We start from the raw sequence: 334,205 nt of genomic DNA, 5'->3' as shown, positions 1-334,205 counted from the left end.
ATTGGAAATCTATTCACATCGTTTTTTTGCATCTTACTGACGTTCCTTGTAACAAAATATTGGATTGATCATAAAAAGTGGAAACATGAATAAATAGAGCATATTAGAGATGAACGCTATTAACAGAAAAATGAAGAAAAGTTAAAGAGAAAATAGTGTTATTGATCTATTTGCGAATTATTGTACTTAAAGTAACGGGATCTTTTATTCCAACCAGCCTGAAACATGTTTATACAAGTAGGGGGTGAATAGTTTAGCTAACGGAATCTGGTCCTATGGGGGCGACGGTCTACCCCGATTACCGTTATCATAAGACCATATAAAAATAGATCAACCAGTAAAATCTGGCTAATCTTATATTACGAATAGGGGGCATTGATTCTAGAGGATTAATGCCTTTTGTTATAGAATCTCTTATTGTGAGCAGTAATGCACAATAAGTTACCTCCGCCTTTACATAAGTAAAGACCGCAGAGCAGCTATGGTGTTATACGTTAGTTTATTAGAATTGTGTGCTGTTTAATCATTAACCACAAAACGTCAATTGTAATATTGTCTTATTAAATGAAGTTTAAAAGACTAAAGCCATACACTGATCCCAGAGCAAATATAATAGTCCAAACGGCTAAACTAACGGTCATCCATCCTACCACGCGGATTTTAGAACTTCCAAATGAGAGTGCTATTATTGCTGCAATGTCAGTACCAACAAAAATTGGTGCTAATAAAGCCAAACCTGGGATTCCATACTTCTCCCAAATTTCTTGAGTGCGTTTTTTTTTTTTTGTTGGATTCTTTAGTCCTTTTTTCTGTTTTCTATTTTTCCTCCATTTGTCAATTTGCTTAAAAAAGACACCAAGTACAAGGATTAACAAAAAGTTTCCACTGAATGCTACTATGCTAACCCCTATAGGCGGTAGTCCCCATACAATTCCTAGGGGTACTATTATTGAAACGTCCATCCACGGAGCTGCCGCAAACAAAAATAAAACAATATACTGGATAAATATATTTGCGTCCTGAGCCCATTCAACCAACAGCATACCCCTCCTTTTTACGTATTTGTAAGCAAACTTAATATTTCCTATTGTAAGAAAATATGAGGCGGCGTTACCATCGATTCATATTACATTAAACCTTTCTATCTTACATTTTTGTCACATTAACTAATTGAAAATGATTTTAAGTCTGTGAAGAAATGTACATAAAGAAAAGGGTTTATGTAATAAGGGATTGACAATTGACAACAAATGCAAAGTAAAGAAAGGATGTAAATAAGTAAAAAAGCTCTCAAATTGAGAGCTCAAATTAAATTAAAATAAGCCTGCTTCTTTAGCAGCCTCAAAACTATCTCTAGCAAAATCAAAAGGATTATCAATTTTTTCCCAGTGTATATACATTAGTCTTGGTTCATCGAATAACCAATGGTTGTGTAGAGCTGTAACTAATATACCTCTTTCTCGAAGAGCTGATATAAAAGGATTAATTTCCTTTTGAAGAATTACTGTTTCACCTAGATTAAGTGTTGTCCCATTTTGTTGATTCTCAAATGATAATGCAAAAGGTAGAGCTAATGGGGATCTTGTTCTTCTATTTAGGATCGAGGCTTCAATGTTTCTTAGTCTTGAAACTACACATACTCCATTTGAGACTTGCGCAGTACCACCTATAATTCTTGCTAATCTTTCACAACTTGATGTCATTATTGTCACCTCCTTACAATATCAAGATATGTAAGAAGGTACAAGCTTGTATAGGTATCCATATATTAAATAAAAAATGGTTAAATCTATTTTTTATTAATACGTAGTACGATTTTACTGAACACTATTCAGCTAAGGATATGTTTAAGAAGGGGTAATTTCTTTTGTATAGAATATATATCTATATATAAGTTAAAGATTGGAGAAATTATGAGAATCATATTTTAGCTTTTTATTAAGACTGTTTTCGTATAGATTGTTGCTCTTGGACTCATACTGTATAATAGATTAATTGATTATACAGGAGGACGTTTCTACAATGTGGTTAGATATTTACAGAGACTTTTCAGACCTTTCGCCAAAAGAACAATTAAAGCTCTTTAACGCAATTAGAGAAGACCTATTTCCAGAACCCAAAGCTGACATTTCCAAGTTTATTGGAGAGGTTCGTGAAACACGCTTTTCAGAAGGTTTAGCGTGTATTCATTGCGGTAGTATGTCTGTTAAGCGAAATGGTAAATATCGGTCACGTCAACGCTATCTCTGTAAGGACTGCGGTAAATCCTTCAATGATATGACAGGCAGCCCTTTGGCGGGAACTAAATACCCCCACAAGTGGCTCAAATACTATGAGTTAATGGTCGAAGGATACACATTGCCTAAAATAGCGGAAGCCCTTGATATACACATTTCAACCGCATTCTACTGGAGGCACAAAATCTTATATGCTATTCGTTCTCTTGGTCATCAAACTTTAAAAGGTATCATTGAAAGCGATGAAACCTTCTTCTTAGAAAGCGAGAAAGGCAAGAAAAACATTACTCATAGGAAGCCTCGTAAAAGCGGCGGAGTGGCGAAAAAACGAGGTATCTCCAAAGAACAAATTTGTGTTGTAGTTGCACACGATAGAAATGGTCAAATCCTATCGCAGATGGCAGGTAAAGGGCGTGTTACAGCCGTTGAGTTGGATAAGGTGTTAGGGAGTCATATCGACACCTCTGCTTTGCTATGCACTGATACAGCTACAAATTATAAGAAATTTGCCCTTATGAAAGGGCTTCAGTACGAACCTATTAACGTCAGTAAAAAAGTCTATGTAAGAAAAGGTATTTATCATATCCAGCACGTTAACGGCTACCATAAACGTTTAAAAAAGCGGATGGACCGTTTTCAAGGGGTCGCAACTAAGTACCTCGACAATTACCTTTTCTGGCACCAATTCCTTGAGTTAAATAAAAAGTTGCCGATACAAGAACGCATTAAGGATTTGCTTCTCGGCTCTTGTCAACGTGTTAACTTTACGACAGTAGAACAAATGCGAAGTGCTTAATGCCTATCTTTCTGACCAATCTTCATTAAAAATGCCAAAGCCTTCTGCAAAACCGATACATTCTTCAATTGAGTCAAGAAGATAATCATTTTGCACTTCCCAATCCTGGTCACAAAGAAATAGATAGTATCTGTCGTCTTTATCGTATTGTGCAATTGCTAATGCGGTTATTGGCACTTCATTTGTTGAACCATCTTCCTCTTCAAAAACCATTAAACTTAGTTGTTTAGTAGTGTCGTTTTTCGTGTATTTTAATACCTTTGCACCATCTAATTCAAGTGGAATACTCATAACAACCTCCTAAAATAACTGTTTAAAGGTATCATATCATAGAGCAACAATATTTACGAAAAGAGCCTTTATTAAAGACTATCCAGATAAATACCAATTTATATTTAGCCCAGGATTAACTCCCTTTTTTTGAACTAAGGGGCAGTAAGAGATGGTAGGCTTTTTACTTTTACAATAGGTGAGGCGAGGAGGAATTATTTTTGGGAACAGTTTATTCTTCAATACTTCCAAAACATGAAGAATTTATAAGAAAACAACGAATTTTTTTCGTTGGATCAGCACCACTATCAGCAGACGGACATGTTAACATTTCCCCTAAAGGTCATGATGTACTAAGGATATTATCTCCAAATGAAGTCGCTTATTTAGATTTAACTGGTAGCGGAAATGAAACAAGTGCCCATTTAATAGATAACGGTAGAATAACATTTATGTTCTTAGCTTTTGAAGGTCCCCCGATGATCTTACGTCTATACGGAAAAGGTAAGGTTATATTACCAGACTCACCAGAATGGAATGACATGGCTAAGCACTTTGATATCCTTCCTGGATATCGTCAAATAATCCATGCAAAGATTGAAACGGTAAAAACGTCCTGTGGATTTAGTGTACCCTTTTATTCATACAATGGTGAACGAGATACTCTACAACAGTGGGCTATCAATAAAAGCGAACAAGGCTTAGAAGAATATCGAAAAGAGAAAAATACTATAAGTATGGACGGAATAGTGACACCATTGGGAAAAAGTTTATCCGACTTTAATAACGATTAAATAGAAATAGTCCTTGTTGAGATAACTGGCCTTCAAATAGGAGAACTGAAATTATTAGGTGTTTTTCAGGAAAAGAATATTATTATAAGGTTGCTAATGGGGATGAATTATATTCTGTAACAGGTCTGTTTTCTCGATTATATTTTACAATATCAATTGTAGATGATAATTGTTCATTACTTTGAATAGGAAACAACGTCCAATCCCCAAATTTTGCTCCATTCGTTGCTAAAAAGAGTGGTATTTCATCAAGGGACCAAAATAGAGCCTTAAAAATGAACACTATTGACAGTATATTGTGCGAGTAATATATTTGTTTAAGATAAAACTAAATAAAAAAGCCGAATCATTTTTGAGCGGGGGAACCAATCTTTTGGGGTGTATCTACAATTTGTAGAAGGAGACTCTCAACTCCTAATCCGTCAGCTAACCTCGTAGGTGTTATTGAGGTGGATGTATTTTTACATACGGGCCATTCTATTCTTTAGAATGGTCTTTTTTATTGAGAAAGGAAGGAAGTATAAATGAAACAAATAGCTGTGCTTGGTTTAGGTAGATTTGGAGGAAGTTTAGTAAAGGAATTTAATGAATTGGGAATCGATACGATGGCGGTGGATAAGAGTATCGATAAGGTAAACGAATTCTCTCTATATGCTACTCATACTATTCAAGCCAATACACTGGATGAGCCGACCTTGAAGTATCTAGGGATACGGAACTTTGATTTAGTGGTTGTGTCATTTGGTGACGATATAGAAGCTAGTATATTAACAACGCTCCACTTGAAAGAATTAGGAGTCAAACAAGTTTGGGCTAAAGCACAGAATGATTACCATCATAAAGTTCTAGAGAAGATAGGTGCCGACCGAATTATTCATCCGGAGAGGGACATGGCTAAACGAGTAGCTCATCATATTGCATCGGAGAAGATTATTGATTTTATTGAGCTGTCAAAAGAACATAGTATTGTTGAAATTGTCGCTTCAGAAAAACTTCATAATCAGACTTTGTTAGAGCTTGATATTCGTGCAAAATATGGATGTAGCATTGTAGGAATTCAGCGTAATGAGGATGTGATTGTGGCTCCATTAGCAGAAGAAGTCCTCCATAAAGGTGATGTGTTAATTGTCATTGGTCACAATTTGGATTTGAATCGGTTTGAAGAAAAAGGTGTATAAGGATGAAAAACAAGATTATAAGCATTAATCCTTCTCAATTATTAGTATTGGTGTTTACTACCTTTATTATATTAGGAACAATTTTTCTCAAACTTCCATGGGCAACCACTACACCGGTTAGTTGGTTGGATGCGTTTTTTACCGCAACTTCAGCCATGACGGTTACAGGCTTGGTAGTGGTTGATACGGGAACCGCATACACCTTATTTGGTGAGATCGTAATTGCCTCATTAATCCAATTAGGCGGATTAGGAATTATGTCATTTGCAGTTTTAATTTATATGGTACTGGGTAAAAAAATTGGTTTTAAGGAACGAATTCTTATACAGCAATCATTAAATCAAACTTCGCTTGGTGGAGTTGTTCAATTAGTTCGGAACCTTTTCATCTTTTCGGTAGGTATTGAATTCATTGCTATGGTTTTGTTGTCATTACGTTGGGTTCCAGAAATGGGGTTGTCGAAGGGGATTTATTATAGCTTTTTTCATTCTATATCTGCATTCAATAACGCTGGTTTTGCCTTATGGCCGGATGGGCTCAGTAGGTACGTAGGTGACCCCGTTACGAATATTGTCATCACTTTATTGTTTATCATTGGAGGTCTTGGATTTACAGTTTTAGCAGACTTAAAAAGAAATAATACGTTTCGAAAACTTAGTCTACATTCGAAAATTATGATTATCGGTACCTTTTCCATTAATATGGTTGCTATGCTTTTAATTTTCTTTTTAGAATATGGAAATCCCAATACACTGGGCTCCTTATCGTTAGTTGAAAAATGGTGGGCATCTTATTTTCAAGCAGTTACTCCTAGAACAGCTGGATTTAACACCCTTGATATAGGGAGTTTGAGTGATCCTACCATTCATTTAATGATATTACTCATGTTTGTAGGTGCGGGAAGTGCATCTACTGGTGGAGGAATCAAACTTACAACATTCATTGTGATCGTATTAGCTGTTGTTACATATCTAAAAGGAAAAAAAGAGATTGTAGTTGCAAGAAGATCTGTTACTGAAACCATCATATTCCGCTCATTAGCCATTACTATGATTGCATTAACTTTAATTTTCTTGGCTATCTTTGTATTAACCATCACTGAAGATGCTGCCTTTCTACCCATTCTGTTTGAAGTAGTTTCTGCCTTTGGGACAGTAGGGTTATCCATGGGTATCACGGGCACGCTCTCAATAATCGGTAAGATGGTCATTATTATTGTCATGTTTACTGGCAAGTTAGGTCCTTTAACGTTAGCTTTCTCACTTGCACGTCAAGAAAAATCGAAAATTCGTTACCCACAGGAAGACGTTTTAACAGGTTGAACAATTTACACAAGCTGCCTATTTAGGCAGTTTTTTTATCTTTTAATGCACCCCTTATATTGATAGCTTAGCGAAATAAAGCCCCTATCAGCGGATGAACTGGTAAGGGGCTTTTAATGTTTAGTAACTAACCTTTGAAGTAGGCGCTTTACTCAAGGCCAAAAATACAATCATGAAAAGGATGCAACTGGCGCCTATCCATTGGAACATTCCAAACGGTTCTTTTAACCAAAAGACGGTGGTTAAAACAGCCGCAAGTGGTTCAATACTTCCGAGAAGGCTAGATTCTTTAGGTAAAAGACTTTGCAGACTTTCAATATAAAACCAAAAGGCAATCATCGTTCCAAAAATGATAACGAAGACGAGGTATAGATAAGCTTCTAAAGGTAAAGCACTCAAATCTATTTGCCAAGGTGGATGGATAAAACTTAATGCAAAGCCACCGATGATCATCGCCCAACCAACAATAACAAGGGAATCGTATTGTTTTAGTAAGGGAATGGCGTATAACGTATAAAAGGCAAGAGCTACTCCAGATAACACCCCCCAAACGACTGCTGGGGTTGGTACAGATAATTGAGAGATGGATCCGTTAGTTAATAAGAAAAAGCTCCCGACTAAAGCTAGCGAAACGGTGATCAGATCTCTTGTTGTAAGAACTGCTTGATGGCGCAAAATCAAGTAAACGATAATCATGACAGGTGCTAAATATTGTAATAGTGTGGCCACCGCAGCATTCCCATGTTGAATGGAGGCCATATAGGTATATTGAACAGCAAGCATTCCAAGTAACCCAAAAATAATCAATGAAATAGCGTTGCTTTTGGTTTTCCAAACTCCAAGAATTTGGGAACGATCTTTTCTGAAAAATTGGATGGTTAAGAGTAAGACTCCGGCGATCAGCAATCGGGTCGTTACCAGCCAATTAATATCTATTCCATACTGCTCAAAAAGCTTTTTTGCAACGGTTCCGCCAATCCCCCAGAATGTTGCTCCTGTTATCACTAGAAAAATCCCTTTGTTTCTACTCATTTGGTTTCTCCTTTAAATATAAAAATAGTGCTATAATATCTACTATCTTACCTAGGGAAACCATGAAATAATATCTAAATTGAATACAAAAATATAAGAATATTGAGGTGCTACCATGCAAATAAAAAACTTTAAGGTTGATCATCATAGTTTAAAAGAATTAACAGATCATCGAACCATGGTGTTGCCTATTGCATGTTACGAAACGACCATTAATCAAAATATAAATGGATATATCCCGCTTCATTGGCATGATGAATTTCAATTTGTTATGGTGATCAAAGGAGAAGCACTTTTTCAAATCAATGAGGAAACAATTACCGTTCGAGAAGGGGAAGGATTATTTATTAATGCTGGCTGCTTACACATGGCAAAAGACATGAATGACTCGGGCTGTGTCTATATATGTTTAAATGTTTTACCAAGCTTTGTCCTTTCACAAGAACTGTATTCCACCTTCGTATACCCCTATATTCAGGCGACGAATATTCCTTATTTACTTCTGGATTCAAAGGAGCATTGGGCGAGTACGATTCTAGATTCGATGATAAAAATCAGTCAGTTGATAAAAGAAAAACTTCCTTACTATGAAATCGATATCAGTGTACATCTAACGTTCATTTGGAAGAATCTTATCATGAATGGTGTTCCATTAGAGGTCGAGCAGTCGGAAATTGTAAAAAGTCAACGTATGAAGCAAATGCTCCATTGGGTCCATCAACATTACGCGGAGAAAATCCTTTTAGACGACATTGCACGAGCTGGTCAATTAAGCCGTTCCGAATGTTGTCGCTATTTCAAACGAATGTTGAAGAAAACACCCTTGAATTACGTCACCGATTACCGAATCCAAAAAAGCTTAATTTTATTGCAACAATCCGATTCCAATGTCACAGATGTTTCCTATCAAGTAGGATTTAACAGTACCAGCTATTTCATTGATAAATTCCGAAATACGATGGGCATGACACCGTTAGCCTACAAAAAGTATAAAAGGAATAGAACGAATACACTTGAACAATAAGCGGCGTTTTGCTGGAAAGGGTAAAACTTTTAAACAAAAGAGGGAGTTTAATTGTAAAATGGAAATGTATTTATTTTCCTTTAATTAGAAGGGATTAGGTCAACTTCGCCGTATAAGTAACAAGTAAATAAAAAATAGTAGGAGTTGTTACGAATGGCAAGTGGTGAGGAAGACTTTTATTGTGACGAAGTGTTAAGTGGTAAGACGGTGGTAGAAACAGTTTTGGAGACTGAACATACTATAGCCTTTTATCATACTCGTCCATTTTATGATGTACATATCGTTGTAATTCCCAAAAGGCACATAACCTCATTGGTTGAAGTTCGAATAGATGATAAAGATACCTTTCATGATTTATTTTTAGTAATTCAGGAAGTAGCAAAACTGGTAAATGATCAATATGGTGCGTGTACTGTATCAACTAATATCGGGCAATATCAGAGCAATAAACATTTACATTGGCACGTTCATTATGGAAATCGGATTAAATATTTAGATGGTACTTGGTGTTGAAGTAATCTTCTCAATACTGTGATCGAAGCTGTCATTTGGCAGCTTTTTTCTTGTTTCTCTAAAAGGTGAAATAAAAGCAGATGAGACAACACTTGCTATGGGTTTAGAAATAGAAAGTAATGAACTTAGAGACATTACTCCAACGTCCTGTAACTTCTATTAACACTAATCGGCCCTCGTAAACATCCTTATGGAACAAACGAGGCAGTTTTATGGAAGAAGAAAAAAGGGAATTTAAGGGGTTGTGTGGAATTATTTTCATTAATCGACCTAATCCGAGGTGTGCATTTTATGGAATTTAAAAAATCTTTAATAAAGATATTTCAGATGTCAGTAAAGTTGTATCAACAAAAACACCTATACCAATTTTGACTGATATTAGAATAATTAAACAATTTACAAGGCCAAAGAATATATCCGAAAGAGTTAAGGAAATACATAATAATGAAATTCCCCTGTATTTTAGGAGATATAAACAAAAGAAGGGCAATTCTTCCATAAAGAAGTTCTCCTTTTTATTCGACTCTAGGGAAGTATTCCATAATTTAAGATGATATAGTGCAAGTTTCTGAATAAATACCATGTAACTTAAAAAGGAAGGAAAAAATGAAAAGGATAATAACTCTACTTATTACATTAATTGTTTTTGTTATACTTTGGTATCTCGGGGATTTAAGTCAACAAACTAAAGTACAAGAAGAATCTGCAACGATGGAAGGAATAATAGTTATAAGTAACAGTGATGTCTATCTTGTTGAAGATAGTGACTTTACTAGACACGAGGCTGACAATCTATCGATCAATGAAATTATCGGTACGTATCCATCAGTGAACAGGTTGAGTGATGTAAGTTCTTCTTTAAAAAATATTAAAAACGGCGATAAGGTGATAATTTGGTATACTGAAATCCAAGAATCTATGCCTGCCAATATAAAGGTGTTGAAAATTCAAAAAAAATAATATTTTATACCTTAGTACTCCATCTTCTCTTGGAATTTGCTATAATTAAGTAGAAAATTACCAAATAGGAGGAAAATGTGAGAAAATTTTACTTTGTTTCCCTAGTAATATTTGGTTTTCTATTGATCCCGTTGACAGCATTTGCGAATGAGGATGGCAACAACAAGAACGACTTTCACCCATATGATATGGTGAATTCAAAGGGGGAAGTTATCAATTATGAAGATTATGTACAGGAAATAGATGATACACTAACTTCAATGAATGATGCGAGTTACACTGGTACAGGAGAAATACTTCCGGAAAGAAAACTACCAAACTATAAGAAAAAGAAGCAATATAAAAGTTTAGATCCTTCAGGTGATGCAATACAAAAGTTAATTACTCCTTATGTAGTAATTGGAGCGGATAATCGTACTGTAGTACAAGATACTTCTGTTTCTCCTTTTAAACAAATCTCCTACATAGAGATAGAGTGGGCAAATTCATGGGGGTGGTGTACAGGGACATTAATTGGGCAGGATACAGTACTAACTAATGGTCATTGTGTGGTTAATCCCTATACACAACAGGGAATAAGAGGGGCATATGTCATCCCAGGGTTAAATAACAATCATTATAGTTACGGCGCTTATCAAGTGGTAGATTACTTTGTGCCTAGTGGATGGATTAATACAGGAGACACAGCTCAAGACTTTGCTGTACTTAAATTAGCACCGTATTTAGGTAAAAACGCTGGAGAAGTCGCTGGTTATCGCCCAGTTAGACAAGTTAGTAATATCTTAAACCAAAATATTAGAGTATATGGGTATCCAGGGGATATAATTGAAAGAACAGGCGTATATTCTCAATGGGGAATGTCTGGTACGATAGGTAGAGAGGATAATAGTTTGGCCTTTTATCAATTAGATACTTTTAATGGTCAATCTGGTTCCGCAATCCTAAATGGCTCAAATGAAATTATTGGTGTTCATAGAGGTGGATATACCTTTATGGATGGACAGACCTTCAACGGTGGACCGAAAATGATTAAACCAGTTTATGATTTTATAAAAGCGGCTCAGTAAAAAGCTTACATTTCAAAATATACAGTAAAATACAAGGCAAGCTAGACTGGAACTTTTATATTACTGTTTAGGTTTTGTATATATACAAAAAGATATGCTAAATCTCAAAAATAAAAAGGTGAGGTAAATTATAAACCTCGCCTTTTTAATGTCCTCTCGTTTAATCCTAATCTAGTCACTGTGGGTGTTTACTGACAATAAAAACGGTAAAGTAGTGAAGGAATTCACTTAAAGTAAAGGGGGCTAGAGTTCTAGTCTTCCATTCATAGATAGAAGAGGAATCTCTCGTTGGAGAAGTCCTCACACGTCATTGATATTATATTTTTTCAACAGTTCTTTAGACTTCTCAATTCCTTTGTCTGTAAGAAAAACTGATTTTGACCGCTTACTGTCTCGAATTAATTCACTATCTGACAATTCATTAAGTGACTCAAAAGGGTATCCTTTCCAGCTCCTCTTAGCTACACCCAAACAATAATCATCATTAAAAGAAGTCAAATACAACAATAATAACGTTAACTCATCGATTTGATCATTCATAAGTAAGGTCCCTTCCTATCTTATTGAAATTTATATATCCAAATTAGACATTAGATAAAATGAGCTATATAAACAACTTATTTAACTATAGAGGCGGGTTACTTTAATAAGGGTAAAAATTAATAGGGCTGTAAATCACCTTATGGAATATAATGTAAGAGAGAGGGGTATTTTAATCTGACTGCAATTTAGTTTTTTATTATTTTTATTCTAGGCATTTGGGGATTTGCTTTAATAATTGACTTGAAACGAAAAAAAAACAATAATAACCCTCATATACCAATCAATCCCAATGCTAAGCCTGGGGACAGTTCAAACTATAAGATGGGAGATAATAAATACACTGGTGGAGGGCATCAGGTTACTGTACGGACAGGTCTAGCTATTTTAAAAAAATTGAACTCTTCCTATTTAAATTATAGCATACAAAAAATGGTAAATATAGACTTTTTGTCCTCGTTTATTACTACTAAAATTCAATAGATCTTTAATGATATTTGATGGTTAGGAGAGATGTAGCATGAGTCCTTTGGTTCTCGGTTTTCAGGAGATTGAAAAAACACAGCTTTTTCTCGTTGGCGGAAAAGGGTTAAATTTAGGGGAATTATCAAAAAATCAAGGAATACAAGTACCAGAAGGATTTTGTGTTACAACAGTGGGATATCAAAAAGCCATCGAACAAAACGAAACGTATCATGCTTTGTTGGATCGACTAACCATGCTAAAAGTAGAAGATCGAGATCATATTGGTGAAATCAGCAGGAAGATTCGTCAAATCATTATAGAAGCAGAAATTCCTTCCGATGTTGTGAAAGCAGTAACTCACTATCTCTCCCGGCTTGGTGATGAACATGCTTATGCAGTGCGTTCTAGTGCGACTGCTGAAGATTTACCACATGCCTCTTTTGCTGGTCAACAAGACACCTATTTAAATATCATCGGCAAAGAAGCTATCATGCAGCATATCAGCAAATGTTGGGCTTCCCTATTTACGGATCGCGCGGTAATCTACCGTATGCAAAATGGATTTGATCACAGTCAAGTTTATTTATCTGTTATCGTTCAAAGGATGGTTTTCCCACAGGCTTCAGGGATTTTATTTACCGCTGATCCGATTACTTCTAACCGCAAGCTGCTATCAATCGATGCCAGTTTTGGACTTGGAGAAGCACTGGTCTCTGGCTTGGTCTCTGCCGATTGTTATAAAGTACAGGAAGAGGAAATCGTCGATAAGATGATAGCAACCAAAAAATTGGCTATCTATGGACTAAAAGAAGGCGGAACAGAGACCCAGCAGATCGATCCCGATCAGCAAAAGACTCAAACACTTACTGACCAACAAATTTTACAACTAGCACGCATAGGAAGACAGATCGAAGCATATTTTGGCTGCCCGCAAGATATCGAATGGTGTTTGGTTGATGATACATTTTATATTGTCCAGAGTCGGCCCATCACTACTTTATACCCGATCCCTGAAGCGAATGATCAAGAAAATCACGTCTATGTATCTGTCGGTCATCAACAAATGATGACCGATCCCTTGAAACCATTGGGAATGTCTTTATTCCAGTTAACATCTTTTGGACCAAGGTTTAAAGCTGGTGGAAGGTTGTTTGTTGATGTCACACATAATCTAGCTGCACCTGTTAGCAGAAAAATGTTATTAGATGCCATGGGACAACACGATCCGCTCATAAAAGACGCACTTATGACCATAATAGAGCGAGGAGATTTCATAAAATCTTTACCAAATGATAAGCAAGAACAGAGTTCCGGTAAAAGCAATAAAAGTGTGTCGTCTTCGGATTCTAGGGCACAAATCGAAAACGACCCGACAATCGTTTCTGATTTGATTATGAGTAGTCAAACATCGATAGAAGAGTTAAAACAAAACATCCAAACGAAATTAGGATCGGATTTATTTGATTTTATTCTGGAAGATATCCAGATATTAAAGAAGGTTTTATTTGACCCACAAAGTTCAGCTGTGTTTATGGCTGCTATAGATGCTTCATCATGGATCAATGAAAATATGAACGAGTGGTTAGGTGAAAAAAACGTAGCAGATACGCTTTCTCAATCTGTACCAAACAATATTACTTCGGAAATGGGTCTGGCGCTATTGGATGTCGCAGATGTGATTCGTCCTTACCCAGAAATAATTGATTATTTACAACATGTAAAAGATGATAACTTTTTGCATGAACTGGTTAAGTTTGATGGTGGACAGGAAACCCAAGACGCTATCTATGATTATCTCAGCAAATACGGTATGCGATGTGTCGGAGAAATCGATATTACTAAAACCCGTTGGAGTGAACAACCAACTACACTTGTTCCTATGATTCTTAGTAATATCAAAAACTTTGAGCCTAATGCTAGCTATCGAAAATTCGAGCAAGGGCGACAGGAAGCTTTGAAAAAAGAACAAGAGTTATTAGATCGATTGAAGCAATTACCGGATGGTGAACAAAAAGCCAAAGAAACAAAACGAATGATCGACCTAATCCGGAATTTCATCGGTTATCGTGAATATCCCAAATACGGCATGATTAATCGCTACTTCGTTTATAAGCAGGCTTTACTGAAAGAAGCCGAACAACTCGTACAAGCCAACGTTATTCATGAAAAAGAAGATATACACTATCTCACTTTTGAAGAACTTCACGAAGTCGTACGCACAAATAAACTGGATCACCAGATCATCAGCAAACGAAAAGACGAGTACAGATTATATGAAAAACTAACTCCACCACGTGTTATCACGTCTGATGGTGAAATCATTGTAGGTGAGTACAAACGAGAAAATCTCCCAGCCAAAGCTATTGTAGGTCTACCTGTTTCTTCCGGAGTTATAGAGGGCCGAGCACGTGTCATCTTAAACATGGAAGATGCTGATCTAGAAGATGGAGATATATTAGTCACCTCCTTTACTGATCCTAGCTGGACACCATCGTTTGTATCTATCAAAGGCCTAGTCACCGAAGTTGGTGGACTGATGACCCATGGAGCAGTTATCGCACGGGAATATGGCTTACCAGCAGTTGTTGGGGTGGAAAATGCTACCAAACTGATAAGAGACGGGCAACGAATTCGCGTGCATGGAACCGAAGGATATATCGAAATATTGTAATTGCTGAATACTTTACAGTATGAAAGAGGTTATATTGAAATTCTTATCTTTTGTTATAGAATAATCATTTTTATGTTTTAAGGTTTTTTGTTCAACTAATGGGGGGCTTTCCTTTAAGAAGGAGTAGCACCCTTTTTTATTGAACAAACAAGCAGTTTTCTCCAAGAAAAATTGTAATAATATGTAAATCAAATTAAAGGATAGATTGTGAACCAATACACTTAAACAATAGGGGGCTTTAGTTTAACAACAATCACTATTTTTGTTTACTAAATCGGGTTATTGGTTATAAAAAAAGGATAGATGCATACAGGTATTATTCCTGGTCATCTATCCTTTTTCATCTATGTGTTAACAATTTATTTTTTTGACTCAGCTAAGTTATATTCTATTTAACTATTCGCTTTTTGTACATCAGTTGTCCTCATGTATCCTTTTAACGCTACTTGATGAATCAATCTAAAACATCTCAACCCGTTGGTATTATTGGGTTGAGGCGTTTTTTATTCGTTTAGGTACTACGTAAAACTTCTATTAACACTAATCGCCCTTCGTAAACCATCTTATTAAACAAACGGAGCAGTTTTCTTCAAGAAACTATTTGCTCCTCTGGATATAAAAGGGGAAGTTGAAAAACCTATTATGAATTCTATAAGGAGAGATAAGGTTGAAAGACAAAGAGCAGGAAACAAGCGAAGGACTGAATCAGATATTTGAAATAATAAATCAAAGGCGATGTTGGGGAAATCAATGAGATTCTGAAAAGTAGAAGTTCTGATTCTGGAACTGAAAACTCCACTCCTAATTCCTAATACAAAGAAAAACTCGTTAAAAAAGGACCGGCCACGGCAAGGGTTTTTGAGAATTCCGTAGAAAAATGTAATGCTGTGAAGCTACTACTCAGCTTTTCTTTGTCTTTAACGACTTTGTGAAAACTTGTACTTAAGCTAACGGTGGCATTGATCCATCTGGATTAATGCCTCCATTTGTTTAATTGTATTCCTTCACAAGGTCGCATGTTTATTGATGTACTATTTGTTAATAACAATGGATAATTTGTAGTTCACCAAATTGCTCAAACCTGTCAAGAATTCATCTAATATTTCATTGCCTGGGAATTTGCATTCGAGAAGATAACAACTTTCTCCACTGATTTTGTAGTTGTTTATGACGAATTGATCTTGTTCTTTTATAAACGACAGATAAGGTTGATGATTCGTGCTTTGCGTATAAATATGTATAATTGCGTGAACAAGATATCCCATTTTTACTTGATTCACTTTAATGGTGTACCCCTCAATAATCCCATTGTCCTCTAATTTCGCCACCCTAGCTGAAGTAGCCGGTCCAGTCAAATGGACTTTTTCTCCCAATTCTTTCATTGTAATCCGACTGTTCTTAGTTAGTTCCTTCAAAATATGCATATCTGTGTTATCTATCATTTATTTAACTCCTTTCATAAATAAAGTCAAACCACCAAAAGACTTTACTTAATCTATGTATCCGTCAGTGTTAATAGTATAGACTATACATTGTTCAAAGGAAATTTCCAAAGATAAAGGAGTTAATAAATATGAATATACATCAAATTCGTAACGCAACCATTGTCGTTGAATATGCGGGAAAGAAGTTTTTAATCGACCCAATGTTATCGGAAAAAGGGACTTACCCACCGTTCCCTTCATTAAAACAAAACAACTCAAATAATCCTTTAGTTAGTCTACCAATATCCATTGACGATATTATTCATAATGTTGATGCTGTTATTGTCACTCATTTACATTATGACCACTGGGATGATGCAGCTAAAGAAGCGCTGCCAAAAGATATAAAACTGTTTAGTCAAAACGAAGAAGATGCTGCAGAAATAAGAAACGCTGGTTTTCAAAATGTAGAAGTCTTAAAAGAAGATACAGTCTTTAACGGTATTCAATTAATTAAGACAAAAGGAGAACATGGAAGAGGAGAAGTCTTAAAAATTGCTGGTCTAGTATGTGGCGTAGTATTCAAACACACAACGGAGAAAACATTATATATTGCTGGAGATACTGTTTGGAATAAGTATGTTCAAGAAGCTATTGAAACACATAAACCAGAAATCATTGTTGTCAATGGCGGGGATAATCAACTCCCTGAAGGCGGTTCTCTAGTAATGGGGAAAGATGACATTTATGAAGTATATAATGCTGCGACTAACGCAAAAATCATTTCTGTCCATATGGAAGCTGTCAATCATTGGACATTATCAAAAGGAGAATTAAAAAGCTTTATAAATGAAAAAGGAATCTCCTCGAATGTTTTAGTACCTGAAGATGGAGAATCATATTCATTTTAAAGAATCAGAGCAGACTAGAAATTTTAGTTTTAATTTTATATGAGTGGAAAGACAATCATGTCAGTTGAAACCAATTAAAAATTAGTTCATCGTTTTTGAAGCACTTTTCCAAACAATCAATGTGTCTTCCTCTCTTAAAAAATCAAAAGCATCGTCTAGTCCGGTTCTTGATGATTTGCCTCCATTAACATTATCAGTGAAGATTTGTTGGCATCCGATTTGTGGTAAAGCATCCTTTTGTTGGATAAAGTTCTGATCTTGAATAGAAACTCAGGTTAATTGTGAATCTTAAATTTATTTTGTGCAGTTTCTAAGCATTTATTCGTTCTGTAGTGATACAAGGAGCTCATGATTATTCAGTTGATAATCATGAGCTCCTTAATTATTTATTGAACAAAACCTTCTAAATGAGGATGGGCAAGAAAGTGCAAAAAAAATATTTTGTTAGGAAGTGGAGTTTTATGGTAACTAAAACATGGGATACAAGTAGGTCAAAACAGCATCCTGTTTGGTTGCAAGGTTATATTGATTCAACAGACAAACAAAAACAGCTCTATAAAAAAACATTAAGAATTTTGATCCTATCACAAATCTTTGGAGGGGCAGGACTTGCTGCTGGTATAACGGTAGGCGCACTTCTCGCACAAGATATGCTAGGGACGGAAAGTGCAGCAGGGATTCCAGTTGCCTTACTCACTTTAGGATCTGCAGGGGCAGCACTGCTTGTAGGCCGACTTTCACAGCGTTTTGGCCGCGGACCAGGACTTGCAGCCGGTTTTCTTGCTGGTGGACTGGGTGCGGTCGGCGTTATAATCGCTGCCTTAATCAACAGCGTCGTGCTTTTATTCACTTCCCTGCTTATTTATGGCGCTGGTACCGCTGCAAATATGCAAGCGCGATATGCCGGTACAGATCTGGCGACAGCTAAACAGCGGGCAACTGCTGTGAGCATGGCCATGGTTTCTACCACCTTTGGTGCTGTAGCAGGTCCTAACCTGGTCGGTGTGATGGGAAAATTTGCGGATTCTATTGGTGTTCCAACTTTGGCTGGCCCCTTTATCTTAGCGGCTGCTGCTTTTATCCTTGCCGGATTGGTTCTCTTCATTTTTCTTCGTCCAGACCCTTTGATTGTATCTACAGCCATAGCCAATGCCCAGGAGGAAAACCGCACTGTGCAGGCAGAACCAAATTCCGAAAGCTCTACAATAAACAAGAGAGGAATTGTCGTGGGCGTTACAGTAATGGTTTTGACTCAATTTGTCATGGCGGCCATTATGACCATGACACCGGTCCATATGGGACATTATGGTCATCGTTTGGGAGAAGTGGGGTTGGTCATTGGTTTTCATATAGGCGCCATGTACTTGCCTTCGCCTCTTACAGGGATGCTTGTAGATAAAGTTGGTCGTACTTCAATGGCTGTTGCTTCTGGTGCCACGCTTCTGGCCTCTGGTATGATGGCAGCTTTTGCCCCTGCAGATTCAATGGTTCTACTTATCTGTGCGTTAGTACTACTTGGTGTTGGCTGGAACTTTGGCTTAATAAGTGGAACGGCTCTCATTGTAGATGCAACACATCCATCTATTCGTGCAAAAACACAGGGATCTGCTGATGTCTTGCTTGCATTATCAGGTGCCACCGGCGGTGCGTTATCAGGATTGGTAGTCGCTCATTATAGTTATACGATACTATCGCTTTCTGGAGCAATACTGTCACTGTTGCTTATTCCTGTAGTTGTTTGGTCTCGTAAGACTCCATGCAAAGATTTGATATAAATTTTTTCTACTTGCAAGAGCTTTTGATTAGTTAGACCTCTTGGACATTATTGCGGAGAGGTATTTCACATCAATGATTATACAGAAAGAGGTGATTATATATGAAGAAAACAATTAAAGAACAAAAGTTGGTATTAATTATTCTTTTAAGCAATCTATTCATTGCATATCTAGGTATAGGTCTTATCGTCCCCGTTATGCCGTCTTTTATGAATATCATGCATTTATCGGGAAAAACGATGGGCTATCTTGTCGCCTTACATGTGTTGCACAATTACTTATATCACCGCTCGCAGGACGTTGGGTTGACCATTATGGCAGAAAGAAAATCATCATAATCGGCTTGTTTCTTTTTGGTGTTTCAGAACTTTTCTTTAGTTTAGGTACGAATGTATCAGTGCTTTATCTATCAAGGATTCTAGGGGGAATTAGTGCCGCCTTTATTATGCCAGGTGTTACTGCATATGTTGCAGATATTACATCTGTTCAGGAACGGTCAAAAGCGATAGGCTATATTTCTGCCGCCATTAGTACTGGCTATATTATCGGACCTTCCATTGGTGGCTTTATTGCAGAATACGGTATACGTATGCCTTTCTTCTTTGCGGCAGGCATTGCCTTTTTAGCATGCATTTCATCAATATTTATTTTAAAAGAGCCGCTAACAAAGGAACAGCTTGCAGAAATTTCTGCTAATACAAAGCAAACAAACTTTATAGACGATTTCAAAAGATCATTTAATCCACGTTACTTTACTGCCTTTATCATTGTATTTGTACTTGCTTTCGGTTTATCAGCATATGAAACTGTTTTCAGCCTATTTTCTGATCATAAATTTGGCTTCACGCCGAAGGAGATTGCAGCTATTATTACAATCAGCTCAATCTTCGGAGTTGTAATCCAAGTATTTATGTTTGGAAGAATGGTAGATATACTTGGTGAAAAGAAACTGATCCAATTATGTTTAATTATAGGTGCAATATTGGCAGTGGCGTCTACTGTAATCTCTAGCTTTTTGGCTGTGCTGGCAGTAACTTGCTTCATCTTCCTCGCATTTGACTTGCTTCGCCCGGCATTGACGACTTTTTTATCAAAAGCTGCCGAGAAAGAGCAAGGATTTGTTGCTGGTATGAACTCAACCTATACGAGCTTAGGTAATATCGGTGGGCCAGCGATGGGTGGAATATTATTTGACGTAAACATCGACTATCCTTATCTTTTCGCTGCTGTTATTATGGTCATTGGCTTCGGTATTACAATTATGTGGAAGGGAAACCAATTGGGAGAAAGCTTAGCAAAAAATTAGTAAAGCATGATGCCCCTTTGGAACAATAAAAGGCCTAGATTGTACCTGTGATGATCATCAAAGTAGCTTTCATTGTGGAGTTAGAAAACTATCTAACTCGAAAAGCTATACTCTTATCTTTAAACATTTGAACAAAAACCCCTTTTCCATATGGGAAAGAATTGAACCCATGGAGTGGGACAACTAAAAACACCTTTTAGTTGAAAAAGTGGGTATGTAATTAGCTAAAAAGACAACTTGGAGGTGTTTTTCTTTATGGGGACGAGAGTGATTTATGCAGCAGAAATAAAAAGATGTAGTTGTCGAAATTGTCGCAAATGCTTACGTATGTGTTGTGGAATTAGTGGCTAAAAAATGGCATGCATTATCCACGAAGGAAATGGAAAAAAAAGTGGGGGATTTATTAGAGAGTATTTGATTTATCGCAAAAAAAATCACTCTGATTTATTAAAAGAATGAGGAGGATAATGTGTCCTCCCCTCTTCAAAAAAAATATTGTATGTGAAGGGTTATATTAAACTAAAAATAAAAAAGGATAGAAGTACAGGGATAATCGCCTGTTCATCTATCCTTTTTCTATTATATATAATTGTTATGACTCACCTATAGTTATATTCTCTTTAACTATTCGCTTTTTGTACTTCGGTTGATCGCATGTATCCTTTTAACACTACTTGGTGATTTAATGGAAAATGCCTAAACCCCTTGGTATCATTGGGTTTAGGCGTTTTCTTTATTGTTTAAATACTACGTAAAACTACTATTAACACTAACCGCCTTTGTAAACATCATTATGAACAAAAGGTGCAGGTTTACTCAATAAGAAGATATGCTTGAGTTGAGCTGTTCTAGAGTAATAGGTATTTTAACCCCAAATACTACTAAGTTTTTTACAAAAATTGAGGCTTGAGGAGAGTTCCCCAAGCCCTTAGATTGATTTTAAATATAATATAATTTATTTTTCAACTCTAAGATTGAAGTTAGCATTTGCTATAGCAAAAACTCGCACCTACAATGATTAGCAAAATAAACAATACTACAATTAAGATAAAATCGTTTCGATTATCATGACAGACAGGATATGCACATCCATAATCATAAGCAGGAGCTGTATAGGTAGGCATTGGGGCAACATTTGGAGGAATATTAGCACCAAGAGTCGGTGGTGCGTTAAGGTTTGAATACATTATCACACTTCCCTTCATATAAGGAATTTCTCTATATAATACTCTCGATGGTGAGTTTTGAGCCCGTCTATAAAAAAATGGGTAAATGTCAGGGATTGTGAAATGAACAGATATTACATTGAATAATAAAGATAGTGAGCATATGAAATGGAACTTTTGTTATGGTGCACGATTGGACGTTGCATCTTGTCTGCTCTAACGTTTCTACTCCAGCTTGCCGCTCTGAATAAATACTTAAAAGAAGGCCTTGTCACCAATTTTGTTATATATGCTGATTGATGACTACCCGTTTTTCTTTTTTCATTAAGAATTTGAATCATTTCTTTTGATGTCCTTATATTAAATCCATGTCCAAACAATCTACCATCATTAAGGAGAACAGCATTAACACCTCTGAAATGTGGTGTTTTTCGATCAAAGTCAGGATTATTAACGTACAGGACATCTCCAGGTAAAAAAAGATTGGAATAAAAGGTATTGATACCTAGGTCTGTATCAGTATGCCAGCTGTAAAGATATAGATTTCGAAACAGTGAATTAAATAAATTACTCCCAATACTGTTCAATATGGCAAGGTAATAGATGATTGGGATAGCTGTTGCACATTCAAACGCATAGAGTGAACTATTCCGATAAATATCCCGAATCGCATCAGCCGGTCGCACATCGGGTCTTAAAAGGAACCCGCCTGCCCTTGTTAATTGCCAGTACATAGGATTGCAGCGGGCATATACAAAGGTTGTAAACACTGCTTGACTATTGTTCATTTCTTTCGCACTTTGGATAATGTTTTTTCTCACTTTAAGTTCAAATAATAATTCATTCTCGGAATAATAAGAAAAAAAGACGGGAGCATTCTGCATCTGTTGAATAATTGTTTTCTCCGTACTCCCAAGCTGCCAACTTTCATTTGGTTGAAACGGGACCCCTGATATTTGGATCATACAAATCCCCCATTCCTTTACTGCTTTTCATCTGCATTCATATCTATCGTATTCTCATTTTTATTAATCATGTTAAATGAAGAGCCAATAATTAGGTGTGCAAATCAAATATGATTATTTGCAGAGAATGAGGATCTACCTTGGTTTAAAATATGACGCAAACCATTCTGTAAACTCCTGCTGAGTCGATTGTGCATCACCCACACGATGAATGACACTTTATTACTGTAAAATTACAGTTCTATAACAAATCGCAGGAAAAGACAGAATTTCCAAGCTGGTGGCGAATTTTATAGGTATAGAGAAAAATAGGGGACAATATCTGAAGCTAATTTGGGGGGACTATATATTGCTAGAATTTGAAACTAATATTGATCAATTTGCCACTATAAAGGTAATTGGGGTTGGCGGCGGGGGAAATAATGCCGTGAACCGGATGATTGAGGATGGCGTGCAGGGAGTGGAGTTCATTGCCGTGAATACAGATGCGCAGGCTCTCAACATGTCAAAAGCGGAGGTCACGATGCAGATCGGTGGTTCACTGACCAGGGGCCTGGGGGCCGGTGCCAATCCTGAAATCGGCAAAAAGGCTGTCGAGGAAAGCAGGCAGCAGATCAGGGATGCCCTGCAAGGTGCGGACATGGTGTTCGTAACGGCCGGAATGGGCGGCGGAACCGGGACAGGAGCTGCACCGGAGATTGCCCATATCGCGCGCGAACTTGGCGCACTTACAATTGGAGTGGTAACTCGTCCGTTTACTTTTGAAGGCCGAAAGCGGGCTCAAAATGCTGCAGCCGGAATTGAAGAGATGAAGAAAGCCGTTAATACCTTAATCATCATTCCAAACGAGCGATTGCTGCAAATCGTCGACAAGAAAACGCCGATGATTGAAGCCTTCCGTGAGGCGGACAATGTCCTCAGGCAGGGTGTCCAGGGCATTTCCGACTTGATCGCCGTGCCAGGCTTGATTAACCTGGACTTTGCAGACGTGAAAACGATCATGTCCAACAAAGGAACGGCGCTTATGGGCATCGGAGTGGCTTCAGGCGAAGATCGTGCTGCCGAAGCTGCCAAAAAGGCCATCTCTTCGCCGCTGCTTGAAACAAGCATCAATGGCGCAAAAGGAGTGCTGATGAACATCACAGGTGGCATGAACCTCAGTTTGTATGAAGTCCAGGAAGCGGCCGATATTGTGGCGGCTGCAACGGATGACCAGCTTAACATGATTTTTGGATCGGTCATCAATGAAAACCTGAAAGAAGAAATCATGGTGACCGTGATTGCGACCGGCTTCGATCATGATGAGGAGGAAGCTCCGCCGTCGAACACATCGCGCCGTCCTGGAGACATTATGGCGAATTCCCGTGAGCAATACCAGGGTCAGTTGAGACAGCGAGAGCCTGTTGCCCATGCAGAATCGGGGAATTACGGCCAAGCCCAAAACTTCAGTCAATCCAGCAGCTACGGTCAGTCGGGTAACTACAGCCAGACCGGCAGCTACGGTCAATCCGGAAACAACAGCCAATCCGGCGGTTACGACCAATCCAGAAACTACAGCCAATCCGGCTATCAAAGCCAGCCGCCTTCCTACGGAGAGCCCGCGAATTACGAACGGGGTACCCAGCAGCAAGACGACTCGCTTGATATTCCATCGTTCTTGCGGAAGCGAAGCAGAAGGCGGTAAACCAACGAACAAAAAGGCCAAATCATTTGCGATTTGGTCTTTTAAAATAGATAAAAACAAACGTTAGAAAACTTCTTCAACAAGCGGGTGCTTACGTTGAGGATTGAAGCTGCCATTGTACTGGAAGCTTTTCTTAGTGAAGTAATGATCAGGAAAAAAGCTGAGACCTGCCATTTTACAATCGCTGATGCGCAACATTTCTCTACACATTATATCCCTGCCAATCATCCAATGATTAAAACACTACAATCGGCTTATCAATCGATTACAGGGGAAGAACCCACACTTTTAACATCAGGCGGGGGAACATATGCAGCGTTAATGAAAAATGCAGTGGCTTACGGTGCGCTTTTCCCTGGTAAGGTAGATAGCTCTCACCAAATTGATGAATTTATAGAAATCGATGATTTAATCAAAGCGACAGCCATCTATGCGAAAGCATTATATGAATTAAGCCACTTATAAAATCAAAGGCCAGGTATGTCGTTTAGCCAACAGGTCAACCAGAAAAATAAATTGTACCCTATAGAGTAGACACTTAAAAAGGTCTGCCCTATAGGGTACTTTATTTGTCATGATGAAGGAATAAAAGCTGGATGAGCCGAATAAGTCATAGTGATCAAGGTTTTGTTGTATTCTCAAAATAAAAGAATGGAGTATTTCATTGAGAATATTTTTTCGTTATATGGCTGACAGTCGAAAATGAAGGTTATTTTATGCGTATGAATGGCTTTTTTCGAAATTGATTGAGGATTATTGTTATCGTCACCCGGAAATTTCGGATTACCCTGCCATGTTGGAGAGAATTAGAAGCTGGAGAGAAAGGTATGTCCAATATGGAAGGGACCACTTGGATTTGGTTTTTACCTTTTTAGGACCGATTAATTTATACTATAGTCAGATTTTTTCTTGTCTTTTAACTTTGAAAGATTACACTAAACAGTGAGGAGATTGGTTGTATGCAAGTTGTAACCAAAATGTTTTTAGAACAACTCGACATGCATTGCCATGAGAATGATTGGTTTGCATCCATGGATCAGGCGCTTCATGGAGTCATCGCAGCTGAGGCAGCATGGACAAGTTCGGGAATCAGCAATTCGATTTGGCAGATTGTCAACCACTTGATATTTTGGAATGAAGACGTAATCCATCGAATTAAGGGCACAGAGAATCCGCATAAGGCAGAAGACAATGAAGAAACCTTTGGAAATCCGGGGGATCCAGAAGACGAAATTGGGTGGGCCCAGACAGTGCAGCGCCTTAATGAAGTCATGAATAAATTAAAAACGGTCATTGCGGATCTTGACGATGAAAAGTTAAAAGCTCCGTATGCAGCTAACAGGTACTCTATTGAGCGTTTACTCAGCAATATCATGATGCACGATACGTATCATCTCGGCCAAATTGTTCTGTTGCGAAAGTTGCAATCCTCTTGGGGCGGCGTTGATTGGTCCTAAAGCACAATAATTCAGCTACCTTCCTTGCCCAGCAGTAGAAGCAGTATTGACGGTGTGAAGCCCTTTTCATTCTCTATGGTGAAGCGGGTGATTTTCCTGCTTTATGGATGGCTAAGCGGGTGTGTTAGTCAAATAAATTAGAACGTATTTGCAGAGCGATCTTTCGCATATTTCATTGTTCAACAGTCGGGCGCTTTTCTTAAATAAGAAGGCGTCTTTTTGCATGTACAACACATTTAGGGATTGAGTTTAATGAGGTGTAAAAAAAGATTGTGAAGTCCTGCACTTAAAGTAAAGGGGGCGATTCTTCCATAATGAAGATCGCTTTTTCTTATTGTAGTAAAGAGGCAGTATTGTTGAAGAAGGATTCGGTTGGCAAATGTCACATTTAACACAAACTGCGCAGAAAAAAAGGTGCATCACTTTTGTGATAACACCTTTGAGTTAATTAATCCCATACACGGATTCTTGGAATCCCGGCTGTTCTTAAGTAATCCAATAACTGACCAGTATGAACAGATTCATGATATGCAATACGTAGTAGCATATCTCCTAAATCTCTTATGTACCCTAACTCAGAACGGTCAATTTTTATATTTTTTAAGTCTTCTTCAGTAAATGACTTAATCGTGTCTAGGAACTGATTTCGAAAAGGCTCTGCAAAATATAATTCTTCATTTACAGAGGTAAAATCTCGATTTTCGAAAGGGGAATCGAAAACGGATAAACTCCCTCTATTCTTAATGGCTAGGTGATAATAATGTTCGCTTTCTAGTACATGCCTTATCATTTCTAGGCAAGTCATTGCTTCATTATCTGGTTTCCATTGGAGCTTATCATGAGGAATAGATGTCCAGACCTTAATACTTCTTCTTCTAACTTCATTAAAGTTTAAAATAATTAATTCAATTGAGTTCATAATTTCCTCCTTTGAGTAGAATATCTTAAATATACACGAACGAATGTTTGTGTAAAAGGGAAATTACTCGTAATTTAACGAACAATTCGATGATGATAAACAGCATTGGTGACACATGATGAGCATTAAAAATTCTCATGATGTAAGTTCAAATATTAAATTTCCGATCCAAACTGCTAGCAAAATCCAAATTAAAATAAAGAGAATGCCAACTAACCAATTTTTTGGTTTTCCATTCTTCTTCATCTCTTCAGCCATTGTCCGATTTTCCTCTATTATATGAGGTGGTATCAATTTTAGGGCAAGGGAGATTCCTAAAGGAACGAGAATTAGGTCATCCAGATACCCTAAAACGGGGATAAAATCAGGGATTAAATCAATTGGACTAAAGGCGTATGCTACAACACAGATTGCTACAGCTTTCGCGTACCAAGGAGTTCTATTGTCTTTGTAAGATAGGTAAAGAACGAATAAATCTTGTTTTAATTTTCTTGCATAGTTTTTAAATTTAGTTAATTTATTGTCATTTTTCATTATTAAATAGACCCCCATCCACAACAATTATAAATTATTTAATGGTTAGGTAAACTGATGAATTAAAATGAACAGTTCGAAAAGATAGTGACATAATTAGTTATGTTATATTCCAAACTATTGAACCCTCTTAAACAAAAGGGGCAGGTTTACGAAACAATGAAACATTCAATTACTAAAAACCGTATATATTTTATAAAGTCCTAAAGGGGAAGGGGAATTGGATGAAGTTTGTATTCTTTTTGATGATTATACTTATTTTAATATCCTTAATAGAAAAAACAATAAATAAGTTACTTGGAGTACAAACGGGAAAAATATAAGAAACCCCTGGTAAAAATATAGATCGATGGGTTAGGAGTATAATTGTTGTGTTATTCCTTATTTCCTTATCTCCTCTGAATACTTTTGATTCAAGATTTGTTATTATGTTGTATTGGTTAACCTTATTGGGTTTCCAGGGAATTATGGAGTATATTTATATAAAAAATTCAAAGCAATATATCAGTACAACCATCCTTCTAATATTAGGTCTCATTATTATCTATACAATATCAATATTTTATAGTTTAGATTTTTTGTAAGCATTTCACGTAAAGTATCGGGGCATTTATCCAAAAAGGATTATTGCATTTCTTTGTTGAAGTTATTGTACAAACGGGGAGTAATGTTGAATAGGGCAGGTATTTAGGGCTGTGCTAGTAAAATTCTTTTTCAGAATGGGAAGGTGTCAAAATGAATATTGCAGAGGAAATCATAATTTCTCCATTAAAGGATGAATTAATTGAGGACATCAATAAAACAAGTGATTATTTTAAAGTGTTTGGTAAGGTTGTACCCAGTTTTCAATCAGGAAAATGGTCTTTTGAAGAGAATCTATTTGATGAAACTAAAGAAATTCGTTTCCCAGATGATAAACTTGATTGGAGCCGATATATAAACCGTGAAGATAAAGCTCTATTTTTAGCTTATAAGTATAATAATTGCATTGGGCAAATTAGAATAATTAAGGATTGGAATCGCTTCTGTTATATTGAAAATATCGCTACAAAAAAAGAATTTAGAGGATATGGAATCGGGAAGTTGCTCTTAACTAAAGCGGAAGAGTGGGCAAAACAAAGAAAACTTATCGGAATGTCTCTAGAGGCTCAAGATGATAATCTTGGAGCGTGCAGGTTTTATGTGAAACAAGGATTCATACTAGGTGGAGTTGACACATTGAAACAGTCATATAATCCAAATATAGAAACCACTTTGTATTGGTATAAGTTATTCAAGTAAAGGGGGCGTTTATTGAATAGCGTACTTCCCAAAAGGAACTCCAAATGTTCCTGCAAGTGAGTATTAGTCCTAAGAGGGTTAGTACTTTTTTTATATCTAGAAGGTTTACTTTTGAAAATACTAATACAGACTATTAGGGGCTATCGTAATGAGGTGGTAATGATGAAAGAGGAACCCACAAGAAATAACTCCAGTCAGAAAAAAGGAACAGTATAGTAATAGAAATAGCCTCTCAACTATTCGTATAATACCTGTTAACGCTAGTTGTTGGTTGGATCCGAAACGTCTAAATCCGTTGATATCAATGGGTTAAGACGTTTTTTTTATTTGTTTAAAAGCACGTGAAACTGATATTAACACTATTCGCATCATGATTCACTGTGCCTATATTTTCTTATGTAACACAAGAAGCTGTTTGTGAAGGAAAGAATAAGTATTTTTCATAACGAATGATAAATTAGTAGTTGTAGACTCGATAAGTGAATTAATGGCCTCATTCAGATATTTCAAATTAAATCCTCAGAGGTACACGGGCACATCTTTTTATGGTTGACAAATTTTTAAAATATTAATAAAGTTTAATTGTTAACTTAATTTAAAAGTAGTTTACATATAAAAGGAGAGAAACAAATGAAAAATCAACAATTGAAATTAAGAATGATGATTGTGACAGCACTTTTTGCGGCAATCATTGGCGTAATGGCTCAAATTACAATTCCACTTCCGCTCGTTCCAATTACAGGACAAACCCTTGCCATTGGCTTAGCAGCAACGATCCTAGGTTCTCGTTATGGAACCTTATCAGTCATTTTATATTTAATTATTGGTTCTGCTGGAGTACCAGTATTCGCTGAATTTTCAGGTGGAGTTTCTAAACTTATCGGACCTACTGGAGGCTATTTAGTCGGCTTCATTCCAACTGCCTTCCTCATCGGGTGGTTTATGGAAAAAAGAGACTTCAATTTCAAGAATGCTGTGATTGCCAATAGTATTGGAACGCTCGTTACTTTGGCATTAGGCACTGCTTGGCTAAAGATTGCTGCCGAGCTTTCTTGGTCAGCTGCTTTGGCAGGAGGATTTACTCCATTTATTATTGTTGGGTTTATCAAGGCTGTCCTAGCTTCGTGGATTGGCATCTTAGTTCGTAACCGATTAATTTCTGCTAGGCTATTATTTTCAGAAATAAAAGACCAAACAAAATCAGCCTAAAAAATATTAATGATTTGTAGTTTATGCTTTAGCTCCATCCAAGGAAAAGCTATGATTCCATTTAAAATAGAGGAATTTAAAGATACGTAGAGGAGAGTTACAGAAACTTACTAATAGCAAACACATATATCCCGATAAATGCCCCTTCCAGCGGACTGGAAAGGGGCATTTAATGTTTAGTAACAGATGCTTATTAAATTCCAAAATTATAATCATAAATATGATGTCAGTGGTGCCTACCCATTGAAATAAAGTAACATTTAAAGGGTTTGACTCGTCTAATTAGAAAGATGTTATTAACAAACGTTGGAGGTAATATGATTTGAGATAAGTTATTTTTAAGGTATGATCCTTAATTTTTATATCATTAAAAGCGTCAGCATTTCAAAACGAAAAGGCATCAATGAGGTCATCTTTGATGATAAAGAATCCCAAAAAGCTTTTTAGAACATCTTTTCAATTGCAGTAAAAGAACCAGGAATAGTTGATAAAAGAAAATCACCAAAGTTTGTATGTATGGATAGGTGAAAAAGGACAAAAAAGTACATTTATGAAAACGGAAGATACGCACACCATTTATACGGTTTCAGAAGAGAAACCTGATCATTTGATTGAGTTAGTTGAATCACTTTTATTTAATAATAGGTTAGTTGACAAATGAAACTTATGGGGAATTATAGAATCTTAGATACAGTTCATTATATCCGTTCAACCTTTGTGAGGAGTGACTAAAAATGAATAACCCAAATGAAAAGCTATTTCCTGAGTGCTCTTTTATATCCAGAACAGTAGAGGCTGGCGGCCATACGAAATGGGAACTTATCGAGAAATTGCAACAATCCTCTATCTTGATCAATGAGTATGGAGAGAGACTGTTGATTGATGACAAGTTTAAGGCTTCTGAAACTAAGTACATCCTGCAGACTGTTGAACTAACCGTTGGGAATCTTGGCTTTCCTGAGGGAGCTAATACGGATGAGATCTTTAAAAAAGCAAACGAACTTGGGTTGGAATTGTGTCCAATTGAGCTAGGACCTTACCTAAGACTACAGTATCTGGACCAGCCTGAAGGGTCTTCAGGGAATTCATTACAGAAACATCAAGCTCCATCAGGCTCCATCACAATCGCATCTGAGATACTAACTGAAGATGATGATTTTCCGAAAGGCTTTTATCTTAGACGAATAAACGGTGAATTGTGGCTACGTGGATACCGTGCAGACCATCTGCATGTTTGGAATCCTGATGACCATTTTATCTTTTGCCAAAAGAAGAGAGAAATCCTCAGGAATTTAAGGTGGGGTGAGTGAACTGAGGAAGATTCTAAGTATATGCTTTTTCTTGTTATTGGTTTCCTGTCAATCGGTAAGTGATAGTTCTCATATTACGGAAGAAGACGTTGTACAGGTACTACAAGAAAATGGTGTTCAATTAGTTGAAACAGATTTCCCACGAGGGAACTCTTACGGGTCTGAATTAAGAAATGTTACGCCAGGCTCATATCTGTTAAATGGGAAACCCTTTTTTATTTATGAATTCGAAAATGAAAAGGACATCGAGAAAGGAATAAGAGAATTTGCTAAGAAAACCGAAACAATGGAATTGGTTTCTTCTAGTATATTTGAAAAGAGAAATATCTTAATCTTTTATGTTCATGAGAAAGATTTTGATTCGGAAATTATCCCCTTTGAAAAAGAAATACAAGACGCATTGGATCGAATAAGTGAGGGGTAAAAAGATTTAAAGATTGTCTCTAATGAAGAAATTTTTAGTGGGAGGCTAACCATGAAGATACTAAAGAGGTTGGTCATAATTACATTATTTACTATCCTTCTCAGCTCTTGTAGTAATGTACAGTCAAATCAAGGATGTCCTGATGGTGAAATTGAGTGGGTTGATATGATCATGATTCAAGATATAAAATATCAACATCATTTCCCGGAGCCTGCTGACGAGGATACTTCTATTACCATTGAAAAGGGGAAAAAACTTGGTGAAGTGACCTATACAATGGCTGATCGTGCTTGTAGTAATCATCAGATGGTAAATGGAGATGCCACTTATCTAGAAGAAGGTACAGCCATTTATGAAATGAAAGGATATCCATCTACACTTGCTATTACTGCAAATGATAAGGTATATATAGTTGATACAAACAAGAAGGCAAAAACAGCTGGCGAACTTTACCCATTGGAAAAATTAGTGAAAAATATATACTTTGAAAGTACTGAAGATGGAAGTCGCATCCATACTTTCTCCCAATCTTCTAAGGATAACTTCCTCAATGAATGGGCTAATTTAAAATTAGAAGATATTGAAACACTCAACCTAACCGGACAACAGGATGGAAGTCGTGTTTTTATAGAAATTGAACTTAACAATGGGGTTACTTTTAGAGAAGTCTATTGGCCAGAATCCAACACATTTCGTTCTGGTGTAGTAGGAAATAAACAGATTAGGGATATTATCGAATATGAGTTATAAATGGGTCTAAATAGGTCATGGGGACAGGTGAACTGTCCTATTTTTGTTTGATCAGCCCTTTGTTTCAATTATGTTAAAATATTCCTATCACGATACTTTGGACGATTTTATAATAATAGAGAGAAGCTATGATAATAAAAAATGGAGAATATAAGCAAAACATTAATGGAGTAGATCACTGGATTAGAATCGACGGGGCAGTACACCATACAACTCCTTTGGTGATTATACACGGAGGTCCTGGAGGGAATGTTTATTCTTTTGAACGTACAATAGGGCCACAATTATCCAAAAATAGAACGGTCATTTATTATGAGCAACGTGGCTGCGGTAGAAGCGGCAGTCCTGATTCCGAAGATGCCTTTACCTTTAATGATTTAATACATGATTTTAAGGAAATCCATCACTGGCTCGGTGTTGAGAAGGTGGACTTATTGGGTTATTCATTTGGAGGAGAGCTAGCACTAGAAATAACTCATGCATTACCAAACAAAATAAATAAAGTGATTCTTTCTGGTCCTAGTTTAATAGGATTGAAAACTCAATACCTTATTCAAATGTCAGGTTTTATGTCCATTGCGGATTCTTCATTTATTTCAGATATCGAACGCACCCTGGGAGAACCGGGTACGCTAGAAGAAAAATATGTACGACTTTGGAAGGCAGCTGATACAGCCACGGTTGACCGTTTGCTTTTTGAGGATCAATCACTCGCCAAAGAATACAGACGCTTAACAAAGGATAGTAACTTGACCAATACGGGTCATATGTTAAAGGTCCTTCAGAATAACCCGCCTACTATTCCTTTATATGAGAGATTAATAGAAATTAAGCATGAGATTTTAATCATCACTGGGGTTCACGATAGAAATTCTGGAATGCCCATTTCTACCCTAATACATAGGCAGCTCAACAACAGCAAGTTCGTACTCTTTAGCAAAAGTGCTCATTTTCCTTATATGGAAGAGCCAGAACTATTTATTGAACAGGTTCATTCATTCCTTTAGGTTCTATCACAATATAAGGAGGAATTTTATTTTGAAAAAAATTTATGTTATTAGACATTGTGAAGCAAAAGGGCAGCCTTCTGGGTCTTCATTAACAGATAAAGGATTCGAACAGGCAAAGTATTTAGTTGATTTCTTTAGACACACGAAGATAGACCGGATGATTGTTAGTCCATTTTTACGAGCCGTTCAATCCGTACAACCTCTAAGTGAAGAAAGAGAGATAAAAATAGAGATGGATGAACGTCTATCAGAACGCATCCTAAGCACGAAGGATTTACCAGACTGGTATGAAAAACTCCGGGAAACATTTAATAACTTAGATGTAAAGTTTGAAGGAGGAGAGTCAAGCCAAGAAGCGATGAATCGAATCGTAAGTGTGGCAGAAGAAGTGAATGAGTCAGAAAACACGATAATTGTTAGTCATGGAAATATTATAACGTTACTTTTAAAATATTATCATAATGAATTTGGTTTTGAGGATTGGAAAAATCTTAGTAATCCTGATGTTTTTCAAATAAATTGGACTGAGAATGGTGTGGAGATTAAACGAGTATGGAAAGAAGATAAACCATCTAATTAGTCAAATCTTATCCAGAATCTGTTGCCTTAAGAAGATCAATTAAGTTCATTAAAGTACGGAAATCTTTTTTAGTATTAGCTTTATATCATTTAGATATCAATCCCCCTGAATATTAATGAATTAAATGACACAAATTATGGATAATGTAATGAGTTCAGGAGGGAATGGCATGTTAAATATAATAGAAACCATCATGGATACTATGAAATCACAATTAGACCAAGACAAAGACCAACCTCTTCATGTGGGAGAAGTGATGGCATGTTGGATTTACTTATCTGGCCTTGAATTAGCCAAAGTAACTGTTCAAGCAGGGATCAATACGACATCCGATGCGGAACTAAAAGCAATTCTTGAAGAAGATATGAAATTAGGGAACAGTCAAAGGCAAAGACTCCATGATTTTCTGAATAAAGAAGGGGTTCCGTTACCTCCTGCTCCGGAAGATATGCCAAAATCAGATCCTAATAGTATTCCTCTTGGTGTTAAATTAACAGATGATGTACTTGCAAACGAATTATCCTTAAAAATTGTTAGTTTAATTTTGCAAGCTGCAACTGCTGCTACCGAATCCATACGTTCAGATGTTGGTTTAATGTTTATTCAGTTTCAAGCTGAAAAATTTGCATTTGCTACTAGACTGAAACATTTAATGCGTAAGCGCGGTTGGATTAGAGTACCACCGTTTTACCTTCCACCTGGTTCCCTGAATTAATACCTATCCTAAGTTCATTTAAATGTTTTTACAAAGAAATAAATGACTTGAAGCCTGTTCTGTTAAAGAACGGGTTTTTGTGTTTCCTACTATTTATTAGAATGGGAAAAGGTCAAAAAAAGAGGGAAGGTAGTCAATAAATTATTATAAACATCCAACCCACCTATGAAATAATGAAAACGCTAACATTTCGATAAATAAAAAAAGATTACGGCCAAACACGGTTAGACCTAATGAGGCACACCTCATCTAGCTAACATAACATTCAGTGAAAAGGAGGGAACCAGTACTTAGTGATTTGCACCTGATGACATCTTCTTAGAACGACCTTTAGGCAACTTAATTTTTTGTACGAAGGGAAGGGAAGAGTATAAACATGACCAGAAAAAGAAAAACGTTTAAAAAAATCATCGGAAGTATCTGCGTATCTTCCATGCTGTTTGGGTCTGTTACGTTTGTGGATACCATTGAAACTAAAGCGGAAGTGACGACAAAAACCATCACGATTGACGGTGACAATGTAGATAAATACAATCGGTTTAAAGGGTTTGGGACCGTAACGGCCAATAATACCTCACGTCTCATGCTCGACTACAAGGAAGAGCATCCAGAGGAATACTGGGAAATGATGCATAAGCTTTTTAATAAAGATACCGGGGCGGGACTCACACATGTCAAAGTGGAGTTGGGGGCAGATGTGAATTCCTCATCTGGAACGGAACCAGCCACGATGCGTTATGCGGATGAACCAGCGAATGTTCTTAGAGGAGCGGGCTTCCAATTTGCAGCCGATGCCAAATCGATTAACCCTGATATTACGGTCGAAATTTTACGATGGGGGGAACCACGCTGGACGTGGAATGGGGCAGCAAATAAGGAATACGAGAATCGCTACCAGTGGTATAAACAAACGATTGATGCGGTGTATAAGGAATATGGTTTTAAACTAGATTATGTCGGGATTTCTCAAAATGAGCGAGCCCAAAATAATAATGGAAAAAATGAGGTTGAATGGCTAAAATATTTTACTACCAAAATTAAAGAAGAGCCAAATTATGACTCAGACTATAAAGATATCAAAATAGTAGCCGCTGACGGATACCGAGACACATCAACCATTAGCCGGACACTTCTTAATAATCCCGATTTAATCGATGAAATTGATGTAATCAGTTCTCATTATGGACTCACAGGCTCGAATGAATTAACTCAGTTACAAAACAAATTAATTGCTGAAGGCAAGCATCCAAAAGAAAATTGGGTGTCTGAAGGGATTGCCCCGATGATCAATGCGCGTTACCGCGACAATATGGAGCCGCAGTATAAAGGACTAGGAGGCAAGGCAGGAATTATCGATGTCACGTCACGTATTATTTCGGTGTATTCCTGGACAGGAGCAGGAAGTAACCCACTTAACGCGGTTTCCTTTGATTTCCAACCATCCGTTGCTGCCTTTTATGAAGGGTCCGCCTATAATCCGAAGCATTTAATCAGTGCGTATGACCCGTGGTCTGGTTTTTACGAGGTGGATGGTGGATTACAAGGCGTTCGTCATGTCATGAATTTTGTTGGCTATGATGATCACACCACACCTGAGAACGAGCGCTGGCAGTATATAAAAGGTGCCACCTATAGCGATGGAGCATTTTTTGATGGCGGAGTAGATGTGGATTCGAGTACTCATAACTATTTAACCTTAAAAAATCCTGAGACCGATGACTACAGCACCGTTTTTGCCAACAACACAAAAGAGACTCGAAAATATAAGATCACCACGAAAAATTTAGATGGGAAAGAGAACGCACCTGTCTACGTTTGGGAAACGCGTGGACCAGATGAGGGAGAAGCAATTGATGCGAACTGGTTCAAGAAGGTGAAGGTCATTCAACCGGAAAATGGAGAATATGAGGTGGAAGTGAAACCTTACTCCATTGTGACCATCTCCACATTAGATAAGGAATCAGAAATTGAAGGCTTTGAATACGAATCAGATCCAGTAGATGTATCAAAGGATACCATCCTTCCATTGCCGTATACGGATGATTTTGAATACAAAAATTATCCAAAAGATGAAAAAGGCAGAGACTATGTGGATCGTCGAGGAGGAACCCCACGATATACGACCGATCAGCTGGCTGCTTTTGAAGTGGTGAAAACAGCAACCCAACCAGTCACAAGTGGCAGTGTCGAACGTGCAAATCTTGGTATTCCAGATGCAAAGGCTCACGGAAATATGCTACAGCAGAAAATGACTCATGACATTATCGGGGCCGATTGGGCCGTTTGGGGAGGAACAGATGGATCCGCCTCTAACAGCAACCCTAACACGACTCTAGGTGATCATCGCTGGGTCAATTACAAAGCATCGTATGACTTTTTACTAGATACCCATACACCTGAGGTTGCTGGAAGAAGCAATTACGCGTTAATTGGCGTTCGACAAATGAAGGCGGGCGGAACAGATTCCTACGCACCGTACAATGCACGTGTTTTTTCCAATGGAAATTACGAAATCTTGAAGCTTGGAAAAGTGGTGAAAAGCGGAACACTCGAAGGCTTTGATAACAAGCTCTGGCATAATCTAGCCTTTGAAGCGAAGGAAAATGAGTTTACACTTTATGTGGACGGGGTAGAAATTGCTTCGTATACAGACGAGGATTCCACTGTGATGTCCGGAAGAGTCGTTATCGGATCTGGTTATTATGAAACTCTATATGATAATCTTCGTGTAGACCCGATTAAAGGGTATACTTATGAATCTCTGAAAATCGACAGTGCCCAAGGAAAGAAATACAGCTCAGAGGAAGAGGCCTTACAAACTTTAGATTCCTTGAACCCGATTGGATTTGTTGGAAAGTGGGACTACACTCAAGCTGGTTACGCTCATTTTAACCGTACACAAATGACCGCCAAAACGGATGTTCCGGTTTGGAACGGCGTAACGGTTGGTCACAGAGATACTACCACTGTACAAGGAACGCTCAATAAAGTCTTTTACTCAAGCGGCTGGTCATCCAACAGCTCGAACGCTTGGGGAGGAGTAGGGACTTCGTTTGAAATTCCATTTAAAGGAACGGAGATCAGATTATTTGGAGAAACCAATCCATCTAACGGTAAGGCGGATGTGTATTTGGATGGTGTGTTAGTTGGTGAGGCCAACTACGTGAATAATAGCAGCATCACTCAGATGGTATGGTCTGCTAAGGACCTAGAGGATAAGGCTCATACTCTGAAAGTCGTATCAAAAGAAAAGTATATTAGTCTCACCAAGGCTGAGATCGAAACGAGCGACCCTGTCTTAGCTGTGAAGAAGTTAGGACCGAGTGAGATCGTTAAAATATCTGATGAATCACTAATTGGCAACGAAGAAAATACCGTGTATGCCTTTAGAAAGAATACGTCCTGGGGCTCCAATTCTACGAATGCGTGGGCCAGCTTTGCGGATGATCCGTATATTGTTATTAACTTTACGGGAAGCGGGATCGATTACTTAGCAGGGACAGGAGAGAAATCTCTTTATAATTTTGAACTGGACGGTACCGATATGGGTAACTTTGCGGTTGATTCTGGCACGGGCATCCGTTATTCGGTAAGAGGGTTGGAAGAAAAGCCTCACACGTTGAAGGTGTCCCTAAAAGATAACGAAAGAAAAGAAAGCTTTATGGATTACAGAGGGGCCAATATCTACCATACTCCTACCTTTGTTCCAAACAGCAGTATGATTTTCAATTTTGAAGGATCAGGCTTTAACTTATTTGGTGCCACTCCGGATGCATTGATTGATGTGTATGTAAACGACCAATTAATCGATGAAAATGTAAGAATCTATTCAAAAGGAGATCGACAAACATCGTATAACCTCCGAGGACTGAAAGATACGAATCACACGGCAAAAATCGTGGTTAAAGGTGGCACGTTTGTTCTAGACGGGATCGATGTGATCATAGGCAGAAATAAAGTAGAAGTCAATAAAACAAAATTAGAAGAGTTATATAACGCCAATACAGATCTAGAACAAAAGAAATACACCGAAGACAGTTGGAAAACATTCCACAAATCCCTTCAAAGTGCAAAAGAAGTATTGAAAAATCCACAGAGCACGTTAGATGAAGTGGTGGGTGCTAGAAGTTCTTTGCAGGAAGCGGTTGGGGGATTAATGGAAATACAATAGATTAGGTTGAGGTTGGGTCATGGGTACAGGTACACTGTCCCCATTTTTTTGTTTTATTTGTAAGGTTGCGGAGGAATTTGTTTGTATTCTCAAAAACTCACCACTAGCTGCCCAATATTTTTAGACAACAAAAAACCAGCTTCCAAGGGAAACTGGTGTGTTTTTACTATATGTATCTGCCGCATTTGCCGTATAAAGATATAAGAAAGTTTTAAACCACCACTCCTCAAAGTGGGTGTTCGCAAAAACATTCCTGCCTGTCCTCCTTGTCCTATAGACGGAGACTTGTCATTCGTGTTTCGATGTTAAACTCCCTATTACAGCTTAAAGGTTAAAACTTTATTATGAATACGAACAATGCAGCTGATGTACTTATATTACTATTAATGGTCTCCTTAATCAATGGTAATCCTTCCCCATACATCCTCAAACTTTCTCTTGAAATTGCGTGAAAGATCATCCTAAAGTCCCGTAATCAGAGTTTAACTGGATACATTCTTTCAACAGGATTATAAAAAGTTACGCCTTTTATGATTCTTTTGTGCTACATTATAGGGAAAATACTTTTCTAAGAGGTACACTAGTGAATTCGGAATTAACGGCTTATATCACTCTTATTGCTACATCCAGTGTATTAAATTTGTTTCTATTTTTTTATGTGTTTTTTAATCGTCATAAATATACGGAAATTGCCAAATTGTTTCTATTTTATACAGCAGCCACTACGATCTATTGTTTAGGTGCTGCCTTTGGCATGATGGGTACGACTGTTGAACAATTAAAGTTTTGGACGACGATTCAATATGTGGGCATGCCATTTTCTCCACCTTTGAGCTTATTGTTTACGATGCAGTTTTTGGGCATGAAAATCACTAAAAAAAGGATCATCGCTTTTCTGATCATTCCTTTTATTACCTTAGTAATGGTCGCTACGAATGATTGGCATCATCTTCATTATCGCGTGTTCGAAATCGATCTAACGCTCGGAGCGCCTTATATTCATTTGGAGATCGGCCGATGGTATGTGGTTCATGGCATTTTCACCTTCTCTTGCTTGTTTGCGGGATTTGTCCTCATACTTGCTCATTGGAAGGAAACAGATAAAACGTATCGGCCCCAATTGATCGCTCTAATGTGTGGGCAATTAGTTCCGATGATCACTGCTTTTGTTTATCTGATTGGATTAACACCTCCAGGGGTGGACCCCGTACCAATGGTCAGATGGCTTGCGACGCTCTTTTATTTATGGGCCATAAGCTCCTCACGACTATTTACGATTATGCCCATTGCAAAAGATGAGATCTTTAATAGCATTAATGATGGGGTTATGGTGTTGGATGATTCCAATAGATTAATAGAGTTCAACACAGCCTGTAAAAAGATGTTTCCTTCATTGAATCAATCCATGTTTGGGAACGATCTTGAACAGGTTTGGCAGGGCCTGTCGGGAACATTGATTCCTTTTAAACTAGACACGACCGAGCTTCATCAGGAAATCGAGGTACCTTCTGCCGAGAATTCCAAGCGAATCTATCAGGTACGTACCTCCTTGTTGCAGAATTCGAAAAATCAAAACGGATTATTGATTATTTTTACCGATATAACTGAGGTCAAAAGACTGCAGGTTCAGTTGGAGCACCAAGCGTATTATGATGAACTCACACAAATATATAATCGACGTGCGTTTTTCCAAAAAAGCGAACTGGACTTTGCAACAGCCATGAAAGAATCGGTTGATTTTACCGTAATCTTAATGGATATTGACTATTTTAAAAAAGTAAATGACACCTATGGACATCATGTGGGTGATCAATTACTGATTCATGTCGCAAAGGCTTGCCAAACCCAATTACAGGAAGGAGACATCTGTGCCCGATATGGCGGGGAGGAGTTTGTCTTTGCACTCAAGGGGCGGACAAGCTTAGAAGGGGAAGTGTTCGCGAATAAAATCCGGGGCTATATAGAAGCTCACCCGCTAAAATGGAACGAAGGAGACATTCCTGTTACGATCAGCATGGGAGTGGCTGAAGCAACGAATGAGACGGGACAGACGCTATATCAGCTACTGAATCAAGCGGACAAAGCCTTGTATTTGGCGAAAGAGAACGGACGGAATCAGGTTCAGGTGTATGTAGAACACTCGCTTGTGCGAAATTGAGCATTAGGAAGAAGAATCTATTTGAAGCCATATAGCTATTAGAGGAATGCTAAGTGATTATATTCACTTGGCATTTTTCTTTTATGTTAAAATATTCCTATAAACCCTATAAACCCTATAAACCCTATAAACCCTATAAACCCTATAAACCAAAGTTATCCTTATATTGAAAAGAGGTGAGGGGATGAACAACATTATTTTGTTCGATGGAGAATGTAACTTTTGTGATCATAGCGTTCAATTCATCATCAAAAGAGATAAAAATGCCGTATACAAATTCACCTCGCTACAAAGTGAAATAGGGCAAGAGATAAAAAGAAAGTACCAAGTGCCTGATCATATTGACAGCCTGATCTTAGTTAGTGACGATAAGTGTTCCTTTAAGTCTGCAGCAGCTCTTCAAATCAGCAAGCACTTATCAGGTAGTTGGAATCTCTTATACGTACTTTCGATCATACCAAAACCCATACGTGACTATTTTTACGATATCCTTGCCAAGAACAGATACAAATGGTTCGGAAAAAAGGATCATTGCATGCTACCGTCACCAGAAATAAGAAAACGCTTTTTATAGAAAGGGAGAGTCCTATGAAAAAAGTGGTTATAGCCGGGGGTACTGGTTTTATTGGCGAATACTTTCAAAAGAAATTCAAAGACCAAGGATACGAAGTGAAAATTATCTCGAGACAAAAACAGAATATTTCATGGGAAGACAAGGAAGACATTGTTGAAGCTCTAGAGGATGCTGAACTCTTAATTAACCTTGCAGGTAAATCAGTAAATTGCCGATACAACGAGGTAAACAGGAATGAGATCATGAACTCTAGGGTGAAGACTACAACGATTCTTGGAGAATCTCTTCAAGTGTGTACCAATCCACCTAAGACATGGATAAACTCCAGTACAGCAACGATTTATCGACACGCAGAAGACCGTCCGATGACGGAAGAAAATGGAGAAATTGGTTCGGGTTTCTCGGTAATGTTGCAACCACTTGGGAGAAAACTTTCTTCTCCTTTGACCTTCAGAACACGAGACAAGTTGCACTACGTATAGCCATCATTTAGGGAAAGACGGTGGAGTCATTACTCCTTATAGAAATTTAGTTAAGTTCGGTCTAGGAGGGAACCAGGGGAACGGAAAGCAAAAGTTCAGTTGGATTCACGTTGAAGACTTATTCCAAATTGTCCTATTTTTAAAAGATAGAAAAGATCTAAGCGGGGTGTTCAACTGTTCATCTCCAGCCCCTGTTAGCAATGACGAGTTCATGAATACCCTCAGAAAGACCATGGGAGTCCCGTTTGGATTACCTAGTCCGAAATGGATGTTAGAAATCGGTTCTATCCTCATCAAAACCGAAACGGAATTAGTGTTAAAAAGCCGTTGGGTGCTACCAGAGCGATTACAATGCGAAGGCTATAATTTTGTCTACCCAACCCTTGATAAGACCTTACAGGATATTCTGAACTAAGGAGAATGATTAAAGAGGAGTCCATTTCATGCATAAAGGTTCTTTTGTATGTCTATTGTTCATAAGGAAAACTACGACGGTGTAACCATTGTTATGTATACGACATTTACCGATCAAAAGGAACTTCCTCTGGCAGACTATGAGGCCCTATCTGTTGCATTCGTTATAGGTAGCGACAAAGTAGGTTGGGAAAGCATTGACCAACATGGATGGAGTCACCATGAGAACGACAATGACACTTTATAGTGAAGCTCTTTGATTTGCGGGACCGATACGCATGAGCAATTGTTCCATAAGAACAGTAGATTTTTTTACAAACGCGGCAGCTTTGTTAAATAGTAGTATGGTATTATTTGTAATTATAGGTAATTTATAGCGATAGTTATTGATTTCTACTAGTTAAATAGAGAGTGCAAAAGATGGGGTTACCTCTGAAGAATTAATGGAGTTTTATCATCCAATCGTTCGGATATGAAAGCAAATTGAATCTGGAGTTGAAAAAGATATGTTTCCTTATTATAAGATTGTCAGATATTTGTGGAATGTAATTTTTGTAACTACTTTCTTATCTCTATTGTCTTACTCGGCTATGGAGTTTTATCATCCACAGTTTGAAAATTGGCCTCCTTTGGAATCTGTTTTATCCGGAATGTTCCTGGTAGCCGTCGGATTTGGAGTGGCGGAAATTCTTTATGAAGCCGTTATCTCTGAATACAAGTCAAAGTGGCTGACAAATCCATGGTCTTTTTTTCTGATACCATCACTTTTTATAGGGATATTTATGTCGTATTCACTACTGAAAACCCCTGATCAATACCAAAATGGCCTGTGGCTGGATGTATATGTGATTCCAATCTCTGTCATTGCATATCTACTTGGCAGACAGTTATTTTCATCCCTTTTTTTGCGAAGAAGAGCAAAAAATACTAAGTAAACAAAGGAGATAGAATGAGAAAAAAACGAGCGTTAGTAAGTTTAATCGCCATTGCTGCAATTTTATTTATATCGACTCTAGTAATTACCTTTTTAAATCAGAAGGATCCTTATAGGTTCTTCGTTGGACTTGGAACTAATTTTGATATCGCGCCGGATGACGGGAAGGTACTTATTTCCTATTATTCAAACGGAGATGAAGCTATATATGAGGCTGATGTTACTGGGGAAAATGTACGGAAACTGGTTGATTCAGAGGAGGGTAGGCTTCATAGCCCAAAATATTCTCCAGATGGGGAAAGAATTTTATTTCTCTCCTCAGATTCGGATGGCATAAATTCACTCATGATTGCACACCGCGACGGCAGCAATCAAAAAAGGTTGAGTGAGAATAATATGCATGTATCCGAAGCGGTATACTCTGCTTCAGGGGACACTATTTTTTATACTGCCATCGCTGAGGAGGATTTTAAGAAAGCAGAAGGCGAGACAAAGGAAGGCCTAGATTTATACTCTGTGAGCATCACGGGTGAAGACAATAAGCAATTAACCGATAAGAACTACTTTTCGATGAACGCGCTATCCATCTCGCCGGACGGGGATCAAGTGTATTACAGTTTATATAATGGGAGTAGGGAACAATTAACTTCTTATTCGCTTGAGACTGGGGCAGAGGGTCCTGCTGATGGTTCAAGCCTTCTGCCGGTTGAGATTTATTCGACTGTGATTTCTCCGGATGGAACAAAGCTTGCCTATACATCCATCGCAGAAGAGTCACGAAACAGCTCATTATTTGAATATGATTTATTTATAATGGATGCTGCGTCCGGAAAAAAGGAAAGAATGACAAATTTGAATACATCCGTTATAGCTCCAGTGTTTTTTCACAAAGAGAACCGAATCGCTTTCCTAGAATATACGAACTGGGCGGGTTCTCCTGAAAAATATGAATTTATGATCCAAGACGTACAAAGTAAGAAATTAGACCATGTTACGTTCTACATGCCGCCTGAATCAAAGTTTAACCGTTCCCTATCCGTTATATCAAATGTAGCGAATGGTCAAACTGCAATAGGGCTCTATATCCTGCTTATGATTCTATTAATTAGCTATCTTTCATATTTCCACACTTCCAGAAGGTATTTGCCTGCAAAAGTGAATCTTGCACTTGTTGGTGTAGGGGTAGTAATAACTATTGCTTTAACTTTTGGTATGAATCCATGGGTGGGAATGGCCTTCGGTGGTTTAACAGCAATTTTCTTAGGGACGTCAATTGTGGCATTTATATTTGCATTTATACTTGGCCGTTTAGGAAAAAAATAGACTAATGTAAATCCCCTTTCAGGAATAGAGAAAGGGGGCTCTTTTTGTTCATCATTATTTGAAGAAAGTGATTTCCTTGTTATTAACGGTTTCTATTACCAGTTCGTTGATAATGAACACTTGTTGAACTTACCGATAGTTTTTTGAAAGAAGGAGTTATCTCTTATCATATAGAAGTATATACAAAAAATGGTAGATGGATTTTAAATTATGGAGTATACGGTTGGTGATAAGAGGGTATGAAATTAAACAAAAAATCTATGAATAGAAAAATACAAGGAAAGTATAGAAAAGACAAACTGAAAAATAAAATCCCTTCTAAAATAGAAGTTTTACTAATCGCTGCAATCATAAGTTTATTGACTATATTAATTGTTTATTTTGATTACTAATATCTTTATTCTTTTAATTGATAGATTGTGGTGAGTTTTTTTCTTAATTGTACAATGGGTGGTCTAATTTATGAAGATAATTTGCCAAAGATGTAATGTAGAAATCTCTAAACAAGTGACGAAATTGAATAATTTATCATTAATTAACGAAAATGATGGTGAAGCATAGCTCACCATTTTTTAAATAGCAAATAAGTATGCAGAAAATTAATAAGAAGACAATTATTTTAAAGCAAACATCTTTCCAATACTAGTAAGGTGTTTTTTTATTCTTTTGATCCTTTTTTTGTAAAAATTTCCAAAGGGTGTTCACAAATTTGACATGATATCTTAAGTTTTTTTCATTGAGATTCGACAAGATCAGAGAGGGTTTTTGAATTATTTATGATAGCAATTGCTTATGAGGAAAAATATACAAAGAATGTTGTCGAATGAGTCTTAATTAGTCGTTTTTTCTTGATGTAGTCCACTCCCACAGTTTGTTAGAATGAGGAACATAATTGTTAACAAGCTTTTAATTCGATCATCTTCCCGAAGCTTGTAATATCCTTCTTCTAATTCCAACTCATCTTTTTCATCCACTAGCAGGAAGTCTTACAGATTTATAAAAAAACCAGGGGGGTAAATATGAATAGTAAAAAATGTATCGCTATGTTATTAGCAGGTGGCAGAGGTTCCAGATTAAAAGAATTAACCCAATCTATTGCAAAACCTGCCGTTCCTTACGGGGGGAAATATCGGATCATTGATTTTGTGTTAAGCAACTGCCGCAATTCTGGTATAAGTACTGTGGGTGTATTGACTCAATATCAACCTCATATTTTACAAAATTACATAGGTGATGGCAAACACTGGGATTTAAATCGAAGAGACGATGGAATTACCATTCTTCCACCTTATCAGTGTGATGTAACAGAAAGATGGTATGAAGGGACGGCTCATGCCATTTATCAAAATATACAATATATCGAGAGTCATAACCCAGAATTTGTTTTGATCGTTTCTGGGGATCACATATATAAAATGGATTACAACAAAATGTTGGAACAACATAAAGCTACAGGAGCAGATGCAACCATCTCGGTGATCAACGTTCCATGGAACGAGGCCAATCGCTTTGGCATTATGAATATAGACTCGAAAACCATGAAGATAGTAGAATTTCAAGAAAAACCAAAGCAACCAAAATCGAACCTCGCCTCCATGGGCATCTATATTTTTAATTGGAAAATATTAAAAGAATATTTAGTAAAAGAAGAAACCAACCCATACTCATCAAAGGATTTTGGAAAAGATATCATACCAGCCATGATTAATGACAACTGTCAGCTGTATAGCTATCGGTTCGATGGGTACTGGAAGGATGTGGGGACGATTGAAAGTTACTGGGAAGCAAATATGGATTTACTATCTTCAGAAACCAATCCATTATTACTAGATGAAGATTTGAAGATTTATACACATGAATCCACCCAGCCACCTTTGTATATGGATGCGACTGCTTCTATCACCCAATCTTTAGTGAGTGAAGGGTGTAAAGTGTTCGGAAAGATAGAAAATTCTGTAGTCTTTAGCGGGGTGAAAATTGGGAAGGGAGCCATCATTAAAGACTCTGTCATTATGCCAAATGCCATAATTGAAGAAAATGCCGTGGTTAACCGAGCGGTAATTGGAAGCAATACGGTGATTGAAAAAAATGCAATGGTTGGGGAAGCGAAAGCATACAGTGATATTACATTAATTGGAGAGAACCAAATCATTGAAAAGGATGAAAAAATCAAAGAAAAAGCCATCTAACGAACCTTTAAATACATAGTTCAATAAAAAGCTTTACTTGAGAAGAGGTAAATGCATATCAACAGTTACTTAGCAAACCAAGCTGGAAAGGAGTATTCACCCTCAGAAGGGAATACTCCTTTTTTCTAGAAAATAAACGAAGTATGAGGAATCACCTTACATAAATATATATAAGTAGAAACTGGTAAATGGAGGGGTTGTTTATGGCCTATGTGTCGATCTATACCGTTGGCAGGTTGCAGCACCCGTATGAACACCCGGACTCTCGTGACTTTTTTGATGTGGGAACTCATATCTTTCGGCAGGCAACAAGATCAGGAATGATAGAGGCGTTTCCATCGGATGGAGTCGCCATTCCTGATGAAGTAATAAAGGGAGAGGGATATCCGGTTCTTACCCTAACCGTATGGAGAAACCTCCAAGCTTTGTATCGTTTTACATACTCCGGTCGCCATCACCAAGCCTTACGGGATAGGAGCAAGTGGATGGAGCCTTATCAAGAGCAACATCTATCCTATGTCGTGTGGTGGACAAAAGAGCTGAAGGATGTCTCTTGGGAAGAGGCTTTTAAGAGATACAAACATTATATAAAAAATGGACCCACTCCTTTTGCGTTTGATTTTAAACAGTTATTTGATGAAAAAGGAGAGACTTGCTCGGTTAAGTAGGAAGTTTTTATAAGAAAAAAGGATAGATCGAGCATAGGAGTACCTGCTTATCCATCCTTTTTTTTATGGTCTAAAAAAATGGTTAGCCTTCGTGATTCGAGAACCGTCCCCGTGGACCTTTGTGGAACTTGGAACATACCATGTGATTTGCTAAAATGATTTAATAAATAAACAGTTTGATTTATTTCTGGTATAGTAAAGGAAAAGATTGTTTAATAATGCAACAGAAGGTGATGTTAAGTGAAGGTTTTGGCGATTGCCCCCTATGAGGGGTTAAAAGAATTAATCATAGATTTAGGACGTAATCAAGATTTTGAAATGCATGTAGAGGTTGGAGATTTAGAAAAAGGAGTTGAGCTCGCCAGTCGTGCAGCAGATCAGGGGTTTGATATTATTATTAGCCGTGGGGGAACGGCAGAACTCATCCAAAAGAAAGTATCCATTCCTGTTATTGAAATTGAAGTTTCCGGATATGATATGCTCCGAGTGTTAACCCTTGTAAGAGACTATCCTGGTAAGGCCGCGATTGTCGGTTTTCCACCAATATCGGAAGGAGCATCAACCGTTAGTCAACTACTTGAAATGGATATTTCCCACTATGTTATTTCAAAGGAGGAGGAAGTAAAACCAACTTTAAAGCAGTTGCTTGAAGAGGGATATGAAGTCATTATTGGTGATGTAATTACCGTGAAGGAAGCAGAAAACCTTGGATTGAATGGAATATTAATTACTTCGGGAAAAGAAAGCATCCTAAAGGCATTTCAAAATGCTAAAAAAATGCACAATTATTTTTCCATACTTAGAAGAAAATTATCGATTGCGCAACAAATTCTTCAAGAAGAAGAAGACGGCTTTGTGGTGTTTGACACAACATTCAATCATGTCTACTCCAATACATATTTCATTGAACAATTAAATAAAACCTTTAAGGCTTCAATCAAAATCGAAGAGGCAGTAACAGAAGTGATTTCAAAAGGGGAATATACAACTTTAATTGAAAACAACAACGTCTTTTGGAAGGTAAAGGGGACCAAATTACAAGGATTTGAAAGATCACTAGTTTTGTTTCGATTACAAAGAGTGGAATCCAATCAAAAAAGGCTTTCCGATGGTATAAACATTATTTCTTCACTGATGAATTCCAGTCCGATCAAATCTTCTTTTATAAAAAGTAACCAGATGAAAATGGTGATACAATCAGCCGATAAATATAGTGAAAAAGAAGAATCGATCTGGATCAGCGGCGAAAAAGGAACAGGGAAGGAAAAATTAGCTCATTATATCCATTATCACAGTTCCAAACGTTCCTTTCCCCTAATGACCATTAATTGTTCTCTTTTAACGGAAGAACAGTGGGAATTGTTGTTGAGTGAAGAAGAAGGCCTGCTTGCCTCTAATGATCATGGAACGATTTTTCTCAAAAATATCGATTCCATTGCTTTAGCCAATCAGAAGGAATTGATGTCCTATCTCATAAAGAATAATCCAAAGTCCCGCATGATTGCCTCATCAAGTGAAAATATTTTGACCATGATTGAAAGCGGTGCCTTTATATATGATTTGTATTATCTGCTGGCCCAATTCACCTTAAGTATTCCTGCGTTATCAAAGCGAAAAGAAGATATTGATCATATCGCTCGTATTTTTATTAATGAATTCAATACAAAATACGGGAAACAAATTGCCGGGATTCGGAATGAAGCCATTGGGGAGTTAGAGAATTATAGCTGGCCGGGAAACATAACCCAATTGAAACAAGTGATAAATGAAACGGTGCTGTTAGCAAATGGACCTTTTATTGAAAAAGAAGATATCAATTATAATTTAAAAAACAAGGTAAAGGAAACGGAAATGGCTCAGCTGGATCTAACAGGTACTCTAGAGGAAATCGAACATAGAATCATCAGGCAGGTTTGGCTGGAAGAAGGGATGAATCAAACCAAAACGGCTGAAAGGCTGGGGATTAACCGAACCACTTTATGGAGAAAATTAAAGGAACTGTAGATAAAAAACACCAAAACTGTTTTAAAATTAAACAGTTTTGGTGTTTTTATAATTTTACCAAATTAAATAGTTGTAAAAATAAACATAGTATTCTATAATTCTAAATGTAAGCGATATTATAACTGTTAAAAAAAATAAACTGTTTAAAAAATAAACAATTAAATAAGAAGGTGTAAGGATATGGAACTAAAAGGAATCATTCCAGCTATGTTGACTCCATTAACGATGGAACAAAAAGTCAACGAATTGGTTACAAGACAATTAACAAACCATCTGCTTGATTCAGGTGTACATGGACTCTTCATTCTTGGAACAAACGGGGAATTTCAATCATTGAGTACCGAGGAAAAATTAAAAGTTGCTAAGATTGTCATCGAGGAAGCAAAAGGAAGAGTACCTGTAATCGTTGGTACGGGTGGTATAAGCACAGAGGAAACGATTGATTTATCACAAAAAATGGAGCAGCTGGGCGCGGATGCTTTATCCTTGATTACTCCGTTCTTTATATCACCATCACAGGAGGAAATGGCCGTTCATTTCGAAAAGGTCGCTGAAAGTACTTCCCTGCCGATTCTTCTATACAATATCCCGGCTAGAACAGGGGTAAATCTTGAGCCCGAAACCGTTGCACGACTAGCTAAAGTGCCAAATATTGTGGGAATCAAAGATAGCAGCGGCAACTTTGCCAACATCGAGAATTACATCCATGCAACAAAGGATGAAGATTTTTCCGTTTTTGCCGGTACAGATTCTTTGATTCTCCAAACCTTACAGGCAGGTGGAAAAGGAGCAGTTGCTGCGACAGCCAATATGGTTCCGGATGTGGTGGTTGCAATTTACAACAACTGGTTAGAGGGAAATATAGAAGCGGCGGAGGAAAATCAGGAAAAATTACAGCCTCTTCGTGACACCTTTAAATACGGTACCTTGCCTTCTGTATTAAAGAAAGCGGTAGAACTTTATAGTGTTCCAGTAGGACCGCCAAAAATGCCTGTATCTGAAGTTTCAGGAGATACGCTAGTAAAGGTCGCTGAAATGGTGGAATGGTATAAACAACAAAACGTATCGATGGTTAAATAACGATAGGTAAACGACAACATAACGGAATTAGAAAGGTGGATGGAAATGCAAACGATTTATCAATTTCAAACCGCACAGAATATTGTAGCAGGACCAAACTCGCTCCAGTTGCTTGGAGAAAAATTGAATTTACTAGGAGTGGAACTGACATCCGCATTGATCATTACACAGCCGACGATGGTGGATTTGGGCTTTGTCGAACAAATCGTTAGTCAATTGGCAGCAAAAGGAATTTCGGCTGATACGAATACGAACATACTGCCAGAACCAACATTAGAGAACATTGAACAAGTATTTGAAGAAACGTCAAATAAGAATTACGATGTATTGATTGGTATTGGCGGGGGAAGTGTTCTTGATACGACAAAAATTCTCTCCGTGTTAAAAACAAACGATGCTTCAGTTGAGCAACTTTTGGGAACTGACCTTGTGGCGAAAGCAGGGGTCCCAACGATTTTGATTCCAACCACTTCCGGAACCGGTGCAGAGGTTACTCCAAATGCGATTGTCACCCTGCCGGACCAAGAATTAAAGGTTGGTATTGTCAGTAAGTATTTACTTCCAACCCTTGTGATTCTTGATCCAGTTCTCACATTAAAATTACCTAAGCCTATCACGGCTGCAACAGGGATGGATGCTTTCACTCATTCTTTAGAATCCTTTATTTCAACAAAGGCAAATCCAATCAGTGATATGTTTGCGTTAGAGTCGATCCGGTTAATCTCTTCAAGCATTGTGGAAGCGTATCAAAATGGAGAATCGATCGAGGCAAGAGAAAAAATGTTGGTAGGGTCTATGTATGGTGGGATGGCATTAACAAGTGCAGGAACCGCAGCCGTACATGCTCTGGCTTATCCTTTAGGAGGAAAATATAAAATTCCTCATGGTGTGGCAAATTCTATGCTCCTTCCACATGTCATGAAATACAATATGGATGCGATAACGGACCGATTGGCTTTAGTTGCTGAACCTATGGGAATCAGCGTTCAAGGTCTTTCCAATAGCCAATTGGCAGAAAAAGTGGTGGAAAAAATCATTGAGTGGACCAATGTATTGGAAATCCCTCAAGATCTTAAAAACTATGGTGTTAAAGAAGAAGAAGTGCCGGAAATTTCTGTGTCAGCCTCCCAAGTCACCCGTTTATTAAATAATAATCCGAAAATATTAAGTTTAGCAGATATAGAAGCGATTTATCGCCAGCTGCTATAATTCCAGATTATGAGAATATCAGTCATTTCGGATGATTTAACGGGGGCAAGTGATTGTGGAGGGCAGCTAGTCCGTTTTGGTTTAAAGGTGTCAGTTGTTGTTCAGGAACATTCTGAAAAAATGAATGACTATGACGCAGTTATTTACAATACAGACAGTCGCTCCGTTTCCGGGTTTGAGGCTTACGAAAGAGTGAAAAAGGTATGTGACACGATAAAATCAGGACCAGTTGACTTGGTTTATAAAAAGATTGATTCGACCATGAGAGGAAATATTGGGGAGGAAATCAACGCTATCTATGATTCTTTTTCCCCGGATTTCGTGATTATTGCCCCTGCCTTTCCGGTGAATGGACGGAAAGTCATCAATGGGGTTCATTATCTGAATTCCGTTAAATTGGAGAATACCGAGGTGGCAAAAGATCCCAAGACACCTGTCAGGGATTCAGAGATTAAAAGATTAATAGAGAATCAATCGAAGCGGAAGGTTGAGCATATTACATTCCAAGAGATTCATCAAGGATATGACACGATCATGGACAAACTGGTTACCTGTAAGAACAATCAGATCTCTTACATTACGGTTGATTCTGCTCAAGAGTCCGATTTGGAAAAGTTAGTAGAGTTGATTCACCAGACCGATTTCTCCGTCGTTTGGGTCGGTTCTGCCGGTTTAATGAATTATTTACCGGAGATTTACGGGATGAAACAAGTCCAAAGAACGTTTCCTCTGTCTATTCATTGTGAACCTGTTCTCTTGGTAGTTGGCAGTGTTAGTGCAACAGGGAGGTCCCAGTTGCAGCATCTTTTGAACTATTCGGATACGGTTGGACTGGAAATGGATTCGGCAAAAGTTTTGCAGGACGAAGATGTAAAGGCGATGGAATTAACGCGAATCCTGTCTGGAGCTAAAGAGTCCTTTTTGCAAGGGAAAAATGTAGTGTTATACTCTTCGAATAATGTGAATGAAACCCGTAAAATTGGAGAGCAACTGGGGTATGATGCGGTAAAAATCAGTAATATCATTTCAATGGTATTAGGTGAATTTGCGGCAGAAATGATCCGTGTTCATGATTTAAAGTATTTATTTTTAACTGGAGGAGATACCGCTCAGCAAGTTTTCCTTCAATTACATGCGAATGAATTTATTTTAATAGACGAAGTAGAATCTGGTATCCCGCTTGGTCGGGTATCCACTGACAAAGAGTTATTTATTGTCACTAAGGCTGGGAACTTTGGCTCAAAGGAAGTCATGTTGAAAGCCGTTTATAAACTTCTTGGGAGGGAATATGATGAAGCCAATTATAGGGATTACCATGGGGGACGCCGCAGGAGTGGGTCCTGAAATCATCGTGAAAGCCTTGGGCCATCCAGCTGTTTACGAAATATGCAGACCAGTTGTGATCGGTGATGCGAAAATGATCGAAAGAGCCATTCGTATCACTCAATCACCATTAACCGTTACAGCGGTTGCATCTGTAACTGAAAGCAAATTTGAATATGGTAGAATTGATTGTATCGATCTGGATTTACTACCTGCTGACCTTCCTTTTGGAGAATTATCACCACAAGCGGGAGATGCTGCCTTTCAATATTTGAAGACGGCTGTTGAACTGGCGAAGAATAGGGAGATTCAATCGATCTGTACCGCACCATTAAATAAAGAAGCCCTTCACAAGGGAGGACATCTATATCCAGGACATACCGAAATCCTTGCCGAATTAACGGAAACGGTGGATTATTCGATGATGTTATCTTCACCCAAATTAAAGGTCATCCATTTGACCACACATGTGGGCCTGATTAAAGCGGTTCAGTCTATTACGCCAGAACGGACGTATAAAGTGGTGAAGCTTGCCCACGAAACCTTAACACGTGCGGGCTATACAAATCCAAGAATCGCGGTTTGTGGAATTAATCCACATGCGGGTGAAAATGGCTTGTTTGGAGAAGGAGAAGAAGAAGAAAAACTAGTTCCAGGAATTGAGCAAGCAATGGCTGAAGGAATAAATGTAAGCGGTCCACACCCTGCAGACACTGTGTTTTTCCGAGCGGTTCGTGGTGATTTTGATCTGGTCGTTGCCTGTTATCATGATCAAGGCCATGTGCCAATAAAGGTATTAGGTTTGGAAGAGGGTGTGAATATCACGGTTGGTTTAAATGGTGGTGTGATTCGTACCTCTGTAGACCATGGTACGGCATTTGATATTGCCGGGAAAAATATAGCGGATGAAAGAAGTATGCTTGCAGCCATCCAATCTGCTGCTGATTTGTCTCCAAAAGAAGTGTTCAAATAAGAATTACGATATCCATTAGGTAAAAAGAGTTTTAAGGGGGCTTAAAGGAAAATTTTCTCGTGTCAATGTGGATTGATCATTCGGACATTTCGCACGTAGGAATCATTTTAAGTTCCCTGAGAACACACAGACCATGGGTATCGGACCTAAAATCTTAATCAAAGCTTTTCAAAAGAAAAGTTTATACGAAAATGTAACCCCTTACTAATTGTAGAGAGCTATTTAGAGAATTTCTCCGAGAGGTTAATATAGTAATTTAGATAGAATTTAGATAGAAAGATAAGGTGATTACGGTGATTAGTATGAGTAATAATAAATTAGTCGTTAACCAGTCCATTCCAAACGGTAAATTATATCATGATGAGTATACAAATATTGATTTTTCTTTAATTCCATCTGGTCCTTTTCCAACCGCACATGCACCAACCATTACTAAATTAGACGATGGAGATTTATTATGTGCATGGTTTGCAGGGTCATTTGAAGGTAGCCCCGATATTTCTATTGTATTATCAAAATTTAATCATGAATCAGGGGAGTGGAATGAACCGAAAATTATCTCACAGGATGATACACGTAGTGAGCAAAACCCATCATTTTTCCACGCACCTGATAAATCAGTATGGTTAATTTATACTTCTCAGGAAGGTCGCCGACCAGATAAAGATAATATGCAGTATACGTCCATTATTAAATATCAGAAAACATACGACAACGGTGACAATTGGACGGAACCAGAAGTATTATTTAGCCAGCCTGGTACATTTGTTCGACAAACCATTCAAGTATTAAGTAATGGTAGATGGATATTTAGCACGTGGGTATGTGAAGATTCAGAATTAGGTCTTACAAACGATCCTACTGTATTTCAAGTATCAGATGATGAAGGAAAAACATGGAAAGAAGTACGCATGCCTGACAGTAATGGACGAGTACATGCCAATGTGATCGAATTAGAAGATGGTCATTTAGTGGCATTTATGAGAAGTAGATTTGCGGATTATATTTATAGAAGTGAGTCAACGGATTATGGAGATTCTTGGACAGTGCCTGAGCCAACCATCTTACCAAATAATAATGCAAGTATAAGTGCAATCAAACTGGATAACGGTGCAATTGCTATTGCATATAATGCAAGCTCTGCTAATAATCCTGAAAAAGGTAAAGTAGCATGGCCTGGATTAAGAAATCCGGTAGTCGTTTCAGTGTCTGAAGATGGCGGAAATACTTGGCCAATCGGTCGAATTATTGAACACGCAGAAGGTTTCATTGGAGCAGAGAATAAAACGAATAATTCACAATTTGAATATCCTACTATTTATCAAGATGCACAAGGACGTTTGCATTTAGTATACGCATATAAGAATAGAATCTGTGTGAAATATAATAGTTTTTCAGTTGAAGATATATATGGTGAAAAACGCGAAAATGAAGGGGTTTACAATCCTACATCTGGAGAAATAAGTTAGAGATTAAGTGATCACATAATGATAGTCTCATTTAGTGTATGGGGTCAGTTCATAAAGATAATGGTCATCTGGTTGCTTGTAAGCGTAACCGTGAGGATGATCGTATTCACCGAAGGAAATCCTTTGACTAGGACGAGACTTGGTGGCTGACTCCATTGCCAAACTATAACTCTAGCATCCGTGTGCTGCGTCTACAGAGAGTTTGTAGTGCGATCGCTTACAATCCTACTTACATACCAGATCCACATCCAGGCAATGATGCGTGGGGAAGAATAGAGAGTAGGAATGATAACTCAACAGCTGCTCAGGCTCTTTAAGAGACCTTGACAGTCTAAAATATGAAAGCAATGAGTCATCCCTTAAGAGAGAGGAGAAACATAAAATGACAATCGAAATGATTCTTGCCCTTGGTATCTTGATCCTGATGATTGGATTGATCATGTCAGACAAAATGGCATTCGGCGCACCACCAATCCTTGCCTGCCTTATGCTAGTCGTCGTCGGTCTGTCCACTGTTCAGGAGGCTTTCGCAGGCTTCGTGAACCCAAGCGTTATCATGATCGCTGGCTTTATGGTTGTTATGGCAGGACTAATGAAGACTAGATTGATTGGAAAGGTTCAGTCCTCTATGCTCGCTTTGGTAAATAAGGGCGGTTATAAGAGTTATGCTCTTTTGCTCGTGGTAGTTATGCTTGGTGCCAGTTTAGTAGGTTCTGGATCCACTGGTTACTATGTACTGATTCTATCTTTAATATCTACTATCCCTTACAATAAAAAAATGCCTACGTCCAAACTGATGATGCCTTTGGGGTTTGCTACTAACCACCCTTTGATTCCTTTCAATGTAGCACTCTTCTATGGTGTTACTGTTAGCGTACTGGAAACGGCAGGTTATACCGGCGGACTTTCAATGTCAAAATTTGCTGTAGTGAATTTCATCCTGGCTCTTGGTTTCTTGGTATGGAGTTTGGTTGCTTATCGTCTTCTACCGGATCATCCAATTACGGAAGCTTCTGAATATGATGAGGTGGCGGCTACAGCTGAAATTGAGGTTTTGCCTGCGTGGAAAGAATACTCTACCATCGCTGTATTTATTATCAGTGTAGTAGGTATGATGCTTATGAGCGTGATAGGCAATGCTGCATATGTAATCCCAGGCCTTGCTGGTGCATTCTTACTAATCATCAATGTACTTGACTTCAAGGAAGTTCGAGATAATATGGGTGCACCTGTAATCCTTATGATGGCTGGTGTGATCGGCGTTGCTGACGCTCTAGCTAATTCTGGATTCACAGTGATGATCGGAGACGTTGTGGCGAATTCATTAGGTAATAATGTAAGCCCATTCATTCTTATCTTCATCTTCGCACTTCTAACTAGTACCTGTGCTACTTTTACTGGTTCTAATATGGGTTCTGTATTCATCTTTGCGCCAATCGCTATTGCAACCAGCATGAGTTTGGGACTTAATCCTGTTGCTGCCGCAACTGCAGTTGTAATATCTGGATGGAACGGCGGGTACATGCCAGTCGATGGTATGCCTGCAATGATTTTAGGCATGGGTAAATATAAGCTTCCGCAGTTCTGGTTGTTCTCAGTACCTATGTATCTATTCCGTATTCTTGCGCTATGTATAGGTGCTATGCTTATGTTCCCTGTAAGCTAATAAAGTGATAGAAGGAAACAGTTCGCTTAGCTAGTCAGTCCGGTTTCCCAGCGTGTATCCATGACTGCAGGGGAGTAGTGTAGTTTATGAAAGCGAATTCAGAGAAAAATCCTATCGATCCCGAACGGATTGGAGTGTTGGGGAACTCTGCTGGTGGACACAATGGGAGTGGTGGCGTTTGCCGCAGGAGTTCCCCTCATCGTTACAATCGTATTAAATGCGATGACTTTGATTGTATATCGCAATAGATCAGCGGTGTAGGATAACGATTCCCAGTATAAGGGGTAAAACGATTATGTGTACAAAAAAGGATTGATAGAGCATGTGTTATCCTGCTCATCAATCCTTTTTATATGTTACGGGGGATCTAATATCAAAAAGTCTACGATTCTTGATTCTCTTCATCACATCTGTATTCCAAAATATCTCCAGGCTGACAATCCAAAGCCCTACAAATCGCTTCTAACGTGGATAATCGAATCGCCTTAGCCTTTCCATTTTTCAAGATAGAAAGGTTAGCCATCGTGATTCCAACTCTCTCCGAAAGTTCGGTTACGCTCATTTTCCGTTTCGCCAACATCACATCAATATTGATTATAATCGCCATTGTTTTCACCTCAGACCGTTAAGTCATTTTCTGATTTGATATCAATTGCTTCTTGTAAAAGTCGTTGCAGAACCGCAGCAAAGACGGCGATAACCAGTGAAGCAAAAACAGGAACCATTCCGACGATAACGAGACCTGGGGCATCGTCTAGTTCGGCAACGAAAAAGACAAATGGCAGAACGACCACATACAACCCACTGAAGGTCATGGCACAGAATTTGATCTTCTGAAGAGCCTTCACAGACAACTCAGAGAAAGCTTCGTTCTTGTCAATATAGTTCAAAAGCTTAAACGCCTGATACAATGCACCGAAAAACGGTAGGGCAGATACATACATACCTATCACAATGGGATACAGGATGTGGTCATAACTTGGATTGAAGGGATGCTGTGGTAACCAAGTTAACCCAAAGATACCTAATGCTAGAACTGGAATTGAAATAAGAACAAGTGCCATTCGTAAAAATAGTGTTGACCCTCGCTTCATAAAAAACACCTCGCTAATTTATTTATATATTGATTCTAATGTATTATTTATCGTTTTACAATAAGTAATTATTGTTTGTTTAAAAAATAATTTTTATCTCTTTGCATTAAAAGCATTTTAACACCAAAGAATACGCATCCAATGAGCCATGTGAAAAGTCAAAAACATTCAAAGGGCGTATCAATGAGAGCAGCGTTAATACATTAATTAATGATTTAAACCTAAGCATTATTTGATACCGATTAATTATATAAGCTAATACAAACATATTTATTAAGCTCGATATTTTTCCATAAGAATAGAACTCTAAAGGTAGAAAAATGAATTGAATAAAAATTTTTAAGAAGTAAAAGGAAAATGAAACCAATTTGTAGAAGCATCGAATGGTTACTATTCTTCCTGTATCTAATCCTCTATTTAAAAGTTAAGAGTTGATACTCTGTCTTTACTAACCTCAAAGAATTTAGCATCATAAAAACATCAAGTATAGAACCTTACAACATATAAATATCTTAGTTACTACAAACTTTATAATGTTTCTTTAGGAGGGGATAGAATGATAATTTGTAGAGGGCTAGATAAAATTGATCAAATTAATTCGTTAGAAGAATGGAAGGAAAAATGTCCACCAGAAAAACCTAAAATACAATGGGTAGAAGGTAGAAGTGCTCATTCACTGGCTTCATATTGGCTAGGAGGTAAAGGGGAAGTGCCTAATGAACTTGATACGTTATTAAACTCTCACCCCGACTTAGGAGGGACACGATTAATTTATGGTTCGCCTGAATATGAATCAAGGTTTGATAGTTATGGCAAAGGGAGACAACACGATTTCCTGTCAATTGGAAGTTGTAATAATGAAAAAATCCTTTTATCTGTAGAAGCTAAAGTTGATGAAAGCTTTGGCAATGAGACCATTGAGAGTTATTACATAAAAGCAAAGATAAAACAGTTGAATGGTGAGAACACAAAAGTTACAAATCGAATTGAAGAATTATTGTTAGGAGTATTTAAAAAGCCATTATCAAACTCAATTTCTACCCTTAGATATCAACTAATACATGCTATTGCTGGAACACTTGCTGAATCAAAAAAACAAGAAGCAACTAAGGCTATATTCATCATACAAGCTTTTACAACAGATAAAGCATGTGTGGAAAAAGTAATAGAAAATAATAAGGAATTAGATAAATTGATTAAAGCTTTATCAGGAGGGAGGAATTCTGAAATAGCAAACGGAGAATTATTGGGTCCATTTAATGTTCCTGGTAACTCATATATCCCCTCTGAAATACCTTTGTATATAGGAAAAATAGTAACAAAAATTTAATTCTAACCACTAGTGGATATAAAAGTAAAAGGATAGACATGAATTAATCTAGAGGTGAGATTGTGGTTACTCAATATCAGGAGGTTCTTGAAGCATTTAAACATTTAGGAGGAGTTCAAAGTAAAAAAGAAATAGATGAATGGATATATAAAAAACTATCAAATAAAATACAAAGACACAGGGACAGTAATGACAGACATGGTACCTGTTACACATGGAGGCAGCAATAATAGCTCGACAGTACCAACAAGGTTCCGTATGTTACTAAGAATATCAAGGGGATGTTACTGTATCATTCCCGAAAAGAATAATAGCTTCTAATAATAAGAGAAAAAGCGTTCTTCCACCAAAGTGAGAAACGCTTTTTTCATGTTATCAGTAGGGACACCGATTAAACACATAAAGATTACTAAACTGCGACCCATTCTTCCGGACAGTTTCATATACAGTTATAATGCCAAATTTAATCGCCTTTTGAAGCATCCGTTTAAAGGATGATCGTGAAATCATACCAAGTTCTCCCCGTTCCTCATAGATACTCTTAAGTATGGTACCTATTTTTGCATTACAAACACCTGGCACCTTTTCAGCGAAAAGTATCAGTCGTTGCAATCCAATCTGCTCATTTCTTGTAAAATAATTCTTATACTCTACCATCCATAAGGTCACATGCTCACGAAACTCTTCCACATGATTAAACTGCGAATAACCCACATAAGCCTCGATCGTACTAGCCTTGATTGACACATGCTTTCACCACCTTTTAATTACTATATATAAGGAAGAAGCGCAATTGGACAGGCTACATGACAATAATTTGAACATTCCTATATTCTGTAAGAAGTTGCAACTTTTGTTGTATAATGGGGAAAAAGTAAGAAATTAGTCCCGTAAGAAACTTTATGTTGTTGGAATAGGAGAAACCAATGCCCGTATACAATAAATTAGTCCGTGATCAGATACCTGAGATTATCGCTTTGACTCGAAAGCAATTTTCTACAAGGATATTAGAAAATCAAGAATACATAAGTGAACTGAAAAAGAAGAGTAGAGAAGAACTAGAGGAATACATGAACACTGACAGTAATAAGGAGGCTATTGAGGAATTGGCAGATTTGTTAGAGGTTATTAAATCCTTAGCAAAGGTTCATGGTTCTTCGATTGAGGAAGTGGAAAAAGTAAGAAATGAAAAGTTTAAGGAACGTGGTGGATTTGATAAAAAAATTCTTCTTATAGAAGTGGAAGATTAATTACGTACGGAGTGATTACATTTGTTAGATAACATCATAATTGAGTTAGTAAAAAGGGTAAAAACGATTCATACATTAACCTCAAAGAAAGAGAACGTAATTACAAAGGTCGATGAAAAAGGGATCTATGTAGAAACAGAATCCTCTAAATCAAAGTATCAAAGTGGTAACAAAACAGAACCTGATGAATTCATCCCGTTTCGCTTTCTAATTGATGGATGGTATGAATTTATCGATATTCGGAATGCTGAAGCTAATGATTTTAAAAAGGTAAGAGGACGGACTTCCTTCCTAATGTCATTATTTTCACATTTACCGTTTGTGGAAGTATCAAAGGGAAGAAGTATTTCTATTCATTTACGAGAATTCCAGACTGACGAGCTACCAAATGTGTCTTATAAAAGTGTAAAAGAATTCTTAGATGAAATTATTTCTGGTACCTATAATCCAACACAGCTAAATGAGCAGTTCGAAGGGAATCTATACAGAATCAAATCAAGAAGCAGACAGGATGCCCGTTTGCTGGGTTTTATCAATGAGTTTAATGAGTCTAATCACTTTCAACTAAGAGAGTATGTGGAGTCGGAACACGAGGATCAATACATAAAGAGAATTCTATTGAATCTGGGATATTTCCGTGTGGTGTTGATTTGCTTGGACCTTCTTCGTCATTACAGCAAGTCAGACAAGAAGGCAGCCATCGAGGAACTAGGAATGCTAGTCGTCCGAAATTCACGTGGGGATAACCTAATGGTAGAGTCTGTGGCAAAGGAAAGAACGAACTTACTTCTTCAATGGTTGGAGAACACAAGATTAATCGATAACGAATGGTCTCCAACTGAACCCTTCTTTGATACCCTAAGCGTAAAGGAGCAGAAAATGGCTAGTGATATAAGAAGCAATGTACTAAGAGTAATGAACACCTACTTAGAGGCAAAAAGAGAATCCTTTGGAGGGAACCTGCTAGGGGCTTTTGTTCGTAATGATATCCCATTAGGTTTTTATCAACTGGATTTTATTGATTCCTCAGAGTACGTCGTGACGGGATCCGTCGGTCAAGGGAACTGGGCGTCTGTTCCTTGGATTGCAATCATGAATCGAAAGATTACTGTTTCTACCCAACGAGGGTACTACATCGTATATCTGTTTAGCGAGGATATGCAGAGCGTTTATCTAACTCTTGCACAGGGAGTAACGGAGACATCAAAGGATGAAATGCTAAAAATTAAAGACGACATTCGTCAATCCATATCAAGCTCAAGTAAGGCGAAAAGAGATGACTTAATTAATCTTGGGACAAGTCAAAAAGCAAAGCAATATGCTCTTTCTACTGCAGCTTATATCAGATATAAAATTGACGAGATGCCAAGTGAAAGTGTCCTCGTAGCAGACCTTCATGAAATGGTGAACATTTACGAGAACTATATTGCTAGTAAAAATGGACTTACATACGAGACTCCTTCGGAAACACATAACGAGGTACACGAGGATGAAACAGTTACACTTAATGATAAAGATTTAATTGAGCATATCTACTCTTATATTCGAAGCAAAGGCTTCTACTATAAAAAAGAAGAAGTAATCAATCTATTCCTATCCTTAAAAACAAAACCATTTGTCATTCTCTCCGGAATTTCAGGAACTGGAAAGACCAAGATGGTTCAATGGTTTGCGGAAAGTGTAGGAGCGTCAGAAGAAAATGGACAATTTGCTTTGATACCGATTCGTCCGGATTGGAATGATGGATCGGACCTACTAGGCTATGTAGACATCAAAGGAGAGTTTAAAGAAGGTCCACTAACAAAAGTAATTAAAAGAGCTGAGAATCATCCTGATTTACCATACTTTGTTCTATTAGATGAAATGAACCTAGCACGTGTAGAGTACTATTTCAGTGATATCCTTAGTGTCATGGAAAGCCGTAAATGGAAGGACGGAGATATTGTGTCTTCAAATTTACTTTCCGAGGAAATAGCAGGATTCGACTTAAAACTACCGAATAACCTTTATATCATTGGAACAGTCAACATGGACGAAACGACCCATCCATTCAGTAAGAAGGTTTTAGATAGAGCCAATACCATTGAGTTTAATCGTATTGAGCTAGGTAACCTGACATTTTTACACGAGCAAGAGCATGTGGATCTAATCGTAAGTGATCAAGAATCATTTGCTTCGACTTACCTGCATCTAAAAGACGTATTTGTAAAAAATAAAAGTATCGTAGAGCAGGTAACAATGGAGTTAGAACGAATCAATGGCGCTCTTCAGCTAACCAATGCACATGTTGGGTATCGTGTACGTGATGAAATTTGCTTCTACATGGCATACAACCAAGAGGCAAGGCTGATGGAATTCTCCGAGGCACTAGACCATTGTATCTTACAAAAGATATTACCTAGAATTGCTGGAAGTGATATGAGGGTAGATCAACTCCTTAAAAAGCTTTATGTCCAATTTACGAACAAGCAGTATGATGAAGATATTGAATTGGCTGAACAGGAATTACAAAGTGCCAAATACCCGAAAAGTGCTGCAAAGGTTGTGGAAATGTTAGGGAGGTTAAGATACGATGGCTTCACTTCCTTCTGGATCTCGTGAGGATGTTGAATTAGTTAAGGTGGAAACAGATGACTTAACCTTAGTGTTAAAAGGAAAACCGTATCATGAGCGGTATGAAGGGCTAAAGCAATATCGAAGCATGGATTACCACGATGTCATGGAATTCAATGTCGAAGGAGTAAATATCCAGGAGATTAAAGTATATGACATTAACGAACAACAGATGGTCAATCCAGTAAATCTACGGCCGATCTTTTTCGAAAATGGAGTGTACCAGCTAGTAGTATGGTCGAAAACAGGCCAGGAACTAAGCTTCTACCATGAGCATCCCTTATTACGGCAAGCTGTATCAGAAATGGAATTTGGATCTCAGTCCGTGCTTATGGGGAACCTACAATTCCAGAATGAAGTGGGATTTACAACCTTTCAGATTCTACAGGATCAGAAAAAGCTATTAGAAGTAACACTAGAGATTTTTCCATCAAAGCTTGATTATAAAAATGACTATAAGAAGCTATTAGAAGAAGTAAATGATGAGATTTATAATCTGGCCTATCATTTCATTCGAAAGACTTATTTAGGAGCTTCAGTTAAACTGGAGGGAAAACCATCAAGGGCGGAGTTTTACCGATTAATTTCTGAACATTTCCGTCAGTTTACACAAGCCATTGCTCGTATTGAACATCAACCCCATCACACTTTACAAAAAACCTATGAAAAGGCTAGAGGGGATCAACTAAAGAAAATTGATAGTACGAGTAGGGCATACCTGCGAAAGAGATCCAACTTGTTTGTTGAAGTTGAAAAAGGAATCATGATTAATAGTAAAAACTTGATGCCTCATGAGGGATTAAAAAGTAAGAAAGAGTTAACTTATGACACACTGGAAAACCGGTACGTCAAGTGGATGATGGAGAGATTGGTACATAAACTCGTTGATCTTTTAGAGACTGTCCAAAATTTGAACAACCATATGGTAGAACCCGATCCTGATTTAATAGAGAAAATCACAAAAATGATTACTCAACTGCAAACCAAAATGAAAAATCATTTCTGGTCAAGAATCGGAAAGATGGAGCGATCTGTCATGAGTCTCGTGTTACAAATGGCGCCAGGATATAGAGATGCCTTTCAAATTTTCTTAACGGTGTCAAAGGGACTAGCCCTTCAAGGAAAGCTATACCAGATGTCAGTGAAAGACGTAGCTACTCTTTATGAGTATTGGACTTTCCTCAAGCTTGGACAGATCCTGGGACGAAAATATACTCTCGTAAGTCAGGACATTATCCAGGTGAACAGAGAAGGGTTATTCGTGAATCTGGAAGCAAATCGAATGGCCAAGCGTGTATTTAAGCATCAACTTACTAATGAAGAAATCGTTTTAACCTATCAAAAGTATGAGGGGAAACTGCCTACCATTCCACAAAAGCCTGACACGATGTTGAGTATCGAGAAAAAGGGAAAAGACTATACATTTAATTACATCTTTGATGCCAAGTACCGTATCGACTATGCACAAGAGGGTACCTACTATAAAAATCGGTACAAAACCCCTGGTCCTATGGAAGACGATATTAACACGATGCATCGTTATCGAGATTCGATAGTTGCTGAGAATAATGGTCCGTATGAAAGAACGGCATTTGGAGCGTATGTTCTATTTCCATGGTTTGATGAACAGACCTATCAAAATCATCATTTTTATCAAAGTATTAATAAGGTTAACATTGGTGGTCTTCCTTTTTTGCCAAACGCTACATATTTAGTAGAGCAATTTGTAGAATGGTTAATAAATAAAAGTTCTGAGGAAATTCAAAAGGAAGGGATTTTGCCAAGAGGTACACTAGAGGATTGGAAATCCAGTCTAGATGAAATGGTTTTAGTTGGTCTTGTTTCAAATGGTGAGGAGTATCTCAGTTTTATTAAAGAAGGATACTATTATATCCCGGTTAGCAAATTGAAAAAGGGCTGGCAGGTAGCGAAATACGTGGCTTTATATGTTAAGAGCGGAATTGAGCAGCAGGAAAATGGAATCAAATACTTTGGGAAAATAAAAGAAGTTACAACAGTTAAATTTGAGGGCGTGGAATGTATAAGTTTTCATGTTTCAAATTGGGTTACTTTAAAAAATATGATTAAACCAGTTGGTTATGGGATTTCTAGTTATATGTTAACTACCTTACATAGTTTAAACGAATCGACTGAGTTACCGGAATTATTTATGAAGTCTAGTGAGGAAATGATTATTTGGCGAATGTTGAGAAGGGTGTCTGACAAAATAGTTCTGAATTTAGATAATGATAATGTGGATCATGCAAAGCAGGTAACTAACTTTAAAATAAATAATATAAAGGTACGTTTTAATAGGATAGAACAGAGTATTAATTTTACCAGCAATCATAAAGGGTTTGAAGTTGCTACACATGAATTAATTCAGAATCCTAGCGGAGTTTTTAAATTGCTAAGTACTTTATATTAAAGCATGTTTGTTTAAAACTAATTGAAGTTTCCAATCAAAATCTTATTCCATCTAGATTGTCGTTTCGATCCTGACCACCGGGATAAAAAGTAAATTAAAGCAAAGTAACAAAAATCTTTTTATTTGATAATGTAACTCTGGTTTTCTAAAAAAATTGAATTTTAGCTGGTTTTTATTTATATCCCTAAGATAATTAATAAAATAGCTTCGCAATACACCTTCATTACTAATATAACCTTGGATATTAAAATGATATAAACATTTTCACAATAATTTCACAAGGACTCATCTTTAAAATGTCTAATTTATATTAAGACATAGGAGGCTGGGTCATGAAACATAAAACATTATTGTATGTAAACAGACTAGGGATCAAAGCGGTTGAAAGTATGGAGGTAGATGTAAATAAAATTATTAACACTATGAAGTTGAACAAGGAGAAAAATGAAAAACGAACGTTATGAACGATAAAACGTGATTTTTAAGGAAAGACAATTCAAAAAGTAGGAGATTGTTGGTTAATAAGTTAGTTTACTAACTCTAATTATTCTAAAAAAGTTAGAGAGCTATGAATGCAATTCTTGCTTCTAAAAAAGTGGTTATAGCTTTGTAGTATAAATTTGGTGTCCAGTACTGGGCACTTTTTTTGTTTTTGAATAAGAAATGGGAGGATTAAACCGTTCTTTTGGTACTTAGCAAGTCTATTAGCTACCTAGAAATTGTATCGCCATAAAATAGACAAAAGTTTTCTAAAAACCACCTAACCTTTCTCTCCATTAGTTTATATATCATCTATGAAAGCAATTTTTATAGATGAAAGGATGAAGTGTCAAATGGCAAAATACCGTATCGTTCGTACTGATTTTTGGAAGAACCCAGTTATTAATGAGCAGTTGAATGGGGATGAAAAATACTTTTACCTTTATCTACTTACCAATCCAAACACGACACAAATTGGCATCTATAAAATTATGAAAAAGCAAATGGCCTATGATATGTGCTATTCCCTCGAAAATATTCATTCCTTAGTGGAACGATTCTCTGAGGATTATCAGTTGATTCGTTATAATCCTGAAACTAGAGAACTTGCCATTAGAGACTGGTGGAAGCATAACCTACAAAAAGGTGGGAAACCAGTGATGGATTGTATATATAGCGAATTAAAACAGGTTCAGGACCTCTCGCTCATCCGATATGTATCAGAAACCATAACTAAGCCAGACATCTATAGCCTCTATGAATTCTTTTTTAATCAAGCTGACAGAGATGCTATAGATGCAGTAAGTATAGTAAATGAAACAAATACATATGTAGAACTGGTGTGTAAAGAAGCTGCCGATACGTTTACGTGTCGTGATACGCTTCGTGAGCAAAATAAAAAAAATAAAAAAGAAAAAGAAAAACAACAACAACAAAAAGCTTTTACTCCTGATATAGAGAAGAATACTCCGTTAGAGACGCCACATGTAACTCAAGAGTCAGGAGATGTGAAAGAAATTATTGAGTTTTGGGACTCTAACGGATTTGGTTTGACGAACGTAAACGGAAAAGAGCAGCTGTTAGCTTGGTTAGATGATTCTCGTTTTTTACAGCCGAAAGAGATTATCCTAAAAGCCATGACGATTGCCTGTGCCAATAATAAACGGAAGCTGAATTATGTGATGGGCATTCTGAAAAACTGGGAGAATGAATCTTTACTAACCGTAGAAGAAATAGATTCGTATGTTGAAGACCAAAAGCCCGTAACAAAGCAAAAGCAAGCATCTGGACCACTACCAAGTGGAAGAGATATTCCAAGTGGATTTGTGCTTGATCTTACGGCTGGTGAAAAGTGATGAGTATTCCTGAAAAAGCATTTTTAGGCAGCTTGATGAAAGCAGAGTACTTACTCAAGGACACCGTGATTCAACCGGAACAGCTCGAACTCTCACGTCACAAAGAACTCATGAGAAGAATGCTAGAGTTCAATCAAGCTGGAAAGAATATTGACTTGATCACCTTAACGACCTTACCTGACCTAGAATCATTCGGGGGAATGTCCTACCTCTCGGAGTTGTTATCACATGCAGATGTGGAGAAATTTGACGGGTTGGAACAGCTCATTCTGGATTCCTGGAAAGAAAGGGAAAAGAGGAACATCTTAACGATCGCAACCATGAATGATTGGGAGGTTGCTAAAGTCATAAGTGAATTAGATAAAATCAACCAAGCGAAGATGGATGATCACACGCCTTTAAAACAAGCCTTGTCTTCCATTTATGAGGCTCCTTGGGAAGATCAAATAGGGTTACAAACGGCAACAACCGGTATAAAAAAGCTCAACGAAGTAACGGGAGGCTTTCAAGGTGGGGAGGTTACTATTCTAGCGGCTAGGCCATCGATGGGAAAAACGGACGTGATGCTTCATTTTGCCAAAATGTCAGGCTGGGCAGGGTTTCTGCCACTTGTCTTTTCTCTGGAAATGCCTGAAAAGTTAATCACTTCTCGTTTAGTTGCTTCCACAGGAGGCTTTAACCGTAGAAAAATGAAAGATCCGAAACATAGCCTAAGTGAAAGTCAAAAGAATAAATGGTTTGACGTGATTGGTGAACTCAATGAAACCAATATCCAAATATTTGATGGATCTGGACAAACCATTAGTGAAATGAGAGCAAAAACACGGAAATTGATCAACCAATTTCCCTACAAGAAACCCATCCTCTTTATTGATTACTTAACGTTAATCCGGTCAGGTCAATTTTATGGAGGCAATGCCCATCAACAAGTAACGGAAATATCTAAATCTCTAAAAACGATGGCGAAGGATTTTGATTGCCCTGTGATTTGTTTGGCACAGCTCAATCGATCGGTCGAATCAAGAGCTAATAAGAAGCCGATGATGTCTGATATTCGGGAATCGGGGAGTGTGGAGCAGGATGCGGATGTTATTTTGTTCTTGTATCGAGAAGCTTACTACGACAAAGAAACAGAGGATCATTCCCTTGAAATCATTATCTCAAAAAATCGAAACGGTCCAGTTGGAAGTATCAAGGTGGATTACAACGAGCATACAGGAGAGGTTGAGGAACAAAAGGAATCAGCTATTTCTTGATAGACCAAATAGAGCCCATTGAACGGATAAAAATATCAAATGCCGAGGTGTTTTAACATGGTTGTGAAAGAGGTTTACCGAGATTGTATCCTTTATGAAGAATCCGCATTGGCCCACTACATCCACCATTTACTAGCATAGAAGAAACTGTCATTAGATGACGATATGTCCAAAATAGACTTACAACAAGCCGATCATAAGAAGGTAAGGGAAATGATTGAAAAGAATGTGTTAGGTTTTCGTAAGGTGGGCATCTACTCTCTGAAGATGAACCAGGAGGAGTTTATTTTTATCTTTGCTCATAACCGGGAAGAGGCCATCCAATTCTTTCTGAAAACATTCCATCGAAACCCATTGAACTGTCACGAATATTCACTAGATTTTGAACTTTCTAGAGGGAATGATGTGATTTCGTTTCGGGATATGAGGAAGGAGTTTAAGAGTTTTCCAGCTATTGCGGGATGTTATAAGAGATTACGATGAGCGTGGAGAGAGGTGAGTGTTTATGATCAAACGAATCGGTGGAGTTGCCATTGCAACAGCTACTACTTTTCTATATTTTTCTATACTTTTCCACTCCGTTACAGAAAGAGAATATAACAACACAGTCCCACCTTCAGCTAATTGAGAATAAAGTCAATCTGTTTGATTCTCTAACAACCCAGATACCTGTTACTTTAATTGAACCCGTCGATGGTGATACCATTAAAGTACTTGTTAACGGGAATATCGAAACAGTTCGTTATTTATTAATTGATACACCAGAATCGAAGAATCCAAACATGTGTGTCCAACTCTATGCAAAGGAAGCGTATTTACGCAATAGCCAGTTAGTAAAGAGTGGCAAGTTAACTTTGGAATTTGAACAGGGGAACACAAGAGATTCCTACGGACGACTATTAGCCTATGTTTTTGTCAATGGTGAATCTATTCAGGGGACTTTGCTAAAGGAAGGATACGCACGAGTGGCTTATGTCCTCCATCCTCCCTATAAGTATCTTGAATTATTTAGAGAGGATGAAAGATTAGCAAAAAGGGAAAAAGTAAATATCTGGAGCAGGTTCGATTTTGTGACTTACTGGGGATATAATGGTTGTTTGCCTTAACCGATAATTTATTTTTTGATGTATGTATAAAAGGGGGGGATGAATTATTTATGTTTCTAGGCATTGAATATTTCTAACACAGACCACACACGTTGAAGCTGTTGCAAACCTAATATTGAAATAGATAGAAAAGGGTACCCCAGTAAAATTTTACTGAGGTACCCCTTCATCTTTATTTAAAACACTTTCGTAGTCCAATCCTCACAATTCCAAATATCAGTCGCAATTTCACGATAGAAATCAGGTTCGTGTGATACCATCAAGATACTTCCGCGATATGCCTTTAAAGCACGCTTCAATTCCTCTTTTGCATCCACATCTAAGTGATTGGTAGGTTCGTCTAGAATTAATAAATTCGTTTCTGTGTTTAGAATTTTACACAATCGAACCTTGGCTTTTTCGCCACCAGAAAGGACTTCGATTTTACTTTCAATATGTTTCGTTGTTAATCCACATTTTGCAAGAGCAGCACGGACTTCAGCCTGATTCATACTTGGGAACTCGCTCCAAATCTCTTCAATACAAGTGTTGTAGTTGGACTGTTTAACCTCCTGCTCGAAGTACCCGATGTATTGATACTCACCACGTTCCACTTTACCCGAAATCGGATTAATCAACCCAAGAATACTTTTTAAAAGAGTAGACTTCCCAATACCGTTTGCACCAACGAATGCAATTTTTTGTCCGCGTTCCATTTTCAAATTCAGCGGGCGAGAAAGTGGTTCGTTGTATCCAATAACAAGATCTTCAGTCTCGAAAATCCAACGACTAGCTGTGCGAGCTTCTTTGAATTTAAACTCTGGTTTTGGCTTCTCTTTCCCCAATTCAATAACTTCCATTTTGTCGAGCTTCTTTTGACGAGACATTGCCATATTACGAGTCGCAACACTTGCCTTGTTACGAGCAACGAAATCTTTCAAATCAGCAATTTCTTGTTGTTGACGCTTGTAAGCAGACTCTAGCTGTTGCTTCTTCATTTCATATATTTTTAAGAAGTTATCATAGTCACCAACATAGCGGTTCAACTCTTGGTTTTCCATGTGATAGATCAAGTTAACCACATTGTTCAAGAATGGAATATCATGTGAAATCAAGATAAATGCATTCTCATATTCCTGTAAATAGCGCTTCAACCATTCGATATGCTGTTCATCCAAATAGTTCGTAGGCTCGTCTAGTAATAGAATTTCAGGTTTTTCTAGCAAAAGCTTAGCTAGCAAAACTTTCGTACGTTGCCCACCGCTAAGATCATCTACATCTCGATCGAGTCCAACAGCGTCTAATCCTAGACCACGAGCCACTTCCTCAACTTTTGAATTAATTTGATAGAAATCATTACTATCTAACGTTTCTTGGAGCTCTCCAACTTCTGCAAGTAATCCATCGATATCCGCACCTTCATCACCCATTTTTGCATAAAGTTCATTGATCTCTGCTTCAGCATCAAAAAGATATTGAAAAGCAGTACTCAAAGCGTCACGCATCGTAGTACCTTTTTGAAGTACAGCATGCTGATCTAGATAACCAACACGAACTTTTCGTGACCACTCCACTTTCCCTTCGTCGGGTTGCAACTTCCCAGTAACAATATTCATGAAAGTAGACTTACCCTCACCATTTGCTCCAACTAGTCCAACATGTTCGCCTTTTAATAGTCGAAAAGACACATCATTAAAAATTGCACGATCACCGAAACCATGACTTAAATTTTGTACGTTTAATACGCTCATTTTTTTTACCCCTTATCTAATGTCACATGTGGATATCTTACTAGATTTAGACTAGATTTTCTATCTTGAATTTATTTTATTTGCAAAATGTAATCCAATTATTGGGCTGAATTGAGTCTGCCCCAACTGGATTGGTCTAGTTATTTCGATTTTTTTTGCGTACAAAAATACCCTTTGGGCTGGGATATTTATGGGTTTTTTCTACGGTAATGCAGCAGTCGGTCTTTACGCATCTTTAAAAACCCGAATAAATGCTTTTAGAAATACAGCAAAATAGAGGGACCAAAAGACCATCAAACGTATAAAGCGTTTGATGGTCTTTTATCTTTATTGCTGTAAATGATATTTTTTAATTTTAAGATAAAGTGTATTTCGACTTATCTTTAGGATCGTAGCTGCCTTACTAATATTCCAGCTAACATAATCCAACGTTCTTCGAATCACCTCTTTCTCTGAATGAACTAGAGAGGTAAGGGGATCCTTTTCTTCCTGTAGAGATGGTTTATCTTGCTCGTATTCGATTTCAAAATCCAAGTCCTCTGCTTTAATCTCATTTCCATCAGCTAGAAACGAGGCCTGCATGAGAACACTGTTCAGCTCTCTCACATTTCCAGGCCAATGATACGAAAGTAGCTTATCTTTTGCCTCTCTTGAAAGAGGTAAAGAAGGGTAATCTAAATTCTTCATTAAGTAATTGGATAATTCTATAAGGTCTGAACGCTCCCGGAGAGGAGGGAGTGTCAGAACCACACCTTTCAGTCGGTAATACAAGTCTTCTCGAAAACGTCCGGCTTCAATTTCTCTTCTCAGGTTTTTATGTGTGGCCGCAATCACTCGGGTGTTTATTGGTATGGGTTTAGTTCCACCTACACGGGTGACTGATTTTTCCTGTAAGACTCTTAATAAAATGGCTTGTGCCTTTAGTGTCATATCACCAATTTCGTCGAGAAAGATGGTACCACCATTCGCTGCTTCAAATTTGCCAATCCCTCCTTCACGATTGGCACCGGTGAAGGCTCCCTTTTCGTAACCAAACAATTCACTTTCAATGAGGTTTTCCGGTATGGCGCTACAATTAACCGCAATAAAAGGCTGATCTCCTCTTGGTCCAGACGTATGTAAAGACTGTGCAACTAACTCTTTTCCTGTCCCGCTTTCTCCATATACAATGATTGGGAAATCGGTTAGTGCCGCTTTTTTAACGATCCTTCTTATTTCATTCATCTTTGGGCATGAACCGACAATATCCTTAATGTTATATAGATAATGTGGAGTCAATTTCTTATTCGTAGGTGTATTTAAAGCTAATATGGATCGATATTGTTTACGTGATGTGTCAGATACCACTTTTGTCGGATATCCCTTTGTATTGTGAAATTCTTTTCCCAAACAGTCATCACCTAGTAATTTACGTGCTGACTGATTTGCACGGATAATCCTTTGGTCATCATCTAGTGAAAGAAGGGGAACATTTGCAAAGCTAGCAGTTGCTTCAAGCTCTTTGATGGTCAAAACCTTTTCATTTTTCGACATGTCTAAAAGCAATCCATTTTGAATAAAAGTCGCCATGATGTTTGTTAAGGAGAAAATAAATGGATGATACATTTCCTTTTTTGCACTTATATTAACGGCACCAATTAGCTCACCCGTTGGGGAATAAACAGGGCTGGCCGCACAGGTAAGGAATTGATTTTTCACATAGAAGTGGTGATCCGCATGAGTGATAATGGGTTCTTTTGTATAGATGGCAAGTCCCATGGCATTGGTTCCTTTGTTTTCTTCGGACCAATTCGAACCTATGGATAAAACATCAACAGAACTGGGTACATCCAATTGCCCTACTTTATGTATGATGGTTCCGTGTCGATCCACAAGGGTGATTACTAGACCAGAATAGTAGTTGGGAAAGAGCGTGTTAATAGCTGAAGAGGCATGGTTGATTAACGGTTCATTTTCTTTAATCAGATCACACAAAGCCTTACCAGTCAAAATAGAGTCCTCAAAAGGATCGGTTGGTGAGAGGCCAAATTCATGACAACGCTTCCAAGATTGACTAATGAGATTGTACTTATCGAAAAGAACTTCTGTAACCATATGACGATTATTACCTCCTTTTTCACATTAAGGCCATTCATTCTTGTCCATATTATACTATTGTTTCAATATTCAGGAAAAGGTTAAAAGTAGTTTGTCTTAAAATAGGACACCTTTTGCTCATTTATTGAACACGCTTTTACCATGGGGCAGATAGAATCGCTTACATGATAGCTTTTTAGAGTTGGCATAAAAATTGCAATGATATGGTTGTAAATAAAACTTCATAGCAAAAGGGGAGGATTTTCACATGAGGGGAAATAGAGCAGTAGCTTACATGGGTCCAGGTAAAGTAGAGGTAATCGATATTGGTTTTCCAGATTTAGTTTTAAGAGATGGACCTGGAGTAAATCCTTTAAACGTAGGACGTAAATGTGAACACGGTGTTATCTTGAAGGTAGTTACAACGAATATTTGTGGAAGTGACCAGCACATGGTGAGAGGGAGAACGACTGCTCCCGAAGGACTTGTGCTTGGGCATGAAATAACTGGAGAAGTAATTGAAGTTGGTCGTGATGTGGAATTTATCAAAAAAGGGGATCTTGTGTCTGTCCCGTTTAATATTGCGTGTGGACGATGCAGAAGCTGTAAAGAGCGCAACACACATATATGTGAAAATGTAAATCCTGATCGTCCTGGTTCAGCGTATGGTTATGTAGATATGGGAGGCTGGGTAGGAGGTCAGTCTGAATATGTAATGGTACCCTATGCCGATTTCCAATTATTGAAATTTCCAGATAAAGATCAAGCGATGGAAAAAATTAGAGATTTAACAATGCTATCTGATATTTTTCCAACAGGTTATCATGGGGCAGTAAGCGCAGGTGTTAAGCCAGGATCTACTGTTTATATTGCGGGAGCGGGTCCTGTTGGGCTAGCAGCTGCACATTCAGCACAACTATTAGGGGCTGCTGTCGTTATTGTAGGGGATTTAAATGAAGAAAGGCTTGCCCAAGCAAGAAGCTTTGGTTGTGAAACAGTCAATCTACGTAATCACCCTGATTTGGGAGAGCAAATTGATCAAATTCTAGGCAGTCCTGAGGTTGACTGTGCAGTAGATTGCGTAGGCTTTGAAGCATCTGCACATGGTGCAAATGCGACAGAAGCGCCGGCAACTGTTTTAAATTCAATTATGCAGGTCACTCGTGCTGGGGGACGACTTGGGATTCCAGGTCTATATGTAACAGGAGATCCAGGTGGAGTTGATGAGGATGCAAAAATCGGTACATTGAGAGTTCGTTTAGGATTAGGGTGGGCGAAAGCACATACGTTCGTTACAGGTCAAACACCAGTCATGCAATACCACCGTGACTTAATGCAAGCGATCTTAAGTGGAAAAGCACAGATTGCAAAAGCTGTTAATGCAACAGTTATATCCTTAGATGAAGCGCCAAGGGGCTATGCAGAGTTTGATAAAGGGGCTTCAAGAAAATATGTAATTGATCCTCATGGACTTGTGAAATAATGGTGGCTGCTAATGGAGACACCCAGCCTGTTCAAACGATGTTTTGGTGAAGGTATCGGTACTGCTTTATTAGTTCTTATTGGTCCAGGTACAGCCGCTTTCAATGGAATGATTACGGCTAATAACAACGAGTCTACAACATTGGCTGATATTGGAGTTATAAGCTTTGCCTTCGCGATTATTGTTATGGCAATGATCTATTCAATAGGAAGATTAACGGGTTGTCACATTAACCCAGCTGTTACAATCGCACTAGCTTCAACAGGTCATTTTCCATGGAAAGAGGTAGGACCCTATCTACTTGCACAATGTGTGGGTGGTACCATTGGGGCGTTTGGAATTGTAAGCGTTTTAGGCATGGAAGGAGTCTTGTTAGGTAATTTAGGAGCTACTGTACTTGCACCATCTACCGGATATATTCAGGGGATATTTATCGAAGCCATTGCAGCGTTTATCCTTATGTTCGTCATTATGGCAGTTGCAGTAGACTCCAGGGCCCCAAAGGATTGGGGTGGGCTTGTTATTGGTTTAACGGTTGGAGGGATCATCATGATGACCGCCGGTTCTACGGGAGCATCATTTAATCCCGCAAGAACCTTCGGACCATATGTTGTAGATAGTTTACTCGGCGGTAATATCAACTGGATTCAATTCCCTGTTTATGTAATTGGTCCAATCATGGGTGCTGTTGCAGCGGCGGTACTTTATAAGTATATGAGTAGTTCGGAAAAGCTACCGTTAATAAAGGAAAACTCTCATAAAGAAATAGTAAAATAGCGTATGGATGAAAACTAGGAGATTACTCCCTAGTTTTTTTCTTTTTATTTTGTATGTCTAACTGCTGTAAGTTTAATAGTGTTTCAATCTTAAAGATCACAACTTTTTTCGATTGCTGTGTCTTAGAAAAAGCAAGTGATCTTTGATTTTCTCCCTACAAATTTGACAATCAAGTGAAATATGTCTTAACTGTGAGCTATATCACACCTACTTTTTCTTATCGTTGTTAAAGTGAAATCATTATTGAATGAAAATGTAAGATCACCTAATGATTAGAGGGTAGGGGGAAATATAAATGAGTATGTTTTGTTATCAATGTCAAGAAACAGCAAATGGAACAGGCTGTACGATTGCCGGTATTTGTGGAAAAAAAGATGATTTAGCGAATATGCAAGATTTATTAGTTTATGTAGTAAAGGGTCTGGGGATTGTTCATACAGAAGCTAGAGAACTAGGATTGAAGCATAGTAAAGTAGATGAGTTTATTGTAAATAGTCTTTTTATGACGATTACAAATGCCAACTGGGATAAGAATGATTTTTACAATAAGGTTAGAGAAGGTTTGAACATTCGTGAAGAAATCAAGTCCTCGATTGAAAAGGCTGGCTCACAATTAGCTAATACAAGTGATTTTGTTACCTGGTATGGTGAGACTAGTCTTGAATTTGAAAACAAGGCCGCTTCACAAGAGGTAAGCATTCTTGCCACAAGAGATGAAGATATTCGTTCGTTAAGAGAATTAATTACATATGGTCTAAAAGGATTGGCTGCATACCTTCAGCATGCGGCACATTTAGGCTATAAAGAGGACTCTCTGTATGCTTTTATGCAAAAGACATTGTCTCAGATAACAGATGATACGTTAACATTAGACGAATTGATTGCCCTTTCTATGGAAGTTGGAAAGTATGGGGTTCATGGAATGGAATTACTAGATACTGCAAATACATCCACTTATGGACACCCGGAGGTAACAAAAGTAAACATCGGTGTTGGTAAAAACCCAGGAATTTTAATAAGCGGACATGACTTGAAAGATATTGAACAATTATTAAAGCAAACCGAGGGCACTGGTGTTGATGTTTATACACATAGTGAAATGCTCGTCGCCAATTATTATCCAGCATTTAAAAAATATGATCACTTTGTAGGTAACTACGGAAATGCTTGGTGGGAACAAACACGTGAATTTGAAAGCTTTAATGGTCCGATTCTAATGACAACAAACTGTATTGTGCCACCGAAAGCTACCTACAAGGATAGAATGTATACAACTGGAGCAACGGGAGTAGAAGGTGTTACTTATATACCGGAGAAAGAAGATGGAACAAAAGACTTCTCAGTGATTATTGAGCATGCGAAACAATGTGAGCCTCCTATTGAAATTGAGACGGGTGAAATTATTGGAGGATTTGCACATAATCAAGTCGCTCAAGTGGCTGATCAAGTAGTCGATGCAATAAAGAATGGAGATATTAAACGATTCTTTGTTATGGCAGGCTGTGATGGACGCCATAAAAGTAGAACGTATTATAAAGAGTTTGCTGAAGAGCTTTCTAACGATACCATCATCCTAACAGCTGGTTGTGCTAAATATAGATATAATAAGCTTGATTTGGGTGATATCAATGGTATTCCAAGAGTACTTGATGCCGGTCAATGTAATGATTCTTATTCACTTGTCATGACCGCATTAAAACTAAAGGATGCCCTTGGCTTGGAAAGTATTAATGACCTTCCATTGTCTTATAATATCGCATGGTATGAGCAAAAGGCAGTCATCGTATTCTTATCACTTCTATACCTAGGTGTGAAGAACATTCATGTTGGTCCTACATTACCAGCATTCCTTTCACCAAATGTAACAAACTTCTTGGTAGAAAACTTTGGTGTAGGAAGCATTACGAATACAACGGATGATATTGATATGTTTATGAATGTGGTAGCAATCTAAATTACAGTCGTTTCATTAAAATGATAAAAATAAAAGTGGGAAAACATGAATGATTTATGTTTTCCCACTTTTCCTATCTTCTATTTAAGTTACATATAATCATAAACTGAATCATCAAAATAGAGCCAGTGGTAATATTCAATCTGTGAATCTGTCATTTTGGAAATTTCTTTCTCATTAAATTTTTGTAGCTCAACTAATTTCTGCACTTTTGTATTTCTTTCAACTTGGCTCATTTTATATCCTCCCTATAATATGAGAAGTAACTATGTATTTGAATGTTGTTGAAAACGTTTTCTTTTCTTGGTTTTATTATATATCTAAATATTAGATTAAACCAATATCAAATTTAGATTGTTTTTTAGAAAATAATATAGAAATATTATTTATCTACTTACTTTGAAGATGAAAAAAGGGTATGGGTTGCCATGCTGTGTATTGTTAAGGGGGTTGGAGTAATGTCAATAAGATCAACTAGAGAAAAATTAGGGCAAAGGAAGTTGTCAGGAAGTAGGCTGTTTCCATTCATTCATTTGGTTTATCCTTATGTCGTTTGAATGGCCCATGTTGAAACAAGCCCTTATATAATTTTTAAAGTATCAAAAAAACCACTCAAATGAGTTGACAAAAAGTACGTACATATAATAGAATTATCTCAAGTTAAAGATATTTGGTTTCGAAATAAAATGAAAATATTATTTTTTTGATTATAAATCTCGAAATCAAGATAATTGAAATAGAGGAATAATTACTGTGCCTATTAAAAGTTCTACATCATGTCACAGCAAGGATCCGTATTTCAGAACTTATAAGGAGGTGAAAGTAGGAAATGGGATTTTTAGATAAATTATTTGGAAAAAAACAAGAGGAGGAAGAAACAATGACAAAATTAAACATTGGGATCATTTTAGGTTCTACTCGAGAAGGTCGTGTAAGTCCACAAGTAGCTGCATGGGTAAAAGAAATTGCTGACAAACGTGGTGACGCTAACTATACCATTATTGATATTGCTGATTACAAATTACCATTACTTGGTGAAGCTGGTGCAGATGCTTCAGGAGCTGCTGCTTGGTCAGAAATAATCACTAATCAAGATGGATTCGTATTTATTGTTCAAGAATACAATCACTCTATTACTGGAGCACTTAAAAATGCATTAGACTATCTACGTGTAGAGTGGAACAATAAAGCAGCAGGAATCGTTTCTTACGGTTCAGTAGGTGGAGCTCGTGCGGCTGAACATTTACGAGGCATTTTAGGTGAATTATTAGTGGCTGACGTTCGTGTACATCCAGCCCTATCGTTATTCACTGATTTCGAGAATGGAACGGTCTTTAAACCACAGGCAGTTCAAGAGGATTCTGTAAATCAAATGCTAGACCAATTAATTCCTTGGTCAAAAGCATTATTCACCATCCGATAATTTACTTGAAAATCTAACAGAAGTGTAAAATATGTACATGAGTATTTTTTTATACCCATGTACATATTTCCAATCATAAAAGGAGTATGAAGGTTGAGCAGGTCATATTAAGCAATATTGATAGATGTGCTCAGTAGTTATGCTAAGGAGATCCTAATTGTAGGGACTACACATAAGGTAATCATCAATTAAACCAAGCTTACTATTAAATCTGAATTTTCTAGGAGGAAAATATAATGAACCAACTAAAAGGAATTCACCACGTAACAGCTATTACCAGTAGTGCAGAAAAGAACTATGAATTTTTCACCTATGTATTAGGGATGCGTTTAGTTAAAAAAACAGTCAATCAAGATGATATTCAAACCTATCACTTATTCTTTGCTGATGATAAAGGCAGTGCTGGCACAGACATGACATTCTTTGACTTCCCAGGCATTCCAAAAGGTATACATGGTACAAACGAGATTTCTAAGACATCTTTCCGTGTACTAAGTGATACAGCATTGGATTATTGGGTAAAACGGTTTGATCGTTTAGACGTTAAGCATACTGGAATTAAAGACCAATTTGGCAAGAAAACTCTCTCTTTCGTTGATTTCGATGATCAACAATATCAATTAATTTCAGATGAATTAAATAGAGGCGTAGAATCTGGTACACCTTGGCAAAAGGGTCCTATACCATTGGAGCATGCCATTACGGGTTTAGGTCCTGTCTTTGTTCGTATTGCGAACTTTGATTCCTTTAAAGAAATGTTGGAAAAAGCACTATTATTTAAAGAAACTGCTCAGGAAGGATCATTCCATTTATTCGAAGTAGGGGAAGGCGGTAATGGAGCATCTGTTATTGCAGAGCACAATACTATTCTCCCTCAAGCTCGACAAGGTTATGGCACAGTACATCATGCTGCATTCCGCGTAGAGGATCGCTCCGTATTGGATGAATGGACAGAGCGATTGAGTAGTTTGGGATTCTCCACATCCGGTTATGTCAATCGTCACTTTTTTGAGTCTTTATACGCAAGAGTTGCTCCACAAATTTTATTTGAGTTTGCTACAGATGGCCCTGGTTTTATGGGGGATGAACCTTACGAAACCCTTGGGGAAAAACTATCTTTACCTCCGTTCTTAGAACCTAAACGTGCACAAATTGAAAAATTAGTACGCCCCATTGATACAGTGAGAAGTACAAAGGAAATCATCAAAGAATAGTAACCGTTTCATCATTCAATCCCTCCGATAAATAGGAAAGTGTTCTGTGTTGAACAGGATGCTTTCCTTGTTTGTTTTTGAGAGCGAGACATCTTCCATTTGAAATTACTCAAAAGGGAGTAGAGTGCTGGCTTTGCTGTATGAAAGAAATATTTGTTGAAGTTGGCCTAGATTCAATATTACCTACTCCCCTGGGGAAAGAGATTTCGAATAAATTATTTTAACAGTATTATTTGTGAAAGGAAGTTTATAAAGGTAAACCATAATAAAAGCTGACATTAGGGTAATTGATATGCCATTGCTGGATACACACAACACAAGGATACTTTGGGGACATTTGTTTCTGATTTAGTATTGCAGGTTCTTTCGTTTGCTGCTGAAAAAGAAAGAGAGGATATTAATAGGAGGCAACGAGAAGGAATTGAAACGGCCAAAGCAAAAGGAAAATATCTAGGCAGACCGAAAATAAGCCTAGAATCATTAAATGAGAAACAGAAAGCACTTTTAAAAATTAAATAAATCATGGAAAAAGAATGAAAAAACGTCAGTTGAATTTATGAATATAATGGATTTAAAGAAAAATACATTTTATAAAATCATAAAGGAATATGAAATAAGAAGTGCATAAGTCTGTAGCACGGTACATTTCACGGAATGAGGACTATGCAAATAGTATTTTGAGTTGTTTCAAGGGTACTTGATAGAAAAATCTAAGCAGTACGTACATGTTATTTTATGGTTATGGGGTCAGTCTCTCGCTAAAAATACAGGGGTGGGGGACTGTCTTCATTTTGGCGAATGAACGACTGTCACCACCTAATAAATTTATTTGGTGGTGACAGAAACCTATTATGATATTCATTTTTTCTTAGCTTGAATCCTATACGAAAAGCATTTTTACAGGTGAATGATATCCATATAAACGATACGTTGATAAGTTTCCGTTGGTTGTGCACCGTAAAATACATCCATTTCTTTAACAACCAGTCGGAATGGATATCCTCGATTTTCCTCTGTGATAGCTACTTGGCCTTCCCATATAACCACACCATTTGCATCAGGGGTGCCTGGATGGAGCACGATTTCATCAAAGTTCGGCACGTCCTCCCACCCGAGGGTCTCATCTACCATCTCCGCCAGTTGTCGTTGCAGTTGGATATTCATCAAACTAGTAGCAGATTCAACCGTGTTGTTTGGCACGTTTTGGTTCTTTTTCGAATAGGTTACACCGCTTACGGAGACATTGTAGACGCCGGGATGATTTGGATCCCGTGTTACGGTTAAAGAACGATCCGGTGACGTTTGAACGATGTCGGCAAGCACTACGGGTGAGATGCGTAAATCTTCAGGAACTGGATTTGTTAAGATCAATGATTTTGGCTGGAATCGGACAAGGGCTAGGCGGATAAATGGGTAGTAGGCATTGCCGGTATCAAGTTCTAGGTCACAATACCACATCTTGCGTTCACGATCCCAATCGACGTCGAAGCAAACGACCTTTACAGCTTGATTTGGGAGTTCAAACAAAGGAGCATCATAAACCCCTTTATAATTCTTAAAATCTGCTATGGTCGGCAGTGGAAGTCCGGGTGATTCACGGATTGGGTCCTGCCCCCAAAAAGTCAAATAACTGTAAATTTCTTCCGTGCGATTGGGTGCTTTATTTTCAACTAACACAACCCCCAGCATCTCACCGTCTCCGGAAGACCACCAAGTGCGGTCAAGATAAATCCGAACCCCTCCTTTTCGCACACTTGTCACTTTGCCATCATTTTCATTCATTTGCTGCCAAGAAAAAGTAGGCAAGACGTATTTAACTAAAGGCTTAGAAGGTCTAGCGGTGCTAAGGATGTCTATTTCAATCTCTTTAGTGTCGCGGACAAGGCTCTCGTTTGGCATGCTTGGTGAGAAGTACTCACGGAAGCGTGTTGTCGTCCTGACTTTGTAACGGACACGCCTGTACTTCGTATCGCCAAATCCATGTTTCTCTACTTTGCTTGCCAAATTGATTTGTTCCTGTATTTCCGGAGTTGCTGTGTCTTTTAGCAAGGTCTCATAGATCGTTTTCGCTTCATAACTGTTGAAGACCAAGCGTGATTCATTAGGTTCCAAACGTAAGGCATTCGGGTTCCTTTTCACAATTACCTCTTTACCGTGGTCCAGCCAAATCGGTAATTCCATCACATGATCACGGAAAGGGACGGGTTCTAAGTCTGGTTCCGGTTTTGTTAGGTCATCCACTCTTTCTGACCATTCGGCAAGAATATCCACCTTGGAAGTGCTGGGGATATGAACATAGATATTTCCATAAAGATAGGCTTCGGTGCTATTCTTCTCACGTGGTCTTATTTGCAGTATAGGCTGTGAAGGAAAATCTAGCGGCTGCTGAACAGCGTGAACAAGACTAATCTCCCGAAAAGGGGTGAACAACCAGTTGCGGCCGGCATAGATTTCTTTTTCCAGTTTCACCAGTTCTTCATTGGTCCAATTGGCTTTGTCTTCTTTCACCCACTGCAAAAGCCCCATATCTGGAAGATTTCCTCCAAATGTAGAGCTGACGCGAATATTGGTTGTGATACTTGCCTTCGGCAGATAGATTGTCAGAACGCGGTTTCTTTCATCCCACAGAGGTGCATTAGAGCCTTCAACGATACGAATGCGGAATGATTTTGCTTCATACCAAGTTTTTCCTTTTACCTCTACGAAAAAGAAATCTTCGGGATTACCACCGGGAAGCCCTTGAAACATAACCCCCGAAATCCATGGTTCCGGCAAGTAAGGAAGAATCAGTTGCTCCTCGGTATGAACAGCATAGCCATCGGTCGATGAAGGATCAGAACTGGTGCGAATAAAGCGAATGGACGGTGATGATACATCATTGAACGATCCGGACTCACGTGCAGCCAAGTAATAGTAATTCTGGATGACATGGCGAATCTGAGCCGGAGCCATGCCGCTATACTTAGCATCAATGGCTTCATCGAGCAGTCCATGCTCCTCTATCAGTTGAAGTGAGGCTTTCGGCGGTGCAACATGCCTCTCGTTAAAAGGCAAATAGACAGGGTGGGCTGCGACATATTCTTCTGCGGTTTGGTTATAGTTGCTTCGAATCACGAGCCTCTCTAATGATTCACCTTCCGCATAGGCGGTCGTATCCGGATTATTCAAATTGCCACTTGGGCTATATAGCTGTCTCGGAACAAGCTCCGGAGGATTGACGGGATCAAAACGGTGGTACTTAAGGGTACCGATCGCTGTCTGATTAAGCCCTAATGCTGCTTCTATCTTTTGTGATTCGTCCATCGCTGGTCCATTTCCTGCTAAATCAACGGTTCTGACACGGAATGTATATTCATTTCCAAACCTGAGACGAGGCAAGGTACCAGGCACGACGGAAAAGTTTGTCTCTAGTCCAAGCTTTGTCATCGCTGTGTTATTCACCTTCTGCGGCATGGTATCAGGTTCGCTCGGATTAGGCGCACTAGCCGTACTGCTAATGCTTTTGCCGGGGCGGGGAGCTGATAAACTCCAGCCTTGCCAAGTGAAAAGGGACTCGTGAATATAAAGTTCACTAACGGGACCTGTATTTGGAGTACTTGTGACGCTAGGCTGAATAAAACCCTCATCCGTAAACTCCAAGTAATTTGCTACATTCAACAGCTTATATTGACCAAAACGCCGGTGCAAAGAATTTCGATTATTATATTGATCAATCACATCTAGTCGATACCCGCGTAAAAGATCTTCTGCATAGAGGGGGGGATCTTCCAGTTTAGGCGGGCCGGCCTTTAGCATCCCATTCAAATTGTTCGAGCGGTTAAAAATATCGTTTAAATTGTTGGCATTCTTATTCCGTACAACCGAGATACCGCCGGTACGAAGAGGCGAGACACCTGCCTTTTCTTCTGTATCAATGGGTTTGTCGTTTATCCCTTTAGGCTTTTGAGCCGCAACGGTTGCGGCAAGGTTCAAGGTCTTGAGTGCAGCACCATCCACATCGACTTGAACCAATTCAATCTCCTCTTTTTTTGGAATCCAGATTCCTCCGTCTAGTTCATTTGTTTGAGAGTAGGCCGTAAATAGGGTGAGACCATTTTTCTCCTGATAATTATATGCCGTCCATGGACAATAATCTTCCGACGAGGATGTTGGACGGTTTTGAAAAGAAGACTGGTCCCCATTCCCGGAAGATGAACCGTTTTGAAAAGAAGACTGGCCTCCATTATAAGAAGACTGCCCGTTATTTTGCTGAGTATTGAACTGAGAGAACCATTTGGGTACGATACGCAGTTTAAATGTGCCGGTATTGTTATTTGTTTTTGGTATCGCATCAGCCGGAATATAAAAGTCTATCACCAGACCTAAGCGGCGCAAAATCTCAGGATAATCACCTAAGGCTGAGAGCATTTGATGAAAGTCAATTTCTTTCTCAAAGTGAGCTTTGGCTTCTGGGCCATCAGGCATGGCAGCAGGCTGAGCTTCGGCTGGTCGATAGTGATAGAGCATCGTACGGTAATACGCATCTTGAACCTCTCTAACATCCTGATTACGAGGGTCGCCGGGAAGTGGACCTGCCGGAGGCTGTGAGCCGTTTGGACCCGGCGGAGGTTCCGGCGGAAAAGGAAACCTAGGTATAATGGCATCTCCAGTCTTCCCTGAGATTCGGCGTCTGCTGGCTATGACTCTGGCTTCTTCAAGAGAATTGTTCAACAGGTTGCTTAAGTCCTTTTCCGTGTTGATCCCACGAGCACGAAAGCGGTTGTGCAGTTCAACCAGTTCATTGATTAATCGATCTATACTCACACCGACTCCATTTGAACCTCTAGGAGGAATCATAGGTGGCAGGTCATAGCGTGATTCTTTCATAAGCTTTTGATAAAAACTCTTCGTATACTCCAATACTTTTTTCACCGGATAACTCACAATCGGCCGATTGGAATAGTCATCAAATTCATGCGGGTGAACAGGAATATCCGGCCGGAAAAGGGACTGCCATAGCGGTTGACTAGGAGGAGATGTCACTCTCTGTGTCTGGATCACTTTCGTCTGTGTTCCGTCATGCACCTCAACTGAAAATGTCGACCGTTCTGGCTGCATATGGTAGGCCCAATTGAGAAAATCCGGAAAAGATGCCAATGTTGTTTCTTGTTCCGAATATAAACGCGGATTTACGTAAGCAGACAGTCGCAAATAGCGGTTGTTACCATCCATTGTCATTCCATTTGGGAGAGCAATCCAAAGAAGCCTTTGATTGACCATACAAAACTCCTTTATCGTTAGTTTTATCGTAAAAAAAATGAACTGTTTAGGCAAATGCCATGCAATATTTTTCCCATTCAACGGGATAGCCGCCTGGGTGGTCAGGTCCCATGATTTGGGCAAAAGTAGGATCTCCTGCTGCTCCGGCGAATCTGCGCTCCACCTTGAGGCTCACGCTTTTACTAAAAAATGCGATCTTAACGCCAACTGTTAGAGAGGCCTGCCCCCAAACTTCCACTTTGCCATTTCCTTTATCTCGGATAGTGAGACCCATGTAGAATTCAACAGTCACTGAAACCAAACCTAGTACACTCACATTGCCGCCACACCGCAGGTAACCTGTTAGCTTTACTTCGTTCCCGGTCATTCCGAAATAAATCCCGGCCATCACATACACACCGCCACTGGCGACTCCGAGATTAATACTGATATTCCCGCCGAATTCGATGGATGCCTCAATTGCTTCGATTCCCTTGGCACTGAGGGCAAGAGCAAAGAAACCTCCTCCAGCAAAACCGCTTACCGAGACTTTGAATGGCTTCTGACGTTCAGAGAAGGCAAACCTTACACCGGCAGGCTGATCGACAAAGGGGAGAGACAGAGCTGCCGAAAGATTGATATTCTCTATGCTGAAGATACCGACGCCGAAAGACGGGATCCCAAGTGTAAAGCCTGCTATCACACCGGATGCTGTTACATCGACGAATGGCGGGTCGGAAAAGCCATTAGGCGGTATAATGTTTTTAAGGGTTTCGACGAACTTCAGCGGCCCATTGAATACGAGATCAAGACCTTCCGCACTGATATCCATTTTCTTTCCGTTCTCAGCCGTAAACCTTAACGTTGATAATCTAAGCATCATGGCTTTGGCAAAATCTAAAGCAAACTCTCGTAGAGTACCAATTATGATATAGGTGGGAGGGCTGCCATTGGGTGCCGTAACCATTTGTACATTAATGCTTAGCTGAGCATCGTTCGGAAAATTTGTTTTCCCTTTTAGTGTGAGAAAACTAAAGATTCCTAGTGTAAAGTCTTTAATTTCCGGCTTCCATAATAAGCGGGTTTCGATTGCATTATTTGGCAGGCGGCGATTCGTTAGCATAGGGGCTTCCAGTTTGAAATTAGGATCATTAAGTTTTTGGATTAATTGGTCGGGTGTTAATGTTGATTCTATCTCCTTTATTTTTAATGGATCAAAGCTTACTTCCTTTAGAATGTCCTTTAGTTTGATTCCTCCTAGGAAACGAGCATTTTCTAATAGGCCTGCTGGATTGTATTTGCCTTTACTAATCTCTTCTGGGTTAGCGACAGGGCCGAGAGCTCTCGACAACCCCCCAATCGATGTATTGGGTGTAACAAGACCTCCGGCTTTCTCTGTAGGTAAGGATAGGTCAAGCTTTTTAACAAGCTGTACAAAAACTTCACCTTTATTAAATTCTTGATTAAAACCATGTTTTAAATAACTATCCCTATCAAATTCAACAATTGTTTTATCAAATTTCCGACCGGTTAACTGTTCAGCAGCAGGAATGTAGACTCCTGCTGACTCAATTTGTGGAAGAAACCTAGGGTTATAGTAAGCCAATTGATTTAACACATCTTCTTTTACACCTTCAACAAGCTGTGCCCTAAATGTCACTGTTTCTGTTTCAAGTGTGGTCTTACCCTTACTGTCATTCTCGGTTTTAGCATAGGCGATAGACTGGTGGTTTAATTGCGCACGTCGTAAATCCGAAGGTGTGATATTATAGTCAATTACTACGTTTTTCCAAGATATTCTCTTGTCCTTATTGATTGGAATACACATAAGAGGTCTTTCAAAGGAAACGATGTTCCCATCCCAATCTTCTGCGACCATTTTGAAGCGAAATAACTCCTCTCTATCTTGCACCTTGACTTTAGGCCAGAAAGATTCGATTAGGCTTGCATTTTCAATGTGTGGAGTTGTAGTAGTGGTGATTTTTATCCATTTAAAAGGCATTTCACGCCGGTCGTGGAGATACGCTGGTGCTAGAATTTCGTAATTTTTCTCAGGCTCTCGGACTTCAATGAATGAATATTTTCGTAGGACCGCATTTGCCCCTTTCACGTTTTGCCCGTTTGGAATAACATAAGGTTCAAATCGCCGTTCAGTAATGGTTATAATCGATACTGCATGCCCCGTATCACATAGAAAGGCCTTAGTAACGGTTTTAACAAATTGGTCTCTGCCTTGCGTTATAATGTGATGCCATCCTTCTAAGCCAAATAATGGATAACCAAGAGTTGTATCAAAAACTGTAGGGTAATTCCATATACCCTCAAAGTTTGCCCATGCTCCTGCAGAAGAGAGCATCAGACGTCTTATATTTATGGGACTCGGAATGTATTTAAGTGGAATATGAAGACTCTTCAATTTATCCTTCCATGCATCTTCACTCATGCCTCCGGGAAAATTTGGCAATGTAAAATCTGTTGTCAAGCGTACAATTTCGCTAAGATGATTCTCGGTTAGGGAACGATTTTCATCTGCGAATGGGATAGAGCGATTAGACTTAGTAATGATGTGTGTAGTGCCGCCTTCACGGTAAGAGTTTTCATTTTCTTTTTTCTTATCTCCGAGTTGTGTATGCCATAGCACAAATCGCCCATCATGTCCCTCAGGTCGAATGACATTATACCAGACTCCAGATTCGTCAGGAGAAAGATAGAGCCCTGTCGGGATTTCCAGTGCAGTCTTCCCTTCAAAAATCTTCGGGTCAGGGAGGGAATCTGGCAATGGGGAATCTGGTAATTTTGGCACAACAGGTTTGTAATTCTTCCAGTTTAGCAGGGTTTCCATTGTGAGCGGCCAGTTGTTTTCATCATTCGGAAGCTCGAAGACGAGCCGGCTTGGTCCGGAAAGCATGGCTTTGACTGGAATTACATAAGGGTCTCCTTCTTTAAAGACTTCTTCTACAATATGTTGCGCCGGAAAGTGAACGATTAATAATACTGGTTCACCTGCATTACGCCTGACAAGGTGGAGAGGGTATCCATTGGTGCGTATATTGACGATTTCAAAGATCAAGTCTAGGAAGTCTTCTTTCCGTAAAACCCGGATAAAAAGATTATCATTAGACACAAAATTCTCTCCTTTCTTTTTTAAGAAGGAATAACATGAAGATGCTGAGTTAACTAAAAAATCAATTCATATCAAAATATGTATAGGGAAATGGTGGTAGACCAGAAATGAGATGTTGGGCTTGGATTAATTTGGATGTTTTTTCTAAAACTGCTTTACCGTTAACGAACAACGGTGTGTATTATTTTGTGAGTTTTTGCCTCGAAGGTACGGTTTCCCATGGGAGAGGGCCCAAATGATATCGTTCTAAGCCGAAAACATATCCTTTCTGGTGTAAAATAAAGCTTGCGCCGGCTTGGTACTGATTATATTGATCTCTATCAGGTTCACGCCTGGGATCCTCGTACACCTCTGGAAGAATCAGGTATCCACCTTTTGCTGAAAGTATGAAGAAAACGGCAAAAGAGATCGGCCGGTTTTTAAACAATGTCTTAGCTGCATCGGTTTAAACGTTGTCATTTTTGAAAGATAAACGAGTAGTAATTTTAAGATCTACCACAGTTCTTTGAGCTGTGGTTTTTTATTGATAGTGGAGTAATTTTCTTTCTCATTTATCAAAAGCGACCCAAATATATGGTTGTTTTTATGTAGCAAACCAAAAAATGCAATGGCGGCAAAATATCATTTTATTAATAGTGAACTCTATAAAATACAAAGGGTTCAAAATGGAACGAACTACCCACAAAGTGAATAAGATTATACGGCGAATAATTAAATTGCTACATGGTGGTTTTTCGATGAAAATGATGTTTACAATTATTGTGGCCTCCATGCTTGCGATTTGTGAGGGGATTTGATATGTCTGCAATCGATGATAAACACGCGGAGTTGCTTCAAAGCGGGACACTGAATCTTGGTTCTCCGGTCGGTAATGAAGTCAGTTTCGAGGATGGAGGCAGCAAGAGGGTCTACCAGTTCGGCACAATCTACTTTCATCCAAGGGTAGGGGCATTTGAAGTCCACGGTTTGATCCTTGAGAAATATATCGAGCTGGGTGAGAACCAGAGTGGTCTGGGATATCCCATGTCCGACGAAGGCGATAACCCGCATGTACTAATTGGAAGGATGAATCAATTCGAAGCGGGAACACTTAACTACGATCCTGCGATTGGTGTGACGCCCAATTACACGGACCTGCCACTAATACCAGAGGTTGTCGTCAAGATTTCCGATGGATTTCGACTTGGTGTTGATCAAGGAATTTCTCTGGGGCTAGATGACTTCGTTGGCCTCGTTGGCCTTTCTTCTGGAAATCCACTTGTTGAAGCTGTGAAAGCGCTAGTTCCCAATCTGTTCTTCACACGACTTTTTGATGGAGTCGGTTCAGCCGAAATGTCTCGTTTTGTCGCTATCGCCCAGAATTATGAGCAGGATTATAATCCTCCTGTATTCGACAATTTTCTTTTGGTTGCATGTCCTGAAGGTATTAATCCGGAAACCATTGCTAATGTGCTCGGCAAATGGATTGGAGTGGTTGATTACGCCTACGTAATGCCTGAAGCATCCGATCCCACCGTGGTTGGTACATCAAATCCGTTCTTCGTCGGTCAAGGCTATTTGGGAACGGCACCGGTAGGCATAGGTGTTCAATCTGCTTGGGCAAGGGGTGCTGATGGTTCTAGAACACGGTTTGTGGATCTACAGCAGGGATGGCTCTTTAACCATGAGGACTTGCCTAAACCTATTCCGCTTCTCAACGGAGTAAATAGAAGAGAGAGTTTCGCACATGGTGCTGCGGTTCTTGGGATAATGGTTGCGAGGGATGACAATCGTGGAATAGTTGGAATTGCGCCAGAGGCGAAGGCACGTACGATTTCTTACTTTTCGCCAGGAGATGTTTTTAATAGCAGGCGCTCGCGCCAAAGGATTGCCAGCCGCGTGGTAGAAGCCGTCCGTTCGCTAGCATATGGCGATATCCTCCAGCTCGAGGTCCAGCTCGAAGGAACAGTGGCCGGAGTAAGAACATTATTGCCAGTCGAAATTGATCCTGCTGTCTTTGAAGCTATCAGACTAGTCGTTCGTATGGGCATTGTGGTCGTCGAGGCAGCTGGAAACGGAAATGTCAATCTTGATGGGTTTGTCGACGTCAAGGGCAAGCATGTACTTGATAGTGGCAATACTTTGGAGTTTCAGGATTCGCGAGCAATCATGGTGGGGGGCTGTACGTCCGCGGTGCCTCATGCCAAGTTTAGTGACTCAAACTTCGGAAGCCGGATTGATTGTTGGGCATGGGGTGAAAATATCATTACAACAGGTAATCAGAACCAGCCAACTCAGGTCAACGCCTATTGGACCAGTCCATTTTTTCACGGGACCTCCGCCGCTACCCCAATTATCAGCGGGATTTGCATGCTTATCCAGGATCTCCAGATCTTGCTCAACCCGCGACCAGGCCAACTCGGTAAGCTCGGCCCCTTCACTCTGAGGGAAATCTTACGTCGAAGTACCAATGGCACTATAGTTAGTGGGAGCACGCGGGTTATGCCCGATATGGCGAAGATTATGGCTAATGAATATGTGCATTAGCGCCCGAGCCTAAATGTCGAACAAATAATGGCGAGGAAAGCCCCATTACGGCATTATCATAACAGTTTCCTTTACGTGACATACTCTGGGTAAGGTTATGTTCTTTTAATGCCTTTTGGTATTGGGGCATTCTGTAATGCCATCCTTGATCTGAGTGGATAAGCGGCTTTTCTCCACCTGCTAGTCGCTCTAATGCCTTATCCAGCATTGTTTTAACAAGGGAATATCTAGGTCTCGATGCAAGAGTATAAGTAATTATTTCACCATTATATAAATCTAAAATAGGGGATAAATAAAGCTTTTCCCCAAACAATTTAAGCTCTGTAATATCGGTTACCCACTTCTCATTTGGGTTATCTGCCTCGAAGTTGCGGTTCATGATATTCGGTGCAGTTTTCCCGACTTCCCCCTTATATGAACGATATTTTTTCTTACGAACGATACATTTTTGGCTCAACTCTTTCATCAATCGCTGGACTTTTTTATGATTTATTTTATGCCCCTGATTCTTCAATTCAGCCGTAATACGACGATAACCATAGCGACCTTTATGTTTATGATAAATAGCCTGAATCAATGTTTTTAATTCGGCGTCTTTATCTGGACGATCAAATGTTTTAATCCAGTAATAATATGTACTTCTTCGAATGTCAGTAAGTTTAAGTAATGCACCAACAGGAAATTCTAGCCTTAGTTCAAACACTACATTCGCTTTGTCTTGCTTTGTAATTTTTCCTTGCTTTGAACTAAGGCATTCAACTTTTTTAAATAAGCATTCTCCATACGTAAACGTTCCAATTCCACTTGTAATGCTTCAACTGAACCTTAAGCAGATTTTTTCTGGTTTCCTTCCTACATGGCTATCCGCCCCTTTTTCTTAGGTTCTAGGGCGTCTATTCCAAGCGTTTCAAATTGAATTCTCCATTTTCGAATCAAGGCAGGAGAGGTTATATTAAATATTGCCGCTGTTTCATTCGCAGACGTCCCGTAATCATTCATATAATTAAGTACGTCTAGTTTAAACTGTGCGGAATAACTTGTATAGGATTTTTTGAATTCCTCTTCTCCATGATGCTGGTACTGCAATACCCAATTTTCAATCATTGCTTTAACTGTACCGATAGAATCTGCAATACGATCATAACTCTCTTCTCCTATCAAATAACGTTCCACTGCAGCGAGTTTGTCATTTAAATTAAATTTAACCATAGAAAAACTGCACCATATAGTTAGAATGTGTGTCTAACAAATGGGGTGCAGCTCAGTAAGATGGCCGTTTTTAATTGCGCACACCGATTAAATTCATCTTGAAATGTAAGGGTGAATCATTTTTAACGGAGGCTTCCATAAGATACCATTTACATCATAATCGTAATATATATCGACATTTGATCCTTTCAGGACCACCTGATACGGTTCTGGGGACTGCCTAAGGACGATTTCTTGTTCGAATTCTGCAGTGGATTTCACGACGTTATTATTTGGATTTAGTCCTATGGACAGTAGGAGATTATTGGATTGTCGCCCTGGTATTCCTATGAGGTTAGGTACCCTGACATTTTCGAACTGCACAGGCTGGTTAACTCGCGTGTGCGGTTGAAAACGACTCTTGAGGAAAAGTTCTATTGTGCGCTCCACGATGAATTGGAGCCCTGTTATTGCTTCGTCATTATCTAAACTATTCTGAAAGACGACGATGAATTTCTTTTGGGTCTTAAGATCTTCTACGATTGTTCCCTCAGAAGCCACGAATATCCCTGTCTTCAACTTTCCATATCCAATTTTCGTATGTGTTACTCCGTAATTTCTTGGAGGGAAGTTTTTTCTTCGTGTATAGTCTAAAAAAGAAGGGTCATTTCCTGTAGCTGCCGACTCCCATAGCAAGTTTAACATTTCATCTGAGTCACTAGGACTAACTAACGACCCCTGGACTAAGTGTGCATAAAGATTGGCCATGTGAGAACATGTGGATACCTGGGCGGCGTTTGCATCGTTCCTGGTAGGAATATTGATGATGGGTAAAGCGCCCGTAAAGGTTCCGCCAACCCAAATACCTTTCTGCTGGTCTAGGTCAAAGAAACCTGCCGCGTGCAAGGCCCCGTTTATCCAGCTGTAAGATAATGCTTTGATGCAAGCCCCAGCACTCTCATTATAACCTTCGATGATCATTTTTCTAAGATTGGTATTAAACTGGTCACTGAATGTAAACGAGAGGTTCCCCGTGTTCAGAGGGTTCACTTTGAAGATATCTTGATATTTTGGCGCAGTAATGGTACTTCCGAAATCACCTTTTATCTCAGGTTTCAGTTTAGTTAGGATGTTACGAAAATTTTCCATAATTTCTTTATCAAAGTCTGATTTTAACCGTTCAATTAGTGTATTCAATGTTGTGATCCCTAACACCGTTGCTAAGTTATTGACGCTTTTACGCAGTTCATAGGCAGCATATAGAACCCCTACCTTTACGAGACTTGCGGTAAAGAAATTTACTTCGTTAGTAGGGAACGTCCCTGCATGCTTGAATTCTTTAGACGAGTCTGTCTCGTTAATTGCAACAAATGATATGGCGTTTCCCATTACAGGAAATTGAACGAGCGCTTCACCGATAGCAGTAGTTAAAGACGTTTGCAGCATAAAGTCAAAGTTAAGCAGATTTGGGAGAGGGGATGGAAATGGAGTTGTCATTTAGTAATCTCCTTTCTCATTGTAAATCCAAAAAAAACGTTCATTCTCAATTATTCATCATTATTTTTCCCGGTATTTTATACAAACCAATAACTATCTCTCAACAAAACATTTACAGCTATTCATTATTTAGAGTTTGAAAATTGAAAAGGAGGGAGCTAAATTGTCTTATCTTCCATCTCTTATCTATTAAGTGAAGACTATATAAAGACATTATTCTTTCAGGTTCCTACGAATCCATTCTGCAACCTGTGCTCCAGTTGTGAATCTGCCTTGCAAAATGGCTTTCCCCAAATACCAACCCACTAGACTGAGACGCAAATCCTGGTAGCTATTACCACGCTCTTGAACACGGATTTTGAGGAAAATAGGGAGCAGTGCAATCTCAGCTAGATCCATATTTAGAAGTGGATTCGTACCAAGCGCATTTAATGCAATTACGAAAGCAGCTATATCTTCTGGCTTTACACTAAAAAATTGATTACGATAAGAGTTCCATATTTCATAATATAGGGCAGCAGAAGCACCTCCCAGGGGAAGACCCGGCGGAAAGGCAGCCCCTAAAATACCCGCTAGCAAAACATTAGGATCTGGTGATAATTCGTGACCGATGGTTAACCGAAGGGCAACATCATCGTCACTGAGTTCTTTAGGAATTCCGATATGATCACGCATCCGAATTCCTAATACATGACGTGAGACGGTCTCGGGTCGGAATGCAAGACCAACAGCCGTAAGAAAATGTCCAACCTGGTTTCGACTAGAGGGATGAGGGTCTTTAAATCCCTTACCTCCATGGTTCCTATCGCCTTTGAACCCTACATCTTGAAACTCTATGCCTGTTTGCAGGCCGGGGACTATTTTGGATTCGGTCGCATCAAGTATAGCTTTCAGGCGTCCCGGCAGTGTTCTATCGTCCGCAATTTCTTTATCTTCGAACATAAGAGCAAGTGCCTCTGCATCATTGAAACCAGTTGAACTCCTCAAAGTTATGATGCGTTCTTGGTTTTTCGTTATAAATAATCTTCCTTCCCGTCCAACAGGTGGATACAATGTATTTGGAGTATGACCAGCACAATATGTGCTATCCAGTAATTTACCGTTATTACTCTTCCACATTCTTTCAAAACGACAAGGGGAAGAAGATGAAAAAGGATAGGAATATGGTAGTGTGGATATCGTTCTTGGATAGGGATATAGATAATAGATATGCGGTAGGAATGAAGGTGGATGTAAATACAAAATGGGGACCTCCTCATTAAAAGTCCTGATAGTATATTTATTTATGTTCGTTTTAGTTGATTGTCTGTTAAGAAATGGTTATTTTGCCTAACAAGGATTCGTAAATACCCTTTAATATGTCAACAAAGCTACATCTTCATAATATCATTTTTATATAATCAACACAGCCGTCATTTGGTAGAGGGGACAAGAGGGGGTGAATTGGTGGCAAATCAAACATCCTGCCACCAACTACATCTGTTTGAATGATACAAAGGTAAAAGAAAATATTATTATATTAACATTATCAATATGAATCTGTTATAAGTCATATTGACTACAACCTTGGGATTGAACGAGGGTTTTCTATAACATAATTATGATTTCTTTGTCATTCTTAAAAGAATCGTCTTATACCAATATTGTAAGAGAACTTCGTCACCCCCTCCGCCTTTATCGCTTTCCGTAGGTGAATTATACGTTGAGGAGTTCATTGTAGCTGTACGAGAAACTGAAGCAGCATATCCACAAGACAGTCCCGAGCAAATTCTAACTCGAATACGTCAGCTGTACTACCCAGGGACGATGGCTAATATTATCACGGAAACTGCGTCTGACCAGTTGATGCTTAACGCTCCTGTAAGGGAGGCCGATGGCATTACACGACATTTAGTCCGACCTAACAAAGTGTCGGGAACAATGTATAAGCGCCTAACCTCAGTGTCTTACGAGAATTCTGTCCCACCGCAACCTCCGGATAATCCATCACCATATATTGTTGATCCCGAAGGTAACCGTGTAGATATAGGCCACGTCCTGCTCACAATCGATGCTCTTACTCATACAACGACAGGGGAACCATATAAGGGCTTTGGCATACCATCGATCGATCCCGCCTCGTGTGTGGTCGATATTGGGATTGCTGCCGTGTGGGCTGAGCACGACGGTCCACATGCTCCGCGAATTCTTCCCAAGCTTGCTTCCGGAGAACCTGACTTGCCTGGATACTTTGCCATGTCGGCACCAGTATCTGATCTTCTCGGAGATATCGATGGATTTAACATTCTTAACCTTTGGATTGGAATAGGTGGACCACTGTCGGAGGTACTGACATTATATTACCTCGGGGGTGCAAATCAAGAAGCGGCCTATCACCGCCGGTTTCGGACATTCGCAGACAATAATTTCGGTGCCGTTTCAACTTCTGGTACCGAACCTTATGCGGAAGCACTACGGCCATTTTGGTTAAAACGAATTAACCGTTTCTGTGACCTTTATTTCGATGATGGGAAATCATTTTTTTCTTTATCTTATCCTCCGCCAGCAACATGGAGGTATGCCCTTCAAGTACTAGAACGGTTCTTATCCTGGCTATTTACTGGTTATACGATTGAACAGTCAAAACATCCATAAAATTAGGTACCAGTTTATTTTGATTTTCCTATGAATAGTCCCCTTTGTAGCACAGGATAGTATCGGAAGTGTTGCGTCAGTAGGAAAATTGGAACTAAAACCTGGAAGTAGTAATGTCATTCCTGTGAGTGTGGATTTTACATTTGATGTTCGGGATACATCTAATGAACGGCCAAAAAGTACGGTCTAGAGAGGTACTGTAGTTCATATTAGGTCCTGTTTTATGGCAAGACAAACATCATTGAAATTCCAGTAAATTTATTTAAGAAATCAATTCTTTTACGATTTGGAAAATTTTCATCTTAAGTAAAAACACTTTGTTAGGTTTCCTTCGGAAGTAGAGGTTCAACCCCGACCATCGGTATCAAATCATCATGTAAATTCAATAAAATCAACGTTTCGTACATATTGTATGGAACGATTTTGTGCGACGGGCAGTCGCACTTATACTATAAATTAAAGAGCATATAAAATACGGTTTTAAGGTGACGTGTTTTAGCGCAAAAATTATTGATATAGTGAAAAAGCACTCGTTTGTATTCTTTAGATATTAACTGATAGAAGGGAGGTTATATAATCCTCCCCGATGTACTTGTTTAACTCTAACCATATTCAAGAATAATGGTCACAACTTGGTCACGGATTAGATGTTTTTATATTTAATTAGATAAAATTAAATGATATATGTCTGGTTAAAAAGTGCATTAAATCAAGACTCTACGCTATTATATAGGACCAGATAGAAACAAAAGAGATTGTGCCCCTCTAACTTCAAAACTGCTTGAGACCACCGTGTGTGGTCTGGTGGGTTCGATTCCCACGCAGTCCCGCCAAAAAAAACTAAACATATTAAGGGTTTAAGCTGTTTTTGGATGTGTTTTGCCCACAGTTTAAACTGTGATTTAAGAGTGAAAAGTCACCAGTATTTTTTCTAAAAATTACATAGTACTAGTGCGACTGATTTTGTGTGTACAAGTGTGTCAAATCCACCAAATTCATAAATGAGAGGTGGATTTTTTTATGCAAAAGGTTAGGAAAACTCAGCGAAAAGGTTCAAGAAGGGAACAAAATATCAAACTATTCAAACAAAGTGAACAAAAGAGGATTCTGTTTGAAATGTTTGAGCGATTTATTACCTTCAAACAAACTGAGGGTTTAGTAAAGCCTACGATACAAGGCTATCACAGCCCTCATCATATCACCAAGTGTGGGCTATTTGACGCTCTAAAGACTGTCAAATAAGATTTTTCTAAAAATATTAAACAAAAAGAGTAAAATTTTATATATAGTTGTCTGAAATTTCTAATTATAATAAACTTGCAAACATAGTTCTTAACCATCTTGTTCAATTTCCTTAACATGCTAGAAAGTATAAAACTCCTTTGCTTTCTTTCGCTTTTCATCGGTAAATGCACATCTATTTCTCAAAAGGAGAAGCTGTTTATCAAAGTATTTCAACATACGGATTATTAAAAGAGGTACTCAGTTTAGATGCGTTGCGTTATCTCTTTCTAATAATAAAGATTTTCGTTGTAGGGGGTGAAAAGGGGACGTTGCAGAATTATATAGTTACTGCATAAAACCAGAAGTAAAATGGAAGCGGTTACAAATTGTTTAGGACAAATTGACTGGGGAGGAACAGATGGTTGTAAAAAAAGTAATAAGAATTATTTTTATGTATGTTCTTGTACTATCTATAGTAGTAAGCGGATTCGGAGGATTCGCAAACACTACGGTTCATGCTGCTAGCCTTTCAATAACGAACGGTGGAGGTTGGTTTGAAACGGCATATGTAGAATGGTCGCCTGTAAGTGACGCGGCAGGGTATAACGTATATGTTAAATCTGCGAGTGCACCAGATTCTCAATATAAACAAATTGATACTGAATTAATTCGAAGCTACGGATCGTATTGGAGAGCTGACGCTGTAGGCCTTGCAGCTGGAGATTATGTCATGAAAGTTGAAGCAGTACTGTCAGATAGTTCAACAGTAAGTACGGTTTCCAATACGCTGTCCGTAGCCGCACATGACAGATCTGGATTTGCTTTCGCATCAAACTCAACATATGGCACGGGTTCAGGTGCTTATAATAATGATGGAACACTTAAGGCTGAGGCTCAAGTTGTTTATGTAACATCTGAGAATGCACAAACCGTAACTCATGATGTGACAACCAGCAGCTCAGGAGCTGTAACAACAGGTGTGGGTATAGGTAATATTCTGTACCTGAGACAAAAAGGCTATGATAAAACACCGCTTGCCATCCGATTTATTGGAAACATTACAGATGCTGACATGAATGGACAACTTACCAGCAGCGGATATCTTCAAGTGAAAGGTAAATCCAATTATTCGGAAATGAATATTACATTAGAAGGTATCGGGGAAGATACTTACGCTTATGGATGGGGAATCCTGCTTAGGTATGCCGGTAATGTTGAAGTAAGAAACTTAGGTGTTGCGTTATTCCCTGACGATGGTATTTCAATGGATACTGGCAATGTTAACGTTTGGATTCATCATAATGATCTTTTCTATGGAACGGCAGGAGGAGATGCTGACCAGGCAAAAGGTGACGGTTCCACTGACCTGAAAAGTGGATCCACCTATATTACTCTTTCTTACAATCACTACTGGGATGCAGGAAAAGCTTCTCTAGTCGGCTTGAATGAATCAGCAGAATTCTTTGTAACCTTTCACCATAACTGGTTTGATCATTCAGACTCTCGTCATCCACGTATAAGAACAGGAACTGTTCATGTATACAATAACTTCTTTGACGGCATCTCTAAATATGGTGTTGGTGTAACAACAGGAAGTTCATCCTTTGTAGAATCAAACTACTTTAGAAATGCGAAATATCCAATGATGAGTTCCTTGCAAGGTACGGATGCTTTAGGGGAAGGTACATTCTCGGGCGAAGATGGAGGAATGATTAAAGCATACAACAATAGGATTGTTGATGCTGCAAGTCTTATCTATGCCAATTCCGATGCAGGAACAACTCCAGCTCATGAAACATCATTTGATGCTTACTTAGCTTCGTCAAGAAGTGAAACCGTTCCAAGCTCATACAAAACCCTAGTAGGCGGAACAACTTATAATAACTTTGATACTCTCATCGATTTGGGCGTAACTGCAACTGACATTGATGACGTAAGCCTTGTTGAACAAATAGTTACAGCAGAAGCTGGACGACTAAATAATGGAGACTTTACATGGGAATTTGATGATGCCGTTGATGATCGATCGGCTATCCTTAATACAGAACTGATGTCTAAAATAAAAAATTACAAAACCCAACTTGTATCTGTAGGAGGGCATTCAACTCCATCAGATCCAACAGAACCAACAGAACCAACAGAACCAACCGCCCGAAAAATTGACGTATGGGATTTTGGAGGAATCCAAACATCGGGAGATTTATACAACAATAATATTACAGCGGAGGTTCTTAACAGTAAAACGACAATTAAATCCGGTACGTTTGTAACCACTGCATTTGGAGATTTAATCATTGCCAATCCGGTTACAAGTGATAGGTCCTACTATTATGAGTCAGATGGCACTACCGTAGGTGTAAATTCCTCTGGTTTCTGGGGGACTCAAAAGTACAGTTATGATGACGGATATAACGCAAACGGAGTTTATTACGCAAATGGTACGGGAGGTACCGGAAAAAGGTTTTTGACTCTTGATAATGTCATTGCAGGAGATAAAATTACGGTTTATGGTGGAACAAGCAATGGCAATGAAAGCATTCACTTCGTTCACGCAGCAGTAAATGTAAACGGTACCACAGTAACCGTAACACCGGATACTACCGAGGTTCAGGATAGTTCCGCTCCTTTTACTACAACAGCACAAAAGGTTGATTTTACAGCAAAATATTCCGGATCCTATCAAATTTATGTTACGGCAGGTGCAGGTGGAAAACCTTATTTCCAAAGAGTAGTGAGAACTCCTGGAGTTAAGGTAAGTGGTACTGTCAATTTAAACGGCAGTGATATTAACACAGGTTATGCACTTAATTTTACGAATCAGAAATCAGGTGATATAACAACCGTTAATGTTAATGCTGACAATACCTTTGATGCAGTTCTCGGTACGGGCTATGAATATATTGCCACTTTAAAGGATATTGCTAGTTACAGAATTTCCGACGAAACCAAAGTTGTAACCACATCGACATCTGATATTACGACAGGAAAACGTGTTAGTTTGGATGTTATAGCTAACAAGCTTGTCTCTATAAGTGGTAATATGAAGGGCTTTGACAGCAGTTATGATGTGAGTAAATTACAAATTAAATTTACTCCTCCAGACGGAAGCCTTGCCTCACCGATTACAGCAATCGTTAATACAACGGATAAAACATTTAAAGCAGATGTTCAGGATGGAGTGCCGTATACAGCCGTTATTTCGGGTGTTAATGATTATGAAATTGTGGCTGGTGGTAGTATAAATTTAAGCACTGACACCGTTCAGGATATTACAGTTGCTAAAAAATCGGTATATACGGCAACAGGTTCATTCCAGGGATTACCATCAACAGCTGGAATTTCAAGTATTAAATTTACAAATGTTGATGATGGATACACTTATGACGGGACCGTTTCTGATGGTGGATACACAGTAAGCCTTAGAGATGGTGCGTATAACGTTACAGCTGTTAGTTCCGAGAATTATAGTACGAGTTCTCACGTAGTGATTAATGGACAGGATACCACAAAGGATATTTTGTTTGTTAACAATACTAAACCAGAGCCTCTTGCCTGGGTTTCGGATTTGTATGTGGGTGACAGCTCGAAGACCCATAATTACAGTACAGTTAAGGATGCACTTGATGCAGCAGCCCGAATGAACCCAACTGATGAAGCACATAGAATAACCATTCATATCGCACCGGGTGTATACAGGACACAGCTGGTCATAAAAACACCATTTATTTCACTTGTAAATTCTCATCCAAATCCAACGAGTGATCCAAGTACGCAGGTTAAAATTACTTGGTATTACGGAATTGGGTATAAATATTACAGCGCGGGGTCTGATGGCTTCTATGATGGAGAAAATGCATTTGATAAGTATTCTAAGAATATTGTCAGTAAATGGGGAGGTACCGTGTATCTTACCAGTACCGCTACCGACTTCAAAGCTGAAAACATCGTATTTGAAAATTCCTTCAATAAATACATGACAGAAGAGGAATTAGCAGATGGTGTGGAGCTTGCTAATATACCATCCGCAAGCCCAATAAAAGAAGAAAGAAAGTCTTTTACAGATGTTACGTCAAAAGCAGCTACAGAAAGAGCTGCAGCTATGATTATCGAGGGAAACCGAGCAGAGTTTGTTCATTGTAGTTTCCTTGGAAGCCAGGACACACTTTTCACCGGTAACAGCGGTACGAATAGCAGTTATTTTAAAAACTCTTTTATAGAAGGTAACACAGACTATATATTTGGTGATGGAAATGTGGTATTTGATAATGTTACATTGAATTTCGCCGGTTACAGTGATATGGCTGTAGGTGGTTATATAACGGCAGCCAGGGATACGGCATCCTATGGATACCTATTTAGAAACAGTACTGTAACAGCCAGCGGTAAAAATATGCATGCTTCAGGTTTCTTCGGAAGACCTTGGGGAGCAGGAGCTAGAGTTAGCTTTTTAAATACCAAGCTTCAGAGCGATTCTATGATAAACCCCAAAGGTTGGACAGATATGAGTGGCCCACCTGAAAAGGCGAATTTTGCAGAATACAATACGACTTATAATCATTTGGCAGTAGATACATCTCAAAGAAGAGCACCCGTTTTAACTAAAGCACAAGCTGCAGAAATCAATGTTGCTGATTATCTTAGAGGTTGGATACCATCATCTTATATAGCTGACAGTGATACAGCGCCAACATTTAAGGTTGCTCCTTACTTCACAACAGATGATGATATCAATATACCTTACGTCGGTAATACCATTAGCTTGGGTTATGAATTTACTAATCCAAATGATAACGTAAACGACAGTTCTTTAATTCAGTGGTACAGAGTAAGTCCGGATGGAACCGAGACGTTGATCCGTGCAACAACAGCGTATATTTCCAAAACTTACAAGATTACTAGTGCCGATGCAGGCTATTATATCAAGGTTGTTGTTACGCCGGAAACCGTTAATGGTTTGAAGGGCAAACAGATGTCTATTAAACTTGACAACCTGGTTAAGGTTGGCACATCCGGTGGCGGAGGAAATGAGATTCCGGATGGTCAGCGTGTAAATATTTATGTAGCAGGTGATTCAACCGTTAAGACATACGGACCAACCTCAGATACAGGTGGCTGGGGAGAATATTTACAGAAATTTTTCAATTCGGATAAGGTAAACGTTGTTAACTATGCAAACGGAGGCAGAAGCTCAAGAAGCTTTATAAATGAGGGAAGTCTTGATAAAATCGCTTCTACCATTAAAGCTGGAGACTATTTGCTGGTTCAGTTTGGACATAATGATGAAGCAAATCAATCAGGATATCTCTTAGACCGATTTGTTTCTATGGGAGAACCGGATGCAAATGGTATTTATCCTTCCATTCCGGGTGTTGAAGAGGCAACACCGGCAAGTCTTTCACAACAGTATGGCGCAACATTTTATCCATATACTAGCGGTACCTTCAAGTGGTATCTGCAGCAGTATATTGATGTAGCAAAAAATGCAGGTGCAACACCAATTTTAGTTACTCCTGTTTCAAGACAGTATTTTAACACGGATGGCACCATAAGAACTCATCATGATGCTACGGACACCACAACTGGAACGATTACAACTGCCAATAATGCTTATGTAAGAGCTGTTGAACAGTTAGGTGCAGAGCAGGGTGTTAAAGTTATTGATATGTTTGATTTAACAAAAGAGTCCTTTGAAAAAGCATACAAGAATGACCCTGCAGCCACTAATGGAAGCTCGCCTTCAGCAAAGGCATTAATGGTTCCTGCAGATTCCACTCACAATAATAAAATTGGAGGTTTTTACAACGGTGCTTTAATGGCCAAAGAAATACAGGGTCTTGGATATAACATCTCTAACTACGTTATTCCACCTGTAAGAGTAGGCGGTGTAGCCGGTAAGAACAGCGTACAATTTGAAGTGGATTCAAACAGTAAAGTAAGTGTATATATCCCTGATGTAAGCGGTGTTTATACAAGTCAGCTAAATACTTATTGGACTGGTGAGACACAGGCTCTTATTGATCGTCTTTCTGCAGCACCTGTGGATCAAACCGCTCCAGTCACAACCTCCAATGCTCCAACAGATTGGTCGAAAGACGACGTCACCGTCAAACTTGATGTTTACGATAACGAGAGTGGTGTTGCCGAAACCTTTTATTCAATCGATGGGTCTGATTATGTGAATGGTACATCCTTTACAATGGGTTCCGAGGGAGATCATATAGTATCCTTCTATTCTATTGATAAAGCAGGAAATATTGAACAGGCTCATAATCTACATGTTCTGATTGATAAGACGACACCTGTTACAACGGCTGCTGTCACACCAGCTCAACCGGACGGGCTGAACGGGTGGTATATAAATGATATAAAGTTGAGTCTTAACGCTTCTGACATACTATCGGGTGTGGCCAAAACGGAGTATAGCTTGGATGGTGGAAACACTTGGAAAACATACACTGAGCCGATCACCATCAATAAGGATGGAAAATACGATGTAAGCTATCGTTCATTGGATCATGCCGGAAATATGGAAGAGAAGCAAAACATTTCTATTAATCTAGATGCTACTGCTCCTACTATCGATATGACTGGCATTGCAAATGATATTTACAATAATTCCATGGATATCAATCCGCTCATAGAACTCAAAGATAATTTGGCCGGAAATGATAACACAAAAACAACAATAGTATTGGATGGAAACACCGTAGAAAATGGGAAGACAATTCCTCTTTATACTCTGCCACTTGGTCAGCACGAGTATAGCGTAACAGCATACGATTTGGCTGGGAATATGGTAACCCAAGTTGTTAAGTTCCAAACTACTACGAGCATCCAATCATTAAAGGAATTAATTAAACGCTTTACGGAAGCCGGATGGATAGATAGTAAAGGCACAGCAAATAGTTTGGAGAGCAAGCTGGACGCGGAAAATTTGGCTGCATTTTTGAATGAAGTTCAGGCTCAAAGAGGCAAGCATATTTCTGTACAATATGCAGATTATCTCATCCGAGATGCTGAATACTTGTTGTCCAGTAAATAAATTATTATTGAAAGGTCTAGCTCAAAAGACATATTTTGCTCCCCCTTTTTTATGAAGGGGGAGCTTACACATGCGAAAGAAAGAAATAACGCAGCCATTTTTAACAATGGTTTCATTCGTGTATTTCTTTTAGAGAGCCATGCGTTGGAGTAATTTAATTTATTCATGTATTGATGATAAGCTTCTATTGTTGGGAGGGGTTCAAGAATGAAAATTAAGTCAAAGAATACGATTAGAATATTACTGACTTCTTTCATCATGTTTTTCACAGTAGCATTTAACAACGTTGTTGCAATTGCCAATGATACATCTATCGACCTGACAATGACAGCAAAAACTACTGCTGGTACTCCAACGATTTGGATTGTTGGGGATTCGACCGTAAGCTCATTTACGGATAATTACTATTATCCAAGGTATGGATGGGGCACTCAAATTGGAAATTATCTCGATGGCTCCTTCAACATACAAAATCTTGCCTTGTCAGGAAGAAGTTCAAAAAGCTATACAGCTGATCCTGAATATCAGACGTTGCTCAGCGGTATGAAGAGTGGAGATTATTTATTAATCGGTTTTGGCCATAATGATGAAAAACTAGAGCCGGAAAGATATACAAATCCGAATGGAACTTATTTGGATTCAGGTTCATTTGCGAATTCCTTGTATGAAAATTTTATTAAACCGGCTCAAGGAGCGGGAACTCAAGTAATCCTTTCTACTCCTATTGTCAGAAGAACGATATCGGGTGTATGGAGCAATTCCAATCTTCATATTACTGATACTGTCGGAGAGTATTCAGGCGGAGATTATCCGCAAGCTATTAGGGAATTGGGGAAAGCGCTTGATGTACCGGTAGTTGATATGACTACTTTAACTAAAACTCTATATGATGAACTGGGACCAAGTGAAACTATGAATCTCCATGCGTGGAGCTCTTCAAACCCGACAAGTGTGGATAATACACATACCAATATCTGGGGCGGAAGGTATAATGCATACCTTCTAACAAAGGCAATTAAAGAATTAGGCGTAAGCGGACTTGCAGAACATGTGATAAATGCTGAAGCGCCAACGAAAGCTGATACGTTAGTTCAAAATCCTAATTACCAAGAAACGCCGTATACCGGTGAATTGCCGCAAAGTACTTTATGGGCAGATTATGGTATTTGGAAAGGCACGATATTTGGTGATGTTGGCGGTGATCCAAGCACTGTCAATCAAACCCTGGAAACAGATAGTGATGGAAATATGCATATTGCAGTAGCCAATAATAAGGGGAAAATAGCCAGTACAGCTGATGGCATTGGCATGTACTACTATAAAGTACCTGCAAACAGTACATTTACTCTAACAGCAAAAGCTAAAATTAATCGTTTTGATCTAAATGATCAAGTATCATTTGGTTTGATGGCTAGGGATGAAATGTATATTGATAAGAATACAAAATCCGCTCTGGGTGATTATGTTGCAGCAGCACCTTTAAAACTCTCTAAGGCAGCCACTGGAGGATTTTGGAATAGTTTCGCTAGAAAGAGTGGAGTTCTTACCCAAGGTGGAACAGCTAAAAACCCAATTGCAGTAGGAGACACCGTAAATCTTTCTATTACAAGCAATTCAGACGGTTATGCAACTAAATTTGGAATGGAAGAAACTATCACTGGAGGGTTTGATTTTAAACTTACAAGCATTGATTCAGATTACGTTTACGTAGGTATGTTTGTAGCACGTAATGCGGATATAACCTTTAGCGATATTAAACTGGTAGTTGACGGTTTTGAAGTGACATCAGCTGATACTACAGCACCTGTTACAGCGGCCGCTGTAACACCAGCTCAACCGGACGGGCTGAACAGGTGGTATATACAGGATGTAAAGTTGAGTCTTAACGGTTCTGACATACTATCGGGTGTGGCCAAAACGGAGTATAGCTTGGATGGTGGAAACACTTGGAAAACATACACTGAGCCGATCACAATCAATGAGGATGGAAAATATGAAGTAAGCTATCGTTCATTGGATAATGCGGGAAATATGGAAGAAAAGCAAAGCGTTTCTATTAATCTAGATTCCACTGCTCCTACTATCGATATGACTGGCATTGCGAATGATATTTACAACAATTCCGTGGATATCAATCCGCTCATAGAGTTCAAAGATAATTTGGCCGGAATTGACAACACAAAAACCACAATCGCATTGGATGGAAACACCGTAGAAAATGGGAAGACAATTCCTCTTTATACTCTGCCACTTGGTCAGCACGAGTTTAGCGTAACAGCATACGATTTGGCTGGGAATATGGTAAACCAAGTTGTTAAGTTCCAAACTTCTACAAGCATCCAATCTTTGCAGAAATTGATTACACGCTTTACGGAAGCCCGATGGATAGGTAGTAACGGCATAGCTAATAGCTTGCAGGGCAAGCTGGACGCAGAAAATTTGGCTTCATTTTTGAATGAAGTTAAGGCTCAAAGGGGCAAACATATTTCTGTACAATATGCAGATTTTCTCATTCGCGATGCTGAATACTTGTTGTCCAATAAATAAATAAATAAATAAATAAATAAATAATTATTGAAAAGTTTAGCTCAACAGAAATATATTTCTCCCCCTTCTTTATGAAGGGGGAGCTTTTCTTGAAGGTGTAGTGGGATATAATTCTGATTCAACTTTAGCTACCCTACGTATTTTTAATCAATCTTTCTGATTTACATGCTGGTAATCTAAAAAAAATTAGACAAACATTAAACTATACGAAGGAATTTGGTTTTGAAAGTTTAGGAATGTAACATGAACAATTAGCCTTTTATTATCACGCTAGTCCCGCTCCATTAATGGGGAAGTCTTGTAAAACAGTCTAAGCAACGAATTGCAAATCCTAAAACATAACTGTTTTTTCAGCGTAAAAGTCTGAATTCTATATTGTTCCCTAGCTATATTTGTGACACCTTTATATACAAAGGCTTTAACGTAAACTCGGGGTGAAACAATAAGGGGGAAGGTATGATGGAGAAGTCGGGATTGTCTAATCAAGAAATGATGGAAAGGACCAAAACAGCTTTGGAAATTCCTAATGCCCACGACATCAGAGGTAATATCACATTACCAGTAACCACTGATCAAGGAGCAACGATATCCTGGGAAACGGATAGACCAGATATCGTAAATATAAATGACGAGAAAAATGAACATTATGATGATACTCCAGCTGGTGTTGTAATAAGACCAGAAAAGGATACAACCGTTAAGCTAACTGCCACAATAACTGTTGGTAAGATAACGGATAAAAAACAATTTTCCCTTTTAGTAAGGGCTAAGGCCGCAGAAAAATCTTTCGCTTCGTATTTAATGGCTCATTTTGCAGGTGATCATGATAGGGGAGAACAGATCTATTTTGCCATTAGTACCGATGGTTTACATTGGAAAGACCTAAATAGTAGCCAACCAGTCATCACTTCTGATATTGGTGAAAAGGGAGTAAGAGATCCTTTTATCCTTCGATCATCAGAAGGGGATACCTTTTATATGATTGCTACCGATTTACGTATTGCCAATCGTAAAGGGTGGGAGGTTGCCCAGACGGCTGGAAGTAAATCGATTATTGTTTGGGAATCCAATGATTTAGTAAACTGGTCTGAACCAAGAATGATTGAAGTCGCTCCACGGAATGCTGGGGATGCCTGGGCTCCAGAAGCCTTTTATGATGAAAAGACGGGAGAATATATCGTCTATTGGGCGTCAAGGGTGGCTGATGAAAACGGAAATTATGGACCACATCGTATTTACTATACAAAGACAAGGGATTTCCGTATGTTTACAAAACCAAATCTTTTTATTGAGCGTTCAGATGACACGCATATTATTGATACAACCATCATTAAAGATCAATTATTCTATTATCGATACTCAGGGGATGAACAAATCACCATAGAAAAAAGTGAACACTTACTCGGTAGATGGTCAAAGATTGGAACCATAGAAGCGTCAACTGGTTTAACTGGACATGATGTGGAGGGCCCTTTGATTTTTAAATTTAATGATAGAGAAGAATGGTGTTTAATGGTTGATCAGTATGCTACAGGCAAGGGTTATCTCCCTTTACGAACCCAAAATTTATTAAGCGGAGAATTTACTAAATTACCAACTTCTGAGTATTCTTTAGGTTCGACCAAAAAGAGGCATGGTTCTGTTATTGCTATCACAAGAGAAGAATACGAAGCAGTAAGAGCAAAATGGGATGATATTTGAGAAAAATATATTTATCAACTTCCGAGGTGGAGAGTCTATTACTTTTTGATATGCTCCCCTTTAGGAAGACAGATTAAAAAATAAAATCTGTCTTCCTAAAGGGGAGTATTTTTTTAAAAGAAATAAGAAGTTAAACGTAGCGCAGGTCAGTAAAATTCGATGATAGCAGCAGCACCTGCTACTGACAAAATCAAAAATCGATACGTAACTGGTACGTAAACATATAAAATCACCACTACTATCGAACACCATCTTCCGGTACGCCAATAACAGCTTAAAAGAGTTCCCCGATAAAATGACGTACGCCAGTCCCTTTATGCCTTTTTTAAAGTATATCTTTGTGAGCCTTACAAATTTTCAATTATCTTTTTACTGAAATGAAAATGCTCATGATTAGTCAGAAATATTTCTAACTGACGAACTATTCAATAGGAATATTACTAAATAATTTACTAGATGAAAATTGATCATTCATAAGAAAATCGTACTATATCAGTATTTATACAACAAATAAACTGTGTAAATTTTTAGAAAAGTTAGTTTTTATACTTGTAAGCCCTTCCATAAGATGTTATTATTCGAATATACCTAGTAAATATTTTAGTTATTGTTAAGTAAAAATTTACGGTGTTGAAAAGAACATGAAGAGGGTTATGAGATGGCTACTATAAAGGATATTGCGGACAAGTCAAATGTATCTGCATCTACGGTTTCACGGGTCTTAAATAACGATGATACGATTTCCGTTCAGTCTGAAACGAGGGAACGTATTTTCCAGGTCGCTAAGGAGCTTGGATACGAAACGATTTTAGAAAGACGGTTGAAACAAAAACAGCAGACTTCGAAACATGTAGGGATTGTCGTTACCCAATCATTGGACGAGGAGATCAATGATCCATATTTTTTATCCATCCGCCAAGGAATTGAAATGGAACTTGCGAGTCATGGGATCAGAACAGTTACGTTCCGTTTACATGAAACGGAGACCAATCAAATGATTGACGGCCTTGATGGACTCATTGTCGTCGGCAGGGTAAAAGAGATGGCGCTAAAGTCCATCAGTAAAGTGGAAAATGTTGTGTACATTAACCATTCGCCTAACGAGGATTTGTATGATGCGGTTGTGATTGATTTTGAAAAGGCCACAGAGAAAGCGATCAAGCATCTATTAGCAACCGGCTATAAGAGAATCGGGTATATCGGAGGAAGGGAGAAGGAGCATAGTAAAAATCAAAAGTTCAACTCTGAAGATAAACGTCTCACCACCTTTGAACGCTTGATGAAAGAACAAAAAATGTTCGACCCGGAGACCGTTTTTATCGGTGAGTATTCAATGGCACAGGGTTATGAATTAATGAAAAAAGCCATTTATATGAGGAATTTTCCCGAGGCGTTTTTTATTGCCAGTGATCCGATGGCGATTGGGGCGTTAAGAGCATTACAAGAAGCCAAACTCAAAGTTCCTGATGATGTAGCCATTATCGGCTTTGACGATATTGAAGCTGCATCATTCGCAAGTACACCTTTGACGACAATCAGAGTGCATACGAAGGAGATGGGGAAAACAGGAGTAAAACTTTTACTAGATAGCCTGAATGGAAGAGAACTTCCATTAACCGTGACCCTGCCGACCAAATTGGTGATCCGGGAGAGCTGCAAGAAAAATAAATAACTTTTTAGGAGGTGATTTTCGGAAAATACAACCATGTATATCTTGTTCCACGATTTAATGCCCCCCTGCACAGCATGAAAGCTTGCAGGGTGCAAAGTGACTGCCATCACACGCAATGGGCAAAAACTAACAAACTACTCCACCAATGAACGGGAGCTAATTCTATTATATAGTTGCTCCCAAACGTCAGCAAGAAAACGAACTCATTATAAGAGGTAATTTTAGTTATTGTTATTTCAAAAATGACTGAGGGGGCGTTTATTTTGAAAAAGCTTTTAAAAACGGTGGCGTTTGCTGCCGCGTTGACAACGATTGTAACTGGATGCAATAAAGCTTCCGGGGGTAGTGAAGCAAGCAGTGATAAGACGGTTGTAAACTTGTATTCGACAGTAACGAATGAAGCAGATAAAATTACTCTGCAAAATGTGGTAAAAAAGTTTGAAACGGAAAATCCTGATATCGATATTAAAGAAAATTATCCTGCTGACGGGTATGAAGGAATGCTGCGAGTCAAAATGGCGGCAAATGATATGCCTGACTTATTTGATACCCACGGCTGGGCGATTCACCGTTACGGGGAATATGTACAAGATTTAAAAGATATGGACTGGGTGAAGGATCTTGATCCGGCACTAGAGCAAATTTTAAAAGATGAATCTGGAAAAGTCTATGCGTACCCTCTAAATCAGGCAAAAGACGGACTTACATATAACGCAACATTGCTAGAGGAATATGGAATTGAACCGCCGACAACCTTTGATGAGTTCATGACAGCACTTGAAACCATCAAGAAAAAAGGAAAGGGCGAAGTGACTCCACTTTGGTTTGCTGGTTCTGATAAGTCAGCATTCGGACAGTATTTTGATCAGTTTTCCACACCACTATTAATTACTGGAGAACAAAACTTCCAAAAAGAATTGCTAGATGGGACGTTTGATTGGTCAAATTATACGTTTTTAGCGGAAAAACTAAAGGAAATGCACGATAAGAAGCTACTTAATGAAGATATATTGACGGCCAAGAATCATCAGATGGTCGACTTAATGGCGCAGAACAAAATTGGATTTATTGTTGGTGGCGGAATGCTTGGTCCCTCTGTTGAAGAGTTAAACCCAGAGGTCAAGCTTGGGGTCATTCCCATGCCTGTGATCGAGGAAGGTGACGAGCCAAGCTGGATTGGTGGGGAGCGTCATACATTAGCGGTTTGGAAAGATTCTGAAGTCAAAGAAGAAGCGAAAAAGTTCTTAGAATTCATTTCGCAGCCGGAGATTGTGAAAGAGATTGCGGAGGGGACTTCTCTTCCAAGTGGTCTGACTAATACTGAATCGAAAAACTATTATTCTGAATACTACGAAAAGTACAAGGATGTTAAAGTGGAACCTTACTTCGACAGAATTTACCTTCCAAGCGGTATGTGGGACCCAATGGGTGCTACTGGTCAAGAATTATTATCCGGAACAATGAAACCGGACGAAGTTTCGAAAAAGATGGAAGAGGAATATAAGAGATTGCTAGCGCAGAAGAAATAGTTTTGTGATGGAGGAAGGTGATCGCCTCTCCTCCTAATCTAACATTCTAGGAGTTGGTGACGTTGATAGGAGTGGAGACAAGAAGCAAGTCGATGGCCGGCTCTTCTGTAGAAGTGAAAAGGAACCTTAAAAGGCGGAAGGAATCCTCGCTTTGGTGGATGTATCTTCCAGCTCTAGCTGCTGTCTGCTTTTTCATCCTTTATCCTTTTTTAAACGGGATTAAAATTTCTTTTACAAACTGGAACGGATTTTCACAAACGTACGACTACGTGGGGTTCAGTCAATATACGAGGATGCTGAAGGACCCGGATACGTGGCTGGTAGTAAAAAACACTCTGCTGTATGGTGTCGGCAGTACCATTTTGCAGAATGTGATTGGTCTTGGGTACGCACTTTTATTAAATCAAAGAATCTACATGAGAAATTTTACGAGGACGATTGTGTACCTTCCGGTTATTATCAGCCCGCTGATCATGGGATATATCTTCTACTTTTTCTTTGCTTTCCAAGGCGGGGCACTGAATGATCTGCTTGTATTTTTCGGATTGGATAAAATTAATGCATTAGGCGATCCAAAAATTAATATTTGGTTGATCGTTTTCGTTAATACCTTCCAGTTTGTCGGGATTGCGATGATTATTTACCTGGCTGGGTTGCAAAGTATTTCAAAGGATTATTACGAAGCGGCACAAATTGACGGAGCGTCTAGTTTTCAGCAATTTAAAAATATCACCCTGCCGATGTTAATGCCTTCAATCACCATCAACATGGTTATTAACATTATTGGGGGATTGAAATTGTTCGATGTGATCGTCTCGCTGACAGGTGGCGGACCGGGCTATGCTTCGCAATCCATGTCTACGTTTATGTATGACCTTTATTTTAATAGACAAGATGCGGGATATGCAGCGACGCAAGGTGTATTTATGGCCATCATCATTTTGATTCTTAGTCTGGCAGCGCTTGTGTACTTCAAACGGAAGGAGATTGAGGCGTAATGGACTATATGGGTAAAAAGAAAAAGTGGTTACTCTCTGGAGTCGCGCTTTTGATCTCAGCCTTTCACCTAATTCCTTTTTATATTTTGATTACGACAGCGTTAAAGGAAAGGGGAGATTTTAGTTCGAAATGGGTGTTTCCCAAGGTTCTGGCGTTTGAGAACTTTGCGGAGGCGTGGGAAACGGCGACTCTTGGCAATGCGCTTTCGAATACCACGATTATTACCTTTGTAAGTGCTTTATTATTGATTGTTTTTGGCTCGATGGCCGCCTATCCCTTGGCCAGAAGGCAGACGAAACTAAATAAATTTGTTTTCATGATATTTATTGCGGTAATGGTGATCCCGCCTTTAACCGCTTTAGTTCCATTATATAAGCTCGTAGTCGACATCGGAATGATGAATACTCTCGAAATTGCCATCTTGAATAACGTGGCGTCCTTCCTTCCATTAACCATTTTCTTGTATTCAGGCTTTATTCGCTCGACGATCCCAAAGGAATTGGAAGAAGCCGCAAAAATTGATGGTGCTAGTACACTGGGAATCTTTTTCCGGATTGTATTCCCTTTGTTGAAGCCAGTTACGGCATCCATTTTAATCATTTCATGTGTATTCATTTGGAACGATTACCAATTCGCCATCTTCTTCCTTCAAGCAGAGGAAGTTAAGACCAGTACAGTTGCACTGGCACGATTCTTTGGGGAAAATGCCAACCAAATGAATCTTGTCGCTGCCGCAGCCATCATGGCTGTACTTCCAATGGTCGTTTTGTTCCTACTATTGCAGAAGCACTTTGTTAAAGGGTTGGCATCTGGATCGGTTAAAGGATAATTTACGAGAAAAAGCATCATATATTTAAACTAACTTAAAAAATTGGAGGTTCACTTATGTCTAAAATTACTTTTCTTGGCGCAGGTAGTACAGTATTTGCAAAAAATGTGTTAGGAGATTGCATGTTTGTTGACGCGTTGGACGGCTTCGAATTTGCCTTATTTGATATTGATGAACAGCGTTTGCGTGATTCCGAACAAATGCTGAACAATTTAAAGGAAACTCTCGGGAAAAACCTTACGATTAAAGCGTATACGGATCGGAAGGAGTCTTTAAGAGGCGCGAAATATGTAATCAATGCGATCCAGGTAGGCGGCTATAAGCCGAGTACCGTGATCGATTTTGAAATTCCGAAAAAATATGGCTTACGGCAGACAATTGCCGATACAGTTGGAATCGGAGGGATATTCCGTAACCTAAGGACGATTCCGGTTATGCTTGATTTTGCAAAGGATATGGAAGAAGTTTGTCCGGATGCCTTATTTATGAATTATACCAACCCGATGGCTGTTTTGACTGGGGTCATGAATCGTTTTACAAATATTAAAACGGTTGGCCTATGTCACAGTGTGCAGGTTTGTACAAAAGATTTATTTGAGGCATTGGGCATGGACCGTACAGGTGTGAAGGAGAAAATTGCCGGGATCAATCACATGGCGTGGCTGCTTGAGGTTAGCAAGGATGGCGTTAACTTGTATCCTGAAATTAAGAGAAGAGCCCGTGAATTGCAAAAAACAAAGCATGGCGATATGGTTCGATTTGAGCTAATGGATAAATTCGGGTTTTATGTGACTGAGTCATCTGAACACAATGCTGAATATCACCCGTACTTTATCAAATCTCGTTACCCTGAGTTAATTGAGCGTTTCAATATTCCGCTTGATGAATATCCACGTCGCTGTGAAAGGCAAATTAATGACTGGGTAGCTATGAGAGAGGATCTGGTTAACAATAAATCTTTGAATCATGTTCGTTCCCGTGAATATGGATCGCGCATTATTGAAGCAATTGAGACAGATGTTCCGTTTAAATTTGGTGGTAATGTCTTAAATACCGGAAGACTGATTAGCAATCTTCCAGAGAAAGCTTGTGTCGAGGTGCCTTGTATCGCGGACCGTAGCGGAATCACCCCAACTTATGTGGGAGACCTTCCAGAGCAGCTCGCAGCATTAAACCGTACGAATATCAACACGCAATTGCTGACAATCGAAGCAGCAGTCACGTTGAAAAAGGAATATATTTATCAGGCTGCTTTGCTTGACCCACATACCGCTGCTGAGTTATCCATGGACGACATTATTTCTCTATGTGACGACTTAATTGAAGCACATGGTGAATGGCTGCCAAAATTTAAAAGTGAGACTGGCGTAGCCATTACATTATAGGTCCTAGTCGAAGTTTGTCCATCGTAAAGGAGACCGGATTCTGAATGAATCCGGTCTCTGTTTTTATTACTTATGCGAATCTGCTGCAAACGAGTTTTAAGATGGAACATATTAGTATAATACCAATACCTTTACGAAATGGAATTATTAGATTATTATAATGCTTAATTGAATAAATAACTTCTACTAGGGGTGCCCTATCTTCGGGCTGAGAGAAAAACGCAAAGTTTTTTAACCCTTTGGACCTGATCTGGATTATACCAGCGTAGGAAAGTAGCCAACCAGTGAATGAATGTAACCATTCTAAAACTAACAAGGCCAGGTCCAATTATTATTGGAGCTGGCTTTTTTGTGTTACATAGAGAAACCATTTCAGAGTATTCCCTTGTAAAGTTCATCACGCGTTTGTACATAATTTATAATTTGGTTATTCAGGTGCTACATGGTTGAAGACTGTTATTGCCTTAAAAGAACCATTAAGTGCTTTATTAATAAATAGGAGGATATTGTAAATGAGAAAAACACACAAACTTACATTAACAGCCATGATGATTGCCATTGGGACACTATCGAGTAATCTCCTTTATATTCCAATCGGATTTACAAAGGTATTTCCCATTCAGCATTTTATCAATGTGTTGTCAGCGGTCCTATTAGGTCCATATTATGCAGTTGCTCAAGCACTATGTGTTTCCATATTGAGAAACATCATGGGAACCGGCTCAGTTTTTGCTTTTCCTGGAAGTATGGTTGGAGCATTTTTGGCTTCTCTTTTCTTTTTAAAAACAAGTAAGATTTATATGGCTTTTTTAGGTGAGGTAATTGGTACGGGAATCATTGGGGCCATTCTTGCCTACCCGATTGCCATATTACTGCTGGGGCAAAAAGCGACCTTGTTTGGATTTATCCCTTTATTTATTTTTAGTTCTCTTGTGGGCGCATTTTTTGCTGCTATCATTCTATCAATCTTATTAAAGAAAAAAATAGCTGTTTTTATTACAAAATGAATTTAAAGGAAAATATTATCATCTAACTTTGCAAGTAGGGAACTTTCGATGAAAAACTTATTTTATTACAGATGTCGATTCAGTTACAAAAACCATTGAGAACTATGAAGCCTCTCAAAAGCTAGCCGTGTTACCCGGGGATATTAATTATACATATTACCAACAAACTCAAAGCTTTGTATCATTACTTGATAAGTAGCTGGCTAATATGAATCTAAAATAAGATATAATGATTATGTAACCTTTTAACGATTATTTAAATGGTTAGAATATAATAGAGAAATTGGGAGGTAAACTTAATGACTGAAGCAAACAAATTTCCACTTATATCAGGTTATCTTTCTCTTGATTTAGTGAACACGGAAATAGTAAGACGTGGTCAACGTCAGGATTTATTGCTCTCGGAAGAGGATTTGATGGACTGGCTTCATGTAATAAAAGAGGAAAACTCTTATTGGGATGATCAGCTATTCTTAAAGGTCAAAGAGAGGATTGGACAAGTATTATTATGTATTCTAGAAATGCGGACTGTTTTAAGAGACTATTTTGAATTAATAACAGATGGACAGTCATTTCCTGATCAATTTATTGTTTTTTTAGAAAAAATTGTCGAAAAAGCACCATTCACTTATAAATTAATGCATAAAAAATTGATTCCCATTCCTGTTGGTGAGGTAGAGAATGCCCTTTTATCGTTGATTGCCTTTGATGTATTAACTTTAATTGATACAAAAAAGCTGTCCTCCCTCAAACGATGCTCCAATCCGGATTGTGTACTTTTATTTATTGATGAAAGTGGAAGACGCAAGTGGTGTTCAATGAAAATATGCGGAAACAGAAAAAAAGCAGCACGGTTTCAACAACGTAAATCCGATAATTAATGAAGAACCGACTTATTTCAAGAGTTGGTTTTTTTTTTGCATACAATATAACTAACCCTTAAAATATGTTTTGACAGGTTAGTTATATTGATGTATAGTAAAAAATAAGTAGAAGGAGGGGAAATAATGGATCGCGCTACAACAGTAAAGCGAAAAGCAGCACATTTATTTCACGTACGTTATTTATCTAAAATGAAAGGGAAAGGGAGAAGTCCATTAAAGGTAAATGTAAAGGACATAATAACCGGGTTAATCGGTGGATTTTTAACCATTTTTGCGTTAGTACTTTTAACAAACATGACAGCAGCCGTATGGTTAATGGCTCCCTTTGGTGCTAGCTGTGTGTTGGCATTTGGTGCATGGAACGCGCCTTTATCACAGCCGAGAAATATTATTGGGGGACATTTTGTTTCAACATTCGTTGGATTAACCATATATCAGTTATTGGGTAATGAACCTTGGATGATTGGTTTAGCTGTCGGTTTAGCGATTGCGTTTATGATGATTACAAAAACGACTCACCCACCAGCAGGGGCAGACCCACTTGTTGTTATGCTGGGCGCGTACAGTTGGAGTTACTTAATTACACCGGTATTAATCGGCTCGGTGATAATTGTTTTCTTTGCGTTGATTATTAATAATTTGCGAAGTAACCGGGAATATCCTACATTTTGGATATGATTAAGAATGTTCAGGAGGGAATAAAGTGGAAAACTATATCTTTAAACAATTAAGATTTGTTCGGGATAATACGATTGGTCATGTGGCAGAAATGAATGATGAGTCATCACTTTCCATTCCAGAAGGATTCAATAACAATATTAAATGGAATCTCGGGCATATATATGTCGTGCAAGAAAAGTTCGCCTTTCATTTCACTGGAGAAGAAATGAAGATACCTGATCAATTTACAGAATTATTCAGTCCAGGCACTAAACCAAGAGATTGGGGAGAAGAGGTGCCACCAATTCATGAATTAATCTTATTACTCGAAAATCAAGTCCGTAGGATTGAGCAAGTATTGAAATTTAGGATCAAAGAAGCTGTAGAACAACCTTATACAACATCCACAGGTCTTACATTATCAACAGTAGAAGAATTTCTTAGCTTTTGCTTATACCATGAAGGCATGCACTTTGATACGATTAAATCAATCAAACGAATTATTCAAAGTGGGAGAAAGAGTGAAGTATTTAGTGAGAAATAAAAGTAATAGTTTAAAGTCTTATTTTTTTAAATAAATTTATTGTCACACTCCATTAAACTTTCAATGATTCAAATCAATCTAGTTGCAGGTTAAACAAAGGTAATCATAAACAGTTACATGGGTTATATCTTTTGTTTCAATTATGTAAAAAGTAAAGATTAAATTAACAGGGATATATTAAAATAGTTAATCATAAAAAATCTAACATCTTTAATACTTGTTCAACAAAATGCACTCCTTTATTTCACTATGCCTTCACGAAGCCAAAGTGGTCTGAAATCATCCCATTTAACTGTTAAAACTATTTAAAAGGGTATGAAATCCTGCGAATAAGCGAGCATTCGTGAGAAAATCGTATTAAACTGAGGGAGTTCAAGAATGAAAAAAATTTTTATCGCTTGAGGGCTAATCTGTGAGGTTAACTTAATAGGTATAAGTCTCACCAGATTATCAAAACTTATAATTCATCGCTTGACAATAAACGAACGTTCATTTAATATAATACCCATGAGACATAAAGATGAAAATAAAAACCAAGCCATTTTTGATTCTACAATCCAATTGATTAACGAAGTTGGATTTGCGGATATTTCGATGTCCAAAATAGCCAAGAGAGCTAAAATTTCTGCAGCAACTATTTATGTTTATTATGACAGTAAGGAGGATTTATTAGTCAAGCTGTATCTCGATGTAAAGGAAAAGTTGAGTAGAAGTATGATGTATAATATTCATGAAGGTATGGATTCTAAAGAAGTCTGCTATATCTTTATGAAGAACACGTTAGAATTCATGATTGAAAACAAAGACTGGTTCCTTTTCTTGGAACAATTCTCAGCATCACCTTTTATGAATAGGCTGTGTACGGATGATACTGTTCCTTTGTTTAAACCCTTGTTACATTACTTTGAACTAGGAATTAGTAAGGGTGATTTAAAACAGGTGAAAGCTGAGTTACTAATTTCATATTGCTATTTTCCAATTATCCAACTCGCTAAGGGGTATCATGAAAATATGTTTACTGCACTTGAAGATGAATTTGAAACCACTTTGTTACTGAGTTGGAATGCCATTAGTCAATAATGGCATTCATCTTACACTTAAATTAAATGAACGTTCATTTAATTTAAGTATATTGAAAGGAGAAAAATATTAGAAAATGATTAAAGCACAATGGATTGAAACTCGATATCTCCATGTTCAAAGTATGGTGGGACAATCACCTCCAAGTTCCTCCGACTGAAGTGGATATTGTGATTTCTGAAGCCACTAGAATCAGACGTTATTCGGAGGTGTTGGTCTTTCATCAATATCTAAGTATTGAAACAAGCAAGTGACAAAAAATTTTATTATTAAAGGAGATCATACAAAATGACAAAAACATTTCAAAGCAAAGTAGCTTTAATTACAGGTGCAACCGGAGGAATTGGAAAAGCGACAGCTTTAACACTCGCAGAACGTGGTGCAAAGGTTGTTATTAGCGGTCGTCGTCAAGAATTAGGGAACCAAGTAGTTGACGAAATTGTAGCGAAAGGCGGAGAGGCGTTGTTTGTGACTTCTGACATTGGAAATGAACAAAAGGTACAAGAACTTATCAAGAAAACTGTTTCTCACTTTGGAAAGTTAGATATTCTTGTTAATAATGCAGGAATCTCTTTAGAAACGTTACCAGTAGCTCGAGCAGATGGAGAGCTTTTCCGAAAAATGTTACAAACAAATGTGATGGGTGTTTTCTATGCAATGAAATATGCAATTCAGCAAATGCAAGAACAAGGACATGGTGGTTCAATTGTTAACTTAGCATCTATTGCTGGTTTAAACGGTATTCCTTACGCAGGACCTTATGCTGCGACGAAACATGCTGTTGTAGGTTTAACAAAATCAGCTGCAATCGAATATGCACAAGAAAATATACGTGTAAATGCAGTAGCTCCAGGAGCCATTAAGACGGATATTATTGCACAATCAATTGAACAAGGTACCTATGATGAAAATATGATTATTCAAATGCACCCAATGATGCGTATGGGTCGTCCTCAAGAAATTGCAGATGCTATTGTTTGGTTAAGTTCAGATGAGGCATCTTTTGCCACAGGAACGATTTTAAACGTTGACGGCGGATTCACCGCTAAATAATATCTAGGTTAACTAAGGAAGTGGACAGAATCTTATAGGAAGAGAAAGGCTAGATTGTACAATTAGTAGTTAGTACAGAGGATTTTTGGCGGTGGGCTGGTAAGGGGAAATTCACTTTTCGAAAATCAAATCCCCCTACCTGCCCTTCCTATTGAACCGGAATGGGTATGCAGAATTTGAAAAAGAAATGGAAGAAATGGTAAAAGGTATTACTGTTGGTGATCCAATGAATATGGAAAATTTTATTGGACCAATGATTCATAAAGCACAACAAGAGAAAGTAAAATCATATATCAAACTTGGTCTTGAAGAAGGTGCCCGCTTAGGAGTAGGTGGATTAGAAACACCGGAAGGTTTAGAACAAGGAAATTATGTGCAAGCGACATTATTCTCAGACGTGGACAACTCAATGAGTATCGCTCAAGAAGAAATCTTTGGTCCAGTAATGGTCATGATTCCTTACGAAGATGTAGAAGATGCAATCCGTATTGCGAACGATACAAACTACGGTTTATCAGGTGGTGTATGGTCAGCTTCGAAAGAAAAAGGATTAGAAGTGGCACGCCGTATCCGTACAGGTACGGTAACTGTAAATGGTGCTGCAAGTACATTTGATACACCATTTGGTGGCTATAAAGAAAGTGGTATTGGTCGTGAATTCGGTGGTATCGGATTAGGTCAATATGTAGAATACAAAACAATTAACATATAATCGTGATAAATAAGCCGATTCTCTTTAACGAGAGTCGGCTTTCCAAAGAAAGGATGGCAGTAATGAAAGTGATTTTATATGGTGTAACAGGTATGGTAGGTCAGTTAGCATTAAGAGAAAGTTTACTCGATCCAGAGGTGGAACAAGTATTAGCGATTGTTCGGAGACCCACAACAAATCAACATGCCAAGTATCAAGAAATCGTGTTACCAGACATTTCAGAGCTTTCTTCTATTCAGGAAAAAGTGACAGGATTTGATGCGTGCTTTTATTTAATTGGTGTTTCATCAACTGGTATGTTAGAGGCTGACTATATCCATATCACCTATGAAATGACGATAAAGGCTGCCGAACAATTAGTGAGACTCAATCCGAATATGAAAATAATTTATATTTCGGGAATGGGAGCAGATAGTACAGAGCAAGGAAAAGAAATGTGGGCTCGTATAGAAGGAAAAACAGAAAACACCTTACTTCGCATGCCTTGTAAAGCAGCATATATGTTACGCCCGGCAGCAATTTTACCAATGCATGGCGTTCGTTCAAAAACAACACAATATCGTATGCTATACAATATAATAAAACCTTTAAATCCGTTGTTAAAACGACTGAAGTCGGTTATAACATCTGAACAATTAGGTCAGGTTATTTTGCATCTAGCAAAAACAGGAAAGACAAAAGAAGTGCTAGAGAAAGAAACGTTAAAAGAAATAGCATTATCGATTCAGAGATAATAAGTGTTAGAAGGTTACTTTTATTTTTCAATTAAATTGTATTTAGTGAAGAAATGTATTTAAACAAACTAAATAAGTACGAACTAGCTGCAACAGCCTTTTATCTTCAACAATCGGGCGCATTTCTGGAGAAAGAAATGCGCTCTTCTTAATGAATTGGGCCATATAATTGAACAGCGCCTTTAAAGAAAATTGGATATTTATGTTAAAGTAACAATGTCGCTTTGTGTGAATAGGTAAATGTTAAATATAGTAGAGGATAAAGATATCAAATTGCTGTTTGAATATGCGATTCACTTAGGGGAACAGCATAAAAAAAGCATTGAGTCATTTTTATCTGAAGAACAATTTCCTATCCCTTTTGGCTTTAAAGAAGAAGATGTTAATTTGATGCTCCACGTTTATTCTCTGATGAATTCTGTTTGTTTTATCTAAATCAAATGACAACTCACGGTTTAAGTGGTTATAGTGTATCGTTACCAGTTTCCACACGAAAGGATATTAGAAACTATTATGTAGAATGTAATACATCAGCTATGGAGGTTTATAATCGCAGAATTGATATATTACTTGAAAAAGGTTTGTATACAAGACCACCCAATATATCTACTCCCCATGGTGTTGACTATGTTAAAAATCAAAATTTTATGAAAAGCTGGTTAGGTGAAAGAAGACCATTAAATGTTATTGAAATTAGTCAGATTCATTTTAATTTGGAAAAGACAATTTTAGCTAAAGCAGTTGTCCTGGCTTTTTCTCAAGTAGTTAAATCCAAAAAATCAAAAAAGTTTTTATCAGATACAGTAATGCTTGCAAATAAACATATTGATGAATTTAATGCGAAATTTCAAGAAGATAACTTACCTGTTCCTTCATCTTGGGAAGACCAAATTACAAATTCAACCGATTCTCCATTTTCTGACCGACTAATTATGTTCCACTGTGGCTTTTTATATCAATCTGCATTAGCATATTACGGTTCGGGTATGGCAGTTTCAATGAGACCTGATTTAACAGCACAATTTGAAAAGATAATAATGGAGGTACTTAAATCAGCAGGAAAATGGGCTGATATGATTAAAAATGGATGGCTTGAACAGACTCCACAAACAGATGATAGAGGGGCATTGGTTCATCAAAAAGAATTAGAGAAATAATTCATTTCGTTTTTATTCAACTATCGGGCTCTATTGTTTAAGATCCAAGGTAGAAAAAGATCAAACTTCCTATGTTAGAGAAGAATCCATTTTGATCAATCTTTTTTTCCAAAAATGAATAGTAAAAAAAACAGAGGAAAATCTAAAAAAAAAGGAGTTTAAATTTAAACATGTCATTGAAAAATCAGTGGTTAATCAATATTGCAATGATTTTACTTCTATGGTTATCCTTACCTTTTTTTGGTAGACGCAATATAAAAAGATTTCTTCCTGCATCGGCACTTATTGTGCTTTTAGAAATATTTCATGGTCAAGTTGGAAAGAAACGAAAATGGTGGATTTTTTATAATAAGCCAAACTCATATATTTCTGGTGAATTTCCTTTTGATATTGGTCCATTTTTTATAGCTTCCATGTGGATATTAAAGTGGACTTATGGGAATTTCAAAAGATTTATACTACTTAATGCCACTGTAAATGCCTTCTTTGCTTTCATTGGAACAAGGTTACTATTAAAATTAAAGGTTTCTCAATTAGTCCGAATAAATGAATTTCAATTTTTTCTGTTTTTCTTTTACAAAGCTTTTATCTTATATGGGTTACAATATATTTTTGAAAGTAAAAGGAAATTTACATAATCAATTAAAAGGATCTTCAAATCGAAGATCCTTCAGTTTGTTGTTGATTTAAAATTAAGTTTGATAAACCCTGTTTAATATAGGATTTTTCTTTTGACCCTTAAACTTCACGTGTCTTGTTCAATTAACGGTGTTGTATTAATTGTGCCGTGTAAGTTTTTTTTATTTGTTTTATTTTCCAAAAAAAGTTGGATGCTTTGAGATGGAGAGTTCTGTAAAATTATAAATATGGTAGACAATGAAGTGAAAACACGGGGATGATGTTAGATCTTTAGCAATCGGGCGCAATTCTGCAGCAAGAATTGTACTCGTTCTTTATGTATTGGGCGCAATTGTTGAATAATTAAATCCCAATTTTCTCATTTATATCACTGAGAGATTGGGATTTTTTAATACTGGAATATCCTTAACGTTGTAAATCCGCGTTTTGCGGCCGGTAGTTAACTATGCCTAATCCTCCGAACGTTACCAACCACTTTAGTTTTGCAATGCATCAATGGTGTAAAATTCGAAACCAAAAAGGTAGAGTGATATGGTATAGTATATAAAAAATTACCGTACCAGAAAAATAGATAGGGGAACCTATATGAATAGTCATGAATTACGAACGTTTCTCTTAGAAAATAACACGAACGAAGCACCGGATTGGAATGTAATAAAAAACATCTATCATCCTGAATGTATCGAAGTGAATGGTCAGCAGGTATACATTTTTAATCTGAGTTTTGATTCCTCGACTACACCCGTTGAAGATAACATTGTGATCTGGCAGCAGTTTCCTACCGCATACGTCCCTATACATATTCATCATTACATCGAAATGATTTATGTCTATCAGGGAACATGTACAGTTGTTATTGATAAGGGTGAAATGAGCCTAACTGAGGGAGCCATTATTATCATTGATAAGAACACTCCTCATACGGTAAAGGATATTTCACCATCAGATATTATTATAGATATCAAACTAAAGCATGACTTCCTGTCAACAGGGTTTCTCAGTCAGTTTACAAATAAGAGCATTATCTCTCAATTTTTAATTGATTCTCTCATTAACAAGCGAAGAGAGAATAATTTTCTTTATTTTCCTTTAGAAAACGGTTCCAAGATTGTTGGAATTATGGAGCAAATCATGTGCGAGTATTTCGATAAGGACTTTGTTTCGGCGGATATGATCAATGCGTATCTGTTCATTCTCTTAACCGAATTAATTCGTCACACGAATAGTACGACAGATAAAAAGAAGGACCAGATGACACAGAATGATGCGATTGTGCTCGATTTTCTCAAATTTATTGAAGACCATTATAAGGAATGCACGTTAACCGAAATCGCTGCTTATTTTAGGTACCACCCAAACTATATATCAGCTGTCCTTAAAAAAGCCACGGGAAAATCGTTTAAAGAACTTCTTCAAAATCAACGCTTAAATAAGGCAGCACTGTATCTATCAAACTCTGACTTGCCTATTCCTGATATTGCGGAAGAGGTTGGTTACTCGAGTGTTTCTTTCTTTTACAAAAAATTTAATGAGGTGTTTGGTCAAACACCTAAAGAATATAGGGAAAACCACCGCTAAACATCATGGCTTAGTTCGATAGGAACTAAGCTATTTCTATTAACATTCTCATTCTCCAGTACATATTAATCGAAATTTCCCATCTTACATCCAATCTTTATCTGTAAATCGAGTACTATTGTTGAAATCTTTGATTCGAGCAATCATTATCTTTGTTTTTACCATTAAATTATCTGAAAACGCTTGCTACAATAAAATCAGAAAGTAAGTTGTAGCAGCGAGGAGTGTTAGAAATGGATTTTCAATTTCCACCCAATTTTCTTTGGGGATCAACAACAGCAGCGTATCAGGTGGAAGGAAACAATGTAAACAGTGATTTTTGGGCAGAAGAGCATGCGGAGGGCTCACCGTATAAAGATAAATCCGGTGATACGATCGACCATTATCGTCTGTATCGAGAAGACATTGCTCTCATGGCCAGACTGGGATTGAAGACTTATCGGTTCTCGATTGAATGGTCTAGAGTCGAACCAGAACCAGGACAATACTCACGATCGGCCATTGAACATTACCGGGATGTACTAGAGACTTGCTACAAACACGGGATCACACCGATGGTAGCGATGCACCATTTTTCTTCCCCAAAGTGGCTGATGAGATTAGGCGGATGGGCGAGCCCAGAGGTACCTGATCGCTTTGCCAAATATTGTGAAGTGGTTTTCAGTGAAATTGGTCATCTAATCCCGTATGTACTGACCATGAATGAAATCAATCTGCCAGTCATGTTACGTGAGATATTTTCAAGAATCGGATTCATCCCACCTGTTGGAATGAATAGAGATGCGTGGACAGCTCCTAAATGGAGAGAATCAGCTGCTCGATTGTGCGGAACGACCACCCAGAATTACTTTACCTTTCATATGATTTCAGATGAGTCTTCCATCCATAATTTAAAAGAAACTCATCGTAAGGCACGTGAGGCGATCAAGCGGATTCATCCAAATACGAAAGTAGGATTTTCAATGGCTCTTTCTGATATTCAGTCGATTCCTGGAGGGGAAGAAGAGGCCGATCGAAAGTGGAACAGCTATTTTCGACAATATCTAGATATGTTGGAAGGAGATGACTTCTTCGGACTTCAAAATTATACAAGGGAAGTTTACGGCCCAGAAGGTCAAGTAAAGCCAGCTGAAGGTGCGGAACTGACCCAAATGGGATATGAGTATTATCCAAAGGCACTTAGTAATGTAATCCGAAAGGTAGCCAAAGACATATCGATACCGATTATCATTACTGAACATGGGATCGCAACGGATGAGGACGAGCGTCGGGTAGAATTTATCCGAGAAGCATTAGAGGGTGTAAAGGCCTGTTTGAAGGAAGGCTTAGACGTTCGAGGGTATCTTCACTGGACCACCTTTGATAATTTTGAATGGCAATCCGGCTATGCTTTGAAGTTCGGTTTGATAGAAGTGGACCGATCGACACAGGAAAGAAAGGTAAAGGAAAGTGGCCGCTTCTTAGGACAAATTGCTCGACAGGAGAGTCTAGTAACAAAATAATTTTCATGGCTCCCTGTGTTCTTGATCAGGGGCTATGAAAAAATCTTTGAAACACGCAAAATAATTCTTTGCTTTTTATAAAATCCAAAATGAAAACGCTTGCTTTAATATTAAAAATGGAATATTACTAGGGAGGTTATGAAAATGGAACATGCTTTACTAAATAAAACGCCTTTTAAAAGATTGGTAGTAGCAGCCATGCTGGGTGTTGGTACGTCGATTGCTCCTTTGGTTTTACTATCATTTGGACTTTCTACTTTTATTGTGATCCGAATTGTTGGTCAAGAACATGCAACGGCTGCCTTTGCTACTGCCACTGGAATATCCGGAATAGCCGTCGTACTTTTTGGGCTTTTAAGTGGAGTGATAGCGGATAAGACGAAAGTAAAGATGGGGAGAAGGCGGTTTTGGATGATTGTGGGCAGTATTGGCGGAGCCCTTTCAATGTTATCCCTTACGTATGCTTCCTCCATTCCAATGTTTATTCTTTCCATGTGTTTGGTTAACTTCTTTTACGGTATGGTTTCTCTCGCATGCTACGCCATTGTACCTGAACAAGTAGAACCGGAAAAGTATGGTCGAGTAGCCGGATTAATTGGTGCATCTGCACCTGCATTCGTTATGACGGGACAAATGATTATGGGAGCTTTTGCCGATTCTACTCTTGAACAGAAAATGATTACGATTATTATTGTCCAACTGATCGGTGGATTTTTAGCTGCTAGCCTTATTAAAGATAATTCTTTTGCCGGGACGACAACGAGTGAAAAGAAATCATTGGGTCTTCGTGGCTTTTACCCAAGTTTTAAACAACATCCTTCTTATACATGGGCTTTATTAACCAAGTTATTTATTAACTTCTCTAATGCAGGGATGGGGATGTTAGTACTATTCTATATTACAAGATTTCACCTAGGGGAAGCAGATATATTCAAGATCATGGGACTTACCGCTCCTGCTATTATGTTAATGGTTGTAGCTGGAATTCTTGGAGGTTTCTTATCTGACAAGGTGAAGAAACAAAAGCCTTTTGTAATGGGAGCAGCACTTATTACAGGACTCTGTTTAATTGCCTTTGCCTTTTCAACAAACGTTACATGGGTCATCGTCGGAAACTTTATTTTTAACTTTGGATTCGGGATGTACAATGCAGTAGATAATGCCCTTGTTAACCGGATTCTCCCTTCAAAAGAACAGGCAGCAAAAGATATCTCGATCATGAACACAACGACAAGCTTGTCTTCTACATTAGTTAATTTTGCTGCACCAAGTATCATTGCTTTAGGAGTCAGCATGTTTGGTGGAGATGGATATACGTTATTTTTCCTAGTGCTTGCGGCATTCTCCATTCTTTCGGCAGTGGTTGTCATCCCGATTCCTGAGATGGAACCGAAGGCAAAGGATGGTAAAGCTCCTGATAATGAAGTAGTAGCTTAACTTAGATAAATATGACAGGGGGTGAAGTATACTTAAGTGTATATTCATCCCTATTGTCTTTTGACAATTTGTGTGGAAAGGAATCTAGAAAGATGACAAACCTAACAGTAGAAGCAGTAACATGTGAGTATAGAAAAAATCCTCAAGGAATGGATATAAAAAGACCACGTATTAGCTGGAAAATACGATCAGACTTACGGGGAACGATGCAAAAGGCGTATCGAATTCAAGTAGCGGACCATCAAGAAGATTTTCAAGAGACGATATGGGACACAGGGATTGTCCAATCAGACGACTCGATTCAAATTGAATATGATGGTCCCCATCTTGAATCCCGTACAAGATATTTTTACCGCATCAAGATTTGGGATAACTATGACCGTGAATCCGATTGGAGTGAAACAGCTTGGTGGGAAACGGCGCTGTTTTCACCAGAAGAATGGGAGGCCGAGTGGATCACACCAGACCCTAACCAAATGGATTCTCTTTCAGAAGCGGCTTTTCTTTTACGAAAAGAATTTGCCCTTAAGACAGATATTTCTTCGGCTCGGGTGTATGGAACCGGTGTGGGTTTATATGAATTATTCCTTAATGGCGGGCGGGTTGGAGAGGATCTTCTTGCTCCAGGCTGGACTAGCTATCACAAACGTCTTCAATATCAAACGTATGATGTCACCGACCAGCTTCAGGTTGGTGCAAATGCATTAGGGATTGTATTAGCGGACGGATGGTATAAAGGGAACCTGGTAAGGGAGGATCATCGAAATATTTATGGTGATACACGTGCAGCAAAATTGCAACTTCATGTCACTTATCACGACGGGACAGAAGAGCTAATTGTGACGGATCCTACATGGAAGGCGGCAACTGGCCCCATTTTATTCTCAGAAATTTATCATGGGGAAACGTACGATGCCAGACTGGAACAAGAGGGATGGAGCCAATCCCATTTTCAAGATACGGATTGGGTGAATACCATCACTCCAGAAATGCCTATTACTCAATTGGTAGCACAGGAAAATGTCCCGGTTCGTGTAACAGAAGTTCTAAAACCAATCGAATCCTTTGTTACACCAGCGGGGGATACCGTTCTAGATATGGGCCAAAACATGGTTGGTCGGATTCGATTCCAAGTCCGTGCTCCAGAAGGAACTCGAATCGTCTTAACACATGCCGAGGTACTGGATAAGGAAGGGAATATCTACTTTGGCAATCTCAAATTTGCCAAGCAGAAGATTGAGTATATTACAAAAGGGGAAGGGATGGAAACCTTTGCTCCACATTTCACCTTCCAAGGCTTTCGATATGTGAAAATTGAAGGATATCCTGGACAGGAAAACGGGCTGCCACTTGATCACTTTATAGGGGAAGTCATCCATTCCGATATGGAGCCAGCTGGAACATTCGAATGCTCTGATCCACTCGTAAACCGGCTGCAGCAAAATATTGTTTGGGGGCAAAGAGGGAATTTCCTAGATGTGCCGACCGATTGCCCGCAGCGAAGTGAGAGACTGGGATGGACCGCAGATGCACAGGTCTTTGTTCAGACGGCATTGTTTAATTACCATGGAGGTCTATTTTTTACCAAGTGGCTACGGGATTTACAAGCCGATCAGCTTCCGGACGGCAATGTGCCATTTGTCATTCCAAATGTGGAGGGTGGAAAGGGCTCTGCCGCCTGGGGTGACGCAGCGACAATTATTCCTTGGACAGTCTATCAGACATACGGGGATAAGCGTTTGCTTGCCGATCAATACGACAGCATGAGAGCTTGGGTGGAATATATTCGCAGGCAAGGAAGAAATGAATTCCTATGGAACACAGGCTTTCATTTCGGAGATTGGTTAGCCCTGGATGCCAAAGAAAATAGCTTTGTTGGCGCCACACCAAAGGATTTGATTGCGACGGTGTTTTATGCGTATTCCACAAGAATACTGAGAGATGCAGCAAAGATCCTCGAGAAAGCTGATGACTTTGAAGAATATAGCACACTATTAAATAATATTATTGAACAATTTAATCAGGAATTTGTTTCCCCAGCAGGAAGATTGGTGTCTCCAACCCAAACGGCTCATATCATTGCTTTAATGTTTGATATGGTCGATGGGAAAGCAAAGGAGAGAACCGCCTATGAGCTGAACGAATTAATTATTCAAAATGACTATCATTTAAATACAGGATTTGTTGGAACTCCGTATATTTGTTTTGCTCTTTCCAAAGGCGGTTATCACGAAACCGCTATTAAATTATTAATGAAGGATGATTATCCATCCTGGCTTTACCAAATTAAAAAAGGTGCGACGACCGTTTGGGAACATTGGGATAGCATTAAGCGGGATGGCTCGTTCTGGAGTGACCAAATGAATTCTTTTAACCATTATGCCTATGGCTCAATTGGCAATTGGATGTACAAAGTCGTAGCGGGACTGGATATGGATGCAACAAGTCCTGCCTATAAGAAGATCAAAATTGAACCGAAATTTGCTGGAATTTCGTTCACTTCTGCAAAAGCCGTCCATGAATCGATGTATGGAAAAATACTCTCCTCATGGCAGCTAACACAGGATAAGGTAGAGCTTGATGTAGAGGTTCCTCCGAACACAACAGCAGACATTCTTTTACCAAAAGCAAAACTGGCTGATGTTTTTGAAGGCGGGCAACCATTAGTATCGAGTGAAATCCATTCGTCTATTGAAACAGCAGACGGTGTAAGGGTGACAGTCGGTTCTGGCTCCTATCAGTTTATCTATCCAAACGAACAGGGACTAAGACCAAGTTTTACGGAGAATACGAAAATCATCGACTACCTTGATCACAAAGAGGCAGTAGCCGTCCTTGAGAAAGTAGCACCAGGCATTACAAAACCACCTGCTCTATTTACAACAAAAGCAAGAAGCTTGAAAGAGTTAGTTGAAATGGGAGAAGCAAACCTTACAGAGGAGAAAGTGAAAGAGATAATTGAAGTAATCAATCAGCTTGAATGGGAAGCTGTATTGGTTTAAATATTGAAGGGGCGGATCTCATGCTTCATCGTAAGAACCGTCCCTTTGCTTTTCATCATTGTTAGATCCTTTTATGAAATAGGTTAAATAAGGGGAGTGAAGTAAAAAAAAAGTCATTACTAGTGAAGAGACAATATCGGGTCTTTATTTGAACAAATATCGGATAGTCTGAAAGTTTTAATGACCCTATAATAAGGAAATTAGAAAGCGTTTCGTTGGATGAACAATGAAGTTCAATTTACTTGGTGCGATTCCGTTTGGTTTATTGGCGGTTCTTGCTTTTTATGTTCCGGATTTAGGGCCTGTGGGAACTCTTGTTTACGCATATATCACGTATATTGGTTTATCAATGGCTTATACAATGGTAAATATTCCGTTAGCTTCTATTCTTCCAAGCTTAACTAGTGATTCACAAGAGAGAACGGTTTTAGCAACAACAAGGATTCTTTTTGGTTTTGTAGGTGCAACTATTGTAAGTGTTACGACGTTGCCGCTTGTTAGCATGCTTGGTGGTAGTTCCCAAGCAACTAGATTTTTCTATACGATGATCATATTTGCGATAATAGCAACTTTGTTATTCTTTGTTAGTTTCAAGAACGTTGAAGAGAAAGTAAGGTTGAGACTGGAAAAGGTAAGCACTTAGACATGCTACACCAAATGCAAATAATGAAGAGGGGCAAAAAGCTTTTGTTACTAATTTTAGCGTAGAACAAGGAGCATTTGGAGCCTTTCTAACAGTAATCTTTGATGAATGGGTTCGAAATGATGTTGGTTCCATACACGTTATGAACTTCGAGTGGGCACTTGAGTCTTGGTTAGGGCTGCCATCAACCGTATGCATTTTTTCGGAAACATGCGGCAATGCATTGGCAATCGAGCATAATGGGGATATATATTCCTGCGATCATTATGTTTATCCGGATTATCATTTAGGAAATATTTTGGAACAGGATCTAAAAGGGATGGTGGAGTCGAATAAACAGAAATCATTCGGGCAAAACAAGAAAAGTTCACTGCCAAAGCAATGTATGGAATGTGAGGTCAAATTTGCCTGCCATGTGGAATGCCCTAGACATCGTTTTGTGAGAACATCTGATAATGAACCAGGACTTAGTTATCTTTGTTCTGATTATAAGCACTACTTTCATCATATTCATCGTTACATGAAGGTCATGGTCGAGTTGATTGAAAATGGACTTCCTGCTTCAAAAGTGATGGATGTGATTAAAGCTCCGATTGTTATTACGAATCACCAAAGCACTACAGTCTAGCCTAATTATAGTCATAATTACACACCCCAAGGACATTAGCGTTTCCTTATAAAAGGCTATGTTTTATAATTCGATTTAAACTGTAGTTTTTTATATATTCGCTCAAATCTAAATGTAAGCGTTGACAACCTCTATAAGATTTAGTAGTTTTAAATAGAAATCAATATCATTCAAAGGAATGTTACCTCTTTTGGGCATAACCTGAACAGTTTTGAATCACATTCGTGTTTCATTCTGTTCGGGTTTTTTGTTTTTTTAAAAGAATGGAAGAGAGGTGTTGATAGTACATAGACCTTGAAATAGGTAACTTATCTTTGAGTGATTAAGATTTTAGTATGATTCATTTTAAATGTTTTTTGAAGGAGTGAGGGAATAGTGAGAAGAGTATTTAAATACTTATTGGCTGTAGTGCTCGCTTTAGGTTTTGTCGGTGGTAATGTATCAGCTGCATCTTTAACATCTACTAATGTAAAGGCAGAGGTGTCATCCTCTCAAACGTATAAAAAAGGAATTACTCAAGAAACAAATTATGGAAATGTAAAAGGGTATGTGAATGTAGAAGAAAATGCGCTGGTATGGAAAGGACTTCCTTACGCAAAAGCTCCAGTTGGGGAGTTGAGATGGAAAGCTCCAGAAGACCCTGCACCATTTGGAGGCACCTTTGATGCAACAAAGTCTGGAAATATTGCCATTCAGTCTTCTGCTCAAGGGATTATAGGGAGCGAAGATAGTCTGAATCTAGACATCTATCGACCGAATACAAATAAAAAGAATCTCCCTGTGTTACTTTTCATTCATGGAGGTAATAATCAAACGGGGAAATCCGAAGAAATAACAGGTGAATCCTTTGTTAATGACTTAGACGCTATTTTTGTTTCGGTCAATTACCGACTTGGACCATTAGGATTTAATCCTCTACCAGCCCTAAATACAGGTAACGGATTAGAGGACTCAGGAAACTATGCGCTACTTGATATTGCAAAATCTCTGGATTGGGTCAAGGAAAATATTAAAAGCTTTGGAGGAGATCCAAACAACGTAACCATCTCTGGATTCTCTGCTGGAGGCAGAGATGTAATGGCTGCCTTAGCTTCTCCCATCTTTGAAGGGAAATTCCAAAAAGCGATTGCCTTCAGTGGTGGAATGACGATGGCCGATCAAGATGATAGTGTGAAAGTTTTTGCCAAAGCCATCGCTCCATTAGTCGTGCAGGATGGTGTCAAATCAACAGAAGAAGAAGCATATCAATGGCTTCAGACTGAGGATGAGGCAGTAAAGGATTATCTTTATTCATTATCTGCTGATCGATTAAGTGGATTAATGAGTAATGCAGCAATAAGAATGAGTGTATTCCCTCATCTATATAATGATGGTGTGGTTCTTCCAAAAGAAAAGTTTGATACAAAGAACTATAATTCGGTTCCTTTAATCATGCTGACTGGAACATCGGAATTCTCTTTCTTTGCATGGGGAGACCCTTACTTTGCAAGTAGTGTACAAGATGGCAGTTTATTAAAAGACGAAACGAAATATGCTGAATTCACTTTTGCTAAGAAATATGGAAGTGATCTCTACAGATTGTTTAACACTCAGGAATCAGCTGAAAAAATGTATGTTAGCTATAAGGCACCTATTTACACCGTTGAAATACCTTTTGGGGAAGAACCTACGGGAACCACGGATATGATGTCTGTTTTCGGATCATTCCATGGTGTCTTTGTCCCTCTATTAGACAGTAATAATAAAAGCTATTTATCTATGATGAGAGAATCGTATAGTCTAGATGGAGCGAAGGAACTGAGCGTTCAGTTCAAAGAATACCTGGCTAACTTCCTTCATGATCCAAAGGGTAACCCTAATGGAAAAAAATTAGCAGACTGGGAAGCCTGGACGAAAAAGAAGCCAGCTAACCTAGTATTGACTGCGAATGAAACAAATGCCTTTGCAGAAATGTCTGTTGATACTACTAGCAAATTAGATGTGATAAATGAGATAGAAAAAGATACTTCTATTTCTTCAGATGCCAAGAAAAAAATAATTAGTGAAGTATTGAATGGCCGTTGGTTCAGTGCAGAGCTTGATGAATTCTTTGGAAACAAAAGCTTGTGGGTTGAATAACTTCTATAAATAATAAAGTTAAAAGTAGCACAGGCCAGTATAATGATCTGTGCTATTTTATTCTACCCTTATAAACGATAAAGGATGAAATATTGTTTTACCATTTATATCTAATTGATTTAGTTGATACCTAAGTTTATAAATCTGGGTTTAACATAATATACTTCCGACAATTCTGTGACAAGACGCATACGACTTTTCCCTGATTACATAATAAGACCATTCTACAAAGGAAAGAAGGGTGGTTTATTATGCCAAAAAAGATGAGCTTAATTATGTTTAGTGGCGAGTATGATAAGGCGATGGCCGCGTTGATTTTAGCGAATACGGCTCGTGAAATGGATGTGGAAGTGACGGTTTTTTGTACGTTTTGGGGGTTATTTATGCTACGCGAACCAGAGAAAATGACCATGGAAGATAAGACAGCATTTGAAAAAATGTTTGATTTTATAACACCAAAAGGAGTGGAGGAACTTCCGTTATCGAAAATGAATGTTGCTGGGCTAGGAAAAAAGATGATGGGTCATATGATGGAAGACGATGATGCACCCCCTCTAATTGCGTTTTTAAAAGGAGCACGGAAAAAACAGGTGAGATTCTGTGCCTGTAAGCTATCAGTAGATATTCTTGGGTTTAAACAGGAGGAGTTTTTTCCAGAAGTAGAGATTGTCGATGCAAAAGCCTATATGGAGGATGCCTTGCAATCGGATATTCAATTATTTATATAATAAGTTTGCCAATCCTGTGACAGTTTTTCTAGACAAATGCCCAATTTCCTCCACTTTACATACGTTATAAAAGCCCTTTGTTTGAGGAGGATCTCCACATGTTGTATGTAAAGATTGGTAGCTACGAAAGGTCTTTTAACGGTAAACTCGAGTCCTATTTTACCCAATTTCGAACGGAAACGATAGGAACAAATCATATGATTACTACCCCTTTTGGTGTCAAACGAATGATTTATGCAGATTGGACAGCAAGTGGCCGGCTCTATCGCCCCATTGAGGAAAAGATCATCGATGAGCTCGGGCCGAATGTGGCTAATACGCATACCGATGTGAATTACAGTGGTTTGTTTATAACAGAGAGCTATAAGGAAGCTAAAAAAATCATTAAAAAGCATGTGAACCCAGGACCAAAGGATGTACTACTTTCAAGTGGAACCGGAATGACAGATGTCGTCAATAAGCTACAAAGGATAATGGGATTACGAATTCCTGAGAATGTTAAAGAGAATCTCAAGATCGAAGAAAAAGACCGTCCTGTTATTTTTATCACCCATATGGAGCATCATTCGAACCACATTTCATGGGAAGAAACCATTGCGGATGTGGTCGTATTGAAACCCACAAAAGATGGGATGATTGATGTTGATTACTTAAAAGCGATGCTAAAAAAATATGAGAACCGTAAGCTGAAAATTGGGTCTTTTACAGCCTGCTCGAATGTCACAGGCGTTCAGACTCCCTATCATAAACTAGCAGCCATTATGCATAACCATGGAGGACTATGCTTTGTTGATTTTGCAGCATCTGCCCCTTATGTCCCAATTAATATGCATCCAGTGAATCAAGAGGAAAGACTCGATGCAATTTTCTTTTCTCCGCATAAGTTTTTAGGTGGACCTGGTTCGTCTGGCATTTTACTCTTTGATTCGGACCTTTACCAAAATACGATACCAGACCATCCGGGTGGAGGAACGGTTCATTACACGAACCCCTGGGGAGGTCGCCTCTATTTGAAAGACTTGGAAGAGAGAGAGGATGGGGGGACACCTGGATTTTTACAGACCATTCGCGCAGCTTTAGCTATTAGACTGAAAGAAAAGATGGGAACGGAACAAATCTTAGCTAGAGAAAAGGAACAGCTAGATATCCTGTTACCTGCGTTAGATAAAATAAATCATTTACATGTATTTGAATCCGGCCAATTGGAACGACTTGGTATCATTTCTTTTCATGTAGAAGGGATTCATTACAATCTTTTTACCAAACTATTAAACGATCGGTTTGGTATTCAAGTCCGTGGCGGCTGTTCTTGCGCGGGAACGTACGGTCATTATTTATTGAAAATTGATAAGGAGACTTCTAAGCAAATTGGTCATACGATTGCCAAAGGGGATCTGTCTTCAAAACCAGGTTGGGTAAGACTTTCGATTCATCCAATTATGACAAACGAGGAAATGTATGCCATCATTTATGCGATTGAGCAAACCGTAGCGAATATTGATGATTGGGCGAAAGATTATATGTATGATCCTAAGAAAAATACTTTTTATCATATAATAGAAAAGAATGGAAATGGAATGAGAGGATTGAACTTTTAAACCAGATATAAAGCTGTAGTCATTGGAGCAGAGGACGAACCTCTGCTCTTTCCATTTAATCTTACATGGATCCTGTCCTTTTGTTTCGGGAGACTACCAGTTTCCTTATTAACACCGATAATGGTCGTACTGATGATGTCGGTTGGTTTTATTTGGGCAGCCATTGGTGGTGTCTTGTTATGATAGTGAAGAAAGATTTCTCAAATACAAAAAGTTTACCTTATTAAGAGAACATGGGTGCTGTTCGTAGAGGAACGGTCCCTTTTTTGTTTGTTTCAAAATCATTGTTCAATAGTGAGCAAGTAAATGTAATCCGAGATAAAATAAAAACATTGTTAGATAATACGACATAAATATTTAATATTATGAAAATTCATTATAGGATAGCAATCATAGAATAAATGCTGGAAAATATTTATTCAATTGTTCCAACTATTTAATACAAGCTGAAAGAGGCTATATTTTTTTACCTCAAAAAATTGTATACAAAAATACAAGTATTCATTATTGATTAAAAAACGAATTATTGGAGGGGGAACATGAATAAACAGAGTCGTTTGTTAACGAAGGATATTGCTTATTCGAATATAAAACAAAAAATCATTTTTGGTGAGCTGAAGTCTGATCAAATTGTAAGAGAAGAAAAACTGGCTAGTATGTTAGATATTAGTCGTACCCCGCTAAGACAAGCCATTCAGATGCTAGAGATGGAGGAATTTTTAATTCGTCAACCGAATGGAAGGCTCAAGGTTGCATCTATTACGAAAGAGGAGGTAGAAGAGATTTTTATGATTCGTAGCATGTTAGAAGGAAAGATTGCTAGACATGCTGCAGGGAACGCGACAAAAGATGATGAGGTTGTCCTTTCTGAGATATTGGATAAGCTGAAATATTCATTTCGGTTAGGATACAATCAAGATTTTGTCACCTATGGAAATGAATTTCATGATTATATTGCTGAAATAAGCGGACTTAAGTCTACTATAAAACTTCTAAATATGGTTAAAGATCATGCAAACAGGTACTGTCATTTGGTTACTATGTATGGAAAATGGAATGAGAAAGCGGACGAGGAGCACGATTTAATTTTTCAGAGTATTAAGAAAAAAGATGGTGATGGTGCAGAAATGGCCATGAAAGACCACATCATGAGTAGTTTGAAAGATGTTCTTAATAGAATCGAAGAAAAAGAGCAATTAGGCGAGTTGGTGTAAGCATGGATACGAATTGGAGTATGGATACCCAAGTCATTCATTCGAATCACCAAGTATTCGAAAAGCCAAAGGCAATCTCACATAGCATTGTTCCAGCAGTTGCCTACGCTTTTCCAAATGTTGAATCGGCTGCTGATGTTGTATCAGGGAATGTTGAGGGTTTCTATTATGGTCGATACGGCAATCCAACCTTACAAGTTCTAGAGACTAAAATAGCTGATTTAGAAAAAGGAGAAGCTGCATTAGGTGTAGCAAGTGGAATGGCTGCTATTTCGATCGCGTTATTAGCTTATTTAGAAAAAGGTGACCATGCATTAGTGACAAAAGATGTGTATGGTGGAACGTATCATTTTTTAACATCATTAGCACCTAGATTCGGAATCGAATTTGATTTTGTGGACTGTACGGATGTAGAAGCAATCATCACTGCGATCAAACCAAATACAAAAGTAATCTATATTGAAACACCATCGAATCCCACTTTAACCATCCTTGATATTCCTTTAATCGCAGAAATATGTCAACGGAACGAGCTTGCTTTAATTGTTGATAACACATTTATGAGTCCATATTTGCAAAATCCTTTATCACTTGGAGCGAATGTAGTTGTACATAGTGCCACGAAATATATTAACGGTCATGGAGATGTACTTGCTGGTTTAATTGTGGGGAAAAAGGCTGACATTCAGTTTATGCGAAAGAAAATTATGGGAGATTTAGGTCAAAACTTAAATGCATGGGAATCATCCTTAATACTAAGAGGATTAAAAACAATGGTACTGCGAGTTCAACGGCACTGTGAAAATGCTCAACAAGTTGCTGAGTTTTTGCAGGGCCACCCCTCTATTGCTAAAGTTTATTACCCGGGGTTATCATCTCATCCCCAGTTCGAGCTTGCTCAACGTCAAATGAAAGGGATGGGTGGAATTGTTTCGTTTGAAGTAAATGGCGGAATAGAGGCCGGAAAAAAATTGATAAATAGCTTAAAGCTGGCGATGATTTCCTTTAGTTTAGGGGATCCTGAAACCCTTGTTCAGCATCCAGCATCGATGACACATGCTTCCATACCTAGAGAAGAACGAGCAAAGTATGGAATTACTGATGGATTAATACGAATGTCAGTTGGATTAGAGGCTGCCAAAGATATTATAGCTGATTTAAGCCAAGCATTATCAACTGTGGAAGCAGTGGTAAAAATGAGGGGTGGAGCAGAATGACCATGATTGAAATGAAAGGCGTTTATAAAACCTATCAACGAAAAAACGTGACGACAGATGCTCTTAAAGGTATTGATTTACAAATACAAGAGGGAGATATCTTTGGTGTTATTGGTTACAGTGGTGCCGGAAAAAGTACTTTGGTTCGCCTCGTCAATTATTTAGAGCATCCAACGAAAGGGGATGTAATTGTTGATGGCCAAGTGCTCGCTCATTTATCAAATGAGCAGCTTAGGGCAATGAAGAAACAAATAGGAATGATCTTTCAACACTTTAACCTACTAGAATCGAAGACTATATTTGATAACGTAGCCATTCCACTCGTGCTATCTAAAAAGCCAAAGCAAGAAATAAAAGCGCGTGTGATGGAGTTATTAGAGTTCGTCGGATTAAGTGAAAAGGCAAAAAGTTATCCGAAGGAGCTGTCAGGTGGTCAAAAGCAACGGGTTGGGATTGCTAGAGCATTAGCATCCAATCCGAAAATATTGCTTTGTGATGAAGCCACATCTGCGCTTGATCCACAAACGACTCAATCGATCTTACAGCTGCTAAAAAAGATTAATACAGATTACAAAATTACTATTATGATCATCACCCATGAGATGTCGGTTATCCAGGAGGTGTGTAATCGGGTTGCTGTCATGGAAGATGGAAAGATTATTGAGCAAGGGTCTGTCCTAGATGTGTTTGGTCACCCGAAACATTCAACCTCCAAAAATTTTGTTAAAACGGTTATTCACAATAGTATTCCGAATAGTGTGAAGCGTAAGTTAATCCGATCAGAAAATAGCCGAGTGTTTAGACTGGAAGTGAAAGGTGATACAGCATCTGAGCCAATAATCTATCAATTATTGAAAGATTATGATGTAAAAGTGAATATTCTGTTTGCTAATATGACAGAAATTCAGGAGACCACACTTGTTATTATGTACTTGCAATTCGAAGGAGAGACAGCTGAAATCGATAAAGCCTTAGAGTTTGTGAGAGGAAAAGTTACTGGGGTTGAGGAGGTCGTTGAACATTGATAGAAACAACCATTACGCTAGAACAGTTTATCCAAGCAAGTATTGATACTTTTTATATGGTAGGGGCTTCTTTACTAATAGGCTCATTAATAGGCATCCCATTAGGTATAGCTTTGGTCATCACAAGGCCAGGGGGGATTGTACAAAGTAAGGTATTCTATTCCATCTTGAATCCGATTATTAATATTGTTCGTTCCTTGCCATTTATCATCTTAATGGTAGCGATCATTCCGTTTACACGGATGGTAGTTGGTACATCAATTGGAACCAATGCGGCGATTGTTCCACTCATTATTTTTATATCTCCCTTTATTGCTAGATTGGTAGAAAATTCTTTATTAGAAGTAAACCCAGGTATCATCGAAGCGGCGGAATCAATGGGTGCAACCCCCTTTCAAATGATTTGGTATTTTTTACTGCCGGAAGCATTTGGTTCATTAATTCTATCGATTACTACAGCAACCATTGGATTAATCGGTGCAACTGCGATGGCAGGAACCGTTGGTGGCGGTGGTGTTGGTGATTTGGCAATTGTATATGGGTATCAGCGCTTTGATACATTTGCGATGGTTTCTACCGTTATCATTCTTATCATTTTCGTACAAGGAATTCAATCATCCGGAAATGTGCTAGCACGCAAAGCGAGAAAAGAATAGAGAAAAGGGGAGTAAAAGAATGACGAATTTAACGAAAATGCAACGATTTGAACAGCTTTTATCTGGAGAAAAAGCCGACCGACCCATTGTAAGTGGATGGCATCATTTTCTCGAAAAAGAACAAACAGCAACAGACCTAGCCGAAGCAACGATTACGTTTGCTAAACAATATGACTGGGATTGGATAAAAATTAATCCGCGAGCTACTTATTTAGCTGAAGCCTTTGGTAATATTTATGATTTTAACGATTACAGATGGGTTTTTCCAAGGCAAAGTAAGCAAGTGATTCAAAATTCCTCCGATGTTTGGGATGTGAATGAGGTCGATGTAGCAACATCGGCAGCACTACAAGAACAAATAGAGGCTGTAGGGTTGATTCGAGATGGTTTACCAGAAGTTCCAATTATTCAGACGATTTTTTCACCACTAACGATTTTGATGTTTTTAACAGGAAATTCATCATATGTTGACCAAACGATGTATGGGAGTGAAACACCCGTAGATTTTAAGGAATTGTTAAAGACAGAACGGGCTGGTGTTCATCGAGCATTACATGCGATAGCCATGACTATAGCTAACTATGTGAAGGAATTAGAAAAAGTAGAGGTCAATGGGCTATTTTATGCAGTTACAGGAACTGCTCATCCTGAATTGTTTGATGAGGCAACATTTAATGAATTTTCAAGGCCATATGATTCCATCGTCCTGCATGCGATGAAGAAAGGGAAACGAATCTTACATACATGTGGCTCTTGCTCACAGCCGGATCGTTTTATCGATTATCCAATTGAGGGTATCAGCTGGGACACAGAAGCAGAAGGAAATCCTGGATTAGAAATCAAGTTAGATAAAACAGTAGTAGCAGGAGTTGACCATCGTATTTTTGAAGGAAGAGATGACTCCCTTATTGATCAGCAAGCAAAACAAGCAATCGATGTGATGAAAAATCAACCATTTTTATTGGTTCCCAACTGTGCAGTTTCTGTAAAGGCCACTGAGGGAGCATTAAATACATTACGAAAAAGTGTTTTATAGTATTCATGGGGTTTTATATATGACCAATAAATTAAAAAAGAAAGAGGGGGCAATAAGAATGAAGAAAGTAATTTCATTTTTGTCTATTATGCTGGTGTTGTTTTTAGCTGCGTGTGGAAGTGAGGAGTCTGCAGGTCAAGAAGAGAAAAAGGACCTTATTTTTGGGTTTGGAGTGGGGACATATGAAGAACAGTTTCGTAAAGGAATTTTACCAATTCTAGAAGAAAAGGGCTACAAAGTTGAAATTAAAGTTTTCTCACAAAACATGCAGGTTAACCCAGCGATGGCAGAGGGCGCAATTGATGCGAGCGTGTTCCAAAGTACCTCATATATGGAAGGAATTAATGAGGAACTAAATGTTGAAATGGTTCGTCTTGCATTTTCCCCAGGTGCACCGCAAAGCTTACGTTCTGTAAAACATGATTCACTTGATGCTGTAAAGGACGGCTCAACGGTTGCTTTACCGAATGACCCGGTCAACCAAGAACGTGCTGTTCGTATTTTAGAAGATTTAGGATGGGTTACTGTAGAAAAGGATGCGGGGACAACAGATTTTAATTTAAATAGTGTGAAACCTGCTGCTTATGATCTTGATTTCAAGGTACTAGATCCTGCACAAATATTAGTGTCTTTAGAGGATGTGGATTTCGGAGTTGTAAACGGAAACTACATTGCTAGTTCCGGATTAAAAATTTCAGATGCTTTACAAATTGAAAATACTCCAGAAGAACATCGTATCATTGTATCCATTTTGAAAGAGGACTTAGATACACAATGGGCAAAGGATGTAAAGGAAGCCTTTGAATCACCTGAATTCGAAGAATATATTCTAGCAGAAGAAAAGTTTGATGGCTTTATTTTACCTGAGGCTTGGGAAAGTAATTAGAATTAATTATGGAATAAGTAGAGGGAATACCGCTACTTATTCCAGATATTATTTTACGTAAGGAGGTTGTTTCGATGATTCATTTTGTTGGTGGTGGACAAATGGTTGAAGCGATCATTCGCGCTATTTTAAGGAATGGAGCGCTAACAAAAGATCAAATTACCGTAACGGATGTTTCGGAAGAACGTAATACATATTTAAATACAACTTATCAGGTAAAAGCGAGTAAGGAACTAGAATCTTCTGTACAACAAGCGAATATGATCGTGATTGGAGTACGTCCACAGGATGACCTCGCATCAATTGGCGAAGCAATAAGAAAGTATAGTAACAAGGATACGGTAATTGTATCCATTATTGCGGGTGTGACGATAAAAAGACTGGAGTCATTTGTGGGAAAGGAGCGACCGATTGTACGCGTCATTCCAAATACATTGACAGATACGGGGTTTGGATATAGTGGAGTAGCATTAAATGAACAAGCTTCTATAGAGCAGGTCGATGATTTTTTAACTGGATTTGGAAAAGTCATGTATATCGAAGAACGATTAATTGATATTTTTACAGGTTTCGGAGTGGCTGGGCCAAACTATGTCTATTATTTTATCGAATCATTTGCAGATGCTGGGGTGTTAGCTGGTTTATCGCGGGAACACGCATGGAAAATCACTTTAGAAAATATAGTAGGTGCTGTAGAGATGTTAAAGCAAACTGGAAAGCATCCACGTCAATTATTGGATATTAATAATTCTGCTGGTGGAGTCGGAATTAACGCATTACATGAGCTAAATGGGTCAGACTTTACTGCTGGTTTGCAACGAAGTGTATTAAAGGCGGTCAAACGGACGACGGAGTTAGGGTCGTAAATTTGGAGGTGGTAAGATGGCAAACCTAGAATGGGATCATACTGTTCATTATGTTAACAGCTTAGAGTCAGCGATTAAGAAGTTCCACGAGAATGGGTTAATCGCCTTTCAAGGTGGTTCTCACAAGCAATGGGGTACATACAATGCATTAAGTTATTTTGACCTCTGTTATATAGAATTTCTAGGAGTGGAAAATCGAGAATTAGCCGAAAGCGTTGTAGAACCAAATGAGGTGGTACGAGATTCTGTAAAGTTATTACCTAGTCAGGAAGTTTTAAGCAGAGTCGCTTTGCGAACGGATGATATAGAGGAAGTAGCAAGGCATTTAACCAAGCTAAATTTAGATGTTTCGCTAATTATGGATGGAAAGCGATTAGACGCACAAGGCAATTTGATTGAATGGCGTATGATGACCATTGCTGGAGATTATCAAGGATTGCCATATCCATTTGTTATTCAATGGAACGGGACTGATGAAGTACGGAGAGAAAGATTAATAGACTCAGGAATTATTCAGGAACATCCTTCAGGTAAAGTGACGATAACGAGTGCTGTATTCCAAGTGAGTAATCCTTCTGCATTAGCGATTCACTGGCATCGGTTATTTGGATTTGAAATTTTGGATCAAAATGTTACTTCTGATTTGGATAAATTGATTTTGGTGGTAGGGAATCAAACCTTTATATTTATTAAAGGTGATGAAAACCGAATGCAACAACTAGTTTTTAATACGTCTGCACCTGACTTAAAAGGTAAAACGATTACAATCGGAGAAGGGGAATATCTATTCGGGGGATGAAGTACTATCCTAAGAGCCATCGTATTTGAAAGCAGGGAACTATCAGCTGTTTCTAACCAATTTATTTTGATAAAGTAAAAATTAGCGATTTATTGATCATTTTCTAAATGTAAATGAGGTGATTCAAGTGTGTTTTTCTATTAACTACATTGAAGAGCCAGCAAGTAGAATGACAGACGAGATACGAAACCATTCCGTTTATAAATTTGATGGACTAGACTATTTTGGGCCAGACAGTAATATTTCTCTTCAACCTTAATATGCCAATAGTGAGAATGCATCATTAAAGAAGATGGGATTAATTTCTAAGGTTTTTCTTGAAGATAAAGATGGCACCCTCTAAAGTGTTGAACTCAACATGAATGGATTTAGATTTGCAAAAGGGGAAATTAGTTACAATAAATATAGAAAATTGCAGAGAAAAAATGAGACAACAATTTTCATAAGTTTTCTTGGAATTATAGGGATTATTTGTATATCCATGTTTTTTTTGAGTAAATTCATATAGATAAAGAAACCTAATTTAAAAAATAAAACCGCATTTTATTAAAATGCGGTTTTGCTTTATAACCTGGACAATTTATGGCTGTGATGAACTATTCTACTTGTATTGCATAAGCCAACCATGGTGTGTCATCCCTATATTAGGAATGCCTAAAGTTATACGAGTGTTTGAATGGATTGTTATTTCGCAGAAAGCTCACTTTCTGTTACCCATTGATGATTGGTTACTTTTTCTCCACCTGACGTCGGAGTGTAATCCACCATGTATACAGTTGTTTGTTGAGCTGAATCAATCACTGCAGTTGCACCTTCCATACCTTCCATATGGTCAGCGTTTACGGTAACCTCATCACCAGGCTGATAAGGTTGATCACCAGCATCTTTAATTTCTTCGTGAATAATCCATTTGTGATTCGTCACTTTTTCTCCACCAGTTGTAGGTGTATAAGATATAGTATAGACGGTTGTATTATAAGCACCAACAATGGTTGCTTCAGCTCCATCCATACCTTCCATATGATCTGCATTTATAATAGCTTGACTACCAACTGCAAACGTTGGATTTTCAGCATCTTGTAGGCCTTCAGGAATTTCCCCTGATCCAGAATGATCCATTCCTTCATGACCTCCGTGACCTTCACTGCTAGTATCCTGTTCTTGTCCTGTTTCCTCACTGCTGTTATTCGAATTGTCTTGTTCATTCTCCTGATTATTGGAACATGCTGCTAAAAAAACTGCGATAATCAAGGAAAATAGAAATAAAGTAGTACGTTTAATACTCACTATTGCAACCTCCTTTATATTATTTACAATCATACTACTATTAAAATTTGCAGAAATTATGGAGAATGCCTACCGGTTTTTGGGAAATCTTTTTAATTTTTAAGAAGTTACATTTTATTTACTTACCTTATAAAATTCACAAAGCTGTCATACTCCTAGTCGGATTCTGCAAATTTTCTCCACAAGTATTTACTATAGTGAAGTTACCAAAGATAAGGAGTGTTTAAAGATGAAAAAAACCATTTTCATAAGCTTGTTATTATTATTTAGTATTACTCTAGCTGCATGTGGTAATACAGAAAATAATGTGGTGGAGGAGAAGAATACCGACACTTTAGAAAATAATGAATCCAATCAGGATGGAAAAGAGCAAGAAAAAGCTTCGTTCTACTATACCGCGGAAAATGGGGGCATCACAAAAATCGACGCTACAACTAACAAGTCAGTGAAATCAATCGAAATTGAGGGTTCGGTTCATAATGTTCAACTATCACCTAACGGAAAAATAATAGGAGCTACTGTTGTTCCTGAAACAGGTGAACATGGGGGACATGATAGTGGACATGAAGAAAAAACAGCTGGACTGGCGCAGTTTTATGATGCGGAAACAGACGAATTAATCAGTCAAGTGGAAGTCGGATCTCATCCTGCTCATATTGTGTTTACTGAGAATATGAAATATGCATTAGTAACAAACAATGAAGATAATCATGTATCTGTAATAGATGTAGCAACATATAAAGTGATTCAAAATATTTCAACAGGAAATAGACCACATGGTTTTAGAGTAGCAGCCGATAGTCAAACAGCATACATCGCAAATATGGGCGAGAACACGGTAAGTGTAATAGATTTAGAGAGTATGAAAGAAACCAAAAAGATTGTAGTAGGGAATACGCCTGTTACAACAGGGGTAACTCCAGATGGGAAAACACTTGTGGCAACGTTAAATGCTGAAAACTCCCTAGCCGTTATTAATCTCGATTCTGAAAAGGTTGAAAAGATTCAAGTGGGAGAAGGCCCTGCTCAAGTGTATATTCAATCGGATGGTAAATATGCATTCGTTGCAAATCAAGGAACGCCTGAAAATCCATCGAATAGTGTATCTAAGATCGAGCTAGAAACCAGAAAAGTGGTGGCAACCATTGAAGTGGGCGAAGGTGCCCATGGGATTGTGACGAGTAAAGACAACCAGTTCGTTTATGTAACCAATATGTATGATTATACAGTAAGCGTAATTAAAAATGATGATAACCAAGTAATCGCAACGTTAGAAGTTGGCGAGGAACCAAATGGGATCACCATAAAATGATGATTCAAAAGAAGAGGAACGGGGTCAGTTCAGACACGTCTTTTTCTAATAAGCAATACTACATTGGTATTGATTGGAAGAAATATATTAGTCTATTATTATTCCTACTTCATATATTCAAATTAAGAGAGTTAAAACGCTAGACTTAAGGAGGAGTATATGAGGAATAAAAATAGCCAAATGGTTTTTATAGATATTAAAATTATTTTCTTTATCCTTTTCTTTATGATATTCTTACTTATTTTTATGATTAATTTTATTGATATTAAAGACAAATTTACGTCAGAACTATTATATCGAACCAGTAATAGATTACCTACAGAGTTTTTTCTTGAATTAACGTCTAATGAAATCGCTCTTTTAGGTGAATCGGATATAGGTGATGTAAGTAACGAATTACCATCTATATCTGAATTTATTACCAGGTCTGTATTCGATATAAGGCACAAAGATATAACAACGTTGTTTGGTAACGAAATTCCTAATTTTCGTACGTTTAATACAGAAATAGCAGTTGCAGGTATGGGAACAGATCTTTCAAATCTCCCAACAGAATCATCCCCACCAGTAGACATCTTGCTGAAAGAAAGAGAACTGGCAGGTCAAGAATTGGAAGAATCAAATAGTAATCAGGCGAAAACATTACCGCCAAAAGAAACAGGAGAAGAAGAAGTTTTTATTTATCATTCACATAGTTGGGAAGCGTTCTTACCGGAATTAAACGGGGTTACGGACCCAGATTCAGCTGTTAGCTTTAATGAAAATAAAAACATCATTGATGTTGGAAAAAGCTTGCAAGAAGAATTGGAAAAGGAAGGAATAGGTTCAAAACATAGTACAACCAATGCGACGGAGGAGTTAAAAAAGAAGGATTGGAATTATTACCAGTCTTATACTCTTTCTAGAGAAATTGTTCAACAAGTTATGGCACAGGAAAAGACCATCCAATATTTAATAGATATACACAGGGACTCGCAACCGAGGAGTGTCACAACAATGGATATCAACGGGAAACCATTTGCTAGATTATTCTTTGTTGTTGGGAAGGAAAATGCTAATTATGATAAAAATCTAAGTTTAGCCAAAGAACTGAATCATAAACTGGAAGAAAAATATCCAGGCATTAGTAGGGGAGTTTTTGTAAAAACAAAAGATGATGGAAACGGAGTTTACAACCAAGACCTATCCAGCAAATCGATGCTGCTTGAGTTTGGCGGTGTTGAAAATACAAAGGAAGAACTCGACAATGCAATAAAAGCATTTGCAGAGGTTTTTAGTGAGTATTATTTGGATGCAGAACAAGTAAATGGGGGTTCAGAAGTGGATGGGGTTTAATTAACATAAGTATCTTTGGATAGTAATTTATTTGAACAAGAACCTTCTTTAGTAAAGGAGGTTTTTTGTGTTCTTTAATTGAAAAAGTAATTCGTTCATAATTTCTGCAAATTCATTTCCTATAACAAAAAAAGAGTGATTGAATTGAAAAAAGAAAATTGCAATTGTTACGTCATTAGCGTTAGGCTCATTATTAATTCTTGGCCAAATCTGTTTTTTTTTAATTTGCTAGAGGAACAGACCATTTTCGAGACCCCCTTTATGGTATAATTTGTATCATAATAGAGTAAGGATTGACAGTTTACCAGTTTTTGAGGAGAGAGAACATTGAGCAGAAAAGGGGAAGAAAATGACAAGATTCACCCTATGAGGAAAGATTGGTTAAAGGTATCTCTTATTGTGTTATACGTCCTGGGTATCACTTTTATTATTGGTCTTTTTATAAACGACGTGTTCTTTACTGATCATTCATCAAAAAATACAACTAATAATAATGTACCAGCAGTTGAAACTCAACCAAAGAATACAAACACACAAGCACCCACACTGACCACACTGGTGGTAGAACCGATTGTTACGGATCCAACCATTATCAGTATAGTAAAACATGTTTTTTATTTTTTGGTTTGGATTCTGTTGTTTTTACTATTCCCAATTGGATTTACCAGGTTAAAGAGGTTAAAGCTTTTTAATTTTGAGTTAGAAGTTGAAAAGCAGACGGAGAATTTGATTGATGTCATCAATGTCACAACCCAAAAAATAAATTTTCTATCCAAATGGGCTACCGAAGAATACGCAAATGGTTTTGCTAGTATAGCAAAGGATTTTACGAAAATTGATGATGGCATGGGGATTGTTTTGAAATCTCTAACCGACTATTATTCTGAAAATTGGCAAGGAAACGTGGAGTATAAGATTTATCCCGCAAAGACTTTTGAATCAACGAGAAGAATACCCAAGGTAGTTCGTGATTCATATAAAGCTTCCTTAGTAAGAGCGCAAGCCATACCTATTAACAAAGAAAATAAGGACCAGGCTTACATAAAAAACTATCTTCTATTAGCGATTTCCTATGAAAATACAGAATATGCGATTACTTTATCGAGTTATTCTTTGGAGTTCGACGAATATGATGCCGTATTACTATATGGACTTATATCATTGGCTATCCAATACTATGAACGGACCGAAATGTTGGGGTTACTGGAACGGATTGATATCGAACAAGCTTGAACAATATTTTCAAATACAGTAAAATAATGATAAGAGGTGATGGAGATGACTAAAAACACTACCGTTACAGTTATTGTAGAAGAAAACGATCCAGCACTAAAAGATTTTCAGAAATACACGAACAAGGCTAAAACCATCCTTAATGGTAAACATTCTTCGAACAACATCGTCCCTAACATTAAGATTACGAAGGATAGCATTATTGTTAAAAAACTCGTTCACCAATAAAAGGTGGTAGAATCGTTGATGATTCTACCATTTTATTTTTTTATGCGGTAATATTTTGCTATCACATGCTGAACACGTTCATTATTTCCAAACCAATTAGTCGCTCTTTTTATATTCTTCATTTCCCAAGGCTTAACCTGCAAATCAGGATTGACACCTGTATGTAGGATGTTTTTAGCCTTATTAATTAGTCTATTTTTATTACTAATGTCCACATCCATCATCCTCCTCTTTATAGTGTATTAAGAACCTTTTTAAATATCCCTTTTAGGTATTTAAATCGAATATTTACTTGCTTTAGGAGTAGGGTACAGTATGTTTAAGATGGGAAATCTCTCGATTATTGAAAAGAACCAGAGTTGAATAAAGATGGAAAAACCATTATTCACCACGAATTTGAAATTCCAAAAGGAGTGACCGAAGATCAAGCAGTTGAGTTTTGGGAAACCCATAGAACGAGCTAAGAACTCCTAGAACCTCCAAAAACGGTGGTTTTCTCTACCATAAATAAACTACAAAACCATCCTATTGGATGGTTTTGTCATATCTATGTTTTTCCTTGTAACTATAAGGCGTCTCATGAAACAATTCTTTAAATTTTTTATAAAAAAACGTCACACTTGAATACCCTACTTCCTCTGCTATTTGTGGGATAGGAAGATCCGAATGAGATAAGAACAAGGCTGCCTGATTTAACCGTTGAATTTGGAGAAGTTCTTTGAATGATTTTCCTGTTCCTTTTTTAAGCAAGGTGGAAAGGTAACTTGGATGGAAGCCAAAAGTTTGACCCATATCAACTAGGGAACAATCCTTATAATGCTCTTCAATATATCTCAAAAATTCTAATAGAGAAGCATCCTTATTTTCTTTCGAGTACTCATTTCTAGTAGGGTAGTTGTTATAACGAAGGAGTGTGGAAAATAAAACAATCATGTAAGAATCTATAATTTCTTCAGAACAGAAGTCTCGGTCAAAAAATTCACACATCATATTCTCCATGACTTCTATGATCTTCGTCTGTTCACCAGGACGGAAAATCAGGCAATGATTTTGTTTCCGTTTGCTGACTAGCGATTCAATCATGAATTGAGAGATAATGCTTTTTTGCGACAATCTTCTTAGAAAACTTGGAGAAAGATAGTCCTGTTTCATGATTATATTTATAATGATATCCTTCTTGGTCGTTGCACCCACACTATGAGGTGTTTCTTTGTTAATGAAAATCAGTTCTCCTTTTTTCAAAACCACCTTATTTCCTTTTACTGTAACGGTACAACTGCCTCGATAGACAAACATCATTTCAATATAATCATGCATATGGAGCGGAATCACCGAGTGATATGGCTGTTGTGAAATAGAGATGTTCTCTTCAATAGGTGAATCATTAATATCAAATCCTTTGCTAAAGAGAAACACTTCCTCTTCATCTACTGTCACTATGGAGGGTTTATACTCCTTTAAGACTTTTTCCTCATTGACCTCAAAATGTACTGATTTCAAATAGCTTTCCAGTTCTAATCGTTCCATCGTTCCGCACCTTTTTCGATTCGAGTAATCATTTTACTAATTGTAATACAAATAAAACATGGTGTTAACCCTGAAACTATTTATTATTATTGAAAGTTTACTATAAAAATAAATCTATGATTCGAGCAATCAAGTCCTTGTATTTTAACATTATCTGAACGGAAAGCGTTTGCTAATATCAAAGTATAGCTTTGTAAAATATCGTTCGGAGGTAACTTACTATGAAATATACATTTCCTGAATCTTTCCTATGGGGAACGGCGACATCTGCCTACCAGGTAGAAGGAAACAATAAAAAATCAGATATGTGGGCGGAAGAGTATTCTGAGGGATCACCGTACAGAGATTTTTCCGGTGATGCGGTCGATCACTACAATAGATACAAACAGGATATTGAACTGATGGCAAGCCTAGGGTTAAATAGTTACCGTTTTTCAATCGAGTGGTCAAGAATTGAACCGGAGCCAGGTGTTTTTTCCAAAGAAGAAATGGACCATTATCGAGATGTTATCAAAGTTTGTTATGACAATAACCTCACGCCTGTTGTGACCATGATGCATTTTACTTCTCCACAGTGGCTAATGCAGATGGGCGGGTGGAGAAATCCAAAAACGGCAGACCTTTTTGCAAAATATTGCGAGGTAGTGTTTAAGGAGCTGGGGCAGGATATTCCTTATGTCTTGACCATGAATGAAGTCAATTTACCGGTCATGCTAAAAGAACTGTTCATTAATCTAGACTTTATGCCGCCTGTTGGTATGGATGCTAAATCATGGACAGCACCCGGCTGGCGTGAATCAGCTGCCCAAAAATGCGGAACAACGGTAGATCAATATTTCACTTTCCACATGGCTTCTGATGAGGTGTCTTTAGAAATTGTGAAAGAAGCCCATTGTAAAGCCCGAGAGGTTATGAAGAAAATAAACCCACTAACCAAAGTAGGATTATCTTTGGCACTACCAGAAATTCAAGCAGTTGAAGGCGGGGAAGAGCAGGCGGCAAAGGTTTGGCATGATTACTTTGGACAATTCAAATCTACCATTGAAGGAGATGATTTCATTGGTGTACAAAATTACACACGAGAAATCTACGGACCTCAAGGACAAGTTCCGGTTGCGGAAGGAACGGAAGTGACAGCGATGGGGTATGAGTTCTATCCGGAAGCTTTGGCCGGTACGATTCGGAATGTTGCTAAAGACCTGGATCTCCCTGTGATGGTGACAGAACACGGCATTGCCACTAACGATGACAACCGCCGGGTCGAATTTATCCAACGCGGCCTTAAAGGACTTCATTCGTGCATCGAGGACGGTATTGAAGTATTAGGTTACCTTTATTGGTCCACATTTGATAACTATGAATGGACGTTTGGGTATGAACCGAAATTTGGGATTATCGGGGTGAATCGAGATACTCAAGAGAGACAGGTGAAAGAAAGCGGACATGTGTTAGGTGAAATTTCAAGAAACAATGCAGTACGCGGGTAGATTGACGCAAACTTTTAACATAGAAGGAGATTTATCATGAAGTATACTAATCCTGTTATTTCTGGCTTTCATCCGGATCCAAGTATTTGCAAAATGGGAGAAGATTTTTATCTAGTGACTAGTTCATTTGAATATTTCCCAGGTGTCCCGATTTTTCAATCGAAGGACCTCGTGAATTGGAAACAAATAGGACACTGTTTAACACACGAGAGCCAGTTATCGCTTCATCAAGCCAAAAGTTCCTTGGGAATATTTGCCCCGACGATTCGATACAACCATGGGCGGTTTTATATGATTACGACTAATTTGACCATCGGAAAGAACTTTTTTGTTTGGACTAAACATCCAGAAGGTCCTTGGTCTGAACCGATTTTTCTGGATTGGCCTGGCATTGATCCTTCGCTATTGTTTGATGATGATGGAAAGGTATATATAACCGGAACACAAGATATTTTTAGCGGAGAACCAATGGGGATTTATCAAGCAGAAATCGATATGGAGACGGGGAAACTGCTTTCTGAACGACGATTGATTTGGGAAGGAACGGGCGGTGCTCATCCGGAAGGACCGCATCTTTACAAAATGAACGGAACCTACTACTTACTGATTGCCGAGGGAGGAACCGAATACGGGCATATGGTGACCATGGCTAGAAGCCAACAACCATTTGGACCTTCTGAGAGTCATCCGAACAATCCGGTTCTAACTCACCGGAGCAGTGCAAGCCCCATTCAAGCTACAGGACATGCTGATTTCATTCAATATACCGATGGCAGCTGGTGGACGGTATTTTTAGGAATACGACCAGCTCCTATTCCTTTTAGTGGAAAGCACCATCATCTTGGGCGGGAAACCTTCTTGGCACCTGTTGAATGGAACGATGATGGCTGGCCAACCATTGGTGGACCAGTTGAATTAGAAATGGACGGAAAATCACTCCCGATAGAGGAAAGGGAACAGTGGAAAGAACAGTACGATTTTGATGGGAATACCTTAGATTTCTCCTGGAGTTTTTTGAGAAATCCTAAAAAAGATAGTTGGTCATTATCTGACCGACCAGGTTATCTAACGTTATATGGCTCTTCTATTTGTTTAGATGACGTGGATTCCCCGTCATTTGTAGGCAGAAGACAACAGCATTTTGATTGCAAAATCTCAACACTTCTTGAGTTCTCTCCAACCGTGGAAGGGGAAGAGGCTGGATTGACCGTCTTCATGAATGAAAGATTTCACTATGAAATTGCGGTGGGAATCCGTGATGGGGTGAAAAAGGTCTTTGTCAAACGAAGAATTGGTTCACTTTGGAAAGTAGAGTCGGAGTATGAGTATGCACAAGATGCTATTATTCTATCGGTTCATTCAGATGCCAAAAACTATACTTTCTGCTATCAACAGCAAGACGGAGAGTCGATTCCTTTAGGGACGGGAGAATGTTCTCTTTTATCGACGGAAGTAGCGGGTGGATTTACAGGAGTTTTCTTTGGACTTTATGCCACAGGAAACGGACATCCTTCTACAAGCCCTGCGTATTTTGATTGGTTTGAGTATCGATTGTAATAGTTAAGGGTTCACAGATAGAAGTCCAATTCATGGTGAATTGGACTTTTTTATTTTGTTTTTTCAAGTTCCCAATGTTTAAATCTTTGATTCGATAACAGCAGCCGCACCTGCTACTGCCAAAATCAAAAATACCGGGTACGTAACAGGTACGTAAACTTATAACAGGACCACCACTATCGAACTCCAGATACCGGTACACAATAACAGCTCAACGTAAATATAGTGTCAATTGACCTTACATGAATAATGAATTTCTTAAAAATTCAGATTAATATTTTATTACATTATAGTCGACAGTCGACCAAAAGAGGACATCATTTTTAGGGAGGTGTTAGAATGAACAATGAGTTAATCAATAATAACGCTTTATCAAACTTGATTAAAGAAACGATTATGAGAGATATCCTTTTGGGAAAATTGCTTCCAGGTGACAAGTTAGTGGAAGCGCAATATGCTGAAGCGTTTGGTACCAGCAGGGCTCCTGTACGCGAAGCATTCTATCTTCTAACTCTTGAAGGAATGGTGAAGAGAATTCCTAGAAAAGGGACCGTAGTACGAGGCTTTTCTTCAGAGGAAACAAAGGACATCATTGAGATTAGATGTTTTCTAGAGAATATGGCGCTTGAAAAATTAAGGAATAAAAAATATGATAGCTATCTCCAAAATATGGAGGAGATTATCAAAAAAACAAAGTCAATCAAAAATCAAAGTAATGAGTATACTGAACTCAATTACCAATTTCATGAACAACTGATTCTAGCGAGTGAAAGTGAAGTAATAAAAACGAATTATGCACGATTAGGAAATATCCTTCTAACTATTCAAAACGTCGCATTTATGAAAGAGGAGGATGTTAACAATTCGATTTCAGAGCATGAGCAATTAGTTAAGTACATATACGAGAATAACATAGATGAAGCGAAAAAGTTACTTGATGATCATAATCGTAGTGTATTGGCGAGAGTTGAAAGAAATCTTCAGGGATACAAAGAATCTACTAAATAATTAGGAGAGAAAAATGGATAATACCTTATTGGTTTTCATTGGAATGTTTGCAGCTATTTGTGGATCACTCGTTGGGCTTGGCGGGGGATTTATTATCGTTCCTAGTTTAGCAATTCTATATAACTTTCCCGTTTCTAACATTGTTGGAACATCCATGGCCGTATTAGTGTTTAGCTCGATCTCGAGTACGCTAGTATTTGCTAAACAGAAAAGAATCGATTATAAAAGCGGTGCCCTATTTGCCCTCGCAATGATTCCTGGTTCCATATTGGGAGCTTGGATAGCTGATTTTATTACAAGTAAGGCATTCTTTATATCCTTTGGTTTATTCATGTTACTGATGGCCATTAGTTTACTTTTAAAACCTAGTAAGTCATTCTCGATAAAGCCGACCACCACTCGGACAATAGTAGACTCAACAGGTAAGGAATACTCCTATTCTTTTCATTTACAGGTGGGTACTTTTATTGCCTTCTTGGTGGGGTTCTTATCAAGTTTGTTTGGAATCGGTGGGGGTTCGGTTATGGTTCCTACAATGGTTTTATTACTTACCTTTCCTGTGCATATAGCCACTGCAACCTCCTCATTTTTTATTTTGATTACAGCCGTCATTGGGTCTATTTCTCATATGGTCTTTGACCATATTTTATGGGAAAAAGTCATATTTCTAGCTCTTGGTTCAATCATTGGGGGGCACTTAGGAGCGAAACTGGCAGCCAAAGTTCCAGAAAAAACTATACTTGGTGTTTTATCGACTTGCTTAATCGTTGTCGCCATTCGATTGATGTTTAACTAATTTCGGTAGAAAATATGACAAGGTCGCCGTTAGATTTACCAGGAAAGATGTATTTATTGAAAAATCTGTAATTTAATCTTACAACTGTGTGGAAGGTGAAAAATTTATTTGATAGTCTAGTATCAACTTAAAGGTAAGACAAATCTAACGCTACAATCAGGGGAGTGAAAAACTCATAAGCTGATTCGTCCAATCGAAAAAGTCGACAATCGACATAGTGGAACTAAAGTCTGAGTTAAAAAAAGAGATAGGGGTTGATCATGTGACAAAGGAGATTTGCTTTGAAAGTGCCCGAAGTCTTGCGAAGAAGATTCGTGAGCGAAAACTATCAGCTCAGGAAGTGGTCGAAGCTCATTTGAGGCAAATTAAACAGACAAACCCTATAGTTAACGCGATAGTTTCTCTTGATGAAGAGAGTGCTTTACAGGCAGCAATGTCTGCAGATGAAAAGCTAGCTTCTGGAGGAGAAATTGGTCCTTTACACGGACTACCGATTGCTATTAAAGATACCCACAATGCAAAAGGATTCCTTACTACATATGGCTCTCCTATTTTCAGGGAAAACATTGCAACTACAGATGATCTAATTGTCGAACGATTACGTGCAACAGGGGCCATTGTAATCGGGAAGACAAATGTCCCCGAATTTGCTGCAGGATCGCATACGTTCAATAACGTTTTTGGTGTTACAAGAAATCCCTACAATCCTACTAAAACAGCAGGTGGCAGCAGTGGTGGAGCAGCTGTAGCTGTAGCATGCGGAATGATCCCGTTAGCAGATGGAAGCGATATGGGAGGATCGTTACGATACCCGGCTTGTTTTAATAATGTCGTAGGCCTTCGCACCTCTGCTGGTCGCATACCATATCCAAAAGCCGCGATGTACTCACCGTTAGGAGTTCAAGGTCCGATGGCACGAAATGTAGACGATGCTGCTTTTATGCTGTCAGTCATGGCTGGCCCTGATATTCGTTCACCGTTATCCATTGAGGAACCGGGAAGCGTCTTTTCAACCAACTTGAATCTTGACCTAAAGGGATTACGAATTGCTTGGTCAGCCGATTTAGGTGGTATTCTCCCTGTTGAGTCAGAGGTGAAAAGAAATCTTGAACAGCAAATAAGTATTTTTACAGACATGGGGTGTGACGTTGAAGAAGCCTGTCCGGATTTAACAGATGCGGAAGAAATCTTCCAAGTGTTACGAGCGTATGAATTTGAACTTACCTATTCCGATTTATTTGACCGGTTTAAAGAATTGATGAAACCAAGCTTTATTTGGAATTTGGAAAAAGGACGAAGTTTGAACGTGACAAAGATTGGCCGTGCCGAAAACCTTCGCTTCCAACTATACAATAACATGCGTACTTTCTTTGAAAAATACGATGCATTAGTATTACCTGTCAGTCAAGTTCCAGCCTTTGATGTAGACCTGGAGTACCCGGTTAGTATTGATGGCGTTCAAATGGAAAACTATATTGATTGGATGCGGTCTTGCTACTATATTTCTGCTGCGGGAAATCCTTCTTTGTCCGTTCCTAGTGGTTTTACCTCAGAGGGACTCCCTCTTGGTATCCAAATTGTTGGCCCGTATAGAGAGGATTACCAAGTATTGAGAATTGGGGCTGCTTTTGAACAGGCAACTGGATACGGGAAAAAGCGTCCCGCATTAGCTTTGAGCCAGGATATTCAAATATGTTAAAGAAATCATAGGACACTGTGTATTTAGCTTTGATGTATTCTGATAAATCAAAATTTTTAGTTTATATAAGGAGGCTAAAAGGATTAAGGGCTTGGAACCAAAAAACTTAACTAGTGAAAGGAGATTTCAAATGTTAGATAACCTTTTTCTCAGATTACAAGAATTATATCCAGAGATGGTGGATTTTCGCAGAGACCTTCATATGTATCCGGAGCTATCACATCATGAAGTAAACACACCTAAAAAAGTGGCTAATTACCTGACTAAATTAGGAATAGAAGTCAGAACCGAGGTTGGCGGAATAGGGGTAGTTGGGTTATTAAAAGGAGGAAAGCCGGGGAAAACCGTTGCGTTACGTGCTGATTTTGATGCTCTTCCAATTCAAGAGGAAACAGATGTGGAATTTAAATCCCGTGTCCCTGGAGTTATGCATGCATGTGGACATGATATACATACCGCTGCATTACTAGGGGTTGCCACCGTGTTAAGTGAAATCAAAGAACAAATTCCAGGAAATATCGTATTTCTCCATCAGTTTGCTGAGGAAGTAATTCCTGGCGGAGCGAAGGCCATGATTGAAGATGGCTGTCTGGATGGTGTGGACGTGGTATATGGTGCTCACGTTTCTTCCATCCAATCTCTTGGACAGGTCGGAGTCAAAGAAGGGGACGCAATGGCTGCTGGAGATACATTCGAAATTGATATTTTCGGTCGAGGGGGCCATGCGGCAACTCCACATTTAACGGTAGATCCTATCACAGTTGGCAGCCAACTAATCGTGAATCTACAACAAGTAGTTAGTAGAAAAGTAGACCCTGTCAAACCAGCTGTGGTATCTGTTGCTGCTTTTAATGCCGGTACAGGATTTAACGTTATCCCTGATAAAGCAAAGATAACAGGAACGGTTCGAACCTTTGATGAGGATGTTCGTGACATGATTGAACAATTGCTTGGAGATATCGTCGAAACAACTTGTAAAGGCATGGGAGCAACAGCATCATACCAATATGTAAGGGGCTACCCAGCTGTAAAAAATGATCTGGCTGAAACAAAAAGGCTGGAAGGATTGGCAAAAAATTTATTTGGTGAAGAGAATGTCCATTCGATCTCCCCACAAATGGGTATGGAGGATTTCGCGTATTATTTACAAGAAAGACCAGGGACCTTTGTTTATGTCGGTGGCGCCACCGAATTGATTGAGGTGTACCCGCATCATCATCCGAAGTTTAATGTTGATGAGCGTTCGATGCTGGATATTGGAAAACTATTTATCTCTGCCGTTTTTGATTATTTAACAGAAGGAGAAATCAGCCAATCAGAGCTGATCGAAATCACAGCAAAGTAGTACGTCATAATTACGTGAGTACCGTTTCAAGGTAATTGGGTGAGTGTCTAATTACCTTGAAGATTACAAAAACTTTATCGAAAGATGGAGCTCAATAAAAGGAGGTCACAAGATGGAACAAGTGTTAAACTTAGCAAACAGTACCCCGGTATGGATTATAGCTAGTTTTTTTGTATTCATAGTTATTTTTCAGGCGTTGATCTTTATGCGCATTGCTACAAAAACAGCACCTAGCATTGGTATGACCTCAGTTGAAACAAAAAGAGCGATAAGGACTGGGTTTATTAGCAGTCTTGGTCCATCTTTTGGGATTGTCGTAGTCATTATTTCTCTAATTGCTGTCCTCGGCGGTCCCATGACTTTAGCCCGTATTGGAATTATTGGATCAGCGGCAACGGAGTTAACAGCTGCAGGGATTGGGGCAAATGCCTATGGGGTCGAATTAAACTCATCTGAATTTGGCTTAGTAGCATTTACGAATGCTGTTTGGACGATGTGCCTAGGGGGAACTGGATGGCTGATTTTCACAGCTTTATTTACAAAATCCTTAGGAAAAGCGCAGAAAAAGGTTGAGAAAACAAATGGGGCCATGTTGACAATCGTTTCAACTGCTGCGATGCTTGGAGCGTTTGGTTATCTTGCCAGCCAACAAATGGCAAATGGATTTAGTGAAACAGTAACTGTTATTTTGTCGGCGATCATGATGATATTACTTTTAACTTTAGCTAAGAGAATGAATATTCGTTGGCTTTCTGAGTGGGCGTTAGGCATCTCACTTGTGGTCGGCTTAACGATTGGTTATTTATCTACACTTATTTAATCATAGGAGGGATGTTGTAATGGCAATTTCAAGGTTTGTCGAAGTGGCAAGTAGAAGCGTTGAACGTGGTTCAGAAGTAATTGATATGGATACCTTTCATAAGCAGTCTGACTTTTGGGGACGGTTAACGTTATGGACACTTATTCTCCTATCGTTTGTTCCTCCTTTATATTTTTCCTTCGTTCTCGGTTATCATCCGGGTTGGTCGGCTATTCTGGGTGGTTTAGTGGGATATGCAGCTTTTGTGGGGGTGATGTGGTTTTTAGAACCGATCACTTACTATCCTATTCTAGGAAAGTCCGGCACGTATATCGCATTTCTTACGGGGAACATTGCTAATATGTGTCTTCCGTGCTCCGCATCGGCACAAGAAGCAGTTGGTGCTGAACCAGGAACGAAAAAGGCAGAAATTGCCGGTACATTAGGTATCGCGACGGCATCACTGACCAATATTATCGTGGTTATCCTATCCGTTTTAGGAGGAACATTCCTCCTTTCCATTATTCCGCAACCCGTTGAGGATGCACTTAAGTTCATCCTTCCGGCCATCTTTGGTGGCGTACTTGGCCAGTTCGCCATGAAAAAACCATTATACGGACTGATTGCATTTGCAATTGGGATGGCTGTCTTCTTTTCACCAATCACCGCCTTAATTAAGCTGGTCTTATGTGTTGCTTTAACAGTATCCGTTGTGCTTTTTATGGAAAAATTAAAAGGCGCTAAAAGCGCTTAAGAGAATTTCGGGAGATCTGTCAATTTGGCAGGTCTCTTTTTTATGCTAATCGTGAGTAGTTATTTTCGTACTTCAATAGTAAGTTGTTGAGTTAATGAAAATTCACATGCAAGTTTTAAATACTCTAATGAACTAAAATGTAAGTGCTGTTAAAGTAAACAAGATTTTAGTAGTTTTATATAGAAATTTGCCCTATTTATGATCCTTTTTATGTGCTAACTGCCGACAAACTTAAACACATAAGTTTGTCGACAGCCTTAAGCAGCCAAGGCTGCTATTTTTTTCTCAATCTTAATAACGGTTTTGAAATAATTGGCGTCAACACACCTGAAAGAATAGCTTCAGTAATTCCATTAGTGGCTACAATGGTCAGCAGTGCAGGCAAGAGCTGCTCCATGTCCAACTTTAAAAAGTTCGCATATGGCTCCCGATAAAATAAATAAATGAATCCAAGCACTAAAAAAGTATTTGTTAAAGATCCCAGCACACCGGCAACACTCATTCTTGCTGTTTCATTGAGCTTGCCACTGAGTAACCGATGGAACACATATGCAGCAACCACACCAATTAAAATCCGAGGCAAAACGGATACAAGCGGATTCGTGAAAACAATTGGTGCAATTAGGCTTGTCGGGGCGACAAATGCCCTGATGAACGTGATGATTCCCCATATGCCGCCTACAATGGCTCCTTCTTTCGTTCCGAGGACGATTGCTGCGATAATGACCGTTACCTGAATAATCGTCAAGCTAAGCGGTCCCATCGGGATATATCCTAAAAACGGGATTGTCGTTTGAATAATGATGATGGCAGAAAGCATCCCTAATAGGACCATTCGGAATGTCTTATTTTTTTTGTTCATGAATAGCCTCCTTTTAAACTAATAATATATTCTTTGTTATCATTCTACAAATACAAAAGAGACAATAGGGGGAAAGAAAAAGAGCGTTATTTCTAGATATTCCTATTCTTTTGTCGGTTTCAAAAAGGTATCAAGAACATTAAATCGAATATCTTTACAAAGGAAGCAGTTGTTAGGAAGATAGGGATGAAATTTATAGTAGGTTAGAAAAAATATCCAAATTACCCTTGTATTACAAGGTATAAACCATTATCCTAACTATATACCTTGCAATACAAGACATTGAAGAATGGTGGAACACGAATGTCACAAACACAAATGATGAAGGGGATATTAGATGGTTGTCTCTTAGCCATTATAAATGGGAAGGAATGCTACGGGTATGAGATGGCCGAGCGTTTAAGTGAGTATGGTTTTGATACGGTTAGTGAGGGTACAATTTATCCACTATTAATGAGGATGCAGCGAGAAGGATTAGTCACTTCTGTCCTTAGAGAATCAACAGCTGGTCCAAAGAGAAAGTACTATACCTTAACTGAAGAAGGGCAAAAGGCATTAGAGAGTTTTTTAACTAGATGGAGCCAACTCGAGAAGTGTGTGAATACCATTATTTCAAAAGAAATTAAGAGTTGAGGTGATACATGTGGCACAATATCAATTATCAGATAAAAGTATGAAATTTATTGAGGATTTGACACTTTATTTGTTTTCAAGCGGAAAAAACAACGAAGAGATTAATGAAATTACCGACGAGCTTAAAGATCATCTTTATCAAGCAGAACAAAATGGGAAATCCATTGAACAAATCGTCGGTGCTTCCCCAAAAGAGTATATGAAGGGTATTTCTAGTGAAATGAAAACGGACTATAAAGCATGGGCGAAATATGTTCCTCTAATCATTCTCGGCTCCATGTCCTATTCTATTTTTGGTGATCTCCTAAAGGGGACACTAAATTATAGTTTGTTAAAAATCATAGGATCAATCGTATATAGTCTCTTGTTCCTTGGTGGAGTTTTCTTTGCTTTTCGATACACCGCTAGAAACCAGTTATCTAGAAAGATGGAGTTCGTTATTTTATTATTGCCCATTATGATAAGTATGCTCTTTTTTGGGGCAACAATTATAGCCGACGCTATATATCAGACACCAGTCATTCATTTTGGAGTGTTAGGTAGTTTGTTCATTGGACTCCTCTTTCTTTGTTTTGTTATTTATTTTTCTTTTTGGGCTAAGACAGCCATTTTACCAGTAACCTTACTAGCACTCCACCTCCCAACATTTATTCTATCGATTACTTTATCTAGTAAAGAATTACAATTAATCATTGGGATGATCGTATCGTATTTGATAATTGGGCTATATTTACTTTACCTATTAAAGAAAGAGAAGAAGAAAGAAACGAGTCAATAAAATCACTTCCACATACAGAGCGTTGATCCAAATGGATTAAGGCTTTTTTTGTGTAGAAAATCTATCTACTTTATGGATATGACAGACATTTATTATAAAGGTATTGATTTGATTATTGATATTGTAAAGTGGCACTAAAAAAAACATAATCAGGATGCTCTTTAAAATTGAAGTGAATACAAAGTGAATTGAGAGGGTTGGGACCGTACAAATTCTCAAGTAAAAAAGGGCTAAAGAAGGGTTTGTTCTTATGTGTGAAAATTGTTTGAATATACGTACAACTTATATTAATATAAATGAAAGTACACTTACGTACAAGAAAGAAACTACAATGTAAGCGATTTCTGTTATTTCGACAAAATCATTTTACAAGACGAGGTGCTCTTATGAAAACGAAATATGACATTGTGAAACAAGAAATTAAATCGAGAATTTTAGATGGAACCTTTCAACCTCACCAAAAAATACCTTCTGAGAGTGAATTAATGAAGCAATTTGAGGTAAGCCGTCATACTGTTCGAATTGCAATTGGGGAGCTTGTTAATAAAGGATGGCTTTATAGAGAACAAGGTGCAGGTACTTTTTGTACAGACCGCATACATAATAATAATGGGCTATCAAGTGTAGGAAATCAAAAAAACATTGCCATTGTCACTACTTTTATTTCAGATTATATTTTTCCTTCAATTATTAGAGGTGCAGAATCCGCTTTGAGCGAACACGGTTACAATGTAAGTCTATTTAGTACAAATAATGATCATAACAATGAAAGAAGGGTCCTTGAAAAGATTTTATCAGAGCCTTTTGAAGGAATCATTGTCGAACCGACAAAAAGTGCAACATCAAACCCCAATATTAATTACTACCTAAATCTCGAACGTTTAAACATTCCATATATTATGGTTAATGCACTTTATGATGAATTGGAGCCAATAAGCATAACGATTAATGACCAAAAAGGTGGATATATTCAAGCTGAACATCTCATTCAATTAGGACACCGAAACATATTGGGCTTCTTTAAAACGGATGACCTTCAAGGAGTAAAAAGAATGAAGGGCTTTATTCAAGCTCATCGTAATCATGGTGTCACGATTAATCCAAATGGGATCATAACTTATAATACAAGTGAAAAGTTAACCAAACCAAAAGAGGTACTTACAAAACTATTAGACCTAGACAAAGATTCTAGACCTACAGCCATTGTTTGTTATAATGACGAACTAGCTATTACCTTGCTAGATGTACTGCGAGAAAAAAACCTACGTGTTCCGGATGATATATCTCTTGTTGGCTTTGACAATTCGTTTATGGGAAATTTAACGGAAGTAAAATTAACAACGATTACTCACCCTCAGAGTAAGTTAGGTGAAACAGCGGCAAATATGATTGTAGATCTTGTAAAAGAAAAAAATGGTCAACAGAAAAAATCTGTTGAAAAGGTACAATCGGTTGTTTTTGAGCCAAGTTTAATTGTACGGAGTTCTACAGCGGAGTTAAATCATTGTAAAAAGGTTACTTAATGAAAAGAATAACCCTTCATTACCAAAAGATAGAAAATATTATTTTTTAAATTTTCTAAAAGTTCTTGAAAAAATATTAACAGTTTAATATAATCGTTTGTAGATACATATACGTACGAGTTTGATTAAATGAGGCCTTTTTGTAATGGTGGTTCGTATAATAAAGGAGAGATTTTAAGCAATAACTCATTAACTGATTCTGCATTTTTGTAAGCGTAATCATAATAATGGGAGATATTTCATCGAAACTTATTTTTCATATAACTTTAAAGGAGGTAAGATAAGAAAATATTTTTTTTAAAATTGTATGTAAGCGCGCTGACAAGAGAGTAGAACGCTTAGTTAAGTTTTCAATAACCAGTAAATTGGATGTGTCTAACTAAATAAAATTTTTTATTACGAAATGAACACATACTCTTTCATCCTCATAATCATTTCACCCCTAACTTTCTTTGACCAAACACCTGTGATAACAAATAAAATGACTCAACTCTTGAATATGATTAGTGTTTAAATGGTATTTATGAAGAATCTTTTAAGCTAATGATGTATTTAAAAGGGAGGGTTTTCTAATGTTACCTACGTCAAAGAGTACATCCCAAGAACTTGTTTTGCCGGTAAAAAGACAAAATAAATTAGTAAAAATATTAAATTCAAAAAAAGTAGTACCTTATATTTTTGTCTCTCCATTTATTCTTTCTTTTCTGGTGTTTTCTTTATATCCGTCTATCAAAGCAATAATCATGAGTTTTCAACAAGTACTGCCTGGACAAACGACATTTATAGGTCTATCTAACTATTCAAGAGTTTTTAATCCAACATTTTTTAAAGCGCTATCAAATACATCAATCTATGTTATATTGACTGTTTTCATTTTAGTCATTACACCTATTATTTTAGCCGTGTTGTTAGATTCTAAGATTGTAAAATTTAAGACGTTTTTCCGTGCATCTTTGTTTTTACCTGCTTTAGCATCAACCATCGTATCTGGTATGGTTTTTAGATTAATGTTTGGTGAAACGGACACAGCAGCTGCCAACCAAATTCTTAACTGGATAGGATTAGAGTCTGTTGACTGGAGATATAATGCGTGGTCTGGAATGTTTTTGATGGTCTTACTTTGCTCTTGGAGATGGATGGGTGTTAATATCCTTTATTTCTTAGCAGCACTTCAAAATGTGCCTAAGGAATTATATGAAGCAGCAGAAATAGATGGAGCTTCAACGTTTAAGAAATTCATCTATGTTACTTTACCATTCCTAAAGCCTGTTACGATCTTTGTTACGACCATTTCAGTTATCAATGGATTTAGAATGTTTGAGGAAAGCTTCGTGTTCTGGGAAGCGGGGTCACCAGGAAACATCGGGTTAACCGTTGTTGGTTATTTATATCAGCAAGGTATTCAACAAAATGATATGGGATTTGGTGCAGCAATCGGAGTGGTTTTAATGCTTATCATATTTGTTGTCAGCTTCATTCAACTCATTTTAACTGGAGCATTTAAAAAGGAGGATGCGTAAATGAAAAAGAAAAATCATTCTCTTTTAGTTTGGGTTGCGAACATTAGTTTTATCATCATTTCATTTATTGCATTATTCCCCATATTGAACCTATTAATCTCATCATTTAGACCTTCATCGGAAATCATGCGGAATGGAATTAGTTTAACATTCGACCCTAGTAAACTAAGCCTTACTAACTATACGTTCATCATTACTGAAGCTGGAAATTACTGGACTTGGTATATAAACAGCTTATCCATTTCAGCGATTACAATTATCTTATCGTTATTGTTTTCTTCGATGGTAGGGTATGCACTGGCTTTATATGATTTTAAAGGAAGGAATCTTATCTTTGGCTTTGTTCTCTTTATCTTAATGGTTCCATTTGAAATACTCATGCTGCCTTTGTTTCAATTAATGATCAGTATGAACTTAATTAACACCTATACAGCTGTTATTCTACCAGCAGTCGTAGCGCCAGTTGCTGTGTTCTTTTTCCGACAATATGCGATTGGTCTTCCTAAGGAATTAATGGATGCAGCTAGAATTGATGGAGCTACTGAATACGGAATTTTCTTTAGGATTATGTTGCCACTCATGGCACCTTCGATGGCAGCTATGGCCATTCTTCAAGGGTTGGGAAGCTGGAATAACTTCTTATGGCCATTAATTGTTCTAAGGTCCAACGATATGTTTACACTACCAATTGGTTTAGCTACTTTATTAACACCATATGGGAATAACTACGATATTTTAATTGCTGGGTCTGTAATGACAATCGTACCAATCATCATTCTATTTATCTTATTCCAACGTTATTTTGTAGCGGGACTTACCGTTGGTGGAGTGAAAGGTTAATAAAAGCACCAGAGTAAAGAGGTGGAAAGTAACATGAATGGAAAACAACTAGTAACAAAACTAGATACTATACTTCAATGGATTTCACGCCTTGTCCTTTTAAATGTATGTTGGATTTTGTTTTCAGTCCTAGGTTTATTTGTGGCTGGTCTATTTCCAGCTACGGCTGCCTTACTCGGAGTAGCTCGGAAGTGGATCATGGGAGATCATGAGGTAAAAATCTGGAATACATTCAAGCAAATATATCGGCAGGAATTCGCTGCTGCTAATATCATTGGATGGATTTTATCACTCGCTGGAGCAATCCTTTTCATTAATTATCAATTGATAAGCACTGCGACAGGTGAACTGGGTTTTGTTTTACCATTTGCGTTTTACTTTCTTGTTTTTTTCTACTCCATTCTCTTAATCTGGGCTTTTCCATTACTTGTCCATTATAAGGCAACGTGGAGACAACATATTAGAAATGCGATGATTATCGGATTATCTAAAATTCATTATACGATTATGTGTGGGTTGGTGTTGTTTTCTATCATCTATTTTTCCCTTAGTTATCCAGGTCTGATCCCATTTTTTACATTTAGTGTGATTGGGTTTGGTTCTATGTGGTTTTCCATGCGAATTTTCAACAAAATGGATCAAGGGCTAAAGAGTCAGCTAGCAGATCATTGATAAATAGTAGTATAAATAACCTTTGAATCTTTTATGAGTTATCTCCTACAGTGAAATAGAATACTAGCTAATGATGTAGGTTTAATCAGCTTTTGTGAGCGCTCACTAAGTTTAATAGTTTTCCTAACTTAGGGGAGGTGAGTATTCCAACTTTAAACTTTTTATTAAGTACTCCAGTTTTTTAAAATTAGAATTAGGGGGATGAATATGAAAATGAAAAGTTTGTTATCTATACTATTGGGATTATCCTTGTGTTTCCTGTTGGTAGCCTGTAAAGGTGGAAGCTCAACTTCTGGGGAAGCAACTGAATCAGAGGTAATAGGTGGAGACGTTGAAAACGCTACCGAATTAAAGTATTGGACTTTTGTTGAATTACACATGGATTTCTTCAAAGACGCAGTACCTCGTTGGAATGAACTTCATCCAGATAAACCGATTAAACTTGTTGCTGAAACTTTCCCTTATGATCAAATGCACAACAATTTGCTTCTCGCTTTACAATCTGGGAAAGGTGCACCTGACATTTCTGATATTGAAGTAGGTCGTTTTCCAAACTTCTTACAAGGTGAACCGCAGTTGTTACCTATGAATGAATATGTTGAACCTGAAATGGATAATTTCATTAAATCCCGTCTAGATATCTATTCAAAAGATGGAAATTATTACGGTATGCCTACTCACGTGGGGGCAACTGTTATGTATTACAATAAAGAAATTATGGACCAAGCTGGAGTTGATATCGATTCAATTAAAACATGGGATGATTATGTTGAAGCAGGTAAAAAGGTTGTTGCAAACACAGATGCTGTTATGACAACAGTACATACTGGTGACGCAACCACTTTCCAACAAATGATAAGCCAACAAGAGTCTGATTTATTTGATGCAGAGGGCAATTTAACGGTAGATAGTGAAAAGAATGTAAAGACACTTTCTTTATTAAATGACATGCTTCATACGCATAAAATTGCAGAGTTAACTCCAGGTGGGGAACCACATGCTGAAGAGTTTTATGCTTTTATGAATGACGGAAAAGCAGCTTCCATTTCAATGCCAATGTGGTATATGGGACGTTTTACAGACTATATGCCTGATCTAAAAGGTAAGATGGTGATTCGTCCAATGCCTGCATGGGAAGAAGGCGGAGATCGTTCCGTTGGTATTGGTGGAACAGGTACAGTTGTAACAAATCAAACAGAGCATGCAGAACTTGCAAAAGAGTTCTTAGCATTTGCGAAGCTTTCTAAGGAAGCAAATATTAAGCTATGGACCGTTTTAGGGTTTGATCCTCCACGTTGGGATGTTTGGGAAGACCCTGCCGTTCGGGAAGATAACAAGTTCTATCAATACTTTGGTACCGATATATTTGATACGTTACTAGAAATTAAAGATGAAATTAATGGTATTAAAATAACGGAACATTATCCAGACGTTTTAACGGAGTTAAATACAAACACATTAAATAATGTCCTCAGACAGAAATCACAGTCACCTGAAGAAGCATTAAAACAAGCACAAGAAACTGTCGAGGCGAACATGCAATAACCACATTGAATAAGGGGTTGGAATCCTTTTATAAAGGGGATCCAACCCTTTTTTCTGATAATGCAGAGGTTAATATGGCTGGCAGATTATATTAAAGCGAAAAAGCGTGGTAAGAAGAATATTAATCTTTCCTTTGATGAGTGGAATGTTTGGTACCATTGTAGAGAGCAGGATAAGCTTATTGAACCATGGAGTGTCGCACCACCACTGCTTGAAGATATTTATAATTTTGAATTTGAATCCGGAAAAGTGGATCGACTAGGTATCATTTCTTTTACTGTAGAAGGGAATGGAAATGGAATGAGAGGGTTGAACTTTTAAACCAGATATAAAGCTGTAGTCATTGGAGCAGAGGACGAATCTCTGCTCTTTCCATTTAATCTTGCATGTATAGAATTTCTAGGAGTGGAAAGAGAATTAGCCGAAAGCGTTGTAGAACCAAATGAGGTGGTACGAGATTCGGTAAAGTTATTACCTAGACAGGAAATTTTAAGCAGAGTCGCTTTGCGTACGGATGATATAGAGGAAGTAGCAAGGCATTTAACCAAGCTTAATTTGGAGTGGTGCGTTTTTGTGATATCGTTTGTACATAAACAAATCTTTTACTACTGTACTTAGTTGAATTATCAAATGGGTTAACATGAAATTGGAAATAGGAGATTGGTTAGCAAAATAGTGAGATTTATAGTATATATAGATAAACAAAGTATTAGTTAGATATTATAGGAGGGTATATGAAGCGATTTCTTTCTATCAGTTCCACTCTTATCATTCTCTTGTTAGCCGGTTGTACAGGAAATGAATTAGATCAATCTCTCAATAAAGAAAATCAGATTGAACTTGAATTTTTTTCACCGAAACCTGAAACAGAAGTGATCTTTAATGAACTCATTCAAGAGTATGAAGGGTTGCATCCTAACGTTACGATTAAGCAGGTCATTGTACCTGAACCGATGACCGTTTTAAAAGCAAGAATTGCAAGAGGTGATATTCCAGATCTATTTATTACTTATCCGATCGAACAAGATTATAAAGTAAGAGCTGAAAAAGGATATCTGCTTGATTTATCATATGAACCCTTCATTAAAAATATCCAACCCACTATCCAAAATCGTTATCTTATAAACGGAAAGATGTACGGTGCTGCGTTAACCCAAAATGCAGTAGGAGTTCTATATAATAAGGATCATTTCGAAGAATTAAATTTATCGGTTCCTAACAGTTGGAATTCGTTTGTGCAAGTTTTGGAAGAGTTAGAGTCTAATGGGAAAACAGCTTTACTCATGCCAAACAAAGATGCAAACCAGGCGAGTATTTTTAATCTAAACTTAGTCGCAAATGAATTCGAAACGAGTTATTGGGAAAAGGATGAGTTTTCAATTGTTTCTGATCCGAGGTGGAGAGAAATATCAGAAAAAACCCTTACGGTGCTGTCATATGTGCAGCCAAATTCTTTTGAAGACAGCTATTATGATGTAAATAAAAAATTTGCAAACGGTGAAGGTTCTATGTACATTATGGGAACTTGGGCGTTAACGATGATCGAAAAGTCGAATCCATATTTAAATTATGGCATTTTTCCATTTCCAGCATCGAATCAAATGGATCATAACGTATTGGGAGGAGTTGATATCGGCTTTGCCATTTCAGCTGATACGGAACATCCTGAAGAAGCGAAAGCGTTTTTAGCGTTTTTAATAAAAAAGGAAAACGCTCAAAGAATTTCCGATTTTGAAGGTTCGATCAGTGCTGTTAAAGGAGTTACAAACACCCATAAAGAAGGTCATTTCATAAGAGAAAAAATTGCAAGCGGGCAAGTAGTTAATTGGCCCAATCATTACTGGGCAGGAGGAACTGCTGCAGAATCCGAGTTTCGAAAATATACGGCACAGTTTTACTATGATCAAAATATGGATGTGTATCTTACGAATCTAGAAAAGATGTTTAACCGCTATTCGAATGCTAATTAAAGGCTCTTTTCTTAAACTTTGTTGCTTTTTGGAACATAATTTTATTGATTATGCTAAGTTTCAGCAGAAAATAGCATAAATTTAATAAGAAAAGAGCCAGCAAACTAAATTCATAAGCGCAAAATAGCTAATACTACGTTAAAATCGGCTTTAAGATTTTAACAACAATCTTTACGAAAACAGTTTAATTAAAAGAATTAGGTGCCGATATGATAAAATTTCAGCATAAGTTAATTATAGCCTTTATCTGTTTTGTATTAATTCCTATTATTATACTAGGGATTGTTTCTTACAAAATTTCATCCACCACGTTACAAAAAAATATTAGTGAGCAAATGATCCAAACTTTAAAGGCGGTTGATCGAAACTTATTAGCCGCTGTTTCTGAAGTGAATTCCTTTTCTGACTATGTGGTTTCATCAAGTGCCATTCAGGACTATTTAAATACACAAAATACGTCCTCGATCTATGAATTTTACAGCGATCAGCAGGAAATCGCCGGAAAGATGTATGGAAATTCACAGATTGATAATCTTGTTCTTTATACGAATGATGGGAATGTGATTACTTATACCGAGGATATGGTTACGAGCTTAGATGCGCTTCGCTCAAGTTTGTTTTTGGATCAGGTTTTACAGCAGAAAGGTCGTCCGGTTTGGTTAACTCCCTATGAAAATCAAAATCTATTCTTTAGTCAGAACTATATTCTAACTCAATCAAGAGTAATAAAGGATCTTAACACGCTTGATAATTTAGGGTATTTAATACTACATGTAAAACTAGATTTATTTGATCCGATTTTTAAAGATATATATGGAGGTCCCAGCCATGAATTGATTGTAAATAAAGCGGGGACCGTGCTTTATTCATTAAATCGAAATTTCATTGGTAAAACTCTTGACATTCAAAGTTTTTCTGAATTTCCAACAAATAAAAGTGGTTACCTCACTGATGAGTGGGACGGTGAAAAAAGTCTGATTACTTTTATGCCGTCTAGTTTTGAAACGGGAGGTAACTCACAGCTCATCCTAGTATCAATAAAGCCTTTGAAAACGATTTCCAGTGAAATCGTTAATATCCGAAACACCATGTTACTCGTTGTAGGGTTTACGGTGTTAACCGCCATTTTATTTAATTTATTGTATTTAAAAAGAATTTCTCGTTTTATTCACGAACTGTTAAATGGCATGAAACAAGTTGAAAGCGGTAGGCTGAGCAAACGAATGGGTAGTTTTAAATTTCAAGAATTACAAAACATTTCGCAGGGCTTTAATAACATGATCGGAAAACTTCAACAATTGATGAGCGACATTGAGACAGAACAGGAACGCAAGCGTGAGGCTCAGTTTAAAGTGCTACAGCAGCAGATCAATCCTCATTTTTTATACAATACACTTGAATCAATTAATGCACTCGCCGCTTTAAACGGGCAAAGGGAAATTAGTAAAATGACGATTAACCTCGGTAAACTGCTGCGCATCAGCATTAATGGAGGTTATGAAGTGAAAGTAAAGGATGAGATCCGTCATGTGATTAGCTATCTGGAAATACAGAAAATAAGATTTAATAATCGATTTTCTTTTGAAGTAGATGTAGTGGAAGAGCTGAATCATTATCCCGTCCTTAAACTAATTCTACAGCCGCTCGTAGAAAATATTTTAATCCATGAGTTTTCAAAAAGAGATGATGAAGAAGGGCTGATTAAGATTAGAGGTACGGTTTCAAACGGCCAAGGCGAGTTTTGGATTGAAGACAATGGGAAGGGTATTGATGAACGTGTCCTAATGGAATTAAATAAGTGGAGACTTGAAAATCATCATACTCAGGCAAGTAATGGTCACGGTGTACGCAATGTTGATGAGCGGCTCAGACTTTTTTATGGAGAGAAATATGGTCTTATCATTTGTTCGACGAAAAATAAGGGTACGGTAATTAAAATTTCATTTCCGATTAAAGGTGATTAAATGGGATATAAAGTAGTAATTGCGGATGACGAAAAGTTAATCTTAAAAAATCTTGCACAAATCATCGATTGGCAGGGATTAGACTGTGAAATCATTGGGACAGCTGAAAATGGACAAGAAGTCATGGAGATCATCGAAAATCAACAAGCTGATCTTCTATTAACAGATATTTCAATGCCTGAAATGAACGGGATTGAACTGTTAAAGACAGTAAATCAGATCGATAATAAGCCAATGGTTATATTAATAAGCGGTTATGATGATTTTGAATATGCAAAAGAAGGAATTAAAAATAACGCGTTCGACTATATTTTAAAGCCAATTGATTATGACGAATTGGAAGATTGCGTTAAAAGAGCGCTTAACCAGATAAAAGAGAAAAAAGTAAATGTGTATGAGCATGAGAAATATGCGATTTATGAGCTAATTACATCAGGGAAAGTGGACGCACAAATCAACAACAAACAAGCTCTTTATTTCTCAGTGATTGTAAAAAACTATAAGGAAGACATCGAATTCATTTTTACAAAAATTAAAGCCTTTCTTTGTAAGTGGAATGCGAACCTATTTGTTTTCAAGCTGTCAGATAGAGAAGTGATGGTAGTCGTCGAAATGGCAAAACACTTCATCAATCAAGCAGGGGAGATTACGGATGCATTTTCACAGCAGCTTCTTTATGCAGGCTCTGATCAATGCATCATCTCGGTTGGTAAAGTCGTTGAGCAGTTATTCGAAATAAAGCATTCCGTTGATGTTGCCAAGGAATTACTAAAATATGAAAACTATATAAGTGGCAATGTTCTGACAGAAGAGCGGTTAAAGAAAGAATATAAGCCCAGCCAATCAGCTGCAGATATGATGGAAGAGGCGCTCGACTATATCCGAAATCACTTTCAAACCGATCTTGGTGTGGAACAGACAGCCGAACATGTAGGATTAAGTGTTAGCTATTTCAGCCTGCTTTTTAAACAAAAAACCGGTCTTACATTTCTCGATTATGTAACAAATGTCAGAATGGAATATGCCTGCCTTTTCCTGCAAAATACAGATCTTAAAACATATGAAATTGCCGAAAAAGTCGGCTATACCGACCAGCGCTACTTCAGCCAAGTATTTAAAAGGAAAATGAAAAAAACACCAAGTGAATTTCGTAAACTAGTAAAAAATAAGTAAGCCTCTCCCTACTAGGTTAAAGGGTTCCGTTTTGAAGTGCTTTTCTTAAAATACGTGCCGAAATGACAGTCGTATTGGCATCGTTATTGGTATATAAAAAAGTAAAACTCGCCATAATTGGCGAGTTTCTTTATTATGAATACAAAAACGTTATTTATATAAAACCTCACTTACTTGTAATACGGTTCACCGTAATGCATCAAAATGAGGTTCTCTTGGATTTTTGAGATAAAACTCAGATGTTTTGTCCTTAATCGAGTAACCAGCAAAAGTAAAATAAGCGGAGAATTTCCGGTTAGATGCTGAATGGAGCCTCGTTTCGGGGTAAATAAGGGGACGTTTTCCGCTTATGCAAAGCAAAATCTCCCATTTTCGAATTTTTCGAGCAAATAGGCGGAATCTCTCCGTTTATTTAACCTTTTTTTAAAATAATTACTAAGTTAAGCGGAATTTCTCCGTCTATTTATCAGGTCAGGTGCTTAAGCTGATTTCAATAATAAGAATTTAAACATTTTTTAGAGAAATGTCGCATTTTGAAAGCGCTTTAAGTACTTTATTATTAACTTATGAAAGCGCTAAACTAACTCGCACCTCAATAATGAAAGCGCTTGATTAGATATTAAGAGAACGAGGGGGAGAAGTATGAAAAAGTTAATATTGTTTGTTTCAATACTGTCTTTAGTCTTTTCGTTAGTAGCTTGTAGTTCAGACAAAACTAGCGGCAGTGACAAAATTGTAGTTTGGACACAAGCCGCAGCAGATCATCCAGAAGGAAAGATGTTTGCTGACCGAGTAAAGAGCTACAATGAGGCTCATCCAGACGGACCTAAAGTCGAAATACAAAACATCACACGTGCAGGAGCTGGTTCAGGATACATAGATAAGCTGAATGCAGCAATTACAGCAAATGACATGCCTGATATTTTTACATTAGACGGACCTGATATTGGGGCTTACGTTGATTCAGGATTACTTGGTGAACTAGATGAATACATGAGCGAAGGATTCAAAGATGGATTCACGCAAGCGATCATCGACCAAGGAACAGTGGACGGGAAATTCTACGGAATGGGTTACTCAGACTCAGGCGTAGCCATCATGTATAACGAAGACATGATCAATGCACTACCTGAAGATATAAAAGCATTAGTTCCTTCACTTGATCAAGACTGGACATGGGATCAATTTATTGAGTTATCAAGAAAAGTGGACGAGTTTGCAAAAACGTCGGATGATCCAGTGTTTGCAAATTATGAAGCGGCTGTAAGTTTATTACTAACAGATATTACTGCAGGTGCCTATGAATTAGGAACATACTACTTCACACCACTTCTTTGGGGAAATGATGCAAACATCGTCGCTGAAGATGGTGTCACAGTTGATGGCGTCTTAAACAGTGACAAAAGTGTAGAAGCACTAACAAAGTATGCGCAATTATTTGCTGAACCAGCACTTGCTAGTGCGACAGAATCTGAAAAAACATTCCATACAGGAAAATCAGCACTATCAGTTAGCGGATTCTGGTATGTAAATGAACTGATCAATAATTATCCTGACTTAAAATTCAAAACCGTTCGTTATCCGAAAATGAGTAAAGACTTCGAAGGGTTATACACACCATCAGGTTCTTGGGCATTTGTACGTAACGGACAAGAAGAAGACGAAGAACGCATTAAGCAAATCGTTGAAGTCATGGAATGGTTAACTAACGACGAAGCATCAAAAGAATATTTCGCTAAAAACGGTTCTATTCCAACAAGAATCAATTCCGTTGACGCGATTGATACAAATACAGACAACCCATCTCACAACGATGCTTGGACCGTATTAAAGTATCAAGTGGAAAACACAAACAAATCTCGTCCGGTATCACCTGGATATCCTTATCTTTCTGAAACCTTTGCAAAAGACGTTATTCTAAAAATCGCTCAAAACAAAGCGACAGATGAAGCAACAATCAAGAAATATTTAGACGATGCATCGAAGAAAATTGAATTGGAATTTGCGAAGTACAAAAAATAATCGTTTGTAAAAAGTAAGAGGTGAGGTGATGACCTCACCTCTTACTTTTTTTATAAAAGGGGTGTGAACCATGAAGAAATTGATCAAACGTATTGTAAAAGTGAGAAATACAACCGAACACCTCAGACAAAGTGAACATTATAAAACAAGAGATATCGTGTCCGCTTACGGATTTTTAACACCTGCTTTAATTCTTGCGATTCTCTTCATTGTATTACCAATTATTCTAGCGTTTACGTACGGGTTTACGGATTACTATTTATTAAAACCAAACGACAAAGAATTTATTGGACTTGAAAATTTTAAGCGAATGATGACCGATGAAGTGTTGATCCAAAGTTTTAAAAACACGATTAAGTTTGTGGTGTTTGTTGTTCCTCTGCAACTGTCGATGGCACTTGGACTTGCACTCATTGTCAACAAAAAAATCAGAGGCGTAGGTTTCTTCCGTACCGCGTATTTTTCACCAGCTGTTTTATCTCTTGTTGTCATCTCAATCCTATGGACGGTTATGTTAAACCCAACATCTGGATTAATAAATGAACTCCTTGCGAATGTTGGGATTTCAAAGCAGCCTTTCCTCTCAAGTGCGTCTCAAGCAATGTATACGATCATTGCGATCTCTGCATGGTCAGGGTGTGGGTATCAAATGATGATCTTTTTAGCAGGACTTAAAAATATTGATGGAAGTCTTTATGAAGCAGCGGATATTGACGGAGCCAATGCGTTCCAAAAGTTTTTATTTATTACCATTCCGTCGTTAAAACCCATTCTGATGTTTTTAGTGATTACCACCACGATTCAGGCGTTTAAACTCATTGTTCAACCGATGGTTATGACAGGTGGAGGTCCAGATTACTCAACGATTACCATTTTGCAATACATTTATGAGTATGGATTCCGTCACCGAAACATTGGATATGCAAGTGCCATTACATTAGTATTCACAATTTTCTTAGTCGTTATCTCAATCATTATTAAAAAGCTATTTAGAGAGGAGAAAGCAGCATGAAAATTGTAAAGAAAACCTTGTTTTATATCTTGGCGTCTCTTGTGGCATTACAATTTTTACTTCCTCTTATTTGGATGATTCTTTCTTCATTTAAAATCGATGAAGTGATTTACAAAGATATGGGTACAATCTTTGCCTTTGTTCCAAGATTTTCTGATCTTTCGTTTGATTCCTATGTGGAGTTATTAGGTTTTTATAACATCTTTAAGAACGTTGGAAATAGTTTGATTTATGCATCTGTTACAGTGGTTGTAGGATTAACCATCAATTCATTGGCAGGATATGCTCTAGCAAGATTTAAATTTCCATTTAAGGATTGGATTTTAATTTTTATTATCGCACTTATGATTGTGCCAATTGAAGCGACCATTCTACCATTGTTTTTAGTGGTAAATGAGATGGGATTAATCAACACGATTCCAGGTTATTTGCTGCCATTTATCATCAATGTGATGAACATATTCTTATTCAGACAACATTTCTTATCCTTCCCTGGTGAATTGATTGAATCAGGAAAAATCGATGGACTAAGTGAAGTAGGATGTTTCTTCCGAATCGTCATGCCGTCAAGCTTAAATATGTATATTACAGTTGGAATTTTAACGTTCTTAGCATCATGGAATGATTTTTTATGGCCGGTTATGGCGTTATCAAACGCAGATTTGATGCCAATTCAAGTTGCCCTTAATGCGGTTTTTGCAGACACGTATAACATTTTCACAAGTCACATGATGGCAGCACTAACAATCGTAACGATTCCAATTGTTATTCTTTATATCATTTTCCAAAAATACATTGTGGAAGGTTCCATGCAAAGTGGAATTAAATAGAAGAGGTGCCCTATGAATCGACTACAAAAAGCAAACGAATATATCAAAGAAAACAAACATAAAACAAATAACCGCCCCCTTTATCACTTTTCACCAGAAATCGGATGGCTCAATGACCCAAATGGTTTTTCCTTTTACAAAGGGAAATACCAGCTCTTTTATCAGTATTACCCGTATGACATTGTATGGAATGACATGCATTGGGGTCATGCAACAACAAATGATTTTGTCAATTGGGAGTACCTTCCCGTAGCGATGGCCAATGATAAAGCGTATGATGCAAACGGATGTTTTTCTGGAAGTGCGATTGAAAAGGATGGGAAGCTCTATCTCATTTATACAGGTCATATTGATCCTAACTTAGGGTTTGATAAAGATGAATCACAAATTGCTGAACGTCAGTGTGTTGCAGTATCAGAGGATGGTATCCATTTCGAAAAATCCAAATTAAATCCCGTGATTGGCGAAAAAGAATTGCCAGAAGGGTATCTCATTTGTGATTTCAGAGACCCTAAAGTGTTAGAGCGTGACGGGGTATACTACTGTGTATTAGCGGTAAGAAACGCGAAACGTCGTGGTGAAATCATCATGTTCCAATCAAAAGATTTACTTCAGTGGAGCTTTCATTCTTCAATATTCCAAATGTCATTTGAAGAAAATACGTTACTAGAATGTCCAGATCTCTTCCACTTAGACGGAAAAGATGTGCTAATTTTCTCAGAAATGCCATGCGACCCTGAATTTGACGGAAAAGTAGAGAAAAAGACGTCTTATGTGATTGGACACATGGATTTTGAAAACGGAGCATTCACTCCTGAGGCAAAGGGCTTGCTAGATTATGCAACGTTTTACGCACCACAAACAACGGACGATCAAAACGGAGAGAGACTTTTAATTGGATGGATGCATCGTTGGACAAAAGCAACACCACCAAAAGAGTACGGCTATAACGGCATGATGAGTTTACCAAGAAAGTTACACATCAAAAACAACACATTGATTCAACAAGCTTATATTAACCATGACGATTATTTCACACCCGTTGCTGTTCATGAACAGGTTTCATTAAATGAGGACTTGCACATTGAAAGCGGAAGAACAGGATATTTATCCCTATCACTATTATCTAAGAGTGAATCGTTTGTTGTTGAATTAAACAAGGAAGATAAAACAGCAACACGCGTGAGTGTGGATCCATCTTCCAATTCTGTTGTGATTACTTCTGATTATGGAGATAGTGAACCAATTACCGTACATGACTGTTTTAACAATGAAGAAAACACACTAGAAATTTATGTGGATCTTCATTCAGTTGAAATCTTTGTGAATAAGGGAGAAAAAGTCGTAACATTTACGGCATATGAAAAAGAAAAAGGAACAAGCATTGTCCTTTCAGGAAAAGGAGCCCAATTAAAAGAAGTTCGTTATGAGGCGTTTAGTTCTTAATAAACGAAATAAAACAGCTCTGTTTAACAACAGGGCTGTGTTTTAACTTTAATACTATCTTCTTTTCCCTGTACGTGATAGATTCTATTTAAAAAGGATTTTTAAATAAGATGAAAAAATATTTATCCTATATTGAAGAAATAGTCCCTTTGTACTTCCCAAATGAAAAATGGGAGATTGTTCCCGGGCCAAGTGGGGAAAACAATACAACCCTATTTATTCTGGCAAACAATGAGAGATACGTACTGAGAATTTACGAAACCCATCAAGATGAAGAGAAGGTAAACTTTGAACATGCTGTGTTACTAGCATTAAAAGAACGGCCCCTTTCCTTATCCATACCAGTACCGATGAGAACAAAAGTTGGGCAAACCATTGTCAAAACTCCATCCGGATTTCTTGCAGGATTGTTTCATTTTATCGATGGGACGAATCCTGCCCTAGAGGACTTTGAACAAATATACTCATTTGGTAAGGCGGCTGGTCAACTTACTGCAGAACTTGCCGAGGCCAGTGTAAATCAATTGCCAGTATATAGACCGTATTATGATATGGATCATACGCACCCAAGATGTTCTTTGGATCAGATTAAAGATTTTTCCCTAAATCCACCTGAGGACTTTGTGGAATTAGCTCAAGAATTATTAATTATCTACAAACAACTAGTTTCATTTCAATACAGAGTCCCATTTTTAAAAAGACTTCCCCACCAGCTCGTCCATGGAGATTTAAATGCTTCCAACATTCTTTCGGCTGGGAATGGGAAGATTTCCGCCATTCTTGATTTTGAATTTGTTACCCATGATTTACGAGTAATGGAAGTTGCGGTTTCTATTTCCGATTTTATAGATGATGAAGAAGATGAGACAATTATTTTGAAAAAGATTACTGCCTTCCTAACGGGATATGGCAGTAGAATTAAGCTGACAGAAGAAGAAATTCATGCCCTTCCTCTTCTCATCCAGCTTCGAAGTTTAGATGTGTTTATCCATTTTCTCGGCCGTTATTGGGACGGGGTGGACTCTATTGATACGGTCAAAAAATATATTCGTAAGGCTGCACGAAGAGTTTCATGGATTTTAAACCATCAAGAAAAGTTCATCAAATTCAGTGAAAAATAGTTAAGGTGTCCGCAATAAAAGGTTAGCCAGATTTTCTGGTTAACCTTTTACTATAGCTCCACTGTAAAATTTAGTATATTTAGGAATTTATTTGAAACTATTAACCTAGGTATCCGTATTTAAAACCATCTACAGATTTAAGGTTTTAAAATCTATTTAAGAATCATGGGGGTACCGAGTGAATAAGAAAAAAACATTGTGGGCAAGTATAGGAGCTATTACTATCCTTTTAATTTCAAAGTTAAAATGGATTTTTGTCTTTTTAAAGTTCTTTAAGTTAACGACTGTTATTACTCTGTTAGTTTCGTTGTTAGCGTATGGACTAACGTATGGATGGTTATTTGGGATAGCACTAATATATATTCTAATGATACATGAAATGGGCCATGTTTGGGCTATGAGGAGGCTGAATATACCAACAAATGCAACTTTATTTATTCCTTTTATAGGAGCTTTAGCAAGGGGAAAAGAACACGCGAAAAATGCCTACGACGATGCATATATTTCTTATATGGGACCTGCCTTTGGATTTTTATCTGTGATCCCAGCGATTTTCCTTTTTATATTAACAGAGACAGAATTCTGGATGGTTATTGTATTATTTGGTTCTATTGTCAATCTATTTAACTTAATTCCAATAACACCTTTTGATGGAGGACATATAGTAAAAATTATTAACTTCAAAATTGTGATAGTGGGCTTTGTGTTTGCTGTATCAGCTATGTTTTTTACAAGTTCTTACACGTTTATTTTCTTTGTGTTTTTAGGGCTAATATATGTCATCGTTTTTTATATGGAAAGAAGAAATTTATCTGAAAAAATACGTAAATTAAATGAGCTAAATGAATTTACTCAAAGCATTCGAAACGCTGAAGCTAATAAACTGTCTCTAGTGGAAATTCTGAAACAAGAGCGTGAAAATTACTCAAGGCTATTTGAAAAAATACCTTTTGATGAGGCAATGAAAGTAGTGAAAAAAGAGGAAAGTGAGAATTTACAAGAAGAGGTAGTAGAGATTTTTAGCAAATATGTTTTAGAAAAAAGGAAATATTTTAATTACCTAGAGAGTTTTTCAACCATTACAAAGAGAGAAAAATGGAAAATCACTCTGGTTTATATAGCATTAATTCTTTTGCTAGTGACCACAAGTTATTATGGGTTTATTTCCATTGGACATGAAATAAAAGACATACAATTTTAATTAGAGAATGAAACATGGAAATAGCAATTAAATTTAAGAAGTTAATCCTACAAAATGGTGCACAAATTGTCGGGAGGATACCATCATTTCCTGCTAATCTATTGCTAAAGGAGGGGGAGAGTGGAATTGCTTAAGAACATGAACGATGCGATGAAGTATATTGAGGAAAACCTTACTAACGAAATTGACTTCAAAGTGGTGGCAAGGTTAGCTCATTGTTCCGAATATCAATTTAAAAGAATGTTTTCTTTTCTTGCAGGTATTACCTTATCAGAATATATCCGTCGTAGACGACTTAGTTTAGCAGCATTTGAGCTTATTAATAGTAATATAAAAATAATTGATGTTGCGATTAAATATGGTTATAATTCGCCGGACTCTTTTACTAGAGCTTTTCAGAATCTACATGGTGTAACACCATCAGAAGCAAGGAATAATGGTCAGCAACTAAAAGTCTATCCACTCATGTCCTTCCAATTATCAATTAGAGGAGGAAATGAAATGAATTATCGAATTGAACAAAAAGAAGCATTTAACATTGTTGGAATTATGAAAAGAGTACCAATTATTTTTGAAGGGGAAAATCCAGAAATCACACAGATGTGGAAGTCCTTGTCAATGGAGAAAATAGTTCAATTAAAAAAACTCTCTAACGTTGAACCAAAAGGGATGATTCAAGCATCTATAAACTTTTCAGAAGGACGTATGGAAGAAAAAGGAGAGCTTGATCAGTATATCGGAGTGGCAACAACACAAGAATGCCCTGAAAACTATTCAAAACTTGAGATTCCTGCATTAACCTGGGCGATATTTGAATCAACAGGTGCCTTTCCTAGTACGCTACAGGAAACTTGGGGAAGAATCTATTCTGAATGGTTTCCATCTTCCAACTATCAGTTAACAGAAGGACCCGAAATCTTGTCGATTAAAAGTAGAGATTTAACTTCACCATCAGTGAAAAGCGAAATTTGGATACCAGTAATGAAAAAGTAATCCTTCATTTGAGCTGTTTTGGCAGCTCTTTTTTTTATATGTATTAGACATAAAAAAAGCTTTATACTCCGCTGTTTGTCTGAATGCTCATGCAAATCAGGTTTCTTTAAGGTGGATACATGGAGGAAGGTATGATACACAAGATAGAAAATGGTAAACCGCATGGTAGAAAGGCTCCCTTCTACTCGATTTTTAAATTATCATGTAAGGGAAAATAGTACAAGTAGTGAGTTTTACTAACTAGAATAAGGACAAATACACAAACATATTATTGGGTGAAGTCTGTATAAGGGGTGGGTACAGTGGCGAATCCAATTGTGGTTAGGTCGTTGGACGAAATACAGTTTTGGTCAAGGATCATGAAGGAACATGCTTTGTTTTTAAGTCTGGGATTTACTTATGAACAGCAACAATTGATAGCAGAAGCTCAACAATTTATTACTCTTTTTGAACGAATTGAGGAAAAGTTGGCAAGGTTTACTGTAAACACGGATGTACGTCAAATTCAAGCTTTTAACAATGAGGTTTATCAGGCAGCAGTTGCCATTTGGAGTTACAAGAGAAAAGTATTAGGGTTAACTTTACGCTGTGAAATAAGGACAAATAACTTTCCATTATTGGTGGACCATGTGAGTAGAGAAGCTGCTTATTTTGCAAACAGACTTAAAGAACTTAACCAAGGAAAACTTGCCCCCCAACCTGATACGATTATCCAAGAAAATCTATTCTTTTTGAAAATAATGGCTGACCATGCCAAATTTATCGGACATCTTTTAGATCCTTCCGAAAGAAAACTAGTAGAACAAGCTAATGAGTTTAGCCATGATTTTGATCAATTGGTATTCCAGGCAGTTGATTTAGACTCTATGCGCCCACAGTCTGAAACAGTTCCTATTTTGGATCAATTCTTAGATCAAAACAAAGTTTCCGTCACTTCATTAAGAGATTTTAAGAAAACAGCAAGAGACTTAATAGAGGCCTGCCGTATTAAGAGTAATATTCATCCACTTCTCGCTGATCATACATTTAGAGAAGCTGAAAGATTTTTGGAGATTATAGATTTATTCGAGGCACATCTAACTGGACCCAAGCAATAAATTCGCTCAGCCAAAACAAGGTAGAATTCAAAAAGGGTTTCCTAAATACCAACCATAAATGCACTTAAAGAATAGGGCATTCCTTTAAAAAGGGATGCTTTTTGTTTATTTTACATAAGGTTTCGTTTTTATCCATGTAGCAATTGTTCGTTATAAATAAAAACAGCTTATTCAGGAGAAAATAAAAGAAGAACGACTGAAGGAATATCATTCTTTGGTAACTTAGAATGGATTAACTAGAACGATTAAAGGGATAGAAAGATGTGAATCCGATTGAAAAATTAATCTGGAGTATTGCACTCCCTGGATTTGGTCAGCTATTAAATGGTCATTATGTTAAAGGAATCGTATTTATAATCTTAGAAGTTATGATAAATGTCCAAGGGAATTTCAATGAACTAATCTACTTTAGTTTTAATGGAGAAATAGAAAGAGCATTTGAGTATACTGAGTATGGCTGGCTTATGTTTTATCCATGTGTCTATTTTTTTGCTATGTGGGATGCTTATAAATGTGCAGGTGGTGGGACAGAGAAATATTCTTTCCTCCCATTTGCTTTTTCTGCATACTTTGTCACAGTAGGTCTTATGCTTTCTGCTAAAGTAAAATTATTTGGAGTGAACCTTGGTCCCGTATGGTTCCCCATGTTGTGTGTGATTCCAGGAGTTCTTACTGGACTGGTTTTAAAAGGTATTTTAAATAGGTTGACTTTGCCTCTTCGTTAACGGTTGCTATTTTTTTAACGTAAATATAAGAAAATCTAACTCCTGAGGTAAGACGGAGATAGTTGGTGGCTATGTCTTTAGCCTTAATAAAAAATACCCCGTCATTCTCATTTGCCCTATTCTTCTAACTAGCAAGTAATAGTATAAAAGTAAATTTTAATGCACATCCTAAACAAAAACGTGTATTAAGGGGATTGTTTATGGAACTAAACCCAATGGATATTATAAAACCAATCAATTTAAGTACAGATGAGTTGGATGAAACTCAACCTTTAAGCTCCGTAGAAATGGGGAAACTTTGGGCTACTTATACTGGAAGTAGCATGTCTATTCAAATTCTCAGATATTTTATTCACCATTGTGAAGAGGAATATACTAAGACACTATTGGAAAATGGTATAGCTTTATGTCAAGATTTTATACAGAAGATAGAAGTATTTTTTAACAAAGATAATTTCCCCATACCTATAGGATTCACTAAAGATGATGTAAATGTCGGTGCCCCACGCTTGTTTGATGATACATTTTATGTTCATTATTTGAAGTATGCTGCTAAAGCAGGGCTTAGTATTTACGCTGTAGCCATCCCATTAGCTATGAGGGAAGATATAAGAGCATTTTTTGTATATTGCAATCAATGCACAACGATCTTTTTGGGACAGATAAATAATGTTTTGATGGAAAAGAAATTAATTGCAAAACCTCCCATTATTCCTACACCTGAAGGGTCGGGTTATATTAGAAATGAAAATTACCTAAATGGTTTTTTGGGAGATGTTCGATCGTTGCATGCATTAGAAATTACTCATCTTTACGATAATATTGAGAATAACATTACGAGTAAGGCCTTATTATTGGGATTTTATCAGACAGTAAAAGATGAAAAGATAAAGGCATTGTTTAAAAGAGGTTTAGATATGACAGATAAGTCCGTAAAGCAATATATAGAAAAACTTCATATCGAAAACCTACCAACGCCTTCATTTATAGACCATTTAGTTACAACGTCTACCTATCCACCTTTTTCAGATAAAATCATGTTGTTTCATAAAGTGAACATGTTTTCCATGAAGATAAGAGCGTTTGGGAATTCACTTTCGGTAAATGGTAGAAGGGATATTTCTGCTTTATACGCAAGGACACTTATTAATATTGGATTATTTGTTGATGATGGGGCGAATATCCTAATCGAAAAAGGATGGTTTGAATCACCTCCAAAAGCCTATGAACGAACTTAATGATCATCCAATTTGTATGTATGATGTTAGTTCATTTATTAGTATCGATGGTTTATACAAGCCAATCGATTTTTGATTACCAAATATAAATTGTACATTATTGTACTAAGTTAAAGAGGACATTCCTTTATAAGGGATGTTTTTCTATTGACCAAAAAGGTAGTATAGTCAAAGAAGAAACTATATATTTTTTTAAGTAATACCTTGTATTATAGAGTAATGTGTTATATAAATATTATAAGAGAGGTGGACAAATTTGGAAGTGAATAAAGAAGTGCTAAAAGGTCATATTGATACGTTGATCTTGTCACTTTTACATAAAAGGGACATGTACGGATATGAGTTAGCGAAATTTGTTCGTGAAAAAAGCGAAGAACAATTTGAATTAAAAGAAGGTACACTGTACTTATCATTAAAACGATTAGAAAAAAACAAGTGGATTTCTTCATACTGGGGTGATGAACAAGGGCCAGGGGGAAGAAGAAAATATTATAAATTGTTGCCTTTAGGAATGGAGGGCTTTGAAGAAAAGCGTTCGGAATGGCGCTTTGTTAAAAAAATCATTGATTCATTTGTAGAAGGGGGAGATTAAATATGAAACAGATAGAAGCATTTGTAAATTCGGTTTATCAAAATGTTGGTGGAAACAGAAACGAAATTCAGGAATTAAAAGCAGAAATGAAGAGTCACCTTTTGGAAGCTGTACACGAATTGAAATCACAAGGAAAATCGGAACAACAAGCGATTGAACTTGCCATTGAGCGTTTCGGTGGAGAACAAGAGATGCGTTCGGTTGTATCCCAACTGTTTCAGGCACAAAGAACATTTGCTAAATGGGTACTTTATCTTGCAATAGTTGTACTATTATTCACTGCAACTGCATTTGGGGTTGTATGGTCAATTGAAGAAGAAAATGCTAATGAAAACTCTATTGTAGCCACACAGATTTTAGATATTTTACATAATAGAAATCATATTTCCGAAGAAATGAAAATAGAAATAAATCGTTTAATAAAAGGTACTGACCAAATCTCGAAGGTTGAAATGTATAATATAAGCAATGTTGATAACCCCAATTTGGTATTTGATTTTGTAAGAGATGCGAAGCCAGAATACAGATATGAACAAAAAGTGTGGAATCCTAATTGGCTTCAAGCTAATTTTTTTCCTTATGGAAACGGAGATTCGGAATGGTATGTCAATATGGAAACAAGACATATTAGTAGTTTGTTGACTATTATATTGTTTGCTGGAATGGCAACGTATTGGACTTTGTTTACCATTTGGGCAACGATCAATGCTTACCATAAAAAAAGAATAAATATCGGTTGGATTCTTGTATTTGCCTTTTTCAATTGGGTTGGTTATTTAGCTTATTATTTGGTGGGAAAAAGAACTAAAGAAATTGAAGTATAAACGAGCTTGTTGTTAACAAGTTCGTTTTTTTTTAGATCGATAGTTGGAAGTGTTGCAACTTTTAAATTTCATAGGAGCTTTTATTCCTCCGTCCGTTCTTATTTGTCTGTACGTTTCGAATCTAACCTTTACTTCCAGGGAAGAAGGATCGATGCCTTTTTATGTTAGAATTTACTATTAAACAGTAGGAGCAGCATTCCTGTAATGAACGTTCTTACCGGTAATCTACAAATTGATAAGAGGTGGATACAAATTGAGACATAAGCAAATGATTAAATACTTTATCTTTTCATTACTGATAGTGCTTTTCTTAAGTGGATGTAATTCAAATAAAACAAATAATGATATATTTAATTTCAAAGGTTCGTATGTAGGTGATAACAGCGCAGTAGGAAACATCGTTAATCAATTACAGGGGGGAGAACACTTAAGAGGTTTTGAACTTAAAACAAATGAAGAACCATATGGAGTAATATTGAAATATCAATGGTTAGATACAGAACAAAAGCACAAAGAAACAGCGATTTACAATTCCATATATTTATTTACATTAGTTCAGAATGTGGATTGGATAACGTTTATTTTTGATAGTCGCGAATATACCATTACCAAAGAAGATCTACAGGAAGCGTCTGGAATAAAATTTAGTGAAATCCAAAACGACGATATGCTAATAGACCTAACACAAAAATACTTAGAAGATGAAAGTAGTTTAAATCAATTATTTGAGTAGGTGAGAATATGGTGATTCATAATGAAAATAGTGATCATAAGGGACTTTGTATTATTGGAGATAAAGATAGTTGTTTCATTGTGGAACGCTTTGAAAGATTAAAAAATAATCCTAATCTTTTATTAAAAGTAGTTAATGGGGGAAATCACAGTTTAGAGCTTGATGAAGAACCGATAAAGTCTATTGACCTATTGAAGAGTGTAATGATTGATATTAGTGAATTTTAAAAACTATCGGGCAATCCTTTAAGAAGGGAATGCCTTTTTGAATATTGAAGGTTTGTTGAAGAAATTATGAAGATCTGTGAAAGGTGGGAGAGTAATATTGTCTTATCACATTAGAGTTAGAGCAGGTGCAGTAATAATACAAGATGGTTCGGTTCTCTTAATTGAATTTAATGACGAAAACGGTCTGCACTATAATTTACCAGCAGGTGGAGTTGAACCGAACGAAACGATTATGGAGGCTGTTCGAAGAGAAGCACAGGAAGAAGCGTCAATTGATGTAGAAGTTGGTCCATTAGCATTTGTTTATGAGTATGCACCACACCTCAACTCTAATAGGTATGGAGAAACGCACTCAGTAGGCCTAATGTTTGAATGTAAAATAAAAGAAGGTTCAAGTCCGAGATTTCCGATTACCCCTGACCCAAATCAGACTGGTGTAAGATGGGTTAAGCTAACTGATTTAAAGAATGTTATTTTGTATCCAAACATCAGAGAACATATAATTAACTACATTGAAAGTAAAAGAAATATAGACCTAATTGAAGAGCATTGTTTAGAAGAATACGTTTGATCTATTTGTACTTACGGCTGCTTAATGCAGCCTTTTTTTTGGACTAAAGTGGCAGCATTCCTGTGATGTAAGAAAAGGATATCTAAAGCTTGTGGATGAATTTAATTTTGTACAAAAGGAGGTCTAATTAGATATATTTATACTTCCCTCCTAGATAGAGTATAAATCTAGTGCTATTCAAAATAATAATTAAAAAGGACGGTGCATTGGTGAAAAGTGAACAATTAGATTTGCTTGATAAAATCATGAAAGCCGAGATAAAACAAAACACTAGATGGATAGAATATTGGGAGACTTATTCTCATTTTGTTACATGGCAATTTTGGGTTGTCCTCGCTTTGTTTATCATCCCTTTGATCTTAGTCATCTTATTTATTGACCGAAGAAAAATATTTCAGATTGGATTTTATGGATATAGCGTCCATGTATTTTTTACCTATACGGATTTAATAGGAACGAATTATGGGCAATGGATATATCCATATAAACTTCACCCTTTCATTCCAGCAAGTTTGACATTTGATGCTTCATTAGTACCAGTAATCTACATGATGTTTTATCAGTATACATTAAATACAGGGAAAAATTATTACATATGAGGAACAGCCCTATGCCTTACTTTAGCGTTTATATTAAAACCACTTTTGGTGGGAATTGGTCTATTCCATTTTGGTAAGAAAGAAAATTTCTTTATTCTGTTTGTAGGATATGCTGTTGTCGCTCTTATTTCAAAATGGATTACAGACCTATTTATCTATTTGAAGAAAACTTCAAAATTTAGTTTGTACCGAGGGTAGTAAAACAATAGGTATTATTGTTTGTCCTAGCGTACATGTGATTTCCAGAAATTAGCAGAAATAGTGAACTAAACGATCATTTACAACAAACCCCATTAAAAAATCACGTCAGTTATAGCTAAAAGTTATAACAAGAGATAGAAATATAGTGTTACGTTATAATGATTTTCCTATGCTACACTTACCTTAGATCAGAAGAGTAAGAGTATTTAAAAGAAAGAGGGAGATCGATTATGACAAAAACACTAGTTAAAGCACCATTTCGAGCAGATCATGTAGGTAGTTTATTACGACCAGAGAGAATACATCAGGCAAGAAGGGATTTCCAAGCAGGGCATCTTACTGCACAAGAACTACACGCGATTGAAACGAAAGAAATTAAAAACATCGTTGACAAGCAAATCGAAGTCGGACTACAAGCTGTGACTGATGGTGAATTTCGTCGTAGATTTTGGCATACCGATTTTCTCGAACATTTACATGGAGTTGAGGGCTACGTTCCAGATCATGGTTTTGCCTTTAAAGGGGAGGAAACGGAAAGATACGATGTGCGTGTGACCGGGAAAATCTCATTTAACCAAGATCACCCACATATCAAAGAATTTATCGAATTTAAAGAAATCGTTGGGGACCGTGCGGTAGCCAAACAAACAATCCCAAGTCCAAACCAATTATTTAATGCGGGTATTCGGAATCTAGACATTTATCCAGACCTTGAAGAATATACAAATGATATTATTCAAGCCTACCGTGACGCCATCAAAGCGTTTTATGAGGCAGGCTGCCGTTACTTACAACTAGATGATGTATACATTGCTGGTCTAAATGCACCGAACATTCCATTTAATGATAGTGGGTATTCCCGTGAAGAATTAATTGATTTAGCTCTTCGTGTGATAAATGGAGTATTGGAAGATAAACCGGAAGATCTCATTGTAACCACTCACCTTTGCCGTGGGAACTACCGGTCTAAATGGGCATTTGAAGGTAGTTACGCGAAAATTGCTCCAACACTATTTGCCAAAGAAAAAGTCAATGGATTTTTCTTAGAATATGATGACGATCGTTCTGGTGATTTCGGTCCATTGGAATACATACAAAATGGTGGACCACAGGTCGTATTAGGTGTATTCACATCAAAACATGGGGAATTAGAAGATAAGGAAAATATTAAAGCGCGTGTCGAAGAGGCATCAAAATATGTGCCACTTGAGCAATTATGTATCAGTCCTCAATGCGGATTTGCTTCTACGCATCACGGAAATATTTTAACTGAGGAAGAGCAATGGGCGAAGTTGAAATATATTGTAGATATTTCTAAAGAGATCTGGGGATAAGATGTAAGCGAACACCTTTATACGGGTGTTCGCGTTTTTTGATAAATTATCCTAGTACTGAACAAGAAAAACTGCTGCTAAACAGCTAGGAACATAAATCCAGAGACTGGCAGCTAGAGTTGATTGATAGGGCATGGCATAACTAGTAGAACTGGAGCCTCTTCATTTTATCTATTAAATGTGTCCACCGAATTAGAAAGATTTTTTGCAGTTAAGTGCAGAAAAAAATAAGGTTAGTGCCAAAAAATTTGGCATAATTTGTTCGCAAAAAGTTCACAAATAAGCGTTTTTAATATTGGCACAGAAATTGCATGTCTATATGTTAAATAGTAAAAATTTCAAAATGTCTGTAAAGTTACCTTTAACGGTTATCTTCCAAATGTGAAGGCTTTCGTTTTGTAAATTTTATTACTATTTTTTGGAGAGAAATGAAAGCGTATACTTTTAAGGAGGGGCTTAACAATGAAAACAGGTACGGATCGTGTAAAAAGAGGCATGGCTGAAATGCAAAAGGGCGGCGTCATTATGGATGTTGTGAATGCTGAGCAAGCAAAAATAGCAGAGGAAGCAGGAGCGGTAGCCGTAATGGCATTAGAGCGCGTTCCTTCTGATATCCGTGCAGCTGGCGGAGTAGCAAGAATGGCAGATCCACGTATTACTGAAGAAGTTATGAATGCGGTTTCCATTCCAGTTATGGCAAAAGCACGTATCGGACATATCGTAGAAGCCCGAGTTCTTGAAGCAATGGGCGTTGATTATATTGATGAGAGTGAAGTTTTAACACCAGCAGATGAAGAATACCATCTTAATAAAAATGCTTACACGGTTCCTTTTGTTTGTGGTTGCCGAGATCTTGGCGAAGCAGCACGCCGTATAGGTGAAGGTGCATCCATGCTTCGTACAAAAGGAGAGCCGGGAACTGGTAATATTGTAGAAGCTGTTCGTCATATCCGTAAGGTGAATGCACAAGTACGTAAAGTCGCTACAATGAGTGAAGATGAATTGATGACAGAGGCTAAGCTACTTGGAGCTCCATATGAACTTCTTCTAGAAATTAAGCGTCTTGGACGACTACCTGTCGTAAACTTTGCAGCTGGTGGAGTAGCAACGCCTACTGATGCTGCACTTATGATGCAATTAGGTGCCGATGGAGTATTTGTTGGTTCAGGAATCTTCAAATCTGATAACCCAGCAAAATTCGCTAGAGCAATCGTTGAAGCAACCACCCACTACCAGGATTATAAACTAATTGCAGAGATTTCAAAAAATCTTGGAGTTGCAATGAAAGGTATTGAAATTTCAACTCTGTCTCCTGAAGCACGTATGCAGGATCGTGGTTGGTAAGGGAGTTTTCTATGCTTAAGGTTGGATACTAGCATGACATACTATGTCCAATTACTTATTAATGAAAACGCTTTTACATTTTTGAAAATTTAAAATATTTGCATTGACATTCATTTTTCTGACTTATATACTCGTGTTAGAAAAAGAAAATGATCCGTTGGTTTTTGAAAGGTGGTTTAGGGCATGCAAACACTGGAAACAGTGATTGTTACAGGATATGCAAAAGCTCCACAGGGAACTTCCATGTATGAAATGTATAAGCATGCAGGAATTGTACTAGAAGTGGATCTTAAAGATCATAAGATCGTCGGAGCTGAATTCACATTCGTAACAGAACTAACGAAAAATTATTTTCAAAAACTGCTGATAGGCTACTGTCTTCAAGACGGTGTTGAGCACCTGATTAAACGAATTCAAGGCTTTTATTTTGCTCCATCCCAGCAAGCGATCATTGTGGCTCTTCAAGCTGCAGTTCAACGTTACTGGGATAACGTGAAGCAAATGAATATATAACGTTTGGTTATAATAAAGTGGGAAGATGACCTCTTCCCATGGTCTTATTAAAACCGGGCAGACATGAACTCTGTGTAAGGAATGTTCGTTGTAACGACATTCTTTATAGAGGATTTATGTTGGCTCGGTTTTTTATATTTCCCAAATGTTAAACCCACAAAAGTCGAAGGGAGGAAGGGGAAAAAGATGAGCAAGTTGATTACATGTGAAGAAGCTGTAAAAAAGGTTAAAAACGGCTCCCGAATTATGGTAGGTGGATTTGGACTTGTAGGAAGTCCGCTTAGTTTAATAGCCGCTTTGGCACAGTCGGAAGTGAAAGACTTAGAGATTATTAGTAATAACCTTGGTGAACCAGGTAGAGGTCTTGGAGTTTTAGTACGGCAAAAACAAGTAAAAAAAGCGATAGGTTCTTATTTTACAAGCAACCCGGAGGTGGTTAAAGCCTATCAGGATAAGGAGATGGAAGTGGAGCTTCTCCCTCAAGGAACGATGTCTGAAGCTATTCGAGCGGGTGGTGCGGGACTAGGAGGATTTTATACACCAGTCAGCGTAGGAACAAAAATCGCCGAAAACAAAGAAGAGCGTACCCTTAACGGTAAAAAATATGTGTTCCAAGAGCCACTTAAAGCGAATGTTGCTTTAATTAAAGCGAAAAAAGCGGATCAATTAGGAAATCTCATATACAACCAATCGGCAAGAAACTTCAATCCGATGATGGCAACAGCTGCCGATGTGGTTATTGCAGAGGTGGATGAGATTGTGGAGGTAGGCCAAATTTCTTCTGAAGAAATTGTAACCCCTCATTTATACGTTGATTTTATCGTTGTGAAGGGCGGGAACTAGCTTGAACGTGAAACAATACATTGCTGCAAGAGCGGCGAAGGAATTAAAGCATGGAGATATCGTCAATTTAGGTATAGGGATTCCAACACTGGTGGCTGATTACATTCCATCAGATGTTCAAGTTTTTTTACACTCGGAAAACGGCATCCTTGGAGTAGGTCCTAGCCCTGATCCAGAGCATATTGACCAAAATCTTGTTAATGCAGGGAAACTGCCTGTCACCGTTTTGGAAGGGTCATCCTTTTTTGATAGCGCATCCTCTTTTGCGATGATTCGCGGAGGACATGTAAGCGTTTCGATTCTAGGTGTACTGCAAATCGATGCAATGGGGCGGATCGCCAACTGGGCCGTACCAGGAAAAAGTGTTCTTGGTGTAGGCGGCGCGATGGATTTATTGGAAGGCTCCAAAAAGATAATCGTAACAACGCTGCATACGTCTAATCAGGGAGAGTCAAAAATCGTTAAGGAATTAACCTATCCGATCACATCGGAACGAAAAGTGGATTTAATTATTACCGATTTGGCGGTATTCGCTGTAAAGGAAGATGGACTTCATCTTATTGAGCTGTCCCCTGGAGTTTCCCTTGAAGAAGTTCAACAGAAAACGGACGCCCCGTTCCGTATTGCAGAATCTTTCAATATTGGCAAAGAGGTGACTGCACAGTGGTTGTAATCGTAAATGCATTTCGAACACCTATCGGAAACCTAGGCGGATCACTGGCTGATACGCGCCCGGAAGAGCTCGTATCTCTCATCATGAAAAATAACCTCTCCGCTTCTGGTTACGGTAGCAATATTGTCGATGAAGTCATCGTCGGCCAAACAAAGCAGAGTGCGCATGCTCCGAATATTGCAAGAGTCGCGGCATTACAGGCCCATTTTCCAGAATCGATTCCTGCTTACACAGTCCATCGTCAGTGCGGTTCGGGTTTGCAGGCCGTCATTAATGGGGCCATGTCCATTTTGACTGGTCAGGCGAACGTCGTTTTAGCCGGTGGTGTCGAAAGCATGTCACAAGCCCCTCATTATACGGTTGATATTCGATTTGGTCTTAAGATGGGAAATATGACGCTGTATGATTCAAATACGGAGAGTCAGCCAAAATCCCAGCCGGAGGAGATATATGGGCGTTTCACGATGGGGCAAACAGCTGAGTGGCTGGCTGAAAAATATAACATTAGCCGACGTGAACAAGACGAATTTTCCTTCACGAGTCAGCAGAAAGCGAAACGTGCCATTGAAATGGGCCATTTTGAGGAAGAAATCATTCCTGTTCCGGTAAAGGAAGGAAAAAAGGGGATCAGACATTTTGCGATAGATGAGTACCCAAGATTAACGGACATTGAAAAGTTAGGAGCATTAAGTTCTGTGTTTCAAAAGGATGGTACGGTAACAGCCGGAAACTCATCCGGCAGAAATGATGGAGCCTCGATGCTGTTGTTGATGTCGGAAGAAAAAGCGAAACAACTTGGAGTGGTCCCGATGGCAAGGATTCGTTCCTTTGCTGCAACGGGTGTATCACCAAAAGAAATGGGAATCGGTCCGGTTCCTGCATCACAAATCGCGTTAAAAAAGGCAGGTCTTCGCTTAGAAGATATCGATTTGATTGAATTAAATGAAGCATTCGCTGCTCAAAGTATTGCTTGTTTAAAAGAATGGGGTCTGAATGGGAATAACGTGAATGTTAACGGAGGGGCGATTGCCTTAGGTCATCCACTTGGGTGCTCCGGTGCAAGAATCGTCACCACATTATGTCATGAGCTTGAAAAACAAAAGCGGCAATACGGCCTTGCGACGATTTGTGTAGCGGGGGGATTAGGATTGGCAATGGTGGTGGAAAGATGGATGGAGTAAAAAAAGACTTCGTGTTTCATCGTGATTTAAAAAAGGAGTACCCGATTATTACTCACGGTGTAGGAGTCTATCTCATAGATGAGAACGGGAAAAAATATTTGGATGCTTGCTCGGGAGCGGTTGCAGCCAACTTGGGACATGGAATTACTTCTATAGGAGAGGCAATGGCAGAACAAGCAAAAAAAGCAGCTTTCGTTCATACCATGCGCTTCGAGACAAAAGCGTTGCATGAACTGGCAGAAACAATCGGCAAAATGGCTCCAGACCATTTAAATAAAGTGTATTTTACAACCGGTGGCTCAGAAGCAAATGAAAGTGCTTTGAAGTTGGCGAGGCAATATCATAGGGATGGCGGCAGACCTCAAAAGCACATTGTCATCGGGCGATGGCAGTCGTATCACGGTAACACCATCGGTTCTTTATCCGCAGGAGGAGACGTTAAAAGAAGACATGCATACACTCCTAATCTTTTAAACTATGCCCATGTTTATTCGCCGTACTGCCACCGATGTCCATACGATCGCCAAAAAGATGATTGTCTCTCTAACCAAAACTGGACGTGTGTAGCGGATATTGAAAGAACTATTTTAGAGCTTGGTCCTGAGAACGTGTCGGCATTTATTGCCGAACCGATTGTCGGAAGCCAGCAAGGTGCTGTTCCACCGCCGCCGGGGTATTTTGAGAAAGTTCGAGAGCTGTGTGATCGTTACGAAATCGTCCTAATTATCGATGAAGTGATGACTGGATTCGGCCGTACTGGTACCAACTTCGCGGCAGAACAGATTGGAATTGAGCCTGATATAATCACATTCGGAAAAGGGGTTTCAGCGGGATATGCTCCGCTCGCCGGAATGATCGTTCATGATCGGTTAATCGATGGGCTCATTCAAAACAGCGACGGGAAATTCATTCACGGTTACACATATAGTGGGCATCCTGTGTCTGTTGCAGCCGGTATTGCTGCATTAGACGTATATGAGCGAGATATGGTGCTGGAAAACGTCAAAAAACAAGGTCCCTACCTTGTCAAATGTCTTATGAAGCTGAAGCAAAAACATTCTTATATTTCTGATGTTCGAGGCAGAGGGCTTTTGATCGGTATGGAGCTTGTGAAGGATTCTAGGCAGGATCAGCTGTTCGAACCGTCTGAAAAAGCTGCTGAAAGATTGAATGGTATTGCGATGGAACTCGGTGCGGTTTTTTATCCCGGATCCGGTGCAGTTGACGGTACAAAGGGAGAGCACCTCATCATCAGCCCTCCTTTAAATGTTACCAGAACAGAAATTGATGAGATTGTGAGAATTTTAGATGAAGCATTCATGATATTCAAAGATCAATTAAGAAAGGATGAGATTTATGAAATTGCAAAATAAAACAGATGAGATTAAAGAAAAAGCACAAAAACATTTATCACCGGTTATGACAAGGGTAACGGAGCTTGTCATTGAAAAAGCGCATGGCGCCAAATTTTGGACGACAGATGGTAAAGAGTATATCGATTTCGTTTCAGGAGTAGCTGTCAACGCAGTCGGGCATACAAACAGAAAAATGGTTGAGGCCATTAAAAAGCAAGCTGAAGCATTGATTCATCTTGGATTGAACTATGGTTATTATGAAACGGCAGCGAATTTGGCGGAAAAGCTTGCAAATATCACGCCAGGAAATCTAGACACTGTCTTTTTCTCAAATTCGGGAGCTGAAGCTATTGACGGTGCTATTAAACTAGCAAAGGCGGCCACAGGCAGACCCGCCATCATTGCTTTTGAAGGATCGTTTCATGGCCGTACATTAGGAGCAACAGCCATTACGGCATCAAGCTCTAAATACCGTCGATATTATGAACCGATTTTAGGCGAGGTATATCACGTTCCATATCCGTATCCCAGCCAGCTGAAAAACATTAGGGAAGAAGAAGCTGAAGAGTATTGCTTGAATCAGCTACAAAAATTGTTCGATTTACGCGTCGATCCTTCACGTGTAGCGGCCATCATCATTGAACCTGTAATGGGTGAAGGCGGCTATTATCCTGCACCGCCAAGCTTTTTGCAGGAATTAAGAAAGATTTCAGAGGAACACGGCATTTTGCTTATCTTTGACGAAGTACAAACAGGATTTGGCCGTACAGGCAAAATGTTCGCGGCAGAGCATGCGAATGTGACTCCTGATATTTTAGTACTGGCAAAAGCCCTTTCAGGCGGCATGCCTCTTGGCGCGATTGTTGCAAGTCGTGAGCTTCATGAAAAATGGCCGACAGCCGGTCATGGTTCGACATTTGGAGGAAATCCAGTTTCTTGTGCTGCGGCATTGGCAAACATTGAGGTCATTGAGGAAGAGAAGTTAGTAGAACGAAGTGCTAAACTCGGTGCCAAGATTGTCGGCAGACTTCATAACTCGCTAGGACATTTACCGGGCATTGTTGAAGTCCGAGGAGTCGGCATGATGATCGGTATTGAATTCGATTCGCAATCTGCTGCTTTGTTTGTACCGAAAATCAAATCGAAAGCTCTGGAAAATGGCTTACTCATTATGAACTGCGGTGTAATAGGGCAAACGATCCGATTAATGCTGCCTCTTAATATTCAAGAAGATGTGCTTGATAGCGGATTATCGATTTTAGAAGATGTGATAACAGAAACCATTTCAGGAAACTAATTTTCAGGTTCCTTGGAATACCACGAAAAAGGAGGTCAGGTTTATGTCTAGTCAAATCAAAACAGATATTCTTCAGGGAGATCTTTATATAAATGGAAAATGGGTAAGTGCCCCCGATCAGTCCTACTTTGAAAGCTTAAATCCGGCAACGGGAGAACTTGTCGGCATATGTGCGGCCGCCACAAAGGAGCAAGTGGATGAGGCTGTTACAAAAGCGAATGAAGCGTATTTACAATGGAAGAACATCCCCATTCCAGAACGAGCGGCTTATTTAACGAAAGCTGCCCAATTGTTTGAAATACGAAAACAGGAACTTGCTAGTGTCATGACAATGGAGATGGGAAAAGTGCTGACTGAGTCTTTAGGCGAAGTTGGAGTGGTCATTGCGACTGCTCAATATATGGCAGGCGAGGGACGACGCCTCTTTGGCGAAACGGTCCCTGCGGGCTTCCCAGACCGGAACGTAAGAATGGTCCGTGAACCTCTCGGTGTTGTGACGTGCATTACCCCCTGGAACTTCCCAGTTGCACTTGCTTCCTACAAAATCTTTTCAGCCCTGATTGCTGGTAATTCCGTCGTATGGAAGCCTGCTTCAGAGGTTGCGCTATCGGCAAAGATTTTTGTCGAAGTGTTAGATGAAGTCGGGTTGCCAGCAGGGGTTGTGAACTTAATTACCGGTTCAGGAAGAACAGTCGGTCAAACACTCGCAGAGCATTCAGATGTTAAAGTTATTTCATTTACGGGCTCAACAGAAGTCGGACAAAAGCTGGCTGAAATGGGCAGTAAAACGTTGAAACGTATTTCATTGGAATTGGGTGGGAAAAATGCAGTGATCGTCTTGAAGGATGCGGACTTGGACAAAGCAGCAGACGGAATCGTAAAATCAGCTTTTACGACAACTGGTCAGCGCTGTACAGCCGCAAGCCGAGTAATTGTCGAACACCCAGTAAAGGAACTGCTCGTACAAAAAGTAGTAGACCTAACACAGTCTATGAAAATAGGAAATGGACTTGAAGAAGGGATACAAGTGGGCCCTCTCGTAAATGAAGACCAGCTTCATACCGTCGAGAAATATGTAAAAACAGCGATTGAAGAAGGCGGAAAAATGGTGTCAGGTGGGCAGCGTGTGAAAGAATTGGGTGGCTATTATTATGAGCCGACAATCATTGAGAATGTGAAACCGAAAGATACGATCGCGCAGGAAGAAATATTTGGTCCGGTTCTTGCCATCATTGAAGTTGATTCATATGAGGAAGCCATGGAGGTAAATAACGGAACGATTTATGGGCTATCTACTTCTATTTATACAGAGAGCCTTCATTATGCGAACCGTGCTGCAAAGGAAGCGGTAAGCGGACTTGTCTATATTAATAACGGAACGTCTAATGCTGAGATGGGTGTGGCGTTTGGGGGAATGAAAATGTCCGGAAATGGTCACCGTGAAGTTTCCCATCATGCATTCGATGTCATGACAGAGTGGAAGTCCATCTATACGAACTATTGATGAACGCCAATGTCTAATAGGTATGTCAAAAGTTCTATGAAAACTCAATAGGCGGTCAGCCTATCCCATTTATTTGCAGCATATCAAAGTTTATACAATACGGTCTATTACGAAGGGGGAGCACATGAAAAAATATCGTATCGGTATTGCATTCTTTTACCATGAGTCCCACAGTTTCAGCCCGATGAAAACTGAAATCGAACAGTTTCGTAATGAAGGCTACTTTATCGGCGATGAAATTTATGATGCCTATATGGGTACCAAAACGGAAGTGGGCGGGTTTTTGGATGTATTGAAACAAGAAAGGGATGTAGAAATCGTACCGCTGCTTTGTGCGGCAGCGGTCCCATCGGGCGTAGTATCAACAGAAGCGTATTCCATCATCGAAGAGCAAATGCTCCAGTCAATTCGTGAGGCTGGACGGCTGGACGGATTATTGCTTGCATTGCATGGAGCGATGGTCGTGGAGCACCTCCTTGATCCCGAAGAGTATTTACTGGGAAAAATTCGCGGGCTTATCGGACCGAATGTCCCGATTGCGACAACACTGGACATGCACGCCAATTTAAGTGGAAAAATGATTGATTACACACCGCTTCATTTTGGATTTAAAACATACCCCCATATTGATATGTATGAACAAGGTATGAATGCGGCAATCGCTTTATTAAAGCAATTAAAAGAAGAGGTCACTTATTACGCATCCTTTGAAAAATTGCCGATGATGCCGCCCTCTATCAATATGAGAACGGCAGTAGGGCCGATGCACAAAATGATAGAGTGGGCGAAACAAGCCGAAGAGGAAGAAGGAATTCATAATGTGTCCGTATTTGGTGGCTTTCCTTACTCGGATATTCCGATGGTCGGTGCAAGTGTACTTGTTGTTTCGCTCGATCCGCAAAAAGGAAAAGAGACTGCCCAAAAGATGGCTTCCTTGTTCTGGAGTGTAAGAGAAGAATTTATCATGGATTTGCCCGGTGTAAAAGAAGGGATTCATTTGGCGATGTCGATTGAAGATGATAAACCAGTCGTGCTGGCGGACATTGCGGATAATCCTCTAAGCTGCGGGAGCGGCGATACAACAGAGCTGCTTCGGGAGATGGTCAAGATGAACATTCCCGACACGCTTTTTGGAGGACTCTACGATCCAGAATCCATTGAGGCTTGCCACAAGAAGGGAGCCGGAAATAAGGTAATGTTGTCCCTAGGAGGTAAAGTATCGCCTGAATTTGGGGAGTCCGTACAGGTCGAAGCAACGGTAGTGGCTCTATCAGACGGTGTATTTCACAATTCTGGGCCGTTCAATCAGCATTTAAGAGTCGATTTAAAGGGGGCGGCTCACATTCGCGTTGGCAAGATGGATATCCTCCTCATTGGAAGGCCGATGTCAGCAAATGATCCGGAAATGTTTCGTCATATTGGCCTTGAGCCTTCGACAAAGAGAATTCTTGGGTTAAAGGCTAAAAATCATTTTCGGGCAGCGTTTGAGCCGATTGTTGGCCGGATCATTTATGTGGATGCACCTGGTGTTGCCTCTAATCGTTTAACAACTTTTATGTATCGTTACATCCCTAAGCCGATTTGGCCGCTGGATGATATCCAATATGAAGTGGAACTGAGGAGGAAAGAAAAATGGAAACATTGAACAAAACCTATTATGTCGAAGTACCAGCTTCATTGAATCCAGATCAGCTCAAGATAATGATGGAGCTTGAGCAAGATGCGTTTCCGGGATTAGGAGCAGTAGATGAACAAGCGCTTGTCCCGCTTACACGCTACGGGAAACTCATTCAATACCGGCAGCAAAATGATCCAAAGCCGATTGCGATTTGCGAAGTGATGAGAGCTTACAATGATATCCATAAAGCCTACATTTTCGGGTTTTATGTTCGCTCCGACCAGCAAGGGAAAGGAATCGGGAAATTATTTTTACAGGAAATTTATCCGATTCTAAAGCAAGATGGGTTTCGTAAGGTTTGCTTAACGGTCAGTACTAAAAACAAGGCAGCCGTCAAGTTATATGAAAATTTAGGGTTTGTCATAAAAGAGACAAGATTAGATGAATTTGGCGAAGGGGAAAATCGCTATTATATGGAATACCTCATTTCTTAATATAGTAACAAACAGAGGAGAAATCATCAAAAATGGTCAATAAAAAATAGGCTAATTTTAGGAGGAGTTTATGATGAGAAACACTTTATTCAAACCAAAAAGACATTGGAAAGAAATCGAGCTCTGGAAGGATGTTACAGAGGATCAATGGAACGATTGGGTTTGGCAGTTGACGAATACTATCAAAAATTTAGAAGACTTAAAGAAAGTAGTTAACTTAACACCAGAAGAAGAAGAAGGGGTTATAATCTCAACAAAAACAATCCCACTAAACATCACGCCATATTATGCATCGCTTATGGATCCTGATGATTCAAGATGTCCGGTACGAATGCAGTCTGTTCCGATTTCTGCGGAATTGAATAAAACAAGATATGATTTAGAAGATCCCCTTCACGAAGATGAAGACTCACCAGTACCTGGGTTAACACATCGTTATCCGGATCGCGTGTTGTTCCTAGTAACAAACCAATGCTCCATGTACTGCCGTTATTGTACAAGAAGGCGCTTCTCTGGACAAATCGGTATGGGTGTACCAAAGAAACAGCTAGACACAGCGATTAATTATATCGCATCTAACCCAGAAATTCGAGATGTGCTAATTTCCGGAGGAGACGGGCTCCTTATTAATGACAATATTTTAGAATATATTTTAAAGAATTTACGGGAGATTCCGCATGTAGAAATTATTCGTATTGGTACAAGAGCACCAGTCGTATTCCCACAGCGTATTACCGAAAATCTTTGTAATATCTTGAAAAAGTATCATCCAGTTTGGTTGAATACACATTTCAATACATCTATTGAAATTACGGAAGAATCGAAGCGTGCATGTGAAATGCTTGCAAATGTTGGTGTACCTGTTGGTAATCAGTCTGTTATTTTGGCAGGCATTAACGACAGTGTACCGATCATGAAACAACTTATGCATGACCTTGTTAAAATTAGAGTTCGTCCATATTATATTTACCAATGTGATTTATCAGAAGGGATTGGTCATTTCCGTGCACCAATCAGCAAAGGATTGGAAATTATGGAAGGACTTCGCGGTCATACATCCGGATATGCCGTTCCGACATTTATTGTTGATGCCCCGGGTGGAGGAGGCAAAATTCCATTGCAGCCGAACTATATCATTTCTCAAAGTTCTAATAAAGTCGTATTACGTAACTTTGAAGGTGTCATTACATCTTATCCAGAACCAACAAATTATCAGTCAGGCAGTGCAGAGGATTACTACAAAAAGGTATATCCTGAAGTGTTTGAAAAGTTTGAAAGTAATGGTGTTCTATCCATTATTGATGATACAAAATTCAACCTTACACCTGAAGGATTAAAACGTTTAGATCGCCGCAAAACGTATAACGAAAATACTGAGCATAGTTCATTAAAAGATAAACGTGACAAACGAGACGAGTTAAAAGAGAAAAAATTCCAATCGCAAATGAGGAAATATGAAACAGTGGGAGCAAAGGAGGAATAATTTTGATTTGTCAATGGTGCGAATCTGACACAGCAAGTGAAACGAGCAACACAGTGTATTGGGAACTTCCAGATGGAACAAATGCGATCGAAATACAAGATACACCATCCATTCATTGCTTGGAATGCGGTATGACCTATCAAACGGATCATACGGTGAAAGAAATTGAGGATCATCTATTTTTAATTGATTGCTCAAAGCTCGAAAAAAGTATGAAGTATGAAACACTTATGGCCGCTCCACGCTTATTGAAGCGAAACTACTTTGATTTTTCAAAATAAACAGCGGAATGTATCCGTTTCCATTATAAAGTGTTAGTTGAATTTTATTTTATGGTCAAGGTATTCCCTTCAAATTCAATATAAATTTGAAGGGAATATGAAATAGTTTTGTAGTTTTCTCACAATGTTAAGTAAAGACGGGAGTCGGGAGGACAAGAATGGGATCACTCAATAGCTATAAAAACGAAATAAATAATCGGAATATTCAGAATAGAAAAGGAAGTAAAGAGCATGTTAAACGAAAACTAAAGGCACGTCACATGATGATGATCGCTATTGGAGGGTCAATCGGTACAGGGATATTTTTAGCGACAGGGGCGTCCATTCAAACAGCTGGACCTGGTGGTGCGCTAATAGCTTATGGAGCTATCGGCATCATGGTCTACTTTTTGATGACAAGTCTCGGCGAAATGGCTACATTAATGCCGGTTTCGGGGTCCTTTTCAACATATGGCAGCCGCTTTGTCGACCCGGCATTTGGTTTTGCGCTCGGTTGGAACTATTGGTTCAACTGGGCTATTACACTTGCGGTTGAAATAGTTGCATCAGCTATTATTATGAAGTTCTGGTTTCCGGATGTACCGAGCATCGTGTGGAGTACACTGTTTTTAGGTCTAATCTTTTTATTGAATGCATTGTCGGTTAAAAGTTACGGAGAATCCGAGTATTGGTTTTCCTTAATAAAAGTAGTGACCATCATCGTTTTCATTGGAGTTGGTTTGCTCACCATTTTCGGTATTCTGGGCGGACAGTACATCGGGTTTAAAAATTTTACTGTAGGAAATGCTCCTGTTAATGGCGGCCTTTTGTCCGTTTTAAGCATTTTTTTCATCGCAGGTTTTTCATTTCAAGGAACGGAACTCGTGGGGATTGCTGCAGGTGAAAGTGAAGAGCCGGAGAAAAACGTACCAAAGGCGATTCGACAAGTATTTTGGCGAATTCTACTATTTTATATCGTCGCCATTGCTGTCATTGGTCTAATCATTCCTTATACAAGTCCTGACCTGTTAGGAAGGGATGTCGACAACATTGCTGTCAGCCCTTTTACCCTTGTATTTGAGAAAGTGGGCATTGCATTCGCGGCATCTGTGATGAATGCGGTTATTTTGACCTCGGTTTTATCAGCGGGGACTTCCGGTTTATATGCATCGACACGCATGCTTTGGTCTATGGCAAAGGACGGTCAGGCACCAAAATTTCTACAAAATGTAAATGATCGCGGGATTCCGATGAATGCCCTTGTCACCACGACGATTATCGGAGGCTTGGCCTTTTTAACTTCTATTTTTGGAGATCAAGTGTATACATGGTTATTAAATGCGTCCGGTTTAACTGGATTTATTGCTTGGCTTGGAATTGCAGTCAGCCACTATCGTTTTAGAAAAGCATATATGGCCCAGGGCAGGGACATGAGTGATTTGAAATTTAAAGCGAAATGGTTCCCGTTTGGTCCAATTCTCGCTTTTGCGATGTGTATCTTTGTCATTCTCGGCCAAAATTATCAATCTTTTTTAACTAGCGAAATTGATTGGTATGGAGTAGTCGTATCCTATATTGGTTTACCGATCTTTTTGGCTTTATGGCTCGGGTTTAAACTCGTTCATAAAACGAAGGTCGTTCCACTAAAGGAATGTTCTTTTGAAGAGATGTCATCTAAATAGAGAGACCGTGATTCGTTTCGCAGGCCACTCATTATTAGCCAAGAGGATTTATATTGGCCGATTGAACGAATTCAAAAAATGTTGTCTTAGATTTCCAACTATCATAGTAGGGGTGCCATATGGGAGAAGTAGGGGTAAAAGAGATCTATACAGAACAAAAGTCAGATGAGTCTTTGAACCTTTTAAGATCAACGCAGATTGTGATAAAAGAAGCCTTAGATAAATTAGGTTATACGGATGAGATGTACCAATTATTAAAAGAACCATTGAGAATGCTCACTGTTCGTATGCCTGTTAGAATGGATGACGGTTCGACTAAAATATTCACTGGATATCGCGCTCAGCATAATGATGCTGTTGGACCGACTAAAGGTGGAGTTCGTTTTCATCCAGAAGTGGACGAGGACGAAGTTAAGGCATTGTCGATGTGGATGAGTTTAAAATGCGGCATCGTCGACCTACCCTATGGGGGCGGTAAAGGCGGTATTATTTGCGACCCAAGAACGATGTCAATGGGAGAACTAGAGCGGCTAAGCAGGGCTTATGTTCGGGCAATCAGCCAAATTGTAGGACCTACAAAGGATATACCTGCTCCAGATGTTTATACTAATTCACAAATTATGGCGTGGATGATGGATGAATACAGCAGGCTTTGTGAATACGATTCTCCTGGATTTATAACAGGGAAACCGCTTGTACTTGGCGGCTCGCATGGCCGTGAAAAAGCTACTGCACAAGGAGTGGTCATATGCATAGAGGAAGCTGCAGAAAAACGTGGAATTGCCATCAAAGGAGCTCGGGTGGTCGTTCAAGGGTTTGGTAATGCAGGGAGCTTTTTAGCAAAATTTATGCATGATGCCGGAGCAAAGGTCATCGGGATATCTGATGCTTATGGTGCACTATATGCACCAGAGGGGTTGGATATTGATTACTTATTAGAAAGTAGAGATAGCTTTGGAACGGTAACAACATTGTTTGATAACAAGATTACAAATGAAGAGTTACTCGAGCTTGACTGTGACATTCTAGTTCCAGCTGCAATTTCCAACCAGATTACCGCAGCTAATGCACATAATATCAAAGCTTCGATTGTTGTCGAGGCAGCTAACGGCCCAACAACCCTAGACGGGACTAAAATACTTTCTGATAGGGGAATTCTGTTAGTGCCGGATGTTTTAGCGAGTTCAGGAGGGGTAACTGTTTCCTATTTTGAATGGGTTCAAAACAACCAGGGCTACTATTGGAGTGAAGAAGAAGTTAATGAAAAACTTCGTAAGGTGCTCGTCCAATCGTTTAATCATGTATATGAAACATCCGAACGACGGAATATTAACATGCGTTTAGCCGCTTATATGGTAGGTGTTCGCAAAATGTCTGAAGCATCAAGGTTTAGAGGCTGGGTATAAATTCTTTAAGGTTAACCGAGGAAGAGCAATGGGCGAAGATGAAATATATTGTAGATATTTCTAAAGAGATCTGGTGATAAGATTAAAACGAACACCTTTTGGCGGGTGTTCGTTTTTTATAGGATAAAGGTATAATCCTCTAAAACTATATCGGATAGGGTATTTAGTTCATATTATCTATGTTTGGACCTGAAATTGTCGATGTAAGAATTAACAGTCAAAAATGAACCGATCAAGAATAATATAATTCCTGAGATACTAGTAGGATACAATAGTTCCCACATATAAACCACTCCTTGTTTATATCGTATTAAGATACTTTGTTATTTAAAATAATATCATGTTGAGATATAATTAACAATATAGAAAGGGTGGATTCTTTATTTTCAAAAGAAGAGTTTTGATTCGGTAATTAGAGAACGACAAACCTAAGTGCATTTCCAAATTTTAAGGGAGGGTTATAATTATGAAACATTTAATTGATGAGTATAAAGAAAGTTACAATAAAATGGTTACGGAAATCGAAGTTTTAACGGAAGAGCAATTTTTATATAAACCGTATGAGAATAGCTGGAGTATAAGGGAAATTATCATACACGTTACGGATGCTGAACTAGTGCATGTTCATCGAATGAAGTCCGTTTTATCAGAAAACAATCCAATACTAACTGCCTTTGATCAAGATGCATGGACATGTAAATTACAGACACAATCCCTTGACCATCGGCTGTATCTTTCGTTGTTAAAAGCTATAATTGATAGTTTTATCCCAATATTAAATAAATTAGGAGAGGACGATTTTTTGCGTGTGGGCACCCACAATGTAGAAGGAGAATTTACTTTTAAAGAGTTGTTAGTACACTCTATAGAACATATCCAAAACCATGTTGAGCAGATTAGAAAGATAAAGAAAGTATTTGTAAAAATTTGATCTTAATCAAATCCTTTATTAAAAGAAAGTTATAGAATATAGCTATTAACAAATAAAGGAGGGACAACATGGTAAAAGCCTAGAACTTGAACCCACACGTAAAAAAACAGCTAGGTGTGAATAAAAAAACAATAAACAGACTTGAGTATATCGTATTATTCTCAGAGGTCTCGTAGAAATGCATCCCTCAGATGTTACAGTAGATGCCTTAGAAAGTGTAATTCTTTCAGGGCTTTTTTTTTACTTAATAAGTTCTTTTTCAAATAATTCAAGGATGGTGTCTAATGTTTTATCGAGTAACTTTATATGTTCTAGGAATCTGCTGTTTAGATAGCTTATCATCCATTAAGAAAGAAGTTGAAGGATTAGTTGGGGTTATTTCCTTTAAAGGGTCTTCCCTAAAGGGAAAGATAGTTATTGAGTTCAAACCTAACTCCTTATCTACTTCGGATATTGTTGGTAAGGTTGAAGATCAAGGTTTTGGGGTAGTCAAGAAAGTGCAAAGAGAATTTTTCCAGGAAATATATAATTAATTCAAGTTTCTTATTAGTAAGTAGCTATTGTATCTTTTTTAAACAAATTGTGAAAACACTCACAAATTAAAACTATATAAAACGTAAGCTCATACCATGTGGTAGGTGAGTAATTAATTTATGTAATAGATGCCCTGAATCTCATTTAGGTCATCTTTTTTAGTATAGTAAAATATGGAGTGTAAGGAAAATCATAAGGGACAGGGTAATTGAGAAATTTTTAGAATGGAAGGAGATTATATTCATGCCATTAGAAATTGTCCGGAATGATCTGACAAAGATGAAAGTTGATGCGATTGTAAATGCTGCGAATACCGAATTAAAAATGGATGGAGGTCTTTGTGGGGCGATTTTTCGTGCCGCCGGTGTTAAGGAGCTATCACATGCATGTGAGAAAATAGGTAGATGTCCGGTTGGTCAGGCTATCATAACAGATGGATTTCGTTTGCCTGCCAAATATATCATTCATACACCAGGGCCCATTTGGAAAGGTGGTTCTTTTCAAGAATCAGAACTGCTGAAGAATTCCTATGAACATTCTCTAAAGTTAGCAAAGAAATATCAATGTGAATCCATTGCCTTTCCGCTGATTTCGACGGGGATCTATGGGTAGCCGAAAGAAGAGGCCTTACAAATTGCCGTTTCAACCATTAGTCAATTGCTTTTGCATCATTACATGCTTGTTTATTTAGTTGTGTTTGATCAAACTTCCTTTGGTTTAAGTCAAAAGCTTTTCTCCTCTATCTATGAATATATTGATGAGCATTATGTTGAGGAGGTAGAACTGACGTTTCATCGCCGACAAGACCGATTCATCCTGGAAGATTTGCAAGAGTCTGACGCTATAATACCAGAAGATTTTTTTCAAAAACAGAATGAGCCTATTATAGAAAATAGTCTAGCGCATCTGGTAGATGAACTGGATGAGTCATTTTCGGAACGTCTGCTTCGGCTGATTGATGAAAGAGGGATGACGGATGTGGAGACTTACAGAAGGGCGAATATGGATCGTCGCTTGTTTTCAAAAATTCGTAATAAAGTAGATTACTCGCCTACAAAGAAAACAGCTCTTACCTTTGCCGTTGCTTTATATCTAAATGTACACGAAACAAACGATTTGCTGTCTGCGGCCGGATATACGTTGTCACGTAGCAGTAAATTAGATGTAATTATTGAATTTTTTATCCAACAAGGCAATTATAATATTCACGAAATCAATGAAGCACTATTTGCTTTTGATCAACCTTTACTAGGGGCATAAATGTCGCTTTAGAAGCGACCATTCCTTTTTATAATCTTGGTATCCTTCATATATAAATAAATGAAGTGGAGGAAAACAAGGATGAAAAAGAATGTAACAGAAGTCGTATTTATTCTAGACAAAAGTGGGTCTATGGCAGGGCTTGAAACAGACACAATCGGTGGCTATAATTCGATGCTAAATAAGCAAAAAAAAGCGGAAGGTGAAGCTTTCGTCACGACGGTATTATTCAATCATAAGTATGAACTCTTACACGACCGAATCAATGTAAGAGGCATATCTCCCATTACCGAAAGTGACTATGAGGTAGGGGGAACGACTGCCTTACTGGATGCAATCGGCTTTTCCATCCAAAAAATCGGTAATGTACAAAAACACACTAGTGAAGCGGAGCGAGCCAATAAGGTACTATTCGTCATTACAACCGATGGAATGGAAAATGCCAGTCGTGAATTTTCACAAGATCAAATCAAGAAGATGATCAAACATCAAAAAGAGAAATATGGATGGGACTTCATCTTTCTAGGTGCGAATATCGATGCCATTTCAACGGCTGCACAGTTTGGAATAGATGAAGACTTCGCGGTTGACTACCATGCCGACAACATTGGGACAAAATTAAATTATGAGATGGTGAGCGAGGCTGTAGTAAAGCTTCGAAGCGGGAAGAACATTGATCGGAGCTGGAAGGAAGGGATTGAACGTGATTATGAGGGGCGTTCTAGAAACAAATAAGAAAATCCCAAGTTGAAGCTTTTTATAACCGTAAATAAGTTATCTGGAGAAGGGGACATAGGGGACACCGGCTTCTATGTTCCTACTATTAGATTTTTTACATCCATGAATGAAACTTCTTAGATTAACAGGGAATTCCGGGAAAAAGTACATGAAAACGGTTTATTTGATATTTATTAAATTATCATAAAAAATTAAACTAAATTTAAGTGGGAGAAATGAAATATTTTTTATTAATTTAGTAGTTTACCATCAATCCTGTAAAAAGGGGCGGAATTAAGTAATCGGCAACCGTCTATATACAAATGCACAGCTTCTTGGAAAAGATGGAAGTATAGGATTAAGAAAAAAAGATTAGGAGTGAAATAAATGAACGTGAAATGGTGGCAGACAGCAGTAGTTTATCAAGTATATCCGCGCAGTTTTCAAGACAGTGATGGTGATGGGATAGGTGATTTAAGGGGCATTATTCGTCGATTAGATTATTTAGAAAAACTTGGGATTACCGCTATTTGGTTAAGTCCTGTTTATAAATCACCGAATGATGACAATGGCTATGATATCAGTGATTATCAAGATATTATGACGGAATTTGGCACAATGGATGATATGGATGAACTAATCAAACAAGCAGACCAAAGAAATATCAAAATTATTATGGATTTGGTCGTTAACCACACATCCGACGAACACAAGTGGTTTATTGAATCTCGTAAAAGTAAAGACAATCCATATCGTGATTACTATATCTGGAGAGATCCGGTAAACGGTGAAGCTCCCAATTCTTTAAAATCAACATTCAGTGGCTCTGCTTGGGATTATGATGAAGAAACAGGTCAATATTATTTACACCTTTTTAGCAAAAAGCAGCCAGATTTAAACTGGGAAAACGAAAAAGTTAGACAAGAAGTTTGGGATATGATGAATTTTTGGTTGGAAAAAGGTGTTGGCGGATTCCGGATGGATGTAATTGATTTAGTAGGTAAAATTCCTGATAAAGAAATTACAGGCAATGGACCGAAATTGCATGATTATTTACAAGAAATGAATCGGGAAACCTTTGGTAAATATGATGTTTTAACCGTGGGAGAAACATGGGGGGCAACGCCAGAGATTGCGAAGCTATATTCTGATCCAAGCCGCCATGAGTTATCCATGGTCTTTCAGTTTGAACATATAGGCTTAGATCAACAACCTGGGAAAGAAAAATGGGATCATAAACCTCTAGAAATAAATGAGCTTAAACAAGTTCTTAGTAAGTGGCAAACAGCTATAGGGAATGAAGGCTGGAACAGTCTGTTTTGGAATAATCATGACCTGCCAAGAATAGTTTCTCGTTGGGGAAATGATACAACCTACCGTGCGGAAAGTGCAAAAATGTTTGCGATTTTACTTCACCTTATGAAGGGAACACCCTACATCTATCAAGGGGAAGAAATTGGAATGACCAATTATCCTGTCAATGATATTAGTGAAGTTGAAGACATTGAAAGTGTGAACATGTATCACGAACGTTTGGCGAATGGATATAAGAAAGAGGATATCATTGCTTCAATTAATTTTAAAGGGCGTGATAATGCTCGGACACCCATTCAATGGGACCGAACAGAAAACGCGGGTTTCACAACAGGAACACCTTGGTTACACGTAAATCCAAATTATCAAGAAATTAATGTAGAAGCTAATCTGGAAGATCCCAATTCTATTTTTTATTGCTATCAAAAATTGATTCAATTAAGAAAAGACCATCCAATTATTGTTTGGGGAGATTATGAACTAGTGATGGACACACCGGAACAAGTTTTTATGTATCTACGACATTATGAGGGTGAGACTTGGGCTGTAGTAGCCAACTTTGGTGAGCAAACGAAAACCTTACAACTTGAGCATTTGGGTCAGAGTAGTGATGTCGTTATAAGTAATTACGAAAGAACTTCCGTTAATTTTCAACACCTTGAATTAAAACCATATGAAGCATTTGCTGTAAAGTTGTAATTACTTTTTAAATAAATAGCAAAAGAGGAGAAGCGGTGAAGGCGGGATGGAGTGTTTCATCGCTTTTCTCATTTATGGGATAAGGAGGAAAACAGATGATGAAAGATCAAGTGGTAACAGTAGGGTTAATTGGTTTAGGGGGAATGGCGAATGCGCACCGCCGCATGATTTCCGAGTTAGATCAACTATCATTGATTGCTCTTTGTGATGTGAATCAAGATCTCTTAAAGAAAATTGGTGATGAGGAAGGAGTTAGCGAAGAGATGTGTTTTCATGAGATGGAAGCTTTAATTTCACATCCTGATGTTGACGCTATTATTTCAATTGTGCCTAACCACTTACATGCTAAGGTGATAGAGTTATGTATTCATCATCAAAAACCGGTTATGGCTGAAAAACCTTTTACACTCAATTTTGCTGAAGCTGAGAAATTGGAAGTCTTGTATGAAAAACAGCCCATTCCTTGTATGGTTGGATTCTCTTACCGCTATGTCCCGTCTTTTCGCTATGCAAAAACACTACTAGAAGAAAATAAAATTGGTACAGTCCGGCATATTGATGTTCGATATCTACAATCTTTTGGAGCACCTTTATTTGAAGTTCCTTACACCTGGCGTTTTAACCAATCTATTTCTGGTACAGGAGCACTTGGGGATTTAGGTGCTCATATGATTGATAGTGCTCGATTCTTTATTGGTGAATTTCAATCGGTATCCGCACTGATGAAAACATTCATACACGAACGGAAAGACCCAATGGGTGGAGAAATGAAAAAAGTGGATGTAGATGACTATGCTAGTTTTCAAGCCATACTAGAAGAAAATGTGATTGGACATTTTGTCACAACAAGAAATGCGGTTGGATCAGGAAATCAGCATGAAGTGACCATTTACGGTGATAACGGTACGATTCATGTGAATTGTGAGCGCCCAAATGAGATTGATATTTGTGTCAAAGATGATACAAACAATAAACCGGTTTTTAGAACCTATGATGTCCCAGAAAACTATAAGAGACAACAACTTGAGGATTTTGTGGACGTAGTCACTTACAAACCAAAACAGGGAACACCTACCTTTTATGATGGCTACCAAAATCAAAAAGTAATAGAAAAAATTCTTGAATCTGCAGAGGGGGGACAATCAGTAATAATCGATTAGCCTTTTGATACTTTTGGCAACTTTTTAAAGCATAAAAAGACAAGACCGATTGGTAAAATCCTAGATTAAGGGATTCTATCAATCGGTCTTACTCATTCTTAAAGTAAGAAGAGACTTATACTTAACTTGAATTTACTCAGCTAACTTTTGGAATAGTAAGTGTCACTGTTGTTCCCTCCATCCATTTACTTGTATAAGCTAATCCATATTCAGCTCCATAAGCAAGTTGCACACGATGGTGAACATTTTGGACCCCATAGCCTTTCGTTTTAGTAGTTAGAATGGATTCCAACATTTCAAGATCCATACCACACCCATTATCAGAGACTTTAAAGATTAGAGTATTATCTGTTTGTTTTGCTGTTATCGTTAATACCGCTTTTCCAGGACTTTCTTTATGATCAATGCCATGATTAATGGCATTTTCAACTAAAGGTTGTAAAAGAAGGTTCAGCATGGTGTAATCCAAGATCTCTTCGTCAATTTCGCAACGAACATCAAAGGAGTCTGAATGCATCATTTGCTGAATTTGAATATAAGATGTTGTGTTTTCTAATTCCTCTCTAACGGAAATCGTATTTTTACCTCTATTTAATGTGGTTCGATAAAATGTAGAAAGAAGTTGAGCCATCTTACTTATGTCTTCTTGTTCCGCAATAATTGCCTTGCTGTTTATAAGGGAAAGGCTATTATAAAAAAAGTGTGGGTTGATTTGAGCTTGTAAAGCTTTCATTTCATATTGTTGTTCGGCGATTTTACTTTTATAAACTTCATTAATCATTTCCTGTAGTTTATGAACCATATTGGTAAATCGCCTAATGAGGTTCCCGATTTCATCAGTTGAAGTATTTGTAACGGTTACAGATAAATCGCCTTTTTCAATCAGTTCCATATTCTTCTCTAGCTTTTCTAAAGGTCGTACTGTAACTCGGGAGAGATAATAGATGGATAGAAACAAAATCAATACACATAACAAAATCACGATAAAAACGGTGACAGTGATCTTATAAGTAGAAGCATAAATGGTGTTCAATGGACGATATAGATATGCTGTCCAATTATTAGAAGTTAATGAGGACTCTTTATAAACATAATCCTCCGACAGAGAACCATCATTTAATTTGTTTTGTAATTCGTTTGTTGTTAATTCATATGAAACGTATTCTTCCTGGAAATTTTGGAAGGTATATACAGGTTTATGATATTCATCAAGGATGACCAGGCCGTAATCATTTTCAAATAAACCAGACATGTTTTCAAAGACATGTTCGTAATCAATATCTATATAAACGACATTTGTAATACTATGATTTCGATCAAATATTTGGCTGACCACTTCAAAGGTCTGATCCGCTGCTGAAACAACAAATTTTGGAGTGGACGTTTCTAATATTTGATCAAACCAGCTTTTTTGTTCAATGGATGTTAGTGGGCGAAGAATATCACCATGTGCGTGCATGGGATTGTCACTAAAAATAGTGATGGTATTTATTTCGCTGTATAAAAAATGCGTATTTAAGGATAAAGGGTCTAGTATGTCCCGGTAAAACAAATACATCTCATAGGAATTATCATACTCAGAAGTAACTCCTCTTTTGACATCTTCATTCCAAACCATTTGGTTAATCACATTTGTATACGTATTAACTTTGTAATTAATACTTGAAACTGCCTGGTTTAAGGACTCTTCTAAGACTTCACTTTCTCGATTGATTAGTATATTTTGAATTTGATAATAGCAATAACTCCCCAATACGACGACAGGAAGGATACTTGATAGTAGGCATATAAATAAAATTTTACTTCTGAATTTTAAATTTTTGAACCAAGCTGTCATTTTCCGCATAAGAATCTTCTCTTTCTATTGCCTTTTCATTTGGCGGTATTTTTCAGGACTTGAGCCGAAATGCTCCCGAAAACTTCGAACAAAATAGGATAGATTATGATAGCCTACCTTTTTACATATATCAATGATTTTCATATTTGTATTATTAAGGAGTTCCTTTGCATTTTCCATCCGAAGACTCTTAATGTATTTATTAATTCCACAGCCAGTTTCTTGTATGAAAATTTCGCTTAAATAACTAGGAGACAAGTACACTTTTTCAGCTAGTATATTCAAACTTAAGTCATCACCATAGTGTTCAGTAATATATTGTTGAACGAGATGAATGACGTGTTTAGGAGATTGTTCTTTTTTCTCTAATTTTTGTATCACTTCATCCTGAACATTGATTAAAATCGTTTCAATTTCAGAAAAATGCTGACAAGAAAAAATAGCTTCCATCTTTTTATTTATCAATTCCTTGTTATAATGAGGAAGCTTTTGACAAAGTGTCTGCAATAGCTTTGAAAAGATATAGCGGACATAAATATGGGAAAGTCCCTGTTTTGCCTGATATTTTTGAAATAGAAGTTTCATGTTTTGTTTAAAGGTAACAATATCTACTAATTGAATAGCTGTTTGTATCCTCTGGAGGGTATGTTCATCTTGTTCAAGATACTCCTTGCTTTCTCTAGTTGAGGCATCTATTGGATAGATATAGGTATCAGAATAGAAAAACCGATCTTCTAGATACTGTTCCAACTCTTCATAAACTTTAGGCAACTCACTTGGAGAAAAGGATTGATTACTGACAGATATATAACAATTTATTCCATATCCGGAGTAGACTTGTTTTTGGATCTTTATTGCCATTTCTTTATATTCCGAATTTTTTTCCTTTTTCCCAAATAACAAAAGGATTTGAAATGCATTCAAATTAATAAAATCGCACGGATAATCTGGGATCATTTTCTTAATTTGATTATAAAAGAAAAAAGTATCTTCTTCCTTTGGTAGTTGATCAAAAAATGGTTCTTCAAACTGCATTAACATTAAGGAAGTATAATGATTTAAAAAATCAAAATTCATAGTGGGATATTCATTCTTTAACAAATCAATCGGTGTCTTATTAATTAGACGGTATAAAACATGAGTTTTAAGAAATTCGGTATTTGCTTCTCTTAATTCATGTTCCTTTTCTTCTTGTTTAATATTTTGCAATACAGTGGAAATGGTATTCTGAAATTCTTCCGGTTTTACTGGTTTCAATATATAATCTACAGCCCTTAATGATAGTGCCTTCTTGGCATAATAAAAATCATCATGACCACTGAAGAATATAATGTGAAGGTTAGGATAAAGCTCTCTAGCTCTCGTTGCTAATTCAATTCCATCAACAAAAGGCATTTTTACATCTGTAAATAATATATCTACATGCTGTGTTTCTAATAGCGATAGAGCCTCTTTTCCGTTGGAGGCTTCGTCTATTACAAGTTGAAAGTTGTACTTATTTAGAAGGAATCGAATAACATTCCGTTCGTCTCTTTCATCATCTATTATCAAGATACGATACATTGTTGTTACCTCCAAGTATAATTCATGATGATTATATCATTGTGATTCCCTTTCTTACACTCTGTGCTAAAAGTTCCGGAAAAAAGTACATGAAAACGTTTTTTTAAATATTTAGGATTCTCCTAGTATCACTTAAACTAAACGTAAGCTTAATTCAATGGCCAGAAATTAAATTGGTCAGAGACAAATAAAAGTTGGAGGGGTCATGATGAAGAAGTATGGGGCCTTATTTAAACGTGTGACAATGCTTTCTATTGCATCGATGCTGACTGTATCTTTAGCAGCTTGTGTCGATTCATCTTCACAGAAAGAAAGTGCGTCAACAACAGAAGATGGAAAAACAGTTATTACAATGGGACGTGTGACAGCTGCAAACTCGAAATTACCAGAGGGTGATACGTATGAGAACAATGCTTACACACGACTTGTTGAAGAAAAGTTGGATGCCAAAATTGTCAATCAATTTGAAGCTGAAGGAGAAGATTACGATCGTCAGGTGGCTTTAGCCATTGCTTCTGGTGAATTGCCGGATATGATGCGCGTGAATTCAAAAGACGAGTTGAAGGAGTTAGTTGAAAACGATTTAATTGCTGATTTAACGGATGTTTACGAAGAGAATGCAAGCGATTACATTAAAGAAATATATGGTTCATATGATGGGAGAAGCTTAACTGATGCGACATTTGATGATCGTCTAATGGCGATTCCAGCAACGGTGGGAGCAAACGCGCCAAACATGGTTTGGATCAGACAAGATTGGATTGATGAACTAGGGTTGGAGCTAGATAAAGACGGGGACAGCCTAATCACATTAGCTGAGTTAGAAAATACTGCGAAGGCTTTCATAGAAAATGATCCTGGAGCCTCTGGAAATCCTGTTGGAATACCTTTTGCTCATTGGTTGAATGCTGGAGATTACGGTGGGTCGGCTTTAACGATGTCCTCTGTTGCAGGTGTTTTTAATGCACATCCTAGACATTACATGGAAGATGAAAAAGGAACTATCACGTATGGATCAACTACTGAGAGCACAAAACAAGCACTTGGAGTTATGGCTGAATGGTTTGATAAAGGCATTCTTGATCCACAATTTGGAACCAGAACTTGGGATGACATCATGGCACTTCTAACAAACGGACAAACAGGTATCGTAACAGGTCCATGGCATATTCCTGATTGGGGTCTATCTGCTGTAAGGGAAATGGATAAAAATGCAGAATTTGTTCCCTATACATTAGAAGGAGAAAATGGAAAAGCAAACGTTTTTCGTGAAAATCCGACTGGCCAATTTATTGTAGTTAGAAAAGATTATGCACATCCTGAATTAGCGATAAAAATCTTAAATCTATTCTATGATGAATTAGGTAATGCACCGGATCTAGAAACAAATTATCCTGAAATCGCAAAATATGCTGAACTTGGTGTAGATGGGTCCACTAGACCATTTAACATTGAAGTTTATAAATCTACTAGTACACTAGATGATTTTTCGGACTTTATTGTGCCTGCAGTAAATGGTGAAATTTCAACCGACGATATAACAAAAGCTGGTATTAAAACGGATGCTAAAACGATTCTTGAATATGTAGAAGATCCTGAAAATGCAGAAACGTCAGCATGGTCAAAATACCATTCCCGTATAAAAGGGATCGGTTTAATTGAAAAACTTACCGATGAAGATACTTTCAATTGGACAACTCCTGTATATTATGGAACAACCACTACAATGGAGAAGAAGGGTGCTAACCTTTTAAAATTAGAAGAGGAAGATTTTATAAAAATCGTAACTGGTACGGAGCCTTTGGATTATTTTGAAACATTTGTTTCGAACTGGAAGAAACAAGGCGGAGATGAAATTATTGCTGAAATAGAAGCGGAATTGGCAGAACAGCAATAAGAAACAGTAATAAGGGCTGCTTTGCAGCCCTTATTATATAAGGAGGTTTACTTATGAAAGTACAGACTGAAAAAACTGCCAACTTTATTAATGCAGATACAGTAAAACAAAAGAAAAAATGGACATCGGGCAATTCCGTTTATCATCTGATGATGCTACCCGGAATGATCTTTCTTTTGATTTTTAGTTATATTCCCATGTTTGGAATTATCATGGCATTTCAGGATTACGTACCAGCAAAAGGGATGTTCGGCTCGGAGTTTGTAGGTTTGGAACATTTTATCTATATGTTTCAATTACCGGATATTGGCCAAGTATTTAGGAACACAATGGTCATTGCTTTCGGGAAAATTCTAATTGGTACTTTCGCTGCCATTGTATTCTCTATTTTATTGAATGAAATCCGTCTAAAGCTATTAAAAAAATCGATTCAAACGGTTGTCTATCTACCACATTTTCTATCATGGGTGGTGCTGGCATCTGTGGTCGTCAATATGTTTAATCTTGATGGGTCTGTGAATCAAATATTAACCTTTTTAGGATTTGAAAAATTGAATTTTCTTGGAAGTAATTCACTATTTCAACCATTATTAATTGGTACTGATGTATGGAAGGAATTTGGATTTAATTCGATTGTTTATTTAGCGGCCATCACTGCAGTTGATCCAGGACTTCATGAAGCAGCTAGTATTGATGGGGCCAATTGGTGGAAGAGAGTTTGGCATATCACACTTCCTAGTATGCTACCAATTATTCTTCTTTTGGCCATCCTTAGCTTACCCAATATTTTAAATGCTGGATTTGATCAAGTTTATAACCTATATACACCAATGGTATATGAATCAGGAGATATTTTGGATACTTATGTATACCGTATTGGATTACTTGGTCGTGAGTATAGTTTCGGGACAGCCGTTGGTATATTTAAATCCATTATTGGGATGATTCTAATTATTTCTGCAAATGAAATGGCTAAAAAATATACAGATCGTAAATTATTCTAAGGAGGAACAATAATATGGTTGAAAGTAAGAGTATATCAGCGCGAATTGGACGAACTGTTATTCATACCATTGTGATTTCTTTGGGATTGATCTGTCTGCTTCCTTTATGGAATATTCTTGCCATTTCTTTTAGTAGTAGTGAGGCAGTTACAGCAAATGCAGTAGGGTTAGTACCGGTGAATTTTACGATTGAAACATATAAGATGATCATGGAGGATGCGCAATTTTGGCGTTCGTTTGGAATTTCTGTACAAAGAGTATTCCTATCGCTCATTATTAATATGATCTTGATTGTGTTAATGGCATATCCTCTATCGAAATCTAAAAAAGTTTTTAAAGGTAGAAACATCTATATGAATCTACTAATCTTCGCAATGTTATTTAATGGAGGGATGATTCCTACGTATTTAGTAGTGAAAAATTTAAACCTATTGAATACTATATGGTCTCTGGTTTTACCTGGTGCCGTACAAGTTTTTAGCATTATATTAATCATGAATTTCTTCATAGGCATACCTAAATCGTTGGAAGAAGCGGCCATTATGGATGGTGCCAATCCATTACAAATATTAGTCAGGGTTTATATTCCAATCTCGTTACCAGCATTAGCTACCGTTGCATTATTTAGTATTGTAGGAAATTGGAATGACTTTTTCTCAGGGTTAATATATATGACGAAAGTTTCTAATTATCCATTAATGACCTATATTCAATCCTTATCCATTAATATCGAAGAACTGCTGAAGTCAGGAGCAAGCTCCAATTCTCTAGAAAATATGATGCAAGTCTCCAATAAAAATTTAAACGCTGCAAAAATTGTAGTTTCTATTATTCCATTATTAGTGATTTATCCATTGTTACAAAAATATTTTATTCATGGGATCGTTGTCGGCTCGGTCAAAGAATAGTAGATGATTGATGAAACACTACATAAATCATTAGACGATTTGTGTAGTGTTTTATATTAAGTGGAATTTTAATCCATTTATGTATTTTTATCATTTTAGAGGTGAGTTATGAAACATTTTCTATCTATGGAAGGACCTGTGTATCGTTTTCTAACAAGATTTGTTGAATTGATTGTATTGAATGGCTTGTTTTTATTATTTTGCATCCCTATCTTTACGATTGGTGCTTCTACGACAGCACTTTACTCCGTTACATTAAAAATGGTTCGGAATGAAGAAAGTGGAGTATATAGTGGATTTGTACAGGCTTTCAAGAAGAATTTCAAACAAAGTACAAGTATCTGGATCTTGTTAATGTTCGCTGGGCTAATCTTATTTTTAGATTATTTATATTTAGAAGTATATGAAGGGAATTTTACGTTGCTCATTATTTTAAGTCTATTCTTTTTCACATGCATCTATTTGTTACTAACGATACTCATATTCCCTTATGTTGCACGTTTTGAAAATACAATAAGAGAATCAGTGGTAAATGCATTGAAAATAGCTGTTACGAATCCAATCCAAACGATACCTGTGCTGATTTTTTCTATCGGACCAGTATTGTTCATTTTCTTTTCACCTTATATCTTCGTACTTGCTCTATATCTAAGTATATTTTTGGGATTTTCTCTTGTTGCCTATTTAAATTCATTTCTGTTTCGAAATATATATGAGAAATACTAAAAGCGAAGTAATCCTAGGCGAATGAATTTCTAGGGATCTGAAAAGTGATGGAATCAGAATTATCTACCTTAGAGACTGACGGTACTTGTATTACCCATGCAGCTATCCTAAAGCACAAATTTTGATGTTTCCCACTGATAACTGACTGTAATTATAGAAGAGTGCAGAGGATGATCCTCTGCTCTTTACGTTTCTTATTAAGACACCTTCAGTGTGTTTTAATCTTGCATGGCTCCTGCCTCACGGGAAGTCATTGCACCTTTTCCTTGCCTTACATCTTTTTGTATTTCTTCTTTCACTTTTTGTGCATCTGTACCAGCGTATTCTGGTCTCATAATATTTTTAGGCTGTTGATTCTGTTGCAAATAAGTTCCTCCTTCGAATTTTTATAAACAATTTTATTGTTTACAAAAAGAAATTTTATAATTATTGGGGAAAGTCCTAAGAAATATATGAAGGGTATCGTAGATGAGGTATTACAGCGTTTCTCATTTACTTTATAAGAAAGAGGGCAAATTGAAAGTAACGTATATTTTTCATTTCGGCGAACCCAATTTAGAAAGTTGTAAGGAGATCACAATGAAAATAAATCAATTAATTGGCGAACAATATTAACAAATAAAATGCAACGCTTCCAACTGATCAATCGCTGGGCATTGCTGGTTTGCCGGGATCTGGTAAAACAACTTTTTGTCAGACAATTGGTGAAGAGTCTAAGAAACGTCCTTATTGCCAAAGGCTGAATATCAGTATTTATTTCCAGAAATTATGGAAACAAATTTCAGTGCCATTAAGATGGAAGAAATGCCGTTAGTGCTTTTTCTTGGAAGATCATCCATTTCTTCAAATCCACGTTCAACAATTGGTACTTATACGGGCGTTTTTACAGAAATTCGTGTCAGACTCGCTGAAACATACAATCTTTCTCCAGAAGTCTTTTCATTTAATAATGAATTAGGCTGGTGTCCTACGTGTAAAGGACGCGGCACTAACAAAAATACTGAATGTCCTAGGTGTAATGGAAGACGTTATAACGAGGAAGTAGAGCAATGAAACTTAACTATTTTCTGCTTCTTTGGAGGAAAACGTAAATAAATATAGAATATGCATTGATGATATAACTCAAAAATTTGAAGGCAATGATACCTAAAAAAGGTACAACCTAGGACTTAATTCAAGGTTGTCCTTTTTTTACTTTAGGAGGTTATTGATAAATGCATATATTTTAAAGGGAAAATTGGAGGCTGAATAGGTAAATAAGATGAAAGAGGGGATAAGGTCAATGTTTAAAGATCACGCAATATTAAACGCTATTGTAAACGAGTTTTCACAATTACAGGAGGTAGAAGCCATACTGCTTGCGGGTTCTCACACAACCGACACACAAGATGAAAACTCTGATTATGATTTATATATCTATTCGAACAAGGAAGTTTCAGTTATAAAAAGAGAAGAAATCATAAAGGGATTTTGTGTTTATGTAGAGATTAATAATCAATTCTGGGAGACTGAAGATGATGGAATTATAATAGACGTGAATACCCCAATTGAAATTATTTACCGGGATTTGGATTGGATTGATGCACAACTTGAGAGAACATTAATTAAATGTCAAGCAGATGTCGGATATACAACTTGTTTTTGGAGTAATTTCATAACATCAGTCATACTGTTTGATAAACACAAAAAAGCTGAAAAACTTCAACAAAAATACAATATTAAATTTCCTGAAGCATTAAAGTTAGATATTATAAGAAAAAATTATCCGTTATTAAGGTATCAGATGCCTGCTTATTATTTTCAAATAGAAAAAGCCATTAAGAGAAATGATTACGTAAGTATTAACCATAGGGTGTCTGCTCTTTTGGCCAGCTATTTCGATATATTGTTTGCTATAAACGAAATGCCGCACCCTGGAGAAAAGAAATTAGTAAAAATATTAAAAGAAAAAGGAGCTAAACTTCCTTTTGATATGGAAAAAAATTTAAATGATTTATTGAGTAGCATTTCTGGTTTTGACGAAAGAATTTTAATCGAAGTAAATAAGCTGGTTGATAACTTAGACAATCTCTTAACTGCAGAGGGGATTTTAACGTCAGAGCGCTAAAAACAATAATCAATCGAAATATTTGTCCTTTTATTCAAAAACAATAAAATAAAAAGACAACCTGTGAGCTATCGGGCGAGAGAAGATTAATACATTCGAAGATGTTCACTTAGGATTGGTGCAGGATAAAGCACTGCTCCAAGCGATTAAGAATTGAAGAAGGTAAGCAAATCATACGGGAAGAAATATAAAGCTGTAATTATTGAAGAGAGCAGAGGATGGTCCTCTGCTCTTTACGTTTCTTATAAAGACTTTTAATCTTGCATGGCTCCTGCTTCACGGGAAGTCATTGCACCTTTTCCTTGCCTTACATCTTCTTGTATTTCTTCTTTCACTTTTTGTGCATCTGTACCAGCAGACTCTGGTCGCATAATCGCTTTAGACTGTTGATTCTGTTGCATAAAAGTCCCTCCTTCAATTGTTAACAACGTTAGTGTTTACATAAAGACACTCGCTATTTCCTGAGGGACTTAATTTGCAAAATATACAATTATTTATACTGCTCCAACCGATTAAAAAATTGAATCAAAAACTGATAAAAATTCTTCTCCGCCGGTGCCAATTCTCGATGTTTCGGAATAATTACCCCAACTGTACGCATGGCTTTTGGCGTTTCTATCGGTACTTTAACGGTGAATCGGGGAGTAGAGTCATAGAACGTGCTCTCCGGTAAAAGGCTGACTCCTATTCCGGCGGAAACGAGTCCTTTTAGCGCATCCATATCCTCGCCTTCAGACGTAATCTCTGGTTCAAACCCTGCTTCGCGACATGCTTCTACCGCAAGTTTTCGAAGAACATACCCCTTCGGAAATAAGACGAACTTGTCTGACCGCAAATCACTTAAATGAATCCTTTTACTTTCAGCCAACGGGTGCAGCGAAGGAATCAATGCAATGATGTTTTCCATAAATAAAATTTTCGTTTCTAAGTCTGGATCATTGGTTGGGACAGGTCCAAGAAAGGCTAAATCAATTTCCCCATTTTTCACGGCATCAATTAAGTTGGCATAAGAACCTTGACGCAGATGGAAGGTTACGTTTGGTACGTCATTCTTATACGCAGAAATCACCGTTGGAAGCCAATACCGCGCGAGACTGGTCGGATAGCCAATTTTAATCGTTCCTGCTTGTGGATCGAGATATTCGTCTATTTTTTCCTTTGCTTCATCGAGCTTTTTTAAGGAGCTTTTGACATACTTCAAAAAGATATACCCAATCTGTGTGACCTTAATATTTCTTCCGACTCGTTCGAGTAGCTTTACGCCTAGCTCTTCTTCTAGCTTGGTAATTTGATAGCTGACCGCTGATTGTGCGACATTTAGATTATCAGCTGCTTCTGTCATATGTTCTCGTTCTGCTACTTCTATAAAATAGCGCAATTGACGGAGCTCCATTTTTGTCTTCTCCCATTCATATGAATTTTCGATTGATTTAATATAAATTATATATTGTTTATATGATTTTGAACACATAAAATGATGTTATATGAATTTTTCGACAACAATCGGCAGGGAGAGAAGAATATGACATATCATCAACTACCAAAAGCACAAGGTCTCTACCGTCCTGAATTTGAACATGATGCATGTGGAATCGGCTTATACGCTCACATAAAAGGGAACGCCACACATGATATAGTGGCAAAAGGACTATCAATGCTTTGTCAATTAGATCATCGCGGTGGACAGGGAAGTGACCCGTTAACAGGCGATGGTGCGGGACTAATGGTTCAAATACCGGATCTATTTTTCAGAAAAGAATGTTCTGACATGAACTTACCTGAAAAAGGGAAGTACGGTGTGGGAATGCTATTTTTCTCAAAGGATGACAAAGAACGGGAAGAAATAGAAGCTTATATTAATAAATGTATCGAACAAGAAGGTCAAACGGTGCTTGGCTGGAGAAACGTTCCAGTCGATGCAGGGAAAATTGGGGTTACCGCACAGGAAAGCTGCCCGGTTGTTCGCCAGGTGTTTGTTGGGGATAACGAAGGTGATTCACTAGCGTTTGAAAGAAAATTATACGTGATTCGTAAACAAGCAGAAAATTGGGCAAAGGGTTCTGACTATCGTTTCTATTTTGCAAGCTTTTCAAGCAGAACGATTGTTTATAAAGGGCTATTAACTCCTGAACAAGTCGATCAATTCTATTTGGATTTACAGGATGAGAGCTTTGTGTCTGCGTTTGCTTTAGTGCATTCACGCTTTAGTACAAATACATTCCCAAGCTGGGAAAGAGCCCATCCGAACCGTTATTTAATTCACAATGGTGAAATTAATACACTTCAAGGTAATATTCATTGGATGAAGGCACGTGAAACACAATTTATTTCAGAAGCGTTTGGATCTGATTTAGAAAAAGTATTGCCGATCCTTGATATTGATGGAAGTGATTCGTCGATTTTAGACAATGCGCTTGAATTCATGGTTCTTGCCGGCAGAAAGCCAGCTCACGCTGCGATGATGTTGGTACCTGAGCCTTGGTCTAATAATCCTCATATCACGGACGAGAAGAGAGCTTTTTATGAATATCACAGCTCATTAATGGAACCGTGGGATGGACCATCCGCGATTTCGTTTACAGACGGAAAACAAATCGGAGCTATCTTAGACCGTAATGGACTTCGACCAGCTCGTTATTATGTGACAGAAGATGATTATATTATTTTCTCATCTGAGGTTGGTGTCATCGATGTTGAGCCGGAAAAGGTGCTATACAAAGAGCGTCTTCAACCAGGAAAAATGCTTTTAATCGATCTAGAAGAAGGTCGTATTATTTCCGACGAGGAAGTTAAATCTGAGATGGCCCAAGCCAAGCCTTACCAGCAATGGCTCGATAAAGAGCTTGTTCGCTTGGAAGATAGCGTAGAGGCTGAAGGAGAGGTTCCGGCAGATTTACTGGTTCGTCAAAAGGCGTTTGGATATACGTATGAAGATATTCAAAAATACATTATTCCAGCTGTGAGTGAAGGCAAGGATCCGCTTGGAGCGATGGGGAACGATATGCCGCTAGCTGTCTTATCAGATAAGCCGCAGAATTTGTTTAACTACTTTAAGCAATTATTCGCTCAAGTAACGAATCCACCGATTGACGCGATTCGTGAAGCAATTGTTACTTCAACGGTTTCATATTTAGGAGCTGAAGGGAATTTGCTTCATCCATCAGCAGAAAATTGCCGTCGGATTCAGTTAGAAACACCGATTTTGACAAACAGCCAGCTAGAAACTTTAAAAAATGGTAAAGAGTTCAAAAGTGCTGTCATTGACATGGTGTTCCAGGACGATTTAGAAAGCAGTCTGCAAGATATTTGTCGTCAAGCAGAAGAAGAAATTGCAGGTGGAGCGAGTCTACTAATTCTATCTGACCGTCATATTAATGAAACAACGATTGCGATTCCATCATTACTAGCAGTGAGTGCCCTTCATCAGCATTTGATTCGTGAAGGATTACGAACAAAGGCAAGCATTATTGTGGAATCTGGGGAAGTAAGAGAAGTTCATCATTTTGCTGTGTTGCTCGGATATGGCGTAGACGCGATCAACCCTTATCTAGCATTCTCGATTTATCAGCAAGCTGTTTCTGAAGGCACATTACCATTCACGTATCAAGAAGCGGTGAAAAAGTATATCGTTTCTATGAATGAAGGCGTTGTGAAGGTTATGTCTAAAATGGGGATTTCAACGGTACAAAGTTACCGTGGTGCTCAAATTTTTGAAGCGGTTGGAATCAGCTCTGATGTGATCGACCGTTACTTCACAGGAACGGTTTCACAGCTAGGAGGAATTGGGTTAGACACGATCGCTGAAGAGGCGAAGCTACGTCACGAGGAAGCTTACTCTTCTTTATCAGACAATACGTTAGAGTCAGGAAGTAACTTCCAATGGAGACACGACGGCGAACACCATGCCTTTAATCCAGGAACGATTCATACCTTGCAATGGGCTTGCCGTAACGGTGATTATGAATTATTTAAGAAATATTCGACACTTGCCAATGAAGAAAGACTCGGCTTTTTACGTAACTTATTCTCTTTCAATGGTTCGAGACAACCGTTACCAATTGAAGAAGTAGAAAGCGTTGATTCAATCGTTCGCCGCTTTAAAACAGGTGCAATGAGCTTTGGATCCATTAGTAAGGAAGCACACGAAACATTAGCGATTGCCATGAACCGTTTGGGTGGAAAAAGCAACAGCGGTGAAGGTGGAGAAGACGCTAGCCGATTTATTCCTGATGAAAATGGTGACAACCGAGGAAGTAAGATTAAGCAAATCGCTTCCGGCCGTTTTGGTGTGAAAAGTCATTATCTTGTTAATGCTGAAGAGCTGCAAATTAAAATGGCTCAAGGAGCGAAGCCTGGTGAAGGTGGACAGTTAATGGGGAAAAAGGTGTATCCATGGGTAGCAGATGTTCGTGGTTCAACACCTGGTGTGAGCTTAATTTCACCTCCACCACATCATGACATCTACTCAATTGAAGATTTGGCTCAGCTGATTCATGATTTGAAAAATGCCAATCGTCAAGCTCGCATCAGTGTCAAGCTTGTATCGAAGGGCGGAGTTGGAACGATCGCTGCTGGTGTTGCGAAAGCTGTCGCTGACGTGATCGTCATTAGCGGATACGACGGTGGAACGGGTGCATCACCAAAAACAAGTATTCAGCACGCTGGATTGCCTTGGGAACTTGGATTAGCAGAGGCACATCAAACGCTTATGCTCAATGGATTGCGTGACCGTGTGGTTCTTGAGACAGATGGAAAGTTAATGACTGGTAAAGATGTAGTTATGGCTGCTTTACTCGGTGCGGAGGAATTTGGCTTTGCTACCGCTCCACTTGTAGTTCTTGGCTGTGTCATGATGCGTGTGTGTCATTTGGATACATGTCCTGTTGGAATCGCGACACAAAATCCAGAGCTTCGTAAAAAATTCACAGGTGAAGCAGATTATATCGTGAACTATATGCGCTTTGTGGCTCAGGAAGTTCGTGAGATGATGGCGGAACTTGGCTTTAGAACGGTGGAAGAAATGGTTGGTCGCACCGATGTGTTAACGGTGAGTGAACGGGCAAAATCACACTGGAAGGCACAGCATTTAGATTTAACGGCATTGCTGCACAAGCCTGAAGGAGCAACAACCTTTAAACACCCGCAAAATCATCGAATTGACGAAAGTCTTGATATAAAACATATTTTACCGGCTGTTCAACGTGCATTAGAAGACGGAACACCTGTAGAAGCGAGCTTCCCTATTACGAACGTGAATCGCGTAGCTGGTACGATTGTTGGAAGTGAAATTTCGAAACGTTATGGTGAAGAAGGTCTTCCAGAGGATACGATTACGTTAAAGTTTACCGGATCAGCTGGTCAAAGTTTTGGTGCGTTTGTACCGAAGGGAATGACTCTTGAACTGACGGGTGACGCGAATGATTACGTTGGAAAAGGACTTTCTGGCGGAAAAATCATCGTGAAAGCCGATGAACATACAAAGTTCGCTTCAGGCGAAAATGTAATCGCAGGAAATGTTGCCTTTATTGGTGCAACAAGCGGTGAAGCGTATATTAACGGACGTGCCGGAGAACGTTTTGCTGTACGTAATAGTGGCGTACATGTAGTCGTAGAAGGAATTGGCGACCATGGCTGTGAATATATGACAGGCGGACGCGTAGTTATTTTAGGCGGTGTAGGGAAAAACTTCGGAGCTGGTATGTCTGGTGGAATTGCCTATGTATATACAGAGGACGAGGGAGCATTTAAGAATTTAACCAACCAAGAATTGATTGAATTTGAAACTGTTTCATCTCCTACTGAACAGGAAGAGCTAAAAATATTAATACAAAACCATTACCGCTACACAGAGAGTGTGAAGGCGAGTTGTATTCTAGAAGACTGGGCAAAATGTGTCAGAAAATTTGTCAAAGTCATTCCAAAAGATTACAAACGAATGATCACTTTGATTGACGAGCAAAAGTTACAAGGATTATCGGAAGAAGAAGCCGTCATGAGCGCCTTTTTAGCGAATTCCGGAGCAACATCAAAACCATCGAAACAGCAGGAAGCTGCCATCCGCTAAGAAAGGGGAGTTGAAACATGGGAAAAGCAACAGGATTTATGGAATATGCTCGCGAAAAAGCAGCAGAAAGAGATCCTTTACAAAGACTAAACGATTGGAAAGAACATAAACTTCCTATTTCAGATGAGAAATTAAGTACACAGGGGGCGCGGTGTATGGACTGCGCCACTCCCTTCTGTCATATCGGTATGGAGATTGGGGGAGCTACTTCTGGGTGTCCGATTCATAACTTGATTCCTGAGTGGAATGATCTTGTGTATAAAGGTCGTTGGAAAGAAGCACTAGATCGTCTGTTAAAAACAAATAATTTCCCTGAGTTTACAGGAAGAGTTTGTCCGGCTCCATGTGAAGGTTCTTGTACCGTGGCCCTTTACGACCCGGCAGTCACGATCAAAAATATTGAACAAGCGATTATCGATAAAGGCTTTGAAAACGGATGGATTACACCGCGAATTCCTGCTTCTCGCTCTGGAAAGAAAGTGGCGATCATCGGTTCGGGCCCTGCCGGTTTAGCAGCAGCGGACCAACTGAATCAAGCAGGCCACTCGGTTACTGTGTTTGAACGTGCTGATCGTCCGGGAGGTTTGCTCATGTATGGTATTCCAAACATGAAGCTTGAAAAAGAAGTGGTTGAACGCCGCATTCGTTTATTAACGCAAGAAGGAATCGACTTTGTTACGAATACAGAAGTGGGCAAGGACATCCAAGCGTCCGAACTTCAAGCACAATTTGATTCGGTCATCCTTTGTACAGGTGCCCAAAGACAACGTGATTTAGTGATTGAAGGCCGTGAAGCAAAAGGCATTCACTTTGCGATGGATTATTTAACTCTAGCAACGAAAAGTCTATTAGATTCAAATTTTGAAGATGGTAACTTCATCGATGTGGAAGGCAAAGATGTCATCGTAATCGGTGGCGGAGACACAGGGGCTGACTGTGTGGCAACCGCTCTTCGTCAAAAATGCCGCAGTGTTGTTCAGTTTGGGAAACATCCACAATTGCCAGCTGAACGCACGTCTGATAACTTATGGCCTGCATATCCAAATGTGTTTACGATGGATTATGCGTATAAGGAAGCAGAAGCAAAATTCGGGGAAGATCCTCGTCAATATTCGATTCAAACAAAGAAAATCGTTGCTGATGAGAATGGGAACTTAAAAGAGTTACACACGATCCAAATGGAAAAACTAAAAGATGAGAACGGACGTTTTTATTTTAAAGAAATTCCAGGCACAGAAAAAGTATGGCCAGCTCAGTTTGTGTTTATCGCAATTGGCTTTGAAGGTACAGAGATGCCTCTGTTAAACCAATTCGGAGTAGAATCAGTCAATCAAAAGATTAAAGCTGCGAAAGGTGATTATAAAACAAACGTAGAAGGCGTATTCGCTGCAGGTGATGCTAGAAGAGGACAAAGTCTGATCGTTTGGGCAATCAACGAAGGTAGAGAAGTGGCTAGCGAAGTTCACAAATACTTGATGGTTTAAAATCGTACAAATGTAGGCTGCTTTGGCAGCCTATTTTTTTCTATCATTCCTGTAATCCGTTAATCCACTAAACTACTTATTCCTTGCGTAACGGAATACGCTTATGTTAAAACTAACAATAGGCAATTCATGAATTGCTAGAACATGATTAATAGAGGTACATCATATGAACAAAACAGATTTAATCTACTCGATAGCTAAGAAATGTGACTTACCGAAAAAACACTCAAGAAAAGTAGTAGACATTATTATAGATAGCATTTCAACCTCATTAGTAGGTGGGGAACAGGTACAATTAGTTGGCTTTGGAAGCTTTGAAACACGTGAACGAGCCGAGAGAAAAGGTAGAAACCCACAAACGGGGGAAGAAATTACGATTCCAGCTACTAAATATGCGGTGTTTAATCCTTGCAAAGAGTTGAAAGACGCAGTGAATCAGGGAGAAACTTTGGATTTACTTGATATTAAATAGAAGACATAATTATATACTTTCTCTTAATCGCTTCGTTTGAGGCGATTATTTTTTTGTTCCGGTGATTTAGTACTGATGAAAAAGGACTAGTTTATAAATAATAAACTACAGAACAATAAATAATTCCAGATACAACTAAAAAAATACAGAACAATAATCAGCGGAATATTCTGATTTTCTTTAAGATAAATGTAAGCGCTTTAATTAAACTTTTAAAAGAAGAAGGGCGAGTGGGAGTAAACATGTTAAAAAAGCTAAAGAAAAACAAAAGAAAAAAGTTATTGGCATTGGCCATGGCATCAACGATTGCGTTATCGGGAATCACCACTATACCTATAAGTGCAGCTGAGAATAATACCACAACGGTACAATCTTCCGTCATCGCAGCAACGCCAAAGCTAGTTGATGAAAAGTCAATTGATGCGGTTATTGCAGCGATGACACTTCAGGAAAAGGCATTTATGGTTGTAGGGGGAAATAAAGGGGGATTGGTAGCCGAAAACGGAGAAGTCATTGGCGGTCAGTCTACTAAGGTACCGGGGGCAGCTGGTCAGACACAAGCGATTGAACGTTTAGGCATTCCGGCTATCGTCATGGCAGATGGACCAATGGGAGTCCGCATCTCTCCGACAAGACCAGATGACAGCAAAACCTATTATGCCACTAAATTCCCTTCTCCAACAGTCCTAGGTGCCTCTTGGGATAAGGAGTTAGCGAAGGAAGTCGGAGAGGCGACGAGCCAGGAATTGAAAGCTTTCGGAATCGACCTTTTACTTGCCCCTGGTATGAATATTCAAAGTTACCTTCTCAACGGAAGAAACTTTGAATACTTTTCCGAAGATCCTGTTGTTACGGGAGAAATGGCCAGTTCGTTTGTGAATGGGGTGGAAGATAACGGAGTGGGAACAACGATTAAACATTTTGCCGCCTTTAATCAGCGGACCAATAACAATGGAAATATGGTCGTCAGCCAGCGTGCACTCAGGGAAATTTATCTAAAAGGTTTCGAGATTACTGTAAAAGAATCTGATCCATGGTCGATCATGGATTCCTATAATATGATTAATGGAACGTACGCGACTGAAAATAAAGAACTTTTAACCGAGGTGTTAAGAAAGGATTTTGGCTTTACAGGGTTCGCCATGACAGACTGGGAGTTCGGCCTAAGAGATATTGCTAAACAAATGGAAGCGGGGACAAATCTTTTGATGCCTGGAAGTGCCGCACAGTCACAAAGAATCATGGATGCAGTGAATAGTGGGATCCTTGATGAAGCCATCCTTGACCGAAATATTAAGGAAATTCTAAAAATAGTTGTTAATACTCGTACATTCAAAGGAGAAACGGCTACGAATAACCCGGATCTCACGGAAAATGCTAAGATTTCAAGGAAAGCAGCTGCAGATGGAATGGTTCTTCTTGAAAATAATAAAGCCGCCTTGCCAATTAGCAACAAGCAAAGTGTTTCCTTATTTGGGGTACCTGTTAGTGAAATCAATACGGGTGGCAGGGGAAGCGCCCTGGTCTATGCACCTTACCATGTGGGGATCGCAGAAGGACTCCGTAATGCAGGCTTTACACTTAATGAAGAGTTGATTCAAAAGAATGACCAATATGTTACGGAGATGAGGGCCTTAGACGAATACAAAGGTACGCCTGGAACATTCGGCTCGGTCGGACCGAAGCTACCTGAAATGGATATCAGTGAAGACGTTATTGAAGCAGCCAAGAATACAGATGTAGGAATTGTGGTCATCGGAACCGCTCCTGGCTCCTATGCGAACGACCGGGCAAAAGAAGACTTTTATCTCTCTGATTCTCAGAAGGAAATGGTCGAGCAGGTGTCAAAGGCGTACCGAGCCCAGGGCAAAAAAGTCATTGCTGTGTTGACGGTTGAAGGTCCTATTGAGACGGAAAGCTGGAAAGATCAAGTAGATGGAATCCTCCTTTCTTGGCAGCCAGGACAAGAACTTGGAAATGCGGTGGCAGATATCTTGACCGGGGAAGTCAATCCTTCCGGAAAATTGGCTCAGACCTTCCCGAAAGACTATGAAGATCTTCCATATGCAGACCGATTCCCTGGATCAGCGGACGGTTTCCCTTATGAAGAGGACATCTATGTTGGGTACAGATACAATACAACTTTTGACGTCGAACCAGCCTATGAATTCGGCTATGGACTGTCGTATACAAAGTTCAATTACAGTGACATAAATGTGACAGAAGGAAAGAAATTTGATGGAGAAATCAAAGTCACAGCCACGGTGAAAAACACTGGAAAGACGTCCGGAAGAGAAGCGGTTCAACTCTATGTGAACGCTCCGGATGGAAAGCTTGAAAAACCTGAGCTAGAATTAAAGGATTTTGCCAAGACGAAAGAATTACAACCTGGAAAAAAAGAAGAACTTACCTTTGTTCTCAATGCAAAAGACTTAGCCTCTTTTGATGAAGAGTCCTCGTCCTGGATTCTTGAAAAAGGCACCTATAAAATTAATATAGGAGCGTCGTCAGAAGATATTAAAGGAACGGCGGTATTTAAGGTGGATGAAACAATGGTCGTTGAGAAAGTAAGTGATGTTCTGGCTCCACAGGTTGAATTCGAGAGATTGTCAAAAAAATAGTATTTATAAAGGGACCCAAAAGAAATTACTCATTTTCGTAGACCTCTAGGGGTCTCTTTTTTTTGAGGTGGAATTAACGGTCACATCTTGCACTACTAAGCCAATGGTATAAAACTTATCAGTGAAGTATAATGTAATTAAATGATAGGGAGGTGAGAAAGATGGAGCAAATCCTACAACAAATACTTGATAAACTCCAAGTCGTTGAAAACAGCCAACTAGACATGCGAAAAGATATACATGATATTAAGATAGATCAAGCAGAAATGAAATCAGATCTAGCAGAAATGAAAGCAGATCAAGCAGAAATGAAAGTAGAGCAGGCAGAAATGAAAGCAGAGCAGGCAGCTATGAAAGTAGAGCAGGGTGAGATGAGAAAGGAACTTGGTGGATTAAAAGGTGAGCAGGCAGAGATGAGAAAAGAGGTAGCTTTTTATTATGGAAGTCTCATGAAAAAGCTTGAAGAAGTAAAAACAGAATTAAGCAGTGAAATAAAACATATATCATCGGTTCAAAAGCAACATCAACATGTACTTGAGATTATAAACGAGAAGCAATAACCCCTCATTACCTAGACCCACTATTATAAAAACCTCAAAGCGATTAAATCCATACTTCATAAAGAACCCTCTGAAACTCCATTCAAAGGGTTCTATTTTATAAAATTCTTAAGATTATTTTCCTGTTAATTCCCGTATCTCCTGTAAAACAGGCATTTCCTCTAATTCCTCTTCCGTAACAAGCTCCCATTGAATCCCACTTGGCTTTTTATAAGGGGAATGGGTCTCGATTAATCCGGTTTCAGTGGCAATCCAATCGACGGTTAAGTCATATGGATCTCTTGGGATTTCATGATCTGTCAATTGACCACTATGGATCGTTCCGATAATTGGTACATCTGGATTTCCGAGCTCTCTGATAATGGCATATTCCCGGTCAGAGTATCCTTCACCTTTTCCCACTCTTCTTCCATCTCTATGCAGGGCAACAGAGCCAGTAAAAAACAAATCAATTCTGGGCATTTCAGAAAGCGAGATTTCTTTGCCGTAGGATTTAATATGAGAGAGACTGGCTGCTTTTCGCTCTTCACCTGTTGGTACCCATTCAGGCTTCACCATAATAAATCCAGCTTTTAATCTAGGGGTAGGGACAAGTAAGGTTTTGCCGTCCTTTAATATTTGTGCGCGAATCGGCAGTTGGGGAGAGTCCGGGTTCACTTTAATGACTTTTGCGTTTTGATACTCAGGCATCGTCGTGACAAAATGTGCCGCTTTTTCTGCCCCTTTGAAATTGGGAATTCGGTTTTGTAAGGGAAAAGGAAATCTCCCTAATTTATGTTCGGTTAAATAGCTCCACTTTTCTTCGCGAATGTCTTGTTTGGTTTTCATTTCGTACACCTACAATATTTTTAATATAAGTTTACCAAATCTTACAAAGTATTATAAACTCAAGTAAAGAAACTATCGAATGATTTGTGTTTGTTAACAAGTGAGGAGTGTTTAGATGGAAAAAATGAACGAGTACTTTGACACCGCCCTTGAAGCTTGGTCCATGATGCAGAAGACGGAAGGCGATGAAGGAGCGGAATGGGCTGAGCGATTTGAACGTTACTTTTACGCATTTTTTGATGAATTAAAGGTTTGGTGGAACCGTCTGGAAGAGAAGCCAGAAACGATAGAAGAAGTAGAAGAGTTACCAGTGATTAAAAGCTTTGCTGAAAGAATCCCTGGTCCTGTTTATATCACCTTTTTAACGGAATTAGAAGATATATTAGATGGCTTTGAAACGACTAGGTTTGATTGAAGTAAAGAAGCATAAGGACAGTCACTTGCTGCAACTAAAATTATAAATTCTAATGCATTGGTCCTAACGGATTGATGCATTTTTATTTATTTTATGAAACAGGAACAAATCAATCAAAATTTCAAAGCAGGAATGAAAGCGGTTATATAGAATTCATTATATTAACGCTTTAGTTAGTATGGGTATAGTGCATTTACAAATTTATGATATGAAAAGGTTTTGTAGAGGGGGGGCTTATCATTGCAAATATACGAAAAGCTTGCGCAAGACCTCGTTGAGGAAGTAAGTAAGCTTATAAACGAGCATGTGATTGTTACGGACACAAATGGAATGATTGTTGCAAGTACAGACCCCAGCCGGATTAGAAGCTTTCATGAAGGAGCCATGCTAGCAATTATAGAAAAAAAGACTTTATTTATGGACGAGGAAAAAGTAAATACGCTTAAGGGAGTCCGTTATGGAATCGTTTTGCCATTATTTATTCATGGTAAATCGATAGGTTGTATAGGAATTACGGGAAAACCAGAAGTAGTTGCTCCCTACGCTCAATTGCTAAAAAAACTGACGGAGTTATTTATTCAGGATAATGCATTCCGAGAGGAACTGGAAAGAAGAGATAGGGAGTTGGAGTTATTTGTATTTGATTGGCTTCATGCGAAGCATACGGATCAGCAACTAATGGATCGTGCGAATTTCTTCCATATTGATATTTCAGCCTTTCATCAAGTCATCATATTCAAAACGGTAAATGAACCTTTTCATGTCTCATACACACAAATTAATGTAATTAAGCAGCAGTGGAGTGGTAGTGAGCAGAACTTGTTTGTACGATGGGGGAGAGAGAAGCTATTAGCATTCCTACCTTCAAGAAATAAACCCATTACACATGAAGAAATAGAAAGACTTCGAAAAGTCTTATTGGATTATACAAATGGTGAGGTGGTTGTTGGGGTTGGACAATATGGACCTCCAGATAAAATTCAAACTTCTTATCGGCAAGCTGAAAGGGCTAGTTCAGTTGCGTCAAAAAAGAGAGGGGTCATTTTTGAAGAAGATCTGAAATTTGATATTCTTCAATTTGCCCTTTCGGAAGAAACAAAACAAGAGTTTATTCAACGTACAATCCATGCGATTAAGGATGACGAAGTGTTAATACAAACTCTTGATGCCTGGTTTACTTGTAACCTAAGTAATAAAGAAACAGCAAATGAATTACATATTCACATCAATACCTTAAATTATCGATTAAATAAAATCTCAGATTTAACCAATTTTAACTTAAAAAATACAGACCATCTCGTCATGTTATATTTAGCTTATCGGTTTTTGTTAGAATATACAAAAAATTCACATAATTGAGATGTTTTTTTGTGTTTTTACACATAGATTCTCGTTATTCATCTATCTTATACTATTTGTAAGCACTTACATTTAGATAGGAATGAGGTGAAGGCTATTAAACTTTCTTCAAAGATCCTCTCTCTATTTAAGAGAATTGTAGGAGAAGACAATGTTCAGATTTCATTAGCACAGCGATTAGCGTATTCCTATGATGCAACAGCTATGTATCAATCAATGCCTGAAGCTGTGGTATCACCGAGAAATACTAAAGAGGTAGTTGAAATTGTTCGACTATGTAACTCGCAAAAAATTCCAATTGTCCCGAGAGGTTCCGGAACCAATCTTGCTGCAGGAACTGTCCCGACATCTGGGGGAATTGTTCTTTTATTTAAAAACATGAACCGAATAATAGAATTAGACGAAGAAAATTTGACTTTAACGGTTCAGCCAGGAGTTATTACGAAAGATTTAATAGAGTATGTTGAGAAGTTCGGATTATTTTATCCACCAGACCCAAGCTCTATGAAAATATCTACCATCGGTGGGAACATCAATGAAAACTCAGGTGGCCTTCGAGGGTTGAAATACGGAGTAACCCGAGACTATGTTTCTGGCCTAGAGGTCGTCCTTCCTAATGGTGATGTCGTGAGAACAGGAGGCAAACTGGCTAAGGATGTTGCCGGCTACGACTTGACCAGCCTTTTTGTAGGATCGGAAGGAACCCTTGGTATCATTACCGAAGCTACCCTTTCGTTGGTTCCTCTTCCGGAGTATAAGGAAACAATGATTGCTTACTATGACTCCCTAGAACACGCAGCTGAAACCGTTTCCCAAATTATTGCCTCTAAGATTATTCCTACAACATTAGAATTCATGGATCAAGCAACCATTGAAGTTGTTGAGGACTTTGCTAAGATCGGTCTTCCAACAGACGTTGAGGCGATCCTACTTATAGAACAAGATGGTCCCCATTCCATTGTCCAGCAAGAAATGCAGCAAATGGAGGACATTTGTCAACAAAATAGGGCAAGAAGTGTCATCCTGGCAAGCAGTCAAGAAGAAGCCGAGGAGCTAAGAACTGCCAGACGGGCTGCACTTTCTGCACTAGCAAGAAAGTCACCAACTACCATATTAGAGGATGCCACTGTTCCCCGATCAAAAATCGCAGAAATGGTAAGGGAAATAGGGAAAATCGCATCCAAATATAATGTGAAAATATGTACCTTTGGCCATGCTGGAGATGGGAACTTACATCCTACTTGTTTAACAGATGCAAGAAATCATGATGAAATGGAACGGGTTGAAAAAGCTTTTGCTGAAATTTTCCAGGTATCAATAGAGCTTGGGGGAACCATTACCGGTGAACATGGTGTAGGAGAAATGAAAGCACCTTATCTTGAATGGAAGCTTGGGAGGGAAGGTATTGAGGTGATGAAAAAAATAAAAGACAGCATTGATCCATACCACCTTTTCAATCCTGGCAAGATATTTGCAAGAAGTACAAAGAAACGTGTGGTGGTAGAGAGTGACACAAACAGTCACACAGCAAAAGATCAAGCAAGGGTTTAAAGAAGCCATACAAGAGGAGAGCTTACTAGACTGTATGCGCTGCGGGTTTTGTTTACCGGCTTGTCCTACATATGTGCATACAAATTATGATGAAACACATTCACCCAGAGGCAGAATAGCTCTTATGAAGGCAGTACGGGATGGTCTTATTCCATGGGATGATGATGTTGAACATTCCTTGAATGTATGCCTTGGCTGCAGAGCCTGCGAGCCTGCCTGTCCTGCAGGGGTTCAATATGGTCACATGTTAGAAAGTGCAAGAGAAGTTGTAAAAGAGGTTAAGAAAAAGGGTGTTATTGAAAAGACCATACGAAATGTAGCATTTAACCATTTGTTTCAAGATCAGAAGAAGTTAAGCAGGGCTACGAATCTTTTACACTATTATCAGCGTACAGGCATACAAAAGATCACAAGAAAGGTAGGCTTCTTATCCTTATTTCCAGAGACGATGAGAGGGATGGAAAAGATACTCCCAAACGTTCCGAACCCGAAGGACCTAAAGGAAAGAGGAGCGTACTTTTCCTCCATAGGTGAGACAAAGGCAACGGTTGCATTTTTTACCGGTTGTTTAATGGATACGATGTTTTCTGAAACCAACCACTCTACAATCAAATTGTTGCAACATGCTGGTTGTGATGTATATATACCAAAGGATCAAGCCTGTTGTGGTGCGTTGCACGCTCATAGCGGTGAAAAAAAGAGTGCCATCACACTAGCCAAACGAAATATCGAGGCGTTTGAATCCTTGTCAGTTGATTTTGTTGTTAATAATGCGGGAGGGTGTGGGGCGTTTCTATACGATTATCCTTATTTATTTGAACAAGACTCTGAGTGGCAAAGCAGAGCAAAAGTTTTCCAGCAAAAGGTCACAGACATTTCGACTATTTTGTCAAAGATGGAGTTTACCAACTTTAAATTAAGAGCCAAAGTACCGGTAGTCATTACTTATCAGGACTCCTGTCATTTGCGAAATGTTACAAAAGTCATATCGGAACCCAGGACTTTACTAAAGTCAATTGAAAACGCATTCTTTGTTGAGCTTGATGGAGCTGATCAATGTTGTGGATCAGCAGGAATATACAATCTCCTTCAAAGTGAAATGTCCATGAAGATACTCGATGACAAAATGGTAAAAGTGAAGGACACAAAAGCAGGCGTGGTGATTACATCCAACCCAGGCTGTCTACTTCAAATGAAACTAGGAATTGAGCGAGCAGGTTTATCACATCAGATGGAGTCCATGCACATAGTAGATTTTCTGTCAGATTACGTCTCTTTTGAGATGTCTGAATAATTGAAAAATTAAAATATAAGGGGGATTTAAATTGAAAAAACGATCATTATTTCTCACGATGATCTTAGTTCTGACGTTGGTACTATCAGCCTGTGGTCAAACGGCAACAGGAGGAGATGCAGCTAAGGAGAAGGAGTATAATCTGAAAATGTCTGTAACAGTTGGGGAGTCTTCTACTTGGTTTGAAGCAGCGGAAAAGCTGGCTGCGGATCTAGAGGAGGAAACGGATGGGCGTATTAAAATGGAAGTTTACCCAAATGAACAGCTTTCTGGCGGAGACTCTGGTAAAGGAGTTGAATTACTAGTAAAAGGTTCAACAGATTTGAGTTTCCACTCTACGATCATTTATTCCATTCTTGATGAAAGATTAGGTGTTGTAAGTGCTCCGTTCTTATTTAAGGATTTAAATGAAGTAGATACTGCTTTTAATGGTGAGCCTGGTGAAGCAATTAAGGAAATCCTTCGTAAAAAAGGAATTGAAACGCTCGGATTCGGTCAAAACGGTTTTCGTCAGTTAACGAACAGTAAAGTTGAAGCGAAAACTTCTGATGAACTAAAGGGGTTAAAAGTACGTATTCCTGGAATCACCATGTACACAGACCTTTGGACTCAACTAGGTGCAAACCCAACTGCCATGACATTTTCTGAAGTATTTACCTCCCTTCAACAAGGTACCATTGATGGACAAGAAAACCCAATTGACGTTATCCACTCTGCTAAGTTAAATGAAGTTCAAGACTATATTACCATGTGGAACTACTCTTATGATCCACTTGTTCTTGGAATTAATAAAAAAACCTTGGAATCAATGAGTCAAGAAGATCAGGAGCTCATTAAAAAACTAGGGGCTGAAGCTGCAGCATATCAAGTCGAACTTGCACGTGAGAAAGAAGCAAAACAAATTGAAGAATTAGAAGCAGCTGGAATGCAGTTTTATTACCCTTCAGAAGATGATTTAAAGGACTTTAGTGATGCGGTTCAACCAATCTATGAAAAATATGAAAGTGTTTGGGGAGAAGATTTGCTTAACGCGTTTCTTTCTAAATAAAGAAAGGATGTGAATGTATGTCTAAGGTTTTAACCCGAATGGAAGAAAATATCTTAGTCCTTACTTTTTCAGTCATGTGTATCATTGCTTTTGCCAATGTTATATCAAGGTACTTTCTCAACTATTCACTGGCTTTTACAGAAGAGGTAACGATTAATTTGTTTGTTTTACTAACATTTTTAGGAACTTCAGTTGGGGTGCGCAATCATGCGCACCTCGGCTTTACCCTTTTATTTGACAAGGCAAATGATACGGGGAAAAAGTTTTTATGTGTATTCTCAAGCTTTATTACATGCGCTTTGTTCATTCTTTTAACTTATTATGGAGTCAAAATGGTACAGTTTCAATTAATGTTGAACCAAACAACTCCAGCAATGGGGTGGCCTCAATGGGTATTTACATTAGCATTTCCAATCGGGTGTTGTTTCTGCATCTTCCGTGTCATTGAGAGCTTTATAAAGGAATTTAAGAGCCTCTCAATGGAAGGGAGCGAACGAGTATGATCGCACTTATTTTGTTTGGTCTGTTTTTCATTTTAATCTTTATGCGAGTTCCGATTGCCGTGTCCTTAGCAGTTTCATCCATAACCGCATTGCTAGTGTCTAATGGGATGCTAGGCCTCGAATTTGTAGCAGATATTATGTTTACAAGTGTTGGGAAATTTACATTGCTTGCGATTCCGTTTTTTATTTTGGCAGGAGTGATTATGGAACATGCAGGAATCTCAAAGAGACTAATTCATTTAGCAGATGTATGTCTCGGACATAAGAAAAGCGGAATTGTATTTGTAACCGTTTTAACGGCTATTTTCTTTGCTGCTATCTCAGGGTCAGGACCTGCAACCGTAGCGGCAATTGGTGGAATTCTAGTCCCAGCGCTTGTTAAAAGTGGATATCAAAAGGAAACAGCTGGTGCATTAATCGCTACATCTGGATCAATGGGAATTGTTATTCCACCAAGTATTGCATTAATCGTTTTTGCTGTTGTTGCTGGTGATCAAATTCCTGTATCCATTGCAAGGCTATTTATCGCTGGTGTTATACCTGGGATATTAATGGGAATTGGCTTTATTCTCGCTGCTTTGTACATTCGAAGTAGGGATGATAAGAAGAAATTGCTTTCAAGCAATCAAGCAGAACTTGAAGTTTCAGCAACACGTGAAAAAGCTACTCCTCAGGAAGTATGGCACGCATTTGCGGATACGTTTTGGGGTCTTCTCATTCCAGTGATTATTTTAGGTGGAATTTATGGAGGAGTGTTTACACCTACTGAAGCAGCTGTGGTTTCGGTGGTTTATGGATTAATTGTAGGCTTTTTCATTTATAAAGAGCTTTCTCTTAAAAAGCTCTACCGAATCATGGTTGATGCATCCATTCAAACAGCAGTGGTTATGTTTATTGTTAGTGCAGCCTCCGTTTTTGCCTATATCATCACTACTGAGCAAGTTGCGAGACAGGCATCTGACCTTTTATTAGGGATGACGGACAATAAATATGTCATTCTACTAATCTTAAATATTTTGTTATTAATTGCAGGTGCGTTTATTGATGCGATTTCTGCTTTCTATATTTTCGTGCCAATCTTACTTCCTATTATGTTATTCCTCGGAGTAGATCCAACTGTATTCGGACTATTTATGACAGTTAATCTGGCTATTGGGTTATTTACCCCACCAGTCGGTATCAATTTGTATGTGGCTTGTGGGATTTCAAACACTTCCTTAAGTAAACTTTCAAAAGCGTCTATTCCGTTTTTAATTGCATCCATAATCGTGTTGTTAATTATTACGTATATTCCAGCCGTAACAACATTTTTACCGGACTTATTAGGTGTGAAATAAAAGGAGGAATACATGATGAACTTACAAAATCAAGTTGCTATTATAACAGGAGCCGCAGGTGGTATTGGAGCTGCTTCCGCCATCAAGTTGGCTAGTTATGGTGCCCATGTTGTTTTGGTTGATCTTTTGGATTGTAATGATACGGAAAGAAAAATACATGAACTAAACAAAGGTGTTGAAGTCCTTCAAAAGGCTGGGGATATCAGGGATGCAACGTTTGTAAAAGAGGTAGTGAAGGAAACGGCCGATAAGTTTAAAGAGATTCATATTCTTGTAAATAATGCAGGAACATGTGCCAGAGTTGATCTAGAGGAGATCACGGAAGAAGCTTGGGATCGGGACCTTAGCACAAATTTAAAAGCTACGTTTTTCTTTATGCAGGCAGTGATCTATCCGTATATGAAACAGCAACAATATGGCCGTATTGTTAACATAAGTTCCATCTCTGGAATGAATGGCGGGCATACATCATCGTTTTCACCGGAATCGAAAAAAGGCCGTTCTGGTCCTGCATATGCTGCGTCAAAAGGGGGAGTGATTGCTTTAACAAAATGGGTGGCAAAAGAAGTGGGTGATCTTGGAATCACCTGTAACTCAGTAGCTCCTGGTGCAACAGAAACAGGAATTACGGCGGGAGTTAACTACTCATTGGATAACCAGGTGATTAAAAGAATGGGGCAGCCTGAGGATATCGCAGAGGCCGTTCTATATTTTTCTTCACCAGGTTCTGGTTATACAACGGCTCAAGTACTAAAGGTGTGTGGTGGTGGCAGTATTGGATAAGAAGGATGACATCCTTTACAAATCCGTACAGTCAACCGTCGATCAAGAAAAAGGTATTCTTATGGGCAGGCTTACAAGTGAGGTTGATTTATTAGAAGGAATCCTTTCTGCGTGTAAGGAACATGGTATTACAGCAGGTAATGTAAGCTGCATTGGATCATTAAAAAAAGTTACCCTAGTGCAATTGTCTATTGATGACGGACATTTAAACTACACGAAGCCAATACGCTGGGATTATCCAGTTGAACTGTTATCGGGAACTGGATTTATTGGACGTGATTTCAATGGGGAAATGGATCTTCATTTCCATGGAACGTATGTGAATCATAAAGGGGAAATTTCCGGAGGACATTTTTTAAAGGGGAAAAATCCAACAGCTATTACCGTTGAATTTATTGTACATTTTTCAAATAAAATGGTTCTCCAGCGACAAAATGATCAGTTCTGGGGACTTCCAGTATTCCAATTTCGAGACGGAGGTGTGAATTAAGGTGGAAACAATCGGCAGTCAAGCTAGAAAGGCCATACGAAGTCATTCGAATAAGGTTGCTGTGAAGTTTAAAGATATCCAATTTACGTATGATGAACTTGGAAAGAGAGCTTTTTCAATAGCCAATGCACTGATGGCAGCGGGTTTAAAAAAAGGGGATCGAGTCGGTATACTGATGTCAAATCGACATGAGCATATTGAATTAGATTTAGCCGCAGCTTTTGGCGGCTTTATTAAGGTACCACTCAATTACCGTCTACATCCAAAAGAGCATGAGTATATGATTGAGCAATCAGGCCTTCAATTGTTAATAGGAGAACGTGAACTCATAGATCCGATTGTAACCGATGTTAATCGCATCTATATTGGTGAAGGCTATGAACAATGGCTCAGTGGTCACTCTGATACTGATCCGGCTATTGAGGTAAGTGAGGATGACTTATTTGCGATTATGTACACCTCAGGCACGACCGGAAAGCCAAAAGGTGTCATGCTAAGCCACCGAAATATGTTATCTAGTGCTTTGTCTTTAAGCATGGTTTGTGAAGTAACAGCTGAGGATGTGGTTGGGCATGTGGCACCGTTAACACACGGAAGCAATTTTCTATCACATGTGTCCTGGTTACACGGGTTAACTCAGGTGGTTTTTGATAAGTTTCAACCGGAAGATTTTCTTGATGATATCGAGAAAGAACAAGTTTCCGTCATCTTCATGGTACCGACCATGGTTAATCTCATGATTCAGCACCCTTCCTTTGAAGCTCACAAGCTAAGATCCATCAAGTCTATTAATATGGCAGGTTCACCGATTGCAGCGAGTAAATTACAGTTAGCTTTAGAAAAATTGGGTCCAAAGTTTATAGAGACGTATGGGCAGGTAGAAGCACCCATGACCATCACAATGATGCCTAGGCATGAACTAGGTAATCGATTTGAATCTTGTGGAAGAATAGGTACATTTGTAGATGTGAAAATTGTAGATGATGAAGGAAACGATGTTGAAACAGGTGCTGTTGGGGAAGTCATATGTAAAGGCTCCCTTGTCATGAAGGGATATTGGAATAATCCTGAAGCGACTAAAAATACGTTAAAGGATGGTTGGCTTTACACGGGTGATCTGGGATGGCTTGATGAAACAGGCTTCCTTCATCTAGTAGACCGCAAGAAGGATGTTATTATATCAGGTGGTGTTAATATCTATCCTCGTGAAGTGGAGGAAGTATTAAATTTGCATCCTGGAGTAAAAGAAACATGTGTAATTGGGTTACCTGATGAGAAGTGGGGAGAAGCGGTGACTGCTTATGTTGTTCCTAATGAGGGGCAACATGTCAATGAGGTGGATTTACTTACCCTATGTAAAAATAATTTGGCAAGTTTTAAAAAGCCGCAATCTATTTATCTAGTAAAGTCACTTCCGAAAAGCTCTTATGGAAAAATATTAAAACGTGAGTTGCGGGAACTGGAGCAAAAGGGGGTCAACCCATGAGTGTATATGTGAGCGGAGTGGGAATGACCGCCTTTGGAAATCATGAAAATGCTACATTAAAGGACCTCTTGCTAACTGCTTGTGTGGAAGCACTGAAGGAAGCGGGACATCCGAAAGTGGACGCGGTGTATATTGGGAATTTTATGGGTGGATCCATTTACAATCAAGAAATACTAGGGGCTATTGTTGCGAACGATTTAGCCTTGGGTGCTATTCCAACGGCCAAAGTCGAAGGGGCATGTGCTTCAGGGGGAATTGCCTTTCGTCAGGCTGTTTTAATGATTGAAAGTGGGGAATACGACACCGTATTAGTTGCTGGTGCTGAAAAAATGAAGCATACAACCACCGCTAATGTGACACGCGCCATAAATTCAGCGATGGATAACGATTCTAGTGAAAAATACGCAGGGTTAACGTTTCCTGGTTATTTCGGTTCAGTTGCTAATCGGTATTTTTATGAAACAGGTGCGACCAAAGAACATCTTGCGATGGTTGCACTTAAAAATAGAGAATATGCCGTAAAGAATCCGAAAGCACAATTTAAAAAAACGACAACCATAGATGAAATTATGAATGCGCGGTTGATTACCGCTCCGTTGGGACTGTTTGATTGTTCTCCTACAACAGATGGCGCAGCCGCGGTGATTCTAACGAAAACACCTACTGGAATTAAGGTGAGATCGTCTGCTCAATCCTCTGGACATACTCAAATGCAAGATGTTGATGATTTATTATCCCTCAGGACAGTTAAGTTATCAGCAGACAAGGCATATGAAAAGGCAGGACTTGGGCCTGAGGATATCGATGTGGTGGAATTACACGATTGTTTTAGTATGACAGAAATCATTTCAACGGAGGAATTAGGGTTTGCGAAGAAACTAGAAGGCTGGCTGGCTATACAAGAGGGAAGAACCAGACATGGGGGAAAGGTGGCAATTAATACAAGTGGAGGTCTGTTATCTAAAGGGCACCCAATCGGAGCAACTGGAATTTCTCAAATCTACCAAATCGTAAATCAGTTGAGAGGAACTAGTTGCAATCAAGTGGAAGGTGCTAGAATGGGACTTTCACAGAATCTAGGTGGCACAGGATCCTATTCAACCGTACATATCCTCGAAAGGGTGGTTGAATAATGGACTTTATCGCATATGCTTGTTCCAATTGTAATCATCTTTTTACTCAAAAAAAATATTTATGTCCAAATTGTAGAAATGATAACTTCTATGAAAAAGAAGTGGATGGCAGAGGTAGTATTTACACCTATACGACCATTCACATTAGTTCTCCTGATTACCAGCATTTAGCCCCCTTTAACATCGTGCTTGTCGAGCTTGAAAATGGATTGAAGTTAACGGGAAGAATGAAAGAGGAAGTAACCATAAATGATACCGTAGAATTAAAGGCGAAAGAAAACGGAGCCTATATTTTTCAAAAGGCTTTCACATAATACTGTTCTCTTTTATTCGTTAATAAACCGAAAGAGGGCAATTGAATGTTAAAAGTAACAGAGTTTCTGTCAAAAAGGTTACCACTACTAATTTTTATAACTGGAATTACCACCTATTTTTCACCTGTATACTTAAAAGTACCACCAATAATCCCAAGCGCCCTCTTGGGGATCGTCATACTATTTACAGGGTTATCGATGAATATAGAAGGGATGAAGACCATTAATAAAAAGAAAACGGAATTGGTCATTATTGCTATTTTAAAGTGGACAATAACCGTATTAATTTCCGTTGGATTAGCTTCTTTGTTCTTCTCAAATGACCCGGAAGTGGCAGCTGGTCTCATATTAGCTGGCGCTGTCCCTAGTGCAACTGCAGCTACCGTTTATACGTTTATAGCAGGAGGAAATACGAGTCTAGTGATTGCCTCATCTTTACTAGATGTGGTCATCAGCCCATTTGTAACCCCTTTGTCGATGCTCGGAATTTCGGATGGGACCATTTCTATATCATTTTTTAGTTTGCTTCAATCTTTCATTCTTATCGTGATTGTCCCACTTGGTACCGGCCTTTTCTTTCAACAAAAAGCGAAAAGGCTGGTTGAAAACTCTAAAATGATAACAAAACTCGGATCAGCCATAGCATTATTACTGATCGTTCATATTATTGTTGTAAGTGGCAAAGAATCCATTGCGAGTGAACTTGAACTTATTCCACTGGTGTTAGTGTCTACCTTCGTCCAAGTACTCCTGCCAATGGTGTTAACCTATTTCATTTGCAAAAAAATAATGGATGAAGAAGATACACGTGCTGCCATCTTTCAAGTTGGATTATGCAACACAGCCTTTGCAGCCATCCTGGCCTATCAGTTTATCGGAGAACTGGGGGTCATTGCACCAGTCATGAATATGATGTTTAATTTATCGATCGGTGCTCTTCTTGCCAATTATTATTCAAAAGAAGAAATAAAAAGTAGTGTAAAACCAATTCATAAGCTACCTGTATAAAAAAGCTTAACAGAGTAGAAAATTGCTTTGTGCAAATATAAGGAAACTATAGTAATATTTCAAGCAGGGGGACTAATCTCTGCTTCTTTTTGTGTTTTAATTAAGGAGTAATTAAGTTGAGAAGGTGTATATAGATGAATCCAGTAAATAAACATCAAACGGAAAATTGGAAAAAGAACATTATATTATTTTTAAGCAGTCAAACGATCTCGCTTTTTGGCTCAGCCTTGGTTCAATATGCGATGATGTGGCATATCACATTACATACAGAGTCTGGAATGATGATGACCCTTTTTATCATATGTGGTTTCATTCCTACTTTTATTTTATCGCCCTTTGCTGGAGTGTGGGCGGATCGTTATAACCGAAAAATCCTGATTATTTTAGCAGATGGCTTAATTGCTACAGCCACATTAATCTTAGCCATTGTTTTTTTAATGGGATATGATGCCGTTTGGTTACTCTTCCTTATGGCAGCAATCCGTGCCTTAGGAACAGGCATTCAAACTCCTGCAGTAGGAGCGATCTTGCCTCAAATCGTTCCAAAGGAAAACCTGACAAAGGTGAATGGAATAAACGGGAGTCTCCATGCAGTCATTATGTTTGTCGCTCCCATGGTGAGTGCCGCCTTATTAACTATGGCTACACTTGAAGTGATATTCTTTATCGATGTGATAACGGCAGTGATTGCCATCTTCACTTTACTTGGCTTCCTTAAAATCTCAGCTCATGAGAAAGCAAATGATCAACAACCAACAAGCTATCTCGAGGATTTTAAGCTAGGTGTCAGATATATTAAAAGTAACCTATTTTTAAAACAGTTTTTTATGTTATTTGGCGTATTCTTTATCTTGATGGCACCTGCCGCCTTTTTGACTCCTCTTCAAGTCACACGAAGTTTCGGCGACGATGTTTGGCGACTAACAGCCATTGAAATAGCTTTCTCTGTTGGGATGATGGCCGGAGGAGGACTCATTGCCTCTTGGGGAGGCTTTCCAAACAAAATTCATACTATGACCTTCGCAAGTCTTCTAATGGGAATCTGTACTCTTGCACTAGGAGTTGTTCCGATTTTCTGGGTGTATTTAATTTTCATGGCTATATTCGGAATTGCCATGCCGATATTTAATACCCCTACAACGGTATTACTACAAGAGAAAGTTGATGAAAGTTATTTAGGAAGAATCTTTGGAGTATTTGGGATGATTTCTACTTCGATGATGCCAATCGGGATGCTGATCTTCGGCCCTATGGCTGACGTGATCAAGGTGGAATGGCTATTGGTTGGTACGGGAATATTGATTTTCATCCTTTCCCTTTTCTTAGGAGTGAATAAAGTATTGCTCGAAACAGGTAAGCCAGTAGCAGAGGAACCAGCCAAATAAGAATAATAGACACAAAAAGGCTCAGAGTATTTTCATGCTCTGAGCCTTTACTTTTTGGGAGTCAGCTGACAACCTACAGAGAACTGACATGGGCTCCTTCAAATTATTAATAATCATCGATGTTGATCTAAAAGAATAGGGTTCCCATCTGGATCTTCAATCGTAAAGTATGCCGGTCCTTCACTTGACTCATTTACTCCAGATACAATATGGATTCCTTTTTCTTGAAGCATTTTTTGAAGTTCTCTTACGTCCGTAAAGGATTCCAGATTTTGTGCATTTTCATCCCATCCTGGATTAAAAGTAAGGATGTTTTTTTCAAACACTCCTTGGAAAAGCCCTATTATACAGCTATCATTCTTCATAATAAGCCAGTTTTGAGAAATATCTCCTCCTAATGCTTCAAATCCAAGTTTCGTATAGAATTCCTTTGATTTATATATATCTTTTACATTTAAACTAATAGAAAAAGCACCAAGTTTCATCCGACCGATCTCCTTTTAAATTAGTATTTGTTAGATTTATACATTTCCTATATTTAGTATAATTGAGTAGTTGTGAATATACAATTTTATACAAACTTACCTAAGAAGGACTTACGGTGGTTATGTTGAACTTATAGGGTGTATAAGGAGCCCTGCATTTGAGTAGAAAGGAGGAGATTCACTTGAGTATTCGTTTTGAAATAAAAAGAACAATTCAGGTAAGCCAATCAATCGCTTACAAAGGGTTACTTGATCTCGATTCTGCTAAGCACTGGATGCAAGGATTCGTAGGAATCGAGCGATTGGATGAAGGTCCCATCCGTGTGGGAAGTCAGTGGAAAGAAACAAGAAAGATGTTCGGAAAAGAGGCAACTGAACATTTTGAAGTTGTCGAACTTCATGAACCAGATAAAATTGTGCTTCGTTGTGATGGAACGAAAGGAACAACGGGTAAAGGAGAATTTGTGTTTACTTACATACTATCTTCCACTGATAATCATACAGAGGTGACTTTGAATGGGGAGATTAATGGACTTACAGGGTTATCGAAATTTTTCGGCAAGTTGATGGCTGGAACCTTTAAAAAAGCCTGTGAAAGAGATTTGGATAGGTTAAAAAACTATTTAGAGAAGTGAGTAGAATGGGTCGTATACCAGAATAAATTAGTCTATTTGTTACAATAATGAAGGAGTACCATATTTTTACTAGAATACATAATAGATTCGACTAAAATCAAATTTTTTTCAAATTAGGAGGTAATCATGGGAAGACCAATTCATTTCGAAATTCACGTGGATAACATGGATCGAGCAACTAAGTTTTATGGGGAAGTATTTGGATGGACCTTTCAAGACTGGAGTGAGTATGCAGGCATGCCTTATTTTGGAGCTGTGACCGGCACGGAAAATGAACTTGGAATTAACGGTGCCCTAATGCAACGTCAAGGTCCTCCTCCAGAACCAAGTCAAGCGATGAATGGCTTTGCTTGTACCATGGGAGTAGAAGATTACGATTCGATTGAAGCAAAAATTCTTCAAAATGGTGGCAAGGTGGCCTTACCAAAACACGCACTTCCTGGTATGGCATGGCAGGGATATTACCTAGATACGGAAGGAAACATTTTCGGGATTCATCAACCAGACGTGAATGCAAAATAAACGAAAAATTATCCTAATAAAGGCAGATTTAAACGGGTATACGGGGTGAATGGGATGTGTGAGAAGCTTGTATCTGGGTTATTTGCGTGAAAATGGTGTCTTTATGCGTATGTTTAAATTTATTTGCGTAAGATTTTAAATATTTGCGTAACTTTCATCATTATTTGCGTAAGGATACATACCTAGGTATGCCTTTCATTGTCTTCATATGAGTAACAAAATTCAATAAAGGACAGGATATATCTTCCTGTCCTTTATACCTCTGTTACATACTCATCCCTTTATCATCTAAAATCCTCACTGATCTTTCTTTCTTAATTCCATATAATAGAAGACATGTTCCCCCTACCACAAACAAAGGCTCTAACCAATTCGCCTCCGGACCACTGGTAATTCGGTGTAGCTGAAAGACCCAATGAAACACCACGATATCAAAACTTAAGAAAAGCCCGGTTGCTACGATAAATCCATGGAAAAAGGATTTCGAAAACAATCGGTAAAACAAGGTCATTAGTAAAAGAAGAATGAGGATCCCGAATCCAACCGCACCAATCCGCTCTGGTCCGGTATCGGCCTTCAATCCAAATGCTAACGCATCTATAATATGAAAAAGAAAATCCACTGTAAAAAAACCGACAACTGCTCCTAAAATTCTCATGTAAAAAACTCCATTTCTATCCAAAAAGTCTCATTCATTATACCTCTTTATCTATCCAACTGTTAAGGGGAGAGAAATTTAGTATCCAATCTTCCTTGTTAGAATATATTACTTCTACATCCTTGTTTGGAAGGCAGTGTGCCCAATATTATAGTTTATTCATAAATTTTACTTGTAATTTACAACTAAATATTTTATAGTTAATGATATCATAACTTGGTAAATGTTAGGGGAATAGAGTTTACTAGGTAAAGGTGGTAAAGTTGATGACGGTGAATCATTCTAGTGTTCTATCAGTTGAATATTTCGAATCATATTTTCATCTCGTAATTTCTTCAAGAAATTATGAAATTGATAAGGCGAAGGAATTTATTATTCAAAACTTTTTTAAAGGTAATGTAAAGCAATATGGAGAAGACACTTGTTTAAGCTTCTGTTTGGCCTACTCCAGATTAACGGACAGAATATAAGAAAATATGATATTTTGCAAGACCTAGCGCAGTAATTTTGTAAAACATCCATTTGTTTAATACTTGTAAAATGCAAATAAAAGAGGGATGTATATGAGTGAAATTTGGGATGTTATTGTAATCGGTGGGGGTCAGGCTGGTTTAGCTTCAGGATTTTACTTACGCAAGAAGGGATATCAATTTATTATTCTGGAATCAAGTAATTTAGCAGCAGGTTCTTGGCCTAATTATTATGACAGTCTCCAATTGTTTTCACCTGCCTACTTTTCATCGTTGCCGGGAATGAAGTTCCCTGGTGAGCTGAAAAAGTATCCTACTAGATCTGAGGTGATTCAATATTTAACAGATTATACTCAACATTTTAACCTTCCTGTTCATATCCATAAGCAGGTCCTATCTGTTGAGAAAAACAATAATGTATTTACTGTTGTTACCGGAACTGGAGAGACGTATTATTCTAAAACGATTATCAATGCTACAGGCTCTTTTCGGAGTCCTTATATCCCTTTGATAAAGGGTAGGGAGTTATTTAATGGACGTATGATTCATTCCTCTCAATACCAAAATCCAGAACCTTTTATTAATGAAAGAATAATTGTCGTTGGAAGTGGAAATTCTGCTGTTCAAATTGCCATCGAGCTTTCAAAAGTTAGTCAAACCAAATTAGCCGTACGTCAACCGGTTACTTTACAAAAACAAAAAGTGTTAGGTCAAGACATCCACTTTTGGCTAAAAATATCGGGCTTTGATCGATATCCTTTTTGGAGATTTGGCAAAACCGTACCAAAATCAAATTCAGTTCTTGATCTTGGGGAGTATAAAGAACAATTGGAAAAAGGAAAACCAGATCAAAACAACATGTTTACTAGTTTTTATAGTGATGGTATCGTTTGGCCAGATGGGAGGAAAGAGAAGGTAGACACTGTTATTTTTGCTACTGGATATAAAAATAAGCTTTCTCATTTAGAAGCAACTGGAGCCATTGACTCACTTGGAGAACCCATTCACGCAGGTGGAGTTAGCACTGTGGTACCTGGACTTTATTATGTAGGTTTAGAAGGCCAACGGTCATTTGCATCTGCAACATTAAGAGGAGTCGGTCCTGATGCGAAATTTGTGATTCGGAAGTTGGACCGTTATTTAAAAACTCTATAAATAAAGAGCTCAGGGAGAAGATTTTCCATAAATTCTTCTCCTTGCTTATTCTTTCTCGAAAAACACATGCTCGGCATAAAGTCCATTATTCACAGTGATGATACCGAACGAAGGTTTTGGCTGTCTCCTTTTATCCGTGCAGGATCCAGGATTAAATAATAAAGTGCCGCTCATTTCCTTCAAAACCGGAATGTGTGAATGTCCAAAGATGATGCAATCCACCGAATCATCTGCAAAAGCTTCAATTGCACGCCTCTCCGTCGTCCAGCGTTTGCCGTGACCATGAACGACCCCAATTCGGACACCTTCTTTATCTACTACAAGTTTTTCGGGAAGAAGTTCTTGCAATTCTTCAGAGTCTACATTCCCAAATACTCCTCTAACTTCTCCATATTGTAAGCATTCATGATAAACATCTAACGTTTGCCAGTCTCCTGCATGGATTATGAGGTCGGACTGTTTTAGCTCTGTAATGACTCTACTAGGGAGTGATTTTGCTTTTTTAGGGATATGTGTGTCCGAAATGACGATAATTTTCATATTGTACCTCTTCTATGTAATCTCAATTTCTATTAGCTTTATCTATTACAATATCAAAAGTTCATAATTTATAACATCGTTGAATCAATTAACGGTTTCTGGCTTAAGGAGTGGGATACTTTATGAATACATTCCCTCTAGAAAACCCCTTGGTTTCAACAGAATAACACCCGTATGTATAACATGTCCTTAATTGAAAATACTATACAAAAGTGGATACTTCACCCAATTTTCCCCCATCCTTTTTAAGGGAGATTTTGTATGAATATTGAAAAAATAAGTGGACTCCAACTTTTTTATATCATGTCCGGATATATACTTGGGACAGCTATTATTTTAGGGTTAGGTCAAGAAGTGAAGCAAGATGCATGGATATTTATCACATTTGGCATGATATGCGGGTTAATCTTAATGGCTGTTTATACTAAATTAGCGATTTATTATCCAGGTGACACACTTATTCAGATGCTTCCGAAAATAATTGGGAAATTTCTTTCCTATCCCATCATCCTCCTATATATTTTACACTTTACCTATTCTGCAGCCAGAGCGTGTAGAGAATTAGGAGCTCTTATTATTACTACCATCTTAAATGAAACGCCCGTCATTATTGTAATAGGAAGTTTTATGCTGTTGTTGGTTTATTGCTTACGTGGGGGAGTTGAAAGCTTTGGCCGATTAATAGAAATTGTGTTTCCGGTTTATATTTTTTCTTTGCTTTTTATTTGGATTCTATTACTAACTGTTGATCATTTTAATGTGAAAAATCTAACTCCTATATTCGGTGAGGGTGTAAAACCTGTATTAATAAAAGCATTTCCAAATGCAATAAATTTTCCATTTGGAGAATCCATAGTCATCATGATGTTTTTCCCTTTTCTAAGCAATAAAAAGCATGTAAGAAAAGTAGGAATGTCCAGTATTATATTGGGGGGTATTCTATTAATCGTTAACTCCATTATGATGATCTCTGTAGTAGGGTCGGAAATTTACAGCTTGGATGCTTTTACCCTTCTTTCAGCTACTCAAATGGTATCTGTTGCTGATTTCCTCGAACGCTTTGATGCACTTGTTATTTTAATGATGGTTTTAGGGGTGTTTTTTAAGGCAGGAGCGTTTTTTTTTGGTGCTGCGGTTGGCATCTCTCAATTATTTCGGTTAAAACACACTCGTTCGGTCCTTCTTGGTCTTGGGACTATTATTGCACCTTTGTCGCTTATTAGTGCATCTAGTTATGTAGAACATTTGGAAATTGGATTTAAATATTTTGTTCCATATGTCCTCACTTTTTTACAAATCGTTATGCCAATCGTACTTCTTTGTATCGCATTTATTGGCAAAATAAGATCCTCATAAAGGTTCATTTACTAACTGGGTGGTGCTGTTCATGGGAAAGTTAAGGTGGAAAAAAAACTTCACTTCAAAAATTCAAAATGATCATCAAGAGAAACTTCAAGTGCCACTTGAAAAAGATAAATTATTAGGCAACCTGGATATAGATTTTAGTCATATCAAACAGCTTTTTGAAGGAGCCGAAGATTTTGCCTATCGGAAGCTTAACATATGTAATACATACTCTGCAGTCATCTTATATCTTAATGGGTTAGTCAACGTAGAAAGAATGGAATTACATGTAATACATCCTTTAATTCGTTGTAACGGGGAATTACTTAATCATTCTGAACCAACGATTGATCACATCAAAGCTGTGATGAGTTCGGCACAAGTATCTCAAGGAGTAACATTCCAGGAAGTGATTGATCAAATTTTGTCAGGCGGTACGATTTTATTAGTCAATGGCTTTAAAGAAGCACTTTTCATCAGTGAACAGTCCTGGGATCAGCGCTCAGTTGAAGAACCTTTGTCTGAAGCAGTCGTGTTAGGTCCAAGAGAAGGTTTCACGGAAAATATCCGAACGAATGCAAGTATGATTCGAAGACGGTTAAAAACTACAAAACTAAAAATGGAATACATGATGATTGGAACACACTCAAAAACGGAAGTGGTCATTACCTATCTTGAAGATATCGCAGATCCGTCGATTGTCGAGGAAGTTCGGAGCAGATTAAAGAGAATTGATATTGATTCCATTGAGGACAGTGGCTATATTGTTGAGTTTATTGAGGATCAACCTTTCTCTGTGTTCCCCCAGGTCTTGCAGACGGAACGACCAGATCGAGTAGTGGGTAACCTTCTTGAAGGAAAAATCGGGATTATTGTAGCCAACAGTCCTTTTGCACTAATCGTTCCTATTACCTTTTTTGAAATGATGAATTCCCCTGAAGATTATTATGGAAGGTTTATTATTACATCTTTTATAAGATTTATAAGATATTTATTTTTATTGATTGCTTTATTGTTTCCCTCCATTTATATTGCGGTCACAACATTTCATCAAGAATTATTGCCGACAAATCTTTTGTTTAGTGTCGCTTCCTCAAGGGAAAAGGTACCCTTTCCAGCCGTTGTTGAAGCTTTATTAATGGAAATAACCTTTGAAGCACTGCGTGAAGCAGGTTTACGATTACCAAAACCGATTGGATCAACAGTTAGTATTGTTGGTGCATTGGTGATAGGTCAAGCTGCGGTTGAGGCAGGAATTGTTTCCGCTCCATTAGTTATTGTAGTTGCAACAACAGGGATTGCCTCATTTATGTTTCCTAATTATGCCTTAACAGGAGCCATTCGCCTCCTTCGTTTTATTATGATTTTTTTTGCAGCCATGCTTGGATTTTATGGAATTCTTTTAGGAGTACTCTTTATAATGGTTCACCTTGTACAACTTCGATCTTTTGGTGTTCCCTATTTGGCACCTGTAGCACCATTAAAATTTAACAATTTAAAAGACATATTTATTCGAGTGCCATGGTGGAAAATGGAGGAACGGTCACAACAAACCGGGAAAAGGAATTTGAGGAGATTAGGTTCTAGAAATCGTAAATATTAGTTTGTAAGGATTGATGGTAAAGATGAAAGTAATTAGAATGTTCTTGATAGGGATGCTGACTCTTATTTTACTCACAGGTTGCTGGAATCGTATAGAAATTAACGATATTGCTATCGTTACAGCAATTGGATTAGACCTTACCGAAGGTGATGAAATCCACTTATCACTTCAAGTAGCCATTCCATCAAAATTAGGATCATCTGGACCAACAGGAGGAACTAGTGAGAAAAGTACTTTTGTCATTTCAGAGACAGGTTCAACAATTTCGGAAGCTTTCAGTAATATACAAGGGAAGCTGTCGAGAACCATATTCTTTTCCCAAAGTAGGATCGTAATAATTGGAGAGGAATTAGCCAAAAAGAGTGTTTCTCATGTTATTGATTTCCAAACAAGGTATGCTGAACCTCGGATAAACAGTTTTATTATGTTTACAAAAGGCGAGGCATCTAACATCATCAAAAGTATGCCGAAATTTGAAAGTATTTCCGCTGAAGAAATAAAAGAACTGGCCAAGCTGGGTGTAAGCCTAAAGATTTATGTAAGGGATTTTCTAAACATGCTTCTTACGGATGGCATTGAGCCCTTTGCTCCGCAGCTTACTTTAGAGCCTTTAGAAGTTAATACAAAAAATACATCAGAGAAAACACTGGCTGTAAATGGAATTGCTATTTTTAAACAAGACAAGTTAATAGGCTGGATGAGTGAAGAAGAAACTAGGGGTCTTTTATGGCTACGGAATGAAATGGAAAAAGGAGTTATTACGACTAGCGTACCGAAGGACAAAGGTGGTGGGAATATTAGTATGGAAATTGCGAGAGCAGATGTAAAAATCGTTCCCATCCTAAAGAACCAGGACCTAAAAATGAACGTAAATATAATTTCAGAATTGAGTGTCATAGAAAATGACTCACAGTTGAACCTCTTTGATACAAAGGTAATTGAAGATTTACAAAAAGATATTAATAATCAGATTAAGGATAAAGTTCAAATGGTAATTGATAAAGGCCAAAAGGAATTTAACTCAGACATTTTTGGCTTCGGACATTTGGTTTACCAAAAATACCCAAAGGAATGGAATGCTAAATATAAAAATAATTGGGAACAGGAATTTCCGGAGTTAGAGGTAATAATCAATTCAAAAGCTCTTATAAGAAGAATCGGTTTAATCAAATAACAAAAAGGAATGGAATATGCTCAAAATTCTTATGATTTTCCTCATTTTTATTTCGCTTTTTGCCTGGGAAGCTTTAAAGTTATTAAGAAAGAGAGAAATAAAAGAGTTAGCTGTTTTTTCTTTTCTCATGATTGTTGGATTAGCCCTTAGTCTATTTATGATCATTCGATCTTTTATCTAACATGGAATGGGGCATACCCATGTAGCTTCAAATATTAAGTTTCATGTGGTACCTCTTGTATTTATTGCCTTCTAAACACTTACGTATGAATCTCCTCTAGGGAATAAACTCATACAATTCATTGGATAATATTCGTAACCGTATCTGTCATAAAAGGAGTGTAACCAACTTGACTAAAAAAGACCCGTTTCAGTGCCAAGAAGACATGGACCAAGTTCATCACCAGCTTATTGAGCAAATCGCTCGAATCAGTGTGGATGAAGAGGAAGAGCGAATGAGAGATGAATTGGAAATGCAACAACAGAACAAAGCTGACTAAAGAGGTCAGCTCTTTTTTTGTTTGTTTATATTCAACAACTCACTCTAAATAGTATCCTTTCCCCATTTGCGCAAATAATAACGGTAGATCATGAAGAAAATGGGTGAAAAGTGAATGAAGAAAGAACGAAGAGGGTTGTCTGCTTGGCAACTGACGATGATGGCATTAGGAAGTGTCATCGGAGGTTCCTTTTTCCTCGGATCATCGGTTGCCATCAATGCGGCAGGCCCTGCGATTTTGATATCGTTTATATTAGGGGGAGCACTTGTTTATTTTATCCTTTATGCGTTGTCAGAGATGACAGTAGGAAGTCCAACGATTGGATCGTTTAGTACGTTTGCTGCACGAGAGCTTGGAAATGGGATGGGTTTTGTAGTAGGTTGGCTCTACTGGACAGGTACGATTCTCTCGATGTCCAGTGAAGCGACAGCGATTTCAATGCTCATTAGCAATTGGTATCCGAATGTGTCGATCGCTTGGCTTGGCGGGTCGATCATTGTAGGAATTACTCTGATAAATTTATTAGGTGTAGATAAAATTGGGAAGCTTACAAGCGGTTTATCAGCAATCAAGGTGTTCGCGATTATCTTCTTTATCCTTACCGCATTAGGGTTAATTTTCGGAGTGTTCCCTGGCGCATCAGCGATTGGATTAGGCGAAGTCACGAGACAGCCTCTCATGCCAGGAGGAATCAGCGGAATTGCAGGAAGCATGCTGTTGGTTATTTTTACATATGCAGGATTTGAAATTATTGCCCTTGCAGCAACCGAGGCAGACAATCCTACAGACACTATCCCCAAAGCGATTCGAAATACGGTATTGAGTTTGGTGGGGCTGTATCTGTTATATGTGTTGGTCTTGCTGCCACTCATCCCGACAGCTCTCCTAAGTGAAAACGTCAGTCCAATGGTGGCCTCACTCACTCGATGGGGAATCGGTTGGGCAGGGACGGCATTGAACCTTGTATTAATTTCGGCCATTCTTTCCGCCATGCTGTCAGCCGTATTTGGGTTAGGAAGAATGATTCGGTCTCTTGTAATTGAAGGTCACGCACCACAAAGATTAAAGGATAGTACTGATGTTCCTTATCGGGGAATATTATTTTCAGGGTTAGCCATGCTCGGCGGCTTATTATTCGGTCTTTTGTTTCCGAGAGCTTATCTAGTGTTAATCACGTCAGGTGGATTTGCTTTAATATTCACTTATGCCGTGATTATGGCAAGCCATATTCGCTATCGGAAAAGAAACGGCTGTCCTCCAGGTGGCATTTGTCAGATGCCTGGATTTCCTTATACCTCGTGGATTGCTTTGGTAAGTTTGATCATTGTGCTGCTCAGTATGCCGTTGATTCCCGGACAGACAGCCGGATTGGTAACGGGGATAAGTATGGTCGTATTCTTCTCGTTAACGTATTTTGTCGCGAGTCGAAGAGGTGGTCTACAAGGAAGTGACGACCGGGTTCGTGGAACGCTGCAATCGAATTTTGCTACAGAGTTTTCTGAGGAGTTATATGGAGATAATGATAAGGATAAAAAATAACCTATTGAACTCTTCTTGCATTCATTCAAGAGGAGTTTCTTTTGTATAATGAATGTAAATACGAGATAAAGGAGTGCATTCATGTACAAGTTAGACACACCTTCATTGCTGCTTGACTATCAAAAGCTTTTAACAAACATAAACGAAATATCATCCTTTGCAAAAAAACAAGGAATCGCTTACCGTCCACATATTAAAACACACAAGTCGATAAAAATTGCCCAGCTACAGATGGAAGCGGGTGCCGTTGGGATTACGACGGCGAAAATTAGTGAGGCAGAAGTCATGGCTGCAGGTGGGATCAAAGATATATTAATCGCTTATCCCATCTCTAGCACTGATAAAATCAAACGAATAGTCAAACTTCTTGAGCAAGGGCTTCAACTTAAGATATCGGTTGATAACACGGAAGCATTAACGTATTTGCAGAAAGAGTTGGAACATACACCTTTCATCCTAGAGGTTTGGATTAAAGTGAACTCTGGGTTAAATCGATGTGGAGTCGATCAGGGCATGGAAGTGGTCCACTTAGCAAAAGCAATTATGACTTATTCGAAGCTAAAGCTCGGCGGTATTTTTACTCATGCCGGTCATTCCTATGCTGCAAAAACAATGGAAGAGATTGAAACAATTGGATATCAGGAAGGACTAACCGTTGTAGAAAGTGCCAATGAGTGTGAAAAAGAGGGTATACGAATCCCTGTTCGTAGTGTCGGTTCAACACCAAGCTATAAGATTGCTGGAAAAGTTTCAGGGGTGACCGAAATACGACCAGGAAATGCGGTGTTTTTCGATGCGATTCAGGCTGGGTTGGGTGTGACATCTATCGATCGTTGTGCGTTATCACTGCTCGCTTCAGTAGTGGGAGTCTACAAGGACAGAGTCATTTTTGATACAGGAAGTAAATCACTTTGCTTAGATAAAGGGGCGCATGGAAATCAGACGGTTACTGGCTTTGGACATGTAATGGGACACCCAGAAATAGTCATTGAACGCTTGTCGGAAGAACATGGAGTAGGGATTTTGTTACAGGAGACAACATTAAAGCTGAATGATAAAGTACAAATCATTCCAAATCATGCATGTACGATGGTTAACCAGTTTGATGAATATATGGTTCATGAGAATGGTCGTGTGATGGATATATGGAAGGTGGATGCTCGGGGGAAGGTTAAATAATTGATAAGAAATATTATGTTGAAATAAGTTTTTATTAGTAACGAGGTGATCCCAGTGTCCATAGAAAACATCGTCCAACAACAAATACAATTCTACAACGACGGAGATCTTGAAGGTTTCGCGAGTACATATTATAAGAGAGTAAGCGTCCTCTAAATAAACTTTATTTTTGCACAAATGAAAATTTTTCAAAAATCCGGTTGACTTATCCCATCACTCGTAATAGAATTAAGAAAATTTAAAAAGTTGAAACACAGTGAATGGGAGCATTAAGGTTCATTTATTGTTTAGAGAGCTGTCGGTTGGTGAAAGACAGTCAATAAATCCCCCAACTCGCCCAGAAGTGGTAAGGCTGAAGTGGTAGTAGGCCTTAACGGATGACAACCGTAATCAAGTCATAAAGTGGGTTTGTTTCGTTTACGAACAAACCAAAAAGAGTGGTACCACGTAGGCAAAGCCTGTCGTCTCTTATGAGATGATGGGCTTTTTATATTTTCTGAAGAAAGGTCGTTGTGACGATGGAAAAATTTGAGAAGTACTCTAGAAGTTATTTTATGCCTCCTGTCAAAAGTATGAAGTGGATGGAGAAGGAATACATTACAGAAGCTCCTTTATGGTGTAGTGTGGATTTAAGGGACGGAAACCAAGCGTTGGTTGTTCCGTTAACACTTGAAGAAAAGCTAGAGTACTTCCAATTGCTCGTAAAAATTGGGTTCAAAGAAATTGAAGTCGGCTTCCCGGCTGCCTCTGAAACCGAGTATACATTTTTACGAACATTGATTGAGCAAAACTTAATCCCAGACGATGTGACGATCCAAGTGTTAACACAATCAAGAGATCATATCATTAAGAAAACGTTCGAATCATTACAAGGTGTGAAAAAAGCGGTTGTTCACTTATATAATTCAACGTCTGTTGCTCAAAGAGAACAGGTGTTTAGAAAATCAAAAGAAGAAATCATTGATATTGCCGAAACAGGTGCGAAGCTACTACAGAAGTATGCTTCTGAAACAGAAGGGGAGTTTGTTTTCCAATATTCGCCTGAGAGCTTTACAGGAACGGAAATGGAGTTTGCACTAGATATATGTAATCGAGTCCTTGACGTCTGGCAGCCAACTGCTGATAACACGGTGATTATCAATCTACCGGCAACGGTCTCTCACTCGATGCCACATGTGTATGCCAGCCAAATCGAGTACATCAGTGATCACTTAAGCTACCGAGACAACGTGATTCTATCGATTCACCCGCATAATGACCGTGGCAGCGGAATTGCCGATGCCGAATTGGCGGTATTAGCAGGAGGACAACGAATTGAGGGAACATTATTTGGGAACGGTGAAAGAACAGGGAATGTCGATATAGTGACTCTTGCTCTGAACTTGTATTCTCACGGAGTTGATCCGCAACTTAACTTTGAAAATGTCATCGAAATCATGGAAACGTACGAGAGCTTAACAAAGATGAAGGTTCATGAAAGACATCCTTATGCTGGGAAGCTTGTATTTACGGCTTTCTCTGGTTCCCATCAAGATGCGATCACAAAGGGCTTCAAATGGCGTGAAGAAAAAGAAAATGTAGCGTGGAACGTTCCTTACTTAGTGATCGATCCGAAGGACATTGGAAGAGAATACGAGGGAGATATAATTCGGATCAATAGCCAATCGGGTAAAGGCGGAATTGGTTATCTTCTTGAACAGCAATACGGCTTTGATCTTCCACCGAAAATGCGTGAACACTTTGGTTATGCCGTGAAAAATGTTTCTGATCATGAAAACAAAGAGCTTATGCCAAGTGAGATTTACGACATCTTTATCAATGGCTATGTGAATATTGGCAATCCAATTCAGTTCATTCAATCAAAAACAGCAAAAAATGAAAACTATGATACGATCGTCACGGTACATTTTGAAGGAAATGAATTAGAGCTTCCAGGTGTTGGTAATGGCCGATTGGATGCAGTGAGCAATGCACTACAAACGAAATTTGGGATCGAGTTTGCAGATTTAGAGTACAAACAGCACGCGCAGGAAATCGGCTCGAAATCCAATGCCGTCTCTTATATCGGGATAAAAGATCAAAACGGTACGGTTCATTGGGGCTGTGGAATTGATACAGATATTATGACATCATCCATCCGTGCATTGTTTAGTGCCGTGAATTCTTTAGTGAAAAGTAATCAGAAAATAGAAGCCATTGCCCATAAGTAACAGATAACACTCTAAAAGCCTAAATCAATGATTTAGGCTTTTTATATTCAACTGGAGAGTTTCAAACATTACTTATGAAACGATTCTCTTTTTGCTCTTACTTTTAAGGAGAAAACGCATGTTTTGCTATGGTATACTAGAGTAGACAATTGCATAAAGGCAGGGTGGGGCGGTTGAGCCTTCCGTAGGGGAGGTGATAAATATCGTAGATTTGAATACCGCAATGTTTATGATAGCGCTGGTAACTCTTATCGTACTTTTGATTGATAAAATAAAAAAGTAAAACCCACCCTGATCTTGGCGGACAGGTGGGCTCTACTCAGAAAACACTAATGTTCATGCCAATCGCATCATTCTGCGATTATGCGTTGTCAAGGTAAGCGTAGTGTTTCGAGCACTGCGCTTATTTTTAGTATTTAGAATATCTAACCTTATTATAGACTAATTTAACAAAAAAATAAATTAATTAAAATGGAATCTAATCTCCAATTAGTATTTATCATATGGAAGTTAGTTAAGAGTCTGGAACATTTTTTTAAAACATAGGTTTTTGCACTTGACATGTTTTACTGTAACGAATATTATTACAGTAAGCTTTAAAAACAATTCGTAGGAGGCAACCCATGAATAGTGATTTCACCCTTGCGATTCACAGTTTAACTCTTCTGGCGTTGCAGCCGGACCGAATGTCAACTAGTGAGTACATCGCGGAGAGTGCAGGAGTACATCCCGTTCGTATTCGCAAAGTGCTTAGCTTGTTAAAGAAGAATGGCTTTATCACATCAAAAGAAGGTACAGGTGGCGGATTTATTTTTGCCTTGGACTTGGATCAGGTCAATCTTTGGGATATTTATCAAATCACTTCTGAAGGTGCTCTCCAGCCAAAATGTACAGAGTCTAACGGTCAGTGCATTGTCGGAGCGAATATGAAGAGCGTTCTGTTCTCCATCTTTATGGGGGCGGAAGAACATCTAGGTGAATATTTGAAAGAATACACGATAAAAGAAGTAGTTGAATTAGTGAAACAAAAAGAAACATAAATAGCACGTTTCTTTTTCGAATAAATGTAATAAAAATCATTACAGATGAAAAAGGAGACCTACCCATGAAAGCAAAAATCAATCGTAATGCAGCAAAGGTATTAAAGAAGATGTTGGAAAGTGAAGAGGCACAAGGAAAAATGGTACGCGTATACGTGACAGAAAACCATGTGAATCATGCACACTTTGACCTTAAGCTTGATACACCAACCGAGCATGATGAAATTGTAAAAACAGACAAAGATATTGAGATTCTGTTAGATCGTCGTGAAAGCTTTTTAGATGGCATATGGATTCAGTATTTCTTTTTACCAAAGGAAGAATTTATGATTACGAATCCATCAACAGGATTTCACCAGCATTAATCTCTAGTTAAAATGTAAAATAAAACATTACAGTTAAGGTGGTGCAACGTGATGAAACCTTTCCAAGTGGGAGATTGGGTAAGAGGGAAAACAAACTATGGGGAGTTGTTTCATGGTTATATTCATAGCGATGAACCATTGTCACAGAACATGAAAGTCAGAGTCATCAAGAGTGACAATGAAGAGATGGAGGGAAAGGTGATCTCAGCGAATTCTATTAAAATGAGACGCTTAGAAACATCCGCAACCTATTCCAAGGATTCAATCCTTGCTTTAATTGATATTGCCCTTTTGATCAAGGACAAAGAATGGTTTATGGAACTTACCTCCTTGTTAACGAAACCAACCAAAATAGTATCTCAAACGATTAATAATCCAGCGATAAATCGCATAGAAAAAAGACAGAACATCTAAAGAAAGAGGGATAAAAATGAGTATTGTGAAAATTACCGATGATACGTTTAAAAATGAAATAAGCAACGGGTTAGTCCTGGTTGATTTCTGGGCACCTTGGTGTGGACCATGTAAAATGATTGCGCCTGTTCTAGAAGAAATCAACGAAGAAATGGGAGACCAAGTAAAAATTGCTAAGCTAAATGTAGACGATAACCAAGTCACAACAGCTGAATTTGGTGTCATGAGTATTCCAACTCTTCTTCTATTTAAAGATGGAGAAGTGATCGAAAAGGTAATAGGATACCAGCCTAAGGAAAATCTAGTAGAGTTAATATCTAATCATCTTTAATAAAATACCGTGCGCTGCACCAAAAAGGAGTTTAGCGATGAAACATTTATTCACCCCTTATGAAATCAAAGGACTATCATTAAAAAATCGTGTTGTTATGCCACCTATGTGCCAATATTCTGTTACGAATAAGGATGGAATTGCTACCGATTGGCACTATGTGCACTATGTAAGCCGCGCCATCGGTGGTGCCAGCCTAATTATTATTGAAATGACCGACGTAGAGCCAGACGGCCGCATTAGTGATTACGATTTAGGATTATGGTCAGACGAACAAATCCCTGCATTCGCTCGCATTGTGGAAGCTTGTCATCAGCACGGTGCCAAGGTTGGTATCCAAATTGCACATGCTGGACGTAAAGCGCAGGATGCAGCTGAACCCGTTGCACCATCTGCCATTCCTTTTGATGAGAATTCAAAAACACCAAGAGAGCTTTCCACAGTGGAAGTAAAAGAAATGGTTGAAAAGTTCCGTCTAGCCGTTCGTCGTGCGGTACAGGCGGGGGTTGACGTAATTGAGCTTCATGGAGCACATGGATATTTGATCCATCAATTCACCTCTCCATTCACAAATAAAAGAACCGATGAATATGGTCAAGAGCTTACCAAGTTTGGCCGTGAAGTCATTCAAGCTGCAAAGAGCGAAATGCCGGAAGATATGCCGTTAATCATGCGAATCTCTGCCCAAGAGTATGTGGAAGGTGGGTATGGCATTAACGAAAGCATCGAGTTCTCAAGAGTGTTCAAACAAGCGGGCGTAGATATGTTCCACGTAAGTGCGGGTGGAGAAGGACCAATTGCTGCTGCCGGTCAACCTGGCACACATGTCGCTTATCAAGTACCACTAGCAAGAGCAATCAAAGAAGAACTGAATGTACCTGTGATTGCCGTTGGTCGTTTAGATGAGCCATCTCTAGCAAACTCCGTGATTGGAAATGAAGACGCTGACCTTGTTGCGGTGGGAAGAGGAATGCTAAGAAATCCTTATTGGGCAATCGAAGCAGCAACGGTATTAAAGAAGGAAGTAGCATTACCGAAGCAGTATGAATTTGGTTTTCCGAGAAATTAACGATATATTTGTGTATATTTGAAAAACGCTCAGAGATTATCTTTGAGCGTTTTTCGTGTAAAAATTATGGCGGGTTGTTGTTCTATAAATCATTAGATTCATGATTATTAAAAGAAAAAGGAGTATAAATAAGTACATAATATAAGGATCTCCACCGGAATATATTCCATCTGCTAAATACCCACCAATGATTCCAGTAATCGTTGAAACTAATAAAGAAATGCCGCTAAACAAAAAAATCGTAAATCCATTAACGAGTTTTTTTGTTTAAAGGGACCCATCATAAGTATGGTGATGAGTACAGAACTTCCTATAAAGATAAGTAATATCACTTTTAAAAAAATATATATTTCCATAGAGTGTCATCCCTTCCAACCTGCGATATACTTATTTTAGCATATTTTTACATTTTTGTATGGTTGGTAAAAGAAGTGCTAACATATGGGAGACCAATGACAACAATATGGAGAGAAATTCCACAATGACTATTGGAAATGTTGAGATTCGAAGACCAAGGCCCGAGGATGTATTTGAATTACATGAGTATTTTAGAAGTGTCATAACCGATACGTTTATAAAAGAAGGTATTGGGGACTTATTGGATGATATAGAAGAGGAAATAACAACAAAGAAGGATTATCTAAAGAAAGACTTAGAAAGTGGCGGTAAAGATAGGTATTTCCTCATTGCTTTATATGGAAATAAAATCGTTGGAACAATAGAATATGGTCCAACAAGTGAGCTAATCAAACAATGTACAAACGATGTCTTAAAGGATCTGATTGAAGTGGGTACAGTCTTTGTTCATCCAGATTATCAAAGACTGGGAATTGGTAATAAGTTGTTAAATAAGATGTACGTAACTCTAAGGAATCATGGAATCGAAGAGTTTTGTTTAGATTCTGGATATGCAAGTGCACAAAAAATATGGAAAAAGAAATATGGAGTACCAGATTTTCTGTTAGAAGATTATTGGGGCCAAGGTGTACATCATATGATCTGGAGGATAAAGTTACAAATTTAGTCAGTGCTCTTTAATATTGTTTAATTCTCTTAAAAAAAGGAGGTACCTCATTGGTATCTCCTTTTTGGTTGACAAACATCTTTTTCAAATTAAGGAGTATATTTTCAAATGTTGTTGTAACGATAATACTGTACGATACATAGTATAAAACATATACTGTATGACATATAGTAATAAAAACGAGGTGGGTGAATGAGTGATTTATTGAATTCATTAACAACAGAGCTTAGGAGAGGAACATTGACATTAGCGGTTTTAAGTCAGTTGAGAACTCCTCAATATGGATATTCACTGGTCCAATTATTGGAGGAATCAGCGATCTCCATTGATCAAAGTACCTTATATCCATTGCTTCGCAGATTAGAAAAACAAGAATTGGTAACAAGTAGTTGGGATACTACTGAGAGTCGACCACGAAAATATTATGTTTTAAGTGAATATGGGTTAGAAGTATTTTTGCAGTTAAAAAAGGAATGGACGAAGAATACCAAACAGCTTTATCGCTTATTAAAGGAGGATGGGGATGAATCTAATTGAGGTGTATATTCAAGAAGTTACTCGGAGGCTTCCTGAGAAAAATCGTGAGGATATCGCACTAGAGTTACGGTCGACTATTGAAGATATGTTATCTGATGACTATAGTGAAGAAGATGTAAAGATGGCACTTGAAAAACTAGGGAGTCCAGTCTCTTTAGCTAATGGTTATCGTGATCGCCCTATGCACTTAATTGGACCGCGTTATTTTGATGTATATGTTACGTTACTAAAAATGATTTTGCCCATCGCTGCAGTCGTTTCGTTCATCTCAATGATTGCTGAATATTTTACAGGATATCCTGGCGAGGAAGAAATCATAAATGTAGTATTAGATATTGTTGGTTATGGTATATGGAGAATTCTTGAGGTAGCCATTCAAACATTCTTTTGGTTAACCATGGTGTTTGCTATTTTAGAAAGAGTAGATAAAGGAAAAGATGAACATCCATTAACATCGAGCCTTCAAAAATGGACTCCTGATGATTTGAAAAGTATCCCTTACATCCCTAAGAAAAAAGCCATATCAAAGTGTGAGGTATTTGGAGGTTTTTTGTGGACTGCGATTTGGGCGACACTATATTTTTATGCGAATCACCTAGTTGGTGTATATGTAGGGGATGCGGACGGACTAGAATTTGTGACTCCAGCCTTGAACCAAAAAATATTGCTACAGTATTGGCTAATCGTCGGAATGGTGATCCTATTAGAAATCGTATTATCCCTGTATAAATTAATTAAGGGTCAATGGACGAAAAAAATGGCTATATTCAATACGATCCTCCAGGTTTTTGCCACTTTTGTTTTTATTGTTATCGTCATCACTCCCAATCTACTAAACCAAGAGTTTATTACATTCATGACAGATATCTTCACTATTAGTGCAAATCAATTTAGAGCGTGGATGGTTGGTGGGGGAATATTCTTCTTTATCTTATCCGCAGCTATCAGTGTGGTTGATGGTTTTCGCAAGGCTAGAATTCGTTAATCTAATAAACTATTACCAGGCGTTGATTCAAGAGGATTAACGCTATTTTCCATGTGCATTATCGCTGTAATGGAGGTAAGTGTCTTAAAAGTGAAACTAGATTATCTAAAGCTTTATGGTAATTTTTCCTTTCCATATAAAAAGGCAGCATAAAGCTGCCAATAATTTTACAAAGAATCTACGTCTAGTATCCTCCGTAACCATAGCCATAAGGATAAGGAGGGTAGTAATACGGGTAACGTAATAGTCTAAATAATAATCCATATGGGAAGCGTTGTCTACGGAAACGACGAAATCTTCTTCTGGGAGGGCGGCCGTAATCATCATAATCGTCATTATATCCATAGCCATATTGTCTTGACATTGGTTCTTCATCAATTTCTTCAGGCACTAACATAGTGACACCTTCATCATCCATGCTATCAATAATTCCATCAATTTGTGACCCATCACTTAGTTGGCCAATAACATGATAGTTCATATACATTTGACATAGAGTTTTTATTTGGTCAGGCTGTTGACCCATTTGGGCTTGATATGGGTTCATTTGATTGTTGTTATTCACTAAAAGTCTCCTCCTCTTTTATTATATTTCCCAAAATATTCAGCAGGTGTGTATTATGTTCACAGTAAAGCACTTAAAGTTTAAAATTAACGAATGATCACTTTCCGAACCTGCTATTGTTGCACTAGTAAGCAATTACTTGTCCACATACATGATCAAATCCAAAGTCTCACAAACACTAAGGGGCATTAATCTAAGAAGGATTAATGCTCTATTTTTATCTAGTTGGTTCAAAAGGGGTCCGTTGATCCAGTTTCCACGATCGCTATAATAACAAGGTATTTAAATAGAGGGAAGATGTTGGACATGACAAACCATAGAACGTAGAATGATTACTTGTTACGCCGATTGGTTTTATTTCACTAGTCGGCATTTTAATTTGTCTTAGAGCAGTATGAACTTCCATTCACTCGTTAATTCCTATAAATTTAATTCCATAATGGTTGAAATTTTTTTGAACCCAAGTGATTTATACAAGGCTTTAGCTGGGTTTCCGGTAAATACATTGAGCTGAATAGTTTGTATTTCTTGCTCATAAAAGTTTTGGATTGCTGCTTTCATTAAATTTTTACCTATACCTGTCTTTCTATAAAAAGGAAATACATATAACTGGTCAATATGTCCGATTGCCTTACCTGTCAACTGATTCCAATCAATCGTTAACAAAATCCAGCCTTTTAGAATCCTGTTCTCCTCTTCAATCAAAAAATAGCCCCCGTTATGAATAACTGGGACAAACATGGTATAAGAATTTTCAATACTATTTGGTAAATACCCCATTGAGCTCTCATTAAGCACAGTTCCTGAAAGCCTAAGAATATAGTCAGTTTCTATTGCATTTCCTTTTCTTATTGTCATAAGTGCACCTCAATTTAAACATATAATTAATAATATATATTTAAAGAAGTTTAATGGTGCTTGATTAACTCACTGACAAGTAAGAAATAACTTTGTTATCAAGGATATAGCGACATATATGTAATAAAAAGTAGGGAAAGATTGAGGATAGGAGAATTCCTAATGGTAAAAGAAAAATGCACTCTTTAAATAGAATGCATTTTTCTTATAAAATATTATTTCGATTGAGCAGCCATCCATTCCATAATGGTTGTTGTTTTCCCATCAATAGTAGTGACTGGTTCGTTGTTGTACACATAGATCCATGACCAATGTCCAGGGTATTGGTATGGGGTACCATCTGCATTTTTATATAATCCTGATGTATCATGGACATCATCAAACAATGATAAATGGACATTGGTAGCACCGGCTTCAAGTAAACGGTTATAGGTTGGTATGGTGTTTTGTTCAGGTCGAAGAGTGGTGTCATTTTTCGCGTGTACAAACCAAATTGGAGTTTGTTTCATAGCCTGAATATCTTCATCCGTAATTAACGAATCATTTAATCCTTCACAGACAGGGTAGGCCGCCGCAAAGTAACCTGGATAATCACGAACCATCAGCATGGTCATATATCCACCGTTCGACGCTCCACCAATGTAGATGCGATTAGGATCCACATCTTTATGATTGGCCACATAATCTTCAATTAATGCCATAAGAGCCTCTTGATAAATGGATGTTCCATCTGCAGAGCCTGTAACACCTTGCATCCATCTAGTTGGGGTTTGAGGTGCTAACACATGAGCTCCATCAAAGTAGGCCTGAATTTCTTCTGATGCAAAGGCAGTAGCTTTATTAGCTGAAAGAGGGATGGTTGTATCTGTACCGCCTTCACCGCCACCGTGCAGCCAGATGACTAGTGGATTCTTTTCTTTTCCTTTTGTTTTTTGAGGTTCATAGTTTGCATAAGTTAAAGTAGTATCTTCATGTGTGAAACTTCCAGATGAGAAATCGTCAACTAACTCTCTGGTTCCTCCATCACTTGAAGTTACAACTAATCCTGAAACCACTCCTGAATTGTATACAATATCCTTCACTTGCGTAATCGTATAATCACTATCAACCCAGTCGTTAAATCGAGAATAATTCAGAGCGGATCCTAATGTAACAGTTGGTCCAATCTCCATTTCTAATACAACATATTTCCCTCTCACAGCAGGGTTTCCTTCTTTATCAGAAACATAAGCATTGGTGACCTTTCGATAGCCTTCATCTAAAAAAGGATTGGCCAATCTGTCGTCACTTCTTTTCACATGGACGTTAAACGTATCTTTTGTGACCGAATTCTGGGTGATAGGGGTGTTAATATCGACGATGACCTTTGTAATAGCGGCGCCCCAGTCTTCAATTTCTGTGACGGTTCGATAAGTGGATGAGTATGTGTCTAATTGCTTAGCGGATGCATCGATGGTGAAAGAAAAGGTCATGGCAGCAGCAAAAGTTACCATCATAGCGGATTTCACACGTTTTTTCATTGTTTTTAACATGTTCTTTTTTTTCCTCCTTTGTGTTAACAAGTAATGGGGACAGAAACACACATTAGGAAAAAAGATGATCCCTCCTCTATTAGACCGCATGTATGTAAGCCCTTACAAATTAAAGGTTATCATGAAGACGACGATAGGATAAGGGCTGATGTATAGCAATTTTTTGTGTTTACGAGTATTTTTTTATTATATTCTGAAAATTAAAATAAATTTAAAATTAGCAAGAGTCGTATTACCTAATAATGAAGATCAACAGCGAATTACTTTCTTAAAATCCCTAAATATTCCTTCCACGGACCAACATCGGTTTGGTATCGTTTGGCCATCACACGTACAATTTGTGCCATATGGGTTAGATCATGTACGACCCATGTGGAAATTAACTCTCTTACCTTTACCACACCAAAAGCAGGATGGATGCCAGTTAACTCAAGATGTTCCTCTGGATCGACCAATTCTATTAGCTTTTTGATATTTTGCTCTCTCAACCTTTTATACTCTGTAAACTTTTCCTTCAAACTTTGCTCAGACTTTTGTTCTAAGTGGGCAAAACGGTCAAAAGGGGGAAAGGGTTTGCTTTCACCGTCTTCTAGGATCATCTGTAAACGAGGAATCCAATTCATTTTTTCTCCATCAATCAGATGATCAATGACTTCTGCAGCATTCCATGTTCCTTCTCCTTCATGGCATTCGACCCAGCCCTCCGATAAACCAACAAGTAACGTTTCTAGAGTGTATGGTGTTTTTTCCAATACCTCTATCGCTTCTTCGAGTGTAAATTTCATAACTTTTCTCCTTTCTGAATATATCAGGATTCTGGGAACATTGTATAATTAAAATATATAATTTTTACATAGGGAGAGACTTTTATGAGACCAATCACGTTCAAAGATATTCATAAAGTAGGTCATAATATACACGAAACAGAGACATTCACGCATATTCATTATCCAGAAATGCTATCAAGATATAATAGTAATTTTATAGAATACAAAACATGGGTATCAAAAGAAGAGTTCTTACGTGATATAGAATATTTACGAGAGTTTCATGTAAAAAATGTCCAAAAGCATGTGAAGTTTAATTTTCCATCTGGGGGAGAAATCCCTGATCACATAAAGGCCGTTTTAACTGAAAATGAATTTGAAGTAGAAAAAATGGAATTATATACAATACAGCCAAGCTTGTTTCCACGCGTGGAATCTCACCCAGATATCAGCATTCAACCGGTAAACGACGCTAACTGTGAAGACTTTTTATCCTTACAGTACCAGCAGGATATTCAATTTGGAACGAACTTTGCCGAGCAAAAGGTTGCATTGTATAAGCGATTCTTTGAAGATCCGAAAATCGTCCAGTTGCTGGCGTATTACAAAGGAATACCCGTGGGTTCTGTGCATTTAATTCTATCTGAAGACATGGTTGAAATCGATGATTTTTCGGTAAAACCTGATTATCAACGAAAAGGGATCGGTAGTAGGCTGCAAAAATACGTCATGGAACATTATTCTGATAAAACGGTTATTTTAGTGGCGGAAGGTAGCGATACACCAAGAGACATGTATCAAAGACAAAATTACCAATTGATTGACTTTCAATATGAAGCAACAAAAGTCTATGAATCATAAGAAAAGGAAAAAAGCTGTTAAACATCTGGATTTTTAACAGCTTTTTCATTAGTTGGGGTTCTACCTTGTAAACAATCATCTTCTTCATTCATCATTCATAGACATAGGTAGAAAATGTTTATCGAAGTCACAGTTGTGTGTAGGGTACTTGTTCATCATGTGCTATTTTTCAATGGAGGTTATGAATATGATTAATTTTTATTCTTTCCAAGGTACCGTTACTATGATTAGTGATTTTAACACTGGGCAAAATGGGGAAACAGCAGGATGTAATAAATTCATTTCTGTTGTGAATGAAACGGGAGCAGTTGTAAATTTCGTCGTTACTCTAAGCACGTATTTCGTTGATCAGGCCGTTGTGGCCGTTGGAGATCGTGTAACGGGTTATTATGATGGAAATGCACCAACTATTCTTATTTATCCTCCACAATATCAGGCACTGGTTATGGTAAAAGAAGCAACAAATCGAAATGTTAAAGTGGAATATTTTAATAGTCAGTTGGTGAGTAGCGATGGACAATTGCAGTTAAATCTTTCACCTTATACTCCAATCTTATTAACGAATGGTCAACCTTTTTCTAGAAGCCCAGCGAATCGTGATTTAATTGTCATCTATGGACCTTCCACAATGAGTATTCCTGCTCAAACTACACCTTATCGGATCATCGTATTGTGTTTTCAATAGTTATCTTTAAAAACTCGTTATTCATAACGAGTTTTTTCGTAAAGTTAGAAAATATATTGAAATATTTGTTATACAACTACTTACAAATAAAACTTGTCAATGTTCATTTTTACTATAATTATTGGTACAACTTGAATAAAATAGTAGATTTATAGAAATATCGTAACAAATTTTTTTAAAGCGATAAATCCTTTATACGAAAATGGCCGATGAAGTTTTACATACAAGTTTTTAGAAGTCAAAAGTTGGAACTGTTAATTCCTTCCTGAAATATGACAAAAATCGTATGATACGATGAATTTGTCATGAACGACCAATTGATTTTAGGAGGAAGAACACATGATGAAGAAAAAAGTCATTCTTACCATGGCTGCAGCGGCAGCATTAGCCGTAGCAAGTCCAATGGCAGAAAAAGCGAGCGCTGCTGAAAATACAACGACTGTTCAACAGAAGGTATACGTGTATCAAGGCTCCAACTTAAATGAGTTTAATAGTTACCTACAAAAATATATGGCTAATCTAGGAATCAATTTCAATACAAATACAACAACAACGACTGGGAAGCAACAGCCAACTCAGCCAACAACTGAGACACAGCAACCAACAGAAACGGCAGCACAACCTGCTCAGCAGCCGACAACAACAACTGAACCAACTCAAACCACTCAAACAACAAGCGCATTAAGTGCATACGAGCAAAAAGTAGTCGAGCTGACAAACCAGGAGCGTGCGAAAAACGGTTTAGCTGCTTTAAAAGTGGACACAGCTCTGAGCAAAGTGGCTCGTGAAAAGTCACTTGATATGTCAAAAAACGGCTATTTCAGTCATACAAGCCCAACGTATGGTTCACCTTTTGATATGATGAAGCAGTTTGGTATTTCTTATCAATATGCAGGTGAAAACATTGCGATGGGACAAAGAACTCCAGAAGAAGTCGTACAAGCGTGGATGAAAAGTGAAGGCCACCGTAAAAACATCTTAAGTGCGAACTTTAACTACATCGGCGTGGGGTATGTAGAGTCTGGGAACTACTGGACCCAAATGTTTATCGGTAAATAAGAGATGATTTGTGGAGCGTATCTGAATGGATACGCTCTTTTTAGTAGCCCTTCATTGACATAAGAATGATTGTCCCAAACATACAATGAAAGTATTAGATGGTCATTCAGTCGAGTAGTCAATATTAGGAGGGTGTTTACATGTTAAAGCATGTGTGGAAAAGCTATCGAATGATTCAAGAATTGCTTAAAGAATTTCCGGTTAGTCATACCCCAATAGAACAACAAATGACCCCTCTGCTGAATGGAGCAAATACGGTATTATTTTCAACACTATCAACCTTGCAACAATTCCCCTTAGCAAAAAAACAACTTAAATACTCATTGTCTGCAATTTATCAAAACGTCGAAGAATTGGACCGACTAATGCGCACATGGGTACGAGCATCCACCTGGATGGACAGCGCAGACAGCGATGAAATCGAACGACGAAAGCAACTACTATTTCAATTAAACGACCAACTAAAACAGATAGTCCCTTATATAGAAGATCTATATGGAATCGAGGAATCCCTTACAATCGTTCCACCGCTATACCGGAGTAAGAAAGGGTTGATGTCTGGGTAATGGGCGGTTTGGTCAGAATGAAGGACGTTAGGCAGGTCCGTAAGCTTATTAATGTCGTTCAAAAGGGGTATGAAGGCTGTTAGACTGTTTTTTGAGTTTGGTAATGTCGTTCATAGGTGGCATGAAGAACGTTACTCTTAGTCACGAGCTCAAAAATGACGCTCATGTCCAAAATAAAGACCATTCTCCTGAATCCGAACTCTGCTAAAGGTCTTCATATTTCGGATGAAGACCTTTTTTCTGAATGAGAGCTCCGGTTACGGTCTTTATACGACCAATGAAGACCATTTGGAAATCACCGTACCGTATTTATGGTCTTCATAACCCGAATGAAGACCATTTCTCACTTCTACGAACAATCTTTAGGTCGTCATCAACCTAATCCTGGTATAAATAAATAGATTCCTAGCGTTAATACCAAAAGGAAGTGACCTTACATATGAATGAATCCCATCCTATTCTGTGGCCTTGTCATCATTACCACTTTTCTAATGGGGTCCTCTTTTACAGTGGGAAAGATCGGTCTCACCTATGTATCTCCACTCTTGTTAGTAGGCCTACGGTTTACGATTGCAGGCATGATCATGGCATTATTCGTAATGAAAAAGCCACTTCCACGCACACCTCTCGACTGGGGTCGAGTGATTCTAGTAGGCATTTTTCAAACGGCAGGAGTCATGGGCTGTATTTTCCTAAGTCTACGAACGATCACAGCAGGGGAATCATCCATTCTCACCTTTAGCAACCCGTTAATGGTAGTGATACTAAGCACTCTTTTCTTGGGTGGAAAATACGAACTCCTACAATGGCTTGGGGTTATTTTAGGCTTTGCCGGTGTGTTTATTACCCTAGGCTTTCATCTACAACTACAAGAGGGCACACTACTTGGACTTGGAGCGGCCATCTCCTGGTCCATAGCGACTGTACTAATCAAAGCGTGGGGACAACGTTTCAATGTATGGGTCTTAACGGCATATCAAATGCTGTTTGGAGGAATTACCCTATTAGTCATGGGTGTAACGATGGAAACTCCAAAACTTATGATCAATCCCACATCGGTCTTTATCATTCTATGGCTAGCGATCATGGCATCGATCGTCCAGTTTGCCGTCTGGTTTTACCTCTTAAACCAAAGCGATCCAGGCAAGACGAGTGCGTTTCTGTTTTTAGCACCGTTTTTTGGAGTACTCACAGGTTGGATGTTATTGGACGAGGTGGTAGATTGGTACGTGTACATCGGAGGCGGATTTATTTTACTAGGCATTTTCTTTGTGAATTGGACTTTTAAACCAAAGGATTTATCTAGCTCTCAAAATGGTTATCAAGGGACTTAACCAATGAAAGGTTAGGTCTTTTTTACATGTAGAAAAAATCTCTCGCATATACATAAAACTGTGAGACTACGAACGGACCACTGGGGGCGATGAATTTGGGATAATTTCAATCATGAATTATAAGGGTGGGGTAGGGAAGACGACGGTTACGTCAAACATAGCGGCGGAACTAGCACATCAGGGGAAGAAAGTGCTACTTATTGATTTAGATCCGCAAGCAAATTTAACACTTTCATTTGTAAGTTTTGAAGAGTGGCGGAATTTGGACCAACAGAAACGAACGATCAAGGACTGGTATGACGAATTTTTAGATCATAACACGAACGCACCCTTGAGAAATTGTATTATTACTCCTTATCAGGTGAACAACCGGCTTCATTCTTTTTTTAACCAGGAAGGAAAAATAGATCTCATTTGTTCACATTTAGAGTTAATTCACGTGGATATGGAGCTATCAAGCAGACTTGGTGGACCGACGGATCGGGCGATTCGTGGGAATTATTTACGTGTGTTATCTCTTTTAAAAAGAAATCTAGATTCTCTTAGAGAGGAGCATGATGTGATCTTAATCGATTGCCCGCCAAATTTTAATATAGTGACGCAGAACGCGATGGTGGCGAGCGATTATTACATAGTCCCTGCGAAAGCAGATTATTTATCAACCCTTGGAATTCATACTCTTATCCGGCATATCCATATTTTAAAAGATAAATATAATCACCATCTTCGCCAAGGGGACGCTAACCAGTTAACGGAGATTTCTCCTGAGATGCTCGGTGTGGTTTTTACCATGATTTCCACCAATGGGAAAAAACCGATCACCATTCAACAAGAATACATGAGACAAGTGAGAAATGATTTTCATATATTTACATCTTATCTACGCGAAAATAAAACACTGTATGCGGATGCACCTGAGTCAGGCATACCAGTGGTGTTAAAGAAGGTCACAAGGCAGCAAGAAGATGTGATTAAAGAGATTCAAAATCTTGCAATAGAAGTACAGCAACTGGCTAATTTATAGGAGGAGAATATGTCGAAAAAGAATGTTGAAGAAATACTACAGTTGATGTTGGATACCATGAAGCATTTGTCTGAGGACCAGGTTGAAAAACTCAGTACAGGTAAAGCAACCCTGCAATATACAGAACTCTCAACCCAAAGCCATCCTTTTGAACAAATTATAGAAGAGATTCATAAAGCGCAAGATATCAAAGATATTGAGTTGCTATTTAAGACTCATACAAAAAAGTCTCTTTTATCCATTTGTAGATACTTTCAAATTCCTACGAAATCAACGGATACAAAAGCTTTACTAACGAATAAAATAGCTGCTCATTTTGGGAAATCAACAGTAAAAGTTCCAAAAGAGTCAATTGAGTTCCAAGATATCCAGCAACAACTTGAAAAAATAGAAACGATCAAGGACGGAAAAACATTTATTAATAACCATGGTACTCTTAAAACCAAAGTAAACTTAATAAAGTTAGCCAAGTCACTAAATGTGTACGTCGATCCTAACAATAAAAAGAAAGAAATTCAATCAAGAATTGTGGAATCCATTGTGGGTGCAAGATGAGGGGGAAGGGAATAAGAGAAAGATAAAAAGTAGGGCTGGAGCGTTTATCTGTCCAGCCCTATACTTGTATTCATTTGATCTTGAACCTTTTCCGTCTCTTTCGAAGAGTTTAATAGAACAACCCCGCCAATAATAAAAACTATTCCCACTAACATAAGGATCGTAAGAACTTCACCCCAAAATACGACACCAATCAAGGCAGTCAAAGCGGTTCCTACACCAGACCAAATCGCATAGGCCAAACTGAGTGGAATCGTTTTTAATGATAAAGATAAAAAATAGAATGCTAGACCGTAACCGACAGCAACACCCAGTGAAGGGAGCAAGACACTCATTCCATCCGACAGTTTTAGCAAGGAAGTAGCCACTAATTCAGAAATAATGGATATGGATAAAAACAGATAACCTTTCATGAATGAGCTCCTCCTATATTTAATAGTATCACTCCACCGATAATGAGCAGTATGCCCCATGCTTTTTTCCTATTAAAATGTTCTTTGTAAATAAAGACGCCAACAAGTGCGGTGAGGGCGGTACCTAAACCGGCCCAAACAGCGTAGGCCACACCGAGTGATAAGGTTTGTAGTGAAAGGGATAAGCAATAAAAAGCCAATCCATAACCAATCACGAGCCCGAGGGTAGGGAAGAGCTTTTTAAATCCATTTGTCGCTTTGAGCATAGAGCTGCCAAACACTTCACAAAGGATCGAAACGATCAAAAGAACATACGCATTCATAGTGGTTACTCCTTCTTTTCCGTCATCGCAAATAACTGCTGAAACACTTCATCTTGCCTCTCTTTTTCTAATGGAGCAATGTTTAGCATTTTTGAATAATAAAGACCATCTAAAGCCAAGCGAATAATGGTAGCCGTCACTGGATCGATTCCGTCGTTTTCTAATTTCGTTAGAATCGACTGATAGCCCTTTGAAATGTCGTTTGCTAAATCGGGATCAAGGTAAGAGGCGGCGAAAATCCCCACATTTAACTCGGCATTCTGCTCTAAATCTGTTTTAGAAGCTTCGATTAAGGCACGAGTCCATTTCCCAGACTCCTGCGAATCTTTTTCAGCAAATTGATCAAAGTTTACATAAAGCTCCTCGAAGACAAATTGAGCTAAACCCTTAATTAAACTTTCTTTATTTGGAAAGTGGTATAACAATCCGCCTTTACTAATGCCCGCTTGTTTCGCCACCGCGTCTAACGTGAGGGCATTAAAGTCATTTTCGAGTATGATTTGAATAGCGGTTTGTAAGATCAGCCGTCGTTTTTGACTCGCTTTTGATTCCATTGTCATTCTCTCCTTGGAAGTAATTGATTACATTTATTGTACCGTCTGGACGGTTTTATTGTCAAAACAAAACTTAACAAAAAAACACCAAACCCATAAGGTTTGGTGTCAAAAAATTACTTCCAAGTAGTAACTGTATCAACTGGTAAACGATAAGAAGGGCGACCTTCAACCGCTGCTTTTCCGATTGAAATAAGCATCACTGGAACAAAACGGTCTTTATCTAAATCGAATGCTTCAGCTATCAATTCTCTATCAAAACCACCGATTGGATTTGTGTCATAACCGTGTGCACGGGCAACGAGCATGATTTGCATGGATACAAGGCTGGCATCCACTAATACCAATTCTTTCATTGATTGGTCTGGCATGTTTTTATAAAGAGGAGCGTACATAGCTAAAAGCTTTTCCTTGACATCTTCCGGCATTAACCCGTGTTCTACTTGTTTTCCGTAAATTTCTTCCGCATACTCGATACTGTTCATATCACCAAATACGGCAATTACTGCAGCAGAAGTCGTCACTTGTGAAGAATTAAATTGAGCAAGCTTCAACATTTTTTCTTTTCCTTCAGGAGTATCCACTACAACAAATCTCCATGGCTGCATATTGATCGAAGACGGAGCAGTAGTTGCTTCCGTTAAAATCTCAGTCATTTCCTCGCGGCTGATTTTTACATTAGGGTCATAAGTTTTTACCGAACGACGTCCGTGTAAAATTTCTTTAAAATCCGTATGTTTCATCTTGTGATCACTTTCCTTTTTTTAATATTCTTTTATGTTTGTTTGAATCCGGATTAGCATGGTTACTAATGAACGTAATTCTTCCTCCGTAAAATCTTGAAACATTTGTTTGATAAAGCTTAGCTTATCTGATTGGCAGGTAAGTATGCGTTCGCGTCCTTCATTAGTTAGGTGGACAAATGTTTCTCGATTGTCAGACGGGTTTCTTCGCCTTGAAACCATTCCTTCCGATTCCAACTGTTTCAAATGTCTTGTGATGGCTGCATGATCAATATTGACCAACTTTTGCAAGGAAGACTGGTTGATCTCATCCACCTGATACAATTGATGCAACAATTCGTATCTGGATAAGCTAATATGAGTATTACGCTCAAACTTCGGGCCCATTTGATTACTAAGCTCTTTTAGCAAAAACAAAATATGCTCTTGATCGGGTATGGAATAAGTCATTTCCAAGCCTCCATTACCAAAATAAAATCATTGAGGTATCAATTATTGACCTATCAATCATAATACAAATATATTTTGAAATCAAGACATATGCACTTTTTCAGAAAATATAAATTTTATTTTAAGATAGCTACAAGCCTAAACAGAAGTCCATCTAAGAAAGGGCTAGTAAAAAATAGGTTTCTGTTGGATAAGGAAATGAAAAGGGCATTCCTTTTTATGAAGCTAGGAATTTTCAATTGGTAAAAGAACTGGCTTTTGGGTTTTTTGCACTTTTTTCTAGTTGAATCATAAATTCCAAGAAAATGTTAAAAATAAAAAAATGAAATAAAGTAGGTTGGAGGCTTCAAATGGAAGGATACCGTAAAAAATCTCTAAAAGAAGTACTCCCAGGTGAGATGATCCTACATCCCATTTACCGACCAGATGGATTATTATTTTTGAATAGATATAAGATGATGACCAATTCGATTCTTGCCAACATCAGAAGGCAGTTTCCTTCAGATATTACTGTCCTTACTGTTTCCAATTCCTCAGACCTTGAGGCATTTGAAGAACAGAAAATATATCAGGAAAAAGAATTCCAAAATGATCTTGAGGATGTCGTCGAGGCATTGAGTCAGTATATCCAAGCGAGCCTTACGATAGAACATTATCAAGATGAAAGATCATTCATCTCTCCTTCAAGTACAAACGTAGACTCCTTTGAAAAATTTTATTATTCACCGGTATGGACACAATTAGATCAAGTATTTGAATCTCCACATATTTTGTCTAGAGTTCCTATTGTAAAAAAATTATTATTTGAAACGTTGAAAAGTGAAGTCATGTTAGAAAGTCTCTATTCTAAAATGAAGTCTTACCACGACGTATTAAAAATACACAGCATCAATACCTCCATTACTTCATTAATGATAGGCTTAAGTTTGGAATTGAGAGACGAGGAGCTCGTGGAGTTAGCCATTTCTACCTTATTTGCAGATATCGGATTTACGGAGTACCCTAAAACAAAATTCATTTATTACCTAAATCACAGCAAAAGAACAGAACTGCTTTCTTCTCATATAAAGCAATCAGTGGAAGTTATTTCAGGATCTGAATTCTGCAGAAAAAAAGACGTGGTATATGGCATTTTGGAGCACCATGAAAGATTTGATGGAAATGGCTTCCCAAACGGAAAAGCGGGTGATGAAATCCATCTTTATGCAAAAATCATTGCGATTGCCCAAAGCTATGATGAGCTGGTCGGAGGCTATATTGCTGAACAAAGTGTGGCCGTCTATCAAGCTTTGCTTCAGATATGGGATCAAGGTGGAAAACTGTTTGATAAAAAAATCCTCCATGCATTTATTACTAGAAGCAGTCTATTTAAATTAAATCAAAAAGTCACCTTACCTAATTTTCAAACGGGAACCATTGTTGGCTTTGAAAATTATCTTGATCATCCATTGTTGCCTGTTATTCAAAGGGAAGACGGGGTTGTAATAAATTTATATAAAAGATAAATAGCCAGTATCATTGTATACTGGTTTTTTGTATTAATAAAAGAGCAACTCTCCTTGACAATGATAATCATTATCAATTATTATGTAATCAAGTTGATAGTAATGATAATCATTTTCAATTATAACTATATCCTATAACCGGGAGGGAACCAAGAACAATGACTATCCTCACGTGTGAATGGTGCGGTTTTTCAGAAAAACAAACAGCCCCGGGTGACTACATGGAACCTTGTCCATGTTGCGGTTTATTTGAAGAAGAGTTAGAAAACTAAAAAGGAGTACTTCTTTATGACAAAACGTCTATTAGATTCGTTTATCCAAAGCCCATATCATGTAGATGATTCTAGTTGTTGGAGACATGGAGTTCAACTAATGATTAATCAGGTCGTTCAGCATTATTTTCAACTGCCTAGAAACATACAAAATTCAATTAGCATTATGAAATTAATTGATACATATCGAAAGAATTTGCACATCGAAGGATTTGAGTCTGTCACTCATTACTGTGTGGTTATGGCAAAGATTACCGATCATTTACTTACTTTCCTCTCAAGTGAGGCTAAACAAGTACCACAGCTCTATTTTTACCATCATCAAGAAGGGGTGTTAGAAGAAGGACAACATTCAATTTCCTTAAATGTATAGTTGACAGAATATTCGAGTAAATTATATAGTATGAAGAAATATTTATTATTGGCAGATGACCATTTGATTACACTTTTTCAATTAATGATGACCGTTTATTCGGTAAATGTTTACGGAAAACTGCCTGACAAGGTTCAAATAGTAACTTTGTTGGACGGCAAGGAGTATGAATATTCTCCGACGATGGAGGATATCACTCTTAGTCAACAGTTTGTGAAGGATTTGAACGAAACTAAAATGAGACAAGAAAGCTGGGAGAGAAGATTATGAAAACAACACCTTATATTGCTGTAAATACATTTGACCATCAAGTTGACTGCTTCTGCCCAGATGCGGACCATAGTGAGGTAGTTACTATTCACAGGGGCGACATTATCGAAATTACTCCGGAGCGGAAATACACTGTGATCAATGGATGGTATGCTTTAGTGATCATAAATCAAAATTTCTCATTTTACATGGCTGTTGAGGATATTGAATGGTACTTTTCAAAAGAACAAATCATTTCCATGTTAGATGTAGATCTTCAGATAAACTATTATCAATATAAAATCAACCAAGCTCTCGATGAGGGAGACGAAATATCATTTATGAATTTCACAGAGAAAACGAACGACTCGAATGAAATGAAGGAAAAATTGCAAATGTATCTGCGGAATGTAGCTGTATAAGCGGGAGGGTTGATAGTCCCGCAGTGAAGTGGTGAGAGGCATTGGATAATGATGACCGTTATCAAAAGGATTCTCCTTGCTAGTGGTCTTCATACGGTTGATGAAGACCATTTTTTAAAAATAACTGAATTCTAACGGTCTTCATCCACGTTATGAAGACCGTTATCTTAAGAATTGATTTAGCTAATGGCCTTCATCAAGGGTATGAACATCATTACAGAAAAAATCCCCCAAGCTAATGACGTTCATCGCTTGTATGAACATCAATTCAGCAGGAATCCGCATCCTAATGACGTTCATCAAGGGTATGAACATTATTTTATCAAGAATCCCCCATCCTAATGACGTTCATCAGGGGCATGAACATCATTTCCTCCAAGATTCGGCAGTAAGTGAAATTCATCATATAAAAACCAAATGATCCAAAAGACAGCCATCAAAACCTTCATCCTCTAGTAAAATTTCCGTCATAATTTGTTCATATTTTCAAGTTATCATACACGTATGAATGATAACTTGGGACTCGATTCCCTTTTTTATGAAAGGAGTACTTATAAGCTGTTATGAGGGAGAAGAGAAAAAACAAGATACTCTTTACTCGGATGAATATTCTCTTTTTCGTGGTCTTCTTGATGTTCTCGACTTTGATTATTCGACTGGGAAAAATACAAATTGTCCAAGGAGAGGAATACGCGAAAGAAAGTGAAAAGACGACGACCACTGTTTATACCTGGACGACTCCTCGCGGAAAGATATATGACCGAGACGGAAATGTTTTGGTGGAAAACGAGGCCATTTTTACATTAACGTACATCAATCCTTCGAACGAGCACAACCAGCAGGAACGGCTTGAATTGGCACAAAAGATTGCTGGATTAATAGAAGTAAGTACGGAAAATGTAAAAGAGAGAGACAAAAAAGATTATTGGATTTTTACCAGAAAAGAAGAAGCATACGCGAAGGTGACAGCCGAAGAACAAGCAAACCTAGATGACAACGAAGAGTATCAACTGATTTTGGAGCGAATTACGGAAGAAGAGCTAGCGACCATCACTGCTGCGGAAATGGAAGTTCTTGCGATTAAAAGAGAAATGGATGTGGATAGCTCTTCGATCAAACGAATCAAGATGGGATTAACAACAGAAGAAATGGCCATCATCAATGAGCGTCTTGAAGAACTTCCTGGTTTCGAGGTCAAAGTGGACTCCACACGAAAATATGTATACGGAAATACGCTTCGTCAGCTATTTGGCAATGTGGGTCAAATTCCAGAAGAAGCAGCCGATACGTATAAAAGTAACGGCTACCAATTGAGTGACCTTGTTGGGACAAGCTTCATTGAGCAACAATACGAAACCTGGCTTCGCGGTACCAAGGAAAAACAAACATATGTTCAAGATAAAACGGGAACCCTCATAGAAGGGGATGTGACGCCAGGGGCAACTGGGAAAGACTTGGTCCTCACGATTGACTTAGCTCTCCAGCAGGAAGCAGAGAAAATCATAGAGGAAGAGATAAAAAAGGACAGTGGCGCGAGTGAAGCCTATGCGGTCGTAACCAATCCTCAAACAGGTGAAGTTCTTGCGATTGCTGGGAAAAGTGAAGAAAATGGTGCGATGAGTGATGAAACGTACGGGGCATTATATAACGCCTATGCGATGGGGTCGGCAGTTAAAGGGGCAACCGTGTTAACGGGATATGAAACTGGAGTGATTTCTCCAGGAGATACGTTCCTCGACAGTCCGATAAAAATTGCTGGAACTCCAACGAAAAAGTCATACGTGAATATGGGAACCATTAATGACCTAACTGCTCTCGAGCGATCATCGAATGTGTATATGTTCCATATCGCCATGAAAATAGGAAACTATGATTATGCGAAGAAGGAAGGCTTTCACGATCCTGATGAAGCGTATGCGACCATGAGAAAGTTTTTTAACCAATTCGGTCTTGGAGTGAAGACGGAAATTGATCTTCCGAGTGAAGCAACGGGCTACAATGGCGGGGTTCAACAATTAGGGAACTTAATGGACTTTGCGATTGGACAATTTGATACGTATACTCCACTTCAGCTAGCACAATACGTTTCTACCATTGCAAATGATGGAAAGCGAGTGCAGCCTCACTTGATGAAGGAGGTACGCGAGCCGGACCATGAAAGTGGTGAGTCAGGTGAAGTTATTGAAGAGTTTGAAACGAATGTGTTAAACACGGTGGATATGGAGTTGTCAAATATTGAACGCGTACAAGAAGGATTCCGCCGAGTAATGATCGGGTCAAAGGGAACCGCAGCCTCCTACTTTAAAGGGATCCCGTATGATCCAGCAGGCAAAACAGGGACGGCTCAGGTGTCAGATGGAAAGGGTGGCTACAACTATAACCTAACATTAGTTGGCTACGCACCATATGACAATCCTGAAATCGCGATCTCCATCGTTGTACCAAATGCAGAAAATGATAGCAGTGGAATTAATAAGTATATCGGAAAGAGAATACTTGATTTTTATTTTGAAAATAAGTAAACCGGCGTCTAAATTGGATGCTGGTTTTTTTAATAGGAAGAAGGATGCTGTAATGGTTAGAGCCTTTTCACGGACCCTTATTCGAGGGATTTTCTTTAGGGAAAAATCAATAAGCCAGTTTCCCTTCAAAAAGGAAACTGGCTTATTCCACGTTATTTGCTTTGTTTTTTCGCTAGATGGTCTAGCAAATCGTCAAATGATAGTTCAGACATGGAAGTTAGTCGGTGGACATGACCTTTAAAGTCCAAATATTGTGTGACTGGGTTAGGTACGATCACACAGTGAAGTCCGGCTCCGACTGCGGCCGTTAGTCCGTTTAAGGAATCCTCAAAGCAAAGTGCCTCGTTTGGCTCGACTCCTAGTTCCTGAAGAGCCTTTACATACAGCTCGGGATCAGGTTTTACCTTTTGAACGTCATCGGAGGTCTTGATCACTTGGAAATAATCTAGAATTTGAAATCTTTCCAAATATTCAATAACCCATTTTCTATTTGAACTTGAGGCAAGTCCTATCTTTAACCCATGTTCTTTCGCTGCTTGAAGATAGTCTAACACTCCCTCACGAAGAGCAAATTGATTTTTTCTTTGCTGATAGAGTTCATTTGTTCTTGATTTCACTAACTCCCGATCAATTGGTTGCTTGGACATGGCGTTCAGTTCGTCGTACAGGCCGCCACCTGTTGTTCCTATGTATTTTGCAAAGTTCTCGAGCTTTAAATCGCAGCCGTAATCTAGCATAACCTCCTTGGTCACGTCATACCAAACGGACTCGGTATCCACAATTAATCCATCAAAATCAAAAATAATCGCTTTATACATAATTCCCTCCAGTTTTTTACAATAGGTTATAATACATTATATCCATATTCGTATGTGAAAGAAACTTATTACTCACTGATTACCCATTTGACAACAAAATACGAGGGGCAACTGTTGCTAGTTGTTGTTTTCGAAAAATAGGTTACCATAACTACTATCAACATGATATGGTGGTGTACGATTATGACAGTTGAAAAACAATCCTTTCAGTTTCGAATGGAAAGCGCCTCAGGTAAGGTTGAAGTGGAAGGAGAGGTTAAAGGGCCGTTTCGGATTCCTGGTCAAGATGATATGAAATTAAAAGCCGTTCTAGCTCTCTTACATTCGGTGGATCAAGAAAATTTTAAAAAGGTAAACGAAGTGGAACTCTTTCATGATTTAATGGAGCAAATTGAAGGAACCATTGATCACATGAAAAGGTATGACCATTTTCAAGGTGAAAGGTTAGAAAAATAAATGACAAAAAAGCCAAAATCCCAAAAAAATTTTGGCTTAATCATTTGATATTATTTACTTTCCTTAGGATCTGGTAAATCAATTGCTTCTTTTTGTTTGTTACCGCTATAGGAATTCTTTTCATCCGTACGAGTTTCCCAAATACTATATTTAATGTCATTCGAGCTTTGTTTTTTACTAGTCATCAAAAAACACCTCCTATTATTAGACTTTTATAAATGGGAAATTCTATACAAATATAATAAAAAAAGAATATTGCCAATTTTCTTTCGTATGGAAAAGTACGGATTGATTGTATATTCTGATAAGATAAACAGTTTTTGAAGGGTGGAGTATTTTGTGGGGAAACATCACGAAAGTGAGAAGTTACAGCGCGGGTTAGACAACAGGCACATCCAGCTGATTGCGCTAGGAGGAGCGATTGGAGTTGGCTTATTCTATGGATCGAGTGCAACTATTCAAATGGCTGGTCCTTCGATTCTTCTCTCTTATTTAATCGGAGGAATTGTCATTTTTACAATCATGAGAGCATTAGGGGAAATGGCGGTGGATGAACCGATTTCTGGTTCCTTCAGTTCTTATGCTCATCGTTACTTAGGACCGTTTGCGGGCTACTTAACGGGCTGGACGTATTGGTTTATGTGGGTGGTTGTCGGAATGGCCGAAATCACGGTCATCGGCGTATACGTGAATTACTGGTTTCCAGATATCCCTCAGTGGGTGACGGCACTTGCTACGTTAATTGTCGTTACACTGATTAATTTGATGAATGTAAAAGCCTTTGGAGAGTTTGAATTTTGGTTAGCGCTTATTAAAGTTGTGGCTATTATCGGAATGATTTTAGTTGGCTTAGGGATCATTTTGTTTGGGTTTGGAAATGGTGGACAACCTATGGGTCTAGACAATCTTTGGGCTCATGGCGGATTTATGCCGAATGGAATTGATGGAATTTTATTATCTTTAGTTTTGGTGATGTTCTCTTTTGGAGGAGTAGAGCTAGTAGGGATCACGGCGGGTGAAGCGAAGGATCCACGCAAGTCGATTCCGTCTGCGATTAACAATGTCGTTTGGCGAATTTTAATCTTTTATATTGGTGCTTTAGGAATTATGATGATTTTATATCCTTGGAATGAAGTTGGTTCCAATGGCAGTCCGTTTGTTTTAATTTTTGATAAAATTGGAATACCAGGCGCAGCACATATTATCAATTTTGTCGTGTTAACGGCTGCATTGTCTGCTTTTAATAGCGGAATGTTCAGCACGGGGAGAATGCTTTACAATTTATCGTTACAAAATAATGGCCCTAAATACTTTGGTAAGTTAAACAAGCATCAAACGCCAAGACGTGGAATCTTATTCTCGGCTTCGTTTCTATTAGTTGCTGTATTTCTTAATTATATTATTCCAGAAAAAGTATTTATGTTTATTTCTTCTGTAGCGACAGTGGCTGTAATTACAAGCTGGACGATTATTCTACTTACACAAATAAAGTTTAGGCAATCAAAAACAAAAGAAGAGGTTGGAAAATTAGCGTTTAAAATGCCTCTTCATCCACTATCGAACTATGTGGCACTTGTGTTCCTGGCTTTTGTTATTGTGTTAATGGCGTTCATGGACGGCATGAGAGAAGCTTTATATGTGGCACCTGTATGGTTTCTCATCCTTTACGTAGGATATCGATTGAAAACAAAGAAATAACAACAAAGCGGTCTCTCAATATGGAGACCGCTTTTAATTCGAGTAATAATTTTGTGTGTAGTAAGGCTGTGCTTCCTCATTAAAGGCCACTCCAACACCTAAGTACTCAAAACCAGACTTTATTATATTTTTTCGGTGACCTAAAGAGTTCATTAATCCTTCATGTGCAAAAATACTACTGAACTGACCGTACGCTAGATTTTCTCCTGCCAAGGTGTACCGTATGCCGTCTTCTTCCATTCGGTCAAAAGGAGTCTCTCCTTGAAGATTCGTATGATCAAAATAGTTATTTACGGCCATATCCGAGCTATGCTTCCGTGCCGTTAGCATCACATGTTCATCCCATGAAAGGACCTGAAGTCCATGATTGACCCTCGTCGCATTGACCAAATCAAACATTTGCAACTCAAATCCTTCTTTTAATGCTTCACTAGGCTCTGAATAAATCGATTTTTTATTGTTTTCTACATCTTCGGTTAAAATTTGAATGGCGGTTACCGTATTTTCTTCATGCACATCATAAAAGATCGTTACGTATGTGTCATCAAGCTCATACATGTCATAATCGCTGTCTTCTTGTAGCTGATAAAAAACTAATCCCTTTTGCAATCGTGTTATTGGCTGTCCTAATGTGTCACGAACGGTTTGTTTTGGACTGTTTAATTTGATTCCGTTTGTGGATGAAATTAAATCTTGATTCGTGTACAAGCCAATCACTTGTTGCTGGTCATTGTACATGACTTTGACAAAGTTATGGTAATTGTCATGATACGTATGCCATTCCGTTCCATACTCGTTCATCTCAGAACGCTTGGGTGCTCCTAACATATTTTCGATACCTGTCTTCGATTCACCGAGTTCGATATTATAAATCGAAAAAACTTGATTGGAGGATGACTCCAGATCGGGAGAAGGGACTTCTTTTTCAGAAGGCACCTGTTCCTCAGCCAGTTCTTCAACCTTTTCCTCAAGAAACCCTATGCTGCCAGCAATGCCAATATATAAGTCGTTCAAAAGTTCAGGTAGCTCGATATTATCTACATGTATGTTAAGATCCTCGGCTATAGCTCCAATTCCCAATTCTTTTCCGTACGAATTCCATAAATAATTCAAACCAAACAATAATATAACTAAGAGAAAAAGTCGTCTCAAATTTTCTCCTCACTTTCTATCAAAAATCCCATCTATTCCATTATGGCTACCAGATTCATGGCCCATACGTATTTCCATTCTAAACGATGTTCCTTTCCTCGTGTTAGTAAAACGAACTTGCAGGAAAGTGGAAAAATTTGTTGTAATATAAAAACCGAACAATGGAGGAGGGAATGTATGAGTTCAGATTTACATATAAGAGTGGCGACCACCGATGATAGCGAACAGATTCAGCATTTATTAAAAACACTTGCGCTATGGATGAAGGATTCAAGTATCAACCAATGGAGTTTTTTATTAGAAGGAGAAGATGACGAGCTGAAAGAGTGGATCTCCAAGGGACTGACCTATATCGTCGAAAAAGATGAAATATTTATAGCTACGTTCACTCTTTTACCAGAGGCAGGGGAATGGGACCGACATATTTGGGGAGATGATTTTCCTGTAAATTCTTCCTATTTGCATAGACTCGCCATTTCCCCAGCCTATATGCGTCAGGGAATTGGTGAAAAAGTGATTGAGTGGCTATCTACAAGAGAGATAGAGATTGTAAGATTGGATTGTGTCGCAGACAATGAAAAATTGAATCGATTTTACCAGAATAATGGATTTGAGTTGATAGGAATAACAGATGATCATTGCAAATATCAAAAATTTATGAAAAGGGGGAAGTGAACTTACCTGAGACGATATTTGAAACCGCGTAAAATAAGAGCATTTGTTTATCAGGGGTGTAAACACATTTGTTGTACACCCTATAAATATATTAAGGTACAAAACCTTCACTATCTCTAGCAATTTCGTCTCTAATAAACCGTTCTCCACCCGACGCCTCCACAGCTGCCCCCATGGATTGTAACCAATCCCCATTTATGGCGGTTCTCTGCCCAGAAAGGACGGATTTATTGTTTTTTGCTAAATTTTGTTGAGTGACACCAATGGCTTCTATTAGTTGTCCAATCACTTGAATCCAGATTCCAGTAACGATATCCTGTGAACCTGGCCTCTTTTCCTCTAAATCATATAGTTTCGTTACTGCTATCGCTTCCGTAAGTAAAGCAAAGAACTGAATCCAAATGCTGGCTTCTACCTGTTTTTCCAATGCTAATTTCGTTTGCTTCTGCTGGTCCTCTTTTTCATGCATTTTTCAGGTCACTCCTTACTCCATACCTTTGTTATGTATATTCATTATATTAAAAATAGGTCCATGAGCATTCGGTTTGCTTTTTCCATTAATTACACGACTAAACTAAGAGAATCTTTGATAAAATAGCAATCTAAAGTCCCGGGGACTAAAGTACTAAATATAAGAAAGAATTACTATATCCATTGTTTGACATTGTGATAGAATATGAGAATATTACGAATTCTAAAATCGAGGAAAATAGAGTGGAACATACTTATTTATCGTATAATTATCCGATCGTTATTGTTTCGGTGCTTGTTGCCATTATTGCTTCTTTTATTACGATTGAACTTATAGAAAGAGTAGTAGGTTCCAAACAAAAACGCGAGAAGAAGTGGGTACTAGCAAGTTCGTTTATTTGGGGCAGCGGAATTTGGACGATGCATTTTATGGGAATACTAGCTATAAAGTCAGAGGTACCTTTTGACTATGATGTCTTAATAACAATCTTTTCTTTAGTCATCACCGTCACCGTGATCTTTTTTGCTTTTTTATTTATTTTGTACAAAGAAATGACTAAGTTACGGTTAATATGTGCCTCAGTTATAATGGGACTGGGGATAGCTTCCATGCACTTTTTCGGGATGCTTGGGCTCAATGTGCATTTCGACCATAGCGTTGTAAACATGTTTTTATCAATTATAATCACTATTACTGCATCGTATCTCGCCATGTATATTTTTTCGAAAGTCGGAAGCAAACGATTATATATTTATGCTTTTCCCATCGCTGCATTAATGGGCGTTGCCATTAGTGGTATGCATTATAGCTACCTGAAACCAGGCACCATGTATCATATAGAAAAGGTGAGTGTGCTTCACACGCCATTCCACTTTAGTGTTCGTTCAGATTTTCTTTTATTAGCCATCATAGTAATGACGGTAATCATCGTTGGAATTACCTATTCCGTATTTCGAAAAGAAAACGAAGACTTCCTTAAACTAAAGCTCAAAGAGTTACACTTAGCAAGAAAGGTACAGGAAAAATCACTACCTCTGCCTATCCATAACGAGAGGGTAAACATAACTTCCTTTTATAAAGCGTCCGAAGAGCTGTCAGGTGATTTATATTATTGGTTAAAAACTGACAAAGATCAGTACGGGATATTTATTATGGATGTGATGGGGCATGGAGTTTCTTCTTCTATTATAAGCATGTCGATAAAATCGTATCTTCAAGGAGTATTAGGGAGAATAAGTGAACCTATTAATGTAATGAAGGAACTTTCTAATCATATGAATTCAATGTTTGAAGGAAGTGAAAATCCGTTTTATTTTACAGCTATTTATCTTTTAGTTGATACGAAACAGAAAAGGATACGATATGTTAATGCAGGTCATCCATCAGGACTATGGCAGGTGAAAGGGAAACCAGTCGTACCAATCGCTTCCACGTGTCCACCGATTGGACTTGTAGCAGATCTGCCAATCATATCCGATGAGATTTCCTTTGAAGGACAAGGAAGACTCGTGTTATATACTGATGGATTTATGGTAGGCATTAGTGATGATCCAAGAGTACAGCTTAGAGTTATGGAAGAAATTCTTGTCTCTAACCAAGAAAAGGACATAGAAGAAGCGAAAAACCAGCTGCTGATAGAGTATAAAAATCACCCGCGGCAACCGGATGATACCTGTTTACTCGTGATTGATATTAATGGGGAATAAGAGAACATCCGGACACCTATTTAAATAGATCAAAAGAAAAGACCAAAAATATCAATTTTGGTCTTTTTTATCTTCTTGAAAATAACCAATCGCATCTTTAACGGTGGCCATGGAGTGTGTCGACGATAAGTTTAATCCTTGCACTACTGCGAGCTTAGCTAATTCGGGTCTCATTCCGGTAATAATGGTACTTACACCAAGAAGTGACATAACATGAACGATTTTAAATAGTGTATCAGCAACTAAGGAATCTAAATTAAAAGTTCCTGAAAAGTCGATGATTAGGCATTGAACCCTTTGTTTTCGTACCTTAATCGGTATGTCATCAAGAAGCTGCCTAGCTCGGTCTTCATCCATTGCTCCTACGAGCGGAAGGACCGATATCTCATTTGAAAAAGGCACAAGGGTTGCAGATAATTCGTTAATTTGTTTCAACATTTGTTTTTGGTTCTTTTCATTTTCTTTTCTTCCTGTGATATCCCATACGATGGATTGAATCGCTCTTTGATCACCAAGCGGGGCCGGATGACAATACAGGTCAATATCTACCGTTGTTCCATCCATTCGATAGACGGTTTCTTCAATGACTGGCATGGGTGTTTCGTAAGCGGATTGTATTCTTTTTTCGATGGCTGCCTTGGAGAAGTCTTGAAAAATATCAAGTGGGCTAAGGCCAATAACCTCTTCTTTGGTTGTTCTAAAAAAAGTCTCTGCTGCGTGGTTGATATAAATTATTATTAAATCTGTATGAATAATAACGGGGTCTAACGAATATTCAACGATCTGGCAGTAATTGATTTTTGAAAGATCTTCACTCACGATGTTCACTCCCTTGTAACTAAGGGTAAAGTATCATACCATAATTATCAAGGAATTAAGATAATTATGAATAATAATAAAATGGATTGAAAATCGCTATAATGAAACATATAGAATGATCTAGTGAGAGGGGTGAACATTCCATGTGCGGGAGATTTTCCTTAACCGAAGAAATATATAATCTGAAAAGGCAGTTTGAATTTGAATTCTTTGAGGAAATTGGTCCAAGATACAATATTGCTCCAAGTCAAATGGTGCTAGCGATTGGTCAAAATAAAGGGGCACGAAAAGGAGCATATCTCAAATGGGGCTTGGTCCCGTATTGGGCAGATGATCCAAAAATAGGGTATAAAATGATTAATGCTCGAAGTGAAGGAATAGATGAAAAACCATCTTTTAAACAACCTTTCAAACAGCGGAGATGTCTCATCTTAAGTGACGGCTTTTATGAGTGGAAAAAGAATGGGAAAGAGAAACATCCGTATCGGTTTGTGATGAAGGACCACAAGCCATTCGCTCTTGCGGGACTTTACGATGTGTGGAAAAAGGATGCGCAGTCACCACTTGTCACATTCACGATTATTACGACAGCACCAAATGAAGTGACTGAGGATGTTCACGATCGAATGCCAGTAATTTTAAAAAAAGAAGACTACGACACATGGTTAGACTCGAATAACCAAGATATCTCTGTTCTAAAATCTCTTTTAACACCTTATCCAGCTGAGGAAATGATGAAGTATGAGATTTCTTCATTAGTAAATAGTCCAAAAAATGAAGTTCCAGAAATCCTTCAACCGATGAATAGTTTGTAAAAAAACCTCCCTCAGAAAAATGAGAGGAGGTCTTATCGTTTTAATGGATGGCTTTTTTCTTAAATCTTCCGCCTCTAACCTCTGCAATATCTGCAATCGCTAAAAAAGCAGAGGGGTCAATTTCTTCGACGATACTACTCATTTTTGACTCTTCTAACCTTGTAATGATACAAAAAATGACTTTCTTATCATCCCCAGTATAGGCACCTTCTCCGTGTAAATAGGTAACCCCTCTACCAAGACGGTCATTGATCGCATCCCCGATTTCATGTGCGAAGTCACTAATGATCCAAACCGATTTAGATTCTTCCATCCCAGTAATGACAATATCAATCGCCTTTGAAGCAATCACGTACGCTAAAATCGAATACATGGCACGATCCCAAGAGTACACAAAACCGGCAGAACCAAGAATGAATAAGTTGATAAACATAACAATCTCACCGACGGAAAAAGGAACCTTTTTACTAATCACGATTGAAAGTATTTCTGTTCCATCAAGTGCTCCGCCATTTCGGATAACTAGTCCCACACCAATCCCTAAGAAAATACCACCAAATATCGTTGCTAGTAGGATATCATCGGTGAATGCAGGAACTGGATGAAAGAATGTTGCAAAAAGGGATAACATGATAATTCCATACACCGTGGAAATCGCAAAAGTTTTTCCAAATTGCTTATAACCTAAATATACAAAAGGTAAGTTTAGTATGAAAAGAAAGATCCCCAATTTAATACCAGTGATATGCGACAGCATAATTGAAACCCCGGTTACACCACCATCAATAACCTGGTTAGGAATCAAGAATATTTCTAACCCTACAGCCATTAACAAGGCCCCAATGGTTATAAAAATTCCCCTTTGAACAATTCTTAGTACAGATAATCTTCGGTGTTGCCTTTTTTCTAACGCTAAATCTGTCAAAACCCATCACACCTTTTCTAGTAAATGTAATAAATAAAACATAAGATCCCTGTAAACAACATATTTGTATGTAACATAAGTATATAATATAATAAGGTTATGTTACCAATTATATGCTCAGAAGAAGGGAATCAGTCAGTATGGAATATGTAGATGCGATTCGTGATACAGCAAAAATAAAAGCCCTTAAAAAGTATCTAAAAGACCAATCGTCTAGAGATTACTTACTATTTGTTCTTGGAATTAATTCAGGATTAAAAATTAGTGAAATTTTGACCATCAAGTGGAGCGACATTCTAAACGAAAATGGCAGTATTAAGAATTTCATGGAACGAGAAGAGCAGGAAATCCCTATCTATGTAAATGCAAAAGTAAAACACGCTATTTCTCTTTATCTTTCCTCAATTTCCTATCATTATAGTGACTATGTTTTCAAATCCTCTAAAACAAACGACCCCATCACCAGACAACAGGCGTATCGAATCATCAATAAAGCGGCAAAACATGTGGGGATTGAAGGGAATATCGGAACACACTCCATGAGAAAAACCTTTGGTTATCATGCTTACAAAAAAGGAATCGCCATTGCACTGCTACAGAAAATCTTTCACCATACATCATCTTCTGAGACATTAAAATATCTAGGAATCAAAAAGGAGGAGAAAATCAAAACAGAAATCGATGTGAATTTATAAGGGGGAAAAAACATGATTAATATTGATTACTCGATTTTACTAGGTTCGTTACTTCTTATTATAGGAATCATCACTACCAAATTCTCGAGTCGACTTGGCATGCCAGCCTTGATTCTCTTTTTAGCCGTAGGCATGATCGTTGGAAGTGATGGATTAGGAATCATCTACTTTGATAATGCCACATACGCTCAGCTAATTGGTGTACTAGCACTTATTATCATTTTGTTTGAAGGTGGTTTGCAGACGAGATGGACGACAGTGAAATCTGTGTTGAAGCCGTCGTTATCTCTTGCAACAGTAGGGGTATTGATTACAACTTCCGTGGTAGCTGTCGTCGTAAATTTATTATTTGATGTACCTTGGCTGGAAGCATTTTTAATAGGATCCATCGTAGGTTCTACCGATGCGGCTGCTGTCTTTGCCGTATTAAAAGGGCAGAACATTAACCCTAAACTTGGATCAACCTTGGAAGCTGAATCTGGTACGAATGATCCAATGGCCATGTTTTTAACGCTAATGTTTATACAATTGTTGACGATAGATGAAGCGAACGTTTTCCTACTTATCCTTTCTTTCTTTTGGCAGATGGGAATGGGATTACTTATTGGGGTAATCTTCGGGAAGCTAGCAACCATGGCTATTAATCGTATTAATCTAGATTCTAGTGGACTTTATCCCATTTTTGCAGTAGCTTTTGCCTTACTAACCTATAGTTCCACAGCGTTGGCACACGCGAGTGGATTGTTAGCGGTATACGTGGCAGCTCTTGTTATAGGGAATTCTGACTTAACCTATAAAACGTCCATTTTCCGTTTTAATGAAGGTTTTGCCTGGATGATGCAAATATTAATGTTTATCATTCTAGGATTGTTGGTTTTCCCATCTCAGCTTTTTACTGTTGATGTGATGGTAAAAGGTATACTCATTTCAGTTGCTTTAATCTTTGTTGCACGTCCGATCGCGGTATACGTCTCAACGATAAAAATGGATTTTAATCATAAAGAAAAAATCTTTGTATCTTGGGCTGGATTACGCGGGGCGGTACCCATCGTATTGGCAACATTCCCTATGATTGCGGGAATTGCTGATAGCCAGACGATCTTTAATGTCGTATTCTTTGTCGTGTTTACATCCGCTTTGATTCAAGGGTCGACCATCTTACTACTAGCAGATAAACTAGGGCTAACGGGACCAAAAAAGACCACCCCTGCTCATTCTTTAGAGCTTGTTTCCATCGGAAAAGCCAATGCAGAAATCATCGAGTACGAAATCCATAAAGAAGATTTATTAGTGAATAAAAAAATTGTAGACATTTTATTTCCAGAGAATGTCCTAATTAACGCCATTATTCGCTCGGATAAATTGGTCACACCTAGAGGGGATACTTGTTTACTAGAGGGCGATATTCTTTATATCCTCACACCAAGAAGTTGCATCGGGAAGTTAAAAGAGATGTTTAAGGATCATGAGTTTTAATAAAAAACGGACAGTTATTCATGAAAGAATAGCTGTCTATTTTTTCATGAATGCTTGGCACAATTAAACATATGATGGGTATATAAACAAATGGAGGTTGTCCATGTCCTTACTCCCAATCATTGTCTCATCATTATGTACCGGTTTAGGTGCCTTGCCTATTTTACTCGTAAAAGATGTTTCTCATAAGGGAAAAGATGTGTTATTAGCTTCTACAGCGGGAATCATGGTCGCTGCATCTGCCTACGGGTTAATTCCAAACGCTATTAAGCTATCAAACGTAACCGTTTTGGTGGTTGGAATCTTGTTTGGAACACTCGTTCTAACCTTGTTGGAAAGTATGATTCCGCATGTTGACCTCGACCATTCGAAGCAATCATCAAGAAAAAACAGAGTCGTTTTTTTGTTTCTTGTAGCCATGTCTCTTCATAATTTACCTGAAGGACTATCCGTAGGGATAAGTAATGCCAGTGAAAACCATGAGGTAGGGTCGCTTGTATCGTTTGCCATCGGCTTGCAGAATGTCCCAGACGGATTTTTGGTTGCATTGTTTCTATTGAGTCAAAAAGTTAGTGTTCATCGTTCTATTTTGCTTGCTACTTTAACTGGTGTCATTGAAATGTCTGCAGGTTTAATTGGAGTGCTTTTGGGGGATACGTTTGAGCCGATCATTCCGTATGGACTAGCATTTGCAGCGGGCTCCATGCTATTTGTGGTATATAAGGAGCTGATTCCAGAAAGCCATGGAGACGGAAACGAAAGGGCATCCACATGGGCATTTATCATTGGGTTTGTGTCTATGATTATTGTGACAGAGGTTTTTCGTTAAGATGGATTAATTGATGCTAATCATGCCGAAACCCATGATAATCAAAATACTACTCACTAATAAGGGCGATGATAACACTTGTCTCACACAAGGTCATCATCGCCCTTATCTATTTTATCGTCCACTAGGAAAAACACGTTGAACCATCTCTGTAAATTCCTCAAACAATCCTTTGACAGGTTCACCTTTTTGAATCTTGTCACCATAATCTCCCATGCGATCAACGAAGTCCGGATTACTAGATACAAAAACATTTCGGATTCCTTTGTCTGTTGATTTTACTTGATCCGAAATGTTTTTCTCTAACTCCTCTCGAACATCGCCCTTCGTGTTGTCCTCTAACACAACAGCAACATAGGCATTGTTATCGGTCACAATCACATTCGCATGGCGCACTTCCTGCATATTTTCGATTTTGTCCTGCGCTTTGTCAGCCACTCGCATCCTCGAGTCATTGTTTTCGTCATCCACGTTCTGAACCTTTGTTCCTCTGTCATCTTCCTTATTGTCATTGTTATCAGCCGCACTATCCGCGCCGCAAGCAGTTAAGACAAATGACAACGTAAGGATAGAAAGCCATTTGAACATTTTCATATTTATCCCTCCTAAAAATTATCATTCATAGAGTTACCCATTTGACTGAATTTATGTAAGTTAGGAAAGATTAGGAAAGAGGTGATACATGTGATCAAATATGTGGTTGGAATTTTCTTATTCGGATCCATCATCGTTACTTCTAACACCACCTATGCACAGCCAAAGGAATGTCCAGATCCCTATACACTTGAAGTCGTTTCCATAGAGAACATACATGAAGTGGAAAAAGCGTTACACCTTCTTGTTCCGATTGCCTATGAAGTGGGAGAATTTCCAGAACTTTATTCAGAATGGGAGACAGTTTCACTAACCCCTTTTCCAAAGACAGAAGGTAAAAAAGAGGAAGAAGATTATTATGGTATGGCTAAACACTTTTGCGGCAAAGAGGTGGCAGACCGATCCTGGCTGGTGCGTTTGCATTTCCCGAAAGTGAAAGCTGCCAGTGGAAGCCAAGGCCAGATCTTTATTGCCAAAAAAGAAGGCAGCGGCTGGTTTGTTTGGTTTAAATATCACTAAAGCCGTATAGAATGGCTGCTCCCATAAAAAAATACTTTTAGTGGAAACGGAGGTATGACAATGGAAAAGCATAATATACGACTGACTTCATCAGAGGTAGCGAATCTATGGGCAAACTACATGGGCGATAGTATGTCTATCTGCGTGTTTACCTATTTTCTGAATCATATAGATGACTTGGAAATCAAACAGGTATTAGAGCACGCCATGGACTTATCCAATCAACATGTCAGGAAAATTGCTGGAATTTTTGAGGGAGAAGGAATTCCCGTTCCCCTTGGTTTTACCAATGAAGATGTGTATCCAAATGCGGAACGATTATTTTCTGACTCCTTTTACCTGCAATATGTGAAGCATATGACAAAGGGAGGACTTGCTACTTACAGTGCAGTTTTACCAAATGTGTTCCGAAATGATATACGTGAATATTATATGTCTTGTATCTCGTCAACGATGGATTTGTTTCAAGAATCCACCAATGTTTTACTGTCGAAAGGACTTGAAACTAGGTCTCCCAACCTAGCCTACCCTTCAAAAGTGGAATTTGTAGAAAAACAAAGCTTTTTAGCTGGCTGGTTTGGTGAACAAAGGCCATTGACCGGACTAGAAGTCACACATTTATATGCCAATATTCAAACAAATAAGCTAGGAGAGACTTTTTGCTTAGGTTTAGCACAGGTGGCGAAACAAAAAGAAGTTAAGGAGTTTATGCTACGAGGAGTCGAGATATGTAAAAAACATATCACCCTTTTTAGTGAGTACCTTCACTCCAATTTCCTTCCTGCCCCTATGACATGGGACCAAGAGGTGACAGGCTCTACCGACTTACCATTTTCAGAAAAACTCATGATGTTTCATGTAGGTTTATTGAGTGAGGCAGGAATGGGGAACTATGGAGTGGCGATGTCACTATCTCCAAGAAGAGATATTGCTTCTATGTATGCTCGGTTGATAACAGAGGTAGGAAAGTTTGCGGAAGATGGAACAAACATAAATATCAAACATCGCTGGATGGAAAAACCGCCTCATGCGATCGACAGAGATGAACTAACGAAATAGAAAAAGAAACGCTTAGGTAGCACTTCACACCCAAGCGTTTTTGTGTTATTTATTTAAGTCTTTCTTTGTAATTTCACTACGAATATCTTTTTCCCTTGAGAATTCTGTATCTTGCTTTTTGTTGTTCGGATACTTATTTTTACGTTCGCGGTTATCGTTTCGGTTGGTCATGGTTTCACTCCTTTCTATGTAGTCGAGTTATTATTTGCATACAGTGGATTTTTTTATCCTACATATTAATGGAAGTTTCTTCTGCAGGGGACTAAGTTTGAGTTTAGAACATCATCCATATATTAGTAGACCAAGGGCACTAACCCAGCATTCAATTCCCTCAATTTCCAAAAACAAAGCACAAACTCCACCAAACACCCCCAACAATTCCCACCACATGGTACAATAAAAGACATCTAAACCATCGGATCTCATGTCATAAAGGAGTCCCACCACCATGCCAATCGCAGCTAACTCGATATTCAACACATACAAACAAAAGATTCAATCCCTGCCGTACATCGCAGAGGACACGATTAAGTCAGACACCTTTCTACTGGAATCAAACGAGAAAAAGAAGATTGAAATCTACTATGCACCCTTTGAATATGTGAACAACACTGCCAAAATAGTTATCATTGGGATCACTCCCGGATACTTTCAAATGCAGCAATCCTATACAACGATCTGGAATCATCGCGACCAAGAGATTTCCGACGAAAAACTACTACATGAAGTGAAAAAACAGTCGAGCTTTCAAGGGCCTATGCGGAAGAATCTGATTACTATGCTGGATGAGCTGGGGCTACATAAATATCTAGAAATTCCATCATCCACGAACCTGTTTGATACACACGCTCATTTGGTTCAAACCAATTCGGTCATAAAGTATCCAGTGTTTTATCGAGGAAAAAATTACAATGGTTCTACACCAAATATGATCCGAACAGATACCCTTTTGTCTTATATAAAAGAGGGGTTTGTTCAAGAAATTAACATGATAGACAAACCCTTACTCATTCCACTTGGTGTGAATGTTTCTCAACTGCTCGATTTTTTAATTGAAAAAGAGCTCATCAATGAGCATACAATTCTCCGCGGCTTCCCGCATCCTTCTGGTGGAAACGGTCATCGCCACCGTCAGTTTGCTGAAAATATAGAAGCTATGAAGTGTTACTTACGAGCATATTTTCAATCATAAAAAGAAGGTGTTACTTTGAAGAAAATCAGCATTTACTTATTACTAGGGATTAACTTATTTTACATTGTCAATTTTTTAGTAAACTTTGAACATACCTTTCTTGAATGGTATTGGCTGGTCTTTTTTGTCATTGGACTGGGTTTCTCTATTTTTTATTTGTTAAAACCAAACAAAGACAACCCATACATATTGATTGCATTATTAGTGACGAGCCTGAGTTCAATTGGATTTTATGGTTTTCAATATTTTCTTTCACATCTTATGCGATAGATAGAAGGGGGATCAACCTGTATGAGTGTAATAACAAAAACACCAGAGCCACCTTATTACGCGGTGATTTTTTCCTCGCAAAGAACGGATGGGGACAATGGATATGGAGCAATGGCCAATAAAATGGTCGAATTAGCCTCCAACCAACAAGGTTTTTTAGGAGTAGAAAGTGCCCGAGATGAACAATTGGGAATTACGGTATCTTACTGGGACTCCATCGAAGCGATTCAAGCGTGGAAAGAGCATTCCGCACACATCATCGCACAGGAAAAGGGAAAATCCGAATGGTATCAGTCTTTCTCTTTAAGAGTGTGCAAAGTCGAAAGACAAAGCTTTTTTTGAATTGTAAAAAAAGACATCCGACTAAGATTGGATGTCTTTTCCATGAATTCTTCTTTTGATTTCCTCTATATCCGTATTACTGTACTGACTAGTTCCTTTGCCACCTGTTTGAGCCAGTAACGCCTTTACTTCATTATAAGACAAGCCGGATTCGGCATTCTGCCTTTTGACCTCATTGATATCCGTTCCAACCTCTGTATATTCCTTGTGATCCATATAATAACCTCCTGACTACTATCTTCTTACTCTTTCTTGTAAACGCTGAAATTATGTAATGGAAGCATCTTAACTTGCAAACAATGTAAGTGGTAGAAAAAGTTTATCAAGATAGGAGTTATTTTATGACCAAATTAATCAACTTACCAGCGTTACTCATCCTAGATGTCCAAAAAGGGTTTGATGATCCATACTGGGGCAAAAGGAACAATCCCAAGGCAGAGGAAAACATGGCTCGTTTGCAAGCGGAGTGGAGGAAGAGGAAGGGTACGATCATTTACTCCAAGCATCTTTCCGTTCAACCCCAATCACCACTACATCATACGAACAAGGAAGGAACAGAGTTTAAAGACATGATCAAACCAGAACCAAATGAAACCGTTTTTACGAAACAAGTGAACAGTGCCTTTATAGGAACAGAGCTGGGAACGTATTTCAGTGAGCAGCAAATAAAAACGGTTGTTATCACAGGACTTTCTACACAGCATTGTGTATCAACCACCACAAGAATGAGTGGGAACCTCGGGCTTCAAACCTATCTTGTTTCAGATGCAATTGCTGCTTTTGAGATTACCGATCACAAAGGGAAGAAGCACTCTGCTGATACGGTTCAAGAGCTTGAATTGGCTATGCTCCACAAAGAATTTGCTACGATTTTAACAACTGATGAAATTATTAATCAACTCGATCAGCTTTAATTTTTATGTAAAGCGCAGGGGGGAGCTCTGCGCTATTTATCTAGTTTAAAAAAATTTAAGAAGCGATGGTACGGACATTTGGATAATGACGTATCATCATCTCGTAAAAAATATTGTCTCCACTCAAAATTATCTTCTGACCCATAGCTATTTAAATCGGAGTGGATTGAAATAGAATCGTATTTCGCCAAGCGTTTTCGTACCCGCTTTTTAATATTTTTGGCATAAGATGCATGTTTACCAAATTCTTGTAACACCCATCTTGGGGTAATCGCAAGCATCATCGTATCAAAATGCCTGCTTTGTCGATTTTGGTGAGAGGGGGTGGCGCAGTACATAAAGTATTTTTCCCCATGAAAACAAAACTCCCAAACCGGATCATGAGGATCAGTAGGAACGTCTTCAGGCCACAGCATCCCGTCAATCGCGGAAAGACCACCTAATTGCTGCCAAAACAGCTGTTCAAACTGTTCCACTGTATATGTTTTTTCTACTTCTTTTGGAATTTCATAAAAAACAATAAGTGACGTATAGTTACCAATACCTTTTGATTCCTCTGTGAACGTTTCTAATAGTTCTGCTAGTTCATGAATAGAAGAAGAGTCTCTTGGATCACCTACAAAGCCATAGCGAAGTTGATTAGTGGAAAATCCAATAGTAGCTGGTATGCAAGGGAATGGTCTTTCTTTATCCGTCATTTTTGCTTCGAATTTTTCGAGAGCATTTCTTTCCCATGGGGCTAGTTGTTCTCGTAATATCACTTCATCTTTATATAAACCTTTGATAATGATCACCTCACAAAAGCTTTTATAATATATTCCAAAAAGCTTTTGCTGGATGAATGTCCTAGTGAAATTGGGCGATTGTGAATAACTAAACTGAGGATTAAGCCCATGAAGACCATTCGTAACAAGATTCAAGATAAAAAAGGTCTTCATCATGAAAATGAAGACCTTTCAGAACAATATTTAATCCATAAACGGTCTTCAAACCACCCATCATGGATCAACCCCAAAATCGAACCAGCTTACGCTTGCTCCTCAGACGTAACTCCCAATCGCTCCATAATTCTTCTTTTCCGATACAGCATAACTCCGACTTCTGCCAGGTCATTAATCATCGAGCGGTTGGTGAAGGCGCCGAATACCATTCCTGCGATAGGGACCATTTGAAAGAGTTTTTTCCATCCGAATTGATCTCGGTATGTATACACGACTTCTCGCCAGCCTTGAAGCTGAGACATCATTTCACCCGATTGACTGCCGTTTTGGTAGTAACCCGATAACTCCTTGAGAATAGCCTTTTTTCCAACAATATCAGCTGATGAAAATTGTAAGCATTTGATGATAAAGATTCGCTCGCTTTTTTCGTTTGGATCGTAGCCGTGAATGATGGCGATTTCTTGCAGTGTTTTTAATGAGATGGCTAAAAGCGCGGGTACATCAATCGCGAGAGTGAAGATTCCTCCGATTCCTGTTGTTGCTCCTTGGACCGTTGCGACCTTTTTCCGGTTTTCCGTTAATTTTTGACTTACCGTATTCATAGTGGAAAGAGGGATTTCTTTTATCTCCGCTATGCTCTCTATTGATTGGTTTGTTTCTTTTTCGATGAGCTCAAATAGCTGTTTTTCCGATACTAAATATTTTCCACCAGTTTGAATGTAATTTCCAATTTCATCTAATAAAACTCCCACTTTATTGTGAACAAACTGCGGGGTAATTTTATCTAGTAATTTAAAAGGAAGTCTTCCAAGTCGTTCCCAAATCCACAAATTCCCTTGGTCCTTTTCCCATTGTTCAATAATAGCAAGTTCTTTTTTTAACTCTTCTTCCTTTTCCAATATAATCATCCTTATTTCTCTCCGTTTTCCTCAGTTTTTCATTTTCATCATTATTCTAATCATTTGATACGTGATTACCTGTAAAAAGGTTTCAAAACTATCTTCCAAAAAACATGATTAAGAGGGGAAAGGTCATACTAAGATTATTCAATACATAGAGGTGATAGTGATGGATAACGCATTTGATTATGAAGATATACAATTGATCCCAAACAAATCGATCGTAAACAGCCGGACGGAGTGTGATACAAGTGTGACGTTTGGTGGTCATACGTTTCGATTGCCGGTGGTGCCTGCGAATATGCAGACCATTGTGGATGAAAAAATTTCCGTGTTTCTAGCAGAAAATAATTATTTTTACATTATGCATCGTTTTCAACCAGAAACGCGAATACATTTTGTAAAAGATATGAAGGCACGTGGGTTGTACGCCTCGATTAGTGTTGGTGTAAAGGAAGAGGAGTATCCATTTATTGAACAACTAGCAAAGGAAAATCTGTCTCCTGAATTTATAACGATTGATATTGCGCATGGACATTCGAATGCGGTGATCAATATGATTCACCACATTAAGAAGCATTTGCCTTCTAGCTTTGTGATTGCAGGCAATGTGGGAACACCAGAGGCAGTAAGAGAGTTGGAGAATGCGGGTGCTGATGCGACGAAGGTTGGAATTGGACCAGGGAAAGTTTGCATTACAAAAATAAAAACAGGCTTCGGAACAGGTGGATGGCAATTAGCGGCCCTTCGATGGTGTGCGAAAGCAGCTAGTAAACCAATCATTGCAGACGGGGGAATTCGGACTCACGGCGATATTGCTAAATCGGTTCGCTTTGGTGCCTCCATGGTCATGATTGGTTCGCTGTTTGCGGGTCATGAAGAATCACCAGGAGAAACAGTAGAGAAAGATGGGAAAAAGTATAAAGAGTATTTCGGCTCTGCCTCTGAATTCCAAAAAGGGGAACGAAAAAATGTCGAAGGAAAGAAAATGCATGTGGAATTCAGAGGATCTTTAAAGGACACGTTGATCGAAATGGAGCAAGATTTACAATCATCTATATCGTATGCAGGAGGAAACAAGCTGTCAGCGATTCGAACGGTTGATTATGTGATTGTGAAGAACTCGATCTTTAACGGAGATAAGGTCTATTAACAAAAAGAAAGTGAGCATTACCCAAAGGGGCTGCTCACTTTCCTATTTCTTTTGTCCTTATATCGCTGGAAAAATCCAATGGCTAACATAAGCCAAAAAGCACAAATAAAATACCCCGCTAAAATGTCACTCGGATAATGAACACCGAGATAAATTCGACTAATACCTATCGAAAGGATCACGATACCACTCAAAATGATATGAATCGTCCGTTTAAAGGAGGTATTAATATGACGCCACAAAAGAAAAGTTAGTACCCCATATAAAGCGAAGGCCATGGTTGCATGACCACTTGGAAAGCTATAATTACTCGCTTCAGCTAAACGATGCAAATCAGGTCTTGCCCGGTGAAAGAACATTTTTAACGAGAGGAAAAGAATATTCGCCCCTAACATGACCGCTAAAAATAATACTAATTCAGCTCTGTGGTTCAATACTTTGTAAAGAAGAAAGAGACTGACAAATGTAAGGAGTATCACTGGTATGGTATCCCCAATAAACGTGAAAAATCTCATAATAGTGGTCAACCAAGGAGCTTCTAAACCTTGAACATAAGAAATGATACTGCTATCAAAAGAGACAATGGTATTTCTTTCTACTAAAAGTGCCATCACACTAAATGCTAGTAAAGAGACTAGGCTGATAATAAATGCGATGAGTAGTTGAGTTTTTAATATCATGAAGGACTCCAGTTTTTTTCATAATAACGTTTTGACACCATCATACATTTTAAAATAAGTGCTCGGACGACAATTCCAAGAATAATGTAATAAACGAAGGAATACAAGTAATTCCACTTGATATACCGAACGAAGTGAAGCCATTCACAAAAGGGTTCACCGACAAAGGCGTAGGCGACTGCCATGATGACTTGGGCAATAATAAAAGACTTCCATGTTTGAAAATATTGAAATAGCAGGATAAAAGCAACAGGTACCATGGACACATCAAATGGAAAACCCCTTGGTATGACGGGCAGAAACTCCACCGGATACTCCCAAAAGGAAAACTGCATCCCCACGGTATCCAAAAGGAGAGTCACATTCATCACAATCATACCGAACAGGAGAGACTCCACAAACCATTTCCTTTTTTTCATAATAAACCAAAGAATCCATGGAACAACAAAAAAACTGAGTAAGACCCACCATTCCCATGTTAAAAATTCATTCTCAAGCCATCCTTTAGCATCTAACACAAATAACTCATCTTCTAAGAACCGAACGTCTTCAAGGTTTTCTTCACGATTGCCCATAGTAACCACCTGCTATTTTTACTAGTTAACCTTCCCCGGTTCCTCAGCGACTTTTTCCTTAGAAAGAAACCAACCCAAAACGGCAATTAATAACAATACCGACCAAAAGGTTAGTTTCCATTCTGTTGATTTTGGAAATGCCTTTGGTAGATATCCTAAATCAGGATGAGCAAGGGTGTATACTGCCAATTTAACACCAACCCAACCGACGATAAAGAAAGCAGCCGTTTCTATCCCAGGTTTTTTATTGAGAATTCCTACAAAGAAATTAGCGGCGAACCTCATGATTACTAAACCGATAATTCCACCTGCCAAAATAACTAAAAATTGTCCACCATCCAATTCCCCAATAGGAGGTAGTGGGGTTTCTGGCAGGGCAACAGCAAACGCTACGGCTGCTAAAATCGCATCTACAGCAAACGCTAAATCGGCTAACTCGACTTTTAAAACTGTCATCCAGAAACTTGAACCTTGCTTTTCATCTCCAGTTTTCTTATTTTCTCCTTTTCTTAAAACAAACTTCTTAAAGATATGATTGAGAGAAATAAACAAAAGGTAAAGAGACCCGATCGCTTGGACCTGCCATACATCGACTAAAAAAGAAATGATAAACAACGAACCAAACCGAAAGATAAATGCACCGGCTAAACCGTAAAATAAGGCTTTTTTCCTTCTTTCTTCCGGTAAATGTTTAACCATTATGGCAATGACTAATGCATTATCTGCTGCCAAAATCCCTTCTAATCCGATTAACACAATTAAAACCCAAAGATATTCGAGTAATAGAGCGGTGTCCATATCAGTTCAACTCCTAATCCTCAAAATAACAACCTACTATTTGTTACTTTGGCTTTAATTAAAATTAATATACTGTTCTTACAAGGCAAAAACCGCAGGAGCTCCTGCGGTAAAAGGTTTATTTTTCAAGTGAATGATACTCTATTTTAATTTCCTTTAAGGTCTTGTCAAACTCTTCACCCCAAAGGTCGTTAATCGTATGAAACGCGACCTCACCATCACTATTTAACATTCCATAGCCTCTATAAGCCATGTCACCATTTTTCATACCAAATAAATCGATCAATTCTAGCTCAGGGTCAGATATGAAAGAGATGCTACTCCCAAACATGTCTACAATAGCTTGATATAACTGCAATTGTTGATCAGGAGTATCGCCACTTACAATATACATATTCACATCTAAATCTTCTAACTGTGAAATATTTTCATGCAGCTGAACCAGCTGCTGTTGGCAGTGTGTTCAGGTGTATGTGGTGATAAAAAAGAATAGTGTTGGTTTCTCTTGCGGGAAGGTGACTTCCTTGTTATCTTGGTCAAGCAAAGCCAGCTTGCCATCCATTTTCTCTGTTCCGCAACCGCTTAAGAGAAGGAGGAAGGCTAATAAGCTAAATAATCGTTTCATTTTCATTGTTACACCATAACCTAGTCTTTATAGTTGAGCTTGAGTTTCTTTCGTTGGGATTTTTGAATCCAGGCTGTACATAGAGCTGCCGGTTATTGATAAAAAGACAGCGATAGTTAGTAAAACAACGTCTAATTCATATCCTCCCATAAAACCTGCACCAATTTTTACTTTTACAATAGCACCTACCATGATAAGTGCAAGGAGGGCAGATACAATTTTCGTTCTTAGTCCAACGATTAACGCAACACCGCCAATAAGCTCAATACCAGTAACTACATAAGCAAGTATTCCTGGCAGTCCCATACTAGAAAACCATCCAGCCGTATTTTCAATTCCTCCTTGTAGTTTGGCTAAACCATGGACAAAGAAGGTAATTCCTAGCACAACCCTTAGTAGCAGGGCTCCTATTTCGTGTTTGTTCATTGATTCATTCTCCTCTCATATAAATTAAAACTACATAATGTAGTGTAAAACCAAAAAAATATTAGGCAGTGGTGAGTAAAACCATGCCTATGAAAAAAAGTAACACGTGAACAGAAATGAAGATGTTTCTTGTAGTCAGCTTGATCGGGATCGCTTCGTTTGGTTCAACTAATTGCTGAAGCCGAAAGTTAATGGAACCACCAGAAAAATGAACCAAAGAAGGGGTGTCCTTTAATGAAACATGGTACTTAATTAGCTTGATTAATGCCGAGCTTAGCTCCATTTCTGACCCCATTTTTCGTACCGCATACTCATCAGCAAGTATTTCACTAATGATACTATAGTTTTGTTGACACCATTGGGTTAGCGGAATAAACCACAAGGACTGGGCAATTAGCTCTAACATAAAGACCTTTAACGGATCATGGTTGTTTTTATGAAAAGTCTCGTGCTCGATTACTGCTCTTAACTCATCATTTTCAAGCATCTGGATTAATCCTGTTGATAGAACGATCGTGGGTTTGATGTACCCCATGGTGAAGGCAAGTACGGAATCACTTTTGACAACAATCAAATTTTCGTTATGACCATACGTAGTTCGTATCAACGAGGTTAACTCGTTATCCTTGCATTCCAATAATCGCCTAGAAAACCTCTTAGATACGATTACTTGTCTACCTATTTTTATTATGGTTATTAAAAAAATATAGGTGAGAAGGGTGTTAACGAGAAAAATAACTAAAAAATAATAAAAGGAATCTTCCATAAATAAGCTTAAGCAAAATTTAAAAAAGTTCATTTTTAGCTGTGTTCCAAAAATCAAATGAGTAAGAAACATTCCCATTTGAACCCATATGAGTGTTGCTAACCCAAGGCTTAGTAAAAGTAAGTAGAGTGATTTCTTTTTCCACCACATCATAACTTGTCCTTTTTTAATTGTTGAATTTTTAATTCGAGTTTATTTAATAACGTCTCATCCACGTCGGTGAGGGAATCAATCATGTGACTGATCACAACACCCCCGAATTCATCGAGTAAATTTTCGGTCAGTTTTTTGGACTGTTCCTCCAAAAATTCCTCTTTCGTTTGAATAGGACTGAATAGGGAAACACGGCCACTTGCTCGTTTTTTTAGGACCCCTTTATCTACCAGTCGATTCATGACCGTCATGACGGTATTAAAGTTGATATTTTTTTCAGAATCAAGGATTTGCTGTACTTCTTTAATACTGAATTCACCTTGATCACTGTTCCAAAAAAGCTCCATAATTCTTGCTTCTAACGGACCAAAGAAACGAGAAAGTCCTTCCTCATTATACTTAAATCGCTTTATAGACAAGCTGATCACCTTCCACTACTGATTGTAGTGTGAAATGAAAAGATAATCAAGTGAAAAACATCCTAATTTAAAGAGAAAGGGAAGATGTCGATAAAAGCACACGGAAGTTTTACAATCATTCGCTATATGATGCAAACAATTTATGGTAAATTAGTTTAGTAATGTATAAATGGAATAATTTGTACAAACGAAAGAAGGAATTCATAAATGACACAATTAAAACAAAGCCATTTAAAACTTGTGATTGCTGGGCTTCTCTTAAGTATCTTGATGGCATCTATGGATAATACCATCGTTGCAACGGCCATGGGAACGATTGTTGGTGAGCTTGGAGGATTTGATAAGTTTGTATGGGTGACTTCCGCCTATATGGTCGCAGAGATGGCAGGTATGCCCATTTTCGGAAAGCTTTCGGATATGTTTGGCAGGAAGAAATTTTTTATTTTTGGGTTACTCGTCTTTTTAGGTGGGTCGATTTTATGTGGAACAGCAGACACGATTACACAATTAAGTATTTATCGAGCCATTCAAGGAATTGGGGCAGGGGCTTTGATTCCGATTGCCTTTACGATTATGTTTGATACGGTTTCGATCGAGCAACGCGGGAAATTAGGAGGATTATTTGGTGCAGTGTTTGGACTCTCTAGTATTTTCGGACCGCTTTTAGGTGCTTATATTACCGATTATATTAGCTGGGAATGGGTGTTTTATGTGAACATTCCGATTGGGATTTTGGCCTTTGCTTTTATCGCGTTTTTTTACAAAGAGTCCGCTGTTCATGAGAAGCAAAGAATCGACTGGTGGGGGGCTCTCACATTAGTAGGTGCTATCGTTAGCGTCATGTTTGCACTGGAGTTAGGCGGGAATGAATATGCGTGGGATTCTTCTGTTATCCTTGGACTGTTTACATCCTTTGTAGTTCTTTTTATCATTTTTATACTTATTGAGAGAAGAGTCGCTGAGCCTATTATATCTTTCCCCATGTTTAATGTTCGTTTGTTTACAACCAGTAATGTTATTGGTCTATTTAGTGGAATGGCGTTTATTACCGCATCCGTTTATATCCCAATCTATATTCAAGGCGTATTAGGTGGGACGGCAACCAACTCGGGCCTCGTCCTTTTACCGATGATGCTTGGATCGGTTGTTTCGGCGACAATGGGTGGATTTTTGATGAATAAGGTAAGATACCGGACAATCTTAGTCTTTTTTTCTATCATCCTTTTAGTGGGGATGACTTTACTTACCACATTAGATGGTAATTCAAGTCGTTTATCCGTAACCATTTATATGATTATTACCGGTCTAGGTATTGGAGCAACCTTTTCCGTTCTACCAAATGCAGCTATTCATCATTTTGAACCGTCTCAACGTGGTTCTGTTAACTCAACCGTTTCCTTTGTTCGTTCATTAGGGATGACATTGGGAATAACGGTATTTGGAATCCTACAAAGAAATGAATTCACTTCTAGTCTGGAGGAAACTTTTTCTGGGATGGGTGGAGGAGTGAATCCATCTATGTCAAATGACCCGAGAGAACTGCTCTCCCAAGAGGCACGTGCACAAATTCCAGGACCCATATTAGATAAAATCACCGATCTCTTGTCATCGTCGATCGCATATACGTTTATGTGGGCTCTTATTCCATCCGCCCTAGCAATGCTCGCTGCCTTTTTCATGTCAAAAGAGCGGTTAAGTGAGTCCGTAGAGTATAGTCAATCAAAGGACCACTTGTAAACACCTTCACTTTAGAAGGTGTTTATTTTTTGAAGAAATAGTATGATATATTTGGTAGTGATTGTAACTAGGGAGCGGAAATAGTATGAACATTTCGATGTCAGAAAACTATATTAGAGTTTTAAATTACTATTTACTATTGATAAAATAAAATAGACTTATTCATGAAGGAGCAAGAGAGCCAACTATGTCAATCGTCGATAAATTAAAACTAGATAAATACACAAATATGGCTGTTATTAATCAACCAAGTGATTATGATGTGTTTACAAGTTATCCTACGGAGTTAACTAAAGATCATGATGCGATTTTCATTTTTATTGAAACGCTGGACGAAATGGTCGCTCATACACAACAAATCATTAAGGATCAATTATTACTTGAAAAGGGCTATCTTTTCTTCGCCTATCCGAAAAAGGGGAATAAACGATATAGTACCTATGTACATAGAGACGATATCTTTCCTGCGATGAGTGTAGGGGAGGACGGTTATATTGGAGACAGTGATATTAAATTTGGACGCATGGTTAGTATGGACGATGTGTTCACCGTCGTAGGGTTAAAGCGTGAGAAAAAGAAGGTAAAAAAGACTCCTGCTGCCAGTCAATGTGTGGCTGATTATGAGGACAATATTACAGATGTGGAAGCATTATTAGCAGAAACACCCAATGAGCTTGCGTTTTACCAAAGCTTGACTCCGGGATATCGAAAAGACTGGGCAAGATACATTTTTTCTGCGAAACAGCAACAAACAAGAGACAAGCGCCGCGGGGAAATGGTCGAAGTCCTTTCACAAGGCTTTAAAACTATGGATTTGTATAAACAACAGAAGAAATAAGAAAGAATGACGAATGAGAGAGGTGCTCATTCGTTTTTTTTAGAAAAAATAATTGACCAGGTTGTGCACCCCACAGTTTATCCTAAGGGTGGGAGGACGAAATGTATAAAATCAGTGAATTTGCGGAGTTAACAGGATTAAGCAAGGAAACGCTTCGTTATTATGCAGAGGTGAAGCTACTAGAGCCCGCTTTTATAGATCCAAAAAAAAATTATCGTTACTATGATGATGGAAGTATCTTTTTAGCCACTCTATTAACAAAGCTTAGGAAATTAGGATTCACTATCCAAGAGATGATTTCCGTGATGGAGGACGAATCTTTTGCGAATCTAGAAGCACTATTAGTCCAAAAGAAAAGAAATATATTAAAGCAAATTAACGAACTTCAGTTGCAAGTAGAAGAAATAGATGGATTTTTAGCATCAGGCAAGGAGGAAACCAAGTGATACAGTGGAAGGAAGAAGTAGTGATTACTGCCAATATTAAAACGGTATGGAGTTTATTTTCAGATAAAAACATCAAGAGAATCATGCCTAAAGTAGAAGAACATATCTTAATTGAACAAAGTGAAACGGAAGCAGGAGCCAAGCATCGACAAACGTATCGAGAGGGGAAAAGACTAGAAACCTATATAGTGGAAACACTCATTTACGAAAATACGCAAGAGGAAAAGAAAAAACAAATTCAGTTTGTTTTAGGAAAAGCCTTTGAAGTTACCCTTACTTTTACACTAATAAAAGTAGATGATTCCCACACAAGATTGATTTACGAAGGGGAGAACAAAGGAGTCAACTTTGTTGGAAGAGCGATGCTTAAGCTTGCTGGGAAGAAGAGCAATCATGATGTGGTGATGGAGTTTTTAGAGCGGGTGCAGGCGGAGGCGATGAAATAAAGACTGCTGAGCTGAAAGTGGAAACTTTATCAGAATGAAAGCTATTTTTGTTCCACAGACAAATACACATGTATAACATTTGTACAACTGAACTTCCTTCTTAAAAGGGAAGTTTTTTATTTTTATCTAAAGCTCCTATTTTATTTCCCGAATTGTTTTTCTTAAATATTATTCCCTACCACTTACCAATCTACAAAAACATTATACTCCAATTATCCTGAAAACACTCTGCAAAATGATTGGGCTTACAGTCACAATGAAGATTCTTTTCGACTCATTTTTAAAAAAGAGAAAAAAGGTCTATATTACCAATTATGGTATTTTAATCGAAAACCATGTTAGTATACCTGACAAGTTATCTTTATTTTCTGAATTATTAGTTTTACAATGGCTCTGTAGTAAAAACCTGAAAGGAGTCGATGAAATTGACAGAGAAACTAGACAAAGTAGTAACTAGAAGAGATTTTTTAAACCAAGTAGGTAAAGTTGGTGGAGCGGTTGCTGTCTATGGTGCAATGGATTCCTTAGGTTTACTAGGTAGCTCCATGTTTGCGAGTGCCGCATCTTTTAATGCTCCAAAAAAGAGCGACCTCGTTATGGCGAACAAAATGGGGAAAAAAGTAGTGATCCTTGGAGCAGGGATTGCGGGACTCGCCTCAGCCTATGAATTAAGTAAAGCAGGCTACGATGTCCATATCCTTGAAGCACGTGACCGAACGGGAGGCAGAAACTGGACGGTTCGTGGGGGAACAGGAGAAACAGAAATTAATGGGGTTAAACAAGTTTCTAAATTTGATAAGGGTCAATATATGAATGCAGGGCCTGCCAGGATTCCTCAGCATCATGTGACCATCGATTATTGTCGTGAGATCGGAGTAGAGTTGGAAGCTTTCACGAATGTCAATGAAGCCGCTTATTATTATCAAGAGAATGTGGGTCCACTTTCAAATACAAAAATTCGAAAGAGAGAGATTAAAGCTGACACTCGCGGATATGTAGCTGAACTCCTTAGCAAAGCTGCCAATCAAACGGCCTTAGATGAAAATCTAACGTCTCAAGATATTGAAAGATTAACAGCCTACTTAACCCGTGATGGATCCTTAAACTCTAGTAGAAAATATACCGGAACTAGCTATCGTGGGTATACCGAATTACCAGGTGCTGGTTTGAATCCAGGAACGGTAGGCACACCCTATAAGTTTAGCCAAATACTAGAATCTGGGATGATGAATCATATTAGTTCTGAATACTCGTTCGATCAGCAAATGATGGTGTTCCAACCAGTCGGTGGAATGGATAGTATTCCAAAAGCGTTGGAAGCAAAATTACCTGGGAAGATTACATTTGGCGCTGAGGTTCAGGAAATTAGACAAACCACTGATGGAGCCCGGGTAGTGTACAAAGTAAATGGGAAAACAAAAGAAATGACAGGAGATTATTGTATCTGCACAATCCCGTTATCAGTATTGAAAAATATTCCAGCAGATTTTTCTCCTGAGATGATCAATGCCATGAAAAACATTAGTTATGCCCCGACAGGTAAAATTGGATTTCAATTCAAGAATCGTTTCTGGGAAACAGAAGATCGAATTATGGGCGGTATGACGACAACCAATATGGACATTAACCAAATCTGGTATCCGTCATATGGATATTTGTCACAAAAAGGTGTGGTGATTGGATACTATAATTTTGGACAAGCAGCATTAGATTTAGGCAATATGACCATTGCTCAACGTGAAAAGCATGCTTTAGCACAGGGGGCAAAAATACATAAGTCGTATACGAGTGAGTTTGAGAACTCGTTCTCGGTTGCATGGCATAAAATCAAATACAATGAGGGAGGTTGGGTATCCTACACCGCATCAGATCGTCAAAATTACTATCCAATTCTAAATCAGCCACAAGGACGAATTTATCTGGCTGGTGAACATCTAAGCTATCTAACAGCATGGATGGCGGGAGCCTTTGAGTCTGCACGAGTAGCTGTTACTCAAATTCATGAAAGAACATTAAAAGAAAGTGATTCAAAAGTAAAGGCTGGTTAATAAATAGAGAAAAGGAGATGAATTTATGAAACTATCAAAATCTAAATCTGTAGTTGCTTCCATTGTATTTGGGACAAGCCTAATGGTAGGGGCGTATGCTTTTGCTGGCTCTGAAAAGGCAGACTTAAAAACCGATAAGGTCGCATTTTTTGGAACTCCCACTTCATCTATTTCTAGTTCTGTTTCCGTCCCTAGTCAATTTAATCAGCTTTGGATTAGTGGAACGGTTCCTCCGGTATTAAACCGAAACGGTTCGACAATTTATGAAAGATACGGTGACACAGAAACTCAGGCGATTGGAATTTTTAACAATCTTAAGACTCAATTAGAAGCCAAAGGGCTTTCACTTAAAGATGTCACCTACCTGCGTGTGTACATTACACCTGATCCAAACAAAGGAAACACCCAAGATTATCAAGGTTTTTTCAATGCATATGCAAAATTCTTTAACACAGAAGACAATCCAGTGAAAACCGCACGTTCTACCGTAGGAGTAGACAGTCTCGTTAATTCTGATTGGTTAATCGAAATTGAAGCGTTTGTCGCTTACAAGTAAAGAAAGGGGGAATTTATGTGCTACAAAATATTGGAGTACCAGGTTTAATCTTGATTTTGGTCATAGCACTTGTCATCTTCGGTCCCTCAAAGCTCCCTGAAATTGGACGTGCATTCGGTAGAACACTTACTGAGTTTAAAAATTCAACAAGGGAATTAGTAGCTGGAGATTCGGAAGAACAAAAGGCAAAAGAACTTAAGAATTAATGTGAGGGGAAGATGTAAACACTTGTTTGCATCTTCTTACCTTTAAAAGGGATGTGAGTGAATGGAAGAATTTAAAATGCCTATGTTAGAACATGCAGAGGAATTTAGGAAAAGGCTCATCTACGTGTTAGTGTCCTTTGTGATCCTTTTATTTTCAGGATTTATTTTTGTGGATCGTATCTACGATTGGATTGTTCACTCCGTTGAGCAAACACTTACAGTTTTAGGGCCTAGTGATATTATGTGGATTTACTTTGTTTTAGCAGGATCCTTCGCGCTTGTTTTTACAACACCGGTTGCTGTGTATCAATGTTGGAGATTTGTTTCTCCTGGCTTACAAACATCCGAAAAAAAAGCATTATATATCTTCTTACCCGTTTTAATCATCTTCTTTCTTATGGGACTGTGTTTTGGCTATTACATCTTATTCCCAAGTGTTCTGACGTTTCTTACCAATTTAGCAGGTGATCATTTACATACGATGTACACGGCTGAAAAATACTTTAAGTTTCTATTAAACTTGACGCTGCCTATCGGATTTTTGTTTGAAATGCCAATTCTCATTATGTTACTAACACGTCTAGGCATTATAAATCCTATGATATTGGCGAAAGCACGAAAAATAGCTTACTTCATTTTAATGATTCTATCAACATTGGTTACTCCACCAGATTTTATTTCAACGATAATTGTTTTTCTTCCACTAGTGTCACTATATGAGTTAGGAATAAGTGTATCTAAATATATGTATCGGAAAAATGAAAGAGTCCTTTTTGAAGAGGCAAGTTGAGAAAGATGCCTGGTATTTGCCAGGCATCTTAATTGTATTTAATATCGCTGCAACTGAGAGGTGGTTAGGTTAGCTAATAAAAAATTAATTAGACAGGATAATCAGACAAATATAAAAATCTTGCTAAATAGAAAGGGGTTATGTATGATATAAATCAGAATCATTACGTTTTATGTTGGAGCTAGATAAGAAAATTGTTGGCTTCATTATACAACTTAAATCGTAATGATTTCGATTAATTAAACTAAGGAGTGGAAAAAATTGAACAAGAATAAAATCCCTGTCACTGTACTTAGCGGGTATTTAGGTGCTGGAAAAACAACTCTTTTAAATCATATTCTGACTAACCGTGAAAATAAAAAAATTGCTGTTATCGTAAATGACATGAGTGAAGTAAATATTGATGCCTCTTTAGTGAAAAAGGGAGGATTTTCACGAACAGAAGAAAAGCTGGTGGAACTTCAAAACGGTTGTATCTGCTGTACGTTACGAGAAGACTTAATGATTGAAGTGGAAAAATTGGTTCTAGCAGGAAACATTGATTACATAGTGATTGAATCGTCTGGGATATCTGAACCGATTCCCGTTGCACAAACCTTTACGTATGTTGATGAAGAGTTAGGGATTAACTTAACAGAACAAACAATCCTTGATACGATGGTAACCGTAGTTGACGCGAATCGATTTTGGCATGACTTCTCTTCTGGAGAGAGCTTAATGGACCGAAAGCAGGGAACAGATGAGATGGATACAAGAGAAGTAGTGGACTTGTTAATAGACCAAATTGAGTTTGCGAATGTTCTTGTTTTAAATAAAGTAGATTTAGTTGATCCAGAAAGTGTAAGAGAATTAAAAGCCGTCCTTCATAAATTGAATCCAGATGCAACAATCGTAGAAAGTTCACACTCCCGCATTCCGCTTGATACTATTTTAGGCACGGATATGTTTGATTTTGAAGAAGCTAGCCAAGGGGCAGGGTGGATCAAGGAATTAAATGAGGAACATACACCTGAAACAGAAGAATACGGAATTTCTTCCTTTGTCTACCGAAGAAAACGGCCTTTTCATCCTGAGCGCTGGAATAAATGGTTAGAGAATTGGCCAGAAGATGTGGTTCGAGCAAAAGGATTTTTCTGGCTCGCCACACGAAATGATATGACCGGACTCCTGTCCCAAGCTGGACCATCCATTATCATCCAAGGTGCCGGAGAATGGATTGCTTCCTATCCAAATCAGGAAATGGAGCAAATTCTAAAAGATGAGCCAGAAATTCTTCAACGATGGGACGAAGAATATGGAGATCGTATGACCGAGCTCGTTCTAATAGGAGTAGATATGAATTATACCGAAATAGAAACGTCTCTTGATCACTGTCTACTAACGGACGAAGAAATGAAAACGGATTGGAGAAATCTGTCCGACCCGATTCCTGCATTTTCGCTCTAAATAAAAAGCCTTTTCTTTTATATAGAAAGAAAGGGCTTTTCCCGTTTCATATCGAATGGTACATAATTTATTAACCTCGCTGCGCACTTTGCTAAAGCCAGCAAATCAGAAGATTAAAGAAATTGCAGTTGAAAAATCGACATTGTTTCAAATGTAATAGTAGGGATCAGTCCTAAGTAATAGGACTGATCTTTTTTCTTTTGTTGGAAACGCAAGTAATGGAGCAAAATAGCAAATAAATCATAATAATCGCAAGAAAAACTTGAGAATCGCAAAAATATTTCTAGAATAGCAAATATATTTTTGGAATAGCAAATAAATCTCAAAAATCGCAAGTATAACAATAGAATTGCAAATATCTTATCAAAAACTTAATTATCAAATAGCTTTTGACAGAAAAATTCATAGTTTTTATATCAAATTTATCCGAATCCCTATTAAATTAGCATAATAAAAGTAACATTTTTCACAGAATCCAACAAACATTTCCTTTACAGTAAATAAAAATCAGAACAGTTTGAAAAAAGGACTGTAAAGGAGGAATTCTGTTGAAAAGAAAACATTTGCCGTTGGTATATTCATGCTCAGGCTGTTCTTCAGCCGCACAAACCGCAAACTTAATCGCAATCAAAATGGATCGGGAGGACATTGCTGAAATGTCGTGCATTGCCGGTGTGGGGGGAGATGTAAAACCACTAGTAAAAACGGCAAAATCGGGCAGGGAGATCATCGCCATTGATGGCTGTCCGTTGGCCTGCACGAAAAACTGCCTCGCAAGGCACGAGGTTCAGCCAACCCATCATTTTGAACTTTCCAATTTTAATGTGGTAAAGAAAAAAGGGGAAGACCCAGACTTAGATGTGTTTATGGAGACTTATGAGAGAATAGTAGAGCTTATTTAATCAATAAAGGATATGTTCAAAAGGAACATATCCTTTTTTCTTTTAGATCGATAAACGAAACGCTTCAGCTATTGACCCAAACTAGATCCCACCACAAAACAAGGAACAATACCTCTTATCATTTCAATGTAAACGCATACAAATCTTATTGAATAAAACCACAAAATTATTATATATTTCAACGACCGAAACAATTTACTTTAGCAATGCAATGTTATAGAATGGTAAAGTTACAATCTTAGGAAATTATGAATCTTTATTTTTAAATGAAAGGCGAGAGGAACTTGAACAATTTAACAGGTACAAAGCGTTTACAGCTGGCATTGCTTCTAGGGTCTCTGGCGATCTTAGGTCCGTTTACCATCGATATGTATTTGCCTTCTTTTCCGACTATTGTAGAAGAGTTCGGTACAACGGCATCCTTCGTACAAATTAGTTTAACTTCTTGTTTGTTGGGCTTAGGACTGGGGCAATTGATTATCGGTCCAATGAGTGATGTGCAGGGACGGAAAAAACCACTATTAATATTCCTTATTATGTATTTAGTTGCCTCTGCCATTTGTGCATTTGCTCCGAATATTTATTTCTTTATTGCTGCTCGTTTCTTGCAAGGCTTTTCAGCAGCAGGCGGGATCGTTATATCGAGAGCGGTCGTTCGTGATAAGTTTAGCGGAAGAGAATTAACGAAGTTTTTTGCGTTATTAACATTAGTAAGTAATCTAGGTCCAATTATCGCTCCTGTTGCAGGTGGCGCGATTCTAGCCTTTACGAATTGGACGGGAGTATTTGTCGTTTTAAGTGTTGTCGGTCTAGTTTTATTTTTTACCGTATTTTCAAAGCTGGAAGAATCACTTCCAACAGAGAAGCGTGTACCAAGTAATATTGGGCAAACATTTAGGAACTTTGGAACTTTATTAAAAGATCGTCAGTTTACAGGATATGCCTTTACACAAGGATTTATTGTGGCCGGAATTTTTGCTTATGTTTCTGGTACTCCATTTGTGTATCAAAATATTTATGGAGTTTCACCACAAGTATTCAGCTTATTATTTGGTTTGAACGGAATTGGCTTGATTCTTGGAAGTCAGGCAGTAGGGAAGTTCGTAGACGTAATATCTGAAAAGACATTTTTAGTCATAGGTCTGACCATTTCAAATGTATCAGGTGCCATTCTTCTTGTTGCGTTATTACTAAAGGCTCCTTTAATTGCGGTTGTTATTCCTATCTTCTTCTTCGTTGCCTCGATCGGGATTATTGGAACTACATCGTTTTCACTTGCCATGGAGTCACAAGGGCATATTGCAGGTAGCGCGTCGGCCTTACTAGGGTTACTACCATTTATCCTAGGCTCTATTTCATCACCACTTGTAGGCATTGCAGGAGAGAATTCTGCCATTCCGATGGGATCCATAATCTTTGGTGCTAGCTTTTTAGCTTTTCTTTCGTATTTTCTTTTCGTACGAAAGGCTTCCGTCGTAAAACCAGCTATCGAAGAACCTGGGAAAATCTCAGTATAATATCTAGACGCTATCCAAAAAGGGTAGCGTCTTTTCTTTTAAAGATATCATTCAAATTACTAAATTACGAGCATGTGTATGAAGTTAAATTAATAAAAACATCTAATACTTAGAACGCCATGTGGGTTCCGTTTCAGTAGGAAATCTGTCGTGTTCGTTATATAAGTAGTTGAAAAATAAGAAATATTCATCTAATATAGAATCTAACTTAATTGAATAGTTTTCCAAAAAGTTAAGATGCCAAGATGGCTTAATAGGGAATCTGGTTAAAATCCAGAGCTGTACCCGCAACTGTAAGTGTGGACGAAATAAGAATACCACTGTGTACATATGTGATTCGTATGAATATGGGAAGGTCTTAGAGTAGGAAGAAGCACGAGTCAGGAAACCTGTCTTACTTTTAAACGTTTCAGTTTCTCCGGGAATAGAGAAGGTGTTTCGATGGTGAGAAGGGACCGTATTTCTGTTTGTCTTTTCATGCTTTCGTTTCATCCGTTCATTCCTGTGAGCGGATTTTTTTATGGAAATCTTTCTTTGGGTTGATAACTTCATAGTTTACTTAATAGGTGCAAAAGAAAAATCTTTTGCTTAAAAGGGAAGCACGGTGAAAAGCCGTCGCGGTACCCGCCACTGTATTGGGGAGCTTTGTTACAAATGGTCACTGAGTAAAATCGGGAAGACGTAACAAAAGCAAGGAACCAAAGCCAGGAGACCTTCCTATAAAGTGTGTCACATACCTACGGGACTATAGGTAGATGTGTAGAAGATATACCTTCCGTATGTTCTTATGCACCTCTATTTGTAGGGGTGCTTTTTTTATTAGATAAATTTAAGGGAGTGGAAAACATGACAACATGGAATTTAAAGGGGACAAAGCATCACATCTTGATTTGCAATGGAAGTAGTTGCATGAGAAAAGGGGGAGAAGAAGTAACGCAAGCGATTCGTGATGAAATTACACAGTTGGAGTTAGACGACGAAGTACATACAACAAGAACGAGATGTAATGGAAGATGCAAGGATGCTTGTGTCACCATCGTGTATCCAGAAGGCACCTGGTATAAAGCACTTACAGAGGACATGGGACGAGAAATCGTTCGGAGTCATATCGGACAAGGAAAGATACTAAAAGAATCCGTTATTTATACATACAACCAGGAAGGCTTCGTAGCACCTGAAAACTCAGATAGTATTGAGGGAATTTCGAAAAAAGTGAAAGAAGAGGTATAACCTATGGAATTTATCATGTTTGCTCTGCTTGCTGTTTTTATTGGCATGAGGCATGGGATCGACGGAGATCATGTAGCAGCGATTGCCGACATGGTTGGCAGTGAGCAGCAAAAGAAGAAACAACTTACTCTTGGTGTGATGTATGCGATTGGGCACGGAATGATTGTAATGGTTATTGGAGTGTTATTTATTTATATTGGTTTACACCTTCCAGATACAACGAAGCAAATACTAGAAATGCTCGTTAGCTTCACCCTTATTTTGCTCGGAATGTTTATTATTTGGTCAATTTTTCAACAAAAGAAAGATTACGAGTATAAAAGTCGACTAAGAATTGTCGTTGAGTTTTTCAGCAACATCGCTAGTAAGGTGACATCAGGAACAAAAACGAATCAACTATCACCTACAAAGCTCGGTGCCATTGGAGCGTTTATTATTGGCATTCTTCACGGCATTGGTGTAGAAAGCCCTACGCAAATCGCGATTATTTCTAATGCGATAGGGCTTGATAATTTAACCGTCGCCCTTATTCAACTGACTTTATTTGTCATTGGGTTACTCATCGCTACGATAGGAATTACATTCTGTTTATCATGGGGATTTATGAAAGCTAGAGTGAAAGACAAGCTGTTTTTACTATTAGGCACGGTAACAGGCGCCTATAGCCTAGTACTCGGAATTTTTATGATGGTGGAACTAATGAAAGGAGGAGCGTAATTGAAAGGAAAGCTGTTAGTCATCGGTTTTGGTCCCGGAAGTGAGGAGCATATAACGGACCGGGCAAAAAAAGCTCTACAAGAAAGTGATATGATCATTGGCTATAAAACGTATGTGGAACTGATTGAAGGATTACTAGACGGTCAAGAAATCATCAGTACAGGGATGACTGAAGAAGTAAGTAGAGCTCAAGAGGCAGTGAGGCAGGCCGAGCTCGGAAAAAAAGTGGCAGTGATCTCTAGTGGAGATGCGGGTGTGTACGGAATGGCTGGCCTTGTGTACGAAGTATTGGTGGAAAAAGGCTGGAAGCAAGACACGGGTGTTGAGGTCGAAGTGATTCCAGGGATATCAGCCATCAATTCATGTGCTTCGCTATTGGGTGCCCCGGTCATGCATGATGCCTGCACGATCAGCTTAAGCGACCATCTGACACCTTGGAGCTTGATTGAACAAAGAATTGAAGCTGCTGCTCAAGCCGATTTTGTGATTGCTTTGTACAACCCAATGAGCGGGAGAAGAACCCGACAAATTGTTGAGGCGCAACGGATACTATTAAAATACCGATCGCCAGAGACACCGGTTGGACTTGTGAAAAGTGCTTATCGTGATCGTCAAAGTATTATGCGAACCACATTAGAAGACATGCTGAATCACGAGATTGGCATGTTAACAACGGTGCTAATTGGAAACTCGTCGACGTTCTATTACGACGACTTAATGATTACCCCAAGAGGTTACCAACGAAAGTATACATTGAGCCAAAAGGAACAACCATTGAAGCCACATCAACGATTGAAAAAGGAAGCAGAGCCATGGGCATTAGAGCAGGTGGAGGTGGCTAATACGTCTAGAGAAATTGCGGATGAAGCATTACAGCTGATATTAGGCGAAAGCAATCAACCAAAAGCGTACATCCAACAACCCATTCAATCAATCTTTGAAGTGTCAGTTAGTCCGGGTGTTGCAAACAAAAGATTTACCCCGAAGCAAATGATCACACTAGCTGAGATCGTTGGAGATGACGGAAGCATGGAGTATAGCCAGGATCATCATATTAAACTTCAAGTTCCAACCTCTAACCCAGATCTTGTTGTAAGTGAACTTGAAGAAGTAGGTTTTCTTCTTGCCCCTGTTGGCGATGTGTTGACACTTAAGGCCTGCGATTTTTGTGAAGGAGAAAAGAAGGATAGCATTCCTTATGCAGAGTCGTTACAAGCAAAACTTGGTGGAATGGAACTACCAAAAGAACTGAAAATCGGCTTTAACGGTTGCGGAATGGCGTGCTTTGGTGCGGTTCGTGAAGATATTGGCATTGTATTTAGAAAAGGTGCCTTTGATTTATTTTTAGGTGGAAAAACAATCGGAAGAAACGCACACTCCGGACAAATTGTCGCAGAAGGGATTGCTTCGGACGAAATCGTTGGACTAGTTGAGAAAATCGTACAAGAGTACAAGAAAAATGGGCATCCGAACGAGCGTTTCCATAAATTCTTTAAGCGTGTGAAGTACGTGTGCGGCTTTGAATTTCAAGACGTATCACCATCGTTAAAAATTGAGCCCGCACCATGTGGAGATTAGAGAGAGAGGACTTGCAGTTTCTATATATTTATATATGAAGGTTATTAGTGAGTTGATTTTAGGATGTAACGGTCTTCATTTGGTTGATGAAGACCGTTACAAAGAGAATTACCTGTGGAAACGACCTTCATTCGGCTTATGAAAGACGTTACGAAGCAAATATATCGAGCTAACGTCCTTCATCCAGCTTATGAATCTATTAAATTAAAAGAGCATCCACAAAAACATTTAAGGAGGAAAAACATGAAAGCTATTCTTTTCGTTGGACATGGAAGCAGAGACCACGAAGGCAATGATCAAATCAGGGAATTTATTCAGAACTTAAGACCAAGTGTTGATGAGTCCATCCTCGTTGAAACATGTTTTCTAGAGTTCGAGAGACCAACCGTTGGACAAGGCATTGACTTGTGTGTGGAAAAAGGTGCTTCAGAAATTGCGGTAATCCCGATTATGCTTCTCCAAGCGGGTCATTCCAAAATACACATCCCAGGTGCGATTGATGAAGCAAAGGAAAAATATCCTCATATTTCGTTCACATATGGACGACCGATCGGGATTCATGAAGAAGCTCTAGATATCTTACAAACAAGACTAATAGAAGCCGGAGAAGATTTGGAATCCCCAGCTGACGATACAGCAATCCTCCTCCTAGGTCGCGGCGGTAGCGATCCGGATGCCAATAGTGATTTATACAAGATTGGCAGACTTCTATGGGAAAAAACAAAATACACGATCGTTGAGCCAGCCTTTATGGGTGTCACCGACCCTCTAGTAAACGCAGGAATTGAACGATGTATCAAGCTTGGAGCAAAGAAAGTAATCATTTTACCTTATTTTCTTTTTACGGGAATTTTAATTAAGCGCCTAGAAGAACTGGTTTTAGAGTTTCAACAAAGCTTCCCTGGTATTGAATTCCAACTTGCTGGATATTTTGGTTTTCACCCTAAGTTACAAACCATTCTATTAAATCGAGCAGAAGAAGCGCTTCAAGGAGAAGTGAAAATGAACTGTGATACATGCCAATATCGCGTAAATGCGATGGAGTTTATCGGTCACCATCACGATCACGACCATGATCACGATCATCATCATGACCATGACCATGTGCACCATCACCATAATCACAATGAGGCAAAGGCAGGGAGTGCCAAGTGATTTTCATGTTAGCCGGAACAAGCGACGCAAGGGCATTAGCGATCGAAATAAGAAATGAAGGACATGAGCTGCTTACAACAGTGGTAACAGATAACGCCGCAAACGAAATGAACAAGTCAAACATCCCTGTCCATATCGGTCGATTAACAGCTGATGAAATGATCCATCTTATAGAGTCAAAAGGAGCTACCACAGTTATCGACGCGAGCCATCCATTTGCTGAGGAAGCGTCGAAAAATGCCATTCAAGCAGCAAAACAGCTAGGGCTCGCGTATATTCGTTACGAACGAGCGTCACAAACATTCGATTACGATAAATTAACAGTGGTCCCCACCTACAAAGAAGCAGCCCAACTAGCCGCAACCAAAAAAGGCGTCATCATGCTAACCACAGGGAGTAAAACGTTACAAGTTTTCACAGAGGAATTACAGGGCAAGTCAGATATACGCCTAGTGGCTCGAATGCTGCCCCGCTTAGACAATATGGAAAAATGCGAGCAGCTTGGGTTTCCACAAAAAAACATCATCGCCATACAAGGACCGTTCACAAAGGAATTTGACGAAGCACTTTATAAGCAATATAAAGTCAACGTTATGATCACAAAAGAAAGTGGCAAGGTGGGCTCGGTCGATGAAAAAGTGGATGCTGCAAAGGAATTAGGTATCGAGATCATTATGATAGCTAGACCAAACATGGAGTACGGTATGAGCTATTCGGAGTTCTCACCCATATTAAAAGCACTAAAAGGAGTGGAATCAAATGGATTTTAAAACAGAGTTTAAACCATTAACCGTTCAACCAGAGGAAATTGAAGGAATTAGTTTTCAAATGATCGATGATGAAGTCGGAGAGCATCATTACTCTCCTGTGCAATACCGGGTGGTTCAACGAGTGATTCACGCTTCAGCCGATTTTGAACTCGGAAAAAGTCTCTTATTTCATCCAAAAGCCATGGAAGCAGGCATCCAAGCCATTCGCAGTGGAAAAAAAGTCGTTGCTGACGTTCAAATGGTGCAATCAGGAGTGAATAAAACCAGAATTGAAAAATTTGGCGGAGAAGTAAATGTATACATTTCCGATCCGGACGTTATGAAAGAAGCCAAACGATTAAACACAACAAGAGCAATTATTGCAACAAGAAAAGCGATTAGAGAAGCAGAAGGTGGTATTTTTGCCATAGGTAATGCTCCAACTGCCTTACTAGAGCTGATTCGTCTGATTAAAGAAGAGGACGCAAAGCCCGGTCTCATTATTGGATTACCGGTTGGATTTGTTTCTGCGGCCGAATCAAAGGAAGAGCTCGCGAAGCTAGATGTTCCGTTTATTACGAACATCGGCAGAAAGGGCGGTAGTACGGTTACGGTTGCTGCTTTGAATGCCATTTCCATTCTTGCTGATCAGGTATAAATGATGGCCGAGCAAGTGAAAGAGGAGAAAAAGCTAAGGGAAGGCTACACAACTGGAGCTTGTGCAACTGCCGCTACGAAGGCTGCACTCACCGCATTAATTACCGGGGAGGATCAAATAGAGTCAACCATTTTTCTCCCTGTTGGCCGGTTTGTGACCTTCTCCATTGAGAGTTGTCAAGTTTCCACCACCATAGCTGAAGCTACCGTCATTAAAGATGGAGGAGATGACCCGGATGCCACCCATGAAGCGGAAATCATCTCTACCGTTACTTGGTCGAAAGAACCCGGAATTACTCTTGATGGCGGGATAGGTGTCGGGAGGGTGACGAAACCCGGTCTTCCTGTCCCAGTTGGGGAGGCAGCCATCAATCCTGTCCCTAGAAAAATGATCCTCGGTGTAGCAGAAGAAGTATTACAAGCTTACAAAGTAGAAAAAGGAATCAAGATTGTCATAAGCGTTCCAGCGGGTGAAGAAATTGCAAAAAAGACCTTGAATGCCCGTTTAGGAATTCTTGGAGGGATTTCAATCTTAGGAACGAGAGGAATTGTCGTTCCCTTTTCTACGTCTGCCTATAAAGCGAGTATTGTTCAAGCAATTAGCGTGGCGCGCGCGAGTGGATGCGAACAAATCGTTATCACTACCGGTGGTCGGAGTGAAAAATATGCGATGAAGCAGTACCCTGATTTACCGGAAGAAGCCTTCGTTGAAATGGGAGACTTTGTCGGATTTTCGTTAAATCAATGCAAAAAGCAAGGTGTGAAAAAGGTTTCTATGGTGGGAATGATGGGCAAGTTTTCAAAGGTTGCTCAAGGAGTCATGATGGTTCACTCCAAAAGCGCTCCGATTGATTTTGGGTTTTTAGCAGAAATGGCGGATCAAGCTGGGGCACATGAAGAACTGGTGAATGACATTAAGGGAGCAAATACAGCGTCGCAGGTCGGGGATATGATGTCCGAGTCAGGATATCATCAATTCTTCAACTTGCTATGTGGATCATGCTGTAGCGAAGCCTTAAAAGAAGTGAATGGTGGTTTGGAAGTGGATACAACCATTTACACATTAAAAGGAGAATTATTAGGAAAGGCGGTGCGACAAGGATGAAACCTATTAAAATGATAGGAATTGGTGATGACGGTAAGAAAAGTCTTCTTCCGCATTATGAAAAATGGATTTATGAAAGCGAGTTATTAGTAGGGGGACACCGTCAGTTAGCTTATTTTCCTGACTATACAGGCGAAACCCTTCCCATTGAGGGTGGACTAACCAGCTTAGTAGAAAGATTGCAAACCGAGACAAAGAGAATCGTCATTTTAGCGTCCGGAGATCCGCTATTTTTTGGAATTGGAAGCTATCTTTCTAGCAAGTTAAATTTAGAAATTTTTCCTTATTTGAGCTCGATTCAGATTGCCTTTGCAAAAATGGGTGAACGCTGGCAGGATGCCCATGTAGAAAGTGTTCACGGAAGAAGTATGAAAGGGATAGCACAGCGTATTGACGGTAAGTCAAAAGTAGCCATTCTAACGGATGTGGAAAACTCTCCAAATAAAATTGCCGACTATCTTCTGTCCTTTGGTATGACCGAGTACGAAGCGTTTGTTGGAGAAAATTTAGGAGGAAAGAACGAAAGAGTCGGCTGGTATCAGCTCCAAGATATGGGAACCACCGAATTTTCCCCTTTAAATGTCGTGATTTTGAAAAAAGTTAATCAAAGTCCGTCTTGGCCTATTGGGATCGATGATCATGAATTTATCCAAAGAAAACCGGATAAAGGACTCATTACGAAAAAAGAAGTTCGCGTGTTAAGCGTTAGCGCCCTTCAACTCCAAAGAGACAGCGTCGTTTGGGACATTGGGACCTGTACCGGTTCAGTTGCAATTGAAGCCGGAAAAATTGCTCGGGAAGGTCAAATTTTCGCCATTGAAAAAAACGAAGCGGATTTGGAAAATTGCAGACAAAATCTAGCGAAATTCCGAGTGGATGCTACCGTTGTTCATGGGAAAGCTCCCGATAAATTAGATGGGTTCCCCTCTCCAGATGCCGTATTTATTGGCGGAACAGCTGGTGGAATGGAGGAGATCCTGAGGATTTGCTGTGAGAGATTGAATCAAAAAGGTCGTATTGTTCTAAACGCGGTTACGATTGAAAACTTAGCCGAAGCCATGGCTGCTTTTAAAAAGAATCACTTCACAACAGAGGTAACGCTAGCACAAATTTCAAGAAGCAAGCCTATATTAAATCTGACTCGCTTCGATGCGTTAAATCCCATTTATATTATTACGGCAAAAAGAGAGGACGGAGAAGAAACATGCTAGGAACATTATACGGATTGGGCGTCGGACCCGGTGACCCAGAGCTAATTACAGTAAAAGCCTTTCGACGTTTAAAAGAGTCCCCCGTCATTGCTTACCCGAAAAAACAAAGAGGTAGCAAAAGCTATGCCCATAAAATCATAGATGTGTATTTTCAACCAGAAGAAAAAGAAATGCTCGGTCTTGTGTTTCCGATGACAAAAGATCCAGATATTTTAGAGAAAAAATGGACGGAAACGGTTGAACTAGTATGGGAAAAGGTGCAACAAGGGAAGGACGTGGCATTCGTCACAGAAGGGGATCCACTCCTTTACAGCACCTTCATCCATATGATGCGATTAATGCAAGAGAAACACCCCGAAGTACCGATTGAAGTGGTGCCAGGAATCTCTTCGTTTAATGGAGCTGCATCCCGATTAGGAATTGCCTTAGCAGACGGAGACGATCATATTGCCATTGTTCCAGCAAGGGATAACTATGAAACCATGAAAAAAGTGATCCAAGAAAATCATTGTGTCATTTTTATAAAAGTCGCAAAGGTCATCGATGTGATGCTCCACGTTCTTCGCGATTTGGATTTATTACATAAAGCATCGGTTGTCACGAAGGTTACGTCTGATGAGGAAATCATTTGGAATGCAGCCGAGCTCGATGGTGCTGAGCTTGAATACTTAACATTAATGGTGGTGAGAAAATGAAGCTATACATCATAGGTGCCGGACCAGGAGACCCTGACTTAATTACGGTAAAGGGGTTAAAGCTTTTACAAGAAGCTGATGTGGTTCTATATGCAGATTCTCTGGTGAACGAAGAGTTAATTAAAAAATCAAAACCAACAGCTGAAGTAATGAAAACAGCAGGCATGCATCTCGATGAAATGGTTGAGATCATGGTGGAGCAAATTCGTGCAGGCCTTAAGGTTGTTCGCGTTCACACGGGAGATCCTGCAGTATACGGGGCAATCATGGAGCAAATGACTCTTTTAAAAAATGCAGGAATTGAAGTAGAGATTGTTCCTGGAGTCAGCTCGGTGTTTGCTGCCGCTGCTGCTGCTCAAGCCGAGTTAACAATTCCCGATTTAACGCAAACCGTCATTTTAACAAGAGCGGAAGGAAGAACGCCGGTTCCTGAGTTTGAAAAGCTTCGCGATCTGGCGAGTCATCATAGCACGATTGCTCTTTTTTTAAGCGCCACGTTAACCAAAAAAGTAATGAAGGAATTTATCGATGCAGGCTGGAGCAAGGATACGCCGGTGATTGTCGTTTACAAAGCCTCATGGCCTGATGAACAAATTGTCCGAACGACTGTTGAGCATTTAGATGATGATATGCGAAAAAATGGAATTCGAAAGCAGGCGATGATTCTAGCAGGATGGGCATTAGACGAAAAAATCCACGATAAAAACTACCGTTCAAAGCTATATGATCAAACCTTTACACATGGCTTTCGACGTGGGGTGAAGCCTTGATGATCGCTTTAGAAGAAGGAAAAATGGCTTCTGTTAATCAGACGGGAGACTACGCGATTGTTGCGATTACAAAACACGGAGTACAGATTGCGAGAAAACTAGCACCATCTCTTCAGTATGCTGATTTGTATTATATGAGTAAGTTTGAAAAGGGAGATGAACAAGAACGAGGAGTACAGATGTTTACGGGCAGTGTTCGACTTTTGTTTCCTTCTCTTTTCAAAGCTTATAAAGGACTAATTATCATCGTTTCCTTAGGGGCGGTTGTTCGAATGATTGCGCCACTTTTGGTAGACAAAAAGGTGGATCCTGCTGTGGTTGTCATTGATGATAAGGCGGAGCATGTGATCAGTGTATTATCTGGACATATCGGCGGAGCGAATGAGTTAACAAAAGAAGTAGCTGCGATTTTAAATGCTCGTCCAGTGATTACGACTGCTTCGGATGTACAAAAAACCATACCCGTTGATTTGTTCGGAAAACGATTTGGCTGGGTGTGGGAATCGGCAGAAAAGCTAACACCAGTGAGTGCATCAGTGGTAAATGAAGAGATGGTTGCGGTTGTGCAGGAATCAGGGGAAAAGGGCTGGTGGACGTATGACCACCCACTTCCCGAAAATATTAAGCCCTATTCCAATATTACGGAAGCATTAGCAAGGAAGCCTCAGGCAGCACTTGTCATCACACACCGAATTCTAGAAAATGAAGAACAATCCATCTTGGAAAATGGGGTGTTGTATCGTCCTAAGGTCATTGCTCTAGGAATTGGATGTAATCGAGGAACAACAAAGGAAGAAATCGAGAAGGTCATTCAAGAAACATTAGCGGAGCTTCGTTTTTCAATGAAAAGTGTGAAGGCCATTTGCTCGATAGATTTGAAAAAAGATGAGCAAGGATTAATCGAGCTTGCTAATCATTACGGATGGGAATTTGTGACGTATTCAGCTGACCAATTGAACAACGTACCTATCGCTAATACGTCAGAAACAGTCTATAAGTTTACGGGAGCGTACGGTGTGAGTGAGCCAGCTTGCTTGCTATAT

General features: G+C 38.3%; 303 protein-coding genes, 1 other RNA gene, 12 pseudogenes, 4 riboswitches and 1 other annotated feature (1 of these 321 cut by a window edge). Of the genes and pseudogenes, 251 read left to right on the top strand and 65 right to left on the bottom strand.

From position 1 onward, the window contains the following. Positions 1–560: 560 nt before the first annotated feature. Positions 561–1,037 (bottom strand): small multi-drug export protein, encoded by a 477-nt coding sequence (locus ACRX5O_RS06510; protein ID WP_433905188.1) that lies wholly within the window; start codon positions 1,035–1,037, stop codon positions 561–563. Positions 1,038–1,313: 276 nt separating this feature from the next. After that, a complete protein-coding gene (locus tag ACRX5O_RS06505; RefSeq protein ID WP_433905187.1) occupies positions 1,314–1,703 on the bottom strand; it encodes a DUF1259 domain-containing protein in 390 nt (129 codons plus the stop codon). Between the two features lie 319 nt (positions 1,704–2,022). Between ACRX5O_RS06505 and ACRX5O_RS06500 the strand changes: the two genes are divergently transcribed. Next, positions 2,023–3,033 (top strand): IS1595 family transposase, encoded by a 1,011-nt coding sequence (locus ACRX5O_RS06500; RefSeq protein ID WP_433905186.1) that lies wholly within the window; start codon positions 2,023–2,025, stop codon positions 3,031–3,033. A 3-nt stretch (positions 3,034–3,036) separates the two neighbouring features. Here the strand turns inward: ACRX5O_RS06500 and ACRX5O_RS06495 are convergent, their stop codons facing one another. After that, on the bottom strand, positions 3,037–3,324 hold the full coding sequence (locus tag ACRX5O_RS06495; RefSeq protein ID WP_433905185.1) for a hypothetical protein: 288 nt from the start codon (positions 3,322–3,324) through the stop codon (positions 3,037–3,039). Positions 3,325–3,524: 200 nt separating this feature from the next. Between ACRX5O_RS06495 and ACRX5O_RS06490 the strand changes: the two genes are divergently transcribed. From ACRX5O_RS06490 to ACRX5O_RS06480, 3 genes are all read left to right on the top strand, one after another. Beyond that, positions 3,525–4,097, top strand: a complete 573-nt coding sequence (locus tag ACRX5O_RS06490; RefSeq protein WP_433905184.1) for a pyridoxamine 5'-phosphate oxidase family protein — start codon at positions 3,525–3,527, stop codon at positions 4,095–4,097. Positions 4,098–4,426: 329 nt separating this feature from the next. Beyond that, positions 4,427–4,553, top strand: a riboswitch (cyclic di-AMP (ydaO/yuaA leader). 68 nt (positions 4,554–4,621) lie between these two features. Then, on the top strand, positions 4,622–5,275 hold the full coding sequence (locus ACRX5O_RS06485) for a potassium channel family protein (RefSeq protein WP_433905183.1): 654 nt from the start codon (positions 4,622–4,624) through the stop codon (positions 5,273–5,275). A 2-nt stretch (positions 5,276–5,277) separates the two neighbouring features. Continuing rightward, complete coding sequence (locus ACRX5O_RS06480; RefSeq protein WP_433905182.1) at positions 5,278–6,597, top strand: TrkH family potassium uptake protein; 1,320 nt, start codon at positions 5,278–5,280, stop codon at positions 6,595–6,597. Positions 6,598–6,717: 120 nt separating this feature from the next. On the opposite strand, the gene ACRX5O_RS06475 is transcribed toward ACRX5O_RS06480, so the two are convergent. Then, on the bottom strand, positions 6,718–7,629 hold the full coding sequence (locus tag ACRX5O_RS06475) for an EamA family transporter (RefSeq protein ID WP_433905181.1): 912 nt from the start codon (positions 7,627–7,629) through the stop codon (positions 6,718–6,720). 115 nt (positions 7,630–7,744) lie between these two features. On the opposite strand from ACRX5O_RS06475, the gene ACRX5O_RS06470 reads away from it, so the two are divergent. From ACRX5O_RS06470 to ACRX5O_RS06455, 4 genes are all read left to right on the top strand, one after another. Beyond that, on the top strand, positions 7,745–8,653 hold the full coding sequence (locus ACRX5O_RS06470) for an AraC family transcriptional regulator (RefSeq protein WP_433905180.1): 909 nt from the start codon (positions 7,745–7,747) through the stop codon (positions 8,651–8,653). Positions 8,654–8,806: 153 nt separating this feature from the next. Next, positions 8,807–9,166: an HIT family protein gene (locus ACRX5O_RS06465; protein WP_433905179.1), complete on the top strand. Its 360-nt coding sequence runs from the start codon at positions 8,807–8,809 to the stop codon at positions 9,164–9,166. A 606-nt stretch (positions 9,167–9,772) separates the two neighbouring features. Next, positions 9,773–10,126 carry a DUF3221 domain-containing protein gene (locus ACRX5O_RS06460; protein ID WP_433905178.1) on the top strand — a complete coding sequence of 118 codons (354 nt, stop codon included), beginning with the start codon at positions 9,773–9,775 and terminating at the stop codon, positions 10,124–10,126. A gap of 77 nt (positions 10,127–10,203) precedes the next feature. Continuing rightward, positions 10,204–11,193: a trypsin-like serine peptidase gene (locus ACRX5O_RS06455; protein ID WP_433905177.1), complete on the top strand. Its 990-nt coding sequence runs from the start codon at positions 10,204–10,206 to the stop codon at positions 11,191–11,193. A gap of 300 nt (positions 11,194–11,493) precedes the next feature. Here ACRX5O_RS06455 and ACRX5O_RS06450 read toward each other — a convergent pair whose 3' ends face one another. Beyond that, a complete protein-coding gene (locus ACRX5O_RS06450; RefSeq protein ID WP_433905176.1) occupies positions 11,494–11,733 on the bottom strand; it encodes a DUF6429 family protein in 240 nt (79 codons plus the stop codon). A 520-nt stretch (positions 11,734–12,253) separates the two neighbouring features. On the opposite strand from ACRX5O_RS06450, the gene ppsA reads away from it, so the two are divergent. Then, positions 12,254–14,869, top strand: a complete 2,616-nt coding sequence (ppsA, locus tag ACRX5O_RS06445) for a phosphoenolpyruvate synthase (protein ID WP_433905175.1) — start codon at positions 12,254–12,256, stop codon at positions 14,867–14,869. 1,031 nt (positions 14,870–15,900) lie between these two features. Here ppsA and ACRX5O_RS06440 read toward each other — a convergent pair. Beyond that, positions 15,901–16,311 carry an Lrp/AsnC family transcriptional regulator gene (locus tag ACRX5O_RS06440; RefSeq protein ID WP_433905174.1) on the bottom strand — a complete coding sequence of 137 codons (411 nt, stop codon included), beginning with the start codon at positions 16,309–16,311 and terminating at the stop codon, positions 15,901–15,903. Between the two features lie 131 nt (positions 16,312–16,442). On the opposite strand from ACRX5O_RS06440, the gene ACRX5O_RS06435 reads away from it, so the two are divergent. Continuing rightward, on the top strand, positions 16,443–17,204 hold the full coding sequence (locus ACRX5O_RS06435) for an MBL fold metallo-hydrolase (protein WP_433905173.1): 762 nt from the start codon (positions 16,443–16,445) through the stop codon (positions 17,202–17,204). Between the two features lie 81 nt (positions 17,205–17,285). Here the strand turns inward: ACRX5O_RS06435 and ACRX5O_RS06430 are convergent, their stop codons facing one another. After that, on the bottom strand, positions 17,286–17,468 hold the full coding sequence (locus ACRX5O_RS06430) for a recombinase family protein (protein WP_433905213.1): 183 nt from the start codon (positions 17,466–17,468) through the stop codon (positions 17,286–17,288). 197 nt (positions 17,469–17,665) lie between these two features. On the opposite strand from ACRX5O_RS06430, the gene ACRX5O_RS06425 reads away from it, so the two are divergent. Together ACRX5O_RS06425 and ACRX5O_RS06420 are read left to right on the top strand one after the other, a co-directional pair. Beyond that, positions 17,666–18,979 (top strand): MFS transporter, encoded by a 1,314-nt coding sequence (locus tag ACRX5O_RS06425; RefSeq protein ID WP_433905172.1) that lies wholly within the window; start codon positions 17,666–17,668, stop codon positions 18,977–18,979. Between the two features lie 101 nt (positions 18,980–19,080). Next, positions 19,081–20,285, top strand: a pseudogene (locus ACRX5O_RS06420) (MFS transporter). A 980-nt stretch (positions 20,286–21,265) separates the two neighbouring features. Here ACRX5O_RS06420 and ACRX5O_RS06415 read toward each other — a convergent pair. Together ACRX5O_RS06415 and ACRX5O_RS06410 are read right to left on the bottom strand one after the other, a co-directional pair. Then, positions 21,266–21,472 (bottom strand): YjcZ family sporulation protein, encoded by a 207-nt coding sequence (locus ACRX5O_RS06415; RefSeq protein WP_433905171.1) that lies wholly within the window; start codon positions 21,470–21,472, stop codon positions 21,266–21,268. 113 nt (positions 21,473–21,585) lie between these two features. Beyond that, positions 21,586–22,416: a protein-glutamine gamma-glutamyltransferase gene (locus tag ACRX5O_RS06410; RefSeq protein WP_433905170.1), complete on the bottom strand. Its 831-nt coding sequence runs from the start codon at positions 22,414–22,416 to the stop codon at positions 21,586–21,588. A gap of 349 nt (positions 22,417–22,765) precedes the next feature. Between ACRX5O_RS06410 and ftsZ the strand changes: the two genes are divergently transcribed. From ftsZ to ACRX5O_RS06395, 3 genes and pseudogenes are all read left to right on the top strand, one after another. Continuing rightward, positions 22,766–24,100 carry a cell division protein FtsZ gene (gene ftsZ, locus ACRX5O_RS06405; protein ID WP_433905169.1) on the top strand — a complete coding sequence of 445 codons (1,335 nt, stop codon included), beginning with the start codon at positions 22,766–22,768 and terminating at the stop codon, positions 24,098–24,100. Between the two features lie 144 nt (positions 24,101–24,244). Then, positions 24,245–24,565 (top strand): annotated as a pseudogene (locus ACRX5O_RS06400) (M20/M25/M40 family metallo-hydrolase); the annotation flags it as partial. A 494-nt stretch (positions 24,566–25,059) separates the two neighbouring features. Next, positions 25,060–25,557: a DinB family protein gene (locus tag ACRX5O_RS06395; protein WP_198312480.1), complete on the top strand. Its 498-nt coding sequence runs from the start codon at positions 25,060–25,062 to the stop codon at positions 25,555–25,557. 448 nt (positions 25,558–26,005) lie between these two features. Here ACRX5O_RS06395 and ACRX5O_RS06390 read toward each other — a convergent pair whose 3' ends face one another. Both ACRX5O_RS06390 and ACRX5O_RS06385 read right to left on the bottom strand, forming a co-directional pair. Continuing rightward, positions 26,006–26,476, bottom strand: a complete 471-nt coding sequence (locus ACRX5O_RS06390) for a DinB family protein (RefSeq protein WP_433905168.1) — start codon at positions 26,474–26,476, stop codon at positions 26,006–26,008. Between the two features lie 135 nt (positions 26,477–26,611). Continuing rightward, a complete protein-coding gene (locus ACRX5O_RS06385) occupies positions 26,612–27,010 on the bottom strand; it encodes a YkvA family protein (RefSeq protein WP_433905167.1) in 399 nt (132 codons plus the stop codon). 341 nt (positions 27,011–27,351) lie between these two features. Between ACRX5O_RS06385 and ACRX5O_RS06380 the strand changes: the two genes are divergently transcribed. The 11 genes from ACRX5O_RS06380 to ACRX5O_RS06335 all read left to right on the top strand — a co-directional run bounded on the left by ACRX5O_RS06380 (position 27,352) and on the right by ACRX5O_RS06335 (position 38,460). Then, complete coding sequence (locus ACRX5O_RS06380; protein WP_433905212.1) at positions 27,352–27,594, top strand: DUF4181 domain-containing protein; 243 nt, start codon at positions 27,352–27,354, stop codon at positions 27,592–27,594. A 151-nt stretch (positions 27,595–27,745) separates the two neighbouring features. Next, a complete protein-coding gene (locus tag ACRX5O_RS06375; protein WP_433905166.1) occupies positions 27,746–28,291 on the top strand; it encodes a GNAT family N-acetyltransferase in 546 nt (181 codons plus the stop codon). A 630-nt stretch (positions 28,292–28,921) separates the two neighbouring features. Then, a complete protein-coding gene (locus ACRX5O_RS06370) occupies positions 28,922–29,500 on the top strand; it encodes a biotin transporter BioY (protein WP_433905165.1) in 579 nt (192 codons plus the stop codon). 484 nt (positions 29,501–29,984) lie between these two features. Continuing rightward, a complete protein-coding gene (locus ACRX5O_RS25330) occupies positions 29,985–30,161 on the top strand; it encodes a YhfM domain-containing protein (RefSeq protein WP_490885381.1) in 177 nt (58 codons plus the stop codon). A 73-nt stretch (positions 30,162–30,234) separates the two neighbouring features. Beyond that, the gene (locus ACRX5O_RS06365) at positions 30,235–30,810 is read left to right on the top strand and encodes a helicase (protein WP_433905164.1); all 576 of its coding nucleotides are present in this window, start codon (positions 30,235–30,237) and stop codon (positions 30,808–30,810) included. Next, entirely contained in the window at positions 30,803–31,234 is a 432-nt protein-coding gene (locus ACRX5O_RS06360; protein ID WP_433905163.1) for a hypothetical protein, read from the top strand. Before ACRX5O_RS06365 ends, ACRX5O_RS06360 begins: the two co-directional genes overlap by 8 nt. Positions 31,235–31,285: 51 nt before the next feature. Then, positions 31,286–31,984, top strand: coding sequence for a hypothetical protein (locus tag ACRX5O_RS06355; RefSeq protein WP_433905162.1), 699 nt, complete (start codon positions 31,286–31,288; stop codon positions 31,982–31,984). A 128-nt stretch (positions 31,985–32,112) separates the two neighbouring features. Beyond that, a complete protein-coding gene (locus ACRX5O_RS06350) occupies positions 32,113–32,991 on the top strand; it encodes an alpha/beta fold hydrolase (protein ID WP_433905161.1) in 879 nt (292 codons plus the stop codon). A gap of 31 nt (positions 32,992–33,022) precedes the next feature. Beyond that, entirely contained in the window at positions 33,023–33,574 is a 552-nt protein-coding gene (locus ACRX5O_RS06345; RefSeq protein ID WP_433905160.1) for a histidine phosphatase family protein, read from the top strand. Between the two features lie 169 nt (positions 33,575–33,743). Then, positions 33,744–34,289: a DUF3231 family protein gene (locus ACRX5O_RS06340; RefSeq protein ID WP_433905159.1), complete on the top strand. Its 546-nt coding sequence runs from the start codon at positions 33,744–33,746 to the stop codon at positions 34,287–34,289. Between the two features lie 376 nt (positions 34,290–34,665). After that, positions 34,666–38,460 carry a glycoside hydrolase family 30 protein gene (locus ACRX5O_RS06335; protein ID WP_433905158.1) on the top strand — a complete coding sequence of 1,265 codons (3,795 nt, stop codon included), beginning with the start codon at positions 34,666–34,668 and terminating at the stop codon, positions 38,458–38,460. A gap of 172 nt (positions 38,461–38,632) precedes the next feature. Here ACRX5O_RS06335 and ssrS read toward each other — a convergent pair. Beyond that, positions 38,633–38,829, bottom strand: a non-coding RNA gene (gene ssrS, locus ACRX5O_RS06330) — 6S RNA. Between the two features lie 214 nt (positions 38,830–39,043). On the opposite strand from ssrS, the gene ACRX5O_RS06325 reads away from it, so the two are divergent. The 17 genes and pseudogenes from ACRX5O_RS06325 to ACRX5O_RS06250 all read left to right on the top strand — a co-directional run bounded on the left by ACRX5O_RS06325 (position 39,044) and on the right by ACRX5O_RS06250 (position 56,926). Then, positions 39,044–40,618, top strand: a complete 1,575-nt coding sequence (locus ACRX5O_RS06325; protein ID WP_433905157.1) for a histidine kinase N-terminal 7TM domain-containing diguanylate cyclase — start codon at positions 39,044–39,046, stop codon at positions 40,616–40,618. Positions 40,619–40,802: 184 nt separating this feature from the next. Beyond that, the gene (locus tag ACRX5O_RS06320; RefSeq protein WP_433905156.1) at positions 40,803–41,192 is read left to right on the top strand and encodes a thiol-disulfide oxidoreductase DCC family protein; all 390 of its coding nucleotides are present in this window, start codon (positions 40,803–40,805) and stop codon (positions 41,190–41,192) included. A gap of 14 nt (positions 41,193–41,206) precedes the next feature. After that, a pseudogene (locus ACRX5O_RS06315) lies at positions 41,207–42,089 on the top strand (TIGR01777 family oxidoreductase). A 48-nt stretch (positions 42,090–42,137) separates the two neighbouring features. Then, on the top strand, positions 42,138–42,335 hold the full coding sequence (locus tag ACRX5O_RS06310; RefSeq protein ID WP_433905155.1) for a hypothetical protein: 198 nt from the start codon (positions 42,138–42,140) through the stop codon (positions 42,333–42,335). A 259-nt stretch (positions 42,336–42,594) separates the two neighbouring features. Continuing rightward, complete coding sequence (locus tag ACRX5O_RS06305; RefSeq protein WP_433905154.1) at positions 42,595–43,023, top strand: hypothetical protein; 429 nt, start codon at positions 42,595–42,597, stop codon at positions 43,021–43,023. Between the two features lie 14 nt (positions 43,024–43,037). Beyond that, positions 43,038–44,345 (top strand): TolB family protein, encoded by a 1,308-nt coding sequence (locus ACRX5O_RS06300; RefSeq protein WP_433905153.1) that lies wholly within the window; start codon positions 43,038–43,040, stop codon positions 44,343–44,345. 239 nt (positions 44,346–44,584) lie between these two features. Further along, on the top strand, positions 44,585–44,737 hold the full coding sequence (locus ACRX5O_RS25325) for a hypothetical protein (RefSeq protein ID WP_490885380.1): 153 nt from the start codon (positions 44,585–44,587) through the stop codon (positions 44,735–44,737). 627 nt (positions 44,738–45,364) lie between these two features. Further along, positions 45,365–46,534 (top strand): glucose-1-phosphate adenylyltransferase, encoded by a 1,170-nt coding sequence (locus tag ACRX5O_RS06295; RefSeq protein ID WP_433905152.1) that lies wholly within the window; start codon positions 45,365–45,367, stop codon positions 46,532–46,534. 203 nt (positions 46,535–46,737) lie between these two features. Continuing rightward, entirely contained in the window at positions 46,738–47,202 is a 465-nt protein-coding gene (locus ACRX5O_RS06290; RefSeq protein ID WP_433905151.1) for a DUF3291 domain-containing protein, read from the top strand. Positions 47,203–47,442: 240 nt separating this feature from the next. Then, positions 47,443–49,206: a sigma-54-dependent Fis family transcriptional regulator gene (locus ACRX5O_RS06285; protein ID WP_433905150.1), complete on the top strand. Its 1,764-nt coding sequence runs from the start codon at positions 47,443–47,445 to the stop codon at positions 49,204–49,206. Between the two features lie 180 nt (positions 49,207–49,386). After that, the gene (gene dapA / locus ACRX5O_RS06280) at positions 49,387–50,286 is read left to right on the top strand and encodes a 4-hydroxy-tetrahydrodipicolinate synthase (protein WP_433905149.1); all 900 of its coding nucleotides are present in this window, start codon (positions 49,387–49,389) and stop codon (positions 50,284–50,286) included. Between the two features lie 45 nt (positions 50,287–50,331). Continuing rightward, positions 50,332–51,495 carry an iron-containing alcohol dehydrogenase gene (locus tag ACRX5O_RS06275; protein WP_433905148.1) on the top strand — a complete coding sequence of 388 codons (1,164 nt, stop codon included), beginning with the start codon at positions 50,332–50,334 and terminating at the stop codon, positions 51,493–51,495. A gap of 9 nt (positions 51,496–51,504) precedes the next feature. Next, a complete protein-coding gene (locus ACRX5O_RS06270) occupies positions 51,505–52,839 on the top strand; it encodes a four-carbon acid sugar kinase family protein (protein WP_433905147.1) in 1,335 nt (444 codons plus the stop codon). Further along, positions 52,787–53,791, top strand: a complete 1,005-nt coding sequence (gene pdxA / locus ACRX5O_RS06265) for a 4-hydroxythreonine-4-phosphate dehydrogenase PdxA (protein WP_433905146.1) — start codon at positions 52,787–52,789, stop codon at positions 53,789–53,791. The genes ACRX5O_RS06270 and pdxA overlap by 53 nt, the downstream gene beginning before the upstream one ends. A gap of 302 nt (positions 53,792–54,093) precedes the next feature. Continuing rightward, on the top strand, positions 54,094–55,260 hold the full coding sequence (locus tag ACRX5O_RS06260; RefSeq protein ID WP_433905145.1) for a sialidase family protein: 1,167 nt from the start codon (positions 54,094–54,096) through the stop codon (positions 55,258–55,260). A 155-nt stretch (positions 55,261–55,415) separates the two neighbouring features. Beyond that, positions 55,416–55,577 (top strand): hypothetical protein, encoded by a 162-nt coding sequence (locus tag ACRX5O_RS06255; RefSeq protein WP_433905144.1) that lies wholly within the window; start codon positions 55,416–55,418, stop codon positions 55,575–55,577. Between the two features lie 65 nt (positions 55,578–55,642). Further along, entirely contained in the window at positions 55,643–56,926 is a 1,284-nt protein-coding gene (locus ACRX5O_RS06250; protein ID WP_433905143.1) for an SLC13 family permease, read from the top strand. A 382-nt stretch (positions 56,927–57,308) separates the two neighbouring features. Here ACRX5O_RS06250 and ACRX5O_RS06245 read toward each other — a convergent pair whose 3' ends face one another. Next, on the bottom strand, positions 57,309–57,533 hold the full coding sequence (locus ACRX5O_RS06245; RefSeq protein WP_433905142.1) for a helix-turn-helix domain-containing protein: 225 nt from the start codon (positions 57,531–57,533) through the stop codon (positions 57,309–57,311). A gap of 10 nt (positions 57,534–57,543) precedes the next feature. Continuing rightward, on the bottom strand, positions 57,544–58,020 hold the full coding sequence (locus ACRX5O_RS06240; protein WP_433905141.1) for a DUF2975 domain-containing protein: 477 nt from the start codon (positions 58,018–58,020) through the stop codon (positions 57,544–57,546). A 556-nt stretch (positions 58,021–58,576) separates the two neighbouring features. On the opposite strand from ACRX5O_RS06240, the gene ACRX5O_RS06235 reads away from it, so the two are divergent. Continuing rightward, positions 58,577–59,350, top strand: coding sequence for a DUF6946 family protein (locus tag ACRX5O_RS06235; protein WP_433905140.1), 774 nt, complete (start codon positions 58,577–58,579; stop codon positions 59,348–59,350). 375 nt (positions 59,351–59,725) lie between these two features. Here ACRX5O_RS06235 and ACRX5O_RS06230 read toward each other — a convergent pair whose 3' ends face one another. Further along, positions 59,726–60,097 (bottom strand): hypothetical protein, encoded by a 372-nt coding sequence (locus ACRX5O_RS06230; protein ID WP_433905139.1) that lies wholly within the window; start codon positions 60,095–60,097, stop codon positions 59,726–59,728. Positions 60,098–60,276: 179 nt separating this feature from the next. On the opposite strand from ACRX5O_RS06230, the gene ACRX5O_RS06225 reads away from it, so the two are divergent. From ACRX5O_RS06225 to ACRX5O_RS06190, 8 genes are all read left to right on the top strand, one after another. After that, positions 60,277–60,600 (top strand): nucleoside triphosphate pyrophosphohydrolase, encoded by a 324-nt coding sequence (locus ACRX5O_RS06225; RefSeq protein ID WP_433905138.1) that lies wholly within the window; start codon positions 60,277–60,279, stop codon positions 60,598–60,600. Positions 60,601–60,621: 21 nt separating this feature from the next. After that, positions 60,622–63,201: an MrcB family domain-containing protein gene (locus tag ACRX5O_RS06220; RefSeq protein WP_433905137.1), complete on the top strand. Its 2,580-nt coding sequence runs from the start codon at positions 60,622–60,624 to the stop codon at positions 63,199–63,201. Continuing rightward, the gene (locus tag ACRX5O_RS06215; protein WP_433905136.1) at positions 63,173–65,641 is read left to right on the top strand and encodes a DUF2357 domain-containing protein; all 2,469 of its coding nucleotides are present in this window, start codon (positions 63,173–63,175) and stop codon (positions 65,639–65,641) included. The genes ACRX5O_RS06220 and ACRX5O_RS06215 overlap by 29 nt, the downstream gene beginning before the upstream one ends. A gap of 332 nt (positions 65,642–65,973) precedes the next feature. Next, positions 65,974–66,105, top strand: coding sequence for a hypothetical protein (locus ACRX5O_RS06210; RefSeq protein WP_433905135.1), 132 nt, complete (start codon positions 65,974–65,976; stop codon positions 66,103–66,105). Positions 66,106–66,474: 369 nt separating this feature from the next. Further along, the gene (locus tag ACRX5O_RS06205; RefSeq protein WP_433905134.1) at positions 66,475–67,476 is read left to right on the top strand and encodes a DnaD domain protein; all 1,002 of its coding nucleotides are present in this window, start codon (positions 66,475–66,477) and stop codon (positions 67,474–67,476) included. After that, entirely contained in the window at positions 67,476–68,732 is a 1,257-nt protein-coding gene (locus ACRX5O_RS06200) for a replicative DNA helicase (RefSeq protein ID WP_433905133.1), read from the top strand. Before ACRX5O_RS06205 ends, ACRX5O_RS06200 begins: the two co-directional genes overlap by 1 nt. A gap of 213 nt (positions 68,733–68,945) precedes the next feature. Next, entirely contained in the window at positions 68,946–69,215 is a 270-nt protein-coding gene (locus tag ACRX5O_RS06195) for a hypothetical protein (RefSeq protein WP_433905132.1), read from the top strand. A gap of 50 nt (positions 69,216–69,265) precedes the next feature. Beyond that, on the top strand, positions 69,266–69,838 hold the full coding sequence (locus ACRX5O_RS06190; RefSeq protein ID WP_433905131.1) for a thermonuclease family protein: 573 nt from the start codon (positions 69,266–69,268) through the stop codon (positions 69,836–69,838). Between the two features lie 176 nt (positions 69,839–70,014). Here ACRX5O_RS06190 and ACRX5O_RS06185 read toward each other — a convergent pair whose 3' ends face one another. After that, entirely contained in the window at positions 70,015–71,568 is a 1,554-nt protein-coding gene (locus ACRX5O_RS06185; protein WP_433905130.1) for an ABC-F family ATP-binding cassette domain-containing protein, read from the bottom strand. 327 nt (positions 71,569–71,895) lie between these two features. Next, positions 71,896–73,662, bottom strand: a complete 1,767-nt coding sequence (locus ACRX5O_RS06180; protein ID WP_433905129.1) for a sigma-54-dependent Fis family transcriptional regulator — start codon at positions 73,660–73,662, stop codon at positions 71,896–71,898. A gap of 250 nt (positions 73,663–73,912) precedes the next feature. On the opposite strand from ACRX5O_RS06180, the gene fdhA reads away from it, so the two are divergent. The 3 genes from fdhA (at position 73,913) to hcp (ending at position 77,858) form a co-directional block, all read left to right on the top strand. After that, complete coding sequence (fdhA, locus tag ACRX5O_RS06175; protein WP_433905128.1) at positions 73,913–75,127, top strand: formaldehyde dehydrogenase, glutathione-independent; 1,215 nt, start codon at positions 73,913–73,915, stop codon at positions 75,125–75,127. A 12-nt stretch (positions 75,128–75,139) separates the two neighbouring features. Next, complete coding sequence (locus tag ACRX5O_RS06170; RefSeq protein WP_433905127.1) at positions 75,140–75,904, top strand: MIP/aquaporin family protein; 765 nt, start codon at positions 75,140–75,142, stop codon at positions 75,902–75,904. Positions 75,905–76,205: 301 nt separating this feature from the next. After that, complete coding sequence (gene hcp, locus ACRX5O_RS06165) at positions 76,206–77,858, top strand: hydroxylamine reductase (RefSeq protein WP_433905211.1); 1,653 nt, start codon at positions 76,206–76,208, stop codon at positions 77,856–77,858. Between the two features lie 89 nt (positions 77,859–77,947). On the opposite strand, the gene ACRX5O_RS06160 is transcribed toward hcp, so the two are convergent. Next, positions 77,948–78,094 carry a BH0509 family protein gene (locus ACRX5O_RS06160; RefSeq protein ID WP_119708172.1) on the bottom strand — a complete coding sequence of 49 codons (147 nt, stop codon included), beginning with the start codon at positions 78,092–78,094 and terminating at the stop codon, positions 77,948–77,950. Positions 78,095–78,687: 593 nt separating this feature from the next. Between ACRX5O_RS06160 and ACRX5O_RS06155 the strand changes: the two genes are divergently transcribed. The 4 genes and pseudogenes from ACRX5O_RS06155 to ACRX5O_RS06140 all read left to right on the top strand — a co-directional run. Continuing rightward, positions 78,688–79,281 (top strand): NADPH-dependent FMN reductase, encoded by a 594-nt coding sequence (locus ACRX5O_RS06155; protein WP_433905126.1) that lies wholly within the window; start codon positions 78,688–78,690, stop codon positions 79,279–79,281. A gap of 236 nt (positions 79,282–79,517) precedes the next feature. After that, complete coding sequence (locus ACRX5O_RS06150; protein ID WP_433905125.1) at positions 79,518–80,495, top strand: ring-cleaving dioxygenase; 978 nt, start codon at positions 79,518–79,520, stop codon at positions 80,493–80,495. 71 nt (positions 80,496–80,566) lie between these two features. Next, positions 80,567–80,719, top strand: a complete 153-nt coding sequence (locus tag ACRX5O_RS06145; protein ID WP_433905124.1) for a globin domain-containing protein — start codon at positions 80,567–80,569, stop codon at positions 80,717–80,719. 41 nt (positions 80,720–80,760) lie between these two features. Then, positions 80,761–81,014: pseudogene (locus ACRX5O_RS06140) on the top strand (recombinase family protein); the annotation flags it as partial. A 378-nt stretch (positions 81,015–81,392) separates the two neighbouring features. Here the strand turns inward: ACRX5O_RS06140 and ACRX5O_RS06135 are convergent. Both ACRX5O_RS06135 and ACRX5O_RS06130 read right to left on the bottom strand, forming a co-directional pair. Next, positions 81,393–85,877 (bottom strand): hypothetical protein, encoded by a 4,485-nt coding sequence (locus tag ACRX5O_RS06135; protein ID WP_433905123.1) that lies wholly within the window; start codon positions 85,875–85,877, stop codon positions 81,393–81,395. Next, positions 85,801–88,857, bottom strand: coding sequence for a hypothetical protein (locus ACRX5O_RS06130; protein WP_433905122.1), 3,057 nt, complete (start codon positions 88,855–88,857; stop codon positions 85,801–85,803). Before ACRX5O_RS06130 ends, ACRX5O_RS06135 begins: the two co-directional genes overlap by 77 nt. Positions 88,858–89,049: 192 nt before the next feature. On the opposite strand from ACRX5O_RS06130, the pseudogene ACRX5O_RS06125 reads away from it, so the two are divergent. Further along, positions 89,050–89,220, top strand: a pseudogene (locus ACRX5O_RS06125) (aldo/keto reductase); the annotation flags it as partial. Between the two features lie 435 nt (positions 89,221–89,655). Beyond that, complete coding sequence (locus ACRX5O_RS06120; RefSeq protein WP_433905121.1) at positions 89,656–91,383, top strand: S8 family serine peptidase; 1,728 nt, start codon at positions 89,656–89,658, stop codon at positions 91,381–91,383. Positions 91,384–91,426: 43 nt separating this feature from the next. On the opposite strand, the pseudogene ACRX5O_RS06115 reads toward ACRX5O_RS06120, so the two are convergent. The 3 genes and pseudogenes from ACRX5O_RS06115 to ACRX5O_RS06105 form a co-directional block, all read right to left on the bottom strand. Then, a pseudogene (locus tag ACRX5O_RS06115) lies at positions 91,427–92,592 on the bottom strand (IS3 family transposase); the annotation flags it as partial. 93 nt (positions 92,593–92,685) lie between these two features. Continuing rightward, complete coding sequence (locus ACRX5O_RS06110; protein WP_433905120.1) at positions 92,686–94,068, bottom strand: PASTA domain-containing protein; 1,383 nt, start codon at positions 94,066–94,068, stop codon at positions 92,686–92,688. Positions 94,069–94,281: 213 nt separating this feature from the next. Then, positions 94,282–95,310, bottom strand: coding sequence for a hypothetical protein (locus ACRX5O_RS06105; RefSeq protein ID WP_433905119.1), 1,029 nt, complete (start codon positions 95,308–95,310; stop codon positions 94,282–94,284). Positions 95,311–95,874: 564 nt separating this feature from the next. Here ACRX5O_RS06105 and ACRX5O_RS06100 point away from each other — a divergent pair. From ACRX5O_RS06100 to ACRX5O_RS06080, 5 genes are all read left to right on the top strand, one after another. Then, positions 95,875–96,702 carry a hypothetical protein gene (locus ACRX5O_RS06100; RefSeq protein ID WP_433905118.1) on the top strand — a complete coding sequence of 276 codons (828 nt, stop codon included), beginning with the start codon at positions 95,875–95,877 and terminating at the stop codon, positions 96,700–96,702. Between the two features lie 1,020 nt (positions 96,703–97,722). Continuing rightward, positions 97,723–97,944, top strand: a complete 222-nt coding sequence (locus ACRX5O_RS06095; RefSeq protein ID WP_433905117.1) for a hypothetical protein — start codon at positions 97,723–97,725, stop codon at positions 97,942–97,944. Between the two features lie 400 nt (positions 97,945–98,344). Then, the gene (locus ACRX5O_RS06090; protein WP_433905116.1) at positions 98,345–104,968 is read left to right on the top strand and encodes a pectinesterase family protein; all 6,624 of its coding nucleotides are present in this window, start codon (positions 98,345–98,347) and stop codon (positions 104,966–104,968) included. A gap of 207 nt (positions 104,969–105,175) precedes the next feature. Beyond that, positions 105,176–107,515, top strand: coding sequence for an OmpL47-type beta-barrel domain-containing protein (locus ACRX5O_RS06085; protein ID WP_433905115.1), 2,340 nt, complete (start codon positions 105,176–105,178; stop codon positions 107,513–107,515). Positions 107,516–107,971: 456 nt separating this feature from the next. Beyond that, positions 107,972–109,216, top strand: a complete 1,245-nt coding sequence (locus tag ACRX5O_RS06080) for an immunoglobulin-like domain-containing protein (RefSeq protein WP_433905114.1) — start codon at positions 107,972–107,974, stop codon at positions 109,214–109,216. Positions 109,217–109,362: 146 nt separating this feature from the next. Here ACRX5O_RS06080 and ACRX5O_RS06075 read toward each other — a convergent pair. Next, positions 109,363–109,491: pseudogene (locus tag ACRX5O_RS06075) on the bottom strand (DUF1360 domain-containing protein); the annotation flags it as partial. 383 nt (positions 109,492–109,874) lie between these two features. Between ACRX5O_RS06075 and ACRX5O_RS06070 the strand changes: the two are divergent. The 33 genes and pseudogenes from ACRX5O_RS06070 (at position 109,875) to ACRX5O_RS05910 (ending at position 145,033) form a co-directional block, all read left to right on the top strand. After that, positions 109,875–110,888 (top strand): LacI family DNA-binding transcriptional regulator, encoded by a 1,014-nt coding sequence (locus tag ACRX5O_RS06070; protein ID WP_433905113.1) that lies wholly within the window; start codon positions 109,875–109,877, stop codon positions 110,886–110,888. 263 nt (positions 110,889–111,151) lie between these two features. After that, entirely contained in the window at positions 111,152–112,417 is a 1,266-nt protein-coding gene (locus ACRX5O_RS06065; RefSeq protein ID WP_433905112.1) for an ABC transporter substrate-binding protein, read from the top strand. Positions 112,418–112,509: 92 nt separating this feature from the next. Further along, the gene (locus ACRX5O_RS06060) at positions 112,510–113,415 is read left to right on the top strand and encodes a carbohydrate ABC transporter permease (protein ID WP_433905210.1); all 906 of its coding nucleotides are present in this window, start codon (positions 112,510–112,512) and stop codon (positions 113,413–113,415) included. Continuing rightward, positions 113,415–114,245: a carbohydrate ABC transporter permease gene (locus ACRX5O_RS06055; protein WP_433905111.1), complete on the top strand. Its 831-nt coding sequence runs from the start codon at positions 113,415–113,417 to the stop codon at positions 114,243–114,245. Before ACRX5O_RS06060 ends, ACRX5O_RS06055 begins: the two co-directional genes overlap by 1 nt. A 56-nt stretch (positions 114,246–114,301) precedes the next feature. Continuing rightward, positions 114,302–115,630: an alpha-glucosidase/alpha-galactosidase gene (locus tag ACRX5O_RS06050; RefSeq protein ID WP_433905110.1), complete on the top strand. Its 1,329-nt coding sequence runs from the start codon at positions 114,302–114,304 to the stop codon at positions 115,628–115,630. A 178-nt stretch (positions 115,631–115,808) separates the two neighbouring features. Next, positions 115,809–115,919, top strand: a riboswitch (TPP riboswitch). 223 nt (positions 115,920–116,142) lie between these two features. Next, positions 116,143–116,637 (top strand): energy coupling factor transporter S component ThiW, encoded by a 495-nt coding sequence (gene thiW, locus ACRX5O_RS06045; protein WP_433905109.1) that lies wholly within the window; start codon positions 116,143–116,145, stop codon positions 116,635–116,637. 299 nt (positions 116,638–116,936) lie between these two features. Continuing rightward, positions 116,937–117,518 carry a CGNR zinc finger domain-containing protein gene (locus tag ACRX5O_RS06040; protein WP_433905108.1) on the top strand — a complete coding sequence of 194 codons (582 nt, stop codon included), beginning with the start codon at positions 116,937–116,939 and terminating at the stop codon, positions 117,516–117,518. 126 nt (positions 117,519–117,644) lie between these two features. Further along, positions 117,645–118,199 (top strand): HPP family protein, encoded by a 555-nt coding sequence (locus ACRX5O_RS06035; RefSeq protein ID WP_433905107.1) that lies wholly within the window; start codon positions 117,645–117,647, stop codon positions 118,197–118,199. A 25-nt stretch (positions 118,200–118,224) separates the two neighbouring features. Next, entirely contained in the window at positions 118,225–118,725 is a 501-nt protein-coding gene (locus tag ACRX5O_RS06030; RefSeq protein ID WP_433905106.1) for a DinB family protein, read from the top strand. Between the two features lie 507 nt (positions 118,726–119,232). Continuing rightward, on the top strand, positions 119,233–119,805 hold the full coding sequence (locus tag ACRX5O_RS06025) for a TetR/AcrR family transcriptional regulator (protein WP_433905105.1): 573 nt from the start codon (positions 119,233–119,235) through the stop codon (positions 119,803–119,805). A gap of 288 nt (positions 119,806–120,093) precedes the next feature. Then, positions 120,094–120,858, top strand: coding sequence for an SDR family NAD(P)-dependent oxidoreductase (locus tag ACRX5O_RS06020; protein ID WP_433905104.1), 765 nt, complete (start codon positions 120,094–120,096; stop codon positions 120,856–120,858). A gap of 151 nt (positions 120,859–121,009) precedes the next feature. Then, positions 121,010–121,570 carry an aldehyde dehydrogenase family protein gene (locus ACRX5O_RS06015; RefSeq protein ID WP_433905103.1) on the top strand — a complete coding sequence of 187 codons (561 nt, stop codon included), beginning with the start codon at positions 121,010–121,012 and terminating at the stop codon, positions 121,568–121,570. A 62-nt stretch (positions 121,571–121,632) separates the two neighbouring features. After that, a complete protein-coding gene (locus ACRX5O_RS06010; protein ID WP_433905102.1) occupies positions 121,633–122,304 on the top strand; it encodes an NAD-dependent epimerase/dehydratase family protein in 672 nt (223 codons plus the stop codon). Between the two features lie 240 nt (positions 122,305–122,544). After that, positions 122,545–122,858, top strand: a pseudogene (locus ACRX5O_RS06005) (DUF3231 family protein); the annotation flags it as partial. After that, a complete protein-coding gene (locus tag ACRX5O_RS06000) occupies positions 122,841–123,461 on the top strand; it encodes a DUF3231 family protein (protein WP_433905209.1) in 621 nt (206 codons plus the stop codon). The pseudogene ACRX5O_RS06005 and the gene ACRX5O_RS06000, both read left to right, overlap by 18 nt. Positions 123,462–123,631: 170 nt before the next feature. Then, on the top strand, positions 123,632–124,099 hold the full coding sequence (locus ACRX5O_RS05995; RefSeq protein ID WP_433905101.1) for a hypothetical protein: 468 nt from the start codon (positions 123,632–123,634) through the stop codon (positions 124,097–124,099). 586 nt (positions 124,100–124,685) lie between these two features. Then, positions 124,686–125,678, top strand: coding sequence for an AraC family transcriptional regulator (locus ACRX5O_RS05990; RefSeq protein WP_433905100.1), 993 nt, complete (start codon positions 124,686–124,688; stop codon positions 125,676–125,678). A gap of 233 nt (positions 125,679–125,911) precedes the next feature. After that, a complete protein-coding gene (locus ACRX5O_RS05985; RefSeq protein WP_433905099.1) occupies positions 125,912–127,180 on the top strand; it encodes a glycoside hydrolase family 1 protein in 1,269 nt (422 codons plus the stop codon). A gap of 144 nt (positions 127,181–127,324) precedes the next feature. Next, positions 127,325–128,617: an MFS transporter gene (locus ACRX5O_RS05980; protein WP_433905098.1), complete on the top strand. Its 1,293-nt coding sequence runs from the start codon at positions 127,325–127,327 to the stop codon at positions 128,615–128,617. 92 nt (positions 128,618–128,709) lie between these two features. Further along, positions 128,710–131,619 (top strand): family 78 glycoside hydrolase catalytic domain, encoded by a 2,910-nt coding sequence (locus tag ACRX5O_RS05975; RefSeq protein WP_433905097.1) that lies wholly within the window; start codon positions 128,710–128,712, stop codon positions 131,617–131,619. Between the two features lie 226 nt (positions 131,620–131,845). Beyond that, positions 131,846–132,262, top strand: a complete 417-nt coding sequence (locus ACRX5O_RS05970) for an MFS transporter (RefSeq protein WP_433905096.1) — start codon at positions 131,846–131,848, stop codon at positions 132,260–132,262. 142 nt (positions 132,263–132,404) lie between these two features. After that, entirely contained in the window at positions 132,405–132,890 is a 486-nt protein-coding gene (locus ACRX5O_RS05965) for an SPASM domain-containing protein (protein WP_433905095.1), read from the top strand. Between the two features lie 375 nt (positions 132,891–133,265). Further along, entirely contained in the window at positions 133,266–135,008 is a 1,743-nt protein-coding gene (locus ACRX5O_RS05960; RefSeq protein WP_433905094.1) for a carboxylesterase family protein, read from the top strand. Between the two features lie 251 nt (positions 135,009–135,259). Further along, positions 135,260–135,736, top strand: a complete 477-nt coding sequence (locus ACRX5O_RS05955; RefSeq protein WP_433905093.1) for a DsrE/DsrF/DrsH-like family protein — start codon at positions 135,260–135,262, stop codon at positions 135,734–135,736. Between the two features lie 98 nt (positions 135,737–135,834). Beyond that, positions 135,835–137,334, top strand: coding sequence for an aminotransferase class V-fold PLP-dependent enzyme (locus tag ACRX5O_RS05950; protein ID WP_433905092.1), 1,500 nt, complete (start codon positions 135,835–135,837; stop codon positions 137,332–137,334). Positions 137,335–137,873: 539 nt separating this feature from the next. Next, positions 137,874–138,548, top strand: a complete 675-nt coding sequence (locus tag ACRX5O_RS05945) for a GntR family transcriptional regulator (RefSeq protein ID WP_433905091.1) — start codon at positions 137,874–137,876, stop codon at positions 138,546–138,548. A gap of 2 nt (positions 138,549–138,550) precedes the next feature. Next, positions 138,551–139,765, top strand: coding sequence for a trans-sulfuration enzyme family protein (locus tag ACRX5O_RS05940; RefSeq protein WP_433905090.1), 1,215 nt, complete (start codon positions 138,551–138,553; stop codon positions 139,763–139,765). A 2-nt stretch (positions 139,766–139,767) separates the two neighbouring features. Beyond that, the gene (locus ACRX5O_RS05935) at positions 139,768–140,790 is read left to right on the top strand and encodes a methionine ABC transporter ATP-binding protein (RefSeq protein WP_433905208.1); all 1,023 of its coding nucleotides are present in this window, start codon (positions 139,768–139,770) and stop codon (positions 140,788–140,790) included. 56 nt (positions 140,791–140,846) lie between these two features. After that, a complete protein-coding gene (locus ACRX5O_RS05930; RefSeq protein ID WP_433905207.1) occupies positions 140,847–141,446 on the top strand; it encodes a methionine ABC transporter permease in 600 nt (199 codons plus the stop codon). A 19-nt stretch (positions 141,447–141,465) separates the two neighbouring features. Continuing rightward, on the top strand, positions 141,466–142,482 hold the full coding sequence (locus ACRX5O_RS05925; protein ID WP_433905089.1) for a uroporphyrinogen decarboxylase family protein: 1,017 nt from the start codon (positions 141,466–141,468) through the stop codon (positions 142,480–142,482). Between the two features lie 58 nt (positions 142,483–142,540). Continuing rightward, on the top strand, positions 142,541–143,368 hold the full coding sequence (locus ACRX5O_RS05920; protein WP_433905088.1) for a MetQ/NlpA family ABC transporter substrate-binding protein: 828 nt from the start codon (positions 142,541–142,543) through the stop codon (positions 143,366–143,368). A 74-nt stretch (positions 143,369–143,442) separates the two neighbouring features. Then, positions 143,443–144,234, top strand: coding sequence for a pyrroline-5-carboxylate reductase (proC, locus tag ACRX5O_RS05915; protein ID WP_433905087.1), 792 nt, complete (start codon positions 143,443–143,445; stop codon positions 144,232–144,234). 16 nt (positions 144,235–144,250) lie between these two features. After that, positions 144,251–145,033: a VOC family protein gene (locus tag ACRX5O_RS05910; RefSeq protein WP_433905086.1), complete on the top strand. Its 783-nt coding sequence runs from the start codon at positions 144,251–144,253 to the stop codon at positions 145,031–145,033. A gap of 684 nt (positions 145,034–145,717) precedes the next feature. Here ACRX5O_RS05910 and ACRX5O_RS05905 read toward each other — a convergent pair. Continuing rightward, entirely contained in the window at positions 145,718–146,314 is a 597-nt protein-coding gene (locus tag ACRX5O_RS05905) for a YdhK family protein (protein ID WP_433905206.1), read from the bottom strand. A gap of 235 nt (positions 146,315–146,549) precedes the next feature. On the opposite strand from ACRX5O_RS05905, the gene ACRX5O_RS05900 reads away from it, so the two are divergent. From ACRX5O_RS05900 to ACRX5O_RS05885, 4 genes are all read left to right on the top strand, one after another. Then, positions 146,550–147,632, top strand: a complete 1,083-nt coding sequence (locus tag ACRX5O_RS05900; protein ID WP_433905085.1) for a YncE family protein — start codon at positions 146,550–146,552, stop codon at positions 147,630–147,632. A 159-nt stretch (positions 147,633–147,791) separates the two neighbouring features. Further along, positions 147,792–148,967: a stage II sporulation protein P gene (gene spoIIP / locus ACRX5O_RS05895; RefSeq protein ID WP_433905084.1), complete on the top strand. Its 1,176-nt coding sequence runs from the start codon at positions 147,792–147,794 to the stop codon at positions 148,965–148,967. A 327-nt stretch (positions 148,968–149,294) separates the two neighbouring features. Further along, positions 149,295–150,200, top strand: a complete 906-nt coding sequence (locus ACRX5O_RS05890; RefSeq protein WP_433905083.1) for a hypothetical protein — start codon at positions 149,295–149,297, stop codon at positions 150,198–150,200. 45 nt (positions 150,201–150,245) lie between these two features. Continuing rightward, positions 150,246–150,428: a hypothetical protein gene (locus ACRX5O_RS05885; protein ID WP_433905082.1), complete on the top strand. Its 183-nt coding sequence runs from the start codon at positions 150,246–150,248 to the stop codon at positions 150,426–150,428. 32 nt (positions 150,429–150,460) lie between these two features. Here the strand turns inward: ACRX5O_RS05885 and ACRX5O_RS05880 are convergent, their stop codons facing one another. Both ACRX5O_RS05880 and ACRX5O_RS05875 read right to left on the bottom strand, forming a co-directional pair. Next, positions 150,461–150,643 carry a hypothetical protein gene (locus ACRX5O_RS05880; RefSeq protein ID WP_433905081.1) on the bottom strand — a complete coding sequence of 61 codons (183 nt, stop codon included), beginning with the start codon at positions 150,641–150,643 and terminating at the stop codon, positions 150,461–150,463. A gap of 310 nt (positions 150,644–150,953) precedes the next feature. Next, positions 150,954–151,955 (bottom strand): AraC family transcriptional regulator, encoded by a 1,002-nt coding sequence (locus ACRX5O_RS05875; protein WP_433905080.1) that lies wholly within the window; start codon positions 151,953–151,955, stop codon positions 150,954–150,956. 221 nt (positions 151,956–152,176) lie between these two features. On the opposite strand from ACRX5O_RS05875, the gene ACRX5O_RS05870 reads away from it, so the two are divergent. The 8 genes from ACRX5O_RS05870 (at position 152,177) to ACRX5O_RS05835 (ending at position 161,400) form a co-directional block, all read left to right on the top strand. Next, positions 152,177–153,442 (top strand): glycoside hydrolase family 1 protein, encoded by a 1,266-nt coding sequence (locus ACRX5O_RS05870; RefSeq protein ID WP_433905079.1) that lies wholly within the window; start codon positions 152,177–152,179, stop codon positions 153,440–153,442. A 36-nt stretch (positions 153,443–153,478) separates the two neighbouring features. After that, on the top strand, positions 153,479–154,999 hold the full coding sequence (locus ACRX5O_RS05865) for a glycoside hydrolase family 43 protein (RefSeq protein WP_433905078.1): 1,521 nt from the start codon (positions 153,479–153,481) through the stop codon (positions 154,997–154,999). 339 nt (positions 155,000–155,338) lie between these two features. Continuing rightward, positions 155,339–156,007 (top strand): GntR family transcriptional regulator, encoded by a 669-nt coding sequence (locus ACRX5O_RS05860; RefSeq protein ID WP_433905077.1) that lies wholly within the window; start codon positions 155,339–155,341, stop codon positions 156,005–156,007. A 13-nt stretch (positions 156,008–156,020) separates the two neighbouring features. Then, complete coding sequence (locus ACRX5O_RS05855; RefSeq protein ID WP_433905076.1) at positions 156,021–156,803, top strand: sulfite exporter TauE/SafE family protein; 783 nt, start codon at positions 156,021–156,023, stop codon at positions 156,801–156,803. Positions 156,804–157,065: 262 nt separating this feature from the next. Next, positions 157,066–158,502 carry an amidase gene (locus tag ACRX5O_RS05850; protein WP_433905075.1) on the top strand — a complete coding sequence of 479 codons (1,437 nt, stop codon included), beginning with the start codon at positions 157,066–157,068 and terminating at the stop codon, positions 158,500–158,502. Between the two features lie 130 nt (positions 158,503–158,632). Continuing rightward, positions 158,633–159,847: a M20 metallopeptidase family protein gene (locus tag ACRX5O_RS05845; RefSeq protein ID WP_433905074.1), complete on the top strand. Its 1,215-nt coding sequence runs from the start codon at positions 158,633–158,635 to the stop codon at positions 159,845–159,847. A gap of 112 nt (positions 159,848–159,959) precedes the next feature. Then, positions 159,960–160,667: a DUF5058 family protein gene (locus tag ACRX5O_RS05840; protein WP_433905073.1), complete on the top strand. Its 708-nt coding sequence runs from the start codon at positions 159,960–159,962 to the stop codon at positions 160,665–160,667. A 19-nt stretch (positions 160,668–160,686) separates the two neighbouring features. Then, positions 160,687–161,400 (top strand): small-conductance mechanosensitive channel, encoded by a 714-nt coding sequence (locus tag ACRX5O_RS05835; RefSeq protein ID WP_433905072.1) that lies wholly within the window; start codon positions 160,687–160,689, stop codon positions 161,398–161,400. Positions 161,401–161,674: 274 nt separating this feature from the next. Here the strand turns inward: ACRX5O_RS05835 and ACRX5O_RS05830 are convergent, their stop codons facing one another. Beyond that, on the bottom strand, positions 161,675–162,262 hold the full coding sequence (locus tag ACRX5O_RS05830; RefSeq protein ID WP_433905071.1) for an ECF transporter S component: 588 nt from the start codon (positions 162,260–162,262) through the stop codon (positions 161,675–161,677). A 303-nt stretch (positions 162,263–162,565) separates the two neighbouring features. Between ACRX5O_RS05830 and ACRX5O_RS05825 the strand changes: the two genes are divergently transcribed. The 48 genes and pseudogenes from ACRX5O_RS05825 (at position 162,566) to ACRX5O_RS05590 (ending at position 213,914) form a co-directional block, all read left to right on the top strand. Next, positions 162,566–162,895 (top strand): PadR family transcriptional regulator, encoded by a 330-nt coding sequence (locus ACRX5O_RS05825; RefSeq protein WP_433905070.1) that lies wholly within the window; start codon positions 162,566–162,568, stop codon positions 162,893–162,895. 10 nt (positions 162,896–162,905) lie between these two features. Continuing rightward, positions 162,906–163,673, top strand: coding sequence for a DUF1129 family protein (locus tag ACRX5O_RS05820; protein ID WP_433905069.1), 768 nt, complete (start codon positions 162,906–162,908; stop codon positions 163,671–163,673). Between the two features lie 386 nt (positions 163,674–164,059). Further along, the gene (locus ACRX5O_RS05815) at positions 164,060–165,196 is read left to right on the top strand and encodes a GntR family transcriptional regulator (RefSeq protein WP_433905068.1); all 1,137 of its coding nucleotides are present in this window, start codon (positions 164,060–164,062) and stop codon (positions 165,194–165,196) included. Positions 165,197–165,768: 572 nt separating this feature from the next. Beyond that, positions 165,769–166,716, top strand: a complete 948-nt coding sequence (locus tag ACRX5O_RS05810; RefSeq protein ID WP_433905067.1) for a carbohydrate ABC transporter permease — start codon at positions 165,769–165,771, stop codon at positions 166,714–166,716. Then, the gene (locus ACRX5O_RS05805) at positions 166,717–167,556 is read left to right on the top strand and encodes a carbohydrate ABC transporter permease (protein ID WP_433905066.1); all 840 of its coding nucleotides are present in this window, start codon (positions 166,717–166,719) and stop codon (positions 167,554–167,556) included. A gap of 33 nt (positions 167,557–167,589) precedes the next feature. Further along, on the top strand, positions 167,590–168,228 hold the full coding sequence (locus ACRX5O_RS05800; RefSeq protein ID WP_433905065.1) for a YesL family protein: 639 nt from the start codon (positions 167,590–167,592) through the stop codon (positions 168,226–168,228). Positions 168,229–168,435: 207 nt separating this feature from the next. Beyond that, a complete protein-coding gene (locus ACRX5O_RS05795) occupies positions 168,436–169,773 on the top strand; it encodes an ABC transporter substrate-binding protein (protein WP_433905064.1) in 1,338 nt (445 codons plus the stop codon). 78 nt (positions 169,774–169,851) lie between these two features. After that, positions 169,852–170,007, top strand: a pseudogene (locus tag ACRX5O_RS05790) (alpha-N-arabinofuranosidase); the annotation flags it as partial. A gap of 500 nt (positions 170,008–170,507) precedes the next feature. After that, positions 170,508–171,743, top strand: a complete 1,236-nt coding sequence (locus ACRX5O_RS05785) for an ABC transporter substrate-binding protein (protein ID WP_433905063.1) — start codon at positions 170,508–170,510, stop codon at positions 171,741–171,743. Between the two features lie 209 nt (positions 171,744–171,952). Beyond that, on the top strand, positions 171,953–173,707 hold the full coding sequence (locus ACRX5O_RS05780; protein WP_433905062.1) for a sensor histidine kinase: 1,755 nt from the start codon (positions 171,953–171,955) through the stop codon (positions 173,705–173,707). Continuing rightward, the gene (locus tag ACRX5O_RS05775; RefSeq protein WP_433905061.1) at positions 173,708–174,880 is read left to right on the top strand and encodes a response regulator transcription factor; all 1,173 of its coding nucleotides are present in this window, start codon (positions 173,708–173,710) and stop codon (positions 174,878–174,880) included. It begins immediately after the preceding gene. A 642-nt stretch (positions 174,881–175,522) separates the two neighbouring features. Next, positions 175,523–176,902: an ABC transporter substrate-binding protein gene (locus ACRX5O_RS05770; RefSeq protein ID WP_433905060.1), complete on the top strand. Its 1,380-nt coding sequence runs from the start codon at positions 175,523–175,525 to the stop codon at positions 176,900–176,902. A gap of 70 nt (positions 176,903–176,972) precedes the next feature. Further along, positions 176,973–177,914, top strand: coding sequence for a carbohydrate ABC transporter permease (locus ACRX5O_RS05765; protein WP_433905059.1), 942 nt, complete (start codon positions 176,973–176,975; stop codon positions 177,912–177,914). Continuing rightward, the gene (locus tag ACRX5O_RS05760) at positions 177,911–178,744 is read left to right on the top strand and encodes a carbohydrate ABC transporter permease (protein ID WP_391560862.1); all 834 of its coding nucleotides are present in this window, start codon (positions 177,911–177,913) and stop codon (positions 178,742–178,744) included. The genes ACRX5O_RS05765 and ACRX5O_RS05760 overlap by 4 nt, the downstream gene beginning before the upstream one ends. Before the next feature lie 12 nt (positions 178,745–178,756). Then, positions 178,757–180,190 (top strand): glycoside hydrolase family 32 protein, encoded by a 1,434-nt coding sequence (locus ACRX5O_RS05755; protein WP_433905058.1) that lies wholly within the window; start codon positions 178,757–178,759, stop codon positions 180,188–180,190. A 110-nt stretch (positions 180,191–180,300) separates the two neighbouring features. Next, entirely contained in the window at positions 180,301–181,311 is a 1,011-nt protein-coding gene (locus tag ACRX5O_RS05750; RefSeq protein WP_433905057.1) for a phosphotransferase, read from the top strand. Between the two features lie 178 nt (positions 181,312–181,489). Continuing rightward, positions 181,490–182,512: a site-2 protease family protein gene (locus ACRX5O_RS05745; RefSeq protein WP_433905056.1), complete on the top strand. Its 1,023-nt coding sequence runs from the start codon at positions 181,490–181,492 to the stop codon at positions 182,510–182,512. A 120-nt stretch (positions 182,513–182,632) separates the two neighbouring features. Beyond that, entirely contained in the window at positions 182,633–183,505 is an 873-nt protein-coding gene (locus ACRX5O_RS05740; protein WP_433905055.1) for an AraC family transcriptional regulator, read from the top strand. Positions 183,506–183,807: 302 nt separating this feature from the next. Further along, the gene (locus ACRX5O_RS05735) at positions 183,808–184,602 is read left to right on the top strand and encodes a DUF2935 domain-containing protein (protein WP_433905054.1); all 795 of its coding nucleotides are present in this window, start codon (positions 183,808–183,810) and stop codon (positions 184,600–184,602) included. Between the two features lie 263 nt (positions 184,603–184,865). Next, positions 184,866–185,327 (top strand): hypothetical protein, encoded by a 462-nt coding sequence (locus tag ACRX5O_RS05730; protein ID WP_433905053.1) that lies wholly within the window; start codon positions 184,866–184,868, stop codon positions 185,325–185,327. 200 nt (positions 185,328–185,527) lie between these two features. Beyond that, positions 185,528–186,565 (top strand): DUF3231 family protein, encoded by a 1,038-nt coding sequence (locus ACRX5O_RS05725; RefSeq protein WP_433905052.1) that lies wholly within the window; start codon positions 185,528–185,530, stop codon positions 186,563–186,565. Between the two features lie 256 nt (positions 186,566–186,821). Beyond that, on the top strand, positions 186,822–187,157 hold the full coding sequence (locus ACRX5O_RS05720; RefSeq protein ID WP_433905051.1) for a PadR family transcriptional regulator: 336 nt from the start codon (positions 186,822–186,824) through the stop codon (positions 187,155–187,157). 2 nt (positions 187,158–187,159) lie between these two features. Continuing rightward, positions 187,160–187,981: a permease prefix domain 1-containing protein gene (locus ACRX5O_RS05715; RefSeq protein WP_433905050.1), complete on the top strand. Its 822-nt coding sequence runs from the start codon at positions 187,160–187,162 to the stop codon at positions 187,979–187,981. A 253-nt stretch (positions 187,982–188,234) separates the two neighbouring features. Further along, positions 188,235–188,714, top strand: a complete 480-nt coding sequence (locus ACRX5O_RS05710; RefSeq protein ID WP_433905049.1) for a DUF4825 domain-containing protein — start codon at positions 188,235–188,237, stop codon at positions 188,712–188,714. 11 nt (positions 188,715–188,725) lie between these two features. Continuing rightward, the gene (locus ACRX5O_RS05705) at positions 188,726–188,941 is read left to right on the top strand and encodes a hypothetical protein (RefSeq protein ID WP_433905048.1); all 216 of its coding nucleotides are present in this window, start codon (positions 188,726–188,728) and stop codon (positions 188,939–188,941) included. Positions 188,942–189,038: 97 nt separating this feature from the next. Continuing rightward, positions 189,039–189,512: an NUDIX domain-containing protein gene (locus ACRX5O_RS05700; RefSeq protein ID WP_433905047.1), complete on the top strand. Its 474-nt coding sequence runs from the start codon at positions 189,039–189,041 to the stop codon at positions 189,510–189,512. A 209-nt stretch (positions 189,513–189,721) separates the two neighbouring features. Continuing rightward, on the top strand, positions 189,722–190,111 hold the full coding sequence (locus ACRX5O_RS05695; protein WP_433905046.1) for a CBO0543 family protein: 390 nt from the start codon (positions 189,722–189,724) through the stop codon (positions 190,109–190,111). Positions 190,112–190,542: 431 nt separating this feature from the next. Beyond that, a complete protein-coding gene (locus ACRX5O_RS05690) occupies positions 190,543–191,646 on the top strand; it encodes a 5-methyltetrahydropteroyltriglutamate--homocysteine S-methyltransferase (RefSeq protein WP_433905045.1) in 1,104 nt (367 codons plus the stop codon). 462 nt (positions 191,647–192,108) lie between these two features. After that, positions 192,109–192,990, top strand: a complete 882-nt coding sequence (gene pdxS / locus ACRX5O_RS05685; RefSeq protein ID WP_433905044.1) for a pyridoxal 5'-phosphate synthase lyase subunit PdxS — start codon at positions 192,109–192,111, stop codon at positions 192,988–192,990. A gap of 183 nt (positions 192,991–193,173) precedes the next feature. Beyond that, positions 193,174–193,503, top strand: coding sequence for a DUF3870 domain-containing protein (locus ACRX5O_RS05680; RefSeq protein ID WP_433905043.1), 330 nt, complete (start codon positions 193,174–193,176; stop codon positions 193,501–193,503). 186 nt (positions 193,504–193,689) lie between these two features. Then, complete coding sequence (locus tag ACRX5O_RS05675; RefSeq protein ID WP_433905042.1) at positions 193,690–194,346, top strand: CoA transferase subunit A; 657 nt, start codon at positions 193,690–193,692, stop codon at positions 194,344–194,346. A gap of 1 nt (position 194,347) precedes the next feature. Then, complete coding sequence (locus ACRX5O_RS05670) at positions 194,348–195,019, top strand: 3-oxoacid CoA-transferase subunit B (RefSeq protein WP_433905041.1); 672 nt, start codon at positions 194,348–194,350, stop codon at positions 195,017–195,019. Next, complete coding sequence (locus tag ACRX5O_RS05665) at positions 195,010–196,200, top strand: thiolase family protein (protein WP_433905040.1); 1,191 nt, start codon at positions 195,010–195,012, stop codon at positions 196,198–196,200. Before ACRX5O_RS05670 ends, ACRX5O_RS05665 begins: the two co-directional genes overlap by 10 nt. Further along, positions 196,188–197,573 carry an aminotransferase family protein gene (locus ACRX5O_RS05660; protein WP_433905039.1) on the top strand — a complete coding sequence of 462 codons (1,386 nt, stop codon included), beginning with the start codon at positions 196,188–196,190 and terminating at the stop codon, positions 197,571–197,573. Before ACRX5O_RS05665 ends, ACRX5O_RS05660 begins: the two co-directional genes overlap by 13 nt. Next, on the top strand, positions 197,557–198,852 hold the full coding sequence (locus ACRX5O_RS05655; RefSeq protein ID WP_433905038.1) for an aminotransferase class III-fold pyridoxal phosphate-dependent enzyme: 1,296 nt from the start codon (positions 197,557–197,559) through the stop codon (positions 198,850–198,852). Before ACRX5O_RS05660 ends, ACRX5O_RS05655 begins: the two co-directional genes overlap by 17 nt. 43 nt (positions 198,853–198,895) lie before the next feature. Beyond that, positions 198,896–200,356: an aldehyde dehydrogenase family protein gene (locus ACRX5O_RS05650; RefSeq protein ID WP_433905037.1), complete on the top strand. Its 1,461-nt coding sequence runs from the start codon at positions 198,896–198,898 to the stop codon at positions 200,354–200,356. 124 nt (positions 200,357–200,480) lie between these two features. After that, on the top strand, positions 200,481–202,001 hold the full coding sequence (locus ACRX5O_RS05645; protein ID WP_433905036.1) for a M81 family metallopeptidase: 1,521 nt from the start codon (positions 200,481–200,483) through the stop codon (positions 201,999–202,001). Then, a complete protein-coding gene (locus tag ACRX5O_RS05640) occupies positions 201,989–202,468 on the top strand; it encodes a GNAT family N-acetyltransferase (RefSeq protein WP_433905035.1) in 480 nt (159 codons plus the stop codon). The genes ACRX5O_RS05645 and ACRX5O_RS05640 overlap by 13 nt, the downstream gene beginning before the upstream one ends. Positions 202,469–202,541: 73 nt before the next feature. Next, positions 202,542–203,951 carry a lysine 2,3-aminomutase gene (gene kamA / locus ACRX5O_RS05635; RefSeq protein WP_433905205.1) on the top strand — a complete coding sequence of 470 codons (1,410 nt, stop codon included), beginning with the start codon at positions 202,542–202,544 and terminating at the stop codon, positions 203,949–203,951. Positions 203,952–203,953: 2 nt separating this feature from the next. Continuing rightward, positions 203,954–204,232, top strand: coding sequence for a YokU family protein (locus ACRX5O_RS05630; RefSeq protein WP_433905034.1), 279 nt, complete (start codon positions 203,954–203,956; stop codon positions 204,230–204,232). A gap of 158 nt (positions 204,233–204,390) precedes the next feature. Next, entirely contained in the window at positions 204,391–205,893 is a 1,503-nt protein-coding gene (locus ACRX5O_RS05625) for an amino acid permease (RefSeq protein ID WP_433905033.1), read from the top strand. Positions 205,894–206,012: 119 nt separating this feature from the next. Then, positions 206,013–207,299 (top strand): Glu/Leu/Phe/Val family dehydrogenase, encoded by a 1,287-nt coding sequence (locus tag ACRX5O_RS05620; protein WP_433905032.1) that lies wholly within the window; start codon positions 206,013–206,015, stop codon positions 207,297–207,299. A gap of 466 nt (positions 207,300–207,765) precedes the next feature. Continuing rightward, positions 207,766–208,230, top strand: a complete 465-nt coding sequence (locus tag ACRX5O_RS05615; protein WP_433905031.1) for a DinB family protein — start codon at positions 207,766–207,768, stop codon at positions 208,228–208,230. A gap of 284 nt (positions 208,231–208,514) precedes the next feature. Further along, positions 208,515–208,763 carry a hypothetical protein gene (locus ACRX5O_RS05610; protein WP_433905030.1) on the top strand — a complete coding sequence of 83 codons (249 nt, stop codon included), beginning with the start codon at positions 208,515–208,517 and terminating at the stop codon, positions 208,761–208,763. A 244-nt stretch (positions 208,764–209,007) separates the two neighbouring features. Further along, a pseudogene (locus tag ACRX5O_RS05605) lies at positions 209,008–210,024 on the top strand (macro domain-containing protein). Between the two features lie 81 nt (positions 210,025–210,105). After that, on the top strand, positions 210,106–210,759 hold the full coding sequence (locus tag ACRX5O_RS05600; protein WP_433905029.1) for a vWA domain-containing protein: 654 nt from the start codon (positions 210,106–210,108) through the stop codon (positions 210,757–210,759). A gap of 369 nt (positions 210,760–211,128) precedes the next feature. After that, positions 211,129–212,754, top strand: coding sequence for a glycoside hydrolase family 13 protein (locus tag ACRX5O_RS05595; protein WP_433905028.1), 1,626 nt, complete (start codon positions 211,129–211,131; stop codon positions 212,752–212,754). Between the two features lie 95 nt (positions 212,755–212,849). Continuing rightward, positions 212,850–213,914, top strand: coding sequence for a Gfo/Idh/MocA family protein (locus tag ACRX5O_RS05590; RefSeq protein ID WP_433905027.1), 1,065 nt, complete (start codon positions 212,850–212,852; stop codon positions 213,912–213,914). 136 nt (positions 213,915–214,050) lie between these two features. On the opposite strand, the gene ACRX5O_RS05585 is transcribed toward ACRX5O_RS05590, so the two are convergent. Further along, on the bottom strand, positions 214,051–215,760 hold the full coding sequence (locus ACRX5O_RS05585; RefSeq protein ID WP_433905026.1) for a sensor histidine kinase: 1,710 nt from the start codon (positions 215,758–215,760) through the stop codon (positions 214,051–214,053). Between the two features lie 15 nt (positions 215,761–215,775). Further along, a complete protein-coding gene (locus ACRX5O_RS05580; protein ID WP_433905025.1) occupies positions 215,776–217,314 on the bottom strand; it encodes a response regulator transcription factor in 1,539 nt (512 codons plus the stop codon). A gap of 208 nt (positions 217,315–217,522) precedes the next feature. Between ACRX5O_RS05580 and ACRX5O_RS05575 the strand changes: the two genes are divergently transcribed. The 4 genes from ACRX5O_RS05575 to ACRX5O_RS05560 all read left to right on the top strand — a co-directional run bounded on the left by ACRX5O_RS05575 (position 217,523) and on the right by ACRX5O_RS05560 (position 221,849). After that, positions 217,523–219,211 (top strand): extracellular solute-binding protein, encoded by a 1,689-nt coding sequence (locus ACRX5O_RS05575; protein WP_433905024.1) that lies wholly within the window; start codon positions 217,523–217,525, stop codon positions 219,209–219,211. 149 nt (positions 219,212–219,360) lie between these two features. Next, complete coding sequence (locus ACRX5O_RS05570; protein ID WP_433905204.1) at positions 219,361–220,215, top strand: ABC transporter permease; 855 nt, start codon at positions 219,361–219,363, stop codon at positions 220,213–220,215. A 14-nt stretch (positions 220,216–220,229) separates the two neighbouring features. After that, positions 220,230–221,123, top strand: a complete 894-nt coding sequence (locus ACRX5O_RS05565; protein ID WP_433905023.1) for a carbohydrate ABC transporter permease — start codon at positions 220,230–220,232, stop codon at positions 221,121–221,123. 108 nt (positions 221,124–221,231) lie between these two features. Next, on the top strand, positions 221,232–221,849 hold the full coding sequence (locus ACRX5O_RS05560) for a YesL family protein (protein ID WP_433905022.1): 618 nt from the start codon (positions 221,232–221,234) through the stop codon (positions 221,847–221,849). A gap of 218 nt (positions 221,850–222,067) precedes the next feature. Here the strand turns inward: ACRX5O_RS05560 and ACRX5O_RS05555 are convergent, their stop codons facing one another. Then, positions 222,068–222,214 (bottom strand): hypothetical protein, encoded by a 147-nt coding sequence (locus ACRX5O_RS05555; protein ID WP_433905214.1) that lies wholly within the window; start codon positions 222,212–222,214, stop codon positions 222,068–222,070. 214 nt (positions 222,215–222,428) lie between these two features. On the opposite strand from ACRX5O_RS05555, the pseudogene ACRX5O_RS05550 reads away from it, so the two are divergent. Both ACRX5O_RS05550 and ACRX5O_RS05545 read left to right on the top strand, forming a co-directional pair. Beyond that, positions 222,429–222,899: pseudogene (locus tag ACRX5O_RS05550) on the top strand (excinuclease ABC subunit UvrA); the annotation flags it as partial. A 232-nt stretch (positions 222,900–223,131) separates the two neighbouring features. Further along, positions 223,132–223,956 (top strand): nucleotidyltransferase domain-containing protein, encoded by an 825-nt coding sequence (locus tag ACRX5O_RS05545; protein ID WP_433905021.1) that lies wholly within the window; start codon positions 223,132–223,134, stop codon positions 223,954–223,956. A gap of 254 nt (positions 223,957–224,210) precedes the next feature. Here the strand turns inward: ACRX5O_RS05545 and ACRX5O_RS05540 are convergent, their stop codons facing one another. Then, on the bottom strand, positions 224,211–224,357 hold the full coding sequence (locus ACRX5O_RS05540) for a hypothetical protein (RefSeq protein WP_433905020.1): 147 nt from the start codon (positions 224,355–224,357) through the stop codon (positions 224,211–224,213). An 89-nt stretch (positions 224,358–224,446) separates the two neighbouring features. Then, complete coding sequence (gene gltC / locus ACRX5O_RS05535; RefSeq protein WP_433905019.1) at positions 224,447–225,349, bottom strand: glutamate biosynthesis transcriptional regulator GltC; 903 nt, start codon at positions 225,347–225,349, stop codon at positions 224,447–224,449. A gap of 129 nt (positions 225,350–225,478) precedes the next feature. Here gltC and gltB point away from each other — a divergent pair, with 129 nt between their 5' ends. The 5 genes from gltB to ACRX5O_RS05510 all read left to right on the top strand — a co-directional run bounded on the left by gltB (position 225,479) and on the right by ACRX5O_RS05510 (position 235,157). Next, entirely contained in the window at positions 225,479–230,020 is a 4,542-nt protein-coding gene (gene gltB / locus ACRX5O_RS05530) for a glutamate synthase large subunit (RefSeq protein ID WP_433905018.1), read from the top strand. A 17-nt stretch (positions 230,021–230,037) separates the two neighbouring features. Continuing rightward, positions 230,038–231,504: a glutamate synthase small subunit gene (gene gltD / locus ACRX5O_RS05525; protein WP_433905017.1), complete on the top strand. Its 1,467-nt coding sequence runs from the start codon at positions 230,038–230,040 to the stop codon at positions 231,502–231,504. A gap of 166 nt (positions 231,505–231,670) precedes the next feature. Next, positions 231,671–231,976, top strand: a complete 306-nt coding sequence (locus tag ACRX5O_RS05520; protein WP_433905016.1) for an HU family DNA-binding protein — start codon at positions 231,671–231,673, stop codon at positions 231,974–231,976. Between the two features lie 242 nt (positions 231,977–232,218). Continuing rightward, positions 232,219–234,597: a beta-glucosidase gene (locus ACRX5O_RS05515; RefSeq protein ID WP_433905015.1), complete on the top strand. Its 2,379-nt coding sequence runs from the start codon at positions 232,219–232,221 to the stop codon at positions 234,595–234,597. A 161-nt stretch (positions 234,598–234,758) separates the two neighbouring features. Beyond that, positions 234,759–235,157, top strand: a complete 399-nt coding sequence (locus ACRX5O_RS05510; protein WP_433905014.1) for a hypothetical protein — start codon at positions 234,759–234,761, stop codon at positions 235,155–235,157. Between the two features lie 114 nt (positions 235,158–235,271). Here ACRX5O_RS05510 and ACRX5O_RS05505 read toward each other — a convergent pair whose 3' ends face one another. After that, positions 235,272–235,985, bottom strand: coding sequence for a 5-formyltetrahydrofolate cyclo-ligase (locus tag ACRX5O_RS05505; protein WP_433905013.1), 714 nt, complete (start codon positions 235,983–235,985; stop codon positions 235,272–235,274). Positions 235,986–236,100: 115 nt separating this feature from the next. Here ACRX5O_RS05505 and ACRX5O_RS05500 point away from each other — a divergent pair, with 115 nt between their 5' ends. The 14 genes from ACRX5O_RS05500 to ACRX5O_RS05435 all read left to right on the top strand — a co-directional run bounded on the left by ACRX5O_RS05500 (position 236,101) and on the right by ACRX5O_RS05435 (position 250,091). Next, the gene (locus ACRX5O_RS05500; RefSeq protein WP_433905012.1) at positions 236,101–236,400 is read left to right on the top strand and encodes a hypothetical protein; all 300 of its coding nucleotides are present in this window, start codon (positions 236,101–236,103) and stop codon (positions 236,398–236,400) included. Positions 236,401–236,640: 240 nt separating this feature from the next. Then, the gene (locus tag ACRX5O_RS05495; protein ID WP_433905011.1) at positions 236,641–237,759 is read left to right on the top strand and encodes a CdaR family transcriptional regulator; all 1,119 of its coding nucleotides are present in this window, start codon (positions 236,641–236,643) and stop codon (positions 237,757–237,759) included. An 87-nt stretch (positions 237,760–237,846) separates the two neighbouring features. Next, entirely contained in the window at positions 237,847–239,310 is a 1,464-nt protein-coding gene (gene glcD / locus ACRX5O_RS05490) for a glycolate oxidase subunit GlcD (protein WP_433905010.1), read from the top strand. Beyond that, positions 239,267–240,604: a (Fe-S)-binding protein gene (locus tag ACRX5O_RS05485; RefSeq protein ID WP_433905009.1), complete on the top strand. Its 1,338-nt coding sequence runs from the start codon at positions 239,267–239,269 to the stop codon at positions 240,602–240,604. Before glcD ends, ACRX5O_RS05485 begins: the two co-directional genes overlap by 44 nt. A gap of 31 nt (positions 240,605–240,635) precedes the next feature. Beyond that, entirely contained in the window at positions 240,636–241,652 is a 1,017-nt protein-coding gene (locus ACRX5O_RS05480) for a DctP family TRAP transporter solute-binding subunit (RefSeq protein WP_433905008.1), read from the top strand. A gap of 17 nt (positions 241,653–241,669) precedes the next feature. Then, positions 241,670–242,155 (top strand): TRAP transporter small permease, encoded by a 486-nt coding sequence (locus ACRX5O_RS05475; RefSeq protein ID WP_433905007.1) that lies wholly within the window; start codon positions 241,670–241,672, stop codon positions 242,153–242,155. Then, positions 242,152–243,492, top strand: a complete 1,341-nt coding sequence (locus ACRX5O_RS05470) for a TRAP transporter large permease (RefSeq protein ID WP_433905006.1) — start codon at positions 242,152–242,154, stop codon at positions 243,490–243,492. Before ACRX5O_RS05475 ends, ACRX5O_RS05470 begins: the two co-directional genes overlap by 4 nt. A 12-nt stretch (positions 243,493–243,504) precedes the next feature. Further along, positions 243,505–244,275 (top strand): SDR family NAD(P)-dependent oxidoreductase, encoded by a 771-nt coding sequence (locus ACRX5O_RS05465; RefSeq protein WP_433905005.1) that lies wholly within the window; start codon positions 243,505–243,507, stop codon positions 244,273–244,275. Further along, the gene (locus tag ACRX5O_RS05460) at positions 244,259–244,765 is read left to right on the top strand and encodes a PPC domain-containing DNA-binding protein (RefSeq protein ID WP_433905004.1); all 507 of its coding nucleotides are present in this window, start codon (positions 244,259–244,261) and stop codon (positions 244,763–244,765) included. The genes ACRX5O_RS05465 and ACRX5O_RS05460 overlap by 17 nt, the downstream gene beginning before the upstream one ends. 1 nt (position 244,766) lies before the next feature. Further along, positions 244,767–246,251 carry a class I adenylate-forming enzyme family protein gene (locus ACRX5O_RS05455; protein ID WP_433905003.1) on the top strand — a complete coding sequence of 495 codons (1,485 nt, stop codon included), beginning with the start codon at positions 244,767–244,769 and terminating at the stop codon, positions 246,249–246,251. Then, positions 246,248–247,384, top strand: a complete 1,137-nt coding sequence (locus ACRX5O_RS05450) for a thiolase C-terminal domain-containing protein (protein WP_433905002.1) — start codon at positions 246,248–246,250, stop codon at positions 247,382–247,384. The genes ACRX5O_RS05455 and ACRX5O_RS05450 overlap by 4 nt, the downstream gene beginning before the upstream one ends. Next, complete coding sequence (locus ACRX5O_RS05445) at positions 247,384–247,698, top strand: Zn-ribbon domain-containing OB-fold protein (RefSeq protein WP_433905001.1); 315 nt, start codon at positions 247,384–247,386, stop codon at positions 247,696–247,698. The genes ACRX5O_RS05450 and ACRX5O_RS05445 overlap by 1 nt, the downstream gene beginning before the upstream one ends. Positions 247,699–247,743: 45 nt before the next feature. Further along, positions 247,744–248,706 (top strand): bile acid:sodium symporter family protein, encoded by a 963-nt coding sequence (locus ACRX5O_RS05440; protein WP_433905000.1) that lies wholly within the window; start codon positions 247,744–247,746, stop codon positions 248,704–248,706. 134 nt (positions 248,707–248,840) lie between these two features. Beyond that, the gene (locus ACRX5O_RS05435; RefSeq protein ID WP_433904999.1) at positions 248,841–250,091 is read left to right on the top strand and encodes an MFS transporter; all 1,251 of its coding nucleotides are present in this window, start codon (positions 248,841–248,843) and stop codon (positions 250,089–250,091) included. Between the two features lie 113 nt (positions 250,092–250,204). Here ACRX5O_RS05435 and ACRX5O_RS05430 read toward each other — a convergent pair whose 3' ends face one another. Next, a complete protein-coding gene (locus ACRX5O_RS05430; protein ID WP_433904998.1) occupies positions 250,205–250,576 on the bottom strand; it encodes a VOC family protein in 372 nt (123 codons plus the stop codon). Positions 250,577–250,758: 182 nt separating this feature from the next. Between ACRX5O_RS05430 and ACRX5O_RS05425 the strand changes: the two genes are divergently transcribed. Next, positions 250,759–251,211 (top strand): SRPBCC family protein, encoded by a 453-nt coding sequence (locus tag ACRX5O_RS05425; RefSeq protein WP_433904997.1) that lies wholly within the window; start codon positions 250,759–250,761, stop codon positions 251,209–251,211. Positions 251,212–251,337: 126 nt separating this feature from the next. Continuing rightward, a complete protein-coding gene (locus ACRX5O_RS05420) occupies positions 251,338–251,733 on the top strand; it encodes a VOC family protein (protein WP_433904996.1) in 396 nt (131 codons plus the stop codon). A gap of 265 nt (positions 251,734–251,998) precedes the next feature. Here ACRX5O_RS05420 and ACRX5O_RS05415 read toward each other — a convergent pair whose 3' ends face one another. Then, the gene (locus ACRX5O_RS05415) at positions 251,999–252,391 is read right to left on the bottom strand and encodes a DUF2243 domain-containing protein (protein WP_433904995.1); all 393 of its coding nucleotides are present in this window, start codon (positions 252,389–252,391) and stop codon (positions 251,999–252,001) included. Between the two features lie 266 nt (positions 252,392–252,657). Between ACRX5O_RS05415 and ACRX5O_RS05410 the strand changes: the two genes are divergently transcribed. Together ACRX5O_RS05410 and ACRX5O_RS05405 are read left to right on the top strand one after the other, a co-directional pair. Then, positions 252,658–252,861, top strand: a complete 204-nt coding sequence (locus ACRX5O_RS05410; protein WP_433904994.1) for a hypothetical protein — start codon at positions 252,658–252,660, stop codon at positions 252,859–252,861. Positions 252,862–252,954: 93 nt separating this feature from the next. Beyond that, positions 252,955–254,016 (top strand): flavin-containing monooxygenase, encoded by a 1,062-nt coding sequence (locus ACRX5O_RS05405; protein ID WP_433904993.1) that lies wholly within the window; start codon positions 252,955–252,957, stop codon positions 254,014–254,016. A 45-nt stretch (positions 254,017–254,061) separates the two neighbouring features. Here ACRX5O_RS05405 and ACRX5O_RS05400 read toward each other — a convergent pair whose 3' ends face one another. Beyond that, positions 254,062–254,556, bottom strand: a complete 495-nt coding sequence (locus ACRX5O_RS05400) for a metallophosphoesterase family protein (RefSeq protein WP_433904992.1) — start codon at positions 254,554–254,556, stop codon at positions 254,062–254,064. Positions 254,557–254,817: 261 nt separating this feature from the next. On the opposite strand from ACRX5O_RS05400, the gene ACRX5O_RS05395 reads away from it, so the two are divergent. The 15 genes from ACRX5O_RS05395 (at position 254,818) to ACRX5O_RS05325 (ending at position 269,870) form a co-directional block, all read left to right on the top strand. Further along, complete coding sequence (locus tag ACRX5O_RS05395) at positions 254,818–255,912, top strand: GerAB/ArcD/ProY family transporter (RefSeq protein ID WP_433904991.1); 1,095 nt, start codon at positions 254,818–254,820, stop codon at positions 255,910–255,912. Between the two features lie 31 nt (positions 255,913–255,943). Then, on the top strand, positions 255,944–257,503 hold the full coding sequence (locus ACRX5O_RS05390; protein ID WP_433904990.1) for a spore germination protein: 1,560 nt from the start codon (positions 255,944–255,946) through the stop codon (positions 257,501–257,503). A gap of 22 nt (positions 257,504–257,525) precedes the next feature. Further along, positions 257,526–258,677 carry a Ger(x)C family spore germination protein gene (locus ACRX5O_RS05385; protein ID WP_433904989.1) on the top strand — a complete coding sequence of 384 codons (1,152 nt, stop codon included), beginning with the start codon at positions 257,526–257,528 and terminating at the stop codon, positions 258,675–258,677. A gap of 350 nt (positions 258,678–259,027) precedes the next feature. Continuing rightward, positions 259,028–259,177, top strand: a complete 150-nt coding sequence (locus ACRX5O_RS05380) for a hypothetical protein (protein WP_433904988.1) — start codon at positions 259,028–259,030, stop codon at positions 259,175–259,177. A 114-nt stretch (positions 259,178–259,291) separates the two neighbouring features. Further along, entirely contained in the window at positions 259,292–260,716 is a 1,425-nt protein-coding gene (locus ACRX5O_RS05375; RefSeq protein WP_433904987.1) for an amino acid permease, read from the top strand. An 81-nt stretch (positions 260,717–260,797) separates the two neighbouring features. Further along, positions 260,798–261,895: a D-TA family PLP-dependent enzyme gene (locus ACRX5O_RS05370; RefSeq protein WP_433904986.1), complete on the top strand. Its 1,098-nt coding sequence runs from the start codon at positions 260,798–260,800 to the stop codon at positions 261,893–261,895. A 247-nt stretch (positions 261,896–262,142) separates the two neighbouring features. After that, positions 262,143–262,367, top strand: a binding site (T-box leader). A gap of 46 nt (positions 262,368–262,413) precedes the next feature. Further along, positions 262,414–264,105 (top strand): 2-isopropylmalate synthase, encoded by a 1,692-nt coding sequence (locus tag ACRX5O_RS05365; protein ID WP_433904985.1) that lies wholly within the window; start codon positions 262,414–262,416, stop codon positions 264,103–264,105. A gap of 623 nt (positions 264,106–264,728) precedes the next feature. After that, positions 264,729–265,145 carry an RrF2 family transcriptional regulator gene (locus ACRX5O_RS05360; protein WP_433904984.1) on the top strand — a complete coding sequence of 139 codons (417 nt, stop codon included), beginning with the start codon at positions 264,729–264,731 and terminating at the stop codon, positions 265,143–265,145. 65 nt (positions 265,146–265,210) lie between these two features. Next, positions 265,211–265,510: an iron-sulfur cluster assembly accessory protein gene (locus ACRX5O_RS05355; RefSeq protein WP_433904983.1), complete on the top strand. Its 300-nt coding sequence runs from the start codon at positions 265,211–265,213 to the stop codon at positions 265,508–265,510. Positions 265,511–265,561: 51 nt separating this feature from the next. Beyond that, positions 265,562–265,924: an IDEAL domain-containing protein gene (locus tag ACRX5O_RS05350; protein ID WP_433905203.1), complete on the top strand. Its 363-nt coding sequence runs from the start codon at positions 265,562–265,564 to the stop codon at positions 265,922–265,924. A 16-nt stretch (positions 265,925–265,940) separates the two neighbouring features. Then, entirely contained in the window at positions 265,941–266,255 is a 315-nt protein-coding gene (gene trxA, locus ACRX5O_RS05345; RefSeq protein WP_433904982.1) for a thioredoxin, read from the top strand. Positions 266,256–266,292: 37 nt separating this feature from the next. Further along, entirely contained in the window at positions 266,293–267,324 is a 1,032-nt protein-coding gene (locus tag ACRX5O_RS05340) for an NADH:flavin oxidoreductase/NADH oxidase (RefSeq protein WP_433904981.1), read from the top strand. A gap of 487 nt (positions 267,325–267,811) precedes the next feature. Further along, positions 267,812–268,348 (top strand): GNAT family N-acetyltransferase, encoded by a 537-nt coding sequence (locus ACRX5O_RS05335; RefSeq protein WP_433905202.1) that lies wholly within the window; start codon positions 267,812–267,814, stop codon positions 268,346–268,348. Between the two features lie 192 nt (positions 268,349–268,540). Next, positions 268,541–268,885 (top strand): PadR family transcriptional regulator, encoded by a 345-nt coding sequence (locus ACRX5O_RS05330; protein WP_433904980.1) that lies wholly within the window; start codon positions 268,541–268,543, stop codon positions 268,883–268,885. Continuing rightward, the gene (locus ACRX5O_RS05325) at positions 268,872–269,870 is read left to right on the top strand and encodes an HAAS signaling domain-containing protein (protein ID WP_433904979.1); all 999 of its coding nucleotides are present in this window, start codon (positions 268,872–268,874) and stop codon (positions 269,868–269,870) included. The genes ACRX5O_RS05330 and ACRX5O_RS05325 overlap by 14 nt, the downstream gene beginning before the upstream one ends. A gap of 184 nt (positions 269,871–270,054) precedes the next feature. On the opposite strand, the gene ACRX5O_RS05320 is transcribed toward ACRX5O_RS05325, so the two are convergent. The 4 genes from ACRX5O_RS05320 to ACRX5O_RS05305 all read right to left on the bottom strand — a co-directional run bounded on the left by ACRX5O_RS05320 (position 270,055) and on the right by ACRX5O_RS05305 (position 273,610). Then, positions 270,055–270,435 (bottom strand): hypothetical protein, encoded by a 381-nt coding sequence (locus ACRX5O_RS05320; RefSeq protein ID WP_433904978.1) that lies wholly within the window; start codon positions 270,433–270,435, stop codon positions 270,055–270,057. Between the two features lie 420 nt (positions 270,436–270,855). Beyond that, positions 270,856–271,293 carry a GNAT family N-acetyltransferase gene (locus ACRX5O_RS05315; protein WP_433904977.1) on the bottom strand — a complete coding sequence of 146 codons (438 nt, stop codon included), beginning with the start codon at positions 271,291–271,293 and terminating at the stop codon, positions 270,856–270,858. Positions 271,294–271,508: 215 nt separating this feature from the next. Further along, the gene (locus tag ACRX5O_RS05310; protein WP_433904976.1) at positions 271,509–272,825 is read right to left on the bottom strand and encodes a prolyl oligopeptidase family serine peptidase; all 1,317 of its coding nucleotides are present in this window, start codon (positions 272,823–272,825) and stop codon (positions 271,509–271,511) included. Between the two features lie 260 nt (positions 272,826–273,085). After that, positions 273,086–273,610 carry a DinB family protein gene (locus tag ACRX5O_RS05305; RefSeq protein WP_433904975.1) on the bottom strand — a complete coding sequence of 175 codons (525 nt, stop codon included), beginning with the start codon at positions 273,608–273,610 and terminating at the stop codon, positions 273,086–273,088. Between the two features lie 84 nt (positions 273,611–273,694). On the opposite strand from ACRX5O_RS05305, the gene ACRX5O_RS05300 reads away from it, so the two are divergent. From ACRX5O_RS05300 to ACRX5O_RS05270, 7 genes are all read left to right on the top strand, one after another. Continuing rightward, on the top strand, positions 273,695–274,453 hold the full coding sequence (locus tag ACRX5O_RS05300; protein ID WP_433904974.1) for a GNAT family N-acetyltransferase: 759 nt from the start codon (positions 273,695–273,697) through the stop codon (positions 274,451–274,453). A 187-nt stretch (positions 274,454–274,640) separates the two neighbouring features. Next, on the top strand, positions 274,641–275,138 hold the full coding sequence (locus ACRX5O_RS05295; protein ID WP_433904973.1) for a hypothetical protein: 498 nt from the start codon (positions 274,641–274,643) through the stop codon (positions 275,136–275,138). A gap of 342 nt (positions 275,139–275,480) precedes the next feature. Then, positions 275,481–276,197 (top strand): CAP domain-containing protein, encoded by a 717-nt coding sequence (locus ACRX5O_RS05290; RefSeq protein WP_433905201.1) that lies wholly within the window; start codon positions 275,481–275,483, stop codon positions 276,195–276,197. A 140-nt stretch (positions 276,198–276,337) separates the two neighbouring features. Next, the gene (locus tag ACRX5O_RS05285; RefSeq protein WP_433904972.1) at positions 276,338–276,763 is read left to right on the top strand and encodes a hypothetical protein; all 426 of its coding nucleotides are present in this window, start codon (positions 276,338–276,340) and stop codon (positions 276,761–276,763) included. Between the two features lie 443 nt (positions 276,764–277,206). Continuing rightward, positions 277,207–278,097 carry a DMT family transporter gene (locus tag ACRX5O_RS05280; RefSeq protein ID WP_433904971.1) on the top strand — a complete coding sequence of 297 codons (891 nt, stop codon included), beginning with the start codon at positions 277,207–277,209 and terminating at the stop codon, positions 278,095–278,097. 112 nt (positions 278,098–278,209) lie between these two features. Next, a complete protein-coding gene (locus ACRX5O_RS05275) occupies positions 278,210–279,121 on the top strand; it encodes a ParA family protein (protein ID WP_433904970.1) in 912 nt (303 codons plus the stop codon). A 9-nt stretch (positions 279,122–279,130) separates the two neighbouring features. Then, the gene (locus ACRX5O_RS05270) at positions 279,131–279,676 is read left to right on the top strand and encodes a hypothetical protein (protein ID WP_433904969.1); all 546 of its coding nucleotides are present in this window, start codon (positions 279,131–279,133) and stop codon (positions 279,674–279,676) included. Positions 279,677–279,720: 44 nt separating this feature from the next. Here the strand turns inward: ACRX5O_RS05270 and ACRX5O_RS05265 are convergent, their stop codons facing one another. From ACRX5O_RS05265 to ACRX5O_RS05245, 5 genes are all read right to left on the bottom strand, one after another. After that, on the bottom strand, positions 279,721–280,089 hold the full coding sequence (locus tag ACRX5O_RS05265; protein WP_433904968.1) for a DMT family transporter: 369 nt from the start codon (positions 280,087–280,089) through the stop codon (positions 279,721–279,723). Continuing rightward, positions 280,086–280,412: a DMT family transporter gene (locus tag ACRX5O_RS05260; RefSeq protein ID WP_391558806.1), complete on the bottom strand. Its 327-nt coding sequence runs from the start codon at positions 280,410–280,412 to the stop codon at positions 280,086–280,088. The genes ACRX5O_RS05265 and ACRX5O_RS05260 overlap by 4 nt, the downstream gene beginning before the upstream one ends. Before the next feature lie 5 nt (positions 280,413–280,417). Next, positions 280,418–280,966: a TetR/AcrR family transcriptional regulator gene (locus ACRX5O_RS05255; RefSeq protein WP_433904967.1), complete on the bottom strand. Its 549-nt coding sequence runs from the start codon at positions 280,964–280,966 to the stop codon at positions 280,418–280,420. A gap of 116 nt (positions 280,967–281,082) precedes the next feature. After that, positions 281,083–281,709: a nitroreductase family protein gene (locus ACRX5O_RS05250; RefSeq protein ID WP_433904966.1), complete on the bottom strand. Its 627-nt coding sequence runs from the start codon at positions 281,707–281,709 to the stop codon at positions 281,083–281,085. A gap of 21 nt (positions 281,710–281,730) precedes the next feature. After that, complete coding sequence (locus tag ACRX5O_RS05245; protein WP_433904965.1) at positions 281,731–282,159, bottom strand: MarR family winged helix-turn-helix transcriptional regulator; 429 nt, start codon at positions 282,157–282,159, stop codon at positions 281,731–281,733. Positions 282,160–282,509: 350 nt separating this feature from the next. Here ACRX5O_RS05245 and ACRX5O_RS05240 point away from each other — a divergent pair, with 350 nt between their 5' ends. From ACRX5O_RS05240 to ACRX5O_RS05220, 5 genes are all read left to right on the top strand, one after another. Continuing rightward, the gene (locus ACRX5O_RS05240; protein WP_433904964.1) at positions 282,510–283,664 is read left to right on the top strand and encodes an HD-GYP domain-containing protein; all 1,155 of its coding nucleotides are present in this window, start codon (positions 282,510–282,512) and stop codon (positions 283,662–283,664) included. Positions 283,665–283,952: 288 nt separating this feature from the next. Continuing rightward, the gene (locus ACRX5O_RS05235) at positions 283,953–284,309 is read left to right on the top strand and encodes a hypothetical protein (protein ID WP_433904963.1); all 357 of its coding nucleotides are present in this window, start codon (positions 283,953–283,955) and stop codon (positions 284,307–284,309) included. A gap of 30 nt (positions 284,310–284,339) precedes the next feature. Further along, a complete protein-coding gene (locus ACRX5O_RS05230) occupies positions 284,340–284,579 on the top strand; it encodes a hypothetical protein (protein ID WP_433904962.1) in 240 nt (79 codons plus the stop codon). Beyond that, the gene (locus ACRX5O_RS05225; protein ID WP_433904961.1) at positions 284,576–284,980 is read left to right on the top strand and encodes a hypothetical protein; all 405 of its coding nucleotides are present in this window, start codon (positions 284,576–284,578) and stop codon (positions 284,978–284,980) included. Before ACRX5O_RS05230 ends, ACRX5O_RS05225 begins: the two co-directional genes overlap by 4 nt. Positions 284,981–285,612: 632 nt before the next feature. Continuing rightward, positions 285,613–287,502: a peptidoglycan D,D-transpeptidase FtsI family protein gene (locus ACRX5O_RS05220; RefSeq protein ID WP_433904960.1), complete on the top strand. Its 1,890-nt coding sequence runs from the start codon at positions 285,613–285,615 to the stop codon at positions 287,500–287,502. 152 nt (positions 287,503–287,654) lie between these two features. Here ACRX5O_RS05220 and ACRX5O_RS05215 read toward each other — a convergent pair whose 3' ends face one another. Next, entirely contained in the window at positions 287,655–288,320 is a 666-nt protein-coding gene (locus ACRX5O_RS05215) for an HAD family hydrolase (protein WP_433904959.1), read from the bottom strand. Between the two features lie 183 nt (positions 288,321–288,503). Here ACRX5O_RS05215 and ACRX5O_RS05210 point away from each other — a divergent pair, with 183 nt between their 5' ends. Continuing rightward, positions 288,504–288,776: a hypothetical protein gene (locus ACRX5O_RS05210; protein ID WP_433904958.1), complete on the top strand. Its 273-nt coding sequence runs from the start codon at positions 288,504–288,506 to the stop codon at positions 288,774–288,776. Between the two features lie 50 nt (positions 288,777–288,826). Here the strand turns inward: ACRX5O_RS05210 and ACRX5O_RS05205 are convergent, their stop codons facing one another. After that, positions 288,827–288,961 (bottom strand): hypothetical protein, encoded by a 135-nt coding sequence (locus ACRX5O_RS05205; RefSeq protein ID WP_433904957.1) that lies wholly within the window; start codon positions 288,959–288,961, stop codon positions 288,827–288,829. Between the two features lie 154 nt (positions 288,962–289,115). On the opposite strand from ACRX5O_RS05205, the gene ACRX5O_RS05200 reads away from it, so the two are divergent. After that, entirely contained in the window at positions 289,116–290,474 is a 1,359-nt protein-coding gene (locus ACRX5O_RS05200; RefSeq protein ID WP_433904956.1) for an amino acid permease, read from the top strand. 33 nt (positions 290,475–290,507) lie between these two features. Here ACRX5O_RS05200 and ACRX5O_RS05195 read toward each other — a convergent pair whose 3' ends face one another. Beyond that, on the bottom strand, positions 290,508–291,626 hold the full coding sequence (locus ACRX5O_RS05195) for a CAP domain-containing protein (RefSeq protein WP_433904955.1): 1,119 nt from the start codon (positions 291,624–291,626) through the stop codon (positions 290,508–290,510). Positions 291,627–291,803: 177 nt separating this feature from the next. Here ACRX5O_RS05195 and ACRX5O_RS05190 point away from each other — a divergent pair, with 177 nt between their 5' ends. After that, positions 291,804–292,301, top strand: a complete 498-nt coding sequence (locus tag ACRX5O_RS05190) for a GNAT family N-acetyltransferase (protein ID WP_433904954.1) — start codon at positions 291,804–291,806, stop codon at positions 292,299–292,301. Between the two features lie 91 nt (positions 292,302–292,392). On the opposite strand, the gene ACRX5O_RS05185 is transcribed toward ACRX5O_RS05190, so the two are convergent. After that, entirely contained in the window at positions 292,393–292,770 is a 378-nt protein-coding gene (locus tag ACRX5O_RS05185) for a hypothetical protein (RefSeq protein ID WP_433904953.1), read from the bottom strand. 245 nt (positions 292,771–293,015) lie between these two features. On the opposite strand from ACRX5O_RS05185, the gene ACRX5O_RS05180 reads away from it, so the two are divergent. Next, the gene (locus ACRX5O_RS05180) at positions 293,016–294,479 is read left to right on the top strand and encodes a SpoIIE family protein phosphatase (protein ID WP_433904952.1); all 1,464 of its coding nucleotides are present in this window, start codon (positions 293,016–293,018) and stop codon (positions 294,477–294,479) included. A gap of 51 nt (positions 294,480–294,530) precedes the next feature. Here ACRX5O_RS05180 and ACRX5O_RS05175 read toward each other — a convergent pair whose 3' ends face one another. After that, complete coding sequence (locus ACRX5O_RS05175) at positions 294,531–295,298, bottom strand: PAS domain S-box protein (protein WP_433904951.1); 768 nt, start codon at positions 295,296–295,298, stop codon at positions 294,531–294,533. A 143-nt stretch (positions 295,299–295,441) separates the two neighbouring features. Between ACRX5O_RS05175 and ACRX5O_RS05170 the strand changes: the two genes are divergently transcribed. Then, on the top strand, positions 295,442–296,113 hold the full coding sequence (locus ACRX5O_RS05170; protein WP_433904950.1) for an SOS response-associated peptidase: 672 nt from the start codon (positions 295,442–295,444) through the stop codon (positions 296,111–296,113). 40 nt (positions 296,114–296,153) lie between these two features. Here the strand turns inward: ACRX5O_RS05170 and ACRX5O_RS05165 are convergent, their stop codons facing one another. Beyond that, positions 296,154–297,038: a YitT family protein gene (locus tag ACRX5O_RS05165; protein WP_433904949.1), complete on the bottom strand. Its 885-nt coding sequence runs from the start codon at positions 297,036–297,038 to the stop codon at positions 296,154–296,156. A gap of 140 nt (positions 297,039–297,178) precedes the next feature. Here ACRX5O_RS05165 and ACRX5O_RS05160 point away from each other — a divergent pair, with 140 nt between their 5' ends. From ACRX5O_RS05160 to ACRX5O_RS05150, 3 genes are all read left to right on the top strand, one after another. Continuing rightward, complete coding sequence (locus ACRX5O_RS05160; RefSeq protein ID WP_433904948.1) at positions 297,179–297,733, top strand: tyrosine-type recombinase/integrase; 555 nt, start codon at positions 297,179–297,181, stop codon at positions 297,731–297,733. 12 nt (positions 297,734–297,745) lie between these two features. Further along, a complete protein-coding gene (locus ACRX5O_RS05155; RefSeq protein ID WP_433904947.1) occupies positions 297,746–299,209 on the top strand; it encodes a potassium/proton antiporter in 1,464 nt (487 codons plus the stop codon). 97 nt (positions 299,210–299,306) lie between these two features. Further along, positions 299,307–300,038, top strand: a complete 732-nt coding sequence (locus tag ACRX5O_RS05150; protein WP_433904946.1) for a ZIP family metal transporter — start codon at positions 299,307–299,309, stop codon at positions 300,036–300,038. Positions 300,039–300,152: 114 nt separating this feature from the next. Here the strand turns inward: ACRX5O_RS05150 and ACRX5O_RS05145 are convergent, their stop codons facing one another. Then, complete coding sequence (locus tag ACRX5O_RS05145) at positions 300,153–300,632, bottom strand: YhcN/YlaJ family sporulation lipoprotein (protein WP_433904945.1); 480 nt, start codon at positions 300,630–300,632, stop codon at positions 300,153–300,155. A gap of 90 nt (positions 300,633–300,722) precedes the next feature. On the opposite strand from ACRX5O_RS05145, the gene ACRX5O_RS05140 reads away from it, so the two are divergent. Beyond that, positions 300,723–301,151 (top strand): hypothetical protein, encoded by a 429-nt coding sequence (locus ACRX5O_RS05140; RefSeq protein ID WP_433904944.1) that lies wholly within the window; start codon positions 300,723–300,725, stop codon positions 301,149–301,151. Positions 301,152–301,211: 60 nt separating this feature from the next. Then, on the top strand, positions 301,212–302,210 hold the full coding sequence (locus ACRX5O_RS05135; protein WP_433904943.1) for a DUF3231 family protein: 999 nt from the start codon (positions 301,212–301,214) through the stop codon (positions 302,208–302,210). Between the two features lie 45 nt (positions 302,211–302,255). Here ACRX5O_RS05135 and ACRX5O_RS05130 read toward each other — a convergent pair whose 3' ends face one another. Then, positions 302,256–302,381 carry a hypothetical protein gene (locus tag ACRX5O_RS05130; protein WP_433904942.1) on the bottom strand — a complete coding sequence of 42 codons (126 nt, stop codon included), beginning with the start codon at positions 302,379–302,381 and terminating at the stop codon, positions 302,256–302,258. Between the two features lie 277 nt (positions 302,382–302,658). Here ACRX5O_RS05130 and ACRX5O_RS05125 point away from each other — a divergent pair, with 277 nt between their 5' ends. Beyond that, on the top strand, positions 302,659–303,402 hold the full coding sequence (locus ACRX5O_RS05125; protein WP_433904941.1) for a hypothetical protein: 744 nt from the start codon (positions 302,659–302,661) through the stop codon (positions 303,400–303,402). A 291-nt stretch (positions 303,403–303,693) separates the two neighbouring features. Continuing rightward, positions 303,694–304,014, top strand: coding sequence for an antibiotic biosynthesis monooxygenase family protein (locus tag ACRX5O_RS05120; RefSeq protein WP_433904940.1), 321 nt, complete (start codon positions 303,694–303,696; stop codon positions 304,012–304,014). Between the two features lie 21 nt (positions 304,015–304,035). On the opposite strand, the gene ACRX5O_RS05115 is transcribed toward ACRX5O_RS05120, so the two are convergent. Further along, a complete protein-coding gene (locus ACRX5O_RS05115; RefSeq protein ID WP_433904939.1) occupies positions 304,036–304,230 on the bottom strand; it encodes a gamma-type small acid-soluble spore protein in 195 nt (64 codons plus the stop codon). A gap of 125 nt (positions 304,231–304,355) precedes the next feature. Here ACRX5O_RS05115 and ACRX5O_RS05110 point away from each other — a divergent pair, with 125 nt between their 5' ends. Continuing rightward, positions 304,356–304,928, top strand: a complete 573-nt coding sequence (locus tag ACRX5O_RS05110) for an isochorismatase family protein (protein WP_433904938.1) — start codon at positions 304,356–304,358, stop codon at positions 304,926–304,928. Positions 304,929–304,960: 32 nt separating this feature from the next. Here the strand turns inward: ACRX5O_RS05110 and ACRX5O_RS05105 are convergent, their stop codons facing one another. After that, positions 304,961–305,869, bottom strand: coding sequence for a YqcI/YcgG family protein (locus ACRX5O_RS05105; RefSeq protein ID WP_433904937.1), 909 nt, complete (start codon positions 305,867–305,869; stop codon positions 304,961–304,963). Positions 305,870–305,955: 86 nt separating this feature from the next. Beyond that, on the bottom strand, positions 305,956–306,768 hold the full coding sequence (locus ACRX5O_RS05100; RefSeq protein ID WP_433905200.1) for an EcsC family protein: 813 nt from the start codon (positions 306,766–306,768) through the stop codon (positions 305,956–305,958). 169 nt (positions 306,769–306,937) lie between these two features. Between ACRX5O_RS05100 and guaC the strand changes: the two genes are divergently transcribed. Continuing rightward, positions 306,938–307,921: a GMP reductase gene (gene guaC / locus ACRX5O_RS05095; protein ID WP_433904936.1), complete on the top strand. Its 984-nt coding sequence runs from the start codon at positions 306,938–306,940 to the stop codon at positions 307,919–307,921. Positions 307,922–307,938: 17 nt separating this feature from the next. Here guaC and ACRX5O_RS05090 read toward each other — a convergent pair whose 3' ends face one another. The 8 genes and pseudogenes from ACRX5O_RS05090 to ACRX5O_RS05055 all read right to left on the bottom strand — a co-directional run bounded on the left by ACRX5O_RS05090 (position 307,939) and on the right by ACRX5O_RS05055 (position 312,363). Further along, positions 307,939–308,601: a phosphatase PAP2 family protein gene (locus ACRX5O_RS05090; protein ID WP_433904935.1), complete on the bottom strand. Its 663-nt coding sequence runs from the start codon at positions 308,599–308,601 to the stop codon at positions 307,939–307,941. Beyond that, positions 308,598–309,176 carry a CBO0543 family protein gene (locus ACRX5O_RS05085; RefSeq protein WP_433904934.1) on the bottom strand — a complete coding sequence of 193 codons (579 nt, stop codon included), beginning with the start codon at positions 309,174–309,176 and terminating at the stop codon, positions 308,598–308,600. Before ACRX5O_RS05085 ends, ACRX5O_RS05090 begins: the two co-directional genes overlap by 4 nt. A 21-nt stretch (positions 309,177–309,197) precedes the next feature. Continuing rightward, the gene (locus ACRX5O_RS05080; protein ID WP_433904933.1) at positions 309,198–309,974 is read right to left on the bottom strand and encodes a TerC family protein; all 777 of its coding nucleotides are present in this window, start codon (positions 309,972–309,974) and stop codon (positions 309,198–309,200) included. Positions 309,975–310,092: 118 nt separating this feature from the next. After that, positions 310,093–310,422 (bottom strand): annotated as a pseudogene (locus ACRX5O_RS05075) (thioredoxin domain-containing protein); the annotation flags it as partial. A gap of 15 nt (positions 310,423–310,437) precedes the next feature. Beyond that, positions 310,438–310,599 (bottom strand): hypothetical protein, encoded by a 162-nt coding sequence (locus tag ACRX5O_RS05070; protein WP_433904932.1) that lies wholly within the window; start codon positions 310,597–310,599, stop codon positions 310,438–310,440. A 27-nt stretch (positions 310,600–310,626) separates the two neighbouring features. Beyond that, positions 310,627–311,025 (bottom strand): DoxX family protein, encoded by a 399-nt coding sequence (locus ACRX5O_RS05065; RefSeq protein WP_433904931.1) that lies wholly within the window; start codon positions 311,023–311,025, stop codon positions 310,627–310,629. 61 nt (positions 311,026–311,086) lie between these two features. After that, positions 311,087–311,791 carry a M56 family metallopeptidase gene (locus tag ACRX5O_RS05060; RefSeq protein ID WP_433905199.1) on the bottom strand — a complete coding sequence of 235 codons (705 nt, stop codon included), beginning with the start codon at positions 311,789–311,791 and terminating at the stop codon, positions 311,087–311,089. 149 nt (positions 311,792–311,940) lie between these two features. Beyond that, positions 311,941–312,363 (bottom strand): BlaI/MecI/CopY family transcriptional regulator, encoded by a 423-nt coding sequence (locus tag ACRX5O_RS05055; RefSeq protein WP_433904930.1) that lies wholly within the window; start codon positions 312,361–312,363, stop codon positions 311,941–311,943. Between the two features lie 207 nt (positions 312,364–312,570). Between ACRX5O_RS05055 and ACRX5O_RS05050 the strand changes: the two genes are divergently transcribed. From ACRX5O_RS05050 to ACRX5O_RS04945, 22 genes are all read left to right on the top strand, one after another. Further along, the gene (locus tag ACRX5O_RS05050; RefSeq protein WP_433904929.1) at positions 312,571–314,100 is read left to right on the top strand and encodes an MDR family MFS transporter; all 1,530 of its coding nucleotides are present in this window, start codon (positions 312,571–312,573) and stop codon (positions 314,098–314,100) included. Between the two features lie 187 nt (positions 314,101–314,287). Continuing rightward, on the top strand, positions 314,288–314,938 hold the full coding sequence (locus ACRX5O_RS05045) for a YdeI/OmpD-associated family protein (protein WP_433904928.1): 651 nt from the start codon (positions 314,288–314,290) through the stop codon (positions 314,936–314,938). A 101-nt stretch (positions 314,939–315,039) separates the two neighbouring features. Continuing rightward, positions 315,040–315,384, top strand: a complete 345-nt coding sequence (locus ACRX5O_RS05040) for a MerR family transcriptional regulator (protein ID WP_433904927.1) — start codon at positions 315,040–315,042, stop codon at positions 315,382–315,384. Next, positions 315,381–315,830 carry an SRPBCC family protein gene (locus ACRX5O_RS05035; RefSeq protein WP_433904926.1) on the top strand — a complete coding sequence of 150 codons (450 nt, stop codon included), beginning with the start codon at positions 315,381–315,383 and terminating at the stop codon, positions 315,828–315,830. The genes ACRX5O_RS05040 and ACRX5O_RS05035 overlap by 4 nt, the downstream gene beginning before the upstream one ends. Before the next feature lie 425 nt (positions 315,831–316,255). Then, entirely contained in the window at positions 316,256–317,878 is a 1,623-nt protein-coding gene (locus tag ACRX5O_RS05030; RefSeq protein ID WP_433904925.1) for a flavin monoamine oxidase family protein, read from the top strand. Positions 317,879–317,903: 25 nt separating this feature from the next. Beyond that, entirely contained in the window at positions 317,904–318,434 is a 531-nt protein-coding gene (locus ACRX5O_RS05025; protein ID WP_433904924.1) for a Rid family hydrolase, read from the top strand. Between the two features lie 17 nt (positions 318,435–318,451). Beyond that, entirely contained in the window at positions 318,452–318,640 is a 189-nt protein-coding gene (locus tag ACRX5O_RS05020) for a twin-arginine translocase TatA/TatE family subunit (protein ID WP_433904923.1), read from the top strand. Positions 318,641–318,701: 61 nt separating this feature from the next. Continuing rightward, positions 318,702–319,430 (top strand): twin-arginine translocase subunit TatC, encoded by a 729-nt coding sequence (gene tatC, locus ACRX5O_RS05015; RefSeq protein ID WP_433904922.1) that lies wholly within the window; start codon positions 318,702–318,704, stop codon positions 319,428–319,430. A gap of 261 nt (positions 319,431–319,691) precedes the next feature. After that, a complete protein-coding gene (locus ACRX5O_RS05010) occupies positions 319,692–320,876 on the top strand; it encodes a GTP-binding protein (protein ID WP_433904921.1) in 1,185 nt (394 codons plus the stop codon). 548 nt (positions 320,877–321,424) lie between these two features. After that, positions 321,425–321,778: a putative zinc-binding protein gene (locus ACRX5O_RS05005; RefSeq protein WP_433904920.1), complete on the top strand. Its 354-nt coding sequence runs from the start codon at positions 321,425–321,427 to the stop codon at positions 321,776–321,778. Positions 321,779–322,062: 284 nt separating this feature from the next. Continuing rightward, the gene (locus tag ACRX5O_RS05000) at positions 322,063–323,295 is read left to right on the top strand and encodes a multidrug effflux MFS transporter (protein ID WP_433904919.1); all 1,233 of its coding nucleotides are present in this window, start codon (positions 322,063–322,065) and stop codon (positions 323,293–323,295) included. A gap of 218 nt (positions 323,296–323,513) precedes the next feature. Continuing rightward, positions 323,514–323,706, top strand: a riboswitch (cobalamin riboswitch). A gap of 136 nt (positions 323,707–323,842) precedes the next feature. After that, a riboswitch (cobalamin riboswitch) is annotated at positions 323,843–324,030 on the top strand. A gap of 111 nt (positions 324,031–324,141) precedes the next feature. Then, positions 324,142–324,525, top strand: coding sequence for a (2Fe-2S) ferredoxin domain-containing protein (locus ACRX5O_RS04995; protein ID WP_433904918.1), 384 nt, complete (start codon positions 324,142–324,144; stop codon positions 324,523–324,525). 3 nt (positions 324,526–324,528) lie between these two features. Next, the gene (locus ACRX5O_RS04990; RefSeq protein WP_433904917.1) at positions 324,529–325,242 is read left to right on the top strand and encodes a HoxN/HupN/NixA family nickel/cobalt transporter; all 714 of its coding nucleotides are present in this window, start codon (positions 324,529–324,531) and stop codon (positions 325,240–325,242) included. Next, positions 325,243–326,820, top strand: coding sequence for a precorrin-3B C(17)-methyltransferase (cobJ, locus tag ACRX5O_RS04985; protein ID WP_433904916.1), 1,578 nt, complete (start codon positions 325,243–325,245; stop codon positions 326,818–326,820). Between the two features lie 243 nt (positions 326,821–327,063). Continuing rightward, positions 327,064–327,975 (top strand): sirohydrochlorin chelatase, encoded by a 912-nt coding sequence (locus ACRX5O_RS04980; RefSeq protein WP_433904915.1) that lies wholly within the window; start codon positions 327,064–327,066, stop codon positions 327,973–327,975. Further along, complete coding sequence (gene cobK / locus ACRX5O_RS04975) at positions 327,972–328,745, top strand: precorrin-6A reductase (RefSeq protein ID WP_433904914.1); 774 nt, start codon at positions 327,972–327,974, stop codon at positions 328,743–328,745. The genes ACRX5O_RS04980 and cobK overlap by 4 nt, the downstream gene beginning before the upstream one ends. Then, on the top strand, positions 328,735–329,382 hold the full coding sequence (locus ACRX5O_RS04970; protein WP_433904913.1) for a precorrin-8X methylmutase: 648 nt from the start codon (positions 328,735–328,737) through the stop codon (positions 329,380–329,382). Before cobK ends, ACRX5O_RS04970 begins: the two co-directional genes overlap by 11 nt. A gap of 3 nt (positions 329,383–329,385) precedes the next feature. Then, the gene (locus tag ACRX5O_RS04965) at positions 329,386–330,486 is read left to right on the top strand and encodes a cobalt-precorrin-5B (C(1))-methyltransferase (protein WP_433904912.1); all 1,101 of its coding nucleotides are present in this window, start codon (positions 329,386–329,388) and stop codon (positions 330,484–330,486) included. Further along, entirely contained in the window at positions 330,483–331,697 is a 1,215-nt protein-coding gene (gene cbiE, locus ACRX5O_RS04960; RefSeq protein ID WP_433904911.1) for a precorrin-6y C5,15-methyltransferase (decarboxylating) subunit CbiE, read from the top strand. Before ACRX5O_RS04965 ends, cbiE begins: the two co-directional genes overlap by 4 nt. Beyond that, positions 331,691–332,392 (top strand): precorrin-2 C(20)-methyltransferase, encoded by a 702-nt coding sequence (cobI, locus tag ACRX5O_RS04955; protein ID WP_433904910.1) that lies wholly within the window; start codon positions 331,691–331,693, stop codon positions 332,390–332,392. The genes cbiE and cobI overlap by 7 nt, the downstream gene beginning before the upstream one ends. After that, entirely contained in the window at positions 332,389–333,162 is a 774-nt protein-coding gene (gene cobM, locus ACRX5O_RS04950; RefSeq protein ID WP_433904909.1) for a precorrin-4 C(11)-methyltransferase, read from the top strand. Before cobI ends, cobM begins: the two co-directional genes overlap by 4 nt. Next, positions 333,162–334,205 carry the 5' portion of a cobalt-precorrin 5A hydrolase gene (locus tag ACRX5O_RS04945; protein WP_433904908.1) on the top strand. 78 nt of this gene lie beyond the right edge of the window, so only the first 1,044 of its 1,122 coding nucleotides appear in the window; it begins with the start codon at positions 333,162–333,164; its stop codon lies off the right edge, out of view. Before cobM ends, ACRX5O_RS04945 begins: the two co-directional genes overlap by 1 nt.

Source organism: Robertmurraya mesotrionivorans (genome assembly GCF_050971805.1).
GTDB lineage: Bacteria > Bacillota > Bacilli > Bacillales > Cytobacillaceae > Robertmurraya_A.
This window is presented reverse-complemented; position numbering and strand designations above follow the sequence as displayed.

Bases quoted from the DNA above. Each gene is read 5' to 3' on its own strand.
- ACRX5O_RS06500 (WP_433905186.1), top strand. From the start codon at position 2,023: ATGTGGTTAGATATTTACAGAGACTTTTCAGACCTTTCGCCAAAAGAA.
- ACRX5O_RS06410 (WP_433905170.1), bottom strand. From the start codon at position 22,416: ATGATCCAAATATCAGGGGTCCCGTTTCAACCAAATGAAAGTTGGCAG.
- ACRX5O_RS05795 (WP_433905064.1), top strand. From the start codon at position 168,436: ATGAAAATGAAAAGTTTGTTATCTATACTATTGGGATTATCCTTGTGT.
- ACRX5O_RS06350 (WP_433905161.1), top strand. From the start codon at position 32,113: ATGATAATAAAAAATGGAGAATATAAGCAAAACATTAATGGAGTAGAT.
- ACRX5O_RS05225 (WP_433904961.1), top strand. From the start codon at position 284,576: ATGAAAACAACACCTTATATTGCTGTAAATACATTTGACCATCAAGTT.
- ACRX5O_RS05025 (WP_433904924.1), top strand. From the start codon at position 317,904: ATGAAACTATCAAAATCTAAATCTGTAGTTGCTTCCATTGTATTTGGG.
- ACRX5O_RS06240 (WP_433905141.1), bottom strand. From the start codon at position 58,020: ATGAAGCGAGGGTCAACACTATTTTTACGAATGGCACTTGTTCTTATT.
- ACRX5O_RS05190 (WP_433904954.1), top strand. From the start codon at position 291,804: ATGAGTTCAGATTTACATATAAGAGTGGCGACCACCGATGATAGCGAA.
- ACRX5O_RS06505 (WP_433905187.1), bottom strand. From the start codon at position 1,703: ATGACATCAAGTTGTGAAAGATTAGCAAGAATTATAGGTGGTACTGCG.
- ACRX5O_RS06415 (WP_433905171.1), bottom strand. From the start codon at position 21,472: ATGTATTCAAACCTTAACGCACCACCGACTCTTGGTGCTAATATTCCT.
- ACRX5O_RS05600 (WP_433905029.1), top strand. From the start codon at position 210,106: ATGAAAAAGAATGTAACAGAAGTCGTATTTATTCTAGACAAAAGTGGG.
- ACRX5O_RS05130 (WP_433904942.1), bottom strand. From the start codon at position 302,381: ATGACCAACCGAAACGATAACCGCGAACGTAAAAATAAGTATCCGAAC.
- ACRX5O_RS06180 (WP_433905129.1), bottom strand. From the start codon at position 73,662: ATGGTTACAGAAGTTCTTTTCGATAAGTACAATCTCATTAGTCAATCT.
- ACRX5O_RS05785 (WP_433905063.1), top strand. From the start codon at position 170,508: ATGAAGCGATTTCTTTCTATCAGTTCCACTCTTATCATTCTCTTGTTA.
- ACRX5O_RS06040 (WP_433905108.1), top strand. From the start codon at position 116,937: ATGACTGAAGCAAACAAATTTCCACTTATATCAGGTTATCTTTCTCTT.
- ACRX5O_RS05825 (WP_433905070.1), top strand. From the start codon at position 162,566: ATGTCACAAACACAAATGATGAAGGGGATATTAGATGGTTGTCTCTTA.
- ACRX5O_RS05105 (WP_433904937.1), bottom strand. From the start codon at position 305,869: ATGATGAAGACCTTTTTTATCTTGAATCTTGTTACGAATGGTCTTCAT.
- hcp (WP_433905211.1), top strand. From the start codon at position 76,206: ATGTTTTGTTATCAATGTCAAGAAACAGCAAATGGAACAGGCTGTACG.
- ACRX5O_RS05430 (WP_433904998.1), bottom strand. From the start codon at position 250,576: ATGAAACTTGGTGCTTTTTCTATTAGTTTAAATGTAAAAGATATATAT.
- ACRX5O_RS05340 (WP_433904981.1), top strand. From the start codon at position 266,293: ATGAAACATTTATTCACCCCTTATGAAATCAAAGGACTATCATTAAAA.
- ACRX5O_RS06120 (WP_433905121.1), top strand. From the start codon at position 89,656: ATGTCTGCAATCGATGATAAACACGCGGAGTTGCTTCAAAGCGGGACA.
- ACRX5O_RS05215 (WP_433904959.1), bottom strand. From the start codon at position 288,320: ATGTATAAAGCGATTATTTTTGATTTTGATGGATTAATTGTGGATACC.
- ACRX5O_RS05270 (WP_433904969.1), top strand. From the start codon at position 279,131: ATGTCGAAAAAGAATGTTGAAGAAATACTACAGTTGATGTTGGATACC.
- ACRX5O_RS05935 (WP_433905208.1), top strand. From the start codon at position 139,768: ATGATTGAAATGAAAGGCGTTTATAAAACCTATCAACGAAAAAACGTG.
- ACRX5O_RS05050 (WP_433904929.1), top strand. From the start codon at position 312,571: ATGACACAATTAAAACAAAGCCATTTAAAACTTGTGATTGCTGGGCTT.
- ACRX5O_RS05110 (WP_433904938.1), top strand. From the start codon at position 304,356: ATGACCAAATTAATCAACTTACCAGCGTTACTCATCCTAGATGTCCAA.
- ACRX5O_RS05780 (WP_433905062.1), top strand. From the start codon at position 171,953: ATGATAAAATTTCAGCATAAGTTAATTATAGCCTTTATCTGTTTTGTA.
- ACRX5O_RS05950 (WP_433905092.1), top strand. From the start codon at position 135,835: ATGTTGTATGTAAAGATTGGTAGCTACGAAAGGTCTTTTAACGGTAAA.
- ACRX5O_RS05505 (WP_433905013.1), bottom strand. From the start codon at position 235,985: ATGAAAACCAAACAAGACATTCGCGAAGAAAAGTGGAGCTATTTAACC.
- ACRX5O_RS05640 (WP_433905035.1), top strand. From the start codon at position 201,989: ATGGAAACATTGAACAAAACCTATTATGTCGAAGTACCAGCTTCATTG.
- ACRX5O_RS05585 (WP_433905026.1), bottom strand. From the start codon at position 215,760: ATGCGGAAAATGACAGCTTGGTTCAAAAATTTAAAATTCAGAAGTAAA.
- ACRX5O_RS05625 (WP_433905033.1), top strand. From the start codon at position 204,391: ATGGGATCACTCAATAGCTATAAAAACGAAATAAATAATCGGAATATT.
- ACRX5O_RS05070 (WP_433904932.1), bottom strand. From the start codon at position 310,599: ATGAAACGATTATTTAGCTTATTAGCCTTCCTCCTTCTCTTAAGCGGT.
- ACRX5O_RS06395 (WP_198312480.1), top strand. From the start codon at position 25,060: ATGCAAGTTGTAACCAAAATGTTTTTAGAACAACTCGACATGCATTGC.
- ACRX5O_RS06385 (WP_433905167.1), bottom strand. From the start codon at position 27,010: ATGAAAAATGACAATAAATTAACTAAATTTAAAAACTATGCAAGAAAA.
- ACRX5O_RS06080 (WP_433905114.1), top strand. From the start codon at position 107,972: ATGATGGAGAAGTCGGGATTGTCTAATCAAGAAATGATGGAAAGGACC.
- ACRX5O_RS05660 (WP_433905039.1), top strand. From the start codon at position 196,188: ATGGATGGAGTAAAAAAAGACTTCGTGTTTCATCGTGATTTAAAAAAG.
- ACRX5O_RS05840 (WP_433905073.1), top strand. From the start codon at position 159,960: ATGGAACAAGTGTTAAACTTAGCAAACAGTACCCCGGTATGGATTATA.
- ACRX5O_RS05945 (WP_433905091.1), top strand. From the start codon at position 137,874: ATGAATAAACAGAGTCGTTTGTTAACGAAGGATATTGCTTATTCGAAT.
- ACRX5O_RS06470 (WP_433905180.1), top strand. From the start codon at position 7,745: ATGCAAATAAAAAACTTTAAGGTTGATCATCATAGTTTAAAAGAATTA.
- proC (WP_433905087.1), top strand. From the start codon at position 143,443: ATGATTCATTTTGTTGGTGGTGGACAAATGGTTGAAGCGATCATTCGC.
- ACRX5O_RS05410 (WP_433904994.1), top strand. From the start codon at position 252,658: ATGACGGTGAATCATTCTAGTGTTCTATCAGTTGAATATTTCGAATCA.
- ACRX5O_RS06150 (WP_433905125.1), top strand. From the start codon at position 79,518: ATGAACCAACTAAAAGGAATTCACCACGTAACAGCTATTACCAGTAGT.
- ACRX5O_RS05465 (WP_433905005.1), top strand. From the start codon at position 243,505: ATGATGAACTTACAAAATCAAGTTGCTATTATAACAGGAGCCGCAGGT.
- ACRX5O_RS05405 (WP_433904993.1), top strand. From the start codon at position 252,955: ATGAGTGAAATTTGGGATGTTATTGTAATCGGTGGGGGTCAGGCTGGT.
- gltC (WP_433905019.1), bottom strand. From the start codon at position 225,349: ATGGAGCTCCGTCAATTGCGCTATTTTATAGAAGTAGCAGAACGAGAA.
- ACRX5O_RS05060 (WP_433905199.1), bottom strand. From the start codon at position 311,791: ATGGAAGATTCCTTTTATTATTTTTTAGTTATTTTTCTCGTTAACACC.
- ACRX5O_RS06110 (WP_433905120.1), bottom strand. From the start codon at position 94,068: ATGACAACTCCATTTCCATCCCCTCTCCCAAATCTGCTTAACTTTGAC.
- ACRX5O_RS05450 (WP_433905002.1), top strand. From the start codon at position 246,248: ATGAGTGTATATGTGAGCGGAGTGGGAATGACCGCCTTTGGAAATCAT.
- ACRX5O_RS04995 (WP_433904918.1), top strand. From the start codon at position 324,142: ATGACAACATGGAATTTAAAGGGGACAAAGCATCACATCTTGATTTGC.
- ACRX5O_RS06060 (WP_433905210.1), top strand. From the start codon at position 112,510: ATGGCCGGCTCTTCTGTAGAAGTGAAAAGGAACCTTAAAAGGCGGAAG.
- ACRX5O_RS05765 (WP_433905059.1), top strand. From the start codon at position 176,973: ATGAAGAAATTGATCAAACGTATTGTAAAAGTGAGAAATACAACCGAA.
- ACRX5O_RS05085 (WP_433904934.1), bottom strand. From the start codon at position 309,176: ATGGGCAATCGTGAAGAAAACCTTGAAGACGTTCGGTTCTTAGAAGAT.
- ACRX5O_RS05375 (WP_433904987.1), top strand. From the start codon at position 259,292: ATGAAGAAAGAACGAAGAGGGTTGTCTGCTTGGCAACTGACGATGATG.
- ACRX5O_RS06495 (WP_433905185.1), bottom strand. From the start codon at position 3,324: ATGAGTATTCCACTTGAATTAGATGGTGCAAAGGTATTAAAATACACG.
- ACRX5O_RS05975 (WP_433905097.1), top strand. From the start codon at position 128,710: ATGACAAACCTAACAGTAGAAGCAGTAACATGTGAGTATAGAAAAAAT.
- ACRX5O_RS05420 (WP_433904996.1), top strand. From the start codon at position 251,338: ATGGGAAGACCAATTCATTTCGAAATTCACGTGGATAACATGGATCGA.
- ACRX5O_RS06070 (WP_433905113.1), top strand. From the start codon at position 109,875: ATGGCTACTATAAAGGATATTGCGGACAAGTCAAATGTATCTGCATCT.
- ACRX5O_RS05220 (WP_433904960.1), top strand. From the start codon at position 285,613: ATGTTCTCGACTTTGATTATTCGACTGGGAAAAATACAAATTGTCCAA.
- ACRX5O_RS05325 (WP_433904979.1), top strand. From the start codon at position 268,872: ATGAATCTAATTGAGGTGTATATTCAAGAAGTTACTCGGAGGCTTCCT.
- ACRX5O_RS05715 (WP_433905050.1), top strand. From the start codon at position 187,160: ATGAAACAGATAGAAGCATTTGTAAATTCGGTTTATCAAAATGTTGGT.
- ACRX5O_RS06250 (WP_433905143.1), top strand. From the start codon at position 55,643: ATGACAATCGAAATGATTCTTGCCCTTGGTATCTTGATCCTGATGATT.
- ACRX5O_RS06335 (WP_433905158.1), top strand. From the start codon at position 34,666: ATGACCAGAAAAAGAAAAACGTTTAAAAAAATCATCGGAAGTATCTGC.
- ACRX5O_RS06465 (WP_433905179.1), top strand. From the start codon at position 8,807: ATGGCAAGTGGTGAGGAAGACTTTTATTGTGACGAAGTGTTAAGTGGT.
- ACRX5O_RS05255 (WP_433904967.1), bottom strand. From the start codon at position 280,966: ATGGAATCAAAAGCGAGTCAAAAACGACGGCTGATCTTACAAACCGCT.
- pdxA (WP_433905146.1), top strand. From the start codon at position 52,787: ATGAAGCCAATTATAGGGATTACCATGGGGGACGCCGCAGGAGTGGGT.
- ACRX5O_RS06020 (WP_433905104.1), top strand. From the start codon at position 120,094: ATGACAAAAACATTTCAAAGCAAAGTAGCTTTAATTACAGGTGCAACC.
- ACRX5O_RS06010 (WP_433905102.1), top strand. From the start codon at position 121,633: ATGAAAGTGATTTTATATGGTGTAACAGGTATGGTAGGTCAGTTAGCA.
- ACRX5O_RS05315 (WP_433904977.1), bottom strand. From the start codon at position 271,293: ATGACAATAAGAAAAGGAAATGCAATAGAAACTGACTATATTCTTAGG.
- ACRX5O_RS06310 (WP_433905155.1), top strand. From the start codon at position 42,138: ATGTCTATTGTTCATAAGGAAAACTACGACGGTGTAACCATTGTTATG.
- ACRX5O_RS05990 (WP_433905100.1), top strand. From the start codon at position 124,686: ATGAATAGTCATGAATTACGAACGTTTCTCTTAGAAAATAACACGAAC.
- ACRX5O_RS05355 (WP_433904983.1), top strand. From the start codon at position 265,211: ATGAAAGCAAAAATCAATCGTAATGCAGCAAAGGTATTAAAGAAGATG.
- ACRX5O_RS05965 (WP_433905095.1), top strand. From the start codon at position 132,405: ATGAACTTCGAGTGGGCACTTGAGTCTTGGTTAGGGCTGCCATCAACC.
- ACRX5O_RS05145 (WP_433904945.1), bottom strand. From the start codon at position 300,632: ATGAAAATGTTCAAATGGCTTTCTATCCTTACGTTGTCATTTGTCTTA.
- ACRX5O_RS05725 (WP_433905052.1), top strand. From the start codon at position 185,528: ATGGAACTAAACCCAATGGATATTATAAAACCAATCAATTTAAGTACA.
- ACRX5O_RS06235 (WP_433905140.1), top strand. From the start codon at position 58,577: ATGATAATTTGTAGAGGGCTAGATAAAATTGATCAAATTAATTCGTTA.
- ACRX5O_RS05265 (WP_433904968.1), bottom strand. From the start codon at position 280,089: ATGAAAGGTTATCTGTTTTTATCCATATCCATTATTTCTGAATTAGTG.
- ACRX5O_RS05090 (WP_433904935.1), bottom strand. From the start codon at position 308,601: ATGATATTAAAAACTCAACTACTCATCGCATTTATTATCAGCCTAGTC.
- ACRX5O_RS05415 (WP_433904995.1), bottom strand. From the start codon at position 252,391: ATGAGAATTTTAGGAGCAGTTGTCGGTTTTTTTACAGTGGATTTTCTT.
- ACRX5O_RS05835 (WP_433905072.1), top strand. From the start codon at position 160,687: ATGGCAATTTCAAGGTTTGTCGAAGTGGCAAGTAGAAGCGTTGAACGT.
- ACRX5O_RS06485 (WP_433905183.1), top strand. From the start codon at position 4,622: ATGAAACAAATAGCTGTGCTTGGTTTAGGTAGATTTGGAGGAAGTTTA.
- ACRX5O_RS05040 (WP_433904927.1), top strand. From the start codon at position 315,040: ATGTATAAAATCAGTGAATTTGCGGAGTTAACAGGATTAAGCAAGGAA.
- ACRX5O_RS05815 (WP_433905068.1), top strand. From the start codon at position 164,060: ATGAAAACGAAATATGACATTGTGAAACAAGAAATTAAATCGAGAATT.
- ACRX5O_RS05570 (WP_433905204.1), top strand. From the start codon at position 219,361: ATGATGCTACCCGGAATGATCTTTCTTTTGATTTTTAGTTATATTCCC.
- ACRX5O_RS05390 (WP_433904990.1), top strand. From the start codon at position 255,944: ATGGGAAAGTTAAGGTGGAAAAAAAACTTCACTTCAAAAATTCAAAAT.
- ACRX5O_RS06295 (WP_433905152.1), top strand. From the start codon at position 45,365: ATGAATAGTAAAAAATGTATCGCTATGTTATTAGCAGGTGGCAGAGGT.
- trxA (WP_433904982.1), top strand. From the start codon at position 265,941: ATGAGTATTGTGAAAATTACCGATGATACGTTTAAAAATGAAATAAGC.
- ACRX5O_RS05855 (WP_433905076.1), top strand. From the start codon at position 156,021: ATGGATAATACCTTATTGGTTTTCATTGGAATGTTTGCAGCTATTTGT.
- ACRX5O_RS05775 (WP_433905061.1), top strand. From the start codon at position 173,708: ATGGGATATAAAGTAGTAATTGCGGATGACGAAAAGTTAATCTTAAAA.
- ACRX5O_RS06215 (WP_433905136.1), top strand. From the start codon at position 63,173: ATGGCTTCACTTCCTTCTGGATCTCGTGAGGATGTTGAATTAGTTAAG.
- ACRX5O_RS05330 (WP_433904980.1), top strand. From the start codon at position 268,541: ATGAGTGATTTATTGAATTCATTAACAACAGAGCTTAGGAGAGGAACA.
- ACRX5O_RS05350 (WP_433905203.1), top strand. From the start codon at position 265,562: ATGAAACCTTTCCAAGTGGGAGATTGGGTAAGAGGGAAAACAAACTAT.
- ACRX5O_RS06090 (WP_433905116.1), top strand. From the start codon at position 98,345: ATGGTTGTAAAAAAAGTAATAAGAATTATTTTTATGTATGTTCTTGTA.
- ACRX5O_RS06205 (WP_433905134.1), top strand. From the start codon at position 66,475: ATGGCAAAATACCGTATCGTTCGTACTGATTTTTGGAAGAACCCAGTT.
- ACRX5O_RS05370 (WP_433904986.1), top strand. From the start codon at position 260,798: ATGTACAAGTTAGACACACCTTCATTGCTGCTTGACTATCAAAAGCTT.
- ACRX5O_RS06085 (WP_433905115.1), top strand. From the start codon at position 105,176: ATGAAAATTAAGTCAAAGAATACGATTAGAATATTACTGACTTCTTTC.
- ACRX5O_RS06480 (WP_433905182.1), top strand. From the start codon at position 5,278: ATGAAAAACAAGATTATAAGCATTAATCCTTCTCAATTATTAGTATTG.
- ACRX5O_RS05680 (WP_433905043.1), top strand. From the start codon at position 193,174: ATGCAAACACTGGAAACAGTGATTGTTACAGGATATGCAAAAGCTCCA.
- ACRX5O_RS05955 (WP_433905093.1), top strand. From the start codon at position 135,260: ATGCCAAAAAAGATGAGCTTAATTATGTTTAGTGGCGAGTATGATAAG.
- ACRX5O_RS05885 (WP_433905082.1), top strand. From the start codon at position 150,246: ATGACTAAAAACACTACCGTTACAGTTATTGTAGAAGAAAACGATCCA.
- ACRX5O_RS05865 (WP_433905078.1), top strand. From the start codon at position 153,479: ATGAAGTATACTAATCCTGTTATTTCTGGCTTTCATCCGGATCCAAGT.
- ACRX5O_RS25325 (WP_490885380.1), top strand. From the start codon at position 44,585: ATGAAATTAAACAAAAAATCTATGAATAGAAAAATACAAGGAAAGTAT.
- ACRX5O_RS06025 (WP_433905105.1), top strand. From the start codon at position 119,233: ATGAGACATAAAGATGAAAATAAAAACCAAGCCATTTTTGATTCTACA.
- ACRX5O_RS05440 (WP_433905000.1), top strand. From the start codon at position 247,744: ATGTTAAAAGTAACAGAGTTTCTGTCAAAAAGGTTACCACTACTAATT.
- ACRX5O_RS06425 (WP_433905172.1), top strand. From the start codon at position 17,666: ATGGTAACTAAAACATGGGATACAAGTAGGTCAAAACAGCATCCTGTT.
- ACRX5O_RS05770 (WP_433905060.1), top strand. From the start codon at position 175,523: ATGAAAAAGTTAATATTGTTTGTTTCAATACTGTCTTTAGTCTTTTCG.
- ACRX5O_RS06050 (WP_433905110.1), top strand. From the start codon at position 114,302: ATGTCTAAAATTACTTTTCTTGGCGCAGGTAGTACAGTATTTGCAAAA.
- ACRX5O_RS06390 (WP_433905168.1), bottom strand. From the start codon at position 26,476: ATGAACTCAATTGAATTAATTATTTTAAACTTTAATGAAGTTAGAAGA.
- ACRX5O_RS05755 (WP_433905058.1), top strand. From the start codon at position 178,757: ATGAATCGACTACAAAAAGCAAACGAATATATCAAAGAAAACAAACAT.
- cobI (WP_433904910.1), top strand. From the start codon at position 331,691: ATGCTAGGAACATTATACGGATTGGGCGTCGGACCCGGTGACCCAGAG.
- ACRX5O_RS05210 (WP_433904958.1), top strand. From the start codon at position 288,504: ATGACAGTTGAAAAACAATCCTTTCAGTTTCGAATGGAAAGCGCCTCA.
- ACRX5O_RS05595 (WP_433905028.1), top strand. From the start codon at position 211,129: ATGAACGTGAAATGGTGGCAGACAGCAGTAGTTTATCAAGTATATCCG.
- ACRX5O_RS05275 (WP_433904970.1), top strand. From the start codon at position 278,210: ATGAATTATAAGGGTGGGGTAGGGAAGACGACGGTTACGTCAAACATA.
- ACRX5O_RS06170 (WP_433905127.1), top strand. From the start codon at position 75,140: ATGGAGACACCCAGCCTGTTCAAACGATGTTTTGGTGAAGGTATCGGT.
- ACRX5O_RS04990 (WP_433904917.1), top strand. From the start codon at position 324,529: ATGGAATTTATCATGTTTGCTCTGCTTGCTGTTTTTATTGGCATGAGG.
- ACRX5O_RS05515 (WP_433905015.1), top strand. From the start codon at position 232,219: ATGTTAAAAAAGCTAAAGAAAAACAAAAGAAAAAAGTTATTGGCATTG.
- thiW (WP_433905109.1), top strand. From the start codon at position 116,143: ATGAGAAAAACACACAAACTTACATTAACAGCCATGATGATTGCCATT.
- ACRX5O_RS06475 (WP_433905181.1), bottom strand. From the start codon at position 7,629: ATGAGTAGAAACAAAGGGATTTTTCTAGTGATAACAGGAGCAACATTC.
- ACRX5O_RS05560 (WP_433905022.1), top strand. From the start codon at position 221,232: ATGAAACATTTTCTATCTATGGAAGGACCTGTGTATCGTTTTCTAACA.
- ACRX5O_RS06365 (WP_433905164.1), top strand. From the start codon at position 30,235: ATGAATAACCCAAATGAAAAGCTATTTCCTGAGTGCTCTTTTATATCC.
- ACRX5O_RS06100 (WP_433905118.1), top strand. From the start codon at position 95,875: ATGGCTAATATTATCACGGAAACTGCGTCTGACCAGTTGATGCTTAAC.
- ACRX5O_RS06155 (WP_433905126.1), top strand. From the start codon at position 78,688: ATGGGATTTTTAGATAAATTATTTGGAAAAAAACAAGAGGAGGAAGAA.
- ACRX5O_RS05845 (WP_433905074.1), top strand. From the start codon at position 158,633: ATGTTAGATAACCTTTTTCTCAGATTACAAGAATTATATCCAGAGATG.
- ACRX5O_RS05620 (WP_433905032.1), top strand. From the start codon at position 206,013: ATGGGAGAAGTAGGGGTAAAAGAGATCTATACAGAACAAAAGTCAGAT.
- ACRX5O_RS06305 (WP_433905154.1), top strand. From the start codon at position 42,595: ATGTTTCCTTATTATAAGATTGTCAGATATTTGTGGAATGTAATTTTT.
- gltB (WP_433905018.1), top strand. From the start codon at position 225,479: ATGACATATCATCAACTACCAAAAGCACAAGGTCTCTACCGTCCTGAA.
- ACRX5O_RS06160 (WP_119708172.1), bottom strand. From the start codon at position 78,094: ATGAGCCAAGTTGAAAGAAATACAAAAGTGCAGAAATTAGTTGAGCTA.
- ACRX5O_RS05940 (WP_433905090.1), top strand. From the start codon at position 138,551: ATGGATACGAATTGGAGTATGGATACCCAAGTCATTCATTCGAATCAC.
- ACRX5O_RS06260 (WP_433905145.1), top strand. From the start codon at position 54,094: ATGAGTAATAATAAATTAGTCGTTAACCAGTCCATTCCAAACGGTAAA.
- ACRX5O_RS04980 (WP_433904915.1), top strand. From the start codon at position 327,064: ATGAAAGCTATTCTTTTCGTTGGACATGGAAGCAGAGACCACGAAGGC.
- ACRX5O_RS05995 (WP_433905101.1), top strand. From the start codon at position 123,632: ATGTCATTGAAAAATCAGTGGTTAATCAATATTGCAATGATTTTACTT.
- ACRX5O_RS05980 (WP_433905098.1), top strand. From the start codon at position 127,325: ATGGAACATGCTTTACTAAATAAAACGCCTTTTAAAAGATTGGTAGTA.
- ACRX5O_RS05910 (WP_433905086.1), top strand. From the start codon at position 144,251: ATGGCAAACCTAGAATGGGATCATACTGTTCATTATGTTAACAGCTTA.
- ACRX5O_RS05860 (WP_433905077.1), top strand. From the start codon at position 155,339: ATGAACAATGAGTTAATCAATAATAACGCTTTATCAAACTTGATTAAA.
- ACRX5O_RS05575 (WP_433905024.1), top strand. From the start codon at position 217,523: ATGAAGAAGTATGGGGCCTTATTTAAACGTGTGACAATGCTTTCTATT.
- ACRX5O_RS05830 (WP_433905071.1), bottom strand. From the start codon at position 162,262: ATGAACAAAAAAAATAAGACATTCCGAATGGTCCTATTAGGGATGCTT.
- ACRX5O_RS06210 (WP_433905135.1), top strand. From the start codon at position 65,974: ATGAAACATAAAACATTATTGTATGTAAACAGACTAGGGATCAAAGCG.
- kamA (WP_433905205.1), top strand. From the start codon at position 202,542: ATGAGAAACACTTTATTCAAACCAAAAAGACATTGGAAAGAAATCGAG.
- ACRX5O_RS05590 (WP_433905027.1), top strand. From the start codon at position 212,850: ATGATGAAAGATCAAGTGGTAACAGTAGGGTTAATTGGTTTAGGGGGA.
- ACRX5O_RS05545 (WP_433905021.1), top strand. From the start codon at position 223,132: ATGTTTAAAGATCACGCAATATTAAACGCTATTGTAAACGAGTTTTCA.
- ACRX5O_RS05970 (WP_433905096.1), top strand. From the start codon at position 131,846: ATGAAGTTCAATTTACTTGGTGCGATTCCGTTTGGTTTATTGGCGGTT.
- ACRX5O_RS05155 (WP_433904947.1), top strand. From the start codon at position 297,746: ATGATTAATATTGATTACTCGATTTTACTAGGTTCGTTACTTCTTATT.
- ACRX5O_RS05510 (WP_433905014.1), top strand. From the start codon at position 234,759: ATGGAGCAAATCCTACAACAAATACTTGATAAACTCCAAGTCGTTGAA.
- ACRX5O_RS05245 (WP_433904965.1), bottom strand. From the start codon at position 282,159: ATGACTTATTCCATACCCGATCAAGAGCATATTTTGTTTTTGCTAAAA.
- ACRX5O_RS06300 (WP_433905153.1), top strand. From the start codon at position 43,038: ATGAGAAAAAAACGAGCGTTAGTAAGTTTAATCGCCATTGCTGCAATT.
- ACRX5O_RS06375 (WP_433905166.1), top strand. From the start codon at position 27,746: ATGAATATTGCAGAGGAAATCATAATTTCTCCATTAAAGGATGAATTA.
- guaC (WP_433904936.1), top strand. From the start codon at position 306,938: ATGGATAACGCATTTGATTATGAAGATATACAATTGATCCCAAACAAA.
- ACRX5O_RS05205 (WP_433904957.1), bottom strand. From the start codon at position 288,961: ATGACTAGTAAAAAACAAAGCTCGAATGACATTAAATATAGTATTTGG.
- ACRX5O_RS05475 (WP_433905007.1), top strand. From the start codon at position 241,670: ATGTCTAAGGTTTTAACCCGAATGGAAGAAAATATCTTAGTCCTTACT.
- ACRX5O_RS06450 (WP_433905176.1), bottom strand. From the start codon at position 11,733: ATGAATGATCAAATCGATGAGTTAACGTTATTATTGTTGTATTTGACT.
- ACRX5O_RS05310 (WP_433904976.1), bottom strand. From the start codon at position 272,825: ATGTTAAAAACAATGAAAAAACGTGTGAAATCCGCTATGATGGTAACT.
- ACRX5O_RS05360 (WP_433904984.1), top strand. From the start codon at position 264,729: ATGAATAGTGATTTCACCCTTGCGATTCACAGTTTAACTCTTCTGGCG.
- spoIIP (WP_433905084.1), top strand. From the start codon at position 147,792: ATGAGGAATAAAAATAGCCAAATGGTTTTTATAGATATTAAAATTATT.
- ACRX5O_RS05900 (WP_433905085.1), top strand. From the start codon at position 146,550: ATGAAAAAAACCATTTTCATAAGCTTGTTATTATTATTTAGTATTACT.
- ACRX5O_RS05045 (WP_433904928.1), top strand. From the start codon at position 314,288: ATGTCAATCGTCGATAAATTAAAACTAGATAAATACACAAATATGGCT.
- ACRX5O_RS06200 (WP_433905133.1), top strand. From the start codon at position 67,476: ATGAGTATTCCTGAAAAAGCATTTTTAGGCAGCTTGATGAAAGCAGAG.
- pdxS (WP_433905044.1), top strand. From the start codon at position 192,109: ATGAAAACAGGTACGGATCGTGTAAAAAGAGGCATGGCTGAAATGCAA.
- ACRX5O_RS06270 (WP_433905147.1), top strand. From the start codon at position 51,505: ATGAGAATATCAGTCATTTCGGATGATTTAACGGGGGCAAGTGATTGT.
- ACRX5O_RS05280 (WP_433904971.1), top strand. From the start codon at position 277,207: ATGAATCCCATCCTATTCTGTGGCCTTGTCATCATTACCACTTTTCTA.
- ACRX5O_RS05185 (WP_433904953.1), bottom strand. From the start codon at position 292,770: ATGCATGAAAAAGAGGACCAGCAGAAGCAAACGAAATTAGCATTGGAA.
- ACRX5O_RS05580 (WP_433905025.1), bottom strand. From the start codon at position 217,314: ATGTATCGTATCTTGATAATAGATGATGAAAGAGACGAACGGAATGTT.
- ACRX5O_RS05520 (WP_433905016.1), top strand. From the start codon at position 231,671: ATGAACAAAACAGATTTAATCTACTCGATAGCTAAGAAATGTGACTTA.
- ACRX5O_RS05470 (WP_433905006.1), top strand. From the start codon at position 242,152: ATGATCGCACTTATTTTGTTTGGTCTGTTTTTCATTTTAATCTTTATG.
- ACRX5O_RS05750 (WP_433905057.1), top strand. From the start codon at position 180,301: ATGAAAAAATATTTATCCTATATTGAAGAAATAGTCCCTTTGTACTTC.
- ACRX5O_RS06275 (WP_433905148.1), top strand. From the start codon at position 50,332: ATGCAAACGATTTATCAATTTCAAACCGCACAGAATATTGTAGCAGGA.
- ACRX5O_RS05230 (WP_433904962.1), top strand. From the start codon at position 284,340: ATGAAGAAATATTTATTATTGGCAGATGACCATTTGATTACACTTTTT.
- ACRX5O_RS05615 (WP_433905031.1), top strand. From the start codon at position 207,766: ATGAAACATTTAATTGATGAGTATAAAGAAAGTTACAATAAAATGGTT.
- ACRX5O_RS05760 (WP_391560862.1), top strand. From the start codon at position 177,911: ATGAAAATTGTAAAGAAAACCTTGTTTTATATCTTGGCGTCTCTTGTG.
- ACRX5O_RS05435 (WP_433904999.1), top strand. From the start codon at position 248,841: ATGAATCCAGTAAATAAACATCAAACGGAAAATTGGAAAAAGAACATT.
- ACRX5O_RS05300 (WP_433904974.1), top strand. From the start codon at position 273,695: ATGAGACCAATCACGTTCAAAGATATTCATAAAGTAGGTCATAATATA.
- ACRX5O_RS05120 (WP_433904940.1), top strand. From the start codon at position 303,694: ATGAGTGTAATAACAAAAACACCAGAGCCACCTTATTACGCGGTGATT.
- ACRX5O_RS05365 (WP_433904985.1), top strand. From the start codon at position 262,414: ATGGAAAAATTTGAGAAGTACTCTAGAAGTTATTTTATGCCTCCTGTC.
- fdhA (WP_433905128.1), top strand. From the start codon at position 73,913: ATGAGGGGAAATAGAGCAGTAGCTTACATGGGTCCAGGTAAAGTAGAG.
- ACRX5O_RS06340 (WP_433905159.1), top strand. From the start codon at position 33,744: ATGTTAAATATAATAGAAACCATCATGGATACTATGAAATCACAATTA.
- gltD (WP_433905017.1), top strand. From the start codon at position 230,038: ATGGGAAAAGCAACAGGATTTATGGAATATGCTCGCGAAAAAGCAGCA.
- ACRX5O_RS05930 (WP_433905207.1), top strand. From the start codon at position 140,847: ATGGTAGGGGCTTCTTTACTAATAGGCTCATTAATAGGCATCCCATTA.
- ACRX5O_RS06095 (WP_433905117.1), top strand. From the start codon at position 97,723: ATGCAAAAGGTTAGGAAAACTCAGCGAAAAGGTTCAAGAAGGGAACAA.
- ACRX5O_RS05285 (WP_433904972.1), top strand. From the start codon at position 276,338: ATGTTAAAGCATGTGTGGAAAAGCTATCGAATGATTCAAGAATTGCTT.
- ACRX5O_RS05160 (WP_433904948.1), top strand. From the start codon at position 297,179: ATGGAATATGTAGATGCGATTCGTGATACAGCAAAAATAAAAGCCCTT.
- ACRX5O_RS04965 (WP_433904912.1), top strand. From the start codon at position 329,386: ATGGCCGAGCAAGTGAAAGAGGAGAAAAAGCTAAGGGAAGGCTACACA.
- tatC (WP_433904922.1), top strand. From the start codon at position 318,702: ATGGAAGAATTTAAAATGCCTATGTTAGAACATGCAGAGGAATTTAGG.
- ACRX5O_RS05290 (WP_433905201.1), top strand. From the start codon at position 275,481: ATGAAGAAAAAAGTCATTCTTACCATGGCTGCAGCGGCAGCATTAGCC.
- ACRX5O_RS05080 (WP_433904933.1), bottom strand. From the start codon at position 309,974: ATGGACACCGCTCTATTACTCGAATATCTTTGGGTTTTAATTGTGTTA.
- ACRX5O_RS05870 (WP_433905079.1), top strand. From the start codon at position 152,177: ATGAAATATACATTTCCTGAATCTTTCCTATGGGGAACGGCGACATCT.
- ACRX5O_RS05675 (WP_433905042.1), top strand. From the start codon at position 193,690: ATGAGCAAGTTGATTACATGTGAAGAAGCTGTAAAAAAGGTTAAAAAC.
- ACRX5O_RS06035 (WP_433905107.1), top strand. From the start codon at position 117,645: ATGGATCGCGCTACAACAGTAAAGCGAAAAGCAGCACATTTATTTCAC.
- ACRX5O_RS05235 (WP_433904963.1), top strand. From the start codon at position 283,953: ATGACAAAACGTCTATTAGATTCGTTTATCCAAAGCCCATATCATGTA.
- ACRX5O_RS05295 (WP_433904973.1), top strand. From the start codon at position 274,641: ATGATTAATTTTTATTCTTTCCAAGGTACCGTTACTATGATTAGTGAT.
- ACRX5O_RS06195 (WP_433905132.1), top strand. From the start codon at position 68,946: ATGATTGAAAAGAATGTGTTAGGTTTTCGTAAGGTGGGCATCTACTCT.
- ACRX5O_RS06290 (WP_433905151.1), top strand. From the start codon at position 46,738: ATGGCCTATGTGTCGATCTATACCGTTGGCAGGTTGCAGCACCCGTAT.
- ACRX5O_RS05250 (WP_433904966.1), bottom strand. From the start codon at position 281,709: ATGAAACATACGGATTTTAAAGAAATTTTACACGGACGTCGTTCGGTA.
- ACRX5O_RS05445 (WP_433905001.1), top strand. From the start codon at position 247,384: ATGGACTTTATCGCATATGCTTGTTCCAATTGTAATCATCTTTTTACT.
- ACRX5O_RS05500 (WP_433905012.1), top strand. From the start codon at position 236,101: ATGGAAAAAATGAACGAGTACTTTGACACCGCCCTTGAAGCTTGGTCC.
- ACRX5O_RS06440 (WP_433905174.1), bottom strand. From the start codon at position 16,311: ATGATAGATAACACAGATATGCATATTTTGAAGGAACTAACTAAGAAC.
- ACRX5O_RS05240 (WP_433904964.1), top strand. From the start codon at position 282,510: ATGGAAGGATACCGTAAAAAATCTCTAAAAGAAGTACTCCCAGGTGAG.
- ACRX5O_RS06370 (WP_433905165.1), top strand. From the start codon at position 28,922: ATGAAAAATCAACAATTGAAATTAAGAATGATGATTGTGACAGCACTT.
- ACRX5O_RS06245 (WP_433905142.1), bottom strand. From the start codon at position 57,533: ATGGCGATTATAATCAATATTGATGTGATGTTGGCGAAACGGAAAATG.
- cbiE (WP_433904911.1), top strand. From the start codon at position 330,483: ATGAAACCTATTAAAATGATAGGAATTGGTGATGACGGTAAGAAAAGT.
- ACRX5O_RS05125 (WP_433904941.1), top strand. From the start codon at position 302,659: ATGCCAATCGCAGCTAACTCGATATTCAACACATACAAACAAAAGATT.
- ACRX5O_RS05115 (WP_433904939.1), bottom strand. From the start codon at position 304,230: ATGGATCACAAGGAATATACAGAGGTTGGAACGGATATCAATGAGGTC.
- ACRX5O_RS06435 (WP_433905173.1), top strand. From the start codon at position 16,443: ATGAATATACATCAAATTCGTAACGCAACCATTGTCGTTGAATATGCG.
- ACRX5O_RS05925 (WP_433905089.1), top strand. From the start codon at position 141,466: ATGACGAATTTAACGAAAATGCAACGATTTGAACAGCTTTTATCTGGA.
- cobM (WP_433904909.1), top strand. From the start codon at position 332,389: ATGAAGCTATACATCATAGGTGCCGGACCAGGAGACCCTGACTTAATT.
- ACRX5O_RS06355 (WP_433905162.1), top strand. From the start codon at position 31,286: ATGAAGATACTAAAGAGGTTGGTCATAATTACATTATTTACTATCCTT.
- ACRX5O_RS05305 (WP_433904975.1), bottom strand. From the start codon at position 273,610: ATGAAATTTACACTCGAAGAAGCGATAGAGGTATTGGAAAAAACACCA.
- ACRX5O_RS06000 (WP_433905209.1), top strand. From the start codon at position 122,841: ATGGAGGTTTATAATCGCAGAATTGATATATTACTTGAAAAAGGTTTG.
- ACRX5O_RS05065 (WP_433904931.1), bottom strand. From the start codon at position 311,025: ATGAACAAACACGAAATAGGAGCCCTGCTACTAAGGGTTGTGCTAGGA.
- ACRX5O_RS05805 (WP_433905066.1), top strand. From the start codon at position 166,717: ATGAAAAAGAAAAATCATTCTCTTTTAGTTTGGGTTGCGAACATTAGT.
- ACRX5O_RS05800 (WP_433905065.1), top strand. From the start codon at position 167,590: ATGAATGGAAAACAACTAGTAACAAAACTAGATACTATACTTCAATGG.
- ACRX5O_RS04970 (WP_433904913.1), top strand. From the start codon at position 328,735: ATGGATTTTAAAACAGAGTTTAAACCATTAACCGTTCAACCAGAGGAA.
- ACRX5O_RS05690 (WP_433905045.1), top strand. From the start codon at position 190,543: ATGACAAAAACACTAGTTAAAGCACCATTTCGAGCAGATCATGTAGGT.
- ACRX5O_RS05565 (WP_433905023.1), top strand. From the start codon at position 220,230: ATGGTTGAAAGTAAGAGTATATCAGCGCGAATTGGACGAACTGTTATT.
- ACRX5O_RS05650 (WP_433905037.1), top strand. From the start codon at position 198,896: ATGTCTAGTCAAATCAAAACAGATATTCTTCAGGGAGATCTTTATATA.
- ACRX5O_RS05655 (WP_433905038.1), top strand. From the start codon at position 197,557: ATGAAATTGCAAAATAAAACAGATGAGATTAAAGAAAAAGCACAAAAA.
- ACRX5O_RS06185 (WP_433905130.1), bottom strand. From the start codon at position 71,568: ATGAGCGTATTAAACGTACAAAATTTAAGTCATGGTTTCGGTGATCGT.
- ACRX5O_RS06225 (WP_433905138.1), top strand. From the start codon at position 60,277: ATGCCCGTATACAATAAATTAGTCCGTGATCAGATACCTGAGATTATC.
- ACRX5O_RS05985 (WP_433905099.1), top strand. From the start codon at position 125,912: ATGGATTTTCAATTTCCACCCAATTTTCTTTGGGGATCAACAACAGCA.
- ACRX5O_RS05610 (WP_433905030.1), top strand. From the start codon at position 208,515: ATGTTTTATCGAGTAACTTTATATGTTCTAGGAATCTGCTGTTTAGAT.
- ACRX5O_RS05260 (WP_391558806.1), bottom strand. From the start codon at position 280,412: ATGAATGCGTATGTTCTTTTGATCGTTTCGATCCTTTGTGAAGTGTTT.
- ACRX5O_RS05135 (WP_433904943.1), top strand. From the start codon at position 301,212: ATGGAAAAGCATAATATACGACTGACTTCATCAGAGGTAGCGAATCTA.
- ACRX5O_RS05385 (WP_433904989.1), top strand. From the start codon at position 257,526: ATGAAAGTAATTAGAATGTTCTTGATAGGGATGCTGACTCTTATTTTA.
- ACRX5O_RS05400 (WP_433904992.1), bottom strand. From the start codon at position 254,556: ATGAAAATTATCGTCATTTCGGACACACATATCCCTAAAAAAGCAAAA.
- ACRX5O_RS05645 (WP_433905036.1), top strand. From the start codon at position 200,481: ATGAAAAAATATCGTATCGGTATTGCATTCTTTTACCATGAGTCCCAC.
- ACRX5O_RS06055 (WP_433905111.1), top strand. From the start codon at position 113,415: ATGGACTATATGGGTAAAAAGAAAAAGTGGTTACTCTCTGGAGTCGCG.
- ACRX5O_RS05875 (WP_433905080.1), bottom strand. From the start codon at position 151,955: ATGGAACGATTAGAACTGGAAAGCTATTTGAAATCAGTACATTTTGAG.
- ACRX5O_RS05920 (WP_433905088.1), top strand. From the start codon at position 142,541: ATGAAGAAAGTAATTTCATTTTTGTCTATTATGCTGGTGTTGTTTTTA.
- ACRX5O_RS06320 (WP_433905156.1), top strand. From the start codon at position 40,803: ATGAACAACATTATTTTGTTCGATGGAGAATGTAACTTTTGTGATCAT.
- ACRX5O_RS06460 (WP_433905178.1), top strand. From the start codon at position 9,773: ATGAAAAGGATAATAACTCTACTTATTACATTAATTGTTTTTGTTATA.
- ACRX5O_RS05810 (WP_433905067.1), top strand. From the start codon at position 165,769: ATGTTACCTACGTCAAAGAGTACATCCCAAGAACTTGTTTTGCCGGTA.
- ACRX5O_RS05170 (WP_433904950.1), top strand. From the start codon at position 295,442: ATGTGCGGGAGATTTTCCTTAACCGAAGAAATATATAATCTGAAAAGG.
- ACRX5O_RS05395 (WP_433904991.1), top strand. From the start codon at position 254,818: ATGAATATTGAAAAAATAAGTGGACTCCAACTTTTTTATATCATGTCC.
- dapA (WP_433905149.1), top strand. From the start codon at position 49,387: ATGGAACTAAAAGGAATCATTCCAGCTATGTTGACTCCATTAACGATG.
- ppsA (WP_433905175.1), top strand. From the start codon at position 12,254: ATGAGTCCTTTGGTTCTCGGTTTTCAGGAGATTGAAAAAACACAGCTT.
- ACRX5O_RS05540 (WP_433905020.1), bottom strand. From the start codon at position 224,357: ATGCAACAGAATCAACAGTCTAAAGCGATTATGCGACCAGAGTCTGCT.